The sequence below is a fragment of the Micromonospora sp. CCTCC AA 2012012 genome (assembly GCF_040499845.1).
GTDB lineage: Bacteria > Actinomycetota > Actinomycetes > Mycobacteriales > Micromonosporaceae > Micromonospora > Micromonospora mangrovi.
Map to the genome: position 1 here is coordinate 4671520 of NZ_CP159342.1, position 452180 is coordinate 5123699.

436 protein-coding genes, 5 tRNA genes, 5 pseudogenes and 3 riboswitches (2 of these 449 only partly in view) are annotated in these 452180 nt (G+C 72.2%); of the genes and pseudogenes, 181 read left to right on the forward strand and 265 right to left on the reverse strand.

Annotation, left to right across the window (positions count from 1 at the left end):
- The 3 genes from ABUL08_RS20690 to ABUL08_RS20700 form a co-directional block, all read left to right on the forward strand.
- Positions 1-185, forward strand: partial view of a hypothetical protein gene (locus tag ABUL08_RS20690; protein ID WP_350931590.1) — the 3' portion only. It extends 184 nt beyond the left edge of the window; only the last 185 of its 369 coding nucleotides appear in the window; the start codon falls outside the window, past its left edge; the stop codon is at positions 183-185.
- Between the two features lie 14 nt (positions 186-199).
- Positions 200-661 carry a DUF4262 domain-containing protein gene (locus ABUL08_RS20695; RefSeq protein WP_350931591.1) on the forward strand — a complete coding sequence of 154 codons (462 nt, stop codon included), beginning with the start codon at positions 200-202 and terminating at the stop codon, positions 659-661.
- A gap of 915 nt (positions 662-1576) precedes the next feature.
- The gene (locus tag ABUL08_RS20700; RefSeq protein WP_350931592.1) at positions 1577-2314 is read left to right on the forward strand and encodes a hypothetical protein; all 738 of its coding nucleotides are present in this window, start codon (positions 1577-1579) and stop codon (positions 2312-2314) included.
- A 119-nt stretch (positions 2315-2433) separates the two neighbouring features.
- Here the strand turns inward: ABUL08_RS20700 and ABUL08_RS20705 are convergent, their stop codons facing one another.
- From ABUL08_RS20705 to ABUL08_RS20765, 13 genes are all read right to left on the reverse strand, one after another.
- Entirely contained in the window at positions 2434-3627 is a 1194-nt protein-coding gene (locus tag ABUL08_RS20705; RefSeq protein WP_350931593.1) for a DUF2637 domain-containing protein, read from the reverse strand.
- Positions 3624-6989 (reverse strand): BTAD domain-containing putative transcriptional regulator, encoded by a 3366-nt coding sequence (locus ABUL08_RS20710; protein ID WP_350931594.1) that lies wholly within the window; start codon positions 6987-6989, stop codon positions 3624-3626. The genes ABUL08_RS20705 and ABUL08_RS20710 overlap by 4 nt, the downstream gene beginning before the upstream one ends.
- 29 nt (positions 6990-7018) lie before the next feature.
- Positions 7019-7465 (reverse strand): pilus assembly protein TadG-related protein, encoded by a 447-nt coding sequence (locus tag ABUL08_RS20715; RefSeq protein WP_350931595.1) that lies wholly within the window; start codon positions 7463-7465, stop codon positions 7019-7021.
- Positions 7462-7845, reverse strand: a complete 384-nt coding sequence (locus ABUL08_RS20720; RefSeq protein WP_091445871.1) for a TadE family protein — start codon at positions 7843-7845, stop codon at positions 7462-7464. The genes ABUL08_RS20715 and ABUL08_RS20720 overlap by 4 nt, the downstream gene beginning before the upstream one ends.
- A gap of 80 nt (positions 7846-7925) precedes the next feature.
- A complete protein-coding gene (locus ABUL08_RS20725) occupies positions 7926-8378 on the reverse strand; it encodes a TadE/TadG family type IV pilus assembly protein (RefSeq protein WP_350931597.1) in 453 nt (150 codons plus the stop codon).
- A gap of 2 nt (positions 8379-8380) precedes the next feature.
- Entirely contained in the window at positions 8381-8569 is a 189-nt protein-coding gene (locus ABUL08_RS20730) for a hypothetical protein (RefSeq protein ID WP_091299259.1), read from the reverse strand.
- 45 nt (positions 8570-8614) lie between these two features.
- A complete protein-coding gene (locus tag ABUL08_RS20735) occupies positions 8615-9487 on the reverse strand; it encodes a type II secretion system F family protein (RefSeq protein ID WP_350931598.1) in 873 nt (290 codons plus the stop codon).
- Positions 9487-10329 carry a type II secretion system F family protein gene (locus ABUL08_RS20740; protein WP_350938750.1) on the reverse strand — a complete coding sequence of 281 codons (843 nt, stop codon included), beginning with the start codon at positions 10327-10329 and terminating at the stop codon, positions 9487-9489. Before ABUL08_RS20740 ends, ABUL08_RS20735 begins: the two co-directional genes overlap by 1 nt.
- Positions 10330-10331: 2 nt before the next feature.
- Positions 10332-11642 carry a CpaF family protein gene (locus tag ABUL08_RS20745; protein ID WP_350931599.1) on the reverse strand — a complete coding sequence of 437 codons (1311 nt, stop codon included), beginning with the start codon at positions 11640-11642 and terminating at the stop codon, positions 10332-10334.
- Positions 11639-12373, reverse strand: coding sequence for a MinD/ParA family ATP-binding protein (locus ABUL08_RS20750; RefSeq protein ID WP_350938752.1), 735 nt, complete (start codon positions 12371-12373; stop codon positions 11639-11641). Before ABUL08_RS20750 ends, ABUL08_RS20745 begins: the two co-directional genes overlap by 4 nt.
- Positions 12374-12393: 20 nt before the next feature.
- Complete coding sequence (locus ABUL08_RS20755; protein WP_350931600.1) at positions 12394-13074, reverse strand: SAF domain-containing protein; 681 nt, start codon at positions 13072-13074, stop codon at positions 12394-12396.
- Positions 13071-13934: a hypothetical protein gene (locus tag ABUL08_RS20760; RefSeq protein WP_377522557.1), complete on the reverse strand. Its 864-nt coding sequence runs from the start codon at positions 13932-13934 to the stop codon at positions 13071-13073. The genes ABUL08_RS20755 and ABUL08_RS20760 overlap by 4 nt, the downstream gene beginning before the upstream one ends.
- Positions 13934-14470 (reverse strand): hypothetical protein, encoded by a 537-nt coding sequence (locus tag ABUL08_RS20765; RefSeq protein WP_350931602.1) that lies wholly within the window; start codon positions 14468-14470, stop codon positions 13934-13936. The genes ABUL08_RS20760 and ABUL08_RS20765 overlap by 1 nt, the downstream gene beginning before the upstream one ends.
- Positions 14471-14815: 345 nt before the next feature.
- On the opposite strand from ABUL08_RS20765, the gene ABUL08_RS20770 reads away from it, so the two are divergent.
- From ABUL08_RS20770 to ABUL08_RS20780, 3 genes are all read left to right on the forward strand, one after another.
- The gene (locus ABUL08_RS20770) at positions 14816-15175 is read left to right on the forward strand and encodes a hypothetical protein (RefSeq protein ID WP_350931603.1); all 360 of its coding nucleotides are present in this window, start codon (positions 14816-14818) and stop codon (positions 15173-15175) included.
- A gap of 94 nt (positions 15176-15269) precedes the next feature.
- On the forward strand, positions 15270-15620 hold the full coding sequence (locus ABUL08_RS20775; protein ID WP_350931604.1) for a winged helix-turn-helix transcriptional regulator: 351 nt from the start codon (positions 15270-15272) through the stop codon (positions 15618-15620).
- Positions 15621-15827: 207 nt separating this feature from the next.
- Entirely contained in the window at positions 15828-16367 is a 540-nt protein-coding gene (locus ABUL08_RS20780) for a prepilin peptidase (RefSeq protein WP_350931605.1), read from the forward strand.
- A 159-nt stretch (positions 16368-16526) separates the two neighbouring features.
- Here ABUL08_RS20780 and ABUL08_RS20785 read toward each other — a convergent pair whose 3' ends face one another.
- From ABUL08_RS20785 to ABUL08_RS20795, 3 genes are all read right to left on the reverse strand, one after another.
- Positions 16527-17579: a hypothetical protein gene (locus tag ABUL08_RS20785; protein WP_350931607.1), complete on the reverse strand. Its 1053-nt coding sequence runs from the start codon at positions 17577-17579 to the stop codon at positions 16527-16529.
- A gap of 107 nt (positions 17580-17686) precedes the next feature.
- A complete protein-coding gene (locus ABUL08_RS20790; protein WP_350931608.1) occupies positions 17687-18460 on the reverse strand; it encodes a CBS domain-containing protein in 774 nt (257 codons plus the stop codon).
- Positions 18461-18516: 56 nt separating this feature from the next.
- A complete protein-coding gene (locus ABUL08_RS20795) occupies positions 18517-19632 on the reverse strand; it encodes a hypothetical protein (RefSeq protein ID WP_350931609.1) in 1116 nt (371 codons plus the stop codon).
- A gap of 188 nt (positions 19633-19820) precedes the next feature.
- On the opposite strand from ABUL08_RS20795, the gene ABUL08_RS20800 reads away from it, so the two are divergent.
- Positions 19821-20252 (forward strand): very short patch repair endonuclease, encoded by a 432-nt coding sequence (locus ABUL08_RS20800; RefSeq protein ID WP_350931610.1) that lies wholly within the window; start codon positions 19821-19823, stop codon positions 20250-20252.
- Positions 20253-20255: 3 nt separating this feature from the next.
- Here ABUL08_RS20800 and ABUL08_RS20805 read toward each other — a convergent pair whose 3' ends face one another.
- From ABUL08_RS20805 to ABUL08_RS20820, 4 genes are all read right to left on the reverse strand, one after another.
- On the reverse strand, positions 20256-21686 hold the full coding sequence (locus ABUL08_RS20805; protein ID WP_350931611.1) for a DNA cytosine methyltransferase: 1431 nt from the start codon (positions 21684-21686) through the stop codon (positions 20256-20258).
- A 1888-nt stretch (positions 21687-23574) separates the two neighbouring features.
- Positions 23575-24228, reverse strand: a complete 654-nt coding sequence (locus ABUL08_RS20810; RefSeq protein ID WP_350931613.1) for a transposase — start codon at positions 24226-24228, stop codon at positions 23575-23577.
- The gene (locus ABUL08_RS20815; protein ID WP_350931614.1) at positions 24158-24649 is read right to left on the reverse strand and encodes a winged helix-turn-helix domain-containing protein; all 492 of its coding nucleotides are present in this window, start codon (positions 24647-24649) and stop codon (positions 24158-24160) included. The genes ABUL08_RS20810 and ABUL08_RS20815 overlap by 71 nt, the downstream gene beginning before the upstream one ends.
- Before the next feature lie 55 nt (positions 24650-24704).
- Positions 24705-25664 (reverse strand): ArsR/SmtB family transcription factor, encoded by a 960-nt coding sequence (locus tag ABUL08_RS20820; RefSeq protein WP_350931615.1) that lies wholly within the window; start codon positions 25662-25664, stop codon positions 24705-24707.
- A 58-nt stretch (positions 25665-25722) separates the two neighbouring features.
- Here ABUL08_RS20820 and ABUL08_RS20825 point away from each other — a divergent pair, with 58 nt between their 5' ends.
- Complete coding sequence (locus ABUL08_RS20825) at positions 25723-27024, forward strand: MFS transporter (protein ID WP_350931616.1); 1302 nt, start codon at positions 25723-25725, stop codon at positions 27022-27024.
- An 84-nt stretch (positions 27025-27108) separates the two neighbouring features.
- Here the strand turns inward: ABUL08_RS20825 and ABUL08_RS20830 are convergent, their stop codons facing one another.
- Positions 27109-28368 carry an XRE family transcriptional regulator gene (locus tag ABUL08_RS20830; protein WP_350931617.1) on the reverse strand — a complete coding sequence of 420 codons (1260 nt, stop codon included), beginning with the start codon at positions 28366-28368 and terminating at the stop codon, positions 27109-27111.
- Positions 28355-29317, reverse strand: a complete 963-nt coding sequence (locus ABUL08_RS20835; protein WP_350931618.1) for a hypothetical protein — start codon at positions 29315-29317, stop codon at positions 28355-28357. The genes ABUL08_RS20830 and ABUL08_RS20835 overlap by 14 nt, the downstream gene beginning before the upstream one ends.
- A 60-nt stretch (positions 29318-29377) precedes the next feature.
- On the opposite strand from ABUL08_RS20835, the gene ABUL08_RS20840 reads away from it, so the two are divergent.
- From ABUL08_RS20840 to ABUL08_RS20860, 5 genes are all read left to right on the forward strand, one after another.
- A complete protein-coding gene (locus ABUL08_RS20840) occupies positions 29378-30553 on the forward strand; it encodes a restriction endonuclease-related protein (RefSeq protein ID WP_350931619.1) in 1176 nt (391 codons plus the stop codon).
- Entirely contained in the window at positions 30550-33921 is a 3372-nt protein-coding gene (locus tag ABUL08_RS20845) for an ATP-dependent DNA helicase (protein ID WP_350931620.1), read from the forward strand. Before ABUL08_RS20840 ends, ABUL08_RS20845 begins: the two co-directional genes overlap by 4 nt.
- Positions 33921-36329, forward strand: a complete 2409-nt coding sequence (locus ABUL08_RS20850; RefSeq protein WP_350931622.1) for an RNaseH domain-containing protein — start codon at positions 33921-33923, stop codon at positions 36327-36329. The genes ABUL08_RS20845 and ABUL08_RS20850 overlap by 1 nt, the downstream gene beginning before the upstream one ends.
- A gap of 202 nt (positions 36330-36531) precedes the next feature.
- Positions 36532-38466 carry an ATP-dependent nuclease gene (locus ABUL08_RS20855; protein WP_350931623.1) on the forward strand — a complete coding sequence of 645 codons (1935 nt, stop codon included), beginning with the start codon at positions 36532-36534 and terminating at the stop codon, positions 38464-38466.
- Positions 38467-38472: 6 nt separating this feature from the next.
- Positions 38473-40233 carry an ATP-dependent helicase gene (locus tag ABUL08_RS20860; protein ID WP_350931624.1) on the forward strand — a complete coding sequence of 587 codons (1761 nt, stop codon included), beginning with the start codon at positions 38473-38475 and terminating at the stop codon, positions 40231-40233.
- A 561-nt stretch (positions 40234-40794) separates the two neighbouring features.
- On the opposite strand, the gene ABUL08_RS20865 is transcribed toward ABUL08_RS20860, so the two are convergent.
- Positions 40795-42255 (reverse strand): hypothetical protein, encoded by a 1461-nt coding sequence (locus ABUL08_RS20865; protein ID WP_350931625.1) that lies wholly within the window; start codon positions 42253-42255, stop codon positions 40795-40797.
- A 142-nt stretch (positions 42256-42397) separates the two neighbouring features.
- Between ABUL08_RS20865 and ABUL08_RS20870 the strand changes: the two genes are divergently transcribed.
- Positions 42398-43324: a hypothetical protein gene (locus tag ABUL08_RS20870; protein WP_350931626.1), complete on the forward strand. Its 927-nt coding sequence runs from the start codon at positions 42398-42400 to the stop codon at positions 43322-43324.
- Positions 43325-43612: 288 nt separating this feature from the next.
- Here ABUL08_RS20870 and ABUL08_RS20875 read toward each other — a convergent pair whose 3' ends face one another.
- From ABUL08_RS20875 to ABUL08_RS20885, 3 genes are all read right to left on the reverse strand, one after another.
- Positions 43613-44302, reverse strand: coding sequence for a zinc finger domain-containing protein (locus ABUL08_RS20875; RefSeq protein ID WP_350931627.1), 690 nt, complete (start codon positions 44300-44302; stop codon positions 43613-43615).
- Between the two features lie 1378 nt (positions 44303-45680).
- Positions 45681-46871 (reverse strand): IS110 family RNA-guided transposase, encoded by a 1191-nt coding sequence (locus ABUL08_RS20880; RefSeq protein ID WP_350931628.1) that lies wholly within the window; start codon positions 46869-46871, stop codon positions 45681-45683.
- A gap of 576 nt (positions 46872-47447) precedes the next feature.
- Entirely contained in the window at positions 47448-48179 is a 732-nt protein-coding gene (locus ABUL08_RS20885) for a sulfite exporter TauE/SafE family protein (RefSeq protein WP_350931629.1), read from the reverse strand.
- Between the two features lie 436 nt (positions 48180-48615).
- Here ABUL08_RS20885 and ABUL08_RS20890 point away from each other — a divergent pair, with 436 nt between their 5' ends.
- The gene (locus ABUL08_RS20890; protein ID WP_350931630.1) at positions 48616-49176 is read left to right on the forward strand and encodes a sigma-70 family RNA polymerase sigma factor; all 561 of its coding nucleotides are present in this window, start codon (positions 48616-48618) and stop codon (positions 49174-49176) included.
- 72 nt (positions 49177-49248) lie between these two features.
- Positions 49249-50001, forward strand: coding sequence for a zf-HC2 domain-containing protein (locus ABUL08_RS20895; protein ID WP_350931631.1), 753 nt, complete (start codon positions 49249-49251; stop codon positions 49999-50001).
- A gap of 279 nt (positions 50002-50280) precedes the next feature.
- On the opposite strand, the gene ABUL08_RS20900 is transcribed toward ABUL08_RS20895, so the two are convergent.
- Positions 50281-50988: a YcnI family protein gene (locus ABUL08_RS20900; protein WP_350931632.1), complete on the reverse strand. Its 708-nt coding sequence runs from the start codon at positions 50986-50988 to the stop codon at positions 50281-50283.
- Positions 50989-51188: 200 nt separating this feature from the next.
- On the opposite strand from ABUL08_RS20900, the gene ABUL08_RS20905 reads away from it, so the two are divergent.
- Positions 51189-52619: a PepSY-associated TM helix domain-containing protein gene (locus ABUL08_RS20905; RefSeq protein ID WP_350931633.1), complete on the forward strand. Its 1431-nt coding sequence runs from the start codon at positions 51189-51191 to the stop codon at positions 52617-52619.
- A gap of 129 nt (positions 52620-52748) precedes the next feature.
- On the opposite strand, the gene ABUL08_RS20910 is transcribed toward ABUL08_RS20905, so the two are convergent.
- From ABUL08_RS20910 to ABUL08_RS20930, 5 genes are all read right to left on the reverse strand, one after another.
- Entirely contained in the window at positions 52749-54623 is a 1875-nt protein-coding gene (locus ABUL08_RS20910) for a copper resistance protein CopC (protein WP_350931634.1), read from the reverse strand.
- 563 nt (positions 54624-55186) lie between these two features.
- Positions 55187-56335: a Nickel transporter NicT gene (gene nicT / locus ABUL08_RS20915; RefSeq protein WP_350931635.1), complete on the reverse strand. Its 1149-nt coding sequence runs from the start codon at positions 56333-56335 to the stop codon at positions 55187-55189.
- A 143-nt stretch (positions 56336-56478) separates the two neighbouring features.
- Entirely contained in the window at positions 56479-56739 is a 261-nt protein-coding gene (locus ABUL08_RS20920) for a superoxide dismutase (RefSeq protein ID WP_350931636.1), read from the reverse strand.
- 5 nt (positions 56740-56744) lie between these two features.
- A complete protein-coding gene (locus ABUL08_RS20925) occupies positions 56745-57359 on the reverse strand; it encodes a superoxide dismutase (protein ID WP_350931637.1) in 615 nt (204 codons plus the stop codon).
- 265 nt (positions 57360-57624) lie between these two features.
- Entirely contained in the window at positions 57625-58845 is a 1221-nt protein-coding gene (locus tag ABUL08_RS20930; RefSeq protein ID WP_350931638.1) for an IS110 family RNA-guided transposase, read from the reverse strand.
- Positions 58846-59347: 502 nt separating this feature from the next.
- Here ABUL08_RS20930 and ABUL08_RS20935 point away from each other — a divergent pair.
- Positions 59348-60574, forward strand: coding sequence for a COG4705 family protein (locus tag ABUL08_RS20935; RefSeq protein WP_350931639.1), 1227 nt, complete (start codon positions 59348-59350; stop codon positions 60572-60574).
- Here the strand turns inward: ABUL08_RS20935 and ABUL08_RS20940 are convergent.
- The 5 genes from ABUL08_RS20940 to ABUL08_RS20960 form a co-directional block, all read right to left on the reverse strand.
- On the reverse strand, positions 60553-61320 hold the full coding sequence (locus ABUL08_RS20940; RefSeq protein WP_350931640.1) for an ABC transporter permease: 768 nt from the start codon (positions 61318-61320) through the stop codon (positions 60553-60555). The genes ABUL08_RS20935 and ABUL08_RS20940 overlap by 22 nt on opposite strands.
- Positions 61321-61353: 33 nt before the next feature.
- Positions 61354-62040, reverse strand: coding sequence for a DedA family protein (locus ABUL08_RS20945; RefSeq protein ID WP_350931641.1), 687 nt, complete (start codon positions 62038-62040; stop codon positions 61354-61356).
- Between the two features lie 36 nt (positions 62041-62076).
- Complete coding sequence (locus ABUL08_RS20950) at positions 62077-62616, reverse strand: phosphatase PAP2 family protein (RefSeq protein WP_350931642.1); 540 nt, start codon at positions 62614-62616, stop codon at positions 62077-62079.
- A gap of 95 nt (positions 62617-62711) precedes the next feature.
- Positions 62712-64097: a sensor histidine kinase gene (locus tag ABUL08_RS20955; protein WP_350931643.1), complete on the reverse strand. Its 1386-nt coding sequence runs from the start codon at positions 64095-64097 to the stop codon at positions 62712-62714.
- Positions 64098-64099: 2 nt separating this feature from the next.
- Positions 64100-64777 (reverse strand): response regulator transcription factor, encoded by a 678-nt coding sequence (locus ABUL08_RS20960; protein ID WP_350938753.1) that lies wholly within the window; start codon positions 64775-64777, stop codon positions 64100-64102.
- A 254-nt stretch (positions 64778-65031) separates the two neighbouring features.
- Here ABUL08_RS20960 and ABUL08_RS20965 point away from each other — a divergent pair, with 254 nt between their 5' ends.
- Genes ABUL08_RS20965 through ABUL08_RS20975 form a run of 3 tightly spaced genes read left to right on the forward strand, consistent with a single transcriptional unit; the run spans position 65032 to position 67824 of the window.
- A complete protein-coding gene (locus tag ABUL08_RS20965) occupies positions 65032-65340 on the forward strand; it encodes a FeoA family protein (protein ID WP_350931644.1) in 309 nt (102 codons plus the stop codon).
- Positions 65337-67289, forward strand: a complete 1953-nt coding sequence (gene feoB / locus ABUL08_RS20970; protein WP_377522413.1) for a ferrous iron transporter B — start codon at positions 65337-65339, stop codon at positions 67287-67289. The genes ABUL08_RS20965 and feoB overlap by 4 nt, the downstream gene beginning before the upstream one ends.
- A gap of 4 nt (positions 67290-67293) precedes the next feature.
- Positions 67294-67824, forward strand: a complete 531-nt coding sequence (locus ABUL08_RS20975) for a NifU family protein (protein ID WP_350931646.1) — start codon at positions 67294-67296, stop codon at positions 67822-67824.
- 122 nt (positions 67825-67946) lie between these two features.
- Here the strand turns inward: ABUL08_RS20975 and ABUL08_RS20980 are convergent, their stop codons facing one another.
- From ABUL08_RS20980 to ABUL08_RS21035, 12 genes are all read right to left on the reverse strand, one after another.
- Entirely contained in the window at positions 67947-68744 is a 798-nt protein-coding gene (locus ABUL08_RS20980; protein ID WP_350931647.1) for an ABC transporter permease subunit, read from the reverse strand.
- Positions 68731-69468 carry an ABC transporter ATP-binding protein gene (locus ABUL08_RS20985; protein WP_350931648.1) on the reverse strand — a complete coding sequence of 246 codons (738 nt, stop codon included), beginning with the start codon at positions 69466-69468 and terminating at the stop codon, positions 68731-68733. Before ABUL08_RS20985 ends, ABUL08_RS20980 begins: the two co-directional genes overlap by 14 nt.
- Before the next feature lie 72 nt (positions 69469-69540).
- A complete protein-coding gene (locus ABUL08_RS20990) occupies positions 69541-70386 on the reverse strand; it encodes a hypothetical protein (protein WP_350931649.1) in 846 nt (281 codons plus the stop codon).
- Positions 70383-70697: a PadR family transcriptional regulator gene (locus tag ABUL08_RS20995; protein WP_350931650.1), complete on the reverse strand. Its 315-nt coding sequence runs from the start codon at positions 70695-70697 to the stop codon at positions 70383-70385. Before ABUL08_RS20995 ends, ABUL08_RS20990 begins: the two co-directional genes overlap by 4 nt.
- Before the next feature lie 1027 nt (positions 70698-71724).
- Positions 71725-72249, reverse strand: coding sequence for a DUF5956 family protein (locus ABUL08_RS21000; RefSeq protein WP_350931651.1), 525 nt, complete (start codon positions 72247-72249; stop codon positions 71725-71727).
- Positions 72250-72403: 154 nt separating this feature from the next.
- Complete coding sequence (locus ABUL08_RS21005) at positions 72404-73033, reverse strand: hypothetical protein (RefSeq protein WP_350931652.1); 630 nt, start codon at positions 73031-73033, stop codon at positions 72404-72406.
- Positions 73030-74304, reverse strand: a complete 1275-nt coding sequence (locus ABUL08_RS21010; RefSeq protein ID WP_350931653.1) for a hypothetical protein — start codon at positions 74302-74304, stop codon at positions 73030-73032. Before ABUL08_RS21010 ends, ABUL08_RS21005 begins: the two co-directional genes overlap by 4 nt.
- Entirely contained in the window at positions 74301-75056 is a 756-nt protein-coding gene (locus ABUL08_RS21015; RefSeq protein WP_350931654.1) for an ABC transporter ATP-binding protein, read from the reverse strand. Before ABUL08_RS21015 ends, ABUL08_RS21010 begins: the two co-directional genes overlap by 4 nt.
- Positions 75053-75838, reverse strand: coding sequence for a zf-HC2 domain-containing protein (locus ABUL08_RS21020; RefSeq protein ID WP_350931655.1), 786 nt, complete (start codon positions 75836-75838; stop codon positions 75053-75055). The genes ABUL08_RS21015 and ABUL08_RS21020 overlap by 4 nt, the downstream gene beginning before the upstream one ends.
- Positions 75835-76371, reverse strand: coding sequence for an RNA polymerase sigma factor (locus ABUL08_RS21025; RefSeq protein ID WP_350931656.1), 537 nt, complete (start codon positions 76369-76371; stop codon positions 75835-75837). Before ABUL08_RS21025 ends, ABUL08_RS21020 begins: the two co-directional genes overlap by 4 nt.
- A 119-nt stretch (positions 76372-76490) precedes the next feature.
- Positions 76491-77282 (reverse strand): hypothetical protein, encoded by a 792-nt coding sequence (locus ABUL08_RS21030; protein ID WP_350931658.1) that lies wholly within the window; start codon positions 77280-77282, stop codon positions 76491-76493.
- Positions 77279-77908 (reverse strand): RNA polymerase sigma factor, encoded by a 630-nt coding sequence (locus ABUL08_RS21035; RefSeq protein WP_350931659.1) that lies wholly within the window; start codon positions 77906-77908, stop codon positions 77279-77281. The genes ABUL08_RS21030 and ABUL08_RS21035 overlap by 4 nt, the downstream gene beginning before the upstream one ends.
- Positions 77909-78074: 166 nt before the next feature.
- On the opposite strand from ABUL08_RS21035, the gene ABUL08_RS21040 reads away from it, so the two are divergent.
- Genes ABUL08_RS21040 through ABUL08_RS21050 form a run of 3 tightly spaced genes read left to right on the forward strand, consistent with a single transcriptional unit; the run spans position 78075 to position 79845 of the window.
- Complete coding sequence (locus ABUL08_RS21040) at positions 78075-78641, forward strand: hypothetical protein (protein ID WP_350931660.1); 567 nt, start codon at positions 78075-78077, stop codon at positions 78639-78641.
- A gap of 2 nt (positions 78642-78643) precedes the next feature.
- Positions 78644-79195: a nucleotidyl transferase AbiEii/AbiGii toxin family protein gene (locus tag ABUL08_RS21045; RefSeq protein ID WP_350931661.1), complete on the forward strand. Its 552-nt coding sequence runs from the start codon at positions 78644-78646 to the stop codon at positions 79193-79195.
- A 2-nt stretch (positions 79196-79197) separates the two neighbouring features.
- Entirely contained in the window at positions 79198-79845 is a 648-nt protein-coding gene (locus tag ABUL08_RS21050; protein ID WP_350931662.1) for a nucleotidyl transferase AbiEii/AbiGii toxin family protein, read from the forward strand.
- Positions 79846-80451: 606 nt separating this feature from the next.
- Here ABUL08_RS21050 and ABUL08_RS21055 read toward each other — a convergent pair.
- Positions 80452-81492 (reverse strand): helix-turn-helix domain-containing protein, encoded by a 1041-nt coding sequence (locus ABUL08_RS21055; protein WP_350931663.1) that lies wholly within the window; start codon positions 81490-81492, stop codon positions 80452-80454.
- Between the two features lie 71 nt (positions 81493-81563).
- Between ABUL08_RS21055 and ABUL08_RS21060 the strand changes: the two genes are divergently transcribed.
- From ABUL08_RS21060 to ABUL08_RS21070, 3 genes are read left to right on the forward strand one after another with little or no spacing between them, the layout of a single operon-like run.
- The gene (locus tag ABUL08_RS21060; RefSeq protein WP_350931665.1) at positions 81564-82022 is read left to right on the forward strand and encodes a rhodanese-like domain-containing protein; all 459 of its coding nucleotides are present in this window, start codon (positions 81564-81566) and stop codon (positions 82020-82022) included.
- A 1-nt stretch (position 82023) separates the two neighbouring features.
- Positions 82024-83322, forward strand: a complete 1299-nt coding sequence (locus tag ABUL08_RS21065; protein WP_350931666.1) for an MFS transporter — start codon at positions 82024-82026, stop codon at positions 83320-83322.
- Positions 83319-83780: a GNAT family N-acetyltransferase gene (locus tag ABUL08_RS21070; RefSeq protein WP_350931667.1), complete on the forward strand. Its 462-nt coding sequence runs from the start codon at positions 83319-83321 to the stop codon at positions 83778-83780. The genes ABUL08_RS21065 and ABUL08_RS21070 overlap by 4 nt, the downstream gene beginning before the upstream one ends.
- A gap of 360 nt (positions 83781-84140) precedes the next feature.
- Here ABUL08_RS21070 and ABUL08_RS21075 read toward each other — a convergent pair whose 3' ends face one another.
- On the reverse strand, positions 84141-85535 hold the full coding sequence (locus ABUL08_RS21075; RefSeq protein WP_350931668.1) for a glycoside hydrolase family 6 protein: 1395 nt from the start codon (positions 85533-85535) through the stop codon (positions 84141-84143).
- A gap of 344 nt (positions 85536-85879) precedes the next feature.
- Here ABUL08_RS21075 and ABUL08_RS21080 point away from each other — a divergent pair, with 344 nt between their 5' ends.
- Positions 85880-86071, forward strand: coding sequence for a hypothetical protein (locus ABUL08_RS21080; protein WP_350931669.1), 192 nt, complete (start codon positions 85880-85882; stop codon positions 86069-86071).
- A gap of 49 nt (positions 86072-86120) precedes the next feature.
- Here the strand turns inward: ABUL08_RS21080 and ABUL08_RS21085 are convergent, their stop codons facing one another.
- From ABUL08_RS21085 to ABUL08_RS21110, 6 genes are all read right to left on the reverse strand, one after another.
- Positions 86121-86567 (reverse strand): ATP-binding protein, encoded by a 447-nt coding sequence (locus tag ABUL08_RS21085; protein ID WP_350931670.1) that lies wholly within the window; start codon positions 86565-86567, stop codon positions 86121-86123.
- A gap of 434 nt (positions 86568-87001) precedes the next feature.
- Positions 87002-87802, reverse strand: coding sequence for a PRC and DUF2382 domain-containing protein (locus ABUL08_RS21090; RefSeq protein ID WP_350931671.1), 801 nt, complete (start codon positions 87800-87802; stop codon positions 87002-87004).
- A 214-nt stretch (positions 87803-88016) separates the two neighbouring features.
- Positions 88017-89135 carry an AI-2E family transporter gene (locus ABUL08_RS21095; protein ID WP_350931672.1) on the reverse strand — a complete coding sequence of 373 codons (1119 nt, stop codon included), beginning with the start codon at positions 89133-89135 and terminating at the stop codon, positions 88017-88019.
- A 178-nt stretch (positions 89136-89313) separates the two neighbouring features.
- Positions 89314-91515, reverse strand: coding sequence for a bifunctional polysaccharide deacetylase/glycosyltransferase family 2 protein (locus ABUL08_RS21100; RefSeq protein WP_350931673.1), 2202 nt, complete (start codon positions 91513-91515; stop codon positions 89314-89316).
- Positions 91515-92099, reverse strand: a complete 585-nt coding sequence (locus ABUL08_RS21105; protein ID WP_350931674.1) for a hypothetical protein — start codon at positions 92097-92099, stop codon at positions 91515-91517. Before ABUL08_RS21105 ends, ABUL08_RS21100 begins: the two co-directional genes overlap by 1 nt.
- Before the next feature lie 59 nt (positions 92100-92158).
- The gene (locus tag ABUL08_RS21110) at positions 92159-93193 is read right to left on the reverse strand and encodes an extracellular catalytic domain type 2 short-chain-length polyhydroxyalkanoate depolymerase (RefSeq protein WP_350931676.1); all 1035 of its coding nucleotides are present in this window, start codon (positions 93191-93193) and stop codon (positions 92159-92161) included.
- Positions 93194-93470: 277 nt separating this feature from the next.
- On the opposite strand from ABUL08_RS21110, the gene ABUL08_RS21115 reads away from it, so the two are divergent.
- From ABUL08_RS21115 to ABUL08_RS21125, 3 genes are all read left to right on the forward strand, one after another.
- On the forward strand, positions 93471-94217 hold the full coding sequence (locus ABUL08_RS21115) for an SAM-dependent methyltransferase (RefSeq protein WP_350931677.1): 747 nt from the start codon (positions 93471-93473) through the stop codon (positions 94215-94217).
- Positions 94218-94355: 138 nt separating this feature from the next.
- Complete coding sequence (locus ABUL08_RS21120) at positions 94356-94793, forward strand: ATP-binding protein (protein WP_350931678.1); 438 nt, start codon at positions 94356-94358, stop codon at positions 94791-94793.
- A 15-nt stretch (positions 94794-94808) separates the two neighbouring features.
- Positions 94809-96038: a PP2C family protein-serine/threonine phosphatase gene (locus ABUL08_RS21125; RefSeq protein WP_350931679.1), complete on the forward strand. Its 1230-nt coding sequence runs from the start codon at positions 94809-94811 to the stop codon at positions 96036-96038.
- Here ABUL08_RS21125 and ABUL08_RS21130 read toward each other — a convergent pair.
- The 6 genes from ABUL08_RS21130 to ABUL08_RS21155 all read right to left on the reverse strand — a co-directional run bounded on the left by ABUL08_RS21130 (position 96035) and on the right by ABUL08_RS21155 (position 101470).
- Positions 96035-97012, reverse strand: a complete 978-nt coding sequence (locus tag ABUL08_RS21130; RefSeq protein ID WP_350931680.1) for an aldo/keto reductase — start codon at positions 97010-97012, stop codon at positions 96035-96037. The two genes, ABUL08_RS21125 and ABUL08_RS21130, sit on opposite strands and share 4 nt — an antisense overlap.
- A gap of 13 nt (positions 97013-97025) precedes the next feature.
- A complete protein-coding gene (locus ABUL08_RS21135) occupies positions 97026-97874 on the reverse strand; it encodes an NAD-dependent epimerase/dehydratase family protein (RefSeq protein ID WP_350931681.1) in 849 nt (282 codons plus the stop codon).
- Between the two features lie 76 nt (positions 97875-97950).
- Positions 97951-98460, reverse strand: a complete 510-nt coding sequence (locus tag ABUL08_RS21140) for a DUF2231 domain-containing protein (RefSeq protein WP_350931682.1) — start codon at positions 98458-98460, stop codon at positions 97951-97953.
- 271 nt (positions 98461-98731) lie between these two features.
- Positions 98732-99922, reverse strand: coding sequence for a sensor histidine kinase (locus ABUL08_RS21145; protein WP_350931683.1), 1191 nt, complete (start codon positions 99920-99922; stop codon positions 98732-98734).
- A gap of 1 nt (position 99923) precedes the next feature.
- Positions 99924-100589, reverse strand: a complete 666-nt coding sequence (locus tag ABUL08_RS21150; RefSeq protein ID WP_350931685.1) for a response regulator transcription factor — start codon at positions 100587-100589, stop codon at positions 99924-99926.
- Between the two features lie 44 nt (positions 100590-100633).
- Entirely contained in the window at positions 100634-101470 is an 837-nt protein-coding gene (locus tag ABUL08_RS21155) for a DUF3152 domain-containing protein (RefSeq protein ID WP_350931686.1), read from the reverse strand.
- Between the two features lie 206 nt (positions 101471-101676).
- Here ABUL08_RS21155 and ABUL08_RS21160 point away from each other — a divergent pair, with 206 nt between their 5' ends.
- Positions 101677-102885: a DUF2786 domain-containing protein gene (locus tag ABUL08_RS21160; protein WP_350931687.1), complete on the forward strand. Its 1209-nt coding sequence runs from the start codon at positions 101677-101679 to the stop codon at positions 102883-102885.
- A gap of 7 nt (positions 102886-102892) precedes the next feature.
- On the opposite strand, the gene ABUL08_RS21165 is transcribed toward ABUL08_RS21160, so the two are convergent.
- The 5 genes from ABUL08_RS21165 to ABUL08_RS21185 form a co-directional block, all read right to left on the reverse strand.
- A complete protein-coding gene (locus ABUL08_RS21165) occupies positions 102893-103396 on the reverse strand; it encodes a hypothetical protein (RefSeq protein ID WP_350931688.1) in 504 nt (167 codons plus the stop codon).
- A 78-nt stretch (positions 103397-103474) separates the two neighbouring features.
- Positions 103475-103648: a CsbD family protein gene (locus ABUL08_RS21170; protein ID WP_350931689.1), complete on the reverse strand. Its 174-nt coding sequence runs from the start codon at positions 103646-103648 to the stop codon at positions 103475-103477.
- Between the two features lie 74 nt (positions 103649-103722).
- Positions 103723-105975 (reverse strand): heavy metal translocating P-type ATPase, encoded by a 2253-nt coding sequence (locus ABUL08_RS21175; RefSeq protein WP_350931690.1) that lies wholly within the window; start codon positions 105973-105975, stop codon positions 103723-103725.
- A gap of 14 nt (positions 105976-105989) precedes the next feature.
- A complete protein-coding gene (locus ABUL08_RS21180; protein WP_350931691.1) occupies positions 105990-106940 on the reverse strand; it encodes a hypothetical protein in 951 nt (316 codons plus the stop codon).
- Positions 106941-106974: 34 nt separating this feature from the next.
- On the reverse strand, positions 106975-107184 hold the full coding sequence (locus tag ABUL08_RS21185; RefSeq protein WP_350931692.1) for a heavy-metal-associated domain-containing protein: 210 nt from the start codon (positions 107182-107184) through the stop codon (positions 106975-106977).
- Between the two features lie 112 nt (positions 107185-107296).
- Between ABUL08_RS21185 and ABUL08_RS21190 the strand changes: the two genes are divergently transcribed.
- Entirely contained in the window at positions 107297-107596 is a 300-nt protein-coding gene (locus tag ABUL08_RS21190) for a metal-sensitive transcriptional regulator (RefSeq protein WP_350931693.1), read from the forward strand.
- A 72-nt stretch (positions 107597-107668) separates the two neighbouring features.
- Complete coding sequence (locus ABUL08_RS21195; protein ID WP_350931694.1) at positions 107669-107953, forward strand: SHOCT domain-containing protein; 285 nt, start codon at positions 107669-107671, stop codon at positions 107951-107953.
- A gap of 56 nt (positions 107954-108009) precedes the next feature.
- Here the strand turns inward: ABUL08_RS21195 and ABUL08_RS21200 are convergent, their stop codons facing one another.
- The 3 genes from ABUL08_RS21200 to ABUL08_RS21210 all read right to left on the reverse strand — a co-directional run bounded on the left by ABUL08_RS21200 (position 108010) and on the right by ABUL08_RS21210 (position 111290).
- Positions 108010-108660: a DUF305 domain-containing protein gene (locus tag ABUL08_RS21200; protein WP_350931695.1), complete on the reverse strand. Its 651-nt coding sequence runs from the start codon at positions 108658-108660 to the stop codon at positions 108010-108012.
- 75 nt (positions 108661-108735) lie between these two features.
- Positions 108736-109206, reverse strand: a complete 471-nt coding sequence (locus ABUL08_RS21205) for a hypothetical protein (RefSeq protein ID WP_350931696.1) — start codon at positions 109204-109206, stop codon at positions 108736-108738.
- A 50-nt stretch (positions 109207-109256) separates the two neighbouring features.
- A complete protein-coding gene (locus ABUL08_RS21210; RefSeq protein WP_350931698.1) occupies positions 109257-111290 on the reverse strand; it encodes a heavy metal translocating P-type ATPase in 2034 nt (677 codons plus the stop codon).
- A 156-nt stretch (positions 111291-111446) separates the two neighbouring features.
- Here ABUL08_RS21210 and ABUL08_RS21215 point away from each other — a divergent pair, with 156 nt between their 5' ends.
- Together ABUL08_RS21215 and ABUL08_RS21220 are read left to right on the forward strand one after the other, a co-directional pair.
- Complete coding sequence (locus ABUL08_RS21215; protein WP_350931699.1) at positions 111447-112778, forward strand: YibE/F family protein; 1332 nt, start codon at positions 111447-111449, stop codon at positions 112776-112778.
- A 154-nt stretch (positions 112779-112932) separates the two neighbouring features.
- Positions 112933-113063: riboswitch (cyclic di-AMP (ydaO/yuaA leader) on the forward strand.
- A 4-nt stretch (positions 113064-113067) separates the two neighbouring features.
- A complete protein-coding gene (locus ABUL08_RS21220; protein WP_350931700.1) occupies positions 113068-114087 on the forward strand; it encodes a coiled-coil domain-containing protein in 1020 nt (339 codons plus the stop codon).
- Between the two features lie 72 nt (positions 114088-114159).
- Here ABUL08_RS21220 and ABUL08_RS21225 read toward each other — a convergent pair whose 3' ends face one another.
- Positions 114160-114822, reverse strand: a complete 663-nt coding sequence (locus ABUL08_RS21225) for a carbonic anhydrase (RefSeq protein WP_350931701.1) — start codon at positions 114820-114822, stop codon at positions 114160-114162.
- Between the two features lie 218 nt (positions 114823-115040).
- On the opposite strand from ABUL08_RS21225, the gene ABUL08_RS21230 reads away from it, so the two are divergent.
- The 6 genes from ABUL08_RS21230 (at position 115041) to ABUL08_RS21255 (ending at position 118822) form a co-directional block, all read left to right on the forward strand.
- Positions 115041-115373, forward strand: a complete 333-nt coding sequence (locus ABUL08_RS21230; RefSeq protein ID WP_350931702.1) for a helix-turn-helix transcriptional regulator — start codon at positions 115041-115043, stop codon at positions 115371-115373.
- 100 nt (positions 115374-115473) lie between these two features.
- On the forward strand, positions 115474-115875 hold the full coding sequence (locus tag ABUL08_RS21235; protein ID WP_350931703.1) for a hypothetical protein: 402 nt from the start codon (positions 115474-115476) through the stop codon (positions 115873-115875).
- Positions 115876-116019: 144 nt separating this feature from the next.
- On the forward strand, positions 116020-116853 hold the full coding sequence (locus ABUL08_RS21240; protein WP_350931704.1) for a hypothetical protein: 834 nt from the start codon (positions 116020-116022) through the stop codon (positions 116851-116853).
- Positions 116854-116913: 60 nt separating this feature from the next.
- Positions 116914-117255 carry a YkvA family protein gene (locus ABUL08_RS21245; protein WP_350931705.1) on the forward strand — a complete coding sequence of 114 codons (342 nt, stop codon included), beginning with the start codon at positions 116914-116916 and terminating at the stop codon, positions 117253-117255.
- 49 nt (positions 117256-117304) lie between these two features.
- The gene (locus ABUL08_RS21250; RefSeq protein ID WP_350931707.1) at positions 117305-117727 is read left to right on the forward strand and encodes a pyridoxamine 5'-phosphate oxidase family protein; all 423 of its coding nucleotides are present in this window, start codon (positions 117305-117307) and stop codon (positions 117725-117727) included.
- Positions 117728-118162: 435 nt separating this feature from the next.
- Positions 118163-118822: a C39 family peptidase gene (locus tag ABUL08_RS21255; RefSeq protein WP_350931708.1), complete on the forward strand. Its 660-nt coding sequence runs from the start codon at positions 118163-118165 to the stop codon at positions 118820-118822.
- 87 nt (positions 118823-118909) lie between these two features.
- Here ABUL08_RS21255 and ABUL08_RS21260 read toward each other — a convergent pair whose 3' ends face one another.
- From ABUL08_RS21260 to ABUL08_RS21295, 8 genes are all read right to left on the reverse strand, one after another.
- Positions 118910-120079, reverse strand: coding sequence for a M20/M25/M40 family metallo-hydrolase (locus ABUL08_RS21260; protein ID WP_350931709.1), 1170 nt, complete (start codon positions 120077-120079; stop codon positions 118910-118912).
- A complete protein-coding gene (locus ABUL08_RS21265; protein WP_350931710.1) occupies positions 120079-120852 on the reverse strand; it encodes an amino acid ABC transporter ATP-binding protein in 774 nt (257 codons plus the stop codon). The genes ABUL08_RS21260 and ABUL08_RS21265 overlap by 1 nt, the downstream gene beginning before the upstream one ends.
- A complete protein-coding gene (locus tag ABUL08_RS21270) occupies positions 120849-121703 on the reverse strand; it encodes an amino acid ABC transporter permease (RefSeq protein ID WP_350931712.1) in 855 nt (284 codons plus the stop codon). Before ABUL08_RS21270 ends, ABUL08_RS21265 begins: the two co-directional genes overlap by 4 nt.
- A 177-nt stretch (positions 121704-121880) precedes the next feature.
- A complete protein-coding gene (locus ABUL08_RS21275) occupies positions 121881-122825 on the reverse strand; it encodes a transporter substrate-binding domain-containing protein (protein ID WP_350931713.1) in 945 nt (314 codons plus the stop codon).
- A gap of 103 nt (positions 122826-122928) precedes the next feature.
- Positions 122929-123822, reverse strand: a complete 894-nt coding sequence (locus ABUL08_RS21280; RefSeq protein ID WP_350931714.1) for a MurR/RpiR family transcriptional regulator — start codon at positions 123820-123822, stop codon at positions 122929-122931.
- A gap of 107 nt (positions 123823-123929) precedes the next feature.
- Positions 123930-125360, reverse strand: a complete 1431-nt coding sequence (locus tag ABUL08_RS21285; protein ID WP_350931715.1) for a hypothetical protein — start codon at positions 125358-125360, stop codon at positions 123930-123932.
- Positions 125361-125517: 157 nt separating this feature from the next.
- Positions 125518-126777 (reverse strand): alkaline phosphatase, encoded by a 1260-nt coding sequence (locus ABUL08_RS21290; protein WP_350931716.1) that lies wholly within the window; start codon positions 126775-126777, stop codon positions 125518-125520.
- Between the two features lie 168 nt (positions 126778-126945).
- Positions 126946-128205, reverse strand: a complete 1260-nt coding sequence (locus tag ABUL08_RS21295; protein ID WP_350931717.1) for a cyanophycinase — start codon at positions 128203-128205, stop codon at positions 126946-126948.
- 147 nt (positions 128206-128352) lie between these two features.
- On the opposite strand from ABUL08_RS21295, the gene ABUL08_RS21300 reads away from it, so the two are divergent.
- Entirely contained in the window at positions 128353-128952 is a 600-nt protein-coding gene (locus tag ABUL08_RS21300; RefSeq protein ID WP_350931719.1) for a hemerythrin domain-containing protein, read from the forward strand.
- A 131-nt stretch (positions 128953-129083) separates the two neighbouring features.
- Here the strand turns inward: ABUL08_RS21300 and ABUL08_RS21305 are convergent, their stop codons facing one another.
- The 3 genes from ABUL08_RS21305 to ABUL08_RS21315 form a co-directional block, all read right to left on the reverse strand.
- Positions 129084-129326 (reverse strand): ferredoxin, encoded by a 243-nt coding sequence (locus tag ABUL08_RS21305; protein ID WP_350931720.1) that lies wholly within the window; start codon positions 129324-129326, stop codon positions 129084-129086.
- On the reverse strand, positions 129323-130531 hold the full coding sequence (locus ABUL08_RS21310; protein ID WP_350931721.1) for a cytochrome P450: 1209 nt from the start codon (positions 130529-130531) through the stop codon (positions 129323-129325). Before ABUL08_RS21310 ends, ABUL08_RS21305 begins: the two co-directional genes overlap by 4 nt.
- Before the next feature lie 190 nt (positions 130532-130721).
- Positions 130722-130907, reverse strand: a complete 186-nt coding sequence (locus tag ABUL08_RS21315) for an antitoxin (protein ID WP_350931722.1) — start codon at positions 130905-130907, stop codon at positions 130722-130724.
- 128 nt (positions 130908-131035) lie between these two features.
- Here ABUL08_RS21315 and ABUL08_RS21320 point away from each other — a divergent pair, with 128 nt between their 5' ends.
- The gene (locus tag ABUL08_RS21320) at positions 131036-132154 is read left to right on the forward strand and encodes an AI-2E family transporter (RefSeq protein WP_350931723.1); all 1119 of its coding nucleotides are present in this window, start codon (positions 131036-131038) and stop codon (positions 132152-132154) included.
- Positions 132155-132205: 51 nt separating this feature from the next.
- On the opposite strand, the gene ABUL08_RS21325 is transcribed toward ABUL08_RS21320, so the two are convergent.
- The gene (locus ABUL08_RS21325; protein WP_350931724.1) at positions 132206-132871 is read right to left on the reverse strand and encodes a dienelactone hydrolase family protein; all 666 of its coding nucleotides are present in this window, start codon (positions 132869-132871) and stop codon (positions 132206-132208) included.
- A gap of 106 nt (positions 132872-132977) precedes the next feature.
- Here ABUL08_RS21325 and ABUL08_RS21330 point away from each other — a divergent pair, with 106 nt between their 5' ends.
- From ABUL08_RS21330 to ABUL08_RS21340, 3 genes are all read left to right on the forward strand, one after another.
- Complete coding sequence (locus ABUL08_RS21330) at positions 132978-133370, forward strand: MerR family transcriptional regulator (protein ID WP_242796230.1); 393 nt, start codon at positions 132978-132980, stop codon at positions 133368-133370.
- Positions 133340-133687 (forward strand): thioredoxin family protein, encoded by a 348-nt coding sequence (locus ABUL08_RS21335; protein ID WP_350931725.1) that lies wholly within the window; start codon positions 133340-133342, stop codon positions 133685-133687. The genes ABUL08_RS21330 and ABUL08_RS21335 overlap by 31 nt, the downstream gene beginning before the upstream one ends.
- A gap of 87 nt (positions 133688-133774) precedes the next feature.
- Positions 133775-133951 carry a hypothetical protein gene (locus ABUL08_RS21340; protein ID WP_350931726.1) on the forward strand — a complete coding sequence of 59 codons (177 nt, stop codon included), beginning with the start codon at positions 133775-133777 and terminating at the stop codon, positions 133949-133951.
- A gap of 45 nt (positions 133952-133996) precedes the next feature.
- Here ABUL08_RS21340 and ABUL08_RS21345 read toward each other — a convergent pair whose 3' ends face one another.
- The 9 genes and pseudogenes from ABUL08_RS21345 to ABUL08_RS21385 all read right to left on the reverse strand — a co-directional run bounded on the left by ABUL08_RS21345 (position 133997) and on the right by ABUL08_RS21385 (position 146423).
- Complete coding sequence (locus ABUL08_RS21345; protein WP_350931727.1) at positions 133997-136369, reverse strand: glycoside hydrolase family 65 protein; 2373 nt, start codon at positions 136367-136369, stop codon at positions 133997-133999.
- A complete protein-coding gene (locus ABUL08_RS21350; RefSeq protein WP_350931728.1) occupies positions 136366-137115 on the reverse strand; it encodes a beta-phosphoglucomutase family hydrolase in 750 nt (249 codons plus the stop codon). Before ABUL08_RS21350 ends, ABUL08_RS21345 begins: the two co-directional genes overlap by 4 nt.
- Positions 137116-137168: 53 nt before the next feature.
- Positions 137169-137636 (reverse strand): DUF4442 domain-containing protein, encoded by a 468-nt coding sequence (locus ABUL08_RS21355; RefSeq protein ID WP_350931730.1) that lies wholly within the window; start codon positions 137634-137636, stop codon positions 137169-137171.
- A gap of 83 nt (positions 137637-137719) precedes the next feature.
- Complete coding sequence (locus ABUL08_RS21360; protein ID WP_350931731.1) at positions 137720-139024, reverse strand: ABC transporter ATP-binding protein; 1305 nt, start codon at positions 139022-139024, stop codon at positions 137720-137722.
- 157 nt (positions 139025-139181) lie between these two features.
- The gene (locus ABUL08_RS21365; RefSeq protein ID WP_350931732.1) at positions 139182-141365 is read right to left on the reverse strand and encodes a bifunctional glycosyltransferase/CDP-glycerol:glycerophosphate glycerophosphotransferase; all 2184 of its coding nucleotides are present in this window, start codon (positions 141363-141365) and stop codon (positions 139182-139184) included.
- Positions 141366-141376: 11 nt separating this feature from the next.
- A pseudogene (locus ABUL08_RS21370) lies at positions 141377-143339 on the reverse strand (DUF5941 domain-containing protein).
- Positions 143336-144082 carry an ABC transporter ATP-binding protein gene (locus ABUL08_RS21375; protein WP_350931734.1) on the reverse strand — a complete coding sequence of 249 codons (747 nt, stop codon included), beginning with the start codon at positions 144080-144082 and terminating at the stop codon, positions 143336-143338. The pseudogene ABUL08_RS21370 and the gene ABUL08_RS21375 overlap by 4 nt, the downstream one beginning before the upstream one ends.
- Complete coding sequence (locus ABUL08_RS21380; RefSeq protein WP_350931735.1) at positions 144079-144906, reverse strand: ABC transporter permease; 828 nt, start codon at positions 144904-144906, stop codon at positions 144079-144081. The genes ABUL08_RS21375 and ABUL08_RS21380 overlap by 4 nt, the downstream gene beginning before the upstream one ends.
- A gap of 146 nt (positions 144907-145052) precedes the next feature.
- Positions 145053-146423 carry an L-serine ammonia-lyase gene (locus ABUL08_RS21385; RefSeq protein WP_350931736.1) on the reverse strand — a complete coding sequence of 457 codons (1371 nt, stop codon included), beginning with the start codon at positions 146421-146423 and terminating at the stop codon, positions 145053-145055.
- A gap of 426 nt (positions 146424-146849) precedes the next feature.
- On the opposite strand from ABUL08_RS21385, the gene ABUL08_RS21390 reads away from it, so the two are divergent.
- From ABUL08_RS21390 to lepB, 3 genes are read left to right on the forward strand one after another with little or no spacing between them, the layout of a single operon-like run.
- Entirely contained in the window at positions 146850-147389 is a 540-nt protein-coding gene (locus ABUL08_RS21390; RefSeq protein ID WP_350931737.1) for a MauE/DoxX family redox-associated membrane protein, read from the forward strand.
- A gap of 39 nt (positions 147390-147428) precedes the next feature.
- Positions 147429-147983, forward strand: a complete 555-nt coding sequence (locus ABUL08_RS21395; RefSeq protein ID WP_350931738.1) for a redoxin family protein — start codon at positions 147429-147431, stop codon at positions 147981-147983.
- Positions 147980-148465, forward strand: a complete 486-nt coding sequence (lepB, locus tag ABUL08_RS21400; RefSeq protein WP_350931739.1) for a signal peptidase I — start codon at positions 147980-147982, stop codon at positions 148463-148465. The genes ABUL08_RS21395 and lepB overlap by 4 nt, the downstream gene beginning before the upstream one ends.
- 38 nt (positions 148466-148503) lie before the next feature.
- On the opposite strand, the gene ABUL08_RS21405 is transcribed toward lepB, so the two are convergent.
- Positions 148504-150396 (reverse strand): ABC transporter ATP-binding protein, encoded by a 1893-nt coding sequence (locus ABUL08_RS21405; protein WP_350931741.1) that lies wholly within the window; start codon positions 150394-150396, stop codon positions 148504-148506.
- Between the two features lie 1163 nt (positions 150397-151559).
- On the opposite strand from ABUL08_RS21405, the gene ABUL08_RS21410 reads away from it, so the two are divergent.
- Positions 151560-151760, forward strand: coding sequence for a PspC domain-containing protein (locus tag ABUL08_RS21410; RefSeq protein ID WP_350931742.1), 201 nt, complete (start codon positions 151560-151562; stop codon positions 151758-151760).
- 57 nt (positions 151761-151817) lie between these two features.
- On the opposite strand, the gene ABUL08_RS21415 is transcribed toward ABUL08_RS21410, so the two are convergent.
- From ABUL08_RS21415 to pdxH, 7 genes are all read right to left on the reverse strand, one after another.
- Positions 151818-152576 carry a DUF4230 domain-containing protein gene (locus tag ABUL08_RS21415; protein WP_350931743.1) on the reverse strand — a complete coding sequence of 253 codons (759 nt, stop codon included), beginning with the start codon at positions 152574-152576 and terminating at the stop codon, positions 151818-151820.
- Between the two features lie 100 nt (positions 152577-152676).
- Positions 152677-153837 carry an acyl-CoA dehydrogenase family protein gene (locus tag ABUL08_RS21420; protein WP_350931744.1) on the reverse strand — a complete coding sequence of 387 codons (1161 nt, stop codon included), beginning with the start codon at positions 153835-153837 and terminating at the stop codon, positions 152677-152679.
- 63 nt (positions 153838-153900) lie between these two features.
- Positions 153901-154206, reverse strand: a complete 306-nt coding sequence (locus tag ABUL08_RS21425) for a type II toxin-antitoxin system VapB family antitoxin (protein WP_073839113.1) — start codon at positions 154204-154206, stop codon at positions 153901-153903.
- Between the two features lie 178 nt (positions 154207-154384).
- The gene (locus ABUL08_RS21430) at positions 154385-154987 is read right to left on the reverse strand and encodes a nitroreductase family protein (protein ID WP_350931745.1); all 603 of its coding nucleotides are present in this window, start codon (positions 154985-154987) and stop codon (positions 154385-154387) included.
- Positions 154988-155005: 18 nt separating this feature from the next.
- Positions 155006-155935, reverse strand: coding sequence for an aldose 1-epimerase family protein (locus ABUL08_RS21435; protein WP_350931746.1), 930 nt, complete (start codon positions 155933-155935; stop codon positions 155006-155008).
- A gap of 10 nt (positions 155936-155945) precedes the next feature.
- On the reverse strand, positions 155946-157250 hold the full coding sequence (locus tag ABUL08_RS21440; protein ID WP_350931747.1) for an MFS transporter: 1305 nt from the start codon (positions 157248-157250) through the stop codon (positions 155946-155948).
- A complete protein-coding gene (pdxH, locus tag ABUL08_RS21445) occupies positions 157247-157924 on the reverse strand; it encodes a pyridoxamine 5'-phosphate oxidase (RefSeq protein ID WP_350931749.1) in 678 nt (225 codons plus the stop codon). Before pdxH ends, ABUL08_RS21440 begins: the two co-directional genes overlap by 4 nt.
- Before the next feature lie 224 nt (positions 157925-158148).
- On the opposite strand from pdxH, the gene ABUL08_RS21450 reads away from it, so the two are divergent.
- The 4 genes from ABUL08_RS21450 (at position 158149) to ABUL08_RS21465 (ending at position 162938) form a co-directional block, all read left to right on the forward strand.
- Positions 158149-159255, forward strand: a complete 1107-nt coding sequence (locus ABUL08_RS21450; RefSeq protein ID WP_350931750.1) for a citrate synthase 2 — start codon at positions 158149-158151, stop codon at positions 159253-159255.
- A gap of 243 nt (positions 159256-159498) precedes the next feature.
- Entirely contained in the window at positions 159499-160626 is a 1128-nt protein-coding gene (gene serC, locus ABUL08_RS21455; protein ID WP_350931751.1) for a phosphoserine transaminase, read from the forward strand.
- A gap of 187 nt (positions 160627-160813) precedes the next feature.
- The gene (gene sepH, locus ABUL08_RS21460) at positions 160814-161890 is read left to right on the forward strand and encodes a septation protein SepH (protein WP_350931752.1); all 1077 of its coding nucleotides are present in this window, start codon (positions 160814-160816) and stop codon (positions 161888-161890) included.
- Between the two features lie 61 nt (positions 161891-161951).
- Positions 161952-162938, forward strand: coding sequence for an aldo/keto reductase (locus tag ABUL08_RS21465; RefSeq protein WP_350931754.1), 987 nt, complete (start codon positions 161952-161954; stop codon positions 162936-162938).
- 49 nt (positions 162939-162987) lie between these two features.
- Here ABUL08_RS21465 and thpR read toward each other — a convergent pair whose 3' ends face one another.
- The 4 genes from thpR to ABUL08_RS21485 all read right to left on the reverse strand — a co-directional run bounded on the left by thpR (position 162988) and on the right by ABUL08_RS21485 (position 166009).
- A complete protein-coding gene (gene thpR, locus ABUL08_RS21470) occupies positions 162988-163566 on the reverse strand; it encodes an RNA 2',3'-cyclic phosphodiesterase (protein ID WP_350931755.1) in 579 nt (192 codons plus the stop codon).
- A 12-nt stretch (positions 163567-163578) separates the two neighbouring features.
- Positions 163579-164088, reverse strand: a complete 510-nt coding sequence (locus ABUL08_RS21475) for a hypothetical protein (protein WP_350931756.1) — start codon at positions 164086-164088, stop codon at positions 163579-163581.
- Positions 164089-164206: 118 nt separating this feature from the next.
- A complete protein-coding gene (locus ABUL08_RS21480; RefSeq protein ID WP_350931758.1) occupies positions 164207-165487 on the reverse strand; it encodes an MFS transporter in 1281 nt (426 codons plus the stop codon).
- Between the two features lie 72 nt (positions 165488-165559).
- Positions 165560-166009, reverse strand: a complete 450-nt coding sequence (locus tag ABUL08_RS21485) for a MarR family winged helix-turn-helix transcriptional regulator (protein WP_350931759.1) — start codon at positions 166007-166009, stop codon at positions 165560-165562.
- A 158-nt stretch (positions 166010-166167) separates the two neighbouring features.
- On the opposite strand from ABUL08_RS21485, the gene ABUL08_RS21490 reads away from it, so the two are divergent.
- Positions 166168-166425 carry a DUF2530 domain-containing protein gene (locus tag ABUL08_RS21490; RefSeq protein ID WP_350931760.1) on the forward strand — a complete coding sequence of 86 codons (258 nt, stop codon included), beginning with the start codon at positions 166168-166170 and terminating at the stop codon, positions 166423-166425.
- Between the two features lie 21 nt (positions 166426-166446).
- On the opposite strand, the gene ABUL08_RS21495 is transcribed toward ABUL08_RS21490, so the two are convergent.
- A complete protein-coding gene (locus ABUL08_RS21495; RefSeq protein WP_350931761.1) occupies positions 166447-167286 on the reverse strand; it encodes a DUF3027 domain-containing protein in 840 nt (279 codons plus the stop codon).
- 87 nt (positions 167287-167373) lie between these two features.
- On the opposite strand from ABUL08_RS21495, the gene ABUL08_RS21500 reads away from it, so the two are divergent.
- Together ABUL08_RS21500 and ABUL08_RS21505 are read left to right on the forward strand one after the other, a co-directional pair.
- Positions 167374-169005 (forward strand): MFS transporter, encoded by a 1632-nt coding sequence (locus ABUL08_RS21500; RefSeq protein ID WP_350931762.1) that lies wholly within the window; start codon positions 167374-167376, stop codon positions 169003-169005.
- Positions 169002-169652, forward strand: a complete 651-nt coding sequence (locus ABUL08_RS21505) for a futalosine hydrolase (RefSeq protein WP_350931763.1) — start codon at positions 169002-169004, stop codon at positions 169650-169652. Before ABUL08_RS21500 ends, ABUL08_RS21505 begins: the two co-directional genes overlap by 4 nt.
- Here the strand turns inward: ABUL08_RS21505 and ABUL08_RS21510 are convergent.
- The gene (locus ABUL08_RS21510) at positions 169624-170568 is read right to left on the reverse strand and encodes a GNAT family N-acetyltransferase (protein WP_350931765.1); all 945 of its coding nucleotides are present in this window, start codon (positions 170566-170568) and stop codon (positions 169624-169626) included. The genes ABUL08_RS21505 and ABUL08_RS21510 overlap by 29 nt on opposite strands.
- A gap of 470 nt (positions 170569-171038) precedes the next feature.
- Between ABUL08_RS21510 and ABUL08_RS21515 the strand changes: the two genes are divergently transcribed.
- Entirely contained in the window at positions 171039-171869 is an 831-nt protein-coding gene (locus ABUL08_RS21515; RefSeq protein ID WP_350931766.1) for a 1,4-dihydroxy-6-naphthoate synthase, read from the forward strand.
- On the opposite strand, the gene ABUL08_RS21520 is transcribed toward ABUL08_RS21515, so the two are convergent.
- Both ABUL08_RS21520 and ABUL08_RS21525 read right to left on the reverse strand, forming a co-directional pair.
- Positions 171830-172216, reverse strand: coding sequence for a cold-shock protein (locus ABUL08_RS21520; RefSeq protein WP_242796187.1), 387 nt, complete (start codon positions 172214-172216; stop codon positions 171830-171832). The genes ABUL08_RS21515 and ABUL08_RS21520 overlap by 40 nt on opposite strands.
- A gap of 27 nt (positions 172217-172243) precedes the next feature.
- Positions 172244-172867: an HAD family hydrolase gene (locus tag ABUL08_RS21525; protein WP_350931767.1), complete on the reverse strand. Its 624-nt coding sequence runs from the start codon at positions 172865-172867 to the stop codon at positions 172244-172246.
- 84 nt (positions 172868-172951) lie between these two features.
- Between ABUL08_RS21525 and ABUL08_RS21530 the strand changes: the two genes are divergently transcribed.
- A complete protein-coding gene (locus ABUL08_RS21530; RefSeq protein WP_350931768.1) occupies positions 172952-175426 on the forward strand; it encodes a helicase-associated domain-containing protein in 2475 nt (824 codons plus the stop codon).
- Positions 175427-175457: 31 nt separating this feature from the next.
- Here ABUL08_RS21530 and ABUL08_RS21535 read toward each other — a convergent pair whose 3' ends face one another.
- Positions 175458-176318 carry a L,D-transpeptidase family protein gene (locus ABUL08_RS21535; protein WP_350931770.1) on the reverse strand — a complete coding sequence of 287 codons (861 nt, stop codon included), beginning with the start codon at positions 176316-176318 and terminating at the stop codon, positions 175458-175460.
- A 170-nt stretch (positions 176319-176488) separates the two neighbouring features.
- On the opposite strand from ABUL08_RS21535, the gene ABUL08_RS21540 reads away from it, so the two are divergent.
- Complete coding sequence (locus ABUL08_RS21540) at positions 176489-178168, forward strand: DNA repair helicase XPB (protein ID WP_350931771.1); 1680 nt, start codon at positions 176489-176491, stop codon at positions 178166-178168.
- 119 nt (positions 178169-178287) lie between these two features.
- Here the strand turns inward: ABUL08_RS21540 and ABUL08_RS21545 are convergent, their stop codons facing one another.
- Positions 178288-179184, reverse strand: coding sequence for an RNA polymerase sigma-70 factor (locus tag ABUL08_RS21545; protein ID WP_350931772.1), 897 nt, complete (start codon positions 179182-179184; stop codon positions 178288-178290).
- Positions 179185-179349: 165 nt separating this feature from the next.
- On the opposite strand from ABUL08_RS21545, the gene ABUL08_RS21550 reads away from it, so the two are divergent.
- Positions 179350-179835, forward strand: coding sequence for a carboxymuconolactone decarboxylase family protein (locus tag ABUL08_RS21550; RefSeq protein WP_350931774.1), 486 nt, complete (start codon positions 179350-179352; stop codon positions 179833-179835).
- A gap of 121 nt (positions 179836-179956) precedes the next feature.
- On the opposite strand, the gene ABUL08_RS21555 is transcribed toward ABUL08_RS21550, so the two are convergent.
- Positions 179957-180964, reverse strand: a complete 1008-nt coding sequence (locus ABUL08_RS21555; protein WP_350931775.1) for a zinc-dependent alcohol dehydrogenase family protein — start codon at positions 180962-180964, stop codon at positions 179957-179959.
- 118 nt (positions 180965-181082) lie between these two features.
- Between ABUL08_RS21555 and ABUL08_RS21560 the strand changes: the two genes are divergently transcribed.
- Complete coding sequence (locus tag ABUL08_RS21560) at positions 181083-181871, forward strand: helix-turn-helix domain-containing protein (protein ID WP_350931776.1); 789 nt, start codon at positions 181083-181085, stop codon at positions 181869-181871.
- Here the strand turns inward: ABUL08_RS21560 and ABUL08_RS21565 are convergent.
- From ABUL08_RS21565 to ligD (ABUL08_RS21575), 3 genes are all read right to left on the reverse strand, one after another.
- Positions 181868-182623 carry a TIGR03089 family protein gene (locus ABUL08_RS21565; RefSeq protein WP_350931777.1) on the reverse strand — a complete coding sequence of 252 codons (756 nt, stop codon included), beginning with the start codon at positions 182621-182623 and terminating at the stop codon, positions 181868-181870. The genes ABUL08_RS21560 and ABUL08_RS21565 overlap by 4 nt on opposite strands.
- A gap of 63 nt (positions 182624-182686) precedes the next feature.
- On the reverse strand, positions 182687-183601 hold the full coding sequence (gene ligD / locus ABUL08_RS21570; protein WP_350931778.1) for a non-homologous end-joining DNA ligase: 915 nt from the start codon (positions 183599-183601) through the stop codon (positions 182687-182689).
- A complete protein-coding gene (gene ligD / locus ABUL08_RS21575) occupies positions 183591-184529 on the reverse strand; it encodes a non-homologous end-joining DNA ligase (RefSeq protein WP_350931779.1) in 939 nt (312 codons plus the stop codon). The genes ligD (ABUL08_RS21570) and ligD (ABUL08_RS21575) overlap by 11 nt, the downstream gene beginning before the upstream one ends.
- A gap of 85 nt (positions 184530-184614) precedes the next feature.
- Between ligD (ABUL08_RS21575) and ku the strand changes: the two genes are divergently transcribed.
- Complete coding sequence (gene ku / locus ABUL08_RS21580; protein ID WP_350931780.1) at positions 184615-185622, forward strand: non-homologous end joining protein Ku; 1008 nt, start codon at positions 184615-184617, stop codon at positions 185620-185622.
- A gap of 3 nt (positions 185623-185625) precedes the next feature.
- Here the strand turns inward: ku and ABUL08_RS21585 are convergent, their stop codons facing one another.
- Positions 185626-186018 carry a PPOX class F420-dependent oxidoreductase gene (locus ABUL08_RS21585; RefSeq protein WP_350931781.1) on the reverse strand — a complete coding sequence of 131 codons (393 nt, stop codon included), beginning with the start codon at positions 186016-186018 and terminating at the stop codon, positions 185626-185628.
- A 153-nt stretch (positions 186019-186171) separates the two neighbouring features.
- Between ABUL08_RS21585 and ABUL08_RS21590 the strand changes: the two genes are divergently transcribed.
- From ABUL08_RS21590 to ABUL08_RS21610, 5 genes are all read left to right on the forward strand, one after another.
- A complete protein-coding gene (locus ABUL08_RS21590) occupies positions 186172-186840 on the forward strand; it encodes an FKBP-type peptidyl-prolyl cis-trans isomerase (protein WP_350931782.1) in 669 nt (222 codons plus the stop codon).
- Between the two features lie 114 nt (positions 186841-186954).
- Positions 186955-187830 (forward strand): SCO6745 family protein, encoded by an 876-nt coding sequence (locus ABUL08_RS21595; protein ID WP_449288911.1) that lies wholly within the window; start codon positions 186955-186957, stop codon positions 187828-187830.
- 27 nt (positions 187831-187857) lie between these two features.
- The gene (locus ABUL08_RS21600; protein WP_350931784.1) at positions 187858-188517 is read left to right on the forward strand and encodes an HAD family hydrolase; all 660 of its coding nucleotides are present in this window, start codon (positions 187858-187860) and stop codon (positions 188515-188517) included.
- Positions 188518-188587: 70 nt separating this feature from the next.
- Positions 188588-189337 carry a MerR family transcriptional regulator gene (locus tag ABUL08_RS21605; protein ID WP_350931785.1) on the forward strand — a complete coding sequence of 250 codons (750 nt, stop codon included), beginning with the start codon at positions 188588-188590 and terminating at the stop codon, positions 189335-189337.
- A 403-nt stretch (positions 189338-189740) separates the two neighbouring features.
- The gene (locus ABUL08_RS21610) at positions 189741-190757 is read left to right on the forward strand and encodes an NADPH:quinone reductase (protein WP_350931786.1); all 1017 of its coding nucleotides are present in this window, start codon (positions 189741-189743) and stop codon (positions 190755-190757) included.
- Positions 190758-190938: 181 nt separating this feature from the next.
- Here the strand turns inward: ABUL08_RS21610 and ABUL08_RS21615 are convergent, their stop codons facing one another.
- Positions 190939-192573: a fatty acid--CoA ligase gene (locus tag ABUL08_RS21615; RefSeq protein WP_350938757.1), complete on the reverse strand. Its 1635-nt coding sequence runs from the start codon at positions 192571-192573 to the stop codon at positions 190939-190941.
- A gap of 99 nt (positions 192574-192672) precedes the next feature.
- Here ABUL08_RS21615 and ABUL08_RS21620 point away from each other — a divergent pair, with 99 nt between their 5' ends.
- Positions 192673-193164, forward strand: a complete 492-nt coding sequence (locus ABUL08_RS21620) for an NUDIX domain-containing protein (RefSeq protein WP_242796162.1) — start codon at positions 192673-192675, stop codon at positions 193162-193164.
- Between the two features lie 25 nt (positions 193165-193189).
- Here the strand turns inward: ABUL08_RS21620 and ABUL08_RS21625 are convergent, their stop codons facing one another.
- The 3 genes from ABUL08_RS21625 to ABUL08_RS21635 all read right to left on the reverse strand — a co-directional run bounded on the left by ABUL08_RS21625 (position 193190) and on the right by ABUL08_RS21635 (position 196568).
- The gene (locus tag ABUL08_RS21625) at positions 193190-194077 is read right to left on the reverse strand and encodes a COG1361 family protein (protein ID WP_350931787.1); all 888 of its coding nucleotides are present in this window, start codon (positions 194075-194077) and stop codon (positions 193190-193192) included.
- Between the two features lie 157 nt (positions 194078-194234).
- Positions 194235-195911 (reverse strand): MDR family MFS transporter, encoded by a 1677-nt coding sequence (locus ABUL08_RS21630; protein WP_350931788.1) that lies wholly within the window; start codon positions 195909-195911, stop codon positions 194235-194237.
- 108 nt (positions 195912-196019) lie between these two features.
- Positions 196020-196568, reverse strand: a complete 549-nt coding sequence (locus ABUL08_RS21635; protein WP_350931789.1) for a type 1 glutamine amidotransferase domain-containing protein — start codon at positions 196566-196568, stop codon at positions 196020-196022.
- 142 nt (positions 196569-196710) lie between these two features.
- Here ABUL08_RS21635 and rfaE2 point away from each other — a divergent pair, with 142 nt between their 5' ends.
- Both rfaE2 and ABUL08_RS21645 read left to right on the forward strand, forming a co-directional pair.
- Positions 196711-198648, forward strand: coding sequence for a D-glycero-beta-D-manno-heptose 1-phosphate adenylyltransferase (gene rfaE2 / locus ABUL08_RS21640; RefSeq protein WP_350931791.1), 1938 nt, complete (start codon positions 196711-196713; stop codon positions 198646-198648).
- Complete coding sequence (locus ABUL08_RS21645; RefSeq protein WP_350931792.1) at positions 198645-199523, forward strand: glycosyltransferase family 2 protein; 879 nt, start codon at positions 198645-198647, stop codon at positions 199521-199523. The genes rfaE2 and ABUL08_RS21645 overlap by 4 nt, the downstream gene beginning before the upstream one ends.
- Before the next feature lie 36 nt (positions 199524-199559).
- On the opposite strand, the gene ABUL08_RS21650 is transcribed toward ABUL08_RS21645, so the two are convergent.
- The 3 genes from ABUL08_RS21650 to ABUL08_RS21660 are packed head-to-tail and all read right to left on the reverse strand — an operon-like array spanning position 199560 to position 201721.
- Positions 199560-200666: a glycosyltransferase family 9 protein gene (locus ABUL08_RS21650; RefSeq protein ID WP_350931793.1), complete on the reverse strand. Its 1107-nt coding sequence runs from the start codon at positions 200664-200666 to the stop codon at positions 199560-199562.
- A gap of 3 nt (positions 200667-200669) precedes the next feature.
- Positions 200670-201218, reverse strand: a complete 549-nt coding sequence (locus tag ABUL08_RS21655; RefSeq protein ID WP_350931794.1) for an Hsp20/alpha crystallin family protein — start codon at positions 201216-201218, stop codon at positions 200670-200672.
- Positions 201215-201721, reverse strand: coding sequence for a DUF2231 domain-containing protein (locus ABUL08_RS21660; protein ID WP_350931795.1), 507 nt, complete (start codon positions 201719-201721; stop codon positions 201215-201217). Before ABUL08_RS21660 ends, ABUL08_RS21655 begins: the two co-directional genes overlap by 4 nt.
- Positions 201722-201931: 210 nt before the next feature.
- On the opposite strand from ABUL08_RS21660, the gene ABUL08_RS21665 reads away from it, so the two are divergent.
- From ABUL08_RS21665 to ABUL08_RS21685, 5 genes and pseudogenes are all read left to right on the forward strand, one after another.
- Positions 201932-202495: a pyridoxamine 5'-phosphate oxidase family protein gene (locus ABUL08_RS21665; RefSeq protein WP_377522562.1), complete on the forward strand. Its 564-nt coding sequence runs from the start codon at positions 201932-201934 to the stop codon at positions 202493-202495.
- A 129-nt stretch (positions 202496-202624) separates the two neighbouring features.
- Entirely contained in the window at positions 202625-203527 is a 903-nt protein-coding gene (locus tag ABUL08_RS21670; protein WP_350931798.1) for a hypothetical protein, read from the forward strand.
- A 171-nt stretch (positions 203528-203698) separates the two neighbouring features.
- A pseudogene (locus ABUL08_RS21675) lies at positions 203699-204148 on the forward strand (SRPBCC family protein); the annotation flags it as partial.
- 651 nt (positions 204149-204799) lie between these two features.
- Positions 204800-205852 (forward strand): hypothetical protein, encoded by a 1053-nt coding sequence (locus tag ABUL08_RS21680; RefSeq protein ID WP_350931799.1) that lies wholly within the window; start codon positions 204800-204802, stop codon positions 205850-205852.
- Positions 205853-205973: 121 nt separating this feature from the next.
- Positions 205974-206414, forward strand: a complete 441-nt coding sequence (locus ABUL08_RS21685; protein WP_350931800.1) for a hypothetical protein — start codon at positions 205974-205976, stop codon at positions 206412-206414.
- A 90-nt stretch (positions 206415-206504) separates the two neighbouring features.
- On the opposite strand, the gene ABUL08_RS21690 is transcribed toward ABUL08_RS21685, so the two are convergent.
- A complete protein-coding gene (locus tag ABUL08_RS21690) occupies positions 206505-207101 on the reverse strand; it encodes a TetR/AcrR family transcriptional regulator (RefSeq protein WP_350931801.1) in 597 nt (198 codons plus the stop codon).
- 143 nt (positions 207102-207244) lie between these two features.
- Between ABUL08_RS21690 and ABUL08_RS21695 the strand changes: the two genes are divergently transcribed.
- The 3 genes from ABUL08_RS21695 to ABUL08_RS21705 all read left to right on the forward strand — a co-directional run bounded on the left by ABUL08_RS21695 (position 207245) and on the right by ABUL08_RS21705 (position 208868).
- Positions 207245-207409 carry an SDR family oxidoreductase gene (locus ABUL08_RS21695; protein WP_350931803.1) on the forward strand — a complete coding sequence of 55 codons (165 nt, stop codon included), beginning with the start codon at positions 207245-207247 and terminating at the stop codon, positions 207407-207409.
- Positions 207410-207521: 112 nt separating this feature from the next.
- Entirely contained in the window at positions 207522-208274 is a 753-nt protein-coding gene (locus tag ABUL08_RS21700; protein ID WP_350931804.1) for an SDR family oxidoreductase, read from the forward strand.
- Positions 208275-208406: 132 nt separating this feature from the next.
- Entirely contained in the window at positions 208407-208868 is a 462-nt protein-coding gene (locus ABUL08_RS21705) for a hypothetical protein (protein WP_350931805.1), read from the forward strand.
- Positions 208869-208985: 117 nt separating this feature from the next.
- Here ABUL08_RS21705 and ABUL08_RS21710 read toward each other — a convergent pair whose 3' ends face one another.
- Positions 208986-209519, reverse strand: coding sequence for an SUKH-4 family immunity protein (locus ABUL08_RS21710; RefSeq protein ID WP_350931806.1), 534 nt, complete (start codon positions 209517-209519; stop codon positions 208986-208988).
- 61 nt (positions 209520-209580) lie between these two features.
- Between ABUL08_RS21710 and ABUL08_RS21715 the strand changes: the two are divergent.
- Positions 209581-209885, forward strand: a pseudogene (locus ABUL08_RS21715) (FtsK/SpoIIIE domain-containing protein); the annotation flags it as partial.
- Here ABUL08_RS21715 and ABUL08_RS21720 read toward each other — a convergent pair.
- Positions 209858-210076, reverse strand: coding sequence for a hypothetical protein (locus tag ABUL08_RS21720; protein ID WP_350931807.1), 219 nt, complete (start codon positions 210074-210076; stop codon positions 209858-209860). The pseudogene ABUL08_RS21715 and the gene ABUL08_RS21720 overlap by 28 nt on opposite strands.
- 44 nt (positions 210077-210120) lie before the next feature.
- Between ABUL08_RS21720 and ABUL08_RS21725 the strand changes: the two genes are divergently transcribed.
- Positions 210121-210468 carry a tyrosine-type recombinase/integrase gene (locus tag ABUL08_RS21725; protein ID WP_350931808.1) on the forward strand — a complete coding sequence of 116 codons (348 nt, stop codon included), beginning with the start codon at positions 210121-210123 and terminating at the stop codon, positions 210466-210468.
- Between the two features lie 17 nt (positions 210469-210485).
- On the opposite strand, the gene ABUL08_RS21730 is transcribed toward ABUL08_RS21725, so the two are convergent.
- Positions 210486-210559: transfer RNA gene (locus ABUL08_RS21730), tRNA-Thr, on the reverse strand.
- Positions 210560-210563: 4 nt separating this feature from the next.
- Between ABUL08_RS21730 and ABUL08_RS21735 the strand changes: the two genes are divergently transcribed.
- On the forward strand, positions 210564-212432 hold the full coding sequence (locus tag ABUL08_RS21735) for a metallophosphoesterase family protein (protein WP_377522563.1): 1869 nt from the start codon (positions 210564-210566) through the stop codon (positions 212430-212432).
- A gap of 141 nt (positions 212433-212573) precedes the next feature.
- Here ABUL08_RS21735 and ABUL08_RS21740 read toward each other — a convergent pair whose 3' ends face one another.
- The 6 genes from ABUL08_RS21740 to tmk all read right to left on the reverse strand — a co-directional run bounded on the left by ABUL08_RS21740 (position 212574) and on the right by tmk (position 218524).
- On the reverse strand, positions 212574-213413 hold the full coding sequence (locus ABUL08_RS21740; RefSeq protein ID WP_350931809.1) for a PSP1 domain-containing protein: 840 nt from the start codon (positions 213411-213413) through the stop codon (positions 212574-212576).
- Positions 213414-213714: 301 nt separating this feature from the next.
- Positions 213715-214383 carry a hypothetical protein gene (locus tag ABUL08_RS21745; RefSeq protein ID WP_350931810.1) on the reverse strand — a complete coding sequence of 223 codons (669 nt, stop codon included), beginning with the start codon at positions 214381-214383 and terminating at the stop codon, positions 213715-213717.
- Positions 214383-214688: a hypothetical protein gene (locus ABUL08_RS21750; RefSeq protein ID WP_350931812.1), complete on the reverse strand. Its 306-nt coding sequence runs from the start codon at positions 214686-214688 to the stop codon at positions 214383-214385. The genes ABUL08_RS21745 and ABUL08_RS21750 overlap by 1 nt, the downstream gene beginning before the upstream one ends.
- A gap of 1 nt (position 214689) precedes the next feature.
- Positions 214690-215019: a YbaB/EbfC family nucleoid-associated protein gene (locus ABUL08_RS21755; protein WP_350931813.1), complete on the reverse strand. Its 330-nt coding sequence runs from the start codon at positions 215017-215019 to the stop codon at positions 214690-214692.
- Positions 215020-215147: 128 nt separating this feature from the next.
- Positions 215148-216371, reverse strand: a complete 1224-nt coding sequence (locus tag ABUL08_RS21760) for a DNA polymerase III subunit delta' (RefSeq protein ID WP_350931814.1) — start codon at positions 216369-216371, stop codon at positions 215148-215150.
- Positions 216371-218524, reverse strand: a complete 2154-nt coding sequence (gene tmk / locus ABUL08_RS21765; protein ID WP_350931815.1) for a dTMP kinase — start codon at positions 218522-218524, stop codon at positions 216371-216373. Before tmk ends, ABUL08_RS21760 begins: the two co-directional genes overlap by 1 nt.
- 216 nt (positions 218525-218740) lie before the next feature.
- On the opposite strand from tmk, the gene ABUL08_RS21770 reads away from it, so the two are divergent.
- The gene (locus ABUL08_RS21770; protein WP_350931817.1) at positions 218741-219949 is read left to right on the forward strand and encodes an amino acid deaminase/aldolase; all 1209 of its coding nucleotides are present in this window, start codon (positions 218741-218743) and stop codon (positions 219947-219949) included.
- A 20-nt stretch (positions 219950-219969) separates the two neighbouring features.
- On the opposite strand, the gene ABUL08_RS21775 is transcribed toward ABUL08_RS21770, so the two are convergent.
- The gene (locus ABUL08_RS21775; RefSeq protein ID WP_350938760.1) at positions 219970-220545 is read right to left on the reverse strand and encodes a TetR family transcriptional regulator; all 576 of its coding nucleotides are present in this window, start codon (positions 220543-220545) and stop codon (positions 219970-219972) included.
- Positions 220546-220770: 225 nt separating this feature from the next.
- Between ABUL08_RS21775 and ABUL08_RS21780 the strand changes: the two genes are divergently transcribed.
- Positions 220771-222078 (forward strand): D-arabinono-1,4-lactone oxidase, encoded by a 1308-nt coding sequence (locus ABUL08_RS21780; protein ID WP_350931818.1) that lies wholly within the window; start codon positions 220771-220773, stop codon positions 222076-222078.
- A gap of 44 nt (positions 222079-222122) precedes the next feature.
- On the forward strand, positions 222123-223052 hold the full coding sequence (locus tag ABUL08_RS21785) for a hypothetical protein (RefSeq protein ID WP_350931819.1): 930 nt from the start codon (positions 222123-222125) through the stop codon (positions 223050-223052).
- Positions 223053-223070: 18 nt separating this feature from the next.
- On the opposite strand, the gene ABUL08_RS21790 is transcribed toward ABUL08_RS21785, so the two are convergent.
- From ABUL08_RS21790 to ABUL08_RS21835, 10 genes are all read right to left on the reverse strand, one after another.
- Complete coding sequence (locus tag ABUL08_RS21790; protein WP_350931820.1) at positions 223071-224105, reverse strand: NlpC/P60 family protein; 1035 nt, start codon at positions 224103-224105, stop codon at positions 223071-223073.
- A gap of 39 nt (positions 224106-224144) precedes the next feature.
- Positions 224145-224627: a poly-gamma-glutamate biosynthesis protein PgsC/CapC gene (locus ABUL08_RS21795; protein ID WP_350931821.1), complete on the reverse strand. Its 483-nt coding sequence runs from the start codon at positions 224625-224627 to the stop codon at positions 224145-224147.
- On the reverse strand, positions 224624-226351 hold the full coding sequence (gene pgsB, locus ABUL08_RS21800; protein ID WP_350931822.1) for a poly-gamma-glutamate synthase PgsB: 1728 nt from the start codon (positions 226349-226351) through the stop codon (positions 224624-224626). The genes ABUL08_RS21795 and pgsB overlap by 4 nt, the downstream gene beginning before the upstream one ends.
- 1 nt (position 226352) lies before the next feature.
- Positions 226353-228596, reverse strand: coding sequence for a HAMP domain-containing protein (locus ABUL08_RS21805; protein WP_350931823.1), 2244 nt, complete (start codon positions 228594-228596; stop codon positions 226353-226355).
- Between the two features lie 325 nt (positions 228597-228921).
- Positions 228922-231744, reverse strand: coding sequence for a type I DNA topoisomerase (gene topA, locus ABUL08_RS21810; RefSeq protein ID WP_350931824.1), 2823 nt, complete (start codon positions 231742-231744; stop codon positions 228922-228924).
- Between the two features lie 353 nt (positions 231745-232097).
- Positions 232098-232715, reverse strand: a complete 618-nt coding sequence (locus tag ABUL08_RS21815) for a hypothetical protein (RefSeq protein WP_350931825.1) — start codon at positions 232713-232715, stop codon at positions 232098-232100.
- The gene (locus ABUL08_RS21820) at positions 232706-233245 is read right to left on the reverse strand and encodes a hypothetical protein (RefSeq protein WP_350931826.1); all 540 of its coding nucleotides are present in this window, start codon (positions 233243-233245) and stop codon (positions 232706-232708) included. The genes ABUL08_RS21815 and ABUL08_RS21820 overlap by 10 nt, the downstream gene beginning before the upstream one ends.
- A 97-nt stretch (positions 233246-233342) precedes the next feature.
- On the reverse strand, positions 233343-235703 hold the full coding sequence (locus ABUL08_RS21825; RefSeq protein ID WP_350931827.1) for a sodium-translocating pyrophosphatase: 2361 nt from the start codon (positions 235701-235703) through the stop codon (positions 233343-233345).
- Between the two features lie 321 nt (positions 235704-236024).
- Complete coding sequence (locus ABUL08_RS21830) at positions 236025-236459, reverse strand: ATP-binding protein (protein WP_350931828.1); 435 nt, start codon at positions 236457-236459, stop codon at positions 236025-236027.
- Complete coding sequence (locus ABUL08_RS21835) at positions 236459-236815, reverse strand: STAS domain-containing protein (protein ID WP_350931829.1); 357 nt, start codon at positions 236813-236815, stop codon at positions 236459-236461. The genes ABUL08_RS21830 and ABUL08_RS21835 overlap by 1 nt, the downstream gene beginning before the upstream one ends.
- Positions 236816-236996: 181 nt before the next feature.
- Here ABUL08_RS21835 and ABUL08_RS21840 point away from each other — a divergent pair, with 181 nt between their 5' ends.
- The 3 genes from ABUL08_RS21840 to ABUL08_RS21850 all read left to right on the forward strand — a co-directional run bounded on the left by ABUL08_RS21840 (position 236997) and on the right by ABUL08_RS21850 (position 240469).
- On the forward strand, positions 236997-239444 hold the full coding sequence (locus tag ABUL08_RS21840; protein WP_377522566.1) for a DEAD/DEAH box helicase: 2448 nt from the start codon (positions 236997-236999) through the stop codon (positions 239442-239444).
- Positions 239445-239636: 192 nt separating this feature from the next.
- Positions 239637-239843, forward strand: a complete 207-nt coding sequence (locus ABUL08_RS21845; protein WP_242796119.1) for a hypothetical protein — start codon at positions 239637-239639, stop codon at positions 239841-239843.
- Positions 239844-239890: 47 nt separating this feature from the next.
- Positions 239891-240469 carry an LURP-one-related/scramblase family protein gene (locus ABUL08_RS21850; protein WP_350931831.1) on the forward strand — a complete coding sequence of 193 codons (579 nt, stop codon included), beginning with the start codon at positions 239891-239893 and terminating at the stop codon, positions 240467-240469.
- Positions 240470-240663: 194 nt separating this feature from the next.
- Here the strand turns inward: ABUL08_RS21850 and ABUL08_RS21855 are convergent, their stop codons facing one another.
- From ABUL08_RS21855 to ssd, 7 genes are all read right to left on the reverse strand, one after another.
- A complete protein-coding gene (locus ABUL08_RS21855; RefSeq protein ID WP_350931832.1) occupies positions 240664-241026 on the reverse strand; it encodes an Rv3654c family TadE-like protein in 363 nt (120 codons plus the stop codon).
- A gap of 98 nt (positions 241027-241124) precedes the next feature.
- The gene (locus ABUL08_RS21860) at positions 241125-241502 is read right to left on the reverse strand and encodes a TadE family type IV pilus minor pilin (RefSeq protein ID WP_350938762.1); all 378 of its coding nucleotides are present in this window, start codon (positions 241500-241502) and stop codon (positions 241125-241127) included.
- A gap of 35 nt (positions 241503-241537) precedes the next feature.
- Positions 241538-241705: a DUF4244 domain-containing protein gene (locus ABUL08_RS21865; protein WP_350931833.1), complete on the reverse strand. Its 168-nt coding sequence runs from the start codon at positions 241703-241705 to the stop codon at positions 241538-241540.
- Between the two features lie 21 nt (positions 241706-241726).
- Positions 241727-242365 carry a type II secretion system F family protein gene (locus ABUL08_RS21870; RefSeq protein WP_350931834.1) on the reverse strand — a complete coding sequence of 213 codons (639 nt, stop codon included), beginning with the start codon at positions 242363-242365 and terminating at the stop codon, positions 241727-241729.
- A 305-nt stretch (positions 242366-242670) separates the two neighbouring features.
- Positions 242671-243231 (reverse strand): type II secretion system F family protein, encoded by a 561-nt coding sequence (locus ABUL08_RS21875; RefSeq protein ID WP_377522437.1) that lies wholly within the window; start codon positions 243229-243231, stop codon positions 242671-242673.
- A 650-nt stretch (positions 243232-243881) separates the two neighbouring features.
- Positions 243882-245093 (reverse strand): TadA family conjugal transfer-associated ATPase, encoded by a 1212-nt coding sequence (locus ABUL08_RS21880; RefSeq protein ID WP_350931835.1) that lies wholly within the window; start codon positions 245091-245093, stop codon positions 243882-243884.
- Positions 245090-246193 (reverse strand): septum site-determining protein Ssd, encoded by a 1104-nt coding sequence (gene ssd, locus ABUL08_RS21885; protein WP_350931836.1) that lies wholly within the window; start codon positions 246191-246193, stop codon positions 245090-245092. The genes ABUL08_RS21880 and ssd overlap by 4 nt, the downstream gene beginning before the upstream one ends.
- Before the next feature lie 578 nt (positions 246194-246771).
- Between ssd and ABUL08_RS21890 the strand changes: the two genes are divergently transcribed.
- A complete protein-coding gene (locus tag ABUL08_RS21890; RefSeq protein WP_350931837.1) occupies positions 246772-247377 on the forward strand; it encodes a VHL beta domain-containing protein in 606 nt (201 codons plus the stop codon).
- A 33-nt stretch (positions 247378-247410) separates the two neighbouring features.
- Here the strand turns inward: ABUL08_RS21890 and ABUL08_RS21895 are convergent, their stop codons facing one another.
- Together ABUL08_RS21895 and ABUL08_RS21900 are read right to left on the reverse strand one after the other, a co-directional pair.
- A complete protein-coding gene (locus ABUL08_RS21895) occupies positions 247411-248046 on the reverse strand; it encodes a hypothetical protein (RefSeq protein WP_350931838.1) in 636 nt (211 codons plus the stop codon).
- A complete protein-coding gene (locus ABUL08_RS21900; protein ID WP_350931839.1) occupies positions 248043-248537 on the reverse strand; it encodes a SigE family RNA polymerase sigma factor in 495 nt (164 codons plus the stop codon). The genes ABUL08_RS21895 and ABUL08_RS21900 overlap by 4 nt, the downstream gene beginning before the upstream one ends.
- 470 nt (positions 248538-249007) lie before the next feature.
- Here ABUL08_RS21900 and ABUL08_RS21905 point away from each other — a divergent pair, with 470 nt between their 5' ends.
- Positions 249008-249820: an HAD family hydrolase gene (locus ABUL08_RS21905; RefSeq protein ID WP_350931840.1), complete on the forward strand. Its 813-nt coding sequence runs from the start codon at positions 249008-249010 to the stop codon at positions 249818-249820.
- Between the two features lie 30 nt (positions 249821-249850).
- On the opposite strand, the gene ABUL08_RS21910 is transcribed toward ABUL08_RS21905, so the two are convergent.
- Positions 249851-250600 (reverse strand): Fic family protein, encoded by a 750-nt coding sequence (locus ABUL08_RS21910; RefSeq protein ID WP_350931841.1) that lies wholly within the window; start codon positions 250598-250600, stop codon positions 249851-249853.
- 240 nt (positions 250601-250840) lie between these two features.
- Between ABUL08_RS21910 and acs the strand changes: the two genes are divergently transcribed.
- The 6 genes from acs to ABUL08_RS21940 all read left to right on the forward strand — a co-directional run bounded on the left by acs (position 250841) and on the right by ABUL08_RS21940 (position 262901).
- Positions 250841-252805, forward strand: coding sequence for an acetate--CoA ligase (gene acs, locus ABUL08_RS21915; protein ID WP_350931842.1), 1965 nt, complete (start codon positions 250841-250843; stop codon positions 252803-252805).
- 266 nt (positions 252806-253071) lie between these two features.
- A complete protein-coding gene (locus ABUL08_RS21920) occupies positions 253072-255864 on the forward strand; it encodes an immune inhibitor A domain-containing protein (RefSeq protein ID WP_350931843.1) in 2793 nt (930 codons plus the stop codon).
- A 394-nt stretch (positions 255865-256258) separates the two neighbouring features.
- Positions 256259-258565 (forward strand): immune inhibitor A domain-containing protein, encoded by a 2307-nt coding sequence (locus tag ABUL08_RS21925; protein ID WP_350931844.1) that lies wholly within the window; start codon positions 256259-256261, stop codon positions 258563-258565.
- A gap of 311 nt (positions 258566-258876) precedes the next feature.
- The gene (locus ABUL08_RS21930) at positions 258877-261270 is read left to right on the forward strand and encodes an immune inhibitor A domain-containing protein (RefSeq protein WP_350938764.1); all 2394 of its coding nucleotides are present in this window, start codon (positions 258877-258879) and stop codon (positions 261268-261270) included.
- Between the two features lie 31 nt (positions 261271-261301).
- On the forward strand, positions 261302-261892 hold the full coding sequence (locus tag ABUL08_RS21935) for a hypothetical protein (RefSeq protein ID WP_350931845.1): 591 nt from the start codon (positions 261302-261304) through the stop codon (positions 261890-261892).
- Between the two features lie 76 nt (positions 261893-261968).
- Positions 261969-262901: an alpha/beta fold hydrolase gene (locus tag ABUL08_RS21940; RefSeq protein ID WP_350931846.1), complete on the forward strand. Its 933-nt coding sequence runs from the start codon at positions 261969-261971 to the stop codon at positions 262899-262901.
- Position 262902: 1 nt separating this feature from the next.
- On the opposite strand, the gene ABUL08_RS21945 is transcribed toward ABUL08_RS21940, so the two are convergent.
- Both ABUL08_RS21945 and ABUL08_RS21950 read right to left on the reverse strand, forming a co-directional pair.
- Positions 262903-263268: a hypothetical protein gene (locus ABUL08_RS21945; RefSeq protein ID WP_350931847.1), complete on the reverse strand. Its 366-nt coding sequence runs from the start codon at positions 263266-263268 to the stop codon at positions 262903-262905.
- A complete protein-coding gene (locus ABUL08_RS21950; RefSeq protein WP_350931848.1) occupies positions 263265-266201 on the reverse strand; it encodes an SseB family protein in 2937 nt (978 codons plus the stop codon). Before ABUL08_RS21950 ends, ABUL08_RS21945 begins: the two co-directional genes overlap by 4 nt.
- 152 nt (positions 266202-266353) lie before the next feature.
- Here ABUL08_RS21950 and mycP point away from each other — a divergent pair, with 152 nt between their 5' ends.
- Positions 266354-267550: a type VII secretion-associated serine protease mycosin gene (gene mycP, locus ABUL08_RS21955; protein WP_350931849.1), complete on the forward strand. Its 1197-nt coding sequence runs from the start codon at positions 266354-266356 to the stop codon at positions 267548-267550.
- Between the two features lie 84 nt (positions 267551-267634).
- Here the strand turns inward: mycP and ABUL08_RS21960 are convergent, their stop codons facing one another.
- Together ABUL08_RS21960 and ABUL08_RS21965 are read right to left on the reverse strand one after the other, a co-directional pair.
- Positions 267635-267928 (reverse strand): WXG100 family type VII secretion target, encoded by a 294-nt coding sequence (locus ABUL08_RS21960; RefSeq protein WP_350931850.1) that lies wholly within the window; start codon positions 267926-267928, stop codon positions 267635-267637.
- A 16-nt stretch (positions 267929-267944) separates the two neighbouring features.
- Entirely contained in the window at positions 267945-268262 is a 318-nt protein-coding gene (locus tag ABUL08_RS21965) for a WXG100 family type VII secretion target (protein ID WP_350931851.1), read from the reverse strand.
- A 241-nt stretch (positions 268263-268503) separates the two neighbouring features.
- Between ABUL08_RS21965 and eccE the strand changes: the two genes are divergently transcribed.
- The 4 genes from eccE (at position 268504) to rarD (ending at position 272264) form a co-directional block, all read left to right on the forward strand.
- Complete coding sequence (gene eccE, locus ABUL08_RS21970) at positions 268504-270303, forward strand: type VII secretion protein EccE (RefSeq protein ID WP_377522441.1); 1800 nt, start codon at positions 268504-268506, stop codon at positions 270301-270303.
- A gap of 42 nt (positions 270304-270345) precedes the next feature.
- On the forward strand, positions 270346-270732 hold the full coding sequence (locus tag ABUL08_RS21975) for a phage holin family protein (protein ID WP_350931852.1): 387 nt from the start codon (positions 270346-270348) through the stop codon (positions 270730-270732).
- Between the two features lie 96 nt (positions 270733-270828).
- On the forward strand, positions 270829-271317 hold the full coding sequence (locus ABUL08_RS21980; protein WP_350931853.1) for a GNAT family N-acetyltransferase: 489 nt from the start codon (positions 270829-270831) through the stop codon (positions 271315-271317).
- Positions 271314-272264: an EamA family transporter RarD gene (gene rarD / locus ABUL08_RS21985; RefSeq protein ID WP_350931854.1), complete on the forward strand. Its 951-nt coding sequence runs from the start codon at positions 271314-271316 to the stop codon at positions 272262-272264. Before ABUL08_RS21980 ends, rarD begins: the two co-directional genes overlap by 4 nt.
- On the opposite strand, the gene ABUL08_RS21990 is transcribed toward rarD, so the two are convergent.
- The 3 genes from ABUL08_RS21990 to ABUL08_RS22000 form a co-directional block, all read right to left on the reverse strand.
- Complete coding sequence (locus ABUL08_RS21990; protein WP_350931855.1) at positions 272249-272935, reverse strand: anti-sigma factor family protein; 687 nt, start codon at positions 272933-272935, stop codon at positions 272249-272251. The two genes, rarD and ABUL08_RS21990, sit on opposite strands and share 16 nt — an antisense overlap.
- Positions 272932-273447 (reverse strand): sigma-70 family RNA polymerase sigma factor, encoded by a 516-nt coding sequence (locus ABUL08_RS21995; RefSeq protein ID WP_200208963.1) that lies wholly within the window; start codon positions 273445-273447, stop codon positions 272932-272934. The genes ABUL08_RS21990 and ABUL08_RS21995 overlap by 4 nt, the downstream gene beginning before the upstream one ends.
- Before the next feature lie 112 nt (positions 273448-273559).
- Entirely contained in the window at positions 273560-274342 is a 783-nt protein-coding gene (locus ABUL08_RS22000; protein ID WP_350931856.1) for an IclR family transcriptional regulator, read from the reverse strand.
- 153 nt (positions 274343-274495) lie between these two features.
- Here ABUL08_RS22000 and ABUL08_RS22005 point away from each other — a divergent pair, with 153 nt between their 5' ends.
- Positions 274496-275683 carry an MFS transporter gene (locus ABUL08_RS22005; RefSeq protein WP_350931857.1) on the forward strand — a complete coding sequence of 396 codons (1188 nt, stop codon included), beginning with the start codon at positions 274496-274498 and terminating at the stop codon, positions 275681-275683.
- 160 nt (positions 275684-275843) lie between these two features.
- Here the strand turns inward: ABUL08_RS22005 and ABUL08_RS22010 are convergent, their stop codons facing one another.
- The 25 genes from ABUL08_RS22010 to paaA form a co-directional block, all read right to left on the reverse strand.
- Positions 275844-276929, reverse strand: coding sequence for a polyprenyl synthetase family protein (locus ABUL08_RS22010; RefSeq protein WP_350931858.1), 1086 nt, complete (start codon positions 276927-276929; stop codon positions 275844-275846).
- An 88-nt stretch (positions 276930-277017) separates the two neighbouring features.
- Entirely contained in the window at positions 277018-278571 is a 1554-nt protein-coding gene (nuoN, locus tag ABUL08_RS22015; protein ID WP_350931859.1) for an NADH-quinone oxidoreductase subunit NuoN, read from the reverse strand.
- Positions 278568-280100 carry an NADH-quinone oxidoreductase subunit M gene (locus ABUL08_RS22020; protein ID WP_350931860.1) on the reverse strand — a complete coding sequence of 511 codons (1533 nt, stop codon included), beginning with the start codon at positions 280098-280100 and terminating at the stop codon, positions 278568-278570. Before ABUL08_RS22020 ends, nuoN begins: the two co-directional genes overlap by 4 nt.
- 64 nt (positions 280101-280164) lie before the next feature.
- Positions 280165-282090, reverse strand: a complete 1926-nt coding sequence (gene nuoL, locus ABUL08_RS22025; RefSeq protein WP_350931861.1) for an NADH-quinone oxidoreductase subunit L — start codon at positions 282088-282090, stop codon at positions 280165-280167.
- Positions 282091-282101: 11 nt separating this feature from the next.
- Positions 282102-282401 (reverse strand): NADH-quinone oxidoreductase subunit NuoK, encoded by a 300-nt coding sequence (nuoK, locus tag ABUL08_RS22030; RefSeq protein WP_073834091.1) that lies wholly within the window; start codon positions 282399-282401, stop codon positions 282102-282104.
- Positions 282398-283171, reverse strand: a complete 774-nt coding sequence (locus ABUL08_RS22035) for an NADH-quinone oxidoreductase subunit J (protein WP_350931862.1) — start codon at positions 283169-283171, stop codon at positions 282398-282400. The genes nuoK and ABUL08_RS22035 overlap by 4 nt, the downstream gene beginning before the upstream one ends.
- Positions 283168-283809, reverse strand: a complete 642-nt coding sequence (gene nuoI / locus ABUL08_RS22040; protein ID WP_350931863.1) for an NADH-quinone oxidoreductase subunit NuoI — start codon at positions 283807-283809, stop codon at positions 283168-283170. The genes ABUL08_RS22035 and nuoI overlap by 4 nt, the downstream gene beginning before the upstream one ends.
- Position 283810: 1 nt before the next feature.
- On the reverse strand, positions 283811-285166 hold the full coding sequence (gene nuoH, locus ABUL08_RS22045; protein ID WP_377522444.1) for an NADH-quinone oxidoreductase subunit NuoH: 1356 nt from the start codon (positions 285164-285166) through the stop codon (positions 283811-283813).
- 61 nt (positions 285167-285227) lie between these two features.
- The gene (locus ABUL08_RS22050; RefSeq protein WP_350931864.1) at positions 285228-287741 is read right to left on the reverse strand and encodes an NADH-quinone oxidoreductase subunit G; all 2514 of its coding nucleotides are present in this window, start codon (positions 287739-287741) and stop codon (positions 285228-285230) included.
- Positions 287741-289057, reverse strand: a complete 1317-nt coding sequence (gene nuoF / locus ABUL08_RS22055) for an NADH-quinone oxidoreductase subunit NuoF (protein ID WP_350931865.1) — start codon at positions 289055-289057, stop codon at positions 287741-287743. The genes ABUL08_RS22050 and nuoF overlap by 1 nt, the downstream gene beginning before the upstream one ends.
- Positions 289054-290145, reverse strand: coding sequence for an NADH-quinone oxidoreductase subunit NuoE (gene nuoE, locus ABUL08_RS22060; protein ID WP_350931866.1), 1092 nt, complete (start codon positions 290143-290145; stop codon positions 289054-289056). The genes nuoF and nuoE overlap by 4 nt, the downstream gene beginning before the upstream one ends.
- Positions 290142-291467: an NADH-quinone oxidoreductase subunit D gene (locus ABUL08_RS22065; RefSeq protein WP_350931867.1), complete on the reverse strand. Its 1326-nt coding sequence runs from the start codon at positions 291465-291467 to the stop codon at positions 290142-290144. The genes nuoE and ABUL08_RS22065 overlap by 4 nt, the downstream gene beginning before the upstream one ends.
- Positions 291464-292201, reverse strand: coding sequence for an NADH-quinone oxidoreductase subunit C (locus ABUL08_RS22070; protein WP_350931868.1), 738 nt, complete (start codon positions 292199-292201; stop codon positions 291464-291466). The genes ABUL08_RS22065 and ABUL08_RS22070 overlap by 4 nt, the downstream gene beginning before the upstream one ends.
- The gene (locus ABUL08_RS22075) at positions 292198-292875 is read right to left on the reverse strand and encodes a NuoB/complex I 20 kDa subunit family protein (protein ID WP_350931869.1); all 678 of its coding nucleotides are present in this window, start codon (positions 292873-292875) and stop codon (positions 292198-292200) included. The genes ABUL08_RS22070 and ABUL08_RS22075 overlap by 4 nt, the downstream gene beginning before the upstream one ends.
- A 14-nt stretch (positions 292876-292889) precedes the next feature.
- Positions 292890-293255 carry an NADH-quinone oxidoreductase subunit A gene (locus ABUL08_RS22080; protein ID WP_130330841.1) on the reverse strand — a complete coding sequence of 122 codons (366 nt, stop codon included), beginning with the start codon at positions 293253-293255 and terminating at the stop codon, positions 292890-292892.
- A gap of 137 nt (positions 293256-293392) precedes the next feature.
- Complete coding sequence (locus ABUL08_RS22085) at positions 293393-294667, reverse strand: geranylgeranyl reductase family protein (RefSeq protein ID WP_350931870.1); 1275 nt, start codon at positions 294665-294667, stop codon at positions 293393-293395.
- A gap of 134 nt (positions 294668-294801) precedes the next feature.
- Entirely contained in the window at positions 294802-295032 is a 231-nt protein-coding gene (locus ABUL08_RS22090; RefSeq protein WP_350931871.1) for a hypothetical protein, read from the reverse strand.
- 87 nt (positions 295033-295119) lie between these two features.
- Positions 295120-295830: a demethylmenaquinone methyltransferase gene (locus ABUL08_RS22095; RefSeq protein WP_350931872.1), complete on the reverse strand. Its 711-nt coding sequence runs from the start codon at positions 295828-295830 to the stop codon at positions 295120-295122.
- A gap of 113 nt (positions 295831-295943) precedes the next feature.
- Positions 295944-297164, reverse strand: coding sequence for a hypothetical protein (locus tag ABUL08_RS22100; RefSeq protein ID WP_350931873.1), 1221 nt, complete (start codon positions 297162-297164; stop codon positions 295944-295946).
- A gap of 268 nt (positions 297165-297432) precedes the next feature.
- A complete protein-coding gene (gene mqnC, locus ABUL08_RS22105) occupies positions 297433-298623 on the reverse strand; it encodes a cyclic dehypoxanthinyl futalosine synthase (protein WP_350931875.1) in 1191 nt (396 codons plus the stop codon).
- A 327-nt stretch (positions 298624-298950) separates the two neighbouring features.
- Positions 298951-300060 (reverse strand): 1,2-phenylacetyl-CoA epoxidase subunit PaaE, encoded by a 1110-nt coding sequence (paaE, locus tag ABUL08_RS22110; RefSeq protein WP_350931876.1) that lies wholly within the window; start codon positions 300058-300060, stop codon positions 298951-298953.
- Positions 300057-300530 (reverse strand): 1,2-phenylacetyl-CoA epoxidase subunit PaaD, encoded by a 474-nt coding sequence (paaD, locus tag ABUL08_RS22115; protein ID WP_350931877.1) that lies wholly within the window; start codon positions 300528-300530, stop codon positions 300057-300059. Before paaD ends, paaE begins: the two co-directional genes overlap by 4 nt.
- Positions 300530-301255: a 1,2-phenylacetyl-CoA epoxidase subunit PaaC gene (gene paaC / locus ABUL08_RS22120; protein WP_350931878.1), complete on the reverse strand. Its 726-nt coding sequence runs from the start codon at positions 301253-301255 to the stop codon at positions 300530-300532. Before paaC ends, paaD begins: the two co-directional genes overlap by 1 nt.
- Positions 301252-301572 (reverse strand): 1,2-phenylacetyl-CoA epoxidase subunit PaaB, encoded by a 321-nt coding sequence (paaB, locus tag ABUL08_RS22125; protein WP_242796024.1) that lies wholly within the window; start codon positions 301570-301572, stop codon positions 301252-301254. Before paaB ends, paaC begins: the two co-directional genes overlap by 4 nt.
- Complete coding sequence (gene paaA / locus ABUL08_RS22130) at positions 301569-302636, reverse strand: 1,2-phenylacetyl-CoA epoxidase subunit PaaA (RefSeq protein ID WP_350931879.1); 1068 nt, start codon at positions 302634-302636, stop codon at positions 301569-301571. The genes paaB and paaA overlap by 4 nt, the downstream gene beginning before the upstream one ends.
- A 368-nt stretch (positions 302637-303004) precedes the next feature.
- On the opposite strand from paaA, the gene ABUL08_RS22135 reads away from it, so the two are divergent.
- Both ABUL08_RS22135 and ABUL08_RS22140 read left to right on the forward strand, forming a co-directional pair.
- Positions 303005-304012 carry a barstar family protein gene (locus ABUL08_RS22135; protein ID WP_350931880.1) on the forward strand — a complete coding sequence of 336 codons (1008 nt, stop codon included), beginning with the start codon at positions 303005-303007 and terminating at the stop codon, positions 304010-304012.
- Positions 304012-304947 carry a serine hydrolase gene (locus ABUL08_RS22140; protein WP_350931881.1) on the forward strand — a complete coding sequence of 312 codons (936 nt, stop codon included), beginning with the start codon at positions 304012-304014 and terminating at the stop codon, positions 304945-304947. Before ABUL08_RS22135 ends, ABUL08_RS22140 begins: the two co-directional genes overlap by 1 nt.
- On the opposite strand, the gene ABUL08_RS22145 is transcribed toward ABUL08_RS22140, so the two are convergent.
- Positions 304944-305795, reverse strand: a complete 852-nt coding sequence (locus tag ABUL08_RS22145) for a menaquinone biosynthetic enzyme MqnA/MqnD family protein (RefSeq protein ID WP_350931882.1) — start codon at positions 305793-305795, stop codon at positions 304944-304946. The genes ABUL08_RS22140 and ABUL08_RS22145 overlap by 4 nt on opposite strands.
- A gap of 241 nt (positions 305796-306036) precedes the next feature.
- Here ABUL08_RS22145 and ABUL08_RS22150 point away from each other — a divergent pair, with 241 nt between their 5' ends.
- Complete coding sequence (locus ABUL08_RS22150) at positions 306037-308172, forward strand: HelD family protein (RefSeq protein ID WP_350931883.1); 2136 nt, start codon at positions 306037-306039, stop codon at positions 308170-308172.
- Positions 308173-308218: 46 nt separating this feature from the next.
- Here ABUL08_RS22150 and ABUL08_RS22155 read toward each other — a convergent pair whose 3' ends face one another.
- Positions 308219-309265, reverse strand: coding sequence for a WD40/YVTN/BNR-like repeat-containing protein (locus ABUL08_RS22155; RefSeq protein WP_350931884.1), 1047 nt, complete (start codon positions 309263-309265; stop codon positions 308219-308221).
- Positions 309266-309427: 162 nt separating this feature from the next.
- On the opposite strand from ABUL08_RS22155, the gene ABUL08_RS22160 reads away from it, so the two are divergent.
- A complete protein-coding gene (locus ABUL08_RS22160; protein WP_350931885.1) occupies positions 309428-310186 on the forward strand; it encodes a VOC family protein in 759 nt (252 codons plus the stop codon).
- Positions 310187-310203: 17 nt separating this feature from the next.
- Here the strand turns inward: ABUL08_RS22160 and ABUL08_RS22165 are convergent, their stop codons facing one another.
- From ABUL08_RS22165 to ABUL08_RS22180, 4 genes and pseudogenes are all read right to left on the reverse strand, one after another.
- Positions 310204-311007, reverse strand: a complete 804-nt coding sequence (locus ABUL08_RS22165) for an ABC transporter ATP-binding protein (RefSeq protein ID WP_350931886.1) — start codon at positions 311005-311007, stop codon at positions 310204-310206.
- Positions 311004-312035: a FecCD family ABC transporter permease gene (locus tag ABUL08_RS22170; RefSeq protein WP_350938770.1), complete on the reverse strand. Its 1032-nt coding sequence runs from the start codon at positions 312033-312035 to the stop codon at positions 311004-311006. Before ABUL08_RS22170 ends, ABUL08_RS22165 begins: the two co-directional genes overlap by 4 nt.
- A 154-nt stretch (positions 312036-312189) precedes the next feature.
- Positions 312190-313128: an ABC transporter substrate-binding protein gene (locus ABUL08_RS22175; protein ID WP_350931887.1), complete on the reverse strand. Its 939-nt coding sequence runs from the start codon at positions 313126-313128 to the stop codon at positions 312190-312192.
- A gap of 113 nt (positions 313129-313241) precedes the next feature.
- Positions 313242-313331: riboswitch (cobalamin riboswitch) on the reverse strand.
- A gap of 128 nt (positions 313332-313459) precedes the next feature.
- Positions 313460-314767, reverse strand: a pseudogene (locus ABUL08_RS22180) (M14 family metallopeptidase); the annotation flags it as partial.
- Positions 314768-314938: 171 nt separating this feature from the next.
- Between ABUL08_RS22180 and ABUL08_RS22185 the strand changes: the two are divergent.
- Together ABUL08_RS22185 and ABUL08_RS22190 are read left to right on the forward strand one after the other, a co-directional pair.
- The gene (locus ABUL08_RS22185; RefSeq protein ID WP_350931888.1) at positions 314939-316276 is read left to right on the forward strand and encodes a C39 family peptidase; all 1338 of its coding nucleotides are present in this window, start codon (positions 314939-314941) and stop codon (positions 316274-316276) included.
- Positions 316277-316305: 29 nt separating this feature from the next.
- Positions 316306-317646 carry a C39 family peptidase gene (locus ABUL08_RS22190; protein WP_350931889.1) on the forward strand — a complete coding sequence of 447 codons (1341 nt, stop codon included), beginning with the start codon at positions 316306-316308 and terminating at the stop codon, positions 317644-317646.
- A 133-nt stretch (positions 317647-317779) separates the two neighbouring features.
- On the opposite strand, the gene ABUL08_RS22195 is transcribed toward ABUL08_RS22190, so the two are convergent.
- Genes ABUL08_RS22195 through mqnE form a run of 4 tightly spaced genes read right to left on the reverse strand, consistent with a single transcriptional unit; the run spans position 317780 to position 320176 of the window.
- On the reverse strand, positions 317780-318217 hold the full coding sequence (locus ABUL08_RS22195; protein ID WP_350931890.1) for a hypothetical protein: 438 nt from the start codon (positions 318215-318217) through the stop codon (positions 317780-317782).
- A gap of 22 nt (positions 318218-318239) precedes the next feature.
- Positions 318240-318521: a DUF4229 domain-containing protein gene (locus ABUL08_RS22200; RefSeq protein ID WP_350931891.1), complete on the reverse strand. Its 282-nt coding sequence runs from the start codon at positions 318519-318521 to the stop codon at positions 318240-318242.
- 45 nt (positions 318522-318566) lie between these two features.
- Positions 318567-318995: a hypothetical protein gene (locus tag ABUL08_RS22205; protein ID WP_350931892.1), complete on the reverse strand. Its 429-nt coding sequence runs from the start codon at positions 318993-318995 to the stop codon at positions 318567-318569.
- Positions 318996-319006: 11 nt separating this feature from the next.
- Entirely contained in the window at positions 319007-320176 is a 1170-nt protein-coding gene (mqnE, locus tag ABUL08_RS22210; protein WP_242795991.1) for an aminofutalosine synthase MqnE, read from the reverse strand.
- 244 nt (positions 320177-320420) lie between these two features.
- Between mqnE and ABUL08_RS22215 the strand changes: the two genes are divergently transcribed.
- From ABUL08_RS22215 to ABUL08_RS22230, 4 genes are all read left to right on the forward strand, one after another.
- A complete protein-coding gene (locus ABUL08_RS22215; RefSeq protein ID WP_350931893.1) occupies positions 320421-322082 on the forward strand; it encodes a C40 family peptidase in 1662 nt (553 codons plus the stop codon).
- A 111-nt stretch (positions 322083-322193) separates the two neighbouring features.
- A complete protein-coding gene (locus ABUL08_RS22220) occupies positions 322194-323657 on the forward strand; it encodes a hypothetical protein (RefSeq protein ID WP_350931894.1) in 1464 nt (487 codons plus the stop codon).
- A gap of 200 nt (positions 323658-323857) precedes the next feature.
- On the forward strand, positions 323858-325714 hold the full coding sequence (locus tag ABUL08_RS22225; protein WP_377522453.1) for a DEAD/DEAH box helicase: 1857 nt from the start codon (positions 323858-323860) through the stop codon (positions 325712-325714).
- Between the two features lie 102 nt (positions 325715-325816).
- The gene (locus ABUL08_RS22230) at positions 325817-326437 is read left to right on the forward strand and encodes a putative glycolipid-binding domain-containing protein (RefSeq protein WP_350938772.1); all 621 of its coding nucleotides are present in this window, start codon (positions 325817-325819) and stop codon (positions 326435-326437) included.
- Between the two features lie 15 nt (positions 326438-326452).
- Here the strand turns inward: ABUL08_RS22230 and cds1 are convergent, their stop codons facing one another.
- The 3 genes from cds1 to ABUL08_RS22245 all read right to left on the reverse strand — a co-directional run bounded on the left by cds1 (position 326453) and on the right by ABUL08_RS22245 (position 329697).
- Positions 326453-327544 (reverse strand): L-cysteine desulfhydrase Cds1, encoded by a 1092-nt coding sequence (gene cds1, locus ABUL08_RS22235; protein ID WP_350931896.1) that lies wholly within the window; start codon positions 327542-327544, stop codon positions 326453-326455.
- A 10-nt stretch (positions 327545-327554) separates the two neighbouring features.
- On the reverse strand, positions 327555-328421 hold the full coding sequence (locus tag ABUL08_RS22240) for an SDR family NAD(P)-dependent oxidoreductase (RefSeq protein ID WP_350931897.1): 867 nt from the start codon (positions 328419-328421) through the stop codon (positions 327555-327557).
- Positions 328422-329238: 817 nt separating this feature from the next.
- On the reverse strand, positions 329239-329697 hold the full coding sequence (locus ABUL08_RS22245) for an Lrp/AsnC family transcriptional regulator (RefSeq protein WP_350931898.1): 459 nt from the start codon (positions 329695-329697) through the stop codon (positions 329239-329241).
- 268 nt (positions 329698-329965) lie between these two features.
- Between ABUL08_RS22245 and ABUL08_RS22250 the strand changes: the two genes are divergently transcribed.
- A complete protein-coding gene (locus tag ABUL08_RS22250) occupies positions 329966-330232 on the forward strand; it encodes a BldC family transcriptional regulator (protein ID WP_350931899.1) in 267 nt (88 codons plus the stop codon).
- A 29-nt stretch (positions 330233-330261) separates the two neighbouring features.
- On the opposite strand, the gene ABUL08_RS22255 is transcribed toward ABUL08_RS22250, so the two are convergent.
- Complete coding sequence (locus ABUL08_RS22255; protein ID WP_350931900.1) at positions 330262-330930, reverse strand: UbiX family flavin prenyltransferase; 669 nt, start codon at positions 330928-330930, stop codon at positions 330262-330264.
- 155 nt (positions 330931-331085) lie between these two features.
- Here ABUL08_RS22255 and ABUL08_RS22260 point away from each other — a divergent pair, with 155 nt between their 5' ends.
- Complete coding sequence (locus tag ABUL08_RS22260; RefSeq protein ID WP_350931901.1) at positions 331086-332048, forward strand: terpene synthase family protein; 963 nt, start codon at positions 331086-331088, stop codon at positions 332046-332048.
- Positions 332049-332058: 10 nt separating this feature from the next.
- Here ABUL08_RS22260 and mqnP read toward each other — a convergent pair whose 3' ends face one another.
- Both mqnP and ABUL08_RS22270 read right to left on the reverse strand, forming a co-directional pair.
- A complete protein-coding gene (gene mqnP, locus ABUL08_RS22265; protein ID WP_350931902.1) occupies positions 332059-332961 on the reverse strand; it encodes a menaquinone biosynthesis prenyltransferase MqnP in 903 nt (300 codons plus the stop codon).
- Positions 332961-334421 (reverse strand): menaquinone biosynthesis decarboxylase, encoded by a 1461-nt coding sequence (locus ABUL08_RS22270; protein ID WP_350931903.1) that lies wholly within the window; start codon positions 334419-334421, stop codon positions 332961-332963. The genes mqnP and ABUL08_RS22270 overlap by 1 nt, the downstream gene beginning before the upstream one ends.
- Positions 334422-334584: 163 nt before the next feature.
- Here ABUL08_RS22270 and ABUL08_RS22275 point away from each other — a divergent pair, with 163 nt between their 5' ends.
- Entirely contained in the window at positions 334585-335457 is an 873-nt protein-coding gene (locus tag ABUL08_RS22275; protein WP_350931904.1) for an alpha/beta fold hydrolase, read from the forward strand.
- A gap of 5 nt (positions 335458-335462) precedes the next feature.
- Here ABUL08_RS22275 and ABUL08_RS22280 read toward each other — a convergent pair whose 3' ends face one another.
- Positions 335463-336023, reverse strand: coding sequence for a carboxymuconolactone decarboxylase family protein (locus ABUL08_RS22280; protein WP_350931905.1), 561 nt, complete (start codon positions 336021-336023; stop codon positions 335463-335465).
- Positions 336024-336086: 63 nt separating this feature from the next.
- Here ABUL08_RS22280 and ABUL08_RS22285 point away from each other — a divergent pair, with 63 nt between their 5' ends.
- Entirely contained in the window at positions 336087-336557 is a 471-nt protein-coding gene (locus tag ABUL08_RS22285) for a MarR family winged helix-turn-helix transcriptional regulator (RefSeq protein WP_350931906.1), read from the forward strand.
- Positions 336558-336645: 88 nt separating this feature from the next.
- Here the strand turns inward: ABUL08_RS22285 and ccsB are convergent, their stop codons facing one another.
- Genes ccsB through hemL form a run of 6 tightly spaced genes read right to left on the reverse strand, consistent with a single transcriptional unit; the run spans position 336646 to position 342641 of the window.
- Positions 336646-337629, reverse strand: coding sequence for a c-type cytochrome biogenesis protein CcsB (gene ccsB / locus ABUL08_RS22290; RefSeq protein WP_350931907.1), 984 nt, complete (start codon positions 337627-337629; stop codon positions 336646-336648).
- Positions 337629-339251, reverse strand: a complete 1623-nt coding sequence (resB, locus tag ABUL08_RS22295) for a cytochrome c biogenesis protein ResB (protein WP_350931909.1) — start codon at positions 339249-339251, stop codon at positions 337629-337631. The genes ccsB and resB overlap by 1 nt, the downstream gene beginning before the upstream one ends.
- Positions 339251-340078: a cytochrome c biogenesis CcdA family protein gene (locus tag ABUL08_RS22300; protein ID WP_350931910.1), complete on the reverse strand. Its 828-nt coding sequence runs from the start codon at positions 340076-340078 to the stop codon at positions 339251-339253. The genes resB and ABUL08_RS22300 overlap by 1 nt, the downstream gene beginning before the upstream one ends.
- Positions 340078-340650 carry a TlpA family protein disulfide reductase gene (locus ABUL08_RS22305; RefSeq protein ID WP_350931911.1) on the reverse strand — a complete coding sequence of 191 codons (573 nt, stop codon included), beginning with the start codon at positions 340648-340650 and terminating at the stop codon, positions 340078-340080. The genes ABUL08_RS22300 and ABUL08_RS22305 overlap by 1 nt, the downstream gene beginning before the upstream one ends.
- Before the next feature lies 1 nt (position 340651).
- Positions 340652-341299: a histidine phosphatase family protein gene (locus ABUL08_RS22310; protein WP_350931912.1), complete on the reverse strand. Its 648-nt coding sequence runs from the start codon at positions 341297-341299 to the stop codon at positions 340652-340654.
- Between the two features lie 4 nt (positions 341300-341303).
- Complete coding sequence (gene hemL, locus ABUL08_RS22315; protein WP_350931913.1) at positions 341304-342641, reverse strand: glutamate-1-semialdehyde 2,1-aminomutase; 1338 nt, start codon at positions 342639-342641, stop codon at positions 341304-341306.
- Positions 342642-342804: 163 nt separating this feature from the next.
- On the opposite strand from hemL, the gene ABUL08_RS22320 reads away from it, so the two are divergent.
- Positions 342805-343137 carry an STAS domain-containing protein gene (locus tag ABUL08_RS22320; RefSeq protein ID WP_350931914.1) on the forward strand — a complete coding sequence of 111 codons (333 nt, stop codon included), beginning with the start codon at positions 342805-342807 and terminating at the stop codon, positions 343135-343137.
- A 317-nt stretch (positions 343138-343454) separates the two neighbouring features.
- On the opposite strand, the gene ABUL08_RS22325 is transcribed toward ABUL08_RS22320, so the two are convergent.
- Positions 343455-345047 carry an ABC transporter permease gene (locus tag ABUL08_RS22325; protein ID WP_350931915.1) on the reverse strand — a complete coding sequence of 531 codons (1593 nt, stop codon included), beginning with the start codon at positions 345045-345047 and terminating at the stop codon, positions 343455-343457.
- Complete coding sequence (locus ABUL08_RS22330; protein WP_350931916.1) at positions 345044-345970, reverse strand: ABC transporter ATP-binding protein; 927 nt, start codon at positions 345968-345970, stop codon at positions 345044-345046. The genes ABUL08_RS22325 and ABUL08_RS22330 overlap by 4 nt, the downstream gene beginning before the upstream one ends.
- A gap of 93 nt (positions 345971-346063) precedes the next feature.
- On the opposite strand from ABUL08_RS22330, the gene ABUL08_RS22335 reads away from it, so the two are divergent.
- The gene (locus ABUL08_RS22335; RefSeq protein ID WP_350931917.1) at positions 346064-346573 is read left to right on the forward strand and encodes a GbsR/MarR family transcriptional regulator; all 510 of its coding nucleotides are present in this window, start codon (positions 346064-346066) and stop codon (positions 346571-346573) included.
- Between the two features lie 4 nt (positions 346574-346577).
- Here ABUL08_RS22335 and ABUL08_RS22340 read toward each other — a convergent pair whose 3' ends face one another.
- Together ABUL08_RS22340 and ABUL08_RS22345 are read right to left on the reverse strand one after the other, a co-directional pair.
- Positions 346578-347135 carry a response regulator gene (locus ABUL08_RS22340; protein WP_350931918.1) on the reverse strand — a complete coding sequence of 186 codons (558 nt, stop codon included), beginning with the start codon at positions 347133-347135 and terminating at the stop codon, positions 346578-346580.
- On the reverse strand, positions 347132-351496 hold the full coding sequence (locus ABUL08_RS22345; RefSeq protein WP_350931920.1) for a HAMP domain-containing protein: 4365 nt from the start codon (positions 351494-351496) through the stop codon (positions 347132-347134). Before ABUL08_RS22345 ends, ABUL08_RS22340 begins: the two co-directional genes overlap by 4 nt.
- A 224-nt stretch (positions 351497-351720) precedes the next feature.
- Here ABUL08_RS22345 and ABUL08_RS22350 point away from each other — a divergent pair, with 224 nt between their 5' ends.
- On the forward strand, positions 351721-353808 hold the full coding sequence (locus ABUL08_RS22350; protein ID WP_350931921.1) for a SpoIIE family protein phosphatase: 2088 nt from the start codon (positions 351721-351723) through the stop codon (positions 353806-353808).
- A 31-nt stretch (positions 353809-353839) separates the two neighbouring features.
- Here ABUL08_RS22350 and ABUL08_RS22355 read toward each other — a convergent pair whose 3' ends face one another.
- Positions 353840-355255, reverse strand: coding sequence for an FAD-binding oxidoreductase (locus tag ABUL08_RS22355; RefSeq protein ID WP_350931922.1), 1416 nt, complete (start codon positions 355253-355255; stop codon positions 353840-353842).
- 112 nt (positions 355256-355367) lie between these two features.
- On the opposite strand from ABUL08_RS22355, the gene ABUL08_RS22360 reads away from it, so the two are divergent.
- Complete coding sequence (locus ABUL08_RS22360; protein WP_350931923.1) at positions 355368-357458, forward strand: S9 family peptidase; 2091 nt, start codon at positions 355368-355370, stop codon at positions 357456-357458.
- Entirely contained in the window at positions 357455-357592 is a 138-nt protein-coding gene (locus ABUL08_RS22365) for a hypothetical protein (protein ID WP_350931924.1), read from the forward strand. The genes ABUL08_RS22360 and ABUL08_RS22365 overlap by 4 nt, the downstream gene beginning before the upstream one ends.
- A 13-nt stretch (positions 357593-357605) precedes the next feature.
- Here the strand turns inward: ABUL08_RS22365 and ABUL08_RS22370 are convergent, their stop codons facing one another.
- The 8 genes from ABUL08_RS22370 to ABUL08_RS22405 form a co-directional block, all read right to left on the reverse strand.
- Positions 357606-359726: a bifunctional polysaccharide deacetylase/glycosyltransferase family 2 protein gene (locus ABUL08_RS22370; RefSeq protein WP_350931926.1), complete on the reverse strand. Its 2121-nt coding sequence runs from the start codon at positions 359724-359726 to the stop codon at positions 357606-357608.
- 2 nt (positions 359727-359728) lie between these two features.
- Positions 359729-360154, reverse strand: coding sequence for a hypothetical protein (locus ABUL08_RS22375; RefSeq protein ID WP_350931927.1), 426 nt, complete (start codon positions 360152-360154; stop codon positions 359729-359731).
- Between the two features lie 265 nt (positions 360155-360419).
- Positions 360420-361958: a SpoIIE family protein phosphatase gene (locus tag ABUL08_RS22380; protein ID WP_350938774.1), complete on the reverse strand. Its 1539-nt coding sequence runs from the start codon at positions 361956-361958 to the stop codon at positions 360420-360422.
- 2 nt (positions 361959-361960) lie between these two features.
- Positions 361961-363313, reverse strand: a complete 1353-nt coding sequence (locus tag ABUL08_RS22385) for an ATP-binding protein (protein ID WP_350931928.1) — start codon at positions 363311-363313, stop codon at positions 361961-361963.
- On the reverse strand, positions 363310-364323 hold the full coding sequence (locus ABUL08_RS22390) for a SpoIIE family protein phosphatase (protein WP_350931929.1): 1014 nt from the start codon (positions 364321-364323) through the stop codon (positions 363310-363312). The genes ABUL08_RS22385 and ABUL08_RS22390 overlap by 4 nt, the downstream gene beginning before the upstream one ends.
- Positions 364320-364739, reverse strand: coding sequence for an ATP-binding protein (locus ABUL08_RS22395; RefSeq protein WP_350931930.1), 420 nt, complete (start codon positions 364737-364739; stop codon positions 364320-364322). The genes ABUL08_RS22390 and ABUL08_RS22395 overlap by 4 nt, the downstream gene beginning before the upstream one ends.
- Positions 364736-365146 carry an STAS domain-containing protein gene (locus tag ABUL08_RS22400; protein WP_350931931.1) on the reverse strand — a complete coding sequence of 137 codons (411 nt, stop codon included), beginning with the start codon at positions 365144-365146 and terminating at the stop codon, positions 364736-364738. The genes ABUL08_RS22395 and ABUL08_RS22400 overlap by 4 nt, the downstream gene beginning before the upstream one ends.
- Positions 365146-366006 carry an STAS domain-containing protein gene (locus ABUL08_RS22405; RefSeq protein WP_350931932.1) on the reverse strand — a complete coding sequence of 287 codons (861 nt, stop codon included), beginning with the start codon at positions 366004-366006 and terminating at the stop codon, positions 365146-365148. The genes ABUL08_RS22400 and ABUL08_RS22405 overlap by 1 nt, the downstream gene beginning before the upstream one ends.
- A 161-nt stretch (positions 366007-366167) precedes the next feature.
- On the opposite strand from ABUL08_RS22405, the gene ABUL08_RS22410 reads away from it, so the two are divergent.
- Positions 366168-366524, forward strand: coding sequence for an STAS domain-containing protein (locus tag ABUL08_RS22410; protein WP_088976933.1), 357 nt, complete (start codon positions 366168-366170; stop codon positions 366522-366524).
- 9 nt (positions 366525-366533) lie between these two features.
- On the opposite strand, the gene ABUL08_RS22415 is transcribed toward ABUL08_RS22410, so the two are convergent.
- Positions 366534-367838 carry a CynX/NimT family MFS transporter gene (locus tag ABUL08_RS22415; RefSeq protein WP_350931933.1) on the reverse strand — a complete coding sequence of 435 codons (1305 nt, stop codon included), beginning with the start codon at positions 367836-367838 and terminating at the stop codon, positions 366534-366536.
- 49 nt (positions 367839-367887) lie between these two features.
- Between ABUL08_RS22415 and ABUL08_RS22420 the strand changes: the two genes are divergently transcribed.
- The 6 genes from ABUL08_RS22420 (at position 367888) to ABUL08_RS22445 (ending at position 370608) form a co-directional block, all read left to right on the forward strand.
- On the forward strand, positions 367888-368571 hold the full coding sequence (locus tag ABUL08_RS22420) for a FadR/GntR family transcriptional regulator (protein ID WP_350931934.1): 684 nt from the start codon (positions 367888-367890) through the stop codon (positions 368569-368571).
- 39 nt (positions 368572-368610) lie between these two features.
- Positions 368611-369084: a large conductance mechanosensitive channel protein MscL gene (gene mscL, locus ABUL08_RS22425; RefSeq protein WP_350931935.1), complete on the forward strand. Its 474-nt coding sequence runs from the start codon at positions 368611-368613 to the stop codon at positions 369082-369084.
- A gap of 80 nt (positions 369085-369164) precedes the next feature.
- Positions 369165-369413 (forward strand): hypothetical protein, encoded by a 249-nt coding sequence (locus tag ABUL08_RS22430; protein WP_350931936.1) that lies wholly within the window; start codon positions 369165-369167, stop codon positions 369411-369413.
- A 29-nt stretch (positions 369414-369442) separates the two neighbouring features.
- Positions 369443-369817, forward strand: coding sequence for a hypothetical protein (locus tag ABUL08_RS22435; protein ID WP_350931937.1), 375 nt, complete (start codon positions 369443-369445; stop codon positions 369815-369817).
- Positions 369818-369910: 93 nt separating this feature from the next.
- A complete protein-coding gene (locus tag ABUL08_RS22440; protein WP_350931938.1) occupies positions 369911-370294 on the forward strand; it encodes a hypothetical protein in 384 nt (127 codons plus the stop codon).
- A 41-nt stretch (positions 370295-370335) separates the two neighbouring features.
- A complete protein-coding gene (locus ABUL08_RS22445; protein ID WP_350931939.1) occupies positions 370336-370608 on the forward strand; it encodes a hypothetical protein in 273 nt (90 codons plus the stop codon).
- Positions 370609-370610: 2 nt separating this feature from the next.
- On the opposite strand, the gene ABUL08_RS22450 is transcribed toward ABUL08_RS22445, so the two are convergent.
- Complete coding sequence (locus ABUL08_RS22450; protein ID WP_350931940.1) at positions 370611-371822, reverse strand: benzoate/H(+) symporter BenE family transporter; 1212 nt, start codon at positions 371820-371822, stop codon at positions 370611-370613.
- Positions 371823-371965: 143 nt separating this feature from the next.
- On the opposite strand from ABUL08_RS22450, the gene ABUL08_RS22455 reads away from it, so the two are divergent.
- Positions 371966-372433, forward strand: coding sequence for a helix-turn-helix domain-containing protein (locus tag ABUL08_RS22455; RefSeq protein ID WP_350931941.1), 468 nt, complete (start codon positions 371966-371968; stop codon positions 372431-372433).
- 129 nt (positions 372434-372562) lie between these two features.
- On the opposite strand, the gene ABUL08_RS22460 is transcribed toward ABUL08_RS22455, so the two are convergent.
- Positions 372563-373606: a helix-turn-helix domain-containing protein gene (locus ABUL08_RS22460; RefSeq protein ID WP_350931942.1), complete on the reverse strand. Its 1044-nt coding sequence runs from the start codon at positions 373604-373606 to the stop codon at positions 372563-372565.
- A gap of 64 nt (positions 373607-373670) precedes the next feature.
- Here ABUL08_RS22460 and ABUL08_RS22465 point away from each other — a divergent pair, with 64 nt between their 5' ends.
- From ABUL08_RS22465 to ABUL08_RS22480, 4 genes are all read left to right on the forward strand, one after another.
- Positions 373671-374390 carry a PP2C family protein-serine/threonine phosphatase gene (locus ABUL08_RS22465; RefSeq protein WP_350931943.1) on the forward strand — a complete coding sequence of 240 codons (720 nt, stop codon included), beginning with the start codon at positions 373671-373673 and terminating at the stop codon, positions 374388-374390.
- 56 nt (positions 374391-374446) lie between these two features.
- The gene (locus tag ABUL08_RS22470) at positions 374447-375643 is read left to right on the forward strand and encodes a GNAT family N-acetyltransferase (RefSeq protein ID WP_350931944.1); all 1197 of its coding nucleotides are present in this window, start codon (positions 374447-374449) and stop codon (positions 375641-375643) included.
- Between the two features lie 173 nt (positions 375644-375816).
- Positions 375817-376452, forward strand: coding sequence for a ZIP family metal transporter (locus tag ABUL08_RS22475; RefSeq protein ID WP_350931945.1), 636 nt, complete (start codon positions 375817-375819; stop codon positions 376450-376452).
- A gap of 393 nt (positions 376453-376845) precedes the next feature.
- A complete protein-coding gene (locus ABUL08_RS22480) occupies positions 376846-378036 on the forward strand; it encodes a hypothetical protein (protein ID WP_350931946.1) in 1191 nt (396 codons plus the stop codon).
- A gap of 16 nt (positions 378037-378052) precedes the next feature.
- Here ABUL08_RS22480 and ABUL08_RS22485 read toward each other — a convergent pair whose 3' ends face one another.
- The 5 genes from ABUL08_RS22485 to ABUL08_RS22505 form a co-directional block, all read right to left on the reverse strand.
- A complete protein-coding gene (locus ABUL08_RS22485; protein WP_350931947.1) occupies positions 378053-379135 on the reverse strand; it encodes an NAD-dependent epimerase/dehydratase family protein in 1083 nt (360 codons plus the stop codon).
- 45 nt (positions 379136-379180) lie between these two features.
- A complete protein-coding gene (locus ABUL08_RS22490) occupies positions 379181-379480 on the reverse strand; it encodes a hypothetical protein (RefSeq protein WP_350931948.1) in 300 nt (99 codons plus the stop codon).
- A gap of 66 nt (positions 379481-379546) precedes the next feature.
- Positions 379547-380410 carry a hypothetical protein gene (locus tag ABUL08_RS22495; protein WP_350931949.1) on the reverse strand — a complete coding sequence of 288 codons (864 nt, stop codon included), beginning with the start codon at positions 380408-380410 and terminating at the stop codon, positions 379547-379549.
- A 35-nt stretch (positions 380411-380445) separates the two neighbouring features.
- Positions 380446-381093, reverse strand: a complete 648-nt coding sequence (locus tag ABUL08_RS22500) for a response regulator transcription factor (RefSeq protein ID WP_350931950.1) — start codon at positions 381091-381093, stop codon at positions 380446-380448.
- Positions 381081-382370, reverse strand: coding sequence for a sensor histidine kinase (locus ABUL08_RS22505; protein ID WP_350931951.1), 1290 nt, complete (start codon positions 382368-382370; stop codon positions 381081-381083). Before ABUL08_RS22505 ends, ABUL08_RS22500 begins: the two co-directional genes overlap by 13 nt.
- 198 nt (positions 382371-382568) lie before the next feature.
- Between ABUL08_RS22505 and ABUL08_RS22510 the strand changes: the two genes are divergently transcribed.
- The 3 genes from ABUL08_RS22510 to ABUL08_RS22520 all read left to right on the forward strand — a co-directional run bounded on the left by ABUL08_RS22510 (position 382569) and on the right by ABUL08_RS22520 (position 383794).
- Positions 382569-382640 (forward strand) — tRNA-Lys (locus ABUL08_RS22510).
- 205 nt (positions 382641-382845) lie between these two features.
- Positions 382846-383232 carry an Rv0361 family membrane protein gene (locus ABUL08_RS22515; protein ID WP_350931952.1) on the forward strand — a complete coding sequence of 129 codons (387 nt, stop codon included), beginning with the start codon at positions 382846-382848 and terminating at the stop codon, positions 383230-383232.
- A 73-nt stretch (positions 383233-383305) separates the two neighbouring features.
- A complete protein-coding gene (locus ABUL08_RS22520) occupies positions 383306-383794 on the forward strand; it encodes a hypothetical protein (protein ID WP_350931953.1) in 489 nt (162 codons plus the stop codon).
- Here the strand turns inward: ABUL08_RS22520 and ABUL08_RS22525 are convergent.
- The 4 genes and pseudogenes from ABUL08_RS22525 to ABUL08_RS22540 all read right to left on the reverse strand — a co-directional run bounded on the left by ABUL08_RS22525 (position 383758) and on the right by ABUL08_RS22540 (position 386884).
- A complete protein-coding gene (locus ABUL08_RS22525; protein ID WP_350931954.1) occupies positions 383758-384123 on the reverse strand; it encodes a hypothetical protein in 366 nt (121 codons plus the stop codon). The two genes, ABUL08_RS22520 and ABUL08_RS22525, sit on opposite strands and share 37 nt — an antisense overlap.
- Positions 384124-384422: 299 nt before the next feature.
- Positions 384423-384974, reverse strand: a complete 552-nt coding sequence (locus tag ABUL08_RS22530) for an SMI1/KNR4 family protein (protein WP_350931955.1) — start codon at positions 384972-384974, stop codon at positions 384423-384425.
- A 71-nt stretch (positions 384975-385045) separates the two neighbouring features.
- Positions 385046-385783 (reverse strand): annotated as a pseudogene (locus ABUL08_RS22535) (class I SAM-dependent methyltransferase); the annotation flags it as partial.
- 141 nt (positions 385784-385924) lie between these two features.
- The gene (locus tag ABUL08_RS22540) at positions 385925-386884 is read right to left on the reverse strand and encodes a helix-turn-helix transcriptional regulator (protein WP_350931957.1); all 960 of its coding nucleotides are present in this window, start codon (positions 386882-386884) and stop codon (positions 385925-385927) included.
- Between the two features lie 93 nt (positions 386885-386977).
- Here ABUL08_RS22540 and ABUL08_RS22545 point away from each other — a divergent pair, with 93 nt between their 5' ends.
- Complete coding sequence (locus ABUL08_RS22545) at positions 386978-387439, forward strand: VOC family protein (protein WP_350931958.1); 462 nt, start codon at positions 386978-386980, stop codon at positions 387437-387439.
- Between the two features lie 6 nt (positions 387440-387445).
- Here the strand turns inward: ABUL08_RS22545 and ABUL08_RS22550 are convergent, their stop codons facing one another.
- A complete protein-coding gene (locus ABUL08_RS22550) occupies positions 387446-388243 on the reverse strand; it encodes an SAM-dependent methyltransferase (RefSeq protein WP_350931959.1) in 798 nt (265 codons plus the stop codon).
- A 153-nt stretch (positions 388244-388396) separates the two neighbouring features.
- Here ABUL08_RS22550 and ABUL08_RS22555 point away from each other — a divergent pair, with 153 nt between their 5' ends.
- A complete protein-coding gene (locus tag ABUL08_RS22555) occupies positions 388397-388864 on the forward strand; it encodes a hypothetical protein (RefSeq protein ID WP_350931960.1) in 468 nt (155 codons plus the stop codon).
- Between the two features lie 15 nt (positions 388865-388879).
- Entirely contained in the window at positions 388880-389497 is a 618-nt protein-coding gene (locus ABUL08_RS22560; RefSeq protein WP_350931961.1) for a phosphatase PAP2 family protein, read from the forward strand.
- Positions 389498-389846: 349 nt separating this feature from the next.
- Here ABUL08_RS22560 and ABUL08_RS22565 read toward each other — a convergent pair whose 3' ends face one another.
- Positions 389847-390722, reverse strand: coding sequence for an A24 family peptidase (locus ABUL08_RS22565; RefSeq protein ID WP_350931962.1), 876 nt, complete (start codon positions 390720-390722; stop codon positions 389847-389849).
- 604 nt (positions 390723-391326) lie between these two features.
- On the opposite strand from ABUL08_RS22565, the gene ABUL08_RS22570 reads away from it, so the two are divergent.
- The 12 genes from ABUL08_RS22570 (at position 391327) to ABUL08_RS22625 (ending at position 400422) form a co-directional block, all read left to right on the forward strand.
- Positions 391327-391893: a hypothetical protein gene (locus ABUL08_RS22570; RefSeq protein WP_350931963.1), complete on the forward strand. Its 567-nt coding sequence runs from the start codon at positions 391327-391329 to the stop codon at positions 391891-391893.
- On the forward strand, positions 391887-392825 hold the full coding sequence (locus ABUL08_RS22575) for a hypothetical protein (RefSeq protein ID WP_350931964.1): 939 nt from the start codon (positions 391887-391889) through the stop codon (positions 392823-392825). Before ABUL08_RS22570 ends, ABUL08_RS22575 begins: the two co-directional genes overlap by 7 nt.
- Complete coding sequence (locus ABUL08_RS22580; protein ID WP_350931965.1) at positions 392822-393478, forward strand: SAF domain-containing protein; 657 nt, start codon at positions 392822-392824, stop codon at positions 393476-393478. Before ABUL08_RS22575 ends, ABUL08_RS22580 begins: the two co-directional genes overlap by 4 nt.
- Positions 393478-394311, forward strand: a complete 834-nt coding sequence (locus ABUL08_RS22585) for a ParA family protein (RefSeq protein ID WP_350931967.1) — start codon at positions 393478-393480, stop codon at positions 394309-394311. The genes ABUL08_RS22580 and ABUL08_RS22585 overlap by 1 nt, the downstream gene beginning before the upstream one ends.
- Positions 394301-395842: a CpaF family protein gene (locus tag ABUL08_RS22590; protein ID WP_350931968.1), complete on the forward strand. Its 1542-nt coding sequence runs from the start codon at positions 394301-394303 to the stop codon at positions 395840-395842. Before ABUL08_RS22585 ends, ABUL08_RS22590 begins: the two co-directional genes overlap by 11 nt.
- An 88-nt stretch (positions 395843-395930) precedes the next feature.
- Positions 395931-396809, forward strand: a complete 879-nt coding sequence (locus ABUL08_RS22595; RefSeq protein ID WP_350938776.1) for a type II secretion system F family protein — start codon at positions 395931-395933, stop codon at positions 396807-396809.
- Between the two features lie 2 nt (positions 396810-396811).
- A complete protein-coding gene (locus ABUL08_RS22600) occupies positions 396812-397675 on the forward strand; it encodes a type II secretion system F family protein (RefSeq protein ID WP_350938778.1) in 864 nt (287 codons plus the stop codon).
- Positions 397676-397698: 23 nt separating this feature from the next.
- The gene (locus ABUL08_RS22605; protein WP_350931969.1) at positions 397699-397902 is read left to right on the forward strand and encodes a hypothetical protein; all 204 of its coding nucleotides are present in this window, start codon (positions 397699-397701) and stop codon (positions 397900-397902) included.
- A 56-nt stretch (positions 397903-397958) separates the two neighbouring features.
- Positions 397959-398387 (forward strand): TadE/TadG family type IV pilus assembly protein, encoded by a 429-nt coding sequence (locus tag ABUL08_RS22610; protein ID WP_350938780.1) that lies wholly within the window; start codon positions 397959-397961, stop codon positions 398385-398387.
- Positions 398388-398392: 5 nt separating this feature from the next.
- Complete coding sequence (locus tag ABUL08_RS22615) at positions 398393-398860, forward strand: TadE/TadG family type IV pilus assembly protein (RefSeq protein ID WP_350931970.1); 468 nt, start codon at positions 398393-398395, stop codon at positions 398858-398860.
- Positions 398857-399288, forward strand: a complete 432-nt coding sequence (locus ABUL08_RS22620) for a hypothetical protein (protein WP_350931971.1) — start codon at positions 398857-398859, stop codon at positions 399286-399288. The genes ABUL08_RS22615 and ABUL08_RS22620 overlap by 4 nt, the downstream gene beginning before the upstream one ends.
- 15 nt (positions 399289-399303) lie before the next feature.
- The gene (locus ABUL08_RS22625) at positions 399304-400422 is read left to right on the forward strand and encodes a LysM peptidoglycan-binding domain-containing protein (RefSeq protein WP_350931972.1); all 1119 of its coding nucleotides are present in this window, start codon (positions 399304-399306) and stop codon (positions 400420-400422) included.
- A 31-nt stretch (positions 400423-400453) separates the two neighbouring features.
- On the opposite strand, the gene ABUL08_RS22630 is transcribed toward ABUL08_RS22625, so the two are convergent.
- Complete coding sequence (locus tag ABUL08_RS22630; protein ID WP_350931973.1) at positions 400454-401305, reverse strand: Rieske (2Fe-2S) protein; 852 nt, start codon at positions 401303-401305, stop codon at positions 400454-400456.
- A 418-nt stretch (positions 401306-401723) separates the two neighbouring features.
- On the opposite strand from ABUL08_RS22630, the gene ABUL08_RS22635 reads away from it, so the two are divergent.
- The 4 genes from ABUL08_RS22635 (at position 401724) to ABUL08_RS22650 (ending at position 404841) form a co-directional block, all read left to right on the forward strand.
- Positions 401724-402086 carry a hypothetical protein gene (locus ABUL08_RS22635; RefSeq protein WP_350931974.1) on the forward strand — a complete coding sequence of 121 codons (363 nt, stop codon included), beginning with the start codon at positions 401724-401726 and terminating at the stop codon, positions 402084-402086.
- Positions 402087-402168: 82 nt separating this feature from the next.
- Entirely contained in the window at positions 402169-402915 is a 747-nt protein-coding gene (locus ABUL08_RS22640) for an ATP-binding cassette domain-containing protein (RefSeq protein ID WP_350931975.1), read from the forward strand.
- Complete coding sequence (locus ABUL08_RS22645; RefSeq protein WP_350931976.1) at positions 402912-404207, forward strand: hypothetical protein; 1296 nt, start codon at positions 402912-402914, stop codon at positions 404205-404207. The genes ABUL08_RS22640 and ABUL08_RS22645 overlap by 4 nt, the downstream gene beginning before the upstream one ends.
- A 13-nt stretch (positions 404208-404220) precedes the next feature.
- Positions 404221-404841: a hypothetical protein gene (locus ABUL08_RS22650; RefSeq protein ID WP_350931977.1), complete on the forward strand. Its 621-nt coding sequence runs from the start codon at positions 404221-404223 to the stop codon at positions 404839-404841.
- A 19-nt stretch (positions 404842-404860) separates the two neighbouring features.
- Here ABUL08_RS22650 and bluB read toward each other — a convergent pair whose 3' ends face one another.
- The gene (bluB, locus tag ABUL08_RS22655; protein WP_350931978.1) at positions 404861-405481 is read right to left on the reverse strand and encodes a 5,6-dimethylbenzimidazole synthase; all 621 of its coding nucleotides are present in this window, start codon (positions 405479-405481) and stop codon (positions 404861-404863) included.
- A gap of 35 nt (positions 405482-405516) precedes the next feature.
- A riboswitch (cobalamin riboswitch) is annotated at positions 405517-405716 on the reverse strand.
- Between the two features lie 191 nt (positions 405717-405907).
- Between bluB and ABUL08_RS22660 the strand changes: the two genes are divergently transcribed.
- Positions 405908-406672, forward strand: coding sequence for a crotonase/enoyl-CoA hydratase family protein (locus ABUL08_RS22660; protein WP_350931979.1), 765 nt, complete (start codon positions 405908-405910; stop codon positions 406670-406672).
- A gap of 7 nt (positions 406673-406679) precedes the next feature.
- Here ABUL08_RS22660 and ABUL08_RS22665 read toward each other — a convergent pair whose 3' ends face one another.
- Complete coding sequence (locus ABUL08_RS22665; RefSeq protein WP_350931981.1) at positions 406680-408164, reverse strand: dihydrolipoyl dehydrogenase family protein; 1485 nt, start codon at positions 408162-408164, stop codon at positions 406680-406682.
- Between the two features lie 92 nt (positions 408165-408256).
- On the opposite strand from ABUL08_RS22665, the gene ABUL08_RS22670 reads away from it, so the two are divergent.
- Positions 408257-409357, forward strand: coding sequence for a serine hydrolase domain-containing protein (locus ABUL08_RS22670; RefSeq protein WP_350931982.1), 1101 nt, complete (start codon positions 408257-408259; stop codon positions 409355-409357).
- 4 nt (positions 409358-409361) lie between these two features.
- On the opposite strand, the gene ABUL08_RS22675 is transcribed toward ABUL08_RS22670, so the two are convergent.
- Both ABUL08_RS22675 and ABUL08_RS22680 read right to left on the reverse strand, forming a co-directional pair.
- Positions 409362-410684 carry a cryptochrome/photolyase family protein gene (locus tag ABUL08_RS22675; RefSeq protein WP_350931983.1) on the reverse strand — a complete coding sequence of 441 codons (1323 nt, stop codon included), beginning with the start codon at positions 410682-410684 and terminating at the stop codon, positions 409362-409364.
- Positions 410681-411607, reverse strand: coding sequence for a phytoene/squalene synthase family protein (locus tag ABUL08_RS22680; RefSeq protein WP_350931984.1), 927 nt, complete (start codon positions 411605-411607; stop codon positions 410681-410683). The genes ABUL08_RS22675 and ABUL08_RS22680 overlap by 4 nt, the downstream gene beginning before the upstream one ends.
- A gap of 66 nt (positions 411608-411673) precedes the next feature.
- On the opposite strand from ABUL08_RS22680, the gene ABUL08_RS22685 reads away from it, so the two are divergent.
- The 11 genes from ABUL08_RS22685 (at position 411674) to ABUL08_RS22735 (ending at position 419011) form a co-directional block, all read left to right on the forward strand.
- Positions 411674-412828, forward strand: a complete 1155-nt coding sequence (locus ABUL08_RS22685; RefSeq protein WP_350931985.1) for a polyprenyl synthetase family protein — start codon at positions 411674-411676, stop codon at positions 412826-412828.
- A complete protein-coding gene (crtI, locus tag ABUL08_RS22690; protein ID WP_350931986.1) occupies positions 412828-414339 on the forward strand; it encodes a phytoene desaturase family protein in 1512 nt (503 codons plus the stop codon). The genes ABUL08_RS22685 and crtI overlap by 1 nt, the downstream gene beginning before the upstream one ends.
- Positions 414336-414950: an isopentenyl-diphosphate Delta-isomerase gene (gene idi, locus ABUL08_RS22695; protein ID WP_350931988.1), complete on the forward strand. Its 615-nt coding sequence runs from the start codon at positions 414336-414338 to the stop codon at positions 414948-414950. Before crtI ends, idi begins: the two co-directional genes overlap by 4 nt.
- Entirely contained in the window at positions 414940-415887 is a 948-nt protein-coding gene (locus tag ABUL08_RS22700) for a MerR family transcriptional regulator (RefSeq protein WP_350931989.1), read from the forward strand. The genes idi and ABUL08_RS22700 overlap by 11 nt, the downstream gene beginning before the upstream one ends.
- A gap of 76 nt (positions 415888-415963) precedes the next feature.
- Positions 415964-416755 (forward strand): polysaccharide deacetylase family protein, encoded by a 792-nt coding sequence (locus ABUL08_RS22705; RefSeq protein WP_350931990.1) that lies wholly within the window; start codon positions 415964-415966, stop codon positions 416753-416755.
- A gap of 155 nt (positions 416756-416910) precedes the next feature.
- A tRNA-Glu gene (locus ABUL08_RS22710) sits at positions 416911-416983 on the forward strand.
- Positions 416984-417015: 32 nt separating this feature from the next.
- Positions 417016-417089, forward strand: a tRNA-Asp gene (locus tag ABUL08_RS22715).
- Between the two features lie 104 nt (positions 417090-417193).
- Positions 417194-417267, forward strand: a tRNA-Phe gene (locus ABUL08_RS22720).
- 162 nt (positions 417268-417429) lie between these two features.
- Complete coding sequence (locus ABUL08_RS22725; RefSeq protein ID WP_350931991.1) at positions 417430-417918, forward strand: SigE family RNA polymerase sigma factor; 489 nt, start codon at positions 417430-417432, stop codon at positions 417916-417918.
- A complete protein-coding gene (locus ABUL08_RS22730; RefSeq protein ID WP_350931992.1) occupies positions 417911-418618 on the forward strand; it encodes a hypothetical protein in 708 nt (235 codons plus the stop codon). Before ABUL08_RS22725 ends, ABUL08_RS22730 begins: the two co-directional genes overlap by 8 nt.
- Positions 418619-418831: 213 nt before the next feature.
- Complete coding sequence (locus ABUL08_RS22735; RefSeq protein WP_350931994.1) at positions 418832-419011, forward strand: hypothetical protein; 180 nt, start codon at positions 418832-418834, stop codon at positions 419009-419011.
- A gap of 10 nt (positions 419012-419021) precedes the next feature.
- Here ABUL08_RS22735 and ABUL08_RS22740 read toward each other — a convergent pair whose 3' ends face one another.
- Positions 419022-419960, reverse strand: a complete 939-nt coding sequence (locus tag ABUL08_RS22740; RefSeq protein WP_350931995.1) for a hypothetical protein — start codon at positions 419958-419960, stop codon at positions 419022-419024.
- Positions 419961-420144: 184 nt separating this feature from the next.
- Here ABUL08_RS22740 and ABUL08_RS22745 point away from each other — a divergent pair, with 184 nt between their 5' ends.
- Positions 420145-420660: an SRPBCC family protein gene (locus ABUL08_RS22745; protein ID WP_350931996.1), complete on the forward strand. Its 516-nt coding sequence runs from the start codon at positions 420145-420147 to the stop codon at positions 420658-420660.
- 6 nt (positions 420661-420666) lie between these two features.
- Here the strand turns inward: ABUL08_RS22745 and ABUL08_RS22750 are convergent, their stop codons facing one another.
- Both ABUL08_RS22750 and ABUL08_RS22755 read right to left on the reverse strand, forming a co-directional pair.
- Complete coding sequence (locus tag ABUL08_RS22750; RefSeq protein WP_350931997.1) at positions 420667-421026, reverse strand: MmcQ/YjbR family DNA-binding protein; 360 nt, start codon at positions 421024-421026, stop codon at positions 420667-420669.
- On the reverse strand, positions 421020-421721 hold the full coding sequence (locus tag ABUL08_RS22755) for a DUF2786 domain-containing protein (RefSeq protein WP_350931998.1): 702 nt from the start codon (positions 421719-421721) through the stop codon (positions 421020-421022). The genes ABUL08_RS22750 and ABUL08_RS22755 overlap by 7 nt, the downstream gene beginning before the upstream one ends.
- Positions 421722-421843: 122 nt before the next feature.
- On the opposite strand from ABUL08_RS22755, the gene ABUL08_RS22760 reads away from it, so the two are divergent.
- Entirely contained in the window at positions 421844-422257 is a 414-nt protein-coding gene (locus ABUL08_RS22760; RefSeq protein WP_350931999.1) for a hypothetical protein, read from the forward strand.
- A gap of 43 nt (positions 422258-422300) precedes the next feature.
- Here the strand turns inward: ABUL08_RS22760 and ABUL08_RS22765 are convergent, their stop codons facing one another.
- Positions 422301-422690 carry a hypothetical protein gene (locus ABUL08_RS22765; protein ID WP_350932000.1) on the reverse strand — a complete coding sequence of 130 codons (390 nt, stop codon included), beginning with the start codon at positions 422688-422690 and terminating at the stop codon, positions 422301-422303.
- A 165-nt stretch (positions 422691-422855) separates the two neighbouring features.
- On the opposite strand from ABUL08_RS22765, the gene ABUL08_RS22770 reads away from it, so the two are divergent.
- Positions 422856-424208 carry an ABC transporter substrate-binding protein gene (locus ABUL08_RS22770; RefSeq protein ID WP_350932001.1) on the forward strand — a complete coding sequence of 451 codons (1353 nt, stop codon included), beginning with the start codon at positions 422856-422858 and terminating at the stop codon, positions 424206-424208.
- Positions 424209-424262: 54 nt separating this feature from the next.
- Here ABUL08_RS22770 and ABUL08_RS22775 read toward each other — a convergent pair whose 3' ends face one another.
- Complete coding sequence (locus ABUL08_RS22775) at positions 424263-425006, reverse strand: enoyl-CoA hydratase/isomerase family protein (RefSeq protein ID WP_350932002.1); 744 nt, start codon at positions 425004-425006, stop codon at positions 424263-424265.
- Positions 425003-425860 (reverse strand): 3-hydroxyacyl-CoA dehydrogenase family protein, encoded by an 858-nt coding sequence (locus tag ABUL08_RS22780; RefSeq protein WP_350932003.1) that lies wholly within the window; start codon positions 425858-425860, stop codon positions 425003-425005. The genes ABUL08_RS22775 and ABUL08_RS22780 overlap by 4 nt, the downstream gene beginning before the upstream one ends.
- 165 nt (positions 425861-426025) lie before the next feature.
- Here ABUL08_RS22780 and ABUL08_RS22785 point away from each other — a divergent pair, with 165 nt between their 5' ends.
- Positions 426026-426313: a hypothetical protein gene (locus ABUL08_RS22785; RefSeq protein WP_242795792.1), complete on the forward strand. Its 288-nt coding sequence runs from the start codon at positions 426026-426028 to the stop codon at positions 426311-426313.
- Positions 426314-426355: 42 nt separating this feature from the next.
- Here the strand turns inward: ABUL08_RS22785 and ABUL08_RS22790 are convergent, their stop codons facing one another.
- On the reverse strand, positions 426356-427135 hold the full coding sequence (locus ABUL08_RS22790) for a class I SAM-dependent methyltransferase (protein WP_350932004.1): 780 nt from the start codon (positions 427133-427135) through the stop codon (positions 426356-426358).
- Positions 427136-427248: 113 nt separating this feature from the next.
- Here ABUL08_RS22790 and ABUL08_RS22795 point away from each other — a divergent pair, with 113 nt between their 5' ends.
- A complete protein-coding gene (locus ABUL08_RS22795) occupies positions 427249-427629 on the forward strand; it encodes a PPOX class F420-dependent oxidoreductase (protein WP_350932005.1) in 381 nt (126 codons plus the stop codon).
- A gap of 85 nt (positions 427630-427714) precedes the next feature.
- On the opposite strand, the gene ABUL08_RS22800 is transcribed toward ABUL08_RS22795, so the two are convergent.
- Both ABUL08_RS22800 and ABUL08_RS22805 read right to left on the reverse strand, forming a co-directional pair.
- Entirely contained in the window at positions 427715-427924 is a 210-nt protein-coding gene (locus tag ABUL08_RS22800; protein WP_007073996.1) for a BldC family transcriptional regulator, read from the reverse strand.
- Between the two features lie 252 nt (positions 427925-428176).
- Positions 428177-429016: a hypothetical protein gene (locus ABUL08_RS22805; RefSeq protein WP_350932006.1), complete on the reverse strand. Its 840-nt coding sequence runs from the start codon at positions 429014-429016 to the stop codon at positions 428177-428179.
- A gap of 173 nt (positions 429017-429189) precedes the next feature.
- On the opposite strand from ABUL08_RS22805, the gene ABUL08_RS22810 reads away from it, so the two are divergent.
- Positions 429190-430272, forward strand: coding sequence for a Glu/Leu/Phe/Val family dehydrogenase (locus tag ABUL08_RS22810; RefSeq protein ID WP_350932007.1), 1083 nt, complete (start codon positions 429190-429192; stop codon positions 430270-430272).
- Between the two features lie 302 nt (positions 430273-430574).
- Complete coding sequence (locus ABUL08_RS22815; protein WP_091315761.1) at positions 430575-430793, forward strand: DUF3073 domain-containing protein; 219 nt, start codon at positions 430575-430577, stop codon at positions 430791-430793.
- Positions 430794-430941: 148 nt separating this feature from the next.
- Here the strand turns inward: ABUL08_RS22815 and amcA are convergent, their stop codons facing one another.
- The 5 genes from amcA to ABUL08_RS22840 form a co-directional block, all read right to left on the reverse strand.
- Positions 430942-431178, reverse strand: coding sequence for a multiple cyclophane-containing RiPP AmcA (gene amcA / locus ABUL08_RS22820; RefSeq protein WP_350932008.1), 237 nt, complete (start codon positions 431176-431178; stop codon positions 430942-430944).
- A complete protein-coding gene (gene amcB / locus ABUL08_RS22825) occupies positions 431147-432250 on the reverse strand; it encodes a cyclophane-forming radical SAM peptide maturase AmcB (RefSeq protein ID WP_350938782.1) in 1104 nt (367 codons plus the stop codon). The genes amcA and amcB overlap by 32 nt, the downstream gene beginning before the upstream one ends.
- A gap of 124 nt (positions 432251-432374) precedes the next feature.
- Complete coding sequence (purM, locus tag ABUL08_RS22830; protein WP_350932009.1) at positions 432375-433529, reverse strand: phosphoribosylformylglycinamidine cyclo-ligase; 1155 nt, start codon at positions 433527-433529, stop codon at positions 432375-432377.
- A gap of 62 nt (positions 433530-433591) precedes the next feature.
- Complete coding sequence (purF, locus tag ABUL08_RS22835) at positions 433592-435127, reverse strand: amidophosphoribosyltransferase (RefSeq protein WP_350932010.1); 1536 nt, start codon at positions 435125-435127, stop codon at positions 433592-433594.
- 156 nt (positions 435128-435283) lie between these two features.
- Positions 435284-435646 (reverse strand): sterol carrier family protein, encoded by a 363-nt coding sequence (locus ABUL08_RS22840; RefSeq protein ID WP_350932011.1) that lies wholly within the window; start codon positions 435644-435646, stop codon positions 435284-435286.
- 158 nt (positions 435647-435804) lie between these two features.
- On the opposite strand from ABUL08_RS22840, the gene ABUL08_RS22845 reads away from it, so the two are divergent.
- Positions 435805-437787 carry a carboxypeptidase regulatory-like domain-containing protein gene (locus ABUL08_RS22845; RefSeq protein ID WP_350932012.1) on the forward strand — a complete coding sequence of 661 codons (1983 nt, stop codon included), beginning with the start codon at positions 435805-435807 and terminating at the stop codon, positions 437785-437787.
- A gap of 150 nt (positions 437788-437937) precedes the next feature.
- On the opposite strand, the gene ABUL08_RS22850 is transcribed toward ABUL08_RS22845, so the two are convergent.
- The 4 genes from ABUL08_RS22850 to purS are packed head-to-tail and all read right to left on the reverse strand — an operon-like array spanning position 437938 to position 442519.
- Positions 437938-438690 (reverse strand): 2-phosphosulfolactate phosphatase, encoded by a 753-nt coding sequence (locus ABUL08_RS22850; protein WP_350938784.1) that lies wholly within the window; start codon positions 438688-438690, stop codon positions 437938-437940.
- A 4-nt stretch (positions 438691-438694) separates the two neighbouring features.
- A complete protein-coding gene (purL, locus tag ABUL08_RS22855; RefSeq protein WP_350932013.1) occupies positions 438695-441523 on the reverse strand; it encodes a phosphoribosylformylglycinamidine synthase subunit PurL in 2829 nt (942 codons plus the stop codon).
- A gap of 52 nt (positions 441524-441575) precedes the next feature.
- Entirely contained in the window at positions 441576-442259 is a 684-nt protein-coding gene (purQ, locus tag ABUL08_RS22860; protein ID WP_350932014.1) for a phosphoribosylformylglycinamidine synthase subunit PurQ, read from the reverse strand.
- Complete coding sequence (gene purS / locus ABUL08_RS22865) at positions 442256-442519, reverse strand: phosphoribosylformylglycinamidine synthase subunit PurS (RefSeq protein ID WP_350932016.1); 264 nt, start codon at positions 442517-442519, stop codon at positions 442256-442258. Before purS ends, purQ begins: the two co-directional genes overlap by 4 nt.
- A 593-nt stretch (positions 442520-443112) precedes the next feature.
- Here purS and ABUL08_RS22870 point away from each other — a divergent pair.
- Positions 443113-443571, forward strand: a complete 459-nt coding sequence (locus ABUL08_RS22870; RefSeq protein WP_350932017.1) for a YbjQ family protein — start codon at positions 443113-443115, stop codon at positions 443569-443571.
- Between the two features lie 131 nt (positions 443572-443702).
- On the opposite strand, the gene purB is transcribed toward ABUL08_RS22870, so the two are convergent.
- Positions 443703-445127 (reverse strand): adenylosuccinate lyase, encoded by a 1425-nt coding sequence (gene purB, locus ABUL08_RS22875; protein ID WP_350932018.1) that lies wholly within the window; start codon positions 445125-445127, stop codon positions 443703-443705.
- A 31-nt stretch (positions 445128-445158) separates the two neighbouring features.
- Positions 445159-445785: a hypothetical protein gene (locus ABUL08_RS22880; protein ID WP_350932019.1), complete on the reverse strand. Its 627-nt coding sequence runs from the start codon at positions 445783-445785 to the stop codon at positions 445159-445161.
- Between the two features lie 103 nt (positions 445786-445888).
- Here ABUL08_RS22880 and ABUL08_RS22885 point away from each other — a divergent pair, with 103 nt between their 5' ends.
- A complete protein-coding gene (locus tag ABUL08_RS22885; RefSeq protein ID WP_350932020.1) occupies positions 445889-446143 on the forward strand; it encodes a hypothetical protein in 255 nt (84 codons plus the stop codon).
- Positions 446140-446484, forward strand: a complete 345-nt coding sequence (locus ABUL08_RS22890; protein WP_350932021.1) for a type II toxin-antitoxin system PemK/MazF family toxin — start codon at positions 446140-446142, stop codon at positions 446482-446484. The genes ABUL08_RS22885 and ABUL08_RS22890 overlap by 4 nt, the downstream gene beginning before the upstream one ends.
- Positions 446485-446553: 69 nt before the next feature.
- Here ABUL08_RS22890 and ABUL08_RS22895 read toward each other — a convergent pair whose 3' ends face one another.
- The 4 genes from ABUL08_RS22895 to ABUL08_RS22910 all read right to left on the reverse strand — a co-directional run bounded on the left by ABUL08_RS22895 (position 446554) and on the right by ABUL08_RS22910 (position 449681).
- Complete coding sequence (locus ABUL08_RS22895; protein WP_350932022.1) at positions 446554-447924, reverse strand: hypothetical protein; 1371 nt, start codon at positions 447922-447924, stop codon at positions 446554-446556.
- Complete coding sequence (locus ABUL08_RS22900; protein WP_350932023.1) at positions 447921-448436, reverse strand: SigE family RNA polymerase sigma factor; 516 nt, start codon at positions 448434-448436, stop codon at positions 447921-447923. The genes ABUL08_RS22895 and ABUL08_RS22900 overlap by 4 nt, the downstream gene beginning before the upstream one ends.
- Before the next feature lie 128 nt (positions 448437-448564).
- Positions 448565-448816, reverse strand: a complete 252-nt coding sequence (locus tag ABUL08_RS22905; protein ID WP_350932025.1) for a hypothetical protein — start codon at positions 448814-448816, stop codon at positions 448565-448567.
- A 25-nt stretch (positions 448817-448841) separates the two neighbouring features.
- On the reverse strand, positions 448842-449681 hold the full coding sequence (locus ABUL08_RS22910; protein ID WP_350932026.1) for a TNT domain-containing protein: 840 nt from the start codon (positions 449679-449681) through the stop codon (positions 448842-448844).
- 221 nt (positions 449682-449902) lie between these two features.
- Between ABUL08_RS22910 and ABUL08_RS22915 the strand changes: the two genes are divergently transcribed.
- A protein-coding gene (locus ABUL08_RS22915; RefSeq protein WP_350932027.1) for a right-handed parallel beta-helix repeat-containing protein crosses the window boundary here: on the forward strand, positions 449903-452180 show its 5' portion. 47 nt of this gene lie beyond the right edge of the window; only the first 2278 of its 2325 coding nucleotides appear in the window; its start codon is at positions 449903-449905; the stop codon falls past the right edge of the window.

Here is a 452180-nt window from a genome sequence, read left to right on the forward strand (position 1 = left end):
GGGGTGCGGCGGGATACATCATCTGCCACTCCACACTGCCCTACGCCGATAGTCCGGTCCCGCCCGCTGTCTGCCGTGGCTTCGCCGACCGCTACCGCACCTGGCAACTCCAGGTCATGGAACGACTCTGGGGCTTCGTCGACGTCGAGCCACCCGACCAGGACTCCACCCGTACGCCCGAATGACCAGGAGACAGCACGTGCCAAGCACCGACGACTTCCTCCAACGCCAAGAACGGATCATCGACACCACCGGCTGGGCCGTCACCCACGTCCTGCCCACCGACGACGACCCCGACACCACCGCTCCGTTCGCCTACACCGTCGGGCTCACCGCCCACGACTACCCCGAACTGATCACCGCCGGACTGCCACCCGAGGTCGCCCACAGCCTGCTCAACGACCTTGCCCGCCGGGTCTACGACAAGGCCGAACGGTTCACCCACGGCCAGCGCATCAGCGACCTCATCGCCGGCTACGACGCGATCATCATCGACGGACCACCCACCGACGAGCTGCTGCCCGCGATGGCGATCAACCGCTACGGCCGAGAGAAAACCCGCCTCCAGCAGCTCGTGTGGCCCGACCGAGAGGGCCGATTCCCCTGGGACAGCGGGTACGACTTCGAACCGCAGGCACAGCCGCTCATCGCCCAGCTGTAACAGAGCACGCCAGCTGCCGCCGGGATCCGGGCGCCCCCTATCGGCGCTCGGATTCCGGCCACGACCGGATGCGCTCGCCTATGTCGGCTCGGGCTGTGTCGCCATCGACGTCAACGCCGTCACTGGGGTCAACACCGGTAGTCAGTTACTGAGCATTAGCGAGTGCCCGGCCCCTCCCGGTGGTTGGGCAGGCATGGAGTGAAAAGGCGGGGTCTTTCGTCGTCCGCCGTGCCGTGCGTTCGGATAGTCCGCGTGGTCTCGGCCAGCTCGCTGCCGTCGTCACCCCACAGCCGCCCGGATCCTCGCCGACGCGGCAAGGACCAGCTACCCATAGCAATGGGGCACTGAACATCCGCACGCTCGAGCGTCCGCAAGTCTGTTCGTCGCTGCTTGGCGCCTCTTGCTCTATTCTCCGTTCACAGCGATACTGCGGTTCGACCGCAGCGCGCGGCGAGACCTGGCATCTGCGGAGGCCTATCGTGCCTAATCACCACGACGATCTTCAGGCGTTTGCGACTCTTGAGTCCGAATTTCGGGCGGTATGTGAGATCGCGATCGAGACATGCCTCCGCCTCTCTCCGCCCTACCGGCCAACGGCATGGAAAGGGATGATTTCCACCCTGGGTGCAGCGGAGGCTGCGCGACGCTTGGTCGTTAGCGGGGACATCCAGACAGGCTTCGGTCGGCTTGTCCAAGCTGGTCGCCCCGAGCTAACTATCGAATGGGAGATCCTTAACCCAAGGTGGGATCCGTTATTCAGCGAGCAGCACCGAGCAGCCGCACGCTGGCGGCTTCAGCGAGCGGGCATCGAGCCACCGAACCGCTAATCGCCGCCAGCACAGTTCGGCGAGTGGCTGCGGGGGGTCGCCGAGCTGAAAGACCAAATCGCAACAGCTCCGTAAGCGAATGTGAGAGATGTCCGACTACTACAAAGCCATCGTCGATGCCGGTCACGAACTTGCAGCGTCAACCAGGAACCTCGGCGCTTTAAGCTCGAATACTTTCAATGCTGCTCGCAGCCTCGGCCGCGTCGACTTGCTATCGGCGGATGCCGAAATAGCGAAGCTGCTTGCACAAAGCAAGCTGAAGGGCGTAATCATTGGGGCTGTCGCCACTGGCGGGATCATCGCAGTCGCCACCGGCGGGATTATCGCAGCAGTCAAGTCGGCGCCATACGTCAAGGACTGGTTCAACGATCTGAAGTCGAAGTCGAGTGGGAACTCCGAGATGAGCGAGGGCGAGAGTCAACCCGCCCTGGACGGCGCCGCCGCGAAGAACTTCTCGCAACAGGTAGAGGCCTCGCTGGACGACCTCCGGACCGATATGAGCAGCGAGGAAGCCCAACGGCGACTCGCGATGATCATGATCGCCGCGGCGTTCATCGCCGATCAGATGCGGACCCTATCCCGTGCTCGCGTCGAAGACGCCGACGCTGCGCCGGAACTGAAGAGCGCGCTGGAGAGACTCTCCGCCCTAGACCTCACGGACACCCTCAACCGGATGCTGGAGGCGAACTCCTCCCTGCTCAGCGACGAGACCACGGCCGCGCTCATGAAGATCTTCGAAGGCGGCCGTTTCATCGAGGGCGAATACCTGCCCCTGCGCAACGACAAGATCAAGGACGCGCTTCGCCTGACCGACGGCGAGGAGTGAACCGGAAAGACTCCTAAGGATCTGGCAGCACCGCCCCGCACTTTGAGCCGCACCCTGCCGGGTGCTTGCGCCAGCGGGCCCACAGGTTGCCGTGGCGCCGCCCCAAGGCACGAGGGTGGTCACGAGGCGCCAATTTGCTCGGCGACACGACTTGTGTCGTGCCCGTTCGCGGTTCGCGGCACGGGTGGCCAGTACCGGCGGACGGTGCGCTCGGACCGGCCGATTCTGGTGGCGATCTCGGCTGAGTGCAGGGACGGGTCCTGGCGATGCCAGTAGGCCACGGCCCCGGCGGTGTCGGGCGGCACCTTTGCGCTGCTTGTGCCATCGTCCCGGTCGGAATTTCGACCCTGGCCTTCGACAGAGTCCAACTCAATCTCTTGGGCAGCGCCCGGAGGGTTGGCCGTGTCCTGCTCGTCGGGATTCTCGACCGGCGTGCCTGGAGAGCCGGTGGTGCCGGACCTGCTGATTCCAGACCGGTCCGTGGCGTGGTGTGAGGGGTCCGCACCCCGCAACGGCGGCGTGTGCGGGGACGGTATGGCGTCCTTACCGGTCTGGACGAGGTGAGCGTCCTCGTGGTCGCGTGTATCGTCCTGCGGCAGCTCAGGTGCAACTTCCTCGGTGTCGCGCGCATCGGTCGGCGCGTGCACGGTGGCGTCCGCATTCGAATGCTCGCCCTCGTCGCCGCGGATCGCAGCCTCCGGCCATTCCGGCGGCGATACGTCGAAGCCTCGTAACGTCTGCGCTGCACGGGGCGGCCCTGATACGAGGGCCGGTGCCCTCAGGCTCGGCGATTCGGCCGTCGGGGACGGCGTCTCCGTTGGCGTGGTGGCGGACTGCAGGCGGCCAACCTGACTGACGGAGGGGGTGCGGATCCGTCCAGCGATCTCGACCAGGCTGATGCTGGCTACGACGACGAGCCCGTCAACGGAGATGGGCAGCAGGTAGGAGGCGGCGGCGCCAGTTTCGCCGTATCGGGCGGCGACGCCGACCATGTGCCAGTAACTCACCCAGGCGGCGATGCCGGCGATGACGGCGGCGGCGATCAGCCGGGCGGCGGCCAGGCCGCGGCGGTCCGCGGGTACGCGGGAGATGAGTTCGACGGTCAGCAGCAGTGCCAGCGGCGGCCACGCGGCGATGACCTGGCTGATGAGGTTCGGCCGGGCGTGTAGGACGTTCGCCGCGATCGACGCGGCGACGCCGAGGGCGAGCACGGCCCGCACGGCCCACCGCAGCCGGATCAGGTGCCGCGTGTCGACCTCCGCTACCTCCGGGGTACGGGCGGAGGTGTGCCGGGGTAGCGGTGTGGCGGTCATGCGGCAGCTCCGTCACCGGGCCGGGGCGCCGGCCGCAGGTCTGGTCGGCGGGCGGGACGCTGGACCTGGGCGACCAACTCGTCGGCCAAGGCGATGGTGTCGTCGCTGGGTTCGGCGTCGATCTCGCCGAGGGCGCGGGTCAGGGCGCGGCGCAGGCTGCGGATGGCGTCGAGGTGCCCGAGCGCGGCGCGGGCCCGCATCGCCTGCTGGTACAGCTCTTCCGCGTACGGGTTGTGGCCGATCGCGGCGTCCAGGACGGTGAGCTGCTCGGCGGGGTTGCCGGTGAGGGCATCAACCAGGGCGAGGTAGGCGTCAAGTGCCTGCTGCCGGACGGCTTCGCGGTAGGGCTCGATCCATTCGTAGTCGGCGCCGTCGGCCAGGTGTCCGCGGTAGGTGTCGACCGCGCGGCGTAGCGCGGCGAGGCGCTCGGTTGGGTCGGTGGCCTGGTTGGCGTCGCGGATCGTGGCGCGCATGCGCCACAGGTCCACGTCGACGGCGTCGCGGTTGAGGACGTACCGCTGGTGGGGGTGGGTGAGATAGGTGCCGCGTCCTGCGGTGCGGCGCATGATGGTGCGCAGGTCGGACACGTAGGTGTAGAGCCGGCCGGGTGCTTTGTTGGCGGGAGCGTCGGGGAGCAGGTCGTCGAGGATCGCCTCGGCGGAGGCGTCGCCGTCGTGCACGGCCAGGTAGACGAGCACTTCGAGGGATTTCTTGCGCAGTGTCGGCCCTGGCGGCACGTCGACGATCGCGGCGGTGCCCAGTACGGTGACCTGAACCCTCCCGTGGCTGGTCTCCTGGCTTTCCTCGGCCGCGCCGTCGGTGTCCGGTTCTTCCACGGCGGGCGGGGGCGCACCGTCGCGGGCAGTGTCCGCGCCGCCGGCATGGGCGTCGGTGGGCGGAGCTGTCTGGGTGGCTGGGGTGGTCTCGCTGCTGGCGCTGCTTGCTGTTGCTGTCGGGGCGGCGGACACGGGCTCGGCGCCGGTTGCCGGCAGGTGGTCACCCTCGCGGACGGGGACGTCGGGTGGCGCCGGCTCGGTGTCGGGAGGAGGTTGCTCATCGGGTGCGGCGTTCGTGGCCTGGGCGGTGGTGACGGGTTCGATCGGGGCGGGAGCCTGCGGCTGGCCGGTGTGGGATTCGGCGAGGGTGACGAGCAGGTCGCTGGTCTCGGACGGGGTGAGGACGGCCAGTCGGCCGATGTCGGCCGGGTGGCCACCGTGGCGGGAGCCTTCCCCCTGGGCGCGGCTCGTGGTGCCGTCTTCGGCGACGACGACGGTGTCGCCGTCGGGCCATGCGCCCAGCAGCACGCCGTGGATGTCAAGGCGCTGGCCCTGGGCGAGGAGCGCGGCGATACGGGTGCGCTGGTGGCGGGTGTCGGCGTCGGCCAGCAGCAGGACTGGCGGCATCGGCTCCCCGGTCGGGTCCGCCGCGCGTGCCTCGGCGGCGGTGTCGACCTCGTGGGCGTAGGCGATGCGGCTGCGGTGCAGGGTCTGCGCCTCGAGCAGGTCGAGTGCCTCGTCCAGGCCACCGGTGACGGTCAGCCGCGGGGTGCGGGGCAGCGCGACGGCACCGGCGCCGAGCAGCGTCGCCGCGGTCGCTGATGGCATGACCAGCCAGGTGCGGTCTTCCGGTGCATCGAGGCCCCCGGCGGCCAGGGCGGCGGCCATGAACCCGCGGGCGGCGGCCTCCGCGCCGGGACCGGTGAGCCCCAGGCCGGCGGGCGGCCAGACCGCGGCGAGCGGGTGCGCCAGCGACGGCACCACCGGGCGCAGCGCAGTGTCGTCTCCTGCGCTCAGGTTCGCGACAGGCGCCGACTTCTCGTCGTCGTCCTCATCGTCGAGACCGGCGTCGTCGAGGGCGCCGGTCTTGTCGTGCCGCCCGGCGATCTCCAGACGGTCGTCGTCGAGAAGGCCGGCGTCCTGATCGGAGGTGTCAGGGCCGTCCGGTACGGAGGTGTTGTCGTGTGCTTCGGTGCCGTCGGGGTCGGTGAACAGCCCGAGGTCGCCGTCCGGACCTTCGTAGCCGGCCGGGTCGGTGGGGGTCGTGGTGGCGTGGCGCAGGCGGCGGCGGATCTGGTTCACCACGGGCGGCATGGGCGCCACGTCGGGGTCGTCCAGGCGCAGGTCGGCCGACACGGGCCGGCGGGTGTAGCGGCGGCGGCGGTGGGCCCAGACGAGGGCGACGGCCGCGAGGATCGCGGCAACGAGCCCGGCGTCGAGCCAGCTGCCGGTGCCGAGTGAGACACCGGGTGACGCCTCCGTTTGCGGCCCGGGTGTCTGCTGCCCGTCGACCGAGGGACGGGGCGTCGTCGAGCCTCCGGAGGCCGACGGCTGCTCAGCGGGCGCGGTGGAGACCGGCGGCGAGGGGACGTGGACTATGCCGTCATCACCGTCGTGCGGCGCCGGGGTGGTGGAGCCTGTCGACGGTCTCGCGGACGGCGCGTCGGGTGGCGGCTGGGTGGGTTGGCGCGGTGGTGTCGGCGGGGGCGCGGCGGTGCCGGGTGTCGGCTGCTCGGGGCCTGCCGCCGGGGGGTCGGCGGGTGGCGGGGTCCGGGGTGTGCCGGCGGATGGTGTGGCGTCGTCGGGCAGTTCGAGGGTCCAGCCGGGGTAGATCAGGTTCGGGTTGGTGAGGGTGCCGCCGACGTCGCGGAAGTGGGTGCCCCGGTTGAGGGCGAAGATCTCCGGCCACCGGTTGGCGTCGCCGAGCCACTGCTGGGCGATCTTCGACAGGGTGTCCCCGCGCCGCACCTCGCAGGTGTAGGTCTGCCCGGACGACACAAGCGTTACGTGGCCCGCTACCAGCCGGGCCGGCACCGGATCCCTCATGTCCGGCAGGGCGGACGTCGACACGGCTGCCTGCCAGGCCTGCGTGTGGTGCCCGTCCGTGGTCACCAGCCGCATGGTGCTGCTGGGCACGGCGGTCGCCGTAGCCGTAGCCGGAGCGGTGGCGTTGGTGTGGGTGGTTGTCGCCTGCGCTGGCTGGGTGAGGGTCGGTGCGGCCTGGGCGGCGGTGGCGAGGACGCCGCCGCTGATGGCGGCCACCAGGATTGCGGCGAGCCCGCGGGCCGGCGCGATGGCTCGGGGTTGCGGCAGGCGGATGCCCGTAACGGTTTCGGCGACCTCGGCGATCAGCGACCAGATGAACGCTGCCCACACCGCCCAGAGCAGGCAGACGAGGGCGTTGCCGAGCATGGCGTCGGTCAGCGGTGAGGTGAGGGCGGTGCCGACGTCCTGCCAGGTGGGGACCTCGCGGGGTAGCGGCCAGCCGACGTATCGGATGAGCGCGTACGGCACGCCGGCGGTGAGCAGCACCAGGGTCCCGAGTCCGGCCAGCCGGCGGGCGGTGGCGGCGAGGAATGCGAACACTGGGGCTCCCGGTGGGGTGGCGGTCCTGGTCAGTTCGGTGCGGTGACGCCGGTCAGAGGGCTGGCGGTCGCGGTCGCGGACACCGGCAGGGCGCTGATCCCGACGAGGTGCAGCAGCTGCGTGGGCCGGGTGCCGCTGATGGTGACGGTGACGGCGGTGGGGGTGGCGGACGCGGTCACCTGCCCGTCGACGCCGGCCTGTTGGGCGAAGCTCCGCGCGGCTGCGGCGGCCTGGGCGGGCTGGAGCTGGACAGTGCCGGTGGCCCGGTAGGTGGCAAGGTCAATCTCGCGGGCGCCTGCCCGGGCGGCGCCCTGTGCGACGTCGAGGAGCCGCACCTTGTCCGACATGCCCAGGCCCAGGTCGAGCACCAGGCCAGCGAGGATGAGGACGAGAACGACGCCGAAGATCGTCCACGGGGTGATCTGGCCGCGGTCGTCGTGGCGGGCCTGCCGCAGGCGGGTACTCAGCCGGTTCATGGCGCCGTTGTCCCGCGGTAGGTGTCGAGGGGCTGGTGGGAGGTGCCGCGGATGGTGATGGTGCCGGGCAGGCCGAGGCCGTAGAGGTCTTCGAGGCGGACGGTGCACGCCACGGTGGCGCTGACCTGCCCGCCGGGGACGAACGCGCCGGCGTCGACGGTGACGTTGGACGGCTGGCAGGTGAAGGCCCGCCCAGCCAGGGTCGCGGAGGCGCCGTCGGCACCTGCTGCGCGGGCCTCGCCGGGGGTGTGGGCGAGGGACGCCTGGCGGGCCGCGGCGGCGGCGGCGGAGTTGACGTCGATGGCGGCCGAGGCCAGGCGCAGGCACGCCACCACCGCGAGGGCGGCCAGGACCATCAGCGGTACGTAGCTCAGCGCCATCTCGACGCTGACCGAACCGCGGTCTCCCCGCAGCCGAGGCACCCGGCGGCGTGGGTGTCGGCTGCGGCGCTGCTCGCGGGTCACGTCGAGTCTCCTTCCACTCCAGGCGGCGAGGGGGCCAGCGACAGGGTCGAGGGGCGGAAACGCTCGACCGGGGCGCTGGCCTGGGTGCTGACCTGCAGGCGCAGGAACGGCACGACGGCGGGCACCCGGCCGGCCACGGCCACCGTGGCGGTGTCGGCGGTGCGGGTGACCGACACCCGCGGGTCGACGACGACCTGCCCCGCGACCTGGTCGAGGACGGTGGCGGCGTCGGCACGGCCGGCGGCGGCGGTGCCGCCGGACACCCTGGTGGTCTGCAGGGCGTGGTTCGCGGCGTGTTGGACGCCGAGTTGGGCCAGGGCCCACAGGGCGAACTGCACGCCGACGAGGACAAGCAGGAACAGCAGGGGCGCGTAGATGACCACCTCGGTGGTGACCGACCCGCGGTCACCACCGAGCCGGCGTCGCCTGCCTCGTCGCGTGCGGTGCATGGCTAGAGGTTGATTCCGGTGATCTTGGTGATGATCTTGCCCTGGAAGATGGCGTAGACGGCCAGGACGAGGGTGACGAGCAGGGCGATCCACATGACCTTCTCGGTGGTCTCGCTGCCCCGGTCGCCGGAGTCACGCAGCCGGCGAGCCCGGTCGACGAGGGTGAGGTGTGCCAGGGTCAGCAGGGCCATCAGCTTGCTGGGGTGCACGGCGTTTCTCCTTCTGGTGTGTCGGGGTCAGAAGCTGTCCACGGCGGTGACAGCCGGGTAGAGGAGGAACAGCATGTAGGCGGCGGCCAGGAGCATGACCGGCATAGACATGCGTTCGGTGGCGGAGTTGGCCCGGGCCTCCAGGGCGGCGGCCTGGTGGGCGCGCAGGGTGGCGGCGCGGATGGTGAGGGAGTCGCGGATACGGGCGCCTTCGGTGCCGGCGAGACTCATCGTCGCGGCGAGTTCCTGCAGTTCGACGACGCCGGTGTCCTCGCCGAGCTGGCCGAGGGCCTGCCAGGGCGGGATGCGCAACAGCCGGGCGGTGGCCACGGCACGGTTCAGGCGTCCGGCGGCCCAGCCGTGGGTGTCGGCGCAGGCGTCGTCGAGGGCTTGTTCGAGACCGGCGCCGCCGGCGAGGGAGATGACGACGAGATCGAGCACGGCGGACAGGGCGTAGCGCAGCTCGTCGCGGCGCCGCTGCGCCTCGGCGTGCACGGTGGTCTCGGCCAGCCACCAGCCGCCGGCCGCGCCAGCCAGCGACGCCCACAGCGGCATGCCGGCGGCGAAGCTGACCCCGCCGGAGGCGAGGACGGCCATCGCGACCGGGGGCAGCAGCAGGCCGGCGAGGACCGCGAGGGCCTGGTCGGCCAGGTGGGTGGCGGTCGGCCGTCCGAGTACGGCGAGGTCGGCGCGCATCCGCTGCCGGGGCAGGCCGAGGGCACGCAGGGGCGCGGCGAGCAGCCGGGTCCTGGCCCCCACCGGTTCTTCCGAGGCAGCCGGGGTGCGGCGCAGAGCGTCGAGGGCCTGAGCGAGGCTGGGGCGGGCGGGATGCAGGCCGGTGCCGGCCAGGACCAGTCCGAGCCCGGCGACGACGCCGCACGCCACCACGAAAGCGGCCATCACGCCACCTGCCCGAGCTGGTCGGCCGAGAGCACCCGTGGCGGTTGCGGCACGCGGGAGGCGCGGGCCAGCCACCAGAACCCGCCGGCGAACACCGCCCCGACGACAAGGAGCACGAGCTGCCCGGTGACGCTGCGGTACGGGGCGAGGAACCCGCGGTTGAGCAGGATCAGCCCGGCGACCATCGCCACCGACGTGCCGGTGATCACCCGGGCGGCCGTGCGGGTCGCGGCCCGTTTGGTGGCCACCCGCATCCGGATGCCGGCGAGCTCGCGGGCGGTGGCGGCGAGGCTGGTCAGGCACTGGGACAGTTGCCCGCCGTGGTAGCCGGCGGCCTGCGTGAGAGCGCGCACGACGAGGTCGGCGGTGGGGTCGGCGAGGTCGGCGGCGAACGCGCGCAGCGCGTCGGGCAGCCGCACACCGCCGCGCACCGCCCCCGCGAGGGCCTGCACCTGGGGGCGGATGGGCTGGGGGGTAACAGGGGCGGTGGCGGTGATGGCCTGCTCCAGGCCGGCGGCCGACGACAGGGTGTCGCGCAGCAGCTCAGCCCAGGTGGCGATCGCCTCGATCCGGGCGATCGCGCGGGTGTGCTCCCGGTCGGGGCCCAGGACGCGGGGCAGCGCCCACACCGCGGCGGCGGTCAGCAGCGCCGCGACCGGCCAACGGGTCGCCGCCGCGGCGGCGAATCCAGCGACGATGGCCGCGAGGAGCCGGGTCCGGTCGGCCGACGTCCACCGTGTCCGGGTGCTCGGGATGCCGGGTGGGCGGCGGCGCAGCCCGTCGGCGACGAGGATCAGGCCGGCCGCGCAGCCCAAGCCGAGCAGGATCGGCAGCAGGTCCATGCTCACCACCGGTCCCGGACGAGGATGTCGGGGTTGAGGCCGGCGGCCGTGAGCTCATCGAGGGTGTCGGCGCGGATCGGCGCGGCGGGGACGGCGCGCCGGTCCGGGCCAGGGCGGTAGATCTCGTTGGAGGGAATCTGGGTGCCGTCGGTCTCCAGGACCTGGCGGATGGACGACACCACCCGGGTGCCGTCGGTGGCAACATCCAGGTGGACGACGAAGTCGACGGCCTGGCCGATGAGCACGTTCGCCGCGTCGAAGGTCAGCTTCTCCGGCGCCTGCATGACGTACATGGCCAGCCGGGTCAGCGCCTGCTTACTGGAGGAGGCATGCAGGGTGCACATGCTGCCGTCGTTGCCCTGCGACATAGCCAGGAGCATCGGTACGGCCTCGGCGCCGCGGGTCTCACCGACGATGACCCGGTCCGGGCGCATCCGCAGGCCCCAACGCACCATCGTGGACATGTCGATGCCACCGACGCCTTCCAGGTTCGGTTCCCGCTGCTGCAGGGCAGTGGTGTTCGGGTGCGCGTCGCTGTCCTCGTCAAGACCGAGTTCGTAGGCGTCCTCGACGGTGACGATCCGCTCGTGCGGGCTAATCGCGCCGGCGGCGGCGCGCAGCATGGTGGTCTTGCCGACGCCGACACCTCCGCAGATCACGATGTTCTTGCGCGCCCGCACCAGCGCCCGGATGAGCTCCCGCAACCCCACCGTGATCTCCCCGCGATGCAGCAGGTCCTCCAGGGTCACCCGGTGCAGGGTGTTGCGGCGGATCGACAGCGAGGGCCGTTTCGCCACCGCCATCACGGCGAACAGGCGTTGCCCGCCGGGCAGCCGCAGCGACAGGCCCGGCGAACCGCGGTCGAATCGGCGCTCCTCCTGCCCGCTGCGCGCCGCCGCAACCCGCACCAGGTCGACCAGGTCGTCGTCGGAGGCGGCCACCGGCGGCACTCGCTGCACCCGCCCGTCAGTGGTGCGGATCCACACGTTGTCGCAGCCGTTGGCGAAGATGTCCTCCACCCGCGGGTCGTCGATCAACCTCTGCAAGCCGCCCAGCCCGGTGAAGGTGTCCCGCAACGCCCGCGCCAAGGCCGCCTCGGCCTGCGGAGTGAGCGGGACACGGCCAGCGGAGATGTCCTCGCGGGCGTGGACGACGAGTTCCTCCGCGATGTATCCCGCGATCACCGCGTGCCGCTCGCCGTCGGGAAGTTGCGCGCCGTGCGCGGCAAGGCGGTCACTGACCCGGGCCCGCAGCCGCGCCACCACCTCCGGCGGCGCCGCCGTCGTGCCGCCGTTCAGGGTCGGGGCAGTCACCGCACGACCTCCAACGCCGCACCGGCGGGCCGCCCGCCGGCCGCGAGAGACGCGGCGAGGGCGCGCAAAGCTTGGGCGAGGCGGGTACGTGTCCACGCCCGCCCCGTCATCCGCCCGGCGAGGACGCCCGCACCCCACCGGTCGGTGGGCAGCTGCGCCCACACCGGGACACCGAGGCGCCCGCTGATCTCCGCCGGGGTGTAGGCGGACCGGCCGCAGACCGCCAGCCCGACACCACCCGACCTTGCCGCGGCGCGCAGCGCCGGCAGGCGGGTGTCCAGATGGTCCAGGTACTCCGTCGACCCTGAGGTGACCAGCACGACCGCGTCGGCGGAGCGCAGCAGGCCCCACGCGGGGCTGTTGGCGTAGAGGCGGCCCACATCGGCGACCACCGCTGGCGCCAGCCCCGCGACCGCGTCGGCCTGGCCGGCGAGGACCGACACCGCCCCCGCGGCGGTCTCGGCCGCACCCGGCCCGACGAGGACGTGCAAGCCCAACGGCACCTGCTGCACGTACGGCACCGCCCCACCGGCGTGCCCACCGTGCCGGGCCGCCGCCGCCAGGGACGCCAGGCCCGGCTCCTGCGCCAGCCCAAACCTCGCCGCGACCACCCCACCACCGGGATCGGCCTCCACCAGCAACGCCGGGCGCTCCGGCCACAACGCCGCCATCCCCAACGCGGCCGTCGACGCACCCGGCGCGCCGGACACCGACGCCACCACCACCAACATCTCCCGCACCTCCTCACGTCTCACTGGGACGAGCCGAGCTGCACCAGCGACACGTCCCCCGGAGCCGCCGCGACCGCTTCCGCCGCATCCGCGGCGAGCAGCACCGTCACCAACTGCGTGCCCACCTGGTCCGCGCCCGCCGCCACGGACACGACCGTGGCCACCGCCCGACGCACACCGCTGTTCTGCTGCGGCGCCTGCTGCCCACCCCCCGCAGGCGGGGCGACCAGCACCACCACCCGCGACCCGGCGGTCAGGCTCGTCGGGGCCCGGCCCGGCTTGACCGGCACCGCGATCACCGCCTGCCCCGCCGCAGGCCACGCCGCCGGCCCGACCTGCCCCGACACCAGCAGGCTCCCTGCCGCCAGCGGCACCGCCGCCGAACGGCCAACGATCCCGCCGCGCCGCTCGGCCGGGACCAGGTCCAGGCCGGACGGGTTCGCCACCCGCACCACCCGCACATCCGCGTCGGCGATGACCTGACCCGCCGCCACGTTCCGCGCGACGGCGAGGAACTGCTCATCGGCGTGCCGGCGCAGGTCCACCTGCCAAAACGTCACCACCGTCGCCAAGACCAGCACCATGCCGGCGACCACACGCCGGCCGCTGCGCCGCCCCACCCGCCGCATACCGGTGGACACCGGCGGCAGATCTGCAGCGGCGATGCTCCCCGGCCGGGGACGGTCCGTCGTGACGCTCACCGGACACCTCCGACGATCGCCTGGGACTCCGCCACCCGCACAGACACCGTCGAGGTCGTCGTGAGCGGAGCGAGAGTGCCCCCACTACCGGCACCAGACCAGGTGACCGACCACGTCACCGTCGCCCGCAGCCGGAACGCCGCCCCCACTGCGACAGCGGACGAGGAGGTGTAGGTATGCCCGCACGGCGACGACGCCCGCGGGTCCGTGCCCGGCTTCCACGGCTTGCCCGGACCAGTGCACGTCAGGTCGTCGCTGCCGTCGCCGAAGGACCACACCACCTGCGTCGGCGTCGCGGTCGCGGTCACCGACACCCCAGGCACCGACGCGGTCGCCGACCGAGCCCCCCACGTCACCGGGTCCACCCACAGCCACACCGGCACCTGCACCAGCACGAACGGCGCGGTGGTGGGATTCGTGTGAATCTGCGGCGAGGGCAGGCGCAGCCGAGACCGCGCCGTCTGCGCCAACGCCGTCAGATTCACCGTCGGCGCCTGGTCCAGCCACACCGGCACCTCCTGCGACCCGAGCCCGTTGGCTACGCAAGTCCGCGAATACCAACCGCCCTCTGGGCCCTTGCCCGGCGGAGGCGGGAGACCCACGTCGACCGGCGCCCAGTAGCAGCCGTCGCCACCGCCGCCGCCCGAGCCGTCGTCACCGGACCCGCCGCCTTGGTTGCCGCCGGTGGAGCCGCCAGACCCGCCGGGGGTGCCGGCGCTGATCTCGCATTCGGGAGCTGACGGGTTCTGGGTGCAGCTGACCCCGCCGATGCCACCGTCAGCACGTGCTTCCAGGCTTCCAGTCATCAGTACGATCGCTGCCGCGCCCGCGGCGATCAGGCATCGAGCGGTGCGACGCATCAGCACGACCCCACGTCCTGGACGCCGAAGCTGGTGACCTTCCAGCCGCCGGCCTCGAGGTCCGTGACCGTTGCCCGCGCGCTCCGCCGGCCCCCGGGCACGTCGTTGATCGGCTTGCCCGCCAGGTTGTAGACCAGGAAGGCGCTGTCGTCGATGCAGTCGGTGACGGTCACCGTCGCAGGTGAGGCGTTGAGCGCGACGTCGGTGGCCTGAGGGTCTAGGACGTACTTGCCCTTGAGTACCTGCTTTTTGCTCCGGTAGGTGGCCAGCCCGTTTCGCAACGTCTTCAGCGCGCCGTCGCTGGCGAACCTGCTGAGGTCGGGCTCGTCGGGGTTGGCGGTAAGACCGGCCTTCGCGTACGCGGCCCACATACCGCGGTACGCATCCATCGCTGCGCCTTCGGCGGCGCCGCGCGGATCCTGGCTGGGCGCGGGAACAGTGACGGAGGTGGTGGGAGAAGTTTCTTGCCCGGTGTTCCCGGCGTCGCACGCTCCGGTGCCGACCACCAGGCACAGGCCGATCGCCGAGCCCGCCACGCGAGAGCGGCGGCCTCGCGATCGAACGGTGGAAGTTCGCTGTCTGTTACGGCTCGTCATCTGCCGGCCTGCCTCCTGACGGTTCCTGGCCACAGCGACGCGGGGCCGTCCCGCTGTCGTGGAAGTTGCACGCACGGATGCCTGAACTCACCTCTACACCCGGCCCCCACGGTTACCGCAACGTGCTTACCTTCCGGTGATTACCGTCAGGTGCTCACCTCGAGGCCACCGATAATGCGAGTCTTTCGACGCAATCCGACCAGCCGGTGTCGGATTCGCGACACTATGCCCGCAGGGATTGAAGGCCCTAGAATCCTCGGAAAATGTCAAGGGAGAGCGCCCACCATGAGCCGCATCGCCGAGGGCCCTCAGCCCGCCGACCTCGCCGAGGAGCTCGCCCGCCGATCCACCGCCATCGCAACTCTGGTGACTATGCGTGATCGCGCGGCTGTCACGATCGGGGATCTCGGTGGCGTGGACGAGGCGTCCCGCGAGGCGCTGCGGGCCGACCTGTGCTGGCTCGCGGCGACTGGACTCCTGCGGCGGGAACCGCACGGCAGTTGGGACGTGATCGCCGCCACAGGTGCCTACCGCTTGTCCAACATGGGGCGCGCGCTGGCCGATGCCCTGAATGCGCTGGCCGAGGGCTGCCGCCACCGGACCAGCGCGCCAGCTATCCAACGACGTGACTCGATACCGCGATGATCTCCGCTTGACTCAACGTGAATTCTTTGTTCACGTAGAGCAGTCGATCACCTAGACTCGTCCTCTGGCCGACCTTGACGGGGAGGGGAGGCGGATGGACGACGACCTTCACGCCGTGCACGACGCGATCAAACTGTGCGCCCAGCGGTGGACCCTGGAGATCCTCACGGCACTCGGCCAACGGCCGATGCGATTCTCAGAGCTGCTGCGCGAGATCCACCCGGCGCCGAGTTCGAAATCGCTCAACGACGCCCTGCGCCGCCTGCGCGACAGTGGCTTGGTGCACCACACCGACGACGTGGGCGCCGGTACCTACACCCTGACCGCCGCCGGCACCCACCTGCTGCCGCTGCTCTCATCGTTCATGCGCGAGATGCGGCGCTGGTCAGACACCTATCGCGACGGCTACGCGCAGCCGACCGGCGCGGACGCCGGGCCGGCGTAGGCCCGTCGCGCACCACGACGACGGCAGCTGATGAACCCCTCGGCGCTGGGGCTGGCGCTCTGCTGCGGCGCCCTTGCCGGCTTGGCGTTGCCACACGCCTACACCCGGCTGGTGGCCAACCCCCCAGCGAGCGCGGGGACGCCACCGTCCCGTGCGGTCGGAGACGGCACCGCGGCACCCCGCGGTGTCTCGGTCAGAGGTTCCCTGATGCTGGTGGCCGCCTCGGAGCTGTGTGGCATCGGGCTGGCTGTCGCCTCCGCGGGCCTAGCCTGGCTGCTGCGCGACGCCTCCGGCGGCCTGCCGCTACTGGCGGTCTGGCTCGTGGTGATGCACACCGGCGTGCTGCTCGCCGCCGTCGACGTCGCGGTCCGCAGGCTGCCCACGCCCGCGATCGGTGCCGCCGCCCTGGCCGTCGGCGTCGTGCTGGCCGGCCGAGCGGCGGCCACGGGCCAGGCCCGAACGCTGGCCGCCGCGGCGCTCGCCGCGGCGGCGCTCGGCAGTCTGTACCTGGCCTTGGTCCTCGTCGCGGGAAGCGGAATGGGGATGGGTGACGTGCGGCTGGCCGCGCTGCTCGGCGCGGCGCTGGGCGCCACCGGCTGGCCCACGGTGTTGCTCGGCGGCCTGCTGCCCTTCGTGCTCGCCGTTCCCGAAGCGCTGGCGCACCTAGCGCTGCGCCGCGCGCCCAGCCTCGCCTTCGGCCCGTATCTGGTCACCGGGGCGCTCGTGGCGGCCGTAGCCGGCAGCTGATCACTTGCCGAGAACGGCGTGTGTTGCGCGTGCCCCACGGCTACGTCCTGTCCAGATTTTCGGGGCGCAACCAGCGCGGGGAGCGGAACTCGGGACGTCAGGTACGGGGACCATCAACCACTCGCCCGTCGGCGCACTTAGCTGCGCGGCTTCTCCAGGTCAGTCGCCGGCCGTGGCCAGCGGACCGTCGATAGGGATGATCGCGGCGCGAGCCGCGCCGGTGTGTAACGCACTCAAGAGCCATACCCGATCCGAGTTGCTCTGGGGCCTAGTGAAGTACACCAGTGTGGCGTCGTGCAGTAGCGACTCATCAGCGTCCAGGCCGTTGCGGGTGGCGACGATGACGGAAGGTGGGCGGTCGCCACCCGCGACCGCCTTACCTTTCCGTGGCTCGTGCAACGTCAACTGCTCGGTGCGGACGCCGTGGGCGGCGAGGTGGTCCCGTACGTACTCGACCTCGGCGCGTAAGGGTCCGGTTACCACTATGACCGGGCCGGACCGGTGCCTTTGCAGGACCGTTTCTGTCATTGCCTCCAGCCGGGGGTCTGGGCCGAGGGCTTCGAGGGAGTCCACGAGGTTCCACGCCATATCGATGTCGTTCATGTCGCCGTGGCTCGTCCCATGTGTACTGATGAGTCGCATTAGTGCTGAGTGCACAGCGGGGCGACTGCGGGTGCTGTTGCGCTTGTCCAGCAGCCTCGCTGCCTGTTCGAAGAGCGAGCGCTCGGCGGGGCTGAGCGACACCGGGTACGTCTCGGGATCGGGGTGCCGGTCACCGCTCATGGTGATGGCCTCGTCCAAGGTGAGCTCAACTAGCGTGGGGTGGTGGAGCCATGTGGGCAGACCCTGGCCCGGTTCTTGGTCAACCACGATGGTCTGGCGAGCCTGCTCGACGATGTCGAGAACGGCGGGCGTGGTTGAACTGTCCGGTCGAGGACCAGCGTCGAGAACAGCCAGGGCCAGGGGTAGCGATTTCAACGCGATCCGCACGGGACCGCGGCGGATGTCTAGCACGGTGGTGAGGAAGATGCCCCGATGAGGCTCTGCCGGCAGTCGGTTAGCGAGTTCCAGGGCGAGGTCAGGCTTCAGGAGGCGTACCGGCGCGGCATTGCGACTCTCGAGAACAAAGGCCCACTGCTCGAGCAGCGCACGACGCGACGACACGACCACGACGAAACCGGAAGCTGCGCTGCGCGCGGCGAATTCCGCCACTGTCGTCGTGATACCGGAGCCGACAGGGGCACGCAGCACGATGTGTCGCGCATCGCGGACACGGTCCAACCGCTCCGCAAGTAGGGCTTGGGCTGAAGCGCGAGCAGTCATTGCAACATCCTGACCCTGCGCTGCAGCCACACGCGGGCATTCATGACCAGGTCAACCTCGTCGGGTGTCACTGCATCGCGAAAATGGAAGACCTTGTTGCGGACGTCGCGCACGGGTTCAAGCATGGAAAAGACCAGCTCGCGGCTGCTACCGAATGTTCGGCTAAAGACCCTGCCGAAACGCTCCGGGCCATTGATCACCGAAATCAACTCGCCGAAGGTCAGGTCCTCCAGCCGTTCGGCCGGGGTGCCCTCCACGCCTGCCGGTCGGGCCGCAGCGACGAGTGCACTGAGCTCGTCCTCGGTGGCGCATGCTCGTCGGGCCAGGTAGCGCGTCGCCAGCTCGACGTCACGAACGATCATGAACTGCCTTGTCGCTGTCCACAGGTAGCTGCTGATGTCAGCGGTAGTGACAACGGCGAGCAGCCGCTCCTCATCACCCACCAACACCGCCCCCTTGTGGTGGATCGCCTCCAACGCGTCCTCGACCTCCGAGCCGGACCTGACGAACGTCAGGTCCTCAAGGAAATCGCCGACCGGATACGACAGGGGGTCGTCCTGGCGGCGCACGATCCCAAGATTCAGCGCGAGCGATCGGTAGCTGAACACACCCACCACCACATCGTTAGATGTCACCGGCAGCTGATCGAATCCGCAACGAGCCATCAGTGCGAGCGCCTTTGAGACCAGTGTAGTGACCTCAACAGTGGCAACCTCTTGGTCAGTCGGCACCACCTGGCCTACACGCAGGAAGTGATGCTGCGGCGTCATGCGGCTCAGCCGTGCCCCTCCCCTGATCTTCGCCTGCGCGTCGGAACCCGACGAGGCTATCGGCCGGCTACGTCCCTCAGCCAGCCGTCTAGGCCGACGAGACGTCCAGACTCGATGTGTCCCAGCGCCCGCCTGATGCCCTTACCGCGGGCAGGAACGGGTGCTCGATAGGCAGCATGGGGTCCAGCCGGGTTGACGTGGACGACGGCGGAGAACAACGGGCTGTTCTGGCGGCGAACTTCGCAAGCCGCAGCAAGCCTGGCAGGGTCGAACTCGTTGGTGATGAGCACATAGTCGAAGTCCTCACCAGCCTCCTCAAGCTCGGCATAGTCCCGGAAATCGCTGACGAACTGCTCTTCCCGGTCGCTTCTTACACTCCACTTGCAGGAAACGAGCGTCCGCCTCCCGGTGGCCCCCTGAACTAGCGCGAGATCCACCTGCCGCGGCTTGCTGTTGGCCCTTGGCCTGCGGAACCCCGGCACCTGGTGCAACAGCGGGCGGACATGAATGGTGTGGGTGCGGGCGATGGCCGGGATGCGGCTCAGGAGGGCACTCACAGTGTCCTCGAAACCTTCGCCGACCAGGTTCTTCCGCTTGTTCTCCAGGCCGACGTGGGCGTAGATCCTCTCCGCCAGTTCCCTGAGGGCGGCGGGTGACGGCCGCTGCGCGAGGAACGGGTCAAGCACCTCGGCGATGATCGACTCCAGCTCAGGGTCCTCACCCGGTTCGGGCAGCCCCATCCCTTCGTACGGCCGGCGCTGGCCAGAGACGGTATCCAGCAAGCGCGCACGATTCCGGGCGGCGACATGCGCCAGATCAGCGGTGGCGTGCCGAAAGAGGTAGTCGATGTGCTTGTCCAGCTCGCCCGGCGCGACCCCCAGGGCCTCCGCAGACCAGACATGGAAAGCAAGGCTGCGCGCGTACCAGGGGCGACCGGGCTGGCACTTGTCGCTCTCGTAGCAGTGGGCTAGGCCTGTGGTCCGGTCGATCCAGAGCAGCAGGCGGTAGACGTGTCGCCAGGCGTTCTCCGGGTTCACCGCCTCGGCGCTCGAGAAGTATCGTTTCAGGAGCCGGGCGCGGTTCTCCTCACCGAAGGCGCGGGCACTAGCTTCGCTCGTCGAGCCCCCGGGGGCACTACCCAGTCCCGGTATGGCCACCTGGTCTCCAACCACTCGCCGAGAGTACTAGGCATGCCCATCCTTCGGTGTCCCGCACCGCAGGCCGAGCTGTCCATGCGCATGCCGTGGCAGGTGGCGCACGTTGTGCAATAGTTGCTCAGCAGCCAATCCGGGACCGAGGCGTCTCGTCGCCCGTTGCGATCGGGTTGGATTCAGGAGACCTGGACAGAGTGTACGGAGCTATGCCAGACCACTTGTCGAAAGCGGGACGCTCACGTGTGATGGCCGCCATCCGTTCCAAGAACACCAAGCCCGAGCTCATGCTCCGGCAGGCATTGAGAGCCTCGGGCGTGACAGGCTACCGCATTCACCTCGCGACTCTCCCCGGAAAGCCGGACATCGCCTTTACGCGCTGGCGCTTGGCTGTATTCGTGGACGGTGTTTTCTGGCACGGGCACCCGGACCATTTCAAGCCGCAGCTGGCCAGTCCCTACTGGAGGGAGAAGATCGCACGGAACCAGGAAAGGGACGTCAAAAACGACGCCGCGCTGGCGGCCATTGGCTGGACGGTCTTAAGGGTCTGGGACACGCACGTCAAGGAAGACCTTGGTGATGTTACCCGGACGGTGACCGATGCACTTAGGGCGCTGGGTCGGCCTGACGTGCCGCGATGATGGCTAGCCGCTGGCCTCAGCAAGACCGACCAACGTCTCGATGGGCGGCGACTGCTGCGGCTGCCCGCCCTGCTCGCCCTGCTCGCGCCGAGCGATGATAAGGGTTCTCACCCGTTGTGCGATGGCCTCTGCCAGCAGCGGTGGCACGGCGTTGCCCACCTGCCGGTAACGAGAATGTGCCTGCCCTCCGTCGATGCGTCCAGGCAGGGCACCACGCCGCGGGTCGGTGCTGAAGACGAAGTGGTCAGGGAAAGACTGCAACCGCGCGAACTCCCTGACGCTGAGGGCGCGTGGCATCCGGTAGTGGTAAGCCGAGTCGGCCTTCGTGTTCAGCGTCCAGGCCCAGACTGCGGGGTGCAGGCGCCGATATGCATAGAAGTGGGCACGCCCGAGCTTGCCGCTGTCAGTACTAGGTCCCCACTTCTCGCCACTGATGTAGCGAGCAGTCAGGGCCTCAGTAAGATCACGATGATTGCCGCCGGCTGGGATCCCCTTTAGTCGCGTGACGGTGTCTGAATTGATTCTAGGAACGCTGACGTTCCATATCTTGCCCTCCAGCTGCTTCCGCATCAGGCGCTGGTATGCCGATTCAGCTTCCTTCATTTCGCCAATGGGCATCGCCTCCTCGCGTCGCCCCGCCTTGAGGTTCCGCAGGTCGGAAATCGCCTGGTCAGCCGAGACGACGGCGAGATTATCCGGGTCCTCCAGAGCCTTCAACAGTGCGGTTGCCCGCATTTCGTCTCGACGCGTCTCGAGAGCGTACTTGCCCTTCCCGTGGCGAACGAGGGCGAGATGGAGAGTCGCATGAGTACCCTCGAAAACCGGCGGCGTCTCACCAAGGTCGCTTCGTAAGCCTACGAATACCAGACGCTTGCGGGTCTGCGGAACGCCGAAGTCGGCGGCGTCGAGAAGGTTCGGCTGCACATTATAGGCGCCGCCAAGCTCGAGGTCTTCTTTCACTTGCTCCAGGACGCCCATCTGGGCCATACCCGGTACGTTCTCCATGACAAATGCGAGCGGCCGGATCTGCCCGACTGTTTTCACGAATTCCCGGTACAGCGAATTACGCGGGTCGTCGATAATCCTTGAATGGTTGCGAACTTGCGAGAAGGCTTGGCACGGCGGCCCACCCACAACCACGTTAACGCCCCGCCCCACCTCGATGATGCGTTCATGCACCTCAGGTAGCCGAATATCGCCACAAATGGCTTGGGCGTTCGGGAAGTTGAGGGCGAACGTGGCGCACGCGTCCGGGTCGATGTCGCTGGCACCCACGATTTCAAAGCCGGCCTGCTGGAACCCTTGGGACAGGCCGCCAGCCCCAGCGAAGAGGTCCAGCACGCGCGGCTGCTGCACGGACAGGAAGTCGACTTCAGCGCACGACGCCACGTCGGCTTCGAGTCCAGGCAATGGCAGTGCCAGTTGCGTGACCACGCAGCCCCCTTCAACCCGCCCCGTCACGCCGCGTACGCGCGGTGTTACCGCAGGGCCAATTCTGGTCCCGACCGCACCTAAGTCACGGCCGCCGCGCCGGATGACGCGCCCGCCATATTTGATCCTCTCCTACACCCGTTCGACAAGTCATCGCCCGGCTCGCCCACCAGTCCGTGGGAGCGATCACCCTTATGGCCACCGGCGCGCGCCCCTAACTGGCTCGTCCGCGCCGCTCCGGGCTGGATAGAACGCGTTCCCCTGTCACCGCCGGCGCGAGGATCTCTGCCGCCGGCTGCCAGCACGCCGCCCTCGTTCATGGCTGACAGGGGGAGCATGCGACGTGGTGGCCGGCCATGCTCTCGACGACCATTGGGCCTGCGTCGGCCCCTCCTGGTGATCGCCGTCCCGCGGCCTAAAAGTCGCTGGCCTCTGGGGCTCGCCACCGGGTGGCGACCGCATGGGCTCAGTCCGCCGCACCTACCAGCGCGAACGGCAGCGATGTCCATCGGAAGGCTCTGATACGCGTTGATGAGGTCGACGATGATGCCTCTGTCCCACGGAATGCTACTCGGGGCAGGTTGGTGCGACAGAGTGGTTCGTCGACTGGACAGGGTGGCCACGGGGGGAGCCGCCCTGCCCAGCGATGTCATCACGGTAGAACCGGCCGTCGACGCAGGGCAACCCCCGAGGCGACGCAATGTAACGCTATCTGCACGGATTGTTCAACCCGAGCGTTCCCGGCCCTCGCCGTACGTGTCGCCGTGGCCATTCGGTCAACTCGTCATGATGTGGGGCCGAGGGAGGACTCAGCCTCAACCCCTGTCGGCGTGGAACCTGCCTCGACCAGTGTCGGGTTCCCTTTTAGGGACAGTGTTTGCTCGACGTCTGGGGTGTTCACGCCTGTGGCAGGAGCTTCAGGTCAGCGCTCATGCGAGTTGCGACTTTTCTGTGGAGTGGCTGCCGACCGTGGGGGACGAAAGTCCAGCGGCCATCACGGAGGTTGGCTATGGTCTGGTTCAGTGCGCGTCGTGCGTAGACGACGCTTTCGTCGCTCCAAAGCACGACAGCGCCCTGTGCTGTGGTGTGGCTGTTGCCCACGGCTTCGCCGAGCAGCGGCAGGCAGTCACTGGCGTCGTCGAGGACACCGACGGCCCCCCACTTGTCGCGGCGTCCTTCCGTAAGCCGCTCGTGGTTGAGGCTGACGCATCGCACCGCTTAGGCAAGGGACGCGATGAGCCGGCCGGCGCTCTCCAAGCTGACCACCGCAGGGGAAGCGGCAGCTACCTCGCGCTTCTGCGCGTCATCCGCCTGCTAGAAGTGGGCCACGAGGTCGGCCGGGTCGACGGCCGGAAGATGAGACCGCACGAACGTCTCTTTGCGAATCCGAGAACGGCGGCGCTGGTGGTGGCGAGGTCAGCGAGGGGGTCCTGAGCGGTGGCCACAGAGATGTCGAGACCATGACGGCGGCCTTCCTCGCGCTGCCGCTCGACCGTTTGCTGGAACCTCATCATCCGGCGCACGTATCCTCCGGCGGTGGCGGTCGATCCACACGATATCCGTGGTCGTGGCTTCTTCTGGCGAACCGGAAGGCTGGTACACGGGGCAGCTCCCAGTTCGCCGCAAGGGCCGGCTCGCGGCGGCTAACCACCGGGCCCCCTGGAACGATGAGGAGCAGTCGTCAACCCGTCACTTTGGTGGCTCACCTTGCCTCGATGCAGGCGATGGGGCTGCAGAGGCGCTGTCGCAGCGGATCGGTGGGCATGTCGAGCCGCGTCAGCGGGCAGTGGCCGAGTCGCTCAGACCGTTTGGGGGGGTCACTGTGGGCCACCCAGTCGGGCTGGCCCGCACGGGAAACCGTTCGGTCGAGGCCCTTACAGATCTTGAATGGTCAGGTTGTGTCGGGTTCGAGGGTCAGGCCGGTGTGGGCGAGGAACCCGTCGAGCAGGTCGGGGCGGTACTGGATGCTCTTGAGCCGGTTGCGGATGATCGCGAGGAGGTGGTCGACGCCGGTGACGGCGAGGTCGCCGATGCTGCGTTTCAGGTGAGACCAGACGCCCTCGATCGGGTTCAGGTCGGGGGCGTAGGCGGGTAGCCGGATGACGTGAAGCCAGTCCCGGGCGTCGATCATCTGCCGCATAGCGGCGGAGACGTGGGTGTTCAGGTTGTCCCAGACGCACACGATCGGGCCGCCGAGTTGTTGGTGGGCGGCGTCGAGCAGGGCGATGTAGTCACGTTCGCTGAAGCTGCGTCGTTCGTTCTTGCGGCCGCGGTGCACGATCGTGCGGTAGATCAGCCGGGACCGCTCGCCGGGCCGGTAACAGGTCAACCCGGCGATCGAGACCCGACCGGACCCCTTGCCGGACACCGGGACGACCGAGGTGCGGCCACGTCGGCCCAGGTGCGGACCTTGGGTGGGCGCAGCGTCTGACCGGCCTCGTCCGCGAAGACCAGCCACGCCTGCCGCTGCGCCGCTACCGTTTTCCCGCAGGCCACGTCTCCTTACGCCACGCGGCGATCGCGGCCTCGTCACGCTCGACCGCACGGTGTTTGGGCACCTGCACCGACCAGCCCAGCCGGTACATCACATTCGCGGTGCCGCGCAGCGTGTAGCGGACGCGGAACATCCGGGTGACCAGGTCTGACACCCGCGCCAGGGTCCACCGCTGATCGGCACCGAACCCGTGCGCCGCCGGGCCGTTTTCCAAGGCATCGGCCAGGCGCTGCAATCGGGCCTCATCAAGGCGACAGCGAGACCCGCCAGGCCCCTTCGAGGCCAGAGCGTCCTCACCACCGGCCCGCCACCGCTTACGCCAGCCATACACCGCGGTCTGCGACACCCGCAGCCTGCGCGCGACCTCCGGCACCGACACGCCCTCAGCGAACCAACCGGCCGCCCGCCGCCGTACCACCTCACGCTTCGCCCGCCCCCGCGAGGACAGCCCACCTCCGTCGGGATACGTCATTACCCCGGCCTACGTGGTCAATCCCCGAAGGTCATGCCGACACGCCGAGCCCCCGTCAGAACGATGAGGCTCCGGCTACGAGCGCCCGCGCTATATCCGTCCACCAGTAGAGGACTTCCCGGCCCGACCGGCGCTTCTGGAGCAGACCGGCCTCAGTCAGCACGCGCAGGTGACCACTGACCGTGCCGAGCGGCAGTCCGGTCGCGGCGACCACGGCCGTGGTGCTGACCGGCTCGGCCGCCTGCACCAGAACTATGCTCCTTGCGTTCCCGAGCAGGCGGCGCAGAGGATCCGGCGTGGTGAGAGCCGCCTCGGTGAAGATCCCCGTCACCGGATAGACGATCCCGAAGCGGTCGGGCAACCTCCAGGAGATCCAGCCTCCCCGGCAGTGAGCCGCGAAGAACGTCACCGTCCCGCCCCGCACGTCGCACGGTGGGTACGGTCGCTCCTCGACCTGCAGCCGGCCGTCGCCGAGCCAGCGCATGCCCGGCCGCATGTCGTTGATGACCCCGGACCATCCGTCCCTGCCCAGGCGGGAGATCCGGGACACCACATCGGCGCGTAGCACCGATTGCCTGCGCGGCCAGTCCGCCTCAATCGTGTGGTGCCAGACCCAGCGCAACAGAGCGGCCGTCCGGCTGGCCAACCCTGTACCGCGTAATTCCGGGGCCAGCGGGGAACGTACGCGGGCCAGATCCTCACGGATTCGGTCGTCCGGCAGCGACTCCAGCTCCACGAGCTCGTCGTCCAGCGTCATGTCCGGACGGGCGGGCGGCACCGTCAGGAAGTCAGCCATCCAGGAGGACGAGATCGCGTGCGCCAGAATGGCCGCGGTCATCGGGTCACTGTCGAGATAGCCATGGAAGGCATCGACATGCTGGTCCCGCCAGACCCGGTGCCACGGAAGCGGCTGACCCCGGCGCAGGATATTGAGCGCCCCCAACGTCTCGGTGAGCTGTGAACTGCCGAAACGCGCGCGCGCCATCACATCGCCGTCGACCAGGAACACTGCCACGTTTCGCCTCCAGTCGAAAAACTAGGGTGGCGGCGCGGGATACCGCAAGCTCCTGGCCATGCAGAGCGACACCCAGCCAAGCGATCCGACGACCGTGAGCGCGCGGAACTTCAGGGCTCTGTGGGCCGGCGCCGCGGTCACCAACCTGGCCGACGGTGTCGTCAAGCTGGCCCTGCCTCTGGTGGCCGTCTCGATGACGGACTCCCCGGCCCTGGTCGCCGGAATCACCTTGGCTAACACTCTGCCCTGGCTGTTGTTCTCGCTGCTCGCCGGCGCGCTCGCCGACCGGGTCGACCGCCGGCGCCTGATCATGACAATGGCCGCCGCGCGGGCCCTGGTCCTCGCCGTGCTCGTGGGTGCCATCCTCGCCGACATGCTGCCGCTGGCCGGCCTGTATGCGGGGGCGCTGCTCCTCGGCGCCGCCGAGGTGTTCGCCGACACAACCCGGATGTCGGTCGTGCCGATGGTCGTGCCCCGCAATCGCATGGAATCCGCGTTCGCGAAGTTGACCGCGACCGAGACCGCGGCCAACGAGTTCATCGGGCCGCCTCTGGGTGGCCTGCTGGCCGCCGCCGGACTGGCCGTCGCGCTCGGCGCCGGCGGCGTGGGCTATGCAGGCGCGCTGCTCGCCTTGGCAATCATGACCGGCCACTACCGCAGCAACGGTTACCCCAGACCGGCGACGAGCGCGTCCGGCCTCCGCGCCGACATCTGGGAGGGCATCCAATACGTGTGGCGGGAAAAAGTCCTGCGGACCCTGCTGCTGGTGGCCGGCGCGGCGAGCGGATGCTGGGCGGCCTGGATGGCGGTCATCGTCGTCTATGCGGTCGCACCCGGGCCGATGGGCCTGAGCCGCTCAGAATACGGACTGCTGATCGGCGCCCTGGGAGTGGGCGGCGTCGTGGGAGCCTCCGCCGCGCCCGCCCTGGTTCGCCGGCTGGGTCGGCAGGTCGTCCTCGCCACGTCGATGGCTAGCTTCGCCGTGCTGCTGGCAGCACCAGCGATCACCTCGTCCCCCCGGCTGATCGCCGTGACGACCGTCCTGGGCGGCGCCGGCTCCGGCGCATGGAACGTCACCTACAGCTCGCTGCGCGCACTCGTCGTGCCCGACGAGATGATGGGCCGCTACAGCGGAGTCAGCCGCCTGACCAGCTGGGGATCAATGCCGCTCGGGGCTCTGGTCGCCGGCTTCACCGCGGAACTGATCAGCGTAAGAGCGGTCTTCTTGGGCGGAGCAGCACTCTGCGCCCTCGTGCTCGCAGCGACGTTACGAACGGTCACATCACCCGAATTCCGACGGGTAGAAGCCCGCGCGACCGCCTCTCACCAACCTGCGCCGGCCCAGCCGCACCGATCCTGACTTCCCGGTCACCCCGGCGAGGTCGACTCTCACTCGGACCCACCGGTCTGACCCTCGATCTCGAACCGCAGTAATCCTGACCTTTCAACCTCTGTAACTTCTGTCCGCATTGACTGCCTTCAAATGGCGAATGCGGTCGCTTATCGGAGGCATGTGCCCCGCCGTCTTGCCGCCGGCTATAAGGTTGAGTATTGGTCGGTCAGTGACAGTGCCAAGTAGCTGCCGGATCCGTTCAGGTGGCCAGTGTAGTTCCTGCGCCAGCGCGGTGATGGTCAGCCCGTGCTCGGAGGCCAGTTCGAAGGCCTTTCTTAGGATCGTCGGCTGTTCGCCGGGGAAGCCATCGATGGGTTCGAGGGCCGGCTTGGACTGATTGAGGCGTTGGTAAGCGCGAGTCGCAGTGGTGTCGGTGTAGAGACCTACTTCTCGGCAGCGGTAGATCAAACTCTGGATCGACGTTCCCCATGTCCGCTGCAGCTCAGCGAACGCCGCGAAGTTCACCCTTGCGGGCAGGAGTGGTGTGATGCTGTCGCGCGGAGTGAGGAATTCCGCGGCAAAGGCGTCTGCGTCCCGTTCATGCCTGGAGTCACCGGGAAGAGCGTCGGCGTGGAGTACGAGGTGGGCGAGTTCGTGCGCGGCGGTGAAGCGCTGCCGGTATACATCCTGGGATCGATCGCGACTGATAATAATGAACGGCCGCGGTAGCCGTGAGGTCGAGAAAGCATCCACGGTACGGAAGTCGCCATCGGCTGGCGCATGGACGACGACGATGCCGTGGACCTCGAGAGTGCGCACGAGGTGCGGAATGGGCGCGGTGCCGAGATTCCAGTGCTGGCGAAGAGCTCGGGCGGCTTGGACTGGCTCGGTGGGAAGGCTTGCGCCGGGATGAATCTCGCCGCCGGCGAACCCAGGAAGGTCTACGTGGGGCAGGAAGACGCGCCGTTCGAGGGCGTAGATGAGTTCCCAGACCTGCTCGGTGAAGGAGACGGCCTTGGCGCGCTGGTATGAGCGTGTCTCACGGAGATGGCGGAAGTGCGCTGCAGAGGAGTCGAGGCGGGCATAGGGACGCCCGACCTGGAAGAAGCCAACGGGGTAGCCGAGGTGTTCGGCGAGGGCGATCAAAATCTCGGGTCGTGGCCGGGCCCCTGATTCGTACTGGCCGATGGCCGCAGCGCTGACCCCGACTCGGTCGGAGAGTTCCTTCTTGGTTAGCCCGGCGAGCTGGCGAGCCTGTGTCAGGCGTGCCGAGTCGAACTGCCTGGCGACAGCACTGGCTGACCCTGAGGGCAACTCCACGGGGAGACCGCCGGCAGAGAACAGGTCATCGGGCTCGTCAGTTCTGGGCATCGCTTCGCTGTTGGTGGTCGCTATGTTCGGCTACGGGGCTGACGGTGGCCTGCTCAGTGGCGGTACGGGGGCGCAGCGTCGGGCTGGCCAGCTCCGCCTGGTCGAATCGCGGGGACGCGGTTGGGGCCGACGGCTGGGTTACCAGGCGAAGCCCAGGGATCGGGTCTGCGGACGGGACGAGGAGGGGTTGTGCGGATACCCAGCTCGCTGCGCCGGTCTGGCTCACGCTGATCTGGCCCCATCCGATGTTGAGCAGCCCGTGCCGCTCGTGCGCCGCGTAGTAGATGATCACGATACCGTCTGGTTCCAGCCCTCGCAGAACGTCGGTGGCATGGGCGTCCGACTCGTACTCCATCCCTTCGAAGGCCGGCTGCTCATGATCGGGTTTGGGGCCGAAGAGCCGCGCCAGCTCCAGCGTCGTCTTGTTGATCTTCTTCAGGGCGCGAGGGCTGTCGTAGGCGGTCGCGAGGTCCTTCGCGTACTCAACCGGCAGCACGGCGACGTTGTTGATGACAACGATGCGATAGCTCTTGCCTAACGGGCGGACTGTCTGGGCGCCGGGGACCTCGCCGAGGTGGTTGACCAGTTCCTCGTACCGCGCGGGCCAGCCTCCGCCGAAGGCGTGGCGCGACGTCAGGCGGACCGCGTGGTGGCCGTCCATCTGCCGTCCGACGGCGGCCTGAATGGCCGCCGGAATGGCCTCCGTCAGCGTGGCTGCCACGTCGCGGCCGAACAGGGACGCTGCCCACGCTGCCGGCCGAATCTTCTTCGACACGGTTCTCCCCTCATGCTTTACCTGCGTGCAGAAGGCTAACATCTGTGCTTTAGTTTTGAGCGCGATCACGCCACTTTGGTCGCGGTGAGCGTGTTCCCGCAGATCACGCCGCCTGCTGTGTGGCGTGATCTGCGGTGCGCCGCGGTAGCGGCGGATGCCGAGCGGGCCGCACATGGTGTCCGGTTGCGGCGTTGCGGGTCGCGCACGATGAGCGGCCGGGGAGGAAGGGGACGCATGACGGCGGATCTGACCAGGTTCGGCCGGGACGCAGTCGTGACCACGGTGACGCAGGCCGCCAGTGTCTGGATGTCGCCGGGAACCCCCGGCGAGCGCTGGCGGCAGGTGGCTGAACTGCACGGACGGGTCGCACTGGCGTACCTGGCGCACGGTGAACCTCTGCTGCCCTTGGTGGCCTTCACCGACCTGTTGACCGGCCCGCTGTCCGGGCTTCTGCCGGACGCGCTGAGGGAAGCGTGCGACGAGGTCTTGTTGGTGGAGGACGGACAGCTGAGTGCTGCTGCCGTTGACCTGCTGATGGAGAACCTCGCGCCGTCGATGACGGCCTCCGATGTCGTCGGCTGGTCGGTGCCGCGTCTGAGCGCGGAGAAGGTGCAGGGCTGGCTCTACGGACAGATGCTGGCGACCGGTACGGAGGAGGGGTACCGGCGGGCGCGACGGACCGTCATCGAACACGCGGCGGGGGAGATGTCGGAGGTGATCGACGCGATCAAGGCCGCAGGACTGCCCCGCGAGGGCCTGGTCGAGGAGATCCCCGCGTGGGCGTGGGTGGCGCACGAGGGAGAGCACTACTGGTTCGGGTGCCCTGTGTGCCGGTACCCGATGCGGTACCAGCTCGGTCGGCTTGCCTGTGCCTACCCGCCGCACACGAAGGCTCTCGGCGGTTCGATCACCGTGAAGGCGGCGAAGGGCCGCCCACCGGTGGCCGGCGCGTGGAACGTCGAGCGTGCCGCGCAGTTGGGCGGACCACAGGTCACCACTGCGGTTCCGGTCAAGGGCCAGGTGTGCCTCGTCCGGCCGGCTTGGCGGTACTCGACCATCCCCGGTTGCGAGGAGGTCCGTCTGCACCGCGAGCTCGAGATGATGCCGGGCGTCACCGCGAGACTGTGGCCGCACGTCGACCGGTACGACCTGGAGGTGAGGGCACCAGGACGACGGCGGCCCTGGCGGGTCGATGTCAAGGACTACACCGACCCCGCGCGGCTGGCCAACGAGCTGCTGCGTCGGGGCGGCATCGGCGAGTCTGACCTGTTGATCGTCGTCCCCGACTACCGGGCGGGCCATGTGGCGGTCCTCAACGAACGGCTGCGCTTTGCCACCGGATCACGGCGCCGGTTCGCCACGACGTCTCACCGATTCCTCACTGAGGTGAAGAGGGCCGCAGCCAGATGAGCAACCGTTCGCGTTTCCACAGAACCGCCAACCGGTTCCTCGTCGGACCGTCGCTACGTCTGGCGCTCGGCCTGGCCGAACAGCTATTCCCCACCGAGACCTGGGAAGGCGCGCCCGCGGTGGACCCCCGCGACGCGCGGTTCCTCCTCTCCGGCCAGCTCGGGGTGTGGAGCCTCTGGCGCGACGGCCTCACCGCCACGCAACGACATGCGATCGACCGTCTCATCCATCTGCGCCCTCGCCGTCTGGCCACAGAAGGTGGCCTGCGCGTCAGCCTCGACGAGCACCTGCGCAACAACCGATCGCCCCGCTACCTTGAGGCCGGAGACTTCCTGCAGGTGATAGACGGTGTGCCGGTCGGTGATCTGATCACAGCTGCGCTGCAGGAGCTGGAGGATGCCTCATCCCCGCTGCGCGTCCCCCCAGAGGCGCTGGCCGACAGGCGCTACAGCTCGTCGGTCTTCCTCGCCGGCCCCAGCCGCGACGAGTTCCGGCGCAACACCTACCTCATCCCGCGGGCGCCGATGCCCTACCCGCCCGTCCCGGTTCTGGACGCCACCGCGCCAGCCGAGGTGGTGGCCGACCTCGCGGACATGCACGCCACCGCCGAACTGATCGACAAGAAGCGGGGTGACGATGCCTTCCGCCTGGCGGAGGTCCTGGACGGATTCTCGCGGAAGCTGCGGACGCCACTGGGCCAACCCGTCGAACGGCTGAAGCTCGCGGCAGGGCCCCTTCAGCTCATGATCGCTCCCACTGGTTCCGGCAAGAGCGTCTGGATGCGTGTCGCCGCCACCCACCTCGCCAGCTACCGAGGAGGCCGCCGCACCGTTGTCCTGCTTACCCCTGATGTCGAGAGCACGCTGGATCTTGTTGCGGCCATCCGCAGTGACCTCGCGGCGCTGAACCTCGACATCCCCGTTGTCGCACTCATGTCCCACCGACGGCTCATCGAGGTGGCCGTCCAGCGCACTAACGACGCACCGGAGGATCCGGCCGGTGCCAGGTGGACCTGGCAGGAGCTCGGCTACTCCTGCCTGCTGAGCGACGAAGAAGGCGCCGCATGGCAGCCCGGCCAGGAACCCTGCACGGATCTGCACGAGCCCGGCGTCGAAGGACGCCACCGATGCCCTCTGATCGGAGCCTGCGAGAAGTGGGCGCCATGGCGGCAAGCCGCCGGCCCAGCCAAGATCATCGTCACCAACCACGCCTACTTCCAGCAGGGCTCGGTGCCGTTTCCCGTCATCACGAACGGCACACTCCACGGACGGATGAGCGCGCAGGAGCTGCTGCTGCGGCGCGCCGACATCGTCCTTGTCGACGAGGTCGACGCCTTTCAGGGACATGCGGTCGCTCAGTCCGGCCGCACCCTCGTCCTGGCCCGTCGTGACACGTCGAAGCTGCTCCTGGAGAAGCTCGACGACCAGCGCAAGGAACAGGTCGAATCCGACAACGTGCCGGGCGAACTCGAACTCGCCTTCCAGCGGGCCATCCACCGCGTCGAGTTCCTCTCCGAGCGCTACCTGGCCGCCGTCGTCAACGGGTTCATCGACCCGCAGGACCCGCTCGGCCCCAAACAGGCCAGGCTGCACCTGCCACGCCGATGGGACAACCTCCTCGCCTGCCGCCTCTTCGGCCTCAACGAACTCGAAGACCGCCCCAGCGACGACCAGCACGACAGGTTCAAATCCCTGTTCACCCAGAACGAACCCGACCCTGACGCGCTACCCGCCGGCTGGGCGGACCTACGCAAGGAACTGCGCCTCGTCGTCGCCGACGAACCGGAATCCGACCTGATCCACAAAAGAAGCCAAGGCATCATCAGCGCGATCCAAACGATCACCGCGCCCACCACCGACGAGGGCGAACCGGACACCGACGTCGACCTGAACGAAACGGACGGCCCCTCTCAGGCAGGAAAGGACGACGATCCAGCAGACCCCACCGTCTCGGCTTGGCAGCTCCAGACCGCCCACCTTCTCCTACGCAGGGCGTTCCTCGGCGAACTCCAGCAAGGGCTCGCCGAACTGGAAGCCCTACTGCCGCTGATGCGCGACAGCGGCATGCGGCTCGCCGACGACGTCGAAGCCGCGCTGGACCGAGCCCCCTCCTGGCAGGCAACACCCGAAGGACCGATCGGCCGAACGGTCTTCGGATTCGCCGTCACCGGCGACCCGGAGAGCCGCTCCGACCGGCAGTTCACCGCAGAGATCCTCTCCGGCGACCCGCACGCCTACACCGCAGACCTCGGAATCACCACCGCTCCCGCGCTCACAGGCGCGCCCAGAATCATCGTCGGACTCTCCGCGACCGCCTACCTACCCGGTTCCCCCACCAACCACGTCCATGCCGACGTCGCCTGCTACTACCCCGACAACGCCGGCACTGGCACTGGCACTGGCACTGGCACTGGCACTGGCACTGGCACTGGCACTGGCACTGGCAGACTGACCGTCAGCAACGCGTCCGTCAACGACCACACGACCAACCGCGGGATCGTCATCTCCGGAGCAGCCCGCAACCGTAAGGCCCAACTACTCGAAGGCATCGGATCCGGCCTCTGGGACCAGATCCTCGAACAGAGACTGCGGGACCTGCACGACCACCGGGACGCCGAACGCCGCGCCCGTGCCCGGGTCCTACTCGTCACGAACTCCTACAACCAAATGCTCGCCCTCTGCCGCGGCCTGATCGCCGGGGGCGCCCACCGCACCCGCATCGCCGTCGCCGTCCCCGCCGGTGACCGCCGCGGCCTGCAAATCCCCGACGACGTACTCGCCATCCCCGCCAGCCGGCTGCGGACCTTCCCGGGCACGGGCAGGGACGTGCTGATCTCACCTTTCGCACGGGTCGCCCGCGGGCTCAACATCGTCGTCGGCCACCGGTCCGCGCTCGACTCCATCTGGGTATGCGTCCGACCCATCAAGCTCATCGACGAACCGTCCGCACTGGTTGCCCACACCGGTGCCCACGCCCGCCGCAACCGGCACCCCAGCGAGGACCCGCGCAAGGAACTCGACGAACGCCACCGCATCGCCGCCAAACATCTGGAGCTCATCAACAGGTCCAACCCCGCCTTCGGGCGCCTGCCCCCCGACGTGCGAACCGCGATCTTCGCCGACGTCCTGGCCGACCTGATCCAACTCGCCGGGCGCGCCCGCCGTGGTGGCACCAACACAACTCTTCACCTGGTCGACAACGCCTTTCACCGAGGAGGCGCCGCACCGGGCAGCGACTTCGCCTCCCTCATCCGCAACCTCCACCAGCGATGGCGCGACGACAACCAACTGGAGCAGGTCCGCTCCATCTACGGCACCACCATCGACGCGTTCTTCATGTTCGCCGGCATCAACGACAGGAACCCCTGATGCGCACCCTGGCCTTTCCCTACACCGAAGCGATGGCGGAGAAGATCCACGGGTACACCCTCGGCAGCGAGGTCAACGACACCTGGCAGGACCTGAACCGCCGATACACCCGCCACCCGAAGAACCTGCCGTACAGGGACCTGAGCCTCGGCCTGCGCTACGTGTCCAGCGACTACGCCACCATCTGCAAGGACCCCGACGGCCCCGGCACGCTGCTCCTGATGCGCAAGAAGATCGACACCGCCATCATCAGCCGGCTCTTCGCCGCCTTCGAACGAGACCTCGCGGCCCGCCACGGCGCACCATTCGAAGACCTCCTCGCCCCACTGCTACGCCGTACCAAGCCACGCACGATTCACATCGCCAAGTACCTCCAGGCGGGCACGGCGACGCACGCCGACATCCCGAACTGGATCTTCGACGTCGCCACCTGGCGCACCATCGAACTCCTCCGAGGCACGCTCAAGCTCCCCGAGGGTACGGACCTGCTTCTCCGTCCCGACACCGACGGCAACCTCGTCGCCTTCAACCGCCCGCTTCCCGAGACGCACCCCAGGGCCGAACAAGGCATCCACTACATCAGTCTCGAACCCATCACCGTCCCCGGCTACCCCGGCATCCTGCTCAACCTCGACGCCCACATCAGCGCCACCACCGGCTTCCCCGGCAACGCCAAGAGCCTCTGGATCGCCACCGACGACACCGGCATGCTGCTCACCGCCAAACACCGCTACGACCGCCCCACCAACCGAAACGTGATCACCGGGCTCCTTCCCCAACTCGTCGACTCCTTCAGCATCCGCGGCGTGCCCGCCAGCTTCACCGCAGATGACCTCCTCGCGACCCACCCCCGCATCCGCGCCCGGCACGCCACCACCCCCGACAGGCACCCCATCGGCTCCGGACCGGGCCGCCGATTCCTCGACTGCGTGCTCGAGTACGCCACCGCCAGGCTCAACACAGAGTCGCTCGTCCTGGAAACCACACCCATACGCAACATCGATGCCCCCGGCGACCCCGACCGGCACGCGAAACTCGCCTCGGCCGTCGACGCGGCAGCACGGCCGATCCACATCAGCGTCGTCTACCAGGACGACCTGCAGCGCCACCGGTCCGCCCAGGCGCTCACCGAAGTACTCAACCTTCCCGAGAACAGCCTCACAACCGCGGAGAGCACCTTCCTCGACGGCGCGCTCACCATCACCTTCGACAGCGCCAAGACCGACATGCTGGTCGCTCCCGGACCCACGCATCTCCGGAACACCCTCGCCGAGCAGATCATCTCCACCAGGACCCCGGACGCCCTGCACCTCGTACTCGCCGAGAGCAACAAGGAACTCGCCGCAGCCAAGCCCGCCGAAGACCCCAAGCCACAGCTTCGCCGCGCCCTGGCCGCCCACGGCACCGTCAGCCAGTTCATCGATCCAGCGTCAACGCCCAAGCCCAACGCCGTCGACCACCCCGCCAATGCCGCCGTACGAGACCTCCTCCGGGCAGCGGGACTCACCGCCACCACACCCACCCGGGTGTTCTCGCGCCCCCTGCAGCCGCAGCCATGCGTCATCGTCGGTCTCTACACCCGCGAACAGAACCAACCCGCCACCCGCATGATCAGCCTCTCCGCCCTCATCAGCGACGGAACCGACACCCCCTGGCACATGCTCGGCTACCACCCCGACGCCCACGGCTGGAACGACCTCCCCACTGCCATCGCCGCACATCACGCCACCGACCTGAGCCAGTTCAACGACCCGAACCCTGCCACCCGCACAGCACTGGCGCGGGCCTACACAGAACGGGCCCTGCACCAGCTCCGCACCCGCTACGACGACATCCCGATGATCATCTACATCGACGGCTCTAACCGGTACCCACTGTGGTCCGGCACCACCAACAAGAACCTGGGTAACGGACAGCTCGACGCGCTGCCCCACCTCGGAATGATCAACCCAGCCGACATCTCACTGGTCAGGGTCAACACGGCATCAGACGGCAAGCTGCCACAACCCGTCAGGGCAACCGGAAAGCGGGCGAACGCCGACGACGGTGCAGTCCCAGCCACCGAACGGCTCCACCACCTTCCCGGCGCACACCAGGACACCTACTACTTGATCAACCGATCGCGCAGCGACAAGGCGTTCCAGTCCAGCGTCAGAGCCGGCCATCGTCAGACGCGATTCGACCTCGCGCAAGGAAAAGAGCTCCGGACACCCTGGCACGCGATGACCTGCACGGAGTTCCTTATCCTCAACCACGGCGCCTTCGAACGCCAACAGCTAGCGGCGCTCAGCGCACGGTTGTGTGGACACCCGCTGGCCTGGGACGGACGAACAGCCCGACCCGCGCCAGCGCACCTCGCCCGACAGATCATCGAGGACCACCCAGGGCGCAAGACGGCCGCACGCTGAGCGATGCGCGGCCAGACTCTCGGTTGACCCCGCGAATCTGCGACGCTCCCATACCGCGCCTCTGTCACCGCGGCTGCGCATTCCTCGTGCTCGTTAGCTGCGACAAAGCGTGGAACGCTCTACCAATATTCGTCTGAACAATCTTGCCAGCGCTCGGCGTGGACTGAGGTGCTCGGCCCTCCGGAGGGGAGTTCCCACCAGCATGTCCACAGCACCGACCACGCTCAGCGCGCCGACCACGGGCAGCGGCATGTATCTCGCCGGCCTGAGGCTCACGAACTTCCGCTCGTGTCGCGGCGTGGAGATCACGCTTCAGCCCGGCCTGACGCTGCTCGTCGGCGATAACAACTCCGGCAAGTCCAACTTCATCGACGCGATGCGGCTGCTGACCACGCCGCTGAGCGGGCGACGGGTCCGCTACCTGGAGATCGACGACGTCTCCACCGGCGCGGATGGGCCGATCGAGATCGTGGGCGAGTTCGATGGTCTGACGCGGTTTCAGCAAGGCCAGTACATCGGCGCGCTCGATATCGCGACGAACAAGGCGTACTACACGACCCGGTTCCGGCCGGACGTGGACGTACCCCGCCGGTCCAAGGTGGAAAATTTAGTCGGCCGGGCCGCCGGGCCCGACGCCGAACCTGAGAAGCGCGACCAGATCCGGCACGTCTACCTGGCGCCGCTGCGCGACGCCAAGCGTGAGCTGGACTCCGCCACCGGCAACCGCATGGCGCTCATCATCAAGTACCTGACGAGCGAGGCCGACCGCACGGACTTTCTCGACCAGGCGATCGACGGGCTGCGCAAGCTCGAGGAGCACGATGTCATCACCGGCACCCAGAAGCGGCTGCAGGAGCACGTCAGCGACCTCACCGATCCGGTCCGTGGGCAGGTGATCGGTCTGAGCTTCCGCGACGTCCGGCTGCAGCGGCTCGCTCGCGGCCTGCGCCTAAAGATGGCCGAGCACGGCGTCGACCTCGCCGACATCGAGGACTCGGGCCTCGGCTACGCCAACCTGCTCTATATGGCGTCGGTCATCATCGAGTTGCGCAATGCCCAGGACGCCGAGCTTACGCTCTTCCTCGTAGAGGAGCCGGAGGCCCACCTTCACCCGCAGCTGCAGGCCGTGCTGCTGGATTACCTCCAGGAGCAGGCCGTCAATTCGCTGCGCGACGACACGGACGGCCCGGCGGGTCGCATCCAGGTGGTCGCCACGACCCACTCGCCGAACCTGGCCAGCGCGGTGGGCATCCGCAGCATCGTGGTCCTGCGCACCCAGGAGACCCCGACACCGAAGATCACCGAGGATTCCTCGGCCACCGAGGTCAAGATGGCGCCGACGGGCATCCAACGCGGCACCGCAGCGATCGCCCTGTGCGACATCGACCTGACCGATGAGGAACGCCGCAAAATCGACCAGTATCTCGACGTGAGTCGTGCCGAGCTGCTGTTCACCCGGCGTGCGGTCCTTGTGGAGGGTGTCTCCGAAGCCGTCATCCTGCCGCCGCTCGCACGCCACTGCGTCCTCGATAAGACGGCAGCCAACTACGGGGCGAAGTGCCGCGAATTCCGGGCCGTTTCGATCATTAGCATCGGCAGCGTCGACTTCGGCCCGTACCTCAAGCTCCTCCTGCAGCAGGTCAACGGCGTTCGGCTCGTCGACCGGCTGGTGGTCATCACCGACGGCGACCCCGACGTCGATGACGAGGTCGACCAGGACGACGACCTCAACGAGAAGCTGAAGGCCGGCGAGCCAGAGACGGAGGACGAGCCGGCCGCCACACTCAGCCGCAAGGACCGGCTGGAAGAGATCGCCACCCAGCTGGGCGCCGACTCGATACTCGCCGTGTTCGCCGCCGAGTTCACGCTCGAGGCCGACCTGATGAACCCGTTCACGGTCAACGGCCCGCTGCTGGAGACCGCGTTCAAACGCCAGAAGCCCAGGTCGGGTAAGTTCTGGAGCACGCTCACGACGAGCACGAACCCGGCGGAGGTCTTCTACCGCAAGCTGCGCACCACCAAGCGGTACATCGGCAAGGGCGAGTTCGCCCACGACGTCGCCGAGCTGATCCAGAGCGGCGGCACGTTCGAGTGCCCCGCCTACCTCACACGGGCCATCCAGTCGGCGATGCGGTAAGCGGGCATGGACGACATCGACTTCTCGCCGGCTCAGCGTGCCCTCATCGACAAGCCGGGCAGCGTCTTTGTTCCAGCGTGCCCGGGCGCCGGGAAGACCCAGAGCATCGTCGAGCGCTTCACCCAACGCCCCGGCGTCCCCGCCCGGCAGGGCGTCGCCCTGTTGTCGTTCACCAACGCCGCGATCAACGAGGCGCGTCAGCGGTGCGCCCAACGGCCAGACCTCATCACCGCCCCGAACTACGTCGGCACCATCGACGGCTTCATCAACCGGTTCATCGTCACGCCCCTGTACAAGGCGCTGACGGGCACGGTCCCCACGTTCAAGGACTCGTGGCACACCGTCCAGGGCACCACGTTCGGGGTGGCGGGGGTGCCGCTGGAGTTCCAGCTCGGCTGGTTTGCCTTCGACCACGACGGCGGCAACGCCCGGCTGGTCAACCACCAAGTCCCGTACGCCCAGCGAAGCACCGTAACCAACCTCCTGGACTGGCAGCGGAATAAGGCCAACACCAGTGCCTCGCGCCTGGCTCGCCGGTTCCTCGCGAATGGGGTGATGGACTGCGCGGCGACGCGGGTGCTGATGGAGCACTACCTCGCCAACCCGACCAACCGGGCCCGTCTGGGCCAGCTGATGAGCGCCCGGTTCGGGTCGGTCATCGTCGACGAGGTGCAGGACTGCGACAGCAGCGACATTCTCCTCATCAACTTCCTGCTCGACTGCGGCATCGAGACCGTCATGGTGGGCGACCTCGACCAGTCCATCTACGGCTTCCGCGGCTCCACCATCGAGGCGGTCAAGAACCTCGTCGGCCGGGTCCCCGAAGGAACCCGGTTCGACGGCAACTACCGAAGCTCCCCGGCGATCTGCGCCGCCGTTGACAGCTTGCGCGCCGACGCCGGCACCGACATTCCGCTCGGGAGATGGAAGGACGACCAGCACCCCGTCGTGGTCCTGCCCGTGAGCGGGTTCGGCCACGCTCGCTCAAAGATCATCGAGGTCGCCGGGTCGATGGGCTTCACCCACGAGGAAATCAAGGTGCTCGCCTACGCCGAGAAGGACGCCCGCGAGTGCGCCGGCGCTTCACCGCCGGGCGACAAGAGCGGGGGCAAACTCGTCCAGCTCGCCCAGGCCGCAGCAACCCTTCAAGATCTCCGCGCCAGCGCCCGGGCCCGTACCCAGGCCATGCAGACGATCGAAGGCATCCTCCGCGGGCTCGGCCAAGACGACGACCGTGTGCTCGCCGACGCCGAGTTTCTGGACTCCGTCGGGCTCACCCCCCGCACGTTCCGGGATGGATGCCTGCGGCTCGCCAGTAGGACCTCACCCTTCGACGGCCCACCCAGCGCCTTCCGCGCCGAGATGCGCAACGGTATCAAGGCGTTGGGGTGGGACGACTGGATCAACGCCGGCAGCCTCCGCTCTCCGAACGGCGACACCTGGCCGGTCCTCATGGTCGACGAACCCGATGCGCTCGACTGGTCGACGATCCACGGCTTCAAGGGCCTCCAGGCAACGGTCACCGCGGTCGCGATCCCGCCGCTGCCGAAACGCGCCACCTCCATCGACGGGGTCGGGCTCTGGGGCCAGGGCAATCCCGGCGAAAGCCGGCGGGTGCTGTACGTCGGCGCATCCCGCGCCCAGCGCCTGCTCATCCTGGTAACCGCCGACACGCAGGTGCCCGCCGTGACGTCCTGCCTTCAACGGGATGCGGTGCCGTTCATGGTCGTCCACGACACTCGCGACACCGGGGGCACGAATGCCTGACACCCCCGCCGCTTTAGCGCGGCAATCCATGGCCTGTTCATCGGTATCAACGCGTCTGCCGCGTTAGGCGAAAGCATAATCGACTTCAGTTTCGCCTGGTGTGGTCGGAGTGTCGAGACAACGGCTGATCTTGGTTGTTGAGGTAGTTCGCGGTTGGCTGGAGTGAGCCTGGATGATCTTGCGGCGATGGCGTCGGCCGACGAGAACCATCGCTACCGGCTCAGCCTTGAGGGATGTTGGCGGTCGCGCCGGCAGCGGATCCCGGTCACGCGCTGCTGGTGTCTCGGATCTTCGCCCGGCTCCTGTAACGGCTACAGCCCTGAGACAGTGGTCGTCGACTGGGGTATCGCAGTCGGCGGCGCGTGGGTGTCTGACTTGAGCGAGTCGGCTGTCGGCGAAGGGATCACCGCCGCGATCGAGCCGATCGAGCTACGCGGGCGGGTTAGAACCGCTGCACTCTCAGTCCATTCGCGCCGCCGCCCGCCTGCCGCATGGCGTGCAGCCGGACCTGGGGTTAGGCTGGCGCGGTTGGTGAGTGTCGGCTGACCGCGGGCGGCCCGTCTATTCCTTCTTCGGGTGGAGCGGGCTCCATCCGTTCAGGTGTGGGCGTAGATCTTCCGGGCTCGGCTCGATGGTGAAGGCGACCGTTGTGAGCGTGGGTGTACCGACAGTAGGGTCGATCTCGTTGGGATGGGCGCGTGCCCAGGACAACCAGGCGGCGATTTCGCCATCTCCGGCCACCTGATCAGCTAAAGCTTGTTCCAGGGCGTCGCAGAACGCCCGCATGTTCGCGGCTTCTTCCCACTGTTCCATCGCGGTTTTGAATGTCGTCCTGCGGCGCTCCTCGACGGCGAGTCCGCGAGCTTTCGTGATGGCGCGCTCCCACCTTGCTTTGCGTTCGATGTCGCGGCGGCGGCGTTCCTCTGTTGCCTGCTGTTCGGCGAGTCTCGCCGCGGCCTGCCGTTCCTTCTCACGCTGGTGGAAGGCGGCGGAGACTTGTTTCTGCTCTTCGATGGAGTTGATGATGTCGGCGACGATGCGACTGGCCTGTTGTTCCAGGCTCCTGGTCGGAGTGTCGCGCCAGGTGAGGCGCTGGTTGGACTGGAACTTGATGACTTCGAGCCGGAGGCGGCCGGTGGCAACGCTGTCGAACTCCGGAATGTGTGCCCAGGGGCGGAGTCGTTTCGTTCGGCGTTCGTCGGCGGTGAGCACGTGGGGTACCTGGTCGTACTCCTCGAAGAACTCTAGCGACCGCCGCGCGCTGCCGAACTTGACGTACGGTTTCGGGTTTTTCGTCGTGAGATTGATGCCGACGCGGCATTTTCGGTTCACCCCGGCGTCGTTGATCGCCCGGAGCAGAGCGAGCACGCGGGGGATCGATTCCGGTGCCACCCGCAGGGTGGTGGGGTCCTGTTCGAGGGCGTCGTAGTCGGCGGCCGCAGTGGCGCGAGTGTCGCTTTGGTCGAGGCGTAGCCGATTCCAGTCGGTGTCGTAGGGTTGCGCCGCCGAGTACAGACGAACGACGAGGTCACCGGTGTTGCGGCCGGTGTGCCGCAGGTCGTAGCCGTCGGGCACGAGTTTGTGCTGCTTGGCAGCGTGGATGGCGCGCCGATAGCTCGCGCGGGTGTCGGTGTCCGGATCCGACACGACCACGGTGCCGCCGCTGGTCTGGAGCCGCTCAATCAGCACTGTCGCTTCCTGGATCACCGATGGTTGCGCCGTCGGCTGCCCGACCTTTCCGCCAGAGGTCGCCTGCGTGGGTGAACTCTCCAACAGGTCACTGGTCGCCGTGCTGGTCACCGCGGGGTACCGGCCGTTGTCGAGGTAGTAGCGGCCACGCTCGGTCAAGGTCGCGGACCACCGGCCGTCCCGACGTGACACCGTGACCAGGCGGCGGCCCTGCAACGCCCTCGCGGTGTGTTTCGCGCCATCGCCTGGCATACCCGGGTCGGGGCATCCAGCCTCTACCCAGCGCAGCACCTCGACTTGGTGCGGCTTCAGCGGCGCGGCGATGTCGACCATCGGTCAGTTATACCGACCGGGTCCCTCCCGGGCATAGGCCCTCATCATCCCGGTAGGCGTTGGCCATCCGTCGATGTCAGAGTGGTTCTGCACACCCGGTCACACTGCCTTGTGGCAGGTCGGCATCCGAGGGGCGGTTCAGGTGGCGTTCGATGTATCGCGGTACGTCGTTGGCGATGAATGGGCGTACCGGCTTCGAGACACGGCATCCTCGGAGCGCGTACGCATCAAGGCCGTCACACCGAAGAAGACCACCGCGAGCGTCGAGGTGGAGTTCCCCGACGACGGCCACCGTGTGCAGACCGTGCCGTCATCCCGGCTGAAGGCCCGGTGGGCGGACGTTGAAGCCTACGACGCCCAGCAAGCGGGCTGGCAGCGCATCGCAGATTTCGAGCTTGACTCCGTCGAGCGGAGCGCGGTTCTTACCGTCTACTCCGCTCTCATCCCGGTGCAGGTGGCCGAGGTGGACTGGCGTCCGGTCGAGAACGCGACGATCATCAGGGATCGGGCAGCGCTGTCCGAAATCCTTCAGGTGACCGTCGAGGAGATTCTCGCGAAGGTCCAGTGGTTCACCACCGACGAGGGCATGATCGTTTCGCCCGCTGGCACGGTTGTGATCGCGGGGGTCGCCTGCCGCGCCCACTCGCACACCATCCTGCAGCACGTGATCGAGGAGGAGGTGGAGGCTCGACACAAGTGCAAGCATGGTGGCCCGCACCCGTTCCGCAAGGGCGAAGAGTCCAGGCCGGAATGGGAGTACCAGTGGTACCGCAGGCACGTTCGACCCGTACACGAGCTGCTGCGGCAATGGTGCGGACACCGCGCCGTCGCCGCCCACGAACGCCTTACGGCCGCTGAAGCCGAGAACCACCGCCTCGACCTACTCGTCGTGGAGCTCATCAAAGCGCTCGACCTCGCCGGCGAAACCACGCAAGCCGAACAGTTCGCGGAGGAACACGAACGGGACCGGATCACCCCCTACCTCGCCCGCCCCGTCGTTGATCGCCCACTGCACTGGTCCGAGATGCCCGTACGTGAAGTCCAGGTCTACCGGCGTCGCCACTGGTAGACAGCCGTCCGCCGCAGTCTCTCCTGCTCGGTGCACCCGCACGACACCTGACAAGCTCGTTGCGGGGTACGAACTAAATGCCCGGCGGCATCCCCGATCCGGCGCTGGGCCGACAAGGCTGGCAGCAAGCCAGTGCCGGCGGTGCGGGGCACGTGCGCGGTGTGCGACGGCCCGAGGCCGAGGCACCGGTGATGGCAGGTCGTTCCCTGGGCATCTTTGAAGAAACCCGTCACGAGACGACGAGGCGAACCGGTCCGCTTTCACCCAGGTGCGGCACGTTTGACCAGGTTAAGCCTGCAGCTCGGGCTCAGTCCCCTGGGGGCGTGCCGTGAACTCGGTCCGCCGCTGAGCCTCGGCGGCGGCGATCATGGTCTTCTCCTCGGGCGTGAGGTGGATACGGCACGACTCGATAGGCGTCGGATAGGTGATCGCGTCGGCCTGGCACGGTCGCCCGGCTCGGGTAGGCCTACTACAGATCGGTACTCGTTTGCGTTGCTCGCGCCGCAGAGCATGCACCTGTTCGTCGAGCCGTTCGTTCTGCCTGCGGAGATTCGCGACGGTGTCCCGGAGCTGGCTCATCTCGTTCTGGAGGCGCTGGTACTCCTCACCGCGGGCGCGACGGACCCGGTGCTTGGACGCTCCGCTGCAGCGGTCGCCCGGGGTGGCACCGCACTGCGGGCACGGCCAGTCCAAGTCCGGATCCTCGACTGTGACAACGCCCTCAGGCAGCGTGCGGACGTCGAAGCCGCGGCCGAGTTGGGCGCTGATGAATACCGTCTCTCCGAAACACACCCGGCGGAATCCTCCCTGCGGACCGACGACCCACTCGCTGATCGGCCCGTACACCCCGATGGCCTCCGCGACGGTCAGGAGATGGGTGTAGGCGATCGGGCCTGAGCCGCCGTACAGGGTGCCGGCGACGGGCTCGCCGACCGACAGCCAGGCGACCGGCTCGCCGCAGTAACCATCCCAGGCCACGGGGCGACCCTCTCGGCTCAGCTGCGATCCGTCATCTTCCACCATCCGGAACCCCCGCTCCAACGATCAGCTCAGATCGGTCGACGCCGGATTTTAGCGCGCAGTGCTTTACAAGAAGTCGGCAGAATCCGGCACCGCCTGCCCGGAACACCGCAACGCCTGCGAGTTGGCGGGTACGGCGTCCGTGGCAACGAGCCTGAATGTCAGCGCTGCCCTACGCTCGTCAGGTGACCTATCCGCCACGGGCCGGTACCCACTCGACCGGTCAGGGACCGAGTGCCGGCAAGGATGAGAATTACCTCAGACAAATCGCCGAAGCGTTAGAACGTATTGCCGACGCGATCGCCGGCCCGGTGGCTCGTATCGAATCCGACCCGCTGCCGGACTATCCCGTCCTTGACGTCGACCACACCGGGACGTCCCGCCCCCATGCGGCTGGACCCCATATTGGCTGCTCATCAGGGCGGCTTTACTTCGCTGTATGCACCTACTGCCCGGCAAGCCGCGGGAAGACCGCCGATCCAGCCGTCCCGTCCACCTGGCTTGAGTACGAGGACTCCTCTCACGACCTGGACGAGCAACGCGCCATCCTGGCTCGCCACCTGGCTCACCACCGGCAGCAGGCCGACCCCACCGCGGCACTGCCAATCTGGACGTGGGCAGATCAGCCCTGCCCACGCTGCCACGCCGCAGCCGAGCGCACATGCCGCACCATCTCAGGACGGCCGAGTAACACCATCCACGCCGCGCGGTGGCGAGACCACTCAAGTCGATACTGGTGAGCCACCGCACGCCCGACCCCACCGAGGCCGGTAACCGCCTTGCCGCCCTCATCCGGGCCGAGCGGACACCAGCCGCCGCAACCTGATCCGGCCCGCGCGAATAGATCACTGACCAGGGTCGGACCTGCCGGACCGATGCGTTGGTGCTCCGTTGGTGCTCCGATGTTCGACACCGGACGAGCACGATTGCAACTGTTCCAGCACAACGCCGTCGTCACGACCTGCCACCAAGCCGGACCTGTCGAGTGCAGCCCACGGACCAGTGGAAGAGGTCGGCTACCCTTCCGCCTACGGATCAGAATGCTCGAGTCAGGGGTCCATCGCATGGTCAGAGGCAACGAGGCACTGTCCACCGTGGGCCTCCGCCTCACGTTTAAACCATGACGAACGACGCCTGGCTGATCTTTAGCAAGCGATCACAGCAAGGCCCCGCTGCGACCGGCATACGCAGGCAGAAAACGAAAAGCCGCAGGTCATCAGCCTGCGGCCACAAGCGGAGCCTCGGGTTAGGAGTCTCCATGTGACTCCGGTTGATCTTGGCGGGCAGGGTGCAGCGGCCGGCGCGAGGGGGTTGCGTCGGCCGGGAGCGGTCTGGTTCAGGCTGCGGCGTGGATCGCTGGTGCCGGTCGGATAAAGGTCTTGCGGTCACGGACAAGCGCCCAGAGGACGTCGACGCGCCGTCGGGCGAGGGCGAGTATCGCTTGACGGTGGTTCTTTCCTTCCGCACGTTTCCTCTCGTAGTAGGCACGGGAGGTGGGGCATTCGCGGGCAGCGGTGAATGCGGCCATCCACATGATGTGCCGCAGTCGCCGGTGGAAGCGGCGGGGCTGCCGATGGTTGCCGGAAACTGTGCCGGAATCACGGGAGACGGGTGCCAGGCCAGCGTGGGCGGCGAGTTTGGCGGGGCTGTCGTATTCGGTCATGCCGGCGGTGTGCACGAGCAGTTCGGCGGTGAGCAGGTTTCCCATGCCCGGCAGACTTCCGATGATCGGCGCGAGGGGGTGCTGGTCGAGTTGGTCGGCGATGAGGTCGTCGACGGCGGCGATGCGTTGTTCGATGGCGAGGATCTCGGTGGCCATCTGCCCGACGACCACGGCGGCGGCGCGTTGGCCGGGCAGGGTGACGGTCTGCTGCCGGGCGGCGGCGACCATCGCCTCGGCGACCTGGGCGGCGTTCTTGACGTGCCCACGCCGGAGCAGGGCGGTGATCCGGTCGACCCCGGCGTGCCGGATCGCGGCCGGGGTCTGCCAGCACGCGAGGATCATCATCGGGGCCTTCATGTTCAGGTCCACGGCCCGCTCCAGGGCAGGGCTGATCCCGGTGAGCAGCTCCTGCAACCGGAACAGGGTCGCGACACGCTGGCCGACGAGGTCGGCACGGTAGCCGGTCAGCACTGTCAGCTCGGCGAGGAGCCGGTCGGAGGGTTCCAGGATCGGGATGTCGGGGCGCATGCGGATGGTCTGGGCGATGACGACCGCGTCGCGGGCGTCGGTCTTGTTCTCGCCGGCGAACGCGGCGGCCATGTGGAACGCGACGGTGCCGGAGACGTAGCGGACCTGGACCTGGCGCCGCCACAGCAGGGTCAGCAGCAGCGCCGACAGGCCAGTGGTGACGTCGACCGCCCAGCAGACCACACGGCCATGCGTCGACACCTCCGCCATGACCGTCAGCAGGGCGGTCTCGTCGTTGGCTACCCGGCGGGAGTAGACGAGCCGGCCGTCGCCGTCGACGGCGGCCACGTGGTGGTGGGTCTTGCCGATGTCCACGCCGATCCACAGCTTCGCCATCGTCGTGCTCTCCTTCATCGGTCGGTTTGCTCCGAACGTGCCTCGTCTGTGGGTTCGGGTTTGCCGGCACCTTCTACGGATGCGAACGCAGGTCGCGGGTCTCCATCAGCGGTCTACCGAATCTCGCAGGCGACGAAGCGGCGGGTGGCATCTCCTACCGTGAGCCAAGCGATCTCGACGAAACACACGCAGCCATACCCACCGCTCCCGGGCATCGGGGTCTACGGCCACCAGGGCCGCGCCCGTTCAACCAATGTGCCCGCGGGGCAGGAGCGGGCGGCACCTCGAAGTTCAGCCACGATTACGGCGGAACACACACAGCCATCCCCACTCCCGGCCCCGCGGGCACGGCGACCCCAGCTTCCCGCCGTCGCCAGCCGGCACCTCGGACCCGATGTGCGAGGACCGCCGGAATCACGCTTTGCTGCCTCTGGAAGATCGTCGCGCTCGACCCGGCGAGGGTGTTGCGGTCAGCAGGAACGAGGTGTTGGCTCGGCCACGCCGTCGCCCGCGGCACTGATGACGTGTCACGTCGGCCGCCGGTTGTCGGTAGATCAATGACGGCTGTGTGGTCGTTCAGAAGCCGAGCAGGAACAGCACGCCGGCGGCGACGAGGCCGATCTCGACCAGGATGACGAAGACTCGGTCGGTGACGCGTCCGACGACCTTCTTGCCGGCCCACGCGCCGAGCAGGGTCGCCGGGGTCAATGCGACGCCGTAGAGCAGTACGGTGCGGGTGAGCAGACTTCCGGCGCCGTACGCGGCGATCTTGGAGGTGTGCATGATCAGGGCGCTGGCGGCTTCCGTGCCGATGTATGCGGCGCGGGTCAGTCCGTAGGCGAGGAAGAACGGCGCGGTCAGCGGCCCGACGGATCCGAGGAGTGCCGATCCCAGCCCGGATGCCGCCCCCACCGCGGCGAAGGTGCGGTCGGCGGGGCGCCGGGGGTAAGGGTTGAGTCGACGCCACAGGACCACGGCGATGAGGAAGACGCCGAGGATCCGCTTGAGTGGTTCCAGTGGGGCGTGGGCGAGCAGGAGACCTCCGACGACGGCGCATGGGGCCGCACCGAGTGTGAACCAGCCGACGAGCGGCCAGTTCAGGTCCCGCCGGTTGAACCACACCCGGGCGCCGTTGCTGGACAACTGAGTGAGGGTCAGCATCGGCACCGCCATCCGGAGCCCGAACAGGGCGGTGAACACGGGCAGTAGCAGGACCCCGCCGCCGAATCCGGCCACGGCGGAGAGCCAGGCCAGCGCGAATGCCGCCGCTGACGCCGCCGCGAGCGTGCCGAGTGTGTCGGCGTTCATCCGGGACCGGCGGGGGTGGGGGTTGCGCTGGTGCCGGGACGGCGGACCGGTCGGGACACCGCGGAGCCCACTACGGGCGCTCCCTTCGTCTTGGGCTGGTGCACGTGCCCGATGGGGCGGGGGTGGTGGGCTGAAAAAGTACGGCGTGACGTTACGCCTCGTGGCATCGGGCGCATGGCACCGCCGTGGGACGGCTACCGCAGGCGAGGATCTCCGCGGCGATCATCAGGTTCACCGCCGTCGTTGAACCATGCCGCCATGCCCATGTGCTGCCGCGGGCAGGCTGCCACGTTGATCCACAGCGGGCGTGGTCGCGTACTGATCAGAAGACCGCCGGCACAGTCGCCTACGGTACGCTTCCCCGCAGTCACTACTACGCAGCGTCGTGCTGCTGTTCGGCTCGGCCGAGCGGGCAGAGCGCGACCGGAGGTACTCGATGGCGGACGACGCGGAGATCACCGCTTGGGCGCTGGCGGCCGGGCGGGGTGATCGGGCTGCTGCCGCTCGGTTCGTGGCCGCCACCCAGGATCAGGTGCGCCGGTTCCTGGCCGCGTTGATCTCCCCAGGTGAGGCGGAGGACCTGGCGCAGGAGACATTCTTGCGGGCGGTGCGGTCGTTGCCGTCGTTCGCGGGGCGGTCCTCGGCGCGGACGTGGCTGTTGTCGATCGCCCGCCGGGTGGCGGTGGATCATGTCCGCACGGCGATGTCCCGGCCGCGTACGGTGCCGATGGCGGATGGGTACGACGTGGCGGACCCGGCGCGGGCCGGCTTCGACCGGCAGGTCGTGGTGGAGCGGCTGATCGCGGCGTTGCCGGCGGAGCGGCGGGAGGCGTTCGTCGCCACGCAGGTGCTGGGCCTGTCGTACGTCGAGGCCGCCGAGGTGTGTGGTTGCCCGGTGGGCACCATCCGGTCGCGGGTGGCGCGGGCCCGCGAGGATCTCGTCGCGGCGATGGGTGACCCGCGGGGTGCGAGCACACGCGGTACGACAGCCGGCTGAGCTGATCGCTTGACCTGCGCCGATACCTGAACTCGTGGGAACTGGCGCCGCCTGCGGGCCGACTACCGGTGTATGGGGTGTGAGCAGTGGCGTGAGGTGCTGTCGGCGCACCTGGACGGGCAGGAGTCGCCCGACGAGCGCGCTGGGGCCGAGGAGCACCTGGCCGGCTGTGACGGCTGCCGGGTGTGGCTGGACCAGGCAGCGGCGGTGACGCGGCGGGCGAGGATGTCGGTGCACGTCGCCGGTCCCGACCTCACTGACCTGGTCCTCGGCGCGCTACCCGCGCCCCCCGCGCGTCGCTGGCGGGAGCGGGTAGCGAGCTCGCTGCGGGTGGCGCTCGGGCTGATCGGCGCGGTTCAGGTGGTGTTGGGTCTGGTCCAGGTGGGTCGGAGTGCCGCCGGCCCGCACGTGCACGCGGCGGGTCCGCTGGCGTCGGGGCATCTGTGGCACGAGGCGGCGGCGTGGAACGTGGCCGTCGGCGCGGGGTTTTTGTTCGTGGCGGCCCGCCGGACGCCGCCTACGGGGCTGGTGCCGATGTTGAGCGCGTTCGTCGCCACGCTGGTGCTGCTGTCGGTCAACGACCTGGCGACCGGGCGGGTCGACACCTCCCGGCTGGTCAGCCACGCCTTCCTCCTCGCCGGGTACGCGATCGTGGTCGCGATGTCCCGGCCGGGCCTGCGCCCCGGCGGCCCCTCCTCGCGGGTACGGCCGGACGTGCCCCGCTGGCGGATCCCCGCCGAGGACGAGGCACCTACCCCGGGCCTGCGACTGCTACCATCACCGCACCCCGGCACCGCACGGCACCGGGGGCGCACCGCGGCCTGACCACCGCGTGAACCTGTTCGCGTTCGAAGGGGCTGCGCGACGTGCAGGAGCTGTCGAACCTCGTCGAGCGGCGGGGATCGGCTTACCAGGCCGGCGTCGGCGGCAGCCTCACCGTCGGCGAAGGCTCCTGACCCCCGGCGACGCCGAAGCGGGGTCCCCCGCACCGCGGAGAGGCGCGCACCTCCGCCGCGGACGGTGTCGCCTCGGCGAGGACCTCGGGGGATCCTCGCCGAGGCGAAACCCGAACCGCGAACCGATGGAGGTGTGGATGGCGTCCGGTCAGTTCGAGTGGTTCGCGCGGCGGTAGGCGAGGAGTCCGGCGACCAGGCCGGCGAGGCCGAGGAGGATGCCGGCGATGCCGTAGGCGGTGCCGTTGCTGCCGTCGGGGCCGGTGTCCTCGCTGGTCTGGGCTGCCGCGGCGACGGGCTGGGCGGACGCCTTGTCGTCCTTGCCGGCGGTGAGCGTGAGCACGGGGGCGGGGTGCTCGGGCTCTTGACCGGCGGCGGGCTCGTCGATCCAGCGCACGATGTCGCCGTTGGAGTAGGTCTGCAGGGCCTTGAAGACGACCTGGCCGGTCTTCGGCAGCGGGCCGAGGGAGACGTCGAATTCCTGGAACTGGTGCGGCTTGATCGCCGCGCCGGGCCCTGCGGTCCAGGTGATCTTTGTGACGGCTTCGGTGATCTCCCCGTCGTCGGTCTTGATCGGCGTGGCCAGCTTGGTGGTCTCGGTGGCCGCCGTCCAGCCGGTGAGGGGTTTGAGGGACACCGACGCGATCGGCGTCGCCGTCGGTAGGTTGACCTCGACCTTGGTGGTGTCGGCGGTGTCGGTTTCGTTCGGCACCCGGAACGACACCTTCGTCCACCCGCCTTGCACGGCGGTGGACGGGTTGACGGTCACGTGGGCCGCGGCCGGGCCGGCCAGCCCGAGGGTGAGCGCGGCGGCGCCCGCGGCGATGGTCGCCGCCCGGGCGAGCACAGTCCGGTTCATGATCAGCGCATCCTTTGCGTCCGGTTCTGCGGGCCGGTCCTCCGGCACCGGGAAGGTGGTCGGCGGCGAGACAGGAAAAGTTCCCCGACTCCACCGAAGGGTGGAACCTTCCGCCGCGGTCGGCGGGTGCGGGAACCAGGGCGCGTTGCGCGCCGACTAGGACAGCCGACGCCCTTGCCCGCGCGAGATCGGATGGACGCATGACGGTTCCCGCTGACACCCCACCACCCCAGGCCCGACCTTCAGGATGGGGTGGGCTGCTGCTGCGGCTGCACTTCTACGCCGGGATCCTGGTGGCGCCGTTCCTGCTGGTCGCCGCCCTGACCGGGCTGGCTTACACGGTCACCCCACAGCTGGACCGAGCCCTCTACGGCGACCAGCTCACCGTCGACCGCGTGGGTGACCAGGCGCGGCCCCTGGCCGAGCAGATCGGCGCGGCGCGGGCCGCGCACCCGGATGGCACGGTGGCCAGCGTCGCCCCGGGCGAGGGGGACGCCACGACCCGGGTGGTGTTCGACGTGCCGACGCTCGGCGAGAAGCAGCACACCGTCTACGTCGACCCGTACACCGCGCGGGTCGAGGGCACCCTCACCACCTGGTTCGGGTCGACGCCGGCCACCACCTGGCTGGACGACCTGCACCGCAACCTGCACCTCGGCGTCGTCGGGCGCTACTACTCGGAGCTGGCCGCGAGCTGGCTGTGGGTCCTCGTCCTCGGCGGGCTCATCCTTTGGTGGCGGCGCCACCGCACCAGCGCCAACCGGACGCGGCGGCTGGTCGCCCCGGACCTGGCCGCGAAGCGGGGTGTGCGGCGCACCCGCGGCTGGCACGCCGCGACCGGGGTGTGGCTCGCCGTCGGACTGCTGTTCCTGTCCGCGACCGGGCTGACCTGGTCCCGCTACGCCGGGGGGAACTTCAGCTCCGCCCTCGACGCGCTCGACGCGCACGCTCCCGAGCTGTCGACCACGCTGCCCGGGGCGGTCACCCCGGTCGCCGACACCGGCCACCACGGCGGCGGCGGAGAGGGTGGCGGCGCGACGCCGGTCGACCCGGCCGACACCGACCGGGTCCTCGCGCTGGCCCGCGGCGCCGGTCTCGACGGGCCGGTGGAGATCACCGCACCGGCCGAGGCGGGCACCGCGTGGAGTGTTGTGCAGGTCGACAACTACTGGCCGGTGCGCAAGGACGCCGTCGCCGTCGACCCGGCCACCGGTGCCATCACCGCCCGCAACGACTTCGAGTCGTGGCCGATGTTGGCGCAGGTCAGCGGCCTCGGCATCCAGGCGCACATGGGGCTGCTGTTCGGCCCGGTCAACCAGATCCTGCTCGCCGCCTTGGCCCTCGGCCTGCTCTGCGTCACCGTGTGGGGGTACCGGATGTGGTGGCAGCGCCGCCCCACCCGCCACGACCGTCGTGCCCCGCTCGGCGCCCCACCGGACCGAGGGGCGTGGCAACGGCTGCCCGCCTGGGGCATCGCGGTCGGCGTACCCCTGGTCTTCGCGATCGGGTGGGCGTTGCCGCTGCTGGGGGTGAGCCTGCTGGCCTTCCTCGTGGTCGACCTGCTACTCGGCGCTCGTCGACGACGGGACACGGCGGCTGCCCAGGCGACCGGCGGTGCCGCTACCAGGTGACCGGTTCGGCTGTCGGGGGCCGTACGGGGGCGGCGCGCAACGCGCACGCCGCACCCGCGCGACCGCCGTACGGGTGCGATGACGTCACCGCAGCCCCCTCGCTTCGTACACGCAGGTGCGCGTGCGGGTTCAGGTCACGTCGATCGTGTATTCGGCGGTGTGCACCGTGCCGTCGACCTCGAAGTCGAGGAACGCCGCGTAGCGGCCCGCGCCGGGTGCGGTGAGCCAGAACGAGATCGCCCCGTTGACCAGTTCCGGTTCGGGATGGACGTGCACGTAGCCGAGGTCGCCCTCCCGGATGACGACCAGGTGCCCGTACGCGCCGAGGTAGCGCTGCACCGCCACCGGACCGGAGCTGCCTGTGCGGCCGACAGCGAACGCCATCGGGACGGTGCTACCGGCTGTGGGGGTGCCGGCCATGGTCACCGTGAACGGCCCGGCCGTGGCCTGCGGCCGCGGCGCGGGCGGGGCGGCCGGGGCGTACGCGCCCGGGACGTGGTGGTCGACGCCGAGCACCAGCGGCGTCGCAGCCCCGCTGGGGCCGAGCAGGGAAAAGTCCGCGTAGACGCGGTAGGTGCCGGCACGGGCAAGTGTCAGCGGCACGCTCCAGGTGCCGTCGGGCGCCATGCTGGGGTGCAGGTGCTGGTAGCCGGTGAGGTCGCGGCCCACCACCACGAGGTGCAGGGGCTTGTCGTGGACGACGGCGAAGCGGGTCACCGGCTGCCCGTCGGCTCCTACGACGCGGAAGCGGTAGTTCTCGGTCCGGCCGGCGGGCTGGGAGCGCCGCTCGGGCCGCAGGGTGTATCCGCCGGCGCTGACCGTGGTCCCGGTCGCCTGCGTACGGTCGGCGCCGTCACCGGGGTGCGTGTGCACGCCCGCGCCGGACGGATGCTGGTGTCCATCTCCGGCCGCCTCGGCGGTGCCGGTCGCGGCCGGTGCGGTGGCGCCGGCCGGCCGTGCGGTGCCGGCGGTCGCTACGCCGGTGCCGAGGCGTCCCAGCCCGAACCCGGCCAGCATGCTCACCACCAGCGCGCCCACCAGTAGCGCGAGCCGGGCGTTGCTCGGACCGACGCCGGGCAGCGCGGCGGCGGCTTGCTGCGGTGGCCCGTCCGCGGGCACCGCGGCCGCAGCCCGGTTCCGGCCCTTCGGCGACAAGCGGACCCGCCGGTCGGTGCGACCGTGAGCGGGCGTACGCGCCCCGACAACGGGACTGACGACCGGCCGCCGCGGCCTCGTCCCTGCCCGCTGACGCACAGGCGTCTCACCAGCCCGGTTCGGCCGGCGTCGCCACAGCACGAGACCGCCGATGACCGCGACCAGCGCCACCCCCGCGCCGAGCCAGCCGATCAGGGCGACACCACCCTCGTCGGTAGGAGCCGCGGTGACGGCGGGCGACGACGCGGCGACGGCCGGCGCGGGGGCCGAGGAGGTCGCCGCACCCGACGCGTGCCCGGAGCTCTCGTGCTGCGCCACCGCCGCCAGCAACGCTGGGTCGGGCTGGTCGGTCGGCGGGCGCCAACCGGTCGGAGCCGCCGTCACCGGGCCTGCGTACCGGAAGGTCAGCGTGCCGCGTACCGGTTCGCCGTCGGAGGCGACCGACAGGTAGCTGGCGGTGTACTCACCCGTCGCCGGCAGGTACGCGACGGTCACCACGGCCGGGAAGCCGGTCTTGTATTCGCGTGGCTGGAACAGCCCGTCGGTCAGCACGTACTCGGTGACCGGTTTGGGCAGCGGTTGCGGCTCGCCGTAGCTCCAGCCGCCGTCGACGCGCCCGCCGCCGGGAGCGGTGATGGTGAAGTGGGCGTTGGAGGCGGGCTTCTCGGTGAAGTAGAGCCGCACCTCGGTCAACGGCTTCGACACCGTGGCGCCCGCTGCGGGGACGGACATCGCGAGCGTTCCGTGCGCCGCCGCGGGCCGCGCCGATGCCAGGAGCAGGACGGCCACGAGCAGCAGGGCCGAGAGCCCGGCGAGCGGCCGGACAGGTGCGGGGGTGAGACGACGCATCGGACCATGGTCGCGACGACAACGACTTCCGTCCATACATAGTTATCTTTTTGCTCTCATGGCAAAAGTTCTCGCCGGTCGTGAGAAATGGTGAGCGGCGGATACCGGACAGGCGTGTGCGAGGCGGCGAAGCACAGTAGACCCGCGATCGAACGAGGGGCACGCTAACTTGCGATGACCGTCCGATGCCGGGGGGTCGAGTTTCGGGGCGCCGGAAGGTCCACAGGCCGCGTCGCCCAGCGGGTCATCAGGACCGGCTCGTGGATGATGAGCCGGACTCTGGCGCTATGCCGCCGTGTCGGCGTCCGTTTAGCTGTGACCTTGTGGCAGAGCAGGTAGTCAAGCCGGTGGACGAAAGCGCGTGCAGGCAGGCGCGTTGCAGTTGCCCGTCGCCGAACGCATGGGAACGGCGGGCCAGCAGGTCTGGGGTGAGATCGCCCAAGTCGGCCAGCTCAGCGGTGGGGGTTGCCTATTCACCGGTGCGTCGGTGGCACCGGGCGGTTCGGCGATGAGGTCGGCGAGGCTCAGCCGGGGGTTGGTGGCGGCGCGGGGCTGGAACAGGATCATTCGGTGACCGCGGGAGCCAGGTTGGCCGACCAGCGTTCCTCGACCCGGCCGAGCCGCCAGACCGCGATGGCGACGAGCCAGGCAACGACGAACAGGCCCACGATGCCGTAGCCGGCGTAGTCGAGGGGGATGTCGGCGATCGCCGCCAGCGGGCCGGAGGTGATGTGGGCTTGGTCGGCGAGGACGCCGATCAGCTCGATGGTGCCGATGATCAGGGCGACGGCGACGGAGATGCTGGTGATGGTGATGTTGTAGAAGACCTTGCGGACCGGCTTGGCGAAGGCCCAGCCGTAGGCGGCGTTCATGAAGACACCGTCGATGGTGTCCATCAGGCACATGCCGGCCGCGAACAGGATCGGCAGCACCAGGATCGAGTAGAACGGCAGGTTGAACGCCGCCGCCCCGCCCGCCAGGACGAGCAGGCCGACCTCCGTCGCGGTGTCGAAGCCGAGGCCGAAGAGCACCCCGATCGGGTAGATGTGCCACGGCTTGCGGACGGACTTGGTCAGGCCGCCCAGGAAGCGGTTCATGAAGCCGCGCTTGTTCAGCTGCTCTTCCAGGGCTTCCTCGTCGTAGATGCCCTGTCTGAGGTCGCGGAAGACCTTGATGACGCCGATCAGGACGACCAGGTTGAGGATGCCGAGGATCCACAGGAAGACACCGGACACGCTGGCGCCGATGACGCCGGTGACCGAGTGCAGCTCGGAACTGTCGTTCTCGACCTGACCGGCCAGGGCCTTGACGCCGACGGAGAGCAGGAACGCCAGGCAGAACACGATCGTGGAGTGGCCGAGGGAGAACCAGAACCCGACCGACAGCGGTTTGCGGTCGGTGCCGTTGATCGTGTTGTCCTGCATGAGCTTGCGGGTCGTGTTGTCGACCGCCGCGATGTGGTCGGCGTCGAAGGCATGCCGCAGGCCGAAGGTGTAGGCGAGGACACCGACGCCCACGGTGAACACCGGGTGGTCGCCGCCCAGGTGGAAGTGTTTCGGGGCGACGAAGCCGAGCAGGGTGACGAACCCGACGACGTGCAGGACCACGATGAAGGCCGTCATGCCGGCCAGGGACCGCCAGTCGCGGACGGTCAGGCTGTGCCGGAAACGAGAGAAGCGGGAGACGTCCACAGCCGTGCGGGTGTCTGTCACGTCGATCTTCTTCCGCGAGAATGCTCGATACGGGGGACGCTAGCCCGCCACAATCTCTTGTTGCAAGGTTGTGGCAACAGCGTGATCCTGGCGACTGAACTCCCGCTGGTGAGGGCAGGTCAGTGGTGCCGGACGTTCGTCGCTCAGCCGGGCGGGGGCGGCGGTGTGGCGGCCACCAACAGGGTGAGTTCCCGGACCAGGTCGTCCAGGGACTGGCCGGTCTGCGCGCGGACCAGGCCGAGGGCGAGGTCGGCGAGCAGGTAGAAGCCGAGTGTGCGGGCCTGCTCGGTGTCGAACGAGGCCAGCAGCGCCTCCGCGCCGGCGAGGTCACCGCGGTGGCGGGCGGCGATGACCCCGGCGGCGCGTTGCACGAGGTCGGCGGCGACCGGGACCGGGCCGGTCACGCCGGTCAGAGCTTCGGCGCGCCGGCGCGGGCGGCGTCGAAGCGGGCGGTCACGTCCGACCAGTCGACGAGGTGCCACAGCCGGTCGACGTAGTCCGGGCGCACGTTGCGGTACTGCAGGTAGTAGGCGTGCTCCCACGCGTCGAACACCAGCAGCGGCGTGGAGCCCTGCCCGACGTTGCCGTGGTGGTCGTAGACCTGCTCCACGATCAACCGTTGCCCCAGCGGCTCCCACGCCAGGACACCCCAGCCGGAGCCCTGCACGCCCTTCGTCGCCGCCGAGAGCTGCCCGGCGAAGCCGTCGAAGGAACCGAAGTGCTCCTCGATCGCCGCGGCCAGTTCCCCGTCGGGACGGTCGCCGCCGTCCGGGGACAGGTTGTTCCAGAAGATCGAGTGCAGCACGTGCCCGGACAGGTTGAACGCGAGGGTCTTCTCCAACCCGACCAGCGCCGCGAAGTCACCCTTGTCGCGAGCCTCGGCGAGCTGCTCCAGGGTGTCGTTGCTGCCCTTGACGTACGCCGCGTGGTGCTTGCTGTGGTGCAGCTCCAGGATCTCGCCGGACATCGCCGGCTCCAGCGCGCCGTAGTCGTAGGGCATGTCGGGCAGAGAGTAGACGGCCACCAGCAAGCTCCTCACACCATCGTCGGCACCATGAGCTGGGCGGGAACCCCGGCGGTGGTTCAGATCATCGCGTTGCCGGAGCACCCGCCCACTGCTGCCAGCATTGCGTAGTTGCCAAACTTTGGCAATAAGCACGGTCCAGAGTGAGGCGTGGCCCGACGCCGGGCCGGGCACAGCGGGTCGCAAGAGACCGCTACGGCGGTCGATGGGAAAGCGGCACTGAACAGCACTTACGCACTTCGCTGGGCTTCCGCAGGCGGAGTCTCTACGCGAGTTCGCACAGCGCCGCCTCTGCTGATCTTGGTTGTTTGGGCTGGTAGGGGGCCTTGTCGCGGATGCAGGCCCAGAGGACGTTGAGGCGTTGTCTGGACAGGGCGGCAGTGGCTTGGCGGTGGGTCTTTCCCTCGGCTCTCTTCTTGTCGTAGTAGGCGCGTGACCGTGGACAATGGGTCAGAGCGCTGAAACTGGACATGCTGAACACCCGGCGTAGGCCGCGGTGGTAGCGGTGGGGTCGAACCTGGTGGCCCTGTCGGCGGCCGGAGTCGCGGGAGATCGGCGCGAGCCCCGCGTGAGCGGCGAGCGCTGCGGGGCTCGAGTAGGTGCTGAGCGTGCCGGCGTGGGCGAGGAATTCAGCGGCGAGGGTGGTGCCGATGCCGGGCAGGCTGGTGACGATCTCTCCCAGCTCGTGCTCGGCGACCATCGCGGCGAGGGTTTCCTCGATGGCGGTGATCCGGTCGTTGACCGCTTCCAGATCGGCGGCCATCTGCGCCACGATCGCGGCCGCGGTGGTCTCCCCCGCGACGGCGACGGTCTGCGTCCGCGCGGCGGTGAGGGCCTTGGCGGTGAGGGCCTTGGCGGTGAGCGCCTTGGCGGCCCGGACGCCGTGCTGGCGCAGGTAGGCCAGGATGCGGGCTTCACCGGCGCGGCGCAGCCCGGCGGGAGTCTGCCACTGCGCGAGGAGCCGAAGCGCACCCTTGCTGCGCAGGTTGAGTGTCTTCTCCAGGGCGGGGCTGATCATGGCCAGGAGGTCCTGGATGCGGGCGGCGATACGGACCCGGTCGGCGACCAGGTCCAAGCGGCGGGAGACGAGCAGCTTCAACTGCTGCTGCACCCCGTCCGCGAGGGTGAGGGTCGGCAAATCGGCGCGCATGCGCAGGGTCTGGGCGATGACGTACGCGTCGTGAGCGTCGGTCTTGCGTTCGCCGTGGAAGGCCTCGGCCATCCGCGAGGTGACCGTGCCGCTGACGTAGCGCACGTCCGCACCCCGATCGAACAGCACCGCCAGCAGCAGCGAGGCGGGGCCGCCGCGCAGGTCGACGGCCCAGCGGATCGCCTTACGACGCTTACCGAGCCGCCCGGCGATGCCGGAGATGGCCTGCTGGTCGTTGGGGATCTTCTCGGACAGAACGACGGTGCCGTCGTCGTCGACGACGCACACGTGGTGGTGGGTCTTGCCGACGTCAACGCCGGCCCACAGGCTGCCCACCGGGCATCACCCTCTTCGGTTGTTCGATCAAGGGGCGTGGACCCGCCGCGGTTCAGTAGTCACAACTTCAGAAAGGGCGATCGGTCGCAAGTCTCCATCCAGTGCTGATACAGCGGTCATCAGCGAGGGCCGGGGCGTCCTACTCCAAGCTGGCCATGACATCGGCAGCACACACCCAGACAGTCACCCGACCCTCCGGGTCCATCCCGCAAACGACACGGCTCGATGTCTGGTTGCGGGTCCCGACGGGACAACCGGAGCCACCGCCGCGGACGTCCGGGGCGTCGGGCCGGGGACGCCGAGGCAGTCCACGATCTTGTGCGCCTTGGTGTTGATGATCAAGCGGCGAGGGCCGCATGCGGAGTGGGTTGCTGATGTCGAGGAGCGGGAGAGCTCTTCAGCGAGATCTCAGGGTCGGCGTTTCATGCTCGCGTCAGTGTCCTCGACGATGGGAAGAGTTGTGTCTGTTGCCACTGACCGGCTGGTAGGTACGCGCGGGTGGTTGACGAAAGTCCCGGCGATCACTGCGACGTTCTGGGTCATCAAGGTGTTGTCGACGACGATCGGGGAGACGTTCGCCGATTATCTGGCCGTGAACGTCGGCCTGGGTCCTGCCGTCACCGACGCGGTCATGATCGCGGCGCTGGTGGTCGCGCTTGTCATCCAGTTCCGGACCCGCGCGTACACGCCGTGGATCTACTGGTTGTGCGTGGTGTTGGTGAGCATCGTCGGTACGCAGTTGACCGACCTGTTCACCGACACGCTGGGCGTGAGCCTGTATGTCAGCACCGCTGTGTTCGCGGTGGTCCTCGCGGTCGTGTTCGCCGTCTGGTATCGGCAGGAACGCACGCTCGCGATCACCTCCATCGACACCCCGCGCCGCGAGGCGTTCTACTGGGGCGCGATCCTCACCACGTTCGCGCTCGGCACCGCCGCTGGTGACCTCGCCACCGAGGCACTCAGCCTGGGTTTCCGCAACGGGGTGCTGATCTTCGGGGGCCTTATCGCCGCGACCTGGGTGGCCTACCGTCTGGGCGCCGGGCAGGTGCTGACGTTCTGGATCGCCTACGTGCTCACCCGTCCGCTCGGCGCCTCGCTCGGTGACCTGCTGACCCAGGACAAGGACTTCGGCGGTCTGGGACTGGGCGCGAGCGTGACCAGCCTGCTGTTCTTCGGCACGATTCTGGTCCTCGTCATCCGCGAACAGGTTCTGGTCAGTCGTCACGGGGTGGCGGTCAAGGGCGCGGGGCCGCTCGGCGGCTACCGGCAGGACTACCTGTGGGCCGGCGCGGCCGTCGTAGCTGTCGCGATGGCCGGGTGGGTGCTGCGCCCGGCTGCGGACACGACGCCGACCGCCGAGCCTGCGCCCGTGACGACCGCACAGGCCGGAGCCGAGCCCGGCGCCCCCGCGGCCCTCCCGCGGCAGGCTCATCCGACCACGAAGCTGGGCAACCTGGGCAAGTTCGCGGTGATCGTCACCGACGTGAAGGAGAAGGTCGCGCACAACGACCTGGCCGGCGGGAAGAGCCGGGCGAAGGATCTCGAGGTGGCCTGGGACGATGCCGAGGCGGGGCTGAAGCCGCGCGATTCGGCGAGGTGGCACCAGCTCGACGACCAGATCGATGCGGTCCTGACGGCCCTGCGGGCGCCGAGCCCGGTGCGGGGTGACTGCGCCTCCGCGTTGGACACCCTGCTGGCGACCCTGAGTCAGTTCGACGGCGTCAGCTGACCGCCTCGCGGACGGAGCCGCCCCCGGGCCATCACCTCGATGGTGAGGACTGTGGCGGCGGCTTCGACGGCGAGGAGGCCGACCAGGACGAACAGTTGGGTGATTCCCGCGGTGAGCGGGCTGGCGCCGCCGAGGAGGACGCCGACGAAGGCACCGGGGAGGGTGACCAGGCCGACGGTGCGGGTCTGGTCGAGAGCGGGCACAAGTGCCTGGCTCGCGGCGGGGCGGCAGACGAGCAGCCGAGCGTCGCGGGGCAGCATGCCCAGCGCGAGGGCGGCTTCGACCTCGCCGCGCCGGGCGCGCAGATCGTCGTTGAAGCGCCGCCCGGCGAGGCTGGTGGCGGTCATCGCACCGCCGGTCAGGATGCCGGCGATCGGGATGACCGCGATGCCGCGCAGCGGCACCAGGCCCGCAAGGAGCAGCGCGGCGACGACGGTCAGGCTGGCGGTGGCGATCGGGACTCCCGCCCACCAGCCGTACGGCCCACCGGTGATCCGCCGGCCGGAGGTGCCGGCGGCGACCACGCACATGAGCAGGACGAACGCCCCGGTGGCCCACAGCGAGCCGACGATCGCGGTGATCACCAGTGACACGGCGGCCAGTTGCAGCGCGGCGCGGACCGCGGCCACGGCGATCTGCCGGCCGTGCCCGAGCCGTCCGACGGTGGCGATGGCGGCCGCGGCGGCGGTCAGCAGCGCCAGCGCGACGGCGAGTTTCGGCCCGAGCACCAGCATCGTCGAGGTCATCCGGTCAGTGTCGTTTCAGCGCCGACGGGTCGTTCAGTCAGCGCGGGAGGCGTTTCCGGCCACCGTCTCCTCGGTGGCCGGGGTTGCCGAGCGGTGGCGGGAGCGCAGGAGCTGGATGCCGATCGGCACGACGGAGACGAGCACGATGGCGATCAGGATGAACTCGATGTTCGACTTGACGAAGCTGATCTGCCCGAGGAAGTAGCCGAGCACGGTGACGCCGGTTCCCCACAGGACGCCGCCGAGGATGTTGTAGGTGACGAAGGTGCGGTAGTGCATGCGGCTGACGCCGGCGATGACCGGGGTGAAGGTCCGCACGATCGGCACGAAACGGGCCAGCACGATCGAGCGGGCGCCGTAGCGGGCGAAGAAGGCGTTGGCCCGGTGCACGTTCTCCTGCTTGAACAGCCGGGAGTTGGGGCGACGGAATAGGCTCGGGCCGACGCGCTTGCCGAACAGGTAGCCGACCTGGTCGCCGGCGATGGCGGCGACGGCGACGAGCAGGCAGAGCAGCCAGAGCGGCTGGTGCAGGTAGCGGCCGTCGGCGACAAGCAGCCCGGCGGTGAACAGCAGCGAGTCGCCGGGCAGGAACAACCCGATCAGCACGCCGGATTCGGCGAAGATGATCGCGAGGATCCCGATCAGCCCGAAGGTGGAGATCAGCCATTCCGGGTCGATGAAGCTGGGGCCCACGGCGAGCAGCGCTTGAGGCGTGGACATGGCGGGGACCTCCGGAACGAGGGGCGGGGGCGGTGCTCAGGCGGTGGTGTCGAGGCGGCGGCTAGCACGGCGGTCGTAGGCGCGGCCGACGACGCCGATGGTGGTGACAGCTGCGGCGGCGATGAGCGCGCCGACGAGGATGTCACCGGGGTAGTGCACGCCGGTCCAGACTCGGGCGAAGCCGACGATGGTGGCGATCAGACTCAGCGCTACCCCCCATCGGCGGGACAGAAACGCCCCGACGGCGAACGCCACCGCGAACGCCGCGGTGGCGTGGTCGCTGGGCAGCGACGCTCCGGCGGCGTGCGGGATCAACTGGTGCACGGGGTGGGTCTGAAAGGGCCGTACCTCGGTGCTGAGCGCGGCGACGGCCTGCCCGACGGCGAAGGCCAGCCCGAGGGAGACGACAACGCGCACCAGGGCGGTGCGCCCGTGCCGCAGGTGAGTCAGCACGGGTACGGCGGCGGTGGCGGCGAGGACGTAGATCAGCCACCTCGCCGACCATTCGAAGACGTCGTCGACGGGGTCGCTGCGGCCGGCTGCGGCGTTGACGAGTTGGAAGAGGTGATAGTTCATGGTTCCCCCGTTGGTGGCTCCGGCCCGGACAGGCGCCTCTCGTCCAGGGTGCCGCCGGCCACCTGAGAGGAGCCTGAATTCGCCGAGGGCGGGGTTCAGTGATCTTCGGAATCGACGTGCCGGGGCAGCCGGATCCGGACGGTCATGCCCGGTCCGGGCAGCACCTGCACATCTCCGCCGTGCGCCGCGACGACCTGACGGGTGATGGCGAGGCCCAGGCCGGTGCCGCCCTCCGGCCGGGTCCGGCTGTCATCCAGACGGACGAACCGGTCGAAGATGCGCTCCCGGTCGGCGTCGGGGACGCCGGGTCCGTCGTCGGTGACCTCGACGCACCCCCAGCCCTCGCACACCGACACGCGCAGGGTCACCCGGGTACGGGCGTGGCGGGCGGCGTTGTCGGCCAGATTCCGCAGCGCCCGGCCCAGGTCGTGGGCGTCTCCCGTCACCCGTACCGGGGTCAGGTCGGCCCGGACGGTGAGGTCCGGGTGCTGCCCGGCGAGCCGGTCCCGCTCGGTGTAGGCGAGATCGTCGAGGTCGACGTCGTCGCGGCGCCCGGTGGCGCCGCGCTCGTCGATGCGCGCGAGCAGCAGCAGGTCCGCGACGAGATCGGCGAGCCGGCTGGTCTCGCGGCGCAGCAGCTCGACCAGCTCGCCGTGCCCCTGCGGTACGGGTGCCAGCGCCAGGCGGTCGAGGCCGGCGCGCAGGGTGGCCAGGGGGCTGCGCAGTTCGTGGCTGGCGTCGGCGACGAAGCGGCGCTGGCTCGCCGCGGCGGCTTCCAGGCGCTCGAGCATCAGGTTCATGGTGTCGGCGAGCGCCGCGACCTCATCTCGGGCGGCCGGCACGGGCACCCGGGCGTGCAGGTCCCGGGCGGTGATGCCGGCGACCCGGCGGCGGATCGCCTCGACCGGGCGCAGGGAACGTCCGACGAACCAGAACACCGCCGCGCCGACCACCAGCAGCATGGGCGCCAGCCCGGCGGCCAGGATCGCCGCGACCGCCTCGGTGCTCTCGTTGACCGGCCGCAGCGACTGCGCGACCAGCACCGTCCGGGTCCCGGATCCGGTGGCCACCCCAACGGCTGCGATCCGGAAGGGGTCCTCGTCGGCGAACGGCAGCAGCCGCTGCTCGCGGAGAAGTTGACCGGGCCGGGGCCGCAGCGGGGACAGCGGCGCGGCGTCGCCGAGCGCCGCCGAGGCCGCCTCGACCCGCCCCGACGGGCCGAGGACCTGCACCAACGTCTGCTCCCCCGGACTGGGCTTCAGCGTCTCGGCGAGTGCGTCCTGATTGCCGGCGGCCACCGCCGCGACCACCTCGGCCGCCCGCTGCCGCGCGGCGGCATCCACGTTGCCGGCGAGATCCGCGCGGGCGAGATAGACGAACGCCGCCGCGCCGACGGTGAAGGCCGCCGCCACGACAGCGGCGGCGGCCAGCGCCGAGCGCAGCCGTACCCCCAGGTGCCGGCGGATCCACCCGATGGCCATGCTCAGCCGCCGTCGGCTGCCAGGCGGTAGCCCATGCCCCGCTCGGTCTGGATGGCCCGGCGACCGAACGGCTGGTCGATCTTGCGACGCAGGTAGCTGACGTACACCTCGACGATGTTCGGGTCGCCGTCGAAGTGGGCGTCCCAGACGTTGTCGATGATCTGCCGTTTGGACACCACGTCACCACGGTGCCGCATCAGGAACTCCAGCAGCGCGAACTCCCGCGCGGTGACCCGAACGGCCTGGCCCGCCCGACTGACCTGCCGCCGGGCCGGGTCCACGGTCAGATCCCCGGCGGTCAGCACGACTGGCCGGGCGGGCGCGCCCCGGCGCACCAGAGCCCGCAGCCGGGCCACCAGCACCACGAACGAGAACGGCTTGACCAGGTAGTCGTCGGCCCCGAGGTCGAAGGCATCCGCCTGGTCGTACTCGCCGTCCTTCGCGGTCAGCATCAACACCGGCGTCCACACACCCCGCGACCGCAGCCGCCGGCACACCTCGTAACCGTTGAGGCCGGGCAGCATGATGTCCAGCACGATCACGTCGTACGGATTCTCGGTAGCCGCCCACAGCCCGTCGGTCCCGGTGTGCTGCACATCCACGGCGAAACCCTCGTCCGTCAGGCCGGCGCGCAGCACCTGCGCCAGGGCGGTCTCGTCCTCGACGACCAGCACCCGCACCCCGCCCACCCCCTTCCGGAACATCGACACCCGCACCCTGGCATCACCACGGGATACCTCGATCATCGCGCGGCGCGTGGGACAGGAGTGCCGCGTCACGGCCACCGCGACGGGGTTCGACCGCCACGAGGCCGACCCACTGCCGCAGCCAGCACAACCGCACGGTACGTGGTCGTGGTCGGATGGCTGACCACACGGCCGGAGTTCGTCACACGCCCTGGCAGGTGAGGCGAGCCTTACCTTATGGTGAGCTGGTGCTGCTGAGACGTCCTGCTGCCGCCAACACCGGGCCCTCGGTGCGGGCCGTCGAGGCGTCCGCCGGGTCAGCGGGTCGGCTGTCCGATCTGCCCCCAGGCGGTCGGGCCACGATCGTGGGGCTGGCCGACGGTGCACCGCCTGCGACGGCCCGCCGGCTGGCGGACCTCGGGTTCACCGCCGGGACGCCGGTGCAGGTCGTGCGACGCGCGCCCCTGCGGGATCCGGTGGTGTACCGGGTCAAGGACTACGACCTGTGCCTGCGCCGCGCGCAGGCCGCGCACGTGCTGATCCGGGACGCGCGGTGAGGGACTCGGGATGCCACGCTGAGGCCGGACGTGGCGCCGTTGACACGGCATTGCCGCGCTTGGCCCTGGCGGGCAGCCCGAACGCCGGTAAGACGAGCATCTTCAACGCTCTGACCGGTCTGCACGCCAAGACGGGCAACTACCCCGGTGTGACGGTGTCCCGATTCGTCGGCACCATGCAAGCGGGTGAACGGCGGTACCTGATCGAGGACCTGCCGGGCACCTACAGCCTCGACCCGATCAGCCCCGACGAGCAGATCATGGTCGACGTGCTCGACGGCCGTCTCGACGGTGAGGCACCACCGGACGCGCTGCTCGTCGTGGTGGACGCCACCACGCTGCGCCGCTCGCTGCGGTTCGTCGCCCAGGTGCTGCGCCGCGGCCTGCCCACCTGCCTGGTGGTGACCTTCACCGACGAGATGACCGTACGGCAGGGCCGGCTGGACCTGCCGGCGTTGCAGCAGGCGCTGGGCGTGCCGGTGGTGCGGGTGCTCGGCAACCGTGGGCAGGGCATCGGCCAGCTCCGCGACCAGATCGAGCGGTGGCCGACGTGGTCGGCACCGGCCATTCCGCCGCCGGACGACCCGGCCGAAGCGGACGCGTGGGCGGAGTCGGTGCTGAGCTACGCCGGCTACCGGGCCCCGGGCCGGCACCGCATCACCCAGCGCGTCGACGCGGTGTTGCTGCACCCGCTGTGGGGCACCATCGTGTTCCTCGCCGTGATGGTGCTGTTCTTCCAGACCGTGTTCACCCTGGCCGCACCCCTGCAGGGCTACGTGGAGTCGTTCTTCGGGTGGCTGTCCGGGCTGGTGGCCACCCACGTCGGCAACCCGTGGCTGGCCGGTCTGCTCGGCGACGCGGTCATCGGCGGCATCGGCGCGGTGCTCGTCTTCGTACCGCAGATCATGCTGCTGTTCCTGCTGATCTCCCTGCTCGAAGGCGTCGGCTACATGTCCCGCGCCGCCTTCCTGATGGACCGGGTGATGGCCCGCGCCGGCCTGGAAGGCCGCGCGTTCGTGGCCCTGCTGTCGTCCTTCGCCTGCGCAATCCCGGGCATCATGGCCACCCGCACCCTGCCGTCGGCCAAGGACCGCCTGGCCACCATGATGGCGGCGCCGCTGATGACCTGCTCCGCGCGGCTGCCGGTGTACGTGCTGCTGATCGGCCTGCTCGTCGACCCGGCCGCCCGGTGGGGGCCGTTCGGCGCGCAGGGCCTGGTCATGTTCGGCATGTACCTGCTCGGCGCGGTCTCGGCCATGACCGCCGCCTGGGTGTTCAAGAAACTCGGCGACCGCACCGGCCCGCTGCTGCCGTTCTACATGGAGATGCCCCCGTACCGGATCCCCTCGGCCCGCTCGGTGCTGATCGCGGTCGGTGACTCGGCGAAGTCGTTCCTGCGCAAGTGCACCACCATCATCGCGGTCACCACCGTCAGCCTGTGGCTGCTGCTGAACCTGCCCCTGCACTCGACCGCCGACCTGCGCGCCCACGGCGTCGACCCGGGCAACGACACTGCGGTTTCCGCCTACGTCGCCGACCACAGCTACGCCGCCGGCCTGGGCCATCTCGTCGCGCCGGTCTTCGACCCGCTCGGCTTCGACTGGCGGATCAACATCGGCGTGCTGTCGGCACAGTCGGCGCGGGAGACGTTCGTCGCCACCCTCGGCCAGGTCGTCGCCGCGGAGAACCCCGACGAACCGTCGAAGGCGCTCCAGGCGATGACCTACACCGACGGGCCGCACGCCGGGCAGCCGCTGTTCACCGCGCCGACCATCGCGGCGCTGCTGGTCTACTTCGCCTTCGCGTTGCAGTGCATGGCCACCGTCGGCATCATCCGCCGGGAAACCGGCGGCTGGAAGTGGCCCCTGATCGCGTTCGGCTACCTGACCGCGCTGGCCTGGATCATGGCCTACGCCGCCAGGACCATCACGGCGCTGCTGACGGGATGACGCCATGATTCCCATCCATCCCCAACCGGTCCCGGGTTATGCCGAGCAACTGCGCTGGATGACTCCGGCCGGGGTGCTGCCCTTCACCGGCGTCGCCGCCAACCTGCCCGCTTCGCTCGCCGCCCTGCGCGACGACGGCACCCTCGCCCAGGTCCGCGTCGAACCCGCCGCGATCGTCACCACGCTGCACCCGGGCCGGCAGTGGTCCCGCGACGGCGCCCGCGTCCGTACGGCTCTGCACGCCGCTCTCGCCGACCCGGCCGGCTGGGCCCCGGCGAACTCCTCCGGCGAGCCGGACGACGGGCCACTGCGGGACGCCGCCCAGCAGCTGCTCAACGGGCCCGTCGGCGACCTCGCCCGCTCCCACGGCGGGCACATCGAGCTCGTCGACGTCCGCGACGGCACCGTCACCGTCACGCTCGCCGGCGCCTGCCACGGCTGCCCCGCCGCCCGCACCACCCTCCGCCAGGGGTTGGAGGAACAGCTTCGCAGGCACCACCCGAATGTGCACGCCGTCACCGCTGCCCGCCGCTGACACGAGCCGCGTTTCCGGTGCTGGGCGACGGACGAACACGATCGGCTCAGGTCACCATGCATCGATCGCGACCAACCCGCTCAGCGCCTGGCGCGTGGGCCCTTGGTGTGACCTGATCCCGGTCACGCTGCCGGGTCACGACGCCACAGGATGACTCCGCAGCATGCGACGGACACGGCGATGGTGGCGAGCTGGTTGACTGTTCCGACGAACATGCCGGTGGCGCCGGCCGGGTCGAACAGGCCGACCCAGTTCTGCCAGTAGTGGGTCGGCAGAACCACGGCGAGCGGGTGCAGCACACGCTGACCGTTCAGGATGCTGGCGACCACGACGAGGGCGACCGCGCCGGCGAGGGCTTCCGCACCGCGGGGCAGCAGCAGCCCGAGGGTGAAGGCGAGGGCGGCCATGGCGAGCATGCACAGCGCCAGGTAGCCGACGGCGAGCAGCGTACGCCCGATCGCGGTGGCGGTGGTGAGGTCGGCGGCGCCGAGGATGTGGAACGGGTGCCAGCCGAAGATGACCAGCCCGGCGACGAGGCCCGTGGCTACCACGCACAGGACGGCGGCGAACGTCGCGACGGCAGTGGCCGCGAGCTTGGCCGCCAGCAGCCGGGCGCGGGTGACCGGGGCGACGTAGAGGTAGCGCCGGACGCCCCAGTCACGGTCGGCCGAGGCGATCGTGGTGGCCAGGAGCGCGACGACGATCGGCAGCAGCAGCGGGCCGATGAATTGGAGGCTGGCCATGGTGTGGTTGAGGGCGGAGTACGGGGAGGCCCCGAAGAGGCCGCTCTCGGCACCGTTACGGTGCCCAGCCGAGGGTGCCAGCGCCAGGCCGGCGGCGACGGGTGCGCCGGCCAGGCAAGCCAACGCGATGAGAGTGCGCAGTCGCATCAGTTGGGTGGTGAGCTCAAAACGCAGCACGGTCGGGTCCTTCGGTCATGTTGAGATAAGCGTCCTCCAGCGATGCGTGGGCGCCGAGCAGGTTCTCCAGCGAGCCGGACGAGACCAGTCGGCCGTGGTTCATCACCACGAGGTGGCTGGCCAACAGCTGCACCTCGGCCAGCTGGTGGCTGGAGATGAGGATCGTGACGCCCGACTCGGCGCGCGCGGCCAGATGGTGCCGCAGCGCCCGGACCTCCGCCGGATCGAGGCCGTTGGCGGGCTCGTCGAGGATCAGCACGTCGGGTCGGCGCATCACGGCGTGGGCGAGCATGAGCCGCTGGCGCATACCCATCGAGTAGCCCTTGACCTTACGGTCGACCGCGGGGCCGAGACCGGCGAGGTCGAGCGCGTCGGCCAGGCCCGGTGGGGGCCAGTCGCGCCGTGCGGCCGCCCACAGCAGGCGCAGGTTGGCCATGCCGGTCAGGTGCGGAACGAATGCGGGCCCGTCAATCAGGACTCCCACTCGGTGCAGGACTGGGGCGCCGAGGTGCACCGGCGTGTCGGCGATGCGCACGGTACCGCCGTCCGGCGCGGTAAGCCCAACCAGCATCCGCATGGTGGTGGTCTTGCCGGCACCGTTGGGCCCGAGCAGCGCGCAGGTCTGGCCCGGCTCCACGGCAAAGGTGAGCTGATCGACTGCGTGCTGGCGGCCGTAGCGTTTCGAGACGGCCTCGACCCGGATCGTAGCAGGATGCGCGGACATGTGGCATCGCCCTTTCTCGGTGGGTCACCGGAAGGTCAGATCAGTGGAGTTCAAGCAGTGGGCGGCGCGGGGTCAACGCCTGGCGGCCAGTTCCCGCCGGCTGGCGAGCACGGCCAACGCGGTCGCGGCGGCGAACGCCACTACGGCGACGACCCAACTGGGCGCGAACGGTGTGGCCACGAGTCCGTGGTGGCGGTTCCACCCGGCGGGTTCACTTGCGCGTACCTGCACCCCCCAGATCAGGGCTGCGACAGTAGTGATGCCCATCCCCGCCGCCGCACTCATCATCGCCACCGGCCGCAGCCGCGCGAAGCGCCCGATCGAAGCTGCAACCGGCGCGCGACGCAGGGCCGCGGCTACGGCCCAGGCGGTCGAGAACACCACCGCGATCCCGGTCGAGGCGATCAGCGCGAACGCGGTCACGTTCGCCACCGAATGCACCTCGTGGCCCGAGGAGAGGGCCATTGCCAAGCGGGCCATGCCGTACCAGACGACCGCACCGATCACCGGAACGGCTGCGTACTTGCCGGCACTCGTATCGCGACGGCGCAGCAGTGTGATCACGCTCGGGGTCGCCGCAGCCGTCGACGAGAGCAGGGTCGCCGCCGCTGCAGCCACGAGCAGTGCGTACCCGCCACCGGCTCGGTCGGTGACGTCCTCGGCGAGCTTGGCGAACCCGATGCCGGCCAGGGTGAACAGACCGGCCGCCCACACCAGCACGGTTATCGGTGATTGAGTGTCCATCAGCGCACCTCCATACGCGCGGACCGCGCCGCGCAACGAGTCGAGGACGAGCAGCGGACGACGGTGCACGCGCAGATCGCACAGCAGCTGTGCGTACTCCTCGCCGTAACGGCGGCGCCAGCGTGCCGGATAGCAGGCCACCAACGCCCGCACCAGCCGCGGGTCGGCGTTCACGCCAGCCCCAGCCGCAGACGGCCAAGGCTCAACGCAGCCAGTCGCTGCATCCGCGTCGCCTGCGCGGACAACTCGGCCACGCCGGCAGCGGTCAACCGGTACGGCCGACGACGCCCTTCGGCCGGCAGCCCCTCAATCAGGCCTCGCTCCTCCAGACGCGCGAGCGCCGCGTACAGCGTGCCTGGGCCCAGCGTCACGCCGACCTGCTCAGCGATGTCAGCCGTGATGGCATAGCCGTGCTTCACGCCATCAGCGAGGCTCGCCAGCACCAGCAGCCCCGGCTCCGCCCACCGACCAAGATCCTCAGCCACCCACTACTCCGCTCCTCGTTATAACGTCCAACGTACTACGCCAGACGACATAACGCCACCCGACCTGAGCCAGTCAGCAGACAGGCGGGCACGGTCAAGCCCGCTCCCTGGCTGACCAGGCGCTGAGGTCGACCAGCAGGTCACAAGGTCGATCATCATGGTCGGATCTTGGGTGTTGAGCAGAACCCCGCGAGCGTCGGCGCCGGCAATCGCTGATGACGGCGGCAACGTGGGCCTGGGTGGAGGCGTCGAGCTGAGTCGGGCCCAATCGCCACAGCCATCCCACCGGTCTTCGCCGCCTTCGCCACCACGCATCAGGCCGACGACGTCACCGCCGCCGCCTAGAAGCACGCCCTGATTGAGGACCTGGTCGCGCACGCCCCCGACCAGCCGTGGTGGCTGGCCTACCTCCACACCGGCGCCTCCGGCGTCGTCTTCCCCACCCCCGGGGATGTTCCTCTACTGGCGCTGCCCGTACGTGCTGGTCCAGGCCCGCCCCGAGCAAGCCCTCACCTGGCTCACCGATGTCACATCCGCCGTGCTACTCGCTCTGTCCTTTCCCGCCGACAGGGCATGGCTGGTCTCCGCTCTGGGACGCCACCTGGACCTGTATCGGTGGCCCGCCACCACTGACCCACACCCTCGAACGCGACACCCCCTGGCCAACGCCCGCCAGGTCCGACCTGACGAGGACGCGCTGCCGCCCGGGCTGACCCGCGAGTGACCGAAGCCCCCCTCATCGACAGGAGCTACGCCTACCGCATACCCCTATTCCGGCCCGGCCCGGATCGGACGGGCGACGAGGCGGGTGAGCTTGGCGGGCAGCCCTTGGTTTCCTCGACGAATTGCTGACTACGACGCCGTGGGCAGATGTACTTGGCGGGCGTCCGGTGCCGACGGCGAGGACTCACTGGTAAGCGGACTGGCGGTGACCTTGGTCACGCTCGCTGTCATGAGTCTGGCCAGGACCGCGGTGGAAGTGTCGGTCGGTGGGCAGAATCGCAGGTACCGCCGTGCCCACGGATCCTCAGGCAGTCACCTCTCGGAGCAAGATCCGGGTGAGCCGTGCGTACTCCCGGCTGCACGCCCCTTCGATGCCGGCGGCATCAGCACGCCGGCCGAGTTCGGCGAGGAAGTCGTCGACCGAGGCGAACCCGGGCGGCGGCTTCAGCAGCCACAGCCGGCCCCGAGGCCGGCCGGTGATGCCCGCGTCGGCCAGCAGGGCATCGTTGTCGTTCTCGACCTCGTTGCGGGACTCCCAGCTCGCCCGCACGGTCTGCTCCCGCAGCACCTCGTACGTCTTCGGGTGCAGCTCAGTCCAGGTCTCGTAGCGGGTTGCCCGGTCCGGCACCCACGTGCGCAGTCGCGGGGGCCATACCGCCGGGAGGAAGACCAGCATGGGAGCGTCGGGGGCCACCTGCCAGCCCTGCGCGGTCAGTTCGCGTACCTCCGGCAGTTGCTCCGGTGTCAGGCCATCCGCGTCCGTGTCGGCGGCCCTGGCCCCAACGGGATCAGGCGGTTGGTCGACCCCCCAGGCATATCCGGTGTCCATTTTCGCAGCGTACGGCCGTCCCGCGCCGCCAGGGCCGACATCCGATCAGGCCAGGTCCGCAACGGGGACAGGCTGCCTTCGTACGGCGGCGAGCACCCTGGTGGTCACGTCTTAGCGGCTCAGACTCCGTGCTGACGCAAGGCCGGGTTGACGGTCAGCGTCTCGGACGGTAGCGGCGGCCAGTCGAGGCACGGGACCCTCGGTGCAGGTATGCGGCGGCGCCGATGACGAAGATCGTGGCAACGGCGAGCCAGGACGTTGTGGAGGTTGAGGGCTGGATCGGCCAGGTCCACGCAGCAACGGCGGTGCCGGTCTGACGCGGAGCGGCGGCGTAGACGGCGCACACGTGGCCGAAGGCGGGCAGCCATGCCAGCCGCGCGCCGAGCAGCACCGCGCCGCCGGCGACCAGTCCGATACAACCGAGAGCATTACGCGCCAGCGCGTGCGCACCGTACGTGTCGGGTGCCCGCAGTCCGGCCACGCTGAGCGCCGTGGCGGTGACGAAGGCGGCGAGTAGGTGACCGGCTCGCCAGACTCGCCACGGCAGGGGTGTGCTGCGGTCGAGGTCCTCGTCGGCGCCGGCGAGGGTGGGGCCGAGCAGGAGTGCGGCCAGCAGCGGTGCGAGTGCGACCATGGGGACGCGGGCGGCGGGCCCGTCGAAGTAAGGCCGGCTGGCGAGCCATGTTCCGGCGGACCAGGCCACCAGCGTGATGACGCCGACACCGGCGAGGAACGTGGGAACGCCGCGTGCGCGCAGATGAAGCGTGAGCAGGCGGCTGGTCACGGCTGCTCGCCGAGGCGAATCAGCGCCGAGGTGTCGCATCGGTGGGCGGCGTCGAGGTAGGCGGCGAACCAGGAACGCTGCGCCGGCTCCGGCAGTGCGCGGAGCCTGGTGAGGGGCAGGTCGTCCGGGGTGGCTGCCTCGTCGAGCATCCAGTCGGTGGCCAGGGTGTCGGTCCGGTACACCCGCATGTCGATGCTGCGTACCCCGGATGGGTCCTCGCATCTGGTCCGGGTCACCTGCCGGAAGTCCGCCCGCAGGTTCTTGCGGCTGGCCAGGCCGCCCAGCGCGGTGGACTGGTAGTCGAGGTTGAGCCAGACCGTGCGGTCATCCCGTTCGATGGACTGGCCGGTCGGTTGGGCGGCCTGGTCGGCGGCCCGTCGGGGCGCTCCGGGTATCCCGTCGAGACGTCCCAGGATCGGCTGCACGACTGTGGTGACGTCGTCGATCAGGAACGCGTTGATCCGGGACAGGCACACCTGCGGGCCGCTGCTCGTGCACACCAACGTCACGGCGGCCGGGTCGGCCGGGAGGCGGTGGGTGCCCGGGCCGGTGGTGATCGGCACGGCGACGGCGACGGCGAGTCCGCCGGCCAGCAGGGACGCTCGCCGCTGCCGCGCGGCGGCGGCGAGCAGCAGGACCGTCAGAACCACCAGCCAGGCTGCCTGCAACGCGGTGACCCGGCCGGGGACGCGCGAGTACACCGCCCAGCCGCCGTAGACGGGCGATAGCCACGCGCCGGGCGTGCCATCCCAGTAGGTGACGATGGCCAGGCCCAGGTAGGTGGCGAGGCCGGCGATCGGGGCCGCCACCCGCAGCGGAACGAGCCGGCCCACGAGGACTCCGACCGCGGCAGCGGCGGCCAGGGCGATGACACCGACGGTCAGCGTCCACCACCAGCCTCCACCGGCGTACGTCGCCACCCGGGCGATCAGCACCGCCGCTCCGGCGAACGCGACCAGCAGCCCGGCGACTCCTGCCACGGTGACGGCGAGCCAGGCCACCGCCAGTGGTTGCCAGCCCGGGCGGGGGGTGGAGGCGATCAGCTCGTCGATGTCGCGCCGCCGTTCCCGCCCGGACTGCCACGCGCCAGCGGCGATCATGAGAGCGCACAGGATCAGCAGCGACATTCGCAGGTAGTTGGCGAGGCCCGCCCACCGGCCGGCCCAGTCGTCCGGATGCACGGCCAGCATCCACACCCCTGCGCCGAACATCGCCACCGCAGCAAGTGGTGCAGTACCCCGGCGTAGCTCCACCCTCAGCGCGCGCCTCACCGCGGTGCCGTCCGCGCGCCCCGCAGCACCGCCGTGTAACCCCGCTCAATCGGGGAGTCGCCGCTGTCGCCGTCCCCACCGGCGGCGATCAGCTCATCGGGGAAGCCGGTGAAGACCAGCCGCCCGCCGTCGAGCAGGTTGACCCGGGTGCACGCCGCGACGACGTCCTCGACCAAGTGCGTGCTGACCAGAACGACCGTATCGAGGCCCAGTTCCCGCAGCAGCGCCCGAAACTGCACCCGCTGCTCCGGGTCCAGACCGGCGGTCGGCTCGTCCAACAGCAGCAGCCGAGGGTCGTTCACGATGGCCTGAGCGATGCCGGCGCGGCGCAGCATCCCGCCGGAGAGGTGCTTCATCCGGTCGTCGGCGCGCTCCAGCAGACCGACCCGCTCGATCGCCCGGTCCACCGCCAGCGGGATCCGCGCCGGCGGCATCTCCTTCAGCCAGGCGAAGTACTCGACGAACTCGCGCACGGTGAAGCGCGGGTAGAACCCGAACGCCTGGGGCAGGTACCCCAACTGGCGGCGCGCCTGCCGCAACGCCGATGGGTCGCCGAGGTGGTGGCTCAGCAGCCGGACCTCACCCTGATCGGGGCGCAGCACCGTGGCCAGGACCCGCATCAGGGTGGTCTTGCCGGCGCCGTTCGGGCCGAGCAACCCGTGCACCCCCACCCCGAGCTCGAGGTCCAGGTCGTCGAAGACGATCCGCTTGCCGTAACTGACCCGCAGGCCGTCGACGCTCACCGTCGTCATGCCGGTTGCCTTCCCACCCGTTCCCGACGCACATACACCACCACCGCGGCCACCGCGGTGACGCCCAGCCAGCCCGGAGGGCTCGACACCAGGACCGCCACATCGCCGACCGGCGGCGCCAGCACCACCACCGCCCACGCCCCCGCCACCACCAGAGCGGCGTACGCGGGCTCGATCAACGAGCCGAGCGCCAACGTCAGGACCGTCAACGCGATACAGGGAAGCAGCCACAGCCCCGGCGTACCGATGCCCGTCACCGCGCCGGCCAGGACCGCTACTGGCGCCGCGACCGCGAGGACCGTCAGCGTGCGCCACAGCACGATCCGCAGGCCGCCCTGCGGTGTCCCCGCGATCAACTCGTGCAGTGGATCAGTTCGCGGCCCGTACGACAGGGCCGTACCGACAGCCGGCAGCGCCGGCGCAAAGAGCAGAAGCAGCCACGGCGGGACCACCGTCGGACTGACCGCCAACCCCGCGGTGAGCACCCCGGTGACCGCCACCGACAGCAACCACGCCGCCCGCGCCGCAGGCCCCGCACCCACCAACACCCTGACCCGCCGCCACCCGGTCGCCCGCCGCACCCGCCCCTGCCGCGGCAACCGGCCGCCCAGCGACACCGCGACCGCCTCCACCACCAAAGCCGTCGACACGTCCGATGCGATGCTCGTCCGGCAGGCCACACAGCGGTCGAGGTGCGCCTCCACCGACCACGCGTCAACGTCAGCGAGACGCCCGTCGCCGTACGCCGCCAACACCCCGGCGTCGACGTGGAACCCGGTCACGACAGGGCCTCCCTCAACTCGCGGCGCGCCCGCATCGCCCGGGTCTTCACCGTGCCCTCCGGCACACCCAGCAACACCGCCGCCTCCCGCACCGTCAGACCGTCCAGCACCGTCGCCTGCAACACCGCCCGCAACTCCGGAGCAAGCCGATGCAGCGCACTTTCCAACTCGGCGTCGTACGCACCGGCCAAGACCTCGTCCTCCGCCGACGGAGACCACGCCAACACGTCGTCGCCTGGCGCCCCCACACTCTGCGGACGGGCCAACGCGCGACGCCGCGCGTCGATCAACCGACCAGCGGCCACCGACCACAGCCAACCCACCGCCGCACCGTCCCCGCGGTAGCCGGCCGCAGCCCGCCACACCGTCAGGAACGTCTCCTGCACCACCTCCCGGACCAACTCCGGATCACGACACCGGCGGCGCAGACGCAGCACCAACCACGGCGCGTTACGCGCATACAGCACGTCGAACGCCCCGCGGTCACCCTTCCCGACGAGGCGCAACAGCTCCTCGTCGTCCACGTCCATCACGCAAGGTTAGGACGCAGCACTCGGCGAAACGGTTCTCTCCACCGCGCCACACGCCGGGCTGATCCGCAAGTTACGACCAACCCAGGCCCGAGCCGGTCCGAAGGTTCGCGCACCTCTGATCATTGGATTGGTAGCCGGACGGTGTGCGGGTCGACGAACGTGACGCCTGCGGCAGTGCGCACATGCAGCTTGCTGCCGGCGAACTCGCCACGCTCGCTGGGCCACCACACACCCCAGATGCCGTTCCTCAGCGTGGCGCTCACTCGAAGTCCATTCGCCAGTACCACGTCGACGCCAGTCACTGCGGCACCGCTCAGGCCGAACATCTGGAAGGCTTGAATGCCGCCCTCTGGCGGCTTCTCAAGAACGCCGCCGAGCACCAGCACGGCACTGTCTCGCGGCTTGGTGAATCGCTTGTCGGAGACGGTGGCCGCCATCAGGTTCAGCCCGTTGCGCCCGTCGGCCTTCAGACCGGACAGGGCGATCAAGGGATCCTTGGAGGTGCCGCTACCCATAGAGACATCGACGCAGAAGGTGAAACCGCCGCGTCGATCGACCAGCACCTCCCGTCGGTCCGCCGCCTCCCGGCGCGCCGGGACACCTCCGACGCCCACCCCGCCGACGCCAAGGTCGCTGCATTTCGACGCCCAGCCCTCGATGTCTTCATCCGAGGCGGTCAGTGGTGGAGCGGCCTGCGGGACGGGCGTCCAAGCGGCATAATTCTGCTGCGGTGGCTCAGGGTCGACCGCGAGCGCGATGAAGCCGACTGCCGCGGTCAGGACAGTGAGGCCACCGGCTACGGCTATACGGCGGTTCCGAATCGGCGCAGCCCCACGCGAGGCCTGAGCAACCAGCATTCGCCGAACGTCGGTCTGGCGCTGTGGATCCAGGCGGGATCGCAGCTCAGTCATGACATCTCCTGTCGCTGTGTGGGGGTGGCGACTGGGCAGGTCGCGGGATCGACAATTTCGAATGAGCTTGTCTCGGCGTCGAGCCGGGACCGGGCCCGCGACAACCGTGATCGGACGGTGCCCACCGGTACGCCGAGCGCTACTGCCGCCTCGGCATATGTCAGGCCCTGCCAGACACAGAGCAGCAACACATCGCGGTCGGGCGGCCTCAGTCGCTCGAGGGCCGCCCGTAATCGGGCCAGGTGTCGCTCGTCGTCGAGCCGGCCGGCGACCTCCTCGGCGTGGTCGGGCGTGGCCGAAGCGGGAGCCAGCCGTTCCAGCGCCCGTCGATGCCGCACCGCGGTCCGCCAGCGATGCTGAATCGTCCGGCGAGCGATCCCGTACAACCACGGGAGCGCATTGCCATCGACCAGCTCGACCTCACCCCGCCGACGCCACGCTTCCAGGAACACGATGGAGACCAGGTCATCGGCGGCGTCGATCGAGCCGGTCCGGCGGGCACAGAATTCCCGGACGGCCCCGCTGTGCCGGTCAAAGAGAACACCGAAGCACTCGGCCTCCCCCTGGCGCGCTCTCTGCCACAGCTCGCCGTCGTCGGCCCGGATCATGTCCGCCGTCTCGCTCACACCCTCCTATGACCGTTGCGCCCGTCAGGTTCCACTTCCGGTAGCACTACATCTGAACCAGCCCAATGCAGCATGCTCGCCACAGCCGGCTCAAGTTCATGACACCGACAACATTGGGTGCCGCGAGAGGCCAAGCATGCTTGGCCTAGCGTAGTAGACTGGCGGCATGGGCCGGTTCTCCGAGGATGAGCTACAGGCGGTTGTCTCCAGGTACGAGGCGACGCGGGCGCAGGCGTTGACCGAGCGGGACGAGCAGCTGCGGGCGTTTCACGCGGCCGGGTGGCGGCCGGTGGATCTGCAGCGGGTTACCGGGTACAGCCGGGAGACGATCCGTCAGGCGCTCCGACCGGAAGTCCGGCGGGCGACCAACATCAGCCGGCGCAGGACCTCGCCCCAGCCGCCTGCGGACTACCGGCCCTACGGAGACCGGAAGCCCTACGTGGTGGCCGAAACCCTGGCCGCACTGCACGGACCGACCGAAGGCACGGTGACGCTTCCGCGTCACCTCGACTGGTCCGGGCACGCCGAGTACGACCTGAACCGGCCCGCACGCCTGGCCAGCATGTACAAGGTGGTACTCACCGAAGCCAGCACCGTCGAGGATCTCAACACCTGGCTCGACGCCGACCTCCTCCGACGGCTCTGGCCCACCCTCTGGCTGCCACCCCAACTCCGCCAACGCTGGGAGCAAGCCTTCCCCGAACTCGCCGCCACCCGCAGCACCGCGGCATAGCGGTGGACCCCTTCCACGAACGACTCGCCCGCACCGGGCTCAGGGCCGCCGATAGATACGGCTTCGCGCTGGCCGGCGGCTACGCGGTCCAGGCCGCCGGACTCCTGGAGCGCCCCAGCGAGGACGTCGACCTGTTCACCGCCTGGGACCGCCGCGACGAATTCACCGCCGCAGTCGCCGCCGTCGTGCACGCCTACCGGGACGACGGCCTGACCGTCGAGACCGAGCGGCAGTACGACACCTTCGCCCGCCTGGCCGTCACCGATGGCGCGCGGGTTTCCAAGGTCGAACTCGGCGTGGACTGGCGTGCCAACGAACCGATCCTCATGGCGATCGGACCGGTACTTCACCCCGACGACGCGGTCGCGAACAAGATGAGCGCCCTCTACGGGCGGGCGTTCGCCCGGGACTTCATCGACATCGACGCCACCCTCCGATCCGGCCGCTACACCCGCGACGCCCTCCTCACCCTCGCGCAGCGCGCCGACCGCGGCTTCGACCCGCGCATCTTCGCCTTCCCCGAACTCGCCGCCACCCGCAGCACTGCGGCATAACGATGGACCCCTTCCACGAACGCCTCGCCCGCACCGGGCTGGCGGCGGCCGACCGATACGGCTTCGCTCTGGCCGGCGGTTACGCGGTCCAGGCCGCCGGGCTTCTGGAGCGGCCGAGCGAGGACGTCGACCTGTTCACCGCCTGGGACCGCCGCGACGAATTCACCGCCGCAGTCACCGCCGTCGTGCACGCCTACCGAGACGACGGCCTCACCGTCGAGACCGAGCGGCAGTACGACACCTTCGCCCGGCTCGCAGTCACCGACGGCGCGCGGGTTGCCAAGGTCGAACTCGGCGTGGACTGGCGCGCCAACGACCCAATCCTCATGGCGATCGGACCGGTACTCCACCCCGACGACGCGGTCGCGAACAAGATGAGCGCCCTCTACGGACGGGCGTTCGCCCGGGACTTCATCGACATCGACGCCACCCTCCGATCCAGCCGCTACACCCGCCACACCCTTCTCGCCCTCGCGCAGCGCGCCGACCGCGGCTTCGACCCGCGCATCTTCGCCGACGCCCTCGGACAAGCCGCCCAACTCGACTCCGACGATTTCGCCCAATACGGCGTCACCGGCCCAGCGCTGGACAATCTCCGCAGCCGATTCGCGGAGTGGCGCCACGAACTACTCGACGACCAGAAAGGGTGACTCGGCCCCGACTCGCGGCACCGTTGAGCTGCACACGCAACGCCCGAAACGTTCCAGCTGATCTTCGGCAAGCGATCGCAGCGAGCCCGCGAAGCGACCGGCACGAAACGGGGGACGGCAGGAAAGCGGCAGGTCATCGGCCTGTGGAGGCCAGCGGACCGTCGGGTTAGGAAACCGATGCTCTATCCCCTGAGCTACGAGGGCGCGAGGGCCTAGTCTAGCGACCTAGGGGTTCATCTGGGGTGGCAGGGAGTGGCCCACGTTCGCCCACGTCACCCGGACCGCCGTTCTCCCAACCCAGGACCACACCCGGAGCACACGAACCCCGATTTGCGACCGGCGGTCGGCCGCGGTGACCCGCGTTGGCACCGGTTGACCCGGATTGGCATCCGCTGGAGAGCACACGTCGAGCACATCACGCAAGATCATGACGTGACCGCCCGTTAGGCCAGTCGCCGCGACTTTCGCAGGAAGACGTGCAGTCCAGCGACTGAGCCAAGCTGGTCAAAGATCAGCGCAACGAACGGCAGCGCTGCCGGGGCCAACCCGCCGCCCGCGCAACCTGACCCCGACACAGAAAGTTCGAGGTCACAGCACGAGGGGTGGTCAGCTCACCCGACCGACACGCCTGGCCGTCGATCCACTCGCCGGCGCGCCTGTTCGAGACGCGGAGGTCCCGTCGGTACGGAATGCTCGACGGTATGCCGCTGGGGACGTACGCATGGCCCGGCTGAAGTGGTGACGGTAGGTGATCGGGGAGTCGAAGCCCACCGCTCTGCCGATCTGTTCGATCGACGCATCCATGGTCTCCAGCAGGGCGAGGCTGGCCTGCACCCGTTGGTTGATCAGCCAGCGGATCGGGCTGGTGCCGGTGGCGCGGGCGAAGTGCCGCAGGTAGGTGCGCGGAGACATCCGGGCGCAGTCGGCGAGAGTCTCGACGGTGATGGGTTGATCGAGGCGTGCCAACGCCCAGTCCAAACTGCGTGCCACCGCGTCATCGTCGGCGATGGTGTTCATTGGCGCCTCGATGAACTGGGCCTGGCCGCCGTCGCGATGCGGTTGGGTCACCAGCCGACGGGCGACGGCGTTGGCGATCGTCGCGCCGTGATCCTGCCGGATGACGTGCAGACACAGGTCGAGTCCGGCCGCGCTGCCTGCGCTGGTGAGGACGTCCCCGAGGTCGATGTACAGGACGTCGGGGTCGACTTCGACAGCAGGGAAACGGCGGCGCAGCAGGTCGGCGTAGCGCCAATGGGTGGTGGCACGGCGACCGTCCAGCAGTCCCGCAGCCGCCAGGGCGAACGCTCCTGAACAGATCGACATGACGCGGGCACCGCGCTGGTGCGCCAGCTGGAGCGCGGCGGCGACGTCGGGTGAGAGGCCGGCGGTGACGTCCGACACTCCGGGCACGATCACCGTGGAGGCTCGGGCGAAGGCGTCCAGGCCGTGCGGTGTGTGCAGGCTGGCCCCGCCGATCACGGGTACCGGGCCGGGCTGCTCGGCGCAGAGGGTGACGTCGTACCAGGCGCGGTCGAACTCGGGGCGGGGCAGCCCGAACACCTCGGTCACGATGCCGGTTTCGAAGACCGACATGCCGGGATAGGCCAGCACGGACACCGTGTGCCGAGCGGGGCGTGCGGTCGCCATGGCGAGATCTTAGCGGACAATGGCATTCCTGCCACTGTCCGCCGGTGCCGGCGGCGAGCATGCTCTCTGGCATGTCAAGGTCCTTCTCCGTCCCGCCGGCGTCGCCGGCAGCGGCCGCTGCCCACTTTGCCGCACGACTGTCCTTCGAGACCGACGTCAGCGACGTCCACGCCGACCTGACGGCCGGCGTGGACGTGCTGGCGGTCGATTCCCGCAACGAAGCGGCCTGGCAGCAGGGGCACCTTCCGGGTGCCACCCATCTACCGACAGCCGAGATCGCGGCGCGGGCGGAGGAACTCATCCCGCCCGGCACCCCGGTGGTGACCTACTGCTGGGGACCCGGCTGCAACGGTGCCACCCGGGCGGCATTGGAGTTCGCCCGGCTCGGCTACCCGGTCAAGGAGATGATCGGCGGCTACGAGTACTGGGTCCGTGAGGGCCTCCCGGTGCAGACCGCCGGAGCCGGGCTCATCCGACGTCCGGCCGACGACCTGACCGCCCCCGCGACCAACCTCTCGTGCGGCTGCTGAGATGACCACCGGCCAGATCACCGACCGGCCCGCCGAGCCGGACAGTCGACGAGGCTGGCGGGACTTCCGCCTGCTGTGGGGCGGGCAGAGCATCAGCCTGATGGGCGACCAGGTCTTCCTCCTCGCCCTGCCTCTCGCCGCGGTTGAGGAACTGCACGCCAGCACCTTCCAGGTCGCCGGGCTCGGCGCGGTTGCGAAACTGCCGTTCCTGCTGATCGGTCTGCCCGCCGGGGTCTGGGTGGCGCGACTGGGTATGCGTCGCGCCATGCTCAGCGCAGACCTGACGCGCGCGCTGGCAGTCCTCTCCCTACCGGTCGCCGTTTCGCTCGGCGTGCTGACCCTGCCGCACCTGCTGCTCGTCGCCATGGTCACCGGCGTCGCCATGGTCTTCTTCCAGGTGGCGTACCAGTCCTACACGCCGACGTTGATCTCCGACGACCAACAACTGCACGCCGCCAACACCCGACTGTCCTTCTCCGAGTCCACCGCGCTCCTGATCGGTCCGGGACTGGCTGGCGCCATCATCAGCCTCCTCGGCGCGGCACGGGCTCTGCTCGCCGACGCCGTCAGCTACCTGCTCAGCGTGGTGACCCTCGTCGCGATCCGACATCGGGAACCGGCACCAACCATTCGGGCGACCCAGCCCTCGTTGTGGCACGAGGTTCGCGAAGGGTTGCGGTTTGTCACTAACCACTCCCTTCTCCGACCGATCATGATGTGTGGCGCGCTCTACAACCTCGGCGTCGCGATGTATGACTCGCTGCTCGCGGTGTTCGCGGTCCGGCAGCTGGGCATGGACCCCTGGCTGCTCGGCGTCGCCCTCGCACTCGGCGGCGTGGGCTTTCCGATAGGGAGCATGGGCGCCCGATGGCTCGCCAACCGATTCGGCATCGGGCCGTCTCTGCTCATCGCCGGAGTGCCCTCGGTCCTGGGCCTGGCCATCGGCGCAGCCGCCCACGGTCGCCTGTCCGTCGCGCTACTTGCCGCCGGAACCCTGGTCAACGGCATCGGCCAAGGCACCTTCGCCGTCAACGCCCTCACCATCCGCCACCTCGTCACCCCGCCGGAACTGGCCACCCGGGCCACCGCGGTTCACCGCTTCGTGACCTGGGGAGCGCTGCCTATCGGGTCGGTCATCGCCGGCGGCGTCGGCACCGTGTTCGGTCTCCGCGCCGCGATGCTCACCGCCGCAGGCGCAGCCGCGCTCTGCATGATTCCTCTGCTCGACCGCTCTCTGCTCCAAGCCCGGCGATTGGCCCGGGTATCGTCGCCGATCCCTACCATGAATCAGCCGATATGATCATCCGACCGGCGGTCCTTGGCGATCTCGTCGAAGTGGCCCGACTGTGCGCCGCGCACGCCGCCTACGAACAGGCGCCTCCCGTGCCGGGCAACCTGACTGAACTGTTGGCCGAGGCGATCGCCGCACCTCACCCACGGCTCTGGTGCCTGGTCGCGACGCAACAGGACACCGTGATCGCATACCTCACGATGACCCTGGAATTCTCCACCTGGTGCGGACGGGAGTACGCCCACCTGGACTGCCTCTATGTCGACGAGGACCATCGAGGCCTCGGCGTGGGCCGGTCGCTGATGGGCGCCGCCGTCACACAGGCGCGTGACCTTGGGGTCAGCGAGATCCAGTGGCAGACACCAGCATGGAATGCAGACGCGATTCGCTTGTACGACAGGCTGGGCGCCACCTCATCAGCTAAGCGTCGCTATCTGCTGCAGACGGACCCACCGCTGACAGCCTGACGTTGCTGCGAAGGTGGACCGTCGATGGCCGCAAGACGCACAGCGGCTCGAATCAGGATCACCCAGCGCCCACACCCTGCCTGCTGATCTTCACCAAGCGAGCACAGCAACAGGCCGATGCGTCCAGTACACGAGACACGAGATAGGAAGGCCGCAGGTCAACTGCCTGCAGAAACAGGCAGAGCAGCGAGTTGGGAAACCGATTCCCTATCCCCTGAGCTACGAGGGCGCGAGGGCCCAGTCTAGCGACCTGGGCTCCGCCCCGGGTGGCAGGGAGTCGCCCACGTTCACCCATGCTCCCCGGGCTCCCGGCCCGGCGCGGAGAGTGTCCTCCGCGCCGGGCCGCGACACCCGGTGGGATCAGCCGGCCACGCAGGTGGCGGTCGCGCCAGGGCCGGTGCCGGTGCCCTGGAAGCCGAAGTTCGTCGTCTGCCCCGCGCCGACGTGTCCGTTGTAGCTGACGTTGGTGAACCGTACGGTCCCGCTGGCGCCGCTGGCCTGTGCGCTCCAGGTGCCGGTGATCGCGGCACCGCCGGGCAGCGTGAGGGTCACGGTCCAGGCGTTGATGTCCGCGGAGCCGGCGGTGACGTTGACGCTCGCGGTGAAGCCGCCGTTCCACTGGTTGACCGCCACCGACGCGGAGCAGCCGTTACCCGCCGGCGGCGGCGTGGTGGTGGGGGGAGCCGTGGTCGGCGGCGTGGTGGTCGGCGGGGTCGTGGTCGGGGGAGCGGTGGTGGGCGGGGCGGTGGTCGTCGGCGGCGTGGTGGGCGGGTTGGGCGCGCCGTTGGCCAGGCTGTAGGCCAGGTCCGGCTGGAACGAACCGGCGGTGTAGCGGCAGCCGTCCGCCTCCCCCGGCGGCTTCACCCAGAGGTACGCGTCGATGTTGCTGTCGCCGGTGTTCGTCGTCGGGTACAGCCCGATGCGCCGGTCGGTGTTGTCGTCGGCGCACCAGTCCCCGCTGGCGCCCCCGTTGCGGCTGGTGTCGATGACCTGGCGCTTGCCCGGGATGCCCATGCCGTTGAGGGCGGAGATGACCGCCCGGCCGAAGTTCGCCTCGCCGGAGGTGGCGTTGAAGTTGGACACGTCGGTGAAGAAGCCGTCGGCGTACTGCACCCCGGCCGCCCGGAGCCGGTTGGCCGTCTCGTTGGCGCTGTTCCAGGTGGAGTGGCCGCCGTCGAGATAGACCTTGGCGTTGGGGTTGGCCGACTTGATGGTCCGGGTGGCCGTCGCGATCGCCTGGTCGCGTGCGCTGATCTCACCGCTGCTCAGACAGGTCTGCAGGGCGAGCGCGTCGGTCTCCAGAATGATCATCACGGTCTGGTTGCCCAGTCCCCTGGCGAAGTTGGACACCCACGTCTGGTACTGGTTGAGGTCCGGAGCCCCACCGGCGCTGGCCCCGCCGCAGTCCCGGTTGGTGATCTCGTACACCGACAGGACCGGGATCTGCTGCGCCGCGTTGGCGGCGCCGATGTACCCGGAGACCTCGGACTGCACGGTGGACGGGTTGAAGTTGGCGAACCAGCGGGCCTGCGGCTGACTCGCGATCTTGTCCCGGATGACGGTGGTACGCGGGTCGCCGGGATTGGCGGCCACCCAGCGGACGACGGCCGAACTCGGGTCGCGGTAGAGCGAGCCGGAGACCGTACCGGCGGACGCGCTGCCGACGGCGAGGCTGACGCCGGCGGCGGTGGCGACCGCGACGGCGGCCGTACCGATGGCCGCCGATCGGCGGCGCAGCGAGGTGAGGGTAGCCACGACGTGTTGCCTCCTGATCACATAGATGTTTCTAATTTTGTGGGAGCGTTCCCAGACGGTAGCGGAGGCGCACGCCGCTGCCAAGAGCCGACGACTCATCCACGTCGCCAGCCGGCGGCTGGACCGGCCCGCCCACCTGAAGGTCCGGCCCGCTCCCGACCCGGTGGCAACAGTGGCGCATGACTGGCCGCGACGGCGGGTATGGTGCGGGGGCCGGTGTCGCCGGGCGGTCGACCGCCAAGCGGGACATCTCCGGGTGTCGTCACGAGCACGCCGGCTCGTGTTGCGCGGGTCCACCCGACCGCGCCCTGATCCACTCCTCCGCAGAACCCTAGGACTCCCGCATGACATCGAACGGTATTGATCGATCGGCGTTGTTCCTCGCCATGCCGACCACCGACGGGCCCGACGGCCCGGGCCTGACCTTCGACGGCGGCGAGGAGGCGATGCGGCGGCTGCGGCACCCCTTCGCGGTCGAGCCGGTCGGCCAGTCCCGCGGGCTGGCGGCGCACGACGACGCGGAGCAGCGCCACTGACCTGACACGCACCCGCACTTCCCACCGCCGGCCCGCTCTGCCCGGCCGGTCAGTCCTGGGCGTCCTCCGCGCCGCGGTGGTGCTCGTCGTGGCGGGACGCGGGGGGTGCGGAAGCGTCGCCATTGTCGACCGGCTCCAGGCACACGGTGACGGTGGCGGTGACTCCACTGAGGCGTCGGGTGAGGATGAGCCCTTCGGTCAGCTGGTGGGCCAGCCAGAGTCCGCGCCCGCCGGCGATGTCGACCGCAGGCAGTCGCACCGGCAGGCTGCCGCCGGCCGCACCCTCGTCGGTGATCTCACAGATCAGGACGTCGTCCTGGCGGCGCAGGTCGAGACGTCCCTGGCCGCCGCCGTGGCGTACCGCGTTGGTGACGAGTTCGTGCACGGCGAGGACGAAGTCGTAGCCCACGTCCCCCGTCAGTCCCACCGCCGTGACGCATGCGTGGAGGGCGTGGCGGAGGGCGGTGACCGTGGCGGCGGTGAACTCCTGTGACATGAGTGGCACCATGCCGGCGACATCTACCGGCGCCGGATGACCGGAGTCGGAGGTCGCAGCGTCATCGGTCACGCTCGCAGGTTACTCAGGTCCAGCCGGTCCGCGACCGTTGCGCAGTGACAACCATCCACGACACCGGCGGGAACGGCCGCCCGCGACGGGCGGCACCGGCCGGTAGCGGTCGACGACGGACCGGGTACGGCGAGCGCCCGAACCGCCACTCCGCCCGGACCCACCGCGGCGTCGCGTCGGGCAGTCTGCGGCCACTCCCCGCATCAGCCCCTTTCGGGAGTGCAATTCCTCGACGCCGTCACGCCAACCGGAAAACGCCACAAGATGCCGGGGAATGGTAATTGCACCCGCCCCGAAAAGGCGCGAGAAATGTGGTGCCGCCCCGTTTCCACACAGGGGGCGGCACCACATTCGTCGTGACCTCAGCGCACCTCGCGGCGGCCCTCGTCCGGCAGGTCGGCCTCGATGCGCTCCTTGCGGACCTCACCGCCGACGGTCTCGGTGTCGGTGACGGTCTCCTTGCCCAGCCGCACCCGCTCGACCGGGACGGCCTCCTTCTCGACCACGGGCCGCTCGGCGTGCAGCGTGACCTCGTGCTCCTCCTCGCTGATCGCCGGGCCGTCCATCGCCCTGCCGACGTTGGCGTCGGTGATCGGCTCGCGCTCCAGGCGTACCTCTTCGCGCTGGACCGGCACGGTGACCTGCTGCTGCTCGGTCACCACGTACTTGCGCAGCCGGGCCTTGCCGGCCTGCTCGCGCTCGGTGCCGACGTTCAGCCGCTCCTCGGAACGGGTCATCGCGTCGTCGGTGTTCGGGCCGGAGGTGTCGTGCCCGGCGCTCGACTCGTAGGAGGAGTCGGCGTAGGAGCCGGCGGTCCCCCCGGACCGGTCACCCCGGTACGACTCGTCCCAGCTCAGGCCGTAGTGCCGGTAGAGCTGGGCAACTTCCTCGCTGCTCAGCGGCTCGTCGTGGGAGACGTCGACGTTCGGGGCGTCCTTCACCCGGGCCTTGTCGAACGGCACGGTCAGCCGGTCGCCGTCAAGCTCGGCGGTCTCCAGCGGCACCAGGGACTCGTTCATCCCGAACAGTCCGGTGCGGACACTCGCCCACGCCGGCTGGCCGACGCCGTCGGCCCAGACCTGGCCCACGGTGCCGATCTTGTCGCCGTCGTTGTCGTACACGTCGCGTCCGATGACGGTGGTTGCGTGCTCCTGGCCAATCATGTCTTCGCTCTCCTTTCGTCGGTGACAATTCAGTACCCGTCGGGGGCGAGGAAAACCAACGCATCCGCAATTTTCTGGCTCCCTCCTGAAGGGAGGGAAGAGCGGATTGAACAAAAGCGGTCAGTGGACCGCAATGCCATGACGGACCTCCGCGAGTCCCATGAGCGGGACCGGACACCGCACGGAGACAGCCGCCCGAAAACTGACCCGGAACTCAGCCCGCCACCCGGGCCGGACCAGCTGCGTCGTCGACCGGAGTGCGCTCCTCACCGACGGTCGGCTCCCGCTTGAGCTCGCCACGCCGGGTGTCCCAGATGTCGCGGACGAGGATCTGGATGATGCCGGCGACCGGGATGGCCAGCAGGGCGCCCAGGATGCCGGCCAGCTCGACGGCGACCAGGATCGCGATCAAAACGGTCAGCGGATTCAGCCGGACCGTACGGGCGAAGATCACCGGCTGGAGGAGGTGGTTCTCCAACTGCTGGTAGACCAGGAAGAAGACGATCACCACGATGCCGGCCGTGGTCGACTCGGTGAAGGCGGCCAACGTGGCCACCACCGCCCCCAGCGTCGCGCCGACCAGCGGGATCAGGTCCGCGATGCCCACGAAGAGGGCGATCAGGCTGGCGTACGGGACGCCGAGGATCGCCAGCACCGCGTAGGTGAGCACGCCGCAGATCAGGCTGATCAGCAGGTTGCCGGTGAGGTAGCCGGTGACCGTCTTGGCGCAGTCGTGCCCGACCCGACGGATGTGCTCGGCGCGCCGGTCGTCGAAGAGGGCCAGCACGCCGTCGAGGATCTTCGGCGCCTCCAGCACCATCAGGTACGACAGCACGAAGATGGTCAGCACCCCGGCCACGGTGGTCGCGGCGGCCCGGAGCACCACCAGGCTCTGCGCGCCGAGGCCCGACGCGTAGGCCCGGATCCGGGTGGAGTTGTTCTGCGCGTACTCCAGCAGGTGGAAGCGTTCGATGAGGTGGCCGACCGGGCCACGCCCGGCGCGGGCGTCCTCGACGATCTTCGGGAAGTCGGTGACGACCTGGCCGCCCTCGCGGACCAGCGGCAGCACGAAGAGGGTGACCAGCCCGGCCAGCAGGCCGAAGACCAGCAGGAACACCAGCAGGGTGGCCAGCCACCGTTTGCACCAGGTGACCCGGCGCTGGGTCCAGGTCACCGCCGGGTGGAGGGCGACGGCGAAGAAGACCGAGATGACGATCCAGGTCAGCACCTGCCGGGTCTCGTACGCCAGGAACAGGAGCAGGAAGGTGGCGAGGACGAGACCGATGACCACGAGGGTGCGGCGCGCCACCACGCCGGTGTCGGGACTACTCATTCCCCGGTCCCTACCCCGGCCGGTACCGCTGAACCGGGGCGGCCGCCAGCGCCCGGTCCCGTCCCGGCCTACCGTGGCCGCGCGATCCGCCCTGGCCGCCCTGCTGGTCGCGGCGGCCAGTGGCTGCCGGCGGACGCGCGTCGGGCGGCAGCCACGGCGCGGGCGCCGATCAGGTGACTCACACAGGTTGTGGCTGGGCCTGCGCGACCTCACCGGTGCGGCGGAGCTTCTGCCACTTGAGGCGGCCACCGCTCAGCGCGGTGATCACCGAGTGCACCAGCACCAGGTACATCACCTGCCGGTAGAGGAACTGCTGGAGCGGGAGGGCCCAGAGCGGGCGCAGCGGTTCCCGGTCCAGGCGGAACGCCAGGATCGCGGTCACGATCTGCACCACCAGGACGGCCAGCCAGGCCAGCACCGTCTCGTAGCGGTCGAGGAAGAACAGCCCGTAGACGGCGAAGATGTCGACGACCGGGGCGAGCAGCGGCAGCAGCACCGAGAAGAGCGCGATGAACGGCAGCCCGCGCCGCCCGAACCGGCCGGACGGGCCCCGCTCGACCAGCGCCCGGCGGTGCCGCCACAGCGCCTGCATGGTGCCGTAGCTCCACCGGTAGCGCTGCCGCCACAGCTCCGGCAGCGTGCTCGGCGCCTCGGTGACGGCGACCGCGGACTCCTCGTAGACGACCCGCCAGCCGGCCCGGTGGATGCCGATGGTCAGGTCGGTGTCCTCGGCGAGGGTGGCGCGGCTGAGTCCGCCGGCGGCCAGCACCGCCTCGCGGCGGAACGCGCCCAGGGCGCCGGGGATGGTGGGCATGCAGTGCAGCGTGTCGTAGAGGCGCCGGTCGAGACTGAACCCGATGACGTACTCGATGTGCTGCCAGCGGCCGAGCAGCCGCCGCCGGTTGCCCACCTTGACGTTGCCGGCGACCGCGCCGACCCGGGGGTCCGCGAAGGGCTGCACCAGGCGGTGCACCGCGTCGGGGTCGACGACGGTGTCGGCGTCGACCATGACCAGCAGGTCGTTGCGGGCCAGCGCCACCCCGGCGTTGAGCGCGGCGGCCTTGCCGCCACCGGGGACCCGGGCGATCCGTACGTTGGGCAGCCCGAGGCGTTCCACCACGTCGGCGGTGCCGTCGTCGGACTCGTCGTCCACCACCAGCACCTCGATGCCGGGATGGGTGCCGGTGGCCAGCGAGCGCACGGCGGCGGCGATGGTGGTCCGCTCGTTGAAGGCCGGCACGATGATCGTCACGGGTTCGTTCACCTCGCCGCCCCAGGACCAGGTCGGGGCGCGACGACGACGGGCGTGCGCCACCGCGTACCCGAAGAGCAGCAGGGTGCGGGCCAGGGTGAGCAGGCCGACGACGATGAGCAGCAGCCACAGCGCGTACACGGTGCCGTCGGCGAGCCGGACGCCCCAGACGAGCAGCCCGCCGCGGACCTGGTCGGCGACGCCGGGACGGGCGGCGGTGGCGGCGTCCGCCCCGCCGAGCCCCTGCGAGACGGTGGTGAAGCGGTAGCCGCGGGCCTGCATCTCCGGGATGAACCGGTCCAGCGCGGCGATGGTCTGCGACCGGTCGCCGCCGCTGTCGTGCATCAGGACGACCGCGCCCCGGTCCCCCTTCGGGGTGGCGTTGCGGACGATCGCGTCCACGCCCGGGCGGGCCCAGTCCTGGCTGTCGGTGTCGTTGAAGACCGACACGTAGCCCCACCGGCCGGACTCCCGGACCACCGGCCAGCTCGCGTCGTCCAGCGAGTCCACCCCGCTGGAGTACGGCAGGCGGGCCAGCGCGGTGTCGACCCCGGTGGTGTACTCGATGGCGGCCCGGGTCTGCGAGTATTCCAGCTTGCGCCGCCAGGACGGCAGGTCCGCCAGCTGCGGGTGGGTGAAGGTGTGGATGCCCAGCTCGTGGCCCTCGCGGGTCATCCGCTTCGCCAGCTCGGTATGCCGGCTGACCTGGGAGCCCACCACGAAGAAGGTGGCCGGCGCGTGGTGCCGGCTCAGCACGTCGAGCACCCTCGGCGTCCACGTCGGATCGGGACCGTCGTCGAAGGTCAGGGCGATGGTCCGCGCCGGCATCCGCCGGGCGTCCAGCTTGCCGCCGCGCGGGTCGACCACCGTCCCGCCGTCCCGGACCACGGCCGGCACCGCGCCGGTGCCGACCGGACCGCCGCGCCGGTGGTCGGGGGTGAAGCGCGAGTTCGCGTACGCCCCGACGGCGAGCAGGTTCAGCAGGATGAACGTGGCCACCGCCGCCAGCACCCACCGACGGCGGTTACGTCGGCGCTGCCGCCGCTGCTGGGCCGAGGCGGGCGGTGGGGACGGCGGCACAATCTCGTCGGTGCCGTCCAGCCGTCGACCGCCACGCCAGACGGCCATCAGCTCGTCGGCCCGAACGCGTCGAGTCCCTGGACGATCCAGAAGGCGACGACGAGCAGCAGCGCGAGCGCGACCAGCGTCCAGACGGTGCGGCGCAGCAGCCGGCCCCGGCGTCCGGAGCCGTCCACGAAGATGGCCGCCGTCACGTCCGGGGGCTGGATCAGCGCGGTCGCCCCGTCGACCGGTCCGCTCCTGGTGGACGACGTCACCGGGGCGGGTCCACCGTGCCGCACGGGTGCCTCCGCCGCAGTGGCACGACCCGGCGCGCCGCTCGGCGCGGCCACGCCACGGGCGAAGGCCGGCGCGGGCGGGGAGGGCGGGGCGGCCACGACCGCCGGACCGGCCGGGGCGGCCACGACCGCCGGACCGGCCGGGGCGGCCACCCCTCGGGCGACCGCCGGACCGGTCGGAGCGACCCCGACGGCGGGCCCGACGGGAGCGGCGACGCCGCGAACGGCTCCGGCGGGCGGGGCCGGTGCCCGCACGGGCGCCACCGCGCGGTCGGCGACGGTCGGCCCGGTCGGCGGTACGCGCCCGACGTAACGCTCGTTGATGTTCTCCACGACGGGGAGAAGTACCCCCACCGGGCCGATCCACTAACCCTGAGCTGCGAAGATCACTGACTGTGCCGTCAGGCGGCGGTTCAGCCGTCCAGGCGGCGGACCATGTTCATCACGGTTTCCACCTGGGCGCCGCCCTTGATGGGATAGTTCGTCCCGCCGAGGTATCCCCACCAGTCCCAGCAGCCGTTCGGGTTCGCCGCCGAGGCGGTCGCCTGCGGATAGAGCACGATCAGTCGGTTGGTGTCCGCGTACTGGTTGAGGTTGGCGCGGTCGACGAAGGCGGTGCCGACCTTCGCGTACCCCTGGGCGCAGCCGTGCAGCGCGACCAGCAGCCGGCAGGTGGTGCCGGCGGCGCAGGCGGCCGGGACGTACGCGAAGCCGCTGGCGTCCATGCTGAGACCGGCCGCCCAGCCGTTCACCGCGTACGTGTCCTGACTGAACCGGACCAGCGTGCCGCCCAGCGGGCCGGTGTTCGGCGGCTGCACCGCGCCGAGGAGCCGGGTGAGGAAGCTGCCCTGCGGATCGGTGCCGCAGTCGTTGAGGAACGGCGAGGCGGTCGCCGTGCAGCCCACCGTCCCGTACGGGGTGACCCAGGCGTGACCGGCGGCGCTGCCGGCGTCGTACTGCACGGAGGCGCCGAAGTCGCGGTAGTAGCGGACCAGGTCGTCGGTCACGGACTTCTTCACCGTGCCGTCGCTGCCGCCGTGGTAGACGTACACGGGCTGGCCGGCCAGGTTGCCGACCCCGTCGATCCAGCCGTACGACGCCCAGGTGCGGGTGTAGGCCTCCAGGTTGGACAGATAGGTCGGGTAGAGGTTGTCGCCGCAGCCGTAGAGCGCCTGGGTGACGGTGTTCTGGGCGCAGTAGTAGGGGCCGGCGGCGAAGATCGCGGCACCCCGGATCCGCGCCGAGTAGGCGACCTGGAGCTGGGTGGCGAGGTAGCCGCCGGAGGAGACCCCGGCGACGTAGACGGCGGAGACCGGGTACGTGCCGAGTGTGCCGGCGACCGGGGTCTTCGTGTACGGCGTGCCGGCCGCGTGCGCCGGCGTGCCGGTCAGCGCCACCGTGAGCAGGGCGGCGACGGTGGCGGCGGCGGTCTTCCAGGGTGTCCTCATGGGGCCCTCCGTCCTCGGCTGCCGGCCGGTCGGGCCGACGTGCGGCGACGCTAACGTGACATGGACCACAGCCGATATCCGTACGGCCGACACCAACCGGCCGCCCGACATGTGGGCGAAAACCGGTTGGTGGCCCATCTTGAGCGGCTTAGCCTGGCCACTCCGTCACTCCGCGACGCCGAAGAGGGTGTTTTTGTGCCGCAGCCCGCTGTGCTGATCCACGCCGACCAGCGACAGACCGCCCGCACACCCTCTTCCACCGTCAGGAGTCACCGACATGGATCTGCCCCGTAGCTTCGTCATCCGCGAGGGCGACCTCCGCATCCTCAACCCGATCGACGCGCCGAAGCTGGCCACCCTCGGCCGGGCCGTCAAGCTCCGTCCCGGCTCGTCGCTGCTCGACCTGTGCAGCGGCAAGGGCGAACTGCTCTGCACCTGGGCCCGCGACCACGGTGTCGTCGGCACCGGCGTGGACCTCAGCACCGCCTTCACCGCCGCCGCCCGGGAACGCGCGGCCGAACTCGGCGTCGCCGACCAGGTCCGCTTCGTGCACGCCGACGCCGCCGCGTACGTCTGCGACGAACCGGTCGACGTGGCCGCCTGCGTCGGCGCCACCTGGATCGGCGGGGGTGTCCCCGGCACCCTGGAGATCCTGGAACGCAGCCTGCGCCCCGGCGGGATGCTGCTCGTCGGGGAGCCCTACTGGCGCATCGACCCGCCCGACCAGGAGACCGTCGAGGGGTGCCACGCCACGACCCGGGAGGACTTCCACGACCTGCCCGGCCTGGTCCGGCTCTTCCAGGACGAGGGCTGGGACCTGGTCGAGATGGTCCTCGCCGACCAGGACAGCTGGGACCGGTACGCGGCGGCGCACTGGCTCAACCTGCGCCGCTGGCTCGACACCAACCCGGACGACGAGCTGGCGCCGCAGCTGCGGCGGGAGTTGACCGAGGACCCGCTCCGACACGTCCGGCACCGACGGGAACACCTGGGTTGGGGAGTGTTCGCGCTGCTGCGCCGCTGACCCGGCACGGCGGCCCGGGCGGGTGGGTGGGGATCCGTACCCGCCTGTCCGGGCCGCCCGCTTCGCCGGAGACGCATGTGACAGCACCGGCCGCCCGGACGCTGCTTAACGGGCCGCTACACAGGGTAAAGCGGGATCATGGGACAGCTCCGCACCTCGCCGCCGCCGCCGCAGGCCGCCGAACTCCAGTCGTGGACGTTGGCCGACGCGGCGGACCTGCGTGGCCTGCGCGCGTCCCTGAGTGAGTCGCTGACCCGGCACGGCCTGGTGCAGGGCGAGGAACTGGACGAGGTCCCCGGCCTGGTCGCCCTGGTCGCCACCGAACTGGCCAGCAACGCGCTGCGGCACGGCCGGCCGCCCACCATCGTCACGCTGCTCGCCAGCGACGACTGCTTCATCCTCGACGTGGCCGACCACGACACGACCACGGTGCCCCGGACAGGTGACGCGGGTGCCCTCGACTCCGGCGGTCGCGGGCTGCAACTGGCCGAGTCCCTCTCCCTCGCCGTCGGCTGGTACGCCACCGACACCACCAAGAACATCTGGGCCTCCTTCGCACGCCGCCGGCCAGACTGACCCCGGGAGGTCCGGATGAGTGAACGGGAAGCCCTGCACGACCTGCTGCGCCACTCCCACCACGCGCGCCCGGAGGACCTGCCGGTGATGGCCCGGCGGGCCGCCGAGCGGCTGGGCGGGGCCGACATGATCATTTACCTGGTGGACCACGAGCAGCGGGAACTGCTGCCGATGCGCGGCCCGGACACCCCACCGCGCGAGGTGCTCACCGTGGACGGCACCCTCGCCGGGCGGACATTCGCCATGCTGCGCTCGTATCCGAGCGACGGCGGTGGGGAGGGCGCGTCGGCCAGCCGGCTCTGGGTGCCGCTGCTGGACGGCATGGAACGCCTCGGCGTGATCGAGGTGCTCGCGGCGGAGCCCGTGCCGGCGGAGCGGGTGGCGGCGTACGAGACGGCGGCGTCGCTGGTCGCCGAACTGCTGGTCACCCGCTCGCTCTACAGCGACACGGTGGAGCGGGTCCGGCGTCGGGCGCGGATGCGGCTGGCGGCCGAGATGCTCCGCGCCCAGTTGCCGCCGCTGACCTTCTCCACCGGCAGCATGGTCATCAGCGGCATCCTGGAGCCCAGCTACGACGTCGGCGGCGACGCCTTCGACTACGCGGTCAACGGCGACATCGCACATCTGGCGCTCTTCGACGCCGTCGGGCACGGCTCGGCCGGCGGGATGCGGGCGGTGATGCTCGCCAGCCTCGCCCTCGCCGCCTACCGCAACGCCCGCCGCAGCGGCATGGACCTGGTCGACACCTACCACCACATCGACGACGCCGTCCGGCAGCACGACCGGCGCGGCATGATCACCGGCGTGCTCGCCGAACTCGACCAGCGCACCGGCCGGCTCCGGGTGATCTCCGCCGGCCACCCCAGCGGGCTGGTGATCCGCCGGGGCAAGGTCGCCACCGTGCTGCCCACCCCCACCGCGCTGCCGGTCACCCTCGGCGACCAGCGCCCGCCCGTGGTGGTCGAGGAGTCCCTGGAGCCCGGCGACGACCTGGTCTTCTACACCGACGGGATCATCGAGGCGCGGTCGGACGACGGCGAGCCGTTCGGCATGGACCGGCTGGTCGACTTCACCGTCCGCGCCCTCGCCGACGAGTTGCCGCTGCCGGAGACCGGCCGGCGGCTGGTGCACGCCATCCTCGGCTACCAGGACGACAAGCTCGCCGACGACGCCACCGTGCTGCTGGTCCGCTGGCTGGGGCCGCCCGGACCCGGGCCGGAACCGCCCGCCGGGGTGCTCGCCTAGAAGCCGGCCACCGGGTGCGGGACGTACGGCGCCGAAAGCGCCGCCACCTCCTCGTCCGTCAGCTCCAGCTCCAACGCGGCCACCGCGTCGGTCAGGTGGTGCGGTTTCGTCGCGCCCACGATCGGCGCGGTCACCGCCGGGTTGCGGGCCACCCAGGCCAGCGCCACCTGCGCCCGCGGTACGCCCCGCTCCCGCGCCACCCGGGCCACCGCGTCGACCACCGCGCGGTCGGCCTCCTCGGTACGCGCGTAGAGGGTCCGGCCGAACTCGTCGGTCTCCGCCCGCTCGGTGCGCTCCCCCCAGTCCCGGGTGAGCCGTCCCCGGGCCAGCGGGCTCCACGGGATCACCGCGATCCCCTGGTCGGCGCAGAGCGGCAGCATCTCCCGCTCCTCCTCGCGGTAGAGCAGGTTGTAGTGGTTCTGCATGGAGACGAACCGGGTCCAGCCGTGCCGCTCGGCGGTCCAGAGCGCCTGGGCGAACTGCCACGCGTACATCGAGGAGGCGCCGAGGTAGCGGACCTTTCCGGCGCGGACCAGGTCGTGCAGCGCCTCCAGGGTCTCCTCGATCGGGGTACCCGGGTCGAGGCGGTGGATCTGGTAGAGGTCGACGTGATCGGTGCCCAGCCGGCGCAGGCTGGCGTCGATCTCGCTCATGATGTGCTTGCGGGACAGCCCGCCCCGGTTGGGTCCCTCCCCCATCCGGCCGTGCACCTTCGTCGCGATGACCACGTCGTCCCGGCGGGCGAAGTCCTTCAGCGCCCGGCCGACGATCTCCTCGCTGGTGCCGTCGGAGTAGACGTTGGCCGTGTCGAAGAAGTTGATCCCCAGCTCCAGCGCCTGCCTGATGAACGGCCGGCTCTCCTCCTCCGGCAGCGACCAGGGGTGCGGGCCACGGGCCGGGTCGCCGTAGCTCATGCAGCCCAGGCTGAGCCGGGACACCTCCAGGCCGGTGGACCCGAACTTCACGTACTCCATGTGGTCGTCCTCCTCAGCGCCAGCCGTGCTTCGGCGCGTAGCCGAGCACCCGCCGGGCCTTGTCGATGGAGAGCAGGGTCTCGGTGCCGGTCAGCTCCCGGCGCAGCGGCACCCCGGGGAAGACCTCGGCGGCCAGCTCGGCGCTCGGCCGGTCCATCACCGTGTCCGCGTTGGCGATGACGAAGACGTCCATCCCGGTCGCCTCGTGCGCCAGGGCCAGTCGCACCGCCTGCGCGCCGTCCCGGGCGTCGATGTAGCCCCAGGCGTTCCAGGAGCGCAGCCTCGGGTCGGCGTGGTAGCCGGGGAAGGCGGCGTAGTCGGCGGGCTCCATCACGTTGGAGAAGCGCAGGCCGATCGCCTTCAGCCGCGGCTCCCAGCGGCAGAACTGGGCGACCAGCTCCTCCTCCAGGTGCTTCGCCAGCGCGTACGACGTCTCCGGCCGGGCCGGGTACTCCTCGTCCACCGGCAGGTACGGCGGCGGGTTGTCGTCGAAGGGCAGGCCGAGCAGCGTCTCGCTGGACGCCCAGACCACGTTGGTGATGCCGACCGCCCGGGCGGCGGAGAAGACGTGGTAGCTGGCGGTGATGTTGTTCCGGAAGGTCACCGCGTTGCCCGCCACGCCGGGGCCCGGGATGGCGGCCAGGTGCACCACCGCGTCCACCCCCGAATAGCGCGCGTCGATGCCGGTGAACGCCTCCAGCACCTGCCCCTGGTCGGTCAGGTCGATCCGGGTGAACGGGCACCGCTGCTCGACCGGCGGGGCCTGGTCGAGGTTGACCACGTCGTACCCGTGGTCGACCAGCTCGGCCACGACGGCCCGCCCGAGTTTCCCGCTGCCCCCGGTGACCACTACCCGGCTCATCCGCCGCCCCTTCCTGTCGCCACGCGCCCGCCGTCCATCTCACCACCGGCGGGCGCGCGGCGCAGAGCGGGACGGGTCAGTCACTGTCGCCCTGGCCGGCGGTCGCGGCCGGCGTGTCACCCCAGACGGCCTTCGCCCCGGACTCACCGACCCGGTAGACCTGCACCAGGTTCGCCGCCGCCACCACCACGGCCAGCACCGCCACCACCATGCCCAGCGCTCCCGGGCGGGTCGACCGCGTCGGTTCGGTCGTGCCGTCGACCGGGCGGGCCGCCCGCCGGTGCAGCCAGACCAGGGCGACGGCCGCGACGAGCAGCGGCAGGGCGAACCAGATCAACTGGTCACCCAGCTCGGCGTGTTCGCCCGGGTCACCGACCCGGTGCTCCAGGCTCTCGCCGCTGGAGGTGGCCACCGGGATCGCGGCGCTGGCCAGCGCGGCGAGCACCACGACGAGCACGCCGAAGCGACCCCGCCACGACGGGCGGACGGCCATCCCGACCACGCCGAGCGCAGCCAGCGGCAGCAGGACGACGACGGCGTGCACCACGAGCGGGTGCAGGGGCAGTCCGTTGACGTTGTCGGGCACGATCTTCTCCTCGACGGTCCGGGTCTCTCACTGACGGCCCCACAGTGCCCACCGTTTCTTGCGAAGTTCTTGTGCCCGCCCGCCGCCCCACCCGGCGTCGGAGCGCCTGATACACGGAAAGTGTCGCCATCCGGCCCGGAATAGCCCCGCTTTCCGTGAAAGTCACGGCGCGGGTGCGGTGCGCGGCGGCGGTGCGGGAGCGGTGTGCGGTGGCGGTGCGGGAGCGGTGTGCGGTGGCGGTGGGGGAGCGGTGTGCGGTGGCGGTGGGGGGTCAGGTGGCGGGGAGGACGAGGGTGAAGGTGGCGCCGCGGCCCGGGGCGCCGGTCACCTCGACCGCGCCGCGGTGGGCGAGTGCCACGTGCTGGACGAGGGCCAGTCCCAGGCCGAAGCGGCGGCCCGCGCCGGAGTCGCCGTGGGCGAAGCGGTCGAAGAGCCGGTCGGCCTCGGTCGGGTCGAGTCCCACCCCGTCGTCGGCGACCGCCGCGCGGACCCGGCCGTCCCGCCGCAGCACGCCCACCCGCACCGTGCCGCCGGGCGGGACGTGTCCGATCGCGTTGTCGACCAGCGCGGTCAGCGCCCGGCGCAGCGCCGTCCGGGCGCCCCGCACCGGGGCCGGCTCCGCCGCGTCGACCAGCAGCTCCACCTCCCGGCTCTGCGCGTACGGGCCCATGCTGGCGACCACCTCGCGGGCCACCTCGGCCAGGTCGACGACCGTGTCGGGCAGCGGCTGGTGCTCGGCGGCGGCGGAGACGAGCAGGTCCTCGACCACCTCGCCGAGCGCCCGGGTGTCCGCCACGAGCTGGTCGAGCTGCTCGGTCAGCTGCTCCGCCGGCTGGGTGCGACCCCGCCGGGCCAGCAGCTGGGCCCGGGTGTGCAGCACGGTCAGCGGGGTGCGCAGCTCGTGCGAGGCGTCGGCGACGAACCGGCGTTGCAGGGTCAGCGCGGTGGCCAGCGGCGCGACCGCCCGGCGGGCCAGCAGGGCGGCGGCCACCAGCGCGCCGGCCAGGCCGGCCAGCTCGGCGACGAGCAGCGCGAGCGCCAACTGGCCGCGCTGGCGGCGCAGCGGGCGCAGGTCGGCGGCGACCGCCCACCGGCTGCCGTCCGACCGCCGGGCCACCAGCACCCGGACGGGCTGGTCGTCGCCCACGCTGGCGTCGAACCGGCCCGGTGGTCGCCGCACCGCCTGATCGAGTACGCGGACCAGCTCCGGCGACGCGCTCCCGGTCACCTCGACGTCCGCCGCGCCGGGCTTCTGCCGGGCCAGGTACTGCCCCGGCGGCGGGTCGTCCACGTCCTCCGCCATCGTCAGCACCCGGGTCAGCGTGCCGTTCAGCGCCCGGGACTCCTGCCGGGTGGTCAGCACGAACATCAGCGCACCGACCAGCAGCAGCACCACCCCGATCGCCCCGGCGGTCTGGGCGACACTGCGGCGGCGGGCACGGATCAGCCGGACCTCGTCCACGTCACTCCGCCCCGAGTCGGTAGCCCAGCCCGTGCACCGTCCGGATCGTGTCCCGGCCCAGCTTGCGCCGCAGGTGGTGGACGCAGGCGTCGACGGTGCCCGGCGCGTCGGCGTGGTCGAAGACGGCGCTGAGCAGCTCGGCCCGGGTGAAGACCTTGGTGGGGCGGCCGGCCAGGGCGTGCAGCACGGCGAACTCCCGCGGGGAGAGCGGGATCTCCGCCGGACCGTCGAGCACCCGGCGGTTGGCCACGTCGAGCCGGCGCCGGCCCAGCGGCAGCCAGCCGGCCGTCTCCGGGTGTCGGCGGCGCAGCGCGCGCAGCCGGGCCAGCAGCTCGGCCACCTCGAAGGGCTTGACCAGGTAGTCCTCCGCACCGGCGTCCAGCCCCGCCACCCGGTCGTGGACCGCGCCCCGGGCGGTGAGCAGCAGCACCGGGCAGGTGACGCCCCGGGCCCGGAGCCGGGCGACCAGCTCCAGCCCGTCCAGCACCGGCAGGCCCCGGTCGACCACCATCAGCTGGTAGTCGCGGCTCAGCGCGAGGTGCAGGCCGCTGTGCCCGTCGCCGGCCACGTCGACGGCGTAGCCCTCCTCGTCGAGCAGGTCGGCGAGGAGCCCGGTCAGCGCGCGGTCGTCCTCGACGAGCAGCAGGCGGGGCCGGGTGCTCTCCACCCGACCAGTATTCACCCGCCGCGCGGGGGCCCGTCCCGGGCGGCTCAGTCGGTGTCCGGGACCGGGTCGTCGTACTGGCCGGGCGGGCCGGCGAGCGGGACGCCGTCCGGGCGGGGCCAGGCGTTCGGGGTGCAGCCGTGCAGGCCGAGGGTCTGCTGCTGCATGACGGGGGCCGGGCCGCCGACGCGGGGGCAGAGTTCGTGGCCGTGGCCCAGCCGGTGGCCGACCTCGTGGTTGAGCAGGTACTGGCGGTAGCGGCCCAGGTCGCCGTCGAACTGCGGCACCCCGCGCGCCCAGCGGGCCACGTTGATCACCACCTGGTCGCCGTTGCGGCAGGAGGTGTAGCGGTCGGTGAGGTCCGCGCAGAGCCGTCCCCGGGTCTCCGGGGTGGTCAGCAGCACGGTGAAGTCGGCCGGGGTGTCGGGGCCGACCCGTTGCAGCCGCCACTGCCCGCCGCCGGTCCAGCCCCGCGGGTCCGCCAGCACCACCGCCACCTCCCGGCCGAAGCGCTCCACGTCCACGTCGTCGATGCCCTGCTCGACGGCCACCCGGTAGCGCAGGAGCTGCCCGGTCCGGCCGGCCACCGCGCCCTCGGCCGTGGCGGTGCGGAAGCGTCCCGTACCCCGGGCCGGATAGCTCAGGGTCGGCTCGGGCGTCCCGGCGGCCCGGCCGGGGACCGGGGTGGTGGACGCCGCCGGCAGCGGCCGGGCGGACGCCGGAACGGGTGCCGGGGCGCCGGCCGTGACCAGCAGGTCGGGGCGGGCGGCGTACGCGCCACCGGCGGCCAGGCCGACCACGACCAGCCCTGCCAGCAGGGTCGTCGGACCGGCCCGGGACGCGCGGCTCCGACGGTGGAGCCCGATCGTGGTACGCCCGCGCACATCGATCTCCGTCCGTCGCCCCGGCGGTGCTCGGGCAGGAGTACGGATGCCGGGCCCCGATGGTTGAACGACCGGCCGTACTCCACCGATGTGCCCGTGGTGGTGGTCACCCGTCGACGGAGGCGTTCCGCCGGTACCGTTCCTCCGAGGGTGGGCAGCTCGCCGGTCCCAGGTCGACCGCCGACCATCGAGGAGAGGACCCGCCCGTGCCGGACGCCGAGGAACTGGTCGCCGCCGCCCTGACGGCGGCGCGCGGCACCGACGTACGCGAGGCGGAGCGCGCGCTCGACCGGCTGGTGGTCGGCGCGCCGCCGGCGGTGGACGCGGCCCTGCTGGCCCGGCTGACCCGTGGCGTGGGCCGGGCATGGCCGCGCGGCTGGCAGCCGGTGGACCTGGACCGGCTCGCCTCCCGGCGGCTCGAACCGGCCGCCGCCCGACTGCTGCGGGACGTGGCCGTCGCGCACCGTCGCGGCCACCCCGGCCCGGTTCCGACCTGGTTCGACGACCAGCTCACCGAGCTGGGCGGGCGGTGGGACGACGACGCCGAGTGGCTGAACCGCCGGGCGGACGGCGACCGGATCACCGCGCTGCGGGACGCGGTGGACGCCCTCGTCCTGGTCGAGGGGCTGCCGCCGATCGCGGTGCTCCGCCCGCCGCCCGGTCGCCCGGACGCCACCCCGCGGGGCGACGCCGGCAAGTCCGGCTCGCGGATGCTGGACCGGGTCCGCGCGCTGCTGGCGAAGGCGGAGTCGACCACCTTCCCCGCCGAGGCGGAGGCGCTGACCGGCAAGGCGCAGGAGCTGATGGCCCGACACAGCATCGACGCGGCGCTGCTCGACGCGACCGCCGAACGCCCCGACCGCCCGAGCGGCATCCGGGTGGGCACCGACGCCCCGTACGCGGCGGCGAAGGCGCTGCTGGTGCAGGAGGTGGCCGGCGCGAACCGGTGCGAGTCGGTCTGGTCGGACGACCTCGGCTTCGCCACGGTGCTCGGCTTCCCGGCCGACCTGGCGGCGGTCGAGCTGCTGCACACGTCGCTGCTGGTGCAGGCCACCGCCGCGATGCTGCGCGGCCGGGGCGAGCGGCGGGCGAAGGGCGGCAGCCGGCGCACCAAGGCGTACGACGAGTCGTTCCTCAACGCGTTCGCGCTGCGGATCGGGGAGCGGCTGCGGGCGGCCACCGAGGCGGCCGGTCAGGAGGCGGTGGCGGCGCGGGGCGCGGACGCCCTGCTCCCGGTGCTGGCCGCCCGTTCCGACGCGGTCCGGGAGCGGCTCGACACGCTCTTTCCGGGGGTGACCCGGCACCGGCTGAGCGTCCGGGACGCGGAGGGCTGGACGTCCGGCACGTCGGCGGCCGACCGGGCCTCGCTCGACGCCGGCGCTCCGGTCCGTCAGCAGGTACGCGGGCGTCGCTGACCGACGGTCAGACCCGGCACTGCTCGCTGAGCCGGGCCGGGATGCCGACGAAGGTCGAACTCAGCCACTTCACCGGGGTGGTGGAGGTGGCGCCCGCGTCGATCTGCTTCGCGGTGGCGGCGATCAGCGACTTGATCTCCGGGTCCTGGGCGCGGGCGGCCTGCCCGCGTACGTCGTCGGCCAGGTCGGCCAGGTCGACCTTGACCTCGGCGTTGATCTGTTCGGGGGTGAGGTCCCGCCGGGTGGCCGACGCGGAGTCCGCGGCGATCTCCTTGCTCTTCGTGATGATCAGCTTGTCCACGGCGGCGCAGACCGCCACGGTGTTCGCCGCGTTCAGCGGCGACGCGGAGGGGGTGGCCGGCGGAGCGGCCTCGGTGACGGCGCTGGGGGTGGCGGCGGCGGTGCTGCCGGCCGGTGCGGCTGTCCCGTCCGACCCGGTCGACTCGCAACCGGCGGCGAGCGCGGTCATCGTCACCAGGGCGGCGGCACGGATCACGGTGGTTCCGGTCATCGTTCTCCCCGTACGTCGTCGGCCGGCGCAGCACGCCGGGCCGGCGATGGCCGGCCCGGCGGTGCGTGTGGTCGTACGTCAGCTCTTGAAAGCGTCCTTGATCTTCTCACCGGCCTGCTTGATGTTCGACTTGGCCTGGTCGTTACGGCCCTCGGCCTCGAGGCGCTCGTTGTCGGTGGCCCGACCGAGGCCCTCCTTGACCTTGCCGGCGGTGTTCTCGGACGCGTTGTCGATCTTGTCGTCGATACCCATTGCGAGCCTCCACTCCGCGGTTTCCGTTACGCCCGGAGATGTACCCCACCGCCCACCGGCTCAACCGTGCGTCGTCAACCGACCGGGCGGAAGCGCCGCAGCCGGAGGCTGTTGGCCACCACGAAGACCGACGAGAAGGCCATCGCGGCCCCGGCGATCATCGGGTTGAGCAGGCCGGTGGCGGCCAGCGGCAGGGCGGCCACGTTGTAGGCGAAGGCCCAGAACAGGTTGCCCTTGATGATCGCCAGGGTGCGCCGGGAGAGCCGGATCGCGTCCACGGCGGCCGTCAGGTCGCCCCGGACCAGGGTCAGGTCCGACGCCTCGATCGCCACGTCGGTGCCGGTACCCATGGCCAGGCCCAGGTCGGCCTGGGCGAGCGCGGCGGCGTCGTTGATGCCGTCGCCGACCATCGCCACGGTCCGCCCCTCCCCCTGGAGCCGCCGGACCACCTCCACCTTCTCGGCGGGCAGCACCTCCGCGGTCACCTGCTCGATGCCGACCTCGGCGGCCACCGCCCGGGCGACGGTGGCGTTGTCGCCGGTGAGCAGCACCGGGGTGAGCCCCAGCTCCCGCAGCCGGGCGATCGCCGCCCGGCTGGTCGGCTTGACCACGTCGGCCACCGCGAGGACCCCCCGGGCCCGGCCGTCCCAGCCGGCGAGGACCGCCGTCCGGCCCGCGGCCTCCGCCCCGGTCACCGCCCGCTCGACCTCCTCGGGTACGTCCAGACCCCGCTCCCGCAGCAGCCGCAGCCGCCCGACCACCAGGTCGCGGCCGTCGACCGCCCCGGTCACGCCGAGCCCTTCGAGGTTGGCGAAGCCGGTCACCGGCGGCAGGTCGCCGGCCTCGGCGGCACCGGCCGCGATCGCCTGGGCGATCGGGTGCTCGCTCGCCGCCTCCAGCGCGCCGGCCAGCCGGAGCAGCTCGTCGGCGTCCTGACCGGCGGCGGGGAGCACGTCGACCAGGGTCATCTTCCCGGTGGTGACGGTCCCGGTCTTGTCCAGCACCACGGTGTCGACCCGGCGGGTCGACTCCAGCACCTCGGGCCCCTTGATCAGGATGCCGAGCTGGGCACCCCGGCCGGTGCCGACCAGCAGCGCGGTCGGCGTGGCCAGGCCGAGGGCGCACGGGCAGGCGATGATCAGCACGGCCACCGCGGCGGTGAAGGCGGCGGTCGGCCCCGCGCCGGAGCCGAGCCACCAGCCCAGCGTGCCGACGGCCAGGGCGATCACGATCGGCACGAAGACCCCGGAGATCCGGTCGGCGAGCCGCTGCACGGCCGCCTTGCCGGTCTGCGCCGCCTCGACCAGCTTCGCCATCTGGGCGAGCTGGGTGTCCTGCCCGACCCGGGTGGCCCGGACGACCAGTCGTCCGCCCGCGTTCACGGTCGCGCCGACCACGGTGTCGCCGGGCCGGACCTCGACGGGTACCGACTCGCCGGTGAGCATGCTGGCGTCGACCGCGGAGGTGCCCTCGGCGACCACACCGTCGGTGGCGACCTTCTCGCCGGGCCGGACCACGAACCGGTCCCCCACCACGAGCTGGTCGACCGGGATGCGGGTCTCCTGCCCGCCGCGCAGCACCGCGACCTCCTTGGCGCCCAGTTCCAGCAGGGCGCGCAGGGCGGCACCGGCGGTCCGCTTGGAGCGGGCCTCGAAGTAACGGCCGGCGAGGATGAAGACGGTGACCCCGGCCGCCGCCTCCAGATAGATGTTGCCGGCACCGTCGGTGCGGGTGATGTCGAAGCGGAACGGGTGGGTCATCCCGGGCATCCCGGCGTCGCCGAGGAAGAGCGCCCAGAGCGACCAGCCGAACGCGGCGAGGGTGCCGAGCGACACCAGGGTGTCCATGGTCGCCGCGCCGTGCCGCAGGTTGATCAGCGCAGCCCGGTGGAACGGCAGGCCGCCGTAGACGACGACCGGGGCGGCCAGGGTCAGCGAGGCCCACTGCCAGTAGGTGAACTGCCAGGCCGGGACCATGGCGAGCAGGATCACCGGCACGGCCAGCGCCACCGACACCCAGAGCCGGGTACGCAGGCCGCGCAGCTCGTCCACCGGCTCGACGGTCTCCGTCCCCGCCGACGAGGGCGGTGGCGGTACGACGGCCGTGTACCCGGTCTTCTCCACGGTGGCGATCAGATCCGCCGGGGCGACCTCGTCGGCGTACCGGACGGTGGCCTTCTCGGTGGCGTAGTTGACGGTGGCCTCGACGCCGTCCATCCGGTTGAGCTTCTTCTCGATCCGGGCGGCGCAGGAGGCGCAGGTCATCCCCCCGATCGTCAGTTCGATCAGGTTCGGCGCGACCGGCAGGGACCTGGCGGTCGATGTCATCGCGGCACCTCCGTTCAGCTGTGTCCGTGACCCGGGGTGCCGTGGTCGGCCGCCGGGGTCGGGGCGGTGGTGGTGGTCGGCGCGGCCGGCTGCTCGCCGGCCACGACGGTGAACTCCGCGGTGTGCACGGCGTCGCCGTGCCGGAAGTCCAGGAAGAGGCGGTAGGTGCCCGCCGAGGGCACCTCGGCGGAGAAGGTGACCGCCGGCCCGGCCGGGGTACGCCCGTCGCCGGGTGTGCCCTCCGGGTGCACGTGCAGGTACGCCAGGTCCCCCTGCCGCAGCGCCACCAGGTGCCCGTACGCGCCGAGGTAGGGCGCCAGGTCGGTGACCGGTCGCCCGTCCCGGCTGACGGTGAGGGTGAGCCGGCTGGTGCGGCCGGGCTGCGGCGCGCCGGTCAGGGTGACCGTGTAGCCGTCGACGGTGGTGCGGGTGGCCGGCGCGGGGAGCGGCCGGTCGGCCAGCGCACCGGGGACGGTCACGTCCACCCCGAGGGTCAGCGGTTGGCCGCCGCTCGGCGTGAAGTCGGCGAAGGCCCGCCAGACGCCGGGCCCGGCGAGCGGCGAGGCGACCCGCCAGGTGCCGTCGGCGGCCAGCTCCGGGTGGACGTGCCGGAAGCCGGAGAGGTCCCGACGGGCGACGATCAGGTGCATCCGCTCGTCGTGCGCCACGTCGAAGCGGGTGACCGGTGCGCCGTCCGGGCCGGTGACCCGGAAGGCGAACTCCCCGGTGGGCGCGGTGACCGGTTGCAGGGTGTAGCCCCGGTCGGAGACGAGCAGGCCGCCGGGCAGGTGGGTGGGGGTGGCGCTGTCGGTCGCGTGGTCACCGTCGTGACCGGCGTCGGTGGCGTCGTGTCGGCTGGTGGCGACGGGGGCGCCGGGGCCGGCCACCTGACCGACCCCGTACGCCGCGCCGAACACCGCCGCGAGGCCGAGGGCGAAGCCGCTCAGCTTTGTCGCCGTGTTCATCGTGCTACCTCGGTTCTCCGGGTGCTCGGACCCGTCACGCCCCGACGAGGTCGTAGCCGGCCTCGTCCACGGCGGCGCGGACGGTGTCCGTGTCCAACGGGCTCGCACTGGTGACGGTGACCTGGCCGGAGGCCAGTTCCACCTGGACGTCCTCGACGCCCGGAATCGCGCTGATCTCGGTGCTGACCGCGTTGACGCAGTGCCCGCAGGTCATGCCCTGCACCTGGTATGTGGTGGTGGCCATCGCACTCTCCTTCCCTGAGATTCCCATGCTATCCCCGTTACCGGTACCCCCTTGGGGTATCAGCTCGTCCGGACCCTACCATACCCCCGAGGGGTACGCTATCCTCGACGTCATGACCGCACCGACCACCCCCACCCGGGGCTACACCGCCAGCAAGGACCAGCTGCTCGCGCGCCTCCGCCGGATCGAGGGCCAGGTCCGCGGCATCGAGAAGATGGTCGACGACGACCGCTACTGCATCGACGTGCTCACCCAGATCTCCGCCATCCAGGCCGCCCTCGACAAGGTGGGTCTCGGCCTGCTCGACGGGCACGCCCGGCACTGCATGCACACCGGTGCCGCCGAGGGGCGCGCCGACGAGATGGCCAGCGAGATGATGGCCGCCGTCGGCCGGCTGATGAAGCGCGGCTGACCAGGACCTTCGGCCCGTACGCCGGGGTCGACCGGCCCGGCTCCGACCGCCCGGACCGCCGTAGATTCGGTGGTGGCGACCGGTACCGGCGTCCCCGGCGCAGCGGACCGGCCGACCCGGCACGGACGGGAGGGCAGCCAGATGATGTGGAACGGCCCGATGATGGGCTGGATGTGGATCTGGTCCCTGCTGGGGCTGGCGGTCCTGGCGATCCTGGCGTGGCTCGTGGTCCGACTGACCACCGCCCACCCGGACGCGGCCGGCGCCTCCTCGGCCCGGCACATCCTCGACGACCGGTACGCCCGCGGCGAGATCGACGAGGAGGAGTACCGGCGCCGTCGCGCCGGTCTCAACTGACCCGACACCGCCGGGTGCCCGGACCGCGTACGGCCCCGGCACCCGGCGACCCGGCCTCAGAGCCGGTCGAGGATCTTCCGCATGGTGTCGATCTCGCCCCGCTGGGCGGTGGCGATCCGCTCCGCGAGCGCCTTCGCGTCGGTGTCGACGCCCTTCGCGATCTCCTCCTTCGCCATGGTGATCGCGCCCTCGTGATGGGCGATCATCATGGTCAGGAACTGCCGGTCGAAGTCCGCGCCCGAGGCGGCCTTCAGCCTGCCCAGGTCGGCGTCGGACATCATGCCGGGCATGCCGTGGTCCATCCCCGGCATCGAGGTGCCGTGGCCGGCGCTCGCCGCGGGAGCCGGTGCCCCCCAGGCGCCGAGCCAGCCCGTCATCGTGGCGATCTCCGGGGCCTGGGCCGCCCGGATCTCGCCGGCCAGCTTCTTCACCTCCGGGTCGGCGGCCCGGCCGGCGGCCAGGTCGGCCATCTCCACGGCCTGCTGGTGGTGCGGGATCATCATCTGGGCGAACATCACGTCGGCGGCGCCGAACGAGGCCGAGGCTCCCGCCGAGGCGGTGGCGCCGGCGCTGGCACCCATGCCCGGCATGCCGTGGCCCGAGCCGGCCGGCGAGTCGTCGGCACCGCCACAGGCGGCCAGGGCGAGCGCGGTGACGGTGGTCGCGCCGGCCAGGGCGGCACGACGCGCGATGGTACGAGTGAACACGGAACGACCTTTCGCTGTCGGAACGTACGCAACGGAACGGGACGCGGGCACCGGAGGTCCCCGCACCGGGCGTTCCTATCTGCGCAGCACCGACGCCGTCGCCAGGCGCAGCCCGACCGGCCGGGGCGGGGGCGCCCGGGGTCCCGACACCCCCGGTGACCCGGGAGCCGACGGCAGGCCGACCCCGCGCCGACGCAGCAGCACGACGACCAGCAGGACCAGCGCGAACCCGCCCAGCACGGCCAGGCAGACGCTCCACCCGACCGGGTCGCCTCCGGAGGGGGCGAGCGGAACGACTCCGGCGGCCAGGTCCACGACGTGACCGGAGAGCCCGTCGGCAGTCAGGTCCGCGGCCATCCCGGCGAGGTGCTCCACCGGACGCGCGCCGGAGGCGGGTGTGCGCGACGCGTGCATGCCCGTGGCGTGCGTGCCCGAGGCGTGGGCGCCATGGCCCAGGGTGTGCATCGCGGCCAACCCGACCAGCGTGCAGAAGAGCAGCACGAGCCGCATCCACCGCCCCGTGGTCACGCCCCCCTCGCTCCGCACGCCCACCACGGTAGCGGCCCGGCGGCCGCCCGCCCCGGCGAACCACCCGGTCACTCGGGGGTGAGCCGCACCCGGCGCAGCAACTGGGCGTTCACCGCCACCACGATGGTCGAGGCGGACATCAGCACCGCCGCCACCGCCGGGCTCAACGCCACCCCGGCCCAGGCCAGCACGCCGGCCGCGAGCGGCAGCGCGACCACGTTGTAGCCGGCCGCCCAGGCCAGGTTCTGCACCATCTTCCGGTACGACGCCCGGGAGAGCCGGACCACGCCGGGCACCCCGCGCGGGTCCGAGGAGGCGAGCACCACCCCGGCCGACTCGATCGCCACGTCGGTGCCCGCCCCGATCGCGATGCCCACGTCCGCCCGGGCCAGCGCGGGGGCGTCGTTCACCCCGTCCCCGACCATCGCCACGGTCAGGCCCCGCCGCTGGAGTTCGGTGACCTTGGCGTCCTTGTCGGCCGGGAGCACCTCGGCGAAGACCTCGTCGACGCCGGGCCGGAACCCCAGGTCAGCGGCGACCGCGTCGGCGACCGGCCGGGCGTCGCCGGTGATCATGGCGATGGTCCGGACACCCAGCGCCCGCAGCTCGGCGATCGCCTCCCGGGCCTCGGGGCGGACCTCGTCGGCGAGGGCGAGCGCACCCAGCACGGTGTCCGGCAGCCGGACCAAATGCAGCACGGCCGAGCCCCGACCGGCCCAGCGCGCGGCGGCCGGGGCGAGTTCCTCGGGCAGTCGTACGCCCAGCTCACGCAGGAGCGCCGGGCCGCCGACGGCGTACTCGGCGCCCTCGACGGTGGCCTGCACACCGCAGCCCGGCAGCGACCGGAAGCCACTCGCCCGGGCCGGGCCGCCGGCCGACTCGGCGGCGGCGACGATCGCCCGGGCGAGCGGATGTTCGCTGTCCGCCTCGACCCCGGCGGCCAACCGCAGCACCTCCGGCCCGGCCAGGCCCGCCGCCCCGGCCACGTCGGTGACCACGTGCCGGCCCCGGGTCAACGTGCCGGTCTTGTCGAAGAGCACCGCGTCGACCGTACGCATCCGTTCCAGGGCCAGCCGGTCGCGCACCAGGATGCCGGAGCGGGCCGCCAGGGCGGTGGAGAGGGCGATGACCAGCGGAATGGCCAGGCCGAGCGCGTGCGGGCAGGCGATCACCAGCACGCTCACCGTCCGCACCACCGCCTCGCCGACGTTGCCGAGCAGGCTCCAGACCAGCACGGTGGCCACGGCGGTGGCGACGGCGACATAGAACAGCCACGCCGCGAAGCGGTCGGCGAGCACCTGGGCCCGCCCGCTGGACTGCTGCGCCTGGGCGACCAGCCGCTGGATCCCGGCCAGGGTGGTCTCCTCGCCGAGCGCCTCCACCCGGACCCGGATCGCCGAGTCGGTGGCGACGGTGCCCGCCACCACCCGGTCACCGACCGCGCGGGCGACCGGGCGGGACTCCCCGGTGATCATTGATTCGTCCAGCTCGGCACCGCCGTCGGTGATCCGTCCGTCGGCCGGCACCCGGCCGCCGGGGCGGACCAGCACCACGTCGTCGAGGCGCAGCTGCCCGACCGGCACCCGCGCGACGGCCCCGTCCGGCCCGACCCGTTCCGCGTCGTCCGGCAGCAGCGCGGCCAACGCGGCCAACGCGCCCCGGGCCTGGCCGATCGCCTTCATCTCCTGCCAGTGGCCGAGCAGCATGATCGTTACCAGGGCCGCCAGCTCCCACCAGAAGTCCAGGTCGAACGCGCCCAGGCTGGTGGCCAGCGACGCGCCGTACGCGACGGTGATCGCCATCCCGATCAGCAGCATCATGCCCGGGGCGCGGTCCCGCACCTCCCGGACCGCGCCGACCAGGAACGGCCAGCCGCCCCACCAGAAGACCACCGAGCCGAGCACCGGCCCGACCAGCGCCCGGCCGGGAAACTCCAGCGAGTAGCCGAACCAGTCCATCACCATGTGGCTGGTCAGCACCACCGGCACGGTCAGCGCCAGGCAGAGCCAGAAGCGCCGCCGGAACATCTCCGGGTCGTGCCCGGCGTGCTTGTCGTGTCCGCCGTGCGCCTCGTGGCCGGCCGCCTGCCCGTGCTCCGCCATGCCTCCACCATGCCGTCCCGCCACCCCGGTCGCAGCCGGTCCGGCCGGCCCGCCGTGGGCCCTGGCTACCATGCCTCGGGCGACCTGACCGGGTCCGGCGCGACACCCGACCGGTCCGGACCCGGAACACCGGCCGAGACCGTGGGGAGAACCAGCATGGGCGCCGACCACACCCGCCCCGCTCCGTCCGCCCCGCCGCGGGTACGACGGATCCTCGTCGCGACCGTGGTCCCGCTCTTCGTCCTCACCGTGCTCGCCGCCCTGGTGCTCTGGCCCCGGCACACCCCGGAACCGGAGCGCGCCGCCGACGTGCCCCGGTACCACGGCTCGGTCACCCGGGTGGTGACCGAGCCCTGCCCGCCCACACCGGAGGAGACCCCGGGTGGCCCGGCCGGGCCGTGCGGGACCGTGACCGTACGGGTCGGCCAGGGGCCGGACGCCGGCCGGCAGGTGGAGACGCCGGTCCCGGCCGGGCCGGGAGCGCCCCGGGTCGAGGTCGGCGACGATATCGTCCTGGTGGAGCTGATCGACCCGGCCGATCCGGCGACGAAGACGTACAACATCGCCGAGCACCAGCGCGGCGGTCCGCTCGTCTGGGTGGCGGCGCTCTTCGCGCTCGCCATCGTCGCGTTCGGGCGCTGGCGGGGGCTGGCCGCGCTGGCCGGGCTCGCCGCCAGCTTCGCCATCCTGCTCGGTTTCGTGCTGCCCGGCATCGGCGCGGGGCAGTCGCCGCTGCTGGTGGCCATCGTCGGCTCGGCGTTGATCATGTTCGTGGTGCTCTACCTGACCCACGGGATCACCGCGCAGACCTCGGTGGCGGTGCTCGGCACCCTGGGCAGCCTGGTGCTGACCGGGCTGCTCGGCAGTCTCGCCACCGCCGCCACCCACCTCACCGGCTTCGGCAGCGAGGACGCCACCACGCTGTCGATGTTCCAGGGCGACGTGGACCTGCACGGGCTGCTGCTGGCCGGCATCATCATCGGTTCCCTCGGCGTGCTCGACGACGTGACGGTCACCCAGGCGGCCACCGTCACCGAACTCGCCCACGCCAACCCCGGCCTGTCCCGGGTGCAGCTCTACCGGGCGGCCACCCGGGTCGGCCGGGCCCACATCGCCTCGACGGTGAACACCATCGTGCTGGCGTACGCGGGGGCCTCCCTGCCGCTGCTGCTCCTGCTGGTCGCCGACTCCCGGCCGGTGGGCCAGATCCTCACCAGCGAGTTCATGGCGCAGGAGATCGTCCGCAGCGCGGTCGCCACGATCGGCCTGATCGCGGCCGTACCGCTGACCACCGGGCTGGCCGCGGTGGTGACCACCGCCGGCCGCCGAGACACCGCGACGAGCGACGGTCCGGGCGCGCCGGCCGCCCGACCGGCGGCCGACCCGGACACCGCGCTGGCGGCCCTCAGCACCCGGCGCGGCCGACCCTCCGGGTCCGTCCCCGACGGGTGGCCGGACACCCCGGGGAGTACGCAGGCCGGACGGTGACATCGCGGAGCGTGACGGCCGACGGTAAACGCGATGCTGCTCACGCAGGGTCGCAGCGAATTACCGCGTTTGGTCGGCTTCAGGACGTAGCTGCCCGGGAGGACTCTCGGGTAACCTCGCTGCCGGTCACCGCCGAAGGCGCGCACCGGCGCCTGCGGTGCCGCCGCCCAATCGCCCGACGGCGAACCGGGGACCCAGGTACATGGGGTGAATCCGCGCGAGCGGTAGGGGCCACTTCCGCCCCGAACCCGTCAGCTAACCCGGTCGGCGGTCGACGGAAGGGAACACTGTGACGGCACCCCTGCGCCGCTGGCTGACACCCGTGGTGGCCGTGCTCGCCGCCTTCGCGGTCGTGGCCGGTCCCACGCCGGCGACGGCCGCCCCCACCACACCCACCCCCTCGGGGCACGAGGAGGACGACGAGCCAGCTCTGATCACCGACGTGATCGACGCGGCCAACCGGGGCTACATCCAGGCGAAGGCGAAGCTGGCGAAGTCCCAGGAACGCCAGCGCCAGCTCGCCGCGGAGGAGATCCGGGCCGGGAAGGAGCTGGAGGCGCTGAAGCCCCAGGTGGCCCAGATCGCCGCCCAGTCCTACCGCACCGGCCGGATCGGCGCGGTGGCCATGCTGCTGGAGAGCAGCGCGCCGGACTCGTTCGTCAAGCGCGCCGCCGCGCTGGACGAGCTGAACATGGTCAACGAGCAGAAGCTCGCCGACGTCACCGCGGTCAAGAACCGCGCCGAGCAGGCCCGGCTCGGCGTCGACGCCGAGGTACGCGAGCAGTTGAAGCTGACCAACGAGATGGCCCGCAAGAAGAACGACGCGGAGAAGTCGCTCGCCCTGGTCGGCGGGCTCGGCTTCACCGGCGGTCTGGTCTCGGCCACCTCCCCGGTCGCCCGGGTCGGCCCCGGCCGCACCTCGGACGGGGACTGGCGCCCCGAGTCGTGCAGCGAGGACGACCCGACCACCTCCGGCTGCATCACCCCGCGCACCCTGCACGCGTACAAGGAGGTCCGGCGGGCCGGCTTCAACCGCTTCGCCGGCTGCTTCCGGCCGGGCGGGCCGTGGGAGCACCCGAAGGGTCGGGCCTGCGACTGGTCGTTGCAGAACAGCGGCTTCTCACCCTGGCACAACAACGACACCCGGCGGTACGGCAACAACCTCGCCGCCTTCCTGATCCGCAACGCCGACCGGCTCGGCATCTACTACGTGATCTGGAACCGGCAGATCTGGTTCCCGGCGACGGGGTGGAAGTCCTACAGCGGTCCGTCCAACCACACCGACCACGTGCACATGTCGCTGCTCTGAGCCGACGACGTACGACGAAGGGGCCGTCCCGCGATCACGCGGGACGGCCCCTTCGGTCTGCTTCGGGACCGCTCAGCCGGTGACGGCCGGGGTGGCGGACGCGGTCTGGCCCGGCACGGCCGGCTCGCCGGCCGGCACCGTGGTGACCGTCCGCACCTCACCCGCGCTCAGCCGGTACGACATGCCGACCACCGCGCAGCGCCCGGCGGTGACGTGGTCGGCCAGCACGGCGGAGTTGGCCAGCAGCGCCTCGACGGTGTGCGCGATGTGGATGTCGACGATCTCGTCGATGCTGGTCACGCCCTGCTCAGCCGCCCGCTGCAGGCTCGGTACGACGGCGTCCACCACCGCACCGAGGTGTCCGGGCGGCGGCGTGCCGGTGGTCGCCACGTCGCGGGCGGCCTGCACCGCGCCGCACGAGTCGTGGCCGAGGACCACGATCAGCGGGGTGCCGAGGACGGTGACGGCGTACTCGACGCTGCCGAGCACCTCGGGGCCGACCGTGTGGCCGGCCGTCCGGACCACGAAGAGGTCACCGAGGCCACGGTCGAAGATGATCTCGGCGGCGAGCCGGGAGTCGGAGCAGCCGACGATCACCGCGAAGGGGTGCTGCCCGTCGGCGACCGCCGTCCGGTGGTCGGCGTCCTGGTTGGGATGGCGGGGCGCCCCGCCGACGAACCGCCGGTTGCCCGCGTACAGCTCGGCGAGCGCCTGCTCCGGAGTGGTCGGGGTCATCCCCTCACCTCGTCCCTGGCACGAAAAGACCTGGTCGGACCGGCCGGCGACGGAGGCGGCCTCGGCACCACGTTCACACGCAGTCCAAGATACGTCAAGATATACGTGATACGTGTTTCATGCGTCGGGAACCCCTTGACCGCCGGACCGGGCGCGTGGACCGGAAGATTCCGCCAGGGCGAGGGCAGGGGCGGGCAATCGGGGAGGTGGGCCATACCATGTCGGACATGGCGACGACAGCAGGCGAGAACGGGACCAGCCGGAACTGGACGTTCCTCACCAACCACGGGCACGTGCTGCTCGCCATCGCGCGTAACCCCACCGCCCGGCTCCGCGACGTCGCGGACGAGGTCGGCGTGACCGAGCGGGCCGCCCAGGCGATCGTCGCCGACCTGGAGGCCGGGGGCTACCTGCACCGCACCCGGGTCGGCCGGCGCAACGAGTACACGGTCAACCCGAGCGGGCACTTCCGGCACCCCGCCGAGGCGGACCAGCAGGTCGGCGCCCTGCTCGCGCTCTTCACCGACGAGCCGGCGGACGACTCCGCCTGAGTCCGGTCCGACCGTCCACAGGAGTCGACGTGGGCCGGGTCACGTCGGTCGGGAAGATCGTCGAGCTGCACGAGGCGGACCTGACCGATAGGTTGATGCGGTGCTGCTCGAAGCGTTCGCCCCGACCCTCTGGGCGGCGACGCTGCGCACCCTGCGGGAACTGACCCGCCTGGCGGTCGCCGCCCTCGTGCTCGTCGTCGGCTCCGGCGGTGTCGCCGCCGCGTCCACCGTCGACGCGCTCCGACCTGTCGCCGTCCTGGAGTTCCGGTCGGTCGGTTCCCCGGTCGCCGCGGGCCAGGGCCGCCCCGCCGGCACCGGATCGGTCACCGCCGTCGCGGATGCCGCGTCGGCCGTCGACCGGGCGACCGACAGCGCCGGGGTGCCGGCACCCGGCACCCGCGCGGACCGGCACGAGGCCGTCCGCCCGACGACCCGCACCGTCGTCGCGCCCGCCGATCCGGGCCGGGACGCCGTCGCCCGACGCGGCCCCCCGCTCGTCTGATCCCGCCCGCCGCCGACGGCGCGGCCCGCGCATCCCCGCCGACCCTTTTGGGTACGGCCCCGTGCGGAGATCCCGCCCCCTCGCCCCGCCTGCGCGTGGCACTCCGACCGTCCCTTCCGAACGTTCCACCACGAGGTGCTGGTGATGCAGACCGTCTTCTCCTCCGTCCTGCCCGACGTGCCCCAGGCCGCCGGGATCTGGCTCGCCCTGCTCGCCGTGGCGGTGGTCGCCGTCGCCGGGCTGATCATCCGCCCGGACCTGTTCCGCTCCGTGTTCGGCGACCGGATCAGCGAGGCCGCCATGCCGAGCAGCCTGGAGCTGGCCGAGGAGGCCCGGGAGCGCGCCCGCTACGCGCAGGAGGTGGCGGTGGCGGCGGAGCGGGCGGCGGCCACGGCGGAGCGCCGCCGTACCGAGTGGCTGGCCGCCCAGGAGGCGGTCGAGGAGGCCTGGCAGGCGTACGAGCGGTTCGAGGCGGACGTCCGACGGCTGGCGGCGGCCGCCGCGCTGCCCCTGCCGCGCACCGTCCGGACCCCCGCCGAGTACGCCGACCGGGAGCGCTGGCTGCACCGGGCCGCGCTGGACGCCCAGTGGCGTGGCGAGATCACGGTGCAGCAGCTCAGCGACATCCTCGGCCACGTCGGCTGGGACCCCCGTCGGCACCCGGTGGAGCAGGAGCTGCTGCTGCGGCGGATGGTCCAGCAGAACCTGCTCACCCGGCAGCAGGCCGCCCGGGAGCGCGAGCAGGCCGCCTGGCGGGCCGCCGAGCTGGCCGCCGCCGCCGCCCGGAGCCTGCGCGACGAGGCGTACGCGGCAACCGGTCGCACCCCGGACGCACAGTCGCTGCTGGCCACCATGGACGTGGCGGGGGCGGCCGCCGAGGCGACCCGGGAGCCGGTCACCGCGCCCCGAGGCGGCACCGAGACCACCCGCGAGACCCCGACGGTCGCCCGCGGCCGGGCCGCCGTCCCGGCGTACTGAGGACCGGAAAACGTGCGGCGGTCGGGAGCGCGCCGGGTCGGGCTCGGCTAGCGTGACGGGATGTCCCGGGAAGCGTGGGTCCTGGTCGTTCTCGCCGGCGTCGTCGCGCTGGCGACCCTCGTCGGCGCCGTGCTGCTCGCGATCCGGGTGGTCCGCACCCGACGGCTGCTCGGCGCGCTCGGCGTGGGCGGCAAGGTCGCCTTCTACGGCGCGCTGATCTACACGATCCTCCCGGTTGACCTGCTGCCCGATCCGATCTACCTGGACGACATGGGCGTGCTGGCCGGGTCGCTGTTCTATCTGGGCCGGCTGGTGCAGAAGCACCGGGCGGCGCAGCGGCGACTGCCCGGCCAACCGGAGTCTCCGCCGGAGCCGGGCCGGCTGCACCGTCCCGTGTCATGATCGGGCTCGGACCGGCCGCCGGTCCGCGACGACGGACAGGGGACGGGACATGGCGGACCACCGGTTGGACCCGCACGACGCACGGGTCGCGGCGTTCTTCGGCGTACGGCACCTCGCCACGCTGACCACCCTGCGCCGGGACGGCACTCCGCACGTCGTACCGGTGGGGGTCACCTTCGACGCGGACACCGGACTGGCCCGGGTGATCACCTCGGGCACCTCGGCCAAGGCGCGGCACGTGGCGGCGGCCGGTCCGGAGGGCACCCCGGTGGCCGTCTGCCAGGTGGACGGGCGCTGGTGGCTGACCGTGGAGGGCCGGGCGGTGCTGCGCCGCGATCCCGAGTCGGTGGCCGAGGCCGAGCGCCGGTACGCCGTCCGCTACCGACAGCCCCGCCCCAACCCGCAGCGGGTGGTCATCGAGATCGCCGTCACCCGCCTCCTGGGCAGCCTCCCCGACCCCGCCACCGCCTGACCCTCACCACCGGCCGCGCGCCAGCCGGTCCGATCCACCGCCTGACCGTCACCCTGCGCGTCACCACGGCTCGCGGTGCTGCATACCGCCCACACGCTACGAACTTGATGGCATTGATGAATCACCCGCAGAGTCCGTTTCGTCACCGTTGTCGTCCGGCACGAGGTCTGATTACACCAATGCCATCAAGTTCGTAGCGTCCGCTCCGTCCACTCCCCCGCCGCCGGACCACCCGCTGTCCGGTCGGCGGCGGGACGACGGGCCGGGCCGGCCGGAATCCCCGCCCGCCCCTGGCCGTTACACCCTCCGTAAGACCGAGCAGGACGACGTGCGGTGAGCGGGCCACCCGCTCCGGCACTGCCGGTTCCGAGCGCCACTCCCGGTGCTTGCGTCTCCGCCCCCGGAGACGACAAACCCCCCGAATGGAGCTTCGTCATGAACCCGATCTTCCGTAGGAGCGTGCTCTCCGTCGCCGGTCTCGTCATGTCCGGCGGCGTCATCGCCGGCCCGGCCGTCGCGGCGCACGCCGCCCCGGCCCAGGGCAGGCCGGTCACCTCGGTGACCATGGACAAGGGCAACGGCAAGCCCGACAAGGGCGAGCGCCGCGCCGGCTACCAGTACGAGGCCCAGCCGAACTTCTTCTACTGCGGTCCGGCGTCGACCCGGATCGCCCTCTCGGCCGAGGGCAAGACGGTCAGCCAGGACGAGCTGGCCCGCAAGCTCGGTACGACCGAGAACGGCACCGACTCGGCCATCGACATCACCCGGGTGCTCAACGAGTACACGGGCGGCAAGTACAAGACCACCGAGATCCGCGACGACGTGGCCACCCGGGAGCAGGTGGAGCGGCTGCGGGCCGACATCAGGACCGCGGTGGACGCCGGTCGGCCGGTCGTCGCCAACATCCTCGGCGGCGCGGTGGACGTCGACGGTGTCGAGCACAGCTACCCGGGCCACTACCTGACGGTGGTGGAGTACAAGGACAACGGCAACACGGTGCTGATCGCCGACCCGGCAGACCCGGGCGAGCCGGAGTACTGGATGGACGTGACCGAGCTGGCCAACTGGATCGCCGGCCGCGGTTACAGCTCCTGACCCGACAGCGGCACGAGCACGAGCAGCACGGACAGCACGACCGACCAAGGGCCGGTCTCCCAGCGGGGAGGCCGGCCCTCGGCACGGTCAGGGCCGGTCGGCGCGGGCCACCTCGTCGATCAGCCCGGCGAGCAGCGCCACCCGGGGCACCACCGAGTCGAGGTCCAGCCACTCGGTGGGGCTGTGGTCGTCGCCGCCGACCGGGCCGAGGCCGTCGAGCACCGCCGCACCCGCCTCGGCGAGCAGGTTCGCGTCGGCGCAGCCACCGGTGGCAGTGTGCGACACCGGCAGCCCGATACCCGCGCCCACCTTCGCCGCCAGCTCGGTCAGCCAGCGGCCGGCGGGTCCGGGCTCCCACGGCGGGGTGGGCGCGTGCACGGCCAGTTCGGCGCGTACCCCGGAGACGGTCGGCTCGGCGACCAGCCGGCGGATCTCGGCGAGCGCCGCCTCGTACTCAGCGCTGTGCCAGGCACGCAGGTCGATCAGCATCCGGGCCCGGTCGGCGACCACGTTGGGCCGGCCGCCGGCCGTCAGCATCCCGACGTTCACCGTCACCCCGGGCCAGCGGCCGTTGAGCGCGTCCAGCGCGACGGTCAACCGGGCCGCGGCGAGCAGCGCGTTCGCGCCGCGTTCCGGCTCGATGCCGGCGTGCGCGGCCCGGCCCCGCACGGTCACCTCCAGGTCCGCGACGCCCTTGCGGGCCGACACCAGGTCACCGTTGTCGCGGGCGCATTCCAGGCAGAGCGCCACGTCGGCCTCCGCCCCGAGGGTACGCAGCAGCGGCCGACTCCCGGTCGAGCCGATCTCCTCGTCGGGCGTGCAGACCAGCACCAGTTCGCCGTACCCGTCGAGGCCCAGCGCGGCGAGCACCTCGACGGCGGCGAGCCCGGCCAGCAGGCCCCCCTTGTCGTCGCTCACCCCCGGCCCGTACGCCCGGCGGTCGTGCACCCGGAACGGCCGGGCGGCGGCCGTGCCGGGCGGGAAGACGGTGTCCAGGTGCCCGGCGAGCAGGATCCGGCGGCTGCCGCTCCCGCGTCGGCGGGCCACCAGCACGTCGCCGAGCGGGGTGCCGTCCGGGTCGGCGACCGGCTCCCGCTCGACCGCCATGCCCGCCGCCAGGCACCAGGTCTGCACCAGGTCGGCGGCGGCGCGCAGCCCCTCGACGTGACCGGAGCCGGAGTCCACCGCGACCAGCCGGGTGAGCCGGTCGTGGAAGTCGGCCAGCCGGTCGCCGGCGGCCGTGAGCAGCGGACCCATCAGAGCACCTTGTCCAGGAAGGCGCGGGTCCGGTCGTGCCGGGGGCTGCCGAGCACTTCGGCCGGGGTGCCGGCCTCGACCACGACGCCCCCGTCGAGGAAGGCGACGGAGTCGGCGACCTCACGGGCGAAGCCCATCTCGTGGGTCACCACCACCATGGTCATGCCGTCGGCGGCGAGCCCCTTCATCACGTCCAGCACCTCACCGACCAGTTCGGGGTCGAGCGCCGAGGTGGGCTCGTCGAAGAGCATCAGCTTCGGGTGCATGGCGAGCGCCCGGGCGATCGCCACCCGCTGCTGCTGCCCGCCGGAGAGCTGGCCGGGATAGTTGCCGGCCTTCTCGGCGAGGCCGACCCGGTCCAGCAGCCGCAGCGCCTCCGCCCGGGCCTTCTCCCGGGGCGTGCCGAGCACCCGGACCGGGGCCTCGATGACGTTGCCGAGGGCGGTGAGGTGCGGGAAGAGGTTGAACCGCTGGAACACCATGCCGATGTCCCGGCGGCGGCGGGCCACCTCCCGGGCCTTCAGCTCGTGGAGCTTGTCGCCCTGGCGGCGGTAGCCGACCAGCTCGCCGTCGACCGAGAGCTGGCCGCCGTCGATGCGTTCCAGGTGGTTGATGCAGCGCAGGAAGGTGGACTTGCCGGAGCCGGACGGGCCGAGCAGGCAGCTCACCTCGCCGGGGGCCACGGTCAGGTCGATGCCCTTGAGCACCTCCAGCGGGCCGAACCGCTTGGTGACGCCCTCGGCGTGCACCATCGGGACGCCTGTGGTCGTCATCGCACGCCTCCCCGGGCGAAGCCGCGCCCGAACCGCCGCTCGATCAGCCACTGGCCGACCGAGAGGAGGCTGACCAGCGCGAGATACCAGATCGCGGCGACCACCAGCAGCGGGATCACCTTGTAGTTGCCCTGGTAGACGGTCTGTACGGCGGTCATCAGGTCCCGACCGGCGATGATCGACACCAGCGCGGTGGACTTGAGCATGGTGATGGTCTCGTTGCCCATCGGCGGGATGATCACCCGCATCGCCTGCGGCAGGACCACCCGGCGCAGGGTCAGCATCGGGCTCATGCCGAGCGCGGCGGCGGCCTCGGTCTGCCCGGCGTCGACGGCGAGGATGCCGCCCCGGATCACCTCGGCGGCGTACGCCATCTCGTTGAGCGACAGGGCCAGTACGGCGGCGACCGTGCCGGTGACCACCACGCTGGTGGGCTTGTCGAACAGGACGGTGCCGGTGAACGGGACGGTCAGGGTGAGCCGGGGGAAGAGCGCCCCCAGGAACCCGAAGAAGATGATCTGGACCAGCAGCGGGGTGCCCCGGAAGATCCAGACGAAGACCCAGGAGACGCCGCGCAGCACCGGGTTCTCCGACAGCCGCATCACGGCGATCAGTACGCCGCCGATGGTGCCGAGGACCATCGCCAGCAGGGTCAGCCAGAGCGTGGTGACCACGCCGTCGAGGACGTAGTCCTTGAACAGGTAGTGGGCGATGGTGCCGGGTTCGAGGTTGGGGCTGGTCAGCAGCGCCCGAAGGAAGAGAGCGCTCAGTCCGACCACGAGCAGCGCGGTCAGCCATCGCCCGTAGTGGCGTACGGGGACGACCCGTACGGCCTGGGTTTCGGTGGTCATGTGCGGTGCCTCCTGCGGCGGGGGTGTCCGGCGAGCGCGACGAGTGCAGCGCAGCGGAGCCCCGCAGTCGCGAGCGGGAGAAGGTCTAGCGGTCGCCGGGCGCCTCTCCGGGCCCGCCCTCACGGAAGTGGAGAGGGCGCCCGGCGACCGCGGATCAGGGGTGGTGGTCCGCCGGGGTCAGTCGATGGCCTGGTCGATGGTGGCCTGCTTGACGGCGATCGGGGTCTGCTTCCACTGGCCGAGGATCTTGGCGTACGTGCCGTCGTCGATCAGCGACTGCACGGCGGCCCGGTACGCCTCGGCGAGCTCCTTGTTGGCCTTGAGGAAGCCGAAGCCGTTCGGGCTGGCCAGCCAGCCGTTCGGGGCGGACGCGTCCTCGACGAGTTCCGCCTTGCCGGTCAGCGACGCGGCGGTGTCGACCAGGTTGACCTTGGTGGCGGCGACCACGTCGACGTTGCCGGCGATCAGCGCCTGCACCGCCTGCGGGTTCTCCGGGTACTCCTTGACCTCGATCGCCTTGCCGTTGCAGCTCTCCTTGGAGTACGTGGCCAGGTTCTTCGACTGGTTGCTGGCCTTCTGCACGGCGACCTTGCGGCCGCAGAGGTCGGCCACGGTCTTGACCGCGAGCGGGTTGCCGGTCTTCACCAGGAAGCCGGTGCCGGAGGCGGAGTAGTCGACGAAGGTGGCGACCTGCTGGCGCTCCTTCTTGTCGGTGATGCCGCCGGCGATGGCGTCGTACTTGCCGGCCTGGAGGCCGGGGACGAGGCCGTCGAAGGGCTGCTGGGAGAAGGTGGCCTTGAGCCCGAGCCGGGCCGAGGCGGCCTGGAACAGGTCGTAGTCGAGGCCCTTGAACTCGTCGTTCTTGCCCTCGACCTTGAAGTCGATGAAGGGCTGGTAGGGGGCGTTGGTGGCGACGGTCAGGCTGCCCCGGCCGCGCACGTCGGCGGGGACCTTCTTCGCCAGGGCGGTGTCGGTGGTGACCGCGCCGACGCCGTCGATGGTGACGGAGACGGGCTTGACGTCGTCGCCGGAGGCGGCGGTGGAGGTGGAGCCGCCACAGGCGGCGGTGACGGCCAGCAGCGCGGTGGTCGCGCCGAGCAGGGCGAACTGACGGATGCGCATGGGGGTGTCCTTCCGGGGTGCCAGACGAACCAGCCCCCGGACTGTAACCCACGTTACGATTTCGATGGGGTTACAGTTTTCTGTAACGCGCTTCGGGGCCCGGTCAGGCGGCCCCGAACGCCTGCTGCGCCGCCTCCATCGCCTTCAGCCGGGCCCCGGCCACCGGACCGAGCCGGTCGATCAGCGCGGCCACCACCGTCTCCACCAGCGCCAACGCCGGCACGAAGCTGTCGTACGGGGACGGCGAGTCGACCCGGCCGGGGAGCACCACCTCGGCCAGCCCGGCCACCGGGGAGAGCCACCGGTCGGTGCAGAGCACCACCTTGGCGCCCCGCGAGGTGACCTCCCGGGCCAGCGCCAGGGTCGGCTCCTCGTAGCGGCGGAAGTCGAAGAGCACGAAGAGATCCCGCTTGCCGACGTCGACCAGCATGTCGGTGCGCTCCACCGGGCTGGACGGGAGCAGCCGGCTGCCGCCGCGTACCTGCATCAGGTGCAGCACCAGGTAGTGGGCGAGCAGCCCGGAGAACCGGCCGCCGGCCGCGGTGACCCGGAACTGCTGGTCGGCCAGGAGGCGTACGGCGGCGTCCAGCTCGCCCTGCGGCAGCTCGGCGAGGGTGCCGGCGACCGCCTCAGGGAGGGTGGCCACCGCCCGGGACAGGGCCCCCTCGGGCGGTGCGCCGCTCCGCTCGGTCGCCCGGTACGCGCTCAGCGGCGAGGTCTCCCGCTCGGCCAGCTCGTCGCGGAGTGCCCGCTGGAACTCCGGGTAGCCGCCGAAGCCGAGCCGGGCCAGGAAGCGCAGCACGGTCGGCGCGCTCACCTCGGCCCGCTCGGCGAGGGCGGCGACGGTGCCCAGCCCGGCGGCCGGATAGGAGGCGAGCAGCGCGCGGGCCACCCGGCGCTCGGCCGGGCTGCACTCGCCGAGCCGCTGCCGGATCAGCGCGGCGACACCCACCGCATGGGCCTCGCCCGGCTCGGACACAGGATCGGTCTTCGACACGCGCCGAGCCTAACCGCCCTCGCCTCCGCCCCCGACGACGGCGGATTCACGGAAAGAGTGGCCATCCGCCGGGGAATGGACACTCTTTCCGTGAACGTGCGGGGCGATCAGGACCTGGAGAGGGTGCAGGCGTAGTCGTCGGGGCCGGAGGCGGAGTACGCCTCCAGGTCGAGGTAGTAGGTGGCTGAGCCGGAGGCGGTGCGGGTCAGGGTGACCGACTCGTCGGCGCCGGCACCGTTGTTCACCGAGCGGGTCAGCGTGCTCCCGGTCGAGCTGAGCAGATAGAGGTCGGCGTCGTACGCGGCCGGGACGGCGCAGTTCGCGGTGAGCGTCTGTCCACTGCCGAGGGTGAGTGCGAAGTAGTCGCGGTCGGTGCTGCTCTTCATGTCCCCGGTCACCGTCGCCGGATAGGTCAGCCCGGAGATGTCGTTGGCGGCGGTCCGGGAGTCGTTCGGCTCCACCTCGGCATAGCTGGAGCCACCCGAGGGCGGCGGCGGGGGCGTCGTGCAGTCGGTCACCGGGGTGCCGCTGTAGAGGCTGCCGTCCGGCACGCCGGCCCGGACGCTCTTCAGGTAGTAGCCGCAGGTGGGGCGGTTGGCGAAGTCGTACGTCTGGCCGCTGGTGAGCTTCCAGATCTTGAAGTTCGAGTAGGTCAGCGGCTGGCCGGCGACGGCCACCTCGGGCTGGTGGTCACCGAGCACGACGTACGCGCTCGGCCCACTCAGGGTGCCCAGCCCGTTCCGGTCGATGTAGAACGAGGCGCCCTCCTCGATCCCCACGCCCCACGCCTTGCCCCCGGTGACCAGCCCGTCCTTGACCGCCCGGGCCACGAACGCCATCGTCCGGCCCATCCGGTCCCGGGTGACGAAGTGCGAGTCGTTGATCGTGTTGGCGTAGTTGGGCCAGCGGAACATGCCGGTGGTGAAGGTGACCGACCGGTCGTACGGGTCGGCCAGCGCGATCGCCGAGGTGGTGCTGGAAGTGCAGGCGTCGTACACGACGTCGCTGTTGACGTGCAGCCCGGCACTGCCGCCGCCGACGCCGCCGCCCTTGGCGACCACCGACTCCACCGACGCCTCCAGCGCGGTACCCTTCCAGGCCACGTAGTTGCACTGGTTGCCACCGGCGAAGTAGACGAACTCGGCGTTGCGGATGTCGGTGTTGACCTGGGCGTCGTTGCCGTCGCGGGCGGCGGTCAGGGTCAGTGTGGTGCAGGAGTTGACCCCGGTCAGGCCGGTGATCAGGTCGCACTCCGGGGTGGTGTTGCCGGAGCCGGCGACGACCACCACGTCGATCGACCCGGTGCCGCCGCGGATGGCGTTGATCGCCTGGGTCATGGTCGCGGCGATGATCCCGCCGGAGCCGTTCATCGTGTACGCCGGGCCGGACCAGGCGGTCCGGCTGACGTCGGCTGCGCTGCCCTGCCGGATGCGGGTGACCTGGGCGTGGGCGGCGGTCACCCCGATCGGGGCGACGGTGAGCAGGGCGGCGGCGGCCGCCACCAGGGACAGCCGGCGCGGGTTGCGGGAAGGGGACATGGGCACCTCCGAGGGGCCACGGATCGATGAAACAGAAGTTACATCGATTAACTTCCACGCTCAATACGTAATCCCTGTTACAGATCGGTGACGAACAGCGCGCAGCGGAAAGCGCCCTCCCGCCCCGGATACGGGCGGGAGGGCGCCACCGACCGGATCAGCGGGTGAGGATCCGGGCGAGCACCTCGTGAACGTGGGTGTTCGGGTGCTTGCCGGTGAACTGCTCGGCCAGCGGGCCGTAGGCGGTGACGGGCACGTCGACGCCGGTGTGGCCGCTGGTGGTCCAGTCCAGGTTGAAGCTCAGGTTGCTCCCCTTGATCGGGAACGGGCCGTCCTCGGCCGAGATGCCGTCGCCGGACTCGTCGGCGGTGCCGGTGTCCTCGACGGTCAGGCCGCCGCACTCGTGGTCACCGGTCACCACGACCAGCGTGTCCGGGTGGGTGGCCGCGTAGTTGCGGGCCACCGCGACGGCCTTCTCCAGCTCAGCGAGAGCCTGGAGCATCCGGGTGCCGTTGTTCTCGTGGGCGAACTCGTCCACCCCCTCCTCCTCGACGAAGAGAAAGAAGCCCTTCTTGTTCTTCGACAGCGTCGAGAGCGCCTTGGCGGTCATCGTCGCCAGGCTGGCCGGCGGGTTGTAGAGGTCGCCCTCACCCTCGCGGCGCTGCTGGAACAGCTCCTCGTTGGCGAAGAGGCCGAGCAGCTTGCCACCCTTGGCGGCGTCGAGCTGCTCGGCGGTGGAGACGTACTGGTAGCCCTTGGCCTTCGCCTCGGTGATCAGGTCTCCCCTGGTGCCCTTGCTCGCCTCGGCCGGGTCCTCGGCCGGCCGGTCCGGGTACGCCCCGGCGGTGCCCGCCGGCAGCCACCAGTCCTCGCCGCCACCCAGGATGACGTCCGGCCTGGTGACCTCCAGGTACTGCCGGGCGATCTCGTCCTGCGCCGAGCGGTTGGCCGTGTTGGCGAAGAACGCCGCCGGGCTGGCGTCGGTGACCTGGGCGGTGGTCACCAGGCCGGTGGCCTTGCCGGCCGCCTTCGCCTGCGCGCCGAGGGTGGGCAGCGGGTTGCCGTCGGTGTCGACGCTGATCGCGCCGTTGTACGTCTTCTCGCCGGTCGCCCACGCCGTGGCCGCGGCGGCGGAGTCGGTGACCGGGGTCTTCGGGTCGTGCGGGCTGGTGGTGAGCTGGCCGGAGACCGGCAGCTTGTCCATGGTGAGCTGGCCGTCGAGGCCGGCGAGATAAAGGCGGGCAGCCTCGCGCTGGGCGGCGGCCATCCCGTCACCGTTGATGAAGATGACGTTGCGGGCCCGCGCCTTGCCCGACCCGGCGGTGGCCTGGGTGACGGGGTTGACCAGGCTCAGCCCGGCGGCGGCGACCGCCCCGGCGATCACCGGGGCCAGGAGCCGGCTGCTGCGGAGATTCACGCGTTTCCTCCTGTGGATGGGACGCTTCGCGCACCAGGCAACAGGAGGCGGCGGCCCAACCGCTGACCGCGAGGTTAACCGGGGGCGACGGTTGTCGGGACGTTTGTCGCCCCGGGCAACCGCCCGCCGGGTGCCGGGCCCCCCGGGAACGGGGAGCCCGGCGTGCCGTCAGGCGGGGCCGATGCCGATCACCACGTCGGTGAACGTGGTCGACTCCCCCGCCCGGTACGCGGCGAAGCCGTACCCCCGGGTCAGCCGGGCCGCCCACTGCGGGTCCTTCTCGTACGACGTGCCGCCGACCGACGCGCAGCCGGCCTGCCCGGCCAGCCCCTCGGCGAGACCGACCAGCGCGTAGTTGTAGAACACGTCGTCCGACGCGGGCACCGTGCACGGTCCGTCCACGGCGGTCACCGGCGCCTTGCCGGCGGCGACGACCACCCGCCATCCGTTGGCCCGGTAGGCGTCCCCGGCGGTGAGCCGGCTCCACCGCACGCCCTCGATGCCCCAGACGCCGCCGGTGTCGGTCACCCGGGCCCGGCGCAGGTCGAGCACGCTGACCCCGCGCTGGCCGAGCACCCGCAGCGACTCGCTGCGACCGCCGACCCCGGTCACCTCCAGCGCGGTGTTCTCGTCCAGGCCGAAGACGCGCGGGTGGTGGGTGTCCGAGGCGAGCCGGATCGACCGGGCCTCCCGACCCCGGCGGGAGAAGTGGGTGTCCAGCAGACCGGCGGTGAAGAAGCCGAAGCCACCCTTGGGCAGATAGCCGAGCACGTCCGCGTCGTCGAAGTAGCCCGGCTTCGCGCCGTCGCGCAGACCCGGCTCGGTGGAACCACCGGTGATCATGTCCCGGCCGGCCATGATCTGGGCGCCCGCGCTGGTGCCCGCGACGACCGCGCCGCCGCGCAGCTTCCGCCGCACCGCGGCCAGCGCCGCCGAGTCCCGCTGGGCCGTACCCCGGGTCATCGTGGTGACGTACCGGTACTGGTCGCCGCCGCCGAAGAAGAAGCCGCTCATCGAGTTGATCTGCGCGACGACCTTCGGGTCCTCGGCGGCACCCGGGTGGTCCAGGTCGATCGGGATCCACTGCGCGTCCGCCACCCCGTAGGAGGCGAAGAGCTTCGCATAGAAGTCGCCGTTGCAGACGCTGTTGTTGCAGTCCGCGGTGCCGGCGTCCGGGTCCTCGGCGGGGACCGGGGCACCGGCGGTGAAGATGCCGATCCGGGCCTTTCCGGGCCCACCGGCGAGCCGGACGATGTCGTCGTAGACCTCGGCGTTGTCGTCGGCGAGGGCACCGCCGACCAGCACCAGGCTGCCACCGGCGCGGTGGTGGGAGGGGGTGGCCGAGGCCGGCGCGGCGGCGATCGGCACGCTCAGCGCGACCGCCGTACAGGCGCCGACCCCGAGGGTCAGCAGGCGGTTCAAGGGCATGACTGCTCCTCACTGGAGACCGTGAGGGCGGGCCGGGGAGAGCGTACGACACCGGGGCGGCGGCGACAACGGTCCGCGTGGTTCACCCGTCGACTGCGGGGTACTGCCCTCGATGAGCCGATCCGACCGCACCGGTAAGGGGCACAGATGAGCCACACGCAGAGCACGGGTCAGGACGTCGTCGACGTCCTGATGGCCGACCACCGAGAGGTCGAGTCGATCTTCGTCGAGCTGGAGAGCCGGCAGGGCACCTCCGAGCACCGCCGGCAGCTCGCCGACGTGGTGATCGCCGAGCTGGTCCGCCACTCGGTCGCCGAGGAGGCGTACGTCTATCCGACCGCCCGCAAGACGCTGCCGGACGGCGACCAGATCGCCGACCACGAGCTCACCGAGCACGCCGACGCCGAGCGGACCATGAAGGAGCTGGAGTCCCTCGACCCCTCCGAGCCCCGCTTCGACGAGCTGCTCAGCCACCTGACCGCCACCATCCGCCACCACGTCAAGGACGAGGAGAACGGCCTCTTCCCCCGGCTGCGCGCGGCGGTCGCCGCCGAGGAGCTGGTGGAGCTGGCCGGCAAGGTGCAGAAGGCCAAGAAGGCCGCACCGACCCGGCCGCACCCGGCCGCCCCGGACCACCCGCCGGCGAACAAGATGCTCGCCCCCGGCACCGGTCTGGTGGACCGGATGCGGGACGCCCTCAGCGGCCGACCCACCACGATGGAGGAGCTGCGCGCCAAGCAGTCCTGACCCGTACGACCTCCGCCGGCCACGCCCCCGCCCGGGGCGTGGCCGGCGTCGGATCAGGGGGTCGGCGGGTGCTGGTCGAGCGGGCGCGCGAAGAAGGTCTCCAGCACCACCCGGTCTGCGGCTGGTGCGCCTCACCCCTCCGGTGCGATGCGCAGACCCTCCACGTCGGAGACCACGACCGCCTCCATCGGGCAGGAGTCGGCGGCGTCGAGCACCGCGTCGGCCGGGGCGACCTGCTCCTCGACCGGCCGCGACAGGCCGTCCACCAGGACGAAGTGCCGTGGCGCGACACCCGCGCAGATCCCCGACCCGATGCACCGGGTCGGATCCACGTGCAGTCGCCACTGCGGGTCGATCGGCTCCACCGCGCTCACCACCCCACCGGCATGGCGACCAGACCCCGCACCAGCAGGCCGCTCTTCCAGGTCAGCTCCGACTCGGGCACGGCCAGGTGCAGCCCCGGCGTACGGGCGAGCAGGGTCTCCAGCACGACCCGCAGCTCCATCCGGGCCAACTGGGCACCCACGCAGTGGTGCACGCCGTGCCCGAAGCCGACGTGCGGGTTGACCTCCCGGCCCAGGTCGAGCCGGTCGGCGTCGGGGAAGACCTGCTCGTCCCGGTTGGCCGACGCGATGGAGACCACCACCGGCTCACCGGCGCGGACCAGCACCCCACCCAGCTCGACGTCCTCCAGCGCGTACCGGGGGAAGGCGGCGGACGCGCCGAGCGGGATGAAGCGCATCAGCTCCTCGACCGCGGTGGGCACCAGCTCCGGCTCGGCACGCAGCCGGTCCCAGGCGCCGGGGGTGGTCAGCAGGACGTACACCATGTTGGGGATCTGGGTGACGGTGGTCTCGTGGCCGGCGGCGAGCAGCCCGGCCGCGAGGGTCACCACCTCCTCCTCGGTGAGCCGGTCGGCGTCCTCGTCACGGGCCCGGACCATCGCGGTGAGCAGGTCGTCGGCCGGCTCCTCCCGCCGCCGCGCGATCAACCCCGCCATGTACGCCAGCAGGTTGTCGACGTACTGCTGGGCCAGCTCGGGCGCCAGCGAGGTGGTCGAGACGATCGCCTCGGACCAGGTGTGGAACCTGTCCTGATCGGACACCGGCACCCCGAGCAGGTCGCAGATCACCCGGATGGGCAGCGGGGTGGCCAGGTGCGCCACCAGGTCGGCCGGGGGGCCGGCGGCGAGCAGACCGTCGACCAGCTCGTCGGCCACCGCCCGGGTCCGGGGACGCAGCTCGTCGACCCGACGGGCGGTGAACGCCTTCGCCACCAGCCGGCGCAGCCGGGTGTGGTCCGGCGGGTCCATCGCCAGGATGCCGGTCTCCTGCTGCCGGGGCGTGTTGCGCGGCTCGTCCCGGCCCACCGCCGCGGCCCGACTGAACCGGGGGTCGCCGAGCACCGTGCGCACGTCGGCGTGGCGGGTGGCGAGCCAGGCCGGTTCGCCGTACGGCAGTTGGACCCGGGTGAGGGGCTGCTCCCGGCGCAGGCGCGCGTAACGCGGATCCAACTCCAGACGGTCGGGAGTGCTGAACGGATAACGCTGCGGGATGGTCGCCTGGGATGTGTCGGTCACCGGCTGGCTCGCTCTCGTCCACGGCACCGCCGCGCGGTGCGGGTCGACTCCGCACGACCCGACAGCGAGTCATGCCCCGAGTACGGATGGTAGCGAGAACGGTCGATGGAGGCCAGGGTCCATCCGGGTTCCGGTGCCCGGACACACCGCTCCCGGGCCACCCGTCGGGTGACCCGGGAGCGCGGTGCTGTCAGCGGGGGTCGGTGTCGCCCTGACCCGTCCGCTGCTGCGCCATGTCGACGCCCTTATCGATCTGCTTGTCGTACTTGCCGCCGGTGCGCTGGTCGGCCATGTCGCCGGCCTTGTCCAGCCCCTGGTCGACCTGCTTGTCGTGGTCGTCCGCGAAGTCCTTGGCCTTGTCCATGAAGTCACCCATGTCGCTTCTCCCTTCGTTACCTTTCTGCCTTCCCCCAGCCGGAAGGGACAAACGTTCCGGCGGGCACGACAGGGGGTGTCGGACTCCGGCCGGACGGGTACCGAGCGGCCACGATCGAGGAGGTCGACGTGGGCGAGGACGGTGGCGGGCGGACGCCCGTGGTGGCGACGGGACGGACCGCGACGGCGGGACCCCGGCAGACGTGGGCCGGCCTGCCCTGGCTGGTCCGGACGGCCGTGACGTGGAGCGCCTGCCTGGTGGTCGTGGTCATCGGACTGTGGCTGCTGGGAAAGGTCGCGGTGCTGCTCGCGCCGCTGGCCATCGCGCTGGCCGGCACGCTCTTCCTCACCGCCCTGCTCGACCCGGTGCTGCTCCTGCTGCGCCGACTCCGGGTGCCGGCCGCGCCGGCCGCCCTGCTCACCATCCTGCTGCTGCTCGGCGTGCTGGTCGGGCTGGGTGTGCTGGTGTGGAACCTCACCGCGAGCCAGTTCGGGGAACTGAGCCAGCAACTCGACCAGGGACTGGCCCGCAGCCGCGACTTCGTCACCTCCACGCTGCCGGTGTCGGACGCCCAACTGGACCGGTTGGTCCAGCAGACCCGCGACGGGCTCAGCGGCAGCGCACCCGACCCGGTCGGCGGGGCCCGCACCGCCGCCGAGGTGGCCGGATCGGTGCTGCTCGCGCTGGTGCTGCTCTTCTTCCTGCTCAAGGACGGCCGGTCGATGTGGCGCTGGGTGCTGGGGCGGACCACCGGTCCGAACCGGACGGTCGCCGCCGAGGCGGGCCGGGTGGGCTGGCGGACGCTCGGCTCGTACAGCCGGGGCACGATGCTCATCGCGGCGATCGACGCCATCGGCATCGGCCTGGCGCTGGTGCTGCTCGGGGTGCCGCTGGCCCTCCCGCTGGCGCTGATCACCTTCCTCGGCGGGTTCGTGCCGATCATCGGCGCGACGGTCGCCGGGGCGGTCGCGGTGCTGGTCGCGCTCGCCGCGAACGGTCCCACCACCGCGCTGCTGACGCTGGGCGCGGTGATCGCCGTCCAGCAGATCGAGGGCAACCTCCTGGAGCCCCTGATCATGAAGCGTCAGGTGCAGCTCCACCCGGCGGTCATCCTGGTCGTGGTCACCGCCGGCACCCTGATCGCCGGCATCGCCGGCGCCTTCGTCTCGGTCCCGATCGCCGCCGTCACCTGGCGCGTGATCGACACCGTCCAGCGCCACCGCGAGGACCCCGCCCCCACCGTGTGATCCCGGGGTCGGCGGCGACGTGGACCTCCTCCACCGCCGCCAATCTCATGATCAGCGTCGGAGGGCGGGGACGGGAAGGCGGGCGGCGAACCAGGCGGCGGCGTGGTCGGCGACCTGGTCGAGGGTGCCGGGTTCCTCGAAGAGGTGGGTCGCGCCGGGGACGATCCGCAGCTCGGCGACCTCGCCCAGCTCGGCCTGCGCCTGCTCGTTGAGCACGATCACCTCCTCGTCGAGGCCACCGACCAGCAGCAGCGTCGGCGCGCGTACCTCGGTGAGGGCCCGGCCGGCCAGGTCGGGCCGGCCACTCCGGGAGACCACCGCGCGCACCCGGTCGGGCCGGGCGGCGGCGGCGACCAGGGCGGCGGCGGCACCGGTGCTGGCGCCGAAGAGGCCCACCGGCAGCGGGCCGAGGTCCGGGTCGCCGGCCATCCAGTCGACGGTCGCGGCCAGCCGCTCGGCCAGCATCCCGATGTCGAACCGCAGCTCGGCGGTGCGCGCGTCCACCGCGTCCTCCGCCGGGGTGAGCAGGTCGACCAGCACGGTGGCCAGTGACCGGTCGTTGAGCACGTGGGCCACGGCCACGTTGCGCGGGCTGTGCCGGGAGCTGCCGCTGCCGTGGGCGAAGAGCACCACCCCGGCCGGCCGCTCCGGCAGGAACAGGTCCGCCGGCAGGCCGTCCGGGACCACCGGGATCGTCACCGCACGCGTACGCATCATCGAAACCTCCAGCGCGCGCTTACCCGCCCGGCGGCCCGGTTCACCTGTTGCCTTGACGCCGACGGCAAGGTTTAGCGTGGCCGCAGAGGCGGGCGAGGGAGGTCGGATGCGGATCGGTGAGCTGGCGGAACGTGCCGGCACGAGCACCCGGACGCTGCGCTACTACGAGACCCGCGGGCTGGTCCGGCCGGGCCGCTCCGCCAACGGCTACCGCGTCTATGACGAGGCGGAGCTGCGGGTGGTGCACGAGATCCGGGCCCTGCTGGCGGTGGGTTTCGACCTGGACGACATCCGGCCCTTCGTGGCCTGCCTGCGCGCCGGCAACAGCTCCGGCGACGTCTGCCCCGACTCGGTGGCCGTGCTGCGCCGCAAGCTCGCCGAGGTGGACGACTATCTCGACCGGCTCGGCACGGTCCGGCACCAGCTGCACGACCAACTCGCCCGCGCGATCGCCCACCGGGAGGAAACATGCCTCAGGACACGCACCAGAGCCGACTGACCGCGGTCACCGACGAGACCTTCGCCGCCACGGTGCTGGCCAGCCCGGTCCCGGTGGTGGTCGACTTCTGGGCCGAGTGGTGCCCGCCCTGCCGCGCCGTCTCGATCCACCTGGCCGAGCTGGCCGAGGAGTTCGGGGACGCCCTGCGCTTCGTCACCCTCGACTCCGACGAGAACCCGCGGAGCACCCGGGCGTACCAGGTGATGTCGATGCCGACGCTGTTGGTGTTCTCCGACGGGGAGGTGGTCGGCTCGATCGTCGGTTCCCGGCCGAAGAACCACCTGCGGCTGAGCTTCGCCCGACACCTGGAGGGGTGAGGCGGAGCCGTTTGCCCCCGGACCGATCGGGAAGCCGCAGGGTGACCCCACGGCGCGGCAGCGCCCCGACGGATCGCGAGGATCGCCATGGCCAAGCGGGACAGGTCGCAGCAGCAGACCGCCGAGCGGGAACGGCACGAGGAGGACACCGAGCGCGGACGGGACTGGGCGGACGAGGCGGCCCAGGCCCGTACCTCCGACGACCCGCGCACCACGTCGCCGCGGGACGCGGCCGGCCGGCCGTCCAACGGCCGCCAGTTCTGACGTACGCCAGCCGTCCCGGCCCGGTGCGGACCGGGCCGGGACGGCTCAGGTGGCGTTCTCGGGCAGGTGCAGCAGGGGTGCCCGGCCGGGCGGCTGCTCCGGCGGCGGGCCGGACGGGCGGGCCGGCGGCACCGGCACGGTGACCGGCTGCGCGGAGGTGACCCGGATCGGCTCACCGTGGTGACGCAGCTCCAGCACGGTCTCCGGACCGCCGTTGCGCAGCGTGTACGTGGTCTGGTGCGGCCGGACGTCCACCTTGAGCCGCATCCCCCGCCACTGGAGGGAGAACTCCAGCCGGCTGAGTCGGCTGGAGAGCCGGGGCGAGAAGGAGAGCGTGCCGTCGTGGTCGCGGAGGCCGCCGAAGCCGCTCACCAGGGCGATCCACGCGCCGGCCAGGGACGCCATGTGCACGCCGTCCCGGGTGTTCTCGTTGAGGTCGTGCAGGTCCATCAGCGCGGCCTCGCGCAGATAGCGGTGCGCCAGTTCGAGGTGGCCCACCTCGGCCGCCACCACCGCCTGGGTGCAGGCGGACAGGGACGAGTCGCGGACGGTGCGCCGCTCGTAGTAGAGGAAGTTGCGCTCCTTCTCCTTGTCGGTGAAGGCGTCGCCCCGCCAGTGCATGGCGAGCACCAGGTCGGCCTGCTTGACCACCTGCTTGCGATACAGGTCGAAGTACGGGTAGTGCAGCAGCAGCGGGTACTTCTCCGGCGGGGTGTGCTCGAAGTCCCACTCCTGGAGCCGGGTGAACCCCTCCACCTGTCCGTGCACGTGCAGCCCCTCGTCGTAGGGGACGTGCATGGCGTGCGCCGCGTCCCGCCACTCGGCGGCCTCCTCCTCGGTCACCCCGAGGTCGATCGCCTCGTCCCGGAAGCGCATCGCGCAGTCGGCGGCGGTGAGCAGGTTCCGCTGCGCCATCAGGTTGGTGTAGACGTTGTCGTTCTTGACCGCGGTGTACTCGTCGGGGCCGGTCACCCCGTCGATGTGGAAGCGACCGCGCCGGTCGTGGTGCCCGAGCGAACGCCACAGCCGGGCGGTCTCCACCAGCAGCTCCAGCCCGATGTCCCGTTCCAGCTGGTCGTCGCCGGTGGCCAGGACGTAGCGGCGCAGGGCGTCGGCGATGTCGGCGGCGATGTGGAACGCGGCGGTCCCCGCCGGCCAGTACGCCGACGACTCCGGCCCCTCGATGGTCCGCCACGGGAAGGCGGCGCCCTTGAGGTTGAGGGTGCGGGCCCGCTCCTGGGCCTGGGGCAGGGTGGAGTGCCGCCAGTGCAGCGCGTCCCGCACCGCCGTCGGCTGGGTGTAGGTGAGCACCGGCAGCACGAACATCTCGGTGTCCCAGAACGCGTGTCCGTCGTAGCCGGGCCCGGTGAGTCCCTTCGCCGAGATGGGTCGCCGCTCGGCCCGGGCACCGGCCTGGAGCACGTGGAACAGGCCGAACCGGACGGCCTGCTGCACCTCCGGGTCGCCCTCCACCTTCACGTCGGCGGCGTCCCAGAACTCGTCGAGGTATTCCCGCTGCTCGCGGCGGAGCCCGTCCCAGCCGTCGAGGCGGGCGGCGGCCAGCGCCGCGCCGACCTGGTCGCGCAGGGCCGGCAGCGACCGCCGGCTCGACCAGCCGTACGTCAGGTACTTCACCACCCGCAGCGTCTGGCCGGGCTTGAGCACGCAGCCGACGGTGGTGCGGACCCAGTCCTCGTATCCCTCGGACTCGGTGGTGGTGCGTTGCGGGCCGTACACGTCGTGCGCCATGGCGGCGGCGACCCGCAGGCCGCTGACCTTGGTCCGGTGGATGAGCAGACCGCCGTCGTCGGTGGTGAGTTCCTCCTCGGCCTGCAACGGGGACTCCAGCACGGCGGCCACCCGGGGGTCGCGGCTCTGTGCGGGCAGGTTCTCGTTGGCCACCAGCTCCGACTGGAGGATCACCCGGATCTCCTGGTCGACCGCCTCCACCTCGTAGTGGATCACGGCGACCGAGCGCTGGGTGAACGACACCAGCCGGGTGCTGCGGACCTTGACCTCCCGGCCGGCCGGGGAGCGCCAGTGCATCTCCCGGTGCAGGGTGCCGGCGCGCAGGTCGAGGACCCGCTCGTGGGAGAGGAGTTCGCCGTACCGGACGTCGAGCGGTTCGTCGTCGACGAGCAGCCGGACCAGCTTGCCGTTGGTGACGTTGACGATGGTCTGGCCCGACTCGGGGAAGCCGAACCCGGCCTCCGCGTACGGCAGCGGCCGCAGCTCGTAGAAGGAGTTGAGGTAGGTGCCGGGGAGGCCGTGCGGCTCGCCCTCGTCGAGGTTGCCGCGCAGCCCGATGTGCCCGTTGGAGAGGGCGAACACCGACTCGGACTGGGCCAGCACGTCCATGTCGAGGCGGACCTCCCGGACGTGCCACGGCTCGACCGGATAGGCCCGTTCACGGATCATGCCGGGTGCTCCTTCAGCAGGTCGGCGAGGTCGGTGACCACCACGTCGGCGCCGTGCGCGCGCAGTTCGTCGGCCTGGCCGACCCGGTCCACCCCGATCACGTACCCGAAGCCGCCGGCCTTCCCGGCGGCCACCCCGGCGAGGGCGTCCTCGAAGACGGCGGCGTTGCGCGGCGCGACCCCGAGCAGGTCGGCACCGGCCAGGAAGGTGTCCGGGTGCGGCTTGCCGCGCAGGTTCCGCTCCCTCGCGACCACCCCGTCGACCCGGGCCTCCAACAGCCGGTCCAGCCCGGCCGAGGCGACCACGTCCCGGCAGTTCGCGCTGGCCGAGACGACGGCCCGGCGCAGCCCGGCGGCGACGGCCGCTTCCAGGTAGGCCACCGAGCCAGGGTAGACGTCCACCCCGTCGGTGTGGATCCGCTTCAGCAGGATGACGTTCTTCCGGTTGCCCACCCCGTTGACGGTCTCCGCCTCCGGCGGGTCGTCGGGCGTGCCCTCGGGGAGGGTGATGCCGCGCGAGGCGAGGAACGAGCGCACCCCGTCGGCGCGCGGCTTGCCGTCCACGTACCGGTTGTAGTCCGGTCCCGGGTCGAACGGCCGGTACGGCTCGCCGGTGGCCTCGGCGCGGGCCTTCAGGAACGCGTCGAAGGTCTCGGTCCAGGCGGCGTTGTGCACCTTGGCGGTCTGCGTCAGCACACCGTCCAGATCGAAGAGACAGGCGGTCACGTGAGCAGGTAGACCCAGCACGCTTGGAATCTATCCAGCCGGGCGGTCGGGCAAACCCGCTTTCGTGGCGGGGATCAGCGGTTCGGGCGCAGCGTCCAGACGACGGTCAGCAGGGAGGTGACGGTCCCGTCCTCGGTGCTCACCTCGACGTGCACCGGGAACTCGGGCCGGGTGCCGGCGTCCAGCTCGGCGATCACCTCGGCCGGCGGGCGGCCGAGCCGGGCCGTGGCGAGCACCGGACCCATGGCGATCTTCTTGTACGCCATCTCGACGCGCACGGCCAGCGGCACCGACCGGTCGAGGACCGGCCCGAACGCGGCGAGCACCACCGCGCCGGAGGCGGTCTCGCCGAGGGTGAACATCGCCCCGGCGTGCGGGCCGCCGACGTGGTTGTGGGTGGCCGGCGAGTCGGGGAGCCGGACGACCGCGCGGACGCCGCCCTCCGCCTCGGGCGCGACCTCGACGAATTCGATTCCGAGCGTACGGGCGAACGGCACGGCCTCGAGCAGACCGGCCGCCACCTGGCGAGAGTCGATGGTCATGCCCAGACGCTACTCGCCGGTAACTTTCCGGGCAAGCCCCCGGAGGGGCCCCCGCCGTCCGGCGGGAACCCCTCCCGGCACGCTCAGCGCCAGCCGACGTCGATCCGGTCGCCGCGCTCGTCGAAGAAGTGCAGGGCGTCCATCCGGACCTGGATGGCCAGCGGGTGGCCGGCCGAGACCGCCGGATACGGGGCGAGGCGGACGGCCAGCTCCGCCGGGCGGCGGTGGTGCCGGCCCGGGTCGTTGAGCACGCTGGTGCGGTTGCCGCCGCCGGTCGGCGCCGAGACCGGCGCGTCGCTGGTCCGACCGGTCAGCCGCTGCATGACCTGGCCGAACCGGCGCAGGCCGCGCTGGCCGTTCTCCGGGGTCTCGGCGGGGGCGCCCATCTCGTCCACCATGATCGCCGTGGCGCCGATGTCGAGGAAGGCGAGCGACTCGTGCCCGTGGTGTTCGAGATAGCGGATCCGCCCCTGGAGCACGTCACCCACGGTGTCCGGGGCGACCGGGGTGAGCGCCTCGGCCCGCATGCCGACCACGATCCGCTCACCGTGGTAGTGCGCCACCGCCCGGCTCCGGATGTCGTCCCACGGCAGATAGAGCGACTGCTCGCCGAGGTTCAGCGCCACGTACCGGTCGAGGTGGACGTAGACCGACGCCTCCAGCAGGTTCATCCGGGGGCTGCCGAGGAACGCCGCGACATAGAGGGTGGCCGGACGGCCGTACACCTGGGTGGGCGTGCCCACGTCCTGGAGCACGCCCTTGCGCATGATGGCCACCCGGTCGGCCATGGTCAGCGCCTCGGCCTGGTCGTGGGTGACGTAGATGGTGGTGACGCCCAGCTCCCGGGTCAGGCCGGAGATCTCGGCCCGCAGCTCGGCGCGGAGCCCGCTGTCCAGGTTGGAGAGGGGTTCGTCCATCAGGAACAGGCCGGGCCGGCGGACGATGGCCCGACCCATCGCCACCCGCTGCCGCTGGCCGCCGGAGAGCTGGCTCGGCTTGCGGCCGAGGACGTCCCCGATGCCCAGCGCGCTCGCCACGTCCTGGATCCGCTCGCCGCGCGGGGTCGGCTCGACCCCGGCCAGGCGCAGCGGAAAGCCGATGTTGTCCCCCACGGTCATGTGCGGATAGAGCGCGAAGTCCTGGAAGACCATGGCGATCTTCCGCTCCCGGGGTGGCAGGTCGTTGGCCAGCTCGCCGTCGAGCATCACCGCACCGGTGGTCGGGTCCTCCAGACCGGCCACCATGCGCAGCACGGTGGACTTCCCGCAGCCCGACGGGCCGAGCAGCACCAGGAACTCGCCGTCGTTGACGTCCAGATTTATGGTGTCGACCGCGACTGTCCCGTCCTGGAACACCTTGGTCACATCCTTGAGCGCGACGGTGGTCACCGTCTCCTCCCCCAGCTCGTCGGCCGAACCCGGCAATGACTGTGACCAGGATCATCCGATCAGCACATCGGGTAAACGTGCCATGTTCGGCTCGTGACAGGCCTATTACACCGGATCGGCGGGTACCGATCAGTAAGGTGACCGTAGAGTGACCGGGTCACGCCGGATCGTCGAGGAAGACCCGGCGGACCACCCGCTCGGCGGCGTGCCCGTCGTCCAGCGCACAGAACCGGGCCCGGAACGCCTGCCGGGCCTCCTGCGCCGCCGCCGACCGGTACGCGCCCGAGCGGAACAGCTCCAGCAGCGCCGGGAAGTCGAACGCTACCGCACCGGGCGGCTCGGCCGTCACGTCGAAGTAGACCCCCCGCGCCACCCGGTACGCCTCCCAGTCGGGCGCGTGCACGACGATCGGCCGGTCCAGCACGGCATAGTCGAACATCGCCGACGAATAGTCGGTGACCAGCACGTCCGCCGCCAGATAGAGGTCCTCGACCTGGTCGTGGGCGCTGACGTCGAGCAGCCGTCCCGCGCCGGTCGGCCGGGGCCGCCGCTGCCGGTCGTGGAAGTAGTGGCTGCGCATCAGCAGGCGACCGGTCGGGCCGAGCGCGTCGAGGAACCGGTCCGGGTCGAACGGTGGCCGCCACCCGGGCAGGTGCTCCCGGTGGGTGGGCGCGTAGAGCACCACGAGGTCGTCGGCGTCGAGGCCCAGTTCCGCCCGGACCCGGCGCACCTCCGCCGGGGTGGCCGTGGCCAGCCGGTCGTTACGCGGATAGCCCACCTCCAACGTGGTGTACGCGGCCGGATAGGCCCGCTCCCACATCTGGGTGGAGAAGCTGTTCGAGGTGACGCTGAAGTCCCAGCGGTCCACCCGGCGCAGCAGCCGGCCGAAGTCCATCCCGAGCGCGCCGATCGGATACCGCTGCTGGTCCAGCCCCATCACCTTGACCGGGGTGCCGTGGTGGGTCTGGACGTGCACCGAGCCGGGTCGCTTCCGGACGAAGTCCGGGAAGTTGACGTTGTTGACCAGCCAGCGGGCCCGGGCCAGGGTGCGGTAGTAGTCCGGGGTGCCGGCGACGACGTACTCGACGCCGGGCGGGAGCGTGTCGATCCGGTCGCGCCGGACGATCCACACGCCGCGTACCTGGGGGGCGAGGCGGCGGGCGGCGGCGTAGATCGCGGCCGGGTTGCAGGCGTACCCGCGGTACCAGTAGGCGGCGTAGACGGCGAGGGTCGGATCCATCGGTCGGCGCAGCTCGGCCCGGTAGTACTCCCGCAGCACCGCCTCGCGGGCCCGCCCCGCGGCGCGCCGGGCCACCGGCAGCACCCGTCGCCGCAGCGTCCGCGCCGAGCGCAGGGCCACCTCGCCGGCCTGGTTGACGTCGCGCAGCGCGCTGAACGTCCGCCACCGTCCCGCCGCCACCAGCCGGTGCTTGAGCCCGTCCACCCCGGGTGGCACGGCACAGCCGCCCGGCGGAAGGAAGCGGACGAAGTCGGCGTGCACCTGCGCGAAGAAGGCGGGCCGCAGCTCCGGGGCGATCCGCTCACCGTTGCCGAGCACGGTCAGGTAGTGCCAGATCATCCGCTCGAAGACGGCCGGCCGCAGCTCGGTCACGTCCCACCGGTCCATCAGGCGGAACACCTTGTGCCACTGGGCGAACACCTCGAAGTGCCGGTCGCCCCGGGTCCGGGTGATCGCCCCGGTGCGCCGCTGCCGGTAGTTCAGGCAGATCCGGTCCAGCACGCCGATCCGGTCGGCGGCCATCAGCACCGGATAGCTGAACGGGACGTCCTCGTACCAGCCGGGTTCGAAGCGGAGCCCGAGATCGACCAGGAACTGCCGGCGGACCAGCCGGTTCCAGGCGGTGTGCAGCAGTCGCATCGTCTCCGGCCGGTCCCGCAGCCGGAACGTCGTCCCGCCGGGCGGCTCCGGGAAGACGTCGGCCATCGCGCTGCGGGTGCCGGTGTTGTTCCAGTGCGCCCGGACGTGGTCGACGATCAGCACGTCGGGGCGGGTGGCGACCAGTCGGTCGGCGACGTGCGGCAGGCAGCCGGGGACCAGCCAGTCGTCGCCGTCGACGAACCAGACGTACTCGCCGACGGCCCGGTCCAGCCCGACGTTGCGGGCCGGACCGAGGCCGACGTTCTCGTCCAGGCGGACCGGGCGGACCCGGGGGTCGCGGGCGGCGTACTCGGCCAGGATCTCGCCGCTGCCGTCCGGCGAGGCGTCGTCGACCCCGACGACCTCCAGGTCACCGAACGGCTGGCCGAGGATCGAGTCGAGGCATTCCCGCAGGTAGCCCTGCACCCGGAAGGCCGGAACGACGAAGCTGATCAGTGTCATCCCGGCCTCCGTCAGCCCGGCGAGCGGTCACCCCCGCCCCACGGCGGCCGGCGTCCGTCGGGCGCGGGCCGGCAGGACCACCCAGGCGAGGACCACGCTCGCGACGAAAACCACGAGAAGGTACGTACCGAGTGTAGCCAGAGCAATACTCGTGATTCCGGCAATTGACCCGACGGCCAGCAGCCCCGACCGTCCCTCCCAGCCGAGCGTGGCGGCGTGCAGCGGCGGGGCCGACTGCCGCTTCTCCAGCCGGGCGGTCAGGTCGTAGTGGTGCAGGGTGAGCACGAAGACGTACCCGAAGATCAGCCAGGCCGGCGCGCGGCCCGCCACCCCGACGGCGATCGCGAAGAGGAACTCCCCGGCCCGCAGCGCGGCCGGCACCAGCCAGTCCAACGCCCCGGCGTGCGCCGCCCGCGCTCCGAACGCGCCGGCCAGCAGCACCAGCAGGCCCACCGGCACCGCCCAGCCCGGCAGCCGGTCCCCCGCGTGCACCGTGCGCAGCGCCGCGACCAGCAGCCCCGCCGCGCCGAGCGCGCCGAGCACCGCCAGCGGCAGCGGCCCCCGCCCGGCCGGCAGGGTCCGGGCCAGCGGGCCGTCGTCCCGGTACAGGCCGGTGTCGACGGTGGTCAGCACCGGGACCCGCATCCAGCGGGCCCGCAACGTGCGCAACGCCCCGGTGTACGCGAACGCCAGCGTCCCCCAGACCAGCACCGCGACCAGCGCCACCAGCGGACCGAAGAGCGCGGCGGCCAGCGCCATCAGCGCCCACCGCTCCCCGATCGGGAAGACCACCGTCCGCTTCAGCCAGTACGACACCGAACCGGTGTCCGCCTGCACCTTCGTCGAGGCGGCGTTCAGCTTCCCGCCGATCCCACCGGCGTCCCCGGCCGCCGGGCGGGGGCGCCGGGCGGCCTCGTCGTGCAGCACGCCGTACCAGGTGTCGGTCATGTGCCGGACGGTCTGCAGCGTGATCGCGGCGATCGCGAGGGCCCAGCCGTAGCGGAACCCGGCGTGCGTGGCGCCGTAGCCGAGACCGGCGTAGACCACGTACTCCTTCGCCCGGTCCGCCATCGTGTCCAGCCAGCCGCCCCAGGCGCTGAAGTGCCGGGTGTAGCGGGCCAACTGGCCGTCCACGCAGTCCAGCACGAAACCCAGGTAGAGCAGCACGGCACCGGCCACCAGCGCGGGACGCCCGCCGACGCCGAAGAGCACCGCCGCCGCCACGGCGAAGACCACCGAGATCATGGTGACCGCCGTCGGACCCAGCCCGATCCGGGCCGCGGCCTTCGTCACGTACGGGGACCAGGTGCTGACGAAGAAGGTGGTGAAGAAGTCGTCCCGCTCCTTCACCGACAGCCGCAGCTCCGCCCTGTCCTCGTCGACCGCCGCCACGGCGGCCTCGGCGGCGGCCCGGTCGGCCGGGTCGGTGGCCCGGTGCGCGACGAGCAGGCGTACCCGGTGGGCGAAGGTCAGCGGGCCGCGCGCCGTGAGATCCGCGAAGAGCCGGTCCACGGCGGACGCCGCCGTCGTGGCCTCTCCCCGGCCGGGGACGGTCGCCGCGGCGCGGGCGGCGGCGGCCAGGGCCGGCAGGTCGTCCGGGCCGACGCGGAACGCGCCGCCGAAGACGCCGGTCGCCTCGGGCAGCCCGCCGGGCGCGCCCACCGCGACCACCTGGCCGCGCTCCTCGCGGACCGCCACCTGACCGGCAGCCGGCGGATCGGTGAGCACCAGCGCCACCGTCGGGCCGACCGGACTGGTCGCCAGGTGCCTGAGCACTGCGGTGTGCGCCACCAGGTCGGTGCCGCTGACCAGCACCGCGGCGTTCCCGGCGCGCACCAGCTCGGCCAGCTCGCCCAGGTCGGCGGCGACCCGCACGTCGGTCGCCCCGGCCCGCCGCCACTGCTCCGCCAGCCGCTGCGCGGCGTCACCCGTCCCGCCCGCCGCGTCCGCGGCGAGCACGATCGCGAGCGTCACCGCTGCGCCGCGCCGGCGTAGGCGGCCAGTGCCTCGTCGATCGTCCCGTCGACCGTCAGCCGGCCCGCGTCGAGATAGAGCCCCCGACGACAGAACCGGGTGAGGTCCTTTTCGTTGTGTGACACCAGCACCAGCGTGCGCCCTTCCGCGAGAAGTCGCTCGATGGTCGCATAGCACTTGGCGCGGAACTCGGCGTCCCCGACCGCGGTCACCTCGTCCACCAGCAGGATGGGGTGCGGCAGGTGCGCGATCACCGCGAAACCCAACCGGACCTTCATCCCCGACGAGTAGTGCCGGACCGTGGTGTCGATGGAGCGTTCGATCTGCTCACCGGCGAACGCGACGATCTCGTCGAAGTGCCGGCGCAGGTAGCCGGTGGAGAGCCCGTGCAGGCCGCCGACCAGATAGAGGTTCTCCCGGCCGGTCAGGTCGTTCGAGAAACCCGCCGAGAGTTCCAGCAGCGGGGCCACGTCACCCCGGACCCGGATCCGCCCCTCGTCGGGGATCAGCACCCCGGCGATCAGCCGCAACAGGGTGCTCTTGCCGGTGCCGTTGCGCCCCACCACCCCGACCGTCTCGCCCGGCTCGATCCCGAACGACACGTCCCGCAGCGGCCAGAACTGACCGGCGGCGGCGTTCCGGCCACCCCGGTGGATCAGCAGCTCCCGCAGGCGCAACTGGCGGCGCCGGTTACGGACGAAGCGGATGCCGAGACCGTCGGCCTCGATGATCGGCGGCATCACAGTTCCTTGAGCACGGCCGGTTCGAGGCGCCGGAACGCCCACCAGCCGGCCGCCAGCACCAGCAGGCTGCCCAGCACCGTGCTGACGAGCAGTCGGGCGTCGGGGAACTCGTCCGGATACCAGATCGAGTGGTGCAGCTGGAAGATCCCGACCAGCGGGTTCAGCTCGTACGCCACCTTCACCCAGGTCGGCATGCCCGACTCCCGCACCAGGCTGAGCGGATAGATGATCGGGGTGGCGTAGAAGAGCAGCCGGATGATCAGCCGCATGAACCGCTCGATGTCCCGCATCAGCACGTTGAACGCCGACAGCAGCAGCGAGATCCCCACCAGCAGGACCAGCTGCACCGCCACGGCCAGCGGCAGGGCGAGCAGGGACCAGCCGGGGTGGATCCTGCCGTGCCAGGCGTAGATCGCGGCGATGCCGAGCAGGATGGGCAGGCCGGCGGCGTACTCGGCGAAGCGGCCGGTGACCCGGCCGATCGGGAAGACCTGCCGGGGCACGTTCATCGTGGTGATCAGCCGGGCCTGGCCGGTCAACGCGTTGGTCGCCTCGTTGATCGCCGAGCTGGCCCACATCCAGGCGAAGATGCCGGTGATCAGGAAGAGCGGGTACGACCCCGCCGCGTCGCCCAGGTGCCGGCGGGTCGCCCCGGAATAGAGCACCCCGAAGACGAACCAGTAGATCAGCCCCATGCCCAGCGGTTCGATCAGCGACCAGAGATAGCCCAGCACGGACTGCTGATACTTCACCGCGAGGTCCCGCTTCACCAGGATGCGCAGCGAGTTGCGGGCCGACCAGAGCGCCGCGACGCCTGTCGTCACCGCCCCATCCTCGCCCCCACCGCCGTTCCCCGGCGGCGCTGACCGGCCGGGTCACCCCATCGGGGTCAGCACCGACGACGTCGGCGGCGAGGCGGCTGGTGCCGGTCAACACCCGACGACGTCCGCGGCGAGGCCGCCGGTGCCGGTCAGCACTCGATGACGTTGACGGCGAGGCCGCCGCGGGCCGTCTCCTTGTACTTGACCTTCATGTCGGCGCCGGTCTCCCGCATGGTCTTGATGACCTTGTCGAGCGAGACGTGGTGCACGCCGTCGCCGCGCAGCGCCAACCGGGCCGCCGTGATCGCCTTGATGCTGGCCACCGCGTTCCGCTCGATGCACGGGATCTGCACCAGCCCACCCACCGGGTCACAGGTCAACCCGAGGTTGTGCTCCATGCCGATCTCGGCCGCGTTCTCCACCTGCTCCGGGCTGCCGCCCAGCGCCTCGGCCAGCCCGGCCGCCGCCATCGAGCAGGCCGACCCGACCTCACCCTGGCAGCCCACCTCGGCACCGGAGATCGAGGCGTTCTCCTTGAACAGCACGCCGATCGCCCCGGCCGCCAGCAGGAACCGGACCACCCCGTCGTCGGACGCGCCCGGCACGAACCGCGTGTAGTAGTGCAGCACCGCCGGGATGATGCCCGCCGCGCCGTTCGTCGGCGCGGTCACCACCCGGCCGCCGGCCGCGTTCTCCTCGTTGACCGCCAGCGCGAAGAGCGTCACCCAGTCCATCACCCGCAGCGGGTCGGTGGAGAAGACGTCCGCCTCCAGGCCACGCCGCAGCTCCGCCGCCCGACGGCGTACCTTCAGGCCGCCCGGCAGGGTGCCGTCCCGGCGGCAGCCGCTCTCGACGCACTCGCGCATCACCCGCCAGATCTCCAGCAGCCCCGCCCGCACCTCCCCCTCGGTACGCCAGGACAGCTCGTTGGCGAGCATCACCTCGCTGATCGACAGCCCGTTGCCGGTGGTCACCGCCAGCAGCTCGGCACCGGTGAGGAACGGGTACCGCACCCGGGTGGTGTCCGGCACGATCTTGTCCGCCCCGGCCGCCGCCTCGTCGACCACGAAGCCGCCGCCCACCGAGTAGTACGTCCGGGCCCGCAGCTGCCCGCCCGCCGCGTCGTACGCCACGAAGGTCATCCCGTTCGGGTGGTACGGCAACGACCGCCGGCGGTGCAGCACCAGGTCCCGGTCCGGGTCGAAGTCGATCTCCTGCGCGCCCAGCAGGTGCAGCCGCCGCCCGGCGCGGATCTCCGCCACCCGGGGACCGACCCGGTCCGTGTCGACCGTCTCCGGGGCCTCCCCCTCCAGCCCGAGCAGCACCGCCCGGTCGCTGCCGTGGCCGTGCCCGGTCGCGCCCAGCGAGCCGAAGAGCTCCGCCTGCACCCGTACCGTGTCGGCGAGCAGCCCGTCGGCCTTGAGCCCGGTGACGAAGGTCCGGGCGGCGCGCATCGGCCCGACGGTGTGCGAGCTGGACGGCCCGATGCCGACGCTGAAGAGGTCGAAAACACTGATCATGGCTGCACTTTCCTCGCCGTCGTACCCGTTGTGCGGAGTCCGGCCCGGTCATGCCGCCCCGGTCCGGGACGGCTGGCGGGCACCCGGGGTGTGGGCGCCCGACCGGCGAGCCTACCCGCCCAGCTCACGCCCCGTCCCCACGCACACCCGCCCCTCCCCGACCCCGCCAAGTTCCAGCCGCCAGAAGCAGTCAGAACTTACTGTCGTAGATCTGCCGCCGGCGGGGCTTCCCTCATCCCGGTAGGTCACCGTGACAGCTGGACGAAGTGACGTTGACGCATGGCTGACGATCGAACCGAACACCGTCGGCGGTCACCGTTCCACCGCTCCGGGGCCCCTATCAGCTCAGAAGATCAGGTATCTTCGGCACACCCGTTACTCAGGGGTCGCAGCAGCATTGGCGTGGTGGAGCGGAGGTGACCGATGATGCCGGAAATCTGGCCGTCCGGGCTTGTCGTGGCCTGTCAGGCCGCCATGGCAATAATCTTTGCGGTCGCCGCGGGCAGCAAGGTATGGAAACCAAGCGCTTTCCGCCAGTTCTGCAACTCCCTGTCGAGGACACTTCCCATTCGGGGACGCCTTACGTCAGCGCTGGCCGCCACCGTGTTGCTGACCGAGGCGGTAGTCGCGCTCTCCGTCACCGTGCCCGCACTTGCGACCGGGGCGTTTGTCCTCGCAGGTGTCCTGCTTGTTTCCTTCACCGGCTCCACTCTATACACGCTCCGACAGGGCTCGCGTGAGCCCTGCTTCTGCTTCGGGATGTCCGCCAAGCCGGCCGGCCGCCTGGAGGTTCTCAGGAATCTCATCCTCCTGGCCATTACGACCGTGGGCTTCGCGGGGGCAAGGGATTCCGGGTCCCTTACCTACCCCTCGCTGGGGGTGACCGCCCTGATGGTCTCGGTAGGGTGCGTGTTCGCACTACTGGTGATCAACGCCCGAGAGATCGTCGATCTCGTGAAGCCTTAGCTCGCCCTGACCTCACTGCCACCCCTTGATTGGAGAGCAATGACCGTGCTCGCGATTGCCGTCGTGTTCGTAGGGCTATTGTGTCTGCTCAACCTGCTATTCACTCTAGGTGTGATCCGCCGCCTCCGGCAGCACACTGAACAACTTGCCAAGCTACCCCGAGTGGACGAGCCGATGGAGCCCATCAAGTTGCCGACGGGAGCCGAGATCGGGGAGTTCTCCGCGACGGCGACGGACGGTACGGAAGTAACCGACGGCACGCTGCGGAACGGCGGCCTGGTTGCCTTCCTCTCGGCGACCTGCCCGGCCTGCGCCGAACAGCTTCCGGTCTTCGTCGAACGGCTCAAGAGCAGCAGGCTCAAGCGAGACGAAACGTATGTCTTCCTCATCGGAGATGAAGCAAAGCTCGAGACGATGAAGGCGCAGCTGACGCCGCTGGCGCGAGTGGTGCTACAGCCGCACGGGGGGCCGGTCACGAAGGCCTTCCAGGTCGCCGCGTTTCCGAGCTTCGTAATGCTGGACAAGGGAGCGCGAGTTGCCGCGTCAACGGTCTTCCCGGACGAGTTGCCGATCGCTGCGGCGGCCACCGCGTGAGACGCCAGCTACTCTGGACGGCCGCCGCAGCAGCGGCCCCGGTCCTAGCGGCAACGGCTCTGACCTGGGCTCGACGCCATTTTTCAGTCGTCACGATCGCCGGCGGTTCCATGGCACCCACCTATCAGGACGGCGACCGGGTTCTCGTCAGGAGAACGGACGTACGATCCCTGCGCGCCGGAGACGTCGTGGTGATAGAAGAGCCGCGAAGCGGTGATCAAGGTGGTGAGGTGGCACGGTCGGACGTACACCAACCAGCAACGCGAGAATGGATGATCAAGCGGATACTCGCCCTTCCCGGCGAGCCCGTACCACGGGCGGACGTTCCGGCTCTGGCGACAGCTCCTGGCGAAGTGGTGCCACGGGGCTGCGTCGTGGTGGTCGGGGATGCCGGGCGTCGCAGCTACGACTCAAAGCAAGCAGGGTACTTCTCGCTCGATCGGGTGCTCGGAGTCGCAGTACGTCCGATGCGGGCCAACTGAACACAGATGGCCCCTACCGACTGCCGTCACGGCCCCGGTCACACGGGCAGAGAGGGCTCCCCCTCCGATGGAAATTCGCTGTTCTCGACATAGCCACTCGCTTGGATGCTGAACAAGCGGGCATACATGCCGCAGCGGTTCATCAACTCGCCATGCCGACCCTGCTCCGACACTTTTCCGTCAGCGATCACCACAATGTTGTCCGCATCACGGATGGTACTGAGTCGATGGGCGATCAAGATACTGGTGTGGCCTTCCCGGTAATCACGGAGCAGCCGATGGAGCTTGTACTCAGCTTCAGCGTCGAGACCGGCACTGGGCTCGTCCAGAATGAGCAGATCACTGCGCTGGCGCATCAGGGCGCGAGCAATCGCAAGCCTCTGCCACTGTCCGCCCGAAAGGACCACCCCGGTCGAGACATCCTGCTTGTCGGCGAAGCCGAAGAACAACCGGGAGAGCATGGTGTCGTAGTTGTTCGGTAGCCTGGCGACGAACTCGTGACACCCGGACGATCGCGCGACTTCCGCGATCCGCTCTTGATTTTCCAGCTCCACCACATCCCCGACACCGATGTTTTCGGAAACCGTCAGGTCATACTGCATGAAGTCCTGAAAGACTGCGCGGATTCTCCGGCGCAATTCAGCCACAGGCACCTGGGCGATGTCGATTCCGTCCCAATAGATGGCACCTCGGCTCGGGTCATAGAATCGGCAGAGCAACTTGACGATCGTGCTCTTACCCGCGCCGTTCAGGCCAACGAGAGCTGTGGCCCGACCGGCAGGAATCTTCAGGTTTACCCCACGAAGAATCCAGGGGAGGTCGTCCCCGTAACGGAACCAGACGTCCCTTAGCTCAATCCCCTCACGCAGTGGCGCGGCGGGAAGCTGCTTCGGGTCCGTTGCGGGCGGTAGATCGGGTGACTGCTTGACGATATAACAATAATGATCGAACATCAACGATGCTTCGTACGCACCAGCGATGCTCTGTATCAGCCGACCCAGCCCGCTCTGCACCCCAGCGACCGAGGCAATGAAGACCGACACGTCGCCGATGCTCAGCGCACCTGTCCGAGTGGCGTTCACCGCCCACACGAGCCCACCACCGGCAACCAGCGCACCCATCAGTCCGAGCCCTCCCTGGACCAGAATCTCCCGCCGGTCCATCCGTTCATGCTGGGAGTTCACCTCACGCAACTCGGAGACCATCCTGCTGCGGAACAGGTCACCAAGCCCGTAGAGCCGGATTTCCTTGGCCGCGACAACATTCGTCAGCAGATCCGCATAGAACATCTCGCGCCGCTGCGAGCGACCCACGTCCGTCATCATTTGGGCGCGCCTACGATTGAGTAGTAGCTCGGCGCGGAGGGTGGGGATCGCGGCGATGAGCACGACCACGACAGTCCACGGGCTGAGCAGTAGCAGCGTTCCGACAAAACCGCCTACCACCAGTGCACCCTGCCCGAAAGCCAGCACCTGCTCGATGAGTTGGGTCGGGCCTGTACCCGAAGCGGCGCCGGCCATCTGCAAGCGATCATGAAAGTGCGGATTTTCGAAACGTGAAAGACCCGGAAGGCCGACGACAGCTTGGTAGAGCCTCTCCCGGGCGACGACCTCGACCGCCCGTCCCATTCGCCGTTGCACGTATCCGCTGATCTGGGCCACGACGATACCGACCACGCCAACGACGGCGAGGGCCATGGCCGGCCCGAGGAAATACCGTGCCTGCATCGTGTGCGTCGAGGCGAGCCGGTCCAGCATGACCTTGGTCAACCATGCGGCCACCACCGGCACGAGGCCACTGACGGCCGTCAGGATGATCCTGATCAGAATCAGGTAGCGCGAGGAGGCCCAGGCGAGGCGGGCGGCTTCCGCGAGACGCGCGGCAAGTCGTTGAGTGGCGACCCCGTCTGGAGCCGGTTCGGCGGTACTCACGATCAAGTCGCACCCTTCGCTCGGACACGGACGACCCTGCTGACCGGTGACGACGCATCCCGAGCAGAGCGGCTCGGCGCGCGGCAGCGGTGTTCGCCCGGTCAAGCGAGCCTGAGGAGGCTGCACCGCAAACGCTCGCGAGCATACAACCGGAGCTTGCGGCGTTCTGACCGGCGCGACACCGGCGGGATCACAAGGGACAGTGGTGAACCACTATCTCTGCTAGGGTCGGTCTGACCGACAAGGGGCGGGGGCCTGGAGGGAAGTGCATGGATATAGATCTATGCCGCAGTAAACTTGAGTCGACGGCGACAAGCCGGCTCGAGACGGTCGGGACACTGGACTGATTTCGCCGATCGGTCATTGAGGTGCGAACACCTCGTCGCTTCCGCCATGTGAGGTTTCACAGCAGAAAGCTGGCAACTGCCGGTGCGGTTCACATAATTTGTCGCAGCTTTTGGTTGCGCCCTTCTACCGGCCCTCTCGTAACCCAGAGCGATTTGCCGGCGGTGAATGGTCACTTCATGAAGAAGGTGGTTATGTTCAAACTCGTAGAGCGCTTGAGCGACCGGGTGCTGTCGATGGTCGTACCTCAGGTGGAGGCGCGCGCCGCCCTGTGTTCCTGCGACCCCGGCACGCAATGGTGGGGGGCTGGTTGCGGCTGCTACGTCGAGATCCTCTCCTCGGGGATCACGATCTCCTGCTACCAGCGTCGGCGGTACACCTGCCGAAGCGACTGCCAGACCACGTCAAGTGTCTGCAAGTGCTACAGCTCGACCTGTTGAGGCACTGACCGCGAGCGTTGTGCGCAACCTGGCGTTCTGAACTCCGGGGTCTTCGGTGGCGCGTGGGCATGTGTCGTCCGCCCACCCCACCGGAGGCATCGATCTGGCGCATCAGTAGACAGTTCGGCCAGAGATCAGTCAGACCGGGCGGCGGATCACATCTGCCGCCCCGTGACAGACAGCTCATTTCAACCACAGCTGCACTGCCCCGGCCCGCCGAGCATCAAGGGCCGGTGCGACGCGTCGGCGACAGGCGCCCCGGGTAAGCACCTACGGGTGCCCGGGCCGCCGATCCTCCTCGCGGCCGAGGGCACGGTGGGTGCCCCTGCCTACCGTGGAATGCAGCGCGGCGGATCGCCGCAGAGTGGGAGTACGACGATGAGTCGCAAACTGGTCCGACCCCGTCAGGGGCGCATGCTCGCCGGTGTCTGCGCCGGCCTGGCGCAGCGGTTCGGCATGTCGGCCGGCATGATCCGGCTGCTGTTCCTGCTGTCGCTGCTGCTGCCCGGCACTCAGGTGATCGTCTACCTGGTGCTGTGGATCCTCATGCCCAACGAGGACGCCTACGCCCGCTACTGACCTGCACCGGCCGACGCCCGCTCCGGCAGGACCGGAGCGGGCGTCGCCATGTCCGCGTCAGGGGGCGGCGTAGGTGACGGTGACCTTCTCGTAGCCGAGGGAGCGGAGCAGGCCCTCCAGCATCTTGCGGGTGTTCTCCTGGGCGCGGGCGGTCAGCCCGCTGTCCCGGGCCGCAGCGGTGATCTTGTCCTCGGCCAGCTGGTAGACCTGCTGCTGCTTGTTGGGGTCACCGGCGACGAGGTCGTTGATCCGGTTGATCAGGCCGCGCTGCTCGGCGAAGACGTAGCTCTTCTCCAGATCGAGGTTGGTCTCGCCGAGCTGCGGCGCGGGGAGCTTGATCTCCACCGACTTGCCGTCGGCGGACTCCACCACCGCCCCGTCGGCGATCTTCGCGAAGTCGACGTACGCCTCGACGCTGCCCGCCCCGACGAAGAGGGTCCGCTCGTTGAGCAGGAACGCCGGCACGTTGTTCCGGTCCTTCTGCAGGTCGACGACGACCTGGAAGTTGCCCTCGGCGGCGACGTAACGGCTGAGGTCGCGGATCGACTTGAGCAGCGGCGGCTGGCTGCGGTCGGTCTGCTCCTTGGCGAACGGGTTGCGGAAGTCCGGCAGGATCCCGGTCGCCTGCACGCCGAGCAGCACCACCACCGCGAGCGCCGCCGCGCCGAGCACCGCCAGCAGCCCCCGGGTCGCCCCGCCCCCGGTCCGCCCCGGTGTCGCATCGGCGGGGACGTCGGACCGCTCCCGCAGCGACTCACCGGTCGGATAACCCGGGAACTCCCTGGTGGGCTCGTTGATGTCACCGTCGCGGGCCATCGCCCTCACCGTCCTCGTCAGAAACATCGACTGGTGATGACGTTACGGGCACGGTGCGACACCCGCGCGGCGAGCAACCCGAACGGGTGAACGACGCAGGTCAGGCGAAGGCGGAGAGCCCGGTGAGGCGCTGCCCGATGACCAGCTGGTGGATCTCCGAGGTGCCCTCGTAGGTCAGCACGCTCTCCAGGTTGTTGGCGTGCCGCATCACCGGATATTCGCCGGAGACGCCGTTGGCGCCGAGGATCGTGCGGCACTCCCGGGCGATCGCGATGGCCTCCCGGACGTTGTTCAGCTTGCCCACGCTGACCTGCTCCGGCCGCAGCTTCCCGGCGTCCGCGAGTCGGCCCAGGTGCAGCGCCAGCAGCAGACCCTTGTTCCACTCGACCGCCATGTCGGCGAGCTTGGCCTGGGTGAGCTGGAAGCCGGCCAGCGGTCGGCCGAACTGGGTGCGGGTGGTCGCGTACGACAGGGCCGTCTCCAGGCAGTCGCGGGCCGCGCCGAGCGCACCCCAGACGATGCCGTGCCGGGCCTCGGTCAGGCAGCTCAGCGGCGCCTTCAGCCCGATCGCCTCGGGCAGCCGGGCGTCCGCCGGGAGGCGTACGTCGTCGAGGGCGATCTCGCCGGTCAGCGACGCCCGCAGCGACATCTTGTGCCGGATCTCCCGCGCCGTCACCCCGGGGGTGTCCATGGGTACGGCGAAACCCCGCACGCCCTCGTCGGTGCGGGCCCAGATCACCCCGACGTCGGCGATCGGCGCGTTGGTGATCCACATCTTGGCGCCGTTAAGGATCCAGTCGTCCCCGTCGCGGCGGGCCCGGGTGGCCATCGACGCCGGGTCGGAGCCGTGGTCCGGCTCGGTCAGCCCGAAGCAGCCGATCGCCTCACCGGCCGCCATCGCGGGCAGCCAGCGCTGCTTCTGCTCCTCGCTGCCGAAGCGCCAGATGGCGTACATGGCGAGCGAGCCCTGCACCGAGACCAGCGAGCGGACGCCGGAGTCACCGGCCTCCAGCTCCAGGCAGGCCAGCCCGTACGCGACGGCGGAGGCACCGGCGCAGCCGTACCCGCTCAGGTGCATGCCCAGCAGGCCGAGCTTGCCGAACTCACGGGCCAGCTCGCGGGCCGGCACCTGGCCGTCCTCGTACCAGCCGGCGACGTGCGGGCGTACCCGGTCGTCGACGAGCTGGCGCACGACGGACCGGATCTGCCGCTCCTCCTCGCTCAGCGACGCGTCGATGTCGAGCAGGTCGAGAGGGCTCATGGCCGCCACCTTAACGAGTCTTCAGGCCGCCGTCACGCGGCCGCCGGCCGCCGACCGCCGGCGTCACTCGGGCTGGCCGCTGAGCACCAGCACCCGGGCGTGGATCTGGTTGCGCTGCTGGAGTGCCGCGCGCAGCGCCCGGTGCAGACCGTCCTCCAGATAGAGGCCGCCGTTCCACTGCACCACGTGCGGGAAGAGGTCGCCATAGAAGGTCGAGTCCTCGGCGAGGAGCTTGTCCAGCGCGAGTTCCCGCTTGGTGGTGATGAGCTGGTCCAGCCGCAGCGGTCGCGGCGGGATCTCCGCCCACTGCTTGAGCGTGAGGTTGTGCTCCGGGTAGGGACGTCCGTCCCGGACCGCTCTGAAGATCACGGCACGCTCCCTCCCCGTCGTCCGGCCGCACCGCGGCGTCCGGCCGGTGCCCGGCGGGGGGCCGCGCGGTGCGGCTGATGATGTCCGTGCCAGCCTAGCCGCCCCCGCCACACCGCGTTTTACTCCCTCATGTCGGTTTCGCTACCGCCCGTACCCGTAGCGGGCGGGACGAACCGCATCAACTCCAGCGACCACGGCGGACCACCTCACCGACCGGTCGACGACCCCGGCGCAGCGACGGTGACCGGTGGTCGGGGGATCGGTAACCCACCGTCACGGCGCCGATCGGCTGGTACTCCTCGGGCACCCCGAACGCCTCCCGGTACGCGTCGAGCCGCTGCGGCGGGATGCCGAAGAAGCACGCGCCCAGCCCCTCGTCCACGGCGGTGAGCAGCATCAGCAGGGCGGCGAACCCGGTGTCGACGAACCAGTACGGCACCGGCCAGCGCTCCGTCGCGCGGTCCGCCCACCCCTTGTCCGGCTCGGCGTACCGCTCCAGGTAGGCGGAGCGGTTGGCGTGCGGCACGACGATCAGCGGCGCCCGGCGCATGCCGGCCAGCCAGCGCTCCCGGCCGCCGCCGGCCGGGGTGGCCGCCGTCCAGAAGAGTTCCCGGTCGGCCGGCGTCTCCAGCACCAGGAACCCCCAGCCCTGCGCGAAGCCCGCCGAGGGCGCCCGGATGGCGTGCTCCAGCAGCCGCTCCACCACGTCGGGCGGGACCGGGCGGTCCGGGTCGTAGTTGCGCACCATCCGGCGCCGCCGGACCACCTCGGCGAACTCCACTGCCGCTCCCCCGCCGCCTCAGACCCCGGGCCGGATGCCCCAGGCACCCCGCCAGGTCCGCCCCGGCTCCAGGGTGATCACGTCCCGACCGGAGCGGAACGCGTCGGCCGGGCAGGTCATCGGCTCGACGGCCACCGACCGCCGGTGCCGCTCGCCGCTCAGGGTGTCCCCGGTGAAGACCTGCCACCAGCCGAACCCGCCGTCCGCCCAGACGTGCACGGCGGCGGAGTCGTCCGGCGCGGCGAGGGTCACCGTGGAGGTGCCGTCGGCGTCCGGCGTCACGTCGCCGAAGGCCACGTCGAGCACCGCGTCACCGATCGGGCGGGGCTCGGTGTAGTCGTACTCGGTGCCGGCGACGCCGGTGACGCCGACCGGCAGCAGCCGGCCGTCCAGCAGCACCCGGGACCGCCCCGGCACCCGCAGCGACACCTCGTCGACCGGGACGCCCGGCAGTTGCAGGTACGGGTGCACGGAGTAGCCGTACGGGCAGGGCTCGGCGCCGAGGTTGGTCACCTCGTGGGCGACCCGCAGCCCGTCGCGGCCCACGCTCCAGCGCGTCCGCAGCCGCAGCGGCCAGGGGTAGCCGGGGGTCGGCGGCAGTTCGTACCCGACGGTGACCGCGTCGTCCGTCTGCTCGACCAGGTGCCACCGCACCCAGTTGACCAGGCCGTGGATGGCGTTGCCCCGGGCCGGCTCGGTCAGGTCGAGCTGGTACGACCGCCCGCCGAAGGCGTACTGCCCGTCCCGGATCCGGTTCGGCCAGGGCGACAGCACGTGGCCGGCCGAGCCCGGGGAGAGTTCGTCCGCCCCGTACCCGTCGACGTAGTCCACCCCGTCGTGCCGGTACGACCGCAGCCCCCCGCCCACCTCGACGATGACGGCCTCGTGGCCGTCGGCGGCAATGGTCCACTGTGTCCCCGACGGGGGACGGGTTGCACCGTTCTCCATGCCGGGGACCTTAGTCCGTTCCGGGGCGGTCGGCGGGGGGCGTGGCGGCGGCGCGGTAGCGCAGCAGGGCCGGGAAGGCGACCACCAGCAGCACGGCCAGCGCGGCGGAGACGAGGCCACCGCCGACCCACGCCACGCCGGTGCCGAGGCCGGCCGCAGCCGCGCCGGCCCGCAGGTCACCCAGGCGCGGCCCGCCGGCGACCACGACCGTGTTGACCCCCTGGAGCCGGCCGCGCATCCGGTCCGGGGCGTAGACCAGCAGCATGGACTGCCGCAGCACGGCGCTGACCAGGTCGGCGGCCCCGGCGACGGCGAGCAGCGCGACCATCAGCCAGAGCCGGTGGGCCAGCCCGGCCGCGGCGATCGCCAACCCCCAGCAGACCACCGCCACCACCAGGGCGAGGCCCTGCCGGCGCAGCCGGCCGATCCAGCCGGAGGTGAGGCCGCCGACCATCGCGCCGATCGCGATCGCGCTGTAGAGCCAGCCCACCGCCGCGCCGCCACCGAACCGGCTCGCGGCGACCTCCGGGAAGAGCGCCCGCGGCATCGCCAGGATCATCGCGATGAGGTCGATGGCGAACGACGAGAGCAGCACCGGGGTGGTGGCCAGGTAGCGGAACCCGTCGACCACGCCGCCGAGCCCGCCCCGGCGGACCTCACCCTCGGCGGGTGGCTCCGGGGGCATCGCGGGCAGCCGGAGGGTGGCCACCACCAGGCCGGTGAAGAGCAGCGCGTCCAACGCGTACGCGATCGGCAGGCCGGGACCGGTGCCGAAGGCCGCGAAGATCAGGCCGGCGGCCAGCGGCCCGACCACGGAGGCGGCGGTGTAGGTGGTGTAGTTCAGCGTGCTCCCGGCCGGCACCAGCTCGGCCGGCAGCAGCCGGGGCAGGATCGCGGTGCGGGCCGGCGAGCTGATCGCGAAGGCGATCGAGTGCACCGTGACCAGCGCCAGCAGCAGCACCGGGCTGCCGCCGCCGATCAGCGCGTGCACCAGCAGCCCGGCCATCGAGGCCCAGAGCAGCGCCGAGCCGGCGAGCAGCACCCGCCGCCGGTCGCGGGCGTCGGCCACCGCGCCGCCCCACAACCCGAAGACCAGCAGGGGTACGAAGCCCGCCACCCCGAGCAGCCCGACCCAGAACGAGTCCCGCGTGAGGGCGTACATCTCCACCGGCACCGCCACGGCGGTGAACTGGAAGCCGAGCATGGCGATGGTGTTGCCGAGCCACATCCGCCGGAACGCGGGCACCCGGAGCGGGCGCAGGTCGATCGCCCAGCGCCGCGCGTCGCGCGACCGGGCCTCGGTGAGCTTCGTCACGGCGCGAGCCGCTCGGTGACCCAGTCGCCCCCGTCGGTACGCCGGAACCGCAGCCGGTCGTGCAGCCGGCTCGCCCGCCCCTGCCAGAACTCCACCGTCTCGGGGCGCACCCGCAGCCCGCCCCAGTGCGGCGGCGCGGGCGGCTGCGCCACGTCGGCGAAGCGCTCCGTCACCGCCCGGTACGCCTCGTCGAGCACCGTCCGGTCCGGGATCACCCGAGACTGGTCGCTGGCCCACGCGCCGAGCTGGGAGCCGCGCGGCCGGCTGGCGAAGTACGCCTCGGTCTCCGCCCGGTCGACGCGCTCCACCCGCCCGGTGACCACCACCTGACGCTGCATGGCGAACCAGGGGAAGACCAGGCTGGCCCACGGGTTGGCGGTCACGTCCGCGCCCTTGCGGGAGCCGTAGTTGGTGAAGAAGACGAAGCCGTCCGGGTCGTACCCCTTGAGCAGGACGGTCCGGCCGCTGGGGCGACCGGCGGCGTCGGCGGTGCCGACGATCATGGCGTTCGGCTCGGGGAGGGGGTGGGCCACCGCGTCGGCGAACCAGCGGTCGAACTGGGTGTGCCAGTCGGCCGCCAGCTCGGCTTCCGAAAGGCCCAGGTCGGGGGCGTACTCGTTACGCATCCCCGCCGGGCGCACTGTGTCGCCGGTCACGTTCCGCTCTCCCCTCATCGGGCCTGGTACGTCCCCCGACGCTGGCCAGCCCCCACCGACCAGTCTGGCCGACCCGGCGGACGCGTCCAGCGGCGGGGATGTCGCGTGCAGCACAGTCGCACTGGGTCGCGCACTCGGTTACCCAGCAGGCAAGATGGCACGAACACATCCCTGAGGGTCGCCTAAGGTGTCGGGCCGGACGAGCCCGCTCGGGCGCACCGAGCCGGAAGCCAGGAGACGACATGTCCGACTTCAAACCGGGCCTGGAGGGCGTCGTAGCCTTCGAGACCGAGATCGCCGAACCGGACCGCGCGGGTGGCGCGCTGCGCTATCGCGGTGTCGACATCGAGGATCTGATCGGTCAGGTCTCCTTCGGCAACGTCTGGGCGCTGCTGGTCGACGGGCGGTTCGGCCCGGGCCTGCCGCCGGCCGAGCCGTTCCCGGTGCCGGTGCACTCCGGTGACATCCGGGTCGACGTGCAGTCCGCCGTCGCCATGCTGGCCCCGTACTGGGGGCTCAGCCAGCTGCTCGACATCTCCGACGAGCAGGCCCGCGAGGACCTGGCCCGGGTGTCGGTCACCGCGCTCTCCTTCGTCGCCCAGTCCGCCCGCGGCCTCGGCCTGCCGGCGGTGCCGCAGAAGGAGATCGACAAGGCGGAGACGATCGTCGAGCGCTTCATGAAGCGCTGGCGGGGCGAGCCCGACCCGCGGCACGTCAAGGCCGTCGACGCGTACTTCATCTCGGCCGCCGAGCACGGCCTGAACGCCTCCACCTTCACCGCCCGGATCGTCGCCTCCACCGGCGCCGACGCCGCGGCCTGCATCTCGTCGGGCATCGGCGCCCTCTCCGGCCCGCTGCACGGCGGCGCCCCCTCCCGGGTGCTCACCATGCTGGAGGCCGTCGAGCGCAGCGGCGACGCCGAGGGGTACGTCAAGGGCGTCCTCGACCGCGGTGAGCGGCTGATGGGCTTCGGGCACCGGGTCTACCGGGCCGAGGACCCGCGCGCCCGCGTGCTGCGCCGCACCGCCAAGGAGCTGGGCGCGCCCCGCTTCGAGATCGCCGAGGCGCTGGAGAAGGCCGCCCTGGCCGAGCTCCAGGCCCGCCGCCCGGACCGGGTGCTCGCCACCAACGTCGAGTTCTGGTCGGCCGTGGTGCTGGACTTCGCCGAGGTGCCGGCGCACATGTTCACCTCGATGTTCACCTGTGCCCGGATGGGCGGCTGGTCCGCGCACATCCTGGAGCAGAAGAAGCTCCAGCGGCTGGTCCGCCCGTCGGCCCGCTACGTCGGCCCGGGCACCCGCAAGCCGCAGCAGGTCGAGGGCTGGAACGCCATCCCGCACGGCGTCTGATCCCGTACGACCCGCCGAGGGCCCCGTCCGCGCGGACGGGGCCCTTCGCTGTGGCGCACGACTCAGCGCCGGAGGTGGGACCACCGGCCCGGCCGGGGTGTCCGGGTGCGAGGATGAAGGCCGGCAGTGTCGCCGGACCGGGCTCGGATCCCGGCCGCGCCGTGTGCCTCGCGCACGCGTCCGCCGTCGGTCCGCGCCCGCTGAAGGGCCCGCCCTCACCCATGCGGAAGGATCTCGACCACCGTGGCTGACGCACCGACCATCCGGATTCCCGACGACATCAAGCCCGCCGACGGGCGGTTCGGCTGCGGGCCGTCCAAGATCCGTCCGGCGGCTGTCTCCGCTCTCGCCGACGTGGCCACCAGCTTTCTGGGCACCTCGCACCGGCAGAAGACCGTCCGCGACGAGGTGGCCCGGCTGCGCCGGGGCATCGCCGAGTTCTTCTCCCTCCCCGAGGGCTACGAGGTGATCCTCAGCAACGGCGGGACCACCGCGTTCTGGGACGCCGCCACCTTCGGCCTGGTCCGCGACCGGGCCCAGTTCGCCAGCTTCGGCGAGTTCGGTGCCAAGTTCGCCAAGGCGGTCAAGGACGCACCGTTCCTCGGTGAGCCGACCGTCCGCAAGGCCGAGCCGGGCACCGCGGCGACGCTGGTCGCCGAGGCGGGCGTGGACGTCTACGGCATCCCGCAGAACGAGACCTCCACCGGCGTGGCCGCGCCCGTCCGCCGGGTGGCGGGCGCCGACGAGGGCTCGCTGCTGCTGGTCGACGCCACCTCCGCCGCCGGCGGGCTGGACGTGGATGTCGCCGAGACCGACGTCTACTACTTCGCCCCGCAGAAGTGCTTCGCCTCCGACGGTGGCCTCTGGCTGGCCCTGATGTCGCCGGCCGCGCTGGAGCGGGCCGCCGAGATCAAGGCGTCCGGCCGGTACATCCCGGCCTTCCTCGACCTGGTCACCGCGATCGACAACTCGCGGCTGGAGCAGACCTACAACACGCCCGCGCTGGCCACCATCTTCCTGGCCGCCGAGCAGACCGACTGGATGAACGCGCAGGGCGGCCTGACCTGGGCGGCCAAGCGGACCGCCGAGAGCGCCGGCATCGTGTACGGCTGGGCCGAGCGCTCGTCCTTCGCCACCCCGTTCGTGACCGACCCGGCGGTGCGCTCCAACGTGGTCGCCACGATCGACTTCGCCGACGGGGTGGACGCCGGGGCGATCGCGAAGGCGTTGCGCGCCAACGGCATCGTCGACACCGAGCCCTACCGGAAGCTGGGCCGCAACCAGCTCCGGATCGCCCTCTACCCGGCGGTCGAACCGGCCGACGTGGAGGCGCTCACCGCCTCGATCGACCACGTGGTCGAGCGGCTCTGACCGTCCGTCACGGTGGGTGGCCGGCGACCCTTCGTCGGCCACCCACCGTGATCATCGCCGCAGCTCAGTCACGACATGCGGGGTGTCGCATCCCCCACCTTCGGGTAGATGAGCGTACGGTGGTCCGAGACGCCCGGGTGGCCGGCTCGTGGCGTGACGGCCAGCGAAGCGGGACGGAGGCAACGCCATGCGCCCAGTACGCTTCGTCGCCCTCTCCGAGGACGGCCAGGCTCTGGTGCTCGCCGACGAGGTCGGGCGCCTGCTCGCCCTCCCCATCGACGAACGGATCGCCTCGGCCCTGCACGCCGAGCCGGGCGCGCCGCCGCTCGCGGTGGTGCCGAGTGCCGCCGACCTGACGCCGTCGCTCTCCCCCCGGGACATCCAGGCCCGGATCCGTTCCGGCGAGTCCGCCGAGGACGTCGCCCGGATCGCCGGCGTGCCGGTCGACCGGGTGCTGCGCTACGCGGGCCCGGTGCTCCAGGAGCGGGCCATGCTCGCCCAGCACGCACGGCGCACCCGGCTCAAGGGCGCGGAGAAGCCGACCCCGCTGGCCGAGGTGGTCAACGGCCGGCTGGCCCAGCACGGGATCGACACCGAGAAGATCTCCTGGGACGCCTACCGCCGCGACGACGGCACCTGGCGGATCGTCGCGACCTGGCCGTCCGGCAAGGCCACCGCGCAGGCGGTCTGGGACCTCGACAAGCTCCGGCAGAACGTCACCCCGCACGACGACATGGCGCAATACCTCTGCGCCGAGCGGCCCACGCCGATCCTCGGCCAGGAGCCGGCACCCGAGCGGGGCGGCCACGCGCTGCCCGGCCCGTCGCGCGGCGAGCCGAGCCGGGGCGGGCACGGCCTGCCCTCGGCGGGCGAGCACGCGCGACCCGGGCGGGACCCGATCCGGGCCGGCCGGGACGCCCTGCTCGCCTCGCTGGACCGGCCGCTGGGCTCCTCCTCCGGCCGTGGGCTCGACCCGCGTTCCCCGGCCGCGCAGGACGCGCCCCGCCAGCGGGCGGTCGGCGGTGGCGCGGCGGCACTGCTCGGCGGCGGTCAGGGCTCGGCCTTCGACGACGACTCGGACGCACCGAAGGAGGTCCCCGCCGTGCCGTCGCTCGCCGTGCTCCGGCCGCGCCGGACGGGCCAGGCGGCGGCCGCAGCCGGCGGCAGCGAGGCGACCGACGCGGCGGGCAAGCCCCGCAAGCGGCTGCCGAGCTGGGACGACGTCCTCTTCGGCAGCGGCCCGGCGGCCCGCGAGTCCTCCTGACCCAGCGGTCCACCCTGGTCGACACAAGGCACTCGAAGTGCCCGCGTGCCAGGGTGGAGCCATGGAGTACACGAACCTGGGACGCACCGGTCTGTCGGTGAGCCGGCTCTGCCTCGGCACCATGAACTTCGGTCCGCAGGCGAACGAGTCGGACAGCTTCGCCATCATGGACCGGGCGCTGGAACACGGGATCAACTTCTTCGACACCGCGAACGTCTACGGCTGGCAGCTCGGTGAGGGCGTCACCGAGCAGATCATCGGCCGCTGGCTCGCCCAGGGCGGCGGTCGCCGCGACAAGGTCGTCCTGGCCACGAAGGTCTACGGCAAGATGGGCGACTGGCCCAACGACCAGGGCCTGAGCGCCCGGCACATCATCCGGGCCTGCGAGGAGTCGCTGCGTCGCCTCCAGACCGACACCATCGACCTCTACCAGATGCACCACATCTCCCGGGCCACCCCGTGGGAGGAGATCTGGCAGGCGATGGAGACCCTGGTCGCCCAGGGCAAGGTCCTCTATGTCGGGTCGTCCAACTTCGCCGGTTGGCACATCGCGCAGGCGCAGGCGGCGGCGGGCCGGCGCAACTTCCTCGGGCTCGTCTCCGAGCAGTGCATCTACAACCTGATGACCCGGCACGTCGAGCTGGAGGTGGTCCCGGCCGCCCAGCACTTCGGCGTGGGCATCATCCCCTGGTCGCCGTTGCACGGCGGGCTGCTCGCCGGGGTGCTGCGCAAGATGGCCGAGGGCGGCGCGGCGCGCGGCACCACCGGCCGCGCCGCCGACTCGCTCGCCGAGCACCGGCCCACCATCGAGGCGTACGAGAAGCTCTGCGCGGACCTCGGCCACGACCCGGCCGATCTGGCGTTGGGCTGGCTGCTCTCCCGGCCCGGGGTGACCGCCCCGATCGTCGGCCCGCGCACCGTCGACCAGCTCGACCGTAACCTGGGCGCGCTGGAGGTGGAGCTGGACGAGGCGACGCTGAAGCGGCTGGACGAGCTCTTCCCGCCGGTCGGCAGGGGCGGCCCGGGCCCGGAGGCCTGGGCCTGGTGACGCCCCGCTCCGGCCCGGGTCCCCGCCCGGGCCGGCCGGCGGGTCGGGGTCAGATCGGCCAGGCCGCGAGGCGGTCGTAGGTGGGACGGGGGCCCTGGTGGCTGCGGACCAGCACCAGCTCGTTCGCCGGCCACTCCGGCCCGAGGTAGCCGTGCAGGGCCTCCCGGTCGGCGAGCACGTCGGCCCGGTCGATCCGGTCACCGGGCCGGGCGATGGTCAGGTGCGCCCGGAACGGTTTCTCGTCGTGCGGCAGCCGCCCCCGGCGCAGCCCGAACCGGACCAGCCGGGCCAGCACCGCCAGCGCCTCGACGTCACCCCGGACGTCCACCCAGAGCACGGTGAACCGGCCCCGGCCGAAGCTCCCCCCGCCGCCCAGGCGCAGTCGCGGTGAGCTGGCCCGACCCTCCCGGAAGGTCTGAGCGGCCAGGCCGAGCGCACTCTCCACGTCGACCAGCCGGCTCTCCTCGACCTCGCCGAGAAAGGCGAGGGTGAGGTGGGCGTTGACGGGATCGGCGAGCCGGACGTTGGTGCCGGCGTCGGCCGCCGCGCCGACCCGGAGCCGGGCCACCTCGGCGGTCAGGTCGTCGACCGCGGCCGACGGCGGATACACGGCGACGAAGAGGCGCACGCGTACATCGTCTCAGTGGTGGCGTTGCCGGTGGCCGGCGCGGGCGGCGGGCAGGGTGAGCCCGGCGGTGTGCAGCAGCCCCTCGACCCGGAGCCGTTCGATCTCCCGGTCCACCCCGGTCAGTTCGGAGAGATGCTCGGGGATGCCCAGTGCCCGGCAGGCGGCCTGGAGGCGCTCGTCGTACGCGTCGATGACCGCGCCGTGCCAGACCACCGACCGGTCGGACGCGGCGAGCCGGTGGCCGCCGAGGCGGCGCAGGTCCGTGGCGAGCTGCTCCAGCGGGCGCCGGTCGGGCCGGTCGAAGGCGGTGAGGTCGACGTCGCGGGTGAGGGCGTCGGCCTCGATCGCCCGGTCGAGGCGGGCGATGGTCCGTCGTTCCTGGCGTTGTTCCCGCCATTCGGCCCACCGGCAGGCGACCCGGTCGATGATCTCGTCGGCACAGAAGAGCAGCGCGAAGGCGGCGGGCAGGCAGCAGACGGCGAGGATCGCCAACATCAGCAGCAGACCTCGTCCGACTCCCACGTATCGACGCTAAGGGTCCGCGTGACCGCCCGCCACCCGATTGCCGACATCCGCACACGGGAAGACCGGTCCCCCGAGCGGGAAACCGGTCTCCGTGACGCTGTCGAGGGCCCTGCGCTCACTCCGGCGAGGTGACATAGAACCGGGGCATGGGCAGGAACCGGAGGCGGAGGCGGGCCCCCGAGTGGCGTAGCTGCCAGGTGAGCGCGACCAGCGCGGCGGCCAGCGAGATCAGTCCGCCGATCCAGATGCTCGCGCCGGCGCCGAAGGTCTCCGCCACCCAGCCGACGATGGGCGCGCCGACCGGGTTGGTGCCGAGGAAGACCAGCACCCAGAGGGCCATCACCCGCCCCCGGAAGGCGGCGTCGACACCGAGCTGCACCCGCTGGTTGGCGGCCTGGGCGAAGAAGACCATGAAGAACCCGGTCGGCAGCAGCAGCGCCACCACCAGCCAGTACGCCGGGGCCAGCCCGACCAGGGTGCCGAAGGTGGCGGCGCCGACGGCGGCACCGAGCACCAGCCAGACCGAGGGGCGGCTGCGTCGACCGGTACCGGCGAGGGCGCCGGTCAGCGCACCCGCCGCGAGCGCGGTGCTGAACAGGCCGAACGAGGCGGCACCGGTGTGGAAGACGGTCTTGGCCAGCGCCGCGAGGGTGAGCTGGAAGTTGAACAGGGTCATGCCGACCACCGACATCAGCGCCATCGGCAGCAGCAGGTCGGCGCGTCGCCACACGTAGCGCAGCCCGTCGATCACCTTCGCCTGGTCACGTTCGCCGACCGGCGGGAGGTCCTTGCGGTGCAGCTCGGCGGTGCGCATCCGGACCACGTTGACCAGCGGGGCGATCGAGCTGAGCGCGGTGAAGAGGAAGACCGGGCCGACGTCGAAGGCGGCGATGGCGAGGCCGGCGACCGCCGGGCCGACGATCCGGGCGGAGTTGAAGACCGCCGCGTTGAGCGACAGCGCGTTCGGCAGCAGCGACATGCCGACCAGCTCGGAGACGAACGCCTGCCGGACCGGGGTCTCCACCGCGTTGGCGACGCCGAGCAGGGCCGCGAAGGCGAAGACGTGCCAGAGCTGCACCAGCCCGGTGAGCACCAGGAGGCTCATCACCAGCGCCAGCACCGTCCAGAAGGCGTTGGCGAGGAAGAGCAGCAGGCGCTTGTCGTACCGGTCGGCGAGGCGGCCGGAGAGCAGGGTGAGCAGGAGTACGGGGGTGAACTGCAACGCGGTGACCACGCCGAGCGCGGTGGCGGAGTTGTCGGAGAGCTCGAGGACGAGCCAGTCCTGGGCGATGAACATCATCCAGACGCCGATCAGTTTGATCAGCTGCCCGGTGGCGAAGAGTCGGTAGTTGCGGACTCGTAGGGACTGGAACATCGTGCTCAGCTTCGCCTGCACTCTTGGTGCGCCTCCTCGCGGTCGTACGCGTCATCGTCAGCGGACGGCGCGGACCCGGTGGCGCGGGCGCGGTCAGGCGCGGGCGAGCTCCTCGAGGATCTCGGCGGCCCGCCGCAGCGTGTCGCGGTCACCCTCGTCGAGCGCGGCCAGGCGGCTGGCCAGCCACGAGTTGCGGGCCCGCTCGAACTGCTCGAGCACGGCCCGACCCCCCTCGGTCGGCGCCAGGATGACCTGCCGGCCGTCGGTCGGGTGGGGGGTGCGCTGCACGAGGCCGCGCTCCTCCAACTTCGCGACGATCTTGGTCATCGTCGGCGGCTGCACCCGTTCGACGTCGGCCAGTTCCCGGGGCGTCAGCGCGCCCGCCAGCTTGAGGCTGGTGAGCGCGGAGAGCTGGGTGACCGTCAGGTCGCCGACCGGGCGGGCCTGTCGGACCCGCCGGTTCAGCCGGTGGATCGCATCTCGCAGCTGAGGGGCCAGCTGCGCCGGTGGCACGCGGTTCGCCGTCACCGTCCGCTCCGTCACAATCGTTAGCTTAACTAATGAGCCTGGCTAACGACATGCGATATGAGCATGCTCACCAGGAGGTTTGTCCGAATCAACGCCGGGTAGCGCGGCGACCGTCCGGCGCATCGTCCCAGATCACCGGCGACCGGGAAAGGCCGATCGCGTACCCTTTCCCCGTGCCACAGGAGCAGCCGCCGAGGCCCGAGCCACTCGACCCGCCGATGGTCCCGTTCGCCGTCGCCGGGCTGGTCGTCTGGGCGGTGGTGGGGCTGGTGCTGTTGCTCTTCTTCCGCGGCTGGCTCACCGAGCACGGGCACCAGAACTGGCTCTGGACCTGCCTGGCCGGTTTCCTGTGGGGCTTCCCCGGGCTCGCGACGATGCTGCGACACGACGCCAACCGCCGTCGTCGGCGGGCGGCGGCCAACCGGCCCTGAGCCCGCCGCGCCACCGCACGGTCAGGGGTGGCCGTACGGCTCCGCCGGCTCGGCGGCCTCCACCGAACCGGGTACCCGGCTGACCGACATGGCCTCGACCGCGCTGTCGTCGTAGACGGTGGGCAGCTCGTCGACCGGGGTCTCGGCCGCCTCCACCAGCGTCTCCGAGTGTGCGCCGCACCCGTGGTCGGCGCTCACCACCCGGCCGTCGTCCGGCGCGTAGAAGTTGCCGCAGGCGCCGAAGGAGAGCCGCAGCGCACCAGCCAGCGGCAGATAGAAACCGCAGGTGCCGCAACGGGCGGCGGCCGGCGCGGCCACCGAGATCGCCGCGGAGGGGCCGTGGTCGCCGTCGTACCAGCGCTGGGCGGCCTCGGCGCGCCCCTCGCGGGACAGCACCCGGGGTCGGCCCAGACCGAGCTCCCACGCGGTCTCCTCGACCGCCGGGTCGTCGGAGAGCAGGTAGCCGGGGGCGAGCCGCTCGTCGTCGGCGGGCGTCGGCAGCAGGTCACCGGGGCCGAGGTCGCCCGGCTTGAGCCGCTCCTGCCAGGGCAGCCAGCCCGGCGCGAGCAGTGCGTCCGGGCCGGGGAGCAGGACCGTCTCGCAGAGCGTCACGGCGCGGCTGCGCGGCACCCGGGTGACGGTGACGGCCCAGCGCCAGCCCCGGTAACCGGCCATCAGACATTCGAAGTAGTGGGTGACGAGTCGCTCGCCCTCAGCGACGGCCTGCAGGTGGTCGCCGACGTCGGCGGGGTCCACCTCGGTGATGCCGGCGCGCGCCACCTCGACGGCGGCGGCGCAGACCTGGTCGAGACGGGCGGCACGGGCGGAGACGGGCCTGGTCACCCGACCATTGTTCCCCATGCCGGCCGCGCGTCGACAGGCACTCCCCGGAGTCGTTCTCGACAGGTGCGGGAGCGCGTCTGGATCGGATGGGCGAGGATGGTGCACATGCCGCTGTCCTCCCGCTCCGGGCGGTCCGTCCTCGGGCGGACCGTCGGCACGGGCATCCGCGCCACCCGCCTGCTGCTCCGCGGCTCGCTGAGCGGCGGACGCTGGATGACCAGACGCGCCGGGATGGCCCGGGCCCGCAGCGCCGGCAACGAGGTCGGCATGGTCCGCCTCTTCGACCTGCACGCGCTCTCCTGCGCCGGGGACACCCTGATCGCCATCGGCCTGGCGGGGACGATCTTCTTCGACGTACCGCTGGGCGAGGCGCGGAACAAGGTCGCGCTCTATCTGCTGGTGACGATGGTGCCGTTCGCCATGCTCGCCCCGGTGGTCGGGCCGCTGCTCGACCACTTCCGGCACGGCCGCCGGTACGCGCTGGCGGCCACCATGCTCGGTCGGGCGTTCCTCGCCTGGTTGATCTCCGACTACATCGGCAGCTTCGGCCTCTATCCCGCCGCGTTCGGCGTGCTCGCGCTCTCCCGGGCGTACGGGGTGGCCCGCTCGGCGGCGGTGCCCAGACTGCTGCCCGAGGGGGTCGGGCTGTCCCAGGTCGGCGCCCGGGCCAGCGTCTACGGCACGGTGGCCGGGGCGCTCGTCGCCCCGATCGGGCTCGCCGCCTTCTGGCTGGGTCCGCAGTGGCCGCTCCGGGTGGCCTCGGTGATCTTCCTGGTCGGCATGGTGATCTCCCTGCGGTTGCCGCCGCGCGCCGACTCCGAGCCGCCGGAGCGGGTGCCCCACCCGCTGCGCGCGCTGCGTCGCCGGGACGGGGAACGTCCGCTGGGCCGGGGCCGCCCGGCCGGCCGGGTGGTGATCGCCACCCTGATCGGCGCGGCGGCGCTGCGCGGCGTGTACGGCTTCCTCCTGCTCTTCCTCGCCTTCGCCGTCAAGGCCGGCGACCTCACCACCGACTTCTTCGGTCGGAGCCTGAGCGCCCAGGGTGCGCTGGGCCTGATCGGCGGCGCCCTGGCGGTGGGCAGTTTCCTGGCCACCGCGGTCGGCACCCGGCTGCGGATCCACCGCCCGACGGCGATCCAGTCCAGCGGCATGATCGTGGTGGCCGGGGTGGCGATCCTCGCCGCGCTGAAGTTCTCGCTGCCGCTGGTGGCGCTGCTCTGCCTGGTGACATCGCTGATCAGCGGAATCGCCAAGCTGGCCGTCGACGCCTCGATCCAGGAGCGGATCCCGGAGCGGTTGCGGGCCAGCTCCTTCGCGCACTCGGAGACCGCGCTGATGCTCGCCTTCGTGGCCGGCGGCGGGCTGGGACTCGTACCGTTCGACGGCCGGGTGGGCATCGCGGTCGCGGCCTGCGTGGCGGCGCTCATCGCGGCGCGCGGCGTGCTGGTCGCGGGGCGGCTGCGCGACGAACGGCTGGTGGGCCGCCCCCTCGGCGACGAGGAACTGGCCGCCGAGCAGACCGAGCGGTTCGCCGCCGGGCCGTCGGAGGCGACCGAGGAGTACGCCAACCCGGCCCCGACCTCGCCGGCCCCGCCCGGCAGCGGGACGAATGCTCCCGCGGACGACGCGGGTCTCGCCCCGCCCGGCTACCACATCTACCGACCCTCGTCGGCGGTCGGTGGGCCGGGCGGCGCGGAGGAGGAGAACCACCGGGAATCGAGAGGACCGCTCGCGTGACGGGACTGTTGGTGGTGACGGCGGTATCCGCCGAGGCGGAGGCCGTCCGGGCCGGGCTCGACGACCAGGCGGTCACCGTGCTGCCGGTCGGCGTCGGCCCCGCCGCCGCCGGCGCGGCGACCGCCCGGCTGCTCGCGCTCGCCGAGGCTGCCGGCCGCCCCTACCGGGGGGTGGTCAGCGCCGGCATCGGCGGCGGCTTCGTCGGCCGGGTGGCGGTCGGCGACACCGTGCTGGCGACCCGCAGCGTGGCCGCCGACCTGGGCGCCGAGTCACCGGAGGGCTTCATCCCGGTCGACGAGCTGGGCATGCCGCCGGAGCTGCTCGGCGTCGGCAACGCCGTACCCGCCGACCCCGGGCTGCTGGCCGCGCTGCGTACCGCGTTGCCGGGCGCGTCGGTCGGTGCGGTGCTGACGGTCAGCACGGTGACCGGCACGGCCGCCGGCACCGACGCGTTGGCGCAGCGGCACCCGGACGCCGTGGTCGAGGCCATGGAGGGGTACGGCGTGGCCGTCGCCGCCGCCCAGGCGGGCGTGCCCTTCGCCGAGCTGCGCACCGTGTCGAACCCGATCGGACCCCGTGACCGGGGAGCGTGGCGGATGAAGGAGGCCTTCGCCGCGCTCACCGAGGCGGCTCACGCCCTCCGCTGAGCGGTCGTTCCCACCGCAGCGCCGTCGGCCGGCCCCACTCCACCGCGAAACCGCAGGCGACGAGGAACCCGACGCCACCGAACTCGGCAATCGCGTGGACGGTGTCGACACCGACGCGCACCATCTCCGCGCGGAGCGCCTCGACCAGCCGGCGCCCGATGCCCAGCAGCCGGTGCTCCGCGCCCACCAGCACCCCGTCGAGCACGAGCTCCCGCCGGCCACCCAGCTCGTACCCGAGCAGCAGGTCGACGCTCCGCTCGTGCGCCCGCAGCTCCCCGACCAGCTCACCGTCGGGCAACTCGGCGACGAACCGCCACGACGTCGCCGGAAGCCCGCCGAAGTACCGCCGCAGCCGGACCTCGTGTCCGACCCGTTCGCCCCGCCGGCGCCGGTCCCGCTCGGCCCGGTCCAGGGTGTAGGTCACCGCCGGCAACGGCCTGGGCCACCTGGCGGGCGGCAGGTCGTACCAGCGCGACCACCAGGCACCGGGCCAGTCCCGTGGCTCGCGGACCGCGCGGCCGTCGAGGTGCGCGGGACAGTGCCGACCCGCCGCGTCGCGGACCGTCTCGTGCGGCACGGGCGCGAGGGGCGGCGCGGGCGGCAGAGCCCCGGTCCGGTCGGTGCTGCTGGTGTTGGTGTTGGTGTTGGTGATCGTGAGGCTTCCTCCTGCGGCTCTGAGGAGCCGTTCGAGGGTGCGGAAGCGAGGGTCCGGCGTCAAACCCGACTCCACCCGGGCGATAGTGGTCTGCGGCACCCCCGAGCGCTCAGCAAGCTCCCGTTGGCTCAGGTCGGCGTCCCGCCGCAGGGCTCGCAGCGTCGCACCCAGGTCGACCTGCGGCGAGGACTCCGTCGGCTCGGTCGGCTCGGTCGGCTCCCTCGGCTCGGTCGGCTCGGTCGGCTCGGTCGGCTCCGTCATGCCCACCATGCTCGGTGCCGCCTCGACCGCGCTCAACACCCACAGCCAGGCTGTGGAAAACCCTGTGGAAATCGACTGCGGCTGGGGACGGAACGGGTCGTCTGCCCGCTACGAACTTGATTACATCAATGGGTCAGACCCCTCTGGTGATCGGCTACTGGGAGGCGACCGCGCGGACCGGAAGCGTTTTGCCGGTCCGGTGGACGCTACTGGGAGGCGACCGCGCGGACCCGAAGCGTTCCGCCGGTCCGGTGGCCGAAGCTGGCCTCCTGGGACCCGTCGCTCCACCGCCCGCGTGACCTCCGCCGCGCGGCGCGGCACCGTGATTCATCTTTGTAATCAAGTTCGTAGCGTCGGACACGCCTGCCCCGGCCGGGCCGCAGCAGCAGGTCCACCGAGGAACGGCGACGCAGCAGAGGAGGCGATGGGGGGTCGGTGGGGTGGGATGGAGGTGGGGTTAACGTGGGGGTGTGGCGCTCTCCCTGGCGATCTCGCCCTGCCCCAACGACACGTTCGTCTTCGACGCCCTGGTGCACGGGCGGGTCCCCGGCGCGCCGCCGGTGGAGGTGACCTACGCCGACGTGGACGTCACCAACACGGCCGCCGAGCGGGGGGCGTTCGACCTGGTCAAGGTGAGTTACGCGGCGCTGCCGTGGCTGCTCGACGACTACCACCTGCTGCCCTGCGGCGGTGCGCTCGGGCGGGGCTGCGGCCCGCTGGTGCTCACCCGGGGCGACCGGGCCGACCTGGCGGGGGCGACGGTGGCGGTGCCGGGCGAGCGGACCACGGCGTACCTGCTGTTCCGGCTCTGGGCGGCGGAGCAGCCACCCGCGCGGATCGTGGTCGTGCCGTTCCACGAGATCATGCCGGGCGTCGCCGCCGGCACGTACGACGCGGGGCTGGTGATCCACGAGGCACGGTTCACCTATCCGCGGCACGGCTTGACCGCCCTGGTCGACCTCGGCGAGTGGTGGGAGGCGGACACCGGGCTGCCCATCCCGCTCGGCGCGATCCTCGCCCGCAAGGGTGCGGTGGACCCGGTCGAGGCGGCCGGCTGGATCCGCGAGTCGGTACGCCAGGCGTGGGCCGACCCGGAGGCCAGCCGGGAGTACGTGCTCACGCACGCGCAGGAGATGGAGCCCGACGTGGTGGACCGGCACATCGGCCTCTACGTCAACGAGTTCACCGCCGACCTGGGTGAGGCCGGCTTCGCCGCCGTGGAAGCGCTGCTGGGCCGGGCCGCCGACGCCGGGCTCGTCCCTCAGACCTCCAGCTCGCGGGCGACCGCGTGGACCAGCTGAGCGATCTTCTGCGCGGTCTTCTTCTCCGGGAACCGGCCCCGGCGCAGGTCCGGCTGGACCTTCGCCTCCAGCACCTTGATCATGTCCTCGACCAGGCCGTGCAGCTCCTCGGCCGGTCGGCGGCGCAGCTCCGCCACGGACGGCGGCGCCTCCAGCAGCTTGACCCCCATCGCCTGGGCGCCCCGCCGGCTGTCGACCACGCTGAAGTCGACCCGCTGACCACCCTTCAGGTCGCTGACGCCCGCCGGTAGCGCACCCTTGGGCAGGAACACGTCGCCACCCTCGTCACTGGTGACGAACCCGTAACCCTTGGCCGCGTCATACCACTTCACTCGACCCGTCGGCACCTGAAACCCCTGCTTCGCTCGACACCTCTACCGCTCCAAGGCTAGCCCGATGATCCGGTCGAGCGCCTTCGGGAATCCACCGAGATCGTCGAGCACCAGCCGCGCCCCGGCGGCCCCCAGCTCGTCTGCCGAACACGGCCCGGTCGCCACTCCCAGCCCTGGGATTCCCGCCGCCTCGGCCGCGGCCATGTCCGCCACGTGATCCCCGACGTAGAGGGTCGCGTCGTGCGCCCGCAGCGCGGTCGCCTTCTCCTCGGCGAACAGGTCCCCGGCCAGCTCGTCCACCGCCAGCCCCAGATGGTCCAGGTGCAGCTTCGCCAGCCGGCCCAGCTTCGAGGTCACCACCATCACCCGGCCGCCGCGGGCGTGCACCGCCTCGATCGCCGCCGCCGCGCCGGGCATCGGCACGGTCGGGGTGATCGCGTACGCCGGGTAGAGCTCCCGGAAGATGGTGACGGCCTCCTCCACCCGCTCAGGCGGGAACCAGTGTCCGATCTCGGTGCGCAGCGGCGGCCCCAACCGCGACACCACCAGTTCGGCGTCCACCGGCACCCCGGTTCGTGCCGTCAGCGCCCGATAGCAGGCGGCGATGCCGGGACGCGAGTCGACCAGGGTCATGTCGAGGTCGAAGCCGACCATCAGTGCGGGCATGCCGAGAACGTACCCGCACATCCCCGGCCCAGCCGGACGTCCGAGGGGCGGGACCTGCCCTCGTCGGGCTAGCGTGGAACGACGATGACCACCTCACTCGCCGACCATCTGCGGACCCTGCCCGACGAGTCCCTGGCCGCCCTGCTCCAACTGCGGCCCGACCTCGTCGTGCCGGTGCCGGCCGACGTCTCCGCCCTCGCCATCCGCGCCCAGTCCCGGGTCTCCGTGGCCCGCGCCCTCGACGGGCTGGACCAGTTCACCCTGCTGATCCTGGACGCCGCCCGGCTCACCCGTGATCCGCAGGCGGGCAGCACCGCCACCGAGGCGATCCTGGCCATGGCCACCGCCGGTCCGCACCCGCCCGCCCCGACCGACGTCCGGGGCGCGGTGAACAAGCTTCGCGCGCTCTTCCTGCTGTACGGCCCCGAGCACGAGCTGCGCGTGGTGGGCGGCGTCGACGAGGTCGCCCCGTACCCGGCGGGTCTGGGCCGACCGGCGGCGGAGCTGGACTCACGCACGGCGGCCCTCTGCGCGGACCCGGCGAAGCTGCGGCGGACGCTGCTGGCCGCTCCCCCGTCGGCGCGGGCGATCCTGGACCGGCTCGCGGCCGGACCTCCGGTCGGCAGCGTGCCCCAGGGCGCGCTCCAGGCCCCCGCCGTCGGCGCGGAGGACAGCCTCCCCCCGGACGACACCAACGGGGGCGCGCCGACCGGCTCGCCGATCCGCTGGCTGGTCGACAACCGGCTGCTCGTCCCGGTCTCGGCGGGGCGCGGCAGCGGCACCGTCGAGCTGCCCCGCGAGGTCGGCCTGCTGCTGCGCCGCGACAGCGGCCCGCTCGGCCCGCTGCGGACCAGCCCGCCCGTGGTGGCGAGCCCGACGCGCGAGCCGAAGGCCGTCGACTCGGCCGGCGCGGGGCAGACCATGGAGGTGGTACGCCACACCGAGGCGCTGCTGGAGAGCCTCGCCGCCGAACCGGCCCCGGTGCTCCGCTCCGGCGGAGTGGGCGTCCGTGACCTGCGCCGACTCGCCCGGGCCCTCGGGCTGGACGACCCGACGACCGCGCTGCTGTTCGAGGTGGCGTACGCGGCGGGGCTGGTCGGCGAGCTGGAGCTGACCGGGAGCGCCAGCGCCCGCTACGGCGGCGACCAGCAGATCCTCCCCACCGGCGGGTACGAGGTGTGGCGCGCGGGCTCGCTCGCCCAGCGCTGGGAGCACCTGGCCCGGGCCTGGCTGGGGATGACCCGGCAGGTGGGGTTGGTCGGTCAACGGGACGAGCGGGACCGGCCGATCTCGGTCCTCTCCGCCGAGGCGGAACGGGCCGGCGCGCCGGCCGCCCGACGGGCCGTACTGGGGGTGCTGGCCGACCTGGAGCCGGCCACCGCGCCCACCCCGGACGAGGTGCTGGAGCTGCTGGACTGGCGGGCGCCCCGGCGCGCCCGGGGGCGGGAGACCGCGCACCGGGAGGTGCTGGCCGAGGCGGCCCAGCTCGGCGTGACCGGGCTCGGCGCGCTGACGTCGTACGGGCGGCTGCTGCTGGCCGACGTGGCCGAGGCCGACGAGCGGGGCGGGGACGACCCGCTCGGACTGCGCTCCGAGGCGGAGTCGGGTGACCCGTCGACGGCCGTCCGGGCACTGGACGGGCTGCTGCCCGCCCCGGTGGACCACTTCCTGGTGCAGGCCGACCTGACCGTGGTGGTGCCCGGCCCGCCCGATCCGGCGCTCGCCGGTGAGCTGGAGGTGGTGGCCGAGCACGAGTCGGCCGGTGGGGCGAGCGTGCACCGGGTCACCACGGCCAGTGTGCGGCGCGCCCTGGACGCCGGTTACACCGCCGACGACCTGCACGCCCTGTTCCGCCGCCGGTCGCGTACGCCGATCCCGCAGGGGTTGACCTATCTGGTGGACGACGTGGCCCGCAAGCACGGCGGCCTGCGGGTCGGCTCCGCCGGTGGGTACGTCCGCAGCGACGACGAGGCGCTGCTCACCGAGGTGCTGGCGGACCGGCGGTTGGAGCCGCTGGCGTTCCGGCGGCTCGCGCCGACGGTGCTGGCCACCCCGTACCAGGTGCAGCGGATGCTGCTCGCGCTCCGCGACGCCGGGTACGCGCCGGTGCCGGAGGACGCCAGCGGCGCGGCGGTGCTGGCCCGGCCGAAGACCCGGCGGGCGCCCGCCCGGGTGCCGGTGACCACCCGCAGCCTCGACCCGCTGGCCACCCCGAAGCTGCCGCTGCCCCGACTGCTGGGCGTGGTGGAGCAGATCCGGCGCGGCGAGGCGGCGGCGCGGGCGGCCCGGCGGGCCCCGGCGGTGGTCCGGGGCGGCGCGGCGCGTACCGGTCCGGCGCCCGCGCACGGGCACAACGAGGCGCTCGCGGTGCTCCAGCAGGCGGTCCGGGACAAGGCGCTGGTCTGGGTCGGGTACGTCGACGCGCACGGGGCGACCGCGTCCCGGCTGCTGCGGCCGGTGTCGATCGGCGCGGGTTACCTGCGCGCGGAGGACGAGCGGACGGAGATGCTGCACACCTTCGCCCTGCACCGGATCACCGCCGCCGTGCTGGAGGACTGAGCCGCCCGGCCGGCGGACCGGGCCGGCCGGATCAGGTGCCCGGGCGGCGGCCCATCACGACGACCCGGGTGCCGACGGAGCCCAGCTCCCAGAGCCGGACCGCGTCGGCGTGCAGCAGGTTGACGCAGCCGTGCGACCCGATCGCCGAGTTGTGCAGGTACGTCGTGGTCTCGTGGAAGCCGATCCCGCCGTTGAACTGCTGCCAGTACGGCAGCCACACCTCGTACGGGTTGGACCACTCCTTCAGGTTCCGCCCGCCGACGGAGTACGTGCCGGCCGGGGTGGCGTACCCGGCCATGCCGGTGCGGGTGACGGTCGGGCCGAGCACGACCGTGCCGCCCCGCATCGCCCAGACGGTCTGCCGGGTCAGGTCGACGCAGAAGGTCAGCCCCGACCCGCCCTTGCACCGGTGTACGTCGGTGTCGGCGAGCCGCTTCGCCACGTCGTACGTGGTGGCGCCGGCGCGACCGGCGGCGGGGCTGATGCCGTACCGGCGCTGGAACTTCTTGATCGCGGCGCAGTCGGCGGCGGACTGCTTCCCGTCGACGGTCAGCTTCCCGAACCCGCCCAACCGCGTCAGGTACGTCTCCACGGCCCGCTGGTGCTCACCCTCCGGGCAGCCGGTGAACCCCGTCGGCTTCGGCTTGGCGCTCGGCGTACGGCTGGGGGTCGGGGTGGCGGTGCGGCTCGGCACCGGGGTCGGGGACGCGGTGGGTCGCCGGCTCGGCGCGGGCGGCGCGCTCGCCCCCGATGCCTGTTCCGTCACGCCGACGGGTGCCGGCGCGGCGGCACCGGACCCGTCGCCCTGCGGATCGAGCGCGCACGCTCCGACGCCGGCCAACACGACAACTGCCAGGGCGACGACCCGAGCGACGAAACGGACACGCGGCATGGGTCCTCCATTGACAGTCGTCCCGCTTCCTAGACGTACGGGATGACCATCACGTTGCCTGTCGCGCGCAACTTTTTCCGGACCCCGCGCGGCGTGCAACACTGGATGGTCGGCCTTCGGCAGGTCAGCCGGGATCGGGCGACGCTTTCGGCAAGGGAGAGGACACTGTCTTGAGCGGTGGACCACTGATCGTGCAGTCGGACAAGACCCTGCTGCTGGAGATCGACCACCCCGACGCGCAGGCCTGCCGGATGGCGATCGCGCCCTTCGCCGAGTTGGAGCGCTCCCCCGAGCACGTGCACACCTACCGGCTCACTCCGCTGGGGCTGTGGAACGCGCGGGCCGCCGGGCACGACGCGGAGAGCGTGGTCGACTCGCTGCTCAAGTACTCCCGCTATCCGGTGCCGCACGCGCTGCTGGTCGACGTGGCCGACACGATGGACCGGTACGGCCGGCTCCAGCTCGCCAACGACCCGGCGCACGGCCTGGTGCTGCGCGCCCTGGACCGTCTCGTGCTGATCGAGGTGGCGAAGAGCAAGAAGCTCGCCGGCATGCTCGGCAACAAGATCGACGACGACACCATCCAGGTGCACCCGTCGGAGCGGGGCCGGCTCAAGCAGGCGCTGCTCAAGCTCGGCTGGCCCGCCGAGGACCTGGCCGGTTACGTGGACGGCGAGGCGCACCCGATCGAGCTGGCGGAGGACGGCGGCGACGGCGGCAGGCCGTTCACGCTGCGGTCGTACCAGCGGGAGGCCGTCGAGGCGTTCTGGGCCGGCGGGTCGGGTGTCGTGGTGCTGCCCTGCGGTGCCGGCAAGACGCTGGTCGGGGCGGCCGCGATGGCCGAGGCGAAGGCGACCACGCTGATCCTGGTCACCAACACGGTCGCCGGCCGGCAGTGGAAGCGCGAGCTGATCGCCCGCACCTCGCTCACCGAGGACGAGATCGGCGAGTACTCGGGCGAGCGCAAGGAGATCCGCCCGGTCACCATCGCCACGTACCAGGTGCTCACCTCGCGGCGCGGCGGCGCGTTCACCCACCTGGACCTCTTCGGGGCCCGCGACTGGGGCCTGGTCGTCTACGACGAGGTCCACCTGCTGCCCGCGCCGATCTTCCGCTTCACCGCGGACCTCCAGGCCCGCCGCCGGCTGGGCTTGACGGCGACTCTGGTACGCGAGGACGGCCGCGAAGGCGACGTGTTCAGCCTGATCGGCCCCAAGCGCTACGACGCGCCGTGGAAGGACATCGAGTCCCAGGGCTGGATCGCCCCCGCCGAGTGCACCGAGGTACGGGTGACGCTGACCGACGCCGAGCGGATGGCGTACGCGACGGCCGAGGCCGAGGAGCGCTACCGGATGGCGGCGACGGCCCGCACGAAGCTGCCGGTGGTCAAGGCGCTCGTGGACCGGCACCCGGAGGACCAGGTGCTGGTGATCGGCGGGTACATCGACCAGTTGCACCAGCTCGGGGAATACCTGGACGCGCCGATCATCCAGGGGTCCACCACCAACAAGGAGCGGGAGCGGCTCTTCGACGCGTTCCGCTCGGGTGAGGTGCGGACGCTGGTGATCTCCAAGGTCGGGAACTTCTCCATCGACCTGCCGGAGGCGGCGGTGGCGATCCAGGTGTCCGGGACGTTCGGGTCGCGGCAGGAGGAGGCGCAGCGGTTGGGCCGGGTGCTCCGCCCGAAGGCCGACAAGCGCCAGGCCCACTTCTACACGGTCGTCTCCCGCGACACCATCGACACCGAGTACGCGGCCCACCGCCAGCGCTTCCTCGCCGAGCAGGGGTACGCGTACACCATCGTGGACGCCGACGACGTCCTCGGCCCGTCCCTGCCCTCGTTCGACTGACCCGCCGAACCGCGCCGGGTGCCCTTCGTGGGCGCTACAGCTTTGATGACGTAGCTGAATCAGCCGGCCGCGAGCGCCCGGTCGGGGAGCCGGGCACCGTCGCTGGCTGACGCAGAGGGTCAGCGGCGGAGCGTCGTCTCACGGTCCATGCGGGACAGCTTCTCCGGGTTGCGGACGGCGTAGATGCCGGTGATCAGGCCGTCGTCGATCCGCAGGGCCAGCACGCTGTCGAGTTCGCCGTCGAGCTGGACGACCAGCGCCGGATGCCCGTTGACCTGCGTCGACCGCCACGACGTGTGGTCGGCGATCCGGCCCCAGCCGCCGGCCAGCAGCCGGGCCACCTTGTCCACCCCGACGATCGGCCGGGGCACAGCCTGCTTGACGCCACCGCCGTCGCCGAGCAGCACCACGTCCGGCGCGAGGATGTCGAGCAGTCCTTGCAGGTCGCCGGTGTCCAGGGCGCGCCGAAACGCGTCGAGCGCGTGCCGGGTCTCGGCGGCCGACACGGCCTGGCGGGGGCGGCGGGCGGCGACGTGCGCCCGGGCGCGGTGGGCGATCTGCCGGACCGCGGCGGGGCTCTTGTCGACGGCCTCGGCGATCTCGTCGTACCCGAGGTCGAAGACCTCGCGCAGCACGAACACCGCGCGTTCGGTCGGCGCGAGGGTCTCCAGCACCAGCAGCATCGCCATCGAGACGCTCTCGGCCAGCGCCACGTCCTCGGCCACGTCGGGGGTGGTGAGCAGCGGCTCGGGCAGCCACGGGCCGACGTACGACTCCTTGCGGCGCCCCAGCGTGCGCAGCCGGGTGAGCGCCTGGCGGGTGGTGATCCGCACCAGGTAGGCGCGCTGCTCGCGGACCGTGCCCAGGTCGACGCCCGCCCACCGCAGCCAGGTCTCCTGGAGTACGTCCTCCGCGTCCGCCGCCGAGCCCAACATCTCGTAGGCGACGGTGAAGAGCAGGTTGCGGTGCGCGAGGAACACCTCGGTGGCCGGGTCCGTCGGGGGCGTGTCCGTCATCGGTGACTCCTCTTCACTCGCACTGCGTCCCCCACGAGATGCCGGACCGCGCCGCCGTGTGACACCGGAAGGCTGTGGCGGTCGCCACCCGGTCGCGCCGTCACAGCGTGCCGACCGTCGGCATCTCATGGTCGTCCCATCGGAACAGAGCGAAGGACGGAAGCCATGGACGCCCGATTCAACCTCTTCGAGAACGAGCTGGCCATGAGGTTCGCCAAGCGGTTCGCCAACGCCGGCCTGGTGATCCAGCAGTCGCCGCTGCCGAAGGCCACGCAGGAACTGGTGTCGCTGCGGGCCAGCCAGATCAACGGCTGCGGCTGGTGCATCGACATGCACACCAAAGACGCCCTGGCCGACGGGGAGAGCGCAATCCGCCTCAACCTCGTCGCCGCATGGCGCGAGTCGACCGTTTTCACCGAGGCGGAGCAGGCCGCGCTGGCGCTCGCCGAGGAGGGCACCCGGCTCGCCGACGCCCACCAGGGTGTCTCCGACGAGACGTGGGCGCAGGTCCGCAAGCACTACGACGACGACCAGGTCGCCGCGTTGGTCTCCCTGGTCGCCCTGATCAACGCGGCCAACCGGTTCGCGGTGATCGTGCACCAGCGTGGCGGCTCCTACCAGCCCGGCATGTTCGCCGACGCCTTCAACTGACCCAACCGGCTCCCGCCCGGGGCCGGGCGGAAAGGGCTCCATGATCGCCTGCACGCGACGGCACTGTCGATCGGCGTGTCGGTGCGCTGAGGTGCAAGCGATCATGGAGCCCGAGCCGTCGTCAGGGAGTGCGGGGTGGGACGGTGATGACGACCTTGCCGAAGGGGTCGGCCGACTCGTAGTACCGGAACGCGGCGACCGCCTCGTCGAAGGGGAAGACGCGGTCGATCACCGGGCGGAGCCCGTTCGCCTCGATCGCGCGGTTCATCGCCACGAACTGGGCACGGCTGCCGATCGCGACCGGGCGGACGGTGGCGCCGGCGGCGAAGAGCAGCCCGGAGTCGACCGCGGGCCGTTCACCGGCGCGGAACCCGACGCAGGCCACCTGCCCCGCCAGCGCCACCGACCGCAGCGACCGTTCCAGGTCCCCGACCACGTCCACCACCCGGTCCACCCCGCGACCGCCGGTCAGCCCCCGCACCCGAAGCTGCCATTCCGGGTACGTCCGCCGGTCCACCACCTCACCCGCGCCGAGCCCCGCCAGCCGGGCCGCCTTGCCGGGGTCACCCGTCGTGGCGATTACCCGGGCACCCAGCAGCCGGGCGAACTGCACGGCGAACAGCGACACCCCGCCCGACCCGAGGGTGAGCACCACGTCGCCGGGCCGTACCCCTTCCAGCGCGTTCCAGGCGGTGACCGCCGCACAGGGCAGCGTCGCCGCCTCCTCGTCCGACAGGTGCGCCGGGACGGGCACGAGCGCCGACGCCGGCAGGACGGCATACTCGGTGAGCATGCCGTCGAGCGAGCCGCCCAACTGCTCCAGGTACGCCGGCTCCAACGGCCCGTCCCGCCAGTACGGGAAGACCGCCGCCGCCACCCGCTCCCCGTCGACCGGCCAGTCGACGCCCGGCCCGCGCGCCACCACCACACCCACCCCGTCGGAGACCGGCACCACGTCGGGCCGGACCGGGAGGACGTAGTTCCCGCGCAGAATCATCAGTTCCCGGAAACTCAGCGAGACCGCGCGGACCGCCACCAGCACCTCGCCAGGCCCCGGCGTGGGCCGCTCGTGCTCGCGTACCGCCAGGCCGGCGATGCCCGCCCTCGAATCGACGTGGAAGCTGCGCATGGGTCGAGTCCTCTCCGTCGGGCATCGCCGGTCGAGTCGACCTTTCCGCCGCGGGTGCCGCCGGACAATTCCCCGGAGGGAATGGCGGCGGGGCAGCGGTGGGAGTAGACACGGTCCGGTGACCGTCCTGTCCGAACCCGACGAATACGCGACGGTGCTGCGCCGGTGGCGGACCCGTCGCCGGGTCAGCCAGCTCGAACTGGCGCTGCGCGCCGGCACCACCCAGCGGCACGTCAGCTTCATCGAGAGCGGGCGGTCCCGCCCCGGGCGGGCCATGCTGATCCGGCTGGCCGAGTCGTTGGAGGTGCCGCTGCGGGACCGCAACGCGCTGCTGCTGGCCGCCGGCTACGCGCCCGCGTACCCGGAGAACCGGTTCGACGGTCCCGGCCTCGCCGCCGTCCGCACGGCCCTGGAGCGGGTGCTGGCCGGGCATCTGCCCTTTCCGGCGGTGGTGGTCGACCGGGCCGGCACGCTGCTGCTGGCGAACGCCGCCTTCACCGCGCTGACCGCGCCGGCCGCGCCGGAACTGCTGGTGCCGCCGGTGAGCGTGCCCCGGGTGCTGCTGCACCCCGACGGGCTCGCGCCGCTGATCGTCAACCTCGACGAGTGGGCCTGGCACGTGATCGACCGGCTGCGCGCCGAGTCGGTCCGCAACCCGGACCCTCGCCTGGTCGCGCTGGTCACCGAACTCGCCGCGCTCGCCCCGGACCGGCCCCGGGAGCCGGGCCCGGACTACGTCGGCTTCGCCGTACCGTTGCGGTTGCGGCACCGCGACGGCGAGCTGCGGCTGCTGACCACGCTGACCCATTTCGGTACGGCGGTGGACGTCTCCCTGGCCGAGCTGCGGATGGAGGCGTTCCTCCCCGCCGACGGGCACACCGCCGCCGCCCTGACCGCCCTGACCTAGAGGGTGTGGGTGACGCCCTCGGCGGCGATCCGGGCGTCGCGGATGGCCGGGTCGAGGTGCGCGCAGAGCACCACCGAGGCGCCGACCGACAGGGGCGCCAGCAGCCACTTCAGCGGCTGCTCGTGCTCGGCGGCGTCGACCAGCAGCCGGTCCCCGGCGCGCAGGTCGAGCCGCCCGGCGACCTCCGCCGCCAGCCGGCCCCACGCGCCGTAGCTGGTGCCGTCCGGGCTGGCCGGATCCGCCGGGTGGATGGTGGTGTACGCCGGCGTGGTGGCCGGGTGCCGCAGCACCTCCGCCGACCAGTCCAGCCATCCGACCGGCACCTCGGTCAGCGGGGCGGGACCGGTGCCGACCAGATAGCGGTGGGTCCCCTCGGGCACGTCCTCCAGCCAGTCGTCGAGCCGCTCGGGAGTCACGAGGACCGCGTCGTACGGTCGGTCGCCGCCCGGTTCGAGCACCGGCAGCCCGGCGGTCGCCCGGGGCCGGAACGACACCGTCAGCCCGACCGACCACGCCCCCAGCAGCACCGCCGCGGTACGCCAGTGCGGCGGAAGCAGCACCGCGACCCGGCTGCCCGGGCCCAGTCCGCAGCCGTCCCGCAGCAGCCCCGCGCTCCGCGCCGCCCACTCACCGAGTCGGGCTGCGCTCAGCTCCGTCCGCTCTCCCGTGGCGTCGTCCAGGTAGGTCAGCAGCGGCGGCAGGGCGTCGCCCGGCAGCTCGACCGGGGCGGATACGGGCGGGTGAACGGCCATGACGAGCACCCTAGCCACTGCCGGGGTGGCGACTCCAGACGCCGGGACGGCCCGACCCGCCGGTCAGCGGGTGGGGAGTTCGGGGCCGCCGTCGAGCAGCGGGGCGAGCAGGTCGCCGGACTTCTCGACCCGCTTCAGCACCTCCGTCGCCGTGTACGGCTTCGCCGACGGCCGCTTCCCCGCCGCTCCCGCCTCCACCTCGTCCCAGGTCAGCGGCGTCGACACCGACGGCACCGACTGGGCGCGCAGCGAGTACGGCGCCACCGTCGTCTTCGCCGCGTTGTTCTGGCTCCAGTCGATGAAGACCTTCCCGGGCCGCAGGTTCTTCGCCATCTTCGACACGATCAGCTTCGGGTGCGCCTGCTCCAGCTCCTGCGCGATGCGGCGGGCGTAGGCCGACACGTCGTCGGCGTCCTGGGTGCCGGCGATCGGGCAGCAGAGCTGCATCCCCTTCTTGCCCGACGTCTTCGGATACGCCTCCACCCCGTCGCGGGCGAGCCGGTCGCGCATCAGCAGCGCCACCTGGCAGCACTGCTTCAGTGCGGCGGGCGCGCCCGGGTCCAGGTCGACGACCATCATGTCCGGGTGTGCGCCGATCCTCCACTGTGGGGTGTGCAGCTCCAGGGCGGCGAGGTTGGCCAGCCAGACCAGGGTGGGCAGGTCGTCGGCGACCACGTAGTCGATGGTCTCCCGGCCCTTGCTGGAGCCGGGGGCGGGGAGGTTCTCGGTGCGTACCCAGGCGGGGGTGGCGGCGGGGGCGTTCTTCTCGAAGAAGGAGCCACCGGTCACGCCGTTGGGGAAGCGGATCCGGGTCAGCGCCCGGTCGGTCAGGTGCGGCAGCAGCACCGGGGCGATCCGGGTGTAGTAGTCGATCACCTCGCCCTTGGTGAACGCCGCCTCCGGATAGAGCACCTTGTCCAGGTTCGACAGTTCCAGCGAGCGTCCCTCGACGTCCACCTTCAACCGGTCAGCCGGCATCATCGACCTCCTCGGGGGGCTTGTCGGGGCGCAGCCGCAGGATCCGGGGGAAGCGCAGCCGGCCGTCGGGGGTGCGCTGGCCGTACTTCACCTCCACCACGACCTGCGGTGTCACCCAGATCGCCCCCCGGGCATCCTCGCGCGGCACGTCCCCGGCGAACGGCGACGCGCCGGTGCGCAGCGGTTCCAGCTCGCGCAGCAGTTCCCGCTCGATGGCCGCGCCGATGCCGCCGCCGACCCGTCCCCGATAGATCAGCCGCCCGTCGGGGCCGGGCACGCCGACCAGCAGGCCGCCGATCTTCCGCGCGCCGGGCCGCCAGCCGCCCACCACGAAGTCGGCGGTGACCTCCAGCTTGACCTTCACCCAGTCCGGCGAGCGCACCCCGGGCCGGTAGGCCGAGTCGACCCGCTTGGCCATCACCCCTTCGAGGCCGTGCTCGCCGGCCGCCTCGTAGGTGGCCGGGCCGTCGCCGAAGCGGGGCGGCACCGCCCACCGGGCCGCGCCGAGCCCGAGCGCCTCCAGCGCCGCCCGCCGCTCCTCGTAGGGCCGGCCGGTCAGGTCCTCACCGCGCAACCGGAGCAGGTCGAAGATCATGTACGTGACGGGGACGCTGGCCGCCAGCCGGGCCGCCTTGGCCGCGTTACGGACGTGCATCCGCTCGGCGAGCGCGGTGAACGAGGGCTGGCCGTCGGTGAAGAGCACCACCTCGCCGTCGAGCAGCGCGTCGTCGACCTGCTCGGCGAGGGGGATCAGCTCCGGATAGGCGACGGTGACGTCCACGCCCGAACGGGCGTACAGGTGCTGCCGGCCGCCGACGATGTCGGCGAGCGCCCGGACCCCGTCCCACTTGAACTCGTACGCCCAGCCGGCAGCGGCCGGGAGCTGCCCGGTCATCGCGAGCATCGGCTTCAACGGCGCGCCGGACACCTCCTGACTGTAGTTGCGCACGGAAGCGCGTGCGTCCCCTTCGATCATTTGCGATCCTGATCAGAACCGGGGAGAGGAGCGCGGTATGCGGGCGATCTGGAAGGGAGCGGTGTCCTTCGGGCTGGTGTCGATCGGGGTGAAGGTCTATTCGGCCACCGAGGAGAAGGACATCCGGTTCCATCAGGTGCACCGCGAGGACGGCGGCCGCATCCGGTACAAGCGCACCTGCTCGGTCTGCGGCGAGGAGGTCACCTACGACGACATCGCCAAGGGGTACGACATCGGCGGCGGCGAGATGGTGATCCTGACCGACGAGGACTTCGCCGAGCTGCCGCTGACCACCTCGCACGCGATCGACGTGCTGGAGTTCGTACCGGCCGAGCAGGTCGACCCGATCCTCTACAACAAGGCGTACTTCCTGGAGCCGGAGGGGACGGCGGCGAAGCCGTACGTGCTGCTGCGGGACGCGCTGGCCGACTCGGAGCGGGTGGCGATCGTCAAGGTGGCGCTGCGCCAGCGGGAACAGCTCGCCACCCTGCGGGTCCGCGAGGGGGTGCTGCTGCTCAACACGATGCTCTGGCCGGACGAGGTGCGTACCCCCGATTTCGGTTTCCTGGACGAGGACCTGAAGGTCCGGCCCCCGGAGCTGGCGATGGCCAGCTCCCTGATCGACTCGATGGCCGGCGAGTTCGAGCCGGACGCCTTCACCGACGACTACCGGGCGGCGTTGCAGGAGGTCATCGACGCGAAGGTCGAGGGGCGTGAGGTGGTCCAGCCGGAGGAGGAAGAGGCCGCCCCGGCCGCCGCGGCGGACCTGATGGCGGCGCTGAAGGCGTCGGTGGAGCGGGCCCGGCAGGCCCGGGGCGAGCAGCCCGAGGGCGGGGCCGGCGAACCGACCCCGATCTCGGCCGCGCGGTCGGCCCAGAAGGCGGCGAAGGCGCAGAAGGCGCCGGCCAGGAAGGCGCCCGCGAAGAAGGCCGCGGCGAAGAAGACGGCCGCCAAGAAGGCGGAACCGGCCAAGAAGACCGCCGCGAAGAAGACCACCGAGAAGAAGGCCCCCGCCAAGAAGGCCGCCCCCCGCAAGACCGCCTGAGGCTCAGCCGCGGCCGAGCTTGGCGGTGGGGGTGATCCGGACGATGACGCGCTCCTCGCCGGGCCGGCGGAACGGGTAGGTCTCCTGCCCGAGGTACTTCTGCGCCATCCGGTCGATGTGCTCGTCGGCGCCCTCGGTGACGAACTCGGCGGTGCCCTTCACCCAGAGGGTGCGGAAGTCGTCCGCCCGGTCGACGACGGAGACCCCGACCACCGGGTCCCGCTCGATGTTCAGGTACTTCTGCCGGCCCTTCGCCGTGTTGAACAGGATGTGCTCGCCGTCGGTGTCCACCCAGACCGGGGTGACGTGCGGGCTGCCGTCGGGATCGATGGTGGCCACGTGGGCGAGCTGCGGCTCGGCGAGCAGGGCCAGGTCTTCGTCGGTGAGGATCGCCATGGTCGAGAAACTACTACCGCGGCGTCCCGCTGTCGGCCGGGAAGTCCGATCCCGACCGGGCGAAGGAGCACGCGGGGCGTCCGGGCGGGTACCGTGTGCGCTGGTCTCGGCGGCGGCCGCCGGGCCGCACCCACCACCCAGCAGGGAGTCGACGTGAGCGAGCGCGTGCAGAACCGGTCGGCGGGCCAGGGCCCGGGCAGCAAGGCGGAACGGCGGCTCGCCGCCCAGCTGGCGGCGAAGAAGGCCGCCGAGGCGAAGCGCCGCCGGCAGTCGATCCTGGGTGCGGCCGCCGGTGTCCTCGCGGTGGTGGCGCTGGTGGGCGGCCTGGTCTGGATGAACAGCGGCGACGACGACAAGAAGTCGACGGCCGCCGCCCCGTCGGCGGAGGCCACCGCGCCGGCCCAGGAGCAGCCCACCGCCCCCGCTCCGCAGCAGCTCCCGCCGGGGGCCGACCCGGCGCTGGCGAAGGAGCCGAAGGTCGGCCCCGGCAAGGGTGAGCTGACCAAGCTGACGGTGACCACCCTGATCAAGGGGAAGGGCCCGGCGGTGAAGGCCGGCCAGCAGATCACCACCAACTACGTGGGCGTGCTCTACAAGGACGGGAAGCAGTTCGACTCGTCGTGGAGCCGGGGCGAGCCGGCCACCTTCGGCATCGGCGTCGGCCAGGTCATCCCGGGCTGGGACAAGGGCCTCGTCGGGGTGCCGGTGGGCAGCCGGGTGCAGCTCGACATCCCAGCCGAGCTGGCATACGGCAAGACCCCGCCGCAGGGTGCCCCGGTCGGCCCGCTGCGCTTCGTCGTCGACGTGCTCGCCGCCCAGTAGGTCACAACAGTCTTCCGTCCGGTCACCTACCGGCAGTAGGTTCACAGTCACCGTGGGCGGTTCGCTGCGCCCACGGTGACTCTGTCACCCGACGCGGAGGTGCACGTGGCGGCGCTGGACGACGACCTCGGGCTGGCCCGGGTGATGTGGACGCAGTTCGAGTCCGTCCACTCGGTGACCTACTTCCATCCGCGCGCCCGCGCCGCGTACGAGGCGGTCGGGTTGCGCGGGTACTGGCGGGGCTACTTCGCCGGCCGGACCGCGCCGCTCGGGGCCGTCGAGGCACCGCCGGTGATCGCCGTCTTCTTCAACTTCGCCCCGCGCATGGTGGAGCGGGCGTTGCCGTCGGTGTGGCGGCTGGCCACCCCGGCGGAGGCGCTGCGCGCCCGGCTCACCGGGGCGGTGCAGGCGCTCGCCGAGTTCACCTACGAGCTGCCCGAGTCGCACCTGGTCGAGGCGGCCGAGCTGCTGGAGGCCGCAGCCGGCGAGGTGGAGGTCGCCGGCCGGGTGCTCGGCGCCGCGAACGCGGCCCTGCCGGCCGGGGAATATCCGCTGGCCCGGCTCTGGCAGGCCGCGACGACGCTGCGCGAGCACCGCGGTGACGGGCACGTCGGCGCGCTGGTGTCGACCGGGCTGGACCCGGTGGAGGTGCTGGCCTGGCGGTGCCGGGTGGACCAGTCCCGCGAGTTCCACCGGATGGCCCGTGGCTGGACCGACGAGGAGTGGGCGGCGGCCGAGGACCGGCTGGTCGACAGGGGCTGGCTGACCGCCGACCGGGCACCGACCCCGCACGGCACGGACGCCTTCCGGGCCGTCGAGGAGGCCACCGACCGGGCGGCGGCCGGGCCCTGGCGGGCGCTGGGCGCGGAGCGTACGGAGCGGCTGCGTGAGCTGCTCGACCCGATCGTGCGCCGCTGCCGGACGATCATCCCGAGGCAGAGCCCGATGGGCCGGCCGGCCGCCGAGGAGACCCCGGCACCCGCGCGCTGATCCGGCCCGTCCGGCAGGATGGGACCCGTGGTGGATGCGGTGATCTTCGACCTGGACGGCGTGCTCGTCGACTCCGAGCCGGTCTGGGAGGAGGTCCGGCGGGCGTACGTCGCCGCGCGCGGCGGCACGTGGCAGCCGGACACCCAGCGTCGGCTGATGGGCATGAGCACCGGCGAGTGGGCCGCCTACCTGAGCGGCGAGCTGGGCGTCGACCGGGGCCCCGAGCAGGTCGCCGCCGAGGTGGTCGCGGAGATGACCCGGCGGTACGCGCAGCGCGTACCGCTGATCGACGACGCCGACGCGGTGGTGCGCCGGCTGGCCGCGCGGTGGCCGCTGGGGCTGGCCAGCTCCTCCCCCACCCGGCTGATCGCGGCGGCGCTGGCCGCCGCCGGCCTGACCGACGCCTTCGGGGCGACCCTGTCGACCGAGGAGACGGCGCGCGGCAAGCCGGCCCCGGACGTGTGGCTGGCGGTGGCGGACCGGCTCGGCGTCGACCCGGCGCGTTGCGTGGCGGTCGAGGACTCCTCCAACGGGGTGCGCTCGGCGGCGGCGGCCGGCATGCGGGTGGTGGCGATTCCGCACGGGTCCTACCCGCTGGATCCGGACGCGCAGGAACTGGCGGCGGCGCTGCTGCCGTCGGTCGACGCGCTCACTCCCGACGTGGTGGAACGCGCGGCTTGCTCCTGACGCGACGTCAGGTCCTAGCGTCGGTTCCGGTCGCCGCAGGGTGCGGTGACCACGCGAGAGGGAGTGGGACGTGGCGTCCACCTGGCGGATCGGCGAGCTGTGCCGGCGTACCGGACTGACCGTCCGGACGCTGCACCACTGGGACCACGTGGGGCTGCTGCGGCCGTCCGCGCGGAGCTCGGCGGGGCACCGGCTCTATGACGAGGGGGACGTGGACCGGCTGTACCGGATCGTCGCGCTGCGCGAGCTGGGCCTGCCGCTGGAGACCATCGGCGGCCTGCTGGGCGACCGTACGCCGGGCGGGCCGGAGCTGGCCGAGCTGCTCGGGGACCATCTGGCGCACGTGGAGCGACAGCTCGCCGCGCTGGGTGGCCTGCGGGACCGGCTGGCCACGCTGGTGCCGCTGGTCCGGTCCGCCGGGGGCGCCACGCCCGTCGACCTGCTCGCGGTGATCGAGGAGGTGAGCAGGGTGGACGACACGGTCCGCAACTACTTCACGCCGGAGCAGCTCGCGGCGCTCGACGAGCGTCGGGCGCGGCTCGGTGAGGAGACCGTCCGGGGTGTGCAGGACGAGTGGCCGACGCTGATCGCGCAGGTGCAGGCGGAGCTGGACGCGGGCACCGACCCGGCCGACCCGCGGGTGCGGGCGCTGGCCGGGCGCTGGATGGAGCTGCTGGAGGCGTTCCACGGCGGTGACCCGGGGCTGCGGGACTCGCTCTACCGGATGCAGGCGGAGAACAGCGAGCAGATCAGCCAGCAGTACGGCGGCCCGTCGCCGGCGCTGATCGACTACGTCAAGCGCTCCGTCGCGGCGGGCTGACCGCCGCTCGCCGGCCGGTCGGGACCCCGGCCGGCGTCAGATCGCCCGGCTCCGGCTCGACCTCGGCAGGTACCGCCGGGGCGCCGGGCCGGGCGGTCGGGCGTCGGACGCTCGCACGTCGGCGGACCGTGGCGGTCCGGCCGCCTCCACGCCGGGTGGCGGCGCCGGTTCGTCCCGCATCCCACCCCCTCCTGCCGTCGGCTACCCGGTTGTACGGTTCCCGGGGCGGTCCGGTTCGGCATGACCGCGAACCGGCCGGGTAGGGCAGCGCAAGGGGCGGGCCAGGATCCGGGAACGGCAGCGGGGGCGGCGACATCGTCATCTCGAGCGATATGCCTCTCCGGCATATTTATGACTCTGAGGCATACCGCTCCATCGAGTTGGCGACGGTGAGGAGACGGCGATGAAGGCGATCGTGTACGAGCGGACCGGCGACCCGTCGGTGCTCCAGTTGGTCGACCGGCCGGTGCCGGAGCCGGGGCCGGGTGAGGTGCTGGTGCGGGTGGCCGTCTCCGGGGTGAACCCGACCGACTGGAAGGCACGGCGGCAGTGGCCGCTGCCGGCGGGCTGGCAGACGCCGGGGCAGGACGGCGCCGGCGTGGTGGAGGCGGTCGGCGCGGGCGTGGACCAGCAGTGGATCGGCGAGCGGGTGTGGCTCTGGGAGGCCGCCTGGCAGCGCCCCTGGGGCACCGCCGCCGAATACACGGTGATCCCGGTCCGCCAGGTGGTACGCCTCGGCGACGCCCCCTTCGACCTGGGCGCCTGCCTGGGCATCCCGTTCCTGACCGCGCACCGCTGCCTGACGGCGGGCGAGTTCATGCCGGAGAAGCTGCACGCCGGGGCGTTGAGCGATCACGTGGTGCTGGTGCAGGGCGGGGCGGGCGCGGTGGGCAACGCGGCGATCCAGCTGGCCCGCTGGGCGGACGCCTGTGTGGTGGCGACGGTCAGCAGCCCGGAGAAGGCGCAGCTCGCGGCGGCGGCCGGTGCCTCGTTCGTGGTCAACTACCGCGAGCAGGACGTGGTCGAGGAGGTCCGCAAGATCGCTCCCGACGGAGTGCACACGATCGTCGAGGTCTCGGCGGCGCGGAACGCGGCGGCGGACGTGCAACTGCTCCGGACGGGCGGCGCGGTCTGTGTCTACGCCGACGACGGCGGTGACGAGGTGAGGCTGCCGATCCGCCCGCTGATGATGCCGAACGCCCGCTGGCAGTTCGTGCTGGTCTACACCGAGCCGAAGGCGGCCAAGGCGCAGGCGGTGGCGGACGTGTCGGCGGCGGTCGCGCAGGGCGCGGTACGGGTCGGCGAGGCGGCCGGGCTGCCGCTGCACCACCACTCGATGGACGCGGCGGAGGCGGCGCACGAGGCGGTGGAGAACTCGGTGGTCGGCAAGGTGCTGATCACGACGAGTGCGACGGAATAACGCGAAACGGATTTCTCAGACATCAGGACAGAGGCGAACAAGTTTCGCGAGAATGACGTTGCGGGTCGCCCCGCATGGACGGGCGGCCCCGGCGCGGTGCGAACGCCGGGGCCGCCCTCTGGGGAGGGATGTCAGTGAAGACGTCTTCCCTACCCGTTAGGCGACGGTACGCCGGAAAGTGTTACGGCGCGGTCAGTTCCCGTACCTCGAGCCCGCCGTCGGCGTATCGCGAGCGGACCACCTTCTTGTCGAACTTGCCCACGCTGGTCTTCGGCACCGCGTCGATGAACGCCCACCGCTCCGGCAACTGCCAGCGCGCCACCGACCGGCCCAGGAACTCGCGCAGCTCCTCGGCGGTCACCGTGGCGCCCTCGCGGACCACCACCGTCGCCAGCGGACGCTCGTCCCAGCGCTCGTCCGGGACACCCACCACGCAGGCCTCCAGCACCGCTGGGTGGGCCATCAGGGCGTTCTCCAGCTCGACCGAGGAGATCCACTCCCCGCCCGACTTGATCACGTCCTTGGCCCGGTCGGTGAGGGTCAGGTAGCCGTCCGGCGAGAGCGTGCCGACGTCACCCGTCCGCAGCCAGCCGTCGCGGAACTTCTCCTCGTCCGGGGTGTCGTCACCGACGTACGTCGCGGTCACCCACGGGCCGCGGACCTCCAGCTCGCCCACGGCCGTGCCGTCGGCGGGCAGCGGCTCGCCGAGCGGTCCCACGATCCGGGCCGCGACCCCGGCCGGCACCCGGCCCTGCGTGTAGCGGTAGCGCCAGGCGTCGTCGCCGGTCGCGCCGGCCGGCGGCCGGGAGACCGAGCCCAGCGGGGACATCTCGGTCATCCCCCAGGCGTGGATCACGTCGATGCCGTGCCGGTCGTGGAACGCGTGCATCAGCGCCGGCGGGCAGGCCGACCCACCGACGATCACCTCCTTCAGCGAGGAGGTGTCCACGTCGTGGCTGTCCAGGTGGGCCAGCAGGTCGTTCCAGATGGTCGGCACCGCGCCGGCCAGGGTCGGCCGCTCGGCGGCGATCATCTCGGCGATCGGCGCGGCCTGGAGGAACCGGTCCGGCATGATCAGCGACGCGCCGGAGAGGAACGCCGCGTAGGGCAGCCCCCAGGACATCGCGTGGAACATCGGCACGATGGCCAGCTCCCGGTCGGTCGGCCCGAGGCCGAACCCCTCCGGCATGCAGACCTGCAGCGAGTGCAGATAGATCGAGCGGTGCGAGTAGGCCACCCCCTTGGGGTTGCCGGTGGTCCCGGAGGTGTAGCAGAGCGCGGCGGCGTCGCGCTCGTCCACCTCCGGCCAGTCGTACACCTCCGGCCGGTCGGCCAGCAGGGCGTCCCAGTGGTGTACGACGATCCGGTCGCCGGCTGCGGCCACCAGCGGGGCCGGATCACCGCCGCCGACCACCACCACGTGCCGCACGGTGGTCATCTCGCCGAGCACCCGGGCCAGCAGCGGGATCAGCGTCGAGTCGACCAGCACCACCCGGTCCTCGGCGTGGTTGGCGATGTAGGCCACCTGGTCCGGGAAGAGCCGGATGTTCAGGGTGTGCAGCACCGCGCCCATGCTCGGCACCGCGAAGTAGGCCACCAGGTGCTCGTTGTTGTTCCACATGAAGGTGGCGACGCGCTCGTCGCCGGTCACCCCGCACTCGGCGCGCAGCGCGTGGGCCAGCCGGGCGGCGGTCCGGCCCACCTCGGCGTACGACATCCGGCGCGGTTCGCCGCCGGTCCAGGTCACCACCTCGGCCGCGCCGTGCACGGTGGCGCCGTGTTCGAGGATCCGGGAGATCTGCAGGGGGGCGTCCATCATCGTGCTACGCATGGGTAACAAGCTAGTGTCGCCGGTCACAGGTTGGGAAGTGCGGAATCCCGGTCGACCTCGCCGAACGCCCGTAAATTGTCGCAGGTGAGCATCTCCTGGGCAGATTCGTACGTGGGCCAGCTGCGTGCCCTCGCCGGTGACCGCACCCTGATGTTCGTCGGCGCCCGCGCCGTGGTCCGCGACAACGCCGCCCGGGTGCTGCTGATCCGCCGCTCCGACAACGGCCAGTGGGCCCTGCCGGCCGGCGCGATGGAGCTGGGCGAGTCGATCGCCGACTGCGCGGTGCGCGAGGTGTACGAGGAGACCGGGCTGCGCGCCCTGCGGGTGAGCGCGTTCGCCCTCTACACCGGCCCCGACCGCACCCACACCAACATGTACGGCCACACGTACCAGATCTTCACGACCGCGTTCCGGATCGACGAGTGGGACGGCGAGCTGGCCCGGGTCACCGACGAGACCACCGACGCCGGGTTCTTCCACCCGGTGGAGTTCCCCGCGCCGCTGTCGGCGAGCGTTCCGGAGACCCTCGCCGACCTGGACGTCTTCGAGCAGACCAACCGGCTGATCCTCAAGTAGCCCCGAGGACCAGCCGGTCGTCAGGTCAGGCCACCGGCGTCACGTAGAGGTAGGACAGGGTCACCTCGTTGCTGCTGTTCACCTCCCACTCCGGGCTGGAGGTGGTGACCTTGGCGTGCACGGTGACCACCTCGTCTGCGGTCCCGGCCGGCAGCTGGATCGGCAGGGACAGCGAAGCCGTGTCCTTCGGGTAGAACGGGCCGGACACGCAGACCACCGGGGCCGCCGCCAGGTCGCACTGCCAGGCGGTGGGGCCCGACGGCTGGGCGACCGCGGTCGCGCCGGCCGGCAGGTCGATGGCCACCCGCAGGTCGTCGGCCGTCGCGCTGCCCCAGTTCTCGATGGAGAAGGTGGGCATGACCTGTCCACCCGTGGTCTGGACCTTCATCTCGGACGAACCGCCGCCGGCGTCGCCGAACATCCCCAGGTCGGGGAAGGAGCCGTACACGGCCTGGGCCTGCGCGGTGTTGTTGGTGCGGGTCACCTCCCGACTGGTGGTCGAGACGGTGGCTCCGATGGTGAGAGGGTTTCCGGTCGGCCCGTCCGGGATGTTGAGGTAGAGGCTCAGCGGACCGGTCGAGCCACCCGCCGGCACCGACCCGTAGGGATAGGTGCAGACCAGCTGGGCGTCGCAGCTCCAGGCCGCCTCGCCGCTGCCGAGAGTGGTGCCGGCCGGGATCTGGAAGGCGACGGTGGCGTCCTGTGCGGCGGCGGTGCCGATGTTGTCGACCGTCGCCACGACGTGCACCTCGGCCCGGTTGTTGCCCCGGGTGATGGCGTCCGTCGTCGTCAGGTGGACGGTGAGGTCGGCCCGGGGGGCCGCGGCGGCGGCCGGGGCGGCCGGCAGCAGCGCTGCCGAGGCGGCCAGGGAGAGCAGGGTGAGACCGGTACGCCGGATGCGCTGAGAGGTCATGACGTCCCTTGTTCGAAGGGGCCACGCCGGTGGCCGTCGGCCGGCCGGCACGGCGCGGCCGGCGCCCCCGTGGCGCCGGCCGGAAGCACGCCCGAGGGCGGCTCCTCCTCAATGGACGTCGAGACCCGTGATTGCGTTACATGATCGACTCAGGCCGTCAGAGCATCGTCTGGGACTTCGCCTCCATCTCGGCGGCGGCCTCGGACTTCGACTCCTTCGACAGCGGCTTGCCGCCCGGGGCGGCGGCCTTCCCGCCGAGCGGGTCGGCACCGCCGGTGGCGCCCTGCGGGCCGGCCCCGCGCAGCTCCCGGTTCGGCATGGCCAGGGTGACCAGCACGGCCACGATGGCGACCAGCCCGGTGGTCAGGAAGACCAGGTGCAGCGACTCGACGAACGCGGCCTGGATGGCGGCGCGGACCGGCCCGGGCAGGGCGAGGATGGTCGCCGGATCGTTGATCGAGATGTTGGCCCCGCCCCGGGCCGCCACGGCGGCCCGCTGCTCCGGCGGGAGCTGCGCGATGGCGGCCGGCAGCCGGTCGGCAAGCTGCGCGGTGAGCTGCGACGACAGCACCGCGCCGAGGATCGCCACGCCGAACGAGCCGCCCAGCGACCGGAAGAACGTCGCCGAGGAGGTGCCCGCCCCCAGGTCACGCGGGTCCACGGCGTTCTGTACGCCGAGGATCAGCGACTGCATGCACAGGCCCAGACCGACCCCGATCACCACCATGTAGCCGAAGGCCAGCCAGAGCGAGGTGTCGACCTGGAGCTGCCGGAAGAGCAGCATGCCGACCACCAGCACGGCCGAGCCGGCCACCGGGAACCACTTGTACCGGCCGATCCGGCTCATCGCGCGACCGGTCAGCACCGAGGTGACGATGATGCCGGCCATCATCGGCAGCATCAGCAGACCGCTGCGGGTCGGCGAGGCGCCCTTGACGATCTGGAGATAGAGCGGAATGAAGATGATCGAGCCGAACATCACCAGACCGAGCACGAAACCCGCCGAGTTCGCCAGCGCGAAGGTGGGGCTGCGGAACAGCCGCAGCGGCAGGATCGGCTCGGCGACCCGGGCCTCCTGGAGCACGAAGAGCGTGCCCAGCACCGCGCCGGCCACGAACAGCCCGATGATCACCCCGGAGCCCCAGGCGTACTCGTTGCCGCCCCAGCTCAGCGCCAGCAGCAGGCAGCTCACCCCGGCGACCAGCAGGCCCGCGCCGAGCCAGTCGATGGCGTGTTCGCGCCGCTCGAAGGGGATCAGCCGCATGACGTGGTAGCAGACCACGATCGCCAGGATCGCCAGCGGCACGTTGATATAGAAGATCCACCGCCAGTTGGTCTCCGCGAAGTAGCCGCCGACCAGCGGCCCGGCCACCGACGACAGCCCGAAGACCGCACCGAAGAGGCCCTGGTAGCGGCCGCGCTCCCGGGGCGAGACGACGTCCGAGATGATGGTGAACGCCAGCGTCATCAGGCCACCCGCGCCGAGGCCCTGCACCCCCCGGGTGAGGATCAGCTGGGTCATGTTCTGCGACAGCCCGGCCAGCAGCGAGCCCAGCAGGAACGTGCCGATCGAGAAGAGGAAGACCGGCCGACGCCCGTACAGGTCGGCCATCTTGCCGTAGAGCGGGGTCGACGCGGTGGAGGCGAGCAGATAGGCGGTCACCACCCACGAGTAGTGGTTGATCCCGCCCAACTCACCGACGATGGTGGGCAACGCCGTGCCGACGATGGTCTGGTCCAGCGCGGCCAGCAGCATCCCGGTCATCAGGCCGAACATCAGCAGGCGGATCTGCCGAGGGTGCAGCACCGCCCGGCCGTGGGCATCCGTGGTCATCCCGCCTTCTTTCCCCTGCCGGCCGAAACATGCCGGCAGGGGAAGAAAACATGAAACCGTCGCCGGGTTGCGGCCGGCGACGGCGTCACGACGGTTACGCCAGGCGGGTCAGTGCCGACCCTCGGCGAACTCCTCGACGATCTTGGCGCAGAACGCCGGCAGGTCGTCCGGCTTGCGGCTGCTGACCAGGCCGTTGTCGGTGACGACCTGCTCGTCGACCCAGTTCGCGCCGGCGTTGGTCAGGTCGGTGCGCAGGCTCGGCCAGGAGGTCATCCGGCGGCCCCGCACCACGTCCGCCTCGATCAACGTCCACGGGCCGTGGCAGATCACCCCGACCGGCTTGCCGGCGTCGAAGAAGGACTTCACGAACCGGACCGCCTCCGGGTCCGTGCGCAGGAAGTCCGGGTTCGCGACCCCGCCGGGCAGCACCAGCGCGTCGTACGCCCCGGCGTCCGCCTCGGCGGTGGTCACGTCCACGTCGTACGTCTTGCCGTGGTCCAGGTGGTTGAAGGACTGGATCGAGCCGGGCTTGAGCGAGACCAGCTCGACCCGCGCGCCGGCCTGCTCGACCGCCTCGCGGGGCTGGACGTACTCGACCTCCTCGACGCCGTCGGCGGCCAGGAAGGCGATCCGCTTGCCCTGCAGGTTCGCTGCCATGTCGGTTCTCCTCTCGGGGTACCAGGAATCCCTTCCCGAGGCGGGATGCCCGAAACGTCCTGCCCGACGTGCCCTGCTGCCCACGGTCGCGCCGGTCGGGAGGTCAGGTTTGACCGGCACCGGGCGGGGGACCCCGAAGGGCATGGCAGGAGCAGCAGCGGAAGAGCGCCGGCTCGCCACCGTCGTGGAGAGCTGGCGGGGACGTCCCGTGCTGGTCGTCGGTGACGCCATGCTGGACGAGTGGCGCTTCGCCGAGTCGGAGCGGCTCTGCCGGGAGGCACCCGCCCCCGTCCTCACCCTGCGCCGGCGGATCTCGGCGGCCGGTGGGGCCGCGAACACGGCGGTCAACATCTCCGCCCTCGGCGGCCGGGCCGTCCTGGTGGCCCCGGTCGGCGCCGACGTGGCCGGGGACGAACTGCACGACTGCCTGGACCGCGCGGGCGTCTGGGACCGGACGGTCAGCCAGGAGGGCCGCCCCACCCCGGTCAAGCGCCGGATGCTCGCCGGCAACCAGATCCTGCTGCGGGAGGACTCCGGCGACCCGGAGGAGACCCTCGACGACGACGGTGTCGCCCGGCTGCTCACCGCGCTGCACTGCGCCACCGAGGAACTCGCCGCCGCCGCGCCGGACGCGCCGCTCACGCTGGTGGTCTGCGACTACGGCCTCGGCGCACTCCCCTCGGCGGTGCGCGCCTGGCTGGTCGCCAACCGGGACCGCTACGCCACCGTGGCCCTCGACGCGCACGACCTGGCGGACTGGCGGGGGCTGGCCCCGACCGTGGTGACCCCGAGCTTCGCCGAGGCGACCCGGCTGCTGGCCCGCGCGGCGGTCGGCTTCAACGCCGCCGGCCGTACCATCGGGGCCGCCACCTCCGCCCTGCACCTCGACCACCCGACCGACCCGGCCGACGGCCCCTCCGAGCTGGTGGTCGGCGCGGCCCCCGGCGGCGCCGGCGAGCCCGTGCCCCACGCCGACCCGGCGGACCGCGACGGCGGCGAGCTGGCGATGGGTACGGCACCCGGCGGGCGACGCTCCGGCGCCCCCCACCCGACGTCCGGCGCGCCGGCCACCGGCGGGACGCCCGCGTCCACCGGTCCGACCGGTGAACCGACCCCCGGCGAGGAGCGGGTCGCGCTGACCGGCGACGGGCTCAGCGTCACCGGCACCGGCGTGACCGTCAACGCGGCGGCCGGCGAGGGCGTCGACCGGGCGGAACTCGCCGAGGCCCGCCTGCCCGAGCTGCGCGCGCACACCGGCGCCGACGTGGTGGCGGTGACCCTGGACACCGAGGGCGCGGTGGTCGGCGGCGTCGACGGCGAGCCCCGGCGCAGCCACAGCACCCCCGTCCCGGCCAGTCACGCCGTGGGCGCCGGGGACGCGTACCTGGCGGCGATGACGCTGGCCCTGGCCGCCGCGGCGACGCTGCCGACCGCCGCCCAGCTCGCGCAGCTCGCCGCGACGATCACGGTCTCCGACACCGGCACCTGCGTGTGCCGCCGGGAGGACCTGCTGGCCGCCCTCGGCAGCGGACCGGACGAGGCCGGCCACCCGACCGTGGTGGACGCGGCGGAGCTGACCGCCCTGGTCGCGGAGCACCGCCGGTCCGGGCGCTCGGTGGTCTTCACCAACGGCTGCTTCGACGTGCTGCACCCGGGGCACGTCCGCTACCTCACCCAGGCCCGGGCCCTGGGTGACCTGCTGATCGTGGCGGTCAACTCCGACGACAGCGTGCGCCGGCTGAAGGGCCCGGACCGACCGGTGAACCCGGTGGAGGACCGGACCACGCTGCTGGCGGCGCTGGCCTGCGTGGACCACGTGGTGGTCTTCGAGGAGGACTCCCCGGCCCACCTGATCGAGGCGGTCCAGCCGGACGTCTACGTCAAGGGCGGCGACTACCCGCCGGAGATGGTCCCCGAGGCGCCCCTGGTCCGCCGGCTGGGCGGGCAGGTCCGCACCCTCGGGTACGTGCCGGACCGCTCCACCTCGGCGATCATCGACCGGATCCGGGCGCACGCCGCCGACGTCACCGACGTACGGCAGCCCCCGGTCCGGGACGGCGTACCGGGTGGGCCGGCGTGAACCGACCGCTGGACCTGGGCACGCCCGAGCAGTTCCGCCGGCACCGGCCGCTCGACGTGCTGATCCCCACCCGCAACCGTCCCGCCGAGCTGGCGGTCACCCTCTCCGGGCTGGCCGCCCAGGAGGGCGTACCCGACTTCGGGGTGGTGGTGAGCGACCAGTCCGACGGCGAGCCCGCGTACGCGCACCCGGCGGCGGCCACCATGGTCCGGGCGCTGCGCCACCGGGGTCGCCCGGTGCTGCTGACCCGGCGGCTGCCCCGGCGCGGCCTGGCCGAACACCGCGCCTACCTGCTGGACAACTCCGTCGCCCGGTACGTCCTCTGCCTCGACGACGACGTCTGGCTGGAGCCGGGGACGGTCAGTCGGCTGGTCACCGCGATCCGGGAGCTGGGCTGCGGATTCGTCGGCAACGCCGTGCACGGCCTGTCGTACGCCGACGACGTGCGACCCGAGACGCACGGCCACTACGAGGAGTGGGACGGTCCGCCGACCCCCGAGCGGGTCCGCCCCGACACCCCCGCCTGGGAGCGGGCGCGGATCCACCCGGCGGCGAACCTGCTGCACGTCACCGAGAAACTGCGGCTGCCGGCGGGGGCCTGGCGGGCGTACAAGATCTCCTGGATCGGCGGCTGCGTGCTCTATGACCGGGCCAAGCTGGTCGACGCCGGCGGCTTCGAGTTCTGGCGCCGGGTGCAGGAGAAGCACCAGGGCGAGGACGTCGCCGCGCAGCTCGCGGTGATGGACCGGCACGGCGGCGCGGGGGTGCTGCCCAGCGGCGCCTACCACCTGGAGTCGCCGACCACCGTCACCGAGCGGGACGTGGAGGCGTGGCAGGTGGTCCTCACCGACTCGGACACCCCGCAGCCGGCCTGAGCCGCCGGCCGACTCCCGCTGCCGGGACATCCGGCGTCACCCCGCGAGCAGCTCCCGGGCGGCCTCGACGACCTCGACGACGGGGACGTCGGTGACGAAGGAGTCGCGGTGCGGGCAGTCGCCGTCGCCGGGGCGGTGCGGATAGATGCCGGGGGTGCAGTCGACGCCGCAGACCGGGCAGTGGGTGGTCCAGGAGGCGATCGGCCGGTGCCGGGCGCGCAACGGCGTCGCCCCGTTGATCATGTTGCCGATCCAGTAGACGCCGACGGTCGGTGCCCCGACCGCACCGGCCAGGTGCAGCGGTCCGGAGTCGTTGGAGACGACCAGTGCGCAGTCGGCATAGCAGGCGGCCAGCGCGCCCAGGCTGAGCGTGCCGACCTGGGGACGGACCGGTACGCCGGCCGCCGCCACCACCTCGTCCACCACCTCCTGCTCCACCGGGGTGCCGGTGACCAGCACCTCGTACCCGTCGTCGGCCAGGGCCCGGGCCACCGCGCCGAACCGCTCGGCCGGCCAGCGCCGCCGGCTGTCGGTGGCGCCCGGGTGCAGCGCCACCCGGGGGCGCTCCGCCGGACCGAGCACCGCGCGGGCCTCGGCGCGGTCGGCGTCGGTGGGGTCGAGCCTCGGGGTGATCGTGGTGGCCGCCGCGCCGACCAGCGCGACCGCCTCCAGATAGCGGATCACCTCGTGCTGGTAGTAGACGTAGCGGAGCCAGCGGTCCAGCGGTGGCGCGTCCTCGGCCCGCAGCCCGGCGGTGACCCGGGCGCCCAGCCGGGCGACGATCGGGTTGGAGTTGGCGCCGCCGCCGTGCAGTTGCAGGGCCAGGTCGAAACGTTCCGCGCGGGCCGCGGCGAGGAAGTCGTCCAGGGACGACTCCGGCTCGTCCGGGCCGGGCACCCGGATGCCGGGGGCCGGCGGCACGACCAGCACCCGGTCCACCGGGCCGGGCCGGTCGCGCCAGAACGCCGCGTGCCACGGCGCGCCGAGCAGCACGATCTCCGCCCCCGGGTACGCGGCCCGCAGCGCCTCCAGCGCGGGCAGGATGAAGATGAAGTCACCCAGCGCGTTGGCCCGCAGCACCGCGATCCGCTCGACGTCGGGCACGCGCTCGCCCACCGGGCCGAGCAGGGACGGGGCGGCCACGCGTCAGGGCCGGTCGATCTCGTCGACGGTGGTGTCGGGGTGGTGCATCTCCCGGTCGGCGGCCGGGTCGGCGAGGGTGGACGTACCCGTCGTGGTGCCGGTGGGGCGCGGGCCGGTGCGGCCGACGGTGATGGTGCGCGGCGCGGGCCGGGACGCCCGGGGCAGCCGTACCCGCAGCAAGCCGTGGTCCATCACCGCGTCGATCGCCTCGAGGTCCACCCGGGACGGCAGGTCGACCCGGTATTCGAAGCCGCGGGTCTCGAAGCCGCCCGGGATGCCCTGGTCGGCGTTGACCTCGGCCTCCGAGCGGGCCCGGACGCAGAGTTCCCGGTCGTCCAGCTCGACGGCCACCTCCTCGGGCGCCACCCCGGGCAGCCGGACGGTGACCTCCCAGCCGTCGTTGGTCTCGGTCAGCTCGACGTCGGGCGGCCCGGACCGGCCGCCGACCAGCCGACTCAGCTCCGAACGCAGCGACTGGAGTTCGCCCATCGGGTCCCAGCCCTGCTGCCGACCGCGCCAGCCCCGGGCGAACCCACCGCTCTGTTCCGTCATCGCACGTCTCCGATCCGCTGGTGCCTCGAGGGGGAGCGCAGCGAACTCGGCGCGTTCAGGTCGGCCGCCGGGTCGACCCCGACGCCGAGCCGGTCGACCAGCTCGCCGCCGAGCCAGGCACTGATGCCGAGGATGGCCACCGCGACCACCTCGATCGCGATCAGCGCGCCACCGGCGGCCCGGGAGTCGGCGTTGAGCCGGACCACCCAGACCGCGGCGAAGAGCAGGATCACCGCCAGGTTGGCGGCGGCGTGGGTGAGCCCCACCCGCTTCGCCCGGGTGCCGGCGGGGATGGCGAGCAGGTCGACGCTGCCGGCCGCGGCGGCCAGCAGGCCGCCGACCAGGCCGACGGTGATGTTCCAGTACGCCACCTCGCCGAGCAGCCGCGGCCCGCCGACGGTGTCGATCACGTCGAAGAGGACTGCGGTGACCAGCAGGGCGACCGGGAACATCACCAGCATCGGGTGTACGGGGTGGCCGAGCACCTTGAGTCGGCTCTCCACTGACACCTCCGTCCGGTCGCGTCCGGTGTGCTGCGAGTCAGGCGGTACCCGACCCGACGGGGGGCAAACGCACTCGACGCGCTCTCTAGGCTGAACGGTGGCAGAGCCCCGTCGGTCACGGGTACGGAACGCCGGCGGGTCCCACCGACGGGGGAGGTCCGCGTGGAGATCACGTCGTACGAGGAGCTGCGCGAGCTGCTGGGGGATCCGATGCCCCGGGCGGTCACCAAGGAGCGCACCGTGCTGCACGAGCGGGACCGGGAGTGGCTGGCCGCCTCGCCGTTCTGCCTGATCGCCACGGCCGGCGCGGACGGCAGTTGTGACGTCTCGCCGAAGGGCGACCCGCCCGGCTTCACGCTGGTGCTGGACGACACGACGATCGCCATCCCGGAGCGGCCCGGCAACCGGCGGGCGGACGGCTACCGCAACATCCTCGACAACCCGCACGTCGGGCTGATCCATTTCATCCCCGGTCGGACGGACACGCTGCGGATCAACGGGCGGGCCCGACTGGTCCGCGACGCGCCGTACTTCGACGACATGGTGGTCAAGGGGCACCGGCCGGTGCTGGCGGTCGAGGTGGCGGTCGAGCAGATCTTCTATCACTGCGCGAAGGCGTTCCTCCGCTCCGACCTGTGGCGACCGGAGACCTGGCGCCCGGACGCGCTGCCGTCCCGGCCCCGGCTGATCAAGGAGGTGGAGGCCCCGGCGGCGAGCCTCGCCGAGCTGGAACGGCACTACGGCCCGGATTACCTCAGGACGATGTACGGCTGATCCTCTCCGGTCACGGTCCGACGGTCCGCGTTTCAGCGGGCGGCTGAGGGTACAGATCAAGGGACGGTCGACCGCGTCCCGCGGTGCGACAACCCCCTCAGGACACGGGTCGAGAAAGGAAGATGTGCGATGCCGACGACGAAGCACTCCGGGCGCGGCAGTGGCTCGACCACGAACCCGCCGGGTAACCAGACTCCGAACACCCCCGACATCAACGAGAGCGACATCGCCCGGATGAAGGTGGACGACCTGCGGGACCGGCTGCGCCGGCGCGGCGTCACCGGCACCGCCGACATGCAGAAGGACGACCTGGTCAAGGCCCTGATCAAGAGCATGAAGGACGGGCCGAAGAAGAGCACCTCCGCGGGCGGCTCCGGCTCGGGCGGCGGCTCGTCCTCGGCGAAGGCGTCGAACCCGCCGGGCAACCAGACGCCGAACACGCCGGACATCAACGAGAGCGACATCGCCCGGATGAAGGTGGACGACCTGCGGGACCGGCTGCGCCGGCGCGGCGTCACGGACACTGCCGACATGCAGAAGGACGACCTGGTCAAGGCCCTGATCAAGAGCCTCAAGGACGACTCCGGGTCCGGCTCGTCCGGCGGCTCGCGCTCCGGCTCTGGCTCTGGCTCGTCCGGCGGCTCGGGCTCGTCCGGCGGTGGCATCCGGACCGGCGCGCACACCTCGCGGTCGATCCGGTACTCGCAGGAGATCACCTCCGTCGACGACGAGCCGGAGCGGGCCGGGCGCAGCCTGGTCACCACCGACCACGACGTGATCCGGCGTTGGGCGGAGGCGCGCAAGGGCGTACCGACCACGGTGGACGGCAGTGAGCACGACGGGCACGCCGGCGTGCTGCGGATCGACTTCCTGGCCAACGGCCGCGAGGAGCGACTGCGGGAGATCAGCTGGGAGGAGTGGTTCCGCGCGTTCGACGAGCGGCGGCTCAACTTCATCTTCCAGGAGGAGCGCTCCGACGGTCGGCAGAGCAACTTCTTCCGGCTGGAGAGCCCGGACCGCGAGGACGGCTGAGGCTTTCGTCCATCCAGTCCCGGAGGCCCAGGTCGGCGCGTCGACCTGGGCCTTCGCACTGTCCATCGCATGTGTACCGACCGTTCAGGTTTAGCCCGGACGCGGTGGGTACCAATTCCTGTAACGCGAGGTAAGCCCCTCCTGAGAACACTCAACGACGAAGGAGTGCTCATGACCACCAAGGTCGAGAAGTCCATCGAAGTCAATGTTCCGGTCAGCACCGCGTACAACCAGTGGACGCAGTTCGAGGAGTTCCCCCGGTTCATGGGGGGCGTCCGCGAGGTGCGCCAGCTCGACGACAAGCGGATGCACTGGGTCGCCGAGATCGCGGGCGTGAAGCGCGAGTGGGACGCCAAGGTGCTGGAGCAGGTGCCGGACCGCAAGGTCGCCTGGGCCGCCACCGACGGTGCCACCAACGCCGGCGCCGTCTACTTCCAGCCGGTCGGCACCGACCGCACCCAGGTCCGGCTCTCCCTCGAGTACGAGCCCGAGGGCCTGGTCGAGAAGGCCGGCGACAAGCTGAACATCGTCGAGAAGCAGGCCGAGTCCGACCTGGAGAAGTTCAAGTCGTACATCGAGAGCCGGGGCGTCGAGACGGGCGCCTGGCGCGGCAGCGTCGACGAGGGCCGCAACCTGGGCACCCCCGGCGTGGAGCACGCCGCCTCCTCGATGGGTGACGACGGCAAGGCCGGCGTATCCGGCAAGGCTGTGGCCGCGGGCGCGGTAGCTGCCACCGCGGCGGCGGCGGGTGCCGCGGCGCTCGCCAAGCACCGCTCGGGCGACGACACCCCCACCACGACCACCACCCCGGAGACCGAGACCGAGTACGTGGTGACCGACGTCGAGGTGGTTCCGGAGCCCGGCACGACCGCCTACCCGACGGACCCGCGCCGCACCATCTGACGTACGTCCTTCCCTGCCGGCGACGCCCGGCGGACCGCTCCCGGTCCGCCGGGCGTCGTCGTGTCGGCGTGGTTCAGTCCGCGCGGTCGGCGGGCGTCGGGCTCGCCTTCGACGCCCGCCGCGCCGCTTCGATGACCTCGGTCGGGGCGCCGTGCAACCGCTTGAGATCCACGACGGGCATGCCCAGAGGTTCGACGATGGCCGGCGGGATCCGCTGGGCCTCGGCACGGAGTGCGCGACCTCCCTCGGCGAGCGTGACGGTGGGGCTCCGCGCGTCGTGATGAGTCAGAGCGGCAGTCGAGACGGTGCAACTTTGTGACCCGGCTCGGCGTGTAGTCAGTCGATGTCGCCTCACACCACGGGGAAACCATGACGAATTCCATCAGCTCCCGTCGCCTGCTCACCTGGACCGCACCCGCGGTGCTCGCGCTGAGCGCGTTCGCCCCGGCCCTGCCGGCCCAGGCCGCGCCGAAGCCCGCACCCACCGTCACCACCAGCCCGGTCGACAAGGACCTCAACGGTGACGCGGTCGCCGACCTGGTCACCGTCGGTGGTCCGGGCACCGGTCTCGCCTCCGGCGTCTGGTCCGCGCTCGGTGTCACGTCCCGCAGGACCGGCGTCGGCACCGGCCAGGTGCAGACACCAGCCACCAACATCGGCCTGCGCGGCAACGGCTTCGGCGGCACCTGGTCCGCCAGCGAGTTCGACGGCGGACAGGCCATCACCGGCCGCTTCTTCGGCGGCACCGAGGAAGACTTCCTCGTCTACTACCCGGCCGGCGTCTACGCTGGCGACGCCGCCTTCATCAAGGGCGCCGGCGACGGCACGATGCTCGACCCGGTCAGCGGGAACACGGCGTACGTCAGCCCGGACTATCTCCTCGACGCCAACGGCAACATCCCGCTGACGCTGGCGAACGCATTCCAGGCCGACGGCGTCGACAACGGCATCCCGGACCTGCTCGGGATCTCCGGTGACGCCACCAACGGCTACCGCCTCGGCTACCACCCCAGCTTCGGCGCGCCGGGCCTCTACTTCGGCACCACCACGCTGACCAACCCCACCCCGGCCGGCGGCACCGACTGGCAGAACTGGAGCATCGCAAGCACCCAGACGGGCTCCGGCGTCGCGCTCTTCCTGCGCAACGCCACCACCGGCGACCTCTACCTGTGGACCGGCGTCACCATGGTCGACAACGGTGACGGCACCGGCTCCCTGACCCACACCCAGTACCACGTGGCGGCGAACTGGAACACCGGCGTCACGATCAGCACCCTCCAGGCCGCCGACGTCAACCTCGACGGCACCCCGGACCTGTGGACCGTGCTGCCCGACGGGACCTACCGGGCGTACCTGATCTCCGGCCTGTCCACCAGTGGCACCGCGAACGTGACCGCCACCCGCGCACGTCGCCTGGCCTGACCTGGGCGGGGCGCGCCACCGACCGTCGGCGCGCCCCGGCCAGCCAGCCGAGCGACCTACTGTTGCAGCCGGCGCAGGGACCTCGACCAGGGGTGGACTGTCGATCCGTCGACGTGGAGGGGTGGGTGTTGTGAGCCGGACATGTGACATCGACCTGACGTTCGAAGAGCTTCCTCCACTCTCCGTGATTGTCGACTCGCTGGCGAGAAGCAGCTGTGAACTGTCCAGCGGGAGCCTTTTGTCGTACATGGATAATTCAAACGGTCTATTCGAATGGAAGTATGGTCGACTGACGGACCGGGAGCAGATCCTGGAAGACCTCTCGCGATCTCTTCGGGCCGGAAATTCAGTCGGCTTCCATGTTTCTTGGCCAGATGTCGAGCGAGCAGGATCGGTGACGATCCTTCCCGAGCACAAGCTGCTCTCCTTCAGTCCGGATGCGGAGACGTCAGAGGCTTCCAGCGGTTTGGTCGTTCCTCGGATCGGCTGGTATTGGGATGCCCTGGTGGATTCCCTTGGCTCGCTCGGTCTCACCGCCATGGCCGCCCGGGCCTGCCCATAACCTCCGGTGATAACCGTGGATCCGGCGGTCTCACAGGCAGACCAGGTTCATCCCGTGTGGATGATGGACGCCGCCTGAGCGAGATCCGCACTAGTCGGCGGGTCGTCGCAGCGCGTCCATGACGAGGTCGAGCAGGTGGCTGCTGCGGGTCTCGAAGTTCTCGTCCGGGCTGATGCGCCAGAGGAAGCCGACCAGCAGCAGGAGGTCGTCGGCGGTCACGTCGGCGCGCACCTCGCCAGCCTGCTGGCAGGCGCGCAGCAACGTGCCCATGGCGTCGACGACCGGGTCGTACCCCTCGGTGGCGAGCTGTTCTCTGGTGGAGCTGTTCAGGGCACCGGCCAGGCCGTGCTTGATCCTGCCGTAGCTGCCCAGTTCATCCAGCCACCGCCGTAGCGCTTCGAGCGGAGGACTGCCTGCGGCCAGTCGGGGTGCGGCGTCGATGAGGTCCTGGACGTCGCGACGGTGCACTGCCAGGACGAGCGCCTTGCGGTGGGGAAAGTTGCGGTACAGGGTGCCCTGACCGATGCCGGCTAGCTTGGCGATCGACTGCATCGAGGCGTCGGGGTCCTGCTCCAGGGCGGCGCGCGCGGTGTCGAGGATTCGGGTCCTGTTGCGTTCGGCATCGGTCCGCCGGATCGGGCCCCGCCGCGCACCGGGTGGCGACTGGTCACCGGTGCTGCGATCCATGTCACTCCTGTTCGCTGGCCAAGCGGACAGGTGTCCGCTAACGTCGAAGGCATGCGGACACCTGTCCGCTTACTCTTCCATCCTAGCCACCGTCAGCTCCCCCGGAGAGGTGGGCGGCGCGTGTGCGCGAGAGGAGACACAACGTGCAGGACAAACAGGACGAGGTGGCCGTCGTCACCGGCAGCCCGATCGGACGTATCGCCGCCCCACGCGAGATCGCCATGGTCGCGGCATTCCTCGCCAGCGACGACGCCGGTTTCATTCGCGGCGTCGAGCTGTTCGTCGACGGCGGCATGGCCCAGGTCTGACCCACGGGGCAGGTCCGAGTCCGACAAGTAGGCCCTGAACCCACTCCCCATCCAGAACCGCGCAGGGCCGGCCGTGCGGCCGGCACAGCAACCCCCGAGGAGAAGCACCACCATGACAAGCGCAGAGAAGACAGATATCCGGCACAAGGTCATCGCCATCACCGGCGCCAGCAGCGGAATCGGCCGGGCCACCGCGCTGGCCGTCGCCGCTCGCGGGGCGACGGTCGTCCTCGGCGCCCGGCGGAGCGACCGCGTCGAGCAACTCGCCGGTGACATCCGCGGACGCGGCGGCCGCGCCGTCGCCCTGGCGACCGACGTACGGCGCCGCGACGACCTCATCCGCATGGTCGACACGGCGGTCGCCGAATTCGGCCAGCTGGACGTCCTGGTCAACAACGCCGGCGTCGGCCCGATCTCCCCGCTGGACGACCTACGCGTCGACGAGTGGGACGACATGATCGACGTCAACCTGCGCGGTGTCCTGCACGGCATCGCCGCAGCGCTGCCGGTCTTCCGCCGCCAGGGATTCGGACACCTGGTGACGGTGGCCTCCACCGCCGCGTACCGCACCGTCCCCGGGCAGGCGGTGTACTCCGCGACGAAGACGGCCGTGCGTACGGTCTGTGAAGGGCTGCGGCAGGAGGTCGGCGACGCGATGCGCGTCACCGTCGTCTCCCCTGGATTCGTACACACCGACTTCGTCAACGCGGTCGCCGACCCCGACGCACGCGCCACGCTGTTGGCCAGCCGCGACGCCATGGCGCTGGATCCCGCGGCGATCGCGGACGCCATCGCGTACGCGATCACCCAGCCGGATCAGGTCGACATCAACGAGATCGTCGTCCGGCCCACCGCACAGCGGTGACGGGCATAATTCTCGCAGCACGGGACATGGACCAGAGAGTCAACACCCTGCGTCGGTGCGGACAGCGGACGACTCTCCATTGTGTTCTACACGGTCGTACGACAGCGGCCGGCGTGTGCGACCATCGGGTTCGTGACCCCTTCCGTCGTGGGTGTGGTCCGCCCCACCCCTGCCTACTACTTCCCTCTGGTGTTCTTCACCAGCGCGATGGTGGTCAATCTGTACGTGATCTCGCTGCGGTCGGCCCCGACGTCCTACGTCAGCGTCTTGGGCGCCCTGCTGGCCGGCGCTCTGCTGTGGACATACCTGCGGTACGCCCGGACCGCGGAGCTCACCGCCACGACTTTGAGCTGGCGTGGACCACTCGGCAGCGCGGAGGTGCCAATCAGCCTTCTCACTGGCGTACGCAGCTCGAGGCTCAAGCAGCTGGTCGTGATCGAGTGCGGCGACACGCACCTGCGCCTGCCGCAGGGTCCGGCCGCCAAGGGTCTGGTCGAAGCGCTGCAGCAGCTGCGTCCGGATCTGACCGTCGAGGGCCGCATGGGAATGCAGTTCTGGGTGAACTCTCCGATCCAGGTATTCCGCCAGCGCTGAGCGGCCGTCAGCGGCACCGCCCTAGCCCAGGCCGACGACTGATGCGCGACCCCGTCCGCCGACTGAACTGCGACGCCTCCGCGCGCTGGTAGCGGTGGAGGACAGAGCATCCATCGATCAGTAGAGCCACCGGTCGAGCACTCCGGGCCAGAAGTAGCTTCTATGGTCACCGTCCCCGAACGCCGGCGGGTCAAGATCCCGGATGCGTTCCAACAGGTCGGCCATCTCCGCGAGCGCCTGCTCTTCGGCCTGCTCTTCCTCGTCCCAGCGGTCTATGACAGTTGAGCTGGTCAGCCAGCTACCAACCATGTGCAGCGAGCACAGCCAGTGGATGATCGTTGAGTTGACGAAACCGGCGCTGCCGTCCGACGACCATATCTGCACCTCACCGGTCCCCGGTGCGGCACCGTACACCCAGCGCGGGTCGTCGGAGTTCGCCAACCGGTACATCGTCGGCTCTGCTTGAAATGACACCGCACCCACGAGGTCATCGATCAGCGGTACGCCAGTGGAGACCAGCGCCGTTTTCTGCGGCTCGGGAAGCCGCCACATCGCCACGTCCAGCTCGGTGGCACGCACCACTCGCCCGGTACCGGCCCAGGCCGTGACCACTTCGAACGCGGGAGGCAACGGAAGATCATCAACGGACACGCCAACGAGGCTAGTCCGGGTGAGCAGGCCCCGAGGGCGCACCGATGTGCCCGTGGATTCAATCGTCGTGGTGATCGACGAGCTGGCGAACCTGACAGGCCGGAAGTTGACGGACCGGATCAAGGCCGCGCTCAACGATCCTGCTCAGCCAGGGTCGGGCGGTCGGGGTGCACGTCCTGGCCGCGATTCAGGACCCGCGCAAGGAAGTCCTGCCGTTCCGACCTGTTCCCCACCCGCATCGGCCTATGCCTGGCCGAAACCGCGCAGGTGGACCTGGTTCTTGGCGACGGGATGCGGGACATGGCCCGCACCTACGGCCGACTCCGGGTGATCGACGGTCAGTTCAGCGGGGGCGGTGTCGCGTGATCGTCTTTGCTGCTCACCCCCGGATCGCGCCCGGTCGTCTTGGACCTCACCGCCTCACAGCGCTCCTCGAACAGCCGGTAAGCCTCCGGCAGGGCGCATCCGCGATTCTCAAGAATCTTGCGCACTGCCTGCACTTCTCGGCCGTCAACGATCAGTACGTCAATCTCGTCCCATTCCCCCACGCCGCTCATCGTGACAGGCTGCGCACCTCGCCGGGAAACGCCGGGACGCTCTGGTGTTCACGGCTCCGAACGGTGGGCCGCTGCGCAACCCCAACTTCCGTTCTCGGGTCTTCGCGTCGGCCGCTGCCTCGGCGGGCCTGACTCCGCACGACCTGCGGCACACGGCGGCGAGTCTGGCCGTGGCGGCGGGCGCCAACGTCAAGGCGGTGCAGCGGATGCTCGAGCACCCCTCGGCGTCGATGACGCTGGACGTGTACGCCGGCCTCTTCGGTGACGACCTGGACGCGGTCGCCAACCGGCTGGATGAGGCGGTCGCCGCGCGGGATGCGGACTATTTGCGGACTGGCACCGCTGGAGGCGCTGTTGTCGACCTCGGGAAACGGCGAAGCCCAGGTCGATGACCTGGGCTTCTGTACCGAGCCGCCTGACGGAATCGAACCGTCGACCTACGCATTACGAGTGCGTCGCTCTAGCCGACTGAGCTAAGGCGGCAACGATCGTCAAGTGTACGGCACACCCGCACCGCCGGCCGAACGGGATCCCCCCACACCCCGGACCCGGACACCACGGCATCTTCGGTACGTTCACCGGACACCGCTCGCAGTCGGTCAGGACTACCCTGCGGCGGGTGAGCGACGATCGCGTACCGGAACAGCAGCCGATCCCCGAGGCGCACCCGGGCGAGCGGGCCGCCCGCCGGCCGCTGAGCCTCGATCCGTTGGAGCTGGGCTTCACCCCGCGCAAGCCGGTGCCGTGGCTGGCACCGTTCCTGCTGATCAGCACCGGCATCCGGACGCTGCTGGCGATGCTGTTCGGGGCGTACCTGGACAAGCGGGAGTTGCAGAACGCGTTCGGGGACGGGATCTTCCACCAGGTGGGGCCGGACGGCGGGCTCTGGCTGGACTACGTGGCGGACCTGGGCGACGGCTTCGACGCCACCTACTCGGTGGCGTACCTGCTGGCGCAGGCGGAGCTGGAGGTGGCGGGGCATCGGCTGCCCCGGGCGCAGACCCTGGTGATGGGGGGCGACCAGGTCTACCCGTCGGCGTCCTACGAGGCGTACGAGGACCGGGCGAAGGGGCCGTACCAGGCGGCGCTGCCGGCCTCGCCGCCCGAGCGGCCGACCCTCTTCGCGGTCCCCGGCAACCACGACTGGTACGACGGTCTGACCGCCTTCCTGCGGCTCTTCGTCCGGTCAAGGGACCGGCACTTCGGCGGCTGGGGCACCGGGCAGTCCCGCTCGTACTTCGCGGTGGAGCTGCCGGGGGGCTGGTGGCTGCTGGGCCTGGACGACCAGTCCGGGTCGTACCTGGACGATCCGCAGCTCACCTACTTCGACGAGGTCGCCCGGAAGCTCACCCCGCGCTGCAAGGTGATCCTGGCCGTGCCGGAACCGACCTGGGTCAAGGCCGTCGACCACCCCACGGCGTACGACTCGGTCGACTACTTCATCCGTACGATCATCGCCCCGACGGGTGCGCAGGTCCGCCTGCTGCTCTCCGGCGATCTGCACCACTACGCCCGCTACACCGGCCCGGACCGGCAGCTCATCACCTGTGGCGGTGGCGGCGCCTACCTCTACCCCACCCACAAGTTGCCGGAGCGGATCGAGGTGCCGCCGCGGGACACCCCGTCCCGCCGGGCCAGCCGCACCCGCCCGTACGACCTGGTGGCCCGCTTTCCCGACGCGGCCCGCTCCCGGCGCTACGGCTGGGGCATCTTCGCCCGGCTGCCGTTCCGCAACCCGGGCTTCACGACCCTGCTCGGCACGCTGCACACGTTGCTGATGCTGGCGATGGCCGGGGTGGCCGCGCACCGGGCGGGTCCCACCGAGCAGCGGCTGTTCAGCGTGCCGCTGGTGATCATGTTCGTGGTGACCATGCTGAGTGCGGCGTTCTTCGCCAAGCCGCCCAGCGCCGGCGGGAAACGGCACGTCCGGCACTGGATCCTCGGCGTCGGGCACGGCCTGGCCCATGTGGCGCTGGCCGCCCTGGGCACCTGGGCCTGGCTGTCGCTGCCCCTCTACTACTGGCCTTGGCCGCTGCCGGCGGTCGCCGCCGTCGTCGTGTACGGCCCGGTGATCGGCCTGGTCTCCAGCCAGCTGGTCGCGTTGTACCTGCTGGTGGCGGGGGCGTTCGGGGTGAACGTCAACGAGCTCTTCGCCGGCCAGGGCATCGAGGACTCGAAGTCCTTCCTCCGGATGCGGATCGACCCGGACGGCACCCTCACGATCTATCCGATCGCCGTGGACAAGGTCTCCCACGCCTGGCAGCTCAACCCCGACCAGTCCCCCACCGCCTCCTGGCTCACCCCCCAGCACCCCCTCACCCCCCACCTCGCCGAACCTCCCATCACCCTCACCTGACCCACTCCCCTCCCCACCGCCTCCGCCCACGCCCGCGTTGATCAAGAAGTTTGCGTCAGGAAAAGGCCCTCCCGGTGACGCAAACTTCTTGATCAACGCGGTGAGCGGCAGCGCGGTGAGCGGGGGCCGGGGGTGGGGGGGTCAGGCGGGGTAGTGCTGGTCGTGGGCTTGGCGGGGGGCGCAGACGGAGGCTCGGCTGCAGGAGCAGCGGGAGCCGTCGGCGTCCAGGCGGACGGTCACCGCGTCGCGCGGGACGCTGTGGCCGACCACGCGACCGTCGCCCTCGGGGGTGGTCACCCGGCTGCCGACGGGCGGGGCGGACTCCTGGAACTTCTGGTACAGCGGGTGCTCGTACTTGAGGCAGCACATCAGCCGGCCGCACGCGCCGGAGATGCGCAGCGGGTTCAACGGCAGGTCCTGATCCTTCGCCATCCGGATGGTGACCGGCTCGAAGTCGTTGAGGAAGGTGGCGCAGCAGAGGTCACGGCCGCAGGAGCCGATCCCGCCCTGGACCCGCGCCGAGTCCCGCGCGGAGAGCTGCCGCAGCTCGACCCGGCAGTGCAGGGTGGCCCCGAGGTCACGGACCAGCGACCGGAAGTCCACCCGGTGCGGCGCGGTGAAATAGACGGTGGTCCGGTCGCTGCCGGTCTCCGGAGGGCCGAACACGTGGTCCACGGCCACCACCTTCATCGGCAGGCCGTGCTCCCGGATCAGCCGCTTCGCGGCCACCTTCGCCTCCGCCTTGCGCCGCCGCAGCAACTCGTCGCGGCGCAGGTCCTCCTCGCCGGCCAGCCCGGCCAGCCGGGGGAAGCCGTCGGTCTCCTCGGAGACCCACTGGGCGGCCCAGACGCACTCGGCCACCTCGGGCCCGTCGTCGGTGGGCACCAGCACCCGGTCGCCGACCTGGGGGCGGAACTCACCGGGGTCGAGGTAGTAGAGGCGCCCGTACCGGTTGAAGCTGACCGCGCAGAGCATGCCCATGCCCCTCACCCTACGACGGCGGACCGGCACCGGCCCGTCCGGGCGTCGTCACCCGGTCACACCGCGCAGCGATCAACGATTGTCGACTCGACCGACCGGCACCCGACCCGTCGTGTCGTTGACCCTCGCCCGGACGGCTGATTCCTGGCCGACACGGGGGACAAACGCCGGCCGACAGCGTTGAGTGAACACAGACCTGCGGGGGGTGCAGGGGAAGCCACGGCGTCGTCGCCGCAGCCGGTTCACGCCGGCCTGCAGCGCGACGCCGTGGCCGTTTCCGGCGTACCGGCACCGGGACGGGTCAGCGACCGATCCGGGTGGTGCCGCCATAGCGGGGGGCGTTCACCGGGCGGTCCCGCCAGGTCGTCTCGGCGAGGCTGGGCCCCCACTGCCGCAGCAGGGTCTCCGCGCCGTCGTAGGCCACCCCGAGCACGGAGAGCACCCGTACCGCGATCTCGGCCGCCGCCAGCACCCCGGCGGGGTCGGCGTCGACCCCGGGCCGGGTCGCGGCGAGCACGGTGACCGCCTCGGCGGAACGCAGCACGTCGGCCAACGCCCGGGCCAGGGCGAGCCGGCTGCCCTCCACCCAGTCGGCCAGCGCGTCGGCGTAACCCGCCGTCGACTCCAGCCGCCCCACCAGGCTCTCCGGACCCTCGTCGAGGTGTCGCAGCAGCGCGCCGCGGGCCTCGTCGTACGCGGAGGCGGCCGGGCCGGACCAGGCCACCGGGTCGGCGAGGGTGGCGCCGGCGTCGTCGTACCCCCGGACGAGCCGGCGCACGGCGTGGCCGGCGGTCGCCAGCGGCGCGGGATGCAGTTCGAGGAAGCCACGCACCGCGTCGCCGGGGAGCACCTGCATGCGGCGCAGCAGCGGCCAGAGCCGGTGCGTCTCGGGCACCCCCGAGGCGAGCAGCGTGTCGACCCGGCCCAGCAGGTCGAGGCCGGGCTCGGCGAGCCGGTCCAGCGCGTCCATCACGCCTCCCGGGCCAGCCGGCGCCGGACGGCGTCGTCGGTGTCGGAGTACCGGTCGGCGGCGCTGCGCAGGGCGGCCGCGGCGGCGGCCAGCCGGGCGGCGGCGGCGCTGGCCTCCCGGGCCCGGTCGCCCGTGGCGGTGGTCCACTGCCGGTGCAGGGCCCGCCCGATCTCGCCGGGGCGCCCCGGGGCGTGCGCGCCGAAGGCGGGGTGCGGCGGGTCGCTCGCGGTGACCGTGTGGGCGAGGGTGGCCAGGACGGCGCTCGCCTCGTCGAGGCGGGCGGCCAGGGTGCGCAGGCTCTCCACCTCAGGCTCCCGCGAGGGGACGGTAGGTCGCGAAGGTCTCGTTGTGCAGCTTCTCCCGCGCCCACTGGGCGGCGTCGGCCGCGGCGGTGACCGCGGCCTGCACCGACCCGGCCACGTCCCGGGGGTTGCGCTGGTGCAGCGGGCCGAGGAAGCGCACGTCGGTGATCCGCCCCCCGGCCGTCACCACCACCTCGACCAGCCCGTCGGGCGAGCGGACGGTGACCTCGACCGTCGCCACCGCCTGGTCGAACTCGGCCTGCAGGGACTCGATGCGCCGGTAGCGCCGCACCGCCTCCTCGATCCAGGCCTCGTCGATCTCCCCCCGCGGCATCGGCGGACTCCTCCCCGGCAGACGGCCGTCACTCACTCAGCGTGCCGCCACCGTCACCACGGCACACCGGACCGTACCGCACGTCAATTGCGACTGTCGATGCCCTGTGGATGACGGTTGGACGACGGTCAGCCGCGCCACAGGGCGAGCATCATCGCCTCGACCGCGATCCGCGGCTTGACGTTCGCCTCGATCGCCGCCCGGCACTCCAGGACGGCCTCCAGCCGGCGCAGCGCCCCCTCGGCGTCCCACTTCTGCGCGCCCGCCCGGGCCACCTCGGCGGTGTCGGTGTGCACCGGCTCGACCGGCGCCCGCAGCGCCATGGTCAGCGCGTCCCGATAGAAGCCGGCCAGGTCGACCAGGGCCCGGTCCAGGGCGTCCCGCTGGGCTCGGGTGGCCCGGGACTTCTGCCGCTTCTCCAGCTCCTTGAGCTGACCGGCGGCGCCGCGCATCGCACCGGCCGCGCCGCGCCCGGTGCCGCCCGCGCCGAGCGCGGTCTGCAACGCCGCCCGTTCGGACTCGTCGGCCTCGGCCACCGACGCCGCGGCCTCCGCCTCGGCCGCCTCGATCAGCGCCGAGGCGGCGTCGAAGGCCGCACCCACCCCGGTCAGCCGGCGCGGCACCGCGAGCACCGCGTCGCGCCGCTGCCGGGCCTCCGGGTCGCGGGCCAGCCGCCGGGCCCGGCCCACGTGCCCCTGCGCCGCCGCCGCGGCCCACTGCGCCACGTCGGGCGCGATCCCGTCCCGGCGTACGAGCACGTCGGCCACCGCCGCCGCCGACGGCTGCCCCAGCGGTACGACCCGACAGCGCGACCGGATGGTCACCGAGATGTCGTCCGGGTGGACGGACGGGGCGCAGAGCAGGAAGACCGTCCGGGGCGGCGGCTCCTCGATCGCCTTGAGCAGGGCGTTGCCGGCCGCCTCGGTGAGCCGGTCGGCGTCCTCGATGATGACGACCTGCCAGCGTCCGCCGGAGGGGGTGCTCGCCGCGCGGAGCACCAGCGCGCGCATCTCGTTGACGCCGATGGAGAGCCCCTCCGGCACCACCAGCCGGACGTCGGCGTGGGTGCCGGCCAGCGTGGTGTGGCAGCCGGGGCACTCGCCGCAGCCGGTGCCGTGCACGCACTGGAGGGCGGCGGCGAAGGCGCGGGCCGCCACCGACCGGCCGGAGCCCGGCGGCCCGGTGAAGATCCACGCGTGGGTCATCCCCGCCCCCGGGTCGGGACCGGCCGGCTCGACGCCCGCCGGAGCCACCCCGGCGGCGCGCAGTCCGGCGGCGGCCGAGGTGGCGGCCCGGCGCAGCGTGGTGACCGCCTCGTCCTGACCGACCAGGTCGGCGAAGACGTCCGGCATCAGGTGTGGCGCTCCATGCTCACCAGCTCCGTGTCGGATAACTCGGGCTGGACCGAGGTGTCCGGGCCCTGGGCCGGTCGGGGGTGCACGATGCCGGCCGGGTCCACCAGGAACTCGTCCACCCGGCGGGCGACCGCCGCGGCGATCTCCTCGGCCGGGCGGGCGGCGTCCAGCACCAGGTAGCGCTTCGGGTCGGCGGCGGCGAGGTCGAGGAAGGCGTACCGGACCCGCTCGTGGAAGGCGATCGACTCGGCTTCGAGGCGGTCGGTGCCGGCGTTGCGGGACTCGACCCGGGACAGCCCGGTGTGCGGGTCGACGTCGAGGAGCACCACCAGGTCGGGCTTGAGCCCGCCGGTGGCCCACGAGGAGAGCCAGGAGACCTCCTGCACCGGCAGCGTACGACCGGCACCCTGGTACGCCAGGGACGAGTCGACGTACCGGTCGCTGATCACCACGGCACCCCGGATCAGCGCCGGCCGGACCACCGTGGCGACGTGGTGCGCCCGGTCGGCGGCGTAGAGCAGGGCCTCGGCGCGGGGCGACGGGGCGGCCTCGCCGGTCGGGTCGAGCACCAGCGCGCGGATCCGCTCGCCGACGGCGGTGGCCCCCGGCTCCCGGGTGACCACCACGTCGCGCCCCTCGGCGCGCAGCCGCTCGGCGAGCGCGGCGAGCTGGGTCGACTTGCCGGCGCCCTCGCCCCCCTCGAAGACCACGAAGAGGCCGCTGGAGACGAAGTGCTCGGCCGGCATCAGCGGCCGGCCCCGGATCGAGCCCCAGAGGTCGGCCAGGACCGGCACGCCCTTCTTGTCGTCCATCTGGCCGAAGGCGCTGATCCCGGCAAAGATGCCGGCGGCACCGGCGGCGAGCAGCAGCAGCCGGGTGGAGGAGACCGAGATGCCCAGGTCGGCGATGGTCAGCCGGCGGGAGCCGCCGACGCCGACCAGGAGGCTGCTGAGCGTGATGGCCAGGATCAGCACCAGCCGGGTGCCGATCTGCACCACGGCGAAGACCCGGCCGCGTACCTCGTCGGCGATCTCGCCGCCGAGCAGGGTGGTGCCGGCGAGGAAGGCCATGCCGGCGCCCGCGCCGACCAGGATCGCGCCGAGGATCGCCATCGACAGGTGGATGGCGAAGGCGAGGACCAGGACCGAGGCGCTGGCCAGCACGATGCTCATGCCGAACCAGCGCCGCCGGGACATGTCCCGCACGATCATCGGGCCCAGCCCGATGCCGACCGCCAGGCCGACGAAGATCGCGCCGAAGAGCAGGTAGAACGCGGCGTCGCCGGCGCCGAGCGAGGCGGCGAAGAACTTCGCCATGCCGATCACGATGCCGCCGCCGGCGAACGCCCCGAAGATGCCCAGCACCAGGCCGCGGACCAGCGGGGTCTGGCTGATGTATTTCCAGCCCTCGACGAACTGGCGGAACATGCTCTGCTCGGTCTGCTCGCGCTCGCCACCCCGGGACTGGCTGATCTCCTTGATCCCGAAGGCGACGACCAGCGCGGTGGCCAGTCGCGAGAACGAGTTGACCCAGAGCGCCAGCTGCGCCGGCTCGGCCCAGCTCGGCAGCTCGCCGCCGACCAGTCCCCGCACCGTGCGGTCGAGCACGGCCGCGACGATGGCCGCGGCGATCGGGGTCAGGCCGTACGTGGTGATCAGGGTGAGCTGGTTGGCCGCCTCAAGCCGGGCGCGCGGGATCAGGTTGGGGACCGCGGCCTCCTTGGCCGGGATCCACAGCAGGGTGACCGACTCGATCAGGAAGGTGGCGATCAGCGCCCAGCCGACCACCAGGCCACCTCCGGCGCCGGTCAGCGCGTAGAGCGGGATGGAGGCGAAGAGCACGAAGCGCAGCAGGTCGCAGATGACCATGGTCCAGCGCCGGTCGAACCGGTCCGCGAAGACGCCGGCCACCGGCCCGAGCAGCAGCGCCGGCAGCAGCCGGATCGCGATCAGGCTGCCGAACGCGGCGCCCTTGGCGGTGCTGCCCTGCACCTGGGAGGCGGCGAAGACGGAGGTGGCGAGCAGGCCGAGCCAGTCACCGAACGACGCCGCGCCGAGCACGATCCAGAGTCGGCGGAAGGGCCGGATGCGCAGCACCGAGCGGATCGCGGCGGCCCCGGACGGGTCGCCCTGGGCGCCGGGCGACGACACGCCGGGCGACTCGCCGTTCTTCTGGCTTTCGATGGCCGTACCTCCACGTGCCGGCCCAGAGCTGGGCATCTCCGGTGGAACACTCTAGTCCCGGCGGGGAGCGTCCCCGCCCGCGACATTGCTGCTCGCCGAGCCTAGGCCGCCGGAGCCACCCGAGACAGCCCGGACAGACGCGAGGGTATTTCGCATTGACGCCCAGACAGTTAGCGTGCAGACGTGGCCACCGGTAGTGACAAGCTTCGTGATCGCCTCGACCGGGCGACCGCGCACCTCGACCCGCCGTACGCGGTGGTCGACCTCGCCGCCTTCGACGCCAACGCGACCGCGCTGGCCCACCGCGCCGCCGGCAAGCCCGTCCGGGTGGCGAGCAAGTCCGTCCGCGTCCGTGACCTGCTGACCCGCGCCCTGGACCGGCCCGGCTGGCGGGGCGTGATGGCCTTCACCCTGCCGGAGGCGATCTGGCTGGCCCGGGCCGGCGTGTCGACCGACGTGCTGGTGGCCTACCCGACCGCCGACCGGGCGGCGCTGGCCGAGCTGGCCGCCGACCCGGCCCTCGCCGGCACGGTCACCCTGATGGTCGACAGCACCGAACACCTCGACCTGATCGACGCCGTCCGCGCCCCCGGGCACCGCGCCGAGCTGCGGGTCTGCCTCGACCTGGACGCCTCCTGGCGACCCCTGCGCGGCCGGGTGCACGTCGGCGTGCGCCGCTCACCGCTGCACAGCGCCCGGGCCGCCGGCGCGTTCGCCGCCGCCGTCGCCGGCCGGCCGGGCTTCCGGCTGGTCGGCCTGATGGCGTACGAGGCACAGATCGCCGGCCTCGGCGACGCACCCCCCGGGCAGGCGCTGCTCGGGCGGGCGATCCGGGTGGCCCAGCGTGGGTCGTACCGGGAACTGCTGGCCCGCCGGGGTGCCGCGGTCACCGCCGTCCGCCAGCACGCCGACCTGGAGTTCGTCAACGGCGGCGGCACCGGCAGCGTGGCCGCCACCAGCGCCGATCCCGCGGTCACCGAGGTCACCGCGGGATCGGGCCTGTACGGGCCGACGCTCTTCGACGCGTACCGTGCCTGGCGCCCCACCCCGGCGGCCTTCTTCGCCTGCGCGGTGGTCCGCCGGCCGGCACCCGGCCTGGCCACCGTGCTCGGTGGCGGCTGGATCGCCTCCGGCCCGGCCGCCGACAGCCGGCTGCCGCTGCCCTGGCTGCCGACGGGCCTGAAGCTGCTCGGCGCGGAGGGGGCCGGCGAGGTGCAGACCCCGCTGACCGGTGCCGCGGCGACCACCCTGCGGGTCGGTGACCGGGTCTGGTTCCGGCACGCCAAGGCCGGTGAGCTCTGCGAGCACGTCAACGAGGTGCACCTGGTGGAGGGGGACGCCGTGGTGACGACCGTCCCCACCTACCGGGGCGAGGGCCGGGCCTTCCTGTAGCGGCCCGGCGGCGCCGCCGTTCAGCCGGTCTGGGTGACCCCGCTGCGGGCGTCGACCTGCCGGTGCAGGTATTCCCGGATCAGCGCCTTCGCCTCGACGAGCACCCGCTCGTCGCCCTCCGGCTGCCGGCGGAACGCCAGCTTGATCAGGGCGTCGGCGGCCTCCACCGCGACCTCCAGGTGGAACCGCAGGTCGGGCACGTCAGAGAGCCCGAACCGCTCGGTCAGCACCCGGGCCAGCTGGTCGGCGATCACGCCGTTGTTGTCGCGCTGCTCGTCGAGCAGGTGCAGGTCGACCACGTCGCCGAAGTGCAGGGTACGGAAGCCCGGGACGGTGCGGTGCATCGTGATGTATTCGTCGATCCCCGCGTCGACCCCGTCCCACCAGTGGGTCATGTCGTCCGAGGCGAACCGCTCGTCGAGCCGCTGGAGGTAGGACTCCATGGTGCGCAGCGTCAACGCCTGGACGATGGCCCGCTTGTCCGGGAAGAACTGATAGACCGACCCGATCGCCACCTCGGCACGCTCGGCGAGCAGGGTCGTGGTCAAGCCCTCGTACCCCACCTCGTCGACGAGCTCGGCGCAGGCGTCCAGCATCCGCTGGACCCGCGCGACACTTCGACCCTGCACCGGTACGCGGCGCAGCGGCCCGGTCGTGGCGGCTGGTGTGGACACTCGGCGCCACCCCCCTTCGACGGATGAACATATCTGCACGTCACGAGTCTGTGACTACCGGTACAACGAGCGGACCCCGAATGCGGTATTTACCAGGTACAACGTTCCTGATATGAAGTCAGTTCATATTCATGTCGAGGAGCGTCCATGCCCGGTACCGCAGTCGAGTGGTCCAACTGGGCCGGCAACCAGCGCAGCACGGCCACCGCCATCCTGCGCCCCCGTACGACCGGGGACGTCGTCGCGGCCGTCCGCGCCGCCGCGGCGGCCGGTCGGACGCTGCGGGCGGTGGGCAGCGGCCACTCGTTCACCGACACCGCGGTCACCGACGGACACCGGCTGGAACTCGCCGACCTGCACACCGACGTCACGGTCGACACCGCCCGACGGCTGGTCACCGTGCCCGCCGGGCTGCCCCTGCACGCCCTCAACGACCTGCTCGCGCGGCACGGCCTCGCCCTGCCCAACCTCGGCGACATCGACGCGCAGACCATCGCCGGGGCGATCTCCACCGGCACCCACGGCACCGGGGCGAAACTCGGCTGCCTCTCCACCTTCGTGGTCGGGCTGACCCTGGTCACCGGCACCGGCGAGGTGCTGCACTGCTCCGCCGACGCGCACCCGGACGTCTTCGCCGCCGCCCGGGTCGGCCTCGGCGCGGTCGGCGTCCTGGTCGAGGTGACCCTGCGCTGCGTCGACGCCTTCGTGCTCCGCGCCCACGAACGCCCGGCGCCGCTGGACACGGTGCTCGGCGACCTCCCGGCGCTGGTCGCCGGGCACGACCACGTCGAGTTCTACTGGTTCCCCTACACCTCCCGGGTGCAGGTGAAGACCAACGACCGGGTGCCCGCCGACGACCGGCCGCTGCCCCGGTGGCGGGGCTGGCTGGACGACGAGTTCCTCGCCAACACCGTCTTCGCCGGAGCCTGCCGGCTCGGCCGCGCCGTACCGGCGCTGGCCCCCGGCATCAGCGCCGTCTCCGCCCGCGCGCTCACCGAACGCAGCTACACCGGCCGGTCCGACCGGGTCTTCTGCACCCCGCGCCGGGTCCGCTTCGTGGAGATGGAGTACGCCCTCCCGCGCGCCGTCCTCCCCACCGCGCTGGAGGAGCTGCGCCGCATCGTCGACGGGCTGCCGTTCAAGGTGCTCTTCCCGGTCGAGGTGCGATTCACCGCCGCCGACGACATCTGGCTGTCGCACGGCTACGGCCGCGACTCGGCGTACGTGGCCATCCACCAGTACGTGGGGATGCCGTACGAGCCGTACTTCCGGGCGTTCGAGGAGGCGGCGACGGAACTCGGCGGCCGGCCCCACTGGGGGAAGCTGCACTACCGGGACGCGGCGTCGCTCGCGCCCGCGTACCCGAGGTTCGCCGACTTCCGGGCCGTGCGCGACCGCCTCGACCCCGACCGCCTCTTCACCAACCCCTACCTGCGCCGCGTCGTCGGGGACTGACTCCGGCACCCGCGCAGCCGCCGCACCCCGGTACCCTCCGGGCGATGTCCCGGAACCGCCCGCGCCGTGCCGTGACGGCCGCCAGCTGTCTCTTCGCCGCCCTGCTCGTGCTGGGCGGCTGCTCGGTGCCGACGTCCGCCCCCGCGGTCCAGCCGAGCGGTACGGGCCCGCGGGACCCGGGCCCCTCCGTCGAGGACTTCGTCCGGCAGCTCAAGCCCACCGCGCCGTACCGCGATCCGGGCGAGCGGGAACGGCAGGACACGGAGGAGGCGGTGTCGCTGCTGCTGCGCGGGCGCGACGGGCTCGACCGGGCCACCGCCCTGCTCAACGGCGTGGGCTACCAGTCGGCCGTGGACGACGACCCGGAGACCGGCCGCAGCTACGCCATCTTCACCACCGACGCCGGCGGCGACCGGTCCTGGGGCATGCTGCTGGTCGACCTCTCCCGTCCCCCCGAGCTGGCCGTCGAGGTCCCGCACCCCAACTCCGACCTGCACACCGAGGATGTCGGGCTGCGGCTGTTCCGGGCCGTACCCGGGTCGGTGCTGCTGATCGCCGGCGCACACCGCCGGGCCGCCAACGACCGGGCCGACGCCGCCCACAACCCGGACGGGCTGTTCCAGGTCATCGCTGCGGAGTTCGCCCGCCACGACGTCAACCAGATCCAGCTGCACGGCTTCGCCGACCGCAGCCTCCCCGACGAGGACGTGGTGGTCTCCAACGGTCAACGCCGCTCCAGCGCCCCGCTGCGCCGGGTGGCGAACGCGCTGGACGAGGCCGGCTTCGTCACCTGCCGCGCGTGGACGGCCCGCTGCGGGCAGCTCGAAGGCACCACCAACACGCAGGCGGAGGAGGCCCGCCGGCAGGGCACCGTCTTCATCCACCTGGAGATCACCTGGGCGGTCCGCCGGGATGCCGACCGCCGGGCCACGCTGGTGCAGGCCCTCGCCGCGGCCGACCTGCCCCGGAACTAGCCCGGCGACCGGCCGGCGTCAGATGCGCCGCGCGGTGAGGAACCTCGCCGACCAGTAGCTCGGGCCGTCCAGCAGGGACTCACCGCCGAAGTCGCCGAAGGTCGGCCCGTCCGCCTTCACCCGGCTGGACATGAAGCGGTGGTGGCCGGAGTCGTCCACGCCGATGTAGATGCCGGAGTGCTGAATGGTCGGCCCGGCCTCCTCGCCGTGGCTGAAGAAGACCAGGTCGCCCTCCTGGAGCAGGTCGTAGTCGCGGGCCGGGCGGCCGGTGCTCGGGATCAGCAGCGTGCCCGGGCCGACAGCGGCCAACGCGAAGGCCCGGCGGGGCAGACCCGGCCCCTTGGTGTTGGTGCCGAGCAGCGGGTACTTCATCCGGTAGCCGTAGACCATGCGGATGAAGCCGGAGCAGTCCAGGCTGCGGAAGTGGGCCTTGTCCGGACGCTCGTGCCGACCGTCGGGGAAGTCCCACGGCACGCCCAGGTAGTCGTAGAAGTCGGAGTTCTCCGCACGGCCGTCCGGGTCGTCGGCGGAGTACGGACCGAACGAGGCGTCCCCGGCGTACTGGATGCCCTTCGCGTCCTTCCGGGCCTTCGCGCCGTCCTGGTACTGCATCGCGATCGCCAGGGCGTCCGGACTGCGGTCCTTGACCATCCTGCTCAACCAGGGCCGGAACCAGGACTCCCGCTCGGCGCCGGCCTTCCAGGGCTTCGGCGCCAGCCGGATCCAGCCGTCCGTGGTGACGGTCGCGTGCGTGAAACGGGCCTCGCCGAAGGTCCGCTCCGGGCCGGAGACCCGGACCGTCCGCGCCCCGTCGGTGAAGAGGGCCAGCACCCGGCCCTCGGCATCGCTGACCTGGGTACGGGCTGGCCGGGTCAGCCGCTCGTAGGTCAGCTCACCGGAGGCGTCGGCGGGTGCCCCCTGGGTGCCGGTCAGCGCAGCCGGCGCGGAGACCGGGGCCCGGTCGGGGCGGAGCGCCACCACGACGATCGCACCGGTGGCCACCAGGACGACGACCAGCGCCGCCCACATCCACTTGTTGCTCTGCGACACCATCCGGGGGTCACCTTCCCTGGTCTCGGTCACGGCGAGGCGTCAGCTCACCGGCACCAGGCCGGCCAGCACGCCACTGATGATGATCAGGTAAGAGCCCCCGGAGACCGCCGCGGTGGCGAGCATGGTGGCCACCGGGGGCTGTCGGACCAGCTGGTACGCGATCAGACCGGGCGCGACGAACCCGAGGGTCTGGTGCGAGAAGAGCAGGGGGAAGTCCTGCTGGATGACGAGGAACAGGGTCGTCTGCAGCAGCACGCTGAGCAGCACGATGGCCGCGAACAGCCGCTTGCCGTAGAGGATCACCACGCGCTGCATGAGCTTGGTGAGCGCCCAGGTGACCCCGGTCATCACCACGATCACCAGCGCCTGCCGGTACTCCTCGACCAGGATCAGGGCCAGCCACCCCGGTGTGATCATGCCGCCCGGGGAGAGGTTGGTGGTCAGGTAGCAGGCCAACGCCAGGACCAGCCCCACGCCCAGGCAGAGCGTCGACAGCTCCGGCGTCAGTTCTCCGCTCGTCACGAGGGGCTCCAGTACGTGGACGGCCGCGGGGGCGGCGTATCGGGATCGGTCTGGTCGGGGCGGGACACCGGCGGACGACGGACGACCGGTTGGGTCGGCATCGTCCGGTCCGGGTCGTAGCGGGCCGGCTCGGGCGGGCCCTGCGGCGCACCGCCCTGCGGTGGCGGACCGGACCGGGGGCGGACCGGCGGCCCACCATACTGCCCACGGGGGCCGTCCGGGTCGTACGGGTCAAGGCGGCGGGGCGGTCGGGCCGGGTACCCGCCGTACGGCTGGTCGTCCCGGGTCCGGCGCTCGCCGTACGGGGCACCGAGGGGCGGGTACGGCTCGTGGGCGGCGACGCGCGCCGGCCGAGCGTCGTGCGGGTCCCGGGGAGCGGGCGGCGTGAACCCGTGGGGTGGCAGCGGACCCGGGCGGCCCGGTACCGCCGGACCGGCCGGCACGCCGGAGCGGCCGGGAGACCGGACCGGCAGGGGGACGCGTGGTTCCGGCTCCCCGTACGGCTGCCGGCCGGCGGGGCGGGCCGGCGGGGCGGCACGGTCCTGGGGGGCGGGTTGCTCCAGGCCGGCGAGCTGGGCCAGCAGGATCTCACCCTGACCGTGGATGTTGCCGATGGCCAGCACCGAGGCGAAGCCGTCGATGGTGCCGAGCACCCCGTCGAGGAGCTCCCGCGCCGGGATCCGGCCGCCCAGGTCGACCACCCGGTCCTGCCACTGGGCGTCGATCTTGGCCCGGGCGCTGCGGGTCGGCTCACCGATGAGGATCACCTTGTCCGGGTCGATCCGCGCGATCAACGAGCCCATCTGGCCGTTCCGCTCGACCCGGTCCGGGCGGCAGTTGATCAACACGTGCAGCGGCCTCGGGATCGAGCCCTGATCGGCCAACTGCTGGATGTTCATGTACGTCGACTCGGGGTCGTTCGCCGCGAAGATGTTGGCGAAGCGCAGCGACCGGTCCCCGGCGCGGTACTCCTCGACGCTGAGCACACCCGGATCCGGCGGCGCCGTCCACATGCCCTGCACGGCGGCCTCGCGGGGAACGCCGAGCAGCTCCGCCACCTTCAGGGCGATGGCCACGTTCTCCTTGAACGTGGTCCAGGTGAAGCCCTTCATCTCCTCGTCGGCCACGGACTCCGGATAGACCGGGACGAGCGTGCACCTGCGCTTGTCCGCCTCCTCCTGGAGGATGTGCAGCCGGTCCTGCTCGGCGGTGACACAGATGCCGCCCACCGGCATGGACCGGCTCAACGACCGCGCCACGTCGTCCAGCGTCGGACCCATCTCCGCCAGGTGATCCTCCCGGACGTTGCAGAGGATGCCGATGGTCGACCGGATCAACTTGGTCTGGTTCAGCTCCTGCAACGGCGGCATGACCGCCATGCACTCGATCACGAGCGCGTCGGGATAGTAGGAGGCCGCCCGACGCACGATGCCGATCTGCTCCACCACGTTCGCGATGCCGAACTTGCGGTAGACCGGCTCCTCGCTGGCGTCCGGGAAGATGAACCGGGCCGCGGTGCCGGTGGTCTTGGCGACCACCACCATTTTGCCGCCGCGCAGCGCCCCGGCGGTCAGGCGGGTGATCGAACTCTTGCCGCGGATGCCGTTGACCAGCACCCGGTGCGGGATGCTGTGCAGGCTGCGATGGTGGTTGCGCTGCTCGATGACGCCGCCCGCCAGCAACCCGAGGCAGGCGGCCAGGAACACCAGATAGAGGAAGAGCACGTCAGACACCCTTTCGGCGGCCACGGCCACCACGGCGGCGGTCCGGCACCCGGGGCATGATCGCCGTGGGCATGCCGTCGGTGCCCCGCAGCCGCGCCGCGCCACCGAGGCGCTGCTCGCCGTGCGTCGCCGCCTGACGGCACACCTCCAGGCAGACCGCGACCGCCCCGATGTCGTCGTGCCAGCGCGGCGAGATCGCCTGGGAGGTGTCGCCGCCGGCCAACGTGGCCGCCTCCCGGGCCAGGTTGCGCAGCGGCCGGAGCTGGAAGAAGTAGTGCCAGCTGAACAGCAGCAGCCCGATACCCACCGCCACGACCACCACCAGCAGCGCACCGTGCCGCAGCACGTTGCCGGGCAACGCGAAGTCCGTCACCGGACGTTGGGCGACCACCGTCCACTTCAACGCCGCGGCCGGGCCGTCCAACGCCACCGGCGCGGCGACCAGCAGGTCGCGCGCCCCGTCCACCTCCGTCACCTGGGCGTACGTCCGGCCGGTGAGCGCCTGCGTCGAAGCGCCCCGCACCGGGGCGTCGGTGACCTGCTCGAACGCCAGATAGCCACCGCTGTCGAGGATGTCGCGCTGGTCCACGTCCAGCACCCGGACCCGCCCCTGCATCCGTTGCAGCAGCCGGGTCAGGTAGCGCACGTCGAACTCCGCGACCAGGGACCGGCCGTCCGCCAGCGGCTGGTACGCGTACACGATCGGCAGCCGCCCGCGTACGTCGTGCAGGACGACACCGCCCTTGCCGGGTGCCTTACCGGTGGGGCGCAGCGGTTCGCGGCCCACGCTGGTGACCACGCTCCCGTCCGCCGACAGCACGTACGCGCTGCGGAACCGGCCCGACTCGTCGAGCAGGTCGTCCAGCGCCCGGCGGAGCTGCTGGTTACTGGCGGCGGGTTGGTCCCGACCGAGCACCAGCAGCTTGTCGTAGCCGCCGTTGAGCGAGTCGCCCAACGCCGCGGCGACCGCACCGGCCTGGTTCTCCGAATCCCGCACCACCTGGGCGGGCAGGTCCCGCTCGGTCTCCTTCGCGGTGGCGAGGATGCCGCCGGCGGCGCCGAGGACGGCGACGACCGCCGCGACGACCATCAGGATCGCCGGTACGCCGCCCGCTGCGGAGTGCCGACCGGCCGGGCCGCCCCCGGGCCGGGCGGCGAGTGCGCTCAGCGCCGAGGCGATCCGGTTGACCTGGGCGTTGGGCGTGCTCGGCGGGTCACCCGGTGAGTTGCCCGAGGCGACCGCCTTGGCGTGGGCCAGCAGCCGGCGTACCGGCAGGACCAGCCCGGCCCGCAGGATGAGCAGCACCACGATCGCCGCCACGACCAGCGCGAGCGCGGCCACCAGCGGCTCCCGGCTCTCGGCCGCGGTGGTCATCGGCGAATAGATCAGCGAGACGACCGCGAAGCCGTGGTCCCCGACGGCGTCGGCCGTGACCACCGGGACGACCGGACCGGTGGCCCCGCTACCGCGTGCCGGCACGACCGCCGGGCCGGTGCGGGTCGTGGTACGCCCGCGCCCACTGGCCCGGACCGCCTTCTCGACGACCGGATCGAGCTGCGGACCCGCCTGCACCGGGGCACCCTGGGCGAGGGCCCGGCCCTTGCCGGCCACCGCGATCAGCACGGCCTGCCTGGAGCGCGGGTCGAGACGCAGGGTCCGCACGTTCAGTCGCAGCTCGGCGACGAGGAGCTTCCTGTCGGCCAGCGGCTCGACCAGCAGCATGCGGGCGTCGTTGCCGTCGACCAGCGGCAGCGCGGCCCGTTCCGGGGCGAGCCCGGCCGGCAGCACGAAGACCTGGCCGACCCGGTTCACGACCGTCTTGCCGTCCGGGTTGAAGACGGCCACGCCGCGCCACTTGTCCTGGTCCTTGGTCAGGGCGGCGAGCCGCGCGGCGGCCTGCTCCGGGTGCGCCCGGTAGGCGACGACCTCACGGCCCAGCTCGTCCCGACTGCGGTTGACCGAGCGGTTGAGGCTGCGGGAGAGCTCGCTGACGAACTCGTGCTGGGACTCGACGACCGCCCGGGGCACCCCGGACGAGGTGTTCCGGCCCAGGTACGCGAAGGCGAAGATCGCCAGCAGCGTGAGCAGCAGGGCGCAGACCAGAGAGGGCGTGCCGATCCCGGTGAGCAGCCGCGGCTGGGGCAACTGCTTCTCGAGGCTGATTAGCCGCCAGCGGGCGAGCTGGTCCGGGTCCTCCTGCGGGTGTCCACCCGCCGGACGACCCGTCATGGGCACGATGCTCATGCCCGTGCCTCCTCCACACCGATGTCCCGCAACGACGTTCCTCCCCGCGCGCGTCAGCAGGCGAGGCTAGCAAGAGGAAGCGCTGCGGGCCGACCCTCCACGGGTCCCGCGCACCTGCGGACCGACGCGGCGTTCATGCCGCGGTCGTCGCCGGGAGCCCAGCGGGACCGGTGGCGCGAGCAGCCGTGCCCGCCGGGACCGGCACCACGGCGCCCGGCCGACGGCGGAGCTGCGGGACGGGCCAGCTCCGCCGAGCACGCCGCACTGTGGACACGGCGACCAGACTAGGCCATCCGCCGCCCGCCGCCGCGGATCGTCACCGAGATCACTCGGCGCTGCTGGTGGTCTTCCTCGGTGCGGCCTTCTTCGCCGGGGCCTTCTTGACGGCCGTGGCCTTGGCGGCTGTGGTCTTCTTGGCGGCCGTCGCCTTGGCGGTGGTCTTCTTCGCCGCCGTCTTCTTGGCCGGGGCGGCCTTCTTCGCCGCCGCCTTCTTCTTCGGCGCCGGCCCCTTCGCCCGCTTCTCGGCGAGCATCTCGGAGGCCTGCTCGATGGTCAGCTCCTCCGGGGTCTGCCCGCGCCGCAGCGACGCGTTGAACTCCCCGTCGGTGACGTACGGCCCGAACCGGCCGTCCTTGATCACCAGCGGCTTCTCGGTGGCCGGGTCGACGCCCATCTCCCGCAGCGGCGGCGCGGCGGCCTTCCGCCCACGGGTCTTCGGGGCGGCCAGCAACGCCAGCGCCTCGTCCAGCGTGACGGTGAACATCTTCTCTTCCGAGTCCAGCGAGCGGAACTCGTCACCGCGCTTGACGTACGGGCCGTAGCGGCCGTTGTTGGCGACCACCTCGCCGCCGTCCGGGGCGACCCCGATCAGCCGGGGCAGGGTGAGCAGCTTCAGCGCCTCGTCGAGGGTGAGCGAGTCCGGCGTCTGCGACCGCAGCAGCGAGGACTTCCGCTCACCACTGGCCACGTACGGGCCGAACCGGCCGGACTTGAGCACGATCGGCTCGCCGGTGGCCGGGTCGTCGCCGAGCTTGCGCTCGCCACCGCCGCCGAGGAAGAGCTCGTGCACCTTCTCCGGGGTCAGCTCGTCGGGGGCCAGCCCCTCGGGGATCGGCGCCCGGTCACCCTGGCTGCCGCCCTCCTCGCCCTCGACCTTCGGGGCCGGCTGCTCACCGGGGAGCGCCCGCTGGAGGTAGGGACCGAACCGGCCGACCCGGACGACGACCTCGCGGCCCTCGGAGTCGGTGTGCAGCGGGATCGAGTTGACGCTCCGGGCGTCGATGTCGCTGAGGTTCTCGGTGACCAGCTTCTTCAACCCACCGGCGTGGGCGATCGCCTGGTCGCCGGTGCCGTTGGTGCTGCCGAAGTAGAAGGAGGTGAGGAAGTCGACGGCGGCGTGGTCACCACCGGCGATCTCGTCCAGCTCGTTCTCCATGCTGGCGGTGAAGTCGTAGTCGATCAGGCGCGGGTAGTGCCGCTCCATCAGCCCGATCACCGCGAAGGCCAGGAAGGTCGGGATCATCGCCTGGCCGCGCTTCATCACGTACCCGCGGTCCTGGATGGTCTGCATGATCGACGCGTACGTCGACGGGCGGCCGATGCCCAGCTCCTCCAGGGCCTTCACCAGCGAGGCCTCGGTGTAGCGCGACGGCGGCTGGGTGTGGTGCCCCTGCGCGGCCAACTCGTCGGCGGTGAGCGGCTGGTCCTTGACCAGGGTGGGCAGCCGGCGCTCGGCGTCCTCCGCCTCGGCGGTCTCGTCGTCGCTCGACTCGACGTACGCGCGCAGGAAGCCCGGGTCGGTGATGGTCTTGCCGGTCGCGCCGAAGTCGGCCTCCTCCTGCGCGGTGGAGACCGCGCGGATGCGGACCGAGACGCTGGAGCCGACCGCGTCGGTCATCTGCGAGGCGATGGTGCGCCGCCAGATCAGCTCGTAGAGCTTGAACTCCTCGGCCGACAGCTCCTTGGCCACCTCACCGGGGGTGCGGAAGTTGTCCCCGGCGGGACGGATCGCCTCGTGCGCCTCCTGCGCGTTCTTCACCTTGCCGGTGTAGCGGCGGGGCTCCGGCGGCACGCTGCGCTCGCCGTACAGCTCGGCGATCTGTCGGCGGGCCGCCGCGATGGCGGTCTCCGACAGGTTCACCGAGTCGGTACGCATGTAGGTGATGTAGCCGTTCTCGTAGAGCCGCTGCGCGGTGCGCATCGTCTGCTGCGAGGAGAGCCGCAGTTTGCGGGCCGCCTCCTGCTGGAGGGTCGAGGTGATGAACGGCGCGTACGGGCGGCGGCGGTAGGGCTTCTCCTCGACCCGGGTGACGGTGAACTGCCGCCCCTCCAGCCGGGCGGCGAGCCCGCGCGCCCCGCTCTCGTCGAGGTACACCACGCCCGCGCCGGGCTTCACGCGACCCGTGGTCGGCTCGAAGTCCTTGCCGGTGGCGATCCGGTCGCCGTTCAGCGCGACCAGCGTCGCGTTGAACGCGCGCGGCCCCTCGCCGGGCTTCGCCACCGCCAGGGTGGCCAGGATGTCCCAGTACTCCGCGGTGCGGAAGGCCATCCGCTGCCGTTCCCGCTCGACCACGATCCGGGTCGCCACGGACTGCACCCGGCCCGCCGAGAGCTTCGGCATGACCTTCTTCCACAGCACCGGCGAGACCTCGTAGCCGTACAGCCGGTCGAGGATGCGGCGGGCCTCCTGCGCGTCGACCAGGTCCCGGTCGATCTCGCGCGGGTTCGCCACGGCGGCCTGGATGGCCGGCTTGGTGATCTCGTGGAAGACCATCCGCTTGACCGGGACCTTGGGCTTGAGGGTCTCCACCAGGTGCCAGGCGATGGCCTCGCCCTCGCGGTCCTCATCCGTCGCCAGGAAGATCTCGTCGACCTCCTTGGCCAGCTTCACCAGCTTGCTGATCTGCTGCTTCCGGTCGGCGGAGACCACATAGAGGGCGTGGAAGCCGTTGTCGACGTCCACCCCGAGCCGGGCCCACGGCTCGCCCTTGTACTTGGCCGGCACGTCGGCGGCGTTGCGCGGGAGGTCCCGGACGTGGCCGAAGCTGGCCTCCACGACGTACCCCGGGCCGAGGTAGCCCGAGATCGTCTTGGCCTTCGCCGGTGACTCGACGATGACCAGACGGGTGGTTCCAGCGTTGCTCGGCACGTCTCTCTCCGACCTCACTCCTGCGCCATGCCCGTTACGGGGCCGTGTCCCCTCATGCCCGGTCCGGGTCGCGTTGCACCGGCCGGGCCACGGGCGGTCCGGATGTCCAACGTAACGCGCCGCCCGCGCTCCGGGTTTCGTGGGCGGCAAACCGGTCGGTCGTGGCGGGGACCGGGCGGCCCCGCGCGGACTGTCGCCGGACGGCGCCACCGTACACCGTGGGTAGGGTGCCGAGCGGGTCACTGTGACGATGACGGACCCTCGGCCGAGGTGGCACCGGACCGTTTTCCTGGACAAACCGCCACCCGGCGGGTGTCACGGATCGGACAGCCGAAGGGGTTGCGCCCCGCGCGTCAGCCCGCCGCCCGCGGCCACTCGGCCTCCGGCGCGGTCGCCGGCCGGTCACCCACCAGCTCCGCCAGCCGGGCCAGTCGCCGCCGGCCGGTGATCCGGTACGCGGGCCCGCCCGCCTCCGGGTCGAGCAGCGCCCCGGGGAGGCCCACCGCGGCCAGCGCCGCCCGCACCTGCGGCCACCAGGGCGCGTCCGCCGCGCCGAGGCGGAGCAGGAACCCGGCCGGCTCGGCCGCTCCGGCGGCGGCGAGCCAGAGCCGCAGCCGCCGCCCGTTCAGGTGGAAACCGGCCGGTGGCCGCTTCACCGTGCCGCGCAGCCAGGCCGTCGCGAGCGGGGCCAGGGTGCTGGCGTACGAGGTGCGGACCCGGTGCCGGCCGTCCCCGGTCGGCTCCCAGCCCGCCGCGATTCCGCGTACGGCCAGCTCGGCCACGAGGACGTGCACCCGCCAGGCGGCGTCCACCACGATCGACAGTCGCGCCGTGCCGCCCATCCGGACCACCTCCCCCGGCCCGGCGAGCAGGCCGGCCAGGTCCGCCAGGGACGGGTCGGCCGCCTCGGCGCCGAACAGCGACAGCTGCCGGACCGGGTCCGGTGGTGAGTCGGGAGGCGTCAGCGACACTCCGGGACCTCGTCGAAGGCCTGTTTGAGCTCTTTCGAGTTGAGCTTGCCGGTGTCCAGCGCGCTCGCGTCGTACTCCTTGTTCAGGGTGTCCACGGCGGCCCGCACCCCGTCGTAGAAGGGGCCGGCCCGCCCGGTGTCGAGCCCCGCGATGGTCGTCCGGGCCCGGCCGTACGCGTCGCGCACCTTGCTGAGCGAGCCGCGGAACCCGGCGGAGATCTCCGCGCCGTGGTCGGTCTCCGGCACGCCGGCCTCCTCGACCTTGCGCCGGGCCGTCTCGCTGGCCTGCTCCGCCCCGGCGAAGAGCCGGACCAGGTTCTCCTTGGCCTGCGCCGGGGTGGTCTGCGCGGTCATCTGCTGCTGGGTGCTGCTGGTCAGCTTGTTGATCTCCGCCCGCCACGGCGTGAGCGCCTGGCAGACGGAGGCGGCCCAGGCTCGGGGGCTGGGGCCGCCGCAGCCGGCGACGACGAGGACGACCGTGGCCAGGACCACCGTGAGCTTTCCGGCGGCTGCCGCCCGGCGCGTACGCATGCGAAGCAGCGTACGGCTTCCGGAGGGAAGTGCCACCGGTCAGGTTTCGACGGACGGGTTCCCGGCCGGCGGCTGCCGACCGGGAACCCGCGCCGGATCAGACGTTGACCGTCTCCGGCCGCTGGTCCGGGTTGCCCGCCCCGGTGTCGCTGCCGTTGCCGGAGTCGTCCATGGCGATGCCCTTGCGCTTGCTGAACACCACCGCCGCCACGATGATCAGCGCCGCGACGACCGCGATCGCGATCCGCAGACCGGTGTTCCGGTCGTCGCCCACGCTCCAGGCCACCACGGCCGGCGCGATCAGCAGCGAGACCAGGTTCATCACCTTGATCAGCGGGTTGATCGCGGGGCCGGCGGTGTCCTTGAACGGGTCGCCGACGGTGTCACCGATGACGGTCGCCGAGTGCGCCTCGGAGCCCTTGCCGCCGTACGCGCCGTCCTCGACGAGCTTCTTGGCGTTGTCCCAGGCGCCGCCGGAGTTGGCCAGGAAGACCGCCATCAGCGTGCCCGCCCCGATGGCACCGGCCAGGTACGACGCCAGCGCGCCCGGGCCGAGGCCGAAGCCGACCGCGATCGGCGCGAGGATGGCGAGCAGACCGGGGGTCATCAGCTCGCGCTGCGCGTCCCGGGTGCAGATGTCGACGACCTTGCCGTACTCGGGGCGCTGGGTGCGGTCCATGATCCCGGGCAGCTCACGGAACTGCCGGCGGACCTCCATCACCACGGCACCGGCCGAGCGGGAGACCGCGTTGATGGCCAGCCCGGAGAAGAGGAAGACCACCGCCGCGCCGATGATCAGCCCGACCAGGTTGCGCGGGTTGGCCACGTTCAGCGCGTTGAGGATCTCCTGCCCGACGTCGCCCACGCCCGCGTCCTCGTACGAGGAGCGCAGCGTGTCGGTGTACGAGCCGAACAGCGCGGTCGCGGCGAGGACCGCGGTGGCGATCGCGATGCCCTTGGTGATCGCCTTGGTGGTGTTGCCGACCGCGTCCAGCTCGGTGAGGATCCGCGCGCCGTGCTCGTCGATGTCGCCGGACATCTCCGCGACGCCCTGCGCGTTGTCGGAGATCGGGCCGAAGGTGTCCATCGCGACGATCACGCCGACGGTGGTGAGCAGGCCCGTGCCGGCCAGCGCGACCGCGAAGAGCGACAGCGTGATGGAGCTGCCGCCGAGCAGGAACGCGCCGAAGACGCCGGCGCCGATCAGCAGCGCCGAGTAGACCGCCGACTCCAGGCCGACGCTGATGCCGGCGAGGATGACGGTGGCGGCGCCGGTCTGCGAGCTCTTGCCGATGTCCTGCACCGGGCGCTTGTTGGTCTCGGTGAAGTAGCCGGTCAGCGCCTGGATCGCGGCGGCCAGCACGATACCGATGATCACCGCGCCGATGGCGACCAGCCGCGGGTTCCGGTCGACGTCGGTCAGCCCGCCCTCCAGCTCGGCGAAGGTCGCCGGCAGGTACGCGAAGGCGGCGATCGACACCAGCACCGCGGAGAGCACGGCCGAGATGTAGAAGGCCCGGTTGATCGCGGTCAGCCCGTTGCGGTCGGAGGCGCGCAGCCGGGTGATGAAGACGCCGACGATCGCGACCAGCACGCCGATGGTGGAGATGACCAGCGGGAAGACCAGCCCGTCCTCGCCGAACGCGGCGCGACCCAGGATCAGCGCGGCGACCAGCGTGACCGCGTACGACTCGAAGAGGTCGGCGGCCATGCCGGCGCAGTCGCCGACGTTGTCGCCCACGTTGTCCGCGATGGTGGCGGCGTTGCGCGGGTCGTCCTCGGGGATGCCCTGCTCGACCTTGCCGACCAGGTCGGCGCCGACGTCGGCGGCCTTGGTGAAGATGCCGCCGCCGACCCGCATGAACATGGCCAGCAGCGCGGCACCGAAGCCGAAGCCCTCCAGCACGGTCGGGGCGTCGCCCTTGAAGAGCAGGACGACCAGCGCCGCACCGAAGAGACCGAGGCCGACGGTGAGGAAGCCGACCACGCCACCGGTGCGGAAGGCGATCTTCATGGCGCCCTCACGGCCACCTTCCCGCTCCCGGGCGGCGGCGGCTACCCGCAGGTTGGCGCGGGTGGCCAGCCACATGCCGGCGCCACCGATGAACGCGCTGAACCCGGCGCCCACCACGAAGAAGGCCGACCGGCCGATCTTCACCAGGGTCTGGTTGCCGTCGGTGTCGTGCACCGGCAGCAGGAAGAGCAGCACGACGGCGATCACCACGAAGATCGCCAGGGTCCTGAACTGGCGCAGCAGGTACGCCGACGCGCCCTCCTGCACCGCCCCGGAGATCTCCTGCATGTTGGTGGTGCCCTTACCGGCTGCCAGCACCGCCTTGGTCAAGGCGGCCGCGAAGACGAGCGCCACCAGCGCGATGACCGCGGCGATGACGACGTACGTCAGGTTGGCTCCGGTAAGGGACAGTGCGCCGCCGTCGGCGGCCAAGGTCCCGGACATCTATGTCCTCCTGTACCGAACACTCGCGTCGGTCCGTGGAGACACACGGCCGACGCCTGGATGCGGACTCGCCAGCGCGCGCCGACCCCACCCGTGCGGGCCAGCGATGGGCACCCATTTCCGCTGGCTGCGGGACGGGTCACGTGCTGACAACCCGCGTACTGTAGCCCTCGGCAGTGTTGGAGGTCACACGGAGGGGGCACCGTGTCTCGATGATCTTCGTAACTGTGTTATGAGGAAAAATCTGATATATGGGCCGAGCAGCACGACGAGGCCGCGCCCCCCGAGGGGAACGCGGCCTGCGGTTCGTGCCGGGTCAGCTCAGCGGCCCACCGGCCACACCATCCGGACCTCGGTGCCGATGCCCTCCTCGACCGGGCGCACCTGGAGATCCTCGACGAAGCCGGCGAGCAGGGCGAAGCCGACGCCGGTGGTCAGCGCGTCCTCGCTCAGCGACTCCTTCGCCAACTCGTCCGGCGGCAACGCGGCCAGGCCGATGCCCGCCTCGATCGGCGCCCGGTCCACCACCCGCACCGAGTACGCCCCGGAGTCCGACATCTCCACCAGCACCGGGTCGGCCACGCCGTACTGCCGGTGCAGGGCCACCGCCCGGGTGCACGCCTCACCGATGGCCAGGCGCACCTCGTCGAGCAGTTCCTCGCGTACCCCGGCCCGGCGGGCCACCGCCACGCCGACCAGGCGGGCGGTACGCACGTGCACCGGGGCAGGCGAGAAGGAGAGCTTGACGGTCGCCATCACGCGCCGGCGCCGGTCGGGTCGGCGCTGATCGCCGCGTCGACCGTCGGGTGCAGCGGGAAGACCTGGTCCAGGGCGGTGATCCGGAAGATCTTGAGCAGCGGCTCCTTGTCGCAGACCAGGGCGAAGGAACCGCCCGCCGCGCGGAGCCGCTTCAGGGCGCCGACCAGCACGCCGAGGCCGGTCGAGTCGAGGAAGTCCACCCGACCCAGGTCCACCACGACCCGGTGGACCCCACCGTCGATCAACTCCAGGAGCCGTTCCCGCAGCCGCGGTGCGGTGTAGACGTCCACCTCACCGCCGACCTCGAGCACCGTGTGCTCCCCCACGGTGCGGGTCGCCAGCGACAGCTCCATCGGTCCTCCTCGTAGACTCTTCTGGGCATCTAACCATCCCGCCGCCGACCCTCTGGCGGGTCACCGGCGAGGGCTTCCTCATACCCCCGGCCGCGGGTTCCCAATTCCGAACACCAGTGCGAGAGTGCAGGACGTGACTGTCGACGACTTCAGCGCGGCCCGGCTGGCGCCGCGCCGCGACCTGGAGCCGTCGGCCACCGTATCCGCCGGCACCGGTCCGGTGCGACCGCCGGCCGAGCTGCTGGGTCGGCTCCGCGCCCGGCATCCCGCCGACCCGGTCACCCACGTCGAACGGGTGCCGGCCCGGGCCGGCGAGCCGGCCGCCTGGCCGACCTGGACCCCGCCGGAGCTGCGGGCGGCGTTCGCCCGACGCGGCGTCGTCGCCCCGTGGCGGCACCAGGCCGAGACCGCCGAGCTGGCGTACGCGGGGAGCCACGTGGTGGTCGCCACCGGGACGGCCTCCGGCAAGTCCCTGGCGTACCAGCTGCCGGCGCTGGCCACCCTGCTGGCCGACCCGCGCGCCACCGTGCTCTACCTGGCGCCGACCAAGGCGCTCGCCGCCGACCAGTTGCGCGCCGTCGCCGGCCTGGAACTCGACGGGGTACGCCCCGCCACCTACGACGGGGACACCCCGCGCGCCGAACGCGAGTGGATCCGCCGGCACTCCCGGTTCGTGCTGACCAACCCGGACATGCTGCACCACGGCATCCTCCCCGGGCACGCCCACTGGTCCGGCTTCCTGCGCCGGCTGGCGTACGTGGTGATCGACGAGTGCCACACCTACCGGGGCGTGTTCGGCTCGCACGTGGCGCACGTGCTGCGCCGCCTGCGTCGACAGTGCGCCCGCTTCGGGCGTACGCCGGTGTTCGTGCTGGCCTCGGCCACGTCGGGTGACCCGGCGACGGCGGCCGGGCGGCTCACCGGCCTGCCGGTCGCCGCCGTCACCGAGGACACCTCGCCGCGCGGCGGGGTGACCTTCGCGCTCTGGGAGCCGCCGCTGCTCCCCTCCGCCGACCCGCCCTCCGCGGAGGCCGATCTCCTCCAGGTCCGCCGGTCGGCGCTGCGGGAGACCGCCGACCTGCTCGCCGACACCGTCGCCGAGGGGGTACGCACCCTCGCCTTCGTCCGCTCCCGGCGCGGCGCCGAGGTGGTCGCCGCGAACGCCCGGCGCTGTCTCGACGAGGCGGTCCCCGGGCTCGGTGACCGGGTCGCCGCCTACCGGGCCGGCTACCTGCGCGAGGAGCGGCGCGAGCTGGAACGCGCCCTGCTCACCGGCGACCTGCTCGGCCTCGCCTCCACCAACGCCCTCGAACTCGGCGTCGACCTGGTCGGGCTGGACGCCGTGCTGATCTGCGGCTGGCCGGGCACCCGGGCGTCGCTCTGGCAGCAGGCCGGCCGGGCCGGGCGCTCCGGCGACGAGGCGCTCGCGGTGCTGGTCGCCCGGGACGACCCGCTCGACACCTATCTCGTGCACCACCCGGAGGCGCTCTTCGGCCGGCCCGTCGAGGCCACCGTGCTCGACCCGGCCAACCCGTACGTGCTGGCCCCGCAGCTCGCCTGCGCCGCCGCCGAGGCCCCACTCACCCCCGCCGACCTGGAACTCTTCGGCGACGGGGCGAAGGAGGCGGTCGACTCGCTGGTCGAGGCGGGCGCGCTGCGGCAGCGCCCCACCGGCTGGTACTGGCGGCACCGGGAACGCCCCGAGGTCGACCTGCGCGGCGAGGGCGGCGCACCGGTCTGCGTGGTGGAGGAGTCCACCGGCCGACTGCTCGGCACCGTCGACGGTGGCTCGTCGCACTTCCTCATCCACCCGGGCGCGGTCTATCTGCACCAGGGCGTCTCGTACGTGGTCGACTCGCTGGACCTAACCGACGGGTGCGCGCTGGTGCACGCCGAGGAGCCGGACTGGTCCACCCACGCCCGGGACGTCACCTCGCTCTCGGTGGTGTCGGTCCGGTCGTACGTCGACGCCGGGCCGGTCGGGCTCTTCCTCGGCGAGGTGGACGTGACCAGCCAGGTCGTGTCGTACCAGCGTCGCCGGATCGCCTCCGGCGAGGTGATCGACACCCGCCCGCTCGACCTGCCGGCCCGGGAGCTGCGCACCGTCGCGGTCTGGTTCACCGTCTCGCCGGAGTCGCTGGCGCTCGCCGGGGTGGAGGCCGCCGACATCCCGGGGGCGCTGCACGCCGCCGAGCACGCCGCGATCGGGCTGCTGCCGCTGATGGCCACCTGCGACCGCTGGGACATCGGTGGCCTCTCCACGGCCGTGCACCCGGACACCGAGGCGCCGACCGTCTTCGTCTACGACGGGCACCCGGGCGGGGCCGGCTTCGCCGAGCGGGCGTACGGGACGGCGGCGGCGTGGCTGCGGGCCACCCGGGACGCGATCGCCGAGTGCGGCTGCGAGTCGGGCTGCCCGTCCTGCGTGCAGTCCCCGAAGTGCGGCAACGGCAACAACCCGCTCTCCAAGTCGGGGGCCGTGCAGGTCCTCGACGTGGTCCTCGCCAACCTGCCCCCACAGCCCGCCCCGGTACCGGAGCCCGCCGCGCCTGCGGATCCTGTTGCTCCCGGTAGCGGTTCGGCCGGGGCCGACGGGCGGGCCCCGGTTCTGCCGCAGCAGACCCGCTGATCGACTCCACTCCGGCGCCATCGCGGCATCCCGGCCCGGCGGATACCGCCAGGCCGCCGATCCGGTGAGCGCGCCGTGCATGATCGGCGCGGAGTCTGGGCATTGATGCATGGGAGCGCTTCCATGGATGCCCCTGTCGCGGGTTGCGCTCAGCCGTCAGCCGATCTGCGTCCCGACGCCGGAGGAGGAGCCGTGGCCGACACCATCGCGGAGACCGTCGACCTGCTCTACACGATCAACCAGGAGAACCTCACCCCCGACCAGCAGATCGCCCTCGGCTCCGCGCTGGCCACCCTCGCCCAGGCGGAACGCCTGGAACAGATCAACGAACGCCTGCGCGGCATCCACCAGGTGCTCAACGCCTGGGCGATGAAGGCCACCATCGAAGGGGGACGCTGAGGGGCGGGTTGTGCCAGACTCCGGCGTTCACCCTCGAAGGAGATCGCATGCAGCTCGACACCTTGCAGACCCAGCACCAGTTCTTCATCCGCCAGCGGATCCGGATGATGGTCAACCAGTACGAGGTCCGCGCCGTGGCGCCGGACGGCACGGAGGGTGAGCTGCTCGCGTTCGCGCAGCAGAAGCGGCTCGCCTTCAAGGAGCAGGTGACGATCTACACCGACGACTCCAAGCAGACCCCGCTGCTCGGCTTCAAGGCCCGTCAGCGGCTCGACCTCGGCGCCACGTACGACGTGACCGACCACGCCGGGAACCCGATCGGGCTGTTCCGCAAGGACTTCGCCCAGTCGCTGCTGCGCTCGACGTGGCACGTCGAGCAGCCCGGCCTGCCGCAGGTCACGGGGCAGGAGCGCAGCCTGCCGGTGGCGCTGCTGCGCCGGTTCGTCGACTCGCTCTCCTGGCTGCCGTACCACTTCGACTTCGTCGCCGGCGGCCAGCCGGTGTTCTCCGTGGTGAAGAAGTGGGGCCTGCGCGACAAGTACGTCGTCGAGATCCAGCACCCGCAGGTCGACCGACGGCTCGTCATCGCGATGGCGGTCGGCCTGGACGCCCTCCAGGCCCGCTGACCGGCACCTCGGGCGCGTGCCGGTGACGGCACGTGCCCGAGGCGGACCTCCCGGCACACACCCAGCACCTACATCCGGCAGCCGCTGCCCGCGACCTCCCGCGCACCAGTCGGTAGAGGCTTCCCGGAGGGCGGGAGCGACGTGAACCGACCGCCGCCCGAGGGCTGGGGGCGACGGGGCATTGGCGGCACCCCTCAGCCCCGAACCGGTCCGGCCCGGGAGGTGGCCGAGGCGGCCCGGGTCAGGCCCGGCACCGGGCGGATCGTCACCTCGGTCGTGACCAGGACGTCCAGCCCGTCGAGCCGGCAGCCGACGAGGCGGGCACCGTTGGCCCGGACCAGCTCCGCAGCGGTCGCGCAGGCCACCTGCTCGCCGGCCGGCACCCGGGCCGCCGCCGCGAGCGCCCCGAAGTCCGCCGCCACCGCGGCCCGCTGCCGCCCCAGCCGCGCGGCGGCGACCGCCGCACCGGAGAGCCCGAACAGCAGCAGCACCAGACCGACCGCGAGCAGGCACACGGTCGCCCCGCCCCGCTCGGCCGACCGGTGGCGGTCGGTCACGACCACCCATCGCCTGCGCCACACCGGTCGCACGACGGACGTGGTCAGGGACCTGGCACGGGTCCAGCACGCTGCACCACGCTGGCCGACACGCCCGGTCACGGCGGCGGCTCCGGTCCGCCCGGTTCCAGCGCCGCCACCGCGCTGGCCGACACGGTGATGCGGGGTAGCCGGGTGGTGAGTGCGCGGACCGGGGCGCGGACGGTGGCGGTCACCTGGTCGCCGCGTACCTCGACGGTCACGACCGCGCCGTCGGGGGCGGCCCGGGTGCCGGCATCGGTGCCCGCTCCGCCCCGGGAGGCGGCGAGTGCCGCCTCCCGGGCCGCGTGCAGACAGCCGGCTTTCGTCCCCACCGCGTCGACCGCGGTGAGACCAGCGAAGAGGAGCAGGACCAGCGCCGGCAGGCCGGCCGCCAGTTCGGCGGTGAACGAACCACGGTCGCCTGTCGCCCGTCCGGGGTGAGCGGCAGGAGGAATCTGGGCGCGGTCGCCCCCGGCCGGCCGGCGCTCGGTCACTTCAACGCCCGGTCGATGACGGCGGTGAGCGCGGCCTGCACGTTGCCGGAGGTGAGCACCTTGAGCAGGATGCCGGCGAAGGCGACCGCGGCGAGCGTGCCGACGGCGTACTCGGCGGTGTTCATACCGGCGTCACCGCGCAGGCGACGGAGGAGTTTGCGCATGTCGTACCCCTTCTCGATGGTTCAGAGCAGGTCGCCGAGGACGGCGACGATCACCGGCACCAGACCGGCGAGAATGAAGGCGGGCAGGAAACAGAGCCCGAGCGGCAGCACGATGAGCACGCCGGCCCGCCGGGCCGCCGCCTCAGCCGCGGTGGACCGCTCGGCCCGCAGCTCGTCGGCGAGCCGGGTGAGCGCGCCGGCCAGCGCCGCACCGCTGCTGGTGGACCTGAGCGCGGCAGCCACCAGAGGGTCGGCACCGGCCACCGGCCGCAGGTGCGACCAGGCCTCCTCCGGGCCACCGCCGAGCAGCAGCGTGCGGCCGACCCGGGCCAGCCGTTCGGCGAGCGGCCCGCCGAGCGCCTCCGCCACGGCCAGCACCGAGCGGTCCACCGGCGCACCGGCGCGCAGCGCCGCCGCGAGCAGGTCCGCGGCGAGCGGCAGGTCGGCGACCTCGCGCAGTCGCCGGTCCCGGACGGCACGCGGGGTGAGCCGCCGCAACAACCGGTCCGCCGCGACCGCGACCAGCGCCCCGACCAGCAGACCGGCCCAGCCACCGACGACGACCAGAGCGGCGACACCGGCGAGTCCCGCCCCGAGCCGGATCCGGTCCGGCCGCCGCACCGCCCGGTCGGACGCGGCGTCGCCCGGACGGCCGGGCACCCATGCCCCGGGCTCGGACCGCGGCCCAGGCCGGTCGAAAGCGGCGTCACCCGGACGGCCGGGTATCCCTGGCTCGGACTGCCACCCTGGGCGGTCGGACGCGGCGTCGCCCGGAGGGCCGGACGTCCACGGCTCGGAGCCGATCCGGCCGGTGTCGCCCGGCTGATCGGACTGACCGGTTGCCGGGCCCGAGCCGCGTGGCAGCAGGCGGAGTCGGCGGCGCGTCCCGCGCCCCGGCGCTCCCGTCGACGCGGTGAGCAGCGCCGCCGTGACCAGGCAGCCGACTGCCAGCTCCTGCGGGCGCATCAGCCGGCCCGCCCGGGGGTCCCGCCGAGTCGCTCCGCCCAGACCAGGCCGGCGACCTGGAGCCCGATCGCCACGACGGCACTGCCGCCGCCGATCGGGGTGTGCAGCAGCACCGTGACCGGGTCGGCGCCGATCGCGTAACCGAGCCCGATGCCGCCGAGGGGAAGCGCGGCGAGCAGCCAGGCGGTGGCCCTGGCCCCGGCGGCCTGCGCGGCTGCCGCGGCCAGCCCACGATCCGCCGCCCGGGCGTCGGCCTCGACCCGTTCGAGCAGTTCCGCCAGGGGCGCGCCGGTGCGGTCGGCCAGGTGCACGGCCGCCCGGGCCAGCGCCGTCACGCGTACCGGCCCGTCCCAGGTGCGCACCGCCGGCACGGGCAGCCCGGCCCGCAGGTCGGCGGCGAGCCCGGCGAGCTGCTCCAGGGCTCGCCGCCGCAGCAGGTCGGCGCGCCGGTGCGCCTGCCGGCGGAGCACGCCACGCACGCCCAGCCCGCCGTACGCGGCGAGGGCCACCCCGGCGACCGGACCGGCGAGGACACCCGCGGCCACCCCGGACACGAGCACGACAGCGACCAGGATCCGCCCCGGAAAACGCGCCGCGGTACGGGTGAGCCACCCCCTCGTCCCGGGGATCTCCCCTCCGACGACTGCTTCCCGGTGACCGCCGCCGACCACCGGTGGCGGGACGACGGCCGGCTCACCGGCCGTGAGGGGCATCCCGTCGTGGCGGGCCGCCTCGTGCGGGACACCACCCCGGACTGCTTCACCTGTCCGTCCGCCATCCCTGACGCCGGCACCGTCGGCCGCCCCGACCAGCAGGGCGCCGCCGAGGTGCGTCGTCGGGACGTCACATCGGCCGAAGGGCCGGCGTGGGTCGTGCCGGCCGGGAGGCCGGACCGGCTCCGGCCGCACCACCGGCCGGTACCGCTGCTCGTCTCGGTCCGCCGGGTCGGGGCGTACCCCTGGTCGGAGGTCGGGTCGGGCGCGATGGGCGGTCCCGCCCGGTGGCGTCGGGGCGGCCCGAAGCCGGGCCGGGTCGGACCGGTGGCCGGGGGCGGAGTGCCCGATCGTCGGGCCCGGAGCCGGTCGGCCCCGCTCGGGTCCCGACGGGCCGCCGAGGACCAGCCGACGCCGCCGTCGACTGCTCCGCACCGGCCACGCCACCACCGCCGCGGCCACCACGACGAGCACCGTCACCAGCCAGGCCGTCCGCATCACGCCGGACCCGCCGAACCGGGCCAGGCGGCGCAGAGGATCGGCGGGACGGCCACTCCCCGGTCCCGCAGCAGCGCGCCCAGCGTGCGGGCCGCCAGCCCCAGCCCCCGGCCGCGGATCCAGGCGGGTACGACGGTCAGCAGCCGGTCCGGACCCTCCGGCACCAGCAGGCAGATCGACTCCAGCCGTCGGCCCTCCGCTCCGCGGCGCACCTGGAGCAGCACCTGAAGAGCGGCGGCGACCTGGGCGTGCAGCGCCACCCGGGGCAGCCCGCCCAGCATGCCGAGCGCCTCCAGCCGGGCCGGTACGTCGGTGGCTGCGTTGGCGTGCAGCGTTCCCGCGCCACCGTCGTGCCCGGTGTTCAGCGCGGCGAGCAGGTCGACCACCTCCGCGCCCCGGCACTCGCCGACCACCAGCCGGTCCGGGCGCATCCGCAGCGCCTGGCGGACCAGGTCGGTGAGGCCGACCACCCCGGAACCCTCCACGTTCGACGTCCGGGCCTGGAGGCCGACCACGTGCGGGTGCACCGGGCGCAGCTCGGCGGCGTCCTCCACCAGCACGATCCGTTCCGTCGTCGGCACGAGCCCGAGCAGAGTGTTGAGCAGCGTGGTCTTGCCCGAGCCGGTGCCCCCGGTGACGAGGTACGCCAGTCGGGCGGCCACCACGGCGGCGAGCACCGGTGCGACCGGACGGGGCACGGTGCCCTGGCGGACGAGGTCGTCGAGGGTGAACGGACGTTGCCGGAAGGTCCGCAGCGACAGGTAGGGCCCGTCGGTCGCCACCGGAGGCAGGACGGCGTGCAGGCGCGTCCCGTCGGGCAGCCGGGCGTCCGCGTACGGGGCGGCGTCGTCGAGCCGCCGCCCGGTGGCCGCGGTGAGGCGTTGCGCCAGCCGGCGTACGTCGTCGACCGTGCCGAGGGGCACCGCCACCTGGTGCAGCCCGTGCCCCCGGTCCACCCAGACCCGGGTGCCGTTCACCAGCACGTCGGTCACCTCCGGGTCGGCCAGCAGCGGGGCGAGCGGACCGGCACCGACGAGGTCGTCGCGGACCCGGTCGGCGATCCGCAGCAGCGCGGTGTCACCGAGCACGGCGGCGTCCGGCTCGGCCCGTACGGCGGAGACGATGGCGGCCGGGGTGACCGGGGTGGCGGCGGTGGCGAACCGCTGCCGTACCCGGGCGGCGAGTTCCCCGGGGTCGGCGGGCCCGGTCACGCCGCCCCCGTCTCGGGTCGGCCGGTCAGCTCGCCGACGAGCCGCTGGCACAGGACGGCGAGCGGGCCCCGCCCGGCGGCGGCGGGCGCCTCGCCCCGTTCCAGCCCTCGGCAGAGTCCCGGCTCGGGGCGCAGGGTGCCGGCCAGCGGCAGCCCGAGCGCCCGGGCCACCTCCGTTGCCTTCAGCCGGCCGGGTGCGGGGCCGCGCACGATCACCGCCAGGTCGGCGCAGTGCGGGGCGACGGCGGCGACCACCCGGGCCGCGGCGGCGGTGGCCCGCAGCTCGGCCGGTACGACCACGAGGGTCCGGTCGGCCGCCTGAAGGGCGACGACCGCCGCGTCGTCGAGCTGTCTGGGCAGGTCGACGACCACGACGTCCCGGCCCCGCCGGGCGGCGTCGACGGTGGCGACCATCGCCTCGGCGGGCAGGTGCCGCAGGTCGCCCCGGTCCCAGGAGAGCACCACCAGGTCACCTCGACTGGGCAGCGCACGCACCAGCGAGGGCGGGTCCATCCGTCCGTCGGTGGCGGTGAGCGCCGGCCACCGCAGCCCTTCGAGCTGCTCCCAGCCGAGCACCAGGTCCAGGCCGCCGCCGAGCGGGTCGGCGTCGACCAGCAGGGTGCGCAGCCGCGCCCGGGCGGCGGTGACGGCCAGCCCACCGGCGAGCACGCTGGCACCCGCGCCGCCCCGACCGCCGAGCACGGCGACGATCCGGGCGGTGCCGTCGCCCGGCCGGTCGGGGGCGCATTCGGCGAACCGGTCGACCAGCCACGGTTCGGCGGCGGGCAGGGTGGCGACGTGTTCCGCGCCGATCAGCTCGGCGACGTCCGTGGCCGGGTCGAGCTGGCCGGTCCGCCCCACCAGCACCGTCCGGGACCGCCGTGGCAGCCGGGCCCGCAGGCACGCCTGTGCCTGGTCGCCGCCGACGAGCACGAGGGGCGCGGGCAGCCAGCGGGCCCGGGCGGCGGCGGGGTCGGCGGCGAGTTCGACCTCGGTGCCACCGGCGGCGGCGAGGCGGAGCAGTTCGTCGAGGAGGTCGCCGTCGGCGGTGACGAGGAGGGGAAGGCGTCGGTGCGCGGGCAGCGGCGTACGGGGCGGCATGGCGGCCTCCAGCGGTCGGGCTCGGGATGCTGCCGGCGAGCGTGCCGCGCGATCGGGCCGGGCCGTCGCCCCGGCATCGTCGCCTGTGGACAACCACGGCCCCTGTGGACAGCGCCCGGAGGGCGGAAGAATCTGCTATGGCCACGAAGCGCCAAAAGCGCACTGCGGTCCGGGCGCGTCACACCGCACGGGCAACTTCGTCCGGACGGTCCGCGACCTGTCGACGATCGACCGCCACCGCAGGAAAACCGCTGGTCAACAGTCACGACATTTTGGCCGGACGGAACCATTGACGGCGGGGAGCGAGGCCCGCACATAATCGATGCCCCGTGTCGCCGAACGAGCGGCACCGTGCACTCGGAATCGGGGCCATGGCGGATTCACCGGACGACACGCACGGAGCCGAGCCAAACCGACGGGCGACCAGCCGACCGGGCGACCCCCACCGCCGCCCGACGCCACCGCCCGTGCTGCACACCGGGGCGGCCGTCCGCGACGGGCAGCACCGGCCGGGGTACGTACCCGCTCGGGGCGGACCGACGACGGCCCCGGACGGACGGTCGTGGAGTGAGGCCTGGTTGCGGGATCTGTCCCCGGCGACGCTGACCTCGCTGGCCGTCGGCCTGCTCGTGCTGCTGGTGGTCGGGGCGTGGAGCATCTTCCACACGCCCCCGCGACCCGAGCTGCCGCCGCCCCGCGCCGGGGAGGCGATCAAGGCGGAACCGCCGCGATCGGTCGACCCGGAGCTGCTGCCGACCATCAGCTACTCCCCGGCACCGGTCTCCCTCTCCACCCGCGCGTCGATGCCGCCCCGTCCGACGCACCGGCCGACGCGTCCGCCCACCAGGAAGCCCAGCCCGACGCCGTCGCCCAGTTCACCGAGGCCGCCGGCGCCCCGGTCGGACGAGCTGACCCCCCTGCCGCCCTCGCAGGAGCCGTACCTGCGGTCCGCCGGGGGCGGTCCGGAGACCTTCATCGACTTTGCCAACGCCCGCGCGGAGGCGGTGATCGTCTACTGGCTCGACTACGACGGCCACCGGCAGCAGTACGCGGTGCTCCAGCCCGGCCAGTCCTACCGGCAGCAGACCTACGTCGGTCATCCGTGGGTGGTGACGAACGGGCAGGGTTTCGGGCTGGTCTGCTTCCAGCCGGTGGACAGGACGATGCGGGCGGTGATCCGCTGACCGCCGTGGAAGAGGGAGCCCACGGGGTGCGGGTCACGGTCGACCCACGAGGTCCCTCAGTTGCTGCTGTGTCGGTTGGGATGTGAGCAGCTCTGTCCTACCGTTCGAGGCGGTGCGGCAACCGGCGAGGCGAACTCGCACTGTCACCGTCCCGCCGCGGCGGTACGCGAAGATGATCCGGATCGACCCTCCGGAATCCATCGGACAGCTGCGGGGACCTTCCGGGAGTCGCCTGCCCGCGTTCAGGTCAGCGGCGAGTGAAGCCGCGGCGCCGTCGCTGAGGGCAGCCGAGCGGGCCAGCGTCCCGAAAGGCTCGGATGCGGCGGCGCCGTGGTAGCGGCAGATCGTGGCGACGGCGGGATTGTCCGGTACGAGCGTGCCGGACAGTTCCGGGCGATCCGGGTTGGACACCTGTCCCGAGTCCCTGTCCGGACACGTCGCCGGGGTCACCGCCCCCGGGGCCGTGTCGCCGCCGCCGGGGCGGGGCAGGAATCCGGTAGCGGCAACTGCTCCCGCCACCAGGACGGCCGCCGTTCCGGCCAGTCGACGGCGTCGGCGGCGGCGCACCCGGTCCGCAAGCCGGTCGAAAATCGGCGACGAAGGCACCTGTCCGTCGACCAGGTCGCGCAACGCGACCGAGACCTGCCGTTCGAGGTCGGGCCCGCTCATCGAAGCTCTCCCATCGCCACCACGCCTTTGAGCTTGTGCAGAGCCTTGACGGTCTGGCTCTTCACGGTGCCTTCGGAGCAGCCGAGCAGCGCGGCGGTCTGCTCCACCGACAGGTCCTCGTAGAACCGCAGCACCACCACCGCCCGCTGGGCGGGTGGCAGCCCTCGCAGCACCCGGGCGAGCGAATCACGCAGATCCACGCCGGCCACCGCGTCACCGGCGTCCGAGACATCCGGCACCGGGAGACACCGCTCGCCCCACCAGCGCCGCCGCCGCCACGTCAGATAGCTGGTCATCACGACCCGCCGCACGTACCCGTCGGGATCCTCACCCTCGGCTGTCAGCCGCCTCCAGTGCGGCCACACCTTCATCAGGGCGGTCTGCACGAGGTCCTCCGCCTGCTGCCAGTCCCCGGTGAGCAGCCGCGCGGTACGCAGCAGCGCAGCCTGGCGAGCGACCACGTACTCCCGGAATCCCTCCGGCTCCGACACGCTGCCTCCTCGCTGCCCCACTTCCCCGTCAGCAGGGACACGACCTGGACGGCGGACGAGGTTGCCCGGGCTGTCGCCGGGTTCCACCGGCAGCGACGGAGGTCCGGGGAGGAATTCGAGCGGTGACCTGGGGTTGGAGCGCTCCAGCGGAAAGGGACGACCCCCGTCGGGGGGTGACGGGGGTCGTCTGGAGGTTCGGCTCCGGGGGGGGTTGAGCCGAACCCACTCAGCGGTCACGGGGGGTGCAACCGCCGAGGGCCTGCCGCGCGAACGGGACGTGAACGCTCGTCGCGTGAACCAGCATGCCGCAGCGGACCGGTATACGTCGAGTGGTGTACGGTCCACAGACTGCTAATTTGTGTTCGGAGAGTGTGATCACCATCACCCTATGGTGAGGGGCACGAGGTGTTCCACCAGCGGAACCCCCGGGCACCCGCCGACGCGGAGTCCTCGGGCTAGACTTTCGCGCCGTGGGCCGAAGTGCCGCTTTCTTCGATCTGGACAAGACCGTCATCGCCAAGTCGAGCGCCTTGGCATTCGGACGGCCGTTCTACCGGGATGGGCTGATCACCCGGCGGGACGTGGTGAAGTCGGCGTACGCGCAGCTGATGTTCCGGCTGGGCGGCACCGACGAGCAGACCATGGCCCGCACCCGGGACTACCTGGCCACGCTCTGCAAGGGCTGGCAGGTGGAACAGGTCCGCCAGATCGTCGCGGAGACGCTGCACGAGCTGATCAACCCCTACGTGTACGCCGAGGCCGCCGCCCTGATCGAGGAGCACCAGGCGGCCGGCCGGGACGTGGTGCTGGTCTCCGCCTCCGGTGACGAGATGGTCCGCCCGATCGGCGCGCTGCTCGGCGTCACGGACGTGATCGCCACCCGGATGGCGGTCGAGGACGGGCGCTACAGCGGCGAGGTCGAGTTCTATGCGGCCGGCCCGAGCAAGGTCGACGCGGTCGGCGAGCTGGCCACCGCGCGCGGCTACGACCTGGCCGACTCGTACGCCTACTCCGACTCGTACAGCGACCGGCCGCTGCTGGAGTGCGTCGGCCACCCCACCGTGGTCAACCCGGACCGCGCTCTGCGCAAGCTGGCCGTGGAGAACTCCTGGCCGGTGCTGGAGTTCCGGCACCCGATCCCGCTGGGCCGACGGCTGCGGGAGCGCCCCGCGGTGCCGGTGGCCGCCGCGGCGCTCGGGGTCGGCGTCGGCGTGGCCATCGGCATCGCCTGGTACGGCCGCCACCGCCGTACCCGCGCGGCCACCCCCGCCGTCACCGCCTGACCGCCGCCGGGCACCGACCGGCGGGAGGGGTCAGGAGGCGGCGGCGAGCACCTCGTCGCCGATCAGGCCGATCTGGTCGGCGCCCACCTCGACGGCCGCCATGTAGTGGCGCAGCCAGGAGCGCAGCCCGTCGGGTGTGCCGGTGGCGAAGGCACCGGCCGCGCCGACGTACTCCGGTTCCCGCTCCCGGTGCCCGACGTCCACGGCGACCAGCCCGCGCGGGTCGAAGCCGGTGGAGATCAGCACCAGCCGGGCGGCGGCCCGGGCCACCACCCCGGACGGCCCGGCGAACGGGCGCAGGTTCAGCAGCTCGCCGTGCACCACGGCGGCCAGCACCAGCGGGGAGACCTTCGTGCCGCCGGCCACCAGGCCGGCCAGCCCGTCGAGGCGCGCGGCGACCACCGGGTCGGCCACCGGCCGGCCGAGTTCGGCCTCGCTCACCACGTCCCGGGCGGCGAGCACGTGCAGCCGGGCGAGGGCCTGCCGGGGGGCCTTCGGCCAGAGTTCGCTCAGTCCGGGCAGCGCCCCGGCGACCCGCAGCGCGCCCTGGAGCACCGGGTCGGTGACGGTGCCGGAGCGGACCGCCTCGCGCTCGTGGACGTGCCCCTCCAGCGCGGCGCTGGCCACCGCGGAGCGGAGGCTGACCTCGGCCGCGACCTGGCCGCCGTGCCGCCGCAGGGCGCGGTGCCGGTGGGCCTGGTCGACCTGGTCGCGGGCCCGCTCGACGGCGGGCGCGATGTCGGCGAGCGCGAGCAGCGGGGCGAGCGGATCGGCGGTCACCCCGTCACGCTATCCACCCGGCCACCCCGCCCGACCCCCACCCGCCCGCAACGCGACCCGAACCACGTCCACCGCGCGGGGGCGGCGGTCCGGCGGCGAAAAGGCAGCCGTCCTTACTACTGGGCGCGCGCTGCCGGCCGCTGGGCGCGACGGCGGTCCCCGGGCGGTCGCGGCGCGGGTACGGCCCGACTAACCTCAGCCGGGTAGGAGACGCAGGTCACGCGACGAAGGAGTTCCCGCATGAGCGAGGCATTGGCCAACTTGTTGAACGAGACGCGCCAGTTCCCGCCGCCGGCCGAACTCGCCGCGAACGCCAACGTCACCGCCGACTCGTACGCCGAGGCGGCCGAGGACCGGCTGGGCTTCTGGGCGCGCCAGGCCGAGCGGCTGACCTGGGCGAAGCAGTGGGACGAGGTGCTGGACTGGTCGCACCCGCCGTTCGCGAAGTGGTTCGTCGGCGGGCAGTTGAACGTGGCGTACAACTGCCTGGACCGGCACGTCGAGGCGGGCCGGGGCGACCGGGTGGCGATCCACTGGGAGGGCGAGCCGGGCGACACCCGCACCCTGACCTACGCCGACCTGCACCGGCTCACCTGTCAGGCGGCGAACGCCCTGACCGAGCTGGGTGTCGAGGCCGGTGACCGGGTGGCGATCTATCTGCCGATGATCCCGGAGGCGGCGGTGGCGATGCTCGCCTGCGCGCGGGTCGGCGCCACGCACAGCGTCGTCTTCGGCGGCTTCTCGGCCGACGCGTTGACCAACCGGATCCAGGACGCCAGCGCCAAGGTGGTGATCACCGCGGACGGCGGTTACCGCCGGGGCAAGCCGTCGGCGTTGAAGCCGACGGTGGACGAGGCGGTGGCGAACTGTCCGTCGGTGGAGCACGTGCTGGTGGTCCGGCGTACCGGTGAGGAGGTCGCCTGGTCGGCGAAGGACCGCTGGTGGCACGAGACGGTGGAGACGGCCGCGCCGGAGCACACCGCGCAGCCGTTCGACGCGGAGCACCCGCTCTTCATCCTCTACACCAGCGGCACGACGGCCCGCCCGAAGGGCATCCTGCACACCACCGGCGGCTACCTGACCCAGGCGTCCTGGACGACGCACGCGGTCTTCGACCTGAAGCCGGAGACGGACGTCTACTGGTGCACGGCCGACATCGGCTGGGTGACCGGGCACTCCTACATCGTGTACGGCCCGCTCTCCAACGGCGCCACCCAGGTGATGTACGAGGGCACCCCGGACACCCCGCACAAGGGCCGGTTCTGGGAGATCGTCGACAAGTACAAGGTCAGCATCCTGTACACCGCGCCGACGCTGATCCGCACCATGATGAAGTGGGGCGAGGAGATCCCCGCCGGGTTCGACCTCAGCTCGCTGCGCCTGCTGGGCAGCGTCGGTGAGCCGATCAACCCGGAGGCGTGGATGTGGTACAGGCAGCACGTCGGCAAGGGTGCGCTGCCGATCGTGGACACCTGGTGGCAGACCGAGACCGGCGCGATCATGATCTCGCCGCTGCCGGGGGTCACCGAGACCAAGCCCGGCTCGGCGATGACCCCGCTGCCCGGGGTGGTCGCCGACGTGGTGGACGACCAGGGCCAGTCGGTGCCGAACGGTGGCGGTGGCTACCTGGTGCTGCGCGAGCCGTGGCCGTCGATGCTGCGCACCATCTGGGGCGACGACAGCCGCTTCATCGAGACGTACTGGTCCCGGTTCGAGGGGATGTACTTCGCCGGAGACGGGGCGAAGAAGGACGACGACGGGCACATCTGGCTGCTCGGCCGGGTCGACGACGTGATGCTGGTGTCGGGGCACAACATCTCCACCACGGAGGTCGAGTCGGCGCTGGTCAGCCACCCGTCGGTGGCGGAGGCGGCGGTGGTGGGCGCGACCGACCCGACCACCGGGCAGGCGATCGTCGCGTTCGCCATCCCGCGCGGCACCACCGACGTCACCGGTGAGGCGGGCGAGAAGCTGATCGCCGAGCTGCGCAACCACGTGGCCCGCACGCTCGGCCCGATCGCCAAGCCCCGGCAGATCATGCTGGTGCCGGAGCTGCCGAAGACCCGCTCCGGCAAGATCATGCGCCGACTGCTGCGGGACGTGGCGGAGAACCGGTCGCTGGGTGACGTCACCACGCTCCAGGACTCCTCGGTGATGGACCTGATCTCCTCCGGCATGGGCGGCGGAAAGTCCGACGAGGACTGACGGCAGACGTACCCCCAGGTGGGTGACGGTCCGAACGGGCCGTCACCCACCGTCGTTTTCTGACGGGTACGCCCCGGAGCGCGCAACCGGCGTCACATCGGTCGATCGGGGCGACCGGAGCGGCTGAACGGACACCCCCGCCGCCGAACCCTGTCGTTCATCTTCTTTCTCATTTAGTTTCACGCAAGTCGGGACACTTCGATGGTCGTCACATCGATGAAGCGCATCGCCCGACTCCTCTCCCCATGCCCGAGAAACGGAGCGGCATGAACACATTTCCGCAGTCCGGGTCGCGTCGACGCCTACTCGTCGCGCTGCCCGCCATCGCCCTCGCGGCCGCGTCACTGACCGTGACGGGCAGCGCGGCCGCCCAGTCGTCCGGTCCGGCCCGGGCCGCCATCGGGGCGGACGACTACTACATCAACTACGCCGAGCCCGAGGTGCAGCCGGACAGCTCCGGCAAGGAGGTCAGGGGCGCCGACGGGGTCTACACCTCGGCGGCGGACGAGGCCCGCGCCTACGACCGCAAGTTCGCCGGGGGCAACCCGGTGGCCGCCCGGCAGCTGGCGAAGCTGGAGGCCAAGGCGATCCGGACCGGGCAGAGCCCGCGCCAGATCAAGCAGGCAAAGGGCACCCAGACGGCCAAGCTGCTGACCCTGCTGGTGGAGTTCAACGACCACGCCAACGACGACTTCACCAACGTGATGGTCCCCAAGACGGTCTTCGAGGACCGGAGCTGTGTCCTCGGCACCGTGCAGAACGGACCCCGACACAACACGATCCCGGATCCGGCGACCCTGCCGCACCAGGACAACAACTCGATGTGGGTGCCGGACTTCTCGCCGGAGCACTTCGACAAGATGCTCTACACGACCGACGGCATCACCGAGCGGGTCCGCAAGGACCTGACCGGGCCGGACGGCAAGCCGGGCATCAGCCTGGCCGGTCGGACCATGCACAACATGTACCTGGAGATGTCCAAGGGCGCGTACACGGTCGACGGGCAGGCCAGCCCGTGGATCACCGTGCCGCACTCGGAGGGCTGGTACGCCGCGTCCCGCTGCTTCAAGGACGAGAACGGCAACTGGGTCGCCGGTCGGCAGCAGTCGATGAACGGGCACCCGGACAACCCGCAGGGCGCCGGCCGCCTGGCCACCGACGCGATCGACGCGCTGGCGAAGATGGACCCGAACTTCCCGTGGGCCGACTACGACATCGAGGACCAGGGCGACCGGGACGGTGACGGCAACGTCAACGAGCCGGACGGCGTGATCGACCACCTGGTGCTGGTGCACGCCAACCAGGGCAAGTCCCGCGGCGGCGGCGACGTGGGCGTCTACTCGGTCTGGGCGCACTCCTCGACGGTGGCCGGCGGCTACACCATCCCCGGCACCAACCTGAAGGTGTCGAACTACATCGTGCAGCCGGAGGACGCCGGGGTGGGCGTGTTCGCCCACGAGTTCGGTCACGACCTGGGTCTGCCGGACCTCTACGACACCTCGGGCAACGCCGACTCGGACGTCGACTTCTGGGACCTGATGGCGTCGGGTTCGCACAGCGGCGAGATCTTCCAGGCGCTCCCCACCCACATGGGCATCTGGGACAAGTGGGTGCTCGGTTGGGCCGAGCCGCAGGTGATCAACCCCGGTGACGACGCCCGCTCGGTGCAGCTGGGGCAGACCTCGAACACTCCGGTCGGCACCAGGGACGGCCTCCAGGTCAACCTGCCGGACAAGGTGATCACCCTCGCCCAGCCGCACAGCGGCGCGAAGATGTGGTACGGCGGGGCGGACCAGAACTGGGCCGACGTCAAGCTCAGCCGCCAGGTGGCCGTCCCGAACGCGGCCGACGCGAAGTTCTGGATGTGGAACAACTACGTCGTCGAGGCCGACTGGGACTACGGCTTCGTCGAGGTGTCCACCGACGGCGGGGCGACCTGGGCCGAGCAGAAGGTCTACGACGCCACCGGCAAGCTGGTCACCACCAACGACGGCTACGCCGACCCGAACGGCCGGATGGTCGACTACGGCAACAAGAAGTACGGCCTGACCGGCACCAGCGGCGGCTGGCGGCACGACTACGTCGACCTGTCGGCGTACGCGGGGCGGACCGTGCAGGTGCGGCTGCGCTACGCCACCGACGAGGCGTTCGTGGAGCGCGGCTGGTTCGCCGACGACTTCTCGGTCACCGGCGGCGGCGCCACCACCTGGAGCGACGACGTCGAGGGCGGCACGGCCGGCTGGACGCAGACCGGCGGGACGTTCACCGACACCACCGGCGCCGGCTGGCACGTCGACGCCGGCACCCAGGTCAAGGCGCAGTACTACCTGGCCGAGTGGCGCAACTTCGACGGCTTCGACAGGGGCCTGAAGTACGCGTACGACACGATCTACTCGCACGAGGCGTGGAAGGTCGACCGGATCTCGTACAACGCCCCGGGCATGCTGGTCTGGTACCGGGACACGGTGCTGGGCGAGGTCAACCACGTCACCGCGCAGATGACGGCGCTGCCGAGCTACGGCGCCAAGGGTGGCCTGCTGATCGTCGACTCGCACTTCGACCCGTACCGGCGGCAGGGGGTGGCGGCCGCCAAGGACCCGTCGGTGCTGGACAACCTGCCCAGCCGGCCGCAGTCGTCGAACGCGACGTTCTCGCTGAACCCGACGTACCCCTTCAAGGAGTGCCTGGAGGCCGCGAACGAGCTCTACAGCGAGTACTGCACCGACTTCGCCGCCCAGGCGCCGGTGTCCGCGTTCACCGACGCCAGGGGCTGGTACCCGGGCATCGAGATCCGCAACGGTGCGCCGTACGCCCGGGACAACGACGCCTCGGTGGTCGTCCCGTCGAAGGGCAACGCGAAGTACTCCACCCGGGTGGTGAACCCCGACGGGACGCCGGCGACGGCGTACTACGGGGCGACCCTCGGCGGCGGGGCGATCGTGCTGGGCACCGGCAACCCGGGTGACCAGGGCGTGGGTTACGGCGTCTCGATCACCGTCAAGCGGGCCGCCAAGGACAACTCGTACGCCACGGTCTACGTCACCTCGGCCACTCCGTGAGCTGAGCGGGTCGCCATGAGCTGAGGCCCGTCGGACCGACGGGACACACGGCGGGGCCCGTCTGGAGCACACTGCTCCGGACGGGTCCCGCCGTTTCTTACGCCACCCATCCTCCGGCGCACTTTTGGTGTGACATTTTCGTACCCGTCGGCGCTCCCCTTAGGGGACCTCATAATCACGGTTACGAAGAGTGATCGTGGCCGAAACGTAATGTGAGTCGGTGCCAAATTCCTGTCCTATCTAGTCCGTTTTTGTCAGGAAAAGATGCCCCACGCCTCAGATGATTGACCGATGACAACGATGGAAACCTCTGTCATTGTGGGTGACGCATGACATGACAGTGATGGCCCTGGTTGTCTCTGTCATGTAACAGTTCCACAAAGGAGGAGGACCTTTGAGGAGACGAGTCACGGCGGGCCTGGCTTCGGCCGCGGCCGCGCTGCTGGCAGCCGGCGTCGTCACGACCCCGGCGTCCGCCACCACGGCGGCGGAGCCCACCCCCGGTGTCGACAAGGCCAAGCACGGCAAGGACAACCTGCCCGATCCGAAGGCGGATCAGCAGCGGGAGGTCAAGAAGCAGGCGGTCGCCGACCTGCTCAAGGGCAAGGCCAAGCTCCAGACGCGCAACGGCTCGAAGGTCATCCAGGTCAAGGACGACCTGTTCGTCGAGTACCAGCAGGCCCCGAAGACCGACCCCATCTTCACGATGCTGGTCAACTTCGGGGACAAGACCGACCCCCGTACCGGCGGCACCCCCGGCCCCGTGGTCAACCAGATCCCGGAGCCGGACCGCAACTGGGACGGCAGCGCCACCGACAACAACAGCACCCTGTGGCGGTCCGACTTCAACCGGGCCCACTACCAGGACATGTTCTTCGGTTCGGGCGAGTCGTTCAAGGACTTCTACCTCAAGCAGTCCGGTGGTCGGTACACCGTCAACGGTGACGTCAGCGACTGGGTCACCGTCCCCTACAACGAGGCCCGGTACGGCAGCAACGCCATCTCCGAGGCCGACGGCTACTGGAACTTCGTCAAGGACAGCTCGACGTCCTGGTACGACTCCCAGATCAAGGCCGGCAAGACGCCGCAGCAGATCAAGGACTACCTGGCCCAGTTCGACGTCTGGGACCGGTACGACTTCGACGGCGACGGCAACTTCAACGAGCCCGACGGCTACATCGACCACTTCCAGGCGGTGCACGCCGGTGAGGGCGAGGAGGCCGGCGGGGGCGCCCAGGGCGAGGACGCCATCTGGTCGCACCGGTGGGCCGCGTTCCCGAACCTCGAGGGCAAGGCCGGACCGGCCGGCAACCTGGCCGGTGGTGTGCAGATCGGCGACACCGGGATGTGGATCCGTGACTACACCACGGAGCCGGAGAACGGTGGCCTGGGTGTCTTCACCCACGAGTACGGCCACGACCTCGGTCTGCCGGACCTGTACGACACGGCCGGTGGCGACAACGGCACCGGCTTCTGGACGCTGATGTCCTCGGGTTCGTGGCTGAGCCACGGCACCGACGACATCGGTTCGACCCCGGGCTACATGGACCCGTGGTCGAAGCTCTACCTGGGCTGGCTGAACTACAGCACGGTCGAGTACGGCAAGGGCGGCACCAAGGTGACGCTCGGCCCGGCCGGTGACAGCGACGGGCCGAAGGCCCAGGCTGTCGTGGTCAACCTGCCCGCCCAGACCCAGACCACGAGCTACAACACGCCGTTCGGCGGGTCGTACGAGTGGTGGGGCGGCAGCGCGGACGACCTGAACACCACGCTCACCCGCACCCTCGACCTGACCGGCGCGACCACCGCGTCGATCTCGTCGAAGCTGATGTACGACATCGAGACCGACTACGACTACCTCTACGCGGAGGTGTCGACCGACGGCGGCGCGACCTGGGCCGACGTCAAGAACAACCTGGTCCCGGCGGGTGCGAACGGCATCACCGGCTCCAGCAGCGGCGCCTGGGTCGACTCGACCTACGACCTGTCGGCGTACGCCGGCAAGACGGTGACCTTCCGCTACCGCTACGCCACCGACGGCGGCGTGCACCTGGCGGGCGCGTTCCTGGACAACATCACGCTGACCAAGAACGGCGCGGTCGCCTTCTCGGACGACGCGGAGACGCTGGACGCCGCGTGGACGGCCAAGGGCTTCACCCGGATGGGTGGCTCGGTCAGCGACTCGTACCCCCGCTTCTACATCGCGGAGAACCGGACCTACGTCGGCTACGACGACACCCTGCGGACCGGTGGGTACAACTTCGGCTGGGGCAACACCCGGCCGGACTTCGTGGAGCGGTTCGCGAACCAGCCCGGCCTGCTGGTCTGGTACGTGAACTACGCGTACGGCGACAACAACACGTCGCAGCACCCGGGCTACGGCCTGAACCTGCCGGTCGACGTCCGCTCCGGCGCGATCCAGGTCGGCAACCAGGGCACGATCAGCAACCGGCGCAACGGCTACGACGCGACGTTCAGCCTGTACGCCAAGCCGGCGCAGACCTTCCACAAGAACGGCGTGGCGGTCACCGTGCCTCAGCTCGACCCGACCCCGGTGTTCACCGACAACGGGATCAACAAGTACTGGAACAGCAACAACCCGTGGAACTCGGTGAAGGTGGCCGGTACCGGCACCAAGATCGAGATCCTCCAGCAGGGCACCACCCCGACCAGCGACATGGTCGTCAAGGTCACCAACTGATCGGGTAGTACGTCGAAGGGCCGATGGCGGAAACGCCATCGGCCCTTTCGGCTTTCCGGGGTGATCGAAGGTCTTCACTGCATTCCACCGATGGGGCGTTCTCCCAGCTCACCGCGGACATCACGAGTGGCTGATGTGACGCTGAAAAGCGTTCCCATCAAAAAGTTGCAACAAATCGACGCGACTGTCTTCCCACCAGTCACGGGAGTGTCTATGTTCACTTTGGTCCCACTCGTGGGACGTCTTCACCGGCCCGTACCCCCGTAGGGCCGGTTCCCTCACACCGGAGGTACCACGTGCGCAAAGTCGCAGTGGGTCTGCTCGGGCTTTCGCTGACGGCGACGGGACTGGTGACGGGCACGTCCGCCAGCGCGGCGCCGACGCCCAAGCTGCCGTCGGCCGCTCCGTCGGTTGCGGAGCCCGCGCAGACTGATCACGATCTGCCCAACCCGCTCGAGACCAAGCGGCGGGCGCTGCGCCAGGAGGGCCTGAGCGAGGTCCTCTCGGGCAAGGCGAAGGCGCAGAAGATCAACGGCAGCACGGTCGTCAAGGTCGGCAAGAAGCAGGCCGAGAACGCCGGCGCCCGGCTCACCAAGGCGAGCGCCGCTGCCCAGACGAAGGATCAGTACGTCGAGCTCTCCCGTGAGCGCACCGACAAGATCTTCGTCATCCTCACCGAGTTCGGCAACGAGCGGCACCCGAACTACCCGGACCAGGACACCGACCCGGCCACCCCGGGCCCGACCCGGTTCGACGGTCCGCTGCACAACCAGATCCCGCAGCCCGACCGCGCGGTGGACAACTCCACCAACTGGCAGCCGAACTACAGCGCGGACTACTTCCGCAAGCTGTACTTCGGCACCGGTCAGGGCGACGAGTCGCTGAAGCAGTACTACGAGGCGCAGTCCTCGGGTCGCTACAGCGTCAACGGCGAGGTCACCAACTGGGTCAAGGTCAAGTACAACGAGGCCCGGTACGGCCGTTCCAACGGCTACCCCTGCCCCTCGACCACCTGCACCAACACCTGGGCGCTGGTCCGTGACGCCGCGAACCAGTGGGTCGCCGACCAGAAGGCCCAGGGCCGCACCGACGAGCAGATCGCTGCCGACGTCAAGTCGATGGACCAGTGGGACCGCTACGACTACGACGGCGACGGCAACTTCAACGAGCCGGACGGCTACATCGACCACTTCCAGATCGTCCACGCCGGCGGCGACCAGGCCGACGGTGACCCGCTGCAGGGTGAGGACGCCATCTGGAGCCACCGCTGGTACGCGTTCGCGTCCGACCAGGGCAACACCGGCCCGGCCAACTTCCCGGCCGGCGGCACCCAGATCGGCAACACCGGCGTCTGGATCGGCGACTACACCATCCAGCCGGAGAACGGCGGCCGGAGCGTCTTCGTCCACGAGTACGGCCACGACCTCGGTCTGCCGGACGACTACAACGTCACCTCGGGCGGGGACAACAACAACGAGCACTGGACCCTGATGGCCCAGAGCCGGCTCGGCGCCAAGGGCGACCAGAGCATCGGCAACCGGGCCGGCGACCTCGGCGCCTGGAACAAGCTCCAGCTCGGCTGGCTCGACTACGAGACCATCAAGGCCGGCCAGAAGCGCACCCTGGAGCTGGGCCCGCAGGAGTACAACTCCGCCAAGGCGCAGGCTGCCGTGGTGGTGCTGCCGCAGCGGGAGTACACCTTCCAGAACGGCAAGCCGTTCGAGGGTGAGAAGCAGTTCTTCTCGGGCAACGACGACGACCTGAACAACTCGATGACGCGGACGATCGACCTCACCGGGAAGACCACCGCCGCGCTGTCGATGAAGGGTCGCTACAACATCGAAGAGGACTACGACTACCTCTTCTTCGAGGCGTCCACCGACGGTGGCCAGAGCTGGGTCTCGCTGCCCGGCACGGCCAACGGCAAGGCGCTCAAGGAGATCTCCCCCGGGCGCTACGCCCTGGACGGCTCCAGCGCCGACCAGTGGGTCGACGTCAACATCCCGATGGACGCGGTCGCCGGCAAGGTCGTGCAGTTCCGGCTCCGCTACCAGACCGACGGTGGCTTCTCCGCTGGTGGCTTCTACGGTGACGCGATCACCGTCACCGCCGACGGGCAGACCCTGCTCAGCGACGGTGCCGAGGCGGGCGCGGGCGACTGGGCCCTCAACGGCTTCGACATCGTGGCGGAGACCTACACCCGCAAGTTCGACAACTACTACATCGCGGGCAACCGGTCGTACGTCTCGTACGACCAGTACCTGAAGACCGGTCCGTACTACTTCGGCTACGCCAACACCAAGCCGGACTACGTGGACCACTACGCGTACCAGACGGGTCTGCTGATCTCCTACTGGAACCTCCGGTGGGCCGACAACGACACGTTCGCCCACCCGGGCGAGGGTCGGAACATGATCATCGACGCGCACCCGCGGCCGATCTACAACCTGACCGGCAACCCCTGGCGGGCCCGCGTCCAGGTCTACGACGCGCCGTTCAGCCTGAAGAAGGCCGACTCGTTCACCCTGCACATCAACAGCGTGCCGCAGTACATCCGCGGCCAGGCCGCGCAGCCGGTGTTCGACGACACCAAGCAGTACTGGTTCCCGGAGCTGCCGAACCACGGCGTCAAGCTCCCGGCCACCGGCACCAAGATCAAGGTTCTGGAGCAGGACGGCACCTCGATGAAGGTCCGCTTCTCCTGATCCGCTGATCAGCGCAACACCGCAACAGACGATGCCCGGGCAGGTCACCTGCCCGGGCATCGCCCTTTCCGCGCACCGGGAACCGGTGCGTCGCCGGCACCGTCAGACCTGGGTGCCCGCCACCCGCGCCATCCCGCCGTACGTCACCCTGGCCGCCCTGCTGGCCCTGACCCTGACCGGCTGCGCGCAGCCGGAGAACGGAGACACCGTGGGCGCCGAGCAGTCCCGAGGCACCGGCGGACCGACCGCCTCCGACGGGCCGGTCACGGCAGGCCCGTCGGCCTCTCCCGGCGGTCCGGCCTCCGTCGCGCCGTCGGGGCGTACCCCTCCGCCCCTCTCCTCCACCGACCTGCCGACGCTGCCGCGACCCACCGGACCGCCCGACAACCCCACCGACGTGCGCCGCTCGGACCTGCTCGCCGGCCGGATCACCCGGGGCGGCACCGGACCCTGCTACGGCCTGGTGACCGACGACGGCCGGGAGTACGCGCTGCACGGGGAGAACATGGGCACCTGGGGCACCGGGACCTGGGTCCGGGTCACCATCGGACCGCCCGTCAGCGGCGTGGACTGCGGGCCGGGCACCCGGGTCGAGCTACGGAAAATCGAGCCGGTCGGCTGAGGCGTCGACCGCCGGTTCCGTACCGGTCCGGGTCGTCGGGACGGACAGCGGTCGGCCGGGTCCTAGGCTGTGGCACATGACCGAGCAGCAAGGCGGACCCGTCGACGAGTCCTGCGTCCTGACCGAGGGACCGTGGACGCACCGGTTCGTCGGGGCGAACGGCAGCCGGTTCCACGTCGTCGAGGCCGGCACCGGCCCGATGGTGCTCTTCCTGCACGGCTTCCCCGAATACTGGTGGGCCTGGCGGGAGCTGCTGCCGGCGGTCGCCGATGCGGGCTTCCGGGCGGTCGCGGTCGACCTGCGTGGTTACGGCGCCAGCGACAAGCCGCCCCGGGGGTACGACGGCTACACCCTCGCCGCCGACGTGGCCGGGCTGATCCGGGCGCTGGGCGAGCGCGCGGCGACCGTGGTCGGCACCGGGGCCGGTGGCCTGATCGGCTGGACGGCGGCGTCGTTCCACCCCACCCTGGTCCGCCGGCTGGTGGTGCTCGGCGCGCCGCACCCGCTGCGACTGCGCGCGGCGATCTTCGCCGACCCGCGCGGCCAGTTCGCCGCCTCCACCCCCGCCCTGCGGTTCCAGCTCCCCCGCTACGAGCACGTGCTGACCCGCGACGACGCGGCGGCCGTCGAGGAGACGCTGCGCCGCTGGGGCGGGCCGCGCTGGGTCGACGGCCCCGACTTCGCCGAGTACGCGCGCTGCTGCCGGGCCGCCATGCGGATCCCGCAGGCCGCCTTCTGCGCGCTGGAGGGCTACCGGTGGGCGTTCCGCTCGGTGCTCCGGCTGCACGGCTACCGGTTCATCAAGCTCATGCAGAAGCCGCTGGTCACGCCGACCCTCCAACTGCACGGCGCATTGGACCGGGCGTCCCTGCCGCGCACCGCCCAGGGCTCCGGCCGCTACGTCACCGCCCCCTACGAGTGGCGGCTGCTCGACGGGGTCGGCCACTTCCCGCACGTGGAGGCGCCCGAAGTGGTGCTCGGCGAGATCCTGCGCTGGGCCAAGTCCTGAGTCAGACCCGCTTCTCGCGCAGGTCGGCCACCTCGCCGGCCGGCGCCCAGCCCTGGTAGACGCCGAAGTCGAACACCTCCAGCCCCATCGCCCGGGCCACCGGCCACCGACCACCGGTGTACTCCACCCGCAGCCAGCCCTCGTGCTCGCCGAGCACGATGAACGGCTGGCCCTGCCAGGTGCAGGTGGTCCGGACGTACGCCAGGTCGTCGACCTCGGTCAGCGGCAGCACCCGGACGTACCGGCCGGGGCGGACCTCCTCGAAGCCCTCACCGGGTTCCGGCTGATAGAGCCGCACGTCGTCCCCGTCGGGGCTGGCCAGGTATTCCCGGCCCCGCCAGCGGGCCACGTAACCGTCCCGGATCACGGCGCACCGACCTGTCGCCAGAGCAGCGCGTCGGTGTCCAGGATGGCGATCACCCGTTCGCTGCCGTCCGACCCGATCCGCCACAGCTGCGCGCCGTGCGGCAGCCGGGCGCTGTCCACCTTGAACTCGGCCACCACGTCGCTGCTCTCACCCGGGGCGAACCCGTTGCCCCGGAACGGCGGACGTTCGATGACCCAGCCCTCCATGGCCCGCATCGCCGCCTCGCTCTGCCCGCCGTAGGGGATGCGGTAGAGGCTCGGGCGGTGCGCCGGCCAGCGCAGCACGTAGATCTCGGCGGCGTCCCGGGTGAAGGGCGAGTCGGGATGGCCCAGGCCGAGGGCGTCGTAGAGCTGGGCCGGGCTGTTCAGGTGGGCCAGCTCGTTGGCCCGGTGCACGAAACCGGAGACCCGGTCGTAGCCGCGCTCCAGGTAGTACGCGAGCTGACTCGGGGCGACCGCCTTCTGCATGGTCACCGGCCGGGTCGGGTCGACGGCGGGCGGCGCGGGCCGGGGCCGGCTCACCGGCTCGGCGGCGGGCTGCTCCGGTTCGCTCTCCGCGTCGTCGCCCAGCCCCACCTCGGCGGCCCAGTTCGCCAGCCCGACGACCTGCTCGCCCGGGTACTTCGCGCCGACCGGGGTGCCCGGGTTGACGGCGAACGACCAGTTCTCGTCGGGCCAACGCCGGATCAGCTGCACGAACCGCACCAGCACCGTGTCGACCGCCCCGTCGGTCCGGTCCGCGAGCCGTTCGGGCGACGTGTAGACCACCACGTACGTCTCGCCGTCCAGCTCCTCGGTGTGCCAGACGAAGCCCGGCTCCCCCGGCCGGCTGCCCGGCAGCGAGTCCGGCGCGACCGGCAGCAGCACCCGGGCCAGCAGCAGGGTGGAGAGGAAGGTGTCGGTGCTGCCGCTCCCGGCCGCACCGAGCAGGTCCTCCTCGACCTCGTTGGCCGGCAGGAAGTCGACCGTCGCGGGCCCCACCGGGACCGCCTCGGTGACCGGCTCGTCCACCGGCTCGACGGTGTCGGGCCGGAGCTGTTCCGCCGGCACGTCAAGCGGCAGGGTGCTGTCGTCGGCCGGGAACGACGGCGCAACCCCGGTCGCCGCCGGCATGGCGTCGTCGGCACCGGCCCGGTCGGCCACGGGCACCTCGGCACCGGCCCAGCCCGCCGCGGACGACTCGGCGTCGACCGCACCGGCCCGGTCGGCCACGGGCATCTCCGCGTCGGCCCGGCCCGCCGCGGGCGGCTCGGTGTCGACGGGTGGCACCGGGTCGGCTGCTGCGGCGGCGGAGGTGCCGGGCGAGGGGGCGACGGGTGGGTCCGCCACGACCGACGCCGGGGTGGGTCCGGCCCACGGCGTGGCGGCGGCCGGGCTGACCGGCCCGGCGAGGTCGAGGTCGCGGGACTCGATGACGGTGCCCTCGATGACGATCGGCGAGAAGCCCCGTCGGGACGCCGGCGGCCCGGAGACCGGTTCGGCGATCGAGGTGGGCAGCTCCTCCGGCTCGTCGACCGGGTCGTACGCGGGGGCGGGCGGGATCGGCACGGTCTGCTCGGCCGGCTCCGCCGAGGGCGGCCGACGCCGGGGCAGCGCCTGGGTGGTCTCGTCGGTCGGCGTCGCCGCCGGGAACGCCACGGTCGGCTCCCCGCCCGGCGCCTCGGGACGGGGCGTCGTCCGATCAGCCTCCTCGGGCGCGTCGAACCGGAAGGCCCGAGTGGGCTCGTCCCGCACCGGCTCGCTCAGCGGGCGCCGACGCGGGAACGCCTGGCCGCCCTGGCCGAGGCGGGACGGCGGGACCGCCCGGTCACCGGCGCGGCGCGGCTTGTCCAGTGGCGACATCCGGCGGCTGCGGCCGGACGCCGGCTCGAAGAAGGAACGCCCGCTCGGCTCGCCGGAGCGGCCGTTGGCCGGTTCCCCGCCGGGCCGGGCGGCGGTGCCCGCCCCGAAGGGGTCGGGCTCGTCCGGTCGACCCCGGAGGTCGTCGAGCCAACCGCTGACGCTCTCCCCGCCCTGCTCGGCGCGCAGCGGCGACCGCGGCGGCGGGGTGGGCCGTCCGGGGCGGGCACCGGCGGCGTCGGGCGGGTGGCCGCCCTCCTCGGTGGCCCGCCGCAGGGGCACCCGGGCGGGAGGCGGCATCGCGCCGGCCGGCGCGCCGTTCGAAGTCGGCTGCCCCGCCGCGCCACCGGGGACCGGCGACGGGCCGGCGGGGGTACGCACCGGCGGGGCCGGGACGGCCGCGGCCGGCACCGACGGGGCCGGCACCACGGGCGGCGGGACCACAGGGGCGGGCACCACGGGCGGCGGAACGGCCGGGGCGGGCACCGGCGGCGGGGTGGGGGCGGCTGCCGGGACGGGTGCGGCGGGGACCGTGGGAATCGGCACCGTCGACGGTTCGGGGGGCGTGGTGGCGGGACGGCGGGGTGCCGCCGGGACCGGCTGCGGCGCGGGCGAGACGGGTGCGTCCTGGCCGGCGGCGTCGGCCCGGGCGCGGGCGGCGTTCTCCGCGCGTTCCAGCCGGGCACGGGCACCCATGGTGCGGCCGGGCAGCCGGACGTCGCCGCGGGAGAGCTGCGCGACGAACCAGGCCGGCAGGTAGCCCTCGATCGGCAGGCCGGGGTTGACCGCCAACCACCACTCGTGGTTCGGCCAGTCGGCCGCCAGGTCGGCGTACGCGGCGCGTCGGCTGGTGCCCGCGTGCTCCCCGAGGCAGGCCCGCATCGCGGCGGCGGAGGTGAAGGCGAGCACGTGCGTACGGCCGCCGGTGGTCCAGGTCCCCCAGCCCATCGGGGCCCGCCCGGCGAGCGCCTCCGCCGAGACCGGCAGCAACAGCTCGGTACGGGTCAGGATGCGGAAGTAGAGTTCCTGGTTCTGGGCGCGCAGCGCGTCCTGCATCTCCGCCTCGGCCTCGGTGGCCGGCTCCCATTCGGTCACGGCCACCTCTCCTCCCGCCAACAGGCCATAGGCATCGCGTACAACCTACAAGGTGGTATCAAGATCACAATGCTTGGCCGTCGGCGGCCGACCGCGTCGCGGACGAGGCGCTAACATCGCGTTCCGGAGTCGACACGATACGGAGGCCGTCGATGTCCCGGCCCACCGCGCGCCCGGCCCTCACCGCGCTGGCGGCGCTCCTCGTCGCCGCCCTGCCGGCCGCGCCGGCAGCCGCCCGGGCCGTCCCCGGCTGCGCCGACCCGCCCGCCCCCGCCCGGCCGGTCGCCGACCAGCCCTGGCCGCAGCAACGGTACGCCCCGGACCGGCTCACCCCGCTCGCCACCGGAGCCGGCGTGGTGGTCGCCGTGGTCGACTCCGGGGTGGACCGCCGGCATCCCCAGCTCGCCGACCGGGTGCTCGACGGCGCCGACTTCCTCGACCCCGGCGGTGACGGCACCCGGGACTGCGCCGGACACGGCACCGGCGTGGCGAGCATCATCGCCGCCTCGCCCCGCCCGGGCGTCGCCTTCCGGGGGCTGGCCCCGGACGCCCGCATCCTGCCGGTACGGGTCAGCGAGCAGCAGGTGGTCGACGGGCGGGAGTCGGGGCGTACGGTCGGGGCCGCCGACTTCGCCCGGGCGATCCGCTGGGCGGTGGACCACCACGCCGACGTGCTGAACCTGTCGGTGGTGCTCTACGCCGACGACCCGGCCGTCCGGGCGGCGGTCGCCTATGCGGTACGCCGGGACGTGGTCGTGGTGGCCGCCGCGGGCAACCTGCACGACAACGGCGACCCCCGCCCCTTTCCGGCGGCGTACGACGGGGTGCTCGGGGTGGGCGCGATCGGGCCGGACGGCGTGCGGGCCCCCTTCTCGCAGACCGGCCCCTACGTCGACCTGGTGGCCCCCGGCACCGACGTGCTGATGGCCGCCCCGGAGCAGGGTCACCACCGGGCGGAGGGGACCAGCTATGCCGCGCCCTTCGTGGCCGCCACGGCGGCGCTGCTGCGGCAGTACCGCCCCGAGTTGACCGCCGCCGAGGTGGCGCGGCGGATCGTCGGCAGCACCGATCCGGCCCCGGGCCCCGACGGCGGGTACGGCGCGGGGGCGCTGAACCCGTACCGGGCGGTCACCGAGACGCCGGGCCGGCTGGGCGCGCGTCCGGCTCGGGCGGCGGTGCTGCCGGCGGAGCGGGTCGACCCGGCGGTGGCGGCCCGGCAGGCCCGACGGGCGACGGCCCGACACCGGGCCCTGCTGGTGGCGGGCGTCACCGGGGCGGTCGCGACGGTCACCGTGCTGCTGGCCGTGGTGCTGCCGAGGGGCAGCCGCCGCCGGTGGCGCCCCGCCTGACCGGCTCCGGAGCCCGGCCGCGCACCCGGACGACGCGGGCGGCGGTGCGGACGAGGTCGTCCGGCACCGCCGCCCGCCCGGGCCTCACTGGAAGAGGCCGACGTTCTTCTTCTCGGTGTCGAGGTAGTCGGTGGCGGAGTCCTCCACCGCCAGCTTGATGTCGCGCAGCATCGCCTGGAGGTCCTGCGAGGCGGAGCGCCAGCGCGCCTGCCGCTGCTCGTACGCCTGCCGGGCCTCACCGTTCCAGCTCGCCACCAGCGGCGCGGCATCGCGTTCGAGCTGCCCCAGCTGGCTGTCGAGGGTGTTCAGCGCCTTCTGGATGTCCGCGCCGGCCTGGTGCAGCGCGGCGAAGTTGACGACCAGCACACCGTGGTCCATCGGTTCTCCCCTGTGATCAGAGCGGCAACTGGATGCCGCGGTTGGTGCCGGCGACGCGGCTGGCGGCCTCGGTGTCCGAGACGTCGTACTGCTGGCCGGCGGTGCGGATCGCGGCGGCGGTCTCGCGCAGGGCCCGCTGGAGCGCCGCCTGGTCCTGCGCCCACTGCTGCTTCACCTGCTCGAAGGAGCGCCCACCGGCACCCCGCCAGGCCTGTTGCAGCACCTCCAGCTCGGCCATCAGGCCGCTCAGCATGGTCTGCAACGACTGGTCCACCTGGTCGAACTTCGCGGCGGTCTGCTGCATCACCGCGGCTTCTGCCTGGGTCTGGGACACCCGGACGTCACCTCGTCTCCTCGGTCGTGGCTGGCCGTGTGGCGGCCACCGTGGACGGCCGCGCGATGCCGGAGGGTGGGGCCGGGGGACGGCGGCGCGCGGCGAACTCGTCGCTGACGGTAGCGGTCCCGTTCCTGATGTGCTACCCCCCGGGTCTCCCCTGTGGACAACCGGCCCCGGGTGGACCCCTTACGATGAGCCACGTCACCGTCACCCGACGAGCGGTGGCGGAGGAGGTGCGGTGACGGCCACCACGACCACGCAGCCGACGCCGGCCGTCCGCCAGGCGCTGCCGCCACAGTGGACACGGACGTCACGGGCCGGTGTCCGCACCGGTCAGGTGGTGGCCGCGCAGGTCGCCGTGGCGGTGCTCGCGGCGGCCGTCGGGCGCGGACCCGCGGCGGTCGCGGGTGCGCTGCTGCTGGCCCTCGTGCTGCTCCCCGGTGCGTGGCTCCGACTGCGCGGACGGTGGCTCTTCGAGTGGGCGGTCGTCGGGCTGGCGCACCTGACCCGGCGGCGGGCCCTGCCGCCGACCGCCGGGCCGACCGCTCTGCTCGACCTGGTCGACCGGGGGGCGCAGGTGCGCTCCGCCGAGCTGGCCGGCGGTCCCGCCGCGGTGCTGGACGACGCGACCGGGATGACCGCGCTGCTGGAGATCGGCGACCCGGGTGACCTGCTCGGCGACGGCCGGCGGATGCTGCCCGGTCCGCTCGCGCTGCTCCCGCCGGCCACGCCGGAGAGCCCACCGGTCCGGCTCCAGCTCCTGCTCTCCGGCTCACCGGCGCCCGTACCGGCGGTCGGGGCCGGCGCGGCGGGGACGTCGTACCGGCAGCTCACCGACGGGCGGCTCGCCGGGCGGGAGTGGGCGGTGCTCGCGGTCCGGGTGCTCCGGCTCGACGGCTGGTCGGACGAGGAGCTGCGGCGCGCCCTCTCCGGCACGGTCCGGCGGGTCCTCCGCCGACTCGGCCCGCTGACCGGCCGCCCGCTGGGCGAGCAGGCGGCGCTGCGCGTACTGGCGGAACTGGCCCACCACGACGCCGGTGGGCCGACCCGCGAGTCGTGGCAGACGATGCGCACCGGCGGGCTGCTGCAGACGAGCTTCGGGTTGCGCCGCTGGCCGGACCCGCGCTCCGAGGCCGGTCAGCGGCTGGTGCCCCGGCTGCTCGCACTGCCGGCCACCGCGATCACCGTCTCGCTGGGGCTCGGTCCGCACGGCGGCCCCGGTCCGGTGCCGGCCGAGCTGACCGTACGCCTGGCGGCCTGGACCGCCGGGGAGCTGGCGATGGCCGCCCAGTCGGCGCGGCGGCTGGTCGCCGACGCGGGCGGCGAGCTGCGGCGGCTCGACGGCGAGCAGCTGGACGGGCTGGCCGCCACCCTGCCGCTGGCGGTGGCCCGGCCCGGTGCCCGGGTCGGCGGGGAGGCGTTGGACGCGCTGGAGCTGCCGCTGGGCGAGGCAGGGCTGATGGTGGGCGCGAACCGGCACGGCGGGGCGGTCACGGTCCGGCTGTTCCGCCCCGAGGAGACCCGGGTGATGGTGGTCGGCGGCGTACGCGTCGCGCAGCTCACCGTGCTGCGCGCGCTGGCCCTCGGTGCCCGGGCGGTGGTGCAGACCACCCGCCCCCGGGCCTGGGAACGCTTCGTCCGGGGGGTCGGCGGGATCCCGGTGACCCCGCCCGGGCGTCCGGTGGGTGGCGTGCCCGGCGGCCCGTTGCAGCCGCTGCTGCTGGTCCTGGACGCCGGTCCGGCGCCGACCGAGGCGGCACCCGGGCCGGCCTGGCAGTCCACCCTGGTGGTCCGGGACGAGCTGACCCCGGCCGACGTGGACGCGCTGGGCCGCGCCGACCTGGCGATCCTGCAACCGTTGGACGCGGCCGAGGCCGCGCTGGCCGGCGCCGCCCTCGGCCTGGGCGGTTCGGCGGAGTGGCTGACCCGGATCCGGGACGACATGGTGGCGGTGGTGAACCGGCGCGCCCTGCGCTGGGCGCTGCTCTCCCCGACGCCGATCGAGTCGCAACTCGTGGGCCGCCCGGTCCGGAGCTGAGCGGGTTCCGTCGGGTGGCCCGAGCGTGGCACGATCCCGGCCATGGATTTTCTGAAGGGTCTTCTGATCCGGCTGGGCTCCACGGCGGTGGCCTTCTGGCTGGCCACGCTCCTCATCCCGGGCATCACGCTGGAGTCGGACTCGGCGACCGAAACGGTGACCACGCTGGTGCTGGTCGCGGTGATCTTCGGCGTGGTCAACGCGGTGCTCCAGCCGATCATCAAGACCGTCGGCTGCGGCTTCTACCTGCTGACCCTCGGTCTGATCGCGCTGGTGGTCAACGGCCTGCTCTTCCTGCTCACGAGCTGGATCGCCGACCAGGCCGGGCTGCCGTTCCACGTGGACGGCTTCTGGCCGGCGGCGGTGCTGGGTGCGCTCTTCGTCGGCATCGTCACCTGGCTCCTCGGCGCGGTCCTCGACCGCGACTGAGGCCGCCGGCAGCCGCCGGTTCCCGTCCACCGGCGCAGGCCAGTGGGCGGGAATTGGCTGGTGAGGGTGCCCGGGGGTGGGGCTAGCGTCGCAGGGGTGTCCATCCTGACCCGGCCCGACGGCTACCAGCTCAGCACGGATCCCGACCGCCTCGACCTCGACCTGGTGCACGGGTGGCTCTCCACCGACGCGTACTGGGCGCTGGGGCGGGACCGGGAGACGGTGGCGCGCGCCTTCGCCGGCTCGATCGGCTTCGGCGTCTACCGCCCCGGTGACGGCCGGCAGGTGGCGGTGGCCCGGGCGGTGACCGACCGGGCGACGTTCGCCTGGCTCTGCGACGTCTACGTGGACCGGGCCGAGCGGGGCCGGGGGCTGGGCACCTGGCTGGCCGGCGCGGCCCGCGACCACCTCGCCGGGTTCGGCGTACGCCGGATCGTGCTGGCCACCGCCGACGCGCACGGGGTGTACGAGAAGATCGGCTTCACGCCGATCCTGCCGGACCGCTACATGGAACTGGACCACCGGGTGAACCGGGTCACCGGAAAGGAACAGGCCGGCGATCCGCCCCTTACGGTGGAGGCGTGAACCAGACCCGCCTCGGCTACCTGTACGGGCTCGGCGCGTACCTGCTCTGGGGCTTCTTCCCGATCTACTTCAAGCTGCTGCGCCCGGCCGGACCGGTGGAGATCCTCGCCCACCGGGTCGTCTGGTCGGTGGCCTTCGTGGCGCTGCTGCTCGCCGCGCTGCGCAACTACGGCTTCCTCCGGGCCCTGCTGCACCGGCCCCGCACGCTTGCCGGCATCGTCGTCGCCGCCGCGCTGATCGCGGTCAACTGGGGCACCTACATCTACGGGGTCAACTCCGACCGGGTGGTGGAGACCGCCCTCGGCTACTTCATCAACCCGCTGGTCTCGGTGCTGCTCGGCGTCTTCGTGCTGCGCGAGCGGCTCCGCCCGGCGCAGTGGGCGGCCCTCGGCGTCGGCGCGCTCGCCGTGGCGGTGCTGACCGTCGACTACGGTCGCCCGCCCTGGCTGGCGCTCACCCTCGCGGTCAGCTTCGCCGGGTACGGCCTGGTGAAGAAGCGGCTCGGGCTGCCGGCCGCCGAGGGGCTCTTCGTCGAGTCGGCGGTGCTGGCGCTCCCCGCGCTGGCCTACCTCGGCTGGCTGGTCCACCGCGGCGACTCGACGTTCGGGCACGGGTCGGCCGGGCACACCGCGCTGCTGGTGCTGGCCGGCGCGGCCACCGCCATCCCGCTGCTGCTCTTCGCCGGAGCGGCGAACCGGCTGCCGCTCTCCGCGGTCGGCATGCTGCAGTACCTCGCCCCGATCCTCCAGCTCGGCTGCGGAGTGCTGATCTTCCACGAGCCGATGCCGCCGGCCCGCCTCGCCGGGTTCGCGCTGGTCTGGCTCGCCCTGATCGTCTTCACCGTCGACGCACTGCGCCAGGCCGGGCAGAGCCGCGCCGAGGCCCGGGCGGCCGGCGCGCCCCGACCCCCGGTGCCGGCGGAGGCCGGCGGTCAGCGCACGTCGTAGGCCAGGACGGGGGTGCCGTCGCCGCGCAGCAGTTCCAGGCGGACCAGCTCGCCCCGGGTGAAGTGGGTGGCGCCGGTGAGGCGGACGTCGTCGCCGGGGGCGGCCAGCCAGGAGCCGACCTGCTCCGTCGCGCCGTCCGGGCCGTGCGCCACCAGCCGGAAGGTGTACGCCTCGCGGTGCCCGGCCCGCCGGTCGTAGCCGCAGCGCATGGTCACCTCGGTGCCCCACTCGGTGTCGGCCAGCCCCAGCTCGGCGTGCACCGGCACGGCCTCGTCGACCGGGCGCATCGCCACCAGCGGCACGCTCGGCGGGGGCGGGGCGGCCGGCCGGACCAGGGTCACCCCGACGCCCACCAGCACGGCGAGCACGGCCGCGGCGAGGGTGGTCACCGCGTACCGTCGGCGCGACCGGGAGCGGTCCCGGCGGCGGCGCTCCCGCGCGGCGTCGAGCAGCGCGGGCATCCGGGAGGTCTCCGACGCGGACGGCAGGAACTGCTCCAGCCCGGCCGGGTCGAGCCGGCCGAGCAGACCGGGCAGGACGGCGATCTCGGCCACCGCCTCCCGGCAGGCCGGGCAGCCGGCCAGGTGCCGCTCGTAGGCGGCGCGGTCGGCCGGGGCGAGGGCACCCAGCACGTACGCGCCGTCGTCGTGTGCGAACTCGCAGCGGGTCATCCGGTCACCCCCATCTCGGCCAGCACCAACCGTAGTGAGCGCAGCGCGTAGTGGGTGCGCGACTTGACCGTGCCCGGCGGTACGCCCAGCCGGGCGGCGGCCTCGGCCACCGACCGCCCCTGATAGAAGCACTCGACCAGCACCTCCCGGTGGGTCGGGCTGAGCCGGTTCAGTGCCTCGGCAACGGTCCACGCCTCCACCGCGCGCTCCGCTTCGTCGACCGTCTCGGGGGGTTCGGGCAGCTCGTCGGTGTAGACCTCACCGACCCGGGTGGACCGGCGGCGCCAGGCGTCGATCGCCAGGTTCCGGGCGGTGGTGAAGAGCCACGCCCGGACCGAGCCGCGCCGCGGGTCCAGCGACTCCGGGTGCCGCCAGGCCCGCAGCAGCGTCTCCTGCACCAGGTCCTCGGCCCGCGTACGGTCGCCGTTGACCAGGCGCAGGGCGTGCGCGAAGAGCGCGTCGGCATGCTCGTCGTGCAGCGCGCGCAGCAGTTGGGCGTCGTGGTCGCTGATGGCGGTCTCCTCGCGTGGACGGTGAGCCCGGCGGTGCGTTCGCCCGTGAATACGTGCGGTGACCCCGATCGGTTCAGCGCGTACGCGCGAGTGCTGCCGACGCGGTGGAGCGTCAGGCGTCGGCGGCGATGCCGTCGGCGACGGTGCGCGCCACGGTGAGCAGCTTGGCCCGGACCACCCGGGCGGAGGTCATCATCTCGCTGGCCGGCAGCGCGCAGGCCAGCACGACCCGCCGCTCCATGTCCTTGTCCGGGGTGACCAGCACGGCGGCGCAGGCCACGCCCTGGCGGAACTGCCCCAGCTCCAGCTGCATGCCGCGGCGGTCCCCGGCGGCCAGGTCGGCCTCGAACGCCTCGGTGCTGGTGAGGGTGGCGCCGGTGAACGGACGCATGCCGTATTCCCGCAGGTAGCGGAAGCGCTGCTCGGAGGTGAGGGTGGCGAGCAGGCTCTTGCCGAGGGCGGTGGCGTGCGCCCCCTCGTCGAAGCCCGGCACGAGGTCCTCCAGGTAGGGCGAGCGCGGCCCCTCGGCGACCCCGGTGATGGCGACCTGACCGCCGACGAAGCGGCCCAGGTAGTGGCTGTAGCCGGTGTCGGCGGCGGCCCGGCGCAGGCACTCACCGACGGCGGGCGGCCCCCGGAAGGCGGTCACCAGCTCCCGGTACCGGTCGGCCACCTCCAGCCCGACGATGTAGGTGCCGTCCTCCCGGCGGATCACGTAGCCCTCGTACGCCAGGGTGCGCACCAGGTGGTAGGTGGTGGCCACGGTCAGCTCGCAGCGGCGGGCGATCTGCTTGACGGTCAGGCCCTTCGGCGCGCGGCCGACCGACTCGAGCACTCGAAGCGCGCGGGAGACACTTCGGATGAGGTCCGAAGGTTCCGCCAAGGGGTCGCGCACAACCACCTCCGCCGCCGGGGACTTACACCATATGAAAAACAGGCCGAGTGCGAAATGCCTGTTCGGATCGAGGATGCCAGATCACCGGGCACACTCTGTGCATCGACAGACACGATGCGCTGCGAAAACGTGTGCGGCGTAGGTTTTCTGACGATGACCGAGATCTCGACACGCCCCTCGCCGCCCGCCGCCCCGCGCACCGGCCGGGTCAGCGCGGGTGCCATCGCCACCACCATCGCCTGCGTGCTCCCCGTCTTCCTGGTCGGCGGGCTCGCCGTGCAGATGGGTCACGACCTGAGCTTCTCCCCCGCCGGGCTGGGCCTGGCCGTCTCGGTCTACTTCGGGATCAGCGCCCTCGCCTCGGTCCCCTCCGGCGCGCTCGTGGAGCGCTACGGCAGCGCGGTGGTGGCCCGGGCCGGCATCCTGCTCTCCGCCGGCTCGCTGCTGGCCGTGGCGGGGCTGGCCCGGTCGTACCCGGTGCTGGTCGGGCTGCTGGGGCTCGGCGCCGCCGCGAACGCGCTCGGTCAGCTCGCCAGCAACGAGGCGCTGGCCCGGCACGTGCCAACGCACCGGCAGGGGCTCTCGTTCGGGGTGAAGCAGGCCGCCGTCCCGATCTCTACCCTGCTGGCCGGCGTGGCGGTCCCGACGGTCGCGTTGACCGCCGGCTGGCGCTGGGCGTTCGTCGCCGCCGCCGGGGCGGCGCTGGCCGCGCTGCCCGCCGTACCCCGGCAGGAGCGGGAGGGGGCGCGGCGGCCGACCGGCCGGCGGGGCGGGCGCGCGACGGCGGCCCTGGTGGTGGTCGGGCTGGCCGCCACCCTGGCGGCGGCCGCCGCGAACGCGCTGGGCACCTTCGTGGTGGACTCCTCCGCGACCCGTGGCCTATCCCCGGCGCTGGCCGGTCTCACCCTCACCCTGGGCAGCGCGGTCTGCGTGGTGGCCCGGGTCGGTGCCGGCTGGCTCGCCGACCGGCGGGACAGCGGGCACGTGGCGCTGATCGCCGGCATGCTCGTGGTCGGGGCCGGCGGGCTGGCCCTGCTCGCGGTGGCCGGCCCGGTGCCGCTGGTGGCCGGCGTGGTGCTCGGCTTCGGCCTCGGCTGGGCCTGGCCCGGGCTGATGAACTTCGCGGTGGTCCGGCTCCACCCGCAGGCTCCGGCCGCCGCCACCTCGATCACCCAGACCGGCGTGTACGCGGGCGGCTGCCTCGGCCCCCTCGCCTTGGGCGCCCTGGCCGACACCCTCGGCTACCCCACCATGTGGATCACCGCAGCCGCCGCCATGCTCGTGGCCGCCCTCCTCATGCTCACCGGCAGCCGCCTCCTGGCGCACCCCGCCCGGCCCTGATCCCGCCTCCCTCGGCGCGATCCCGCCGCACGGCGCGACCGGCGCGATCCCGCCGCACGGCGCGTTGATCAAGAGGTTTGCGTCAGGGAACGGGCCCGCGTCGACGCAAACCTCTTGATCGACAAGAAGGGGTGCTCGGGGCGGGGATGGGTGCGGAGGGTCAGCTGGTGCGGTCGGCGATGTAGTCGCAGAGGGATTCGAGGGCGCGGCGGGACGGGCCCTGCGGGAGCGGGGCGAGCCGGGTGCGGGCGTCCTCGGCGTAGCTGCGGACGGTCTCGCGGGCGCGCTTGAGCGCCGGGGACTCGCGCAGCAGGCCCAGCGCCTCGGCGTGCAGGGCGTCGTCGACCAGCGGGCCGGTGGAGAGGATCTCCCGCAGCCGCACGCCGGCGGCGTCCGCGTCGTCGGAGGCGAGCGCGTAGAGCACCGGGAGGGTCGGTACGCCCTCCCGCAGGTCGGTGCCGGGCGTCTTGCCCGACTGCGTCGACTCGGAGGCGATGTCGAGCAGGTCGTCGGAGAGCTGGAAGGCCACCCCGATCGTCTCGCCGTAGCCGGCCAGCGCCTCGATGTGCTCCGGCGAGGCACCACTGAACAGGCCGCCGAAGCGGGCCGAGGTGGCGATCAGCGAACCGGTCTTCTCGGCGATCACGTGCAGATAGTGCGCGACCGGGTCCTCGCCGCCGCGCGGGCCGACCGTCTCGGCGATCTGACCGTGCACCAGCCGGGCGAAGGTGCGCGCCTGGAGGCGTACCGCCTCGGTGCCGAGGTCGGCGGAGATGTCGGCGGCGCGGGCGAAGAGGAAGTCGCCGACCAGGATGGCCACCGAGTTCGTCCAGCGCGAGTTGGCGCTCGGCGCACCCCGACGCACGGCCGCCTCGTCCATCACGTCGTCGTGGTACAGCGTCGCCAGATGGGTGAGTTCCATCACCACCGCCGCCGGTACGACCCCCGGGGAGGTCGGATCACCGAACTGCGCCCCCAACGCCACCAGCAGCGGCCGGAACCGCTTGCCGCCGGCCTCGACCAGGTGCCGGGCCGCCTCGCTCACCAGCGGGTCGGCGCTGGCCACGTTGGCCCGCAGCTCACCCTCGACGGAGTCGAGCAGGCTCAGCACCGACGCCTCGACACGAGGGTCGGCGAGATGAAGGCCGAGCGTGCTGAACTGACCCGTGCCCTCCGTGCCCCGACGGCCGCCGGAGCCGGAAGCACCTGAACGCTCGCCAGCCGGAATCACCACGTCTCCAACCATGCCACACCCGTTCGACCTGCCCGGCGGAGGGATACGGACCGGGGGCCGGTACGCCACGGCGTACCGGCCCCCGGTGGAACGACCTCGGTCATCGCACGAATTCGGCGGCACCGTTGGCCAGGTCGAGCAGCGGCCCCGGCACCACGCCCAGGGCCACGGTGGCCAGCACACCGATCACCAGGGCCGCCGAGGTGAGCGCGCCCGGCACGGTGACCGTCGGGGTGGCGTCGCCCGGCTCGGAGAGCCACATCATCACCACGACCCGCAGGTAGGGGAAGGCCAGCACCATGCTGGTCAGCACACCGGCGATCACCAGCCACGCCTGGTGCGCGGCCAGCGCGGGGGCGAAGACGGCGAACTTGCTGGTGAAGCCGCTGGTCAGCGGGATACCGGCGAAGGCCAGCAGGATGAAGGTGAAGATCGCGGCGAAGAACGGCGACCGCCGGCCCAGACCCGCCCAACGGGACAGGTGGGTGGCCTCCCCGTCGGCGTCCCGCACCAGCGTCACCACCGCGAACGCGGCGAGCACCGAGAAGCCGTACGCGACCAGATAGAACATCGTGCCGGCGAGCCCGTCCTTGCTGGGGGCCAGCACGCCGACCAGAAGGTAGCCGGCGTTCGCGATCGACGAGTAGGCCAGCAGCCGCTTGATGTCGGTCTGGGTGACCGCCAGCACCGCGCCGACCAGCATGGTCAGCACCGCCACCACGCCGAGCACCGGGGTGAAGTCCCAGGCGGCCCCCGAGAAGGCCACGTGGAAGACCCGCAGCAGGGCGCCGAAGGCGGCCACCTTGGTGCAGGAGGCCATGAAGCCGGTGACCGCGGTCGGGGCACCCTGGTAGACGTCCGGCGTCCAGACGTGGAACGGCGCGGCGGCGGCCTTGAAGAGCAGCCCGATGGCGAGCAGCGCCATGCCGGCGAAGAGCAGCACCTGGCTGGCCGGGGACTCGTCCACCGCGGCGTGCACGGTGGCGAAGTCGACGCCCGCCGGCCGACCCGGGATGCCCGAGGTGAAGCCGTAGATCAGCGCCACGCCGAACAGGAAGAACGCCGACGAGTACGCGCCGAGCAGGAAGTACTTCATCGCCGCCTCCTGGCTCAGCAGCCGCCGGCGACGGGCCAGCGCGCAGAGCAGGTAGAGCGGCAGCGAGAAGACCTCGAGCGCGATGAACATGGTCAGCAGGTCGTTCGCCGCCACGAAGATCAGCATGCCGCCGATCGCGAAGGTGGTCAGCGGGTACACCTCGGTGGTGCCGCCGGCCCCCTCGGCCTGCCGACGGTCGTCGGCCGACTCGGCGGTGACGGCGGCGTGGGCCACGAAGACCCCGCCCCGCTCCACCGCGCGCTCCCCCATCAGCAGCAGCGCCATCGCGGCGAGGATGAGGATCGCGCCCTGGAGGAAGAGCGTCGGCCCGTCCACCGCGATCGCCTGGCCGGCGGTGAGCAGCCGGTCGTCGGCGTTGAGGATCACCATGGTGAGGGCGCCGAGCACCGCCGCCAGGGCGAGCAGCAGCTGCACGGTGTTGCGCAGGCGTCGCGGCACGAACGCCTCGACGAGCACGCCCACCAGGGCGGCGCCCAACATGATCAGGATCGGAGCGAGCGCCGCGTAGTCGATCGACGGCAGCTTCAGTTCACTCACTTCGCGGCCTCCTGGACGCTGCCGACCGTGGGCGCCGGGTCGGTGCGACCGACGTCCTGCATGGTCGCCTTCACGGCGGGGTTGATGACATCCGTGACCGGCTTGGGATAGAAGCCGAGCAGCACGATCAGCGCGATCAGCGGGGCGACCACGATCTTCTCGCGCAGGCTGAGGTCCCGGCGCATGCCCTGGACCTCGGTGAGCGCCGGGTTCAGCGTGCCCTGGGTGGTGCGCTGGATCATCCAGAGCACGTACGCGGCGGCCAGGATGATGCCGAGCGTGGCGATCACCGCGACCGGCTTGTTGGTGGTGAACGTGCCGATCAGCACCAGGAACTCGGAGACGAACGGCGCGGTGCCGGGCAGCGCCAACGAGGCCAGACCGGCGAAGAAGAGCACCCCGGCCAGCAGCGGGACGAGCCTGCCCGCGCCGCCGAAGTCGCTGATCAGCGACGAGCCGCGCCGCGCGATCAGCATGCCCACCACCAGGAAGAGCAGGCCGGTGGCGAGCCCGTGGTTGAGCATGTAGAGCACCGCGCCGGTGCCGGCCTGGGTGGTGAAGGCGAAGATGCCGACCCCGATGAAACCGAAGTGCGCGATCGAGGTGTACGACACCAGCCGCTTCAGGTCGTTCTGGCCGACCGCCAGCAGCGCCGCGTAGATGATGCCGATCAGGCCCAGCGCGAGCGCCCACGGCGCGAACCACCGGGACGCCTCCGGGAAGAGCGGCAGGCAGTAGCGCAGGATGCCGAAGGTGCCGACCTTGTCGAGGACGCCGACCAGCAGCGCCGCCGCGCCCGCCGGGGCCGCGCCACCGGCGTCCGGCAGCCAGGTGTGGAACGGGAAGAACGGCGCCTTGATCGCGAAGGCGAGGAAGAAGCCGAGGAAGAGCCAGCGGGCGGTGCCGGTGGAGATGTCCGCCTGGCTCAGCGCCTGCCAGTCGAAGGTCTTCCCGCCGACCACCCAGAGGCCGATCACCGCGGCCAGCATGAACAGACCGCCGACCAGCGAGTAGAGGAAGAACTTCACCGCCGCGTACTGCCGCTGGTGGCCGCCGTAGCTGCCGATCAGGAAGTACATCGGCACCAGCATGACCTCGAAGAACACATAGAACAGGAAGACGTCGGCGGCGGCGAAGACGCCGATCATCGTGCACTCGAGGACGAGCAGCAGCGCGAAGTAGGCCGGCACCGAACGCTTCGACGACTCGGCGTCGTGCCAGGAGGCCAGGATCACCAGCGGCACCAGGATCGCGATCAGCATCAGCATGACCAGCGCGATGCCGTCGGCCGCGAAGGTGAAGTTCACGCCCCAGTTCGGGATCCAGGCGTACGACTCGCGGAACTGGAACCGGTCACCGTTGGCCTGGAACGTGATCCACATGATCACCGAGAGCACCAGCACCAGCAGCGACCAGCCGAACGCCACCAGCTTGGCCAGGTCCGGCGACCGGCGGGGCAGCAGGGCCACCACCAGCGCGCCGACCAGCGGTGCCACGGTCAGCACCGAGAGGAACGGGAAGTTGGACATTATTCGGCCTTACCTCCGTCGTGACTGCGTGGTCCGCCGGCGGGGGCGGCCGGGAAGAGGTCGATCACGCCAGCCACCCCGCCTGCACCGCCAGGAACGCCGCCACCACGAGCAGCGCGCCGGTCAGGATCGAGGTCGCGTACGACCGCACGAAACCGGTCTGCAGCCGCCGGAGCCGGCCCGAGCCACCGCCCACCGCGGCGGCGAGGCCGTTGACCAGCCCGTCGACGCCCCGGTTGTCGAGGAAGACCAGCGCCCGGGTGAGGAAGACGCCCGGCTTCTCGAAGACCGCCTCGTTGACGGCGTCGGTGTAGAGGTTGCGGCGGGCGGCGGTGACCAGTACGCCCGCCGGCTGCGGCTCGGTGGCCGTGCCGTTGCGGAACAGGAACCAGGCCAGCCCGGCGCCGAGCACGGTGACCAGCAGCGAGAGCGTGGTGATCAGCCAGTGCGCGAGGACCGCCTCGTGCCCCTCCTCCTGGCCGCCCAGCCCGGCGGTGGCCTGGAGCCAGTCCGGGACCGAGGTGGCGAGCAGGAAACCGGCGCCGACGGAGCCGATCGCCAGCAGGATCAGCGGGATGGTCATCAGCTTCGGCGACTCGTGCGGGTGCTCGATGTCCTCGGTCCACCGCTTCGGCCCGTGGAAGGTGAGCACGAAGAGCCGGGTCATGTAGAACGCGGTCAGCCCGGCGCCGACCAACGCCGCACCGCCGAAGAGCCAGGCGGTCCAGCCCTCCCGCTCGAACGCGGCCACGATGATCGGCTCCTTGGAGAAGAAGCCGGAGAACGGGAACATGCCGATGATGGCGAGCCAGCCCATCATGAAGGTCAGCCAGGTGACCTTCATGTACTTCGAGAGGTTGCCGAAGCGGCGGATGTCCACCTGGTCGTTCATGCCGTGCATGACCGAGCCGGCGCCGAGGAACATGTTGGCCTTGAAGAAGCCGTGCGCCAGCAGGTGCACGATGGCCAGCGCGTACGCCGCGCCGCCGAGGCCGACGCCGAGGAACATGTAGCCGATCTGGCTGACCGTCGACCAGGCCAGCACCCGCTTGATGTCATCCTTGGCGGCGCCGATGAGGCAGCCCATCAGCAGGGTGATCGCGCCGACGCTGACCACCACGAGCTGGAGCGTCGCGTTGGCCGTGAAGATCGGGTTGGAGCGGGCGATCAGGTAGACGCCCGCGGTGACCATGGTGGCCGCGTGGATGAGCGCCGACACCGGGGTCGGGCCCTCCATCGCGTCCGGCAGCCACGCCTGGAGCGGGAACTGGCCGGACTTGCCGGTCGCGCCGAGCAGCAGCAGCAGGCCGAGCACCAGCACCGTGGTCGCGCCGACCGAGCCGATCCCGTTGAACACCTCGTCGTACTGGGTGGTGCCGAGGGTGGCGAACATGACGAAGATGCCGATGGCCAGGCCGGCGTCGCCGACCCGGTTCATCAGGAACGCCTTCTTGCCGGCGGTGGCCGCGCTGGGCCGCCCGTACCAGAAGGAGATCAGCAGGTACGACGCCAGACCGACGCCCTCCCAGCCGAAGTAGAGCATCACGTAGTTGTTGCCGAGCACCAGCAGCAGCATCGCGGCGACGAAGAGGTTGAAGTACGCGAAGAACCGCCGCCGGCCCTCGTCGTGCGCCATGTACTCCACCGCGTAGAGGTGGATCAGGAAGCCCACCCCGGTGATCAGCAGGACGAAGACCGCGGCCAGCGGGTCGAAGAGCAGGCCGAAGTCCACCTTGAAGTCACCGACCGAGATGAACTGCCAGAGGCTCTGCTCGACCGACTTGTTCTCCAGGCCACGCAGCTGGAAGAAGTAGGTCAGGCCGAGCACGAAGGCGGCGCCGATGGCGGCCACCCCCAACCAGTGCCCCCAGCGGTCGGCCCGCCGGCCGAGCAGCAGCAGGATCGCCGCGCTGACCAGCGGGATCGCCACCAGCAGCCAGACGCTGCCCAGCAGGCCGCTGGCCTGGGCGAATTCCACAGACTCTTCCACCGGTGGACCCCTCAGTACTTCAGCAGGTTGGCGTCGTCGACGCTCGCGGAGCGCCGAGTCCGGAAGATCGACATGATGATCGCGAGCCCGACCACGACCTCGGCCGCGGCCACCACCATCACGAAGAACGCCATGATCTGGCCGTTGAGGTCACCGTTGATCCGGCTGAAGGTGACCAGCGTCAGGTTGGCCGCGTTGAGCATCAGCTCGACGCACATGAAGAGCACGATCGCGTTCCGCCGGATCAGCACGCCGACGGCGCCGATGGTGAACAGCACCGCGGCGAGGATCAGGTAGTAGTCGGGGGTCACTTGTTCTCGGTCCCCTTCAACGAGGTCTCCTCGGCGGTCAGCTCACGGACCGGCAGGATGTCCGGCGTGCTGCGGTCGGTCAGCCGGCCGTCGGGCAGGCGGGCCGGGGTGGCCACGGAGGAGGAGGTGGCGAAGACGCCCGGGCCGGGCTTCGGACCGGGGTAGTTGCCGGGGCGGAACCGGGCCTTCATGGTGGCGACCTGGTCCATCTTGTCCTCCTTGCGCCGCTCCACGTGCGCCAGCACCATCGCGCCCACGGCCGCCGTGATCAGCAGCGCGGAGGTCAGCTCGAAGGCGAAGACGTACTTGGTGAAGAGCAGCCGGGCGATGCCCTGGACGTTCCCCTCGGCGTTGGCCTGCTCCAGCCCCACGGCCCGGACGCCGTGCAGCGCCCGGTAGAGGCCGCTGCCGACCAGGCCGGCGAAGCCGAGCCCGAGCACCACCGCCGCGATCCGCTGGCCGCGCAGCGTCTCGATCAGCGAGTCCGAGGCGTCCCGACCGACCAGCATCAGCACGAAGAGGAAGAGCATCATGATCGCGCCGGTGTAGACGATGATCTGCACCATGCCGATGAACGGGCCCGCCTGGAGGACGTAGAAGACGCCCAGGCAGAGCATGGTCAGCACCAGCCAGAGCGCCGAGTGCACCGCGTTGCGGGCCCAGACCATGCCGATCGCGCCGATCAGCGCGAGCGGGGCCAGGATCCAGAAGGTCACCGCCTCGCCGCCGGAGACCTGGGCCGCCTCGGCGAGCACCGTGGACGTGGTCATGCGCCTTCTCCCTTGCCCGCCGCCGCCCGCTGGGCCTGCTGCTCGGCGCCCGGGAAGGTCACCCCGGGGTGCTCCTCGACCTGGTAACGGCCGGGGTTGTTGGCCGAGTGCTCGGCGCCGGCCGAGGTGCCCGGGTTGGTCAGCGAGCCGATGTAGTAGTCCTTCTCGCTGTCGCCCAGACGCATCGGGTGCGGCGGCTGCTCCATGCCTTCGAGCAGCGGCGCGAGCAGCTGCTCCTTGGTGAAGATCAGGTCCTGCCGGTTGTCCCGGGCCAGCTCGTACTCGTTGCTCATGGTGAGCGAACGGGTCGGGCAGGCCTCGATGCAGAGCCCGCAGAAGATGCAGCGGGCGTAGTTGATCTGGTAGACGCTGGCGTACCGCTCACCCGGGGAGAAGCGCTGCTCCTCGGTGTTGTCGCCACCCTCGACATAGATCGCGTCCGCCGGGCAGGCCCAGGCGCACAGCTCGCAGCCGATGCACTTCTCCAGCCCGTCCGGGTGCCGGTTCAGGATGTGCCGCCCGTGGTAGCGCGGCGCCGAGACCGGCGGCTTGAACGGGTAGTCGGTGGTGACGACCTTCCTGAACATGTGCGAGAAGGTGACCCCGAAGCCCTTGAACGTTCCGGTGATCGCGCCCACGTCACACCTCCCTGGAGTCCGAGCCGGCGGCGATGTTGGCCGGCTCCCGCTCGGCGACCACGCGCTTGGTGCGCGGGCTCGGTGGTACCTGAAGATCCATCGGGGGCAGCGGGAAGCTGCCGTGCGGCCGGCTGTTGGCCTGCTCCTGCGGCGTCGGCTTCGGCTCCTTCTTGCGGCTCGGCCAGAAGAGCGTGGCCAGCAGCAGCACGCCCGCGCCGACCGCGGTGGCGAGCAGCCGGTCCCGGGCCTGCCAGTCCTCGATCGAGCGCAGACCCGACAGGACGAGGATCCAGACCAGGTTGATCGGCAGCAGGACCTTCCAGCCGAAGCGCATGAACTGGTCGTAGCGGAGCCGGGGCAGGGTGCCCCGCAGCCAGACGAAGACGAAGACCAGGATCAGCACCTTGCCGAAGAACCACAGCATCGGCCACCAACCCGAGTTGGCGCCCGACCAGAGGGTGATCGGCCAGGGTGCCCGCCAGCCACCGAGGAAGAGCGTCGTGGTGACCGCGGACATGGTCACCATCGAGACGTACTCGGAGAGCATGAAGAGCGCGAACTTGAGCGAGCTGTATTCCGTCATGAAGCCCGCGACCAGCTCCGACTCCGCCTCCGGCAGGTCGAACGGTGCCCGGTTGGTCTCACCGACGGTGGCGATGAAGAAGATGATGAAGCTGGGCAGCAGCAGGATCGCGTACCAGCCCGGGGCGGGGATCTGGGTGCCGAAGAGGGTGATCCGGGTGGCGTCCCCCTGGGCGGCGACGATCCCGCTGGTGGACATCGTGCCGGCGGTCATGAAGACCGCCACGATGCTCAGCCCCATCGCGACCTCGTACGAGATCATCTGGGCGCTGGAGCGCAGCCCGCCGAGCAGCGGGTAGGTCGAGCCGGAGGCCCAGCCGCCGAGCACGATGCCGTAGATGCCCATCGAGGAGCAGGCCAGCAGCACCAGCACCGCCACCGGCACGTCGGTGACCTGGAGCGGCGTCCAGTGGCCGAAGATGCTCACCTTCGGGCCGAACGGCACCACCGAGAGCGCCGTCACCGCGCAGATCACCGAGATGGTCGGCGCGAAGAAGTAGACGACCTTGTCGGCGGCGCGCGGGAGGATGTCCTCCTTGAAGGCCATCTTCAGACCGTCGGCGAGCGTCTGCAGCAGGCCGAACGGGCCGACCTGGTTGGGGCCGGGCCGGACGGCCATGAAGCCGACGACCCGGCGCTCGAACCAGACGCCGAGCAGCGTGGCGAGCAGGCCGAACGCGAAGGCAAAGACGATCTTGCCGAGGACCAGCCACCACGGGTCCTTGCCGAAATCGGCCAGCGTCGGATCCTGCGCGGCGAGGAGCACCGGACTCACTGTGCGCACCTTTCGTTCGCGACTGCGGGGCTCACTCGCTGCGCTCGTTCACTCCTCGCACTCACTGAACACCCCCAGAATTGAGGAGCGGACCCGGGCGGCCGGCCTCGTCCGCCGCGACCCGGCTGGCCGGAACGGCCGAGGCGGGGGCGGGAACGGAGATCCGTACGACCGTGCCGGACGTCGCGCCGAGGCTGCGCCGCACGGTCGAACCGGGAGAGTTGGTCGGCAGCCAGACGACGCCGTCCGGCATCTCGGTGATCGCCGCCGGCAGGGTGACCGCACCGCGGTCGGTGCCCACCGTCACCGGCTCACCGTCGGCCACGCCGAGCGCCTCGGCGGTGCCCTTGCCCAGCCGGACCACCGGCGGACGGGCGGTGCCGGCGAGGTGCTCGTCGCCGTCGGTCAGGCTGCCCAGGTCGATCAACTGGTGCCAGGTGGCCAGCACGGCCTCCCCGGCGCCGGGGTGCGGCACCGCCGCCGGCTCCACCGACGGGGCGGACGGCCGGTCGGCCCGGGTCGGCGGCAGCGCGCCCAGCTCCCGGCGGACGCTCATCACGTCACCGGTGCCGAGTCGCACGTCGAGCTGGGCGGCGAGCGCGTCCAGCACCCGGCCGTCGGTCATCGCGGTCGTCTCCAGCACCGCCTCGAAGGGACGCAACCGCCCCTCCCAGTCCAGGAAGCTGCCGGCCTTCTCGGCGACCGGGGCGACCGGGAGGACCACGTCCGCCCGGCGGGCCACCGCGCTGTTGCGCAGTTCCAGGCTGACCAGGAACGGCACCGCGTCGAGGGCCTCCTCGGCCAGCCGCGGGTCGGCCAGGTCGGCCGGGTCCACCCCGGCCACCACCAGGGCGCCGAGCCGGCCACCGGCGGCGGCGGCGAGGATGCCGTCGGTGTCCCGGCCGGCCTGGCTCGGGATCACCCCGGCGGCGATGTCCCACGCCTCGCCGAGCTCGGCCCGGGCACCCGGCTCGGTGACCAGGCGGCCACCGGGGAGCAGGTTGGGCAGGCAGCCCGCGTCGACCGCACCGCGGTCACCGGCACGCCGCGGCACCCAGGCCAGCTTGGCACCCGTACGCCGGGCGACGTCCGCGGCGGCGGAGAGCCCGCCCGGCACGGCGCCCAGCCGCTCGCCCACGAGCAGGATCGCGCCCGGCTGGCTCAGCGCCTCGGCGACCGTGGCGTGCTCGGCGAGCACGCTGGCCTCCTCGCCCGGCACCACCCGGGCCAGCTTGGCCCCGAGCTTCTCCAGGCCGCGCGTGGCGAACGGCGCGATCGCGTACACCGTGAGCTTCTTCTTCAGGTACGCCTTGCGCAGCCGCAGGAAGAGGATCGGGCACTCCTCCTCCGGCTCCAGGCCGACCAGCACCACCGCGGGCGCGTTCTCCACGTCCGTGTAGGTGACGTCGGTGACCCCGGCGACGCTGCTGGCCAGGAAGTCGGCCTCCTCGCGGGAGACCGGCCGGGCCCGGAAGTCGATGTCGTTGGTGTTCAACGCGACCCGGGCGAACTTCGCGTACGCGTAGGCGTCCTCGACGGTCAGCCGGCCGCCGGTGAGCACCGCCGTGCCCTGCCCGCCGTCGCGGGCCGCGCGCAGCCCCTCGGCGGCGCGGGTCAGCGCCTCGCTCCAGGACGCCTCGCGCAGCTCACCGGTCCGCTCGTCGCGGACCAGCGGGGTGGTGAGCCGGTCGAAGGCGCGGGTGTACTGGAAGCCCCACCGGCCCTTGTCGCAGTTCCACTCCTCGTTGACCTGCGGGTCGTCGCCGGCCAGCCGGCGCAGCACCTTGCCCCGCCGCCAGTCGGTGCGCTGGGCGCAGCCGGCCGAGCAGTGCTCGCAGACGCTCGGGGTGGAGACCAGGTCGAACGGGCGGGCCCGGAACCGGTACTGCGCGCCGGTCAGCGCGCCCACCGGGCAGATCTGCACCGTGTTCCCGGAGAAGTACGAGTTGAACGGCACGTCACCGCTGTCGTCCCCGGACTCCGCGCCGTACGCGTCGTCCCGGTAGATGTTGATCTCCTCGGCGGACGACCGGCCCATCAGGTCGATGAACTTGTCACCGGCGATCTCCTCGGAGAACCGGGTGCAGCGCTGGCAGAGCACGCAGCGCTCGCGGTCGAGCAGCACCTGGGTGCTGATCTCCATCGGCTTCTCGTACTCCCGCTTGTGCTCGTGGAAGCGGGAGTCCGTCCGGCCGGTGGACATGGCCTGGTTCTGCAGCGGGCACTCGCCGCCCTTGTCGCACATCGGGCAGTCGAGGGGGTGGTTCACCAGCAGCAGCTCCATGATCCCCTCCTGCGCCTTCTTGGCGACGCCAGAGGTGAGCTGGGTGCGGACCACCATGCCGTCGGCGACGGTCTGGGTGCAGGAGGCGACCGGCTTGCGCTGGCCCTCCACCTCCACCAGGCACTGCCGGCAGGCGCCGGCCGGGGCCAGCAGCGGGTGGTCGCAGAACCGCGGGATCTCGGTGCCGATCTGCTCGGCGACCCGGATCAGCAGGGCGCCCTTGGGGGCGGTGACCTCGACGCCGTCGATGGTGAGGGTGACGGTCTCGGTCTGCTTGGCGACGTCGGTCATTAGTGGGCTCCCACCAGAGACTTGTCCGACAGCTTCGGCGCGGTACGTCCCTCGATGTAGTCGAGGTAGTCCTGCTTGAAGTACTTCAGCGACGAGGTCACCGAGCTGGTCGCACCGTCACCCAGACCGCAGAACGCGCGGCCGAGGATGTTGTCGCAGGTGTCGAGCAGAGTGTCCAGGTCCTCGTGGGTGCCCTGGCCGGCGAGGATCCGCCGGTAGACCCGGACCATCCAGTAGTTGCCCTCGCGGCACGGGGTGCACTTGCCGCACGACTCGTGGTGATAGAACTCCAGCCACCGGTAGGTCGCGTAGACCGGGCAGTCCTGGTCGGAGAAGATCTGGGTGGCCGTGGTGCCCAGGATCGAGCCGGCCGCCGCCACCCCCTCGAAGTCCAGCGGCACGTCCAGGTGCTCGGCGGTGAGCAGCGGCGTCGACGAGCCGCCCGGCGTCCAGAACCGCAGCTCGTGCCCGGGCTGCATCCCGCCGGCCAGCTCGATCAGCTCGCGCAGGGTGACGCCCATCGAGCACTCGAACTGGCCCGGGTTGGCGATCCGCCCGGAGAGCGAATAGATCATCGGCCCGGAGGACTTCTCGGTGCCCATGGTCTTCCACCAGTCGGCGCCTCCCAGCACGATGTACGGCACGCTGGCGATGGTGCCGACGTTGTTCACCACGGTCGGGCTGGCGTACAGGCCGTGGGTCGCCGGGAACGGCGGGCGGAGCCGGGGCTGACCCCGGAAGCCCTCCAGCGAGTCCAGCAGCGCGGTCTCCTCACCGCAGATGTACGCCCCGGCGCCGGAGTGGACCACCAGCTCCAGGTCGAAGCCGGTGCCCATGATGTTCCGGCCGAGGTAGCCCTTGGCCTGCGCCTCGGCCACCGCGTTGCGCAGCCGCCGCGCGGCGTGCACCGCCTCGCCCCGGATGTAGATGTAGGCGCGGTTGGCCCGGATCGCGTACGACGCGATGATCACGCCCTCGACCAGCGAGTGCGGGTCGTGCGTCATCAGCGGCAGGTCCTTGCAGGTGCCCGGCTCGCCCTCGTCGGCGTTGACCACCAGGTAGTGCGGCTTGCCGTCGCCCTGCGGGATGAAGCCCCACTTCAGGCCGGTCGGGAAGCCCGCGCCACCGCGGCCGCGCAGCCCGGAGTCCTTGATCAGCTGGATCAGGTCGTCCGGGTGGGCCTTGAGCGCCTTGCGCAGGGCGGCGTAGCCGTCCAACCGCTCGTAGGTGCCGATCCGCCAGGCGTCCGGCGACAGCCAGCGCTTGGTCAGCACCGGCGTCAGCTTGGCCAGCGTCTCCGGCCGAGGAGTGGTCACTTCTGGCCCCCCGTTTCGCTCGCGACCGTCGGGCTCGCGCCGTTGGCGCCCGTCGCCGCTTCCTTGAGGTTGCGCTCCTGCGCACCGGCCACGTCACCGGCGGGCTTGCCGTCGCCGGCCGGCGCGTTGGCCGCCGCGCCGGCGGCCTGCGCCTCCTGCGCGTCGCGCGGTGCCGGCGCGGTGGTGTCCGTCGGGACCTTGGTGCCGGGGGCGTCCGGCGCGGCGGTCGCCGCGGTCGGCTGCCGGGTCTCGGCGGTACGCACCTGCGGCGACTTGTCGTCCGGTGCCTTCACGTCCGGCGCGGTGCTGCCGGTCGGCTGCGCCGGCTTCGCCGGTTCGGCGGCCGGTGCGGCCGGCTTGGCGGCTTCCGCCTTCGCCTTCGCCTCGGCGGCGGCCTTGTCCGCCTCCGCCTTGCTCCGGATCGGAGTGTTCGGGTCGAAGCCGGGTACGGAGATGCCGTACTGCTCCGCCAACCGCAGGCCCCGCAGGGTCGGCTCGCCCGGCCCGCCGTCGGCGACCGCGCCCTCGCGCTCGTCGGCGAAGCCGGCGAGCTGCACGGCCATCTCCTTGAGCGTGCAGAGCCGGGCGCCCCGGGTCGGCATCGGCCGGCCACCGGCCCGCAGCTCGTCGACCACGCCGACCGCGGCCTGCGGGTCGACGCCGTCGAAGAAGTCGTAGTTGACGGTCATCACCGGGCCGTAGTCGCACGCCGCCAGGCACTCGGCGTGCTCCAGGGTGATCTTCCCGTCGCCGGTGGTCTCGTCGTGCCCGACGCCGAGGTGCTCGGCGAGGGTGTCGTAGACCTCCTGCCCGCCCAGCACGTTGCACATCGTGTTGGTGCAGACGCTGACCAGGTAGTCGCCGGTCGGCTTGCGCTTGTACATGGTGTAGAAGGTCGCCACCGCGCCGACCTGGGCCTTGTTCAGGCCGAGCACCTCGGCACAGAACTCGACGCCGGCCGGGGAGACGTAGCCCTCCTCGGACTGGACCAGGTGCAGCAGCGGCAGCAGCGCCGAGCGGGACCGGTCCGCCGGGTACCGGGCGACGATCTCCCGCGCCCGCTCCCGAGTCGTGTCACTGAAAGTCATCGGTCACATCCACCCATCACGGGGTCCAGCGAGGCGCCACCGGCGATCACGTCGGCGATCAGGCCGCCCTCGGCCATCGCCGGCAGGGCCTGGAGGTTGACGAAGCTCGGCTCCCGGTAGTGCACCCGGTAGGGGCGGGTGCCACCGTCGGAGACCGCGTGCACGCCCAGCTCGCCGCGGGGCGACTCGACGGCCACGTACACCTGGCCTGGGGGGACCCGGAAGCCCTCGGTGACGAGCTTGAAGTGGTGGATCAGCGACTCCATCGACTGACCCATGATCTTGGCGACGTGCTCCAGCGAGTTGCCCATGCCGTCGACGCCGATGGCGAGCTGCGCCGGCCAGGCGATCTTGCGGTCGGCGACCATCACCGGGCCCGGCTTCAACCGGTCGAGGGCCTGCTCGACCAGCTTCAGCGACTCCCGGATCTCGGCCAGCCGGACCAGGTAACGGCCCCAGACGTCGCCGTCGGTGTGCGTCGGCACGTCGAACTCGTACGTCTCGTAACCGCAGTACGGCATGGTCTTGCGCAGGTCCCAGCCGAGCCCGGCGGAACGCAGCACCGGGCCGGTCACCCCGAGCGAGACGCAGGCGGTCACGTCGAGCACCGCCACGTTCTTGGTCCGCTCGGTCCAGATCGGCTGTCCGGAGAGGAGGTTCTCGTACTCCTTGAGCTTCTTCGGCATCAGCGCCAGGAAGTCGCGGATCTTGCGGATCGCGTCCTCCGGCACGTCCTGCGCCACCCCGCCCGGCCGGACGTACGCGTGGTTCATCCGCAGGCCGGTGATGGTCTCGAAGATGTCGAGGATGTACTCCCGCTCGCGGAAGCCGTACAACATCATGTTGATCGCACCGAGCTCCATGCCGGTGGTGGCCAGCCAGACCAGGTGCGACGAGATCCGGTTCAGCTCCATCATCAGCACCCGGATGGTGGTGGCCCGCTCGGTCACCTCGTCGGTGATGCCGAGCAGCTTCTCCACCGCGAGCGCGTACGCCGTCTCGTTGAACAGCGGGGAGAGGTAGTCCATCCGGGTCACGAAGGTCGAGCCCTGGACCCAGTTGCGGTATTCGAGGTTCTTCTCGATGCCGGTGTGCAGGTAGCCGACGACGGAGCGGGCCTCCCGGACCGTCTCGCCCTCCAGCTCCAGGATCAGCCGGAGCACGCCGTGCGTGGACGGGTGCTGCGGACCCATGTTGACGACGATCCGCTCGTCGTTGATCGGGTCCGTGCCGGAGACGACCTGGTCCCAGTCCCCACCGGTGACGGTGAAGACCTTGCCCTCGGTCGTCTCGCGCTCGGTCGCGTAGTTCGAGGTGGTCACTGGTAAGACCTCCGGCGGTCCGGCGGGGGAATCTCCGCACCCTTGTACTCGACGGGGATGCCGCCGAGCGGGTAGTCCTTGCGCTGCGGGTGCCCCTCCCAGTCGTCCGGCATCAGGATCCGGGTCAGGTTGGGGTGGCCGTCGAAGACGACGCCGAACATGTCGTACGCCTCCCGCTCCTGCCAGTCGGCGGTCGGGTAGACGGCGGTGACGCTCGGCAGGTGCGGGTCCTCGGTGGAGACCGCGGCCTCCAGCCGGACCCGACGCCGGTAGGTCATCGAGGTGAGCTGGTAGACCACGTGCAGCCGGCGGCCGTCCGCGCCCAGGTAGTCCACGCCGGACACCGAGGAGCAGAGCTCGAAGCGGAGCGCCAGGTCGTCCCGCATCACCTGGCAGACCTCGGCGATCCGCTCCGGACGCACGTGCAGGGTCAGCTCGCCCCGGTCGACCACGACCTTCTCGATCGCGTCGCCGAAGGCCGGGTACGCCTCCTCCAGCGCGTCCCGGACCTCGTCGAAGTAGCTCCCGTACGGCCGGGGGGCCTCCTCGATCGGGGTGCGCTGGCGGACCAGGCCGCCGAAGCCGGAGACGTCGCCGCTGCCCTGGTTGCCGAACATGCCCCGGCCAGCCGGGCTGGACGGCGGGTACTCCGCGGGGGCGGCGCTGCTGGCACCGGCCGGGGTCACCGGTACCGGCACCCCGCCGTCGTTCTGCCTGTCGTTGGGCGCGGTCATTTCGGTCCCTGCTGGGTGTGGAGGTGGTTCTGGGCCTTCATCCAGTTCTCGATCCGCAGCTGCTCCTCGCGCCCCTCGCGGACGGCCTTCGTCCACTCGGCACGCCGGGCCTTGTCGTTGCGGTACGACGACGGCATCGAGCCGTAGGGCACGACGGGCACGTCACCGCGCTCCTTGCGGGCCTCCAGCATCTTGCGGCCGTTCGGGCCCAGCGGCTCGTACATGATCTTCTCGCGGAGCTTGAGCACCGCGTCGATGAGCATCTCGGGCCGGGGCGGGCAGCCGGGAAGGTACATGTCCACCGGCACGACGTGGTCGACGCCCTGCACGATGGCGTAGTTGTTGAACATGCCGCCGCTGCTGGCGCAGACCCCCATCGAGATGACCCAGCGGGGCTCGGCCATCTGGTCGTAGATCTGGCGCAGGACCGGGGCCATCTTCTGGCTCACCCGGCCGGCCACGATCATCAGGTCCGCCTGTCGCGGCGAGGCCCGGAACACCTCCATGCCCCAGCGGCCCATGTCGTAGTGCGGACCACCGGCGGCCATCATCTCGATGGCACAGCAGGCCAGGCCGAAGGTGGCGCCCCAGACGGACGACTTCCGCGACCAGTTGACCAGCTTCTCCACGGAGGTGAGCAGGACGCCGGCCGGGAGCTTCTCCTCGATGCCCATCTGACGTACCTCCCTCAGTCCCAGTCCAGGCCGCCGCGCCGCCAGACGTAGGCGTATGCGACGAAGACCGCGACGATGAACATGACCATCTCCACGAAGCCGAAGATCGGCAGGGCGTCGAAGGAGACGGCCCAGGGGTAGAGGAAGATGATCTCGATGTCGAAGACGATGAAGAGCATCGCCGTCAGGTAGAACTTGACCGGGAACCGGCCGCCGCCCACGGGCTGCGGGCTCGGCTCGATGCCGCACTCGTACGCCTCGAGCTTGGCCTTGTTGAAGCGCCGGGGACCGGCGAAGCGGGCGGCGGCCACGGAGAACAGCGAGAACCCCGCGGCGAGGGCGAACAGCCCGATGATCGGTGCGTAAGGCGAGAGCGACATCTTTTCTCCTGCTCGTCCTTCCCCTGCCCGTGCTACTTGGCGAAAATCACACTATTCACGTCCCTCGTGACGTCCGTCAGCGGGGGTCGATCTCTGTCCGCGCCCGGGGCCGTCGCCGACCCCGGGACACGGTTGTCCTAGACGGCCGGCGCCACCTTGGTCATCGCGTTGATGACCCGGTCCATCGCGTCCCCACCACGGGGGTCGGTCAGGTTGGCCAGCAGCTTGAGCACGAAGCGCATCAGCGCCGGGTGCGGCATGCCGTGCTTGGTGGCGATGCGCATGATCTCCGGACGGCCGATCAGCTTCACGAAGACGCCGCCGAGCCGGTAGTAGCCGCCGAAGCGGGCCTTCAGCTCCTGCGGGTACGCCATCAGGGCCCGCTCCCGCTCCGCGCCGGCCGGCCGGGCGAGCGCCTGGACCGCGACCTCCGCGGCCAGCTCGCCGGACTCCATCGCGTACGCGATGCCCTCGCCGTTGAACGGGTTGACCATGCCGCCGGAGTCGCCGACCAGCAGCACCCCGCGGGTGTAGTGCGGGACCCGGTTGAAGCCCATCGGCAGCGCCGCGCCGAGGATCGGCCCCTCGGCGTTGGTCTCGTCGGTCAGCCCCCAGTCCTCGGGGGTGTTGGCCAGCCAGTCGGTGAGCAGCCGCCGGTAGTTGGTCTTGCCGAACGCCGACGACGAGTTGAGGATGCCGAGGCCGGCGTTCACCCGCCCGTCGCCGAGCCCGAAGATCCAGCCGTAGCCCGGCAGCAGCGTGTCGCTGCCCTTGCCGCGCAGCTCCAGCCACGACTCCAGGTAGTTGTCGTCGTGCTTCGCGGGCGAGCGGTAGTAGCGCCGGACGGCCACGCCGATCGGCCGGTCCTCCCGCTTGGCCAGCCCGAGGGAGAGCGGGAACCGACCGGAGACGCCGTCCGCGGCGACCACCAGCGGGGCGTGGAAGGTGGCGGGCTCCTTGTCCGGGCCGACCTCGGCGGTCACGCCGATCACCCGGTCGTCCGCGTCCAGCACCGGGCCGACGACGGTCACGCCGGTGCGCAGCTTCGCCCCGGCGGAGACCGCCCGCTGGGCGAGCAGGTCGTCGAAGTCGAGCCGGGTGCGGACCAGACCGTAGTTGGGGAAGCTCGCCAGGTCGGGCCAGTCGAGTTCGAGGCGTACCCCGCCGCCGATCACCCGCAGCCCCTTGTTGTGCAACCAGCCGGCCTCGGGCGAGGTGTCCACGCCCATCCGGATGAGCTGCCGTACGGCGCGCGGGGTCAACCCGTCGCCGCAGACCTTCTCCCTGGGGAACTCGGTCTTCTCCAGCAACAGCACGCGTACGCCGTGCCGCGCCAGGTGGTACGCGGTCGCCGATCCTCCGGGACCGGCGCCCACGACGATCACGTCGGCGTCGTTCTCCACCGCGGTCATCTGCGCCTCCTCCCGCATGCTCGTGAAATGCTTCACAAGCCGATCGGGTTGGAGTCTATGACCGGCGTTACACCAGTAGGCGGTGAGGGGTACCTAACTTCACGGAAACCTGCCGGTCGAACTGCCCGGACAGCTCAGGGGTGGGCCGGACTGGCCCGGTCGAGCCCCGCGTCGGCCCGGATCGCCTCGGGCAGGTGCTCGCGGAGCGCGCCGCCGGCCACCCGGTCCAGCGCCGCCAGCACCTCGGCCACCACCTGACGGACGTCGGCGGGATCCGCCCCGGCCAGCTCCCTGAGCTGGGCCACGAGTTCGGCGGCGTCGTCGTCGCCGGCCACCCCGCCGGCCGCCTGGTCTGGTGCCGTCATGCGGGCGAGCCTACGGGTCGAAATGGCGTGAAACCGGCAATTCACGAAACCGCGTCGCCGGTCGTCGCGGCTGCCCGACCCGGGTGGTCAGTCCCGGGTCGCCCGGTGCAGCGCCACGACCCCACCGGTGAGGTTGCGCCAGGCCACCCGACCCCAGCCGGCCGCGCCGATCCGCGCGGCGAGCGCCGGCTGGTCCGGCCAGGCCCGGATCGACTCGGCCAGATAGACGTACGCGTCGGGGTTGCTGGAGACCGTGCGGGCCACCGCCGGCAGGGACCGCATCAGGTACGACAGGTAGACCGTGCGGAAGGCCGGGTTCACCGGCGTGCTGAACTCGCAGACCACCAGCCGGCCACCGGGCCGGGTGACCCGGGCCAGTTCACGCAGCGCCGCGTCGGTGTCGTTGACGTTGCGCAGCGCGAAGGAGATGGTCACCGCGTCGAAGCTGGCGTCGGCGAAGGGCAGCCGCAGCGCGTCGCCGGCCAGCAGCGGCACCCGGGGACGGGTCCGCTTGCCGGCGTGCAGCATGCCGAGCGACAGGTCGGCACCCACCGCGTACGCCCCGGAGTGGGCCAGCTCCTCGGTCGACACACCGGTGCCCGCGCCCACGTCCAGCACCCGCTCGCCGGGGCGGAGGCCGAGCGCCGCCCGGGTGGCCCGCCGCCAGGAGCGGTCCTGGCCGAAGGAGAGGACGGTGTTGGTCAGGTCGTAGCGGGCGGCCACGCCGTCGAACATCGCGGCGACCTCGTGCGGGGACTTGTCCAGGCCGGCGCGCTGGCCCTGCGGGGTACGGCTCACCCCTCCACTCTGCCAGCCGCCCCCGGACACAGTCGGGGCGGGATGGTCACCCATCCCGCCCCGGCTGCCGTGCGTTATGTGAACGGCCCTCCTGGGCCGATGGAGGACGACCGTCAGGCGGTCGGCTTCTCGTCGCCCGGGGTCACCAGGACCACCCGGCGACGGCGGGCCACCATGAACATGGCGCCACCCGCGGCGAGCACGGCCACGCCGACGCCACCGAGCAGACCGGCCTTGGCACCGGTCACCGGCAGGCCGCCGTCGTCGTTGCCGCCACCGCCGCCCGCGCCACCCTCGGCCGCGACGACGACAGCGTAACCGTCGGTGTTGTCGCTGGCGTCGAGGTCACCGGCCTGGACCGGGGTCATGTTCTCCGGCAGGTTCTTGATCTCGGTCGACTGCGGGGCGACGCCCTTGGCCGGCAGGATCGGCTCGACCTCGACGGTGCCACCGGAGAGCGCGCCGGCCTTGACGTCCTTGGCCACCGTCAGCAGGTGGTAGAAGCGACCACCGGAGACGATGTTGTCGCCGTCCTTCTCGTCCTGGTCCTGCGGGACGAACGGGGCGTCGGCGTAGGTGCAGACCAGCGAGGTCTTGTCCGCGTTGTACTCGCAGTCGTCCTCGGCCTCGGTGAAGGTCACGCCCTTGGGCAGCTTGACCGAGATCTTCAGACCGGCGGTGGCCTTGTCACCCTGGTTCCACGCGGTGTAGACGAGCTGCGCGGTGTCGCCCGCGTGCAGGTCACCGGCGGCCTGGATCTTGCCGTTCTTGACCGTGACCGCCGTCTTCACGTCGTCGGCGAGGACGACCAGGTCGGCGCCGCTCTCCTTGGTGAACTCCAGGGTGGCGGCCTTGGTGTTGTTGTCCTTGTTGGTGTCGTCCTTGGAGACGATGCTGAAGCTCACCGGGGCGCTGTACGCCTTGTCCAGCGTGCCGGCCAGCTTGAACAGGACGACGGGCAGGTCGATCGTCTCACCGGCGCCCGGCAGGCCGTCCTTCGTGGCGTAGCAGGTCCACGCGACCGGCTTCGCCTCGGTGCCCTCCAGCTCGCAGCCGTCCGTGACGGCCGGGTACGCGACCACCTTGGAGAAGTCCACCTTGGAGACGTCCGCGCGGACGGCCAGCTCGGACGGGGTGTTCTCGCCCTTGTTGGTCACCTTCGCGAAGGCGAGCTTGCCCTGGGCGCCGTCGGCGACCCGGGTGCCCACCACGTCGAGCGAGAGGTCCGTCTCGGTGCCGGCGGCCTGGGCCGGCGTGCCGAGCGCGGTGAACGCACCGGAGGCGAGCAGCGCGGCAGCGCCGAGCCGCACCAGCGGCCGGTTACGGAAGATCATGGAAGAAGTCCCCCCGTGGGGTGAAGGAAACGTACGAGCGGGCACGTTAGCGGCCGACGATCACCCTCGCCACCCCCGCGCCGATCCTTCACCACCTGCGCGGCTAAGCGTCACTTAAGGAATGCCCGAATTGATGGTTCTTGTTGCGCGCGAGCCGTGACGCGGCTCGGCCGAACGGGCAGCCGAAAGCGGCCGTTCGGTGGATCGTCCCGGTCAGCGGGACGGTCACCGACCGTGCAGAAGGGTGTCGCAGGCCGTGCCGAGCAGGTCAGTTGACCTCGACGAGGGGCAGCGACTTCCCGGCCCCGCCGCCCGGCAGGGCGATCGAGGAGAAGTGCGAGACCACCCGGTCGTCGCTCGGGTCGTCAGCCGGCGTCCAGTGCACGGCGAGCCGGTTGTAGAGGGTGTCGCGCTGCGCCGGGATCCGGTCGGCGGTGCGGATCATCTCGATCAGCTCGTGCAGGTTGGACCGGTGCCGGGCGCCTGCGGAGGAGATGACGTTCTCCTCCAGCATGATCGAGCCGAGGTCGTCCACGCCCATGTGCAGCGCGACCTGGCCGACGTCCTTGCCGGTGGTGAGCCAGGACGCCTGCAGGTGCGGCACCGTCTCGAAGAAGAGCCGGGCGACCGCCACCAGCCGCAGGTATTCCAGGGTGGTGGCCTGGGTGCGGCCCTTGAGGTGGTTGTTCTCCGGCTGGTAGGTCCACGGGATGAAGGCCCGGAAACCACCGGTGCGATCCTGCACGTCGCGGATCATCCGCAGGTGCTCGATCCGCTCGGCGTTGGTCTCGCCGGTGCCCATCATCATCGTGGCCGTCGACTCCAGGCCCTGCCGGTGGGCCAGCTCCATCACCTCGAGCCAGCGCGCGCCCGACTCCTTCAGGGGCGCGATCGCCTTGCGCGGCCGGTCGGGCAGCATCTCCGCGCCGGCGCCGGCGATCGAATCCAGCCCGGCCACCTTGATCCGGGCGATCGCCTCGTCCAGGCTGACGCCCGAGACCTTGGCCATGTGCAGGATCTCGCTCGGCCCGATGGAGTGGATGGCCAGCTGCGGGTACGCCTTCTTGACCGAGGAGAAGAGCTCCTCGTAGTACTCCACGCCGTAGTCGGGGTGGTGGCCGCCCTGGAGCATGACCTGGGTGGCGCCCAGCTCGACCGCCTCGCCGCAGCGCCGCAGGATCTCCTCGGTCGGGTGGGTCCACCCTTCCTTGTGCTTGGGCGCGCGATAGAAGGCGCAGAACTTGCACGCCGTCACGCAGACGTTCGTGTAGTTGATGTTGCGGTCGATCAGGTACGTGACGATGTTGTCCGGGTAGCGGCGTCGACGTACCGCGTCCGCCGCCTCGCCCAGCGCGTGGAAGGGCGCCTCGGTGTAGAGCAGCAGGGCCTCCTCGGGCGTGATCCGCCCGCCGTCCGCGCCACGCTGCAGGATGTCGTCGATCTCCCGGCTCACCGTCACGCCTCCGAGCCTACGTCGCCCGTCGGGACCGGGCGAAGAGCGGCCACCCGATGTGACGTCTCTGGCGCGACGGCGGCCGTGCTGGGCACCGTCCGTCACGATGGTGGTCGCACGGATAGTGCGGCCTTCCACCTTTGCTCTGCTGCCTCCGGCGCAACAGTCACCCACCGTGGCGGGGAGCCTAGGAGAGATCCGGCGACCCGCCGGAAGAATGACTGGTCAGAACCGGTGTTGCCTCCGTTGCAGCAGAGCAAAGGCGGCGATGCGGCTGGCCGAGCGACGCGAGGCAGTCACCCAGCGCAGAACCTGGACCTCCGCACCCCCGCGTCACGCGTCGTAGTCGACGACGACCTTGTCGGTGGTCGGGCTGGACTGGCAGGTCAGGACGTAACCCGCCGCCACCTCGTCCGGCTCCAGGGCGTAGTTGCGGGCCATCGTCACCGCACCGTCCACCACCTTGGCCCGGCAGGTGGAGCACACCCCGCCCTTGCAGGCGTACGGCAGCTCGGCACGGACCTTCAGCGCCGCGTCCAGCACCCGCTCGTCCCGGTCCATGGTGAAGGTCGACGAGCGGCCCTCCAGCACGATCGTCACCTCGGCACCGGCCCCCGGCTCGTCGCCGGGACGGCGGACCGGCTCCGGCGGCGCGTCGACGTGGAACAGCTCGGTGCGCACCGCCGACTCCGGCAGGCCGCGCGCGGCCAGCACCGCCTTGGCGTCCAGCACCATCCCGTACGGGCCGCAGAGGAACCACTCCTCGATGGCGTCGCCGGGGACGACGGTGTCCAGCAGCCGGGTCAGCCGCTCGGCGTCGATCCGCCCGGACAGCAGCGCCGACTCGCCCTGCTCCCGGGAGAGCACGTGCACCAGGTGCAGCCGGGTCGGGTAGCGGTCCTTCAGGTCCGCCAGCTCCTCGGCGAACATCACCGTGTTCGCGGTGCGGTTGCCGTACACCAGGGTGAAGGTGCTGGCCGGCTCGACGGCCAGCGCGGTCGCGACCAGCGCGAGCACCGGGGTGATGCCGGAACCGGCGACCACCGCGCCGTAGTGGCGGACCCGGTCCGGCGCGAACGCCGTGGTGAAGTGCCCCAGCGGCGGCAGCACCTCGACGGTGTCGCCGCGGCGCAGCGCGCCGCAGGCGAACGCGGAGAAGGCGCCGCCGGGGACCTCCCGCACCCCGATCCGCAGCCGGCCGTGCCGGGCCAGCTCCTCGGGCGTCGAGCAGATCGAGTACGACCGCCGCACGTCCTCGCCGCCGTCGCCGGCCCGTCTCACGGTCAGGTGCTGGCCCGCGGAGAACGCGAAGGTCTCCCGCAGCTCCGCCGGCACGGCGAAGGTGACCGCCACGGAATCGTCGGTGAGCCGGTCGACGACGGCGACGGGCAGCGGGTGGAAGACCGGCCGGCGACGGACCGGTCGGGTGATGGTGACAGTCACAGCGCCTTCAGGTGGTCGAAGGGTTCGGCGCAGGAACGGCAGCGCCAGAGGGCCTTGCACGCGGTGGAGCCGAAGCGGCTGACCTGCTCGGTCTCCACGGAGCCGCAGCGGGGACAGCGGACGGCGAGGGTGAGCGGCACGACGGTGCCCGTCCGGACCGGGTGCGGCGGGGCGATGCCGGCCGCGGCGAGCTTGGCCCGCCCCTGGTCGGAGATCCAGTCGGTGCTCCAGGCCGGGCTGTGCACCGTCCGGACCTCGGCGTCCGGATGCCCGGCGGCGGCCAGGGCCCGGCGGATGTCCGACCGGATCACGTCCATCGCCGGGCAGCCGGTGTAGGTGGGGGTGATGGTGACGACGACCCGACCGGTGGCCGGATCCTCCTCGACCGCCCGCAGGATGCCCAGCTCGTCGATGGTGATCACCCGGATCTCCGGATCCACCACCGACGCCGCGGCTTCCCTCGGAGTCATCACCACCTGGCCCCGGGGTGGGCGCGGTGCAGCACCTGCATCTCGGCCAGCAGATAGGACAGGTGCTCGCTGTGCACGCCGTCCCGCCCGCCGCCGGGCATCCAGCCGTCCGCCGGGCGGGTCAGGGTGGCCTCGTCCAGCACGGCGGAGACGACGGCGTCGAAGTCGGCCCGCAGGGTGGCCGGGTCGACCGGCGCCGCCGGGTCCGCCGTGAAGAGCTCATGGGTGTACGGCCACACCTCGTCGACGGCGGCCTGCATGCGCCGGTGCGACTCCTCGGTGCCGTCGCCGAGCCGCTTCACCCAGAGCGAGGCGTGGTCCAGGTGGTACGCCGACTCCTTGCGCGCCTTCGCCCCGATCGCGGCCAGCCGCTCGTCGGCGCAGCCGGCCAGCGCGGTGTAGAGCGGCAGCTGCCAGGCCGACAGGAAGAGCAGCTTCGCCATGGTCACCGCGTAGTCGCCGTTGGGCAGCTCGACCAGGAGGCAGTTGCGGAACTCCCGGTCGTCGCGCAGGTAGGCCAGCGCGTCCTCGTCCCGGCCGGCACCCTCCAGCTCCCCCGCGTACGTCAGCAGGAGGCGGGCCGCGCCGAGCTGGTCGAGGGCGATGTTGGCCAGCGCGATGTCCTCCTCCATCTCCGGCGCCCGGGTGGTCCACTCGGCGAGCCGCTGCGCCGCGATCAGCGCGTCGTCGCCGAGGGAGAGGACGAAATCGAACAGCTCGCTCACAGGTGGGCCACCCCGTCCGGCACCTCGTAGAAGGTGGGGTGGCGGTAGACCTTGTCGGCGGCCGGGTCGAAGAAGGCGTCCTTCTCGTCCGGGCTGGACGCGGTGATCGCGCCCGCCGGCACCACCCAGATGGAGACGCCCTCCTGGCGGCGGGTGTAGAGGTCGCGGGCGTTGCGCAGGGCCAGCTCCGCGTCGGGGGCGTGCAGGCTGCCGACGTGGGTGTGCGACAGTCCGCGCCGCGCCCGCACGAAGACCTCCCAGAGCGGCGAAGGATTCCCCGCGCCGAGCTGACCGGGTCGCTCACTACGCTCGCTCACGCGGCCACCTTCTCCTTCTGTTCCGACCGCTTGGCGGCGTACGCCGCGGCGGCCTCGCGTACCCAGGCGCCCTCGGCGTGGGCGGCCCGGCGGTGTTCCATCCGCTGCCGGTTGCACGGGCCGTTGCCCTTGATCACCTGCATCAGCTCGTCGTAGTCGGGCTGGGTGTAGTCGTACGCCTGCCGCTCGTCGTTCCAGCGCAGGTCGGGGTCGGGGAGGGTGAGGCCGAGGATCTCGGCCTGCTGGACGCACATGTCCACGAAGCGCTGGCGCAGCTCGTCGTTGGAGAACCGCTTGATCTTCCAGGCCATCGACTGGGCGGAGTGCGTCGAGTCGCCGTCCGGCGGGCCGAACATCGCCAGCGACGGGTACCACCAGCGGTCGACGGCGTCCTGCGCCATCGCCTTCTGCCCGGGGGTGCCGTGCGCCAGGGTGTGCAGGATCTCGTAGCCCTGGCGCTGGTGGAACGACTCCTCCTTGCAGACCCGGATCATCGCGCGGGCGTACGGGCCGTAGGAGCAGCGGCAGAGCGGGACCTGGTTGACGATCGCCGCGCCGTCCACCAGCCAGCCGATGGCACCCACGTCGGCCCAGGTCAGCGTCGGGTAGTTGAAGATCGAGCTGTACTTCTGCCGGCCGCCCAGGAGCAGCTCGACCAGCTCGTCCCGGCTGATGCCGAGGGTCTCCGCGGCGGCGTAGAGATAGAGACCGTGGCCGGCCTCGTCCTGCACCTTGGCCAGCAGGATCGCCTTGCGCTTGAGCGAGGGGGCCCGGCTGATCCAGTTCCCCTCGGGCTGCATGCCGATGATCTCGGAGTGCGCGTGCTGGGCGATCTGCCGGATCAGCGTCTTCCGGTACGCCTCGGGCATCCAGTCGCGCGGTTCGATCTTCTGGTCGGCGTCGATGACGTCGGCGAAGTACGCCGCGAGGTCCTCGTCCGGAGCGGGTCCACCGCGGCGGGCCCGGGCGGCGGCCTCGCGCAGTGCCGCCTCCGCCGCCTCGACCTCGCCGAGCAGGCCACCGCCGGGCGCGTCGTCGGGCGCGGAGAAGTCGTTGCCATACATGGAGCCAGTGTTACAGCTCGCGCCCGATGACACCAGAGGGTGTAACAGGAAACCGGACACACCTTCCGTGACCGGATGACCGCTTCCGGTGAACGTCCCTGACCTGCGCAAACCTGTGAGTTGGGCCACGACCGGAAGATGAATCCTCGCAACGGTGGCATAGCGGTCCATTGCCCCGCCTTCGCGGCGAGTTGGCGGGCCTCAGGTTCTGGCGCCCGGCCTGTCCGGAAGTAGACTTCCCCCGGCACACCGATCGGCTGCTGACGATCGCCACCGGCTCACGGCCACTCCCCCGGCCCCCGGCGATCAGGCCGAACCCATTCGGAACAGCCGGTCCCCCCGGCCAGACATCTGGAGCTCACCCACTCATGCGACCTCGCGTGACCATGGTGCTCGCCATCGTGGCGGTCCTCATCGGTGGCGTCATGCTGGTGCCCGCCGCGTACGCCCGCCTCTCCGGCGGCGACAGCGTCGCGGGCCTCGGCGGCGTCGGCGGCGGCACGGAGCACGTCCCCGCGCCCGCCCCCACCACACCGCCCCCGCCCACCCTGGCCAACGCCCCCGTCTCGGTGAACTTCAAGGGTGAGTTCTTCTCCTGGGCGCTGATGGACCGGCAGACCGGCAAGATCGACGGTGCGGCCAACATGAACCGGACGAACTCGACCGAGTCGATGCTGAAGACCTGGATCGTCTCGGACTACCTGCGCCAGCTCGGCGACAGGCAGCCGACCCCCGAGCTGAAGAAGTGGGCGGGTCTGGCCATCCGGGACAGCAACGACGTCGGGGCCAACAAGGTGTACGCGGCGGCCGGCGGGTCGTACAAGCCGCAACCGAACGGAAAGCCGGACCCGGTGATCCAACGGGCCATCAAGATCTGCGGCCTGACCGACACCACGCGCAGCGGTCCCCCCGCCCCCGCCATGTACAACGGCTGGTGGAGCTTCACCCGGATGTCCCCCCGGGACGCCGTCCGGCTCGGCGACTGCATCGCCGACGGCAAGGCGGCCGGACCGAAGTGGACCAAGTGGGTCCTCAACGAGATGGCCAACGTCCGGGGCAGCGTCAAGGACCAGCAGGAGAAGTCCGGCGGCGGCAAGTGGGGCATCGTCGACGGCCTGCCCGCCGAGATCAAGGCGCAGGGCCCGGTGAGTATCAAGAACGGCTGGACGCGGCTCGCCTACGACAACAACTGGCACGTCAACTGCCTGGCGGTCACCGACCGGTGGAGCCTCGCGGTGATGATGCGCTACCCCGCCGGCACCAGCATGGCCCCTTCGTACGGCGCGCAGGTCTGCGCCAGCGTCGCCACCCAACTGGTGACGCCGCAGCCCGGCGCCGCCCTCAAGGTGCCGCAGCAGCCGCTCGGGAAGCTCTGATGGCGGGCAGTCGCCGCCGGCCGGGCAGCCACCACCGCCCGCTGGCGTTCACCGCGGTCGCCGTACTCCTGGTCGGCCTGGCGCTGGTCTCGCTGCGGCTGGTGCCCGGCTCGCCGCTGCGGCCCACGGCCGCCGCGCACCCGGTCGCGCCGTCCGGCCGGTCCACCACCGCGCCCACCGACCGCCGTTCCCGGCCCCTGCCGCAGCCGACGCCCTCCCCCTCGCTGGAGCCGCTGCCCTTCGAGGCCCAGGAGCTCGACCTCGACATCAAGGGCTGGTACGCCTGGAGCGTGCTGGACAAGCGCAACGGCGAGATCATCGGGTCGAAGAACATGGGCGAGACCAGCACCACCGCCTCCATGATCAAGGCGTGGATCGTCGCCGACTACCTGCGTCGGGCCGCCGAGGCCGGGCAGACGCCGAGCGACGCCAAGCTGGCCGACGCCACCTCGATCATCCGGGACAGCGACAACACCCGGGCCGAGCAGTTCTACAACGGCGTCGGCCGGGCCGCCTCCATCAAGCGCCTGATCTCGATGTGCAAGCTGACCGACAGCAAGGTCGCCAGCGACGGCGGCTGGAGCCGGACCAACCTCTCGCCCCGGGACACCGCCCGGCTCGGGCTCTGCATCGACGACGGCCGGGCCGCCGGGCCGAAGTGGACCAAGTGGCTGCTGAACGAGATGCGACTGGTCCGCGGTGCCGGCGACTTCGGCATCCGGAAGGCGTTCCCGACGGCGCAGCAGAAGACCATCGCCATCAAGAACGGCTGGATCGACCGGACCCGCGAGCAGGAGATGCACATCAACTGCCTCGCCATCGGGGACACCTGGACGATGGGCGTGATGGTCCGCTACCCGATCAACATGGGCTACGACTACGGCATGAAGAACTGCCAGAAGATCACCGAGGCGTTGCTGCGCGAGGGCACCTAGCCGGCGAAGAACTCCGGGCCGCCCTCGGGCAGGGCCGGGGTCTCGCCGAGCGCGGCGGCCCGACGGGCGAACTCGCGCAGCCCCGCCACCTGCCGCTCGCCGAGCGAGAAGTCGAGGGTGCGGAAGTAGGTGGCCAGGGTCGCCGCGTCGAACGGCTCCCACCGGGCAGCCGCCGCGGCGACCTGGTCCAGCTCGGCCAGGCAGAGGTCACGCGAGCGCAGGAACGCCTCGTGCACCTCCTTGACCACGCCCGGGTGGGCGGCGGCGAAGTCCCGGCGGACCGCCCAGACGGCGAAGACCATCGGCAGCCCGGTCCACTCCCGCCAGGCCTGCCCGAGGTCGGTCACCGCCAGGCCGCGGCGAGGTGCCTCGTAGAGGGCGCGCAGCGCCACGTCACCGATCAGCACCCCCGCGTCGGCCTCCAGCAGCATCTGGGTCAGGTCGGGCGGGCAGCGGAAGTACTCGGGGCGGACGCCGTACCGCTCGCCGAGCAGGAGCTGGGCCAGCAGCACGCCGGTCCGGGAGGTCGACCCGAGCGCCACCCGGCCGCCGTCGAGCTGGTCGAGGGGCTTCGTGGAGACCACGTTGACCGAGAGCACCGGGCCGTCGCTGCCGACCGCCAGGTCCGGCAGGAGCAGCAGCTCGTCGGCGTGCCGCAGGTATTCCACCTGCGAGATCGGTCCGATGTCCAGGTCACCGGCGACCAGCGCGGCGTTCAGCCGATCCGGCGAGTCCTTGTGCAGCTCGACGTCGAGCAGGGCACCGGACCGCATCAGCCCCCAGTAGATCGGCAGGCAGTTCAGGAACTGGATGTGTCCCACCCGGGGACGGGCGATGCGGTCAACCATGACCCGACGGTATCCCCGCCGGGATCGTCGGGCTCAGCGGGAGGCCGCCGGAGTGGCCAACTCCGCACGCCGGGGCCACCGGCCGGCCCGAAATCCGGTTGCCGGCCCGGTGGACGGCGGTAGGCTGTCCCGTCCCCCGCCTGACGGCCGAGGTGTGTAGCACCGCAGCGGACGTCCCGCGCCGACCCGCAGGGTCGGAAACGCGAGCGGCAGCGTTTTTCCCGTGTCGAGGAGTACGTGGATGACCCTGCACGCCCAAGCACAGACCCTGGACGACGAACTCGGCGCCGAACGCGCCCACCTGGACACCTCGCGCGCCGCCCTGCGCCGGATGCGGGAACGCGCCGAGGCCCTCTTCGCCACCGGCGACACGGTCGCCGGGGACGCGTACACCGCCGAGCAGCTGGGCCGGCACATGGCCCGGCGGGTCGCCGAACTCGCCGACGACCCCACCACCCCGCTCTTCTTCGGCCGGCTCGACTTCGGCGGTTCCGCCGACAACCGGCACAGCGGTGCGGCGGATCCCGACGACGAAGTCGTCGGGATCTACCACGTCGGGCGGCGGCACGTCACCGACGAGGCGGGCGAGCCGCTGGTGCTGGACTGGCGGGCCCCGATCTCCCGCTCCTTCTACCGGGCCAGCGCCCGCGACCCGCAGGGCGTCGCCGTCCGCCGCCGGTTCGGGTTCAGCAGCGGCGCGCTGACCAGCTTCGAGGACGAGCACCTGGACCGGGGCGAGGAGCTGGGCACGGCCAGCCGGATCCTCACCGCCGAGATCGAACGCCCCCGCGTCGGCCCGATGCGGGACATCGTCGCCACCATCCAGCCCGAGCAGGACGAGCTGGTCCGGGCCGACCTGGCCGACTCGATCTGCGTCCAGGGGGCACCCGGCACCGGCAAGACGGCCGTCGGGCTGCACCGGGCCGCGTACCTGCTCTATCTGCACCGGGAACGGCTGCGCCGCTCGGGCGTGCTGATCGTCGGGCCGAACCGGGCGTTCCTGTCGTACATCGCGGCGGTGCTGCCGGCGCTGGGCGAGGTCGAGGTCGCGCAGGCGACGGTGGAGGACCTGATCGCCCGGGTGCCGGTCCGGGCCGTCGAGGACCCGGCCGTCGCCACGGTGAAGCACGACGCCCGGATGGCCGAGGTGCTGCGCCGGGCGGTCGACGCGCACATCGGCACGCCGACCGAGCCGATCATGGTGTCGGACGGCTCGTTCCGCTGGCGGATCGGCCTCGACCCGCTGCACCGGGTGGTCGAGGAGACCCGCCGGGAGGGGCTGCCGTACGCGACCGGCCGGGAGCGGGTCCGGGCCCGGGTGGTGGGGCTGCTGCAACGCCAGGCCGAGGCGCGCCGCGCGGAGTCACCCGGCGACCCCTGGCTGCGCCGGATGGGGAAGGCGAAACCGGTCACCGGGTTCCTCGACGCGGTCTGGCCGGCGCTCACCCCGGAGGGGCTGGTGCACACCCTGCTCGGCGACCCCGACGCCCTCGCCGTCGCGGCGGAGGGCCTGCTCACCGCCGACGAGCAGGCGCTGCTCCAGGGCCGCCGGCCGGACGACGACGGCGCGTCCGACGAGCCGGCGGCCGGGCGGCGGGGCGTACCGGCGACCGGGACGAAGCTCGGGCGCACCCCGAAGGCGACCCGGTGGACGGCCGCCGACGCGGTGCTCATCGACGAGGCGGCCGGGCTGCTGGAACGCCCCGCCGGCTTCGGGCACGTGGTGGTCGACGAGGCGCAGGACCTCTCCCCGATGCAGTGCCGGGCCATCGCCCGCCGCAGCGAACACGGCTCGATCACGCTGCTGGGCGACCTGGCCCAGGGCACCGCCCCGTGGGCCGCCCGCGACTGGCGGGAGTCCCTGGCCCACCTGGGCAAGCCGGACGCCGTGGTGGTGCCGCTGAGCATCGGCTTCCGGGTGCCCGCCGCCGTGGTCGCGTTCGCCAACCGGCTGCTGCCGGTGCTCGCCGTCGACGTACCCCCGGCGCAGTCGCTGCGCCACGACGGGACGCTCGACGTGCGTACGGTGGAGGACCTGGTGGCGGCGGCGGTGGCCGAGGTGCGGGCGGCGCTCGCGCACGACGGCTCGGTCGGCGTGATCGCCGCCGACGACACGGTCGACCGGCTCCGCGCGGCACTGCACGCCGCCGGCGTCGAGACCGCGACCGCCGACGAGGTGGAGACCGCCGCGCGGGTCACCGTCGTCCCCGCCACCCTGGTCAAGGGCCTGGAGTACGACCACGTCGTGGTCGTCGAGCCGGCCGCGATCGTGGCGGCGGAACCGCGCGGGCTGCACCGCCTCTATGTGGTGCTGACCCGGGCGGTCTCCCGGCTGTCGGTGCTGCACACCGCGCCGCTGCCCGACCCGCTCGGCTGAGCCGTCAGCGCCGGCTCCGCCGGGCGTGGTGGCCCCGGCTGAGCCGTCAGCGCCAGGTCAGCCGGGCCACCCGGCCCTGCTCGCCGGAGGCCCAGCAGGCACCCGTCGGGGTGCACTCCACCGCGTCGAAGCTGCCGGTGTCGAAGCGTCGCCAGCTCCGGCCGCCGTCCCGGCTGACGTCGCTGCCGGTGGGGCCCACCGCCAGGGCGGTGTCGCCGTGCACCCAGCTCGCGCCGGAGCGGTATTCGCCGGGCGGGACGTCGGCGGCCGTCCAGCTGCGACCGCCGTCGCCGGTGCGCGCCGCACCGTCCGGCGCGCTGGTCGGGGCGGCGAAGTCACCGCCGAGCGCGATGCCGTGCCGGGGATCGCGGAACGCCAGCGAGTAGATGCCGGCGGAGGGGCCGCTCGGCACCGGGGTGTCGGTGACCTGCCAGCTCAGCCCCCGGTCGGCGGTGCGGAACACCCGGGCGGTCGCCCCGCCGCCGGTGGCGAACCAGGCCCGGTCCGGGCCGTGGTCGGCGGTCACCAGGCAGGTGCCGCTGGCGGCGAAGGCGAACTCGCCGGGCAGCGCCGCCGGCATGCCGTCGGTCGGCAGCACCGACCAGGACCGCCCACCGTCGGCGGTGGAGACCAGCCGGAACCGGCCGTCCACCGGGTCCGACAGGGCCAGCCCGTGCCGGTCGTCGAAGAAGGTCAGGCAGTCGTAGAAGGCGGCGTCGTCGCCGTTGCGGAACGTCTCCGTCCAGTGCCGACCGGCGTCGTCGGTGCGGTAGACCCGGGACTCGCCGCCCGGCCCGATCGACAGGACCACCGCCCGACGCGCGTCGAACGCCTCGATGTCGCGGAACTGCAGCGGGATGTCCGTGGCCGGTCCGACCTGCGCCCAGTGCCCGCCACCGTCGACGGTCCGCAGCACGGTGGAGTCGGTGCCGCTGGCCCACGCCACCCGGCCGTCGACCGGGGCGAGCCCCCGCAGCCGGGCGGTGACCCCGGTGTCGGTGAGCTGCCAGTGAGGTGCCGGGTGCCAGGCGGCCCCGGAGCCGGCGACGACGGCGGCGGCCAGGACGAGGGAGGTGAGCGCACGCATCCGCATGGCCGGAACCTACCGGAGATCGGTGCGGGCCGATACCGCTGCCGGCGAGGATGCGGTGTCACCCCGACGTTCTGTCCGATTCCGCCCCGGCGGGCCACGGGACGGTGCCACGATGCCGACAGGGCACGCCGGCGGGGCGCGCCACCGGCGAGAGGGGTCCGCGTGCGTACCGTCGAGCCCGGCACGCCCTGCTGGGCCGACCTGGCCACCCCGGGCCTGGAGGACGCGAAGCGGTTCTATCCGCAGCTCTTCGGCTGGACCGGCCGGGTCTCCGCGCAGCCGCAGGCGGACGGCTACACCGTCTTCCTCAAGGACGGCCGGACGGTCGCCGGGGTGGGACCGCCGGCCACCGAGGACCAGGTGCCGATCTGGTCGACGTACGTGGCCACCGACGACGCCGACCTGGTCGCCACGCGGGTCGAGGCGGCCGGCGGACAGGTGGTGGTCAGCCCGTTCGACGTCCACGACCAGGGGCGGATGGCGGTCCTCGCCGACCCGGCGGGTGCCGTGTTCTGCGTCTGGCAGCCGATGACGATGCGCGGCGCGGAGCTGTTCAACGCCCCCGGCTCGATCTGCTGGACCGAGCTGGTCAGCCCCGACCCGGAGGGGGCGAAGGAGTTCTATGCGCTGGTCTTCGGCTGGCAGGCGGAGGAGCAGCCGGTCGGGCCGGTCACCTACACCGGCTGGCGGTGCGGGGCGCGGATCGTGGCCGGCATGACGCCGCCGCTGGCGGAGCTGCCGGCGGACCTGCCGGCCTACTGGACGGTCTACTTCGCGGTCGAGGACGCCGACGCGACGGCCGCCCGCGCCGCCGAGCTGGGCGGCACCATCCTCGTCCCGCCGTACGACAACCCGGCCGGTCGGACCGCCGCCCTGCGCGACCCCCAGGGCGCCCTCTTCTCCGTCACCGCCCTGGCCTGACCCGCGGGCCGGTCACCTCACCGGGGACGGACGGGGACGACGAGCGGACCGTGCTCGCCCGGGATGACGCGCAGGTGGGCGCGGTAGTGCTCGGCCAGCAGCGGTTCGGTGAGCACCTCGTGGGGTGGGCCGCTGGCGGCGACCCGGCCGTCGGCGAGCAGCACCATCCGGTCGGCGTACTCACCGGCGACGGAGAGGTCGTGCATGGTGGCGAGCACGGTCAGGCCGTGCTCCCGGCGGAGCTGGTCGACCAGTTCCAGCACCTCCTGCTGGTGGCCGATGTCCAGCGCGCTGGTCGGCTCGTCGAGCAGCAGCAGGGTGGCGCCCTGGGCCAGCGCCCGGGCCAGGAAGACCCGCTGCCGCTCCCCGCCGGAGAGGGTGGCCAGCTCCCGGTGCCCGAACCCGCCGAGGTCCAGCCGGTCCAGCACCTCGTGCACGGCGGCCAGGTCGGCGGCCGACTCCCGACCCAGCGGCGGGATGTACGGGGTCCGGCCGAGCAGCACGTAGTCGAGCACCGACATGCCGGCCGGCACCACCGGGGACTGCGCGACGGTGGCGACGACCCGGGCCCGGTCACGGCGGCGGAGCGCCTTCAGCGGCGTACCGAAGAGGGCGATCGCGCCCGGCGCGGGCAGCAGGCCGCCGACGGCGCGCAGCAGGGTCGACTTGCCGGCGCCGTTCGGGCCGATCACGGTCACCCACTCACCGGCCGCCACGGTCAGGTCGACGCCGGCCAGGATCGGCGCGCCGCCCAGCCGGACGTGCAGGTCCCGCACCTCGACGGCGGGCGGGTCGACCGGGCCGGGCGACCGGGGGGTCACGTCAGCACCCGGCGGGCGGTCCGCAGGACCAGCACGAAGAACGGGCCGCCGAGCAGGGCGGTGACCACGCCGATCGGGATCTCGGCCGGGGCGGCGGCGGTCCGGGCGACCACGTCGGTCAGCGCCAGGAAGGCCCCGCCGAAGAGCATCGACAGCGGCAGGATCACCCGGTAGCTGGAACCGGCGAGCAGCCGTACGGTGTGCGGCACGATGATCCCGACGAAGCCGATCAGGCCGGAGGCGGAGACGGCGGCGGCGGTGCCCAGCGAGGCGGCGGCCACCAGCAGCCAGCGGGAACGCTGCGGGTGCAGGCCGAGGCTGACGGCCTCGTCGTCGCCGACGGAGAGCACGTCGAGTTCCCGCCGGTGCAGCAGCACCACGATCGCGGTGACCAGGAAGTAGGGCAGCACCAGCCGGACGTCGGCCCAGCCGGCGGTGGAGAGCCGGCCGAGCAGCCAGGAGTAGACCGGCTGGATGCTGTCGGCGTGCCGTTGCAGCAGGTAGGTCTGCCCGGCGGCGAAGAACGCCGACACCGCCACCCCGGCCAGGACCAGGGTGGCCGGGGACCGGTCCCGCCCGCCGGCCGCGCCGAGCAGGTACGTCAGGGCGACCGCCACGAGCGAGCCGACGAAGGCGGCGAGGGGGATGGTGACCGGCAGCCCGCTGATCGCCCCGCCCGCCCCCGCGCCGAGCGCGATCACCGCGGTCACCGCCAGCCCGGCACCGGCCGCCACCCCCAGCAGGTACGGCTCGGCCAGCGGGTTGCGGAACACGCCCTGGTAGCAGCCGCCGGCCAGGGCGAGCAGCCCGCCGACGAGCAGGCCGAGCACCACCCGGGGCAGCCGCAGCTCGGTGACGATGGCGATCTCGCGTTCGCTGAGCCCGCTGTCCAGGTGCACCCCGGGCAGCAGGTTGAGCAGTTCGGCGGCGACGCTGCCGGGCGGCAGGCTGACCGGTCCGAGGGAGACCCCGGCGACGAGCGCGACGAGCACCGCGACGATCCCGGCGGCCAGCCAGCGCTTGCGCAGGCCGGCCGGTCGGGGCGTACCGCCGGTGGCCGGCGCGGCGACGGACCGGGCCGGACGCGGGCGGCCCGGTCCGGACGCGGGCACGCCGGTCGGCCGGGACGCATCGGGCGTCCCGGCCGGCCGGTCGACGGGTGGTCGCACGGTCACCGACGGGTCACGCGGGTACCTTGGCGGTGGCGTCGACGATCGCCTTGAGCAGGTCGACGACGCGCGGGCCCCAGCGCGAGGCGATGTCGTCGTCGAGGGCGACGACCTGGTTGTTCTTCACCGCGGTGACGCCGGCCCAGCCGCTGCGCGCCTTGACGGTGTCGGAGGTCTGCTTGCAGCACTTGGTGTCGGCCAGGAAGACGAAGTCCGGGTTGGCCTTGACGATGATCTCCTGGGAGAGCTGCGGATAGCCGCCGTTCTTGCCGTCCGCGTCGGAGGCGTCGGCGATGTTCTCCAGCCCGGCGAGGGCGTAGATCGAGCCGATGAAGGTCTTGCTGGTGGCGCTGTACAGCTCCGGGCCCAGCTCGTGGTAGTAGGTGAGCTTCTTCGCCCGCTTCGGCAGGTCCTTGGTCAGCTCGGTGATGCGGTCCTTCATCTTCGTGGTGACGTCGGCCGCCTCCGCCGGGTGGCCGGTGAGCGCGCCCAGGTCGGTGATCTGCTGGTAGCTGTCGTCGAGGGTGGCCGCCGCCGGGGTGAGCAGCACCGGGATCTTCAGCGTGGTGAGCTGGTCGACGATCTTGTTGGTGTCGTTGGAGAGCACCACCAGGTCGGGGCTCTTGCCGGCGATCGCCTCGGCGTTCGGCTGGAAGCCGGACAGGTCGCTCTTCGGCGCGTCGGCCGGGTAGTTCGACTGGTCGTCGACGGCGGTGACCTGCTTGCCGGCACCGATGGCGAAGAGCATCTCGGTCGCCGTCGGCGAGAGCGAGACGATCTTCTCGGGGCGCTTGTCGAGGGTCAGCTTGCCGACGGTGACCGGGAAGGCGGCGGCCGCCGAGCTGCTGCCGGCGGCGGGGGTGTCGGTCGAGGTCTTCTCGGCGCAGGCGCCGAGGGCCAGCGCGGCCACCGCGAGGGTCGCGGCGAAGAGCCGGGGGGTACGTCTGGACATGGGTCCTCCTGTCGGTCGAGGAGCGTGGTGCTTCGCCGACAGGGACCGCCTCCGCGTGCCCGTCCGCGAGGCGCCCTTCCTCGAAGGCGCGTGTCGCGACCGGCCGCAGGCGACCTGGCTCGTCCCCACACACGTCGGCGTCGGCCGGAGCCGACGCCGTGCGGGGCATCACAGTTGCGGGACAGCGCCGGTTTCACACCGGCTTCGCTGCGGACTGGTCGGTGTCACGGTAGCGCACGACCAGCGGAGATCGTCCGGACGGGAGGGGTGGGTGGGGCCCCTACGACGGGGGTTGGTTCGGGGCCCCACCCGGAATCAGGTCGGTGGGTCAGCAGTAGGTGCTCTGCTTGCCGATCGCCCGGTACGGGCAGTCGGCGTACTCGGAGAGCAGCAGGACGGCCTCCTTGTTGCGGGCGGTCTGCGTCGGGATCACCTCGTCGGGCGGGTAGAAGCCGCCGCCGGAGGACGACCCGGGATACATCTCGAAGGTGTACGCCCAGATCTTGTGGGCGTACCACATCCAGTCGATGCTGGTGCCGTCGGCGATGTAGAGGTCGCTGGACTGTTCCGGGGTGTAGCCGTTGCTGCTCGCCATCTGCTGGCCGATGGTGGCGAAGGTGTTGTACTGGTCGGCGTTCATCCCGGTGGCGGTGTTCGCGGTGGTGTAGCCGTACGGCCAGAGCACCAGCTGCGAGTAGGTGTGGAAGTCGATGTTGGCCTTGATCTGCTGCACCCCGCCGACCACCCGGCTGTTGACGAAGTTGCGCAGCGCCTGGGTTTCCGGCGCGGAGAAGGCGGACGGGCCCCGGTAGGTGAGCGACGAGGTCGAGCCGGACGAGCCGCCGCAGCAGCCCCACTGGTAGCCCCAGTTCCGGTTCAGGTCGGTGCCGACGTACGAGGAGCCGCTGTTGGGCTGCCGGTTCTTCCGCCAGGACCGGTACGACCCGGTGGCGATGTCGTACTCGCTGCCGTCCGGGTTGAGGGTGGGGACGATCCAGATCTCCCGCGAGTTGACGACGTTGGTGATCCGGGAGTCGGTGCCGTAGCTGCCGGTGAAGAGGTTGAGCAGATAGATCGCCATCTCGACGGTCAGGTGCTCGCGGGCGTGCTGCTGGGCGTTGAAGAGGATCTCCGGCTCGTTCTCGTCGGTGCCGACGTTGTCGGAGATCTTCACCGCCATCAGGTCCCGGCCCTCGTAGGAGCGGCCGATGCTGATCTTCCGCGCGATGGCCGGGTGGGCGGCGACCACCTGGTTCACCACGGCGGTCAGCTCGGCGTAGTCGTGGTAGTTGGAGTCGGCCGGCGGGAAGGCGTACGTGCCGACCTGGCCGGAGGGCGCGGGGGTGGTGTCGCGTTCCAGCCGGAAGCCGAGCCGGGTGATCGCCGCCGCCTCGGCGCGGGTGGCCGAGACGTACAGCCGGCCGTCCTCGACCAGGTCGATCGCGGCGCCGGTGCGCGCGACGGCGTCCCGGTCGGCGAGGGTGCGGGGGCCGACCACCTGGTAGGCGACCGCGTCGGGGGTGGCGCGTTCCGGGGCCGGCCGCGCGGCGGCCGGGCCGGTGACGAGGGTGACGAGGGTCAGGCCGGCGGCGGCGACGAGCGCCACTCGGCGGCGGAGCGATGACGTGCGGAGGGCCATGGATTCCTCCTCGGGGTACGTCACATGTTCATATCAACATCCATCGTTGGAGTGCGTCATCCCGACCGGATCCTCACTCCGGCAATGATTTTCCATGCGTTGACCTCTGGCGAAACTTCCTTCCAGGCGCGACAGTGAACGGCAACGATGTCGTCCTCCTGTGGAGCTGCCATGGTCAAGACATCCCTGCGCGCGACCGCCGTCGCCGGCCTCGCCGCGCTCACCCTCCTCGGCCCCACCGCACCCGCCTCGGCCGGCCGCCCCACGTCCGGCGGCACCACCGTCACCCACGACGAACAGGTCACCTGGCAGGGCTGGTCCGGCACCGGCTGGTCCGCCGGCACCGGCGCCGGCACCACGGCCACCGCCGCCGGCCTCACCCTGGCCACCCCGGTCGGCACCACCGTCTACCGGGACCCGCACACCGGCACCCGGCGCACCTGGGCGTACGGGACCTGGACCGCGCCGGTCACCGAGGTCGGCTTCGGCGCGACCGAACTGGTCGCCTCGTGGAACGCCGACACCCCGGCCGGCACCTGGCTCCAGGTCGAGGTCCAGGGCACCTACACCACCGGCAGCCGGACCCCCTGGTACGTGCTGGGCCGCTGGGCCTCCGGCGACGCCGACATCAAACGGACCAGCGTCGACAAGCAGACCGACAAGACCTCCAGCGTCTGGACCGACACCCTCGCGATCGACAACCCGGCCGCCGGGACGCTGCTCCGGGCGCACCAGCTCCGGGTGACCCTCTACCGGGACCCGGCGTCCACCGTCTCCCCCGTGCTCCGCTCGATGGGCGCGATGAGCTCGAACGTCCCGGACCGGTTCACCGTCGCGCCGAGCACCGGTGGCACCGCCTGGGGCACCGAACTGGCCGTGCCGCGCTACTCCCAGGAGATCCACGCCGGCCAGTACCCCGAGTACGACGGCGGCGGCGAGGCCTGGTGCTCACCGACCTCCACCGAGATGCTGGTCGAGTACTGGGGTCGGAAGCCCTCCACGGCCGACACCGCCTGGGTGAACCCGGCCTACGCGGACCCGACCGTCGACCACGCCGCCCGGATGACCTACGACTACCAGTACCAGGGCGCCGGTAACTGGCCGTTCAACACCGCGTACGCGGCCACCTTCCCGGGACTGGAGGGCAAGGTCACCCGGCTGCACTCGCTGGCCGAGCTGGAGTACTTCATCGCCGCCGGCATCCCGGTGGCGACCAGCGTGTCCTTCCTCGCCAGTGAGCTGGACGGGGCGGGCTACGGCACCTCCGGGCACCTGATGACGGTGATCGGCTTCACCGCCACCGGGGACGTGATCGCCAACGACCCCGCCTCGCCGACCGACGCCGCCGTCCGGCACGTGTACAAGCGGGACCAGTTCGAGCAGATCTGGCTCCGGACCAAGCGGACCACCGCCAGCGGCGGCACCGGCAGCGGCTCCGGCGGCATCGTCTATCTGATCAAGCCGACCACGGTGGCCTGGCCGTCCGTGGCCGGCTCGACCAACTGGTGAGCCACCCCTTCACACCCCACGGAGATCCCATGGTCAGACCAGCCCTGCGCACGGTCGCCCTCGTCGGCGTCGCCGCGCTCGCCCTGCTCGGCACGGCGGTCCCCGCCCAGGCCGACAACAACCTGCCGGTCGTCGCGCACGACGAGCAGATCACCTTCCAGGAGTTCTCCAGGTACCCGGACTGGCGGGGCGGCACCCACCAGGGCACGTACGCCGTCCCCGGGCACCGCGCCGGGATCACCATCGGCGAACCGGTCGGCACCATCGCGTTCACCGACGAGCACACCGGGGCGACCCGCACCTGGGAGTACGCCACCTGGACCTCCCCCGAGCAGCAGATCGGCTTCGACGCCACGGAACTGGTCTCCTCGTGGAACGCCGAGACCCCGACCGGCACCTGGATCCAGGTCGAGCTGCACGGCACCTACAACACCGGGGCACAGACCCCGTGGTACGTGATGGGTCGCTGGGCCTCCGGCGACCAGGACATCAAGCGGGCCACCCTGGACGGTCAGGGCGACCCGTGGTCGAGCATCTGGACCGACACCTTCTCGATCGACGACGCGAAGGCGGGCGTGCTGCTGCGGTCGTACCAGCTGCGGCTCACCCTCTACCGGGCGCCCGGGCAGACCGCCTCGCCCGTGGTCCGGATGCTCGGCGCGATGGCCTCCAACGTGCCGGACCGGTTCACCGTCACCCCGAGCAAGGGCGGCATCGCCTGGGGCACCGAGCTGCCCGTGCCGCGCTACTCGCAGAACATCCACAAGGGCCAGTACCCCGAGTACGACAACGGCGGCGAGGCCTGGTGCTCACCGACCTCCACCGAGATGGTCGTCGAGTACTGGGGCCGGAAGCCCTCCGCCGAGGAGACCGCCTGGGTCGACCCGACCTACGCCGACCCGACCGTCGACCACGCCGCCCGGATGACCTACGACTACGAGTACGAAGGTGCCGGCAACTGGCCCTTCAACACCGCGTACGCGGCCAGCTTCCCGGGCCTGGACGCGCGGGTCACCCGGCTGCACTCGCTGGACGAGGTGGAACGTTTCATCAAGGCCGGCATCCCGGTGGTCACCTCGCAGTCCTTCCTCGCCAGCGAGCTGGACGGGGCGAACTACGGCACCGCCGGGCACCTCTTCGTGGTGGTCGGCTTCACCGCCGACGGGGACGTGATCGTCAACGACCCCGCCTCCTCGTCCGACGCCGAGGTGCGCAACGTCTACAAGCGGTCGCAGTTCGAGCAGATCTGGCTGCGGACCAAGCGGCACCGGGCCAACGGCTCCGTGGCCGGCGGCTCCGGTGGCATCGCCTACCTGATCAAGCCGGCCGACCGGCCCTGGCCGGTGATCCCCGGCTCCACCAACTGGTGACTGTCGGGACGGGGCCCCTGCTCGCCGCATCCGGTGCGCAGGGGCCCCGTCCCACGTCCGGGGCCGGGCAGCGGATCCGGCCGGGCGGACCGGTCAGCGGCGCCGGTCAGCGGGCCCGCGCCGGGCGGACCGGTCAGCGGGCCGGGGGCATGCCGCGACGGCGGAGGATCGCGCGGACGAGCCAGACCAGCCAGAGCAGCCCGACGGCGACGCCGACCGCGGCGAAGATCGTGGCGGCCAGCCAGAACTTCCCACCGGCGTCGGCGAAGACGCCCCGGGCGCCGGTGTCGCGGGCCGCCGCCGTGCCACCGGACACCAGCCCGTCCGGCGAGTCGTAGAGGATGACGTCACGACGGACCGCCGAGCCGTCGGCGGGCGCGAAGTCGCCGTACCAGGTGCAGGCTCGCCGGCCGCAGCTCTCGTGGACGGCGGTGAACGTCCCGGGAGCACCGGCACCGGACCTCGCCTGCCAGGCCGGCCCGACCTCGGAGCCGATCCCGCCCAGGACGACCAGCACGACGACCGGCGGCACGACCCACTTCAGGACCCACTTGACGATCTTCTTGACCACGACCGGACCCTAGTGCCGGCGGTCAACCTTGGCGCTCGCCCGGCCCGTCCTCGGTGGGCTGGTCGTCGCCGGCCAGCGCGGAGCGCAGCTGCTCCTTCTCGGCACGCCGCCGCTCCGAGGCCTCGGCCATCTCGCCGGCCATCTCGTCGCGCCAGCCCTTGAGCAGGAAGAACGACAGCGCGGCGGAGAACGCCAGCGCCAGCATCAGCCGGAGGAACATGTTCATCTCGACGAACCAGAGGGCCGCCAGCACGGCGACGAACAGCCCGATCCGGCCCAGCGTGTACTTGACCGCCGCACTCACCGTCGTACTCCGTTCTCCACCACGGCAGCGCCGGTGGCGGGAGGTTCAGCCCGTCCGCCGGGCCAGCCAGTGGACGCCATGAAACCAGATCACCGCGTACGCCAGGGTGAAGACCGCGGCGGCGAGCGCGCCCGAGGCCAGCGGCGGCAGCCCGGCGGCCAGACCCGCGGCCAGCAGCCCGGCGAGGACCGCCACCGCCGCGGCGACCAGGGCCGCGAGCACCCGGGCCGCGCCGAACTCCCAGGCGCGGAAGTCGTCCCAGAACAGCCAGAGCGGCAGGATCACCGCCAGCCAACCGTTGGTGTGCCCGAAGCCGCCCGCCCCGACCGAGGCGAAGGCCCACTCGAAGAGCACCAGCGCCAACACCCCGATGACCAGCCCGGCGAGGCTCACCCCGAGCAGGTCGCCCAGGAAGAGGATCCGCCCCTCGGCGTCCCGCCGGGGAAAGGCGGCGCGCTGCTGCTGCTCGGTCATCGGTGCGCGGGTCAGGCCCAGACCTGCTGCGGCTCGGCGCGCCGCTCCGCCAGCGAGGAGGGCTTGTCGTACTCCCGGACCACGTTGTAGCGGGTGTCCCGCTCGACCGGCTGGAAACCGGCGTCCCAGATCAGGTGCAGCAGGTCGTCCCGGTGCATCGTGTTCGGGGTGCCGTACGAGTCGGCGTCGTGGGTGATCTTGTATTCCACGACGGAGCCGTCGAGGTCGTCCACGCCGAAGTTCAGCGACATCTGGGCGACCGAGAGGCCGTGCATCACCCAGAAGCACTTCACGTGCGGGACGTTGTCGAAGAGCAGCCGGGAGACCGCGAAGGTCTTCAGCGACTCGGCCGGCGACGCCATCGTGGTCCGCGCCTGGATCCGGTTACGGATCTTGCCGTCCGCCGAGTCCACGAAGTCGTGCTGGTAGCGCAGCGGGATGAAGACCGCGAAGCCGCCGGTCTCGTCCTGCAGCTCCCGCAGCCGCAGCACGTGGTCGACCCGGTGCCGAGGCTCCTCGATGTGGCCGTAGAGCATCGTCGCCGGGGTCTTCATGCCCTTGGAGTGGGCCAGCGCGTGGATCCGCGACCAGTCCTCCCAGTGGCACTCGTGGTCGACGATGTGCTGCCGGACCTCCCAGTCGAAGATCTCGGCGCCACCGCCGGTCAGCGACTCCAGGCCGGCGTCCATCAGCTCGTCGAGGATCGCGTCGGCGGAGAGGCCGCTGATCTTCTCGAACCACTGCACCTCGGTCGCGGTGAAGCACTTGAGCTTCACGTTCGGCAGCGCGGCCTTCAGCTCGCGCAGCACCTTGGGGTAGTAGCGCCAGGGCAGCGTCGGGTGCAGGCCGTTGACGATGTGCAGCTCGGTGAGCTGCTCGTCCTCCATCTCCTTGGCCTTGCGGACCGCCTCGTCGATGCGCATCGTGTAGGCGTCCTTCTCCCCCGGCTTGCGCTGGAAGGAGCAGTACGCGCAGCTCGCGCTGCACACGTTGGTCAGGTTGAGGTGCCGGTTGACGTTGAACATCACCCGGTCGCCGTTCAGCTCGGTGCGCCTGTGGTGCGCCAGCCGGCCCAGCCAGGCGAGGTCGTCGCTGTCGTAGAGGGCGATCCCGTCCTCACGGGTCAGCCGCTCGCCCGCGTACACCTTCGCTTCGAGCTCGCGCTTGAGTCCGGCGTCCATCGAAAGCCACGTCCCTTCCACCTGCGGTCCCGGTCGAGCGTACGTCGGTCCTCCGACGAACCGGCGGGCCGGTCAACCGCAGCGACCTAGTTCACCGGACTCTCAGCCGACCGTCACCCTCCGCGCATCGACAACCCTGCCCATGTGAGGTAAGACAGGGTGGGGCGGAACACACACACTGGTACCGTCCCGGATCTCCGTGCCCATCAGGCGCGGAACCACACCAGACCGGACGGGGAGCGGAATGGTCGACAGGCAGCACGGGCGGCGGCAGGCACGACGACGGAGCCCGGTGATCTCGCCGGTGCTGCGTCCGGCGCTCTGGTCCGCACTGCTCGGCGCCGTCGCCGCGGCCGCCCTCGCCACCCCGGCCTGGGCCGAGCCGCCGCTGCCCGACCGGGTCCCCGACACCGGCGTCCGGCCCGTCGTCACCGGGAGCCTGCGACTGCCCGGCTCCGTCCCGGCCCGCCCCGGCGCTCTCCCCGGCGGCGTCACCGGCATCCCGGGTGGCGTCCCCGGACTGCCCGGCGGCGTCACCGGCATCCCCGGTGCCCCGGCCGGCCCGGTCGCGCCGGTCAACCCCGCCGACGGTCCGCTGATCGCGCAGATCACCGCCGCCGACGCGCTGGTCGACCAGCTCGGCGACGACCTGGTCCGGATCAAGGGGGAACGCGACGAGGCACAGGCGCAGCTCATCGTCGCCGGTGGCGAGCTGCAACGGGCCCAGGAGGCGCTCGCCAAGGCCCAGGAGAACGCCAGGACCGCCGCCACCGACGCGGTCAAGGCCGCCGCCGCGCTCCCGCCCGGCGAGTTCGGCGCCGACCTGCGCGACCTGAACACGCTCCAGCGGATCGCCCGTGGCGACCGGGCCGAGGGCGGCACCACCGCGGCCGACGGGGAGGTCGCCCGGGCCACCGCCGCCGAGAAGATCGCCCGCGAGGCGTACGCCGCCGCGCAGCTGCGCGTCCGGACCAAGGTGCAGGAGTTCACCCGCGCCGAGACCGACCTGCACCGGCAGGAGGCGACGCTGCTCAAGCTGCGCAAGGACAACGCGGCGCAGCTCGTCGAGATCGAGAAGCGGCAGGACGCCGCCGAGCAGCAGATCGGCACGTCGTACGTCAGCAGCCAGGGCGTCAGCGGGCTGGTCGCCGACCCGAAGGCCCTCGCCGCCGTCCGGTACGCCCTCGCCCAGCTCGGCGACCCCTACCTGTGGGCGGCGGAGGGACCGAACCGGTTCGACTGCTCCGGCCTGATGCTGGCCTCCTACGAGTCCGCCGGCTACCACGACCTGCCCCGCGTCTCCCGCGACCAGTACTACGCCACCCGCGCCCGGACGGTCGACCCGACCGCCCTGCTCCCGGGAGACCTGCTCTTCTTCGCCTCCGGCAGCAGCTGGACCTCGATCCACCACGTCGCCATGTACATCGGCGGCGGTCGGATGGTCGAGGCGCCCCGGACCGGCGACGTCGTCAAGATCTCGGTGGTCCGCTGGACCCGGCTCTACGCCGCCACCCGGGTCATCGGCGGGGTGCCCGCCCCGGCCACCCCGGCCCGGCCGATCCCGCTGCCCACGCCCACGACCGGTACGCCGAAGCCGAGCACGACGCCCACGCCGAGCGCGACGCCCAAGCCCACGAGGACGGCCACCCCGAAGCCGACCCGGACGGCGACCCCGAAGCCCACCGGCACCACGCCGAGCCCGACGAAGAGCCCCTCCCCGAGCACCTCGCCGACGCCCAGCACCTCGCCGTCACCGTCGCCGACCCCGTCGACCTCGCCGTCGTCGGCCCCCAGCTCGGCGACCAGCACCGAGCCCAGCCCGACCACCAGCAGCGCGGCCCCGTCCGACAGCACCTCCGCGGCGGCGTCCGAGGCCGCCTCGGGCAGCCCGAGCGCCAGCAGCTGACCCAGGCGTCCACTCCGGCTGTGCTGCCGGCCCGGAATGTGGCACGGTGAGATCCTGGCACTCCGGGCCGATGCCGCGGTCCGGTGCGAGCGTGGGGCGCGGAGGGCGAGCATGGGCGAGCAAGAGGTTCCGGCGGAGCGGGTCGACCCCGGATCCCTGGCCGGTGCCACCGACCGGCCCGCCGCGCAGCGGGACGCCGCACCCGACGCGTCGGACACGCCCGACGGTTCCGTGCCGTCCGCCCGGCCGGCCGCCACGGTGGCCCGGGCCCGGGTCAGCGTCGCCTCCGCCGCCGCTCCACCGTCCGGAGAGGAACGGCCCGCCGCGCCGGCCACCGCCACCACCTACCGCTCGGGCCACCCCACCGGCGCTCCGGGCCAGGACGGGACCGTCGACCGGCCGGCACCGGGGCCCGGGCAGTCCGCCCCGCCACTGGAACGCCGCCGACCGGGCGTCCCGACGGCCCCGTCGAGCTGGTCCGGCTTCGCCGCCGCCGAGCGGGACACCGACCGACCGGTCAGCGCCGAGGACGCCCCGGTGAGCGCCGCGCCCGCCGCACCGGCGGCCGGGAACGCCGTACCGGCGCAGCGGGAGACGTCCTCCGGCGCGGGTCCGGCCCGGGCGAGCGCGTCCGTACCGGGGCTGCGCCGGCTCTCGGCCGACGAGGCGGGAGCCGCCGGCGCCGCGGTGGCGGCCCGGGCGAGCGGCACGAAGGTCTACCGCTCGGCACCGGTCAACCCGGAGCCGCCCGAGCCGACGCAGCCGCCGGAGCCCGTACAGCCGCCCGCCCCGCCCGCGCCGACGCCGGAGCCGGCCCCCACGCCCGTACCCGGGCCGGAGCCCGTCCCGACGCCCGTGCCGGGGCCGGAGCCGGTGCCCACGCCCGTGCCGGGGCCGACCCCGCCCTCGCCGGCACCGCCCGTGCCGGAGCCGGAACGCCCCTTCCCGATGCCGCCGACGCCCGCGCCGCCACCCGCGCCCCGGCCCACCCCGCCCGGTCCGGTCCCGCCGGTGCCCGGGCCGCCGGTGCCGCCGCCCGCCCCGCCGGTGCCGGCACCCCCGCCGCCCCCGGGCCCGATGCCGGCGCCGCCGTTCCCGCCGCCGCCCGCCATGACGGCCGCCGCGTCGGCGCCCGTCTCCGCGCCTCCGGCGGTGCCGGCGCCCGCGGTGGTGCCGGCGCCCGCGCTGCCGGCCTGGCCGCCGCCGACCAACCCGACCGCGCACCGGAGCGGCACGACGTATCCGACGAGCGCGCCGCCGGCCCGGTCGGGCGGATCGGCTCCGCATCTCGGGCAGCAGGACCTGGCGGGCACCGCCTACGGCGGCACCGAGGGCCCCGGATACGCCACCGTGTCGCTCCCGCAGGGCAACCACCTGGAGAATTCCGGCTCGCTGACCGGGCACATCCTGGCCCAGGGCTGGGCCGAGGACCCACCCGCGGCCCGGTCCCGCAACACCCGGGTGGTGATCGTGCTGGCCGCTGCGCTGGGCCTGCTGGTCGCCGTCAGCGTGCTGGTCGTGCTGCTGGCCGACGACGCGGTGAGCGGGCTGACCGGCAACCTGCTGAGCAAGTGACCCCGGCCGGCGGGGCATGGTGAGCCCGCCCACTACGACATCGCGGTGCGGTGGCGGCCTCGGCGCAGCGCCGTACACTGGTGTAGATCACTGACCTGGCGCGCGGGACTGCGCGCCCATGGGCGATCTTGCGGGCGATTCGGCGGCTTCTCGGCTGCGGCGGGCCATCGCGAAGATGCGCCCCGCTCGAAAGGCATTTCTTGACCACCTTCGCTGAGCCCAGCACGTCCCCGTCCGTCCACGACACTCCGGTGGAGCACTCCGCCGACGCCCCCGACTTCGCCTCCCTCGGGCTGCCCCAGCCGGTGGTGGCGGCGCTCGCCCGGCAGGGCATCACCACCCCCTTCGAGATCCAGCGGGCCACCGTCCCGGACGCCCTCGCCGGCCGCGACGTGCTCGGCCGGGGCCAGACCGGCTCCGGCAAGACGCTCGCCTTCGGCCTGCCGGTGATCGCCCGCCTCGCGGAGCGCAACCGGGCCCGGCCGCTGCACCCGCGCGCCCTCGTCCTGGTCCCCACCCGGGAACTCGCGATGCAGGTCAACGACGCGCTGATGCCGCTCGGCAAGGCCGTCGGCATCTTCCTCAAGACCGCCGTCGGCGGCGTGCCGTACGACCGGCAGATCGACGCGCTCCGCCGGGGCGTGGAGATCATCGTGGCCACCCCGGGTCGGCTCGGTGACCTGATCGCCCGGGGCGTCTGCAAGCTCGACGACATCGAGATCACCGTGCTCGACGAGGCCGACCAGATGGCCGACATGGGCTTCCTGCCCGAGGTGACCGAGCTGCTGTCGAAGACGCCGGCCGAGAGCCAGCGGCTGCTCTTCTCGGCCACCCTGGACGGTGACGTCGACTCGCTGGTCAAGCGGTTCATGACCGACCCGGTCACCCACTCGACCGCCCCGTCGACGGCGTCCGTCTCCACGATGGACCACCACCTGCTGCTGATCCCGCCGCACGACAAGTTCGCCGTGGCGGCCTCGATCGCGGCCCGCTCCGGCCGGACCATGCTCTTCGCCCGTACGCAGCTCGGCGTCGACCGGCTCGTCGAGCAGCTCGCCGCGGTGGGCGTACGCGCCGGTGGGCTGCACGGCGGCAAGACCCAGCGGATGCGCACCAAGACCCTCGCCGAGTTCAAGGAGGGCCGGATGAACGTGCTGGTCGCCACCGACGTGGCGGCTCGGGGCATCCACGTCGACGGGGTCACCCTGGTGCTGCACGTGGACCCGCCGAAGGACCCGAAGGACTACCTGCACCGGGCGGGGCGTACGGCCCGGGCCGGCGAGTCGGGTGCGGTGGCGACCCTGGTGCTGCCGAAGCAGCGCCGTACCACCCTCGCCATGCTGGAGAAGGCCGGTGTCGAGCCGGCGCAGACCAAGGTCCGGGCCGGCGACCCGACGTTGGCCGAGCTGACCGGTGCCCGGGAGCCCAGTGGGGTGCCGGTCCGCGAGGAGCCGCAGGAGCAGCGCCGGTACGGCGACCGGCCGTCCGGCCCGCGTCGCTTCGGTGACCGGGACGGCCGTGGCGAGCGCCGGTACGGCGACCGCCCGTCCGGCGACCGCGGCTCGTTCGGCGAGCGGCGCTTCGGCGACCGGGACCGGGGCGAGCAGCGCTTCGGCCGCCCGTCGGGTGAGCGGCGTTTCGACGACCGGCCCGCCGCCGACCGGGGCGACCGGCAGTACGGCGACCGCCCGGCCGGTGAGCGGCGCTTCGGTGACCGCCCGACGGGTGAGCGGCGCTTCGGTGACCGCCCGACGGGTGAGCGGCGCTTCGGCGACCGCCCGACGGGTGGCCGGAGCTTCGGTGACCGGGACGCGCGCGGCGAGCGACGCTTCGAGGACCGGCCGCAGGCCGACCGGCGGTTCGGTGACCGCCCGGCCGACGACCGGCGGTTCGGCGACCGGGACGCGCGGGGCGAGCGCCCGTTCGGCGAGCGGGGCGGCGACTTCCGTCCGGCGGACCGCCGGGGCGGGTTCCGCGCCGAGGGGCGGGGCCGGGACGACCGGCCGCGCGACGACCGGCGGGGCTTCGGCGGGCGACCGCCGGCGCGTACCCACTGATCTGACGGGCTGACGCCGCCGGGGAGCTTCCGCTCCGCGGCGGCGTTTCCGCATCCCGTGCCGGTGCCCGGCGGGTGGCGTAACGTCCGGTTCATGCCGACCATGCCGAAGTCCCTCTTCTGGAGCCGGACGGACACCGCCGGGGCGGAGCACGTCAGCTTCGACGACCGTCAGGGGTTGACCGCGCGGGGCACCGTGCTGGCCGCCGACCCGGTCCCGTACACCTGCCGCTACCAGCTGACGACCGGGCCGGACTGGGCCACCACCCGGCTGGAGGTGGAGGCCGAGGGGGCGGGCTGGTCGCGGAGCGTACGGCTGGAACGCGCCGGGGACGGCTGGCGGGTGCGGACCGGCGAGGAGGGTGACCTGGACGCGGCCCTGCGGGCGGCCGGGCACCCGCCGGCCGGCCTGCCCGGCACCGACGACCCGGACCGGCTGGCCGACGCCCTCGACGTGGACCTGGGCGGTTCGCCGCTGTTCAACACCCTGCCGGTACGCCGGCTCGGGCTGGCCCGCGGCCCCGCCGACCAGCCCCGCCGGCTCACCGTGGCGTGGGTGCTGGTGCCGAGCCTGGTGGTGGTCCCCGCCGAGCAGGTCTATTCGTCGCTCGGTCCGGCCCGGGTACGGTTCGCCAGCGACACCTTCACCGCCGACCTGGACGTGGACCCGGAGGGCTTCGTGGTGCGCTACCCGGGTCTGGCCGAGCGGGCCGCCCCGCGCTGAGCCGGGGCCGGTGGGTCAGGCCGGCCAGGTGCCGGTGGCGAGGAAACGGTCGATGGTGGCCAGGTGCGGGGCCAGGTCGAGCCCCTGCGCGGTCACCCACTCGTCGGAGTAGTAGGTGTTGGCGTAGCGGTCGCCGGCGTCGCAGATCAGGGTGACCACCGAGCCGGTCCGCCCGGCGGCGAGCAGTTCGGCGATGAGCCCGAAGGCACCCCAGAGGTTGGTGCCGGTGGAGCCACCCACCCGCCGGCCGAGCACCGCCGAACCGGCCCGCATGGCGGCCAGCGAGGCGGCGTCCGGCACCTGGACCATGCGGTCCACCACCGAGGGCAGGAAGGACGCCTCGACGGTCGGTCGGCCGATGCCCTCGATCCGGGAGCCGCGGCCGGTGTGTACGGACCAGTCACCGGCCTGCCAGGCGGGATAGAACGCGGAGTTGTCCGGGTCGACCACGCAGAGTTTGGTGGGCAGCCGCCGCCAGCGGACGTACCGGCCGATGGTGGCGCTGGTGCCGCCGGTGCCGGCGCCCACCACCACCCAGGCCGGTACGGGGTGCCGTTCCAGCGCGAGCTGCGCGTAGATCGACTCGGCGATGTTGTTGTTGCCCCGCCAGTCGGTGGCCCGCTCGGCGTAGGTGAACTGGTCCATGAAGTGCCCGCCGGTGTCCTCGGCCAGCCAGCGGGCCTCGATCACCACCTTCGCCGGGTCCTGGACGAGGTGGCAGCGGCCGCCCTGGAACTCGATCTGGGCGATCTTCTCGGGTGAGGTGGAGGCCGGCATCACGGCGATGAACGGCAGCCCGAGCATCCGCGCGAAGTACGCCTCGGAGACGGCGGTGGAGCCCGACGACGCCTCGATCACGGTGGTGTCGGGGCCGATCCAGCCGTTGCAGAGCCCGTAGAGGAAGAGCGAGCGGGCGAGCCGGTGCTTCAGCGAGCCGGTGGGGTGCACCGACTCGTCCTTGAGATAGAGGTCGACGCCCCATTCGCGCGGCAGCGGGAAGGGCAGCAGGTGGGTGTCGGCGGACCGGTTGGCGTCGGCCTCGACGGCGGCGATCGACGCGGTCACCCACGTCCGGCTGGCTTCGTCGCACCGGTCCAGATGTGTCACGCCGGCAACGTTACAAGCGAGCCGGGTTCTCGTCCGGCCCCGGTCGGGGTCCGGTTCCCGGCTCCGTCGACCCGGTCCGGCGGCGCTGCCGCCGCTGCCCGGCCCGTCCGGCGGCCCGGATCACCGGGGTGAGCGCGAGCGCCAGCCGGGGCAGCGCGTCGAGGAGGCGTACCTGGGCGCCGCGCCAGCGCGGCAGGCTGACCACCGGCCGGGGCCGGCGGGCCAGCCGGGCGGCCCGCGCCGCCACCCGCTCGGGCGTCAGCATCGATCCGGTGAAGGAGGCCAGCGCACCGGGGTCGTCGAGCCGGTCGTGCAGCATCGGCGTCCAGATCCCGTCCGGGCACAGACACGACACGTGTACGCCCCGCAGCCCGGCCATCCGCAGGTCGCTCAGGGTGCCGAGGCTGAACGCGAGCAGGGCGTGCTTGCTGGCCGCGTACACCGTCTCGCCGGGCGCGGCGATCAGCCCGGCGAGCGAGACGACGTTGAGGACGTGCCCCCGGCCCTGGGCCCGCATGATCTCCAGGGCGGCGAGCGTGCCGTTGATCGCGCCGAGGGTGTTGACCTCGATCAGCCGGCGGCGGGTCGCCGCGTCATGGGTCCAGGACGGTCCGGTGGCGAGGATCCCGGCGTTGTTCACCCAGAGCCCGAGCCCACCACGGGTCCCGGCCGCTGCCTCGGCGGCCACGGCGGCACAGGCCGCCTCGTCGCGGACGTCGAGCGCCCGGGACCAGCCGCCCAGCGGTGCCGCCGCGGCGGCGACGGCGTCCGCGTCCAGGTCGGTCAGGAGTACGGCCCAGCCGTCGGCGTGCAGCGCGGCCGCGACGGCCCGGCCCAGTCCGCCGGCCGCTCCCGTCACCACCGCCGCTCCCGTCACCACCGCCGTCCTCGGCGCCCCGACCCCTCGGTCTCCTGCCGCCCGCCCGGCCCCCACGACTTCCCCGGTTCCCGCGGCCCGCCCGGCTTTCTGCGCCCGCCCGGCTCCCGCGGGCCGCCCGGGTTCCACGGCCCGCCCGGGTTCCACGGCCCGCCCGGGTTCCACGGCCCGCCCGGGTTCCACGGCCCGCCCGGGTTCCACGGCCCGCCCGGGTTCCACGGCCCGCCCGGGTTCCACGGCCCGCCCGGGTTCCACGGCCCGCCCGGGTTCCACGGCCCGCCCGGGTTCCACGGCCCGCCCGGGTTCCACGGCCCGCCCGGGTTCCGCGGCCCGCCCGGGTTCCGCGGCCGGTCCGGGCGATGGCGTCGTCATCGACGCACGGTATCGCCGCGCGAGCAGGTCGCACCAGACGTCCCCGCCGACCCGGCCCTTCCCTCATCCCGCTACGAACTTGATTACAAAGATGAATCATCCGGACGGCGGCCGGTGGCGCACAGCGTCGACGGCGCAGGGCCACCGCCCCGACCCACCGCCGCGACCCACGGCCCACGGCCCACGGCCCACAGCCCACGATCCAGGACCCAGGACCCAGGACCGATAGCCCACGGCTCCTGATCCATCTTTGTAATCAAGTTCGTAGCGGTCGAAGGGGGATGTCCGGCCTGGTGAGAGCCCGGGGGCAGCCAGGTCCGTCGGCTCAGGCTGGCCGCTCAGGTCGCGTCCGGTCGGCAGGGCGTGGCCGGCCGGCCGGCGGGACGTGGCCGGTCGGCAGGGCGTGGCCGGTCGGCAGGGCGTGGCCGGTCGGCAGGGCGTGAGGTCAGGGCGTGGGGAGTTCGATGGGTTGGGGGCGGTTCTCCCACTTGGTCGACAGGGCGATCCCGGTCCGGGTGGAGGCGACGCCGGGCGTGCGGTTCAACCGGACGATCAGCTGCTCCAGCTCGGCGATGGTGCCGACGCGCGCCTTGAGCAGGAACGACTCGACGCCGGCCATGAAATAGCAGGATTCGATCTCGGGCATCTGCCGGAACACCTCCAGCACGTCGTCGGTGTCGCCGCCGGAGTCCTCGACGATGCCGATCAGCGCGGTGACCCCGAGTCCGATGGCCTCCGGTTCGACCTCCGCCCGGTACGCCCGGATGACGCCGCTCGACTCCAGCTTGCCGACCCGCTCGTGCACCGCCGGTGCGGAGAGGCCGACCTGGCGGGCCAGCTCGGCGTACGACAGGCGGGCGTTGCCGCGGAGCAGCTCCACGAGGCTCATGTCGATCGCGTCCACGGACTGTGACCCTAGCCGCCCGGCCGTAACGTCCCGCACCCGGCATCCGTTGAACACGACAACACGTAACTATTTACGGACTCAGGGTCACGGAGGCTTTGACCAGGTAACATTTCCTAACTTCCCACTCAGTGCTTTTTTCGCGTTTGGCGGACAGGCCAGGTCGCTGGTGCTGTAATTGCCATACGTCCCTCATGACGGCTCTGGGCTCGCACCGGCCGGGGGCAGTGTGTTCAGCCGGGGGCTTCGTCGACGCGAGGAGGGGGCTGTGGACACTGGAGATCGCCTGCTGACACCGGGTGAGGTCGCCGCGCTGTTTCGGGTTGACCCGAAAACTGTGACGCGCTGGGCGGCGGCCGGCCGGATCGGCAGCATCCGGACTCCAGGCGGGCATCGCCGGTTTCGGGAATCCGAGGTGCGGGCCCTGCTTGAGGGGGAGGGCATGCTGGACGAGGCGGAGGACATGGGCAAGCCACGCAACATGGGCCCCGCCGCTTCGACCGGCCCCGGACCGGCCAACGCCGGCATGTACTGAGTGGTGCGGATCGGCACGCGGACCGGCCGTCAGGCCCGGTCCGCGTCCCGCCCGAGCGGATCGTCCGGTCGGGAACGGTCCGCGGCCAACTCCCCCGACCACCGGCGGAAGAGGGTGTGCGGTACGCCGAGCGCGTCCAGCACCTTGCCGGCCACGAAGTCGACGAGCTGCTGGGCGGAGGCCGCCGCACCGGCACCGTAGAAGCCCGGGCTGGCGGGCAGCACCACCGCGCCGGCGTCGTGCAGCGCGATGAGGTGCTCCAGGTGGCTGCGGGTCACCGGGGTCTCCCGGGGCACCACCACCAGCGGCCGGCGTTCCTTGAGGTTGACCTCGGCGGCCCGCTGCAACAGATCCTTGGAGAGGCCGATCGCGATGCCCGCGCAGGCCGCGGTGCTCGCCGGCACCACCGCCATGCCGCGTACCCGGTAGGAGCCGCTGCTCGGGCCGGCGGCCAGGTCGCCGGCGGGCCAGTACCGCACGTCCGCGCCGGTCAGGTCGCGGCCGAGCCAGCCGGCCAGGTCGTCGGACCAGTGCCCGTCGCGGAACGGGCGGCCGGTCTCGTCGAGGATGGTCAGCCGGGCCGCCCGGGAGACGATCAGGTCCACCGGCTCGCCGGCGTCGAGCAGCGCCCGGACGACGGCCGCCGCGTACGGCGTGCCGGAGGCCCCGGAGACGCCGACCACCCATGGTTCGCGCATACCGTCAAGCGTGCCTGGTCACCGCCCGGGCCGGAGCGGCACCCCCCGGCTGGCCGCTGTCCGGAGCATCCCCCGTTGTCCCCGGGGTCGGCGCTCGGTCCCACGACCTGACATGCTTCCCGTCGGCGATCTCTGTCGTACGGGAGGGACAGGTGATGACCGACGCCGTCCTCCGGTCGCTGCGGTCCGCCTGCCCGATCCCGCCCCGGCTCTCGCCGCACGCCGACCCGGTGCAGGAGTGGCTCGTCGACCGGCTGGTCGGCATCGGCCTGCCGCTGGACGCCGCCGCCCGGGAACGGCTGGCCCGGGCCGGCTTCGCCCGGTACGCCGGCCGGCTCTATCCGAACGCCGCCGAGGGGGACCTGCGGACCCTGGCCACCCTGTTCACCTGGTTCTTCCTGGTCGACGACGCCTGCGACGGGCGGGGTGGACTCACCCCGCCGCAGATCCGGGCGCTGCGGGACGGCGCGCTGGCGCTGCTCCGGGAGGGTCCCCGGGCCCGGCACCCGGGCTTCTCCGGGCCGCTGCGCCGACTGCTGGTGCAGGGCTGGCGGGAGCCCCGCCGCCGGATGCCGGCCCGCTGGCGGCTCCGGTTCACCGACGCGGTGGCCCATCACCTCGACGGCACCTGGCGGGAGGCGGTCGCCACCGCAGCCGGGCGGGCACCGGGCGTCGACGAGTACGTGGAGCTGCGCCGGGCCACCTCCGCGGCGTACGTGTCGTACCCCTTGATCGAGTTCGCGACGGGTCGGCCGCTGCCCGACGCGGTCTTCCACCATCCCACCCTGCGGCGGGTCGGCGACCTCGGCAACGACCTGCTCTCCTGGTTCAACGACGTGGCGTCGTTGGAGCGGGACACGGTCTCCGGCGGCGGGCACAACCTGGTGCTGGCGCTCGCCGCCGAGCGGGGCGTCCCGGTGGAGGTCGCGGTGGAGCTGGTGGCCGAGCGGTGGCGGACGACGATGGAGCGCTTCGTCGCGCTCTGCGCGGCGGTGCCGTCGTTCGGGCCGGCGCTGGACGAGGCCGTCACCGCCCACCTCGACGGGGTGGCGAACGCGGTCCGGGGGACCGTCGACTGGACCCTGGAGAGCGGCCGCTACCCGGTCACCGCCCCCTGAGCCGACCGGGTCAGCCGCGCAGTCCCAGCCGGATCACCAGGTCGAGCAGGGCGAAGACGAAGAGCACGATGCCGACGAAGCCGTTGGCGGTGAAGAACGCCCGGTTGACCTTGCTCAGGTCGGTGGGGCTGACCACCAGGTGCTGGTAGCCGAAGGCGACGGCGGTGAACGCCAGCCCGATCCACCACAGCCAGCCGAAGCCGACCAGCGCGCCGAACCAGAGGAAGAGGCCGAAGGTGATCACGTGCGCGACGGTGGAGGCGTGCAGCGCGAAGCGCCGGCCATAGCGCGCGGGGACGCTGTGCACCCCGATCTCCCGGTCGATCTCCGAGTCCTGGCAGGCGTAGATCAGGTCGAAGCCGCCGATCCAGAGACCGACGGCCGCACCGAGCAGCCAGGCCGGCCAGGACCCGGCGAGAGTGCCGGTGACCGCGAGCCAGGCGCCGACCGGGCCGACCGCCTGGGCGACGGCCAGGATGGCGTGCGGCCAGTTGGTGAACCGCTTGCCGTACGGGTAGACGACCAGCGGCACCACGGCGAGCGGGGCGAGCACCAGGCAGAGCGGGTTGAGCAGCGCGGCGGCGGCCAGGAAGACCACCAGCGCGACGGCCGCGCCGGTCCAGGCCGTCCGCACGCTGACCGCCCCGGTGACCAGTTCCCGGTTGGCGGTACGCGGGTTCCGCGCGTCGATCCGCCGGTCGAGGATCCGGTTGGCGGCCATCGCGAACGTCCGCGCGCCGACCATCGCGACGGTGATCAGCAGCAGGTCGAGCCAGCGCACCCGCCCGCCGTCGACCTGCATCGCGGTCAGCGCCGACAGGTACGCGAACGGCAGCGCGAAGACCGAGTGCTCGATCGCCACGAGCTTGAGGAAGGACGTGACGCGACCGGGCCGCTCCAGCACAGCCGTCATCAGATCCCGTACTCCTTCCAGCGCTTGTCGACCAGGGAGGCGACCTCCGGCGACATGGTCATCTCCTCCGGCCAGCCCCGGGTGTAGCCCTCCGTGGGCAGTTTGCGGGTCGCGTCGACGCCCACCTTGCCGCCCCAGAACTGCTGGTAGGAGGCGTGGTCGAGGTGGTCCACCGGCCCCTCGGTGAGCAGCAGGTCGCGGGCGTAGTCGACGTTGCCGAAGGCGCGGAAGGCGACCTCGTTGTAGTCGTGCACGTCGCAGTCCTCATCGACGATCACGATCAGCTTGGTCAGCGACATGAGGTGGGCGCCCCAGATCGCGTTCATCACCTTCTGCGCGTGCTTGGGGTAGCGCTTGCGGATCGACACGATCGCGCAGTTGTGGAAGACCCCGGCGGCCGGCAGGTCGTAGTCGACGATGTCCGGGATCAGCAGCTTGAGCAGCGGCTGGAAGATCCGCTCGGTGGCCTTGCCGAGGCCGTGGTCCTCCTGCGGCGGCTTGGAGGTGACGATCGAGTGGTAGACCGGCTCGCGCTGCATGGTCATCGTCTCGATGTGCAGCACCGGGAACGGCTCGACCGGGGTGTAGAAGCCGGTGTGGTCGCCGAACGGGCCCTCGGGCAGCCGCTCGCCGGGCTCCAGATAACCCTCCAGCACGATCTGGGCGTGCGCGGGCACCTGGAGCGGCACGGTGAGGCAGTCGACCATCTCGACCCGCTCGCCGCGCAGGAACCCGGCGAAGAGGTATTCGTCGATGTCGCCGGGGAGCGGCGCGCTGGCGGCGTACGAGACGACCGGGTCGCAGCCGATGGCGACGGCGACCGGCAGCCGCTGGCCGAGCCGCTCGGCGACCGCGTGGTGGGCGGTGGAGTCCTTGTGGATCTGCCAGTGCATGCCGAGGGTGTTCCGGCCGTGCTGCTGGAGTCGGTAGAGCCCCAGGTTGCGCTTGCCGGTCTCGGGGTGCTTGGTGTGGGTCAGCCCGTAGTTGTGGAAGATCCCGCCGTCGCCGGGCCAGACCTGGAGGCCGGGCAGCCGGCCCAGGTCGACGTCGTCGCCCCGGTAGACCACCTGCTGGCAGGGGGCGGTCTTCACCTTGCGCGGCGGGACGGACTTGAGCTGCATGACCTTGCCCAGGCCCTCGCGGATGCCGGACCAGCCGACCGGCAGTTCCGGCTTGATCAGGGCGCCGATCCGGTCGCCGATCTCGTCGAGCGAGTCGACGCCGAGCGCCATCGCCATCCGCTTCTCGGTGCCGAAGAGGTTGATCGCGACCGGCATCTCGCCCCGGGTGGGCCGCTCGAAGAGCAGCGCCGGGCCGCCGGCCCGGACGGTCCGGGTGACCACCTCGCTGATCTCCAGGGTGGGGTCGACCGGGACGGTCACCCGCCGCAGCTCACCCGCGCGCTCCAGCGCCGCGAGGAAGTCCTTGAGATCGTTGTACGGGAAGCCACGAGCCGCCATACCGGCCAGTCTCCCGCACACCTCCCGTCCCCGCCCACGCCGGGTGCTGTGATGTGCGCACAGGCCCCCGGCCGACGGGTCCGGCGGAAAGCCGGACGGCGCGGACCGCATGAGCGGTGGCCGGTCGGGTATCCGGGCCGTCCGACGCGGGACGGGGGCGGCGATGGGCGAGGGACGGGTTCCGGCGGGGTTCACCGAGCAGCAGGCCCGGGTCGGCGAGATCACCATGAACTTCGTCCGTGGCGGCAGCGGTCCCCCGCTGGTGCTGCTGCACGGCTATCCGCAGTGCTGGCACATGTGGCGGCACCTGCTGCCGGAGCTGGGGCGCTCGTTCGAGGTGGTCGCGCCGGACCTGCGCGGTTTCGGCGACACCGACGCGCCGGCCGGCGGGTACGACAAGAAGACGATCGCCGCCGACGTGCACGGTCTGCTCACCGGGCTCGGTCTGACCGGTGACCTCCGGCTGGTCGGTCACGACCTGGGCACCATGGTCGCGTACGCGTACGCCGCCGCCCATCCCGACGCGGTGTCCCGGCTGGTGCTCACCGAGGCGCCGATCCCGGACGAGAGCATCTATGCGATCCCGGCGCTGACGTCCGCCGGCCCGGCGGTGTGGAACTTCGGCTTCTTCAACGTCGGCAACGGCCTGCCGGAGCAACTGATCAGCGGACGGGAGGCGCTCTGGGTGGACCGCTTCACCGACTCGATCATGGTGCGGAAGGGCAGCATCGGCCCGGACGACATCGAGGTCTACGCCCGGCACCTGCGCGACCAGGACCACCTGCGGGCCAGCTTCGACTGGTTCCGGGCGTTCGGGCAGGACGTGACGGACAACGCCCGGTACCGGTCGACGAAGCTGCCGATGCCGGTGCTCGCCGTGGGTGCCCGGGCCAGCCTCGGCGAACAGGTGGCGGCGCAGGTCCGCGGCTATGCCGACGCGGTGACCGGCGAGGTGGTGGAGGACTGCGGCCACTGGTTGTTCGAGGAGCGGCCGGCGGAGTCGACGGCGCTGGTGCTGCCGTTCCTGCGCGGCTGAGCGGCTCAGGCGGCCGGCTCCCAGGCGTACGCGGCCAGCGGCGGGTCGAGCGGGGCGCGGGTGAGCCGGTTGGCGAAGGTGGAGATGGTGTACGTCCCCACGCCGAGCACCACGTCGAGGGCGTGCCGGGGCTGCCAGCCGGCGGCGAGGAAGGCGCCCAGTTCGTCGTCGGGCACATCGCCGCGGTGGTCGAGCACGGCGAGGGTGAACCGGCGCAGGGCCGCCAGCCGTGCGTCGGGCAGTTCGGTGCCGTCCCGCAGCGCCGCGATCAGTTCCGGGGTGCCGCCCTGCCGTTCCAGGGTGACGGTGTGCATGGCGACGCAGAGGTGGCACTCGTTGCGGGTGGCGACGGTGAGCACGACCACCTCGCGGGAGACCGGGTCGAGGTCGGTGGAGTCGAAGACGGCGAGGGCGGCCAGGAAGCCCTTGAGCAGCTCCGGCGACTCGGCCATCAGGGCGACGGCAGTGGGCAGGTGGCCCTGTTTGCGCTGCACGGCGGCCATGACGGGGCGGGCGGCGGCGGGTGCGGTATCGGGAGTGTGGGCGGTGAAGACCGGTCGGGACATGCCGACCCCTCTCGGATACGATAGTCAATGTGGTTGACCAAACGGTAAACGAGGTTGTCGAACATGGCAACACCTGACCGCCCGGGCTTCGTGCTGCCGCTGCTCCTGCTGGCCGGCTTCCGTACGCTCATCGACGACCTGCACGCCGAGCTGGCCGCGCAGGGGCACCCCGAGCTGCGCCCGGTGCACGGCTTCGTTCTCCAGGCCGTCGGCGTCACCGGCACCACCGCCTCCGAGCTGGGCCAACGCCTCGGCGTCTCCAAGCAGGCCGCCGGCAAGACGGTGGACCGGCTGGTCGCCCTCGGCTACCTGGAACGTGCCGACGACCCCGCCGACGCCCGGCGCAAACTGGTCCGGATGACCGAGCGGGGCCTCGACGGGTTACGCCGCTCGGCGGTGCTCTTCGACCAGCTCCGCGACCGCTGGGCCGCCACCCTGGGCGCGGACCGCGTCGACGCCATCGAGGACGACCTCCGCCGGATGGTCCCCACCGACGTCTTCCGCCTCGACGTCCCGGGCTGGTTCGGCGGCTGAAAAACATGATCGTCTGCACCTCAGCGACGCGACACGCCGAAGACGCGGTCGGTGAAGTGCAGACGATCATGGAACCCGCAGCAGCGGGTCAGTTGACTCCGGCGTAGGAGTGCAGGCCGGTGAAGAAGAAGTTGACCCCGAAGAGGTTCATCAGCATGGTCGCGAAGCCAATGATCGAGATCCAGGTGGCCACGTTCCGCTTGATGCTCGGCGTCGCCCGGGCGTGCAGATAGCCCGCGTACACCACCCAGGAGATGAACGCCCACGTCTCCTTCGGGTCCCAGCCCCACGCCCGACCCCAGGCCGCCTCGGCCCAGATCGCGCCCGCGATCACCGCGAAGGTGAAGATCGGGAAGGCGAAGGCGTGCAGCGCGAAGGTCAACCGCTCCAGGCCGGCCGCCGTCGGCAGCCGCCGGGCCAGGGTGTACGGGAAGCTGCGCCGCCCCTGCTCCCAGCCGGACCGCATCAGGTAGGCCGTCGCGGGCACCACGCCCAGCAGGAAGATGCCCGAGGCGAAGACGATCGTCGAGACGTGGATCACGAACCAGTACGACTGGAGGGCCGGCATCAGCGGGGTGACCTGGACATAGAGCTTCAGCTCGGCGAACGCCAGCAGCAGCACCATGACCAGGGTCAGGAAGAGCCCGAGCCTCCGCAGCTGCGGGCGCTTCGCCAGCACGGTCAGCCAGGCCGCCGACCCGATCCAGGTGACCGTCAGCACGAACTCGTACATGTTGCCCCAGGGCATCCGCTCGGCGGCGATGCCCCGGGTGACCAGCGCGCCCAGGTGCAGCGCGGCGGCCAGCGCGGTGAGCCCGACGGCGATCCGGCCGGCCAGCGCGGCGCGGGAGGCCGAGCGGCTGGGCCGGGTCACGCCCGGGCCGGCGGCGGCTTCCTCGACGATCCCGCCCGGGCCGCCGACGCCCGCGCCGACCAGCTCACGGGCCGGTACGGCGGCCGTCGCGGGGACCGCACGGACGTTGCCGAGCGCGTACTCGACGGCGTGGCTGATCATCGCGACCAGGTACGCCAGGATCGCGTACGTGACCAGCTGGTCGGAGAGTGCGGACATCACTCGTCTCCTTCTCGCGCCCGCCGGTCGGGCCGCCCGTCGTCGCTGACCGCGGCGAGGAGCTGCGCGAACTCGTCGGCGAACCCTGGATGCTCGGTGCGCGGCAGCCCACCGGCCTCCACCAAGCTACTACCGCCCGTCGGAGATCCACTGTCGGGGGGCGTGACCCGGAACCAGACCCGGCGACGGCGGGCGAAGAGCGAGCCCATCAACCCGGCGAGCAGCACCACGCAGGCGGCCAGCATCAGCGTCTGCCCCGGCGCGTACCGGACGGAGAGGGTGACGTACGGCTTGCTGCCGAGGAACTCCAGCGTGCTGCCGTCGTCCAGGGTCCACTTCTCGCCGACGCCGAGCTTCTTGTCGCCGACCTGCTTGAGCTTGCCGTTGGTGACCTGCCGCTGGTCCAGCTTGTAGACCGAGCCGGGGATGCCGGCGTCCAACCCCAGGTTCCCCCGGTACGCGACCAGCACCACCGCCGGGTTCCGCTCCGCCGGGAACTCGGACTTCACGAACGGCGCGCTCTCCGGCGCGGTCGGCAGATAGAGCCCGTCGAAGGCGACCTGCTGGTCGGCGGCCCGCTTGCCGGTCCTCGGGTCGACGTTGGCGTCCGGGAAGGCGGCCACGCCCTCACCGGTCAGGCCGATGTCGCCGTTGGTCAGGAACGGCACCGTGCTGGTCTGGCTGCGGCCGTACCGGTCGGTGTACTTCAGGATCGGGGCGTACCCGTGGCCGAGCAGGTAGACGTTCGCGGGGCCGAGCCGCAGCGGCGAGTTGACCGAGAAGTCGGCGGTCCGCTTCGCTTCCCCGTCCGGCTCGTCCACCGTCACCCGGGCCCGGAAGCTCTCCGGCTGCCCCGACGGCAGGAACTTCGCCTCGAAGTCGTCCAGCGTGAGGCAGAACGGCGGCAGGTCGGCGCTGTCCACCCGGGCGCCGAGGGAGGCCTCGCTGTACTGCTGGCGGGTGTTGCAGAAGGCGTTCTCCTCCCCCGCCACCAGCAGCCGGTTGCCGTGCCAGCCGTACCAGGAACCCACCGCCACGCCGAGCAGGATCGCCACCAGCGAGGTGTGGAAGAGCAGGTTGCCGGTCTCCTTGAGGTAGCCCTTCTCGGCGGAGACCTCGTTGCCGCGTACCGCCACCCGCCAGCGGCGGCGGCGCAGCACGGCCGCGACGGCCTGCGCGTCGGCGGCGGCCGGGGCCGCCAGCACGGCGTGCTGGGGCAGCCGGTCGAGCCGCTTCGGCGCGGCCGGCGGCGTCATCCGCAGCGCCCGCCAGTGGTCCCGGACCCGGGGCAGCACGCAGCCGACCAGCGAGGTGAAGAGCAGCAGATAGATCGCGGAGAACCAGACCGAGCCGAAGACCTCGAACATGCCGGCCTGGTCGAGCCGCGGGGCCAGGTCGGGGTGGTCGACGAAGTACTGGTTGACCTTCTCCGGGTTGACCCCGCGCTGCGGCAGCACCGAGCCGGGGATCGCGGCCACCGCGAGCAGGAAGAGCAGGACCAGCGCCGTACGCATGCTGGTGAGCTGCCGCCACGAGTTGCGCAGCAGGGCCAGCAGCGGGTTCGGCCGGCGCCGGGGCGCCTCGGCGGGCGGGCTCGCCGGCCGGTCGTCCACGGTCGTCATCAGATGCTCACCTCGCCGGGGCCCACGGTCGTCTGCAACCAGATCAGGAAGTTCTGCCACCCGCCGGTGACCAGCGCCAGGCCGATCAGGATCAGCAGGGCACCGCCGATCCGGGTGACCCAGCGGCTGTTGCGCCGCACGGCGCGGAAGACCCCGAGCAGGCGCTGGAAGCCCAGCCCGAAGACGACGAACGGTACCCCCAGCCCGAGGCAGTACGCCACGGCCAGCACCACCGCCCGGTCGGTCTGCCCGCCGGTCGCGGCCATGCCGAGCACCGCGCCGAGCGTGGGGCCGGTGCACGGCATCCAGCTCAGCGCGAAGACCGCGCCGAGCACCGGTGCGCCGAGCAGGCCGGCCGCGGGGAGCCGGTGAATCCGGAACTCCCGTTGCAGGCCCGGGACCACGCCGACGTAGCCGAGGCCCAGCACGATGATCAGCAGGCCGATGACGACCTGGAACGTCCGCTCGTACTCGAAGAAGATCCGGCCGAAGCCGGCGAAGAGGATCGCGGTGGCGGTGAAGACCACGGTGAAGCCGGCGATGAAGAGCAGCGTCCCGGCGAGCACCCGGCCCTTGACGGCGGCCACGGCCACCCGCTCGCGCACCGCCACGCCACCGCCGCCGCCGGGGTCACGGTCGGGATCGGTGGGAGGCCTCCGCTCACCTTCGAGTTCGGCGCCGGCGAGGCCGGTGACGTAGGAGAGGTAGCCGGGCATCAGCGGCAGGACGCACGGGGAGAGGAAGCTCACCAGGCCGGCGAGCGCCGCCGCGCCGATCGCCAGCAGCAGCGGACCGGAGCGGGCGAGTTCGCGGAACGTCTCGCCCATCAGCGCGATCCGGCGGCCGGCTGCTCGGCGGCGATCCGCTCGACGATCGGGCGCAGGCCGTCCTGGGTGACCGCGGCGCGGACCACCACGGCGATCCGGCCGTCCCGGTCCAGCACGACCGTGGCGGGGATGGTGTTCGGCGGGATGTCCAGCGCCAGCGCCAGGCGGCTGGCCGGGTCGAAGATGCTCGGGTACGTGACCCGACCCTCCTCGAAGGCGACCGCCTTGTCCCGGCTGTCCTGCACGTTGATCCCGAGGAAGGTCACCCCGGAGCCCTTGGTGGCCTGGTAGGTGGCCTCCAGGTCGTCGGCCTCGGCCCGGCAGGGCGCGCACCAGGAACCCCAGAAGTTGACCACCACCACCTGACCGCGCGCCTGGCTGACGTCGTACGTCCCGCCGGTGAGCAGGTCACCGGCGAGCTTCGGGGCGGCCGAACGCTGGTCGGGTGCGCACTCGACGATGCCGTCGCGGTTGGTGCAGCGGCTCTCCTCGTTCCCGGAGGAGCAGCCGGCCAGCGCCGTCCCGGCGGTGACGGCGGTGAGCAGGGCGGCGAGCAGCCTGCGGGAACGCATGTCAGGCCCCCTTGGCCGTCCGGGCGGTCGGCGAGGTCGCCACCAGATGGGCGGCCGGCTCGGAGTAGCCGATACCGACGATCTTGGCACCGTCGAAGTGGAACGTGGTGAGGCTGGCCAGCCCGCACTGCCGCTTGCGCGGGTCGTGCCAGAGCCGCTTGCGCTCGACGTACCGGCGGAGCGTCCAGATCGGGAGCTGGTGGGAGACGAGCACAGCCTCGCGGCCGTCGGCGGCGACCCGGGCGGCGTGCAGGGCGGCGAACATCCGCTCGGCGATCGCCTGGTACGCCTCACCCCAGGACGGGGTGACCGGGTCGCGCAGCACCCACCAGTTGCGCGGGTCACGGAACGAGCCGTCGCCCGGGGAGACCTTCTTGCCCTCGAACCAGTTGGCGCTCTCGATCAGCCGCTCGTCCACCCCGACCGGCAGGCCGAAGGTCGCGGCGATCGGCTCGGCGGTCTGCTGGGCGCGCTCCAGCGGGCTGGCCACCACGTGCACGACGGTCCGCTCGGCGAGGGCCTGGGCAGCGGCCTTGGCCATCTGGACGCCCAGTTCGGAGAGGCGGAAACCGGGCAGCCGGCCGTAGAGGATGCCGTTCGGGTTGTACACCTCGCCGTGCCGCAGCACGTGCACCACCGTCTGACTCATGTGATCAACCCCCGTGTCCCGCCGCTGCGGCGGCCCGCGCCGCACCCGGGAGGGCCGCGGCGATCTGCTCCATCGCGGCGTCGTCGATGGCCGCCGAGACGAACCACGACTCGAACGCGCTCGGCGGAAGGTAGACGCCGGCGGCGAGCATCGCGTGGAAGAACGCCTTGAACGCGGGCACCTGCTGGGTGCGGGCGCTGTCGTAGTCGACCACGTCGCCGTCGGTGAAGAAGATCGAGAACATGCTGCCCGCGTACGAGAGGCGGTGCGGGACCCCGGCGGCGGCCAGGGCGTCGGCGGCCAGCTTGCCCACGACGGCGGCCGTCTCGTCGAGCCTGCGGTAGAGCGCGTCGTCGGCCAGCCGCAGTGTGGCCAGGCCGGCGGCGCAGGCGAGCGGGTTACCGGAGAGGGTGCCGGCCTGGTAGACCGGGCCGGCCGGGGCCAGCCGGGCCATGATCTCGGTCCGGCCGCCGAAGGCCGCGGCGGGCAGCCCGCCACCCATGACCTTCCCGTACGTCCACAGGTCGGCATCCGACGGGTCGAGGCCGTGCCAGCCGGCGCGGGAGACCCGGAACCCGGTCATCACCTCGTCGACGATGAGCAGCGCGCCGTGCGCGTGCGCGATGCGGGCGAGCTGGCTGTTGAAGCCGTCGCGCGGGGCGACCACGCCCATGTTGCCGGCGGCTGCCTCGGTGATCACCGCGGCGATGTGCTGGCCCTCGGCCGCGAAGGCCGCCTCGACCGCCGTGATGTCGTTGTACGGCAGCACGATGGTGTCGCCGGCCGCCGCGCCGGTCACGCCGGGCGAGTCGGGCAGCCCGAAGGTGGCGACGCCGGAGCCGGCGGCGGCGAGGAGCGCGTCGGAGTGGCCGTGGTAGCAGCCGGCGAACTTGATGATCTTGGCGCGACCGGTGAAGCCGCGGGCCAGCCGGATCGCCGACATGGTGGCCTCGGTGCCCGAGTTGACCAGCCGGACCTGCTCGACCGGGGTGCGGTCGACGATCTCGGCGGCCAGCTCCACCTCACCGGGCGTCGGGGTGCCGAAGCTGGTGCCGAGGCCGGCGGCCTCCCGCAGCGCCTCGACCACCTGCGGGTGGGCGTGCCCGAGGATCAGCGGCCCCCAGGAGCAGACCAGGTCGACGTAGCGCCGCCCGTCGGCGTCGAGGAGCCAGGGACCCTCCCCCCGGACCATGAAGCGCGGGGTGCCGCCGACGGCACGGAACGCGCGCACGGGGGAGTTGACCCCGCCCGGCACGATGGCCTTGGCGCGGTCGAACAGGGCCTCGGAGGCCGGTGCGTCGGCCGGGTAACGGCCGGATCCGGCGGAAAAGGTATCGGTCACGATGCGGCCATTGTGTCAGCGCCGGACGGCGAATCGGCACCCACCCCGCAGCAGGGTTACCGGGCTCACCCGCCACCTGCGGGGAGAGGTCGACACCGGGCGGCCGGACAGCCGGCGGTCCGCTCGGCGGGCCGGCCGGTCGAGATCGCGATAGGCTGACCGCGTGGATCGTGCCGAACTGTCCATCACGCTACACCGGACGGGCGATGAAGTGGTTCTTCGCCTCGCCGGTGAGATCGACATGCTCACGGCCGCCCAGCTGTCGACAGTCGTCAATGAGGCGCTGGCCGACCCGCCACCCCGCATCGTCCTCGACATGGGTGGCGTGACGTTCTGCGACTCGCAGGGCCTGGGCACCCTCGTCGTGCTCAGCCGCAAGGCCAGCCACGCGCAGAGCCTGCTGGTGCTCAGCAACGTCGGCGACTTCCTGCTCCGCGTCCTCGACATCACCGGCCTCCGCTCCGCCCTCATGATCAAGAACGAAACCGCCCCCTGACCCCTCGCACCGCCACGCCCGCACCCCCGCCGCCCCCGGCTTGCCCCGACCGCACGCCGCGCCGACCGCCCGGGTTGATCAAGAAGTTTGCGTCGCGAGCAGGCCGCTTTCTGACGCAAACCTCTTGATCAACGCGGATCCCCGCGCCCCGCGCCCCGCGCCCCGCGCCCCGCGCCCCGCGCCCCGCGCCCCGCGCCCCGCGCCAAGATCGTGCTCGATCCTGGAAGTTGTGGGGTCGGACGGGGTCGGATGCCACTCGATCCTGGATCGAGTGCGATCTTGCGGCAGCAGGGCGTGCGGAGAGCGGCGGCGTGGGGTCAGGTGGTGGGGATGTCGCGGCGGGTGAAGGCGGTGAGGCCGGTGGCGGCGAAGAGCAGGGCCGCGGCGGTCAGGAGCCAGAGCGGGGTGGGGTGCCAGTGGGCGCCGAGGACCTGCGGGGTGTGGGTGAACGGGGAGACGTCCAGCAGCCACTGGCTCAGCTTGAGGACCGCGCCGAGCTGGCCGAGCAGCACGCAGACCGCCAGCACCGCCCAGGCCGACGGGGCGAGTCGGGGCAGCAGGCCGTAGAGCAGCACGGCGAGGCCGGCCAGCACCCAGGCCGCCGGTAGCTGCGCCAGCCCCGCGCCGACCATCCGGGGCAGCTGACCCGACACGTCGTGGACGCTGACCCCGTAGGTGAGGCCGATGGCGAACCCGGTCACCGCGAGCACCACCGCCGGCCCGAGCAGCGCGAACGCCAGGTGGGACCGGAGCCAGCGGGACCGGTGCACCCCGGTCGCCAGCAGCGGTTCGGCCCGGCCACCGGTCTCCTCGGCGCGCATCCGCAGCGCCGCCTGGATGCCGAAACCGGCCGCCGCCCACCCGGCGAGGCCGAGCGACGTGCCGAGGTAGGCGTCGGCCATCCCCTGGGCGCCGCCGATCCGCGCCATGATCTCCTCCAACTGCGGGTTGCCCTCGACCGACCGGCCAGCCGCCTGGGCGGCTCCGCCGAGGATCAGCCCGAGCAGGCCGAAGCCCACCGACCACCAGAGCAGTTGCCCCCGGTGCAGACGCCAGGCCAGCCCGAACGGCCCGGCCAGGGCCGACCCGCCGGCGGCCGGACCGAGCCGGGGCGGCAGCAGCCCGGCGCCCAGGTCGCGGCGCACCGAGAGGGGGTACGCGACCGCGGCGAGCAGCACCGAGAACAGCACCGGCAGCACCAGCACCCACCATCGGTCCCCCTCGTACGCCCGGACGCGTGGCGCCCAACCCAGCGGCGAGAGCCAGCTCAGCCAGTCCCGTTCGGTCGTGTCACCGGCGAGGCGCAGCCCGAAGGCCGCCCCGAGCACGGCGACCGCGATCCCCCGGGCACCGCCGGCCGTCTCGGTGAGCTGGGCGGCGAGTCCGCCGACGGTGGCGAAGACGATGCCGGTCAGCGCGGCGCCCAGCCCGTACGACAGCGAGCCGGCCGTCGGCAGCCCGGTGGCGATCAGCCCGGCGGCGGTGAGCAGCCCGAGCAGCAGGTCGGCGGCGTACGTGACGGCGAGCGCGGCGGTCAGTCCGGCGTACCGGCCGAGGACGGAGCCGCCGAGCAGTTCCCGCCGGCCGGCCTCCTCCTCGGTGCGGGTGTGCCGGATGACGGTGAGCAGGCTGGCCAGCGCGATGAGCGTCAGCAGGAAGCCGCCCCGCTGGGCGGTGAGCGCGCCGACGCTCTCCCCGTAGAGCGGGCCGAGCAGGGCGACGATGGACGGGTTCCGGCCGGTGCCGGCGGCGTACGCGGCCCGCTCGGCGGGGGTGGCGAAGAGTTCGATGAAGCTCTTCGCGTAGGAGACGGGCAGCACGGCGAGGACCAGCACCCAGAGCGGGAGCAGCAGCCGGTCGCGGCGCAGCATCAGCCGGGCCAGGTGCCGGGCCCCGGTCAACGTGCTCATCGGGTCGCCCCAGCGGGGGAGTCGGCGGGGTCGGCGGTCCCGGTGGACTCGTAGTGGCGCAGGAACAGCTCCTCCAGCGTGGGCGGCTGGCTGATCAGGCTGCGTACGCCGAGTTCGGTGAGCCGGCGCAGCGCGGTGTCCAGCGCGGCGGTGTCCACGTCGAAGCGCACCCGGTTGCCGTCGATCCGCAGGTCGTGCACTCCGGGCAGGTCACCGATCCCGTCGAGCGGGGCGGCGACCTCCGCGTCGATCGAGGTGCGGTGCAGGTGGCGCAGCTCGGTGAGGGTGCCGGTCTCCACCGACCGCCCGTTCCGGATGATCGTGACCCGGTCGCAGAGCGCCTCCACCTCGGCGAGGATGTGGCTGGAGAGCAGCACGGTGCGGCCGTCCTGGCGGGCCCGGCGGATCCAGTGCTGGAAGACCTCCTCCATCAGCGGGTCCAGCCCGGAGGTGGGTTCGTCGAGGACGAGCAGTTCCACGTCGGAGGCGAGGGCGGCGACCAGGCCGACCTTCTGCCGGTTGCCCTTGGAGTAGGCCCGCCCCTTCTTGCGCGGGTCCAGCTCGAACGATTCGAGCAGCTCGGCGCGGCGCTTCGGGTCCAGCCCGCCGCGCATCCGGCCGAGCAGGTCGATCACCTCGCCGCCGGAGAGGTTGGGCCAGAGGGTGACGTCACCCGGGACGTACGCCAGCCGGCGGTGCAGGGCGACGGCGTCCCGCCACGGGTCGCCGCCGAGCAGTCGGACGGCCCCCGCGTCCGCCCGCAGCAGGCCGAGCAGCACCCGGATGGTGGTGGACTTGCCGGAGCCGTTGGGGCCGAGGAAGCCGTGCACCTCCCCGGCGCGCACGGTGAGGTCGAGTCCGTCGAGCGCGCGGATCCGGCCGAAGGTCTTCACCAGGCCGGACACCTCAATCGGAGTTTCCATGTTTTGGAAGCTACGCTTATTTCATAAACTTGTGAAGACACTGACACCTGAGGCACGATCGGGTCCACGACACGCCGCGAGGAGCCCGCACCCATGCCAGACGACGACCGCCCCGCCCGCAACGAGGAGGAGGTCCACCTCTTCGTCGAGCGGATGGCGATGGCCTGGGCCGACGTCGGCTTCCCCCGGATGGCCGGCCGGGTGCTCTTCGCCGTGATGAGCGCCGACGAGCCACTGACCGCCGCCGAGATCGGCGAGCGGCTGGGGGTCAGCGCGGCGGCCGTCTCCGGCGCGGTGCGCTATCTGACCCAGTTCGGCATGCTGGTCCGCGAGCCGGTGAAGGGCTCCCGGCGGGACCACTACCGGATGCCGGAGAACCCCTGGTACGAGGCGACCATCGTCAAGACCAGCATCTACAAGAACTTCATCGACATCGCCAGCGGCGGCGTGGACGCCCTGCACGGGCGGGCCACGCCGGCCGGCGAACGGGTGGCCGAGATGCGGGACTTCTTCCTCTTCGTACAGGAGGAGATCGACTCGCTCGGTGAGCGGTGGCGGGCCCGGCGCGCCGCGACGGGACACGGCGGCCGGGCCGACGCCTGAACGGTCAGTGCGTGTTGCCCCAGCGGGCCTGCTCCAGCAGATCGACCGCGCGGTCCCGGGCCTCCGTGCTGTCGTCGGCGCGCAGCAGCGCACTCGCCTCGTCGACGGCGTCGGTGAGCGCCCGCCACTGGGCGTCCCGCTCCCGGACCACGTCGGACTGGGCGGCGAGCTGCCGGGTCTTCACCCACAGCTCCACGAAGACCGACACCTTCGCCCGCAGCACCCACGGGTCGAACGGCTTGGTCAGGTAGTCGACCGCGCCGACCGCGTAGCCGCGGAGCGCGAGCTGGGCGTCCTTGTCCGCCGCGGTGAGGAAGATGATCGGCACGTGCCGGGTCCGCTCCCGCCGCTTGATGTGGCTGGCCGTCTCGAACCCGTCCATGTCCGGCATCTGGGCGTCCAGCAGGATCACCGCGAAGTCGTCCACCAGGAGCTGCTTGAGCGCCGCCTCGCCGCTCTCCACGGCGACCGACTGCACCGGGAGCCCCTGGAGGATCGCCTCCAGCGCCATCAGGTTCTCCCGACGGTCGTCGACCAGCAGCGCCTTGGCCATCTGTGTCACGAATTCTCCTCGCCTCGGCCACCGCTGATCCAGGAGGCCATCAACTCGATCAGCTCGTCCAGGTCCACCGGCTTGGTGATGTAGTCACTGCCCCCGGCCGCCAGCGCCGACTCGCGGTCCCCCGGCATCGCCTTCGCGGTCAGGAACACGATCGGCAGGTCGGCGAAGCGGTGGTTGCGCCGGATCTGCCGGGTCGTCTCGTACCCGTCCTGGTCCGGCATCATCGCATCCATCAACACGATGTCCACCTCCGGATGCTCCGCGAGCAGGCGGACCCCGTCCGCCCCGTTGTCCGAGTACAGCACGGTCATGCCGTGCAGTTCCAATGCGCTGGTCAGCGCGAAGACGTTCCGGACGTCGTCGTCGACGATCAGAACGGTCACCCCGTCCAGCCGCCGGGTCGACGGAGTCTCCGCCGGCTGCGGCACGTCCATCGGCATGAGCAGGGAAGACGGCAGGCCCGCGCGGCTCGGCGAGGGGGCCTGCGGCGCCACCACCGCGTCCGGCGCCAGCACATCGGGTACGAAGAGAGTGAACGTCGAACCCTGCCCGGGCGCCGACGAGACGCTGATCGCACCACCCAGCAGTCGCGCCAGGTCCCGGCTGATCGACAGGCCCAGCCCGGTGCCGCCGTACCGCCGGCTGGTGGTCCCGTCCGCCTGCTGGAACGCCTCGAAGATCAGCGACAGCTTGTCGTCGGAGATGCCGATCCCGCTGTCGATCACCGTGAAGGCGATCACCTGCCGGGCGTTGGTCAACGCCGGCACGTCGAAGACGGCGTTCTCGGCGGCCGGGGCGATCCGCAACGTCACCGCGCCGTTGTCGGTGAACTTCATCGCGTTGGAGAGCAGGTTGCGCAGGATCTGCTGCAACCGCTGGGCGTCGGTGACCAGCGCCGGCGGCAGGTCCTTGGCGATGCGTACCTGGAAGTCGAGGCCCTTCTCCTCGGCCTGCGGGGCGAACGCCTGCTCGACGTAGCCGCGGATCTCCGAGAAGCGGATCTCGGTCGGCTCGACGTCCATCCGGCCCGCCTCGATCTTCGACAGGTCGAGGATGTCGTCGATCAGCGAGAGCAGGTCCGAGCCGGAGCCGTGGATGGTCCGGGCGAACTCGATCTGCTTCGGCGTCAGGTTCTGCTCCGAGTTCTCCACCAGCAGCCGGGCCAGCAGCAGCAGCGAGTTCAGCGGTGTACGCAGCTCGTGGCTCATGTTCGCCAGGAACTCCGACTTGTACGCCGACGCCCGGGTGAGCTGCTGCGCCTTGTCCTCCAGGCCGAGCCGGGCCAGCTCGATCTCCCGGTTCTGGGTCTCGATGTTGGCCTTCTGCTCCGACAGCAGCTGGGCCTTGTCCTCCAGCTCGGCGTTGGTGCGCTGCAACTCCGCCGACTGCTCCTGCAACTCGTGCGCCAGCCGCTGCGACTGGGCCAGCAGCTCCTCCGTACGCCGGTTGGCCTGGATGGTGTTGACCGCCACCCCGATGGTCAGCACCAGCCGCTCCAGGAACGCCAGGTGCAGCTCGGAGAAGGTGGTCACCCCGGCGAACTCGATCACGCCGAGCAGCTCGCCCTCGAAGAGGACGGGGAGCACGACCAGGTCGGCGGGGGGCGTCTCGGCCAGCCCGGAACGCAGCACCAGCCGCCCGTCGGGCTGGGCGTTGACCCGGATCGTCCGGCGGGACAGGGCGGCCTGCCCGACCAGGCCCTCGCCGGGCCCGAAGGTCACGTCGTGTCCCCGCGCCACGTAGCCGTACGACGCCGTCAGCCGCAGCCGCATGCTGCCGTCGGAGCTGTCCGCCAGGAAGAACGCGCCGAGCTGCGCGTCCACCAGCGGGGTCACCTCCATCATGATCATGCGGCAGACCTCGCCGAGGTCCCGCTGACCCTGGAGCAGGCCACCGATCCGGGCCAGGTTGGAGTCCAGCCAGCCCTGCTCGGCGTTCTTCTTGGTCGTCTCCCGGAGGGTGACGATCATCTGGTTGATGTTGTCCTTCAGCTCGGCGACCTCGCCCTGCGCCTTCACCGCGATCCGCTGGGTCAGGTCCCCCCGGGTCACCGAGGTGGAGACCTGCGCGATCGCCCGGAGCTGGGTGGTCAACGTCGAGGCGAGCTGGTTCACGTTCTCGGTGAGGTCCCGCCAGGTGCCAGAGACCCCCTTCACCTGGGCCTGACCGCCGAGCTTGCCCTCGATGCCGACCTCGCGGGCCACCCGGGTCACCTCGTCGGCGAACGAGCTGAGCTGGTCGACCATCGTGTTGACGGTGTTCTTCAGCTCCAGGATCTCGCCCTGCGCGTCCACCGTGATCTTCTGGCCGAGGTCGCCCTTCGCCACCGCCGTGGTGACCGAGGCGATGTTGCGCACCTGACCGGTCAGGTTCGACGCCATCGAGTTCACGTTGTCGGTCAGGTCCCGCCAGGTACCGCTGACGCCCTTGACCTGGGCCTGACCGCCGAGCTTGCCCTCGGTGCCCACCTCGCGGGCCACCCGGGTCACCTCGTCCGCGAACGACGAGAGCTGGTCGACCATCGTGTTGACCGTCGACTTCAGCTCCAGGATCTCGCCCCGCGCGTCCACGGTGATCTTCTGCGACAGGTCGCCCTTCGCCACCGCGGTGGAGACCTGGGCGATGTTCCGCACCTGGGCGGTCAGGTTCGACGCCATCGAGTTCACGTTGTCGGTCAGGTCCCGCCAGGTGCCGGCCACGCCGCGCACCTGCGCCTGGCCGCCCAGCTTGCCCTCGGTGCCCACCTCACGGGCCACCCGGGTCACCTCGTCGGCGAACGACGAGAGCTGGTCGACCATCGTGTTGACCGTCGACTTCAGCTCCAGGATCTCGCCCCGGGCATCCACGGTGATCTTCTGCGACAGGTCGCCCTTGGCGACGGCGGTGGTGACCGAGGCGATGTTCCGCACCTGGCTGGTCAGGTTCGACGCCATCGAGTTCACGTTGTCGGTCAGGTCCCGCCAGGTGCCGAGGACGCCCTTGACCTGGGCCTGGCCGCCGAGCTTGCCCTCGGTGCCCACCTCGCGGGCCACCCGGGTCACCTCGTCGGCGAACGACGAGAGCTGGTCGACCATCGTGTTGACGGTGTTCTTCAGCTCCAGGATCTCGCCCTGCGCGTCCACCGTGATCTTCTGGCTCAGGTCACCCTTGGCGACCGCCGTGGAGACCTGCGAGATGTTGCGGACCTGACTGGTCAGGTTGCCGGCGAGCTGGTTCACGTTCTCGGTCAGGTCCCGCCAGGTGCCGGAGACGCCGCGTACCTGCGCCTGACCGCCCAACTTGCCCTCGATGCCCACCTCACGGGCCACCCGGGTCACCTCGTCGGCGAACGAGCTGAGCTGGTCCACCATCGTGTTCACGGTGTCCTTCAGCTCCAGGATCTCGCCCTGCGCGGCGACCGTGATCTTCTGACTGAGGTCGCCCCGGGCAACCGCCGTGGAGACCTGGGCGATGTTCCGCACCTGGGCGGTCAGGTTCGACGCCATCGAGTTGACGCTGTCGGTCAGGTCCTTCCAGGTGCCGGCGACGTTCGGCACCTCCGCCTGGCCGCCCAGCTTGCCCTCGGTGCCCACCTCCCGGGCCACCCGGGTCACCTGCTCGGCGAAGAGGCGCAGCGTGTCGGTCAACGAGTTGAAGGTGTGCGCCAGCTCGGCCACCTCGCCCTTCGCCGACACGGTGATCTTCTGCGACAGGTCACCCTTCGCCACCGCCGTGGCCACCTGCGAGATCGACCGCACCTGGTACGTCAGGTTCGACGCCATGGTGTTCACCGAGTCGGTGAGGTCCTTCCAGGTGCCGGCGACCCCGCGTACGTCGGCCTGGCCGCCGAGCTTGCCCTCGGTGCCCACCTCGCGGGCCACCCGGGTCACCTCGTTGGAGAAGGACGAGAGCTGGTCGACCATCGTGTTCACGGTGCGGCCGATGCGCAGGTACTCGCCGCGCAGCGGGCGACCGTCGATCTCCAGCGCCATGTGCTGGGAGAGGTCGCCGTCAGCCACCGCCACGATCACCCGGGCGATCTCCGTGGTGGGTCGCCCCAGGTCGTCGATGAGCGAGTTGACCGCCCGCTGCCCCTCCGCCCAGGAGCCGTCCAGACCCTCGTCGTCGAGGCGTTCGGTGAGCCGGCCGTCCCGGCCGACGATCCGGCTGATCCGGCGCAGGTCCAGGTGCTGCCGCTCCTGGAGCGACACCACGTCGTTGAAGGCGTCGGCCACCTCACCGGCCTTACCGGCCCGCCGGGGCAGGCGTACGCGCAGGTCACCGCCGCGCACCCGCCGCAGCGCCTCGACCAGCTCGCCGAGCAGCACCTCGTGGTCCGGCGCGGACGGGTCCGCGGCTACCGACTGTTTCGCCGTGGTCATCATTCCTCGCTCAGCTCGGGGCCACCGGCTCGTGCCGACACGCCGCCATCCCACCATTCTGCCCGCGCGACCGTCGAGCCCACGCCCACCGACCACACGCCACGCCACACCGTCCCCACACCGCGTGATCATGGGGTGGACGGTTCGATCCGTCAGATTTTCCGCCGCCGACCCCATGATCGCCGGCAAGAACGGCGAGCAGGTTGGCAGTCGGGGTGGGGGCGGTGGAGGATACGGAGGTGTCAGGAGCGGAGGCGGGGCCCCCGGGGACCGGCGCGGCCGAGGACCACGTCCGGCACGTGCGGCTCCCCGCCGACCGGCGTACGCCCGCTGCCGCCCGCGCGCTGGTCCGCTCGGTGCTCGCCGAGGCCGACCTGGACGAACTGCTCAACGAGGCGCTGCTGCTCACCACCGAGCTCTCCACCAACGCCGTCGAACACGCCCGCACCGAACTCGACATCGAGGTCGTCGCCGACCGCACCGGGCTGACCGTCACCGTCTCCGACTTCGCCGCCGGCCCGGTGGACGAACTGGTGGTGGGCGTCCGCAACGACACCCCCGAGATCGACGAGGTGTCCCCGCGCGGGCGGGGACTGCTGCTGGTCGACCACTTCGCCAGCCGCTGGGGCACCACCTACCTGCCCACCGGGAAGGGCGTCTGGTTCCGGCTGGACCGCGCCGGCACTCCCCCGCCGGCGAGAGCCACCGCCGGCCACCCGCGGGTCCCGGACGCGGGCGGCGCCGACACCGACGGCAGCACGCCGAGCGCCGCCGCGATGAGCGAGCTGATGCAGATCAGCCCCGACCCGTACGCGGACGACCCGCTGCCCGAGTTCGCCACCGGGCTGCTGACCCGGCTCGCGGAGATGGTCGGCGCGGCCGGTGGCGTGGTCCGGCTGGACCGCGGTGACGCCCAGGGCGCCCAGCTACTCGCCCGCTACGGCCGGCAGCCCCGGGCGAGCAACGAACTGCTCCGGGTGCCGCTCGCCGTGCACCGCCCGTACGCCGGTGAGCTGGAACTCGACGCGGCACCCTCGGCGTACGCCCGGCCGCTGGCGATCCTGGCCGCCGAGCGGCTCTCGCTGCACCTGGAGAACGACCGGCTGCGCCGACTGGACGTCCGGCGGCAGGCCTGGTTGACCTTCCTCGCCGAGGCGAGCGAACTGCTCGCCCAGTCCCTCGACGTCGAGCTGACCATGGCGCTGATCCCGCAGCTGGTGGTGCCCCGGCTGGGTCAGTGGTGCGCCGTGCACACCACCGACGAGTGGGGCCGGCTGCGGCTGGCCACCGCCACCCACGCCGACGAGTCGGTGCTGCCGCAGCTGCACAAGGTGCTCCAGGAGACCGGCCCGGACTCGATCCAGGCCCGGCTGCGCGAGGCGTCCCGGAGCGCGGCGCAGGTGCCGCTCGCGGGCCCGATGGAGGGCTTCGCCGTCCCGCTGATCGCCCGTGGCCAGCGGCTCGGCACCCTCGCGGTGGGTCGCCACCAGCGGCACCGGCACGACCCCGACGAGGTCTCGGTGCTGGAGGACGTGGCCCGCCGGGCCGCCCTGGCGATCGAGAACGCCCGCATCCACGCCGAGCGGCGGCGGGTGGCGCAGACCCTCCAGCAGTCGCTGCTCCCCCCGGTGCTCCCGGTGGTGGAGGGCATCGGCTTCGCCGCCGAGTACGTCCCCACCGGCGACGACGCCGAGGTCGGCGGCGACTTCTACGACGTGGTGCCGCTGCCGGACGGCCGCTGGCTGGTGGTCATCGGCGACGTCTCCGGCAAGGGCGTCCAGGCGGCGGCGGTCACCGGGCTGGTCCGGGACGTGATCCGGGTGCTCGTCGGCGACGGCAAGCCGCTGCCGGAGGTGCTGGCCCGGCTCAACGAGACGCTGGTGGAACGGGGTGGCGGCCGGTACTGCACGCTGGCCCTGGCCGCCGTCGGGCCGGGCCGCGGCGACCAGCTCGACGTGGCGCTGCACCTGGCCGGGCACGACCGGCCGGTGCTGCTCTCCAGCGCCGGGGGCGCCGGTTTCGTGGGCACCGGTGGCACCGCCCTCGGGCTGCTCGACTCGATCACCACGCCGACCGCGGACGTCCCGCTCGGCCCGGGTGACGCGCTGGTCTTCTACACCGACGGGGTGACCGAGCGGCGGCGTGGCCGGGAGCTGTTCGGCATCGACCGGCTCCGCGACGCGGCCGTCCCGCTGGCCGGCTATTCGGCGGACGTGGTGGCCGCCCGGCTCCGGGCCACCGCGATCGGCTTCTCCGTCGAGGCGCCCCGCGACGACATCGCCATCCTGGTGCTGCGCAACGACGCCCTCTGAGCCGGCCGGTCCCGCCGGGGCCGAGGACGGCTCACAGGCCGCCGGGGAGCCGGCCCGGGGCCAGCCGCTGGTGCGGGTCGAGGTGTTCCTTGGCCGCCCGGAGCCGGGGCAGTGAGGGCAGCTCACCCCACAGGTCGACCGCCCGGCGGACCGGCGGGGGCGCCGCCACCACCGTGCAGCGGCCCTGCCGGGCGAGCAGCACTCCGCGTACGGCGGTGACGATCGAGGCGACCCGGTCGGTGGGGAGGGCGGCGGGCAGCACCGCGTGCACCGTGCCGACGCCCGCCGAACCGCGAACCGGCACGGGAGCACCGGCCGCGTCACGCAGCGCGTAGACGGCGGCGTGCAGGTCGTTGATGGGCACCTCGATGCGGAGTGCGGTGTCCCCGGGGCCGAACGGGTAGCGCCCCCACCACTCCGGGGCGGTGTGGCCGGCGGTGGCCTCGGGGCCGAAGAGGGTGGTCAGCCGCTCGGCCCGTTCCGCCACGTCCGCCGGGCCGCCTTCCAGGAGCACCACCAGGCTGCCGGCGGCGGCCGGTCGACCCGTCCGGCCGGTGACCGCCGGGTGGTCGGGACGGTGGACCACGGACGGGTGGGACGGGTGGACCCGGCGGCGGGGCAGCGGCACCGGGACCGGGAGGTCCAGCTCGATCGCCGCCGGGTCGAGCCGGGCCGCGAGCACCGCCCGGACCAGGTCGTTGACCTCCAGCGGGGTCCAGACCGGGCGGGAGACCCAGACCCGGCCGGCTGGAACGGGCTGCACCCGCATGGTGGCCGAGACCAGCACCCCGAGGCCGCCCTGCGAGCCGCAGAGCAGCCGGGCGACGTCGAAGCCGGGCAGGTCGGCCGCGCCGGGCAGGTCGCCGGCCCGGGCGCCGCGCGCCGGAGCGGCCCGGCCGAGCAGCGCCGTGCCCGGCTCGCCGACGCTGACCAGGTCGCCGTCGGCGTCGAGATAGCGGACGCCGACGAGCTGGGCGCAGGGGCTGCCGTGCCGGTGGCGCAGCGGGCCGGCCTCGTCGGCGGCGAGCACCCCGCCGAGGGTCGCACCGGGCGACGGGGCGTCCACCGGGAGCCGCTGGCCGGTGCGCTCCAGGGTGGCCTGGGCCGCGCGCAGCGGCGTCCCGGCGCCGATCTCGGCGACTCCCGCGCCGCGCGGCTCGTGCCACACCCCGGCGAGCCGGCCGGTGTCGAGCATGATGTCGACCTGGGCCGGGGCGGCACCCCAGTCGATCTTCGTGCCGGCACCCCGGGGGACGACGGCCAGGTCGTGCGCCGCGGCGAGCCGGATCACCTCGGCGGCGGCGTGCGGACCGCCCGGCACGGCGACCCAGCGGGCGGTGCGGCCGGCGACCTCGTCGGCCGGGCCGGCGAAGCGGGCGAAGGGGGGACCGCAGATCTCCGCGAGTCGCCGGGTGATCTGGTCCGTCACGCTCACTGCAGCCGCCATGGCGGTTATCGTACATGTGTTCGAAAGGCGTGGTGGCGGATCGCGGTCACCCGTCGGCGGACCCGGCCTCGCCGGCCGCGACCGGGAGCGGTCGACCGGTAACGTGACGGCCGTGACCACCGAGACTTCCGCGCCCGTCGCCAAGCGCGTCCCGACCGAGCGCACCCACCACGGCGACACCGTCCTCGACGAGTACGCCTGGCTGGCCACCAAGGACGACCCGGAGACGATCGCGCACCTCACCGCGGAGAACGCGTACACCGAGGCGCGCACCGCCCACCTCGAAGGACTCCGCGCGGAACTGTTCGAGGAGACCCGCCGGCGCACCCAGGAGACCGACCTGTCGGTGCCCACCCGCAAGGACGGGTACTGGTACTACAGCCGCACCGTCGAGGGCCAGCAGTACGGCGTGCACTGCCGCCGGGCCGTCCGCGACGGCGAGACCACGCCCCCGATCAGCGCCGACGGCGCCCCGCTGGACGGCGAGGAGGTGCTGCTCGACGGCAACCAGCTCGCCGAGGGGCACGACTTCTTCGCGCTCGGCGCGTTCGACGTCAGCCCGGACGGCCGCTGGCTGGCGTACTCGACGGACTTCGACGGGGACGAGCGGTTCACCCTGCGGGTCAAGGACCTGACCACCGGCGAGGTGCTCGCCGACGAGGTGCCCGACACCTTCTACGGCACCGCCTGGTCGGCCGACGCCTCGACGCTCTTCTACGTCACGGTCGACGAGGCGTGGCGGCCGAACCGGGTCTGGCGGCACACCATCGGCACCCCGTCGAGCGAGGACGTGGTGGTCCACCAGGAGGACGACGAGCGGTTCTGGGTGGGCGTCGAGCTGACCCGCTCCGAGCGGTTCGTGCTGATCGACATCCACAGCAAGATCACCAGCGAGGTACGGGTCATCCCCGCGGCCAACCCCACCGGCGAGCCGGCGATCATCGCCCCGCGCCGGCAGGGCGTCGAGTACGCCGTCGAGCACCACGGCCACCGCTTCCTGATCCTGCACAACGACGGGGCCGAGGACTTCGCGCTGGCGTACACCTCGGCGGACGCGCCGGGCGACTGGACGCCGCTGATCGCGCACTCCCCCGGCACCCGGCTGGAGTCCGTCGACGCGTTCGAGAACCACCTCGTCGTCTCGCTGCGCGTCAACGGGCTGACCGGGCTGCGGGTGCTGCCGATCGGCGGCGGCGACGCGTACGACATGACCTTCCCCGAGCCGATCTACAGCGTCGGGCTCGACGCCAACCCGGAGTACCGCACCAACGAGGTCCGGTTCCGCTACACCTCGCTGGTCACCCCCGACTCGGTCTACGACTACGACCTGGTCAGCCGGGAGATGGTGCTGCGCAAGCGGAAGCCGGTCCGGCCCGGGCCGGACGGTCGCCCGTACGACCCGGACGACTACGAGCAGCACCGCGACTGGGCGCTCGCCGACGACGGCACCCGGGTGCCGATCTCGCTGGTCTGCCACCGGGGCACCCCCCGCGACGGCTCCGCCCCCGCCGTCATCTACGGCTACGGGTCGTACGAGGCGAGCATGGACCCGTGGTTCTCCATCGCCCGGCTCTCCCTGCTCGACCGGGGCGTCATCTTCGCCGTCGCGCACATCCGCGGCGGCGGTGAACTCGGCCGGCGCTGGTACGACGAGGGCAAGCTGCTGGCCAAGAAGAACACCTTCACCGACTTCGTGGCCTGCGCCCGGCACCTGGTCAAGGCCGGCTGGACGGCCAGCGACCGGCTGGTGGCCCGGGGCGCCTCGGCCGGTGGCCTGCTGATGGGCGCGGTGGCCAACCTGGCCCCGGACGCGTTCGCCGGCATCGTCGCGCAGGTGCCCTTCGTGGACGCGCTCACCTCGATCCTCGACCCGTCGCTGCCGCTGACCGTGACCGAGTGGGAGGAGTGGGGCAACCCGCTCGACGACCCCGAGGTCTACGCGTACATGAAGTCGTACACGCCGTACGAGAACGTGGCGCCCCTGGACTATCCGGCGATCCTGGCGGTGACCAGCCTCAACGACACCCGGGTGCTCTACCACGAGCCGGCGAAGTGGGTCGCCCGGCTGCGCGCGGTCGCCCCGCAGGGCGACTACCTGCTCAAGACCGAGATGGGCGCCGGCCACGGCGGTCCCAGCGGCCGCTACGACGCCTGGCGCGAGGAGGCGTTCATCAACGCCTGGATCCTCGACCGGCTGACGTGACGGAAGGCGCGGCCCGACGCGGCACCGCCTGGGTGATCCTCGCGGTGGTCGCCGCCGCCCTGGTCGTCTGCTGCTGCTCGGCGGTCATCGGCCTGGCGGTCTCCTGGTCCACCGGCCTCTTCCACCCGCGCTGACCCCGCCCCGGGGTCAGCGCGGGGCACCGCCCGGCGCCGCGACCAGGGCGGCGGCCTCGCCGGTACGGGCCATCCGCTGCCAGCGCAGCCGGTTGCCGACCACCGCGGTCACCACGGACTGCACCACGACCAGGTACATCACCTGCCGGTAGACCAGTTGCTGGAACGGCAGCGTCCACAGCGGACCGAACCGTTCCCGGTCCAGCCGCAGGGCGTACGCGGCGGTGAAGCCCTGGAGCAGGAGCAGTCCCGCCCAGGCGAGCAGCAGCGACGACCAGGGCAGGAAGATCAGCCCGTAGAGGGCGAAGACGTCGACCGCCGGGGCGGTCAGCGGCAGCACGATCTGGAAGACGGTCAGGTACGGCAGCCCGCGCCGGCCCAGCCTGCCGCCGGCACCCGACTCGCGCAGCGCGTGCCGGTGCTTCCACATCGCCTGGAGGGTGCCGTAGCACCAGCGGTAGCGCTGCCGCCACAGCTGCCGCAGCGAGGACGGGGCCTCGGTCCAGGCGATCGCGTTCTCCTCGTACACCACCCGCCAGCCGGCGCGGAGCACCTTCATGGTCAGGTCGGTGTCCTCGGCGAGGGTGTCCGCGGGGACGCCGCCGACGGCCAGCAGCACCTCGCGACGGAACGCGCCGATCGCACCCGGGATGGTCGGCATGCACTCCAGCACGTCGTACATCCGGCGGTCGAGGTTGAAGCCGATCACGTACTCCAGGTGCTGCCAGCGGCCGAGCAGCCGCCGCCGGTTGGCGACCTTGGTGTTGCCGGAGATCGCGCCGACCCGGGCGTCGGCGAAGCCCTGCACGAGCCGGTGCACGGTGTCCGGCTGGAAGACGGTGTCCCCGTCGACCAGCACCAGCAGGTCCGCCCGGGCCGCCCGGATGCCGGTGTTCAACGCCGCCGGCTTGCCGGCGTTGGCCTGCCGGATCACCCGTACGCCGCGCAGCCGCAGCCGTTCCACGATGTCGGCGGTGCCGTCGCTGGACCCGTCGTCGACCACGATCACCTCCAGCGCCGGGTAGGCGCTGGACACCAGGGACCGCACGGTGGCGGCGATGTTCGCCGCCTCGTTGTACGCTGGCACGATCACCGAGACCGGGGCGTCCACCGGCCACCCGGGACGGGGCCGGCGGACCCGGCGCACGTGCACCTGGGCGCAGATCACCTGCACCACCAGCCGGGCGACGCCGAGCACCAGCGCGACACCGAGCAGCAGGTTCATCAGCCCGGTCAGCCCGTCGGCCACGCTCTGCGCCCAGCGCAGCGTGGTGCCGCTGAGCCGGGCGCCGACGGTGGCCGGCACCATCGAGTCGGGTGCGCCGATGCCCGCCGAGACGGTGGTGAACCGGTAGCCGTCGCGGGTCAGCCGGGTCAGCAGCTGGTCGAGGGCGGCCACGGTCTGGGCGCGGTCACCGCCACCGTCGTGCAGCAGCACCACCGCACCCGCCCCGCCCTGCGGGGTGGCCGCCCGCACGATGGCCGGCACACCCGGCCGCTGCCAGTCCCTGGCGTCCCGGTCGGCGAGGACGGCGACGTGTCCCGTGCCCGCCGCGCTCCGCAGCGCCTCGTACTGCGGTGCGGTGAGCGACTGGACCGTCGACGAGTACGGCGGCCGGAACAGGGTCACCTCCCGGCCGGTGGCACCGGCGATCGCCGAGCGGGTCCAGGAGAGTTCGGCGGCGGCGCGCCAGGGCGGTACGGCGGTCACGTCGGCGTGGGTGAAGGTGTGCGAGCCCAGCTCGTGCCCCTCGGCGAGGATCCGCCGGACCAGCTCGGGGTGCTCGTCGACCCGCGCGCCGACCACGAAGAAGGTGGCGTGGGCGTGGTGCCGGCGCAGCACGTCGAGCACCTGCGGCGTCCAACGCGGGTCCGGCCCGTCGTCGAAGGTCAACGCCACGGTGCGGGCCGGCAGTCGACGGCTGACCGGGGTCGGCCCGTCCAGCCGGAGCACCGGACCACCGGAGGTGACCAGCGACGACGCCGGTGAGGCGGACGCGTCGGACGGTCCGGAGCCGCCGCCGACGTTGGTCACCAGGGCGTGGAAGCTGAGCGCGGCGAGCAGGACGACGAGACCGAGCAGCAGCAGCACCCAGTGCGCCCGGGGGTCACGGCGGGCTACGTGGCGGGCCATCGTCAGGGCTTGCCCGGGGTCCTGCTCGGCTTGGCCGTGTTCCGCCGCGTGTCGCCGTGGCCGGGCACGGACGGCTGGGGTGCCGGCGCGGTGGTCCGGGTCGCGGTGCGGGCGGGGGCGGCGGCGGAGGTGGGCGCGGAGGACGGCACGGGTGCCGTGGTGGTGGTGACCGGGGTGGGCCGAGGGCTCGGGCGGGGCTTTCCGCCGGGTGCGGCGGGGGCGTCCACGCCGGCCTCGATCGGCGGCGGCACCCGGTTGTCGGACCAGCCGGGCAGCGGCACCCGGGAGTCGAAGAAGAGACCGGCGAGGATCAACCCGAGGCTGGTGAGGAGGCCGAGGCCCATCGCCGTACCGGCGATGACGCTGATCCGGCGACGCCGCCCGGTCCGGTCGACGAACACCGGCGATCCGCCGGGCTGGTTCTGCATGGCTGGTGATCTCCTGATGTCCCGCGTGCCGCCGGCCGGTGCGCGCCCGGCCCGGGGCCCGCCGAGCGGACCCCCGCAACCAAGAGCGCCCGCGGCGGGACCGGCGTCACATCAGCGGCGAAGGCCCCCGTCCGCCGCCCGGCGTCGCCCGTCGCGTCCATGAAGGCGTACGTGGCGGTCAGCACGGCCGGCTCGACCTCGAAGCTCCGGCCGGTGGCACGGGCCAGGTCCCCGCCGTGCACGGTCAGCCGCCGCTCGAAGTCGATCAGGGGCGGCGGACGGCGACCACGGCGACGTCGTCGTGGATCTCCGGCGGGGCCAGCTCGACCAGCAGCCGCTGGCAGAAGGCGTCGAGGTCGTCGTCCACCCGGGAGGCGACCCGGGCCAGCGCGGCCAACCCGTCGTCGATGGTCGCGTCCCGCCGCTCGATCAGCCCGTCCGTGTAGAGGACCAGCGTCGCCCCGGCCGGCAGCACGAACTCCAGGTCGGTCGGGCGGGGCGCCCGGACGCCCAGCAGCGGGGCGGACTGCTGCACGTACTCGACCCGGCCGTCGGCGCTGATCAGCGCCGGCAGGTGTCCCGCACTCGCCAGCCGGATCAGACCGCTGCCCGGGTGCAGCAGCAGCACGCAGATGGTCGCCAGCTCGTTCGGCAGCAGCGTCCGCATCAGCTCGTTGACGCGCTCCAGGATCACCCCGGGCTGGTGCCCCTCCACCGCGTACGCGCGCACCGCGTGCCGCAGCTCGGCCATCACCGTCGCGGCGTGCAGCGAATGGCCGGCCACGTCGCCGATCGCCACCAGCAGGTGCCCGTCGAGCATCACCAGCTCGTAGAAGTCGCCGCCCACCTCGGTCTGCGCGCTCGCCGGCTCGTACCGGACGGCGAGGTCGAGACCGGCGACCTCGGGCAGCCGGCGGGGCAGCAGGCTGCGCTGGAGGGTCACCGCGATCCGGTGCTCCTCGTCGAAGGAGCGCTGCGCCTCCACCGCCGAGGCGACCGCCTGGGCGAGCTGCACCAGCACTGGCGTCCGTACGGTCTGGGTGGCGGTCGGGACCACCACGTAGAGCGGCGCGCGGTCCTCCCGCAGCTTGGCCGCGGCCACGGTCACCGTGTCATCGGTCGGCCAGTCGATCCGGCCCCACGCCTCCGGCTGCTCCACCCGGATGGTGGCACCGATCGGCACGCCGGAGTCGTCGACCACCCAGGGGATGACGCTCGGCTCCCCGTCCGGGCCCGTGACCACGCCGGCCAGGCAGTCACCGTCGAAGGTCTCCGCGACGACCGCCGCCGGGGACTTGAATATCTGCGCCGCGCCGACCGCCGCCGCCTCCAGCAGCCGGACGAAGTTCGGCGCGGCGTGCATCTGCACGGTGGCCTCGGCGAGCGCGGCGAGCCGCTCGGCGAGCAGCTCGGCCCGCTGCCGGGCGTGGTAGTAGCGGAGCACGGCGTGCGCGGTGGCGATCAGCTCCTCCGGCTCGATCGGCTCGGCCAGGTAGGCGTCGGCGCCCCGGGTGAGACCCTGCGCCCGGTCCACCACGTCCACCGCGTGCGCCGAGACGTGGATGACCGGGGTCGCCGGATGACGCTCCTTGATCCGCTCGCAGACCTCGAAGCCGCTCAGGTCCGGCAACCGTACGTCGAGCACCACCAGGTCGATCTTGTCCGTCTCGACCCGGGCCAGCGCGTCGGTGCCGTTCTCCGCCTCCATGGTGACGAACCCGGCCCTGGTGAGCCAGCTGACCAGCAGATACCGCTTGGTACGGCTGTCATCGACCACGAGTACGGTCGCCCCGCCGCCCTCCACCGTCACGCTCCGCCCACGGGGAGGGAGATGGTGAAGGTGCTGCCCCGACCGGGTTCGCTGGACAGCTCCAGCGTCCCACCGAGGATCGTCACCAGCCGCCGCGCGTACGGCAGGCCCAGGCCGGTGCCGCCGACCCGGGTCGTCCCGGGGACCTGGTAGAACTCCTCGAAGACCCGCTCGTGCAGCTCGGGCGGGATCCCCACGCCGGTGTCCGAGACGGACAGCGACCAGCGGTCACCGACCCGTTCGGCACTCAGCCGCACCTCGCCCTGCTCGGTGAACTTGAGCCCGTTGTGCAGCAGGTTGCGCAGCACCTGGGCGAGCAGCACCTCGTCGGAGCGGACCAGGGCCGGGGTCGGTGGCTCCTCCACCACCAGCTCCACCTGCGGCCGGGTGGCCAACGCCCGGAGCGTGCCCCGCAGCTGCCCGTAGAGCGCCCGCAGGTCCACCTCGGCCCAGTTCGGCTCGATCCGGCCGGACTCGGCCTTCGCCAGGTCCAACAGCTCGTTGACCAGGCCGAGCAGATCCGACGCCGAGGAGCGGATCAGCCCCACCTGGCGGGCCTGCTCGGCGGTGAGCGGGTCGGAGGCGGAGTCGGCGAGCAGCCGGCCCAGGCCGATGATCGCGGTCACCGGGGCGCGCAGCTCGTGACTGACGTTCGCCAGGAACCGGCTCTTCGACTCGCTGGCCGCCCGGAGCTGTGCGGACTTCTCGTCCAGCTCGGCATAGAGGGCGACCACCCCGCGGTTGGTCTCCTCCAGCTCCTCGGTGAGCTGGTTGTAGAGCGCCATCACCCCGCGGTTGGTCTCCTGGAGTTCCTCGTTGAGGACCGCCAGCTCGTCGCGCTGACTGCGTACCTCGTCGAGGGCGGCGATGAGCTGGCCGTTCTGCGAGGCCAGCTCGTCCAGGGCGCTGCCGGGCGCGCTCCGGCCCAGCTCCTCGCGGAGTTCGGCGAGCCGCTCCGGGGTCAGCGCCTGTGCGTTGGCCGGGACACGTCGGGACATCCTCACGACCGTATCCCCCTCCTCCTGCACGACGCCGAGCATGTCCACCAGACGTGCCACCGCGCCGGACTGCGGTTGGTAACGACCGTCCTCCAACGGCCGCACCGGCGTGAGGTCCACCTGGAGCGCGGGCCGTCCGGCCGGCCCCGCCGCGACGGCGAAGGTGACGTCCGCGCCGTTCGACGAGTGAAGCAGGTCCCGGGCCACCTCGCTGAGTGCGGTGGCGATCCGGACCTGATCCTGGTGCTCCAGGCCGACCGCCGCGGCGACCTCCCGGCCCCGCTGCCGGACCACGAAGATGTCCTGCTCGACCCGGAGCGCCATCTGGAGCAGCACCGCCGGCCCGGTCATGGCTCCGCCCGGGCGACCAGGACGCAGGCGTCGTCGCGACGGACCCCGGCGTCCCGCAGCAGGGTGGCGGCCACCACCAGGGGGGCCCGTCCGGTCAGTCCCGGATAGTCGGCGAGGTCCCAGCGGTCGACCACCCCGTCGCTGTGCATGACGAGGGTGGTGCCCAGCGGGAAGGGATAGTCGTACTCCCGCACGTTGGGGCGCTGGTGCCCGGCGATGCCGGGCAGCGAGACCATGCCCCGCCGTCGTTCGCCTTCGGCCACCGTCATGGCGGCGATGTTGCCCAGCCCGGAGAATCGCAGCAGACCCGACCCGGAATCCAGCTCGGCCACGGCCAGCGCGGCACCCCGGGTGTGCGACATGGCGTTGTGCAGGTGCCGCACGACGATGCCCGGTGAGCCGGCCGGCGCGGACCGGAAGGCGGTGAGCGCGGCCTCGGTGGCGGCGTTCGCCAACGGCCCGTGCCCGAGCCCGTCACAGACCAGCACCTGGCGTCGCCCGTCGGCGACCCGGACGGCGTAGCCGTCGCCGCTGACCTGCTCACCGGTGATCGGCCGGGTCAGCGCGGCGGCCCAGGACGGCTCCGGCGGCGGGCCCGACCAGACCTGCACCGCGAAGACGGTGCCCCGACCGGGCAGCGAGTAGCTGTCGAACCAGCTCGTCTGCCGGGCGATCGCGCCGAGGCCGATGCCGAGGGTGCCGGTGGTGGAGTGTCCGTCCCGGGACGAGACGGTCAGGTCGGCCATGCCGGGGCCGGAGTCGACGGCGACCAGTTCCACCCCGGCCCGCCCGGCCCGGCGTACGGGTCGCAGCAGCACGGTGCCTTCCTGGGCGTGCTTGACCAGGTTGCTGGTGATCTCGGCGGTGACGATGGCCAGGTCGGCGATGCGCGGGCCGCCCAGCTCCAGCTGGGCACCGAGCCGTTCGGCCGCCCGGCGTACGCCACTGGCGGCGCTGCCGTTCTCGACCCGGAACCAGAGGCCGGCATCCGTCACGGCCTCGTCGCTCATCGGGACCACTTGGTGATGGTGATCCGCGTGCCCTTGCCCGGCTCGGTCCAGATGTCGAAGTCGTCCACCAGTCGACGGGCCCCGCTCAGCCCGAGCCCGAGGCCGCCGCCGGTGGTGTACCCGTCGGTGAGGGCCAGGTCGAGGTCGGGGATGCCGGGGCCGGAGTCGGCGAAGACGATCCGTACGCCCCGACGGCGGCCGTCCTCGGCGGTGGTCACCTCGGCGCTGCCGCCGCCCCCGTAGATCAGGGTGTTGCGGGCCAGTTCGCTCGCCGCGGTGACCAGCTTGGTCTGGTCGACCAGGGACAGCTTGGCGGAGACCGCGGCGGCCCGCACGAGCTGCCGCACCCGGACGACGTCCTCGTCGCTGCGGATCGTCTGGGTCTGCGGCACGCCCAGGACGACGTCGGTGGTCATGACGTGGCCGTCGTCTCGGCGTCCTCGTCGCCGCCGACCTCGTCCCACTCGTCGTCCCGGGACGCCGCGACCAGCTCCATGCCGCGTTCGACGTTCAGCGCGGTCCGGATGCCGTTGAGCGACAGGCCCAGCTCGACGAGGGTGATGGCGACGGCGGGGCGCATCCCGACCACCACGGTCTCGGCGTCCAGCACCTTGGAGATGGACGCGATGGTGGAGAGCATCCGACCGACGAACGAGTCGACGATGTCCAGCGCCGTGATGTCGATGATCACGCCGTGGCAGCCGGTGGCGACGATCCGCTCGGCCAGATCATCCTGGAGGGTCACGGCCGTCTGGTCGGACATGTCGACCTGGATGGAGACCAGCAGGATGTCGCCGATCTTGAGGATCGGCACCCGCTCCATCAGGACTCCCGGCGCGCGTGGCGGCGGGTGGTCTCGACCCCGGTCAGCCGCAGCACGTGACGCAGCGCGTCGGCGAGGCTGGCCTTGGTGGCGATGTCACCGAACTCGATGCCGAGGGCGACGATGGTCTGGGCGATCTGCGGCCGGATGCCGGAGATGATGCAGTCGGCACCCATCAGCCGGGCGGCCACCACAGTCTTGAGGATGTGCTGGGCGACCTGGGTGTCGACGGCCGGTACGCCGGTGATGTCGATGATCGCGTACGGCGAGCCGGTCTCGACCAGGGTCTGGAGCAGCCGCTCCATCACCACCTGGGCGCGGGCCGAGTCGAGCGTGCCGACCAGCGGGACGGCGACGACGCCCTCCCAGAGCTTCACCACCGGGGTGGAGAGCTCCAGCAGCTGCTCGGCCTGGTCGGCGATCAGGCTCTCCCGGGTCTGCACGAAGCTCTCGAAGGTGAAGAGGCCCATCTGGTCGATCAGCGCCGACCAGGCGATGTAGTCGCGGAGGCTGGCCGCGGACCCGTCCTGCTCGATCAGCTCCAGCAGCGCGTCCTTGAGCGCGAGGACGCTGATCGCGGTCTCGGTGGCGGTGAAGCCCTGCCGGGCGCGACCGCGGGAGAGTTCGGAGAGCACGGCGCGCAGCTCGCCACCCTGCTCGGAGCCGAGGTTGGTGAGGCCGGCACCGCCCGCGTCGGTCATCGCGCGGTGCAGCTCGCGCACCTGACGGCCGAGTTCCGCCCGGCTGAGCCGGCCGCGCAGCGAGGTGGCGACGATCTCCGTCCAGCGCTCGGTCAGCCGGTCGGCGTGCTGGTTCAGCAGATCGGCCAGTCGGCCGCTCTCCTCGGTGCTCAACGGCATCGTGACCTCCCTGGACTTCGAACCGGCCGGACTCTATCACCGGCCCCCGACCATATATTTGCCCGACCGCAAACAATGATCGTGGCCACCCGTACGGGCTCCCGTTCTGCATAGCACCCCGATCGTGGGATACCGTTCCACCGAACACAGGAGGTCGGCGAATGTCCCTGACGGTGCACACGGAACAGCGCGGCGACGTGGTCGTCGTGTCGGTCGCTGGCGAGCTGGACATGGCGACGGCGCCGCAGTTGCAGGACCAGATCACGGATCTGCTGGACAAGGGGCGCAGCCGCCTCGTCTTCGACCTGGCGAACGTGTCGTTCTGCGACTCGACCGGGCTGTCCGTGTTCGTCCGCGCCAAGAACAGCTGCGACGAGGCCGGCGGCGTGGTCCGGCTGGCCGCCCCGCAGCGTGGCGTGCTGCGCATCCTCGAGGTCAGCGGCCTGGTCGAGGTGCTGCACACCTACCCGACGGTGGAGCAGGCCGTCGCGGGCGATCCGACGCCGGCTTCTTCCTGACCCAGCCGATCAGCGCTCGTCCTCGATGTAGCGGGGACGAGCGATCGCCATGCCCGCGGCGGTCTGCACGGCCAGCGCCCCCAGCAGGAACCCGATCGGTGCGGTCCAGCCGCCGGTGGCCTCATAGAGGATGCCGACCAGCAGCGGGCCGAGCGCAGCGATGACGTACCCGGTGCTCTGCGCGAAGGCGGAGAGCGCCACGGTGCCCTCGGCCGTCCGCGCGCGCAGCCCGATCGTGGTCAGGATCAGCGGGAACGCGCCCTGACCGAGGGCGAGCAGCAGCACCCACAGCGGGGCGAGGCCGTGCGGGGCGAGGGCCAGGCCGACGTACGCGGCCGTGGAGAAGGCGGTCAGCGAGAGCACCAGCTGCCGTAGCGTGCGCAGCCGGCCGGCCAGCGTGGGCATGGTCAGCGCCACCGGCACGCCGAGCGCGGTCACCCCGGCGAGGAGCAGTCCGGCGGCCTCCGGGCGGTAGCCGGCGTCCCGGAAGAGCTGGGCCAGCCAGCCCATGATCGCGTACCCGCTGAGCGACTGTGCCCCGAAGTAGACCGCCATCGCCCAGCCGAGCCGGGTCCGCCCGGGCCGGACCCGCGCCGGGGTCGCGACGGCCACCGTCGGGGTCGCCGCCCGCCGGGCGGCCCGGGCCCGCAGCGCCAGCGGCACCCACGGGAGTACGGCCAGCGCGGCCAGCCCGGCCCAGACGCCGAGCCCGGCCCGCCAGGAGCCGAAGGCGTGCGCGATCGGCACGGCCGACGCGGCGGCCACCGTGGTGCCGATGGTCAGCGACATCGTGTACGCCCCGGTGACCAGCCCGGTACGGCGCGGGAAGTGCTGCTTGACCAGCATCGGCAGCAGGATGTTGGCGACCGCGATGCCGGCCAGCGCCAGCGCGCTGGTGAGCACGAAGACCAGCGTCGAGTCGGTGACCACCCGGAGCACCTGCCCGACGGTGAGCGCGAGCATCGCCACCACCAGGACGCGGGCCGGCGCGTACCGGCGGACCAGCCACGGGGTGAGCGCGCCGAGGCCGGCGAAGGCGATGGTGGGCAGGGTGGTGACGAGGCCGGCCATCGTGCCGGAGAGGCCGAGACCGCCGCGTACCTCGTCCAGCAGGGCACCGAGGCTGGTCACCGCGGCCCGCAGGTTCAGCGCCACCAGCAGCATGCCGACCAGCACCAGCGCGCCTCCGGCGGCCGGCGTGGTGGCGCCCCGCGCCGGTACGGCGGCCGGGGCGGGGCCGGGCGTCACGTCGGCGGTGAGCACGGCCGGATCGACGGGGGCGGGGGCCTCGGCGCAGGTGGGTGGCGGGGTCATGACCTCGAACCTACAATCATGGGATGAATTTCGGCAGGAGGTGTAACCGGTGACACCCGCCGTCGACTCCGTCGCCGTGCCGCCGCGCGGGCACCGGGTCCGCGAGACGATCGCCCAGCTCAGGGAGCGCATCCTCGGCGGCGAGTGGCCGGTCGGCGGGCGCATCCCCACCGAGCCGCAGCTCGTCGCCGCGCTCGGGGTGGGCCGCAACACGGTCCGCGAGGCGGTCCGCGCGCTGGTGCACGCCGGGGTGCTGGAGTGCCGGCAGGGCTCCGGCACGTACGTGGTGTCGACCGACGAGCTGGCGCCGGTGGTGGCCCGCCGGGTCGCCGACGACCGGATGGCCGAGGTGGTCGAGGTCCGGCGCGCCTTCGAGGTGGAGGCCGCGCGGCTGGCCGCGCTGCGGCGTACGCCCGGGGACCTGGCGGCGCTCGACGGCGCGCTCGCCGCCCGGGAGGCCGCCTGGCGGTCGGGCCGGGTGGCCGACTTCGTGGAGGCCGACGCGGCGCTGCACACGGCGGTGGTGGCCGCCGCCCACAACGGCATGCTCGCCGAGCTCTACGCCTCGGTCGGCGCGGCGCTGCGCGGCACCGTCGCCCAGGCCATGGGGGACGCCCTGACCCCCGAGCGGTACGTCGACCATGGTCGACTCGTCGACGCGATCCGGGCCGGCGATCCGGCCCGGGCGGCGATCGAGGCCGGTGCGTTTCTGGAACCGCCGCCCGAGGCATAGGTTGTGCCGGACGCAGAATCGGACAGCACGGGAGTACGGATGCTCAAGGGCTTCAAAGACTTCATCATGCGCGGCAACGTCGTCGACCTGGCGGTCGGTGTCGTCATCGGTGCCGCGTTCACGGGCGTGGTCACCCAGCTCACCAAGTCGTTCCTGGAACCGCTGGTCCGGGTGATCATCGTCCTGATCACCGGCAACCCCAAGGGCATCAGCGGCTCGACCCCGTCGTACCGGGGCATCCCGTTCGACTGGGTGGCCTTCATCAACGCGGTGATCACCTTCCTGCTCACCGCGGCGGCGCTGTACTTCCTGGTCGTCTACCCGATGAACCGGCTCGCCGAGCGGCGCAAGCGGGGCGAGGAGCCGCCGCCCGCGGCGCCGAGCGAGGAGGTCAAGCTGCTCACCGAGATCCGCGACGCGCTCGTGGCGGGCGGGCAGTCGATCCCGGCGCAGCAGCGCGGCGCGCTGGACGACGTGCTGGGTCGCCGGCACGAGCCGCCGGCCACCCGCTGACGGAGCACCAGCACACCGGCCCCTGTGGGATTCCCACAGGGGCCGACCCGTGTCGTACACATGTTCGATAGAGTCCGCCCATGGAACAGCGAAAGCACTGGTGGAACGGGAAATGGGGACGGCTGGCCCGGCGGGACGTCTTCCTCCGGGCGGACGCGGACCGCTGGCACGTGGAGCAGCGGGCCGGCGGCGCCGAGGGGGTCTCCCAGTTCTACGAGTACGACAGCGTGGAGGAGGCCGAGGAGACCGTCCGGGCGCTGCTGGAGGGGCCGGACACCTGGCGCGAGCTCTCCCCCCGCCCACCGGGCGGCTGGACCCCGACCGTTTAGCCCCGGGGCGACCCGGGAACCGCGCCTGAATGAACCAGCAGGGTACGCAGCAGGCCGTCATCTCCCGGGTCACCACCGGCATGCGGGTGGTCGACGCGACCGGCGCGGAGGTCGGCACCGTCGACCTGGTCCAGCGCGGCGACCCGACGGCGGTGACCGTGCAGGGCCCGCCGACCGCCGACCCGGGCAGCAGCCTCGACGAGCTGATCGCCTCGACCGCCGTCGAGGAGCCCGACGTACCGGCCGACCTGGCCGCCCGGCTGCTGCACAGCGGCTACCTGAAGGTCTCCACCGAACTGGCCCGCACCGGCGCGGTCTACGTCCTCGCCGACCGCATCACCACCGTCACCGACCACGAGGTACGCCTCGACGTCCCCGCCGCCGACCTCCCCGAGCAGGAGTAGCCGGCCGGGCGGAACCTCGCCGGAACCCGAGGGCCGCCCGACGCGTCGGATCGGCGAGCGCCGCACCCGGCGGCGGTACGGACGGGGGTTCCGATGCGGAGAACAGTTCTGCCGGTGACGGCGATGGTGCTGGCGGCGGCCCTGGCGGGTTGCCAGGGCGCGGATCCGGTGGCCGGGCCTGGCACCCCGCCCCCGTCGACCGCCCGGGCCGCCGCGTACCCGGTCCGGGAACTGCCGTTCACGCTCTACACGCACTGCGGCGTCAACGAGGTCAGCATCGAGGGCCGGTGGTACGACGCCGTCGCGCCGCTCTCCGACGGCAACGGCAACCCACCGCCGGACTGGGACCACCTGTTCCAGGAGGGCACGATGCGGCTGACCTCGCCCACCGAGGCGGAGTTCCACGACTCCGCCGGGCACGTCGTCACGTTCCGGCTCCGCCCCGGCGCCACCGAACCGCGGATGATCTGCGCCTGACCGGGGCCCCTACCCCGGCCAGGCACTCTAGGGTGGCTCGCATGTGGATGGTTATCGGAGAGCAGCACGGCACGCCGGCCGACCCCGACGAGCGGGCCGCCCAGTTCGCGCACATGGCCGAGGTGACCCGGCAGAGCCCCGGCTTCGTGCGCGGCTGGTGGGGCGCGGACGACGACGACCAGAGCCTCGGCCACGCCCTGGTCATCCTCGACTCGCTGGAGAACGCCCGCGGGCTGCGTCGGATGGTCGAGGAGAACGTCACCGGCGTACGCCTGCGGATCATGGAGATCGGCGTGGCCGTACCGGCGTCCTGACCTCAGCGGACGGTCAGCGGCCGCTCGTCGGGGGCCGCCGCCCGGTCGGACGGCGCCTCGGCGGCCGGTCGGCGGCGGCGGAACAGCAGCAGCATCAGCCAGCCCGCGAGCAGCCCCCAGAAGGCCCCGCCGACGCCGAGCAGGCTCACCCCGGACGCGGTGACCACCAGGGTGACCACGGCTGCCTCCCGGGTGTCCGGCGCGGCGACGGCGGCCGACACCGCGCCGGCCAGCGCGGCGAGCAGGGCGAGCCCGGCCACCGCCTCGACCAGGATCGGCGGGGAGAGCAGCACCAGGGCGGTCGCCGCGCCCGCGCCGAGGCCGAGCAGGGCCATCCCGATCCCGGCGGTGACCGAGGCGATCCAGCGGCGGTCGGGGTCCGGGTGGGCGTCCGGGCCGGCAGCCAGCGCGGCGGTGATCGCGGCGAGGTTCACCGCGTGCCCGCCGGCCGGTGCGCCGAGCGCGCTGGCGAGCCCGGTGACCCGGAGCGCGGAGCCGAGCGGCGCGCGGTAGCCGTAGCCGGCGAGCACGGCCATCCCGGGGACGTTCTGCGCGGCCATGGTGACCAGGAAGAGCGGCAGGGCGAGCCCGACGACGGCGGAGACCGTCCAGGCCGGCGCGGTGAGTTCCACGACCGGCGCCAGGTGTACGCGGCCGGGGGCGGGAGCGGTCAGCGCGATGCCGACCGCCGCGACGGCGAGGGCGGCGGGTACGGCCCAGCGACGGGCGAAGCGGTGCAGGAGCAGCCAGGTGACCACCACCGGCCCGGCGAGGCGGGGCACCTCCACCAGTGCCCGGACGGGCGCGGTGCAGAGCGGCAGGAGCACCCCGGCGAGCATGGCGCTGGCGAGCGGCGCGGGGATCGCGGCGACCGCCCGACCGAGCGCCGGGACCAGCCCCGCCGTCACGATCAGCAGGCCGGTGACGAGGAACGCGCCGACGGCGGCCGGCCAGCCGCCGGGCACCGGACCGGTGGCGACCAGCAGCGCCGCCCCGGGGGTGGACCAGGCGATGGCCATCGGCAGCCGGTGTCGCAGCCCCAGCCAGACGGCACAGAGCCCGGCGGCCACGCAGAGCACGAGCAGCCCGGAGGCGGCCTGCGCGTCGCTGGCGCCGACCGCGCGCAGGCCGGCGAGGACCACGGTGAACGAGCTGGCGAAGCCCACCAGCGCCGTCACCACGCCGGCCAGCACCGGTTGCAGTCGCCCCGCCATCCGTTCCCCCCACCGCCCGGCCGTTCCGTTTACGGAACGACGACGTGTAGCACCATAGCGGCATGGCGACGCCCTCCACAGCTCCGGACCCAGCCCTCGGGACGGTCGGCCCCCGGATCCGCGCGCTCCGCGAGGAGCGGGGCATGTCGCTGTCCACCCTGGCCCGGCTCGCCGGCGTCGGGAAGGCCACCCTCTCCGGCCTGGAGAACGGCACCCGCAACCCCACCCTGGAGACCCTGTACGCCGTCACCGCCCAGCTCGGCGTGCCGCTCACCGCCGTGCTCTCCGGCCCGGCCGAGACGCCGACCGTGCGGGGCGCGGCGGTCGGCGCCACCCTGCTGGAGGTCTTCTCCGACACCGACGCGACCTACGAGCTCTACCGGATGCGGGTCAGCCCCGGCCCGGCGCAGCTCTCCCCCGCGCACCAGCCCGGCGTCACCGAACACGTCACCGTCTTCTCCGGGGTGCTGCGCGCCGGCCCGGTGGACGCCCCGCTGACCGCCGGCCCCGGCGGCTATCTGCGCTGGAACTCCGACGTGCCGCACAGCTACGCCGCCGTCGGCGACGAACAGGTCCGCGCCAGCCTGCTGCTGCGCTACCCGCGCCGCTGACCGCCGCCCCGCCGGTCAGCGCGGCGCGATGATTCATCGATGTAATCAAGTTCGTAGTCACCATGAGGACCGACCGGAGGGTGGACGCCGACACCGGAGCCGGAGCGCCGGCGGCCAGGCCGTGGCCGCTCAGCCGGGCGGCGCGGCCACCGGCAGCCGATGGCGTACGGCCCAGAGGGCGGCCTCGGTGCGGGACGCCGAGCCGGTCTTGCGGAGCAGGTTCGACACGTGCACGGTGACCGTACGCACCGAGATGCCGAGCGCCCGCGCCGCCTGCTTGTTCGACATCCCGGCGACCAGACAGCCGAGCACCTCGATCTCCCGGCCGGTCAGCTCGGCGTCCGGCGGGGTCGCCGGGCGGGGCACCGCCGGGCGCAGGTGCCCCAGCAGGTGCGCCGGCAGCGGCTCGTGCAGCAGGCCGTCCGGGCCCCGGCCGGCGTGCGCGGCGAGCAGCTCGGTCAACGCGTACGGGTTGCCGCCGGTGCGCCGCCAGACGGCGGTGACCACCGGCTCGGCGGGGCGGCTGCCGTCGTACACCTGGGTCAGCACCTCGGCCACCTCGGCGGGGGTGAGCGGGGCGAGATGCTGGCGCACGGCGCCGCGTACCCCGCAGAGGCGCGCCAGGACGCGGACCGCGAGGTCCGGCGCCACCGCGTCGGCCGGCGGCCGGGTCGCCACCACCAGCAGGGCCGGCAGCTGCGGGGTGACGGCCAGCTCGCAGAGCAGGTTGAGGCTCGCCGGGTCGAGGGCGTGCAGGTCCTCCACCACCAGCACCGCCGGGCCCGCGCCGACCAGCAACCGCACGGTACGCACGGCGAGTCGCAGCAGGGTGCCCGGTGCGTAGCGTTCGCGCGGCGCGGTCGGCTGCTGGGCGAGCCACGCCAGCGCGTCGGGCGGCAGATCCAGATCGGTGGTGTCCCGACCGCTGAGCACCGCCGCCAACCAGTCGTACGGGGCCGGGTCGTGCATCCGCGCGGCCCCCGCCAGCAGCACGGCGGGACGCGGCGCGAAGCGCTCCAGAGCGGCCCCGACCAGCAGAGACTTCCCCACCCCGGCGGCCCCGGTGATCACCGTGACGGCTGCCGAGGGGCGGCCGCCGGCGGTCACGGTGGACCACGCCCGGTCGAGCTCGGCAAGCTCGCCGGCGCGCCCGACCATGGACACCGGCAACATTTCTCACACCCTACGCAGTAGTGCGTAGAGACGGCGGCAGGGTCTTCTTGGCAAGCTTGTCCCCATGACGCTGATCCTCCGCTCCGCCATCCTCAACGATGTCGGCCTCGTCCGGACCAACAACGAGGACTCCGCCCTCGCCGGTGACCGCCTGGTGGCGGTGGCCGACGGCATGGGCGGGCTGCCCGCCGGCGAGGTGGCGAGCGAGATCGTCATCCGCATCCTGGACGAGCTGACCCCGCCGACCGTGCCGGACGAGGCCGCCGACGCGCTGCGCGCCGTGGTGAGCACCGCCAACCAGCGGATCCGCGCGGCCATCACCGTGGACCCGGCCCGCGACGGCATGGGTACGACGCTGACCGCCGCCCTGCTCGCCGGGGACACCCTGGTCCTCGCCCAGGTCGGTGACTCCCGCTGCTATCTGCTGCGCGACGGGGAACTGACCCAGCTCACCCGGGACGACACCTTCGTCCAGGCGCTGGTCGACCAGGGGGCGCTCTCCCCCGACCAGGCCCGGCACCACCCGCAGCGGTCGCTGGTGACCCGGGCCGTGCAGGGCTCCGACGCGCCCCCGGCGGTCGGCGTGCTCACCGTCTTCCCCGGCGACCGGCTGCTGCTGTGCAGCGACGGCCTCTCCGACTACGTGGAGGACAGCGCCATCGCCGCCGCCCTCGGCACGTACGGCGACCGCCAGCAGTGCGGGGAGCAGTTGGTCAAGCTCGCGCACCAGGCCGGCGCGCCGGACAACGTGACCGTCGTCGTCTCCGACCTGACGACGGCCTGACGGACCGAACCCGCCGATCGAGTTGCGGGGGTCCACGGGGCGGGTTGGGATGGGGAATGCCCATCCGCCGGTTGACCGCCCGGGACCGCCTCACCACCAGCTTCCCGCTCCAGGCGTACGCCTTCGAGGCGTCGCCGCTGTCGGCGTCCCGGGTGAAGGAGTTCCGCGGCTACCTGCCCTACAACGCGGGCAACCGGACGCTGGTCGCCGACGAGGCCGGTACGCCGGTGGCCGCCGCCTCGGCGATCCCGATGCGGCAGAACCTGCGCGGTCGGGTGCTGCCGATGGCCGGTGTCGCCGGGGTGGCCACCCATCCGCTGGCCCGGCGGCGCGGGCACGTCCGGACGCTGCTGCACCAGCTCCTCGACGAGGTGCGCGACGAGGGGCACCGGCTGACCGCGCTGCACCCGTTCCGGGCGTCCTTCTACGAGCGGTTCGGCTATGTCGGGCTGCCCCGGCCCCGGACGGCGGTCTTCTCCCCGGCCGACCTGGCCCCGCTGCTCGCCGCCGACCTGCCGGACGAGCTGGGTTGGGAGCAGATCGGCACGGGCTACCAGACGTGGCGCGCGTTCACCGAACGCTGCCTGGCCGACCGGCACGGGTTCGCGGTCTTCCCCGACTTCCGGGCCGTCGGGCTGCGGGACCGGGACGACCGCTGGCTGGTCACCGCCGTCCGCGACGGCTACACGGTCGGCGCGGTCACCTACCGGATCGACGACCACGGGGGTGAGCTGATCGCCGACGACCTGCTCGCCACCGACCCGTACGCGCGGGCCTCGCTGCTGCAGTTCTTCGCCCGGCACGTCGACCAGGTGGCCACGATCCGGGTGCAGTTGCCCGCCGACGAGCTGCCCGAGCTGTGGCTCACCGACCTGGCGGTGCACGTCGAGGCCCGGATCTCCCGGCCCGGTTCGCCGGCGCCGATGGCCCGGCTGCTGTCGCTGGACGCGCTGGCCGGCCTGCCCGCCGGGGCGGGACGGGTCGTCGTGGAGCTGGTCGGCGACCGTTGGCTGGCCGGCCGGCACCTGCTCGACGGGGCCACCGGGCACCTGGAGCTGGTCGACGCGGCCTCCGCCGGGGGCGGCGTACCGACCGCGACGCTGACCGCGGCCGGGCTCTCCGCCCTGGCGTACGGGGTGCTCGACCCGGCGGAGGTGGCCATCCGGGGACTGGGCGAGGTGCCCGTGGACGCGGCGGCGGAGCTGCGCCGGATCTTCCCCCGCGAACTGCCCTACCTCTTCGCCGACTTCTGAGCCGGTCTCCTTTTTCACAGTCCGGTTTTCCGATGGGGGCCTCGGGTACGGTCCTGCGAATGCCGGAATGGTTGCAAGCTGGTGCCTGGGGCCTGTTGGCCGGTTCCGCCCTGTTGATCGGGGCCGTCGCCGGATACTTCACCCGAATACCTCGCAAGATCATTGCGTCGATCATGGCCTTCGGCGCGGGCGTGCTGCTTTCCGCCGTCTCGTTCGAGCTGATCGCCGAGGCGCACGAGCAGGGCGGCCTGCTGCCCACCGCGATCGGCGCGGCGGTCGGCGCGCTCACGTACACCGGGGCGAACGTCCTGCTGGCCCGGCGCGGCGCCCGGCACCGTAAGCGCTCCAGCGACGTACAACCCTCCGAACAGGAGCAGCCCGGCTCCGGCAGCGCGATCGCCGTCGGCGCGCTCCTCGACGGCATCCCCGAGTCGGTGGTGATCGGCGCGAGCCTGCTCACCGGCGGCCCGGTCAGCCTGGTCACCGTGATCGCGGTCTTCCTGAGCAACGTGCCGGAGGGCCTCTCCAGCGCCGCCGGCATGCGCCTGGCCGGCCGCACCAAGCAGTACGTCTTCCTGCTCTGGACGGCGATCGCCCTGATCAGCGGCGCGGCGGCGCTGGCCGGCTACACGCTGCTGGGCGGGGCCCCGCCGGAGGTGCTGGCCACCATCACCGCGCTGGCGGCGGGCGCGATCCTCGCGATGATCACCGACACCATGGTCCCGGAGGCGTTCGACGACGCCCACCTCCTGGTCGGCCTGATCACCGTCCTGGGCTTCCTGGTCGCCTTCGCCCTCTCCCACACCTGACCCACCCCTCCCTCCGCGCCCCCACCCCCGGCGCGCACCCCTCCTCCCTGACCCACCCCTCCCCTCCGCGCCCCCACCCCCGGCGCGCGCCCCTCTTCCCTGACCCACCCCTCCCCTCCGCGCCCCCACCCCCGGCGCGCGTCTTCCCTGACCCACGCCGACCTGACGCCCCGCCACACCTCGTCCGCGCACTTTCCGGGAAACAGTTGCCTCCCGACCCCGATGAGGCCCCTCTTTCCCGGAAAGTGCGGGACGCACCCCGGGCGGGACGGCGGACGCGGGGCGGGGCGGGGTGTTCGGGGTGGGGGAGGTGGGCGGGGGCGGGGGTTAGGGGTGGGTTAAGAATCGGGCGGGGATTCGTGCCGGGGCGGGTGCGGCTCCTAGCATCGGCGGGTGCGTGTGAAGTCCCTTGTGGCCCTGCTCGTCCTCGGCACGGCGACCGCCACCCTGCCCGCCTGCGGTTCGGCGAGCCCCGACGCGGCTCGCCCGGCGACCGTGCCGGCCGCCGACGCCGGGCGCTCCACCGGCCCGGCTGCCACTGCGGGCGGTACCCCGTCGGGCACCCCGGACGCCCGGACCGGGTTCGGCACCCCGAAGCCGAGCGCGTCCGCGAAGCCGTCGGCGGGGGCGGTGCTGAAGGCCGGCAACCCGGACGGGCACGCGCCGGTGCCGGCCGAGGCGCGGGCGGTCGACACCTCGCACCCGACCCGTACGGTGGGCACCGGCACCGCCGCGAGCTGCACCTCCGCCGCCGTGGTGAAGGCCGTCGCGGCCGGCGGGATCATCACCTTCGACTGCGGCCCGGCCCCGGTGACCATCCGGATGACCGCCACCGCGAAGATCCGTAACGCCAACGGGCCACGGATCGTGCTGGACGGCGGCGGCAAGGTCACCCTGAGCGGCGGCGGCCAGCGGCGGATCCTCTACATGAACACCTGCGACAGCGCGCAGGGCTGGACCACCTCGCACTGCCAGAACCAGGACAGCCCCCAGCTCACCGTGCAGAACCTGACCTTCGCCGACGGCAACTCCACCGGTGACACCACGGAGGGCGGCGGGGGCGGGGCGATCTTCGTCCGGGGCGGCCGGTTCAAGGTGGTCAACTCGCGCTTCGTCGGCAACCGCTGTGACCGGACCGGGCAGGACCTCGGCGGTGGCGCGCTCCGCGTGCTCAGCCAGTACGACAACAAGCCGGTCTATGTGGTGGGCAGCACCTTCACCGGCGGGGTCTGCTCCAACGGCGCGGCGACCAGCAGCATCGGCGTCTCGTGGACGATCCTGAACAGCGTCTTCCGGCAGAACAAGGCGGTCGGCGCGGGCGCGAACCCGGCCCGCGCCGGCACCCCGGGCGGCGGCAGCGGCGGCGCGGTCTACTGCGACGGGAACGAGTTCGCCGTCCGCGTCGCCGGCACGATCATCGAGGACAACCACGCCAACGAGGGCGGCGGCGCGATCTTCTTCGTGAGCAACAACCGCACCGGCACCCTGCAGATCGACGACTCGACGCTGCGCAGCAACCCCAGCGACGGCTTCGAGACCAAGGGCCACCCCGGCATCTTCTTCCTCGGCGCCCGGCTGAGCTGACCGCACGCCCCCGGCGTCAGTAGGGGTTGCCGTCGCCCGGGGTGCGCGCCTTGAGGAGGCCGCCGGGGCGACCGGGCAGGTCGTCGTCGGTGGACATCGGCGGACCGTCGGTGCCCTCGCCGTGCGCCATGCCGGCGAAGAGTTCCTTCAGCGCGGTGAGCGCGTCGATCCGGGGCGTCCAGCCCAGCTCGGTCTCGGCGCGCGCGCTGGACATCAGCGGCGCGTTCAGGCCCAGCTCGACCCAACCGGCGTCGACCGGTTGCAGCCGCGCCCGCCAGGTCAGCGCCGCCGCGATCCGCAGCACCGGGGCGGCCACCGGCACCGTCCAGCCGCGGAAGTGCCGGGCCACCAGCTCCGGGGTCAGCACCGGGTCCGCGGCGATGTTGAAGGCGCCGCGCGCCTCACCCAGGACCGCTTTCGCGTACGCGTCGGCGACGTCGTCGGCGTGCACGGCCTGCATCCGCAGCCGGCGGTTGGCGGGTACGAGCGGGATCCGCCCGTAGCGGAGCAGCCGGACCGGGGCCAGTGGCCCGAGGAAGTAGCGGGTGATCTCCGTGCCGGCGTCCCGCTGGAAGATCAGTCCGGGGCGCAGCCGGACCACCCGCAGCTCCGGGTGCTCCCCCTCGACCGTGTCGAGCAGCGCCTCCACCTCGGCCTTGTCCCGGCTGTACGACGATCCGGGCACCCCCGTGGCCGGCCACCGCTCGCTGATCGGGTGGTCCTTGGGCCCGGGCGCGTACGTGCCGACCGACGAGGCGTACACGAGGGCCGGGACCTTGGCGCGGAGCACCGCGTCGATCACCGCCCGGCTGCCGCCGACGTTGGTCCGGTGCAGGGTGCGCTGGTCGTGGCTGGGCTGGATCTGCCAGGCGAGGTGCACGACCGCCCGCGCCCCCGCGAAGATCGCGGCGAGCTTCTCCACCGCGCCCGGCGCCCCCACGTCGCACGAGTGCCACTCCACCCCGTCGTACGGCGCTCCGGCGTCGGGGCCGGGCAGCCGTCGGGCCACGCCGACGAGTTCGGCACCGCTCTCCTGGCGCAGCCGGCGCAGCAGCGCCGTCCCCACGTTGCCGCTGGCTCCGACGATCACGATCCGCATACCGGCTGCGGTACCCGCTGAACCGGACTCCAATCGCGGTACCGGTCAGGGGCGGGGCGCGTGCCGTACCCAGTTCTTCTCGTCGCGGCGGCGGCCCTGACTGGCGGCCAGGCAGCGCGGGCAGACCCAGCCCTCCGGGTCGGCCGCGGTGAGCACGTCGGTCGACGAGTAGTCGAACGGCACGTGGGGGAAGCGGCGCAGTCGGGTGCGGCTGAGCTGCAGCCCGCAGACGGTCTGGTTCTGCCCGGGCAGCCAGGCGTGCACCTCGCCACCCGGCCGCCGTACCCCGTCCTCGCCCGCGACCTCGCTCGACGCCGCCACCGCAGGCGTACTGCTGATCCTCATGCCCTTTCCGTTCCCCGCGCCGTCCACGCCATGCCCGCTCGGGCCGCTCCGTGGCCCGACGACGCCTCACCACCCCCCGTCGAAGAAGGCCAGGAGGGCCGGTGCCGGGTCCGCCGCGGTGAGCGTGTTCGCGACCAGGACGACGATCACCGGCAGCGACGACAGGGCCGAGAGGACAGCGAACGACCTCAGCACCCGCCTCGCCCGCCGGTCGGACGTCCCCGTCCTCGCGGCCCTCCTCCACAACACCCCGCTCAGGATGATGAGGGCGACCGCCACGACGGCGGCGATCACGGCCATCGCCGCGTGGTACCGGGCAAAGTCGTTGATCATCGCTTCCACGGCTGGGGTGGTGCCACCACCGCGCTGCTGCGAGTCGGCCAGTCGCTGCCGGGCCTGGGTCAGCGCCGCCACGGTCGGACCCTCCGTCGCCCCGTCCGCGAGCATCGGCAACAGCGAGGCCCAGGGCGCCGCCGCCCCCTGGATGTTGGCCATCACCATCGCCAACGAGACCGGGGCGAGCATCGCGACCAGAGCACCGGCCGCGGCGAGGCCGACTCTCCTGCCCGCCCCGGCACCGCCCGCCCGCACGAAGGCCGTCCAGAGCTGCACGCCGAGGGTCACGAGCACGATCAGCAGGACCGCAGCGATCGCGGCCTTGGTGACGTGGTAACGGAACCAGTAGTCGACCACCCGGTCGAGGCCGGGGGTCAGCTTCCGGTCGCCGGAACGCCAGTATTCGACGAACGACTCGCGCAGGGCTGCGGTGAGCCGGCGCTTGTCGGCAAGGTCAGCGCTCGTCCCGTCCGCCGCCAGGCTGGGCGGGGCGACGACGAAGGCGCCGATGAGGACGGCCGCCAGGACGGCGAGCGCGGTGAGCGCGCGATCGGAGACACCTGTCGACCTCGACGCGACTGCGGGCATGTTCACGAAGACTCCTCCGAGTCGATCAGATGGCTCCCCGCTCACCGCTGACCCCGCAGGTACGCGAGGACGGCGAGGACCCGGCGGTTCGTGTCGTCGCTGACCGGGAGGTGCAGCTTGGCCAGGAGGTTGCCGATGTGCTTGCCCACACCCGCCTCGGTCAGCACGAGGATGCGGGCGATCGCCGCGTTCGAGTGGCCTTCGGCGACCAGCGCCAGCACCTCGCGTTCGCGGGACGACAGTTGGTCGAGCGGGTCCCGGCCGCGCAGCATCAGCTGGCGTACCACCTCGGGATCGACCACCGTTCCTCCGTCGGCCACCCGTCGCAGCATGTCGGCGAACTCGGCGACGTCGGCCACGCGGTCCTTGAGCAGGTAGCCGATGGCGCGGCCCTGGCCCGAGGCGAGCAGTTCGCTGGCGTAGCTGTGCTGCACGTACTGACTCAGGGCCACCACCGCGAGGCCGGGGTGGGCCGCACGCAGGGCCACCGCCGCCCGCAGACCCTCGTCGGTGAAGTCCGGTGGCATCCGCACATCGGTGATGACCAGCTCGGGCGTTGTCTCCGCCACGGCCGCCACCAGCGCGTCGGCGTCACCGACCGCGGCGACGACATCGAAGCCGAACCGGGTCAGGAGCCCGACCAGCCCTTCACGGAGCAGAACGGAGTCCTCCGCGATCACGACACGCACGGCAACTCCACTCGCAGGATCGTCGGCCCGCCGGGCGGGCTCGAGATGAGCAACCGACCTCCGGCTGCGGCCGCCCGGTCGGCGAGCCCCGTGAGCCCCGATCCGCGCGACGGGTCGGCGCCGCCGCGCCCGTTGTCGGTGACCTGGACCGTCAGCAGGTCTGCGGATCGCCGGACGGTGACGGCGACCTCGGTGGCGGCGGCATGCTTCACCGCGTTGGCGAGGGCCTCTGACACCGCGGCGAAGGCGACCGTCTCCACCGCGGGGGTGAACCGGTCCGAGTCGGCATCCACGCCCACCCGGAGCGGACTGCCGGCAGCCAGTTCCTCGACCGCGGCCCGCAGCCCCAGCTCGCGCAGCGTCCGCGGGCTGATGCCCCGGATCAGGTCGCGCAGCTCCACCATCAGCGCCTTGGCGTGCTCGTGCGCGGAGGCCACCGCGCCTGCGGCAGGCGAGTCGTCGGGCAGGTCGAGCCTGGCGAGACCGAGTTGCATGGTCAGGCTCACCAACCGCTGCTGGGCGACGTCATGCAGGTCGCGCTCGATGCGGTGCCGCTCGGCGTCGAACGCGTCGGCCAACCGTGCCCGGGACCGGGTCACCTCGACCAGTTCGGTCGCGGCCGGGTCGGGTTCGCTGCACAGCAGCAACCGAGCGAGAGCGGCGTGCGCGCCACCGAACGCCGAGCACAGATAGAGCACGACGGGGATCAACACCACCCCCAGCGCGGCACGCCCGGCCGCGCTGCCCATCGACTCCATGCTGACCAGGCGATGATGCACCGCAAACGGTGTGGAGACGACGAGCAGGCCGGCGAGGGCAAGCACACCGAGCCACACCGGCGCGACAGCCGCCAGGAGCAGCAGGTAGGCCGTCGCGCGCCAGGTGGCCGGATCGGTGTACAGGCTGCCCCGACGCCGCGAGAGTGCCGGAGCGTCGTCCGCCAGCCGCAACCGCCACCGCTCCGCGCCAGCGACCGCCAGGGCCAGTCGCGGACCCACGAGTGCGAGCAGACCGACACCGATCAGGCCGAGCACGGCGGCGACCAGCACGTAGCTGCCGGCCCACCGGAAGGGCGCCTCCTCACCCGCCCTTGGCCCCGCCAAGCGCAGCACCTCGACGGCCAGGGCAAGGGGAGCCAGCAGGAAGGAGAGCAGCAGCCAGAGCACGCCCACCGCCACTGCCGTGGTCGCGGTGTAGGCGACCCCACGCCAGGGCCACGCCGACCGGAGGAACCGGGGGCGCGTCACCGCCCTGAGCAGCGTGGTTGTCGACGTCATGCGCTCAAGCTAGCCAAGGGTGACCGGCACGTACCAGGACGCTGGATCGAGTCCTCTGGTAGTGCCAGCCATACCTCAGCTTCCTGGGCGCACCTGGACCGACTGCGCTGATCTCGGGATTACCCGCGGCAGCGTGTGGTGGGGCATCGACGGCGGCGGGAAGCCCCGATCCGGCGGGTTCCGGTAACCTGAGCGGGCGGGCCGCTAGCTCAATGGCAGAGCTGTGGACTTTTAATCCATAGGTTCAGGGTTCGAGTCCCTGGCGGCCCACTCTTTCGTAGCTCAGCGGCCCCTTGTGAGGCCGGTGGAGTCGCGATCATGGGCGATACAGCTGCCAGGGCGGAGATGCGGATCAGTTTCGACGGGATCCGGCCGTTCGGGTGGCATCGAGGGTTTCTCGCTTCGCCTACCGTCACTACCTGTGACCGACCCGTACCAGGTGCCCTAACCGCCGAAACGGCGGACGCTGCGCACCGTGTTGATCGTCGTCGGGGTAGTCGTGGTGCTGTGCTGCGGTGGCGCCGGCATCGGCGGCTTCTTCCTTTACAAGGGGATCAAGAGCGCTACAGCCTCGGCGCAGCAGGCTGCCGAGTCGTTCGTGAGCGATCTGGAAGCCGACGATGCGGACGCGGCGTACGGGCTGCTGTGCAGCGACACGCGCGGCAGGTACACGAGGGACACGTTCACCCAGGGCATCGCCAAGCAGCCGAAGATCCGCGGCCATGAGATCAACGGCGTCAACGGCCGCACGTCGGCGACGGTGAACATGGGCCTCACACCGGACAGCGGCTCCACCGACCGGCACGTATTCGTCCTGGTGAAGGAGGATGGATCCTGGAAGGTGTGCGGCCAGCCGTACTGAGCCCTTGGGAGCCGTGTCAGGAAGCCGCCACTGACCTACGTCGATGCCACGAGCGGCCATAGGTTGCGTGGACATGAGACTGAAACTCGCCCTTGCCGTCGTAACCGCGGCGCTCGCATCCGTCATCGTCCTCCCGGCCGCCGCCCAGGCCGCACCGGACAGCCTGGCCTGCGCCGCGGCCGGCAGCTACAGCAAGGTCGTCGACGGCACGCCGACGACCTTCTGGCTGGTCGGCTCCGTGAGCACCTATCGGTACTGGCACGTCGTCGACGCCACCTCCGACAACTACCAGCGCAGCTACGTCGTGCGGTGCAGCGGCGAAACGGTCGTCACCGCCACGGATCTGGCGGTGACCGCCACCGGCGGTGATCGATGCGGCAGCACCTCCACCACCCAGTTCCAGTACGTCGGCGCGCGGACCGGCCTCGAGCCGAATCCGGGCTGGCCAGGGTTCTACCTGGAGTACGAGTACCACTACTGGCACGTGAAGCGCTGGGTCTGGTCCGGATTCTTCGGTTACTGGACCTACGACCACTCAGAACTCGCCCGCTGCCTGATCTGAGGCGGGTTGTTGAGCGCCGCCTGGACAACGGGCTTCCACCGGGCAGCGAAGGCGTCGGCGAATCGCTCGTGGTCCGATCGCCGCCGTATGGCGTCCACCTTCCGGGCGCGGTGTTGCAGCAGATGATGGCCCAGCTCGTGCAGCAGTACGTCGAAGCGCATGAAGTCCCGCAGCCGTGCCGCCTCGCCTGCCGGTTGTTCGTACAGGAAGATCTCGCCCGGTGCTCTGGTCCTGCCGTAGACCACCGACCCGGGGTCGAAGTCCTCGGTCTGCCGCAACTCGATGACGCGTAGCCCGTACCAGGCGGAGGGCCCGATCGCCTCCAGCACCTCACGAAGGTCAGGTCCGCTCGCCGGATGCACGAATCCAGGTGGCGTCGCGTGGACGTGGATACGCACCTGGTCTGGCGACGAAGCGCGACGGAGCGCCTGGCGCCACCGGGGGTCTGTCCGCAGGCTTCGGCTCACATGGCACATGGTCGGCGGCCACCCGAGCGGGCAACAACCGATTTCACCACGGAACCCACGTCTCCTCCGGGGCAGCGGAGAGGGGCTCGTGCAGCGAAGGACAGCAGTAGCCGCCTACAGACCTGATGACGTGACGGACTCCTGGCGAGCGGCGCAGTCGGTCACCTGGCGGCCCGGTCCCTGGCCTCCGGCCAGGGTGGCATCTCGTCGAGGTCCTCGCCCTCCTCGGCCTTCACCCACCATCCGGTGTCGTTGACATAGTGCTCGAACCACGCCGCCAGGCTGGGAGAATCGACCCACCAGGCCGCATCCGGGTCGCCGGGATTGGGTTCGAAGAGCAGGACGGTCCCCTGCTCGCTCCGGCAGTCCACGCACGCGCACATGCCGCAGCCCCAGTCCAGGATCGGAAGGACACCTTCCGGCCAGGCCCACTCGGTGCCCGCCTCGCCGGCCCGGGTGTCGAGGTAGGCGTCGACGGCCTGCTCGGAGGTGGGTCCATCGGTCAGGCTGAGCAGTTGGTAGTCGGGACCGAAGCCTCCGTTCGCGAAGTCCCGATAGACCGCTGCCAGTAACGGGTGCAGGTGGAACCCGAGTCGCTCCTCCGCACTGCTGATCTGCTTCTGGGTGAGTGGAGCGGGCAGGCCGGCGGCAGGCGGCTCGTCCTCGCGGGCCCGCGCGGCGATGCGGGCCAGGAGTTCGGTGTAGTCGGTCACGAGAGGCGATCATGCCGTAGAGGGACGACACGTTCCGGCGCGGCGAAGAGTGCCGTAGACGGGTGACGTGTTCAGGCGATGAGCAGTCGGAGGCCGAGTTCTGCCGCGTCGAGGTCGACGATGTCGGCGTTCCGTTCCGCCCAGCGACCGGAGGCGAGGTCGGCGCGGAGGCTGTTCACGGCCCGCTGCTCGGCCTCCGGCCCGACCTTCGCCCAGACCGATATGCCGCGACGGACGTTCTCGTCCAGGTACGCCTCGGGCCGACGCCAGTAGGCCTCGAAGAAGCCGTCGACGCAGTCCCACGGGATGGGCACCGGCTCGACGCGGGCTCCGATCGCGTCGGCCAGCTCGGTCAGTGCGGGCCGGCCGACCAGCATGTCCGCGACTTCGGGGAGGTAGTCGCGGGTGAGCCAGAACCGGTGGAGCCAGCCGGCGTCGGTGGTGTCGGCCGTGAACACCACCACGCGGCGGGCGACCCGCCGCAGCTCGCGCAGCCCGGTGATCGGGTCCTGCCAGTGATGGATGGTGGCGAAGGCCATCGCCGCGTCGAAGGAACCGTCCGCGAACGGGAGGCGCTCGGCAGCGGCGGCCACGCACCGCGGCGCGTCAGCGGGGCGGTGCGCCCGCATCAGCGCTGACGGTTCCACCGCGGTGACATCGCGGTCGGTGGGCTCGTAGGAGCCCGTACCGGCCCCGACGTTCAGCACCGTCCGCGCGTCGCCGAGCGCGGCCCAGACCTGCGCGGCGATCCGCGGCTCGGTGCGCCGGGTCACCGTGTACGTGGCTCCGATGGTGTCGTACAACTGGGCGCTGGACATGTCGCCGCCTCCCTGGGCAGTGGATCCGTACGTCTGGTCCCGACAGTGCCACGACGAGCCGGAACAGGTGGCCCCGACAGCAAAGGCCGGTGTGGACGTGCCTTCCCTGGAGCCGCACGACTGGTCGGATCTCTAGCGCGTCCCGGCCGAGCGCAGCCGCTCCGCCAGCACCCGGCACCGCTCCACGAGTTCCGGCGGCTCCACCACCTCGAACTCGTGCCCGAGCAGCACCACGTGCATGAGGACGAAGTCCAGGCTGTCCGCTCCACTCACGACCTCGCAGCGTCCGCCCCCCGCCGGCCGTACGACGGCGGCCGAGGCCGGGATCTGCGCGCGTACCGTGTCGGCCGGCGCGTGCACGACGAAGCGCGCCCGGTGCCGGTAGGCCCGACTCGCCACCCCCTCCTGCACGTACGCGGCGGCGTCGGGTGCCGGGCGCGGCCGGAACCGCCAGGTGCGGGCGGCCACCCCGCTCATCCGGTCGACCCGGAAGCTGCGCCAGTCGACGCGGTCGAGGTCGTACGCGAGGAGGTACCAGCGCCGGTCGGAGGCGACCAGCCGGTACGGCTCGACCCGTCGCCGTCGTACCCCGTCGCCGGAGGGGTAGTCGAAGCCGGCCTCGACCTCGTCGCGGCAGGCCCGGGCCAGCGTCAGCAGCACCTCGGGGTCGACGGGCGTCCGGCCGCCGCCGAACGTCTCCACCGCGCCGGCGAGGGCGCGTACGTCCTGCCGGAGCCGGGTGGGCAGCACCCGGTCGAGCCTGGTCAGCGCCCGGAGCGCGGCGTCGCCCGCGCCGGTGACCGCGCCGGCCAGCAGCGAGACGGCGGTGGCGATCGCCTCGGAGTCGTCGAGGAGCAGCGGCGGCAGGTGCTGCCCGGCGCCGAGCCGGTAGCCGCCGCCGACCCCCTGGCCGGCGTGCACCGGATAGCCGAGCGCCCGCAGCCGCTCGACGTCCCGGCGGATCGTGCGGGGCGTGACGCCGAGCCGGTCGGCGAGTTCGGGACCGGTCCAGACCCGGCGCTGCTGGAGCAGCCCGAGGAGCGTGAGCACCCGCTCGGTCGTACCCCGCTCGGCACCGGCCGCGACGTCCATGTCGCCCAGCCTAGGCAGCGATAGCGGACCGATCCTGTCCGCCAGGGATGTCAGGGTGGGCGGGACGGAGACCGCTACGAACGGAGCAACCCGATGAGCCGCCACATCCAGGTCACCTTCGACGCGCGCGACCCCCGGGCGCTGTCGTCCTTCTGGCGGGACGTGCTGGGTTACGTCCACCCCGGCCCGCCCGGCGTCGACCTGCCGGAGGGCGCCGACCCGCTGGCCGCCTGGGACGACTTCCTGGCGCGCAACGGCGTACCGGAGGAGGAGCGCAACTCGCGGTCGGCCATCGAGGATCCGGACGGAGCAGGACCACGGCTGTTCTTCCAGCAGGTGCCGGCGGGCCAGGTCACCCGGAACGGGGTGCACCTCGACGTCCGGGCGGCCCCGGGGCTGCGCGGGGCGGAGCGGATGGCGGCGCTGGAGGCCGAGTGCGAGCGGCTGGTCGCGCTGGGGGCGATGCGGGTACGCCGGCACGAGCCCGCCCCGCCGATGGACGCCGGTCACCTCGTGCTGACCGACCCGGAGGGGAACGAGTTCTGCCTGGACTGACGCGGGTCAGCGACGGATGCCGACGCCGCCGTAGCCGTGCGACACGCCGGTGCGCGGCTCGCCGTCGGGCCGCCACTCGGCCAGCCGGACCAGGCCCGGCTCGACCAGGTCGTACCCGTCGAAGAAGCGCAGGACCTCGGCGTGCGGGCGCGGGATCAGCGGCGCGCTGCTGCGCCGGTAGACCGCCTGGCCCTGGGCGGCGCCGATCGGCGGCGCGCCGTCCATGGTCAGGTGGGAGACCGCGAGCAGGCTGCCCGGCGCGGTGGCGTTGCGCAGCAGGCCGACCGCCGCCCACGGGTTGTCGGCGTCGACCACGAAGTGCAGCACCGCGGCCAGCAGCACGGCCACCGGCCGGTCGAAGTCGATCAACCCGCGGACGTCCGGGTCGGCCAGCAGGCGGCCGGGTCGCCGCAGGTCGCCGTGGACCACCACGGTCCGGCCGTCGCTGGGCAACAACCGCCGGGCGTACGCGACGGCGACCTCGTCGTTGTCAACGTAGACCACCCGGGCGTCCGGGGCGAGCGGCCGGACGACCTCGTGCACGTTGCCCTGGGTGGGCAGCCCGGCCCCGATGTCGAGGAACTGCCGGATGCCCTGCTCGGCCGCGAAGCGGACGGCCCGGCGCAGGAACGCCCGGTTCGTCTGCGCGGCGACGCCGGTGTCCGGGAAGATCTCCAACACCCGCTGGGCGGCGGCCCGGTCGACCGCGAAGTTGTGGCAGCCGCCCAGGTAGTAGTCGTACATCCGGGCCACGTTCGGGCGGGCCTCGGCCTCGGTCGGGGTGGCGGGCGGGTCACCGGTCACGACAGCGTTCCTCCCTCGACGGATGTCCTCGCGCCCTGATGTCTAGCACCCTGCGCGACACACCGCTGACCCGTCGTGTCCGTGATCCGGCTGCGCTCGCCCCTGACCTGGTACGACGGTGGGGACCACCGATCGTCGAGGAGGAGATGCGCGATGACCAGTCAGCGAGAGACGGTCGAGGTCGACCCGGTCCTGTTCCGTGCCGTCTACGACTCACCGGCGTCGCTGCCGGGGCGGCACAGCTGGACCACCCCGGAGGCGGACGTACGCAGGTTGGAGAAGCTGCTCGGCATGCCGGCGCGGAGCATCGGTGCGCCGCTCTGGGTCAGCGGTGACCAGCCGGACTGCCCGAAGTGCGGTCGCCGGATCAACTGGTACGACATCGTCGCCTCGGCACTGCACGGCGTGCACGACCGGGCCATGATCGCCCGGGTGATCCTCGGCGACCGCAAGTACGTCAACACCGAGGTCCCGGACGCGATCCCCGGCGTGTACTGCGCCGACTGCCGGACCCCGATCGACGGCCTGCGCAGCTTCAAGTGCCACAACTGGGCGTACGCCTTCGAGGCGCTGGAGGCGGTGATCGAGCGGATGTCGGGCACACCCGCCGTCTCCTCCTAAGCTGGTCGTATGGACATGACGGATGTTCCGGACATCAGCGTCGAGTGGTACCGCGATGTGGTGGACTTCGCGGACGCCACTCCGGCGCCGGTGCACTGGTTCGCCCTCCACTTCACCGGGGGAGCGCTCGTGCTGCTCGGCCTGCTGCTGGTGCTGGCCGCCGGGCCGAAGCTGCTCCGCCCCGACGTGCGGGGGCGGGCGCTCGCCCTGGCCGCCCCCGTGGCGGTCGTGCTGGCGTACGCCGCCAGCGAGGGGATCAAGTCCCTGGTGGCCGAGGACCGACCCTGCCGCAGCCCCGCCGACCTGGTGATCCTCGCCGGGCACTGCCCGTCGGTGGGCGACTGGTCGTTCCCCAGCAACCACGCGACGATCGCGGGTGCGCTGGCCGCCGCGACGCTGCTGCTGCACCGCCGGCTCGGCCTCTTCGTAGCCGCCCCGCTGGCGCTGCTGGCCGCGATCTCCCGCACCTTCGTCGGGGTGCACTACCCGCACGACGTGGCCGCCGGGCTGCTGATCGGCGCCGTGGTCGCCACCGTGGTCACCCCGCTGGCCGCCCGCCCCCTCGCCGAGGCGCTGCGCTGGCGGGTCCGCCGCTCCACCCGCCCCCTCACCCGCCCCACCGCACGCCCCTGACCCGCTCCCCTCCCTCCGCCCCCCTTCCGCTCCGACTCCGGCTCCGACTCCGACTCCGGCTCCGACTCCGGCTCCGACTCCGACTCCGGCTCCGACTCCGACTCCGGCTCCGGCTCCGGGGCGGCACTTTCACTGAAAGAGTGGCTATTTCCCCGTCGATGAGCCCTCTTTCAGTGAAAGTGGGCGGCGCGGGCGGGGGGCGGCGCGGGCGGGGGGCGGCGCGATCGGAGGCGACGCGATCGGAGGCGACGCGATCGGGGGCGACGCGATCGGGGGCGACGCGGTCGGAGGCGGCGCGATCGGGGGCGGCGCGGGCGGGCGGCGGGGGCGGGCGGCGGGGGTGTGGGGGTCAGGTGGTGAGGAGGAGGGTGAGGGTGGTGCCGGCGATGAGGAAGGGGCCGAAGGGGAGGTGGCTGGACCAGCGGGCCCGGCGGGTCGCCAGCAGGGCCAGGGCGGTCAGGGCGGAGAGGGTGAAAGTCAGCACCAGGCCGACCACCAGGACCGGCCAGCCGTACCAGCCGAGCAGCGCGCCCACGCTCAGCGCCAGCTTGGCGTCGCCGAGCCCGAAGCCGCGCCGGCCGAGCAGCAGCGTGGTCGCCGCGAACCCGAGCGCCAGCCCCACCCCGGCGACCGTGGCGCGCAGCCAGGGCGCCGGCCCCGCTGAGGTCAGCGCGGTCAGCCCGAGCAGCGCCCAGGTGCCGGCGGCGGCCGGATAGCTGAGTCGGTCCGGTAGCCGGTGCACGGCCGCGTCGATCAGGGCCAGCGGCACCGCCCAGGCCAGCCACCAGGCCACCGTCAGCCGTTCGCCGACGGACCCGTCGACCAGGGCGACCACCACCAGCGCCACGACCAGCGCCGCCTCCACCACGCCCGGCGGCGCGCCGACCCGACCCCGGCAGCCGGGGCAGCGGGCCGCCGGCCCGAGCGCCGGCAGCGGCCGGTCCAACCCGATCCGCGCGCCGCAGCGCGCGCACCCCGCCCGGTCCGCAGACCCCGGGGGTACGGCGTACCGGGCCACCGCCAGCCGCAGCAGCGGCCCGACCGCCAGGCCGGCCAGCAGCCGTACGCCGGGACGGGCGCTCTCCCCGGACCGCCGGGTGACCCCCTCCCCCGGCTCGGACGACGCGACGGGCCCCGCGAGGGCGTCCTGGTCGGGGTCGCCCCGGCCCGCCGGTCGAGCGGGGACGGCGTCGACGGGCGCGGCAGAAGGCCGGGGGGCGGTCATGCCGACCCACCCACACCGTCGCGGTGAGTTCCATCATGGAACACGCAGAGTGATTCTCGCGCGGCGACGACCCTGCCCTGAACGGTCGCACCGGCAGACGTGCGGGCGCGACCGGGACCGAAACAGATCACGGCCGGCACCGCCGACCGGGGGCGACCCGAGGCCCGATCGGGGCAGGACGGATCGGACCAGAGGTCACGTTGTCGCCCAATCCACCGGCGGGACACCGCCACCTCCCGGGCCTCCGTCGGCCCGCCGGGCGCGCCCCGGCGACCGGAGGGCATCACCGGCCGGGATCCCGGCGTCATCCTCCGGACACCCACCCGTCACCACCACCCGTCATCACTGAGCGTGTTCACGCGAATTGCCTCTGTTGCATCGGCGGACGTCAGCCTATGCTCGCCCCTTGGGTACGACGCAACCCCCGATCAATAGGCGTCGGAGGCCAACGGAGACATCAGGTTCCGGATTTGTAAAAGATCCGTACAGGTAAATGCAGCGGCGGTGACACCGGCCCGGAGGAGCACATCCGGGGCGCACTTCCGCATGCCCGGAGCAGGCCGGTTCCCGGCGGCTCCGGGTCGCCACCGAGGAGGGCGCGGCGTTGCGAGCACGGCATTCCCGCCGATGGACGAGCTGCCTGCTCAGCCTTGCTTTGCTGGGCGGCACCGCCGGCTGCGGCACCCGGCGGGAGACGTCGGTGGGCCCCCTGTCCCGCCCGCACACCACCCCCGCCACCCATTCGGCCGCCGACGAGCAGGCTGCCCGAAAAGCCGCCCTCGCCGCCTATTCCGGCTATCTGGCGGCATCCCGGGAGGCGAGCGCGCGCAGCGACCCCCGGCACCCCGCGCTGGCCCGATTCCTCGCGGACCCGCTGCTGACCCGGGTACGACTGGCAATTCGTGACGCGAAGGAGCACGGCGCGATGCGTACCGGAAAGCTCGTTTCCGACCCCACCGTGACCTCGGTCGACCTGGCTGCCGACCCGCCCGCCGTGGAGATCCAGGACTGCCTCGACGCGACCGGCTACCGGCTGGTGTACGCCCGGGACCATCGGGTGGTCCCGGGGACGGGTGGCGGTCGCTATCTGGCGACGGCGACCGCCACCCGGTACCCCGACGGCCGGTGGCTGATCAGCACCGGTGCCGCGCACGAGGACCAGCCGTGCTGACCCGGTGCGGCGTGGGGACGCCCCGCCGGCTGCTCGTCGCCGCCGGCCTCGCCCTGCTGGTGGCCCTCGCCGGTGCCCCCGCGTCGGCGGCCCGGCCCGGCGATCCGGGGGCCGACTGCCCGCCCGGCCAGAACGACTGCTCGGTCTGGGACGACGAACCGGGGGTGCCCGGCGACCCGGGTGGCGGCGGCGGGAACACCGGCGGTGGCGGCAACGGCTCCGGTGGTGGCGCCGCCAAGTGCCAGTGGAACGGCCGGGTGATCCCCTGCTACGACGACGTCCTGGGTTGGTTCAACACCGGCGACGGCTGCTACTACAAGCTCGCCGAACCGCAGCCCACCGCGCCCGAGGGCAAGCAGTGGTACGTGCAGACCTGCAACGGCGGTGACCTCGGCGCGCAGACCGTCGTGCTGCGGGACGGCCCGCCCCCCGGCTTCGGCACCCCGCCCGACCCGGAGGAGCTGGCCCGTCGGGCGCTCGCCTCGATCAGCCTGCTGCCGCCCCGGATCGCCGTCGCGCCCCGGCGCAGCAAGGGAGCCGGTCTGGTCGGGCTGCCGGTCTGGATGTGGGCCAGCAGGGGCGCCAGCTACTTCGGCCCGCTGACGGCGTCCGCCTCGGACCGGGGGCTCACGGTCACCATCACCGCGAAGGTCGACTCGATCGTCTGGGACATGGGTGACCGGCACCAGGTCACCTGCACCGGCCCCGGCACCCCGTACGACGCCAAGGGCGACCGGGCCGGCCAGACCTCGCCGGACTGCGGCTACGACGGCGGCTACCAGCGGGCCGGCACCTACCGGGTCGGCGCCACGACGCACTGGACCGTGCACTGGGAGACCGGCAACGGCACGACCGACGGCAACATCCCCCAGATCCGGACCAGCAACACCATCCCCATCCAGATCCAGGAACTTCAGGTGGTGGCCCGATGAGCCTCGCAACCCGCAACGGGACCCCGGTGGACGCGCCGGTGGCGCCCCCCAAGGTGGTCCGGCAGCGGCGCGTACGCCCCGGCCTGCTCGGCCTGGCGGTGCTGCTGATCGCCCTCGGCGGGTTGGGTGCGGCGTTCGCGGTCACCTCCGTCCGGGCCACCGGCAGCTATCTCGCGGTGGCCCGCCCGGTCGAGGTGGGCCGGCAGCTCAGCGCCGACGACCTGGTCGCCGTGCAGGTCTCCGGCGGTCAGGGGCTCTCCCCGGTGCCGGCCCGCCGGATCAACGACGTGATCGGGCTGCGGGCCGCCGTGGCGCTGACCCCCGGCACGCTGCTCACGCCCAACCAGCTCACCGACGCCCCGCTGCTCGGCCCCGGCCAGCAGCAGATCGCCCTGAGCCTGGACCCCGGCAAGGTGCCGGCCCGCCGGCTGCACCCCGGTGACAAGGTCCTGCTGGTGAGCACCCCCGACGACAACGCGCAGGGCGCCTCCCGCAGCGGCGGCACCCGCTTCGAGGCGACCGTGATCGACACCGCCACCCCGGAGAACGACGACGTGGTGGTCTATCTGGCGCTGGCCGTCCGGGACGTACCGACGGTGGTGGTGCTGGCCGCGGCCGACCGGATCGCGCTCGTGCTGACCGCGGCCGCCTGATGGCGATCATCGCGCTGGTCTCGGCGAAGGGCTCGCCGGGCGTGACCACCTCCGCGCTGGCCGCCGCGCTGAGCTGGCACCGGCGGCTGGTGCTGGCCGAGTGCGACCCGGCCGGCGGATCCGTCCTCGCCGGCTATCTGGGCGGCGCGCTGGACGGCCCCCGGGGCATCGGGGAACTCGCCGTCGGGGAGCTGCGCGACGGCAACCTGGAGAGCGCCTTCTGGTCCCAACTGGTCGACCTCGACGCGCCGAAACGGGAACGGCTGCTGCTGCCGGGCGTGGTGGACCCCGCCCAGGCGGGCAGCGTCACCCCGCTCTGGCAGCGCTTCGCCGACTTCTTCGGCGGGCTGGAGAAGGGCCTCCCCCCGTACGACGTACTGGTCGACTGCGGGCGGCTGCAGGTGGCCGGTCCACCGTGGCCGGTGCTGCGGGCCGCCACGGTGGTGCTGCTGGTCACCCGGGCGAAGCTGCCCGACCTGTCGGCCACCCGGGCGACCATCCGGGCCATCGAACGGGACTTCACCGAGCACCGGGTGCCGCCGGGCACCCTGCGGCTGCTGGTGGTCGGGGACGGCCACGGCAACGGCGAGATCAGCAAGGCGCTGCGGCTGCCGGTGATCGCGCGGCTGCCGGACGACCCGCGTACCGCCGAGGTGCTCAGCCTCGGCGGCACCGTGCGGGCCGGACGGCCGCTGATGCGCGCGGCCGGCGCCCTGGAGGTGCCGGTCCGGGCGCTGCTGGAGCGGCGTCAGGCCCGGCTGGCCTGGCCGGTGCCGCAGGGCACGCCGCAGCTGCGGGCCGGCAGCACGCCGGGGGTGCCCGGTGCGGTTTGAACCGGTCTCCCACGACCCGCGCGGCCAGCAGCCGGGGGCCACCTCCACGGTGCCGCCGATCATCGCCGCGCCGCCGAACGGGCGGCACCACCATTCCGCGCCGCCGGCCGCCCTCCCGGCGCCCCCGCCGCCGCCCGCCCCGCCCCGCCCCCGGGTCGACTTCGCGGTGGTCCGGGAACTGCGCCGGGAACTCAGCGAACGACTCACCCTCTGGCAGCGCGGCCGGGAGTTCGACGCCGACGCCGAGGAGGTGGAGCGGGCCCGGCTCGCGGTCGCGGTGGTGTCGGCGTACGCGGACTCGGTCCGCCGGGCCGGCACGCCGATGCCCGCCGACGCCGAGCGGCTCCTGCTCGACCAGGTCACCGCCGAGCTGGTCGGCCTCGGTCGGCTCCAGACGCTGCTGGTCGACGACACCATCGAGGAGGTGCACATCCTCGGCTGCGACCAGGTACGCATCACCCGGCACGGCGGCGGCGTCGACTGGGCCGAGCCGATCGCCGACAGCGACGACGAGCTGGTGGAGATCCTCCAGGCGGCGGCCCGCCGGGCGGGGGCCACCGAGCGGTCCCTCTCCACCTCCAAGCCGACGCTGGACCTGCAACTGCCCGACGGCAGCCGGCTCGCCGCGGTCTTCCTGGTCAGCCACCGCCCGTACGCGGTGATCCGCAAGCACAACACGCTCGACGTCAGCCTGGAGGACATCGCCGGCACCCGGGCCGACCTGGACGAGATGATCGACCCGCTGCTGCGCGACTTCCTCCGCGCCTCCATGCGGGCCGGGCTGAACATCATGGTCGCCGGGCTGGCCGGGGCCGGGAAGACCACCGTCATCCGGGCGTTGATGAACGAGATCCCGGCCGACGAGCCGTACGTGCTGCTGGAGGAGAGTCGGGAACTGCTGCCGGCCCGCCGGGGACAGAAGCACCGGGCGGTGATGAGCTTCGAGTCCCGCGAGGGGCACGGCGAACGCGGCCTGGACGGGCGACCGGCCGGTGAGGTGAGCATCGCCGACCTGATCCCGGTGTCGCTGCGGATGGGCGTACTGCGGATCATCGTCGGCGAGGTGCGGTCCCGGGAGATCGTGCCGATGCTCCAGGCCATGACCACCAGCCGCGGGTCGATGTGCACCATCCACGCCCGGACGCCGAGCGGGGTGGGCGAGCGGATCATCGAGCTGGCGCTGGCCCACGGCCGCGAGATGACCGTCGAGCAGGCCCGCCGGATGGCCGGCAACGCGCTGGACCTGATCGTCTACGTCACCGTCGAGGACGAGACCGCGATCGGCGGTCGCAAGCACCGCTTCGTCTCCCACGTGGAGGAGGTGATCGGGGTCGGCGACGGCAACCGGATCACCACCACCACCGTCTTCGGCCCGGGCCCCGACGGTCGGGCGGTGCCCCGGCACCTGCCGGAGCGGATCCGCGAGCAACTGCTCCGGGTCGGCTACGACGCCCGGCTGCTGACCCGCTTCATCGAGGCCGGCACCGGCGCCTGGCGCCGCCCCCGCCACACGAGACTGGCGAGGCGGTGACCATGGCGAGCGCGAGGAGTGAGCCGGGGTTGCGAGCCCCGCAGTCGCGGGCGGAGGGCGGCACGTGACGACGCTCGAACTGATCGCGATGGTGTCGGGGGCGGCCTGCGTGGCGGGCCTGGTGCTGGCCGTGGTCGCGCTGGTCGGCACCCGCCGGCCGCCGGGCCCGACCCCGGGCGCCGGCACGGGTGGCGTACGCCGGCTCTGGACCGGGTCCGGGGCGAGCCGCCGCGAGCAGCGCAACCACCAGGTGCTGCTCGGCGGCGCGGTGGTGGCCGGCGCGCTGGCCTTCCTGCTGACCGGGTTGCCGGTGGTGGGCCTGCTGGTCGCCCTCGCGGTCCCGGGCGTGCCGTGGCTCTTCGCGGTCGGCCGGGCCGAGCAGCGGGCCATCGCCCGGATCGAGGCGGTCGGCGAGTGGACCCGCCGGCTCAAGGACATCTCCGGCACCGGCCAGGGACTCCAGCAGGCCATCATCGGCACCATCGCCACCGCGCCGGAGGAGATCCAGGAGGAGGTACGCACCCTGGCCGCCCGTCTCCAGGCCGGCTGGCTGGCCCGCGCCGCCCTGCTCGCCTTCGCCGACGAGATCGGCGACCCGGTCTGCGACCAGGTGGTGGCGGCGCTGATCCTGCACCTGACCGACCGGGGCGAGCGCCTCGGTGACGTGCTCGGCTCGATCGCCTCCGCCGCGTCCGCCGAGGTGGCCACCCGGCGGGAGATCGAGGCGAAGCGCACCCAGCCCCGGTTCGCGGTCCGCTTCCTCACCGGGATGACCCTGGCCACCCTGGCGTACGGGCTGGTCAACCGCGAGTACGTGCAGCCGTACGGGACGGTGTTCGGGCAGGTGGTGATGGCGATCCTCGGGGCGGCGTTCATCGGGCTGCTGGTCTGGGTCCGGTCGATGAGCCAGCCGCCCCGACCGGCCCGCTTCCTGCCGGCCCCCGACCCGGAGGAGGCGATCGCGTGAGTGTGGTTCTGAACTGGCAGCTCGCCATCGCGGTGGTGGGTGGGGGTCTCGTCGGGCTCGGGCTCTTCCTGGTCGTCCGTGAGGCACTGCCGGCCACCCCGGCGCTCGGTCCGGCGCTGCGCCGGCTGCACCAGCCGCCCGGGCAGGCCCCGGTGGCCGGCGCCGGTCCGGACTGGCTGGGCGGCTTCTCCCGCTGGCTGCGCCCACCGCACCGGCAGCTCGCCCTGATCGACCAGACCCCCGAGCAGTACGCCCTGTCGGTGCTGATCTCCGCGCTGGTCGGGCTGGCCCTGCCGACCGTGCTGTCGGCGGTGCTCTTCCTCGGCGGGGTGTCGCTGCCGGTGGCCGTACCCGTGCTGGGGAGCCTGGGGATGGCGCTGGTCGCCGGCCTGCTCGCGCACCGCGCGGTGCTGGCGAAGGCGGACGCCGCGCGGGACGAGTTCCGGCAGGCGGTCTGCACCTATCTGGATCTCGTGGCGTTGCAGCTCTCCGCCGCGCACGGCCCGGTGCAGTCGCTGGAGCGGGCGGCGGCGGTCTGCGACGGCTGGGTGTTCGACCGGATCCGCGAGTCGCTGCGGATCGCCCAGTTGCAGATGCACTCCCCGTGGGACGAGTTGCAGGAGCTGGCCGACCGGATCGGCATCGCGGAACTCGGCGACGTGGGCGCCATCATGCGCTCCTCCGGCAGCGAGGGGGCGCAGGTGCACGAGACGCTGCGCAGCCGCGCCGACTCGCTGCGGGACCAGATCCGCACCGACAACCTGACCCGGGCGGAGGGGGTGACCAGCAAGTTGGACATCCCCGGTTCGCTGCTGGTCTTCGTCCTGCTCGGCTTCGCCATCTATCCGTTCCTCGCCCGACTGTGAACCCACCCCCAGAAGGAGAAGTCATGTTCCTCTACACCTATCTGCACGCCGCGGTGGTCACCCGGCTGGCCGAGCTGCGCCGCGACGCCGAGCGGGGCGACAGCCCGGTACCGACCGCTGTGATCATCTTCGGGTTGGTCGCGGTGGCGATGGCGGTCACCGCCCTCGCCCTGACCAAGGCCAACGACTGGATGAAGGCCATCCCGAACCACACCCAGCCGAAGTGATCCGCCCCGCCCGCACGGACCGGAGCCGGTCGGCAGCCGCCGACCGGCCCGCCGGCCTGCGCGGCGCGGGACGGATCGTGGCCGTCCTCCGGCGGCGGCTCGACGCGGGCGGGGCGGACCGGGGCGCCAACCCGGTGGAGCTGGCGGTGGTGATGCCACTGATCCTGGTGCTGCTCTTCGCCGCCATCCAGGTGGCCGTCTGGTTCGTCGCGCGCTCCACCGCGCTGAACGCGGCGCAGAGCGGGGTCAACGCGCAGCGGCTCCTCCAGGCGCCGCCCGGCGCCGGCGAGGCGCGGGCCGCCCGCTTCCTGAACGCGGCCGGGGACTGGCTGGTCGGCGGGAAGTCGGCCTGCACCACCGACGCACCCGACCCCACCGAGGTGACCTGCACGGTGAGCGGGCGCTCCCTGTCGGTCATCCCGGGCGTGAGCTTCCCGGTCCGGCAGACCGCGCACGGCACGGTCGAACGCTGGACGACGGGGTGAGACGCATGCGCGACCGGCCCGAACGCGGATCCGTCTCCATCGAGGTGGCGGTGCTCGCCCCGGCCTTCATCGCGCTGATGGTGCTGGCCGGCGTGGCGGGGCGTACCGCGGTCGCGGACGAGGCGGTGGAGTCCGCCGCCCACGACGCCGCCCGGGCCGCCTCGATCGCCCGGGACGCCCGCCACGGGCGGGACGCCGCGATCGAGGCGGCGCAACGGCAGCTCGACTGGCGGGGACTGAACTGCGTCGGCACGCCACGGCTGACGTTCCGCGGCTCGGTCGGGAAGAAGAACACCAGCTTCCAGGAGGCGTACCGCAGCGCGCCGGGTGTGCCCGCCACCGTGACCGTGTCGGTGAGCTGCACGGTCTCCTTCGCGGACCTGCGCGCACCGGGGCTGCCCGGGGTACCGGGCGGCAAGGGCGTCTCCGCCACCTTCACCTCGCCGCTCGACACGTACCGGAGCCGCCGATGAGCGGGTGGACGGGTCGGGAGAGCGGCCGGGTCAGCCTCTTCCTCGCGGCGGCGATGATCGGCGTACTCGCGATCATCGGGCTGGCCTACGACGGTGCCGGGCAGCTGCGCTCGTTGCAGCGCGCGGACGACCTGGCCGCCGAGGCGGCCCGCAGCGGCGGCCAGATGATCGACCGGGCCCGGGCCATCGAGGGTGGGCCCAAGGAGATCGACGAACCGAGCGCCCGCGCCGCCGTCGCCACCTACCTCTCCGCCGCGGGCGGCGTCGGCGGCCACGACGTCAGCTTCCCGGTCGTCGACGGGGAGAAGCAGATCCGGGTACGCGTCACCATCAGCTACCGCCGGGACCTGCTCGGCCTCTTCGGCTTCGAGAACACCGTCACCGTCACCGGTGAGGCCACTGCCCGGGCACTCACCGGGGCACCGTAGGAAGGGAAGGCAGCCATGGCCGCACCGCAGCGTTCCGCCGTACGGCGGACCGGCCAGCTCCTCACCGGGCTCGGCGCTCTCGTCGTGCTCGTCGGCGTGCTGGCCGGCGCGCCGATCGCGCTCCTCGCCTTCGCCGGCAATCCGCTCCCGGAGCATCTGCCCACGCTCGCCGAGGTCGGCACCGCGCTGACCAGCCGCGACGACGGGCAGCTCTTCCTGCGCGCGCTGGCCGTGGTCGGCTGGTTCGGCTGGGCGACGTTCGCCTTCTCCGTCCTGGTGGAGCTGGTGGCGCAGGTGCTGCGCCGGCCCGCGCCGAAGCTGCCCGGGATGGGCCGCCAGCAGCGGGCCGCGGCGGCGCTGGTCGGCTCGGTCGCGGTGATCCTGGCGGCCAGCCCGGCCGCCGCGAGCGCCGCCACGCTGGCCGCCCCCACGCCGGCCGTCGCGCTGGCCGCCCCGGTCAGCACCGTCGCTCCGACGCTCCGACCCGTCTCGGCCACCGACTCGACCGCGCCGCCGGTGTACCGGGTGGCGAAGGGCGACTACCTGGGCGACGTGGCGGAACGCTACCTGGACGACTTCGAGCGCTACGGCGAGGTGGCCCGACTCAACCGGCTCACCGACCCGAACCGGATCCGCCCCGGCCAGCTGCTCAAACTGCCGCAGAGTGCCTCCGACGCGGGTGCCCGCGCACACGCCGCCGGCCGGCTGGTGGTGCGGCCGTCGCGGCCGGCCCCGGCACCGGGTACGCCGGGCCGGGCCGGGTTCGGCGCGGCACCGCAGGGTCCCGGGGCGGTGTCGCAGGCTCCGGGCGCCCGGCCGGGGGACGCCGACGGGGCGGGAGCCACCGGTCAGGCGCCGAAGGGCAAGCCATCGCCGCACACGCCCGCGCCGGACCGGACCCGTACCGTCGCGCCCCGGGCCGACGACCCGATGGGGCCGCCCCCGGCGATGGCGGCCGGCGCGTCCCGGGCCACCGTGGACGACGGGATCAACCGCCCGTTGGCGATCTCGGCGGTGCTGGCGGTGGCGAGCATGGTCGGTGCCCAGATCGGCGCCGTGCTCGGCCTGCGCCGCCGACCGGTGGTGCGCGCCGCGGGACGGGCGCTGGCCATCGGCCGGCACCGGAAGGACTGACGCCGGAGGAAGGGTGCCGGTCCGGGCGGGGTCAGGGCAGGCGGGTCTGGAGGACGCCGTCGACCACGCGCGTCGGCAGGACCTGCTGGTCGTTGCCGGACGGTCCGTGCACCACCTCGCCGCCGTTGAGCCGGAACGCGCTGCCGTGCCACGGGCAGACCACGCAGGCGTGACCGTCGATCTCCTGCACCTCGCCCTCGCCGAGCGGGCCGCTCTGGTGCGGGCAGCGCTCCAGCATCACGGTGACGTCGTCGCCGTGCCGGTAGAGGATCACCGACACGTCGTCCACGTCGCGGGTGACGAGCTGCCGCTGCGGCAGGGTGGCCAGGTCGGCCAACGAGTGCCAGCCGTCGCTCATCCGGTGCAGCTCGGAGACGCTCTGGTTGACCTGCGCCCCCTGCTTGTACGCCAGGTGCCCACCCAGGTACGCCCCGGCGCTCGCCGCGGAGAGACCCAGGTAGGCCAGCGCGCGGCCCAACCCGTGGCGGCCGTTCAACCGGGCGGCCAGCGAGCCGGCGTAGAGCGCCAGCCCGACGCTGTTCGAGGCGGCGTGCACCAGGCCGACCCGCCGCTGGTCGCGCGAGAGGGCCGCCCAGTCGTTGAGCCCGGCCACGGCGGCCGGTACGGCGCTGACCGTGCCCAGTCCGACCAGGACGGTGGCGGCCCGGCGCTGGCCGGGCAGCAGGTCCACCACGGCGGCGGAGATCCAGGCGCCGACCGGCACCTGCACCATCGCCGGGTGCAGCGGGTGCCCCAACCAGACGCCGTGCAGGGCGTCGCGGACCCGCTGTGGTCGCAGGGTGGCCTGGACGGCGCGCTGCAACCGGTCACCGATGCGGTCCAGCGCCGATGCCTGTTCGAGTTTCGTCAGGAGTTCTCGCACCGCTTCAGACTTCCCGACCCGTGCGGTCGCAAACCGGGCGGCAACCCCGAATCACCCGTCCGATACCCGGCTCTGGCCTCAGGCGCTCGCCCGCCGTTCTCGCACCTCGGCGCGTCGTCGAGGCGACAGGCACGCCCTCTGCACCCGTCCGTGGTGGGTCGATCGGGCGGCGGTCACACGGGAGCCGGTGGCGTCGCACCGATCCGGGCCACGGATGGTGCGTGCGCCCCGCAGCAGCCGACGCCGGCCGCCCGATCAGTCGGCTCCATGAAGGACGGACACGCTGGATATCCGGTCGCTGACAGAGCGTTGCCGCGACAATCATCGATTATTAGCATGAGCATGCGCCAACACGGGGGAAATGGCGTCGTGACGCCTGTTCACGGCGCGCCCCCTCATGTCGATTCGAGGAGGGCTTGTGCGCACATCTCACGGTTCGTTGCGATCGCGACTCACCGGAAAGCGGGTCGTCCAGGCGGCCGTACTTGGCCTGCTCGCCGGCGGCACCGTCGGGCTCACCGCCACCGCTCCCGCGGCTGCCTCCGGCACGTCCACGACCGTTTTCAACTGCTACACGCAGTGGTGGAACACGGCGTGGGCACAGAAGTGCTCGTCGCCGGGCGCGAAGTACAGCGGTGCCTACTATTCCGGCGTCGCGTGCTCTTACCAGACCGACAAGAGCATGAGGAAGGTCCGCAGCGCCGGCAGCACCACCACCTACAGTGGCACTGACTGCACGTACAGCGCCAGTAACGGCTGGATCAGCTACGACTACAACTGATCAATGCCAGCACTGACGTGAGGGAGTGCGGGTCGTCGGCCCGCGCTCCTTCATCTCATGTCCGCGAAATGAGAGTCTCTCCATGAGTGTCGTGCTCGACGCGCTGGCCCAAGGCTATGGGACGACCACCGTCATCGACAATCTGACTGTGACGCTGCGGCCCGGAATAACCGCGCTACTGGGTCCCAACGGAGCGGGTAAGACAACCCTGCTCCGTACGCTGGCAACCGTCATGCCACCACGGAACGGCGTGATCCGGATCGACGACATCGCGGTCGACGGCGAGCGGTCGGCTCGCCGGGTACGCGACCGGATCGGTTACCTGCCGCAGGACTTCGGCTTCGACCCGCAGATGACTGCCGCTGACTTCGTGACTTATGCGGCCTGGATGCGGGGCGTGCCGTCCAGGCAGTGGCGGCGGGCGGTCGATGAGGCGTTGGAGATGGTCGACCTCACCGATCGACGGAAGTCGAAGATGCGCAGCCTCTCCGGCGGCATGCGCCGGCGCGCCGGAATCGCCTGGGCGATCGTCGGGCGACCGCGACTGGTGCTGCTGGACGAGCCCACGGTCGGCCTGGATCCGCGCCAGCGACTGCAGTTCCGAAAGATCATCTCAGGGCTCGGCGACACCGTCGTGGTGCTCAGCACCCACCTCATCGACGATGTCGGGGCGGTCTGCGACCGGGTGATCGTGATGCACGGCGGAGCGGCCAGGTTCGACGGCACGGTCGCCGAGCTGGAGGCCCTGGATCGCGAAGAACTCCCCGGCCACTCTCCACTGGAACGGGCGTACATGCACCTGCTGCCCGAGGGGGAGCAGGAACTGTGAGTGCGGCATGGCTCCACGTGCGCAACTCCCCGATCCGCCGGGCACTGCCGGTGCTCATCGTCGTCGACCTTGCGGTGCTGTTCCTGCGGAACCGGTACTGGATCGGCGTCTGGCCGGAGACCGGCGCCGCAGCGCAGGTGCCCGCATACCTGCTGGGCATCGTCGGAGCGGGTGCCGCGGCCTGGTCGGCGGGTGAGCAACAGCGGCACGGGCTTGCGGAACAACTGAGGGCCGCGCGGGTCCATCCGATGGTTTCGGAGGCTCACCGTCTCGGCGCGACCGTCATCGTCCTGCTGATTCCCTATCTGGTCGGCCAGGCGGTGGCCTTCGCCGTCACCGCCCGGACGTTCCCGCCGGGCGTGCACCTCTGGCTGGGCTACGCCCTGCTGGGTCTGTTCGCGATCCTGCTGTCGGTTGCGCTGGGATGGGCGTGTGGCCATCTCTTCGGGCCGGTCTTCGCAGCTCTCGCGGCCGCGCTGGGGTTCCTGTTGTTGACCGCCGCGCTGAACCGGGTGGGATTCGTCGTGATCTCCGGTCGGCCCGAGGTGGCGGTCGATCCGTTACCCCTGGCACTACGGCTGGGATCGGTCGTTGCGCTGTTGCTGGTCCTCCTGTGGCTGGCCGCCGCGGGGGCCTCGGGACCGGCCGGACGGCGGACGTGGGCACTGGTTCCTGCGGTGCTGCCGCTCGTCGCGGTCATGCTCACCACCAGCGTGGTGGCCGACCGGGCACAACCCGGTGACAAGGTGGCCTGTGTCCGAGGGTCGACGACCCTGTGCATCTGGCCGGAACACGAGAAGTACCTGCCCCAGCTACGCGCGCTCGACGCACGTATCGACCAGTTGCCCCGCGCCTTCGTCCGGCCGCCGCGGATCAACGAGGTCGGTCTTCAGAAGACCCGGTACGTCGGGCCGGACGGGAAGGAGTACCTCGGTTACGAGGAGGGGCCACCGATCTTCTACATCCTCGAGGGGAGTCCGTGGTCCTACGCCGGCGACATCGGCAACGCGATCACCGAAGCGACCTTCGGGTTCCGGGACACCCGGGCCTGCGATTGGCAGAAGATCACCTCGTCGGACGAGCCCCGCATCTGGGCGCTGGGCGCGTGGCTCGAGGCGTTCCTGGCCGGCGGTGGCAGCCCCGACTATCACACCAATGCACCCGCACCGATGCAGCAGGCGTGGGCCGAGGGCCGGGCGATGGCCGGAGACACGTCTCCGGCCGACCAGTTCCGGTGGGCCGAGGGAGAGGTGAACGACATTCGTGGGCGTTACTGTCACTCGAGACGCTGAAGCCTCCTCGGAGATGCTGCCGGTGCGGTTGTTCCTCGCGGTTCGGCCGGCCCGGACCATGCTCGCCGTCACCGTTCTCCTGGGCGCCCTCACCGCCTGGTTGGGCCTGGTCGAAACGCCGGTACCTACGGCCGTGGAAGCCGGCAGCGCGTCGATCCCCCTGTGGCGCATGCTCACCATGGGCGTCGCCGTCCTGCCGGTCCTCGGGATGCACAGCCCGCTCGCCACCCTGGAGCTGGTGGCCACCCGACGGCTCCGTTCCATGCAGCGGATCTACCTCGCCGGCCTGGGTGTCGGCTCCGCGGTGATCTATCTGGGGATCTGTGCGTTCGTGATGCAGCGGGAGATCGTCGAGATCATGGCGCGGTCCTGGATCGCCTGGTTCGGGCTGGCTCTGCTCGCCGGAGCAGTCCTGGGATGGCGGCTCGCCTGGACACTGCCGGCGACGGTGGCCGTCGTGCTGTCGTACTGGGGGTACACCGGGGGCCAGCAGTACCGGTGGTGGGAGTTCACCGCCCGGCCGGCCGATGATCTGCCCAGCCTGCTGCTGAGCGCCGCGCTGCTCGCGCTGGGTCTGATCGCGTACGCGGCGACGCCCTGGCGGCGCCGCCGCTGGACCCGGTGGCGCCGCTGAGACGAGACCCGGCCCCTGGTCAGGTGGGCCAGTGGTCGGTGTGTACGGCGGCGGCGAGGGGGCGTCCGGCGCGCCAGCCGTGGCGGACCAGGTCGGGGACGGTCTCCAGGTGGGTGACCGGGCCGAGGCAGAGCCAGGCGACCGGCCGGATCCCGGCGGGGATGCCGAGCAGGTCGGCGAGGAACGGCTCGCGGTAGAAGGACACCCAGCCGACGCCGAGCCCCTCCGCGGTCGCGGCCAGCCAGAGGTTCTGGATGGCCAGGCAGACCGAGTAGAGGCCGGCGTCGGCGATGGCGTGCCGCCCCAGCACGGCCGGCCCACCCCGCGCGGCGTCGTACGTGACGACGACCGACAGGGTCGACTCCAGTACCCCGTCGATCTTGATTCGGGCGAACCGGCTCGCCGCCGCGTCGTCCAGGTCGGCCGCGAAGGTGTCCCGCTCGGCCTGGACGTGCTGGTGGAAGCGGCGGCGGGTCGCCGGGTCCCGGACCAGGATGAAGTCCCAGGGCTGCGAGTTGCCGACGCTCGGTGCGGCGTGCGCCGCGGTGAGGACGCGGGACAGGGTGTCGTCGGGCACCGGCGCTCCGGTGAACTCGGCGCGTACGTCCCGACGGCGGTGGATGACGTCGTACAGATCCAAGGCAGGCTCCCGCTGCGCTCGGCCCACCCCGAGGGGTGGGCGGCTGGCGCGAGGCCGGTCTTCGGACTCCCGGATCGACGCCTGGCCGTCCGCCTTCCCGGCCCGTACGGCCAGTGGCTGCGCGTGTCGCGCGTGGACGGTGGCTCCCCGGTCACCGCGGCGGGCCCGTGCCGGATTCACACCGGCTTCCCGATTCTCCCCGCTCACGCGGGGCACCTCGCATGATCGTTCCGCCCCGAATGCTAGCCACCCGCCCCACCCCACCCGGCCATCAGCTCCCGCTGATTCACGGAAAGCGTGGTCATCCGGGGCCGGAAAGGAACGCTTTCCGTGAATTTGCCGGGAGGGAGGGGCGGGAGGGAGGGAGGGAGGGGGCGGGAGGAGGAGGGGGTGGTGGGGTGGGGGTGGGGCGGGCATGCTGGGTGGGTGGGGGTTCGGGTGGAGCGCGACGGGGCGGTGACCACGGTGATCCTGGACCGGCCGGCGGCCCGGAACGCCGTCGACGGGCCGACCGCGCGGGCCCTCGCCGACGCGTTCCGCGCCTTCGAGGCCGACCCGGACGCGGCGGTCGCCGTGCTCTGGGGGGCCGGCGGCACGTTCTGCGCGGGCGCCGACCTGAAAGCCATCGGTACGCCGCGCGGCAACCGGGTCGAGCCGGAGGGCGACGGCCCGATGGGTCCCACCCGGATGCGCCTGTCCAAGCCGGTCCTCGCCGCGATCTCCGGGTACGCGGTGGCCGGCGGCCTGGAGCTGGCCCTCTGGTGCGACCTGCGGATCGCCGAGTCCGACGCGGTGCTCGGGGTGTTCTGCCGCCGCTGGGGCGTACCGCTGATCGACGGCGGCACGGTCCGGCTGCCCCGGCTGATCGGGGAGAGCCGGGCGATGGACCTGATCCTCACCGGCCGCCCGGTCCCCGCCGAGGAGGCGTACGCGATGGGTCTGGTGAACCGGCTGGTCGCGCCGGGTGAGGCCCGGGCGGCGGCCGAGCGGCTGGCCGCCGAGATCGCCCGGCACCCGCAGACCTGCCTGCGCAACGACCGGGCCTCGGTGCTCGCCACCGCCGGACTGCCCGAGCCGGCGGCGCTGGCCACCGAGCTGAGCTACGGCATGGAGTCCCTGGCCACGGACGCGGCGGCCGGCGCGGCCCGGTTCACGGCGGGCGCCGGCCGCCACGGCACCGCGGCGGGGTGACCCCGGGTCACTTCAGCGCGCGGAGGGCGTCCTCGATGGCGCGGTGGAAGGTCGGGTACGCATAGATCATGTGCCGGAGCTGACTGATCGGGACGGCCGCGTGCACCGCCACCACCAGCGCCGACAGCACCTCGCCGCCGGCCGGCCCGGCGGAGGTGGCACCCACCAGCACGCCCTGGTCGGCGTCGGCGATCAGCTTGATGAAGCCGGCGTTGCCGGTCTTGTGGATCCAGCCCCGGCTCGACGAGGTGAGGTCCGTCCAGCCGACCTGGACGTTGATGCCGCGTTCGCGGGCCTGCTGTTCGGTGAGGCCGACCGCGCCGATCTCCGGGTCGGTGAAGGTGACCCGGGGCAGCGCCCGGTAGTCGGCGCGGGGGACGCTGCCCGGCGCGGCGGTCGACCCGCCGGCGCTCATCGCGCCGCCGACCGCGCTGGCCACGCCGGTCGCGCCGCCGACGACGCTGGCGGTGCCGCTGGCGTCGGGACCGCCCCTGGCCCGGCGACTGTGGTCGAGCACGTCGGCGACGACGATGGCCGCCTGGTACATGGCGATGTGGGTGAAGGCGCCCTCACCCGTGAGGTCACCGACCGCCCAGACGCCGTCGGTGACGTGCATCCGCTCGTCCACCGGCAGGTAGCGCTGGGCGGCGTCGACGTGCACGGTCTCCAGGCCCAGCTCGTCCAGGTGCGCCCTGCGCCCGGTCACCACCAGCAACCGGTCGCCGGTGACGTCGCCCCCGGCGGCGTGCACGGTGAACCGCTGCCCGTCGTGGCTGACCCGCTCGGCCTTCACCCCGGTGGAGATGATCACCCCGTCGGCGCGCAGCGCGGTGGCGGCCAGCTCGGACGACTCGGGCTCCTCGATCGCGAGGACCCGCTCCGCCGCCTCCACCACGGTGACCCGGACGCCGAACCGGGCGAAGACCTGCGCCAGTTCCAGCCCGATCGCCCCGCCCCCGAGGACCAGCAGCGACTCCGGCAGCTCCTCGACCTCGATCGCCTGGTGGTTGGTCCAGTACGGGGTGTCGGCGAGGCCGTCGATCGGCGGGATCGAGGGACGGGTGCCGGTGCCCAGCACGATGCCGTACCGGGCCTGGAAGACCTGGTCGCCGACGCGTACCCGGCCGGGGCCGTCGAGTCGGCCACTGCCCCGGACGAACCGGCCGCCCTTGCCGGTGAAGCGGTCCACCGCCGCCTTGTCGTCCCAGGTGTCGGTGGCCTCCTCGCGGATCCGCTTCGCCACCGGTGCCCAGTCGGGCTGGACCTGCGCCGCCCCGGCCAGCTCGTTGACCCGGCGGGCCTCGGCCAGGGCGTTCGCCGCCCGGATCATCATCTTGCTCGGGATGCAGCCCCAGTAGGGGCACTCCCCACCGACCAGGTCCCGCTCGATCCCGACGACGGTCAGGCCGGCCTCGGCGAGCCGCCCGGCCACCTCCTCGCCGCCCACGCCGAGCCCGACGACGACCACGTCCACCAACTCCGGATCTGTCACCCCGCCAGCATTCCGCACCGCCCGACGGCCGACCACCGCAGCGGCCCGGAATTTCGCGGCCGGTAATGACTGCGACCGCCTACCGTGGCCGGATGCACGCACGCTTCGCCCCGGTCCGGGACTGCTTCCGCGACCTCTTCGCCGCCGGCCGGGAGACCGGTGCCGCGTTGACCGTCCGGTACGACGGTGAGCCGGTCGTCGACCTCGTCGGCGGCACCCGCGCAGCCGTGGCACCCGGCGTGGTGGTCCCGGCGGAGGGGGCCGGCGATCCGTGGCGGCCGGAGACGCTGGTGACCGTCTTCTCGGTGGGCAAGCCGGTGGCGGCGCTCTGCCTGCTGGTGCTGGTCGATCGGGGCCGGCTCGACCTGGACGACCAGGTGTCGGCGTACTGGCCGGGGTTCCGCACCCCGGCGACGGTCCGGCAGGTGCTCGACCACACCGCCGGCCTGCCGGCGTTCCCGGTGCCCCGGCCGGCGGCGGCGCTCGCCGACTGGGACCTGCTCTGCGCCGACCTGGCCGCCGCCGAGCCCGAGTGGGTGCCGGGCTCCGTCGCGGGCGAGCACGCCTGGACGTACGGGCACCTGGTGGGCGAGCTGGTGCGCCGGGTGGACGGGCGGTCGGTGGGGCGCTTCCTGGCCGAGGAGATCGCCGGGCCGTGGCACCTCGACCTGGGCTTCGGTCTCGACGCGGTCGACCAACGGCGCTGCGCCGACCTGTCGTACGCCGATCCGGGCTGGCCGGTCCGGATGCGGGGTGAGCCGGGGTCGCTGCGGGCGCGGGTGCTGGGCAACCCGGCCGACGGCCTCGACCTGGCGGTGCTGAACGGCCCGGGCTGGCGGGGCGTCGAGGTGCCGGCGATCAACCTGCACGCCACGGCGACGGCACTGGCCCGGCTCTACGCCGGTCTGCTCGCCGGCGGCACCCTGGACGGGGTACGCCTGCTCGACCCCGACCTGGTCGCCGAGGCCACCCGGGTGCAGTACGACGGCCCGGACCTGGTGCTGGACCGGCGGGCGTACTGGACGCTGGGCATGCAGTGGGAGCCGGACGGGAGCTGGGGCATGGGTGGGATCGGGGGCAGCAGCGCCTGGGCCGACCCGGAGCGCGGCTACACCTTCGCGTACGTGACGGCCCGGCTCGACGCGCACGACCGGGTGGACGAGCTGGTCGAGGCCCTGCACTCCTGCCTCTGACGGGTCAGCGCAGCCAGACCGGGTCGGCCCCGGGGACCTCCAGCGGGGGCGGGTAGTCCAGGGTGCGGCGTACCTCGGGGGGCAGCCGCCACGGCTGGTGGATCGCCTTCCCCTCGACCGACGCCAGCTCCGGCACCCAGCGCCGCACGTACGCGCCGACGGGGTCGTACCGTTCGGCCTGGCGGACCGGGTTGAAGCCGCGGTACGGCCGGCTGTCGTTGCCGGTGCCCGCCACCCACTGCCAGTTGCCGGAGTTGTTGGCCACGTCCCCGTCGAGCAGCCACCGGGAGAAGACCTTCACCCCGGGTCGCCAGTCCAGGCGGAGCGTCTTGGTCAGGTGGCCGGCGGTGATCAGCCGGGCCCGGTTGTGCATCCAGCCCTCGGCGCGCAGCTGCCGCATCCCGGCGTCCACGATCGGCATCCCGGTACGCCCCTCGGCCCAGGCGGTCAGCGCCTCGCCGTCCTCCCGCCACTCCTCCGTGGCGCCCCGCCGGTAGGCGACTCCTGAGATCTCCGGGAACGCGTCGGTCACCTGGTAGTAGAAGTCCCGCCAGCAGAGCTGCCGGACGAAAGGGCCGTCCCGGCCGCCGGCCCGGTTCGCCACCGACAGCGGCGACAGGCAGCCGAACCGCAGGTACGGGCTGAGCCGGGAGGTCTCGTCGCCGGCCATGTCGTCGTGGATGTCGTCGTACCGCTTGAGGGTCGGCAGCCAGCCGGTCAGTCGGCGCTGCGCGACCCGTTCGCCGCCCGGCGCGGCGTCGGGCGAGTCGCCCTTCGGCGGTGCGGGCAGCCGGCCGGGGTCGATGCCGTCGGGCAGCCGGACCCGCTCCGGGGCGGCCAGCTCCTCCCGGAGCGCCACCCCCTGCCAGGCCCGGAAGTAGGGGCTGAAGACCCGGTAGTGGTCGCCGCCGGTGGGTCGCAGGGCACCCGGGTCGACGATGGTGAGGCCGGGGAAGAGGCGCAGGAAGAGCCGGTGCCGCTCGCACTCGGCGCGCAGCCGTTCCTGCCGGCGGTGGGCGTGGCGGCTGACGTCGGCGGAGAGGCCGATCCCCTCGGCGTGCACCTCGCGGGCCAGCCGGATCGTCTCGGCCACCGGGTCGCCCCGGCGGATCACCAGGTCCCCGCCGCGCTCGCGCAGCGCCTCCCGCAGCTCGGCGAGGCTCTGGTGCAGGAACCGGGTCCGGTTCGGCGACAGCGCGGTCAGCGCCGGGTCGAGCACGAAGAGCGGGACCACCCGGTCGAAGGCCGCGCAGGCGGTGGCGAGCGCCGGATGGTCGTGTACCCGCAGGTCGCGGGTGAGGAGCACGACCGCGGTGCGGTCGCTCACGAGGCCGGGAGGGAGGTCGGGGTCGGGCCCGGGACCACCACCGGCGTCCCGGCCGGGGTGAGCAGCGCCCGCGCGGCCACCGCCATCCGCCGCCGCTGGGGTACGAGGGCACGCCGCACGAAGACGTCGTGGTCCTGGGCGGCCACCTCGTCGAGGATTCCACCGTAGAGCGCGTACGCGGTGCGCATGCAGGCCTGGGAGGCGGGCGAGAGCAGGGTGATGCCCGGCGCGGCGGCGGCGTAGTGGGCCTGGGCGCGGGTCACCTCGTACTCGATCAGCTCGCGGATCCGGGGCGTGGTGCGCCCGGCGGCCTTCGCCGCGAGCAGGTCGTCGCGGGTGACGTCGAACTTGGCCAGGTCCTCGTCGGGCAGGTAGGTGCGGCCCCGGTCCAGGTCCTCGGCGACGTCCCGGATGAAGTTGGTGAGCTGGAAGGCGAAGCCGAGCTGCCGGGCCGGTTCCCGGGCGGCGGCCGGGTCGGTGCTGCCCAGGATCGGCAGCATCATGGTGCCGATGACGGCAGCCGAGCCCTCCATGTAGTCGAGCAGGTCGTCGTAGGTCGGGTACGACATGACCGTCAGGTCCATCGCCATGCTGCGCAGAAACGACGCAAAGTCGCCCCGGTCCAGGTCGAAGATGGCGATGGTGTGCAGCACGGCGGGGAGCAGCGGGTCGTCGACGGGTTCCCCGTGCAGGCCGGCGACGAAGCGGGCCGACCATTCCTCCAGCCGGGCCGCGCGCTCGGCCGGCGGCAGGTCCTCGGTGCGGTCCACGATCTCGTCGGCGTACCGGGTGAACCCGTACAGGGCGTGCACGTGCCGCCGTTTCCACGCGGGCAGCAGCCGAGTGGCGAGATAGTAGGTACGCCCGTGCCGTTTATGCAGCTCCTGGCAGCGGGCATAGGCAGCGGTGAGATCCGTGTCCACCGGCCCTCCTCGGGGATTCGACGCAGCAATCGACGCAACTCGTAACCCTAGGGTACGCTCGCCGACATGGCCAACGACGCAGTTGCGGGTAATGCGCTCCGCGTCGCGCCGGCACAGCCGGGAGCGACGGACGATCCGGTCCGCGGCGTGCTGGCCGCGTTCACCAAAGACCTGATCAAGGGGGTCGACGAGACGCTCGCGGCGTTCCTCGCCGCAGAGGTCGACTCGCTCACCGAGATCGACGCAGCGATGGGCGGATTCGCCGCAACGGCCCGGGACTGTGTGCTGGCCGGGGGTAAGCGGGTCCGACCCACCTTCGCGTACTGGGGCTGGCGGGGGGTGGTCGGCGGGGACGAGCCGCTGCCCACGGTGCTGCCGGCGCTGGCCGCCCTGGAGCTGCTGCACACCTTCGCGCTCGTGCACGACGACGTCATGGACGCCTCGGACACCCGACGCGGCCAGCCGACCGCGCACCGGGCCGCCGCCGCCCGGCACGTCGCCGCCGGTCATGCCGGCGACCCGGACCGGTTCGGCGAGGCGGTCGCCGTGCTGATCGGCGACCTCTGCATGGTCTGGGCCGACCGGCTGCTCAGCCACGCCACCGTGCCGCCGTCCCGGCTCCTCGACGTGCGGCGCTGCTATGACCAGATGCGCGTCGAAACCGTCGCCGGGCAGTACCTCGACGTCCTCGGCGAGAACGACGCGGCCAACTGGTCGGTGGACCGGGCGCTGCGGGTGGCCCGCTACAAGACCGCCAGCTACACCGTCCAGCGACCGCTGCTCTTCGGCGCCTGCCTCGCCGGTGCCGACGCGCACGCGCCGCTGACCGCCGCGTACACCCGCTACGGCCTGGCCGTGGGTGAGGCGTTCCAGCTCTGCGACGACCTGCTCGGCGTCTACGGCGACCCGGCCACCACCGGCAAGCCGGCCGGTGACGACCTGCGTACCGGCAAGCCGACCGCGCTGCTGATGCTGGCCCGGCAGCTCGCCACCCCGGCCCAACGCCGCGCGCTGGAGCGGGCCGGCACGGTCACCGGGGCCCGCGAGGTGGCCCGGCTGGCCGACGTGGTCGCCGACACCGGCGCGGTCGCCCGGGTCGAACGGATGATCTCCGACCGGGTGACCGAGGCGCTGACCGCGCTCGACACCGCGTCGATCGACGAGACCGCGCGCACCGCGCTGACGGGCCTCGCCACCGCCGCCACCAAACGGCGGGCATGATGGGCAACTTTGTGAGGGAGGTGGTCGGAGTGCGGACCGTGAACGGACGTACCGACCAGGTGGTCGTCGTCGGTGCCGGCCTGGGCGGGTTGGCCTGTGCGCTGCACCTGGCCGGCAGTGGTCGGCAGGTGACCGTGCTGGAACGCGAGGCGGTGCCCGGCGGCCGGGCCGGTCGGCTCAGCGTCGACGGGTACGAGTTCGACACCGGACCGACCGTGCTGACCATGCCGGACCTGATCGCCGAGGCGCTCGGCGCGGTCGGTGAGGAGCTGCGCGACTGGCTCGACCTGACCCCGCTCGACCCCGCCTACCGGGCCTACTACCCGGACGGCTCGACGCTGGACGTCATCACCGACACCACCCGGATGGCGGCCGAGATCTCCCGCGTCTGCGGTCCCCGGGAGGCCGACGGCTACCTGCGCTTCGTCGACTACGCCCGCAAGCTCTGGCAGCTCGAGCGGACCGACTTCATCGAGCGCAACCTCGACGCCCCCACCGACCTGCTCACCGGCAACCTGGTGCAGCTCATGGCGAGCGGGGCGTTCCGGCGGCTCCAGACGAAGATCAACCAGTTCTTCTCCGACCCGCGTACCCAGCGGATCTTCTCCTTCCAGGCGATGTACGCGGGCCTCTCACCGCACGACGCGCTGGCCATCTACGCGGTCATCGCGTACCTCGACTCGGTGGCCGGGGTGTCCTTCCCGCGCGGCGGCATCCACGCGGTCTCCCGGGGGATGGCCGGCGCGGCGGAGAAGCACGGCGTGCAGATCCGCTACGGCACCACCGTGAGCCGGGTGGAGACCGCCCACGGCCGGGCGACCGGCGTGGTCACCTCGGACGGCGAGTTCGTCCCGGCCGACGTGGTGGTGCTCAACCCGGACCTGCCGGTCGCCTACCGCGACCTGCTCCCGCCGACCCGGGCCCGCAAGCTCACCTACTCGCCCTCCTGCGTGGTGCTGCACGTCGGCTCGAAGCAGGGCTATGAGAAGATCGCCCACCACAACATCCACTTCGGACGGTCCTGGAAGGGCACGTTCGACGAGGTGATCCGGCGAGGGGAGCTGATGACCGACCCGTCGCTGCTGGTCACCAACCCGAGCCGCACCGACCCGGCGGTGGCCCCAGCCGGCCGGCACACCTACTACGTGCTCGCCCCGGTGCCCAACCTGCACCGGGCGCCGTTCGACTGGCGCGGCGACCTGAGCCGCCGCTACGCCGACCAGCTCATCGACACTCTCGAAGAGCGGGGCTACGTCGGCTTCGGCGACGGCGTCGAGGTGCTCCGCACGGTCACCCCGGCCGAGTGGGAGGAGCAGGGCATGGCCGCGGGCACCCCGTTCGCGTCCGCGCACAGCCTCTTCCAGACCGGCCCGTTCCGGCCGTCGAACCTGCACCGCACCCTCTCCAACGTGGTCTTCGTCGGCTCCGGCACCCAGCCCGGCGTGGGCGTGCCGATGGTGCTCATCTCCGGCAAGCTGGCCGCCAACCGCATCACCGGGGCCGGACGATGACCACCTCCCGCGAGGAGCACCTGGTCGAGCTGGTCGACGACGGTGGGCGGCCGCAGGGTGCGACCACCGTGGCCGCCGCCCACCAGCCGCCGGGCCGGCTGCACCGGGCCTTCTCGGTGCTCCTGGTCGACCCGGACGGCCGGGTGCTGCTCCAGCGCCGGGCCGCGACCAAGACCCGCTTCCCGCTGCGCTGGGCGAACGCCTGCTGCGGCCACCCCCAGCCCGGCGAGTCGCTGGTCGAGGCCGCCAACCGCCGGCTCGGCGAGGAGCTCGGCGCCGAGCCGGTCAGCCTCACCGAGGTCGGGGTGTACGTCTACTACGCCGAGGACCCGGCCACCGGCCGCGTCGAGTTCGAGTACGACCACGTGCTCCGCGCCGACGTGCCGGCCGACCTGCGTACCCTGCCGGACCCCGACGAGGTGGCCGAGCTGCGCTGGGTCGACCCCGTGGAGCTGGAGGCCGACCTCGACGTCGACCCCCGCACGTACGCCCCCTGGCTGGGTGGAGTGGTGAACCGGTTGCTCCGTCCCGCAGCGGGCACCCCTGGCACGGCCGCGGTCCCGTCCGGGGCACCGGCCGACGAGGTGTCGGAGCGGTCGGGTGGCCGATGAGGCGCTGAGCGCGGGGGCCGTGGCGCGCCGACTGGGCGTCGCGGTCACCACGCTGCGCACCTGGCACCAGCGGTACGGGCTCGGTCCCAGTGAGCACGTACCGGGACACCACCGGCGCTACACGCCGGCCGACCTCGCCCGCCTGGAGATCATGCGGCGACTCACCGCCGAGGGGGTCACGCCGGCCGAGGCGGCCCGCTGGGCCCGACAGGCCCCGGCCGGGAACACCGTGGAGCTGGCCCGGATGACGACCCGTCCCGGGCTGACCCGGGACGGCGGCGGCCTGACCATCCCGGTGGGCCGGGCCGGCCCCGTCGCCCGAGGACTGGCCCGGGCCGCCATGCGACTGGACTCGGCAGCGATCGGCGAGACCATCTCCCACGCCCTCGCCACCGACGGGGTGGTCGCCACCTGGGACGGACTGCTGCGCCCGGTGCTCGCCGGGATCGGTGAGCGGCACGCCGCCACCACCGGCCTGATCGACGTGGAGCACCTGATGTCCCGGTGCGTCTCCGAGGCCTTCGCCGCGGTCGCCCGCGCCCACACGCCCGTCGGACCGCCGCGCGTCCTGCTGTCCTGTGCGGACGAGGAACAGCACAGCCTGCCGCTGGAGGCGCTGGCCGCCGCGCTGGCCGAGGCCGGCGTGAGCTATCGGATGCTCGGTGCCCGGGTGCCGGTGGCGGCCCTGGTCGAGGCGGTCACCCGGACCGGTCCGGCCGCCGTGGTGGTCTGGTCGCACACCCGGGCCACCGCCGACCCGGGGCAGCTCTCCGCCCTGCTCGCCATCCCGCGCCGGCCACTGCTGGTGCTCGCCGCAGGCCCCGGCTGGCGGGCCGACACGCTGCCCGCCGGCGTGGTGCGTCCGGTCGACCTGGGCGAGGCGGTGTCGCTGGCGGTGGCCGTCCGCGACTCACTGGATCAGTCGACAACGGACTGACCGCCTCTGCCGGAAGGGAAGATCATGAACTAGCGTCGGGGATGTCCGCCTTCCCCGACCCCTTCCGGGAGCGACGATGCGTTCACGCGCCGTACTGGCGTACGCCCTCGGCCTGGTGCTGCTCCTCACCGGGTGCGGCGATCCCGCCCGCAACCCGTCCCAGGCCGGCGGCCCGTCACCGGCGGCCGCGGCTCCACCGGTGTCGAAGCCGACGCCCAGCCCGCGACCCACCCGCACCAGCACACCGAAACCGCCGCTGCGGCCGCTGCCCAGCACCCTTCCGGTGGGCCTGGACCGGTCCTCCGGTGACCGGTCGGTGGCCCTCACCTTCGACGACGGGCCGGACCCCCGTTGGACGCCCCAACTGCTCGACCAGCTCCGGGCGGCCCACGTCACCGCGACGTTCTGCCTGATCGGCCGGCAGGTCCAGCGCCACCCGGAACTGGTGGCCCGGATCGTCCGGGAGGGTCACCAGCTCTGCAACCACAGCTGGCGGCACGACCTCAACCTGGGTCGGCGGCCGGTCGCCGACATCAGGGCCGACCTGCTCCGCACCAACCGGGCGATCCACGCGGCCGTCCCGAACGCCAAGGTCTCCTGGTTCCGGCAGCCGGGCGGTCGGTGGACGCCCGAGGAGGTGGAGGTCGCCCGCCAGCTCGGCATGCGCTCGCTGCACTGGAGCGTCGACCCGCGGGACTGGGACAAGCCCACCAGCCAGACGATCACCACCCGGGTGGAGCACGCCGTGAAGCCCGGTGCGGTCGTGCTGATGCACGACGGAGGCGGCGATCGGCGGCCCACCCTGACCGCCTGCCGGCACCTGATCCCCGACCTGAAACGCCGGTACGGGATCTCCCGCCTCCACTGACACCCGCCCTGACCTGCTGTTTTGCTCCCCGATGTGCCCCGCGCCATACCGGTTTGGTCGGCAGGCCAGCCATCACGTATGCTTTCCAAGCCTCCGGCGGGGCCGGATGGGAGCAAGTCCGCTTGAAGTTGCGAGTGTGCAATGATGGCGGGGCCGCCCTCATCGTCTAGCGGCCCAGGACGCCGCCCTTTCAAGGCGGTAGCACGGGTTCGAATCCCGTTGGGGGCACGGTCCGACCTCGGTCGGATGCAACAGAGCAAGGTCCTGTGGAGCAGTTGGAGTGCTCGCCGCCCTGTCAAGGCGGAGGTCGCGGGTTCAAGTCCCGTCAGGACCGCAAGCGCTGGCGCCGCGCGAATTCTGCGCGGCGTTCTGCGTATCGGAGCGTGTGGGCCTTCCGGCGGCAGTGCCGTCCGTTGGGTAGCATGAGCCGAGCACCACGGCCAGGTAGCTCAGTTGGTACGAGCGTCCGACTGAAAATCGGAAGGTCGGCGGTTCGACCCCGCCCCTGGCCACATAGCCTTTCGCCGGGCTACAGGAGCGCCGATCAGCGGAAACGCCGGTCGGCGCTCTGCTTTGTGCCCCAGGTTCTGCCCGATCTGCCCCTCGCCGGCCTCGACGTCCCACTCTGACCGGCAGGCCGCAACGTTCTGAACCGGCCCTGCGTGTAGTGGTCGATGACAGACTTCGACGACTTTTACGCGGCGTACTACGCCGACCTCACCGTGCAGTTGTACGCCTACTCGGGTGATCGGCATGAGGCGCAGGACGTCGTCCAGGAGGCGTTCTGTCGGGCGCTCGCCCGGTGGCGGCAGGTCTCCCGCTATGACGACCCCGCCGCCTGGGTCCGTCGGGTCGCCTGGAATCTCGCGACCAGCCGTTGGCGACGGATCCGCGTGATGCGGGCTTTCCACAGTCGCCAACGCGGTGAGCCGGTCATCGAGGGGCCGGAGCCTGATCGCATCGCGCTCATCGGGGCTCTGGCCTCGCTACCGGCCGCGCAGCGGCGGGCGATGGTGCTGCGCTACCTCGCCGACCTTCCGGTCGCCGAGATCGCCGATCGCGAGGGAGTGCCCGAAGGCACCGTCAAGTCCTGGCTGCACCGGGGCCGTGTCGCGCTCGCCGCCCAGCTCGGTCCCGCATACACGGAGGAAACTCATGCCTGAGGAACTGACCGAAGAGCAGACCCGGGCGGCCTTTGCCCTCCTACGCGCCGAATCGCTGACGCACATCCGCACCCCGGGAACCGCCGAGGCGCTGCGGACGGTACGGCGTCGCCGCCGCGCCGGCATCGCCACGGCCGCCGCCGGTGTAGCGCTCGCCCTGGCCGGCAGCGCCGGGGTGGCGAGCCTGGTCGGCGGCGACCGGTCCGCGCCACCCCCGGTGTCGTCGACTCCGTCGACGTCCCCGCCGCCGCTGTCCACCGCCCAGCTCGACGCCCTGGCGTCCGAAGCGGGCACCGCGCTCGGGATCAATTCCATCGACAACAGGAAGCGCAGAAGCGAGGGCAAGGGGCCGATCCTCATGTCCAGCTCCGGGCCCATCCTGCGCGGCGGCCCTTCAAACATCAGCGGCACGGGCTACAACGAGAACAAGACCGGCGTGTACGTGTTGGAGATCCTCTGTGTCGGCGAAGGGGCGCTCCGAGCGCGCTTCTGGGGTGAGCCCGCAATGTCCGGCGCGCGGGAGAGCCGGCCCACACCCTCGCCCGATTCGCCCGATGTGCGGGTGCCCTGCGGCGACCACCCCACACCGGTCACGGCCAGTGTGCGTGCGCCCTGGCCGGCAAGGGTCTATGTCTCGGTCGAAGCCGATCCGACAGCTGTCGGGCGGGCCGCCTACGCCCGCCTCGTCCGGGTGCCGTAAGACGGCGGCGAGCGGCAGGACGCCCCTACGGCAGCGCGGTGAGGGGCGTGTCACATCCTGGCCTGGACCCCGCCACGTCGGCTCCGGCACCCGCACCGACGCCCACGCCCGTCAAGGAGCGGCGTGCGACGCGCCGGCCGTCCAGCCCGGTGCTCCGAGGTCCGACGGCGTCCCGGCCGACCAGGGGGGCGTACCCGCCGACGGGGCGGGGCCGTGCTGGCCGCGGTGGCGCTGTTGGTGGGCGCGTCGCTGACCGCGCACGCCGCCGGGATCCGCGACAACCTGCTCTGGACGCCCCGGGACGCGGCCAGCACCGTCGCCCTGGCACCGGTCGCCAGGCTGCTCCTGCTCACCCGTACGCCGTGGTGGCGGGGCGGCAGCCCGGCGCGCTGAGCGCGGACGGCTAGCGCTTCGGGCGTTGCTGGCGGCTCTGACCCATGCCGCCCTGGATCGCCTCCCAGACGCTCCGGCCGGCCTGGCGCAGGCTCTCCCCGGCCTGCCCGGCCATCTGGGCCGCCCCCGAGGTTCCCGGCCGGGTGGCCCCCGGTCCGCCGGTCGGCTTCCCGGTCCCGGCGCCACCCGACGGCCGCTCGGGTCCGCCCGCCGCGGCGCCGACCTCCGGCCCACCGGCCGGTTCCGTACCGGACTCCCCGGCAGCGCCGGGATCCGCCGGCTCACCGGGGCCGGCCGCCGCCTCGCCGGACGTACCCGGGCCGGCCGCCTCTCCAGGACCGCGCGCACCGGCCGGTTCCTCGGGAGCGCCCGGGCCGGCGGCCGGCTGCTCGGACGGGCCGGTCGGCGGTTCAGGGGGTCGGGGCCCGGCGGGTGGAGTGGCGATCGGTGGTGACGGCTCACCGACCCGCTCCCGCAGGGTCTGGTCGGCGACCGCGCCGACCGTCCCCACCTGCTGACCGGCCTGTTCCGTCACCGGCACACCAGTGAGCTGCTGGGCGGCCCGGTTGACGTCGTCGACGCTCACCGTCGCCGTACGCGCCAGGGCGTCGATGACATTCGGGTTCCGGTCGATCGTGGTCAGCGCCCGGTCCAGGATCTGGACCAGCTTCTCCAGCCGCACCTTCAGCAGCGCCTCGGCGCTGACCCCGGTGACGTCCAGCTCCACGCCCTCCAGGTGTACCCGGACACCGGCGTCGATCTGGAGCAGGTTCGCCAACCGGGCGCGCAGTGACAGGTCCGCGTCGAGGCCGTCGACCGCCAGTCGGATCTGGTCGACCGTCAGCTCCGGGATGTCGAGCAGCACGTCCGGCTCGGTCGCCCCGCCCTGGTGGGCGAGCCGCTCACTGGTCGGGTCCGGTTCCCGTTCGGTCGCTCCGCTCTCGCTCATGCTCCCCACTCCAAGCTGGCCCGGGTCGCCGGGCCCGGATCAGCCGCGGTTACCCCCTTTCCCCCGCCGCATCCGTCCCGGGGACGGCCGCCGGTGCCGGTGTCCGGAAAACGGTCACCGCGTGTCCGGAAGCGGCCACCCGGGAAGCTGCGCACCCGGGCATCAGCCGGTATGGTCCGGGCCTATGGGACAGGAGATCGCCGATCCGGATGAGGTCCACCAGGATGTCGCCCGGTTCTCCCTCCGCAGCAGCCTCCTCGCCCCAGCCACCGCCGAGCGCGCCTTCGCGGTCTTCACCGGCTGCCTGACCGACTGGTGGGTACGCGAATACACCTGGTCCGGGCCGGAGGCGCTGGCCGAGCTGGGCATCGAGCCGCGCGCCGGCGGGATGCTCTACGAGATCGGCCCGTACGGCTTCCGGGGCGACTGGGGTCGGGTGCTGACCTGGGATCCGCCCCGCCGGTTGGTGTTCACCTGGCAGATCGGTCCGGACCGGGTGCCGGTGCCGGATCCGGCGCGGGCCAGCGAGGTGGAGGTGCTCTTCCACCCGGAGGGGCCGGAGAGCACGAGGGTCGAGGTCGAGCACCGGCACTTCGACCGGCACGGCGAGGCCGCCGAGGGCTACCGGGAGGCGCTCACCGCCGGCTGGCAGGAGCTGCTCTGCCGCTATCTGGCCACGGTCGCCCGCTCGGCCGACTGAGGCGGCTCACGAAGTCGACCGGGACGCCTCACCGAGGTGGGCCGCCGCCACCCGCTTCGGCACCACCATCCGCCACGCCTCCACGACGATCTCGCGCAGCTCCGGCTCGTCGATCGCGGCCAGCCGGACCTGCACCCAGTGGTAGCGCTCGTCGACCCGGTCGGGCGGAAGGAACTTCGCCGGCTCGGCGGCGACCAGGGCGTCCCGTTCCTCCTTCGGGAAGGCGAAGCCGAGCACCGTCTCGTCGCGGGAGAGGGCCAGATAGACGATCCGGCCGACCCGGAACTTGATCCGGTCCCGGACCAGGGCCTCCTCGGTGCGGGGCAGGGCCCGGGCGATCCGCCGGACGTGCGCGACGGTCACCATCCGATGCCCCGCGCGGTTGCCGTGTCGACGGCGCTGCCGCCCAGGTCGGCCCGGTGACCCGCCGCCGCGCCCGAACCGAACCCGGTGCCGGCGAGCCGGCGCGGTGCCGCCGTACGCAGCCGCGGATAGACCTCGGCCAGCCGCCGCTGCACCCGGTCGGAGCGGTCGGCGAGCACCAGCGCCATCGAGGGCGCGCCGGCCTCGGCGACCGCTCCGGCCTCGGCCGCCCGCAGCCGACCGCCGACCACCTGGGCGAAGCCGGCCAGCCAGGAACGACGGAAGGCGGCCGGGTGCTCGCCGGCCGGTACGACGGCACCGGCCAGCCCGTGCGCCGCCTGCACCAGCAGCGAGGTGAAGAGCAGGTCGGCCCGTTCCAGGTCGCTGGCGAAGCCGAAGAGGTGCATGGCGAAGCCGTCGCCGTGCCGGAGTCGTACGCAGCGGCAGCGCAGCGGGTCCGCCACGGCGGCGAGCAGCCCGGCCTTGTCCCGGGCGTACGGGGCGACCACCTCGATCACCCGGTCGCCGACGGGGTCGGTGGTGGGGTCGCGGGCCGCCAGGAGCGCCCGGTCCACCCCGTAGCGGGCGATCAGCTCGGTCGCCTTGGCCGTGAAGGCGGCCGACTCGGCGGGCGTGCAGGCCGGGTCCTCCGCCTGGGCCAGCAGCTTGCGCACCTTGCTGAGCATCGCCTCGGACATGCACCACAGCTATCACAGCGGTAGGACGCGGGTGGGATGAGCCGGCCGGGAGATCGACGGTTACCATCTTCACGCTCAGCTCCCTGACCGCAACTCAGGGTCCACCCACCCCTGGAGGCTCGATGGCATCCCCGGTCATCCGTCTGCTCGCCACGACGGCGGCGCTGCCGCTGCTCGCCCTCGGTTCCCCCGCCGAGGCCGCCCCCGACACCAACCTCTCCGCCAGCACCACGACCTGCTACGGCGGGGCGACCCGGTCCTACTTCACCACCGGCGCGTGGGGCGGCGAGGCGGGCACCTACCGCACCACCACCCGCTGCCGGGACATCAACGTGCGCAACGCCAGCGCGTTCGGCACCCAGGCCTGCGTGGTGTTCGTGGACCGGACGAACGCCTGCAACTACCTGACCTACCTGCCGGCGGGCTCGGGCTTCATCACCGTGGCGACCAACGTCCGCGACGGGGTCAACTTCCGGGTCCGCTTCGAGAACCTGCGGTACGAGTACGAGCCGCTGGTGGCGTACCACGCGTTCTGACCCGTCCGAGGCGCCCGGCCGCAGCGGTCGGGCGCCCGGCGGCTCAGTCGGCCCGGCTGCGTAGGGTCGCCACCGTGGAGCCGGCGAGGGTGAGCAGGCAGTCCGGCAGCAGCCCGTCGGCCACCGCCGCCCCGAAGAGCGCCTCGCCGGTGTCGAGGTCGTCGTTGGCGTACGCGCTGACGAAGCGGGCCACCCAGCGGGTGTCGTAGCCGGCCTGGTCGATGCCGGGGAAGTCGAGCGCGCAGTTTCCCGCCGGGGCCTCGTCGCCGAGCATCGTGGCGGCCAGGCACCAGGCCACCCCGTACGCCCCGGCCAACCCGGAGCGGTCGACCACGGCGTCGAAGGTGCCCACCACGCCGTCACCGTCCCCGGCCAGCGCCGAGCGGAGCACGGCGGTCGCGTCGTCCAGCGTCTGCTGTGCTTCGTCGGTCACCTGGGAAACGGTAGGACGGAGGGTCAAGCGGTGACCCCGCACAGCCCCACCGTCACTCTCCGTACGGCAGCCTGTCTACCTGCCGACGGACCTGCATCCACGGTCCCGTCATCCAGCCGGGCACGCTAATGTGCGCAGCGGACCTTCGCCGGAGAAAGGCCGACCATGCTCGTATCACGCGGTTCGCGCGCAGCCATCTCGACGGCCTGCGCGGCGCTCCTGCTCGCCACCAGCGCCTGCGGGGACGACAAGCCCGAGGCGGCCCCTGCCACCACGCAGACGCGCCTCTACGGCACCGACGGCAACATGCTGAACTCGTTCGCCGCCGAGCTGGGGGACCGGGCCGATCTCGTCAACGGCATGAAGGGCACCACCCCGCTGACCCGGTTGCCGGAGAACTTCAAGGACCGGCTACGCACCGTAGACCCGAAGCTGGGTGACTTCCTCTACTCCGCCGAGTCGTACGACGCGGTGGTGATCAGCGCGCTGGCCGCGCAGCTGGCCGGCAGCACCGATCCGGCGGCGATCGCCAAGCAGATCGTCGGGGTGACCACCGGCGGGCACCGCTGCGACCAGGTCGCCACCTGCCTGGAGCTGGCCCGCTCCGGTCAGGACATCGAGTACCGCGGCGTGTCGCTGACCCGGGCCGGGTTCACCGACGCCGGTGAGCCGGCCACCGCCAGCTACGCCACCCTGCACTTCGACGACAAGGTGATCGACGACGGCAAGACCGAGTTCGTCGGTGCCGGCGACGAGTCGGGGGCGAGCACCAGGACGCCGCCGCGGCCCAGGAAGCAGCGCGGCGGCAAGGCCGACAAGAGCGACGGCTCGCCGCTGGTCCTCGGCGGCCTGCTGCCCAAGACCGGTGACCTGGCGATCGCCAACCCGCCGCTGGCGGCCGGTGCCGCGCTGGCCCTGCGGGAGATCAACGCGGCCGGCGGCGTGCTCGGCGAGCCGGTGGTCTGGATCGACGGCGACGACGGCACCAACCCGGCCGTCGCGAAGGCCACCGTCGCCTCGCACATCGCCCGGGGCGTGCAGGTCATCATCGGCGCGGGCGCCTCGGGCATCTCCCGGGCCGTGCTGCCGGACGTGGTCGCCGCCGGCAAGGTGATGTTCTCCCCGTCGAACACCGACGCGGGTCTGACCACGGTCGACGACAAGGGTCTCTACTTCCGGACGGCCCCGCCGGACAGCCTCCAGGGCCGCGCCCTGGCCGACGTGATCCTCCGCGACGGCCCGCACAAGATCGCCATCGTGGCCCGCAAGGACTCCTACGGCGAGGGCCTCCAGGAGAACGTCCGGGCGGAGCTGGAGCGGGCCGGCATGGGCGCCGACAAGGTCAAGCTGCTGACCTACGAGCCGCCGGCCGACGCGCAGGCCAAGCCGGTGGACTTCAGCGCCGGGGCCAGGGATATCAAGGACTACGGCGCGGACGCCGTACTGATCATCGGCTTCGGTGAGTCGGCCCACGTGGTGACCGCGCTGGCGGACGCCGGGGTGCAGATCCGGCACTGAGCGACGACGAAGGCCGCACCGGGAGACCGGTGCGGCCTTCGTGCTGTCCGGGGTTCAGCGGGAGCGGCGGCGCTCCAGGAACTCGGTCATCCGCCGGTGCTTCTCGTCGTCCTCGAAGAGCACCGCCTGGCTGAGCAGGTCGAGGTGCGGGTGCGCGGTGGGCGGCGCGTCCACGGCCAGCTTGGTGAGCCGCAGCGCCAGGGCCGAGCCCTTCGCCATCTCGTCGAGCAGCCCGTGCGCGGTGGGCAGCAGCTCCGCCGGCTCGGCGACCACCCGGTTGACCAGGCCGATCCACAGCGCCTCGTCGGCGTCCACCCGGCGGCCGGTGAAGAGCAGTTCCTTGGCCCGGGCCTCGCCGATCAGCGCCGGCAGCCGGTGGGTCGCGCCCGCGCCGGCCAGGATGCCCAACCGCACCTCCGGCTGGCCGAAGACCGCCCGGGCCGTGCACACCCGCAGGTCGCAGGCGTACGCCAGCTCGGCGCCGCCGCCCAGCGCCGGCCCGTCCACGGCCGCGACGGTCGGCATGGGCAGCGCCCGGATCCGGGCGAAGGCGGCCTGGTTGATCGCGGCCAGGGCGTCCAGCCGGCCGCGTTCGCGGAGCTGGGCGATGTCGGCGCCACCGGCGAAGATCCCCTCGGTGCCGCCGGTGAGCAGCAGCAGCCGGGGACGGGCCTCCAGCTCGGCGCAGACCGCGTGCAGCTCGGCGATCAGGTCGGCGTCGATGGCGTTGCGCTTCTCCGGCCGGTCCAGCGTGACGACGACCCGGTCCGGCAGCTCCTCGATCTTCAGCCCGCTCATTGCTTCCGCCCGTCCTTCCAGGTGTGGAAGCCCTGGCCGGACTTCTTGCCGAGCTTCCCGGCCGCCACCATCTCGACCAGCAGCGGCGGCGGCGCGAAGCGGTCCCCGTACGCGGCCTGGAGGGTGCGGGCGATGTCGAGGCGGACGTCCAACCCGACCAGGTCGGTCAGTTCCAGCGGGCCGACCGGGTGCCGGTAGCCGAGCACCATCGCCTTGTCGATGTCCGCCGCACTCGCCACCCCGTCGGCGACCATCCGGATCGCCTCCAGCCCGAGGGTGACCCCGAGCCGGGAGGTGGCGAAGCCCGGCATGTCGCGTACGACGACGGGGTCCTTGCCGAGCCGGCCGGCGAGCGCGACGGCCGCCTCGGTGGTCTCCGGCGCGGTGGCCGGGCCGACCACGATCTCCAGCAGGGCCATCGCCCAGACCGGGTTGAAGAAGTGCAGCCCGACGAAGTCCGCGGGCCGGTCCAGCCCGTCGGCGAGGTCGGCGATCGGGATGCTGGAGGTGTTGCTGCCGAGCAGGGCGGGCCGTCGGGCGGCGGCCTCCCGCAGCACCGCCCGCTTGAGGTCGAGCCGCTCCGGCACCGCCTCCACGATCACGTCCGGTCCCTCGGCCACCTCGGCGAGCCCGGCCCGGAGGGTGACCCGCTGCCGGTTGGCCGTCGCCGCGTCGGCGGTCAGCTTGCCGCGCTGGACCCCGCGCTCCCACAGCTCGCCGAGCCGGTCCAGGGCGGCGGCGCCGCGCGCCGGGTCCACCTCGACCAACTCGACCGCGTAGCCCGCACCGGCTGCCACGTAGGCGATGCCGAGGCCCATGGTGCCGGCCCCGACGACAACGAATCGACCACTCATGACGTCCCCTCGCCGCGCGCGGCGACGCGCGGGGTCTCCGCCGCGCCGGCTCGTACGCTCCGCTCGTTCATGGGTGCGACCCTAGGCGGCAGCGATCGGCCCGGCATGCGTGGGGGCCGACCGGATCGGGTACAGACGGCCGTCAACGTCAAGGGAAGGACCGACATGAGCCAGGCACCGGAGAGCGCCGAGAGCACGGAGACCGTGGAGACCCGCGGGGACGAGCGGGTGGACCTGCTGCGCGCGGACACCAACAACGACGGGAAGACCGACGTGTGGGTGGTCGACACCGACGGCGACGGCAAGGCGGACCTGTTCCAGTTCGACACCGACGGTGACGGCAAGGTGGACATCACCATGGTGGACATCGACGAGGACGGCACCCCGGACGAGGTGGTCGACGGCGACGGCGGCCTCCCCCCGGAGCAGCACACCCCCACCATCCAGGTCTGAGCGGAGAGGGTCCCCTGTCCCGGCAGGGGACCCTCTCCACGCTCAGCCCGCGAGGGTGAGCGTGGCGAGGTAGTACGGGGCGTCGAGGGTGTCCACGTCGGTCAGCCGCCACGGGGAGCCGTGCAGCAGCCCGGTCAGCTCGTCGACCGAGCAGACCAGATAGTCGAACCACTCGGTGCCGAGCTGCCGGTAGCGCAGCCGCAGCCGCAGCTGCCCGCCGAGCCGGCCGCGCCGCCGGTTCAGCTCGTGGTAGCCGGTGTGCAGCGGGTCGGTGGTGCCGTACGGGTCGGTGCCGTGCGCGATGACCTGCGCGCCGGGACGGGCCAGCGCGGCGAGTGCGGCGAGGAAGCCGGGGGCCCGGTCCCGCCCCTCGATCAGCCCGAGGTTGTTGCCGAGCAGCAGGAAGGTGTCGTAGCGCCGGCCGTCGGCGACGTGCTCGTCGATCGTGCCGTGCACGAGCTCGCGGACGCCCCGGTGCCGGCTGACCCGCAGCGCGCCGAGGGACGTGTCCAGCCCGGTGACCGGCACGCCGCGCTCCTGCAGGTGCAGGGCGATCCGGCCGCCGCCCACCCCGATGTCGAGGGTGCGGCCGCGGACCCGGTCCACCGCCCGATGGTCGTACGGCTGCCACGCCTGCGGCGGGTCCAGGTAGTGCGCGGCGGGCGCGCCGTTGATCAGCCCGTCGTCGCGTTCGATGACCTCGATGACCGGCCGGGGCAGTCGTCCGCCGACCATGGGCCGTGGCCCGATCCCGGTCGCCACGGCGTACGCGTCGCGGATCAGCTCGCCGAACACGTCACCGATCACCGGTTCCCCCACCACAGGGCTGTCTCTGTTCACGACTGCGGGGCTCGCAGACCCGGCTCACTCCTCGCGCTCACGGCGATCACGCTATCCGCAGGTCGTCCGGTTGTCGCGGCCGTATCCTGGGCGACGTGACCGACCTGGACCGCCTGGCGGCGGAGAAGTACATCCTGCTGACGACGTTCCGCAAGGACGGCCGGGCGGTGCCGACCCCGGTGTGGGCGGTGCGCGACGGCGACGCCCTCGCGGTGTGGACGGTGTCGGACGCTGGCAAGGTGAAGCGGATCCGGCGGGACGGTCGGGTGACGGTGGCGCCCTGCGACGTGCGGGGCAATCCGCACGGCGAAGCGGTGCCGGGCCACGCGACGATCTGCGACGTCGCCGGCACCCGCCGGGTACGCGACCTGTTGAAGCAGAAGTACCGGCTGATCGGCCGGCTCAGCCTGCTCGGCAGCCGGCTGCGCCGGGGCGAGCGCGGCACGGTGGGGCTGCGCATCACGCTGGACGCCTGACCCCGGATACGAGTCAGGGGCGGCGGATCGTCGCTGTCGCGTACGTCCGGCCGCCCCTGATCGGAAAGCCTCTGCGGTCTGGGGGTCAGTCCCCTTGACGCTGCTGCGGGATCTGACCCTGCAACAGGGCCCTGACCTCCGACTCGCGGTACCGGCGGTGTCCGCCGAGGGTCCGGATGGCGCTGAGCTTGCCAGCCTTGGCCCACCGGGTCACCGTCTTCGGGTCGACACGGAACATCGACGCCACCTCGGCCGGCGTGAGTAGCGGCTCTGGTTCGTGCGTTCGCGATGCCATCGGGTCACTCCTCCACATGTATAGACATCGGCCGGGGTCCCGCCGGCCGACGCGTCTCCCATGGTCCGGCTAGTCCCCGATGTCCGACATGGGCCGAACGGCTGAAGGTCCCTAGACGGACGGATGAACCATGCCCGATTTTTACGACTTTTATGCAGCAGAAAGTACCTTATTCGGACTCATGATCACGGTTCGTGATGCGTAAACTACGAGCCGCCCTCCGAATGGGAGCGCTCCCTGCGAGGTTTGCTGCTAGTTGCACCGTTCGAGCAGCTGAACGGCCCGCCACCGGGCGACCAGCTTGTCGTAGGCGGCGGAGGCCTCCTCCGCCTCACCCCGGGAGAGCCCGGCCAGGCCGTTCGCCACCAGATCGGTCGAGTCGTCGTCCGCCAGGGTGTCGTCGGAGAGGAGCTGCACCAGGCCGCCGTAGTCCAGCTCCACCACCGAGCGCGGGTGGAACTCCTCCAGCCACCGGGCGGCCTCCTCGACCGCCTCCGTGATCGGCGCCTCGCCGACCGACTTGCGCAGCACCGACAGCGCCCGCGACGACCGGCGGCGCGCCTTGGAGATCTCCGTCCGGTAGCGCATCGCCCGCCGGCCCGGCTCGGTGACCAGGTGCCGCTCCTCGGGGTCGAAGAGCACGAACCAGCGCAGCGGCACCCCCCAGGTGGCGGTCTGCTCGTGCACCCGGGGCACCCCGTGCTCCAGCACCCGGGCCCCGCTGCGCCAGTCCTCCACCACGGCCTTGGCCTGTCCGGCCAGGATCGGCGGGACGAACGCGTCGGCCAGCACCGACGGCACCCCGTCCCGGGCGCTCAGCGCCGCCTCGGCCACCCGGATCCGCAGGTTCCACGGGCACACCAGCAGGGAGTCGTCGGTCTCCAGGACGTACGCCTCGTCCGGCAGGTCGGGCAGCCGGGTCCAGCCCGCGCCCAGCGCCTCGATGACCGCCGTGCGCTGCCGGACCGGCCCCTCCAGCGGCGCCACCGCCCGGCCCTCGTTGACGTACCGGCGCCAGTACGACTGCCGGTCCCGGTCGAAGGCGGTCAGCGGCTCGTACACGCGCAGATAGGAAGCGAAGAGCGAGGGCACGGCGCGATCCTCCCACGAGACGGACTCCGCACCCCCTCGACGTCGGCGGCGGACGTGACGTCGGCGACAGTGCGGCCTCGGCCGATATTAGGCTCAGCAGCACCGGCAGCATCCCGCCGGCGTGCCACCAGGTCCGCACCCCACAAGGGCGCACACCGTCACAGGAGTCAGCCATGGGCGTATTCGCCAGCACCGAAGACCCGGGATCCACCGGCCACGAACAGGTCGTCTTCTGCCAGGACAAGCAGTCCGGCCTCAAGGCGATCATCGGGATCTACTCCACCGCGCTGGGCCCCGCGCTCGGTGGAACCCGGTTCTACCCGTACGCGAGCGAGGCCGACGCCCTCGCCGACGTGCTCGACCTGTCCCGTGGCATGGCGTACAAGAACGCCCTCGCCGGTCTGGACCTGGGCGGCGGCAAGGCGGTCATCTGGGGCGACCCGGAGCAGATCAAGAGCGAGGCGCTGCTGCGCGCCTACGGCCGCTTCGTGGAGTCGCTGAACGGCCGCTACTACACCGCCTGCGACGTCGGCACCTACGTCGCCGACATGGACGTGATCGCCCGGGAGACCAGCTACGTCACCGGTCGCAGCGTGGAGCACGGCGGCGCCGGCGACTCGTCGATCCTGACCGCCTGGGGCGTCTTCCAGGGCATGCGGGCCGCGGCCGAGCACGTCTGGGGCACCCCGTCGCTGACCGGCCGCCGGGTCGGCGTGGCCGGGCTGGGCAAGGTCGGCAAGTACCTCACCGGCCACCTGCTGGAGGACGGCGCCGAGGTGGTCGCCACCGACGTCAACCCGAAGGCGCTGGAGTGGGTGCGCACGACCCACCCGCAGGTCGAGCTGGTCGACGACGCCGCCGCGCTGGTCGCCTCCGACATCGACGTGTACGCCCCGTGCGCGCTCGGCGGCGCGCTGAACGACGACACGGTGCCGGTGCTGCGCGCCAAGGTGGTCACCGGCGCGGCGAACAACCAGCTCGCCCACGCCGGGATCGAGAAGATCCTCGCCGACCGGGGGATCCTCTACACCCCCGACTACGTGGTCAACGCGGGCGGCGTGATCCAGGTCGCCGACGAGATCGAGGGCTTCAACTTCGACCGGGCCAAGCTGCGGGCCACCCGGATCTTCGACACCACCCGGGAGATCCTGCACCTCGCCGACGACGAGGGCGTGCCGCCGGCGGTGGCCGCGGACCGGCTCGCCGAGCGGCGGATGGCCGAGGTCGGCCGGCTCCGGACGATCCACCTGCGCTGAGCGTCCGCCTCCGGGGGCGGGGTCCGGCCCCGCCCCCGGAGCACCCTCCGGAGGCGTCCGGCGCTAAGCTGAATTTGGGAAGCTTCGTACCGTTTGCCCGCTGTCACGGCCGGCCCCGGCGTTCGCTCCTTACCGGGTACAATTTGTGACGGCCGGATGACTGCGACGCGCAGGTCCGGCTGACGGTAACCCGAGGTGCCGAACGGTGGCATCCCCATGTACCGTAAGAGCCACGAGAGATGCCTGACGTCATCGGGGCCCGCCTTCGGGCTGCCCCGCATTCTGTGCGAGGGGGTCGAGCCATGGGGCGCGGCCGTGCTAAGGCCAAGCAGACGAAGGTGGCCCGGGAGTTGAAGTACCACTCCCCGAACACCGACCTCACCGCCTTGCAGCGCGAACTGGCGGGTGCTGGTGGGAAGTCTGAACAGCACTTCGACGACGACTACAAAGAGTATGTCGACGACGATGATGAGGATCACGCGGACGACGACCCGGACACCTGGGTCCGCCCGACCCGCTGACCTCCGGACACAGCTGAGCACGCGGTGACTCCCCGCGTGCTCACGCATGTGCCCGTCTGGAGCAGCACGACGCCGACGATCAGGGACCTCGCCGCCCCGGAGCACGCTCCGGCCGGACCGGCGGGTCCCTGATCGCCGAGGCGTCCCCTCAGCGGGGCCGGTTGTTCCAGTTGTAGAACGTCGGGATGTTTTCGAAGTGGTTCCAGGCGCAGACCGCGCTGGCCCCGTCGCCGCCCGACACCTCCGCCCGCAGCAGACGCGCGGCCTCGGCCTCGTGGAGCAGTGCGGTCAACCCCACCGCGGCTTCGCGTACCCGGTCCGCGACCGGATCTCCGACGGCTTCCCCGACGCGCTCAGGCTGCCGGTGACTCGTGGTCTCGGGCATGCTCCAACACTCCCTCCAGTAGGCGGATCTTGCTGTTGCGGCAGTGTTCGGTCTCCGTACCGTCGAAACGCCCCTGCTCGAAGTAGCGGTTGGCGGCGTGGCCACCACCGCAGAAGCCGAAGTAGGGACAGGACGACCGGCACGCCTCCACCCCGGTGAGGAACTCCCCCACCCAGGCCGTCCGCTCCACGCCGGCCAGGATCTCGGCCAACGGGGTGGTCAGCACGTTGCCGCTGGTGAAGTCGCCGTACCGGGGGTCGGTGAAGCCGGCCAGCTCGGGTGAGAGCACGACCACCGACCCGTCGTGGCCGATCGTCGGGATCGGGTCGAGCTGCCGCGGCAGCAGCCCGTCCGCCGCGCCCGTCAGCACCGCGCCCGCATAGCGCAGCGACCACTCCACCTCACGCAGGTGGATCCGGGGTTCCCGCCGCCACGCGGCCACCAGCTCGGCCCAGAACGCCGTCACCGCGCCCACCTCGTGGGCGTTGCCGCGCAGGTTGACGCCCTCGGTCTCCTCGATGTTGACGCCCAGCACGTCACAGCCGAGGTCGAGGAAGTAGTCGTACAGCTCGGCGGCGAGGCCGGGGCCGGGCCGGGAGACCACCGCGAGGGCCGAGAAGGGCAGCCCGTGCCGGCGCAGCGCCGCGATCCCGGCCAGGATCCGGTCGTACGCCGGCCGTCCGCCCCGGGTCACCCGCTCGGAGTTGCGCTCCCGCGGCCCGTCCACGCTCACACTCACCCGGATGCCGTGCTCGACGAAGAAGGCGCACCACTCGTCGTCGATCAGGGTGGCGTTGGTCTGCACGTGGTGCTCGACCGCCGGCCCGAACGGGGCGATCAGCGCCGCCAGGTGCTCCCGCCCGGCCGCGAGCGGCTCCCCGCCGTGCCAGACGACGGAGAAGCGGCCGGTGGCCGCCCACGGGTTCACCGAGGCGGCCACCGCTGCGGCGACCGACACGGGCATCCGCCGGTCGGCCGCGCGCAGCGGCAGGTAGCAGTAGGCGCAGTCCAGGTTGCAGAGAGTCGTGGGCTGCATCACCACGTACGACGGCACGGCGGCGACGCCGCGCATGCCGGTGTGCGTACGAGCAGCCATCAACAATCCTCCGCCTGGCCTGAAGGGACCTTCAGGCTAGGCGTCGGTGGCCACTCGGGTGAACCCCCGATCAGGTGCCCGGATGATCAGCCCAGCGTGATCAACCCCGGGTGTGCTGCCCGATCATCTGCACGTTGCCCGAACCCTCGATGATCTCGCCGGCCTGCCAGGCCTCCACGCCCCGCCCGGTGAGGGTGGCCAGCGCGCGGTCGGCGTCCTCGGCGGAGACGATGGCGAACATGCCGACGCCCATGTTGAACGTCTGCTCCATCTCCGGGTCCTCGATCCGGCCCTTGGACTGGATCAGGTCGAAGATCGGCTGCGGCTTCCAGGTCGAGCGGTTGACCACCGCGTCGACGTGCTCCGGCAGCACCCGGACCAGGTTGCCCGGGATGCCGCCGCCGGTGACGTGGGCGATCGAGCGGACCTCGGCCTCGGCGATCAGCTTGAGGCAGTCCTGAGCATAGATCTTGGTCGGGGTGAGCAGCTCCTCGCCGAGGGTGCGCTGCCGGCCGAAGTCCTCGATCACCACGTCCAGCCGCATCCGGCCCGCGCCGAGCAGCACGTGCCGCACCAGCGAGTAGCCGTTGGAGTGCAGCCCCGACGAGCGCATCGCGATGACCACGTCACCGACCTCGACCCGCTCCGGGCTGAGGATCTCGCTCTCCTCCACCACGCCGACGCCGGTGGCGGAGACGTCGTACTCGTCGGGACGCAGCACGCCCGGGTGCTCGGCGGTCTCCCCGCCGAGCAGCGCGCAGCCCGCGTACCGGCAGCCGTCGGCGATGCCCGCACCGATCTCGGCGACCTTGTCCGGCACGACCTCGCCGGTGGCGATGTAGTCGAGCAGGAAGAGCGGCTCGGCGCCGCAGGCCACCAGGTCGTCGACGACCATGGCGACCAGGTCGATGCCGATGGTGTCGTGGATGTCGAGCTGCTGGGCGATGACCAGCTTGGTGCCGACGCCGTCGGTGGAGGACGCCAGGATCGGGTTCTTGTATTTCTTGGTGTCCAGCCGGAACAGGCCGGCGAAGCCACCCAGGTCACCCATGACCTCCGGGCGCCGGGTCGACTTGACCTTGGACTTCAGCAGCTCGACCGCGCGGTCGCCCGCCTCGATCGACACTCCGGCGTCCGCGTACGAGACCGAGCGTTTGCGCGTCGTGCGGCCGGTGCCGGCCGTCCAGGGCTGGCGGTCGCCGCCGGCGCCCGTCGGGCTGCTTCCTGCTCCGCTGCGCTCGGACACGTGCGTCACGGTTCTCCCCTTTGTGGTTCTCGCGGAGCCGCACCGACGGTGTGGCCCCGCGTCGGGTGGTGCTACGGGCGGTTGGTCGCGCCGCCCGGAGTGGCGACGAGCGGAGGGGCGGTGTGCCCCGTGGGGTCGGCCGCCGAGGCGACCCGACGTCCCACTCCTTCGAGGACGTGCTTGCCGATCAGGTTCCCGGCCGGGAGCTCGATCGGGTACTCCCCATCGAAACACGCCCGGCACAGCCGGGTCTTCGGCTGCTCGGTCGCGGCGATGAGACCGGGGAGCGATACGTAGCCCAGCGTGTCGGCGCCGATCGAGCGCCGGATGCCGTCGTTGTCCAACCCGTTGGCCAGCAGCTCGGCCCGGGTGGCGAAGTCGATGCCGTAGAAGCACGGCCAGCTGACCGGCGGCGAGGAGATCCGCACGTGCACCTCCAGCGCCCCGGCCTCGCGCAGCATCCGCACGATGGCCCGCTGGGTGTTGCCGCGCACGATCGAGTCGTCGACCACGACCAGCCGCTTGCCCCGCACGTTCTGCCGCAGCGGGTTGAGCTTGAGCCGGATGCCGAGCTGGCGCAGCGTCTGCGACGGCTGGATGAAGGTGCGCCCCACGTACGGGTTCTTCATCAGGCCGGCGCCGTAGGTGATGCCGGAGGCCTCCGCGTAGCCGATCGCCGCCGGGGTGCCGGACTCCGGCACCGGGATCACCAGGTCGGCCTCGACCGGGTGCTCCTTGGCGAGCTGGCGGCCGATCTGCACCCGCGCGGCGTGCACGTTCCGCCCGGCGATGGTGGCGTCCGGGCGGGCGATGTAGACGTACTCGAAGAGGCAGCCCTTCGGCTCCGGCGCGGCGAACCGGGTGGACCGCAGGCCGTCCTCGTCGATCGCGATCAGCTCGCCCGGCTCGACCTCACGGACCACGCTGGCGCCGACGATGTCCAGCGCGGCGGTCTCACTGGCCACCACCCAGCCGCGCTCCAGCCGGCCCAGCACCAGCGGGCGTACGCCGTGCGGGTCACGGGCCGCGTAGAGCGTCGACTCGTCCATGAAGACGAAGCTGAACGCGCCCCGCAGCTGCGGCAGCACCTCCAGCGCGGCGGCCTCGACGGAGAGATCCGGCCGGCTGGCCAGCAGCATCGTGACCAGCGAGGTGTCGTTGGTCGAGCCGTCGGAGTCGAGCCCGCGCTCGGCCACCTCCCGCTGGAGCTCCGCGGTGTTGACCAGGTTGCCGTTGTGGGCCAGCGCGATGGTCGTGCCGGAGGTGGTGGACCGAATGGTGGGCTGGGCGTTCTCCCAGGTCGACCCGCCGGTCGTGGAATAGCGGGCGTGCCCGATGGCCAGGTGCCCGCGCAGGCTGGCCAGGGTCGGCTCGTCGAAGACCTGGGCGACCAGGCCGAGATCCTTGTAGACCACCACGCCGGAGCCGTCGCTGACCGCGATGCCGGCGGCCTCCTGACCGCGGTGCTGGAGGGCGTAGAGCCCGAAATAGGTGAGGTTGGCGACCTCTTCCCCCGGCGCCCAGACGCCGAAGACGCCACACGCGTCCTGGGGGCCGGGTCGTTGGGGGTCAAGGTCGTGGCTCAGCCGGCCATCGCCTCGGGGCACCTGCCGCTCCCTCATGCTGGTCTGGACTGGCCTGGGCGGAGTCGGGGGAGAGCTCCGCGCGGTCGGCCGGGACCGTCGTCGCCTGACAGTGTACGCGAATCGAAGTCGATACACATAGTCACGACCGGGCTCCGCCCGGTGACGACCGGCGTGACGTCAACGCAGGTCGAGGGGGAGGTACCCGGAGAGGTCGGCGCGGTTCCCACTCACCCGTACGCGACCCTCGGTGACCGCCGTCGCCCATTCCAGGCGGCCGGTGGCCAGCGCCAACCACGTCGCCGGGTCCGTCTCGACCACGTTCGGCGGGGTGCCACGGGTGTGTCGCGGGCCGGCTACGCACTGCACGGCACCGTAAGGTGGGACACGCACCTCCACCGATCGGCCGGGGGCGCGCTCCGCAAGGACGGTCAAGAGGGTACGGACCGCCTCCCGGAACACCGGCCGTTCGGGCGTACGCCCCTCATCCAGCGCCGACAACGCTGCCGCGACCGCGGCGGACTTAATGTGCGGAGAGGACACGACGGGACGATACGACCCGAGTGCAGCGCTTCCGACGCTGGCCCTGGGTCGCGCCGATCCGGTCAGACAAGGCATAGTTGCCGACGGCGTATTCGTACCGTGATGATCCCGGGCCCGGCATCCGCCGGCCAGGGAGGTCAGACCGGAAGGCGGTGGACGTGTCAACACACCGACGTGCCTGGAAGCAGCGGGCCGGTGTGGTCGTAGCGCTGGTTGCCGGCGCCCTGCTCACCGTCCCCGCCACACCGGCCCTCGCGGCCGAGGCCGTCGTGCAGCCGCAGTCGGTGACCGTGAACGCGGGCAGCGACACCACCGTCAGCGTGGTCATCACGCCGGGTACGGAGGACAAGGGCGGCGACATCAGCCTGACCGGCCTCCCGTCCGGCGTCAGCTGCACCGGCGGCTGCGGCAACTTCCAGTTCACCGGCCCGCCCGGCACTCCCAAGACCCAGTTGCTGACGGTGCGCGCGAACGACAACGCGCCGGACGCCAACACGAGCGTGACCGTGCAGGTCAAGCCGGACAAGTCCAACCCGGCCTCGCCGAGCTTCTCGCTGACCGTCAAGGCGAAGGCCGCCGCGCCGAGCCCGACGCAGCAGCAGGTGCAGACGGTCAAGCTGGTCTCCGGCAAGGTCACCAACGCGTCCACCGGCGACGCCGTCGCGAACGCCACGGTGATGCTGCTCGACTCGCAGCAGCACCGCTACACCACGATCAGCGACGACAAGGGCAACTACCGGTTCACCGGTTCCGAGTCGAACCCGATCGCGCCCGGCCGGATCGACCTCGGTGCCGTCCTGAACGACATCAAGGCGACCAAGGCGATCAACGCGAACGCCGGCCAGAGCGTGACCGGCCAGCGGCTCAGCCTGCCGATCAAGACCGAGGCCACCCCGAGCGCCAGCCCGTCGGCCAGCGCCGAGGCGGCCCCGTCGGACGAGGCGTCGGACGACGCCACGCCCGACGAGTCCTCCGCCGAGGCGAGCCCCGGACAGGTCGCTGCCGCCGCCAACGACGACTCGGGCGGCTTCGGCTCGTGGCTGCTGATCCTGCTCGGCGGCCTCTTCGTGGCCGTCGGTGTCGGGACCATCGTGCTGCTCTACGTGCGCCGCAAGAACGAGGGCGACGACGGTGACGACGCGGCTGTCCCGGCCGCCGCGGCCGGCGCGAGCGTGGTCCCGAACGCCCGGGGCGCCTACCGGGGCGCGGACGACCAGACCCGGGTGGTCAACGGCGGGATGGGCGCCGGACCGGCCCCGACCATGGTCGGCGGTCCCTCGCTCAGCGACGCCCCGACGATGATGCACCGTCCGGTGGTCGACGACGTCCCGCCGGACCCGTATGGTGCCCCGCCGCCCGCGTACGGCTCGGGTGGACAGCCGGGCTGGGCCGGCAGCGGTTACGGCGACGAGGCCCCCGGCCAGGGCGGCTACGGCGGCGGCAACGGCTACGGCAACGCCCCCGCCTCGGGTGGCGGGTACGGCGACGCTCCCGCCTCCGGCGGCGGCTACGGCAGCCGCGACTACGGTGCCGGCGCGACGGGTGCGGCCGGGGCTGCGGGCTACCCGCCGGCCCAGGGCGGTGGCTACGGCGGCGAGCGGTACGACGAGCCGACCGGCCGCTACACCGGCGACAACACCTCGTACGCCCCGCCGGCCGACCCGTACCCGACCAGCACCTACCAGCCGCAGGCGGACCAGGGCCGGGGCTACGGCCAGCCCGACCCGGGCCAGTACGGCCGCACCCCCGAGCCGGGCAACGGCTACGGCGCGGGCGGCGGCTACGGCGCCGCCCCGGCCGGCGGCGGGTACGACAACGCCCCGACCGGCCGTGGCTACGACAACGCACCTGCTGGCGGCGGCTACGACGGCGGTCAGCAGCAGGGCTACGACGGCTACGACCAGCGCGGCGGCTACGGCCAGCAGCAGGGCGAGGGCTACGGCCAGTCGCCGCAGGGTGGTGGCTACGGCCAGCAGGGCGGTTACGGCCAGGAGCCGCCCCAGCCGCGCACCCCCGGCTACGACAACCAGGGCTACGAGCAGGGCGGCTACTACGGCGACCCGGCCCAGGCCGGGCGGGCCCGCCCGGACACTCCCCCGCAGGACCGGGGTGGCCGCCGGCTGGACTGGCTGGACGACTGACCCACCGACGATCGACGTGGCCGCCCGGCAACCCGGGCGGCCACGTTCGTCCACACCCCTGAAGCGTGCAAGGTCGGCGACGTGGCAAACCCGACGGGCCGGGGACCGCACCATGTCGACGACATCGCGGGCAACTCCGGGTCGGTGACGTCAGGCGGTGAAGACGCCCTGCCGGAGCACCGGTACGACGTCGGAGACGTCGAGCTGGACGGCGACCGCCACGTCGGCCGCGAAGCCACCCTCGATGAGTTCCCGCCCCGAGACGCAGCCGCGTACCGCCGCCGGCACGTCCGGCGTGCTGGCCAGCGCGGCCAACGCCATCGCCGCCTCCACCGACAACCCGCCCGACACGTCGGAGAGGGCATCGAGCACGCTGGCCGCCCCGAGCTGGTCCTCCACGCAGGGGCGCAGCGAACCGTCCGGCCAGCGCTCCCCCGCGGCGATCACCCCCACCGGGGCGTCGATCGAGCCGTACCCCTCGGCCTGGAGCCAACGCCCGACGGCGCGGGCGTTGCGCAGGCACGCCGCGACCACCGGAAGCCCGGTGGCGCTGGCGGCGGCGCTGATCGCGGAGCCGTTCGGGGACGGCAGCACCAGGTCGGTGACGACCGGCGCGACGCGCAGCGCCGCCGGGGAGAGGGACCACGGATGGTCCGGGCTGGTCCGACGGCGGCCGACGGCGGCGACCGCGCCGACCCGGCGGGCGTAGTCGGCCGCCTGCTCACCCCACGGGAACGGGTGGACCCGCATGCCGCGGCCGACCGCGACCTCCACGGCGGTGGTGAACGAGAGGACGTCCACCACCACCAGGGCCGCACACACCCGACCGAGTTCGGCCGCCCCGGTCAGGCCCCAGTCGAACCGGGCCCCGGATCCGGGTTGGGCGTGTACGGCCGCGGCCAACGCCTCAGCGCTGATCGGTCGCAGGGGGCTGTTCCGGGTCACCGGAATCCGTCACGGACCCTTCCGGGCCCGCCCCGGCATCCCCGGCCGACGTCGCGCTCTCCGCGTCACCGGCCGGATCCTCCGTGACCCCACGGGCATCCGGGGCGGCACGGCGGTCCGAGGCGTCCCCGGAGTCCGTGGCGTGCTGGTCCAGCGGCTCGGCCGAGGTGGCCTCGTCGGTCACCCGCGTGCCGTCGCCGGCCGCGGCCACCTCCGGAGCGTTCGCCCCGGCGTCGGGAGCCGACTCGGCCACCGGTACGTCCACCGGCTGCTCGGCGGTGGCCGGCAGGACGGTGGTCGTCCCGGTCCGGGTCGCCTCCACCGCCACCTGGGCCGGCGCCTCGCTGCCGAAGAGGCGCGGCAACGTGGCGGTGTGCGCCGCGCGCAGCTCGTCCAGGCCGATCCGGAACTGGCCGTGCACCTCAAGGGCACCGCCGGCCGGGTCGGTGACCCCGATGAACTCCCACGGCACCCCGCGCTCGCCGCAGAGGGCGGTGAAGGCCTTCTCGTGCCCGCGCGGCACCGACACCAGGACCCGCCCGGCGGACTCGCTGAACAGGTAGACGAACGGCATCGACCCGCCGGTGAAGTGCTCCGGCAGCGCGATCCGAGCGCCCACGTCACGCCGCAGGCAGGACTCCACCAGGCTCTGCGCGAGACCACCGTCGGAGAGGTCGTGCGCCGAGCTGACGTGCCCGACCCGGGCCGCCTCGGCCAGCAACTCGGCGAGCTGCCGCTCGCGGGCCAGGTCGACCTGCGGCGGGATGCCACCCAGGTGCTCGTGGGTGACCCACGCCCACTCCGAGCCGGAGAGCTCCACGTGCGTCTCGCCGAGCAGGAAGAGCTGGTCGTGGTCGCCGCCCGGCCGGGGCACGAAGCCCATCGGCACCCGGTCGGCGACGTTGTCCAGCACGCCGAGGACACCGACCACCGGGGTCGGGTGGATCGCCGCGGCCCCGGTCTGGTTGTAGAAGCTGACGTTGCCGCCGGTCACCGGGATGCCCAGCTCCAGGCAGCCGTCCGCCAGGCCGCGCACGGCCTCGGCGAACTGCCACATCACGCCCGGGTCCTCCGGCGAGCCGAAGTTGAGGCAGTTCGTCACGGCGATCGGCTTCGCGCCGGTCACCGCCACGTTCCGGTACGCCTCGGCCAGCGCGAGCTTCGTCCCGTGGTACGGGTCGAGGCGGGCGTACCGGCCGTTGCCGTCGAGCGAGAGGGCGACGCCGAGGCCGGTCCGCTCGTCGATCCGGATCACGCCGGAGTCCTCCGGCTGCGCCAGCACGGTGTTGCCCAGCACGTAGCGGTCGTACTGCTCGGTGACCCAGGTCTTGTCGGCCAGGTTCGGCGACGCGATCATCCGCAGCACGGTCTCCCGGAGCGCGTCCGGGTCGTTCGGCCGGGGCAGGGTCTCCGCGCGGTCGGCCTGGAGCAGGATGAGGTCGGCCGGCTCCCGCATCGGGCGGGCGTAGACCGGGCCGTCGTCCACCAGCGAACCCGGCGGCACGTCCACCACCAGCTGGTCGCGCCAGGTGATCAGCAGCCGGCCGGGCTGGCCGTCCGGCGACGGCGCGGTGACCTCGCCGATGGCGGTGGCCCAGACGCCCCACTTCTCGGCGGTCTTGAGCACCGCCTCCAGCTTCTCCGGGGCGACGACCAGCAGCATCCGCTCCTGGGACTCGCTGGCCAGGATCTCGTGCGGCGTCATCGAGGCCTCGCGGAGCGGGACCCGCTCCAGCCAGACCCGCATGCCGGTGCCGGCGGAGGCGGCGGTCTCGGTCAGCGCGCAGGTCAGGCCCGCGCCGCCCAGGTCCTGGATGCCGACGACCAGCTCGGCGTCGTACAGCTCCAGGCACGCCTCGATGAGGAGCTTCTCCATGAACGGGTCGCCGACCTGGACGGACGGGCGGCGCTGCTCGCTGCCCTCGTCGAAGGTGGCGCTGGCCAGCACCGACACGCCGCCGATGCCGTCGCGGCCCGTCCGGGCGCCCATCAGCACGACCACGTTGCCGGGGCCGGCGGCCTCCTTCTTCTGCAGCCGGTTGACCGGCAGCACACCGAGGCAGAGCGCGTTGACCAGGGGGTTGCCCTGGTAGCAGGGGTCGAAGACGACCTCGCCGCCGATGTTGGGCAGGCCCAGGCAGTTGCCGTAGCCGCCGACGCCGGCAACCACGCCGGGCAGCACCCGCGCGGTGTCCGGGTGGTCGGCCGCGCCGAAGCGCAGCGGGTCCATCACCGCGACCGGACGCGCGCCCATGGCGAGGATGTCGCGGACGATGCCGCCCACGCCGGTCGCCGCACCCTGGTACGGCTCGACGAAGCTCGGGTGGTTGTGCGACTCGACCTTGAAGGTCACCGCCAGCTCGTCGGAGACCTGCACCACACCGGCGTTCTCGCCGATGCCGGCGAGCATCCGGTCGCTCGGCGGCGCCTTCTCACCGAACTGGCGCAGATGCACCTTGCTGGACTTGTAGGAGCAGTGCTCGCTCCACATGATCGAGTACATGGCCAGCTCGGCCTGGGTGGGACGCCGGCCCAGGATGTGCCGGATCCGGTCGTACTCGTCGTCGCGCAGGCCCAGCTCGGCGTACGGCTGGAGCTCCTCGGGCGTGCCGGCCGCGCGGGGCACGGTGTCCAGGCTGAGGGCCCAGTCGTCGGCAGGGGCGGGCTCGACGTGCCGGCCGGCGTCGGCCGGGCCGGCCTGGGGCACCACGGAGGCCGCACGCGGCTCCGTCGGGGCGGCCGGGAAGGCGCCCGACGTCTCCCGTACGGCCGGGTCCGGATGGGTGGTCATGACCTCTCCTCGCTGCGCTCGCCGCCGTCGCGGCGGGTGCGCCGACCGATGCTCACGCCGGCGCCCCCACCAGATGCTTCAGCACCGAGGTGAAGAAGCCGAGACCGTCGAGGGAGGGACCGGTGAGGGCCTCCACCGCGTGCTCGGGATGCGGCATGATGCCGACCACGTTGCCGGCCTGGTTGGTGATCGCGGCGATGTCGCGCTGCGAACCGTTGGGGTTGCCGCCCAGGTAGCGGGCGACCACGCGGCCCTCCGCCTCGAGCTGGTCCAGCGTCGCGGCGTCGGCGACATAGCAGCCCTCGCCGTTCTTGACCGGGACGAGCACCTCCTGGCCCGGCTGGAACGTGTTGGTCCAGGCGGTGCCGGCGGACTCGATGCGCAGGATCTGGTCCCGGTTGCGGAAGTGCAGGTGCTGGTTGCGGGTGAGCGCGCCGGGCAGCAGGTGGGCCTCGCAGAGGATCTGGAAGCCGTTGCAGATGCCGAGGACCGGCAGGCCGCCCCGGGCCGCGTCCACGATCGTCTCCATCACCGGCGCGAACCGGGCGATGGCGCCGCAGCGCAGGTAGTCACCGTAGGAGAAGCCACCGGGGAGGACGACGGCGTCCACCCCGTGCAGCTCCGGGTCGCCGTGCCAGAGCCGGACCGGCTCGGCGCCGGCGATCCGGACGGCCCGGGCCGCGTCGCCGTCGTCGAGCGAGCCGGGGAAGGTGACCACACCGACCCGGGCGGTCACGGGTGCGCGTCCACGGTCTCGTCGGCCTCGACCAGACGGACGGTGAAGTCCTCGATGACCGGGTTGGCGAGCAGCTTGTCGGCGATCTCCCGGGCCCGGTCCAGGTCCGGTTCACCGGTGAACTCGATCTCGATCCGCCTGCCGATCCGGACAGAGGCGACGTCGCTGACGCCGAGCCGGGGCAGCGCGTTTGCGACGGCCTGGCCCTGAGGATCGAGGATCTCGGGCTTGAGCATGACGTCGACGACGACGCGAGGCACTGGGCACTCCTGACTGTGTACGCAGTTGGGTGCCGACCCACAACGGGCGAGCGCAGCCAGCCTACCTGGCAGATACCGCCCCGGACGCACCGGCCGGGCGCGGTTCGGACAGTGATCGACGTAACCGGCCGGGGGTGGCTGCGAGCCGTGTCCCCACGTGCGCGGAACGTGCCGTTACCAGGAAGTACGCGCCTGCGACGGAGGCCGAATCGTTACATCGGCCGTCGTCGCGCTACCGCATGTGGCGGGCCCTTCGGCGGCCCGGCGGCATCGGCGGCGCTCCATGTCCGACCGACCGCACGGGGGCACCCGTCGGAACCTGGGCCAGGGTGAAGGGGTGACCGGATCGACTGCGCCGGCCCCTGCGGAGCGATGGGGCCTTCTGGGGCATCCGGGCGTATCCGGGCAGGCTGGGTCGGCCCGTGCCGAGTGGCCGATGTCCGACACTTCCCCGCCGGCCGGCCCGGTCCGACCCGGAACGGCCGGTCCCGCCCGCACGCGGCCGGTCCGCCCCCGGCGCGCCGTTTTGCAGCATCCGATCAGGTGAACAACGCTCACGAACCGCCCGCCCGCCGGATGACAGCATCGGAACCGTGCTGGTCGTGACGACGGATCAACTGCCCGGCTACGAGATCCGCCAGATCCTCGGCGAAGTGGTGTCCTCGATGGCCAGGACCCGGAACCCCTACCGCGAGGGCGTCAAGAACCTCCGCGGCGGCGCGTACGACCCGATGGCGCCGGACAACCTGACCCGGTGGCGTACCGACTCGGTGGCCCGGCTGGGCGAGGAGGCGGAGCGGCTCGGCGCGAACGCGGTGATCGGGATGCGCTTCGACAGCCGGGACTGCGGCGAGATGTGGATGGAGATCTGCGCGTACGGGACGGCGGTGATCGTCGTACCCAAGATGCCGGACGTCATGCCCGCGGACCAGCCCATGGTCGCCGCCGACACCGCCCACGAGCCGGAGATCACCGGGGCACCCGGCGGTATCGCCGAACCCGCCAGCGCCCCCAACCTCTCCTCCGCCGCCGAAACCCCCACCCGCGACTGACCCACCCACCCGGCCCACCCACCCGCCCGCCCTTGCGCGGTTGATCAAGAGGTTTGCGTCTGGTTGATCTCCGTTTCTGACGCAAACTTCTTGATCAACCCGCTACGGCGGGGGGCCCGGGGGGCGGGGGGTCAGAGGATGGGGGGTGGGGTGTAGGCGGCGGCGTGGGGGTGGCGTTCGGCGATCTTGGTGATGCGGGCGGTGACGTGGTCGACCTGGGTGGCGGCGGCGCCCACGAAGGCGTTGCGGTCGGCGACGAGGGCGTCGATCTCGGCGCGGGAGAGGCCGAGGCGACCGTCCGCCGCGAGGCGGTCGAAGAGGTCGTTCTCCCCGGCGCCCTGCTCCCGCATGGCGAGCGCGACGGCGACCGCGTGCTCCTTGATCACCTCGTGCGCGACCTCCCGGCCGACGCCCCGGCGGACCGCCGCGACCAGGATCTTCGTGGTCGCCAGGAACGGCAGGAAGCGCTCCAGCTCCCGGTTGATCACCGCCGGATACGGGCCGAACTCGTCCAGCACGGTGAGGAAGGTCTGGAACAGCCCGTCGGCGGCGAAGAACGCGTCCGGCAGGGCGACCCGGCGGACCACCGAGCAGGAGACGTCCCCCTCGTTCCACTGGTCACCGGCCAGCTCGCCGACCATCGACAGGTAACCCCGGATGATCACGGCGAAGCCGTTGACCCGCTCCGACGAGCGGGTGTTCATCTTGTGCGGCATCGCGCTGGAGCCCACCTGGCCCGGCTTGAAGCCCTCGGTGACCAGCTCCTGACCGACCATCAGCCGGATCGTGGTGGCCAACGACGACGGGGCGGCGGCCACCTGGGCCAGCGCCGAGAGCACGTCGAAGTCCAGCGACCGCGGATAGACCTGGCCGACGCTGTCCAGCACCCGGGCGAAGCCGAGGTGCCCGGCGACCCGGCGCTCCAGCTCGGCCACCTTCCCGGCGTCCCCGTCGAAGAGGTCGAGCTGGTCGGCCGCGGTGCCCACCGGCCCCTTGATGCCCCGCAGCGGATACCGGTCGATCAGGTCCGTCAGCCGCTCGTACGCGATCAACAGCTCCTCGGCGGCGGAGGCGAACCGCTTGCCCAGGGTGGTGGCCTGCGCGGCGACGTTGTGCGACCGGCCGGTCATCACCACGCCGGAGTACTCGTTGGCGTGCCAGGCCAGCCGGACCAGCGCGGCGACCAGCCGGTCCCGGATCAGCTCCAGCGAGGCGCGGATCTGGAGCTGCTCGACGTTCTCGGTGAGGTCGCGGGAGGTCATCCCCTTGTGCACGTGCTCGTGCCCGGCGAGCGCGCTGAACTCCTCGATCCGGGCCTTCACGTCGTGCCGGGTGACCCGCTCCCGGGCCGCGATGGAGGCCAGGTCGACGTCGTCCACGACCCGCTCGTACGCCTCCACCACCCCGTCCGGCACGCTCACGCCGAGGTCCCGCTGGGCCTTGAGTACGGCCAGCCAGAGCCGGCGCTCCATGCGTACCTTCTCCTCCGGCGACCAGAGAGCGACCAGCTCGGGCGAGGCGTACCGGTTGGCGAGCACGTTGGGGATCGTCGTCACGTACCCCATTCTCCCGCACCGGCGGCACGGCTCACACCGTGGGCACGTCGTGCACGGTCGCGCTCACCACCAGGGTCTTCGTCGCCTTGCCGTGGGCGTTGCGGACGGTCAGCAGGTAGGTGTGCCGCTGGGTGTCGCCGTCCGCCCCCGAGCAGGGGAAGTTCAGGGTCTCGCTGCCGGTGGGCGGGTAGTTGTCGGCGTACACGCCGGCGCCGTCGACGGAGAGGGCGACGGAGTCGACGTTGCCGGTCCTCCACTCGACCACGACCGGCGTCCCGGCGATCGGGGCGGCGCTGGTGCCGGCCGGGCAGGAGGGCTGCTTCGCGACCCGGAACGAGGTGATGACGGGACCGGTGCCGGTGGTCGAGCCCGACTTCCCACCGCTGCTGCCGCTCCCGCCGCCCGTCGAGCCACCGCCGGTCGTACCCGTGCCGGTCGACCCGCCACCGGCGGGCTTCGCGGCCGTCGTCGCCGCGACCGGGTCGGGCGTGTCGAGGGTCAGCGTGCCGGAGCCGGCCGTCGCGTCGCCCGGGGCGCCGGTGACGGCGGTGCTGGCGGTGGACTCCGTGGCGCTCGTGCCCGAGGACCCGCAGCCGGCGACCGCCAGCACGGGGACCAGGGCGAGGACAGGGGTACGGAGCAGGGCACGACCGGCCATCAGGGGGTCCCCTTCGGGTGCGCCGCCGACGGTGGGATCCGGGCGGTCGGGCGTCAGCGTAGGAAGGACCGGCAAGTGTTTACGCGGTCGTATACTTCGCCGTATGACGACGATGATGCGGGTCAGTCCGGAGACCCGCGAGCAGGTGCTCCGGGTCGCCGCCGAGGACTTCGGCGGGGTGAGCGCCGACGAGGCCGTCAAGCGGCTGCTGGAGGAGCACTGGCGGACCAAGGCGGTCGCCGCGATGGACCACTACCGCGCGGTCGACCCGGACGGCTGGGCCGAATACCTCGTCGAGTCCGAGGGGTGGCACGGCGCCGACGCTCCCGTCGGCGACCCGTGGGACGAGCAGGCGTGAGCCGCTTCAAGCCGTGGGAGGTGTGGTGGCTCGACTTCGACCCGGTGGCGGGTCGGGAGCAGGCCGGGCAGCGGCCCGCCCTGGTCGTGTCGTCCCGCTTCCACCTCGATCTGACCGGCGGCGCGCTGGTCAGCGTCCTGCCCCTGACCACCCGGGAACGGCCCGGGTGGCTGCACCGGGTGGCCATCGAGGTGCCGGGGCGACGCACCGGGTGGGCGATCACCGAGCAGGTGCGCACCGTGTCGGCGAGCCGCCTGACCGGGCACGGACCGGTGTACCGACTCCGCCCCGAGCAGGTGGCGGAGGTACGCACCGTCCTTCGCCAGATGATCGACCTCTGACAGCTGACGAGGACGGCCTGAGGCCGAGCCCGGGGCCGAGAACCGGCCGACCCCGGGCACCGACGCCGGTCAGGGCAGGAGCCCGAGCAGGTCAGGATGGGCGGCCAGCGCGGCGAGCTGCTCCGGGCTCAGCGGCGGGACCGGACCATCCCCCGCGTCGAGGATCTCCCGCCAGGCCTTCAGATCCCCGACGGGGGCCGCCGGCGTGGGCGGATAGATCCAGCCCGGTCGGTTGGTGACCCGCGCCTCGACCAGCACTCCGTCCGGGCGCTGCACGAACACGTCATAGGTCACCGCATCGCCGTTCCGGTTCTCCAGCGAGATCAGCCGGTTGCCGTCCGGCCGGGTCGTCGCGGCGCACTGCCCGCTGTGCGGGTGCGCGCCGTGCTCGCTTCGGTCGAGGATGGCGAGGTTGTCGCAGGCGAGGGCGGTGGGCAACCGCTGGATGATGATGTCGCCCTCGCCGCGCAGGCCACCTCGCTCCAGGCCGAACCACATCCCGTATCCAGTCGGCCCCGTCGGGCCGACGGTCGCCTCCCCTCGCACGAACGTGCGCCCGCCCGGCGACACCTCGGCCACCGCCGAGCCGAGCACTCCGTCCGCCAGCGCCGTCGAGTTGCGACGGGTGTACTCGTCGGCCTGCGGATTGACCAGGTTCACGTCCGGGTTCGGCGGCAGCGGGGGGAACACCAGATCGGGTCCGAGCGCCAGGCGGACCAGGAGGTCGGGTGTGGTCACGTCGGGCACGCCGTGCGTCGACAGCGAGACCAGCGTGCCGTCCGGCCGCAGCACCTCGACCTCCCGCCCGTCGAAGGGCTTCGGCGCCCACCGACCGGCCTGGTCGAAGGTGGTCAGCAGGCGTCGCGCGCGGATCCTCGTCCCGTCGGCCCGCTCACTCGACGTGCACTCGCGCGCGGCCGGGCCACGGGTGGGGCAGGGCGGGCGGTTCGCCCAGACCGCCGCGCCGTCCCGGTTGAGCTGGACCATCAGCCGGCCCCCCCGCTGGCCGACCCGGAACGAGAAGACCATCTGACGGTACGTACCCGAGCCGCCCCGTGCCGTCTGTTCGCGGATCACCGGCGTCGGGCTGTCCTTCCCGGTGATCATGGTGATCCAGACCAGCTCGGGCAGTTCTCGGCGCAGCCCGTCGGTCACCGCGTTGCGGACCCGTGCCAGGTCCTCCGGGCTGCCGGCCACGACGGTGTCCGTCGACTTCGGGGTGGGTGAGCGGGTGGTGACCGGGGCGGGCGCGGCCTTCGGCGTACCGAAGAGGGAGCCGGTGCCGAGGAGCACCGCGACGACGGCCGCGGCGACCGCGGTGGTCCCCGCGCCGATCCGCAGCCGGCGGGCCCGCCGCTGCCGGCCGATCACCCGGTCGACGTCCACCGTGGAGACGGGGGACTCGCCGATGACCTCGTCGAACAACTGCTGGTACGTCACGACAGCTCCCCCCGGGTCGCCGGCGCGCCGGTCATCAGCAGCCGCAGCGCCTCCAGTCCCCGCGCCGCCTGGCTCTTCACGGTGCCAGTGCTGATGCCGAGCACACCGGCGGTCTCCTCGACCGACAGGTCGCAGTAGAAGCGCAGCACGATCACCGCCCGCCGACGCGGCGGGAGCTGGCCGAGCAGGTCCAGCAGCAGTTTCCGGTCGGCCAGCGTCGGCTCCGGCATGACCAGGTCGGTCTGCTCGGGCAGCTCGTCGGTGCTCCGCTCGCGCCGCCACGGCCGCCGCCGCTCGTCCAGCCAGGCGTGGGTCAGCACACCCCGGACGTACGCGTCGATGTTCTCCGCCGCGCGGACCCGCCGCCAGTGCCGGTAGAGCTTGCCGATGGTGATGGAGACCAGGTCGTCGGCGGTGTGCCAGTCCCGGCAGAGCAGGTACGCGGTGCGGCGCAACGGCTCCAGTCGGGCGGCGACGAACTGCCGGTACTCGTCCTCGTCGGCCCGGTTCACGAACCGGGGCCTGTCGTTCGCCTCATGCCCAGGTGACGGAGGAGCGCACCGCCGGGGTTGCCCGTCACGGCACAGATCCTGGCAGGACCCCGCCGGGTCCTGCCAGGAGCTGCCTGTCGTCGGGTCGTTCAGGCCGGCGCGGGCCGGCCGGTCAGGGCGGTCCAGAGGGCCGCGCAGGCGGCCTCCTCGGTGTCGAAGGTTCCCCGGACGTCGTAGACGCCGCGCTCGTAGGCGCCGATCTCCCAGCCGCCGGCGGGCGAGTGGCGGAGGAACCAGAAGTCGGGCGGGACCGGTACGTGCTCGTGCACGTCCTCCAGTTCGAAGGCGTCCGGCGACAGTCCCGTCGCCAGCAGGGCTGCCCGCACCTGGTGCCGGTCCATCCTCGACCTCCCGTCAGGGGCCCGGTCAGCAGACGTACCCGGGCACCGGCGTGCTCGACTGCCGGGGCACGCTGGTGGTGGTGCAGACGCCGTCCAGGTATTCCTCGGTGAGGAACTGGTGGTCGAGGAGCCACTGCACGCTCACCGCGCCGCCCGCCTGCGGCAGGTACGCCGCGTTGAGCTGGAACTGGGTACCCAGACCGGTCTGGGCGAACCACGGCGCGATCGGGCCGGAGTCCACGTCGAACGGCTTCAGGACGCAGTAGGTGTGGTAGTTCGCCAGCGGCGCGTTGGCCGGCGTGTTCAGGCTCTGCGGTGCCAGCGAGCGGGCGCTGAACGGGGTGCCGAGCGGGGCCAGGAAGGCGCCGCCGGGGAAGCCGAAGCGGTCGAGGCGGTAGCCGGGGAGCATGGTCTGCCGGGTCTTCACCTGCTCGCCGTGCGGGCCGAGCACGAAGCCGTTCCCGGGCGGGAAGATCAGCTTGTTGGGCGTGGTCTGGGTGGTGTAGTTCTGCACCCACTCGACCTGGCTCTGCGCGCCGAACCGCTGGTATCCGGCGAGCAGCGGGCCGACCGGCGAGGCGGTGGGGAGCTGCGCCGGCCCGAAGAGCGGGTCGCCGGCATAGAAGTCGGTGGTCTGCGGGGCGTTCGGCGGGGTGCCGGGGACGCAGAGGCTCCCGCCGGGCGAGGGCTGCGGCGGCCGGCTCTGCGAGGCGCCCTGCCGGTCGGGGTCGAGATCACCGGAGCCGCCACCGGTGAGGGTGGCGGCCCGGACGGCCGCGGTCGGGGCCGCCGACTGGGCGGCGCCGGGCACCAGGATCAGGGCCGCGCCGGAGACGACGGCCAGCAACCAACGTCGAGTTCTCACCAAGAACCTCCCGAATGAGGACAAACAGTGCCTTCATCGTTCGGGGCTCTCGATGTGAATGTGAGCGTTTGTACGTTTCATTACCTGATCGGGGGTATCGACCAGATGAGCGGGCCCCGTCCCTGATGTCGCTCGGGGTCGCGGGCACCCCGGCAGCGCGGGATCATCACCCGATCTGACTTCGGCCGAGCCGAATCTTCCTCCTCCGTTCGAGGACACACATGCGCAAACCTCTGCTCGCCGGCCTGACCGCTGTGGCGGTCACCGGCGGCACCCTCCTGTCCGTCGCACCGGCCATGGCCGCCGACCCGGCCGTCCTCTACGTCCGGCAGTTCTCGGCCGCCTGCGCGAACACCGGGCCGGGCACCCTGGCACAGCCGTTCTGCGCGATCGGGCCGGCAGCCGCCGCGGTCACCGCCGGCCAGACGGTCGACGTGGGCCCCGGGACCTACCGGGAACGGGTGACCATCGCCAGCTCCGGCACCCCGGATCAGCCGATCGTGTTCCGCGGCTCCTCGTCGACCGCAGTCCTGGCCGGACCGACCGCCGGGATCACCGTCGCCGGCCAGCACGACATCAGCATCCAGCGGTTCCAGGTCGTCGCGGCACTGGACGCGCCCGCGCTCGACCTCCGTGACGCGTCCGGCATCACCGTCGAGGGCGGCGGTTTCGGGGTCGCCGACGGAGCGCCCGTACCCGCCGTGCGGCTGGTCGGCGTCACCCGGTCGTCCCTGACCCGCGGCTACGTCAGCGGGCGGCCACTCCTGGCCGGAGTGACCCTGGACGCCGCCACCACCGGGGTGAAGATCAGCGCGATGACGGTGACGGCGAGCCTGCCGGACGATGCCGACCACGGCGTCGGCATTCGCGTCGAGGGCGACGGCAACACGATCGTCGGGAACGACATCGACCACTTCACCGACGCGGCCATCGCGGTCGAGTCCGGCGCGGCCGACACCGTGGTGGCCAACAACCAGATCGCCGGCGGCCAGGGCTACGGCATCCACAACCACGGCGGCAGCGGCACGGCGATCACCAACAACACGGTGACCGACCGGTGCCTCGACGGCATCCGGGTCGACGGGACCTCCACCGGGGTCTCGGTGCAGAACAACCTCCTCACCTACGGCAGTCCGCTCGGCACCGATTACTGCACCGACACCGTGCGGCACGGAGTCCTGCTGGGCGTCCATGACGAGGCCGTCCGGGACACCGTGGTCGACTACAACACCGCCGACCACTACCGCTCGGGCTATCCCACGCCCTACGCGTGGAACGGCACCCCGCTGAGTCTGGCGGGCTTCCGGGCCGCGTCCGGTCAGGCCGCCCACGACCTGGAGACCGGGGACCCGAGGGCCAACTACGACTCGGCGAACTCGGCCGCCCCCGGTTACCCGGCCACCGACCGGGTGGGTAAGGCCCGCGTCGACGACCCGGCGGTGCCGGACACCGGTGCCGGACCGGTGACGTACGCCGACCGGGGTGCCCTGGAGACCATTCGGGGGCCGGAAGCCCGGATCGCCCTGGCCCTGGACCTCGGCGCGGGCGCGGTGACGGCCGACGCCACCTCCTCCAGGTCGGGTGTCGCGCCGATCGCCTCCTACCAGTTCGACTGGGGCGACGGGACCAGCACGACCCAGGCGACGCCGGTCGCCACCCACCGGTACGCCACCCGCGGCACCTTCATCGTCTATCTGCGCGTGACCGGGACCGACGGTCGGAACGACGCCGTCTCGCAGCAGGCGAGCGTGCTGCCGCGTACCGGCACCGTGGGCCTGCTCACCCTCTCCGGACTCCAGTACGTGGGTGCGCTGACCGCCCCCTGGCCGGGGCTGAGCGGGAACCGTCCGGCGCTGGACGCGACCGGCCAGTTCGACGTCGTGGACGCCGGCAGCGGGCGGATCGCGCTCTACTGGCGCGCCCAGGGGCAGTACCTCGCCGCCGCGGCCGGCGATGTCACGGTGGTGACGGCAGGGGGCACCGCGGTGACGGACAGTCAACGGTTCACCCAGGTCCGCAACGCCGACGGCACGATCAGCCTCAAGGCGGTCCTCACCGGCCGGTACGTAACTGCGCCGGCGAACGTCACCACCGCGCTGATCGCCAACGCCACCACGATCGGCACCGACCAGAAGTTCTACCGGGTCACCGTCACCGACACGGATCGTTCGCTGAAGGCCGGCGCGAACAGCCGGTACGTCACCGCCGACAGCGGCGGCGCCCGCCCACTGATCGCGAGCCGGACCAGCGTGGGCCCGTGGGAGCGGTTCGACCTGGTCGACCTCGGCAACGGGCAGATCGGCGTCTTCGCCCGCGCGGACAACCGTTTCGTCAGCGCCGACGGCGCCGGCACGAAGCCGTTGATCGCCAACCGGACGTCGGTCGGTGCCTGGGAGAAGTTCACCCTGGTCCGCAACAGTGGCGGCACGGTGTCCCTGAAGGCCGCCGTGAACGGCCGCTACGTCACGGCGGAGAGCGGTGGCGCGCGGCCACTGATCG

Bases quoted from the DNA above. Each gene is read 5' to 3' on its own strand.
- ABUL08_RS22460 (WP_350931942.1), bottom strand. From the start codon at position 373,606: ATGTTGCCGGTGTCCATGGTCGGGCGCGCCGGCGAGCTTGCCGAGCTC.
- ABUL08_RS20845 (WP_350931620.1), top strand. From the start codon at position 30,550: ATGAGCAACCGTTCGCGTTTCCACAGAACCGCCAACCGGTTCCTCGTC.
- ABUL08_RS21435 (WP_350931746.1), bottom strand. From the start codon at position 155,935: ATGGAGAACGGTGCAACCCGTCCCCCGTCGGGGACACAGTGGACCATT.
- ABUL08_RS21830 (WP_350931828.1), bottom strand. From the start codon at position 236,459: ATGGCGACCGTCAAGCTCTCCTTCTCGCCTGCCCCGGTGCACGTGCGT.
- ABUL08_RS21610 (WP_350931786.1), top strand. From the start codon at position 189,741: ATGAAGGCGATCGTGTACGAGCGGACCGGCGACCCGTCGGTGCTCCAG.
- ABUL08_RS21270 (WP_350931712.1), bottom strand. From the start codon at position 121,703: ATGACCACCGAAACCCAGGCCGTACGGGTCGTCCCCGTACGCCACTAC.
- ABUL08_RS21110 (WP_350931676.1), bottom strand. From the start codon at position 93,193: ATGAGGACACCCTGGAAGACCGCCGCCGCCACCGTCGCCGCCCTGCTC.
- ABUL08_RS21670 (WP_350931798.1), top strand. From the start codon at position 202,625: ATGCCGACGACGAAGCACTCCGGGCGCGGCAGTGGCTCGACCACGAAC.
- ABUL08_RS21420 (WP_350931744.1), bottom strand. From the start codon at position 153,837: ATGAGCCCTCTCGACCTGCTCGACATCGACGCGTCGCTGAGCGAGGAG.
- ABUL08_RS21340 (WP_350931726.1), top strand. From the start codon at position 133,775: ATGGCCAAGCGGGACAGGTCGCAGCAGCAGACCGCCGAGCGGGAACGG.
- ABUL08_RS21190 (WP_350931693.1), top strand. From the start codon at position 107,297: ATGACCGCACCGACCACCCCCACCCGGGGCTACACCGCCAGCAAGGAC.
- ABUL08_RS21785 (WP_350931819.1), top strand. From the start codon at position 222,123: ATGTCCCGGAACCGCCCGCGCCGTGCCGTGACGGCCGCCAGCTGTCTC.
- ABUL08_RS21615 (WP_350938757.1), bottom strand. From the start codon at position 192,573: ATGGACGCCCCCCTGCAGATCTCCCGGATCCTCGAACACGGCGCCACC.
- ABUL08_RS21395 (WP_350931738.1), top strand. From the start codon at position 147,429: ATGACCGTGCTCGCGATTGCCGTCGTGTTCGTAGGGCTATTGTGTCTG.
- ABUL08_RS21790 (WP_350931820.1), bottom strand. From the start codon at position 224,105: ATGGTGTCGCAGAGCAACAAGTGGATGTGGGCGGCGCTGGTCGTCGTC.
- ABUL08_RS22005 (WP_350931857.1), top strand. From the start codon at position 274,496: ATGACCGAGATCTCGACACGCCCCTCGCCGCCCGCCGCCCCGCGCACC.
- ABUL08_RS21135 (WP_350931681.1), bottom strand. From the start codon at position 97,874: ATGAGCCGGGTAGTGGTCACCGGGGGCAGCGGGAAACTCGGGCGGGCC.
- ABUL08_RS21120 (WP_350931678.1), top strand. From the start codon at position 94,356: ATGGGACAGCTCCGCACCTCGCCGCCGCCGCCGCAGGCCGCCGAACTC.
- ABUL08_RS22090 (WP_350931871.1), bottom strand. From the start codon at position 295,032: ATGACGGCACCAGACCAGGCGGCCGGCGGGGTGGCCGGCGACGACGAC.
- ABUL08_RS21745 (WP_350931810.1), bottom strand. From the start codon at position 214,383: ATGGACGCGCTGGACCGGCTCGCCGAGCCCGGCCTCGACCTGCTGGGC.
- ABUL08_RS22070 (WP_350931868.1), bottom strand. From the start codon at position 292,201: ATGACCGCGCCCAACGACAGGCAGAACGACGGCGGGGTGCCGGTACCG.
- ABUL08_RS22335 (WP_350931917.1), top strand. From the start codon at position 346,064: ATGCCAGACGACGACCGCCCCGCCCGCAACGAGGAGGAGGTCCACCTC.
- ABUL08_RS22445 (WP_350931939.1), top strand. From the start codon at position 370,336: ATGTGGATGGTTATCGGAGAGCAGCACGGCACGCCGGCCGACCCCGAC.
- ABUL08_RS21065 (WP_350931666.1), top strand. From the start codon at position 82,024: ATGACCACCGGCCAGATCACCGACCGGCCCGCCGAGCCGGACAGTCGA.
- ABUL08_RS22085 (WP_350931870.1), bottom strand. From the start codon at position 294,667: ATGACCGCGGTGGAGAACGACGCCGACGTGATCGTCGTGGGCGCCGGT.
- ABUL08_RS20735 (WP_350931598.1), bottom strand. From the start codon at position 9,487: ATGGCCGCTTTCGTGGTGGCGTGCGGCGTCGTCGCCGGGCTCGGACTG.
- ABUL08_RS22555 (WP_350931960.1), top strand. From the start codon at position 388,397: ATGACCAGTCAGCGAGAGACGGTCGAGGTCGACCCGGTCCTGTTCCGT.
- ABUL08_RS22755 (WP_350931998.1), bottom strand. From the start codon at position 421,721: ATGTCCGAGGCGATGCTCAGCAAGGTGCGCAAGCTGCTGGCCCAGGCG.
- ABUL08_RS20855 (WP_350931623.1), top strand. From the start codon at position 36,532: ATGTCCACAGCACCGACCACGCTCAGCGCGCCGACCACGGGCAGCGGC.
- ABUL08_RS20705 (WP_350931593.1), bottom strand. From the start codon at position 3,627: ATGACCGCCACACCGCTACCCCGGCACACCTCCGCCCGTACCCCGGAG.
- ABUL08_RS21015 (WP_350931654.1), bottom strand. From the start codon at position 75,056: ATGACGACGGTGAGCGTCGACGGCCTGCGGGTCAGTTACGGCAAGCGG.
- ABUL08_RS20900 (WP_350931632.1), bottom strand. From the start codon at position 50,988: ATGAACCGGACTGTGCTCGCCCGGGCGGCGACCATCGCCGCGGGCGCC.
- sepH (WP_350931752.1), top strand. From the start codon at position 160,814: ATGCGCCCAGTACGCTTCGTCGCCCTCTCCGAGGACGGCCAGGCTCTG.
- mycP (WP_350931849.1), top strand. From the start codon at position 266,354: ATGTCCCGGCCCACCGCGCGCCCGGCCCTCACCGCGCTGGCGGCGCTC.
- ABUL08_RS20895 (WP_350931631.1), top strand. From the start codon at position 49,249: ATGGGGTGTGAGCAGTGGCGTGAGGTGCTGTCGGCGCACCTGGACGGG.
- paaD (WP_350931877.1), bottom strand. From the start codon at position 300,530: ATGACTCCGAGGGAAGCCGCGGCGTCGGTGGTGGATCCGGAGATCCGG.
- ABUL08_RS20985 (WP_350931648.1), bottom strand. From the start codon at position 69,468: ATGTCCGCGCATCCTGCTACGATCCGGGTCGAGGCCGTCTCGAAACGC.
- ABUL08_RS20700 (WP_350931592.1), top strand. From the start codon at position 1,577: ATGTCCGACTACTACAAAGCCATCGTCGATGCCGGTCACGAACTTGCA.
- ABUL08_RS21330 (WP_242796230.1), top strand. From the start codon at position 132,978: ATGCGGATCGGTGAGCTGGCGGAACGTGCCGGCACGAGCACCCGGACG.
- ABUL08_RS21170 (WP_350931689.1), bottom strand. From the start codon at position 103,648: ATGGGTATCGACGACAAGATCGACAACGCGTCCGAGAACACCGCCGGC.
- ABUL08_RS21295 (WP_350931717.1), bottom strand. From the start codon at position 128,205: ATGCCCTTGAACCGCCTGCTGACCCTCGGGGTCGGCGCCTGTACGGCG.
- ABUL08_RS22770 (WP_350932001.1), top strand. From the start codon at position 422,856: ATGCTCGTATCACGCGGTTCGCGCGCAGCCATCTCGACGGCCTGCGCG.
- ABUL08_RS20815 (WP_350931614.1), bottom strand. From the start codon at position 24,649: ATGACGTATCCCGACGGAGGTGGGCTGTCCTCGCGGGGGCGGGCGAAG.
- ABUL08_RS21325 (WP_350931724.1), bottom strand. From the start codon at position 132,871: ATGATGCGTACGCGTGCGGTGACGATCCCGGTGGTCCCGGACGGCCTG.
- ABUL08_RS22300 (WP_350931910.1), bottom strand. From the start codon at position 340,078: ATGGGCGAGACGTTCCGCGAACTCGCCCGCTCCGGTCCGCTGCTGCTG.
- ABUL08_RS21335 (WP_350931725.1), top strand. From the start codon at position 133,340: ATGCCTCAGGACACGCACCAGAGCCGACTGACCGCGGTCACCGACGAG.
- ABUL08_RS21625 (WP_350931787.1), bottom strand. From the start codon at position 194,077: ATGACCTCTCAGCGCATCCGGCGTACCGGTCTCACCCTGCTCTCCCTG.
- ABUL08_RS22745 (WP_350931996.1), top strand. From the start codon at position 420,145: ATGGGACAGGAGATCGCCGATCCGGATGAGGTCCACCAGGATGTCGCC.
- ABUL08_RS21990 (WP_350931855.1), bottom strand. From the start codon at position 272,935: ATGACCCGCTGCGAGTTCGCACACGACGACGGCGCGTACGTGCTGGGT.
- ABUL08_RS22730 (WP_350931992.1), top strand. From the start codon at position 417,911: ATGCCTGAGGAACTGACCGAAGAGCAGACCCGGGCGGCCTTTGCCCTC.
- ABUL08_RS20775 (WP_350931604.1), top strand. From the start codon at position 15,270: ATGGACGACGACCTTCACGCCGTGCACGACGCGATCAAACTGTGCGCC.
- ABUL08_RS21975 (WP_350931852.1), top strand. From the start codon at position 270,346: ATGGATTTTCTGAAGGGTCTTCTGATCCGGCTGGGCTCCACGGCGGTG.
- ABUL08_RS21050 (WP_350931662.1), top strand. From the start codon at position 79,198: ATGGACCCCTTCCACGAACGCCTCGCCCGCACCGGGCTGGCGGCGGCC.
- ABUL08_RS21895 (WP_350931838.1), bottom strand. From the start codon at position 248,046: ATGAGCGGGCCCGACCTCGAACGGCAGGTCTCGGTCGCGTTGCGCGAC.
- ABUL08_RS22905 (WP_350932025.1), bottom strand. From the start codon at position 448,816: ATGGACCGGCACCAGGTGCGGGCAGCCCTGCTGGCGACGGGACTGTCG.
- ABUL08_RS20740 (WP_350938750.1), bottom strand. From the start codon at position 10,329: ATGGACCTGCTGCCGATCCTGCTCGGCTTGGGCTGCGCGGCCGGCCTG.
- ABUL08_RS20950 (WP_350931642.1), bottom strand. From the start codon at position 62,616: ATGAACTATCACCTCTTCCAACTCGTCAACGCCGCAGCCGGCCGCAGC.
- ABUL08_RS22410 (WP_088976933.1), top strand. From the start codon at position 366,168: ATGTCCCTGACGGTGCACACGGAACAGCGCGGCGACGTGGTCGTCGTG.
- ABUL08_RS21825 (WP_350931827.1), bottom strand. From the start codon at position 235,703: ATGTCCGGGACCTTGGCCGCCGACGGCGGCGCACTGTCCCTTACCGGA.
- ABUL08_RS22880 (WP_350932019.1), bottom strand. From the start codon at position 445,785: ATGGCCGGTCGTGCCCTGCTCCGTACCCCTGTCCTCGCCCTGGTCCCC.
- ABUL08_RS21085 (WP_350931670.1), bottom strand. From the start codon at position 86,567: ATGTCACAGGAGTTCACCGCCGCCACGGTCACCGCCCTCCGCCACGCC.
- ABUL08_RS22215 (WP_350931893.1), top strand. From the start codon at position 320,421: ATGGTCGACAGGCAGCACGGGCGGCGGCAGGCACGACGACGGAGCCCG.
- ABUL08_RS21530 (WP_350931768.1), top strand. From the start codon at position 172,952: ATGACCACCTCACTCGCCGACCATCTGCGGACCCTGCCCGACGAGTCC.
- ABUL08_RS22450 (WP_350931940.1), bottom strand. From the start codon at position 371,822: ATGGCGGGGCGACTGCAACCGGTGCTGGCCGGCGTGGTGACGGCGCTG.
- ABUL08_RS21000 (WP_350931651.1), bottom strand. From the start codon at position 72,249: ATGGACACCGGATATGCCTGGGGGGTCGACCAACCGCCTGATCCCGTT.
- ABUL08_RS22020 (WP_350931860.1), bottom strand. From the start codon at position 280,100: ATGTCCAACTTCCCGTTCCTCTCGGTGCTGACCGTGGCACCGCTGGTC.
- ABUL08_RS22270 (WP_350931903.1), bottom strand. From the start codon at position 334,421: ATGGCGGCTCGTGGCTTCCCGTACAACGATCTCAAGGACTTCCTCGCG.
- ABUL08_RS21250 (WP_350931707.1), top strand. From the start codon at position 117,305: ATGGCGGACCACCGGTTGGACCCGCACGACGCACGGGTCGCGGCGTTC.
- ABUL08_RS20800 (WP_350931610.1), top strand. From the start codon at position 19,821: ATGCCAGACCACTTGTCGAAAGCGGGACGCTCACGTGTGATGGCCGCC.
- ABUL08_RS22810 (WP_350932007.1), top strand. From the start codon at position 429,190: ATGGGCGTATTCGCCAGCACCGAAGACCCGGGATCCACCGGCCACGAA.
- ABUL08_RS22800 (WP_007073996.1), bottom strand. From the start codon at position 427,924: ATGGCATCGCGAACGCACGAACCAGAGCCGCTACTCACGCCGGCCGAG.
- ABUL08_RS21275 (WP_350931713.1), bottom strand. From the start codon at position 122,825: ATGCGCATCCGTCAGTTCGCCCTGCTCGGCGCGACCACCGCGCTGCTG.
- amcB (WP_350938782.1), bottom strand. From the start codon at position 432,250: ATGCGCGGCGTCGCCGCCGTGCCGTCGTACGTGGTGATGCAGCCCACG.
- ABUL08_RS21215 (WP_350931699.1), top strand. From the start codon at position 111,447: ATGGGCGCCGACCACACCCGCCCCGCTCCGTCCGCCCCGCCGCGGGTA.
- ABUL08_RS21125 (WP_350931679.1), top strand. From the start codon at position 94,809: ATGAGTGAACGGGAAGCCCTGCACGACCTGCTGCGCCACTCCCACCAC.
- ABUL08_RS21415 (WP_350931743.1), bottom strand. From the start codon at position 152,576: ATGGCCCGCGACGGTGACATCAACGAGCCCACCAGGGAGTTCCCGGGT.
- ABUL08_RS22390 (WP_350931929.1), bottom strand. From the start codon at position 364,323: ATGAGCGACGAGGCCGTGACGGATGCCGGCCTCTGGTTCCGGGTCGAG.
- ABUL08_RS21115 (WP_350931677.1), top strand. From the start codon at position 93,471: ATGGATCTGCCCCGTAGCTTCGTCATCCGCGAGGGCGACCTCCGCATC.
- ABUL08_RS20830 (WP_350931617.1), bottom strand. From the start codon at position 28,368: ATGCCCAGAACTGACGAGCCCGATGACCTGTTCTCTGCCGGCGGTCTC.
- ABUL08_RS21630 (WP_350931788.1), bottom strand. From the start codon at position 195,911: ATGACCACGGATGCCCACGGCCGGGCGGTGCTGCACCCTCGGCAGATC.
- ABUL08_RS22415 (WP_350931933.1), bottom strand. From the start codon at position 367,838: ATGACCCCGCCACCCACCTGCGCCGAGGCCCCCGCCCCCGTCGATCCG.
- ABUL08_RS22785 (WP_242795792.1), top strand. From the start codon at position 426,026: ATGAGCCAGGCACCGGAGAGCGCCGAGAGCACGGAGACCGTGGAGACC.
- ABUL08_RS22310 (WP_350931912.1), bottom strand. From the start codon at position 341,299: ATGAGTCAGACGGTGGTGCACGTGCTGCGGCACGGCGAGGTGTACAAC.
- ABUL08_RS22780 (WP_350932003.1), bottom strand. From the start codon at position 425,860: ATGAGTGGTCGATTCGTTGTCGTCGGGGCCGGCACCATGGGCCTCGGC.
- ABUL08_RS20840 (WP_350931619.1), top strand. From the start codon at position 29,378: ATGACGGCGGATCTGACCAGGTTCGGCCGGGACGCAGTCGTGACCACG.
- ABUL08_RS20835 (WP_350931618.1), bottom strand. From the start codon at position 29,317: ATGTGCGGCCCGCTCGGCATCCGCCGCTACCGCGGCGCACCGCAGATC.
- ABUL08_RS20890 (WP_350931630.1), top strand. From the start codon at position 48,616: ATGGCGGACGACGCGGAGATCACCGCTTGGGCGCTGGCGGCCGGGCGG.
- ABUL08_RS22775 (WP_350932002.1), bottom strand. From the start codon at position 425,006: ATGAGCGGGCTGAAGATCGAGGAGCTGCCGGACCGGGTCGTCGTCACG.
- ABUL08_RS22545 (WP_350931958.1), top strand. From the start codon at position 386,978: ATGAGCCGCCACATCCAGGTCACCTTCGACGCGCGCGACCCCCGGGCG.
- ABUL08_RS21210 (WP_350931698.1), bottom strand. From the start codon at position 111,290: ATGGCGGAGCACGGGCAGGCGGCCGGCCACGAGGCGCACGGCGGACAC.
- ABUL08_RS22155 (WP_350931884.1), bottom strand. From the start codon at position 309,265: ATGCGGATGCGTGCGCTCACCTCCCTCGTCCTGGCCGCCGCCGTCGTC.
- ABUL08_RS22325 (WP_350931915.1), bottom strand. From the start codon at position 345,047: ATGAGCACGTTGACCGGGGCCCGGCACCTGGCCCGGCTGATGCTGCGC.
- ABUL08_RS21230 (WP_350931702.1), top strand. From the start codon at position 115,041: ATGTCGGACATGGCGACGACAGCAGGCGAGAACGGGACCAGCCGGAAC.
- ABUL08_RS22345 (WP_350931920.1), bottom strand. From the start codon at position 351,496: ATGACCACGGCGAAACAGTCGGTAGCCGCGGACCCGTCCGCGCCGGAC.
- ABUL08_RS21180 (WP_350931691.1), bottom strand. From the start codon at position 106,940: ATGAACACGGCGACAAAGCTGAGCGGCTTCGCCCTCGGCCTCGCGGCG.
- ABUL08_RS22185 (WP_350931888.1), top strand. From the start codon at position 314,939: ATGGTCAAGACATCCCTGCGCGCGACCGCCGTCGCCGGCCTCGCCGCG.
- ABUL08_RS21720 (WP_350931807.1), bottom strand. From the start codon at position 210,076: ATGAGCGGCGTGGGGGAATGGGACGAGATTGACGTACTGATCGTTGAC.
- ABUL08_RS21510 (WP_350931765.1), bottom strand. From the start codon at position 170,568: ATGACGGAGCCGACCGAGCCGACCGAGCCGACCGAGCCGAGGGAGCCG.
- crtI (WP_350931986.1), top strand. From the start codon at position 412,828: ATGGGCAACTTTGTGAGGGAGGTGGTCGGAGTGCGGACCGTGAACGGA.
- ABUL08_RS21185 (WP_350931692.1), bottom strand. From the start codon at position 107,184: ATGGCCACCACCACATACCAGGTGCAGGGCATGACCTGCGGGCACTGC.
- ABUL08_RS22255 (WP_350931900.1), bottom strand. From the start codon at position 330,930: ATGCGCGAACCATGGGTGGTCGGCGTCTCCGGGGCCTCCGGCACGCCG.
- idi (WP_350931988.1), top strand. From the start codon at position 414,336: ATGACCACCTCCCGCGAGGAGCACCTGGTCGAGCTGGTCGACGACGGT.
- ABUL08_RS22100 (WP_350931873.1), bottom strand. From the start codon at position 297,164: ATGATCTTCCGTAACCGGCCGCTGGTGCGGCTCGGCGCTGCCGCGCTG.
- ABUL08_RS21920 (WP_350931843.1), top strand. From the start codon at position 253,072: ATGAACACATTTCCGCAGTCCGGGTCGCGTCGACGCCTACTCGTCGCG.
- ABUL08_RS21700 (WP_350931804.1), top strand. From the start codon at position 207,522: ATGACAAGCGCAGAGAAGACAGATATCCGGCACAAGGTCATCGCCATC.
- ABUL08_RS21585 (WP_350931781.1), bottom strand. From the start codon at position 186,018: ATGGCGATCCTCACCGACGAAGACCTGGCCCTGCTCGCCGAGCCGCAG.
- ABUL08_RS20955 (WP_350931643.1), bottom strand. From the start codon at position 64,097: ATGGCCATCGGGTGGATCCGCCGGCACCTGGGGGTACGGCTGCGCTCG.
- ABUL08_RS21555 (WP_350931775.1), bottom strand. From the start codon at position 180,964: ATGCGCAGCTTCCACGTCGATTCGAGGGCGGGCATCGCCGGCCTGGCG.
- ABUL08_RS22395 (WP_350931930.1), bottom strand. From the start codon at position 364,739: ATGACCACCGACGTCGTCCTGGGCGTGCCGCAGACCCAGACGATCCGC.
- ABUL08_RS20880 (WP_350931628.1), bottom strand. From the start codon at position 46,871: ATGGCGAAGCTGTGGATCGGCGTGGACATCGGCAAGACCCACCACCAC.
- ABUL08_RS22620 (WP_350931971.1), top strand. From the start codon at position 398,857: ATGAGCGGGTGGACGGGTCGGGAGAGCGGCCGGGTCAGCCTCTTCCTC.
- ABUL08_RS21365 (WP_350931732.1), bottom strand. From the start codon at position 141,365: ATGACACTGATCAGCTTCGTCGTTCCGGCCTTCCGGGTGCAGGGCTAC.
- ABUL08_RS20910 (WP_350931634.1), bottom strand. From the start codon at position 54,623: ATGCGTCGTCTCACCCCCGCACCTGTCCGGCCGCTCGCCGGGCTCTCG.
- ABUL08_RS20905 (WP_350931633.1), top strand. From the start codon at position 51,189: ATGACGGTTCCCGCTGACACCCCACCACCCCAGGCCCGACCTTCAGGA.
- ABUL08_RS21665 (WP_377522562.1), top strand. From the start codon at position 201,932: ATGCCCCGGGCGGTCACCAAGGAGCGCACCGTGCTGCACGAGCGGGAC.
- ABUL08_RS22430 (WP_350931936.1), top strand. From the start codon at position 369,165: ATGGAACAGCGAAAGCACTGGTGGAACGGGAAATGGGGACGGCTGGCC.
- ABUL08_RS21740 (WP_350931809.1), bottom strand. From the start codon at position 213,413: ATGGGCATGCTCTGCGCGGTCAGCTTCAACCGGTACGGGCGCCTCTAC.
- ABUL08_RS22885 (WP_350932020.1), top strand. From the start codon at position 445,889: ATGACGACGATGATGCGGGTCAGTCCGGAGACCCGCGAGCAGGTGCTC.
- ABUL08_RS20715 (WP_350931595.1), bottom strand. From the start codon at position 7,465: ATGAACCGGCTGAGTACCCGCCTGCGGCAGGCCCGCCACGACGACCGC.
- ABUL08_RS21090 (WP_350931671.1), bottom strand. From the start codon at position 87,802: ATGATTGGCCAGGAGCACGCAACCACCGTCATCGGACGCGACGTGTAC.
- ABUL08_RS22080 (WP_130330841.1), bottom strand. From the start codon at position 293,255: ATGTCGCTCTCGCCTTACGCACCGATCATCGGGCTGTTCGCCCTCGCC.
- ABUL08_RS22140 (WP_350931881.1), top strand. From the start codon at position 304,012: ATGGCGGGCAGTCGCCGCCGGCCGGGCAGCCACCACCGCCCGCTGGCG.
- ABUL08_RS21805 (WP_350931823.1), bottom strand. From the start codon at position 228,596: ATGAGCATCGTGCCCATGACGGGTCGTCCGGCGGGTGGACACCCGCAG.
- ABUL08_RS22440 (WP_350931938.1), top strand. From the start codon at position 369,911: ATGCGGAGAACAGTTCTGCCGGTGACGGCGATGGTGCTGGCGGCGGCC.
- ABUL08_RS21550 (WP_350931774.1), top strand. From the start codon at position 179,350: ATGGACGCCCGATTCAACCTCTTCGAGAACGAGCTGGCCATGAGGTTC.
- ABUL08_RS22375 (WP_350931927.1), bottom strand. From the start codon at position 360,154: ATGCAGAACCAGCCCGGCGGATCGCCGGTGTTCGTCGACCGGACCGGG.
- ABUL08_RS22670 (WP_350931982.1), top strand. From the start codon at position 408,257: ATGCACGCACGCTTCGCCCCGGTCCGGGACTGCTTCCGCGACCTCTTC.
- ABUL08_RS22400 (WP_350931931.1), bottom strand. From the start codon at position 365,146: ATGGAGCGGGTGCCGATCCTCAAGATCGGCGACATCCTGCTGGTCTCC.
- ABUL08_RS22520 (WP_350931953.1), top strand. From the start codon at position 383,306: ATGAGACTGAAACTCGCCCTTGCCGTCGTAACCGCGGCGCTCGCATCC.
- ABUL08_RS21655 (WP_350931794.1), bottom strand. From the start codon at position 201,218: ATGACGGAACAGAGCGGTGGGTTCGCCCGGGGCTGGCGCGGTCGGCAG.
- ABUL08_RS22145 (WP_350931882.1), bottom strand. From the start codon at position 305,795: ATGGTTGACCGCATCGCCCGTCCCCGGGTGGGACACATCCAGTTCCTG.
- ABUL08_RS22625 (WP_350931972.1), top strand. From the start codon at position 399,304: ATGGCCGCACCGCAGCGTTCCGCCGTACGGCGGACCGGCCAGCTCCTC.
- ABUL08_RS21095 (WP_350931672.1), bottom strand. From the start codon at position 89,135: ATGAGTAGTCCCGACACCGGCGTGGTGGCGCGCCGCACCCTCGTGGTC.
- paaA (WP_350931879.1), bottom strand. From the start codon at position 302,636: ATGTATGGCAACGACTTCTCCGCGCCCGACGACGCGCCCGGCGGTGGC.
- ABUL08_RS22490 (WP_350931948.1), bottom strand. From the start codon at position 379,480: ATGAGGATCAGCAGTACGCCTGCGGTGGCGGCGTCGAGCGAGGTCGCG.
- ABUL08_RS22275 (WP_350931904.1), top strand. From the start codon at position 334,585: ATGGGCGAGGGACGGGTTCCGGCGGGGTTCACCGAGCAGCAGGCCCGG.
- ABUL08_RS22595 (WP_350938776.1), top strand. From the start codon at position 395,931: ATGGTGTCGGGGGCGGCCTGCGTGGCGGGCCTGGTGCTGGCCGTGGTC.
- ABUL08_RS20770 (WP_350931603.1), top strand. From the start codon at position 14,816: ATGAGCCGCATCGCCGAGGGCCCTCAGCCCGCCGACCTCGCCGAGGAG.
- ABUL08_RS22565 (WP_350931962.1), bottom strand. From the start codon at position 390,722: ATGACCGCCCCCCGGCCTTCTGCCGCGCCCGTCGACGCCGTCCCCGCT.
- ABUL08_RS21240 (WP_350931704.1), top strand. From the start codon at position 116,020: ATGCAGACCGTCTTCTCCTCCGTCCTGCCCGACGTGCCCCAGGCCGCC.
- ABUL08_RS20975 (WP_350931646.1), top strand. From the start codon at position 67,294: ATGATTCCCATCCATCCCCAACCGGTCCCGGGTTATGCCGAGCAACTG.
- ABUL08_RS22385 (WP_350931928.1), bottom strand. From the start codon at position 363,313: ATGACCGGGCCGGCGGTGCTGCTCCAGATGGCGCTCCGGGTCGAGCAG.
- ABUL08_RS21040 (WP_350931660.1), top strand. From the start codon at position 78,075: ATGGGCCGGTTCTCCGAGGATGAGCTACAGGCGGTTGTCTCCAGGTAC.
- ABUL08_RS22760 (WP_350931999.1), top strand. From the start codon at position 421,844: ATGGCATCCCCGGTCATCCGTCTGCTCGCCACGACGGCGGCGCTGCCG.
- ABUL08_RS21070 (WP_350931667.1), top strand. From the start codon at position 83,319: ATGATCATCCGACCGGCGGTCCTTGGCGATCTCGTCGAAGTGGCCCGA.
- nuoE (WP_350931866.1), bottom strand. From the start codon at position 290,145: ATGACTTTCAGTGACACGACTCGGGAGCGGGCGCGGGAGATCGTCGCC.
- ABUL08_RS21835 (WP_350931829.1), bottom strand. From the start codon at position 236,815: ATGGAGCTGTCGCTGGCGACCCGCACCGTGGGGGAGCACACGGTGCTC.
- ABUL08_RS21775 (WP_350938760.1), bottom strand. From the start codon at position 220,545: ATGCTGGACGCCTGCGCCGAGCTCGTCGACGAGGTGGGGTACGAGGGC.
- ABUL08_RS21260 (WP_350931709.1), bottom strand. From the start codon at position 120,079: ATGGGTCCGCTGCTCACGGCCGCCGGCGACCGGCTGGCCGACTTCCAC.
- ABUL08_RS21080 (WP_350931669.1), top strand. From the start codon at position 85,880: ATGACATCGAACGGTATTGATCGATCGGCGTTGTTCCTCGCCATGCCG.
- ABUL08_RS22585 (WP_350931967.1), top strand. From the start codon at position 393,478: ATGGCGATCATCGCGCTGGTCTCGGCGAAGGGCTCGCCGGGCGTGACC.
- ABUL08_RS21535 (WP_350931770.1), bottom strand. From the start codon at position 176,318: ATGCCGCGTGTCCGTTTCGTCGCTCGGGTCGTCGCCCTGGCAGTTGTC.
- ccsB (WP_350931907.1), bottom strand. From the start codon at position 337,629: ATGTCCGCACTCTCCGACCAGCTGGTCACGTACGCGATCCTGGCGTAC.
- ABUL08_RS21355 (WP_350931730.1), bottom strand. From the start codon at position 137,636: ATGACCATCGACTCTCGCCAGGTGGCGGCCGGTCTGCTCGAGGCCGTG.
- acs (WP_350931842.1), top strand. From the start codon at position 250,841: ATGAGCGAGGCATTGGCCAACTTGTTGAACGAGACGCGCCAGTTCCCG.
- ABUL08_RS21245 (WP_350931705.1), top strand. From the start codon at position 116,914: ATGTCCCGGGAAGCGTGGGTCCTGGTCGTTCTCGCCGGCGTCGTCGCG.
- ABUL08_RS22355 (WP_350931922.1), bottom strand. From the start codon at position 355,255: ATGGCGGCTGCAGTGAGCGTGACGGACCAGATCACCCGGCGACTCGCG.
- ABUL08_RS21390 (WP_350931737.1), top strand. From the start codon at position 146,850: ATGCCGGAAATCTGGCCGTCCGGGCTTGTCGTGGCCTGTCAGGCCGCC.
- ABUL08_RS21130 (WP_350931680.1), bottom strand. From the start codon at position 97,012: ATGGAGTACGTGAAGTTCGGGTCCACCGGCCTGGAGGTGTCCCGGCTC.
- ABUL08_RS22280 (WP_350931905.1), bottom strand. From the start codon at position 336,023: ATGTCCCGACCGGTCTTCACCGCCCACACTCCCGATACCGCACCCGCC.
- mscL (WP_350931935.1), top strand. From the start codon at position 368,611: ATGCTCAAGGGCTTCAAAGACTTCATCATGCGCGGCAACGTCGTCGAC.
- ABUL08_RS21820 (WP_350931826.1), bottom strand. From the start codon at position 233,245: ATGCGTACGCGCCGGGCGGCAGCCGCCGGAAAGCTCACGGTGGTCCTG.
- amcA (WP_350932008.1), bottom strand. From the start codon at position 431,178: ATGCCCGAGACCACGAGTCACCGGCAGCCTGAGCGCGTCGGGGAAGCC.
- ABUL08_RS22205 (WP_350931892.1), bottom strand. From the start codon at position 318,995: ATGACCGAGCAGCAGCAGCGCGCCGCCTTTCCCCGGCGGGACGCCGAG.
- ABUL08_RS20865 (WP_350931625.1), bottom strand. From the start codon at position 42,255: ATGGTCGACATCGCCGCGCCGCTGAAGCCGCACCAAGTCGAGGTGCTG.
- ABUL08_RS20730 (WP_091299259.1), bottom strand. From the start codon at position 8,569: ATGGCCCTGCTGACCCTGGCACACCTCACCCTCGTCGACCGGGCTCGC.
- ABUL08_RS21760 (WP_350931814.1), bottom strand. From the start codon at position 216,371: ATGCCGGACGTCTTCGCCGACCTGGTCGGTCAGGACGAGGCGGTCACC.
- ABUL08_RS22725 (WP_350931991.1), top strand. From the start codon at position 417,430: ATGACAGACTTCGACGACTTTTACGCGGCGTACTACGCCGACCTCACC.
- ABUL08_RS21565 (WP_350931777.1), bottom strand. From the start codon at position 182,623: ATGGCCGTTCACCCGCCCGTATCCGCCCCGGTCGAGCTGCCGGGCGAC.
- ABUL08_RS22435 (WP_350931937.1), top strand. From the start codon at position 369,443: ATGAACCAGCAGGGTACGCAGCAGGCCGTCATCTCCCGGGTCACCACC.
- ABUL08_RS22740 (WP_350931995.1), bottom strand. From the start codon at position 419,960: ATGAGCGAGAGCGGAGCGACCGAACGGGAACCGGACCCGACCAGTGAG.
- ABUL08_RS21030 (WP_350931658.1), bottom strand. From the start codon at position 77,282: ATGACTGAGCTGCGATCCCGCCTGGATCCACAGCGCCAGACCGACGTT.
- ABUL08_RS22330 (WP_350931916.1), bottom strand. From the start codon at position 345,970: ATGGAAACTCCGATTGAGGTGTCCGGCCTGGTGAAGACCTTCGGCCGG.
- ABUL08_RS21850 (WP_350931831.1), top strand. From the start codon at position 239,891: ATGCAGCTCGACACCTTGCAGACCCAGCACCAGTTCTTCATCCGCCAG.
- ABUL08_RS22475 (WP_350931945.1), top strand. From the start codon at position 375,817: ATGGCCTTCGGCGCGGGCGTGCTGCTTTCCGCCGTCTCGTTCGAGCTG.
- ABUL08_RS22150 (WP_350931883.1), top strand. From the start codon at position 306,037: ATGACCCTGCACGCCCAAGCACAGACCCTGGACGACGAACTCGGCGCC.
- ABUL08_RS22580 (WP_350931965.1), top strand. From the start codon at position 392,822: ATGAGCCTCGCAACCCGCAACGGGACCCCGGTGGACGCGCCGGTGGCG.
- ABUL08_RS22605 (WP_350931969.1), top strand. From the start codon at position 397,699: ATGTTCCTCTACACCTATCTGCACGCCGCGGTGGTCACCCGGCTGGCC.
- ABUL08_RS21755 (WP_350931813.1), bottom strand. From the start codon at position 215,019: ATGCCGCGGGGGGAGATCGACGAGGCCTGGATCGAGGAGGCGGTGCGG.
- ABUL08_RS22815 (WP_091315761.1), top strand. From the start codon at position 430,575: ATGGGGCGCGGCCGTGCTAAGGCCAAGCAGACGAAGGTGGCCCGGGAG.
- ABUL08_RS20760 (WP_377522557.1), bottom strand. From the start codon at position 13,934: ATGCGTCGCACCGCTCGATGCCTGATCGCCGCGGGCGCGGCAGCGATC.
- ABUL08_RS21465 (WP_350931754.1), top strand. From the start codon at position 161,952: ATGGAGTACACGAACCTGGGACGCACCGGTCTGTCGGTGAGCCGGCTC.
- ligD (WP_350931778.1), bottom strand. From the start codon at position 183,601: ATGCCGGCTGACCGGTTGAAGGTGGACGTCGAGGGACGCTCGCTGGAA.
- ABUL08_RS22650 (WP_350931977.1), top strand. From the start codon at position 404,221: ATGCTGCCGGTGCGGTTGTTCCTCGCGGTTCGGCCGGCCCGGACCATG.
- mqnP (WP_350931902.1), bottom strand. From the start codon at position 332,961: ATGACGGCTGTGCTGGAGCGGCCCGGTCGCGTCACGTCCTTCCTCAAG.
- ABUL08_RS20790 (WP_350931608.1), bottom strand. From the start codon at position 18,460: ATGACGCCGCAGCATCACTTCCTGCGTGTAGGCCAGGTGGTGCCGACT.
- ABUL08_RS21940 (WP_350931846.1), top strand. From the start codon at position 261,969: ATGACCGAGCAGCAAGGCGGACCCGTCGACGAGTCCTGCGTCCTGACC.
- ABUL08_RS20860 (WP_350931624.1), top strand. From the start codon at position 38,473: ATGGACGACATCGACTTCTCGCCGGCTCAGCGTGCCCTCATCGACAAG.
- ABUL08_RS20825 (WP_350931616.1), top strand. From the start codon at position 25,723: ATGCAGAGCGACACCCAGCCAAGCGATCCGACGACCGTGAGCGCGCGG.
- ABUL08_RS22260 (WP_350931901.1), top strand. From the start codon at position 331,086: ATGACCGACGCCGTCCTCCGGTCGCTGCGGTCCGCCTGCCCGATCCCG.
- ABUL08_RS22685 (WP_350931985.1), top strand. From the start codon at position 411,674: ATGGCCAACGACGCAGTTGCGGGTAATGCGCTCCGCGTCGCGCCGGCA.
- purL (WP_350932013.1), bottom strand. From the start codon at position 441,523: ATGACCACCCATCCGGACCCGGCCGTACGGGAGACGTCGGGCGCCTTC.
- ABUL08_RS22455 (WP_350931941.1), top strand. From the start codon at position 371,966: ATGTCGCTGTCCACCCTGGCCCGGCTCGCCGGCGTCGGGAAGGCCACC.
- ABUL08_RS22190 (WP_350931889.1), top strand. From the start codon at position 316,306: ATGGTCAGACCAGCCCTGCGCACGGTCGCCCTCGTCGGCGTCGCCGCG.
- rfaE2 (WP_350931791.1), top strand. From the start codon at position 196,711: ATGGCAGGAGCAGCAGCGGAAGAGCGCCGGCTCGCCACCGTCGTGGAG.
- ABUL08_RS20725 (WP_350931597.1), bottom strand. From the start codon at position 8,378: ATGCACCGCACGCGACGAGGCAGGCGACGCCGGCTCGGTGGTGACCGC.
- ABUL08_RS20945 (WP_350931641.1), bottom strand. From the start codon at position 62,040: ATGTCCACGCCTCAAGCGCTGCTCGCCGTGGGCCCCAGCTTCATCGAC.
- ABUL08_RS22050 (WP_350931864.1), bottom strand. From the start codon at position 287,741: ATGACCGACGTCGCCAAGCAGACCGAGACCGTCACCCTCACCATCGAC.
- ABUL08_RS21315 (WP_350931722.1), bottom strand. From the start codon at position 130,907: ATGGGTGACTTCATGGACAAGGCCAAGGACTTCGCGGACGACCACGAC.
- ABUL08_RS21175 (WP_350931690.1), bottom strand. From the start codon at position 105,975: ATGACATCGACCGCCAGGTCCCTGCCGGTCGCGCCGAACCTGATCGAA.
- ABUL08_RS21680 (WP_350931799.1), top strand. From the start codon at position 204,800: ATGACGAATTCCATCAGCTCCCGTCGCCTGCTCACCTGGACCGCACCC.
- ABUL08_RS21100 (WP_350931673.1), bottom strand. From the start codon at position 91,515: ATGGCCGTCTGGCGTGGCGGTCGACGGCTGGACGGCACCGACGAGATT.
- ABUL08_RS21500 (WP_350931762.1), top strand. From the start codon at position 167,374: ATGCCGCTGTCCTCCCGCTCCGGGCGGTCCGTCCTCGGGCGGACCGTC.
- ABUL08_RS21060 (WP_350931665.1), top strand. From the start codon at position 81,564: ATGTCAAGGTCCTTCTCCGTCCCGCCGGCGTCGCCGGCAGCGGCCGCT.
- ABUL08_RS20885 (WP_350931629.1), bottom strand. From the start codon at position 48,179: ATGAACGCCGACACACTCGGCACGCTCGCGGCGGCGTCAGCGGCGGCA.
- ABUL08_RS21055 (WP_350931663.1), bottom strand. From the start codon at position 81,492: ATGGCGACCGCACGCCCCGCTCGGCACACGGTGTCCGTGCTGGCCTAT.
- ABUL08_RS21300 (WP_350931719.1), top strand. From the start codon at position 128,353: ATGAGCCACACGCAGAGCACGGGTCAGGACGTCGTCGACGTCCTGATG.
- ABUL08_RS22010 (WP_350931858.1), bottom strand. From the start codon at position 276,929: ATGGTTGGAGACGTGGTGATTCCGGCTGGCGAGCGTTCAGGTGCTTCC.
- ABUL08_RS22135 (WP_350931880.1), top strand. From the start codon at position 303,005: ATGCGACCTCGCGTGACCATGGTGCTCGCCATCGTGGCGGTCCTCATC.
- ABUL08_RS21935 (WP_350931845.1), top strand. From the start codon at position 261,302: ATGCCCGGGCAGGTCACCTGCCCGGGCATCGCCCTTTCCGCGCACCGG.
- ABUL08_RS21410 (WP_350931742.1), top strand. From the start codon at position 151,560: ATGAGTCGCAAACTGGTCCGACCCCGTCAGGGGCGCATGCTCGCCGGT.
- ABUL08_RS21690 (WP_350931801.1), bottom strand. From the start codon at position 207,101: ATGGATCGCAGCACCGGTGACCAGTCGCCACCCGGTGCGCGGCGGGGC.
- ABUL08_RS21960 (WP_350931850.1), bottom strand. From the start codon at position 267,928: ATGGACCACGGTGTGCTGGTCGTCAACTTCGCCGCGCTGCACCAGGCC.
- ABUL08_RS21345 (WP_350931727.1), bottom strand. From the start codon at position 136,369: ATGATCCGTGAACGGGCCTATCCGGTCGAGCCGTGGCACGTCCGGGAG.
- ABUL08_RS21225 (WP_350931701.1), bottom strand. From the start codon at position 114,822: ATGACCCCGACCACTCCGGAGCAGGCGCTCGCCGAGCTGTACGCGGGC.
- ABUL08_RS21285 (WP_350931715.1), bottom strand. From the start codon at position 125,360: ATGTCCCCTTCCCGCAACCCGCGCCGGCTGTCCCTGGTGGCGGCCGCC.
- ABUL08_RS22405 (WP_350931932.1), bottom strand. From the start codon at position 366,006: ATGCCGTTGAGCACCGAGGAGAGCGGCCGACTGGCCGATCTGCTGAAC.
- ABUL08_RS22075 (WP_350931869.1), bottom strand. From the start codon at position 292,875: ATGGGCATCGAGGAGAAGCTCCCGGCCGGCGTCCTGCTCACCTCCGTG.
- ABUL08_RS21265 (WP_350931710.1), bottom strand. From the start codon at position 120,852: ATGACGACCACAGGCGTCCCGATGGTGCACGCCGAGGGCGTCACCAAG.
- ABUL08_RS22560 (WP_350931961.1), top strand. From the start codon at position 388,880: ATGACGGATGTTCCGGACATCAGCGTCGAGTGGTACCGCGATGTGGTG.
- ABUL08_RS22705 (WP_350931990.1), top strand. From the start codon at position 415,964: ATGCGTTCACGCGCCGTACTGGCGTACGCCCTCGGCCTGGTGCTGCTC.
- ABUL08_RS22540 (WP_350931957.1), bottom strand. From the start codon at position 386,884: ATGGACGTCGCGGCCGGTGCCGAGCGGGGTACGACCGAGCGGGTGCTC.
- ABUL08_RS21495 (WP_350931761.1), bottom strand. From the start codon at position 167,286: ATGGGGAACAATGGTCGGGTGACCAGGCCCGTCTCCGCCCGTGCCGCC.
- ABUL08_RS22230 (WP_350938772.1), top strand. From the start codon at position 325,817: ATGCCGAAGTCCCTCTTCTGGAGCCGGACGGACACCGCCGGGGCGGAG.
- mqnE (WP_242795991.1), bottom strand. From the start codon at position 320,176: ATGGACGCCGGACTCAAGCGCGAGCTCGAAGCGAAGGTGTACGCGGGC.
- ABUL08_RS22305 (WP_350931911.1), bottom strand. From the start codon at position 340,650: ATGCGTTCCCGCAGGCTGCTCGCCGCCCTGCTCACCGCCGTCACCGCC.
- ABUL08_RS21635 (WP_350931789.1), bottom strand. From the start codon at position 196,568: ATGGCAGCGAACCTGCAGGGCAAGCGGATCGCCTTCCTGGCCGCCGAC.
- ABUL08_RS21255 (WP_350931708.1), top strand. From the start codon at position 118,163: ATGAACCCGATCTTCCGTAGGAGCGTGCTCTCCGTCGCCGGTCTCGTC.
- ku (WP_350931780.1), top strand. From the start codon at position 184,615: ATGCGGGCGATCTGGAAGGGAGCGGTGTCCTTCGGGCTGGTGTCGATC.
- ABUL08_RS22470 (WP_350931944.1), top strand. From the start codon at position 374,447: ATGCCCATCCGCCGGTTGACCGCCCGGGACCGCCTCACCACCAGCTTC.
- ABUL08_RS21780 (WP_350931818.1), top strand. From the start codon at position 220,771: ATGCCCGGTACCGCAGTCGAGTGGTCCAACTGGGCCGGCAACCAGCGC.
- ABUL08_RS21525 (WP_350931767.1), bottom strand. From the start codon at position 172,867: ATGCCCGCACTGATGGTCGGCTTCGACCTCGACATGACCCTGGTCGAC.
- ABUL08_RS21545 (WP_350931772.1), bottom strand. From the start codon at position 179,184: ATGACGGACACGCCCCCGACGGACCCGGCCACCGAGGTGTTCCTCGCG.
- ABUL08_RS22615 (WP_350931970.1), top strand. From the start codon at position 398,393: ATGCGCGACCGGCCCGAACGCGGATCCGTCTCCATCGAGGTGGCGGTG.
- ABUL08_RS22640 (WP_350931975.1), top strand. From the start codon at position 402,169: ATGAGTGTCGTGCTCGACGCGCTGGCCCAAGGCTATGGGACGACCACC.
- ABUL08_RS21865 (WP_350931833.1), bottom strand. From the start codon at position 241,705: ATGCGCAAACTCCTCCGTCGCCTGCGCGGTGACGCCGGTATGAACACC.
- ABUL08_RS22285 (WP_350931906.1), top strand. From the start codon at position 336,087: ATGGCAACACCTGACCGCCCGGGCTTCGTGCTGCCGCTGCTCCTGCTG.
- ABUL08_RS22485 (WP_350931947.1), bottom strand. From the start codon at position 379,135: ATGCGGATCGTGATCGTCGGAGCCAGCGGCAACGTGGGGACGGCGCTG.
- pdxH (WP_350931749.1), bottom strand. From the start codon at position 157,924: ATGAGGGGAGAGCGGAACGTGACCGGCGACACAGTGCGCCCGGCGGGG.
- ABUL08_RS22750 (WP_350931997.1), bottom strand. From the start codon at position 421,026: ATGGTGACCGTCGCGCACGTCCGGCGGATCGCCCGGGCCCTGCCCCGC.
- ABUL08_RS22505 (WP_350931951.1), bottom strand. From the start codon at position 382,370: ATGACGTCGACAACCACGCTGCTCAGGGCGGTGACGCGCCCCCGGTTC.
- ABUL08_RS20750 (WP_350938752.1), bottom strand. From the start codon at position 12,373: ATGTTGGTGGTGGTGGCGTCGGTGTCCGGCGCGCCGGGTGCGTCGACG.
- ABUL08_RS22175 (WP_350931887.1), bottom strand. From the start codon at position 313,128: ATGTCCAGACGTACCCCCCGGCTCTTCGCCGCGACCCTCGCGGTGGCC.
- ABUL08_RS21165 (WP_350931688.1), bottom strand. From the start codon at position 103,396: ATGACCGGAACCACCGTGATCCGTGCCGCCGCCCTGGTGACGATGACC.
- ssd (WP_350931836.1), bottom strand. From the start codon at position 246,193: ATGCCGCCCCGTACGCCGCTGCCCGCGCACCGACGCCTTCCCCTCCTC.
- ABUL08_RS20850 (WP_350931622.1), top strand. From the start codon at position 33,921: ATGCGCACCCTGGCCTTTCCCTACACCGAAGCGATGGCGGAGAAGATC.
- ABUL08_RS21385 (WP_350931736.1), bottom strand. From the start codon at position 146,423: ATGATCAGTGTTTTCGACCTCTTCAGCGTCGGCATCGGGCCGTCCAGC.
- ABUL08_RS20780 (WP_350931605.1), top strand. From the start codon at position 15,828: ATGCTGGTGGCCGCCTCGGAGCTGTGTGGCATCGGGCTGGCTGTCGCC.
- ABUL08_RS22035 (WP_350931862.1), bottom strand. From the start codon at position 283,171: ATGACCACGTCCACGGTGCTCGCCGAGGCGGCCCAGGTCTCCGGCGGC.
- resB (WP_350931909.1), bottom strand. From the start codon at position 339,251: ATGACGACCGTGGACGACCGGCCGGCGAGCCCGCCCGCCGAGGCGCCC.
- ABUL08_RS20720 (WP_091445871.1), bottom strand. From the start codon at position 7,845: ATGGCGCTGAGCTACGTACCGCTGATGGTCCTGGCCGCCCTCGCGGTG.
- ABUL08_RS22370 (WP_350931926.1), bottom strand. From the start codon at position 359,726: ATGGCCCGCCACGTAGCCCGCCGTGACCCCCGGGCGCACTGGGTGCTG.
- ABUL08_RS20940 (WP_350931640.1), bottom strand. From the start codon at position 61,320: ATGACCTCGACGATGCTGGTGCTCGGGCCGAAACTCGCCGTCGCGCTG.
- ABUL08_RS21450 (WP_350931750.1), top strand. From the start codon at position 158,149: ATGTCCGACTTCAAACCGGGCCTGGAGGGCGTCGTAGCCTTCGAGACC.
- ABUL08_RS22220 (WP_350931894.1), top strand. From the start codon at position 322,194: ATGGGCGAGCAAGAGGTTCCGGCGGAGCGGGTCGACCCCGGATCCCTG.
- ABUL08_RS22465 (WP_350931943.1), top strand. From the start codon at position 373,671: ATGACGCTGATCCTCCGCTCCGCCATCCTCAACGATGTCGGCCTCGTC.